461 protein-coding genes, 1 tRNA gene, 7 pseudogenes and 4 riboswitches (1 of these 473 only partly in view) are annotated in these 461,373 nt (G+C 52.6%); of the genes and pseudogenes, 85 read left to right on the forward strand and 384 right to left on the reverse strand.

The genetic code is table 11. The features are described 5' to 3' along the window. Window positions 1-324 (forward strand): transposase (locus G5B47_RS00005; RefSeq protein ID WP_206107156.1); only part of this gene is annotated, 324 nt, incomplete at its 5' end. A 167-nt stretch (window positions 325-491) separates the two neighbouring features. Here the strand turns inward: G5B47_RS00005 and G5B47_RS00010 are convergent. Further along, a complete protein-coding gene (locus G5B47_RS00010; protein WP_328804397.1) occupies window positions 492-1,103 on the reverse strand; it encodes a GNAT family N-acetyltransferase in 612 nt (203 codons plus the stop codon). A gap of 14 nt (window positions 1,104-1,117) precedes the next feature. Further along, on the reverse strand, window positions 1,118-1,687 hold the full coding sequence (locus tag G5B47_RS00015; protein WP_165093127.1) for a hypothetical protein: 570 nt from the start codon (window positions 1,685-1,687) through the stop codon (window positions 1,118-1,120). A gap of 156 nt (window positions 1,688-1,843) precedes the next feature. Between G5B47_RS00015 and G5B47_RS00020 the strand changes: the two genes are divergently transcribed. Both G5B47_RS00020 and G5B47_RS25430 read left to right on the forward strand, forming a co-directional pair. Next, window positions 1,844-2,479 (forward strand): TetR/AcrR family transcriptional regulator, encoded by a 636-nt coding sequence (locus tag G5B47_RS00020; protein WP_165093128.1) that lies wholly within the window; start codon window positions 1,844-1,846, stop codon window positions 2,477-2,479. Between the two features lie 61 nt (window positions 2,480-2,540). Continuing rightward, window positions 2,541-2,740, forward strand: a pseudogene (locus G5B47_RS25430) (transposase); the annotation flags it as partial. An 85-nt stretch (window positions 2,741-2,825) separates the two neighbouring features. Here G5B47_RS25430 and G5B47_RS00030 read toward each other — a convergent pair. Genes G5B47_RS00030 through G5B47_RS00060 form a run of 7 tightly spaced genes read right to left on the reverse strand, consistent with a single transcriptional unit; the run spans window position 2,826 to window position 7,856 of the window. Continuing rightward, entirely contained in the window at window positions 2,826-4,463 is a 1,638-nt protein-coding gene (locus G5B47_RS00030; RefSeq protein ID WP_165093129.1) for a multicopper oxidase family protein, read from the reverse strand. Window positions 4,464-4,475: 12 nt separating this feature from the next. Beyond that, a complete protein-coding gene (locus G5B47_RS00035; protein ID WP_165093121.1) occupies window positions 4,476-5,147 on the reverse strand; it encodes a DUF4175 domain-containing protein in 672 nt (223 codons plus the stop codon). Beyond that, window positions 5,129-5,509, reverse strand: a complete 381-nt coding sequence (locus tag G5B47_RS00040) for a hypothetical protein (protein ID WP_165093131.1) — start codon at window positions 5,507-5,509, stop codon at window positions 5,129-5,131. The genes G5B47_RS00035 and G5B47_RS00040 overlap by 19 nt, the downstream gene beginning before the upstream one ends. A 3-nt stretch (window positions 5,510-5,512) precedes the next feature. Next, window positions 5,513-5,812, reverse strand: coding sequence for a hypothetical protein (locus tag G5B47_RS00045; RefSeq protein WP_165093132.1), 300 nt, complete (start codon window positions 5,810-5,812; stop codon window positions 5,513-5,515). After that, a complete protein-coding gene (locus G5B47_RS00050; protein ID WP_165093134.1) occupies window positions 5,787-6,299 on the reverse strand; it encodes a cytochrome b/b6 domain-containing protein in 513 nt (170 codons plus the stop codon). The genes G5B47_RS00045 and G5B47_RS00050 overlap by 26 nt, the downstream gene beginning before the upstream one ends. Before the next feature lie 24 nt (window positions 6,300-6,323). Continuing rightward, window positions 6,324-6,896, reverse strand: coding sequence for a hypothetical protein (locus tag G5B47_RS00055; RefSeq protein ID WP_165093136.1), 573 nt, complete (start codon window positions 6,894-6,896; stop codon window positions 6,324-6,326). Between the two features lie 24 nt (window positions 6,897-6,920). Beyond that, window positions 6,921-7,856 carry a hypothetical protein gene (locus G5B47_RS00060; protein WP_165093137.1) on the reverse strand — a complete coding sequence of 312 codons (936 nt, stop codon included), beginning with the start codon at window positions 7,854-7,856 and terminating at the stop codon, window positions 6,921-6,923. A gap of 337 nt (window positions 7,857-8,193) precedes the next feature. Between G5B47_RS00060 and G5B47_RS25435 the strand changes: the two genes are divergently transcribed. Then, entirely contained in the window at window positions 8,194-8,370 is a 177-nt protein-coding gene (locus tag G5B47_RS25435; protein ID WP_235950012.1) for a hypothetical protein, read from the forward strand. Between the two features lie 322 nt (window positions 8,371-8,692). Here G5B47_RS25435 and G5B47_RS00070 read toward each other — a convergent pair whose 3' ends face one another. The 5 genes from G5B47_RS00070 to G5B47_RS25440 all read right to left on the reverse strand — a co-directional run bounded on the left by G5B47_RS00070 (window position 8,693) and on the right by G5B47_RS25440 (window position 12,752). Beyond that, a complete protein-coding gene (locus G5B47_RS00070) occupies window positions 8,693-9,508 on the reverse strand; it encodes an HAD family hydrolase (RefSeq protein WP_165093139.1) in 816 nt (271 codons plus the stop codon). Further along, entirely contained in the window at window positions 9,501-10,280 is a 780-nt protein-coding gene (locus G5B47_RS00075; protein ID WP_165093140.1) for a DeoR/GlpR family DNA-binding transcription regulator, read from the reverse strand. Before G5B47_RS00075 ends, G5B47_RS00070 begins: the two co-directional genes overlap by 8 nt. 175 nt (window positions 10,281-10,455) lie before the next feature. Further along, window positions 10,456-11,931, reverse strand: coding sequence for a protein adenylyltransferase SelO (locus G5B47_RS00080; protein WP_165093141.1), 1,476 nt, complete (start codon window positions 11,929-11,931; stop codon window positions 10,456-10,458). 139 nt (window positions 11,932-12,070) lie between these two features. After that, window positions 12,071-12,445, reverse strand: a complete 375-nt coding sequence (locus G5B47_RS00085; protein WP_165093142.1) for a hypothetical protein — start codon at window positions 12,443-12,445, stop codon at window positions 12,071-12,073. Window positions 12,446-12,581: 136 nt separating this feature from the next. Continuing rightward, the gene (locus tag G5B47_RS25440) at window positions 12,582-12,752 is read right to left on the reverse strand and encodes a Dabb family protein (RefSeq protein ID WP_328804398.1); all 171 of its coding nucleotides are present in this window, start codon (window positions 12,750-12,752) and stop codon (window positions 12,582-12,584) included. A 458-nt stretch (window positions 12,753-13,210) separates the two neighbouring features. Continuing rightward, window positions 13,211-13,307: riboswitch (cyclic di-GMP riboswitch) on the forward strand. A gap of 157 nt (window positions 13,308-13,464) precedes the next feature. Between G5B47_RS25440 and G5B47_RS00095 the strand changes: the two genes are divergently transcribed. The 10 genes from G5B47_RS00095 to G5B47_RS26105 all read left to right on the forward strand — a co-directional run bounded on the left by G5B47_RS00095 (window position 13,465) and on the right by G5B47_RS26105 (window position 25,547). After that, window positions 13,465-15,108, forward strand: a complete 1,644-nt coding sequence (locus tag G5B47_RS00095; protein ID WP_165093143.1) for a thiamine pyrophosphate-binding protein — start codon at window positions 13,465-13,467, stop codon at window positions 15,106-15,108. Between the two features lie 25 nt (window positions 15,109-15,133). Beyond that, window positions 15,134-15,502 (forward strand): carboxymuconolactone decarboxylase family protein, encoded by a 369-nt coding sequence (locus G5B47_RS00100; RefSeq protein WP_165093144.1) that lies wholly within the window; start codon window positions 15,134-15,136, stop codon window positions 15,500-15,502. A gap of 213 nt (window positions 15,503-15,715) precedes the next feature. After that, window positions 15,716-16,057: a hypothetical protein gene (locus G5B47_RS00105; RefSeq protein WP_165093145.1), complete on the forward strand. Its 342-nt coding sequence runs from the start codon at window positions 15,716-15,718 to the stop codon at window positions 16,055-16,057. Window positions 16,058-16,126: 69 nt separating this feature from the next. Next, window positions 16,127-17,119 (forward strand): 3-oxoacyl-[acyl-carrier-protein] synthase III C-terminal domain-containing protein, encoded by a 993-nt coding sequence (locus G5B47_RS00110; RefSeq protein WP_165093147.1) that lies wholly within the window; start codon window positions 16,127-16,129, stop codon window positions 17,117-17,119. Between the two features lie 538 nt (window positions 17,120-17,657). After that, entirely contained in the window at window positions 17,658-18,890 is a 1,233-nt protein-coding gene (locus G5B47_RS00115) for a nitrate/nitrite transporter (RefSeq protein ID WP_165093148.1), read from the forward strand. A gap of 34 nt (window positions 18,891-18,924) precedes the next feature. After that, the gene (locus G5B47_RS00120) at window positions 18,925-23,136 is read left to right on the forward strand and encodes a sulfite reductase subunit alpha (protein WP_165093150.1); all 4,212 of its coding nucleotides are present in this window, start codon (window positions 18,925-18,927) and stop codon (window positions 23,134-23,136) included. Between the two features lie 112 nt (window positions 23,137-23,248). Continuing rightward, window positions 23,249-23,650: a YkvA family protein gene (locus G5B47_RS00125; RefSeq protein WP_206107157.1), complete on the forward strand. Its 402-nt coding sequence runs from the start codon at window positions 23,249-23,251 to the stop codon at window positions 23,648-23,650. Between the two features lie 69 nt (window positions 23,651-23,719). Next, entirely contained in the window at window positions 23,720-24,307 is a 588-nt protein-coding gene (locus tag G5B47_RS00130; protein ID WP_165093152.1) for a TetR/AcrR family transcriptional regulator, read from the forward strand. A gap of 312 nt (window positions 24,308-24,619) precedes the next feature. Continuing rightward, on the forward strand, window positions 24,620-25,255 hold the full coding sequence (locus G5B47_RS00135) for an FMN-dependent NADH-azoreductase (RefSeq protein ID WP_165093153.1): 636 nt from the start codon (window positions 24,620-24,622) through the stop codon (window positions 25,253-25,255). Between the two features lie 163 nt (window positions 25,256-25,418). Further along, window positions 25,419-25,547: a YjcZ family sporulation protein gene (locus G5B47_RS26105; RefSeq protein WP_407945198.1), complete on the forward strand. Its 129-nt coding sequence runs from the start codon at window positions 25,419-25,421 to the stop codon at window positions 25,545-25,547. Window positions 25,548-25,855: 308 nt separating this feature from the next. On the opposite strand, the pseudogene G5B47_RS26110 reads toward G5B47_RS26105, so the two are convergent. The 4 genes and pseudogenes from G5B47_RS26110 to G5B47_RS00155 form a co-directional block, all read right to left on the reverse strand. Beyond that, a pseudogene (locus G5B47_RS26110) lies at window positions 25,856-25,948 on the reverse strand (undecaprenyl-diphosphate phosphatase); the annotation flags it as partial. A 29-nt stretch (window positions 25,949-25,977) separates the two neighbouring features. Beyond that, window positions 25,978-27,195: an MFS transporter gene (locus G5B47_RS00145; RefSeq protein WP_165093154.1), complete on the reverse strand. Its 1,218-nt coding sequence runs from the start codon at window positions 27,193-27,195 to the stop codon at window positions 25,978-25,980. After that, entirely contained in the window at window positions 27,182-28,366 is a 1,185-nt protein-coding gene (locus G5B47_RS00150) for an MGDG synthase family glycosyltransferase (protein WP_165093155.1), read from the reverse strand. Before G5B47_RS00150 ends, G5B47_RS00145 begins: the two co-directional genes overlap by 14 nt. Before the next feature lie 143 nt (window positions 28,367-28,509). After that, window positions 28,510-28,623 (reverse strand): annotated as a pseudogene (locus tag G5B47_RS00155) (winged helix-turn-helix domain-containing protein); the annotation flags it as partial. A 182-nt stretch (window positions 28,624-28,805) separates the two neighbouring features. Between G5B47_RS00155 and G5B47_RS00160 the strand changes: the two are divergent. From G5B47_RS00160 to G5B47_RS00175, 4 genes are all read left to right on the forward strand, one after another. Further along, on the forward strand, window positions 28,806-29,291 hold the full coding sequence (locus G5B47_RS00160) for a DUF6803 family protein (protein ID WP_165093156.1): 486 nt from the start codon (window positions 28,806-28,808) through the stop codon (window positions 29,289-29,291). A 245-nt stretch (window positions 29,292-29,536) separates the two neighbouring features. Then, window positions 29,537-30,526, forward strand: coding sequence for an ABC transporter ATP-binding protein (locus G5B47_RS00165; protein ID WP_206107158.1), 990 nt, complete (start codon window positions 29,537-29,539; stop codon window positions 30,524-30,526). Continuing rightward, a complete protein-coding gene (locus G5B47_RS00170; RefSeq protein ID WP_165093157.1) occupies window positions 30,523-31,326 on the forward strand; it encodes an ABC transporter permease in 804 nt (267 codons plus the stop codon). Before G5B47_RS00165 ends, G5B47_RS00170 begins: the two co-directional genes overlap by 4 nt. A gap of 4 nt (window positions 31,327-31,330) precedes the next feature. Continuing rightward, window positions 31,331-32,113 (forward strand): ABC transporter permease, encoded by a 783-nt coding sequence (locus G5B47_RS00175; protein WP_328804399.1) that lies wholly within the window; start codon window positions 31,331-31,333, stop codon window positions 32,111-32,113. Between the two features lie 52 nt (window positions 32,114-32,165). On the opposite strand, the gene G5B47_RS00180 is transcribed toward G5B47_RS00175, so the two are convergent. After that, window positions 32,166-33,782, reverse strand: a complete 1,617-nt coding sequence (locus G5B47_RS00180; RefSeq protein ID WP_165093158.1) for an alkaline phosphatase family protein — start codon at window positions 33,780-33,782, stop codon at window positions 32,166-32,168. Window positions 33,783-33,932: 150 nt separating this feature from the next. Between G5B47_RS00180 and G5B47_RS00185 the strand changes: the two genes are divergently transcribed. Next, window positions 33,933-34,526, forward strand: a complete 594-nt coding sequence (locus G5B47_RS00185) for a class I SAM-dependent methyltransferase (protein WP_235950010.1) — start codon at window positions 33,933-33,935, stop codon at window positions 34,524-34,526. Between the two features lie 18 nt (window positions 34,527-34,544). Next, on the forward strand, window positions 34,545-35,960 hold the full coding sequence (cls, locus tag G5B47_RS00190; RefSeq protein WP_165093160.1) for a cardiolipin synthase: 1,416 nt from the start codon (window positions 34,545-34,547) through the stop codon (window positions 35,958-35,960). Here cls and G5B47_RS00195 read toward each other — a convergent pair. From G5B47_RS00195 to G5B47_RS00275, 17 genes are all read right to left on the reverse strand, one after another. Beyond that, the gene (locus tag G5B47_RS00195) at window positions 35,957-36,358 is read right to left on the reverse strand and encodes an NUDIX hydrolase (RefSeq protein WP_165093161.1); all 402 of its coding nucleotides are present in this window, start codon (window positions 36,356-36,358) and stop codon (window positions 35,957-35,959) included. The two genes, cls and G5B47_RS00195, sit on opposite strands and share 4 nt — an antisense overlap. Continuing rightward, the gene (locus G5B47_RS00200) at window positions 36,355-36,810 is read right to left on the reverse strand and encodes a DMT family transporter (protein ID WP_165093163.1); all 456 of its coding nucleotides are present in this window, start codon (window positions 36,808-36,810) and stop codon (window positions 36,355-36,357) included. Before G5B47_RS00200 ends, G5B47_RS00195 begins: the two co-directional genes overlap by 4 nt. Window positions 36,811-36,823: 13 nt before the next feature. After that, window positions 36,824-37,522 carry a Crp/Fnr family transcriptional regulator gene (locus G5B47_RS00205; RefSeq protein WP_165093164.1) on the reverse strand — a complete coding sequence of 233 codons (699 nt, stop codon included), beginning with the start codon at window positions 37,520-37,522 and terminating at the stop codon, window positions 36,824-36,826. 61 nt (window positions 37,523-37,583) lie between these two features. Continuing rightward, window positions 37,584-38,009: a DMT family transporter gene (locus tag G5B47_RS00210; protein WP_165093166.1), complete on the reverse strand. Its 426-nt coding sequence runs from the start codon at window positions 38,007-38,009 to the stop codon at window positions 37,584-37,586. 155 nt (window positions 38,010-38,164) lie between these two features. Continuing rightward, complete coding sequence (locus G5B47_RS00215; RefSeq protein WP_206107159.1) at window positions 38,165-38,566, reverse strand: NusG domain II-containing protein; 402 nt, start codon at window positions 38,564-38,566, stop codon at window positions 38,165-38,167. A gap of 22 nt (window positions 38,567-38,588) precedes the next feature. After that, complete coding sequence (gene ahbB, locus G5B47_RS00220) at window positions 38,589-39,578, reverse strand: siroheme decarboxylase subunit beta (protein ID WP_165093167.1); 990 nt, start codon at window positions 39,576-39,578, stop codon at window positions 38,589-38,591. Between the two features lie 16 nt (window positions 39,579-39,594). Continuing rightward, complete coding sequence (locus G5B47_RS00225; RefSeq protein ID WP_165093169.1) at window positions 39,595-40,596, reverse strand: radical SAM/SPASM domain-containing protein; 1,002 nt, start codon at window positions 40,594-40,596, stop codon at window positions 39,595-39,597. 60 nt (window positions 40,597-40,656) lie between these two features. Next, complete coding sequence (locus tag G5B47_RS00230; protein WP_165093171.1) at window positions 40,657-41,829, reverse strand: radical SAM/SPASM domain-containing protein; 1,173 nt, start codon at window positions 41,827-41,829, stop codon at window positions 40,657-40,659. A 168-nt stretch (window positions 41,830-41,997) separates the two neighbouring features. Further along, window positions 41,998-42,141 (reverse strand): hypothetical protein, encoded by a 144-nt coding sequence (locus G5B47_RS00235; RefSeq protein WP_165093172.1) that lies wholly within the window; start codon window positions 42,139-42,141, stop codon window positions 41,998-42,000. 83 nt (window positions 42,142-42,224) lie between these two features. Continuing rightward, window positions 42,225-44,033: an LTA synthase family protein gene (locus G5B47_RS00240; protein ID WP_165093174.1), complete on the reverse strand. Its 1,809-nt coding sequence runs from the start codon at window positions 44,031-44,033 to the stop codon at window positions 42,225-42,227. Between the two features lie 148 nt (window positions 44,034-44,181). Further along, on the reverse strand, window positions 44,182-45,495 hold the full coding sequence (locus G5B47_RS00245) for an amidohydrolase family protein (RefSeq protein WP_235950009.1): 1,314 nt from the start codon (window positions 45,493-45,495) through the stop codon (window positions 44,182-44,184). Window positions 45,496-45,500: 5 nt separating this feature from the next. Then, window positions 45,501-46,769 (reverse strand): Zn-dependent hydrolase, encoded by a 1,269-nt coding sequence (locus tag G5B47_RS00250; protein ID WP_165093178.1) that lies wholly within the window; start codon window positions 46,767-46,769, stop codon window positions 45,501-45,503. Next, window positions 46,744-48,039, reverse strand: coding sequence for an imidazolonepropionase (gene hutI / locus G5B47_RS00255; protein WP_165093180.1), 1,296 nt, complete (start codon window positions 48,037-48,039; stop codon window positions 46,744-46,746). Before hutI ends, G5B47_RS00250 begins: the two co-directional genes overlap by 26 nt. Window positions 48,040-48,052: 13 nt before the next feature. Beyond that, window positions 48,053-49,711: a urocanate hydratase gene (hutU, locus tag G5B47_RS00260; RefSeq protein ID WP_165093182.1), complete on the reverse strand. Its 1,659-nt coding sequence runs from the start codon at window positions 49,709-49,711 to the stop codon at window positions 48,053-48,055. Beyond that, window positions 49,712-51,214: a histidine ammonia-lyase gene (hutH, locus tag G5B47_RS00265; RefSeq protein WP_165093184.1), complete on the reverse strand. Its 1,503-nt coding sequence runs from the start codon at window positions 51,212-51,214 to the stop codon at window positions 49,712-49,714. Window positions 51,215-51,457: 243 nt separating this feature from the next. Beyond that, window positions 51,458-52,516, reverse strand: a complete 1,059-nt coding sequence (gene hisC / locus G5B47_RS00270; protein WP_165093186.1) for a histidinol-phosphate transaminase — start codon at window positions 52,514-52,516, stop codon at window positions 51,458-51,460. Between the two features lie 31 nt (window positions 52,517-52,547). Then, window positions 52,548-53,177, reverse strand: a complete 630-nt coding sequence (locus G5B47_RS00275) for an HAD family hydrolase (protein WP_165093188.1) — start codon at window positions 53,175-53,177, stop codon at window positions 52,548-52,550. Between the two features lie 113 nt (window positions 53,178-53,290). Here G5B47_RS00275 and G5B47_RS00280 point away from each other — a divergent pair, with 113 nt between their 5' ends. Continuing rightward, a complete protein-coding gene (locus G5B47_RS00280) occupies window positions 53,291-53,851 on the forward strand; it encodes a GNAT family N-acetyltransferase (protein ID WP_165093190.1) in 561 nt (186 codons plus the stop codon). 380 nt (window positions 53,852-54,231) lie between these two features. Here G5B47_RS00280 and ypfJ read toward each other — a convergent pair whose 3' ends face one another. The 3 genes from ypfJ to G5B47_RS00295 form a co-directional block, all read right to left on the reverse strand. Continuing rightward, window positions 54,232-55,071 carry a KPN_02809 family neutral zinc metallopeptidase gene (gene ypfJ / locus G5B47_RS00285; RefSeq protein ID WP_165093191.1) on the reverse strand — a complete coding sequence of 280 codons (840 nt, stop codon included), beginning with the start codon at window positions 55,069-55,071 and terminating at the stop codon, window positions 54,232-54,234. Window positions 55,072-55,292: 221 nt separating this feature from the next. Then, window positions 55,293-57,014 carry an assimilatory sulfite reductase (NADPH) hemoprotein subunit gene (cysI, locus tag G5B47_RS00290; RefSeq protein ID WP_165093193.1) on the reverse strand — a complete coding sequence of 574 codons (1,722 nt, stop codon included), beginning with the start codon at window positions 57,012-57,014 and terminating at the stop codon, window positions 55,293-55,295. A gap of 37 nt (window positions 57,015-57,051) precedes the next feature. Then, window positions 57,052-58,881, reverse strand: a complete 1,830-nt coding sequence (locus G5B47_RS00295; protein WP_165095303.1) for an assimilatory sulfite reductase (NADPH) flavoprotein subunit — start codon at window positions 58,879-58,881, stop codon at window positions 57,052-57,054. A 180-nt stretch (window positions 58,882-59,061) separates the two neighbouring features. On the opposite strand from G5B47_RS00295, the gene G5B47_RS00300 reads away from it, so the two are divergent. Next, entirely contained in the window at window positions 59,062-60,519 is a 1,458-nt protein-coding gene (locus tag G5B47_RS00300; RefSeq protein WP_165093195.1) for a hypothetical protein, read from the forward strand. A 99-nt stretch (window positions 60,520-60,618) separates the two neighbouring features. Here the strand turns inward: G5B47_RS00300 and G5B47_RS00305 are convergent, their stop codons facing one another. The 3 genes from G5B47_RS00305 to G5B47_RS00315 form a co-directional block, all read right to left on the reverse strand. Further along, the gene (locus G5B47_RS00305) at window positions 60,619-62,022 is read right to left on the reverse strand and encodes a HAMP domain-containing histidine kinase (RefSeq protein WP_165093196.1); all 1,404 of its coding nucleotides are present in this window, start codon (window positions 62,020-62,022) and stop codon (window positions 60,619-60,621) included. Further along, on the reverse strand, window positions 62,019-62,690 hold the full coding sequence (locus tag G5B47_RS00310) for a response regulator transcription factor (protein WP_165093197.1): 672 nt from the start codon (window positions 62,688-62,690) through the stop codon (window positions 62,019-62,021). The genes G5B47_RS00305 and G5B47_RS00310 overlap by 4 nt, the downstream gene beginning before the upstream one ends. A 142-nt stretch (window positions 62,691-62,832) precedes the next feature. Then, on the reverse strand, window positions 62,833-63,069 hold the full coding sequence (locus G5B47_RS00315) for an LSm family protein (protein WP_165093199.1): 237 nt from the start codon (window positions 63,067-63,069) through the stop codon (window positions 62,833-62,835). A 176-nt stretch (window positions 63,070-63,245) separates the two neighbouring features. On the opposite strand from G5B47_RS00315, the gene G5B47_RS00320 reads away from it, so the two are divergent. Further along, complete coding sequence (locus G5B47_RS00320) at window positions 63,246-64,091, forward strand: MerR family transcriptional regulator (protein ID WP_165093200.1); 846 nt, start codon at window positions 63,246-63,248, stop codon at window positions 64,089-64,091. Between the two features lie 141 nt (window positions 64,092-64,232). Here G5B47_RS00320 and G5B47_RS00325 read toward each other — a convergent pair whose 3' ends face one another. The 4 genes from G5B47_RS00325 to G5B47_RS00340 form a co-directional block, all read right to left on the reverse strand. Continuing rightward, entirely contained in the window at window positions 64,233-64,520 is a 288-nt protein-coding gene (locus G5B47_RS00325; RefSeq protein WP_165093202.1) for a hypothetical protein, read from the reverse strand. A gap of 1,210 nt (window positions 64,521-65,730) precedes the next feature. Beyond that, a complete protein-coding gene (locus G5B47_RS00330; protein ID WP_165093203.1) occupies window positions 65,731-67,026 on the reverse strand; it encodes an Nramp family divalent metal transporter in 1,296 nt (431 codons plus the stop codon). 288 nt (window positions 67,027-67,314) lie between these two features. Then, window positions 67,315-68,514, reverse strand: a complete 1,200-nt coding sequence (locus G5B47_RS00335) for an MFS transporter (RefSeq protein ID WP_235957056.1) — start codon at window positions 68,512-68,514, stop codon at window positions 67,315-67,317. Window positions 68,515-68,517: 3 nt separating this feature from the next. Further along, complete coding sequence (locus G5B47_RS00340) at window positions 68,518-69,324, reverse strand: ABC transporter ATP-binding protein (RefSeq protein WP_165093205.1); 807 nt, start codon at window positions 69,322-69,324, stop codon at window positions 68,518-68,520. Window positions 69,325-69,471: 147 nt separating this feature from the next. On the opposite strand from G5B47_RS00340, the gene G5B47_RS00345 reads away from it, so the two are divergent. Continuing rightward, on the forward strand, window positions 69,472-70,287 hold the full coding sequence (locus G5B47_RS00345; RefSeq protein WP_165093207.1) for a helix-turn-helix domain-containing protein: 816 nt from the start codon (window positions 69,472-69,474) through the stop codon (window positions 70,285-70,287). Between the two features lie 134 nt (window positions 70,288-70,421). Here G5B47_RS00345 and thiD read toward each other — a convergent pair whose 3' ends face one another. From thiD to G5B47_RS00430, 17 genes are all read right to left on the reverse strand, one after another. Then, window positions 70,422-71,234 carry a bifunctional hydroxymethylpyrimidine kinase/phosphomethylpyrimidine kinase gene (gene thiD, locus G5B47_RS00350; protein WP_165093209.1) on the reverse strand — a complete coding sequence of 271 codons (813 nt, stop codon included), beginning with the start codon at window positions 71,232-71,234 and terminating at the stop codon, window positions 70,422-70,424. A gap of 37 nt (window positions 71,235-71,271) precedes the next feature. Continuing rightward, window positions 71,272-72,771, reverse strand: coding sequence for an IMP dehydrogenase (locus G5B47_RS00355; RefSeq protein ID WP_165093210.1), 1,500 nt, complete (start codon window positions 72,769-72,771; stop codon window positions 71,272-71,274). A gap of 216 nt (window positions 72,772-72,987) precedes the next feature. Then, window positions 72,988-73,743, reverse strand: a complete 756-nt coding sequence (larB, locus tag G5B47_RS00360; protein WP_165093212.1) for a nickel pincer cofactor biosynthesis protein LarB — start codon at window positions 73,741-73,743, stop codon at window positions 72,988-72,990. Window positions 73,744-73,749: 6 nt separating this feature from the next. Next, on the reverse strand, window positions 73,750-74,559 hold the full coding sequence (gene larE / locus G5B47_RS00365; RefSeq protein ID WP_165093214.1) for an ATP-dependent sacrificial sulfur transferase LarE: 810 nt from the start codon (window positions 74,557-74,559) through the stop codon (window positions 73,750-73,752). Further along, window positions 74,537-75,979 (reverse strand): nickel pincer cofactor biosynthesis protein LarC, encoded by a 1,443-nt coding sequence (gene larC / locus G5B47_RS00370; RefSeq protein WP_165093216.1) that lies wholly within the window; start codon window positions 75,977-75,979, stop codon window positions 74,537-74,539. Before larC ends, larE begins: the two co-directional genes overlap by 23 nt. Before the next feature lie 80 nt (window positions 75,980-76,059). Then, the gene (locus G5B47_RS00375) at window positions 76,060-77,217 is read right to left on the reverse strand and encodes an aldo/keto reductase (RefSeq protein WP_165093217.1); all 1,158 of its coding nucleotides are present in this window, start codon (window positions 77,215-77,217) and stop codon (window positions 76,060-76,062) included. A 130-nt stretch (window positions 77,218-77,347) separates the two neighbouring features. Beyond that, window positions 77,348-77,734 carry a MerR family transcriptional regulator gene (locus tag G5B47_RS00380; RefSeq protein ID WP_165093219.1) on the reverse strand — a complete coding sequence of 129 codons (387 nt, stop codon included), beginning with the start codon at window positions 77,732-77,734 and terminating at the stop codon, window positions 77,348-77,350. A gap of 175 nt (window positions 77,735-77,909) precedes the next feature. Then, window positions 77,910-78,953, reverse strand: coding sequence for a tagatose 1,6-diphosphate aldolase (locus G5B47_RS00385; protein WP_165093220.1), 1,044 nt, complete (start codon window positions 78,951-78,953; stop codon window positions 77,910-77,912). Window positions 78,954-79,042: 89 nt separating this feature from the next. Beyond that, window positions 79,043-79,693 (reverse strand): ABC-2 transporter permease, encoded by a 651-nt coding sequence (locus G5B47_RS00390; protein ID WP_165093223.1) that lies wholly within the window; start codon window positions 79,691-79,693, stop codon window positions 79,043-79,045. Further along, window positions 79,686-80,552: an ABC transporter ATP-binding protein gene (locus G5B47_RS00395; RefSeq protein ID WP_165093224.1), complete on the reverse strand. Its 867-nt coding sequence runs from the start codon at window positions 80,550-80,552 to the stop codon at window positions 79,686-79,688. Before G5B47_RS00395 ends, G5B47_RS00390 begins: the two co-directional genes overlap by 8 nt. Then, entirely contained in the window at window positions 80,549-80,926 is a 378-nt protein-coding gene (locus G5B47_RS00400; RefSeq protein WP_165095309.1) for a GntR family transcriptional regulator, read from the reverse strand. Before G5B47_RS00400 ends, G5B47_RS00395 begins: the two co-directional genes overlap by 4 nt. A gap of 209 nt (window positions 80,927-81,135) precedes the next feature. After that, a complete protein-coding gene (locus G5B47_RS00405) occupies window positions 81,136-81,921 on the reverse strand; it encodes an SDR family NAD(P)-dependent oxidoreductase (protein ID WP_165093226.1) in 786 nt (261 codons plus the stop codon). A gap of 187 nt (window positions 81,922-82,108) precedes the next feature. Continuing rightward, on the reverse strand, window positions 82,109-82,273 hold the full coding sequence (locus tag G5B47_RS00410) for a hypothetical protein (protein ID WP_165093228.1): 165 nt from the start codon (window positions 82,271-82,273) through the stop codon (window positions 82,109-82,111). Between the two features lie 92 nt (window positions 82,274-82,365). Next, window positions 82,366-83,508, reverse strand: a complete 1,143-nt coding sequence (locus G5B47_RS00415) for a metallophosphoesterase (RefSeq protein ID WP_165093229.1) — start codon at window positions 83,506-83,508, stop codon at window positions 82,366-82,368. Window positions 83,509-83,682: 174 nt separating this feature from the next. Beyond that, the gene (locus tag G5B47_RS00420) at window positions 83,683-84,096 is read right to left on the reverse strand and encodes a bacteriohemerythrin (RefSeq protein ID WP_025335074.1); all 414 of its coding nucleotides are present in this window, start codon (window positions 84,094-84,096) and stop codon (window positions 83,683-83,685) included. Window positions 84,097-84,246: 150 nt separating this feature from the next. Further along, the gene (locus tag G5B47_RS00425) at window positions 84,247-85,521 is read right to left on the reverse strand and encodes an MFS transporter (protein ID WP_165093231.1); all 1,275 of its coding nucleotides are present in this window, start codon (window positions 85,519-85,521) and stop codon (window positions 84,247-84,249) included. A gap of 66 nt (window positions 85,522-85,587) precedes the next feature. Continuing rightward, window positions 85,588-86,172: a TetR/AcrR family transcriptional regulator gene (locus G5B47_RS00430; RefSeq protein ID WP_165093233.1), complete on the reverse strand. Its 585-nt coding sequence runs from the start codon at window positions 86,170-86,172 to the stop codon at window positions 85,588-85,590. A gap of 193 nt (window positions 86,173-86,365) precedes the next feature. On the opposite strand from G5B47_RS00430, the gene G5B47_RS00435 reads away from it, so the two are divergent. Both G5B47_RS00435 and G5B47_RS00440 read left to right on the forward strand, forming a co-directional pair. Continuing rightward, window positions 86,366-87,094, forward strand: a complete 729-nt coding sequence (locus G5B47_RS00435; RefSeq protein ID WP_165095312.1) for an AzlC family ABC transporter permease — start codon at window positions 86,366-86,368, stop codon at window positions 87,092-87,094. Beyond that, window positions 87,085-87,417 (forward strand): AzlD domain-containing protein, encoded by a 333-nt coding sequence (locus G5B47_RS00440; RefSeq protein WP_165093235.1) that lies wholly within the window; start codon window positions 87,085-87,087, stop codon window positions 87,415-87,417. The genes G5B47_RS00435 and G5B47_RS00440 overlap by 10 nt, the downstream gene beginning before the upstream one ends. Before the next feature lie 30 nt (window positions 87,418-87,447). On the opposite strand, the gene G5B47_RS00445 is transcribed toward G5B47_RS00440, so the two are convergent. Then, window positions 87,448-88,308, reverse strand: coding sequence for a DUF421 domain-containing protein (locus G5B47_RS00445; protein WP_165093237.1), 861 nt, complete (start codon window positions 88,306-88,308; stop codon window positions 87,448-87,450). Window positions 88,309-88,502: 194 nt separating this feature from the next. Here G5B47_RS00445 and G5B47_RS00450 point away from each other — a divergent pair, with 194 nt between their 5' ends. Then, the gene (locus G5B47_RS00450) at window positions 88,503-88,709 is read left to right on the forward strand and encodes a DUF1657 domain-containing protein (RefSeq protein WP_165093238.1); all 207 of its coding nucleotides are present in this window, start codon (window positions 88,503-88,505) and stop codon (window positions 88,707-88,709) included. Between the two features lie 88 nt (window positions 88,710-88,797). Here G5B47_RS00450 and G5B47_RS00455 read toward each other — a convergent pair whose 3' ends face one another. Further along, complete coding sequence (locus G5B47_RS00455; protein ID WP_165093240.1) at window positions 88,798-89,778, reverse strand: hypothetical protein; 981 nt, start codon at window positions 89,776-89,778, stop codon at window positions 88,798-88,800. 141 nt (window positions 89,779-89,919) lie between these two features. Then, window positions 89,920-91,332 (reverse strand): DHA2 family efflux MFS transporter permease subunit, encoded by a 1,413-nt coding sequence (locus G5B47_RS00460; protein ID WP_165095314.1) that lies wholly within the window; start codon window positions 91,330-91,332, stop codon window positions 89,920-89,922. 207 nt (window positions 91,333-91,539) lie between these two features. On the opposite strand from G5B47_RS00460, the gene G5B47_RS00465 reads away from it, so the two are divergent. After that, window positions 91,540-91,974, forward strand: coding sequence for a DUF4395 domain-containing protein (locus tag G5B47_RS00465; protein ID WP_165093242.1), 435 nt, complete (start codon window positions 91,540-91,542; stop codon window positions 91,972-91,974). A 64-nt stretch (window positions 91,975-92,038) separates the two neighbouring features. Here the strand turns inward: G5B47_RS00465 and G5B47_RS00470 are convergent, their stop codons facing one another. After that, window positions 92,039-92,569 (reverse strand): hypothetical protein, encoded by a 531-nt coding sequence (locus G5B47_RS00470; RefSeq protein ID WP_165093244.1) that lies wholly within the window; start codon window positions 92,567-92,569, stop codon window positions 92,039-92,041. Between the two features lie 379 nt (window positions 92,570-92,948). Here G5B47_RS00470 and G5B47_RS00475 point away from each other — a divergent pair, with 379 nt between their 5' ends. The 5 genes from G5B47_RS00475 to G5B47_RS00495 are packed head-to-tail and all read left to right on the forward strand — an operon-like array spanning window position 92,949 to window position 96,570. Further along, window positions 92,949-93,527, forward strand: a complete 579-nt coding sequence (locus tag G5B47_RS00475) for a CD3073 family putative ECF transporter S component (RefSeq protein ID WP_165093246.1) — start codon at window positions 92,949-92,951, stop codon at window positions 93,525-93,527. Continuing rightward, window positions 93,517-94,062 (forward strand): CD3072 family TudS-related putative desulfidase, encoded by a 546-nt coding sequence (locus G5B47_RS00480; protein WP_165093248.1) that lies wholly within the window; start codon window positions 93,517-93,519, stop codon window positions 94,060-94,062. Before G5B47_RS00475 ends, G5B47_RS00480 begins: the two co-directional genes overlap by 11 nt. Beyond that, window positions 94,059-94,901: an ATP-binding cassette domain-containing protein gene (locus G5B47_RS00485; protein ID WP_165093250.1), complete on the forward strand. Its 843-nt coding sequence runs from the start codon at window positions 94,059-94,061 to the stop codon at window positions 94,899-94,901. Before G5B47_RS00480 ends, G5B47_RS00485 begins: the two co-directional genes overlap by 4 nt. After that, the gene (locus G5B47_RS00490; RefSeq protein WP_165093252.1) at window positions 94,886-95,767 is read left to right on the forward strand and encodes an ATP-binding cassette domain-containing protein; all 882 of its coding nucleotides are present in this window, start codon (window positions 94,886-94,888) and stop codon (window positions 95,765-95,767) included. The genes G5B47_RS00485 and G5B47_RS00490 overlap by 16 nt, the downstream gene beginning before the upstream one ends. A gap of 11 nt (window positions 95,768-95,778) precedes the next feature. Next, on the forward strand, window positions 95,779-96,570 hold the full coding sequence (locus G5B47_RS00495) for an energy-coupling factor transporter transmembrane component T family protein (RefSeq protein WP_165093253.1): 792 nt from the start codon (window positions 95,779-95,781) through the stop codon (window positions 96,568-96,570). A 59-nt stretch (window positions 96,571-96,629) separates the two neighbouring features. Here G5B47_RS00495 and G5B47_RS00500 read toward each other — a convergent pair whose 3' ends face one another. From G5B47_RS00500 to G5B47_RS00515, 4 genes are all read right to left on the reverse strand, one after another. Next, a complete protein-coding gene (locus G5B47_RS00500; protein ID WP_165093255.1) occupies window positions 96,630-97,415 on the reverse strand; it encodes an ABC transporter permease in 786 nt (261 codons plus the stop codon). A gap of 7 nt (window positions 97,416-97,422) precedes the next feature. Then, window positions 97,423-98,217: an ABC transporter permease gene (locus G5B47_RS00505; RefSeq protein ID WP_165095317.1), complete on the reverse strand. Its 795-nt coding sequence runs from the start codon at window positions 98,215-98,217 to the stop codon at window positions 97,423-97,425. 85 nt (window positions 98,218-98,302) lie between these two features. Further along, window positions 98,303-99,355 carry an ABC transporter ATP-binding protein gene (locus tag G5B47_RS00510; RefSeq protein WP_165093257.1) on the reverse strand — a complete coding sequence of 351 codons (1,053 nt, stop codon included), beginning with the start codon at window positions 99,353-99,355 and terminating at the stop codon, window positions 98,303-98,305. An 86-nt stretch (window positions 99,356-99,441) separates the two neighbouring features. Then, entirely contained in the window at window positions 99,442-100,221 is a 780-nt protein-coding gene (locus G5B47_RS00515) for a GTP cyclohydrolase II (RefSeq protein ID WP_165093259.1), read from the reverse strand. Between the two features lie 193 nt (window positions 100,222-100,414). Between G5B47_RS00515 and G5B47_RS00520 the strand changes: the two genes are divergently transcribed. Together G5B47_RS00520 and G5B47_RS00525 are read left to right on the forward strand one after the other, a co-directional pair. After that, window positions 100,415-100,747, forward strand: a complete 333-nt coding sequence (locus tag G5B47_RS00520) for a winged helix-turn-helix transcriptional regulator (protein ID WP_165093261.1) — start codon at window positions 100,415-100,417, stop codon at window positions 100,745-100,747. A gap of 233 nt (window positions 100,748-100,980) precedes the next feature. Further along, a complete protein-coding gene (locus tag G5B47_RS00525) occupies window positions 100,981-101,196 on the forward strand; it encodes a hypothetical protein (protein WP_165093263.1) in 216 nt (71 codons plus the stop codon). An 80-nt stretch (window positions 101,197-101,276) separates the two neighbouring features. Here G5B47_RS00525 and G5B47_RS00530 read toward each other — a convergent pair whose 3' ends face one another. The 13 genes from G5B47_RS00530 to G5B47_RS00590 all read right to left on the reverse strand — a co-directional run bounded on the left by G5B47_RS00530 (window position 101,277) and on the right by G5B47_RS00590 (window position 113,215). Next, window positions 101,277-101,594, reverse strand: coding sequence for a hypothetical protein (locus G5B47_RS00530; protein ID WP_165093265.1), 318 nt, complete (start codon window positions 101,592-101,594; stop codon window positions 101,277-101,279). Window positions 101,595-101,720: 126 nt separating this feature from the next. Further along, window positions 101,721-102,773: a sensor histidine kinase gene (locus tag G5B47_RS00535; protein ID WP_165093267.1), complete on the reverse strand. Its 1,053-nt coding sequence runs from the start codon at window positions 102,771-102,773 to the stop codon at window positions 101,721-101,723. Beyond that, window positions 102,770-103,456 carry a response regulator transcription factor gene (locus tag G5B47_RS00540; RefSeq protein ID WP_165093268.1) on the reverse strand — a complete coding sequence of 229 codons (687 nt, stop codon included), beginning with the start codon at window positions 103,454-103,456 and terminating at the stop codon, window positions 102,770-102,772. The genes G5B47_RS00535 and G5B47_RS00540 overlap by 4 nt, the downstream gene beginning before the upstream one ends. A 75-nt stretch (window positions 103,457-103,531) precedes the next feature. After that, window positions 103,532-106,027, reverse strand: a complete 2,496-nt coding sequence (locus tag G5B47_RS00545; RefSeq protein WP_165093270.1) for an ABC transporter permease — start codon at window positions 106,025-106,027, stop codon at window positions 103,532-103,534. Then, window positions 106,014-106,703 carry an ABC transporter ATP-binding protein gene (locus G5B47_RS00550; protein ID WP_165093272.1) on the reverse strand — a complete coding sequence of 230 codons (690 nt, stop codon included), beginning with the start codon at window positions 106,701-106,703 and terminating at the stop codon, window positions 106,014-106,016. Before G5B47_RS00550 ends, G5B47_RS00545 begins: the two co-directional genes overlap by 14 nt. A 221-nt stretch (window positions 106,704-106,924) precedes the next feature. Further along, complete coding sequence (locus G5B47_RS00555) at window positions 106,925-108,001, reverse strand: ABC transporter substrate-binding protein (RefSeq protein WP_165093274.1); 1,077 nt, start codon at window positions 107,999-108,001, stop codon at window positions 106,925-106,927. A gap of 40 nt (window positions 108,002-108,041) precedes the next feature. Further along, the gene (locus G5B47_RS00560; protein ID WP_165093275.1) at window positions 108,042-108,818 is read right to left on the reverse strand and encodes an ABC transporter permease; all 777 of its coding nucleotides are present in this window, start codon (window positions 108,816-108,818) and stop codon (window positions 108,042-108,044) included. Between the two features lie 41 nt (window positions 108,819-108,859). Next, window positions 108,860-109,597: an ABC transporter permease gene (locus G5B47_RS00565; RefSeq protein WP_206107161.1), complete on the reverse strand. Its 738-nt coding sequence runs from the start codon at window positions 109,595-109,597 to the stop codon at window positions 108,860-108,862. A gap of 475 nt (window positions 109,598-110,072) precedes the next feature. Continuing rightward, entirely contained in the window at window positions 110,073-110,798 is a 726-nt protein-coding gene (queE, locus tag G5B47_RS00570; protein ID WP_165093278.1) for a 7-carboxy-7-deazaguanine synthase QueE, read from the reverse strand. Further along, window positions 110,795-111,274, reverse strand: coding sequence for a 6-carboxytetrahydropterin synthase QueD (queD, locus tag G5B47_RS00575; protein ID WP_165093280.1), 480 nt, complete (start codon window positions 111,272-111,274; stop codon window positions 110,795-110,797). Before queD ends, queE begins: the two co-directional genes overlap by 4 nt. Continuing rightward, window positions 111,274-111,936 carry a 7-cyano-7-deazaguanine synthase QueC gene (gene queC, locus G5B47_RS00580; RefSeq protein WP_165093281.1) on the reverse strand — a complete coding sequence of 221 codons (663 nt, stop codon included), beginning with the start codon at window positions 111,934-111,936 and terminating at the stop codon, window positions 111,274-111,276. The genes queD and queC overlap by 1 nt, the downstream gene beginning before the upstream one ends. A 14-nt stretch (window positions 111,937-111,950) precedes the next feature. After that, window positions 111,951-112,451: a preQ(1) synthase gene (gene queF, locus G5B47_RS00585; RefSeq protein WP_025335111.1), complete on the reverse strand. Its 501-nt coding sequence runs from the start codon at window positions 112,449-112,451 to the stop codon at window positions 111,951-111,953. 130 nt (window positions 112,452-112,581) lie between these two features. After that, a riboswitch (PreQ1 riboswitch) is annotated at window positions 112,582-112,620 on the reverse strand. 145 nt (window positions 112,621-112,765) lie between these two features. Next, the gene (locus tag G5B47_RS00590; RefSeq protein ID WP_165093283.1) at window positions 112,766-113,215 is read right to left on the reverse strand and encodes a LysR substrate-binding domain-containing protein; all 450 of its coding nucleotides are present in this window, start codon (window positions 113,213-113,215) and stop codon (window positions 112,766-112,768) included. A 229-nt stretch (window positions 113,216-113,444) separates the two neighbouring features. Here G5B47_RS00590 and G5B47_RS00595 point away from each other — a divergent pair. The 4 genes and pseudogenes from G5B47_RS00595 to G5B47_RS00610 all read left to right on the forward strand — a co-directional run. Continuing rightward, window positions 113,445-114,293 (forward strand): annotated as a pseudogene (locus tag G5B47_RS00595) (carbon-nitrogen hydrolase family protein); the annotation flags it as partial. A 151-nt stretch (window positions 114,294-114,444) separates the two neighbouring features. Further along, window positions 114,445-114,738 (forward strand): ArsR/SmtB family transcription factor, encoded by a 294-nt coding sequence (locus tag G5B47_RS00600; protein ID WP_165093287.1) that lies wholly within the window; start codon window positions 114,445-114,447, stop codon window positions 114,736-114,738. Window positions 114,739-114,799: 61 nt separating this feature from the next. Beyond that, on the forward strand, window positions 114,800-115,954 hold the full coding sequence (locus G5B47_RS00605; RefSeq protein ID WP_165093288.1) for an MFS transporter: 1,155 nt from the start codon (window positions 114,800-114,802) through the stop codon (window positions 115,952-115,954). A gap of 73 nt (window positions 115,955-116,027) precedes the next feature. Then, the gene (locus tag G5B47_RS00610; protein WP_165093290.1) at window positions 116,028-116,363 is read left to right on the forward strand and encodes a hypothetical protein; all 336 of its coding nucleotides are present in this window, start codon (window positions 116,028-116,030) and stop codon (window positions 116,361-116,363) included. Window positions 116,364-116,452: 89 nt separating this feature from the next. On the opposite strand, the gene murB is transcribed toward G5B47_RS00610, so the two are convergent. From murB to G5B47_RS00665, 11 genes are all read right to left on the reverse strand, one after another. Further along, entirely contained in the window at window positions 116,453-117,367 is a 915-nt protein-coding gene (gene murB, locus G5B47_RS00615; RefSeq protein ID WP_165093292.1) for a UDP-N-acetylmuramate dehydrogenase, read from the reverse strand. Window positions 117,368-117,492: 125 nt separating this feature from the next. Next, window positions 117,493-118,290: an ABC transporter ATP-binding protein gene (locus G5B47_RS00620; RefSeq protein ID WP_165093293.1), complete on the reverse strand. Its 798-nt coding sequence runs from the start codon at window positions 118,288-118,290 to the stop codon at window positions 117,493-117,495. Window positions 118,291-118,460: 170 nt separating this feature from the next. Beyond that, a complete protein-coding gene (locus G5B47_RS00625; protein WP_165093295.1) occupies window positions 118,461-120,278 on the reverse strand; it encodes an APC family permease in 1,818 nt (605 codons plus the stop codon). 124 nt (window positions 120,279-120,402) lie between these two features. Further along, a riboswitch (cyclic di-AMP (ydaO/yuaA leader) is annotated at window positions 120,403-120,558 on the reverse strand. 181 nt (window positions 120,559-120,739) lie between these two features. Then, window positions 120,740-121,207 carry a disulfide oxidoreductase gene (locus tag G5B47_RS00630; RefSeq protein WP_165093297.1) on the reverse strand — a complete coding sequence of 156 codons (468 nt, stop codon included), beginning with the start codon at window positions 121,205-121,207 and terminating at the stop codon, window positions 120,740-120,742. Then, the gene (locus G5B47_RS00635) at window positions 121,204-121,956 is read right to left on the reverse strand and encodes a DsbA family protein (protein ID WP_165093298.1); all 753 of its coding nucleotides are present in this window, start codon (window positions 121,954-121,956) and stop codon (window positions 121,204-121,206) included. Before G5B47_RS00635 ends, G5B47_RS00630 begins: the two co-directional genes overlap by 4 nt. Window positions 121,957-122,188: 232 nt before the next feature. Then, entirely contained in the window at window positions 122,189-123,505 is a 1,317-nt protein-coding gene (locus tag G5B47_RS00640) for a hemolysin family protein (protein WP_165093300.1), read from the reverse strand. Between the two features lie 264 nt (window positions 123,506-123,769). Continuing rightward, on the reverse strand, window positions 123,770-124,219 hold the full coding sequence (gerQ, locus tag G5B47_RS00645; RefSeq protein ID WP_165093301.1) for a spore coat protein GerQ: 450 nt from the start codon (window positions 124,217-124,219) through the stop codon (window positions 123,770-123,772). 33 nt (window positions 124,220-124,252) lie between these two features. After that, a complete protein-coding gene (locus G5B47_RS00650) occupies window positions 124,253-124,675 on the reverse strand; it encodes a cell wall hydrolase (protein WP_165093303.1) in 423 nt (140 codons plus the stop codon). A 118-nt stretch (window positions 124,676-124,793) separates the two neighbouring features. Further along, window positions 124,794-125,549: an SDR family NAD(P)-dependent oxidoreductase gene (locus tag G5B47_RS00655; RefSeq protein ID WP_165093305.1), complete on the reverse strand. Its 756-nt coding sequence runs from the start codon at window positions 125,547-125,549 to the stop codon at window positions 124,794-124,796. A 114-nt stretch (window positions 125,550-125,663) separates the two neighbouring features. Continuing rightward, the gene (locus G5B47_RS00660; protein WP_407945199.1) at window positions 125,664-126,065 is read right to left on the reverse strand and encodes a DUF2500 domain-containing protein; all 402 of its coding nucleotides are present in this window, start codon (window positions 126,063-126,065) and stop codon (window positions 125,664-125,666) included. Window positions 126,066-126,285: 220 nt separating this feature from the next. Further along, complete coding sequence (locus tag G5B47_RS00665; protein WP_165093307.1) at window positions 126,286-126,462, reverse strand: hypothetical protein; 177 nt, start codon at window positions 126,460-126,462, stop codon at window positions 126,286-126,288. Window positions 126,463-126,750: 288 nt separating this feature from the next. On the opposite strand from G5B47_RS00665, the gene G5B47_RS00670 reads away from it, so the two are divergent. After that, a complete protein-coding gene (locus tag G5B47_RS00670; protein WP_165093308.1) occupies window positions 126,751-127,665 on the forward strand; it encodes an AraC family transcriptional regulator in 915 nt (304 codons plus the stop codon). Here G5B47_RS00670 and G5B47_RS00675 read toward each other — a convergent pair. Genes G5B47_RS00675 through G5B47_RS00685 form a run of 3 tightly spaced genes read right to left on the reverse strand, consistent with a single transcriptional unit; the run spans window position 127,658 to window position 130,583 of the window. Next, window positions 127,658-128,941, reverse strand: a complete 1,284-nt coding sequence (locus G5B47_RS00675; RefSeq protein ID WP_165093310.1) for a WD40/YVTN/BNR-like repeat-containing protein — start codon at window positions 128,939-128,941, stop codon at window positions 127,658-127,660. The genes G5B47_RS00670 and G5B47_RS00675 overlap by 8 nt on opposite strands. Before the next feature lie 40 nt (window positions 128,942-128,981). Then, window positions 128,982-130,373 carry an amino acid permease gene (locus G5B47_RS00680; protein ID WP_165093311.1) on the reverse strand — a complete coding sequence of 464 codons (1,392 nt, stop codon included), beginning with the start codon at window positions 130,371-130,373 and terminating at the stop codon, window positions 128,982-128,984. 33 nt (window positions 130,374-130,406) lie between these two features. Next, complete coding sequence (locus tag G5B47_RS00685; protein WP_165093313.1) at window positions 130,407-130,583, reverse strand: hypothetical protein; 177 nt, start codon at window positions 130,581-130,583, stop codon at window positions 130,407-130,409. Window positions 130,584-130,840: 257 nt separating this feature from the next. On the opposite strand from G5B47_RS00685, the gene G5B47_RS00690 reads away from it, so the two are divergent. Continuing rightward, complete coding sequence (locus G5B47_RS00690; RefSeq protein WP_165093315.1) at window positions 130,841-131,770, forward strand: L-lactate dehydrogenase; 930 nt, start codon at window positions 130,841-130,843, stop codon at window positions 131,768-131,770. 107 nt (window positions 131,771-131,877) lie between these two features. On the opposite strand, the gene G5B47_RS00695 is transcribed toward G5B47_RS00690, so the two are convergent. Genes G5B47_RS00695 through G5B47_RS00705 form a run of 3 tightly spaced genes read right to left on the reverse strand, consistent with a single transcriptional unit; the run spans window position 131,878 to window position 134,880 of the window. After that, a complete protein-coding gene (locus G5B47_RS00695; RefSeq protein ID WP_165093316.1) occupies window positions 131,878-132,975 on the reverse strand; it encodes a DUF3900 domain-containing protein in 1,098 nt (365 codons plus the stop codon). A 31-nt stretch (window positions 132,976-133,006) separates the two neighbouring features. After that, entirely contained in the window at window positions 133,007-133,915 is a 909-nt protein-coding gene (locus G5B47_RS00700; RefSeq protein WP_165093318.1) for a tyrosine-type recombinase/integrase, read from the reverse strand. A gap of 53 nt (window positions 133,916-133,968) precedes the next feature. Then, on the reverse strand, window positions 133,969-134,880 hold the full coding sequence (locus tag G5B47_RS00705; protein WP_165093319.1) for a LysR family transcriptional regulator: 912 nt from the start codon (window positions 134,878-134,880) through the stop codon (window positions 133,969-133,971). A gap of 127 nt (window positions 134,881-135,007) precedes the next feature. Here G5B47_RS00705 and G5B47_RS00710 point away from each other — a divergent pair, with 127 nt between their 5' ends. Together G5B47_RS00710 and G5B47_RS00715 are read left to right on the forward strand one after the other, a co-directional pair. Then, window positions 135,008-136,324: an APC family permease gene (locus G5B47_RS00710; RefSeq protein WP_165093320.1), complete on the forward strand. Its 1,317-nt coding sequence runs from the start codon at window positions 135,008-135,010 to the stop codon at window positions 136,322-136,324. Window positions 136,325-136,821: 497 nt separating this feature from the next. Beyond that, the gene (locus tag G5B47_RS00715) at window positions 136,822-138,141 is read left to right on the forward strand and encodes an outer membrane protein assembly factor BamB family protein (protein ID WP_165093322.1); all 1,320 of its coding nucleotides are present in this window, start codon (window positions 136,822-136,824) and stop codon (window positions 138,139-138,141) included. A 218-nt stretch (window positions 138,142-138,359) separates the two neighbouring features. On the opposite strand, the gene G5B47_RS00720 is transcribed toward G5B47_RS00715, so the two are convergent. Then, window positions 138,360-138,743, reverse strand: coding sequence for a lipoprotein (locus G5B47_RS00720; RefSeq protein WP_165093323.1), 384 nt, complete (start codon window positions 138,741-138,743; stop codon window positions 138,360-138,362). Window positions 138,744-138,861: 118 nt separating this feature from the next. Then, window positions 138,862-139,878, reverse strand: coding sequence for a ketoacyl-ACP synthase III (locus G5B47_RS00725; RefSeq protein ID WP_165093325.1), 1,017 nt, complete (start codon window positions 139,876-139,878; stop codon window positions 138,862-138,864). Window positions 139,879-140,047: 169 nt separating this feature from the next. Between G5B47_RS00725 and G5B47_RS00730 the strand changes: the two genes are divergently transcribed. Then, window positions 140,048-140,215, forward strand: a complete 168-nt coding sequence (locus G5B47_RS00730) for a hypothetical protein (RefSeq protein ID WP_165093326.1) — start codon at window positions 140,048-140,050, stop codon at window positions 140,213-140,215. 126 nt (window positions 140,216-140,341) lie between these two features. Here the strand turns inward: G5B47_RS00730 and G5B47_RS00735 are convergent, their stop codons facing one another. Continuing rightward, window positions 140,342-140,680, reverse strand: a complete 339-nt coding sequence (locus G5B47_RS00735; RefSeq protein ID WP_165093327.1) for a winged helix-turn-helix transcriptional regulator — start codon at window positions 140,678-140,680, stop codon at window positions 140,342-140,344. 162 nt (window positions 140,681-140,842) lie between these two features. Here G5B47_RS00735 and G5B47_RS00740 point away from each other — a divergent pair, with 162 nt between their 5' ends. Both G5B47_RS00740 and G5B47_RS00745 read left to right on the forward strand, forming a co-directional pair. Then, window positions 140,843-141,394: an NAD(P)H-dependent oxidoreductase gene (locus G5B47_RS00740; RefSeq protein ID WP_165093328.1), complete on the forward strand. Its 552-nt coding sequence runs from the start codon at window positions 140,843-140,845 to the stop codon at window positions 141,392-141,394. A gap of 58 nt (window positions 141,395-141,452) precedes the next feature. After that, window positions 141,453-142,166, forward strand: coding sequence for an SDR family oxidoreductase (locus tag G5B47_RS00745; RefSeq protein ID WP_165093330.1), 714 nt, complete (start codon window positions 141,453-141,455; stop codon window positions 142,164-142,166). 70 nt (window positions 142,167-142,236) lie between these two features. On the opposite strand, the gene G5B47_RS00750 is transcribed toward G5B47_RS00745, so the two are convergent. Continuing rightward, a complete protein-coding gene (locus G5B47_RS00750; RefSeq protein WP_165093332.1) occupies window positions 142,237-143,196 on the reverse strand; it encodes a helix-turn-helix transcriptional regulator in 960 nt (319 codons plus the stop codon). A 121-nt stretch (window positions 143,197-143,317) separates the two neighbouring features. Between G5B47_RS00750 and G5B47_RS00755 the strand changes: the two genes are divergently transcribed. Together G5B47_RS00755 and thiC are read left to right on the forward strand one after the other, a co-directional pair. After that, window positions 143,318-144,256, forward strand: a complete 939-nt coding sequence (locus tag G5B47_RS00755) for a Gfo/Idh/MocA family protein (protein ID WP_165093333.1) — start codon at window positions 143,318-143,320, stop codon at window positions 144,254-144,256. Between the two features lie 42 nt (window positions 144,257-144,298). After that, window positions 144,299-144,410: riboswitch (TPP riboswitch) on the forward strand. An 85-nt stretch (window positions 144,411-144,495) separates the two neighbouring features. After that, on the forward strand, window positions 144,496-146,235 hold the full coding sequence (gene thiC, locus G5B47_RS00760) for a phosphomethylpyrimidine synthase ThiC (protein ID WP_165093335.1): 1,740 nt from the start codon (window positions 144,496-144,498) through the stop codon (window positions 146,233-146,235). A gap of 152 nt (window positions 146,236-146,387) precedes the next feature. Here thiC and G5B47_RS00765 read toward each other — a convergent pair whose 3' ends face one another. Further along, window positions 146,388-147,215, reverse strand: coding sequence for a copper amine oxidase N-terminal domain-containing protein (locus G5B47_RS00765; RefSeq protein ID WP_165093337.1), 828 nt, complete (start codon window positions 147,213-147,215; stop codon window positions 146,388-146,390). Window positions 147,216-147,364: 149 nt separating this feature from the next. Between G5B47_RS00765 and G5B47_RS00770 the strand changes: the two genes are divergently transcribed. Beyond that, window positions 147,365-147,922, forward strand: coding sequence for an isochorismatase family protein (locus G5B47_RS00770; protein WP_165093339.1), 558 nt, complete (start codon window positions 147,365-147,367; stop codon window positions 147,920-147,922). A 60-nt stretch (window positions 147,923-147,982) separates the two neighbouring features. On the opposite strand, the gene G5B47_RS00775 is transcribed toward G5B47_RS00770, so the two are convergent. Next, window positions 147,983-148,489, reverse strand: coding sequence for a VOC family protein (locus tag G5B47_RS00775; protein WP_235957057.1), 507 nt, complete (start codon window positions 148,487-148,489; stop codon window positions 147,983-147,985). 241 nt (window positions 148,490-148,730) lie between these two features. On the opposite strand from G5B47_RS00775, the gene G5B47_RS00780 reads away from it, so the two are divergent. After that, window positions 148,731-149,477 carry a GNAT family N-acetyltransferase gene (locus G5B47_RS00780; RefSeq protein WP_165093341.1) on the forward strand — a complete coding sequence of 249 codons (747 nt, stop codon included), beginning with the start codon at window positions 148,731-148,733 and terminating at the stop codon, window positions 149,475-149,477. 120 nt (window positions 149,478-149,597) lie between these two features. On the opposite strand, the gene G5B47_RS00785 is transcribed toward G5B47_RS00780, so the two are convergent. The 4 genes from G5B47_RS00785 to G5B47_RS00800 all read right to left on the reverse strand — a co-directional run bounded on the left by G5B47_RS00785 (window position 149,598) and on the right by G5B47_RS00800 (window position 153,167). Further along, window positions 149,598-149,957 (reverse strand): hypothetical protein, encoded by a 360-nt coding sequence (locus G5B47_RS00785; protein WP_165093343.1) that lies wholly within the window; start codon window positions 149,955-149,957, stop codon window positions 149,598-149,600. Window positions 149,958-150,101: 144 nt separating this feature from the next. Continuing rightward, complete coding sequence (locus G5B47_RS00790; RefSeq protein WP_165093345.1) at window positions 150,102-150,578, reverse strand: DUF4830 domain-containing protein; 477 nt, start codon at window positions 150,576-150,578, stop codon at window positions 150,102-150,104. 194 nt (window positions 150,579-150,772) lie between these two features. Further along, complete coding sequence (locus tag G5B47_RS00795) at window positions 150,773-151,288, reverse strand: hypothetical protein (protein WP_165093347.1); 516 nt, start codon at window positions 151,286-151,288, stop codon at window positions 150,773-150,775. A gap of 94 nt (window positions 151,289-151,382) precedes the next feature. Continuing rightward, window positions 151,383-153,167 carry an ABC transporter substrate-binding protein gene (locus G5B47_RS00800; protein WP_165093349.1) on the reverse strand — a complete coding sequence of 595 codons (1,785 nt, stop codon included), beginning with the start codon at window positions 153,165-153,167 and terminating at the stop codon, window positions 151,383-151,385. A gap of 127 nt (window positions 153,168-153,294) precedes the next feature. On the opposite strand from G5B47_RS00800, the gene G5B47_RS00805 reads away from it, so the two are divergent. After that, window positions 153,295-154,545, forward strand: coding sequence for an MDR family MFS transporter (locus tag G5B47_RS00805; protein WP_165093350.1), 1,251 nt, complete (start codon window positions 153,295-153,297; stop codon window positions 154,543-154,545). A gap of 541 nt (window positions 154,546-155,086) precedes the next feature. Here G5B47_RS00805 and G5B47_RS00810 read toward each other — a convergent pair. From G5B47_RS00810 to G5B47_RS00860, 12 genes and pseudogenes are all read right to left on the reverse strand, one after another. Beyond that, on the reverse strand, window positions 155,087-155,482 hold the full coding sequence (locus G5B47_RS00810; RefSeq protein ID WP_165093352.1) for a winged helix-turn-helix transcriptional regulator: 396 nt from the start codon (window positions 155,480-155,482) through the stop codon (window positions 155,087-155,089). A 680-nt stretch (window positions 155,483-156,162) separates the two neighbouring features. Then, window positions 156,163-157,032: a MerR family transcriptional regulator gene (locus G5B47_RS00815; RefSeq protein ID WP_165093354.1), complete on the reverse strand. Its 870-nt coding sequence runs from the start codon at window positions 157,030-157,032 to the stop codon at window positions 156,163-156,165. A gap of 197 nt (window positions 157,033-157,229) precedes the next feature. After that, complete coding sequence (locus G5B47_RS00820) at window positions 157,230-157,889, reverse strand: GNAT family N-acetyltransferase (RefSeq protein ID WP_235957058.1); 660 nt, start codon at window positions 157,887-157,889, stop codon at window positions 157,230-157,232. A gap of 40 nt (window positions 157,890-157,929) precedes the next feature. Then, window positions 157,930-158,139 carry a hypothetical protein gene (locus G5B47_RS25455; protein ID WP_328804409.1) on the reverse strand — a complete coding sequence of 70 codons (210 nt, stop codon included), beginning with the start codon at window positions 158,137-158,139 and terminating at the stop codon, window positions 157,930-157,932. Window positions 158,140-158,214: 75 nt separating this feature from the next. Then, a pseudogene (locus tag G5B47_RS25460) lies at window positions 158,215-158,496 on the reverse strand (integrase); the annotation flags it as partial. Between the two features lie 262 nt (window positions 158,497-158,758). Further along, window positions 158,759-158,938 carry a hypothetical protein gene (locus G5B47_RS00830; protein ID WP_328804411.1) on the reverse strand — a complete coding sequence of 60 codons (180 nt, stop codon included), beginning with the start codon at window positions 158,936-158,938 and terminating at the stop codon, window positions 158,759-158,761. A gap of 248 nt (window positions 158,939-159,186) precedes the next feature. Beyond that, window positions 159,187-160,674 carry a ribosomal protection-like ABC-F family protein gene (abc-f, locus tag G5B47_RS00835; RefSeq protein ID WP_165093357.1) on the reverse strand — a complete coding sequence of 496 codons (1,488 nt, stop codon included), beginning with the start codon at window positions 160,672-160,674 and terminating at the stop codon, window positions 159,187-159,189. A gap of 423 nt (window positions 160,675-161,097) precedes the next feature. Further along, entirely contained in the window at window positions 161,098-161,574 is a 477-nt protein-coding gene (locus G5B47_RS00840; protein ID WP_165093359.1) for a flavodoxin domain-containing protein, read from the reverse strand. 33 nt (window positions 161,575-161,607) lie between these two features. Next, window positions 161,608-162,492 (reverse strand): hypothetical protein, encoded by an 885-nt coding sequence (locus tag G5B47_RS00845; protein WP_165093361.1) that lies wholly within the window; start codon window positions 162,490-162,492, stop codon window positions 161,608-161,610. Between the two features lie 4 nt (window positions 162,493-162,496). After that, window positions 162,497-163,126 (reverse strand): TetR/AcrR family transcriptional regulator, encoded by a 630-nt coding sequence (locus tag G5B47_RS00850; RefSeq protein ID WP_165093363.1) that lies wholly within the window; start codon window positions 163,124-163,126, stop codon window positions 162,497-162,499. 180 nt (window positions 163,127-163,306) lie between these two features. After that, window positions 163,307-164,080, reverse strand: coding sequence for an SDR family NAD(P)-dependent oxidoreductase (locus G5B47_RS00855; RefSeq protein WP_165093365.1), 774 nt, complete (start codon window positions 164,078-164,080; stop codon window positions 163,307-163,309). Between the two features lie 21 nt (window positions 164,081-164,101). Then, window positions 164,102-164,611, reverse strand: a complete 510-nt coding sequence (locus G5B47_RS00860; RefSeq protein ID WP_165095325.1) for a GNAT family N-acetyltransferase — start codon at window positions 164,609-164,611, stop codon at window positions 164,102-164,104. Window positions 164,612-164,762: 151 nt separating this feature from the next. Between G5B47_RS00860 and xerS the strand changes: the two genes are divergently transcribed. Next, on the forward strand, window positions 164,763-165,845 hold the full coding sequence (xerS, locus tag G5B47_RS00865; protein ID WP_165093367.1) for a tyrosine recombinase XerS: 1,083 nt from the start codon (window positions 164,763-164,765) through the stop codon (window positions 165,843-165,845). 464 nt (window positions 165,846-166,309) lie between these two features. Here xerS and mobB read toward each other — a convergent pair whose 3' ends face one another. The 7 genes from mobB to G5B47_RS00900 all read right to left on the reverse strand — a co-directional run bounded on the left by mobB (window position 166,310) and on the right by G5B47_RS00900 (window position 171,995). Then, on the reverse strand, window positions 166,310-166,987 hold the full coding sequence (gene mobB, locus G5B47_RS00870) for a molybdopterin-guanine dinucleotide biosynthesis protein B (protein WP_165093369.1): 678 nt from the start codon (window positions 166,985-166,987) through the stop codon (window positions 166,310-166,312). Next, window positions 166,984-168,246 (reverse strand): molybdopterin molybdotransferase MoeA, encoded by a 1,263-nt coding sequence (locus tag G5B47_RS00875; protein WP_165093370.1) that lies wholly within the window; start codon window positions 168,244-168,246, stop codon window positions 166,984-166,986. Before G5B47_RS00875 ends, mobB begins: the two co-directional genes overlap by 4 nt. Before the next feature lie 357 nt (window positions 168,247-168,603). Further along, a complete protein-coding gene (locus G5B47_RS00880; protein ID WP_165093372.1) occupies window positions 168,604-169,110 on the reverse strand; it encodes a DUF4178 domain-containing protein in 507 nt (168 codons plus the stop codon). A gap of 111 nt (window positions 169,111-169,221) precedes the next feature. Then, the gene (locus G5B47_RS00885; protein ID WP_165093374.1) at window positions 169,222-169,890 is read right to left on the reverse strand and encodes a PspA/IM30 family protein; all 669 of its coding nucleotides are present in this window, start codon (window positions 169,888-169,890) and stop codon (window positions 169,222-169,224) included. 68 nt (window positions 169,891-169,958) lie between these two features. Next, window positions 169,959-170,297: a prenylated flavin chaperone LpdD gene (gene lpdD, locus G5B47_RS00890; protein WP_165093375.1), complete on the reverse strand. Its 339-nt coding sequence runs from the start codon at window positions 170,295-170,297 to the stop codon at window positions 169,959-169,961. A 32-nt stretch (window positions 170,298-170,329) separates the two neighbouring features. Then, window positions 170,330-171,298 carry a dihydroorotate dehydrogenase gene (locus tag G5B47_RS00895; protein WP_165093377.1) on the reverse strand — a complete coding sequence of 323 codons (969 nt, stop codon included), beginning with the start codon at window positions 171,296-171,298 and terminating at the stop codon, window positions 170,330-170,332. After that, a complete protein-coding gene (locus G5B47_RS00900; RefSeq protein WP_165093378.1) occupies window positions 171,291-171,995 on the reverse strand; it encodes a dihydroorotate dehydrogenase electron transfer subunit in 705 nt (234 codons plus the stop codon). Before G5B47_RS00900 ends, G5B47_RS00895 begins: the two co-directional genes overlap by 8 nt. Window positions 171,996-172,231: 236 nt before the next feature. Between G5B47_RS00900 and G5B47_RS00905 the strand changes: the two genes are divergently transcribed. Next, on the forward strand, window positions 172,232-173,161 hold the full coding sequence (locus G5B47_RS00905) for a polysaccharide deacetylase family protein (RefSeq protein ID WP_235949638.1): 930 nt from the start codon (window positions 172,232-172,234) through the stop codon (window positions 173,159-173,161). A gap of 78 nt (window positions 173,162-173,239) precedes the next feature. On the opposite strand, the gene G5B47_RS00910 is transcribed toward G5B47_RS00905, so the two are convergent. After that, window positions 173,240-173,902 carry a 3D domain-containing protein gene (locus tag G5B47_RS00910; RefSeq protein ID WP_165093380.1) on the reverse strand — a complete coding sequence of 221 codons (663 nt, stop codon included), beginning with the start codon at window positions 173,900-173,902 and terminating at the stop codon, window positions 173,240-173,242. A 376-nt stretch (window positions 173,903-174,278) separates the two neighbouring features. Here G5B47_RS00910 and ppk1 point away from each other — a divergent pair, with 376 nt between their 5' ends. Next, the gene (gene ppk1 / locus G5B47_RS00915) at window positions 174,279-176,390 is read left to right on the forward strand and encodes a polyphosphate kinase 1 (protein WP_165093381.1); all 2,112 of its coding nucleotides are present in this window, start codon (window positions 174,279-174,281) and stop codon (window positions 176,388-176,390) included. Here the strand turns inward: ppk1 and G5B47_RS00920 are convergent. From G5B47_RS00920 to G5B47_RS00935, 4 genes are all read right to left on the reverse strand, one after another. Next, window positions 176,329-177,867, reverse strand: a complete 1,539-nt coding sequence (locus G5B47_RS00920; RefSeq protein ID WP_165093383.1) for a Ppx/GppA phosphatase family protein — start codon at window positions 177,865-177,867, stop codon at window positions 176,329-176,331. The two genes, ppk1 and G5B47_RS00920, sit on opposite strands and share 62 nt — an antisense overlap. Before the next feature lie 186 nt (window positions 177,868-178,053). After that, complete coding sequence (locus G5B47_RS00925) at window positions 178,054-178,776, reverse strand: amino acid ABC transporter ATP-binding protein (RefSeq protein ID WP_165093385.1); 723 nt, start codon at window positions 178,774-178,776, stop codon at window positions 178,054-178,056. After that, a complete protein-coding gene (locus G5B47_RS00930) occupies window positions 178,763-179,422 on the reverse strand; it encodes an amino acid ABC transporter permease (protein ID WP_165093386.1) in 660 nt (219 codons plus the stop codon). Before G5B47_RS00930 ends, G5B47_RS00925 begins: the two co-directional genes overlap by 14 nt. Window positions 179,423-179,522: 100 nt before the next feature. Continuing rightward, window positions 179,523-180,338 (reverse strand): transporter substrate-binding domain-containing protein, encoded by an 816-nt coding sequence (locus G5B47_RS00935; RefSeq protein ID WP_165093388.1) that lies wholly within the window; start codon window positions 180,336-180,338, stop codon window positions 179,523-179,525. A gap of 320 nt (window positions 180,339-180,658) precedes the next feature. Here G5B47_RS00935 and G5B47_RS00940 point away from each other — a divergent pair, with 320 nt between their 5' ends. After that, window positions 180,659-182,476, forward strand: a complete 1,818-nt coding sequence (locus tag G5B47_RS00940; RefSeq protein ID WP_165093390.1) for an alpha-glycosidase — start codon at window positions 180,659-180,661, stop codon at window positions 182,474-182,476. 136 nt (window positions 182,477-182,612) lie between these two features. Here the strand turns inward: G5B47_RS00940 and glgA are convergent, their stop codons facing one another. Continuing rightward, the gene (glgA, locus tag G5B47_RS00945) at window positions 182,613-184,055 is read right to left on the reverse strand and encodes a glycogen synthase GlgA (protein ID WP_165093391.1); all 1,443 of its coding nucleotides are present in this window, start codon (window positions 184,053-184,055) and stop codon (window positions 182,613-182,615) included. A 47-nt stretch (window positions 184,056-184,102) separates the two neighbouring features. Continuing rightward, on the reverse strand, window positions 184,103-186,190 hold the full coding sequence (gene glgB / locus G5B47_RS00950; protein ID WP_165095331.1) for a 1,4-alpha-glucan branching protein GlgB: 2,088 nt from the start codon (window positions 186,188-186,190) through the stop codon (window positions 184,103-184,105). A gap of 292 nt (window positions 186,191-186,482) precedes the next feature. Between glgB and G5B47_RS00955 the strand changes: the two genes are divergently transcribed. After that, window positions 186,483-187,712, forward strand: a complete 1,230-nt coding sequence (locus G5B47_RS00955; protein WP_165093393.1) for a glucose-1-phosphate adenylyltransferase — start codon at window positions 186,483-186,485, stop codon at window positions 187,710-187,712. A 137-nt stretch (window positions 187,713-187,849) separates the two neighbouring features. Here G5B47_RS00955 and G5B47_RS00960 read toward each other — a convergent pair whose 3' ends face one another. From G5B47_RS00960 to G5B47_RS00980, 5 genes are read right to left on the reverse strand one after another with little or no spacing between them, the layout of a single operon-like run. Beyond that, window positions 187,850-188,935: a GNAT family N-acetyltransferase gene (locus tag G5B47_RS00960; RefSeq protein ID WP_165093395.1), complete on the reverse strand. Its 1,086-nt coding sequence runs from the start codon at window positions 188,933-188,935 to the stop codon at window positions 187,850-187,852. Further along, the gene (locus G5B47_RS00965) at window positions 188,932-190,395 is read right to left on the reverse strand and encodes a HAMP domain-containing sensor histidine kinase (RefSeq protein WP_165093396.1); all 1,464 of its coding nucleotides are present in this window, start codon (window positions 190,393-190,395) and stop codon (window positions 188,932-188,934) included. The genes G5B47_RS00960 and G5B47_RS00965 overlap by 4 nt, the downstream gene beginning before the upstream one ends. Next, on the reverse strand, window positions 190,392-191,090 hold the full coding sequence (locus G5B47_RS00970; RefSeq protein WP_165093398.1) for a response regulator transcription factor: 699 nt from the start codon (window positions 191,088-191,090) through the stop codon (window positions 190,392-190,394). The genes G5B47_RS00965 and G5B47_RS00970 overlap by 4 nt, the downstream gene beginning before the upstream one ends. Continuing rightward, window positions 191,087-192,415: a hypothetical protein gene (locus tag G5B47_RS00975; RefSeq protein WP_206107163.1), complete on the reverse strand. Its 1,329-nt coding sequence runs from the start codon at window positions 192,413-192,415 to the stop codon at window positions 191,087-191,089. Before G5B47_RS00975 ends, G5B47_RS00970 begins: the two co-directional genes overlap by 4 nt. Before the next feature lie 30 nt (window positions 192,416-192,445). Next, window positions 192,446-193,174 (reverse strand): phosphonate ABC transporter ATP-binding protein, encoded by a 729-nt coding sequence (locus tag G5B47_RS00980; RefSeq protein WP_165093400.1) that lies wholly within the window; start codon window positions 193,172-193,174, stop codon window positions 192,446-192,448. Window positions 193,175-193,555: 381 nt separating this feature from the next. On the opposite strand from G5B47_RS00980, the gene G5B47_RS00985 reads away from it, so the two are divergent. The 3 genes from G5B47_RS00985 (at window position 193,556) to G5B47_RS25805 (ending at window position 195,573) form a co-directional block, all read left to right on the forward strand. Continuing rightward, window positions 193,556-194,473 carry an ArsR/SmtB family transcription factor gene (locus tag G5B47_RS00985; protein ID WP_165093402.1) on the forward strand — a complete coding sequence of 306 codons (918 nt, stop codon included), beginning with the start codon at window positions 193,556-193,558 and terminating at the stop codon, window positions 194,471-194,473. Window positions 194,474-194,563: 90 nt separating this feature from the next. Further along, a complete protein-coding gene (locus G5B47_RS00990) occupies window positions 194,564-195,322 on the forward strand; it encodes an HAD family hydrolase (protein WP_165093403.1) in 759 nt (252 codons plus the stop codon). A gap of 56 nt (window positions 195,323-195,378) precedes the next feature. After that, window positions 195,379-195,573, forward strand: coding sequence for a DsbA family protein (locus tag G5B47_RS25805; RefSeq protein ID WP_328804457.1), 195 nt, complete (start codon window positions 195,379-195,381; stop codon window positions 195,571-195,573). Between the two features lie 555 nt (window positions 195,574-196,128). Here G5B47_RS25805 and G5B47_RS01000 read toward each other — a convergent pair. The 9 genes from G5B47_RS01000 to pdhA all read right to left on the reverse strand — a co-directional run bounded on the left by G5B47_RS01000 (window position 196,129) and on the right by pdhA (window position 209,297). Next, on the reverse strand, window positions 196,129-198,636 hold the full coding sequence (locus G5B47_RS01000) for a type IA DNA topoisomerase (RefSeq protein WP_165093405.1): 2,508 nt from the start codon (window positions 198,634-198,636) through the stop codon (window positions 196,129-196,131). A gap of 272 nt (window positions 198,637-198,908) precedes the next feature. After that, window positions 198,909-200,684, reverse strand: coding sequence for a proline--tRNA ligase (locus tag G5B47_RS01005; protein ID WP_165093407.1), 1,776 nt, complete (start codon window positions 200,682-200,684; stop codon window positions 198,909-198,911). A gap of 468 nt (window positions 200,685-201,152) precedes the next feature. Then, window positions 201,153-202,640 (reverse strand): glutamate synthase subunit beta, encoded by a 1,488-nt coding sequence (locus G5B47_RS01010; RefSeq protein WP_165093408.1) that lies wholly within the window; start codon window positions 202,638-202,640, stop codon window positions 201,153-201,155. A 253-nt stretch (window positions 202,641-202,893) separates the two neighbouring features. Next, window positions 202,894-203,391 carry a dihydrofolate reductase gene (locus G5B47_RS01015; RefSeq protein WP_165093410.1) on the reverse strand — a complete coding sequence of 166 codons (498 nt, stop codon included), beginning with the start codon at window positions 203,389-203,391 and terminating at the stop codon, window positions 202,894-202,896. Window positions 203,392-203,443: 52 nt separating this feature from the next. Continuing rightward, window positions 203,444-204,238, reverse strand: a complete 795-nt coding sequence (gene thyA, locus G5B47_RS01020; RefSeq protein WP_165093412.1) for a thymidylate synthase — start codon at window positions 204,236-204,238, stop codon at window positions 203,444-203,446. 201 nt (window positions 204,239-204,439) lie between these two features. Then, window positions 204,440-205,855: a dihydrolipoyl dehydrogenase gene (lpdA, locus tag G5B47_RS01025; protein ID WP_165093414.1), complete on the reverse strand. Its 1,416-nt coding sequence runs from the start codon at window positions 205,853-205,855 to the stop codon at window positions 204,440-204,442. 3 nt (window positions 205,856-205,858) lie between these two features. Next, entirely contained in the window at window positions 205,859-207,181 is a 1,323-nt protein-coding gene (locus G5B47_RS01030) for a dihydrolipoamide acetyltransferase family protein (RefSeq protein ID WP_165093416.1), read from the reverse strand. A gap of 55 nt (window positions 207,182-207,236) precedes the next feature. Next, complete coding sequence (locus G5B47_RS01035) at window positions 207,237-208,214, reverse strand: alpha-ketoacid dehydrogenase subunit beta (protein ID WP_165093418.1); 978 nt, start codon at window positions 208,212-208,214, stop codon at window positions 207,237-207,239. 15 nt (window positions 208,215-208,229) lie between these two features. Next, window positions 208,230-209,297 carry a pyruvate dehydrogenase (acetyl-transferring) E1 component subunit alpha gene (pdhA, locus tag G5B47_RS01040; protein ID WP_165093420.1) on the reverse strand — a complete coding sequence of 356 codons (1,068 nt, stop codon included), beginning with the start codon at window positions 209,295-209,297 and terminating at the stop codon, window positions 208,230-208,232. 267 nt (window positions 209,298-209,564) lie between these two features. Between pdhA and G5B47_RS01045 the strand changes: the two genes are divergently transcribed. Next, complete coding sequence (locus G5B47_RS01045) at window positions 209,565-210,296, forward strand: alpha/beta hydrolase (protein WP_165093422.1); 732 nt, start codon at window positions 209,565-209,567, stop codon at window positions 210,294-210,296. Between the two features lie 110 nt (window positions 210,297-210,406). Here the strand turns inward: G5B47_RS01045 and G5B47_RS01050 are convergent, their stop codons facing one another. Continuing rightward, window positions 210,407-210,877 (reverse strand): low molecular weight protein-tyrosine-phosphatase, encoded by a 471-nt coding sequence (locus G5B47_RS01050; RefSeq protein WP_165093424.1) that lies wholly within the window; start codon window positions 210,875-210,877, stop codon window positions 210,407-210,409. A 172-nt stretch (window positions 210,878-211,049) separates the two neighbouring features. Here G5B47_RS01050 and G5B47_RS01055 point away from each other — a divergent pair, with 172 nt between their 5' ends. Continuing rightward, complete coding sequence (locus tag G5B47_RS01055; RefSeq protein WP_165093425.1) at window positions 211,050-211,691, forward strand: thiamine diphosphokinase; 642 nt, start codon at window positions 211,050-211,052, stop codon at window positions 211,689-211,691. Window positions 211,692-211,978: 287 nt separating this feature from the next. Then, window positions 211,979-212,482, forward strand: a complete 504-nt coding sequence (locus G5B47_RS01060) for a C40 family peptidase (protein WP_165093427.1) — start codon at window positions 211,979-211,981, stop codon at window positions 212,480-212,482. A gap of 30 nt (window positions 212,483-212,512) precedes the next feature. Here G5B47_RS01060 and G5B47_RS25980 read toward each other — a convergent pair whose 3' ends face one another. The 18 genes from G5B47_RS25980 to G5B47_RS01150 all read right to left on the reverse strand — a co-directional run bounded on the left by G5B47_RS25980 (window position 212,513) and on the right by G5B47_RS01150 (window position 230,745). After that, window positions 212,513-213,256, reverse strand: a complete 744-nt coding sequence (locus tag G5B47_RS25980) for a response regulator transcription factor (RefSeq protein ID WP_165093429.1) — start codon at window positions 213,254-213,256, stop codon at window positions 212,513-212,515. A 142-nt stretch (window positions 213,257-213,398) separates the two neighbouring features. After that, entirely contained in the window at window positions 213,399-214,469 is a 1,071-nt protein-coding gene (locus G5B47_RS01070) for a ThiF family adenylyltransferase (RefSeq protein WP_165093430.1), read from the reverse strand. 166 nt (window positions 214,470-214,635) lie between these two features. Further along, the gene (locus G5B47_RS01075; protein WP_165093432.1) at window positions 214,636-216,189 is read right to left on the reverse strand and encodes an ABC-F family ATP-binding cassette domain-containing protein; all 1,554 of its coding nucleotides are present in this window, start codon (window positions 216,187-216,189) and stop codon (window positions 214,636-214,638) included. 111 nt (window positions 216,190-216,300) lie between these two features. Next, the gene (locus tag G5B47_RS01080) at window positions 216,301-217,800 is read right to left on the reverse strand and encodes a serine/threonine-protein kinase (RefSeq protein ID WP_165093434.1); all 1,500 of its coding nucleotides are present in this window, start codon (window positions 217,798-217,800) and stop codon (window positions 216,301-216,303) included. 135 nt (window positions 217,801-217,935) lie between these two features. After that, entirely contained in the window at window positions 217,936-219,003 is a 1,068-nt protein-coding gene (locus G5B47_RS01085) for an SAM-dependent methyltransferase (protein ID WP_206107165.1), read from the reverse strand. After that, entirely contained in the window at window positions 219,000-219,782 is a 783-nt protein-coding gene (locus G5B47_RS01090; RefSeq protein ID WP_165093436.1) for an ABC transporter ATP-binding protein, read from the reverse strand. The genes G5B47_RS01085 and G5B47_RS01090 overlap by 4 nt, the downstream gene beginning before the upstream one ends. 2 nt (window positions 219,783-219,784) lie before the next feature. After that, on the reverse strand, window positions 219,785-220,105 hold the full coding sequence (locus G5B47_RS01095) for a YbbN family protein (protein ID WP_165093438.1): 321 nt from the start codon (window positions 220,103-220,105) through the stop codon (window positions 219,785-219,787). Then, window positions 220,102-220,446: a cyclic-phosphate processing receiver domain-containing protein gene (locus tag G5B47_RS01100; RefSeq protein ID WP_165095340.1), complete on the reverse strand. Its 345-nt coding sequence runs from the start codon at window positions 220,444-220,446 to the stop codon at window positions 220,102-220,104. The genes G5B47_RS01095 and G5B47_RS01100 overlap by 4 nt, the downstream gene beginning before the upstream one ends. A gap of 15 nt (window positions 220,447-220,461) precedes the next feature. Continuing rightward, window positions 220,462-221,313 carry a deoxyribonuclease IV gene (locus G5B47_RS01105; RefSeq protein ID WP_165093439.1) on the reverse strand — a complete coding sequence of 284 codons (852 nt, stop codon included), beginning with the start codon at window positions 221,311-221,313 and terminating at the stop codon, window positions 220,462-220,464. Continuing rightward, window positions 221,303-222,118, reverse strand: coding sequence for an Fpg/Nei family DNA glycosylase (locus tag G5B47_RS01110; RefSeq protein ID WP_165093441.1), 816 nt, complete (start codon window positions 222,116-222,118; stop codon window positions 221,303-221,305). The genes G5B47_RS01105 and G5B47_RS01110 overlap by 11 nt, the downstream gene beginning before the upstream one ends. Window positions 222,119-222,173: 55 nt before the next feature. Then, complete coding sequence (locus G5B47_RS01115; protein ID WP_206107166.1) at window positions 222,174-222,980, reverse strand: HAD-IIA family hydrolase; 807 nt, start codon at window positions 222,978-222,980, stop codon at window positions 222,174-222,176. 270 nt (window positions 222,981-223,250) lie between these two features. Continuing rightward, on the reverse strand, window positions 223,251-224,186 hold the full coding sequence (gene rnz, locus G5B47_RS01120) for a ribonuclease Z (RefSeq protein ID WP_165093443.1): 936 nt from the start codon (window positions 224,184-224,186) through the stop codon (window positions 223,251-223,253). A 127-nt stretch (window positions 224,187-224,313) separates the two neighbouring features. Beyond that, complete coding sequence (gene metH / locus G5B47_RS01125; protein ID WP_165093445.1) at window positions 224,314-227,751, reverse strand: methionine synthase; 3,438 nt, start codon at window positions 227,749-227,751, stop codon at window positions 224,314-224,316. A gap of 116 nt (window positions 227,752-227,867) precedes the next feature. After that, entirely contained in the window at window positions 227,868-228,299 is a 432-nt protein-coding gene (locus G5B47_RS01130) for a FixH family protein (protein ID WP_165093447.1), read from the reverse strand. A gap of 245 nt (window positions 228,300-228,544) precedes the next feature. Further along, window positions 228,545-229,330 (reverse strand): HAD family hydrolase, encoded by a 786-nt coding sequence (locus tag G5B47_RS01135; protein WP_165093449.1) that lies wholly within the window; start codon window positions 229,328-229,330, stop codon window positions 228,545-228,547. A gap of 40 nt (window positions 229,331-229,370) precedes the next feature. Beyond that, on the reverse strand, window positions 229,371-229,898 hold the full coding sequence (locus G5B47_RS01140) for a hypothetical protein (protein WP_165093451.1): 528 nt from the start codon (window positions 229,896-229,898) through the stop codon (window positions 229,371-229,373). A gap of 47 nt (window positions 229,899-229,945) precedes the next feature. After that, complete coding sequence (locus tag G5B47_RS01145) at window positions 229,946-230,155, reverse strand: DUF896 domain-containing protein (protein ID WP_165093452.1); 210 nt, start codon at window positions 230,153-230,155, stop codon at window positions 229,946-229,948. Window positions 230,156-230,328: 173 nt separating this feature from the next. Next, window positions 230,329-230,745, reverse strand: a complete 417-nt coding sequence (locus G5B47_RS01150; RefSeq protein WP_165093454.1) for a LysM peptidoglycan-binding domain-containing protein — start codon at window positions 230,743-230,745, stop codon at window positions 230,329-230,331. A 179-nt stretch (window positions 230,746-230,924) separates the two neighbouring features. Between G5B47_RS01150 and lexA the strand changes: the two genes are divergently transcribed. Next, complete coding sequence (gene lexA / locus G5B47_RS01155) at window positions 230,925-231,551, forward strand: transcriptional repressor LexA (RefSeq protein WP_165093456.1); 627 nt, start codon at window positions 230,925-230,927, stop codon at window positions 231,549-231,551. 159 nt (window positions 231,552-231,710) lie between these two features. Further along, complete coding sequence (locus G5B47_RS01160; RefSeq protein ID WP_165093458.1) at window positions 231,711-232,049, forward strand: L,D-transpeptidase; 339 nt, start codon at window positions 231,711-231,713, stop codon at window positions 232,047-232,049. Between the two features lie 153 nt (window positions 232,050-232,202). Here G5B47_RS01160 and G5B47_RS01165 read toward each other — a convergent pair whose 3' ends face one another. The 15 genes from G5B47_RS01165 to G5B47_RS01235 all read right to left on the reverse strand — a co-directional run bounded on the left by G5B47_RS01165 (window position 232,203) and on the right by G5B47_RS01235 (window position 250,745). Next, a complete protein-coding gene (locus G5B47_RS01165; RefSeq protein WP_165093459.1) occupies window positions 232,203-232,481 on the reverse strand; it encodes a holin in 279 nt (92 codons plus the stop codon). Between the two features lie 299 nt (window positions 232,482-232,780). Further along, a complete protein-coding gene (gene glnA, locus G5B47_RS01170) occupies window positions 232,781-234,109 on the reverse strand; it encodes a type I glutamate--ammonia ligase (RefSeq protein ID WP_165093461.1) in 1,329 nt (442 codons plus the stop codon). 32 nt (window positions 234,110-234,141) lie between these two features. Next, entirely contained in the window at window positions 234,142-234,552 is a 411-nt protein-coding gene (locus G5B47_RS01175) for a MerR family transcriptional regulator (protein ID WP_019910684.1), read from the reverse strand. Between the two features lie 104 nt (window positions 234,553-234,656). Beyond that, entirely contained in the window at window positions 234,657-235,910 is a 1,254-nt protein-coding gene (locus G5B47_RS01180) for a methionine gamma-lyase family protein (RefSeq protein ID WP_165093463.1), read from the reverse strand. 151 nt (window positions 235,911-236,061) lie between these two features. Beyond that, window positions 236,062-237,360 carry a GTPase HflX gene (hflX, locus tag G5B47_RS01185; protein ID WP_165093464.1) on the reverse strand — a complete coding sequence of 433 codons (1,299 nt, stop codon included), beginning with the start codon at window positions 237,358-237,360 and terminating at the stop codon, window positions 236,062-236,064. A gap of 46 nt (window positions 237,361-237,406) precedes the next feature. Beyond that, on the reverse strand, window positions 237,407-238,372 hold the full coding sequence (locus G5B47_RS01190; RefSeq protein WP_025335239.1) for an AAA family ATPase: 966 nt from the start codon (window positions 238,370-238,372) through the stop codon (window positions 237,407-237,409). Window positions 238,373-238,468: 96 nt separating this feature from the next. After that, the gene (locus G5B47_RS01195) at window positions 238,469-239,116 is read right to left on the reverse strand and encodes a YdcF family protein (protein WP_206107167.1); all 648 of its coding nucleotides are present in this window, start codon (window positions 239,114-239,116) and stop codon (window positions 238,469-238,471) included. Next, on the reverse strand, window positions 239,117-239,674 hold the full coding sequence (locus G5B47_RS01200) for a DUF402 domain-containing protein (protein WP_025335241.1): 558 nt from the start codon (window positions 239,672-239,674) through the stop codon (window positions 239,117-239,119). Between the two features lie 151 nt (window positions 239,675-239,825). Continuing rightward, window positions 239,826-242,438 carry a transglycosylase domain-containing protein gene (locus G5B47_RS01205; RefSeq protein WP_165093466.1) on the reverse strand — a complete coding sequence of 871 codons (2,613 nt, stop codon included), beginning with the start codon at window positions 242,436-242,438 and terminating at the stop codon, window positions 239,826-239,828. 208 nt (window positions 242,439-242,646) lie between these two features. Further along, window positions 242,647-242,886, reverse strand: coding sequence for an RNA chaperone Hfq (gene hfq, locus G5B47_RS01210; RefSeq protein WP_025335243.1), 240 nt, complete (start codon window positions 242,884-242,886; stop codon window positions 242,647-242,649). A gap of 19 nt (window positions 242,887-242,905) precedes the next feature. Then, on the reverse strand, window positions 242,906-243,886 hold the full coding sequence (gene miaA / locus G5B47_RS01215) for a tRNA (adenosine(37)-N6)-dimethylallyltransferase MiaA (protein ID WP_165093468.1): 981 nt from the start codon (window positions 243,884-243,886) through the stop codon (window positions 242,906-242,908). Then, window positions 243,876-244,655 (reverse strand): class I SAM-dependent methyltransferase, encoded by a 780-nt coding sequence (locus G5B47_RS01220; RefSeq protein ID WP_165093469.1) that lies wholly within the window; start codon window positions 244,653-244,655, stop codon window positions 243,876-243,878. The genes miaA and G5B47_RS01220 overlap by 11 nt, the downstream gene beginning before the upstream one ends. 62 nt (window positions 244,656-244,717) lie before the next feature. Then, a complete protein-coding gene (gene mutL, locus G5B47_RS01225) occupies window positions 244,718-246,820 on the reverse strand; it encodes a DNA mismatch repair endonuclease MutL (RefSeq protein WP_165093471.1) in 2,103 nt (700 codons plus the stop codon). Between the two features lie 29 nt (window positions 246,821-246,849). Beyond that, on the reverse strand, window positions 246,850-249,645 hold the full coding sequence (mutS, locus tag G5B47_RS01230) for a DNA mismatch repair protein MutS (protein ID WP_165093473.1): 2,796 nt from the start codon (window positions 249,643-249,645) through the stop codon (window positions 246,850-246,852). Window positions 249,646-249,974: 329 nt separating this feature from the next. Continuing rightward, the gene (locus tag G5B47_RS01235; RefSeq protein ID WP_165093474.1) at window positions 249,975-250,745 is read right to left on the reverse strand and encodes a putative amidoligase domain-containing protein; all 771 of its coding nucleotides are present in this window, start codon (window positions 250,743-250,745) and stop codon (window positions 249,975-249,977) included. Between G5B47_RS01235 and G5B47_RS01240 the strand changes: the two genes are divergently transcribed. Next, on the forward strand, window positions 250,738-251,136 hold the full coding sequence (locus G5B47_RS01240; protein WP_165093476.1) for a hypothetical protein: 399 nt from the start codon (window positions 250,738-250,740) through the stop codon (window positions 251,134-251,136). The two genes, G5B47_RS01235 and G5B47_RS01240, sit on opposite strands and share 8 nt — an antisense overlap. Before the next feature lie 417 nt (window positions 251,137-251,553). Here the strand turns inward: G5B47_RS01240 and G5B47_RS01245 are convergent, their stop codons facing one another. From G5B47_RS01245 to G5B47_RS01270, 6 genes are all read right to left on the reverse strand, one after another. Then, window positions 251,554-252,111 (reverse strand): outer spore coat protein CotE, encoded by a 558-nt coding sequence (locus G5B47_RS01245; RefSeq protein WP_165093477.1) that lies wholly within the window; start codon window positions 252,109-252,111, stop codon window positions 251,554-251,556. 230 nt (window positions 252,112-252,341) lie between these two features. Continuing rightward, complete coding sequence (locus G5B47_RS01250; protein WP_165093479.1) at window positions 252,342-253,334, reverse strand: aromatic acid exporter family protein; 993 nt, start codon at window positions 253,332-253,334, stop codon at window positions 252,342-252,344. A 168-nt stretch (window positions 253,335-253,502) separates the two neighbouring features. Continuing rightward, complete coding sequence (locus G5B47_RS01255) at window positions 253,503-254,351, reverse strand: ABC transporter permease (protein WP_165093480.1); 849 nt, start codon at window positions 254,349-254,351, stop codon at window positions 253,503-253,505. 15 nt (window positions 254,352-254,366) lie between these two features. Beyond that, entirely contained in the window at window positions 254,367-255,167 is an 801-nt protein-coding gene (locus G5B47_RS01260; RefSeq protein WP_165093482.1) for an ABC transporter ATP-binding protein, read from the reverse strand. Between the two features lie 47 nt (window positions 255,168-255,214). Next, window positions 255,215-256,219 (reverse strand): ABC transporter substrate-binding protein, encoded by a 1,005-nt coding sequence (locus tag G5B47_RS01265; protein WP_165093483.1) that lies wholly within the window; start codon window positions 256,217-256,219, stop codon window positions 255,215-255,217. Between the two features lie 226 nt (window positions 256,220-256,445). Beyond that, on the reverse strand, window positions 256,446-257,117 hold the full coding sequence (locus G5B47_RS01270; protein WP_165093485.1) for a hypothetical protein: 672 nt from the start codon (window positions 257,115-257,117) through the stop codon (window positions 256,446-256,448). A gap of 132 nt (window positions 257,118-257,249) precedes the next feature. Here G5B47_RS01270 and G5B47_RS01275 point away from each other — a divergent pair, with 132 nt between their 5' ends. Next, window positions 257,250-257,489, forward strand: coding sequence for a hypothetical protein (locus tag G5B47_RS01275; RefSeq protein WP_165093487.1), 240 nt, complete (start codon window positions 257,250-257,252; stop codon window positions 257,487-257,489). Between the two features lie 112 nt (window positions 257,490-257,601). Here G5B47_RS01275 and G5B47_RS25810 read toward each other — a convergent pair whose 3' ends face one another. The 5 genes from G5B47_RS25810 to G5B47_RS01295 form a co-directional block, all read right to left on the reverse strand. Next, the gene (locus G5B47_RS25810; protein ID WP_264370881.1) at window positions 257,602-257,736 is read right to left on the reverse strand and encodes a hypothetical protein; all 135 of its coding nucleotides are present in this window, start codon (window positions 257,734-257,736) and stop codon (window positions 257,602-257,604) included. A 321-nt stretch (window positions 257,737-258,057) separates the two neighbouring features. Further along, a complete protein-coding gene (gene rsgA, locus G5B47_RS01280; protein ID WP_165093488.1) occupies window positions 258,058-259,149 on the reverse strand; it encodes a ribosome small subunit-dependent GTPase A in 1,092 nt (363 codons plus the stop codon). Between the two features lie 474 nt (window positions 259,150-259,623). Then, the gene (locus G5B47_RS01285; protein WP_165093490.1) at window positions 259,624-260,295 is read right to left on the reverse strand and encodes an HAD family hydrolase; all 672 of its coding nucleotides are present in this window, start codon (window positions 260,293-260,295) and stop codon (window positions 259,624-259,626) included. A 197-nt stretch (window positions 260,296-260,492) separates the two neighbouring features. Continuing rightward, the gene (locus tag G5B47_RS01290) at window positions 260,493-260,948 is read right to left on the reverse strand and encodes a DUF3939 domain-containing protein (RefSeq protein ID WP_165093492.1); all 456 of its coding nucleotides are present in this window, start codon (window positions 260,946-260,948) and stop codon (window positions 260,493-260,495) included. Window positions 260,949-261,064: 116 nt separating this feature from the next. Then, window positions 261,065-261,661 carry a DUF2087 domain-containing protein gene (locus G5B47_RS01295; RefSeq protein ID WP_165093493.1) on the reverse strand — a complete coding sequence of 199 codons (597 nt, stop codon included), beginning with the start codon at window positions 261,659-261,661 and terminating at the stop codon, window positions 261,065-261,067. A gap of 190 nt (window positions 261,662-261,851) precedes the next feature. Here G5B47_RS01295 and G5B47_RS01300 point away from each other — a divergent pair, with 190 nt between their 5' ends. The 3 genes from G5B47_RS01300 (at window position 261,852) to G5B47_RS01310 (ending at window position 263,918) form a co-directional block, all read left to right on the forward strand. Next, window positions 261,852-262,856: a YpdA family putative bacillithiol disulfide reductase gene (locus G5B47_RS01300; protein WP_165093495.1), complete on the forward strand. Its 1,005-nt coding sequence runs from the start codon at window positions 261,852-261,854 to the stop codon at window positions 262,854-262,856. A 3-nt stretch (window positions 262,857-262,859) separates the two neighbouring features. Then, on the forward strand, window positions 262,860-263,303 hold the full coding sequence (locus G5B47_RS01305; RefSeq protein ID WP_165093497.1) for a DUF441 domain-containing protein: 444 nt from the start codon (window positions 262,860-262,862) through the stop codon (window positions 263,301-263,303). Between the two features lie 99 nt (window positions 263,304-263,402). Next, window positions 263,403-263,918, forward strand: a complete 516-nt coding sequence (locus G5B47_RS01310) for an ADP-heptose synthase (protein WP_165093499.1) — start codon at window positions 263,403-263,405, stop codon at window positions 263,916-263,918. 119 nt (window positions 263,919-264,037) lie between these two features. Here the strand turns inward: G5B47_RS01310 and G5B47_RS01315 are convergent, their stop codons facing one another. Further along, the gene (locus G5B47_RS01315) at window positions 264,038-264,376 is read right to left on the reverse strand and encodes a HesB/YadR/YfhF family protein (RefSeq protein ID WP_165093501.1); all 339 of its coding nucleotides are present in this window, start codon (window positions 264,374-264,376) and stop codon (window positions 264,038-264,040) included. Window positions 264,377-264,875: 499 nt separating this feature from the next. Between G5B47_RS01315 and G5B47_RS01320 the strand changes: the two genes are divergently transcribed. The 3 genes from G5B47_RS01320 (at window position 264,876) to G5B47_RS01330 (ending at window position 270,192) form a co-directional block, all read left to right on the forward strand. Next, the gene (locus G5B47_RS01320; RefSeq protein WP_165093503.1) at window positions 264,876-266,618 is read left to right on the forward strand and encodes an ABC transporter ATP-binding protein; all 1,743 of its coding nucleotides are present in this window, start codon (window positions 264,876-264,878) and stop codon (window positions 266,616-266,618) included. Window positions 266,619-266,680: 62 nt separating this feature from the next. Further along, complete coding sequence (locus tag G5B47_RS01325) at window positions 266,681-268,777, forward strand: ABC transporter ATP-binding protein (RefSeq protein WP_165093505.1); 2,097 nt, start codon at window positions 266,681-266,683, stop codon at window positions 268,775-268,777. A 164-nt stretch (window positions 268,778-268,941) separates the two neighbouring features. Further along, the gene (locus G5B47_RS01330) at window positions 268,942-270,192 is read left to right on the forward strand and encodes a DNA glycosylase AlkZ-like family protein (protein WP_165093507.1); all 1,251 of its coding nucleotides are present in this window, start codon (window positions 268,942-268,944) and stop codon (window positions 270,190-270,192) included. A 67-nt stretch (window positions 270,193-270,259) separates the two neighbouring features. Here G5B47_RS01330 and G5B47_RS01335 read toward each other — a convergent pair whose 3' ends face one another. The 3 genes from G5B47_RS01335 to G5B47_RS01345 form a co-directional block, all read right to left on the reverse strand. Beyond that, the gene (locus G5B47_RS01335) at window positions 270,260-270,778 is read right to left on the reverse strand and encodes a hypothetical protein (protein ID WP_165093509.1); all 519 of its coding nucleotides are present in this window, start codon (window positions 270,776-270,778) and stop codon (window positions 270,260-270,262) included. A gap of 188 nt (window positions 270,779-270,966) precedes the next feature. Continuing rightward, entirely contained in the window at window positions 270,967-271,314 is a 348-nt protein-coding gene (locus G5B47_RS01340) for a four-helix bundle copper-binding protein (RefSeq protein ID WP_165093511.1), read from the reverse strand. Between the two features lie 135 nt (window positions 271,315-271,449). Then, window positions 271,450-272,502 (reverse strand): CobW family GTP-binding protein, encoded by a 1,053-nt coding sequence (locus G5B47_RS01345; RefSeq protein ID WP_165093513.1) that lies wholly within the window; start codon window positions 272,500-272,502, stop codon window positions 271,450-271,452. A gap of 222 nt (window positions 272,503-272,724) precedes the next feature. Between G5B47_RS01345 and G5B47_RS01350 the strand changes: the two genes are divergently transcribed. From G5B47_RS01350 to G5B47_RS01370, 5 genes are all read left to right on the forward strand, one after another. Beyond that, entirely contained in the window at window positions 272,725-273,240 is a 516-nt protein-coding gene (locus G5B47_RS01350; protein WP_165093515.1) for a MogA/MoaB family molybdenum cofactor biosynthesis protein, read from the forward strand. Window positions 273,241-273,415: 175 nt separating this feature from the next. Then, the gene (locus G5B47_RS01355; RefSeq protein ID WP_165093517.1) at window positions 273,416-274,450 is read left to right on the forward strand and encodes an ArsR/SmtB family transcription factor; all 1,035 of its coding nucleotides are present in this window, start codon (window positions 273,416-273,418) and stop codon (window positions 274,448-274,450) included. 34 nt (window positions 274,451-274,484) lie between these two features. Continuing rightward, window positions 274,485-275,282 carry an ABC transporter permease gene (locus tag G5B47_RS01360; protein WP_165093518.1) on the forward strand — a complete coding sequence of 266 codons (798 nt, stop codon included), beginning with the start codon at window positions 274,485-274,487 and terminating at the stop codon, window positions 275,280-275,282. 48 nt (window positions 275,283-275,330) lie between these two features. Continuing rightward, window positions 275,331-276,350 carry an ABC transporter ATP-binding protein gene (locus G5B47_RS01365; RefSeq protein ID WP_165093520.1) on the forward strand — a complete coding sequence of 340 codons (1,020 nt, stop codon included), beginning with the start codon at window positions 275,331-275,333 and terminating at the stop codon, window positions 276,348-276,350. Next, window positions 276,347-277,165: an ABC transporter permease gene (locus G5B47_RS01370; protein WP_165093522.1), complete on the forward strand. Its 819-nt coding sequence runs from the start codon at window positions 276,347-276,349 to the stop codon at window positions 277,163-277,165. Before G5B47_RS01365 ends, G5B47_RS01370 begins: the two co-directional genes overlap by 4 nt. An 84-nt stretch (window positions 277,166-277,249) precedes the next feature. Here the strand turns inward: G5B47_RS01370 and G5B47_RS01375 are convergent, their stop codons facing one another. The 11 genes from G5B47_RS01375 to miaB form a co-directional block, all read right to left on the reverse strand. After that, the gene (locus G5B47_RS01375) at window positions 277,250-278,575 is read right to left on the reverse strand and encodes a nitrogenase component 1 (RefSeq protein ID WP_165093524.1); all 1,326 of its coding nucleotides are present in this window, start codon (window positions 278,573-278,575) and stop codon (window positions 277,250-277,252) included. Then, a complete protein-coding gene (locus G5B47_RS01380) occupies window positions 278,559-280,040 on the reverse strand; it encodes a nitrogenase component 1 (protein WP_165093526.1) in 1,482 nt (493 codons plus the stop codon). Before G5B47_RS01380 ends, G5B47_RS01375 begins: the two co-directional genes overlap by 17 nt. Window positions 280,041-280,099: 59 nt before the next feature. Continuing rightward, entirely contained in the window at window positions 280,100-281,419 is a 1,320-nt protein-coding gene (locus G5B47_RS01385; RefSeq protein ID WP_165093528.1) for an O-acetylhomoserine aminocarboxypropyltransferase/cysteine synthase family protein, read from the reverse strand. Window positions 281,420-281,459: 40 nt separating this feature from the next. Beyond that, window positions 281,460-281,810 (reverse strand): NifB/NifX family molybdenum-iron cluster-binding protein, encoded by a 351-nt coding sequence (locus tag G5B47_RS01390; RefSeq protein ID WP_165093531.1) that lies wholly within the window; start codon window positions 281,808-281,810, stop codon window positions 281,460-281,462. Window positions 281,811-282,213: 403 nt separating this feature from the next. Further along, window positions 282,214-284,517 carry a thiamine pyrophosphate-dependent enzyme gene (locus tag G5B47_RS01395; protein ID WP_165093533.1) on the reverse strand — a complete coding sequence of 768 codons (2,304 nt, stop codon included), beginning with the start codon at window positions 284,515-284,517 and terminating at the stop codon, window positions 282,214-282,216. 25 nt (window positions 284,518-284,542) lie between these two features. Next, on the reverse strand, window positions 284,543-285,553 hold the full coding sequence (locus G5B47_RS01400) for a 2-oxoacid:acceptor oxidoreductase family protein (RefSeq protein WP_165093535.1): 1,011 nt from the start codon (window positions 285,551-285,553) through the stop codon (window positions 284,543-284,545). 512 nt (window positions 285,554-286,065) lie between these two features. After that, window positions 286,066-287,517 carry a nicotinate phosphoribosyltransferase gene (locus G5B47_RS01405; RefSeq protein ID WP_165093537.1) on the reverse strand — a complete coding sequence of 484 codons (1,452 nt, stop codon included), beginning with the start codon at window positions 287,515-287,517 and terminating at the stop codon, window positions 286,066-286,068. Window positions 287,518-287,609: 92 nt separating this feature from the next. Next, a complete protein-coding gene (locus G5B47_RS01410) occupies window positions 287,610-288,161 on the reverse strand; it encodes a cysteine hydrolase family protein (protein ID WP_165093539.1) in 552 nt (183 codons plus the stop codon). 61 nt (window positions 288,162-288,222) lie between these two features. Continuing rightward, entirely contained in the window at window positions 288,223-288,996 is a 774-nt protein-coding gene (locus tag G5B47_RS01415; RefSeq protein ID WP_165093541.1) for an NUDIX domain-containing protein, read from the reverse strand. Between the two features lie 248 nt (window positions 288,997-289,244). Further along, the gene (locus G5B47_RS01420; RefSeq protein WP_165093543.1) at window positions 289,245-289,697 is read right to left on the reverse strand and encodes a RicAFT regulatory complex protein RicA family protein; all 453 of its coding nucleotides are present in this window, start codon (window positions 289,695-289,697) and stop codon (window positions 289,245-289,247) included. A 28-nt stretch (window positions 289,698-289,725) separates the two neighbouring features. After that, a complete protein-coding gene (gene miaB, locus G5B47_RS01425) occupies window positions 289,726-291,309 on the reverse strand; it encodes a tRNA (N6-isopentenyl adenosine(37)-C2)-methylthiotransferase MiaB (protein WP_165093545.1) in 1,584 nt (527 codons plus the stop codon). A gap of 308 nt (window positions 291,310-291,617) precedes the next feature. Between miaB and G5B47_RS01430 the strand changes: the two genes are divergently transcribed. Further along, the gene (locus G5B47_RS01430; protein ID WP_165093547.1) at window positions 291,618-293,534 is read left to right on the forward strand and encodes an oxidoreductase; all 1,917 of its coding nucleotides are present in this window, start codon (window positions 291,618-291,620) and stop codon (window positions 293,532-293,534) included. 111 nt (window positions 293,535-293,645) lie between these two features. On the opposite strand, the gene ybaK is transcribed toward G5B47_RS01430, so the two are convergent. Continuing rightward, window positions 293,646-294,119, reverse strand: coding sequence for a Cys-tRNA(Pro) deacylase (ybaK, locus tag G5B47_RS01435; RefSeq protein WP_165093549.1), 474 nt, complete (start codon window positions 294,117-294,119; stop codon window positions 293,646-293,648). 125 nt (window positions 294,120-294,244) lie between these two features. Between ybaK and G5B47_RS01440 the strand changes: the two genes are divergently transcribed. Further along, a complete protein-coding gene (locus G5B47_RS01440) occupies window positions 294,245-295,228 on the forward strand; it encodes a zinc dependent phospholipase C family protein (RefSeq protein ID WP_165093551.1) in 984 nt (327 codons plus the stop codon). A gap of 144 nt (window positions 295,229-295,372) precedes the next feature. Here G5B47_RS01440 and G5B47_RS01445 read toward each other — a convergent pair whose 3' ends face one another. From G5B47_RS01445 to G5B47_RS01950, 102 genes are all read right to left on the reverse strand, one after another. After that, complete coding sequence (locus G5B47_RS01445) at window positions 295,373-296,695, reverse strand: MFS transporter (RefSeq protein WP_165093553.1); 1,323 nt, start codon at window positions 296,693-296,695, stop codon at window positions 295,373-295,375. 300 nt (window positions 296,696-296,995) lie between these two features. Next, a complete protein-coding gene (gene pduL / locus G5B47_RS01450; RefSeq protein WP_165093555.1) occupies window positions 296,996-297,568 on the reverse strand; it encodes a phosphate propanoyltransferase in 573 nt (190 codons plus the stop codon). Window positions 297,569-297,733: 165 nt separating this feature from the next. Further along, window positions 297,734-298,732, reverse strand: a complete 999-nt coding sequence (locus G5B47_RS01455; protein ID WP_165093557.1) for a dipeptidase — start codon at window positions 298,730-298,732, stop codon at window positions 297,734-297,736. Between the two features lie 81 nt (window positions 298,733-298,813). Further along, window positions 298,814-299,074 carry a stage V sporulation protein S gene (locus G5B47_RS01460; RefSeq protein ID WP_025335291.1) on the reverse strand — a complete coding sequence of 87 codons (261 nt, stop codon included), beginning with the start codon at window positions 299,072-299,074 and terminating at the stop codon, window positions 298,814-298,816. Window positions 299,075-299,275: 201 nt separating this feature from the next. Next, window positions 299,276-300,070 (reverse strand): TIGR00282 family metallophosphoesterase, encoded by a 795-nt coding sequence (locus G5B47_RS01465; RefSeq protein WP_165095348.1) that lies wholly within the window; start codon window positions 300,068-300,070, stop codon window positions 299,276-299,278. A 155-nt stretch (window positions 300,071-300,225) separates the two neighbouring features. Further along, window positions 300,226-301,767 carry a ribonuclease Y gene (rny, locus tag G5B47_RS01470; protein ID WP_025335293.1) on the reverse strand — a complete coding sequence of 514 codons (1,542 nt, stop codon included), beginning with the start codon at window positions 301,765-301,767 and terminating at the stop codon, window positions 300,226-300,228. Window positions 301,768-302,075: 308 nt separating this feature from the next. Continuing rightward, window positions 302,076-302,807 (reverse strand): regulatory protein RecX, encoded by a 732-nt coding sequence (locus G5B47_RS01475; RefSeq protein ID WP_165093559.1) that lies wholly within the window; start codon window positions 302,805-302,807, stop codon window positions 302,076-302,078. A 121-nt stretch (window positions 302,808-302,928) separates the two neighbouring features. Continuing rightward, window positions 302,929-303,990: a recombinase RecA gene (recA, locus tag G5B47_RS01480; protein ID WP_165093561.1), complete on the reverse strand. Its 1,062-nt coding sequence runs from the start codon at window positions 303,988-303,990 to the stop codon at window positions 302,929-302,931. A gap of 338 nt (window positions 303,991-304,328) precedes the next feature. Then, window positions 304,329-305,615: a competence/damage-inducible protein A gene (locus tag G5B47_RS01485; RefSeq protein WP_165093572.1), complete on the reverse strand. Its 1,287-nt coding sequence runs from the start codon at window positions 305,613-305,615 to the stop codon at window positions 304,329-304,331. Window positions 305,616-305,734: 119 nt separating this feature from the next. After that, window positions 305,735-306,322 carry a CDP-diacylglycerol--glycerol-3-phosphate 3-phosphatidyltransferase gene (pgsA, locus tag G5B47_RS01490; protein WP_165093574.1) on the reverse strand — a complete coding sequence of 196 codons (588 nt, stop codon included), beginning with the start codon at window positions 306,320-306,322 and terminating at the stop codon, window positions 305,735-305,737. After that, window positions 306,319-307,647, reverse strand: a complete 1,329-nt coding sequence (gene rimO, locus G5B47_RS01495; RefSeq protein WP_165093576.1) for a 30S ribosomal protein S12 methylthiotransferase RimO — start codon at window positions 307,645-307,647, stop codon at window positions 306,319-306,321. Before rimO ends, pgsA begins: the two co-directional genes overlap by 4 nt. Window positions 307,648-307,781: 134 nt before the next feature. Further along, window positions 307,782-308,273, reverse strand: a complete 492-nt coding sequence (locus G5B47_RS01500) for a YajQ family cyclic di-GMP-binding protein (RefSeq protein WP_025335299.1) — start codon at window positions 308,271-308,273, stop codon at window positions 307,782-307,784. A 155-nt stretch (window positions 308,274-308,428) separates the two neighbouring features. Further along, window positions 308,429-308,590, reverse strand: a complete 162-nt coding sequence (locus G5B47_RS01505) for a hypothetical protein (RefSeq protein ID WP_165093578.1) — start codon at window positions 308,588-308,590, stop codon at window positions 308,429-308,431. 84 nt (window positions 308,591-308,674) lie between these two features. Next, a complete protein-coding gene (locus tag G5B47_RS01510) occupies window positions 308,675-309,688 on the reverse strand; it encodes a RodZ domain-containing protein (protein ID WP_165093580.1) in 1,014 nt (337 codons plus the stop codon). A gap of 25 nt (window positions 309,689-309,713) precedes the next feature. Continuing rightward, window positions 309,714-310,481, reverse strand: a complete 768-nt coding sequence (locus G5B47_RS01515; RefSeq protein WP_025335301.1) for a DUF3388 domain-containing protein — start codon at window positions 310,479-310,481, stop codon at window positions 309,714-309,716. Window positions 310,482-310,661: 180 nt separating this feature from the next. After that, entirely contained in the window at window positions 310,662-310,925 is a 264-nt protein-coding gene (locus tag G5B47_RS01520; RefSeq protein WP_165093582.1) for a DUF3243 domain-containing protein, read from the reverse strand. A 91-nt stretch (window positions 310,926-311,016) separates the two neighbouring features. Continuing rightward, a complete protein-coding gene (gene ymfI / locus G5B47_RS01525) occupies window positions 311,017-311,778 on the reverse strand; it encodes an elongation factor P 5-aminopentanone reductase (protein ID WP_165095351.1) in 762 nt (253 codons plus the stop codon). 5 nt (window positions 311,779-311,783) lie between these two features. After that, on the reverse strand, window positions 311,784-313,064 hold the full coding sequence (gene yfmH / locus G5B47_RS01530; RefSeq protein ID WP_165093583.1) for an EF-P 5-aminopentanol modification-associated protein YfmH: 1,281 nt from the start codon (window positions 313,062-313,064) through the stop codon (window positions 311,784-311,786). Further along, window positions 313,064-314,347, reverse strand: a complete 1,284-nt coding sequence (yfmF, locus tag G5B47_RS01535; protein ID WP_165093585.1) for an EF-P 5-aminopentanol modification-associated protein YfmF — start codon at window positions 314,345-314,347, stop codon at window positions 313,064-313,066. The genes yfmH and yfmF overlap by 1 nt, the downstream gene beginning before the upstream one ends. 171 nt (window positions 314,348-314,518) lie before the next feature. Further along, window positions 314,519-315,358: a spore cortex-lytic enzyme gene (sleB, locus tag G5B47_RS01540; RefSeq protein ID WP_165093587.1), complete on the reverse strand. Its 840-nt coding sequence runs from the start codon at window positions 315,356-315,358 to the stop codon at window positions 314,519-314,521. Window positions 315,359-315,531: 173 nt separating this feature from the next. Further along, window positions 315,532-318,177, reverse strand: a complete 2,646-nt coding sequence (locus G5B47_RS01545) for an FtsK/SpoIIIE family DNA translocase (protein WP_165093589.1) — start codon at window positions 318,175-318,177, stop codon at window positions 315,532-315,534. A gap of 98 nt (window positions 318,178-318,275) precedes the next feature. Beyond that, on the reverse strand, window positions 318,276-318,497 hold the full coding sequence (locus G5B47_RS01550; protein WP_165093591.1) for a YlzJ-like family protein: 222 nt from the start codon (window positions 318,495-318,497) through the stop codon (window positions 318,276-318,278). Further along, entirely contained in the window at window positions 318,494-319,267 is a 774-nt protein-coding gene (locus G5B47_RS01555; RefSeq protein WP_165093593.1) for a ClpP family protease, read from the reverse strand. The genes G5B47_RS01550 and G5B47_RS01555 overlap by 4 nt, the downstream gene beginning before the upstream one ends. A 222-nt stretch (window positions 319,268-319,489) precedes the next feature. Further along, window positions 319,490-321,169, reverse strand: a complete 1,680-nt coding sequence (locus tag G5B47_RS01560; RefSeq protein WP_025335310.1) for a ribonuclease J — start codon at window positions 321,167-321,169, stop codon at window positions 319,490-319,492. 518 nt (window positions 321,170-321,687) lie between these two features. Further along, complete coding sequence (gene dapA / locus G5B47_RS01565) at window positions 321,688-322,563, reverse strand: 4-hydroxy-tetrahydrodipicolinate synthase (RefSeq protein ID WP_165093595.1); 876 nt, start codon at window positions 322,561-322,563, stop codon at window positions 321,688-321,690. Between the two features lie 14 nt (window positions 322,564-322,577). After that, window positions 322,578-323,798, reverse strand: coding sequence for an aspartate kinase (dapG, locus tag G5B47_RS01570; RefSeq protein ID WP_165093597.1), 1,221 nt, complete (start codon window positions 323,796-323,798; stop codon window positions 322,578-322,580). 195 nt (window positions 323,799-323,993) lie between these two features. Then, complete coding sequence (locus tag G5B47_RS01575; protein WP_025335313.1) at window positions 323,994-324,590, reverse strand: dipicolinate synthase subunit B; 597 nt, start codon at window positions 324,588-324,590, stop codon at window positions 323,994-323,996. Beyond that, window positions 324,590-325,486: a dipicolinate synthase subunit DpsA gene (dpsA, locus tag G5B47_RS01580; RefSeq protein WP_165093599.1), complete on the reverse strand. Its 897-nt coding sequence runs from the start codon at window positions 325,484-325,486 to the stop codon at window positions 324,590-324,592. The genes G5B47_RS01575 and dpsA overlap by 1 nt, the downstream gene beginning before the upstream one ends. 184 nt (window positions 325,487-325,670) lie before the next feature. Continuing rightward, complete coding sequence (dut, locus tag G5B47_RS01585) at window positions 325,671-326,123, reverse strand: dUTP diphosphatase (protein ID WP_165093601.1); 453 nt, start codon at window positions 326,121-326,123, stop codon at window positions 325,671-325,673. Then, window positions 326,077-327,360, reverse strand: a complete 1,284-nt coding sequence (locus G5B47_RS01590) for a M16 family metallopeptidase (protein ID WP_165093603.1) — start codon at window positions 327,358-327,360, stop codon at window positions 326,077-326,079. Before G5B47_RS01590 ends, dut begins: the two co-directional genes overlap by 47 nt. A gap of 81 nt (window positions 327,361-327,441) precedes the next feature. Beyond that, on the reverse strand, window positions 327,442-328,425 hold the full coding sequence (locus G5B47_RS01595) for a polysaccharide deacetylase family protein (protein WP_165093605.1): 984 nt from the start codon (window positions 328,423-328,425) through the stop codon (window positions 327,442-327,444). Window positions 328,426-328,694: 269 nt separating this feature from the next. Beyond that, window positions 328,695-330,791 carry a polyribonucleotide nucleotidyltransferase gene (pnp, locus tag G5B47_RS01600; RefSeq protein WP_165093607.1) on the reverse strand — a complete coding sequence of 699 codons (2,097 nt, stop codon included), beginning with the start codon at window positions 330,789-330,791 and terminating at the stop codon, window positions 328,695-328,697. Between the two features lie 383 nt (window positions 330,792-331,174). After that, window positions 331,175-331,444, reverse strand: a complete 270-nt coding sequence (rpsO, locus tag G5B47_RS01605; RefSeq protein WP_025335318.1) for a 30S ribosomal protein S15 — start codon at window positions 331,442-331,444, stop codon at window positions 331,175-331,177. 209 nt (window positions 331,445-331,653) lie between these two features. Beyond that, window positions 331,654-332,598 (reverse strand): bifunctional riboflavin kinase/FAD synthetase, encoded by a 945-nt coding sequence (locus G5B47_RS01610; RefSeq protein WP_165093609.1) that lies wholly within the window; start codon window positions 332,596-332,598, stop codon window positions 331,654-331,656. Between the two features lie 91 nt (window positions 332,599-332,689). Beyond that, the gene (truB, locus tag G5B47_RS01615) at window positions 332,690-333,604 is read right to left on the reverse strand and encodes a tRNA pseudouridine(55) synthase TruB (RefSeq protein WP_165093611.1); all 915 of its coding nucleotides are present in this window, start codon (window positions 333,602-333,604) and stop codon (window positions 332,690-332,692) included. Then, the gene (locus tag G5B47_RS01620) at window positions 333,601-334,578 is read right to left on the reverse strand and encodes a DHH family phosphoesterase (protein WP_165093613.1); all 978 of its coding nucleotides are present in this window, start codon (window positions 334,576-334,578) and stop codon (window positions 333,601-333,603) included. The genes truB and G5B47_RS01620 overlap by 4 nt, the downstream gene beginning before the upstream one ends. A 17-nt stretch (window positions 334,579-334,595) precedes the next feature. Then, entirely contained in the window at window positions 334,596-334,955 is a 360-nt protein-coding gene (gene rbfA, locus G5B47_RS01625) for a 30S ribosome-binding factor RbfA (protein ID WP_025335322.1), read from the reverse strand. Between the two features lie 19 nt (window positions 334,956-334,974). After that, on the reverse strand, window positions 334,975-337,599 hold the full coding sequence (gene infB / locus G5B47_RS01630; RefSeq protein ID WP_165093615.1) for a translation initiation factor IF-2: 2,625 nt from the start codon (window positions 337,597-337,599) through the stop codon (window positions 334,975-334,977). Next, window positions 337,592-337,915 (reverse strand): YlxQ family RNA-binding protein, encoded by a 324-nt coding sequence (locus G5B47_RS01635; RefSeq protein ID WP_025335324.1) that lies wholly within the window; start codon window positions 337,913-337,915, stop codon window positions 337,592-337,594. Before G5B47_RS01635 ends, infB begins: the two co-directional genes overlap by 8 nt. Then, window positions 337,908-338,216 (reverse strand): RNase P modulator RnpM, encoded by a 309-nt coding sequence (gene rnpM, locus G5B47_RS01640; protein WP_165093617.1) that lies wholly within the window; start codon window positions 338,214-338,216, stop codon window positions 337,908-337,910. The genes G5B47_RS01635 and rnpM overlap by 8 nt, the downstream gene beginning before the upstream one ends. Window positions 338,217-338,239: 23 nt before the next feature. Beyond that, a complete protein-coding gene (gene nusA / locus G5B47_RS01645; RefSeq protein WP_025335326.1) occupies window positions 338,240-339,337 on the reverse strand; it encodes a transcription termination factor NusA in 1,098 nt (365 codons plus the stop codon). Window positions 339,338-339,364: 27 nt separating this feature from the next. Next, on the reverse strand, window positions 339,365-339,826 hold the full coding sequence (gene rimP / locus G5B47_RS01650) for a ribosome maturation factor RimP (RefSeq protein ID WP_025335327.1): 462 nt from the start codon (window positions 339,824-339,826) through the stop codon (window positions 339,365-339,367). Window positions 339,827-339,990: 164 nt separating this feature from the next. Further along, window positions 339,991-341,607 carry a response regulator transcription factor gene (locus G5B47_RS01655; protein ID WP_165093619.1) on the reverse strand — a complete coding sequence of 539 codons (1,617 nt, stop codon included), beginning with the start codon at window positions 341,605-341,607 and terminating at the stop codon, window positions 339,991-339,993. A 134-nt stretch (window positions 341,608-341,741) separates the two neighbouring features. Continuing rightward, the gene (locus G5B47_RS01660) at window positions 341,742-342,572 is read right to left on the reverse strand and encodes a carbohydrate ABC transporter permease (RefSeq protein ID WP_165093621.1); all 831 of its coding nucleotides are present in this window, start codon (window positions 342,570-342,572) and stop codon (window positions 341,742-341,744) included. A gap of 18 nt (window positions 342,573-342,590) precedes the next feature. After that, the gene (locus tag G5B47_RS01665) at window positions 342,591-343,511 is read right to left on the reverse strand and encodes a carbohydrate ABC transporter permease (RefSeq protein ID WP_206107171.1); all 921 of its coding nucleotides are present in this window, start codon (window positions 343,509-343,511) and stop codon (window positions 342,591-342,593) included. A gap of 86 nt (window positions 343,512-343,597) precedes the next feature. Next, entirely contained in the window at window positions 343,598-344,893 is a 1,296-nt protein-coding gene (locus G5B47_RS01670) for an ABC transporter substrate-binding protein (RefSeq protein ID WP_165093623.1), read from the reverse strand. 152 nt (window positions 344,894-345,045) lie between these two features. Beyond that, entirely contained in the window at window positions 345,046-346,884 is a 1,839-nt protein-coding gene (locus tag G5B47_RS25985) for a sensor histidine kinase (protein ID WP_165093625.1), read from the reverse strand. Between the two features lie 54 nt (window positions 346,885-346,938). Then, window positions 346,939-351,264: a PolC-type DNA polymerase III gene (locus tag G5B47_RS01680; protein ID WP_165093627.1), complete on the reverse strand. Its 4,326-nt coding sequence runs from the start codon at window positions 351,262-351,264 to the stop codon at window positions 346,939-346,941. A 277-nt stretch (window positions 351,265-351,541) separates the two neighbouring features. Then, window positions 351,542-352,990: a proline--tRNA ligase gene (proS, locus tag G5B47_RS01685; protein WP_165093629.1), complete on the reverse strand. Its 1,449-nt coding sequence runs from the start codon at window positions 352,988-352,990 to the stop codon at window positions 351,542-351,544. Window positions 352,991-353,057: 67 nt separating this feature from the next. Then, window positions 353,058-354,332 (reverse strand): RIP metalloprotease RseP, encoded by a 1,275-nt coding sequence (gene rseP / locus G5B47_RS01690; RefSeq protein ID WP_165093631.1) that lies wholly within the window; start codon window positions 354,330-354,332, stop codon window positions 353,058-353,060. A 139-nt stretch (window positions 354,333-354,471) separates the two neighbouring features. Then, on the reverse strand, window positions 354,472-355,611 hold the full coding sequence (locus G5B47_RS01695; RefSeq protein WP_165093633.1) for a 1-deoxy-D-xylulose-5-phosphate reductoisomerase: 1,140 nt from the start codon (window positions 355,609-355,611) through the stop codon (window positions 354,472-354,474). Between the two features lie 23 nt (window positions 355,612-355,634). Continuing rightward, entirely contained in the window at window positions 355,635-356,438 is an 804-nt protein-coding gene (locus tag G5B47_RS01700) for a phosphatidate cytidylyltransferase (protein ID WP_165093635.1), read from the reverse strand. Between the two features lie 20 nt (window positions 356,439-356,458). Then, window positions 356,459-357,226 carry an isoprenyl transferase gene (locus G5B47_RS01705; protein ID WP_025335338.1) on the reverse strand — a complete coding sequence of 256 codons (768 nt, stop codon included), beginning with the start codon at window positions 357,224-357,226 and terminating at the stop codon, window positions 356,459-356,461. Between the two features lie 78 nt (window positions 357,227-357,304). Beyond that, window positions 357,305-357,859 carry a ribosome recycling factor gene (frr, locus tag G5B47_RS01710; RefSeq protein ID WP_165093637.1) on the reverse strand — a complete coding sequence of 185 codons (555 nt, stop codon included), beginning with the start codon at window positions 357,857-357,859 and terminating at the stop codon, window positions 357,305-357,307. Further along, the gene (gene pyrH / locus G5B47_RS01715) at window positions 357,859-358,587 is read right to left on the reverse strand and encodes a UMP kinase (RefSeq protein WP_165093639.1); all 729 of its coding nucleotides are present in this window, start codon (window positions 358,585-358,587) and stop codon (window positions 357,859-357,861) included. Before pyrH ends, frr begins: the two co-directional genes overlap by 1 nt. Before the next feature lie 238 nt (window positions 358,588-358,825). Further along, window positions 358,826-359,476 (reverse strand): translation elongation factor Ts, encoded by a 651-nt coding sequence (gene tsf, locus G5B47_RS01720; protein WP_165093641.1) that lies wholly within the window; start codon window positions 359,474-359,476, stop codon window positions 358,826-358,828. A 211-nt stretch (window positions 359,477-359,687) separates the two neighbouring features. Beyond that, window positions 359,688-360,389 carry a 30S ribosomal protein S2 gene (gene rpsB, locus G5B47_RS01725; RefSeq protein WP_165093643.1) on the reverse strand — a complete coding sequence of 234 codons (702 nt, stop codon included), beginning with the start codon at window positions 360,387-360,389 and terminating at the stop codon, window positions 359,688-359,690. A gap of 261 nt (window positions 360,390-360,650) precedes the next feature. Beyond that, the gene (locus G5B47_RS01730; RefSeq protein ID WP_165093645.1) at window positions 360,651-361,268 is read right to left on the reverse strand and encodes a hypothetical protein; all 618 of its coding nucleotides are present in this window, start codon (window positions 361,266-361,268) and stop codon (window positions 360,651-360,653) included. After that, entirely contained in the window at window positions 361,265-361,837 is a 573-nt protein-coding gene (locus G5B47_RS01735) for a hypothetical protein (protein WP_165093647.1), read from the reverse strand. The genes G5B47_RS01730 and G5B47_RS01735 overlap by 4 nt, the downstream gene beginning before the upstream one ends. A 34-nt stretch (window positions 361,838-361,871) precedes the next feature. Continuing rightward, the gene (locus tag G5B47_RS01740) at window positions 361,872-362,177 is read right to left on the reverse strand and encodes a hypothetical protein (RefSeq protein ID WP_165093649.1); all 306 of its coding nucleotides are present in this window, start codon (window positions 362,175-362,177) and stop codon (window positions 361,872-361,874) included. Between the two features lie 55 nt (window positions 362,178-362,232). Beyond that, window positions 362,233-363,645 carry a DUF342 domain-containing protein gene (locus tag G5B47_RS01745; protein ID WP_165093651.1) on the reverse strand — a complete coding sequence of 471 codons (1,413 nt, stop codon included), beginning with the start codon at window positions 363,643-363,645 and terminating at the stop codon, window positions 362,233-362,235. Window positions 363,646-363,671: 26 nt separating this feature from the next. Beyond that, window positions 363,672-364,460, reverse strand: coding sequence for a FliA/WhiG family RNA polymerase sigma factor (locus G5B47_RS01750; protein WP_025335347.1), 789 nt, complete (start codon window positions 364,458-364,460; stop codon window positions 363,672-363,674). 85 nt (window positions 364,461-364,545) lie between these two features. Further along, window positions 364,546-364,962 (reverse strand): hypothetical protein, encoded by a 417-nt coding sequence (locus G5B47_RS01755; RefSeq protein ID WP_206107173.1) that lies wholly within the window; start codon window positions 364,960-364,962, stop codon window positions 364,546-364,548. A gap of 2 nt (window positions 364,963-364,964) precedes the next feature. After that, window positions 364,965-365,462: a chemotaxis protein CheD gene (locus tag G5B47_RS01760; RefSeq protein ID WP_025335349.1), complete on the reverse strand. Its 498-nt coding sequence runs from the start codon at window positions 365,460-365,462 to the stop codon at window positions 364,965-364,967. Then, complete coding sequence (locus G5B47_RS01765) at window positions 365,455-366,048, reverse strand: chemotaxis protein CheC (protein ID WP_206107215.1); 594 nt, start codon at window positions 366,046-366,048, stop codon at window positions 365,455-365,457. Before G5B47_RS01765 ends, G5B47_RS01760 begins: the two co-directional genes overlap by 8 nt. A gap of 37 nt (window positions 366,049-366,085) precedes the next feature. Next, complete coding sequence (locus G5B47_RS01770; RefSeq protein ID WP_025335351.1) at window positions 366,086-366,547, reverse strand: chemotaxis protein CheW; 462 nt, start codon at window positions 366,545-366,547, stop codon at window positions 366,086-366,088. 27 nt (window positions 366,548-366,574) lie between these two features. After that, a complete protein-coding gene (locus G5B47_RS01775) occupies window positions 366,575-368,647 on the reverse strand; it encodes a chemotaxis protein CheA (protein WP_165093655.1) in 2,073 nt (690 codons plus the stop codon). A gap of 33 nt (window positions 368,648-368,680) precedes the next feature. Next, complete coding sequence (locus G5B47_RS01780; protein ID WP_165093657.1) at window positions 368,681-370,057, reverse strand: protein-glutamate methylesterase/protein-glutamine glutaminase; 1,377 nt, start codon at window positions 370,055-370,057, stop codon at window positions 368,681-368,683. A gap of 37 nt (window positions 370,058-370,094) precedes the next feature. Next, complete coding sequence (locus G5B47_RS01785) at window positions 370,095-370,976, reverse strand: MinD/ParA family protein (protein ID WP_165093658.1); 882 nt, start codon at window positions 370,974-370,976, stop codon at window positions 370,095-370,097. After that, the gene (gene flhF, locus G5B47_RS01790; protein ID WP_165093660.1) at window positions 370,973-372,334 is read right to left on the reverse strand and encodes a flagellar biosynthesis protein FlhF; all 1,362 of its coding nucleotides are present in this window, start codon (window positions 372,332-372,334) and stop codon (window positions 370,973-370,975) included. The genes G5B47_RS01785 and flhF overlap by 4 nt, the downstream gene beginning before the upstream one ends. Then, window positions 372,331-374,364 carry a flagellar biosynthesis protein FlhA gene (gene flhA / locus G5B47_RS01795; RefSeq protein WP_165093662.1) on the reverse strand — a complete coding sequence of 678 codons (2,034 nt, stop codon included), beginning with the start codon at window positions 374,362-374,364 and terminating at the stop codon, window positions 372,331-372,333. Before flhA ends, flhF begins: the two co-directional genes overlap by 4 nt. Before the next feature lie 18 nt (window positions 374,365-374,382). After that, window positions 374,383-375,471, reverse strand: coding sequence for a flagellar biosynthesis protein FlhB (gene flhB, locus G5B47_RS01800; RefSeq protein WP_165093664.1), 1,089 nt, complete (start codon window positions 375,469-375,471; stop codon window positions 374,383-374,385). Window positions 375,472-375,492: 21 nt separating this feature from the next. After that, the gene (fliR, locus tag G5B47_RS01805; protein ID WP_165093666.1) at window positions 375,493-376,281 is read right to left on the reverse strand and encodes a flagellar biosynthetic protein FliR; all 789 of its coding nucleotides are present in this window, start codon (window positions 376,279-376,281) and stop codon (window positions 375,493-375,495) included. Between the two features lie 5 nt (window positions 376,282-376,286). Continuing rightward, window positions 376,287-376,556, reverse strand: coding sequence for a flagellar biosynthesis protein FliQ (gene fliQ, locus G5B47_RS01810; RefSeq protein WP_025335359.1), 270 nt, complete (start codon window positions 376,554-376,556; stop codon window positions 376,287-376,289). Between the two features lie 23 nt (window positions 376,557-376,579). Further along, window positions 376,580-377,344, reverse strand: coding sequence for a flagellar type III secretion system pore protein FliP (gene fliP / locus G5B47_RS01815; RefSeq protein WP_165093668.1), 765 nt, complete (start codon window positions 377,342-377,344; stop codon window positions 376,580-376,582). Next, window positions 377,341-377,850: a flagellar biosynthetic protein FliO gene (locus G5B47_RS01820; RefSeq protein WP_165093670.1), complete on the reverse strand. Its 510-nt coding sequence runs from the start codon at window positions 377,848-377,850 to the stop codon at window positions 377,341-377,343. The genes fliP and G5B47_RS01820 overlap by 4 nt, the downstream gene beginning before the upstream one ends. 9 nt (window positions 377,851-377,859) lie before the next feature. Then, the gene (locus tag G5B47_RS01825; RefSeq protein ID WP_019910416.1) at window positions 377,860-378,225 is read right to left on the reverse strand and encodes a response regulator; all 366 of its coding nucleotides are present in this window, start codon (window positions 378,223-378,225) and stop codon (window positions 377,860-377,862) included. Window positions 378,226-378,254: 29 nt separating this feature from the next. After that, the gene (fliY, locus tag G5B47_RS01830; RefSeq protein ID WP_165093672.1) at window positions 378,255-379,592 is read right to left on the reverse strand and encodes a flagellar motor switch phosphatase FliY; all 1,338 of its coding nucleotides are present in this window, start codon (window positions 379,590-379,592) and stop codon (window positions 378,255-378,257) included. Next, complete coding sequence (gene fliM / locus G5B47_RS01835) at window positions 379,582-380,580, reverse strand: flagellar motor switch protein FliM (protein ID WP_165093674.1); 999 nt, start codon at window positions 380,578-380,580, stop codon at window positions 379,582-379,584. The genes fliY and fliM overlap by 11 nt, the downstream gene beginning before the upstream one ends. A gap of 38 nt (window positions 380,581-380,618) precedes the next feature. Further along, a complete protein-coding gene (locus G5B47_RS01840; RefSeq protein ID WP_165093676.1) occupies window positions 380,619-381,089 on the reverse strand; it encodes a flagellar basal body-associated FliL family protein in 471 nt (156 codons plus the stop codon). Beyond that, window positions 381,086-381,310: a flagellar FlbD family protein gene (locus G5B47_RS01845; RefSeq protein ID WP_165093678.1), complete on the reverse strand. Its 225-nt coding sequence runs from the start codon at window positions 381,308-381,310 to the stop codon at window positions 381,086-381,088. The genes G5B47_RS01840 and G5B47_RS01845 overlap by 4 nt, the downstream gene beginning before the upstream one ends. 179 nt (window positions 381,311-381,489) lie before the next feature. Further along, window positions 381,490-382,308, reverse strand: a complete 819-nt coding sequence (flgG, locus tag G5B47_RS01850) for a flagellar basal body rod protein FlgG (protein ID WP_165093680.1) — start codon at window positions 382,306-382,308, stop codon at window positions 381,490-381,492. Between the two features lie 116 nt (window positions 382,309-382,424). Further along, on the reverse strand, window positions 382,425-382,811 hold the full coding sequence (locus tag G5B47_RS01855) for a TIGR02530 family flagellar biosynthesis protein (RefSeq protein WP_165093682.1): 387 nt from the start codon (window positions 382,809-382,811) through the stop codon (window positions 382,425-382,427). Further along, a complete protein-coding gene (gene flgD / locus G5B47_RS01860; RefSeq protein WP_165093684.1) occupies window positions 382,808-383,290 on the reverse strand; it encodes a flagellar hook assembly protein FlgD in 483 nt (160 codons plus the stop codon). The genes G5B47_RS01855 and flgD overlap by 4 nt, the downstream gene beginning before the upstream one ends. A 27-nt stretch (window positions 383,291-383,317) precedes the next feature. Further along, complete coding sequence (locus G5B47_RS01865; protein ID WP_165093686.1) at window positions 383,318-384,787, reverse strand: flagellar hook-length control protein FliK; 1,470 nt, start codon at window positions 384,785-384,787, stop codon at window positions 383,318-383,320. 30 nt (window positions 384,788-384,817) lie between these two features. Further along, the gene (locus G5B47_RS01870) at window positions 384,818-385,750 is read right to left on the reverse strand and encodes a MotE family protein (protein ID WP_165093688.1); all 933 of its coding nucleotides are present in this window, start codon (window positions 385,748-385,750) and stop codon (window positions 384,818-384,820) included. Between the two features lie 20 nt (window positions 385,751-385,770). Next, entirely contained in the window at window positions 385,771-386,214 is a 444-nt protein-coding gene (gene fliJ, locus G5B47_RS01875) for a flagellar export protein FliJ (RefSeq protein WP_165093690.1), read from the reverse strand. A 9-nt stretch (window positions 386,215-386,223) separates the two neighbouring features. After that, a complete protein-coding gene (fliI, locus tag G5B47_RS01880; RefSeq protein ID WP_165093692.1) occupies window positions 386,224-387,549 on the reverse strand; it encodes a flagellar protein export ATPase FliI in 1,326 nt (441 codons plus the stop codon). After that, window positions 387,530-388,378: a FliH/SctL family protein gene (locus tag G5B47_RS01885; protein ID WP_165093694.1), complete on the reverse strand. Its 849-nt coding sequence runs from the start codon at window positions 388,376-388,378 to the stop codon at window positions 387,530-387,532. The genes fliI and G5B47_RS01885 overlap by 20 nt, the downstream gene beginning before the upstream one ends. Further along, window positions 388,371-389,387, reverse strand: coding sequence for a flagellar motor switch protein FliG (fliG, locus tag G5B47_RS01890; protein ID WP_025335374.1), 1,017 nt, complete (start codon window positions 389,385-389,387; stop codon window positions 388,371-388,373). The genes G5B47_RS01885 and fliG overlap by 8 nt, the downstream gene beginning before the upstream one ends. 4 nt (window positions 389,388-389,391) lie before the next feature. After that, window positions 389,392-390,978: a flagellar basal-body MS-ring/collar protein FliF gene (gene fliF / locus G5B47_RS01895; protein ID WP_165093696.1), complete on the reverse strand. Its 1,587-nt coding sequence runs from the start codon at window positions 390,976-390,978 to the stop codon at window positions 389,392-389,394. A gap of 33 nt (window positions 390,979-391,011) precedes the next feature. Continuing rightward, complete coding sequence (gene fliE / locus G5B47_RS01900; RefSeq protein ID WP_407945200.1) at window positions 391,012-391,323, reverse strand: flagellar hook-basal body complex protein FliE; 312 nt, start codon at window positions 391,321-391,323, stop codon at window positions 391,012-391,014. A gap of 71 nt (window positions 391,324-391,394) precedes the next feature. Next, entirely contained in the window at window positions 391,395-391,841 is a 447-nt protein-coding gene (flgC, locus tag G5B47_RS01905; protein WP_025335377.1) for a flagellar basal body rod protein FlgC, read from the reverse strand. Window positions 391,842-391,848: 7 nt separating this feature from the next. Next, on the reverse strand, window positions 391,849-392,256 hold the full coding sequence (gene flgB, locus G5B47_RS01910; protein ID WP_165093698.1) for a flagellar basal body rod protein FlgB: 408 nt from the start codon (window positions 392,254-392,256) through the stop codon (window positions 391,849-391,851). 381 nt (window positions 392,257-392,637) lie between these two features. After that, entirely contained in the window at window positions 392,638-394,041 is a 1,404-nt protein-coding gene (gene hslU, locus G5B47_RS01915) for an ATP-dependent protease ATPase subunit HslU (RefSeq protein WP_165093700.1), read from the reverse strand. A 27-nt stretch (window positions 394,042-394,068) separates the two neighbouring features. Continuing rightward, window positions 394,069-394,617, reverse strand: a complete 549-nt coding sequence (gene hslV, locus G5B47_RS01920) for an ATP-dependent protease subunit HslV (protein WP_165093702.1) — start codon at window positions 394,615-394,617, stop codon at window positions 394,069-394,071. 43 nt (window positions 394,618-394,660) lie between these two features. Next, window positions 394,661-396,031, reverse strand: coding sequence for an FADH(2)-oxidizing methylenetetrahydrofolate--tRNA-(uracil(54)-C(5))-methyltransferase TrmFO (gene trmFO / locus G5B47_RS01925; protein WP_165093704.1), 1,371 nt, complete (start codon window positions 396,029-396,031; stop codon window positions 394,661-394,663). A 52-nt stretch (window positions 396,032-396,083) separates the two neighbouring features. Beyond that, window positions 396,084-398,183 (reverse strand): type I DNA topoisomerase, encoded by a 2,100-nt coding sequence (gene topA / locus G5B47_RS01930; RefSeq protein ID WP_165093706.1) that lies wholly within the window; start codon window positions 398,181-398,183, stop codon window positions 396,084-396,086. A 97-nt stretch (window positions 398,184-398,280) separates the two neighbouring features. After that, complete coding sequence (gene dprA, locus G5B47_RS01935; RefSeq protein ID WP_165093708.1) at window positions 398,281-399,399, reverse strand: DNA-processing protein DprA; 1,119 nt, start codon at window positions 399,397-399,399, stop codon at window positions 398,281-398,283. Between the two features lie 269 nt (window positions 399,400-399,668). Further along, window positions 399,669-400,598, reverse strand: a complete 930-nt coding sequence (gene sucD, locus G5B47_RS01940) for a succinate--CoA ligase subunit alpha (protein ID WP_165093710.1) — start codon at window positions 400,596-400,598, stop codon at window positions 399,669-399,671. A gap of 59 nt (window positions 400,599-400,657) precedes the next feature. After that, window positions 400,658-401,818 carry an ADP-forming succinate--CoA ligase subunit beta gene (sucC, locus tag G5B47_RS01945; protein ID WP_165093712.1) on the reverse strand — a complete coding sequence of 387 codons (1,161 nt, stop codon included), beginning with the start codon at window positions 401,816-401,818 and terminating at the stop codon, window positions 400,658-400,660. A 254-nt stretch (window positions 401,819-402,072) separates the two neighbouring features. Continuing rightward, a complete protein-coding gene (locus G5B47_RS01950) occupies window positions 402,073-402,534 on the reverse strand; it encodes a MarR family winged helix-turn-helix transcriptional regulator (protein ID WP_165093714.1) in 462 nt (153 codons plus the stop codon). Between the two features lie 146 nt (window positions 402,535-402,680). Here G5B47_RS01950 and G5B47_RS01955 point away from each other — a divergent pair, with 146 nt between their 5' ends. Continuing rightward, window positions 402,681-403,136, forward strand: coding sequence for an organic hydroperoxide resistance protein (locus G5B47_RS01955; protein ID WP_165093716.1), 456 nt, complete (start codon window positions 402,681-402,683; stop codon window positions 403,134-403,136). Between the two features lie 122 nt (window positions 403,137-403,258). Then, window positions 403,259-405,010: a YifB family Mg chelatase-like AAA ATPase gene (locus G5B47_RS01960; protein ID WP_165093718.1), complete on the forward strand. Its 1,752-nt coding sequence runs from the start codon at window positions 403,259-403,261 to the stop codon at window positions 405,008-405,010. Window positions 405,011-405,263: 253 nt separating this feature from the next. Here the strand turns inward: G5B47_RS01960 and G5B47_RS01965 are convergent, their stop codons facing one another. The 10 genes from G5B47_RS01965 to G5B47_RS02010 all read right to left on the reverse strand — a co-directional run bounded on the left by G5B47_RS01965 (window position 405,264) and on the right by G5B47_RS02010 (window position 413,108). Then, window positions 405,264-405,803: a metallophosphoesterase gene (locus G5B47_RS01965; RefSeq protein ID WP_165093720.1), complete on the reverse strand. Its 540-nt coding sequence runs from the start codon at window positions 405,801-405,803 to the stop codon at window positions 405,264-405,266. Window positions 405,804-405,987: 184 nt separating this feature from the next. Further along, window positions 405,988-406,392: a hypothetical protein gene (locus tag G5B47_RS01970; RefSeq protein WP_328804423.1), complete on the reverse strand. Its 405-nt coding sequence runs from the start codon at window positions 406,390-406,392 to the stop codon at window positions 405,988-405,990. Between the two features lie 185 nt (window positions 406,393-406,577). Beyond that, complete coding sequence (locus G5B47_RS01975) at window positions 406,578-407,000, reverse strand: YraN family protein (protein WP_165093722.1); 423 nt, start codon at window positions 406,998-407,000, stop codon at window positions 406,578-406,580. Next, window positions 406,997-407,299, reverse strand: coding sequence for an EscU/YscU/HrcU family type III secretion system export apparatus switch protein (locus tag G5B47_RS01980; RefSeq protein ID WP_165093724.1), 303 nt, complete (start codon window positions 407,297-407,299; stop codon window positions 406,997-406,999). Before G5B47_RS01980 ends, G5B47_RS01975 begins: the two co-directional genes overlap by 4 nt. Then, on the reverse strand, window positions 407,296-409,572 hold the full coding sequence (locus G5B47_RS01985) for a DNA ligase (protein ID WP_165093726.1): 2,277 nt from the start codon (window positions 409,570-409,572) through the stop codon (window positions 407,296-407,298). Before G5B47_RS01985 ends, G5B47_RS01980 begins: the two co-directional genes overlap by 4 nt. 178 nt (window positions 409,573-409,750) lie before the next feature. Beyond that, window positions 409,751-410,386, reverse strand: a complete 636-nt coding sequence (locus G5B47_RS01990) for a ribonuclease HII (protein ID WP_165093728.1) — start codon at window positions 410,384-410,386, stop codon at window positions 409,751-409,753. A gap of 223 nt (window positions 410,387-410,609) precedes the next feature. Continuing rightward, window positions 410,610-411,482, reverse strand: coding sequence for a ribosome biogenesis GTPase YlqF (gene ylqF / locus G5B47_RS01995; protein ID WP_165093730.1), 873 nt, complete (start codon window positions 411,480-411,482; stop codon window positions 410,610-410,612). Between the two features lie 29 nt (window positions 411,483-411,511). Continuing rightward, window positions 411,512-412,132, reverse strand: a complete 621-nt coding sequence (lepB, locus tag G5B47_RS02000) for a signal peptidase I (protein WP_165093732.1) — start codon at window positions 412,130-412,132, stop codon at window positions 411,512-411,514. Window positions 412,133-412,351: 219 nt separating this feature from the next. Further along, window positions 412,352-412,696: a 50S ribosomal protein L19 gene (rplS, locus tag G5B47_RS02005; RefSeq protein ID WP_025335399.1), complete on the reverse strand. Its 345-nt coding sequence runs from the start codon at window positions 412,694-412,696 to the stop codon at window positions 412,352-412,354. Between the two features lie 145 nt (window positions 412,697-412,841). Further along, complete coding sequence (locus G5B47_RS02010) at window positions 412,842-413,108, reverse strand: hypothetical protein (protein ID WP_165093734.1); 267 nt, start codon at window positions 413,106-413,108, stop codon at window positions 412,842-412,844. A gap of 291 nt (window positions 413,109-413,399) precedes the next feature. On the opposite strand from G5B47_RS02010, the gene G5B47_RS02015 reads away from it, so the two are divergent. After that, entirely contained in the window at window positions 413,400-414,332 is a 933-nt protein-coding gene (locus G5B47_RS02015) for a DUF4097 family beta strand repeat-containing protein (protein WP_165093736.1), read from the forward strand. A gap of 74 nt (window positions 414,333-414,406) precedes the next feature. On the opposite strand, the gene G5B47_RS02020 is transcribed toward G5B47_RS02015, so the two are convergent. Then, window positions 414,407-414,480: transfer RNA gene (locus tag G5B47_RS02020), tRNA-Pro, on the reverse strand. A 203-nt stretch (window positions 414,481-414,683) separates the two neighbouring features. Here G5B47_RS02020 and G5B47_RS02025 point away from each other — a divergent pair. Next, entirely contained in the window at window positions 414,684-415,058 is a 375-nt protein-coding gene (locus G5B47_RS02025) for a hypothetical protein (protein ID WP_165093738.1), read from the forward strand. 364 nt (window positions 415,059-415,422) lie between these two features. On the opposite strand, the gene G5B47_RS02030 is transcribed toward G5B47_RS02025, so the two are convergent. The 23 genes from G5B47_RS02030 to G5B47_RS02140 form a co-directional block, all read right to left on the reverse strand. Continuing rightward, on the reverse strand, window positions 415,423-415,596 hold the full coding sequence (locus G5B47_RS02030) for a hypothetical protein (RefSeq protein ID WP_165093740.1): 174 nt from the start codon (window positions 415,594-415,596) through the stop codon (window positions 415,423-415,425). A gap of 4 nt (window positions 415,597-415,600) precedes the next feature. Then, entirely contained in the window at window positions 415,601-416,287 is a 687-nt protein-coding gene (locus G5B47_RS02035; protein WP_165093742.1) for an N-acetylmuramoyl-L-alanine amidase, read from the reverse strand. Between the two features lie 4 nt (window positions 416,288-416,291). Continuing rightward, a complete protein-coding gene (locus tag G5B47_RS02040; protein WP_165093745.1) occupies window positions 416,292-416,498 on the reverse strand; it encodes a BhlA/UviB family holin-like peptide in 207 nt (68 codons plus the stop codon). After that, window positions 416,498-416,704 carry a hypothetical protein gene (locus tag G5B47_RS02045; protein WP_165093748.1) on the reverse strand — a complete coding sequence of 69 codons (207 nt, stop codon included), beginning with the start codon at window positions 416,702-416,704 and terminating at the stop codon, window positions 416,498-416,500. Before G5B47_RS02045 ends, G5B47_RS02040 begins: the two co-directional genes overlap by 1 nt. Before the next feature lie 64 nt (window positions 416,705-416,768). Continuing rightward, window positions 416,769-418,751, reverse strand: a complete 1,983-nt coding sequence (locus G5B47_RS02050; RefSeq protein ID WP_407945201.1) for a phage tail protein — start codon at window positions 418,749-418,751, stop codon at window positions 416,769-416,771. A 196-nt stretch (window positions 418,752-418,947) separates the two neighbouring features. Then, window positions 418,948-420,009: an acyltransferase family protein gene (locus tag G5B47_RS02055; RefSeq protein WP_165093751.1), complete on the reverse strand. Its 1,062-nt coding sequence runs from the start codon at window positions 420,007-420,009 to the stop codon at window positions 418,948-418,950. An 83-nt stretch (window positions 420,010-420,092) separates the two neighbouring features. Beyond that, window positions 420,093-422,726, reverse strand: coding sequence for a pectinesterase family protein (locus G5B47_RS02060; protein ID WP_165093753.1), 2,634 nt, complete (start codon window positions 422,724-422,726; stop codon window positions 420,093-420,095). A 15-nt stretch (window positions 422,727-422,741) separates the two neighbouring features. Next, entirely contained in the window at window positions 422,742-423,533 is a 792-nt protein-coding gene (locus G5B47_RS02065) for a phage tail domain-containing protein (RefSeq protein WP_165093756.1), read from the reverse strand. Beyond that, the gene (locus G5B47_RS02070; RefSeq protein ID WP_165093758.1) at window positions 423,530-427,831 is read right to left on the reverse strand and encodes a phage tail tape measure protein; all 4,302 of its coding nucleotides are present in this window, start codon (window positions 427,829-427,831) and stop codon (window positions 423,530-423,532) included. The genes G5B47_RS02065 and G5B47_RS02070 overlap by 4 nt, the downstream gene beginning before the upstream one ends. A 36-nt stretch (window positions 427,832-427,867) precedes the next feature. Continuing rightward, window positions 427,868-428,092 (reverse strand): hypothetical protein, encoded by a 225-nt coding sequence (locus G5B47_RS02075; protein WP_165093761.1) that lies wholly within the window; start codon window positions 428,090-428,092, stop codon window positions 427,868-427,870. A 77-nt stretch (window positions 428,093-428,169) separates the two neighbouring features. Then, window positions 428,170-428,613, reverse strand: a complete 444-nt coding sequence (locus G5B47_RS02080; protein WP_165093764.1) for a hypothetical protein — start codon at window positions 428,611-428,613, stop codon at window positions 428,170-428,172. Window positions 428,614-428,669: 56 nt separating this feature from the next. Then, entirely contained in the window at window positions 428,670-429,200 is a 531-nt protein-coding gene (locus tag G5B47_RS02085) for a hypothetical protein (protein ID WP_025336447.1), read from the reverse strand. Window positions 429,201-429,265: 65 nt separating this feature from the next. Next, the gene (locus G5B47_RS02090; protein ID WP_165093767.1) at window positions 429,266-429,646 is read right to left on the reverse strand and encodes a minor capsid protein; all 381 of its coding nucleotides are present in this window, start codon (window positions 429,644-429,646) and stop codon (window positions 429,266-429,268) included. Further along, on the reverse strand, window positions 429,615-430,046 hold the full coding sequence (locus tag G5B47_RS02095) for a hypothetical protein (protein WP_165093770.1): 432 nt from the start codon (window positions 430,044-430,046) through the stop codon (window positions 429,615-429,617). Before G5B47_RS02095 ends, G5B47_RS02090 begins: the two co-directional genes overlap by 32 nt. Further along, entirely contained in the window at window positions 430,046-430,366 is a 321-nt protein-coding gene (locus G5B47_RS02100) for a hypothetical protein (protein WP_165093773.1), read from the reverse strand. The genes G5B47_RS02095 and G5B47_RS02100 overlap by 1 nt, the downstream gene beginning before the upstream one ends. Next, window positions 430,367-430,765: a hypothetical protein gene (locus G5B47_RS02105; protein WP_165093776.1), complete on the reverse strand. Its 399-nt coding sequence runs from the start codon at window positions 430,763-430,765 to the stop codon at window positions 430,367-430,369. A gap of 16 nt (window positions 430,766-430,781) precedes the next feature. Continuing rightward, window positions 430,782-430,988 carry a hypothetical protein gene (locus G5B47_RS02110; protein WP_165093778.1) on the reverse strand — a complete coding sequence of 69 codons (207 nt, stop codon included), beginning with the start codon at window positions 430,986-430,988 and terminating at the stop codon, window positions 430,782-430,784. Between the two features lie 62 nt (window positions 430,989-431,050). After that, a complete protein-coding gene (locus G5B47_RS02115; RefSeq protein WP_165093781.1) occupies window positions 431,051-432,142 on the reverse strand; it encodes an SU10 major capsid protein in 1,092 nt (363 codons plus the stop codon). Window positions 432,143-432,227: 85 nt separating this feature from the next. Continuing rightward, window positions 432,228-432,935 (reverse strand): phage scaffolding protein, encoded by a 708-nt coding sequence (locus tag G5B47_RS02120; protein ID WP_165093784.1) that lies wholly within the window; start codon window positions 432,933-432,935, stop codon window positions 432,228-432,230. Between the two features lie 82 nt (window positions 432,936-433,017). Continuing rightward, window positions 433,018-433,857 (reverse strand): phage minor capsid protein, encoded by an 840-nt coding sequence (locus G5B47_RS02125; RefSeq protein ID WP_165093786.1) that lies wholly within the window; start codon window positions 433,855-433,857, stop codon window positions 433,018-433,020. Further along, window positions 433,857-435,446: a phage portal protein gene (locus tag G5B47_RS02130; protein ID WP_235957060.1), complete on the reverse strand. Its 1,590-nt coding sequence runs from the start codon at window positions 435,444-435,446 to the stop codon at window positions 433,857-433,859. The genes G5B47_RS02125 and G5B47_RS02130 overlap by 1 nt, the downstream gene beginning before the upstream one ends. A gap of 24 nt (window positions 435,447-435,470) precedes the next feature. Beyond that, window positions 435,471-437,225, reverse strand: a complete 1,755-nt coding sequence (gene terL, locus G5B47_RS02135; RefSeq protein WP_165095367.1) for a phage terminase large subunit — start codon at window positions 437,223-437,225, stop codon at window positions 435,471-435,473. Window positions 437,226-437,243: 18 nt separating this feature from the next. After that, window positions 437,244-437,684, reverse strand: a complete 441-nt coding sequence (locus G5B47_RS02140; protein ID WP_165093788.1) for a phBC6A51 family helix-turn-helix protein — start codon at window positions 437,682-437,684, stop codon at window positions 437,244-437,246. A 395-nt stretch (window positions 437,685-438,079) separates the two neighbouring features. Between G5B47_RS02140 and G5B47_RS02145 the strand changes: the two genes are divergently transcribed. Beyond that, window positions 438,080-438,631, forward strand: coding sequence for a recombinase family protein (locus G5B47_RS02145; RefSeq protein ID WP_165093790.1), 552 nt, complete (start codon window positions 438,080-438,082; stop codon window positions 438,629-438,631). Window positions 438,632-438,922: 291 nt separating this feature from the next. Here the strand turns inward: G5B47_RS02145 and G5B47_RS02150 are convergent, their stop codons facing one another. The 6 genes from G5B47_RS02150 to G5B47_RS02175 form a co-directional block, all read right to left on the reverse strand. Further along, complete coding sequence (locus G5B47_RS02150; protein ID WP_165093793.1) at window positions 438,923-439,150, reverse strand: hypothetical protein; 228 nt, start codon at window positions 439,148-439,150, stop codon at window positions 438,923-438,925. 667 nt (window positions 439,151-439,817) lie between these two features. Continuing rightward, a complete protein-coding gene (locus G5B47_RS02155) occupies window positions 439,818-440,645 on the reverse strand; it encodes a hypothetical protein (protein ID WP_165093795.1) in 828 nt (275 codons plus the stop codon). After that, window positions 440,645-441,232 carry a GIY-YIG nuclease family protein gene (locus tag G5B47_RS02160; RefSeq protein ID WP_165093798.1) on the reverse strand — a complete coding sequence of 196 codons (588 nt, stop codon included), beginning with the start codon at window positions 441,230-441,232 and terminating at the stop codon, window positions 440,645-440,647. The genes G5B47_RS02155 and G5B47_RS02160 overlap by 1 nt, the downstream gene beginning before the upstream one ends. A 444-nt stretch (window positions 441,233-441,676) precedes the next feature. Continuing rightward, window positions 441,677-441,838, reverse strand: a complete 162-nt coding sequence (locus tag G5B47_RS02165) for a hypothetical protein (protein WP_165093801.1) — start codon at window positions 441,836-441,838, stop codon at window positions 441,677-441,679. Beyond that, window positions 441,835-442,095 (reverse strand): hypothetical protein, encoded by a 261-nt coding sequence (locus G5B47_RS02170; protein WP_165093803.1) that lies wholly within the window; start codon window positions 442,093-442,095, stop codon window positions 441,835-441,837. The genes G5B47_RS02165 and G5B47_RS02170 overlap by 4 nt, the downstream gene beginning before the upstream one ends. 368 nt (window positions 442,096-442,463) lie before the next feature. Next, window positions 442,464-442,688 (reverse strand): hypothetical protein, encoded by a 225-nt coding sequence (locus tag G5B47_RS02175; RefSeq protein WP_165093806.1) that lies wholly within the window; start codon window positions 442,686-442,688, stop codon window positions 442,464-442,466. A gap of 135 nt (window positions 442,689-442,823) precedes the next feature. On the opposite strand from G5B47_RS02175, the gene G5B47_RS02180 reads away from it, so the two are divergent. Then, window positions 442,824-443,036 (forward strand): helix-turn-helix transcriptional regulator, encoded by a 213-nt coding sequence (locus G5B47_RS02180; RefSeq protein ID WP_165093809.1) that lies wholly within the window; start codon window positions 442,824-442,826, stop codon window positions 443,034-443,036. On the opposite strand, the gene G5B47_RS02185 is transcribed toward G5B47_RS02180, so the two are convergent. The 30 genes and pseudogenes from G5B47_RS02185 to G5B47_RS02330 all read right to left on the reverse strand — a co-directional run. Then, window positions 443,037-444,299, reverse strand: coding sequence for an HsdM family class I SAM-dependent methyltransferase (locus G5B47_RS02185; protein ID WP_165093811.1), 1,263 nt, complete (start codon window positions 444,297-444,299; stop codon window positions 443,037-443,039). It lies immediately after the preceding gene. Then, on the reverse strand, window positions 444,299-445,045 hold the full coding sequence (locus tag G5B47_RS02190; RefSeq protein WP_165093814.1) for a hypothetical protein: 747 nt from the start codon (window positions 445,043-445,045) through the stop codon (window positions 444,299-444,301). The genes G5B47_RS02185 and G5B47_RS02190 overlap by 1 nt, the downstream gene beginning before the upstream one ends. Before the next feature lie 4 nt (window positions 445,046-445,049). After that, complete coding sequence (locus G5B47_RS02195) at window positions 445,050-445,457, reverse strand: RNA polymerase subunit sigma (RefSeq protein ID WP_165093816.1); 408 nt, start codon at window positions 445,455-445,457, stop codon at window positions 445,050-445,052. Further along, window positions 445,457-446,191 (reverse strand): DNA-methyltransferase, encoded by a 735-nt coding sequence (locus tag G5B47_RS02200; RefSeq protein WP_165093819.1) that lies wholly within the window; start codon window positions 446,189-446,191, stop codon window positions 445,457-445,459. Before G5B47_RS02200 ends, G5B47_RS02195 begins: the two co-directional genes overlap by 1 nt. A gap of 173 nt (window positions 446,192-446,364) precedes the next feature. Next, window positions 446,365-446,610, reverse strand: a complete 246-nt coding sequence (locus G5B47_RS02205; RefSeq protein ID WP_165093122.1) for a hypothetical protein — start codon at window positions 446,608-446,610, stop codon at window positions 446,365-446,367. Then, entirely contained in the window at window positions 446,570-446,719 is a 150-nt protein-coding gene (locus G5B47_RS02210; RefSeq protein WP_165093821.1) for a hypothetical protein, read from the reverse strand. The genes G5B47_RS02205 and G5B47_RS02210 overlap by 41 nt, the downstream gene beginning before the upstream one ends. Further along, window positions 446,716-447,348 carry an AAA family ATPase gene (locus G5B47_RS02215; protein WP_165093824.1) on the reverse strand — a complete coding sequence of 211 codons (633 nt, stop codon included), beginning with the start codon at window positions 447,346-447,348 and terminating at the stop codon, window positions 446,716-446,718. Before G5B47_RS02215 ends, G5B47_RS02210 begins: the two co-directional genes overlap by 4 nt. Continuing rightward, window positions 447,332-447,556 carry a hypothetical protein gene (locus G5B47_RS02220; protein WP_165093827.1) on the reverse strand — a complete coding sequence of 75 codons (225 nt, stop codon included), beginning with the start codon at window positions 447,554-447,556 and terminating at the stop codon, window positions 447,332-447,334. Before G5B47_RS02220 ends, G5B47_RS02215 begins: the two co-directional genes overlap by 17 nt. After that, a complete protein-coding gene (locus G5B47_RS02225; protein WP_165093829.1) occupies window positions 447,556-448,980 on the reverse strand; it encodes a hypothetical protein in 1,425 nt (474 codons plus the stop codon). The genes G5B47_RS02220 and G5B47_RS02225 overlap by 1 nt, the downstream gene beginning before the upstream one ends. Then, window positions 448,980-449,159 carry a 3D domain-containing protein gene (locus G5B47_RS26115; protein WP_165093832.1) on the reverse strand — a complete coding sequence of 60 codons (180 nt, stop codon included), beginning with the start codon at window positions 449,157-449,159 and terminating at the stop codon, window positions 448,980-448,982. The genes G5B47_RS02225 and G5B47_RS26115 overlap by 1 nt, the downstream gene beginning before the upstream one ends. Before the next feature lie 281 nt (window positions 449,160-449,440). Further along, complete coding sequence (locus G5B47_RS02235) at window positions 449,441-449,674, reverse strand: hypothetical protein (RefSeq protein ID WP_165093835.1); 234 nt, start codon at window positions 449,672-449,674, stop codon at window positions 449,441-449,443. Beyond that, window positions 449,671-449,874 (reverse strand): hypothetical protein, encoded by a 204-nt coding sequence (locus G5B47_RS02240; protein WP_165093837.1) that lies wholly within the window; start codon window positions 449,872-449,874, stop codon window positions 449,671-449,673. The genes G5B47_RS02235 and G5B47_RS02240 overlap by 4 nt, the downstream gene beginning before the upstream one ends. After that, a complete protein-coding gene (thyX, locus tag G5B47_RS02245; RefSeq protein WP_235957062.1) occupies window positions 449,871-450,662 on the reverse strand; it encodes an FAD-dependent thymidylate synthase in 792 nt (263 codons plus the stop codon). The genes G5B47_RS02240 and thyX overlap by 4 nt, the downstream gene beginning before the upstream one ends. Window positions 450,663-450,747: 85 nt before the next feature. After that, entirely contained in the window at window positions 450,748-450,921 is a 174-nt protein-coding gene (locus G5B47_RS02250) for a hypothetical protein (RefSeq protein WP_165093840.1), read from the reverse strand. Beyond that, the gene (locus tag G5B47_RS02255) at window positions 450,918-451,433 is read right to left on the reverse strand and encodes a dUTP diphosphatase (RefSeq protein WP_328804460.1); all 516 of its coding nucleotides are present in this window, start codon (window positions 451,431-451,433) and stop codon (window positions 450,918-450,920) included. The genes G5B47_RS02250 and G5B47_RS02255 overlap by 4 nt, the downstream gene beginning before the upstream one ends. A gap of 10 nt (window positions 451,434-451,443) precedes the next feature. Further along, entirely contained in the window at window positions 451,444-451,683 is a 240-nt protein-coding gene (locus G5B47_RS02260) for a hypothetical protein (RefSeq protein WP_165093845.1), read from the reverse strand. Then, window positions 451,684-452,421, reverse strand: a complete 738-nt coding sequence (locus G5B47_RS02265; RefSeq protein WP_165093847.1) for a PhoH family protein — start codon at window positions 452,419-452,421, stop codon at window positions 451,684-451,686. 18 nt (window positions 452,422-452,439) lie between these two features. Next, window positions 452,440-452,976 carry a helix-turn-helix domain-containing protein gene (locus G5B47_RS02270; protein WP_165093849.1) on the reverse strand — a complete coding sequence of 179 codons (537 nt, stop codon included), beginning with the start codon at window positions 452,974-452,976 and terminating at the stop codon, window positions 452,440-452,442. 21 nt (window positions 452,977-452,997) lie between these two features. Beyond that, a complete protein-coding gene (locus G5B47_RS02275; protein ID WP_165093851.1) occupies window positions 452,998-453,897 on the reverse strand; it encodes a hypothetical protein in 900 nt (299 codons plus the stop codon). A 164-nt stretch (window positions 453,898-454,061) separates the two neighbouring features. Then, window positions 454,062-455,042: pseudogene (gene nrdD / locus G5B47_RS02280) on the reverse strand (anaerobic ribonucleoside-triphosphate reductase); the annotation flags it as partial. 174 nt (window positions 455,043-455,216) lie between these two features. Beyond that, window positions 455,217-455,711, reverse strand: coding sequence for an NUMOD4 motif-containing HNH endonuclease (locus G5B47_RS26120; RefSeq protein WP_165093853.1), 495 nt, complete (start codon window positions 455,709-455,711; stop codon window positions 455,217-455,219). 117 nt (window positions 455,712-455,828) lie between these two features. Further along, window positions 455,829-456,782: pseudogene (gene nrdD / locus G5B47_RS02290) on the reverse strand (anaerobic ribonucleoside-triphosphate reductase); the annotation flags it as partial. Window positions 456,783-456,960: 178 nt separating this feature from the next. After that, the gene (locus G5B47_RS02295; protein ID WP_165093855.1) at window positions 456,961-457,767 is read right to left on the reverse strand and encodes a DNA-methyltransferase; all 807 of its coding nucleotides are present in this window, start codon (window positions 457,765-457,767) and stop codon (window positions 456,961-456,963) included. Continuing rightward, window positions 457,764-458,405 carry a crossover junction endodeoxyribonuclease RuvC gene (locus G5B47_RS02300; RefSeq protein ID WP_328804424.1) on the reverse strand — a complete coding sequence of 214 codons (642 nt, stop codon included), beginning with the start codon at window positions 458,403-458,405 and terminating at the stop codon, window positions 457,764-457,766. The genes G5B47_RS02295 and G5B47_RS02300 overlap by 4 nt, the downstream gene beginning before the upstream one ends. Continuing rightward, complete coding sequence (locus G5B47_RS02305; protein ID WP_165093859.1) at window positions 458,296-458,553, reverse strand: hypothetical protein; 258 nt, start codon at window positions 458,551-458,553, stop codon at window positions 458,296-458,298. Before G5B47_RS02305 ends, G5B47_RS02300 begins: the two co-directional genes overlap by 110 nt. 1 nt (window position 458,554) lies before the next feature. Further along, window positions 458,555-459,553 (reverse strand): hypothetical protein, encoded by a 999-nt coding sequence (locus G5B47_RS02310; RefSeq protein ID WP_206107176.1) that lies wholly within the window; start codon window positions 459,551-459,553, stop codon window positions 458,555-458,557. A gap of 48 nt (window positions 459,554-459,601) precedes the next feature. Continuing rightward, window positions 459,602-460,057: an HNH endonuclease gene (locus G5B47_RS02315; RefSeq protein WP_165093861.1), complete on the reverse strand. Its 456-nt coding sequence runs from the start codon at window positions 460,055-460,057 to the stop codon at window positions 459,602-459,604. Between the two features lie 20 nt (window positions 460,058-460,077). Next, the gene (locus G5B47_RS02320; RefSeq protein ID WP_165093864.1) at window positions 460,078-460,413 is read right to left on the reverse strand and encodes a hypothetical protein; all 336 of its coding nucleotides are present in this window, start codon (window positions 460,411-460,413) and stop codon (window positions 460,078-460,080) included. After that, a complete protein-coding gene (locus tag G5B47_RS02325) occupies window positions 460,414-461,073 on the reverse strand; it encodes a beta clamp domain-containing protein (protein ID WP_165093867.1) in 660 nt (219 codons plus the stop codon). 13 nt (window positions 461,074-461,086) lie between these two features. After that, a protein-coding gene (locus tag G5B47_RS02330) for a DNA polymerase (protein WP_165093870.1) crosses the window boundary here: on the reverse strand, window positions 461,087-461,373 show its 3' end. 808 nt of this gene lie beyond the right edge of the window; the window shows 287 of its 1,095 coding nt (coding positions 809-1,095); its start codon lies beyond the right edge, outside the window — the gene reads right to left on this strand; it ends in the stop codon at window positions 461,087-461,089.

Below are 461,373 nucleotides of genomic sequence, written 5' to 3' on the forward strand. Positions count from 1 at the left end.
CCAAGCTGCGCAGGCTGCCCGCTCAAGGAACGATGCACGAAAGCAGCGGGAGACCGGGAAATCGCTGTGTGTCTGGAACGGTTACGGTACAAGAAGCAAGCCAGAGAACTCCTGCAAAGCGAGGAAGGTTATGCCTTGGCGGTGCGCCGGATGACGGAGCCGGAAAGTGTGTACGGACAAGTGAAGAATAACCGGGGCTACCGGCGGTTTCTGCTTCGAGGGATGGAGAAAGTCACCCTAGAGGTCGGGTGGCTTTCCCTTGCTCACAACCTGGGAAAACAAGCCAAGGTGGACCAAAAACGCCGAGCAGCGATTCTCCAATGACGGGAGAATTGCCTGCTCGGCTAATTTTTGCAACCCATTTTTGCTCGATGAGCTGCCTTGGGTAGTATGAAAACTACTTTTGGGACAGCTCCCTAAAACTTACCGTTAGAGACAGCGTGGAGAACCGTAACAAGTGAGGCGAAATCTCGGAATTTCCAATGAATAGATTATTTTTTATAGAACATACAATATACAGGTACATTGTCGATTTGTGTTTCATTGCTTAAAGTAAATCCAAATTTTTGATACAATTTTATATTTTCTTTATTTTCGGTATCCAGTGCGACTCCATGTGATTTTGTGTCCATATTTACGGAATTCAACAGGTGTTTCAGCAGCACTTTCCCGATTCCTTTGCCCTGATTCTCCGGTTTTACTGCAATCATAATGAGGTAGTGATGCGTCAATGGGGGAGCAACGGATCTTGTGACTTTCATATAGGAATTAAGGAGACTCAAGGTTTGTCCGGATATTTGAAAGAGCAAAGGAATCAATCTCCCTATTAGCAATAATCCTTTCATATTCTGAAGCTTGCTTGCATACGGCTTCTCTACAATGTAAGTACCCAGTAAGCTTTCATTTTCAAAACAACCCCACACCTCTTCATAGAGCAAAAAGCTTTTATCAAACATAAAGGAGACAAAAGCTGACACGCGCCTCCTTGCTTTTCTGTCGAGCACCGAATCGCCAAATAAATGCATGAAAAAGGGATCTTTGGCAAAAGCCCTGCTCATGAGTGATACGAATAAGGGCTTGTCTGATTTTATTAGCTTGGACACTCTGTACGAAGTACTCATGGTTCATCACCAATGTTGCTCATTGTTTTGCCATAATGATCAACGGAGAAGCTAAATAACACTTTAAGCATAAATAATAAGCAGGTGATCAACATATATGGCTTCATATCTGGCAGCATGGGTATACAGCCCAAGCCAATAGACAAGAGGAAACCCGCAACAAATAGTTGTGAATGTCTTCCGATAAGAGCGTTCACGATAAATGCTCCTAAGATCGTATAAGCCCATATCCCTATCGAATAACCAATATCTGTATTTAATAAAAATGCAACAAGTACGATATGAAAGTGTATCGCAATGAATACGATTCGATTCGTTTTTCGTGCGGCATAAAAGTTGCTGGTTGAGTCGGAAAAATTAGCTATGCAGCCAGAGAATATATCGAAAATTAATAATAATGCCAGGGCACTGCGCCACACTGGTAAATTGTCCGTAAGTTCAGGGAATACCAAATATAACGTAGAAGTCAGCAGTACACCAAAAAGCAGTATGGTTAGAATAGACCCCAAACTTTGTTTTTCACCAAAAACATCATGCAAGAACGAAGGAATCCGCAGTTGTTTCATTAATTACACTCCCATCATAAATATAGTTATGTACTAAATAGACTTATTAACTACAAAACAATTATATATATGAAAAAACGATATTTCAATAGTTTTGTACTCGATTTATTGAAAAACTCTAAAATATGAGCTACACTACATGTGGGGTGAAAGAAGATGAACGGATACGAACGAAGGAAACAAAAAAAAATCGAGCAGATATACAGCGTCTCATTTCAGTTATTTTCTAAACACGGTTTTCAGAAGGTCAGTGTGAATGAGATCGCTCAAAACGCGAAGGTATCCCCTGCAACGATTTATAATTACTTTGGGACAAAAGAACAGCTCTATGTCGGTATGCTTATGAATTGGATGGACAAGCAGTTGGAGCAGTATGAGAACATTCTTGATTCAGAGCTCTCTTTTCCCGAGAAGACCAAGGAAATCATGCTGCTGGAGGCCCGAAATTTAAAAATCTTATCAGATGAGTTTCCGAAATTCCCCTCCTCTGAGTTAAATAGATTAGTGCAGACGGTCGAAAGTTATAACGAGCAGAAGGTCATGCAATTTTTTATGAAGTTTGTCGCGCTTGGAAAACAAGAGGGCTTTATTCATAAAGATCAGACAGATGAGATGACTATACTGTACTTTACGATGTATAAGAATGAGCTTGGGCGGTATTGGGCAGCGTCGAACGAAGAAAGCGTATATCGGAATATGGATCAGTGGATGGAGTTATTCTTCTATGGGTTAGTCAGTCGGAATCAAGAGCAGGAGCAGGGTGAAATCAATAACAGCCCCACTAGAGAATGACACGGGCTGACAATGAACAAAATGGGGCTGTCCCAAAAATCATCCCAAAATGCGGAGTGAAAAAGGCCGGGCTCTTTCGGCGAGGCGAATGGCCGAGGTGGAAAGCGTGTTTGGACAAGTAAAGAACAACCGGGGATTCCGGCGGTTTCTGCTTCGAGGCTTGGAGAAAGTGAGTCTGGAGGTCGGATGGCTTCGCTTGCCCACAATTTGCTGAAGAAGCCTATGATGGACGTAAACGGCCAACAGGCCAGTCAAGGATAACCCCTCTTAACCGGCCTGTTGGTTTGTTTTTTGTAGGAGAAGTGCCCTTTAACTACTTTTGGGGCAGCCTCTTGTCTCCTCTCCCCTATTCCGGTTTGTTGGCCGCATTAGAAGGAGAAGTATATCCAGATTGATAATCGGAGTACGTCAGCTGCTGCGCCATCCCGCCAGCGGCATGGTGTAGCTCATGACAGTGAATCATCCAGTTTCCGAGATTATCCGCCTTAAAGGCGACAACGATCTTGTCGCCGGGTTTAACCCGAACGGTATCCTTCATGATCACACTTTCCACTTTAACCCCATTTATCTCAAGAACCTGGAAAAAGTGGCCGTGTATATGCATCGGGTGATCCACCGTGCTTTTATTCTCAAACGTAAGCTTTACATAATCTCCGGTCTTCACCTGAAGCGCAGGGAGCTCTGAAAAAACTTTATCATTGATCGTATACACTTGCCGGTTCCCGTCCATCTTGGAATTCAGCACAGCTGTATATTCCAGCGCAAACTTCTGGACTTTGCTTAAATCCGACTCGGCAGGCTTGCCGTAATGATACAGATCAAACGAGGTGAATTGATCGTCTTTTACTTCCAATTGTTCGCCCTTGCTTCCCGATACCTTGACCGGAATGACCAGCTGATCGTTATACTTATTGTCGTCATGCGCATCAATGGTAAAATCCTTGGGCGAGTTAATCTTCAGCTCGATGTCATAACGCTCTCCCGGAGCGATCGTGACGATTTGATCCTTGAGTACGGCAGGATCAGCGATTTCCTGTCCGTCCGTACTTACCACCCGGAACTCACCGGGAATGCGGATTCCATGTGAGAGGTATCCGGCATTGATCAGGCGCAAGCGAACAGTGTCTCCCAATTTAGTCTCCAAAGGTGTTATGGAAGAGCCCGACTTCCCGTTTACCGTATAAATATTATACATGGAAGCCATCATTTCATCTTCATTCATGCTCCCCGAGCCATGGGCGCCGTGGGCGTCTCCGCCTTCCTTCATCCATTCATCCAAAATTAAGGTATAGTCCTTATCCGGCAGTTCGGATTGCTTCGGCTCCACAATGAGAGCGCCGTAGAGCCCCTTGTCTACTTGAACGGAGCTCTCCTGGTGGGAATGATACCAATACGTTCCCGCCACATCGGCCGAGAACCCATAGGTATACGTTTCGCCAGGCTGAACCGAGTCTTGCGTAATTCCGGGCACACCGTCCATACCTGCGGGTACCGGATATCCATGCCAATGGATGGTGACGGGTACTTGCAGTTCATTTTTCAGCGTTACTCTGACGAAGTCTCCTTGAGTCACCCGAATTTCCTGCCCGGGAACCGTACCGTTGTAAGTCCAGACCGCTTGCGTCACGCCGGGAAACAGCTCCCAATCACTTTCCATCGCCGTTAAAGTAAAGCCTTTAACCGGTTGTCCCGCTTTAGGCTGCGGCAATACCGCCGCTTTCTCCTGGGCAGAGTCTGCAGATGCTTCAGGAGCGGGAGAAGGACTGGGGGGAATGGCTTCCCCCGCAGCGCCCGCTGAATCCGTATCGGCTGTTCCATGTGAACTATGATTCATCTGGAGATTGACTGCACCGGTATCTTCTTGAACCGTTTCATTGGCAGCCGAGCCATTAGAAGCCGAGTATTCATTGAAATAGATACCTGCTGCCGTCCCGCCGATGATCATGGCCAGGAAGAACAGCCATACAAGACTTTTACTGCTCAAGTCTCATTCCTCCTACATCATTCCCATGTTGCTGCCATTGTTCATATTGCCGCCATTGTTCATGTTACCGCCGTTGTTCATGCTGCCGCTTCCCATGTTCATCATGTCCATGTCATCCATCATGCCACCTGAACCGCCCATGCTGCCCGAGTTCATATTGGATTGCATGCCGCCAGGGTTCATATTGGATTGCATGCCGCCCGGGTTCATATTGGATTGCATGCCGCCCATGTACTGCTGCTGCACCCGCATCATATCCTGCTGCAGCTGGTTCATGCGCTGCATCATTTCATTCATTTGATCCATCGGTACTGTTCCGTTTATTGTCCCCTGCATCGTTCCGCCGACCCCGGCAGTTCCGTTGACATGAGTGTTATGAAGACTGTTCGTTGACGTTGCTGTACCGGTGTTATTCGTCAGATTTAGTAAAATGACAGAGATAATTAAACCGACGAAAGAGAAGATTGCCAATTTCAACCAACCATTTGTTTTCATTAGGGAAATCCCTCCAATTGAGCTCGTTGTTTTACTTGCTTTGGTCTTACTTGGACCGCTGATATAGCCGTACGTTTTTGCTAACAGATAATAAATGGAATAGAGCACACCTGCGACGAGAAGGATCAGCAGGGATGCCATATACAGGTTTCCAAAGGCTCCGAGAGCGTTCATTTTGAGTTCCTCCATTTGACGGGCTTCGGCCATACGATAGCAAGAAACAGGGCCCCTGCTATAATAATTGGCAGCATAAACACAAGCAGCGCCGTTGTTATTAGATGAATCGCATACAGTCTCCCCGCTTGGTCATGATGCCCGGCATGCTCACCATTACTTGACAGAACCTCCGTACTTTCCATTGTTCCGGGATTGAACAGATCCGGTATGGTTGCATAACCCAGAACCTCATTGCTCATCATGTCAGCCATTGAGGTATCCATTTGCGACACCTTTTCCGATGGATTGCTCCAGGAGAGGGCCAGCACGAGGATGACTATAACTGCAAACACGAAGCTAAGCTGCCAGAACGGCCGTTTTTGTTTATTGAACATGGGTTACACCTTTCTTCTGCACCGTACGTAGACGCCGCCAGCTATGCTGATCGCAAGTAGAGGGAATGCGAATTGAACGCTCTCATATACTAACCATTGCACATTTGCGTCTTCTTTCACTTGCATGGACAATCCCATCAGGGAGGTTTCCATGGCCTTCATCATCCCCATCATGAAACTCATCGTTTCTTGCTCGGTCGGTCCGAAGCGAAACATCGAGATCAATATGGCGGCGAAGGCATAGAAGAATGAAGGCGTTACCATCCAGATCATTAGCTTAAACCAATTTTTCTTCATCCACATGACGAAGGCCCTCCCCTCTTAGATTATCTTTCCTTTTGTGCCTTTTCTTGGGCCACTTCAATGCGTGGGTCTTCATATAGATGTGCCAGATCACGCTCGCCACAGCTAAATAAGTCAATTTGTCATGAACCCATAGCGCGAAAGCCGTTGCCGCGTGGTTGCTATCCATGAAGAGCCAGATCATCGCTCCGGTAATGATAAAAATCAGCGTGGTAATGAAGGTAAAGAGTCCATAACCGGATGGACCGAATACAAGCCATGGCTTTTTGGTCTTATCCCGTCTCAGGATACGGATCATTTCATAGATGATGACGATCAGGGTCAACAGAACATATACAACCGCGGCCAGTCGGTGCACGATATCCGCCGTGGCAATATCATACTGCATCACCCAACCATACTTCGCTCCCGCCATTGCAATTCCGCTGAGAGCCAAGATAGAGAACACAAGCGCCCATAACCAGTGAAGGATAAAATCAAACTTCATTGCCGGCATCAACCTCAATCCATGTTAGTCTTTTTTCGTTTCCGGTTCATCCGGACCGGCCTTTGCGATCTGATCTTGCTCCTCAATTCGATTGGCTTTAATTTCGTCACCTGTAGTAATGACTGCGCCACTCGAAGAAGCGACCGTTGTGTTATTGATATTTTGCTTCACGTAACTGTACAAGAACGCGATCAAAGCTACGACAAAAAGAATGGTCAACAGCTTTACAAAAAAAGTCAGTATTCCTGCAACGCTCCAAGCGGATACAAGCCCGATCCGATTCGGTTGAAATCCGCCGTTAACCAAGATGCCAAGCAGATACAATACGATGATTACGCCGACAAACGTGGCGGCCAGGACAACAATGGTTTTTAACAGCGGATCGTTGTTAATTACCTGTTTTCCTTTGTTGTATGACTCTTTGAAGTACGCATTTTTAAGCCAAACGGCAAGTCCGACAACAATGCTGATGATTAAAGCGACCAGCAGTAATTGAGTTACAGTGGACAGGATTCCGCCGATAACGCTCCCTGTGCCCCCATATGTCCCCATATTCACCGAACCTTGAACACTTCCGGACATATCCATATCCATCATTTCTTGCTTCTCCTCCTTCTAAAATTAAATATTGTCTTCCGTGTTGGCCGGTTCCGGCCTCGATACAGTCAGGCTTCGGATCATTCCAATTACCCCGACTGTCAATAAGACAATGAACAATACGGAAATCGTTGTCAGGAGACCCGGCATTGGAATGCCCTTGATGCTAAAACGCTGGGATGCGTCGGACACCGTATTGGATGCTTCCGCTGCGGAAAGATTCCGGGCCTGCACAACGGTTTGTTCAATCTCCTGATTGACCCACCGGTTCAGGCTTTCCATTTCCATTACCGTTTGTGCCATCTGATAAATGGCCTTGTTCGTCTGCCGAAGATCGCTCGTTCCGGTGTAGTCTGCTCCTGGGACCTCCGAAACATTAGATAAGAATACATCTTTGGCCTGATTAAGCTTGATATACACGTTGTTAACCGCAGCCTGGCTCTGAACCAGCAGGTTATAACGGTACACAACCGCCTGATAGGTCGGAGCCGCCGATTCAGTTAATCCGGACTGGGCTTCCACCGTTTGATCAAGCTGGTTGACAAGATATACACTTTCGGACAAAAGGTATATGCCTCTCTTGAAATTCTGAACCTGTACCGGATTTCCCGTGCCGGCCTGACCACCGGTTCCACCCGATTCGCTGTTACTGTAAGTTGCCGCGCTCGCCGGAACCATATAAGAATAATCCGACATCAAATCCGCCATTTGCTTGATCGACTGATTGGCGCTCGATACTTTCTTTTTCAATTCTTCAATAGGGTTCTCTTCCGAACCCGAAGCTGTACCGGATTGCGGCATGACCGCGTGCTGACTGTGCGCATTCGTTTCCGCTGCTGTAGTTCCGGAGTTGTTCCAGGATAGCAGACCGCTCTTCGAAGCGAACCATCCGATATATCCAAGGCTGGATAAAATAATGACGATGAGAACGAAACCGATGATGCTGCGAATGGTTTTCAAAATCTACTACTCACCTCCTTTATCAAGAGCATCGATGTCTTTGTCCGTAGCTTTAGGATAGCAATTCACTTTGGGGAAAGTATGAAGAAACCGTGAGGAATGGATGTTTTTTCAACATAATTAAAAGCACAGCCCGGGCGAATGATCCGGATTATAATTCGAATATCGAACCGCTCATCAAGGAATATAAATCGGACCCGGAATCTGTGTATCATACATGGTTTCTGCATAGCAGCGACCGTCTGAAGGCTTTTCGCACGATAAAAAGCGGGTTAAACGACGTGATTCAAGCGATTGAGTCGAGGAGCTTCGGTAATGATTTTACTGGAAGCCGAAGATGCGCATCCCCGATATTTACGAGAATGATGAGCATCAGCTCGCTTTTGGAAGGTTCTTAAAGTCCGTTTCCCAGACTACCCAGGAAAAAACGGTCCTGACGGAAATCATGAACCTGGACCGCTTGCAGATTAAAGGACTGGAGCCGGCCGTACTTCCATCTACTCGGGAATTCTAAGACTGCATGATTTACAATTGTCGCTCGGCAGCCACGATTCCCGGCTGTGCCTGATTTGTCCCGATAACCGGGGAAGGAAGTCCGTGCTCAGCTGCTTCGCCCTTCCCTTCAGCAGGAGAGCGTCCAGCGCATTTCCTACATTCTGTTTTCCGATCTCCGCTCGGATTGCGACGCCATGTGCAAATACGGCAGCTCCTCCGAGGTACTCGATCGCATATCCAGGAATTGCGGCATCCTGTAGCAGAACGTCCCCACAAAAAAAGGAACGGTACAATAGCGGCTAACGCTTTGTACCGTTCCTATTTTCTTTCAGCCGATCAGATCACCGTCTCGCTTCAAGCGAGCGGTTATAGGTGATGATGTGTTCGATCGCCTCGGCGACGGAGTTAGTCACATGAGCCGCTTTCTTTTTAACGTCAGGATGGCCGCCTTTCATCGCAAAGCTGTGGTCCGTCAGGGCAAACATGGAGAGATCATTGAAAGAATCCCCTATGCATGCGACCTCATTCCGGCTCAGTCCCAGCTCCTGCATGATGAACGATAGTCCCGCTCCTTTGCTGACATTTAACGGCATGACATCAAGACAGTCGTTAGCCGAAATGAAGGATTCGATCCGGCCCTCGAACTGATCCTGCAATTCGTCTTTGAGAAGGATTAACTTGTCAATTTCTCCGAAGAATGAATACTTGCAGCTCTTGATTACCCCGTTCTTCAAAGCATCCGCCAAATCTCCGTGATCGGAGCAAGCGGTCAATATGCGCGATTCATAGGGAAGCGTTGCTTCCGACCGATTCTCTGTATAGAAGGAGTCGTCCGTGCAGTGGATAAAGCTCACAAAATGCGGATTCCTGGAAGAAAATTGATGAAGTTCGAATGAGACCTTAGGCTCGAAAAAATAGTCGCTCAACAGCTCCTTGTCCTTTTTGTAAATGGTTGCGCCATTCTGGCTGACCGCAAAATACCGGCCGTGAAATTCCTGCATGAGCAGCTTGATTTCCGAATGCATTCTCCCGGACGCAATGCAAAATTCATACCCTTCTTGAAACGCAAGTTTCACCGCTTCCCAGTCGGTTTCCGTGATTCTGAGCGAATGGTTCAGTAAAGTGCCGTCCAAATCGGAAACAATCAGCTTAATCATCGTTATCCTCCTCCGAGACCGTTAATAATTCCACCTGGAACTCTTTTAGTTTCTCCATCATTTCCTCGCTTGGCTTGCGGTCGGTGATCAACAGATCAATTACATCCAGACCGGCAATTCTAAAAAACATCGGGTCATCAAACTTGGTATGATCCGCCAAGACAATCACTTGCTTCGCCCGTTTAATCATTTCCCGCTTGACTACGCCATCCTCCTCATACGGGTAAGTCAAACCGTCTGAAGTAATTCCGCATGCGCCGAGAAACAATTTATCAACCTGGTAATCGGCCAGCTTATCGATAGTGGATTGTCCATACAGAAAACGGTGCTGATGGTTTAACTCTCCTCCGAGCAGATAGGTCCGGATCGTTTTTCTTCGGGAGAGCACATCCGCGATGTCAATCGAGTTCGTAACAACCACAATATGTTCGGATGTAATATTTTCCGCGGCGTACTGAACGGTGGTGGAAGCATCCATCAGAATACAATCGCCTTCTTTGACCAGGGAAGCTGCATAAAGTCCAATTTCACGTTTTTCGCTGGATTCTCTACTTAAGCGTTCTTTATACTCGTAGACCTCCTTGTGTTTTTTTGGCGGCAGGACGGCTCCGCCATGCGTACGAAGAACCAGTCCAAGCTCTTCCATCTTAAGCAGATCTCGTCGGGCCGTATCCCGTGACACGTCAAACTGTTGGCAAATTTCCTTGATATCAATTCGTTGGTGTTGGTTTAAGTAATCGGTAATCGCGCTGATCCGTTCTTCTTGAAACATGCTAATGTCTCCTTACTGATTCCCTGTTGTCGTGTAAGTGATTGTACAGCATTATTTAAGTCATTACAATTATTTTTCTTACTTCATGCAACATTTCAGAGTCGGAATTCGTTTCTTGCTTCATCCGGGCAAAAAAAATCCGCGCCCGAGGCGCGGATTTCCAAGTCTATTTGTATCAGGTACCGCAAAAGGTCCTGTAAGGACAGGCGGTTTCTTCGGGGGGCGCAGCGTATTCCTCCTGTTCGGGAGAGTACGCGTAGGGATTTGAGAGAGCGCTCAGGAGCCGCTCCATCACGCTCAAGTCTTCTTGATTAACCGCAGCCTCCAGCGCCTCCTCTACCCGATGATTTCGGGGGATTACTGCAGGATTGCTGCTTCGCATGAGCTGATGCGAGGAGGCTTTTGGTTCCTCCTGCCTGTCGAGCCTCTTTTGCCACCGATCGTGCCACTCCGCAAATTCAGCGGCGCCGGACAGAATCGTATCCTGAGGCTGTTCCAGCGTTAATGCGCGGAAAGTGTTGGTGTAGTCCGCACGAGCTTTATGCATCATGTCAAGAAGATCGTCAATCAAAGCTTCATCTTCCGGCTCTTCGTTAAATAACCCCAGCTTCGCCCTCATGCCCGCAAGCCAGTTCCATTGAAACATCGTCGAAAAATCTGAAATGGCATCCTCGGCTATTTTTACAGCCTCGTCTTCATCCTCATGCATCAGCGGCAATAGCGTCTCCGCAAATCTCGCGAGATTCCACGCAGCAATAGGCGGCTGATTGCCATACGCGTAACGGCCATGCAGGTCAATGGAGCTGAATACCGCAGCCGGGTCATACGTATCCATAAAGGCGCAAGGACCGTAATCAATCGTTTCTCCGCTTAGGGCCATATTGTCGGTGTTCATCACCCCGTGAATAAAGCCGACGAGCTGCCATTTGGCAATCAGCGCGGCCTGGCGCTTGATGACTTCCCGAAGCAAAGCCACATAGCGGTTCCCACCAGTCTCCACTTCCGGATAATGCCTCTGCAGCGTGTAATCGGCCAGAGCCTTGAGGTCCCCGGCGGAGCCCCGGCTTGCGGCGAATTGAAAGGTGCCGACGCGCAAATGGCTGGCCGCCACACGGGTCAGAACGGCGCCGGGAAGCACGGTTTCGCGCATGATGGACTCGCCGGTTGTCACCACGGCCAAGCTCCGGGTGGTTGGAATCCCCAGCGCATGCATCGCTTCGCTGATGATAAATTCGCGCAGCATCGGTCCAAGCGCTGCGCGGCCGTCACCCCTGCGGGAATACTGCGTTCGGCCCGAACCTTTGAGCTGGATATCAAACCGCTCGCCGCCGGGGGTGATCTGTTCCCCGAGCAGCAGGGCCCGTCCGTCTCCCAGCATGGTAAAATGCCCGAATTGATGGCCTGCGTAAGCTTGAGCCAGCGGTTCGGCGCCTTCGGGAATCCGGTTGCCGGCAAACACCGCTGCGCCATCGCTGCTTTGGAGCGCCTCAGCGTTTAGCCCGAGCGAGGCAGCCAGCGGACGATTCAGAACGATCAGCTTCGGCGAATTTACGGGATTCAGATTTTGTTTGGCAAAAAAAGATTTCGGCAAGCGGGCATAACTATTGTCGAAATTCCATCCCGCTTCCGGGATTCCTGCTCTCTCAGTCATGTTATCACCATCATTTTTTGGATATTTTCTATTTTCGTTCACAACCAGCACGTAACAGCTCGTTTATTGTTTGCTGCCGTGCCATATATTATCACACAAAAAAGGGTGCACGAAGCACCCTTTTTCCGTCATTGCCTGATTATTGTCTGATGATGAGGATGTCACGAGGCGGTCTGCCTGTGCTTTGAATCAAAGCAATTTCGGCGTTTGTAAGATTTCGTCCCACTACGACCAGGGAAGATGTGACATTGTTAAAGTTGAAATTTCCCAGGTTCGCCACGCTTTGGCTTCCGCGGAACACACGGAACGACCCTTGAAAGTTAATTTGCGAGAACAGCACGAGAGTGACTTGAGATCTCTCCACCACATTTCTAAGCCGGAAGCTCGAGAGAACATTGTTAAACCGAAACGCTCCAAGATCACGAACTGCAACTCCTCCGCGTCTGAAGAGAATCCGGCGAACAGAAAAATTATTACCTGACCAAAGCGCAAGACGTACATCACTATTAGCCAACTGTATCACTCCTTTTCAAAGGTTGATACAGTATATTAACAAGTTCATAGAAACGTATAAGGCAAATAGCGCAGTCCATTCGTTTGTTATTTCCGGTTCCCTGTGCATTAGCCAATAACCGGCGTTATTGAAAGACTTAAATCTTGGGATAATCGACGACAACCACATTTTCCAATAAACCATCCAGCGACTTCACAAATTCCTGATGAATAGGATGCGGTCCATAGGAACGCAGCGACTCCAGATCTTTGAATGTGACCCACAGACCAAGAGTGTATCCATGAATGTTATCCGTTTCCTCTGTCACATTGACGCCTGCGCTTAAATCGGTTATCCCGGGATGCGGTCCCGCAGCGCGAGCAATTGATCCAGCAGCTCCTGCTGTTTGGCGGGTGTAAGGCCGTCATTGAATTTAAAGACGACTAGATGCTCGTACATTATGCAATCCCCCTATATAATGGTTATCCCCTAATGAATCATAAGCAGTTTAATCATATCAGAAATCCTACAATAGGCCTATTTCTAGCGCCTTGATTCATCTTCATCCATGACCCGTACGTAAAAATGCTTTTAAGAAACTTGTATGGAACTTGTATGAGTCTTTTTGCCCGTACCAGAATATCTCACTCACCAGTTGATTACTCCATTTTGTTCATCGCGAAAACCGTCAAATTTCGAGCAGTTTTCTATAAAATATATTGACAAAAGCTAAGTTGGGAATATATTGTAAAAGGTATATACTCGTTGTATAGTTCAACAAAACTAACTCTATACGGGCAAAATTCTCCGAAAGGGAATGACGCAAAGCCATGGATCTACAGTCTCATTTATTTCATGAGACCATGACAGCCAGGTTGCCGAGGAACCGGGATGCGGAATACAACCAGCGTCCTATGTGGTTATTTGTCAACCGACCTGTGCTCAGTCCTGAGTACAGGTTTTCTATTTTCTAGTAATTCTGATCTACCAGTTTCACTTCTAAGGAAAGATAACATTATAAACAATATTTAAATTGTGGGGTGGATCTTTTGAAGACAGTCGCAGATTATATGGCGGAGGCATTACGCAACCTCGGAGTTAAGCATTCTTTTGGCATCATCGGCAAATCCATTTGCCCGATCGTTCTCAAGATGGTGGATTACGGTATTGAATTTATTCCCGGACGACATGAATCCAGCTCCGGATTCGAAGCTTCCGGCTACGCCCTCAAAACGGGAAATCTCGCCGTGGCATTCGGCACATCCGGACCGGGGGGAACCAACCTCATTACCGCAGCGGCCCACGCCAAAGCCAACAACCTACCTGTGCTCTTCATAACAGGGCATCAATCCATTAAAGAGCTGGGTATTCCCCAGTGCCAGGATTCTTCCTCATATCTCGCTGATTTGGCGGAAATGTTCAGACCTGCAACGCTCTTCAGCAAGCTGGTCGAACGCGGCGATCATTTCAGCACTATTTTTAACCATGCTATTTCTGTTGCACTGAGCGGCAAACGCGGACCTGTTCATCTATGCATCCCTTTCGATGTGCAGACAGAGCTGCTGGAAGAATGCCGAATCGTTTATCCTGAACGGGAAACGCTTGTGGATTATGCTAAGGTCAACCGGGTGATTAATGCCATTAACCATTCCAAAAAGCCGCTTATCATTGCCGGTAAAGGGGTTAACCGCTCTGGCTCGCATGAGGAACTGGTTCAATTGGCGGAAACCTTCAATATTCCTGTCGTTACCACTCCCGGCGGCAAAGGCGCCATCGTATGGGATCATCCGCTGTACCACGGTCCGGTCGGTGTCGGCGGCTGCAAGCATGGTGACGATTTACTCAACCATAGCGATTTGTATATCGTGCTGGGTTCCCGCCTGAGTGATATGACCATCTGCAATCTGAAAGCCGAGAACCATCCGGAGACGCTGATTCAGTTCGATATCGACCCTACCTTTGTCGGCAAAATCCTGAACTCCCATACGATTGCGGTCGGCGGTGATGTGCGCGATAATCTGTCACTGGTTTTACAGAGTGTTGACTCCTCCGCGATAACGGAACGGGATACGGAGACCGCCGCTCATTATAAGGAAGAACTGCCCGTCCTGTCTAAACTCTCCCTTGCATCGGTAATGAGCACCATGAGCGACCTGATTCCGGCTAACAATACGGTCTTTGTGGATGATGGCAGCCACGGCTTCAACGCCGTGAAATGGTACAACGTGAAGAAGCCGGGAAGCTTTGTCTTCGACGCCTACTTTGCCTGCATGGGCAACGCAATCGGCATGGCTATCGGAGCCAAGGTGGCCTCCCCGGAAGAAACGATATTCTGCATTACCGGCGACGGCTGCTTTATGATGCTCGGAACTGAAATAAATACCGCCGTTTGCAAAAATATCCCTGTTATTTTCATCGTAGTGAACAATATGCAGCTGGACATGGCTTTAAAAGGAATGGAAAAAACTACGGGCAGAATCGACGGAACGCTCTTTGAAGTCCCAATGGATGCTGTGAAATTTGCCGAATCGCTTGGAGCGGCCGGATTCCGGTGCGAGACCCAGGAACAATTTGCAGCGGCTATTAGCGAAGCAGTAGCTCTTAACCGCGTGGCTGTCATCGAACTATTGACCGATCGTGATGAGGTGCCCCCTACCGCACACCGTGTATTGAATATGAATTAGATTACTAACGTTTAGGAGGCTTCTCATGATAGACAACATCAACAGCGGTCTTAAGCATTTCTCCAACCTTTCCGGCGACTATGGCGCCAAAGCGCTCGCTCCGATTAAAGAGCATTTTCCCGAACTGGCTGAATATATCATGGGCAACGCATATGGCGACATTTTTCAGCGGACCACCATTGCGGCCGATTGGAAAGAGATCGCCGTGATTTCCGCTTTAATTTCGATGGGCCAGTTCGATCAGCTCGGCGTTCATTATGTGATGGCGCTCAGCGTTGGCATGACCGTCGATCAGATCAAGGGCATTTTATTGCATTTGGTTCCCTGTGTCGGTGCTCCGAGAGTTATTACCGCATTTAATGTGCTGCTCGAAACACTTGAGGAAATCCAATAACTATCTCTCCGTCAAAATGTTACACAATTCGACTTTTTATTGCATAAATGAGAAATTTATGTTTATAATCAAGTTAAAATATCCCAATGCTAAGGTGATAATGTCGAATCTTGACGTTAAGAAATAGTTATGAAGGATATTATTGAGTAAACGGCTGTGCAATGCGCAGCCAAAGCGAGACCTGAACTAATAAACTCTGGGAGAGATGAACACATGGGAAAATTTATTTTGAAGACGGATTCGGCCAAAAAAATCATTAATATCGAACTGGAGGGTACTTTCACCGAAGAAGACGGTCTGAAATCGATCCAAGCCTATCAAGAAACGATTAATCCTATTACTCCTTCTGAATATCTGCTGGATATTGATTGCAGAAAGCTGAATGTAACCGCTCCTGATGTCGTGCCGCTTCTTGAAGGCTGCTTCTTGATGTTCAAGAAAGACGGCTTCGATAAAGTGAAACTTACGCTTGAAAGTAATCCTGTTCTCAAAATGCAGCTGGCTCGACTGGGCCGCAAAGCGGGACTTGAAAACCTGGATATCATCAGCCTGTAAGTTTCGAAGCGAGTTTTGTACGAAGTTGAACCAAGATGCGCCGCTCACAAAACTTTTAGGAGGACTCATATGGCTGGGATTCGTATTAAGGACATCGATATCTATCATCCAAGCAAAAGGATTGGCAACGACTTTTTCATTCAGCATTTTGACGAAAAAGGCATTGATATTCGTGGACTTCTCGCAGCTCTCGGCCGTGAAAACCGTTACAGCATCGACAATGAGGAAGAGAATTCCCTGACGATGGCTTTTGAAGCAGCGAGCAATGTTCTGGAGAAGACCGGTCTTACCGGTGCGGATATCGACCTTATCGCTTACGCGAGTCAGACTCCTGAATATATCTTCCCTACCAACTCATTAATGATTCACCGGCTGATTAACGGCGCCTCCCATACGATCTGCATCGACAGCAATGCGAACTGCGCAGGAATGACAGCTGCCTTCGAACAGGTTAGCCGTCAGATGATAGCCAATCCGAGAATCCGCCGCGCTCTGGTCATCGGCTCTGACCATGTTGCGCCGCATGCCGACAAGAACGATCCGGTCTACTATGCCAACTTTGGTGACGCGGCCGCAGCAGTCATTCTGGAGCGTGATGAGAATTCGGTTGGCTTCATTGATTCCATCTACCAGACCGATACTTGTGTCTACGGCAACTCCATGTTCCCGGCTGAAGGTCTGGCTAATGTGGGGCGTACTGGTGTCGGCGCCGGAGATTTCAATGTTAAATTCATTCCCTTTGACGACTCGATCTGCGTGGACGCCGCTTCGGAGTCCATCAACACCCTGCTAAGCAACAATGAAATCGCACCTGAGTCGATAAAGGTGGCTTGCTTCTCGCAGCTCTCGCTTCCCAACATTAAGGCGGTATCGGGCAAAACCGGTATCGACTCCGATGCAGCCGTCTACATCGGCGATGAATTTGGCTATACCTCGACAAGCAGCCCTTTTATTGCCCTGCACCGGGCAGTAACCACGGGCTTGCTTGAACGCGGAGACAAGCTTCTGTTCTGGACGGTCGGTGCCGGATGGCAAAACGTAGCTTTTGTGATGGAATATTAAGTTACACAATCAATTGAACGGCACGAGAACGGCCCGTATGCAAATATCGCATACGGGCAGTTTTTTATGCATATCGATCCCAATTTTCCCACAAAAAGATAATTACCAATGTCAAATTAAGTAACACTTCAATCTAAATAACATAAAAAACCGCATTAAAATTAATTATTTTAAATTTTTATGTTATTATTATTGACATTACTTCAAAAGCTAATTATATTGGCTTTATAAGATTATTGGCGACTCAAATAAGAGTCGCTCGGAGCAGAACGAGTCCACCCGCACAACGCTGTGACCGGATGACTTGATGAACTGCCACTACTTAAATTGAAAGTCAGTCACAATGATGTGGCTGCATTGGCAACGGGGCCGATTAACGAAATCCGCATGAATGCGGGTTCTGTCAGTCGGCCCTTTTTTGCCTGCACATGAACTTTGAAGGAGGCGATGTCACCGAGAAATGAATTGCAGCGTCCCCTACGCCGCCGCATGTGCCAAATCAAAACAATGGTTAACCAATAAAAGGAGGAAGTTAGAGATGGAAGCTAAAGGATTTCGTAAGGCCGGTCATTCCCCGAGTTTATTGTCCGCTTTCCTGTATTTTGATGTAAGCTTTATGATTTGGGTGCTGTGCGGAGCTCTGTCGCTCTACATTACCAAGGATTTCGGCTTATCCGATACCCAGAAAGCTACAATGGTCGCGATCCCGATTCTGGGCGGTTCGGTGTTCAGGATCCCGATGGGAATCCTGGCAGACCGCATTGGCTGTAAAAAAGCGGGGCTCACCGGAATGGGCCTTACCCTCATCCCTCTTGTTTGGGGTTGGCTCGGCGGAACCAGCCTGCAGCAGATTCATATGATCGGCTTCCTGCTCGGTTTTGCGGGTGCAAGCTTTGCGGTTTCGCTTTCCCTGGCCAGCCGCTGGTACCCTCCGCAGTATCAGGGACTTGCGATGGGCATTGCCGGAGCGGGCAACAGCGGAACGGCGCTGGCTACCTTTTTCGGGCCGCAGATCGCTCAGGTTTACGGTTGGCACAATGTTTTTGGTCTTGCCATGATCCCGCTCATTCTGGTTATGATCGTGTACGCTATTTTGGTTAAAGACGCTCCGAACGCTCCTGCACCTAAACCGCTTAAAGATTACCTCAGTGTCTTCAAGCATGCGGATACTTGGTGGTTCTCGATGTTCTACGCGATTACTTTCGGTGGTTTTGTCGGATTCGCCAACTATGCAAGTATCTTCTTCTATGACGTGTACGGCGACAACGGACATCCCGGCGGTTTAACCAAAGTACAGGTAGGTTACCTGGTTACCATTACCGTCATTGCTGGCAGCTTCTTCCGGCCTCTGGGCGGATGGATCGCAGACAAAATTGGCGGTATGCGTCTCCTCGTGATTTTGTACAGTGTGGTTTCCGTATGCGCCTTTGCAATTGCTACCATGCCTTCTTCATTCCTTGTGATGCTTCTTTATACCAGTGTAATGATGGCCTGCCTCGGTATGGGGAACGGATCGGTATTCCAGATCATCCCTCAGCGTTTCTCCAGTGAAATCGGAGTCATTACCGGGATCGTCGGCGCGGCAGGAGGTTTGGGAGGCTATTTGCTGCCTACATACATCCTCGGGCCGCTGAAGCAATCGACAGGTTCGCAGGTCACCGGATTCCTGGTTGTCGGCTCGATCGTGCTGTTGACCACCCTTATTTTTTATGCAGTAACGCGTTCCTGGAGAAAATCCTGGGCGAAAGCGGAATCCGGCGTCAATTTCTAAGAATAAAAGAGAACTTCGGTGGGGGTGAACTTTCATGACAACGACAAAAGTAAAAAGTGTCTGCCCCTACTGCGGCGTCGGCTGCGGAATCGTACTTGAAGTGTCCGGTAACCGCGTTGTCAAGCTCACCGGCGATAAAACGCATCCCGCCAATTTCGGCAGATTGTGCACCAAAGGCAGCACGGCCGCCTTGGCTATTACTGAATCGGGGCGTATGGAATACGCATATATCCGTCAGGAGCGAAAAGCTCCGCCCGTTAAAGCTGGCATGAATGAAGCCATTACCGGTACGGCCAAGCGGCTGCGCGCCATTCTGGACGAACACGGCCCGGACGCCCTCTCCTTTTATGTCTCGGGTCAAATGTCCCTGGAGGCTCAATACCTGATCAACAAGCTGGCCAAGGGCTTCATAAGAACGAATAACATCGAATCCAATTCACGCCTTTGTATGGCGAGCGCCGGCAGCGGCTACAAGCTGTCGCTAGGAGCGGATGGGCCTCCAGGGTCGTATCAGGATATGGATAACACTGATTTATTCTTTGTAATCGGAGCGAATATGGCCGATTGTCATCCGATTCTGTTCCTTCGGCTGATGGACCGGGTCAAGGCGGGAGCGAAGCTGATTGTCGTCGATCCCCGCCGGACCGCAACCGCGGAGAAAGCGCATCTGTTCATGCAGATTAGGCCCGGAACGGACCTCGCCCTACTTAACGGACTGCTGCATCTGTTAGTGAAGAACGGCAATACCGATCCGGATTTCATCGCCGAATTCACTTCGGGCTTTGAGCATATGCCGGAATTCCTGGAAGATTACTCTCCGGACAAGGTGGCCGAAATTACAGGAATCTCCGAAGCGGATATCCGCCAAGCCGCTGAATGGATCGGGAGAGCACCGAATTGGATGACCTGCTGGACCATGGGCCTCAATCAGAGCACGCATGGCACCTGGCACACGAATGCCATCTGCAACCTGCATCTAGCTACAGGAGCCATATGCCGTCCGGGCAGCGGCCCCTTCTCTCTCACCGGCCAGCCGAATGCCATGGGCGGCCGGGAGATGGGATACATGGGGCCGGGCTTGCCCGGTCAGCGCTCCGTCCTTAGCGAAGCCGACCGAAAGTTTATTGAGGAGATGTGGAAGGTTCCTCAAGGCACCCTCCGCAGCGAGGTCGGCACCGGCACAGTGTCCATGTTCGAAAGCATGAAATCCGGCGATATCAAAGCCTGCTGGATTATCTGTACGAACCCGGTGGCCACAGTCCCCAACCGGCAGAACGTCATTGCCGGACTGGAGGCTGCGGAGCTGGTCATTACACAGGATGCGTTTCTGGATACCGAGACGAACCGGTTCGCGGATATCCTGCTCCCCGGCGCCTTATGGGCCGAGGGTGAAGGTGTGATGATCAATTCCGAACGCAACCTGACCTTAATGCGGAAAGCTGTCGATCCGCCCGGAGAAGCCCTGCCCGATTGGCAGATCATTGCCTGGGTTGCTTGTGAAATGGGCTATTCGGAAGCTTTTTCCTATGCGTCCTCGGATGAGGTCTACCGGGAAATCCAGCAGGCGTGGAATCCGAAGACCGGTTATGACATCCGGGGAGCGTCTTATGATAGGCTGCGTGAGACGCCGGTTCAGTGGCCTTGTCGGCCGGATGGCGCAAGCGACCGCAACCCGATCCGCTATCTGAGCGGTGAAGCTGTTGGTACGACTGCGCTTAAAGAGCCTGCGGACAGCAGCGCTCCGCGTATTCTCTTCCCGACTGAAAGCGGCAAAGGGATCTTCTGGGCGCGTCCCTATATGCCGCCGGCGGAATTGCCGGATGGCGAATATCCCTTTGTGCTGAATACCGGCCGTTTGCAGCATCAATGGCACACGCTGACCAAAACGGGGAAAGTTCCAACGCTGAACAAATTGAACCCGGGACCTTTTATTGAGATACACCCGGAGGATGCGGAGATGCTCGACATCAAGGATCAAGATCCGGTTGAAATTCGTTCGAAGCGCGGGCAGGCCATTCTTCCCGCTTTGGTTTCAGACCGGGTACGTCCGGGGAACTGCTTCTCCCCCTTCCACTGGAATGATGTGTTCGGAACGAATCTTGCGGTAAACAATGTTACCAATGATTCGGTGGATGCCCTCTCCCTCCAGCCCGAAATCAAATATTGCTCCGTCTCGTTAGGCAAAGCAGCGGTTCATCCGTCAGCGGGGCAAGATAAACAGCCTAACGAAATTGAAACCCGGTACCAACCGGACGCTGTAACCGTCAATCCGAAGGAGGCACTGTACATGGCACAACTGGATACGCTTGAAAACGTGTTGGGCCTTCAATCCCCTAAAGCCGTGACACTGGATCTTCATGAGCAAGCCTATCTGTCAGGCTTCATCACCAGTCTGCGCGCCGGGGATTCGCAATCGGCTTCCGGCATTCCGGTTCTGCCCCCCGCTGCCCCGATTGAACCGATGAAACGCCATTGGGTGGATGGGCTGCTGGCCGGGATGTTCTCCCGCAGCCCCCTTCCCGATGAACAGACGATTTCCAGCCTTGAAGCGGCGGCCGCTGCGGGACCAGAGGATGCGGGAGGACTTCCTGTTACCATTCTCTGGGCGTCGCAGACCGGAAACGCGGAAGGTGCTGCTATCTATTGCGCTAAAAAATTACAGGAGTCAGGCTCTAATGTAAGACTCGTAAATATGAACCAATATTCCGTACCGGATCTGGCCGGGGAACGCTTCGTCCTGTTCATTGCGAGCACCTTTGGAGCGGGAGATCCCCCGGACAACGGCGCAAGCTTTTTCCAATCCCTGCAAGCAGATAATGCATCCCGTTTGACCAAGCTGCGCTATGCCGTTCTCGCCTTAGGCGATTCGAGTTACGATCAGTTTTGCGGATTCGGACGGAATCTGGACACCCGTCTGGCCGAGCTTGGCGCGGAGCGGCTTATGGACTGCATGCATTGTGATACGGATTATGAGGAGCAGGTTGACACGTGGTTAGACACTGCTTCTGTAATCTTATCCGAGTATGTTGACGGCCCGGAGGGACCGTTGTCTTCGGCAGGTGCCGCTTCGGTGCCGGTTCAGACTGCCGGACCCGGTGCGTCAACCCAAGTTGCGGAACCCGCGGGCTATCACCGGAATCGCCCGATTCAGTCGCGCATCCTGTTTAATCGCAGGCTAAATAAAGAGGATTCCGAAAAAGAAACCCGTCATTACGCTTTCGATCTCCGAAATACCGGTCTATGGTATGAAGCAGGTGACGCACTGGGTGTATGGCCGACGAATTGTCCCGAGCTTGTTGCCGAGCTGCTGCGTACGCTCAATTTGGAACCGTCCACCCCGGTTACGGTCAAAGGACAGGGAGAATTGCCGATTGGCGAGGCGCTGCTCCGCCACTACGAGATTGCCCGTATTCATCCGGAAATGCTCCGGTTTATCCGGGACCTTTCACACAGTGAACGTCTGAATGAACTGCTTCAAAGTGAAAACCAGGCAACCTTGAAGGATTGGCTGTGGGGGCGCCAACTGATCGATGTGCTCAAGGAATTTACGGTATCGATCAGCGCGGCGGAGTTTACCCTACGGCTCAAGCCTTTGCAGCCCCGCCTCTACTCGATTTCATCGAGCCCAAAAGCAAATCCGGATGAGGTCCATATCACGGTTTCCACCTTGCGTTACGATTACATGGGCAACCCCCGAAAAGGCGTATGCTCCACCTTTCTTGCCGACCTCGCCACAATGGATACGGAAATTCCGATTTTCATTCAGAAAAACGGGCATTTCTGCCCTCCGGCGAATCCGGACACGCCGATGATCATGGTCGGACCAGGTACCGGAATCGCTCCATTCCGCGGCTTCCTGCAGGAGCGCCGGGCGACCGGGGCCAAGGGCAAGAATTGGCTGATTTTCGGCGAACAGCGTGAGGATTGCGATTTTTACTTCAGAGATGAACTCGAAGCTTTCATGAAGGAAGGCTTCCTCGATCGCTTGGACACTGCTTTTTCCCGCGACCAGGCTGATAAAATCTATGTCCAGCACCGCATGCTGGAGCATGGCTCGGAGCTCTGGGCATGGCTTCAGGAGGGCGCCCACTTCTATGTGTGCGGAGATGCCACTCAAATGGCCAAGGAAGTCGATGAAGCGCTGAGAGCCGTTATTCAACTGCATGGCGGAATGAGCGCAGATGAAGCTAAACATTATGTGCATGAGATGTCGCTGGGCAAGCGGTATCAGCGGGATGTTTATTGATAAAGGTTCCATTTCTGCAGCTAAGAAAAGACCGTTACCCTAACGGTCTTTTCTTGCTGCTTGGAATATGCGAAAATCAATCTAGCACAAATCACAGGAACCGGAGGGCTTAATGGGAAAAACCAACCTGCTGGAAAAAGCCAAAAATATAGCCAGAGCGATTAAACGCAATATATTTATTTTATTTCTGGCTTATAAGGATCCAAGAGTGCCTTGGTACGCGAAGTTATTTTCGGCGCTGGTGGTCGCTTATGCTTTTAGTCCAATCGATTTGATCCCCGATTTTATTCCTATACTGGGTTATTTGGATGATCTCATCCTTGTTCCGCTGGGAATTACACTCGCTTTAAAGATGATTCCACCCTTCGTTATCGAAGAGTACAGGATGAAAGCGGAGGAAATCAGCAAGAACGGGAAACCGAAAAATTGGATAACCGGCACATTGTTCATTATGATTTGGACTTTAGCCGCTCTGTGGTTGGCGAACTTGGGTTATAAGTTTATTAAACGATGATATTATTTCGATTTTATTGACTAAACAGTCCGGAAAGTGTATGATAACACCAGAAAGGAAGTGTAACGCATGGCAAGAAGTAAGGAGTTCGATACAACTCTCGTGCTGCATAAGGCTATGGAAGTATTCGGACACTATGGTTATGAGGGGACCTCCCTTCAAAATTTGCTCGACGGTTTAGGGATTGCCCGCCAAAGTCTGTACGATACGTATGGAACCAAAAGGGACCTGTTCGTCTCGGCCGTCAAATATTATGTTAATGATAAATCGGCGGCCGTCATCTCCTATCTGGAGCGTTCGGATTCGGTGAAACAAGCCATTGCCGACATTTTTCACGAAATTGTTGCCGTTCTGCAGGATGAACATCGCCGCAATGAATGTTTCATTTTGTACAGCGCCATTGATCAAATTCCTCACGATCCGGAGATTGCGGCTTTTTTCAAGCTTGATATGGAACGTCTGGAACGAGCCTTCTACGACGCTTTGGTTCGGGCCCGGGAACAAGGTGAACTAAGCGAGCGTCATGATGACCTGCTCGGTCTTGCCCGCTATTTGTATCATTCGCGGTATGCGTTAACCCAAGCGGCTAAAATGACCGGTAACCCGCAGGTGTTGGACCAAATAGCGGCTGCCACCCTCTCGGCGCTTGATAAATAATGAAGCTTCCTAAGAGGCTTCTTTTTATTTTTAATATTTTTGACCGAATGATCTACAAAAGAAAATCAAGGAGTGAATAACGATCTCATCCTTCACAAACCCGTGGAAGTTGAGATCATTTTTGCGTAAAACCCATCCATTACGGGCAATTTTGGCGATGCCTTAAATGCGCTGACGATTTATTTTAAGCTTCCGATCATAGGACTAGTGACTTATTTCTTAATAACTTTATTTATTTTAGTAATTATAGTTTGAAAATTATCTATATTTAAGTTATATTATAAACAACCAATAAATAAAGGAGTGTTACATATGTCAACTGTTCTCTATATAACCGCCCATCCGCATGATCATCATACTTCCTACTCGCTGGCTGTCGGTGAAGAATTTATCGAAGCCTACCGGGAAGCACATCCGGACGATGAAGTGATCCGTCTCGACTTGTACAAGCTGTCCGTCCCTCATATCGATGCCGATGTATTCAGCGGTTGGGGCAAGCTTGCTTCCGGCACTTCATTCGACCAGCTTTCCGACGACGAGAAAGCCAAGGTTGGACGCCTTGGTGAAATCGTCGATCAATATGTCGCAGCCGATAAATATGTATTTGTTTCACCAATGTGGAATTTTTCGTTCCCGCCGGTTTTAAAGGCCTATATTGACGCTGTTTGCGTCGCCGGCAAATCCTTCAAATATACCGAGCAAGGCATTATTGGCTTGCTGACGGACAAAAAAGCAATCCACATTCAAGCAAGCGGCGGCGTCTATTCGGAAGGCCCTGCAGCTGGTTTCGAAAGCGGCCACAGCTATTTGGCAAAAATCATGCAATTCCATGGCGTGCCGTCCTTTGACGGGATTTTTGTTGAAGGCATGGCCGCAAAGCCGGACCAAGCTCAATCGATTAAAGAAGCAGCGATCGAAAAAGCCAAAGAGGCGGCTAAATCGTTCTAAAATGATTCCAGAGTTGTAACTTCATAAAAGGGGGGCTGAGATGTTCAGCTCCTCTTTTTCTGTTGGCTTAAAATTGGGTCATCTTCTCCTGTCCATTCGCCTAGTCAATTAATGCCCCGGGTCATATACTGTGATGTATTCTAAAACAGAGGAGGAAATCCAAATGGGCTACGGCTGCGTTGGTGGGGAAGACAAAGGACCAGGACCAGTATATCCTTGGTTTACTTCTACGGCTACAATTTTGGTTCTCTACATTCTCCTGGTTATCGTTTTGAAAACTTGCTGGATCTAAGTCATCTCTGACGGTAGTCAGTCCCGCCGGTGCGTGAGATTTCCTTGCCCGGCGGGATCTGAATTTTTATGACAACGCGTCGGCTGCGGCAAGGGATACATAGGTTGAATACTGCTTCATTCGGAGTCAAACCGAGAAACTTTTATATGTTTGAAGTACCCGCAGAACCTCCAGCAAGATGACATTCAGGCTGATCCACACTCCGCCAAATACATAACCGACCGCAACGTCGCTCGGGAATTGGACTTTAAAATAATCCGGCTGACCCCTACCAGGAGAGCGACAAGTATGACGGCGAACACGGCCGAGATTTGGACGAGATTGCCAGTGGATGATACCGGCAGGAACTCGGTGAGCCCTTCTACAATTCCCTGAATGATTGCAATAAAGTAATCGTGCATATCAGCGGCGCCCTCCTTCGTAATAAATCTTAACTGCTTGATATCATGGATTTGCTTGCAGACCTTTCTTTGGGCGCGAACAACCGGGACGGTGACAGCAGATAGACCACACTGATCAATCCGAACATACATGCGCTGACCTGAAACGGCAGCAGTTCGTTCCCTGCGCTTGCCAGCCACCCTCCAATCAAGGGGCCGATGACGACTCCCAGTCCTTCAATGGAGAACAGCAAGCCCCAGCTTGTTCCAACGGAATCTTCAGGAATATAGCAGGCCATCAAAGCGTTCCAGGACGGCAACAACGCCGCATACGCACAACCGAGAAGAAGCGAGAATCCCATTGCCCCAGTGAAGGAGCTGATTGAGGTCAGTCCGAATAAGGCCGCTGAAAAAATACCGAAGCCAAGCACCAGAAACCATCTGCCTCCGATATGATCGAACCATTTGCCCATTGGGACAAGAAGCGCAATTACCCCGGCTCCGCCCATCAGCAATACGATGGATAGCTGGGAATGCGAAAGGCCCACATGCTTGACCGCAAAGCTTGTTAAAAATGGCGCCAAGATGCCCCCCGCTGTCGTTTGCAGCACCATGCCGGGCACAAGGAAGCCACCCTTCTTCACTTTGTCCCATAAAGCGGCGAACTGCTGGTTAACGGTAAACTCCGGGCGTTTAACCAGCGCTGTGTCATCAAGCGTCAGGGCAGCGGCCATTATCCAGCCGGCGGCAAAAAACAGGCCGATGATAAACAGCGAAATGGACAAGCCCCAGCCCATAACGAGATTAAGGGTGACCGGACCCAGTCCGAGGCCCGCCATCCAATAGGCATATAAGATTCCAGCCTGCTGTGCCCGGTTCTCTTCCCGGATTTGGCTCATGCAGATAATCCAGACTGGGGAGAACCCGGCTCCGAGACAGGCCGATGCGGCAAGAAGAATCCACGCGTCATGAGTGGTTGCCATAAGCAGCAGGCCGATCAGACTGAGGGCGAAGCCGCCATGAAGCACCTTTCGGCCCGAGAACCGGTCCAGCAAATAACCGGTGAAGCCTTTGATCAGGCTGTCGGTCAAATAATGGACGGACACCGCAATTCCGACGATGGAGGAGGACAGCCCCCCTCCCTCCAGGGCATATGCAGGCAAATAAGCGACGAGAAAGGCTCCTCTGACCCATTCCATGAAAAAGAGGACAACCGCAAGGCGGGTGAAGGATTGCCGGGGCACCTCCACTGTATTAGAGATATCCATGGACGGTCTTCACCTTCCCTTCCGCGATATTGAACTTCTGCTGCCCGGCGGCGGGTTGCTTCTTCTCCAGAGCATCCAGTATTTCGGAGACGATGAACCCGGCGGAAGATTTCCGTGAAAAAGACTTCATTCGGCGAATCCGTTCCCACCGGTAGGACGGTTTCTCCAATTGACGAAGACAAGCGATGAGCTGTTCCTCGTCGCGCGCGGTATCAATGATGCTATGCCGGGACAGCCATTCGGCATTGCCTGCCTCCTGTCCGGGCAGAGGACGGTAGACAATGACCGGAAGGGATTGGGCGATCGCTTCGGTAAGCGTGATTCCCCCGGCTTTCGTCAGCAGGCAAGTTGATACGCTCATCAGCTCCTGCATTTCTTCCGTATAACCAAGCAGATGGACACGCTTGTTCTCGCGATACAATCCTTCCATGTCGGATCGCAGCTTATGATTATTTCCGCAGAGCACGATTAAATCGAATTCGGATTCCGTAATGATGCTCTTGATTAATTTGCTGATATCGGCCAAGACGCCGTAAGCGCCGGCCGCAAGGAGAACATAACGCCTGCTGCCGTTTAATCCATGCTTGTGCATCAGCCGTTCACGATCCTGCCACGTTTCAAAAGCAGGGCGGATCGGAATCCCGCTGACGACGGCTGCCTCTTCGGCAACCCCTTCCGCAAGCAGTGACTGCTTCATGCTTTCCGTTGCGACAAAGTATTTCATCGTGTTCGGATGGAGCCATCTTCCGTGCAGAACATAATCCGTCATAACAGTAAATACCGGCACTCCGCTCACGGCCTCCCCGCCAATTTCGGCAGCAGCCAGATAAGGAAACGTATGAATAATGACATCCGGCCGCATCGCGTCCAGAATCTTCCGCACCTTTCGTTTGCCGAGGGAATGCAGCAGTCTGCCCAAGCCGCGGCCCGGCTTTATCCCGCTTGTCTTCGTGTACATTAAGCCATACAGAGCTTGAGCGAGTGCCGCGCGGTTTAAATAGAATCTTCGGGAAAGCTCATTCAGTCTTGGATGGACTTCCGCAAAAAGGTCAACGGTGTGGACCCGATGGATCCCTCTGGATTTGAAAGACTGTTCCATCGCTTCAGCTACCTTGACATGACCGTCTCCAAACGCGGAGGTCACAATCAGCACTACAGGGTTTGGGTTCATAAGAAAGCTCCTTTGTTATCTTCACTCTCCCTTACTCTAACCCCCAATCGTAAAAGGACGGTGAAAGGATTCTTAATTAAATATTAAAATAGCCAAAACATAAATCGGCGGATTTATGCTTTGGCTTGGGTTAAGCGTATTTTTCAGGACCGAAAGCGGTACCCGGCCCCCCACAGGGTTTCGATATATACCGGATTTGCCGAGTCCACTTCAATTTTTTCACGGAGCTTGCGGATATACACGGTTACCGTCCAGATGATGCGCATTGAACAGGATGTATTTTCCGTACCTCTCCAGCAATCTCCTTCCTCCGGTCACTCCATTAATTCATCGGAGATTTGGCCGCCATGAATCCGGGGCGTCTTCATACATTCCACATATTTTTTGTATACAATGGGCCTCGAAGTTAATCCATCTACTACTGGGGGAAAATCAAACAATGAGCATGACGCACTACATGTCCCTGCTTGCGGACAACCAGCCATGGAATTTGATTATATTCATGGCCATTCCCGTGATCTTTGCCGAGACGATTACGGTAACCGAATTCTTTATCCTCTTCGGCAAAAACACGCAGGGCGGGCTCAGAAGCTTTAACCGGATCTGCAGCATCCTGGCCGGGCTATATTTCACAGGAATCTTTGTATACTTATTCCCTACCGCTTTTATCCCGCTAACCGTAAATGGCGAATGGCATACCTGGGTGGACGTTGTCGCTGTCGGCTTTTACTTGAGCGGAGTGTTCTTCCTGCTCCCTCTGGCCCTTCTTGATCTTGGCATTATTGCCCGGAACCGTTCCGCGGAAGGAAAAATGAAGCTTCACTTTATTCTCGTAAGCGGATTCCTCATTGTGGCCCACATCGCGATGATCTTCGGAATGATCAACCCGGAAATCATCGGGGGAATGGTCGGAATGAACCACTAATAGGGATGAAATAAAAAGAAGACTTCGGAGATCAGATCCGAAGTCTTCTTTGTTATTGGGGTTTTAAAATATAAAAAACAACATTCACATGTTGTTTACCTGTTTTAGATAGTATTTAACTAAAGGGTCGTGTCCTCGACCTTTATAATATTAGTATAACCGAAAGAAAAACATAAGTCTATTCTTTTTGGGGAAATTCCGCTATATTTTTTGTGCTGCAAATAAACGTTGACGGAGGTGCTGAATTGGGCAACCCTATTATTACGCTGGAAGGAATAGGCAAAACCTTTAAAGTGGCCAAACGGGCCGCCGGGGTACGAGAAGCTGCCAAAGCTCTATTTTACCGTAAGCATACGTTCGTGGAAGCGCTCAAAGATATCTCCTTTACGATCCGCGAGGGTGAAATCGCCGGGTACATCGGTCCGAACGGAGCGGGAAAATCGACGACGATCAAGGTGATGTGCGGGGTTCTTGTTCCGGACGAAGGTGAGTGCCAGGTAATGGGCTACACTCCCTGGAAGAGCCGGACGGCCTACGTCGGCCAGATCGGTGTCGTCTTCGGACAGCGCTCCCAGCTCTGGTGGGATGTGCCGGTCATCGATTCCTTCGAGCTGCTGCGGGACATTTATAAGGTGCCCGAAACCCGGTACCGTAAAAATCTCGCTATGCTCACGGAGACGCTGGCGCTGTCCGAGCTGATTCATGTCCCGGTCCGGCAGCTCAGCCTTGGACAGCGGATGCGCTGCGAAATCGCGGCTTCGCTCCTCCACGATCCCCGCATTCTTTTTCTCGATGAGCCGACTATCGGTCTGGACGCCGCCAGCAAAATCGCGGTCCGCCAGTTCATCAAGACCATTCACAAGGAAAAGGGCATTACCGTCATTCTTACCACCCACGACATGAACGATATTGAGGCGCTTGCGGAGCGGATTTTGATGATTGGTAAAGGCTCTCTTCTTTACGACGGGTCTCTAGACGAGCTTCGCGGCAGGTTCGGAAGCAGCCGGACCCTAACCGTAGATTACCGGGACTGTCCGCTTCCCGTCGATATTCCCGGCGCCGTACGCCATTCCTGGTCACCGCAGCAAGCTGTATACAGCTTTGATAACGGGAAAATCAGCCTCGCGGATATCCTTGCACGGATATCGGAGCAGGCCGAAATTCTCGATGTGGCAGTGGACTCCAAATCGGTCGACGAGCTGATTTTACAGCTCTACAAGGAGCATCAGATATGAAGATGTATCTGTCTGTCGCCAAGCTCCGCTTCGTAACGAATCTTCAGTACCGCACCGCTGCTTTCGCCGGAATCGTGACCCAGCTTTTTTTCGGCTTCATCTTCATCATGGTATATGTCGCCTTCTACAGCCGCAGCAGCGCCGCGCCGCCCATGAGCTTGCAGGAAGTGGTCACCTACATATGGCTCCAGCAGATGTTTCTTGGTCTCATTGCCCTTTATTTCCGCGACCCGGATATCTTCGAGCTGATCACCGGCGGCAATATCGCTTACGAGCTATGCCGTCCTTGCGGACTTTACGGCTTCTGGTTCGCCAAGGTTCTTGCGACACGCGTCTCGGGCGTCGTGCTTCGCTGCTTCCCGGTCCTGCTGATCGTGCTGCTTCTCCCTGAACCCTACAGGATGAGCCTGCCCCCGGGCATTGGAGCTTTTCTGCTGTTTCTGCTGTCCCTGCTCCTCGGTCTGCTCATGGTCTGCGCCATCTCGCTGCTGATCTATATCTCCATCTTCTGGACGATGTCGCCCGCCGGCTCCATCCTGATGGTCGCAGCGGCGGGGGAGTTTCTGGCGGGGATGATTCTGCCGATTCCCTTGATGCCGGGCTGGATGCAGCAGCTTGCTAATCTTCTGCCCTTCCGGTGGACGGTGGATTTCCCCTTCCGGGTATATACGGGAAATATTCCAATAGACGAAGCCCTTGGAGGTCTATTGATTCAGCTATTCTGGCTGGCGCTGCTGTCCGGTCTAGGACTGATGCTTATCAGCCGGGCGCTGCGGCGAGTCGTTGTACAAGGAGGGTAACCAAGTGCTGCTTTATTTCAAGTATCTGTCGATTCTGTTCCGCTCCCAGATGCAATACCGGACGTCCTTCTGGCTGTTGACCCTCGGGCAATTTATCTTGCCATTTGCGGTCTTTGCCGGACTGTACTTCCTCTTCTCCCGGTTCGGGGAGCTTCAGGGCTGGAGCTTCTTTGAAGCGGCACTCTGCTTCGGCGTCATTCATATGGCTTTCTCTCTGAGCGAATGCTTTGTCCGGGGATTCGACATGTTCTCCTCCCTTGTGGTGAGCGGAGAGTTTGACCGCCTGCTGGTGCGCCCGCGAAGCACAGTCGTCCAGGTGCTGGGAAGCAAATTCGAGTTCACCCGTTTCGGACGGCTGGTGCAAAGCGCCGCTGTGCTGGGGTGGGCCCTCTGGAATCTGCCGATTGACTGGACGCCTCTCAAGGTGCTAACCCTGCTGATGATGGTCGCGGGTGGCATCCTCATTTTTTCAGGTATCTTCATCCTGAACGCAACTCTATGTTTCTGGACGGTGCAGGGGCTTGAGGTAGGCAATGTACTGACTGACGGGGGGCGGGAGATGGCGCAGTATCCGCTGAACATCTATCATAAGCGGGTCACGCTCTTCTTCACCTTCATCATTCCGTTTGGCTGCGTCAGCTATCTGCCTCTGCTCTTTCTCCTGGGCCGGGCTGAAGGACACGGACTTCTGTACGCACTGCTGCCTTTGGCCAGTGTTCTGTTTCTTCTTCCCTGCCTGGCTGTATGGCAAATCGGCGTTCGCCATTACCGCTCCACCGGGTCCTAAAGCAAGCAAAGCCCGCATCCTCCGGCTCTTTCCGGGAATGCGGGCTGCTGTTCTATTTATCGCCGGCCAACCGCAGAACCCAGTCTTTCAGATCAACGATTCGGAGTGATTTCGGCTGCAAATCCGTTCCGGTCATAATTAACGGAACAATGGAATCCACCTCATGCAGCGAACCGTGCGCTCCACCTCCCCTGTGTGTGGGAGAGCTCTCACCGACCAACTCGTATCCCGGTTTGACAGTGACGACAATAAATCGCCCTTCATGCGAATGAAGCGCCCCATACAGCCGGGCGAGAATATCCGGGTACTTTCCGTAAGTGATTCGATGTCCGCGAAGCGAAATGTCCGCGAGGCCGGGATCGCCCGAGAGCGACCACTTTTGCCCATATTTATCCGAATAGGGTCCCCCCGGTCGATAGGTTAATACAGGGCTGCCATGTCCTCCGCGTGTAAGCGCAACTGAATGATCCTGCTTAACCGCTATGATGTCGAGCCTTTCTTCGGATTGTAGACTCTTAACGATCTCGGGAAGCTTCAGCTCTGGCGAAATGACGTAAATGTAGGCCATTCTTTCGTTGGCGGCGATGACGATCTGGTCGTCTTGTAAGACAGGACGCTCAAGCTCGGCTATGCGGTAACCGTGAAGAAGCGGGCGCAGATCTACTTTAAATTGTTCCCGGTCATCCAGCACATCGCTTTGAGCGCTGTCCCCCAGAATAATCCACTTGGTGGTTCTAACCGCCTCTTCCCATGAGCCATACGCATTCAGAACGTCCTGCAGCGCCCGGTCAGCCTTTTCAATTCCTTTAGTCGCCATGGAGCCTTTTCGGTGATGGACACTGTCGTTTCCCGGAAAATATCCAATCGTTACGTCCGGAAGCTTCCCGTTCTTTACTAGATAAGCGATGTCCCGGCCTGTGAATCTGTCATTCATCCCGTATTTTTCCCATGCGGCTGTGTGGTTGGCATTTTGCGGGTCCAGATGCGCGAACGCGGCAAGCGAAAACAACGCCGGAGCGGTTATCCGGTAATGATCCGGCAGCCGGGTGGTATTCGCGATCGATGGGGGCACCCGCAGCTCGCGTTCCTTTGTTCCTCTGAAAATGACCGCGTTGACCGAAGCCGAATGTCTGCCCTTCTCGGCCAGTTCCTCATGAATGGTCTTCACTTTCTTGCTTAATTGAACCTGATTCAGCTGATAGACGCTGTCGTTCAATACTTGCAGCTGATCAATCTTAAAAGCTTCCTTGGCGCCATTACCGTAAAAGATCATCCGCTTTTCCCGGTCACTGTACCATACCAGCCCAGGAACTTTATGCTTATCCGCGTACTCCCCCGTTAAAAAAGTGCTGTCAATCGTTACGGACATGGTCGGGAACGAACTTACCATTTCAGGAAAGTACCGCCCGTGATCCATCAGGTATTTCAGTGCGGGTGCCTTGCCTTGTTTCACAGCTTCCTGCAGCGGCTTGTCCATTAAGGAATCAATGATAATGACGACGACCGGTTTACCGCTTACTGCCTTAGCCTTAAACTCCGGTTCGGACTGCATTTCAGCATTCGTTCCCGGGTTAACCCGGCATCCGGCAAGAGACATCGTCAAAGCTAGAACGATTAACAACAAAACGGTTATTTTTTCCCCTCGCGTTATTCCATCCGATCTTCCCATTCTCCCTTTAACACCTCATCCCTTATGTCTCAATAGAGATAAAGATGTCCACTTCCGGTTGTAATTATGTAAAATTTTATTGAATTTTTTCAGGATCAAAGGGTTAGATTATTTTTTGTTGACTAAAAATCAGGAAAGATGGTGGCCCCATTGAATAATACGTACTCACCCCTGCTTTATCATCGGCTGGTTCGTCCAAAATGGTTTACCAAAAAATATATACATGATCAAATTACACCCCGATTCGCATTCAACGATAAAGTCGTCCTTGACTTTGGCTCAGGCACAGGGGCCAATTGTTCGATGTTTCAGCCCATTCATTATATTGGTATCGATCCCGATGCGAAGCGCATTCATTATGCCAAAAAGCAATATCCGAATCACAAATTTCACGTTTTTGAACATGGCAAGCTTCCTGTAGATGACGGGTCTGTCGATTACATACTCATCATCGCGGTTCTGCACCATATTTCATCCGAAGAAATTGCAGAATATATGAAGGAATTTAAACGGGTTTTAAAACCGGATGGAAGCTTCATCGTAATGGAACCTTGCATGTTCAAGAGAAAGCCGGTCTCAAATTGGTTTATGAATTTCTATGACGACGGAGAATATATCCGCAATGAAGAAGAGTACATTCAATTGTTTCGGGAGAATGAATTTGCTTCGCAGGTCATCAACCGCTTTCGAAAAGGGTTCTTTTATCATGAGTTGTTCTTCACGGCAAATCCAAGACCAACCTGATAAGGAGAGATTGAACCGTTGATTTGGATCGCCCTGGTTCTCCTGTTGTTTATTCTCCAAATGGCATTTGTTATCTTCTCTGAATATCAACGTCCGAACAAAACGGTAGTTTGGCTTATCGTCTTGTATATCTTTCCGATCATCGGTTTCCTGCTGTATTTATTTCTTGCGAAAGAATACATGTGCTCCCCCGCTCCTTCGCAGGAACAGAACAGAGAGTGGAACCGGATAAAGGCAGACCTCATGGAGAGGTGCCGGCAGCGAATTCGGAAAAATCACCATGGAGAGACCATTGGCCAAGACGACGATTTGCACGCATTATTAAGCGGCATTCCTGTCGCCCCTATTACCGCTTGCAACGAAACGATGGTATTCAGCGAAGGAGAAGGCGCCTTCGAAGCGATGCTAAGTTCGATTGCCGCATCCGAGCATCATATCCATATTGAGTTTTACATTATCCGCGACGACCGGCTGGGTACCCGATTTGAGCAATTACTGATCCGGAAAGCGCAGGAAGGGGTGCATGTGCGGCTGTTATTTGACGGGATCGGCAGCCGGCAGTTAGGAAAGACCTTTTTGAAAAGGCTGAGGGACGCCGGAGTGGAAACGGGATGCTTTTTTCCTCTGCTGGCCTCTTTCATGAATAAACGGATTAATTACCGGAATCACCGTAAAATCGTGGTGGTGGACGGAAAAACCGGTTTTTTCGGCGGCTTGAATATTGGGGATGAATACTTGGGAGAAGATCCGAAACTCGGCTATTGGCGGGACACCCATTTCAGCATAAAAGGGGATGCGGTGCTCTGGCTCCAATTTACATTTCTAACCGATTGGCACCGGGTCACGGGACAAATCATAGCCGATTCCGCCTACTACCCGATCCAGGAAAGCCAGGGGAAAGAGCTTGTGCAAGTAGTAAAAAGCGGCCCGGACGAGACGATGCTGGAGATCATCTTCTCTCTCATTGTCACAGCGAAGAAGCGGATTTTGATTGAGACTCCCTATTTTATTCTCGAACCCGGCGTCTTTTTGGCTCTTAAAACGGCAATCCTTAGGGGAGTCGACGTTCACGTCATTATACCAGGCGTGCCTGACAAGCACCTGGTTTATACCGCCACGCTGTCCTATGTTCAGGAATTGCTGCGGGCGGGAGTCCGGTTTTACAGCTACCAAAAAGGGTTCATTCATGCCAAAGTGATCATTTCCGACGATCTGGCGTTCTCCGGCAGCGCAAATATGGATATACGCAGCTTTTGCAACCAATTCGAAATTAATGCGCTTTTTTATGACGGGAAGGTCGTTAACCGTCTGGTGGATGATTTTTACCGGGATCTTGGCGAGAGCGAGGAAATTTTGCAGTCGAAATTCGAAAAGCGAAACGCGCTACAAAAAATGCAGGTGGTCTTCGCCCGGCTGCTTTCGCCGTTATTCTAGATAAGCAGTCCTCGTTCATGCAGTCTATCGAATACCATTTGGGCTGCGGCCGATACCCTATCCCGGTCCTCATAGGTTAGCCAGGCCAATTCCTCGATTTCCGAAGCCGGTGTAAGCCAGCCTTCGTAATCCGCGCTGTAGCAAGTCATTTTGACCATTGTTCCTTCCGTTTTGCCATGGGCTTTCGCTTCAAATGTACCCATAAGCAAGACAGTTTCGGGCTTGATTCGGACGGATAGCTCTTCTTCGATCTCCCTTTGCAGCGTATCGGCATCACTCTCTCCGGGCTCCCTTTTTCCGCCGGGCAAATAATAGATTTCTTTGCCATTGGAACGGGCGCATAACAGCCGGCCTTCACGGAGGCAGACCCATGCGATTTTATCGATTGAAGCTGTCATGCGGTTTCCTCCCTGCGCTTCCCGCCTAATTTGAAGAGTAAAATGCCGCCGACAATCACCAGCACTCCGATGAACTGTTGAAGGGTGAACGGGACCTTTTTCAAGCCTAACCAGCCCTGTGAATCCCATAACAAGGCGCTGCCCAGCTGGGAGATCAGAACGATGGAGACCGCGTACGTCGGACCTAGCTGCCGGATTCCAAGAGTAAGACAAATGACCACACCCACCCCGATGGAGCCGCTGATCCAGTACCACGGCTTCATGTTGATCAGATTAAACAGCTGGCCCCCTTCAAATATTAAGCCGAAGATCAAGGAAGCCGCAAAGCCCATTCCCAGCACCAGCGTCGTTGTTGCCCAAGATCCGGTACGTTCGTTAACCTTCGTGTTGAAAATATTTTGCAAACTGACCAGTGAACCTGCGGCAAGCGCCAATAAAAGGCCCTGAAACATTTTGTTTTCGCTCCTATTCGTATATATTTTTGCCGGCCAGCGTACTGAGCCTTTCCTTGTCTTTAATGACAATGAATCCTTTGCTGCGTTCAACCAGACCTTCCGCGGAAAGCTTTTGAATGACCCGATTAAGATGCCGGTAGCTGGTGCCGATCCAATTCGCCACATCGTTCAATCTGGACGTGCTCAGCTGTCCCTGAAATTCGGCGTCGGATTCATCATAGGAAACGGACAGCAGGTAGCTGGCCAAGCGCACCTCGACCGGATGCAGAATGTTTAAGCTTAAAAAGTTGGATTTCGTATAGAACTTCCGGGTAATGACCTTCAGCAAGAAGTTCAGCAGCGGAGCATAATCAGCCGTGTGTTTTTGTAAATAGCGGTAAGGGACGCCGATCATTTGGACGGGAGACACCGCCTCCACCGTATTGATGATGGGAATATCCTGGATATATTCGATATCGCCGATGACCTCAAGCGGGGTTTTGAAGGAGATAATAAGCGTCTTGCCCTCGGCCGAAGTGGTGTAGACCTTGATCTTTCCCTTGACCAGCACATACAGGTATTCGGAAGGTTCCCCTTGGGAACAGATCCACTCCCCTTGTTTAAAATGGTACAGCGACAAATGCGGCAGCAGCGGTTTATTGAACACGCTCTCCAGTTGATAATCCTGCAAAAAAGCATTCAGCCGCGCACGATCCGGCACTTCTTTCATAATATTTTGTCACCTCTGCTTCCTTCCCGTACATCCATTGCCATGCGGCGTTATCATCTTATCAAAATTTAAGGATGATTACACCGGCTACCATCAATCCCAGGCCAATGAACTGCGGCAGCTTCATCTTCCGCTTCATCACACTGAACCACCCGTTCGAATCAATCAGAAAGGTCAGGCACAGCTGGGCAATCAGCAAAGCGGATATCGTAAACGTAACCCCCACTTGGCGAATCGCCGTGACCTCGCTGAAAATAATGACCGCCGCGAACGCGCCGCCGATCAGATACAGCGGTTTGACCTGTCTTAGTCCCCGCCGGTTTCCGTCCCGGACAACGAACAGGATCAATAAGGCCATTAGAAATCCGGTTAACTGGGTAACGGTCGCCGCCTGCCATGTCCCAATATCCTGGCTTATCCTTGAATTGGCCACTCCCTGCAGCGTAATAAAGGCTCCGGCCAAAAATGCAAATAACAGCCCTCTCATGGTTATTACCTCTCCTCTGATGTTAGCTCTGATCCTAATTAAAGAATATCTCCGATTTTTTGGGAAGGACATATGTCCTAAATGCTTGAAGTCTGGGAGAGAGTAAGAAAAGCCATGAACCCCATTGAAGGGGTCCATGGCCTGCATGCTGCGCTTTAACCGGGGTGAACGACCGCATCGAGATCGTCCTTGGACGGTTGCTGATGAGGATTGAACACTTCCACGTACACACGGGTTGGAATGCAGATAATCTGCTGATACGGCTTCGAAATAAAGCCCATGTCGAGCGCGATCCGCTTCGGCGCGTCCGAGTAGATCATCTGAATTCCATAGTCGAATACTTTAAGCGTATTGTGCCCGAAGCTTGTTTTGATGTCGATGATCTGCACCTTATCCGTCAAAGGCACGTTCTTGTACAGCTTGCCGTTCACCGTAATTCGGGCCATCAATTCCCCCGGTTGGTATGGACTATGATCCATCTGGAGCCATTTGAACCCGTATATTGCACCGGCAATCAGCAGTCCCAGCAATATGATGTATAGATCTCCGCGTTTCATTATTGGGATTACCTCGCCTTTCTCAGATAGAGAAACTCGTCTTCTTCAATTCCTCCGTGCTAAAGAGGATGTCAAACTCCGAAATGCCTTCCTGCTGTGCAAAATGCTCCGCGATTCTCCGAACGAACGCTTCATTCGGACCATGGATCATGGCGTACAGGTTATACGGCCAATCGGGATGCGCCCGGCGCTTGTAGCAGTGACTGACCTCCGCATAGCCGGCCAGCCGTTGTCCGGCCTGCGGAATCCGCTCCTCGGGGAGCACGCTGACAAACAGCCCATTGGCGGTAAATCCGGCTTCCCTGTGCCTGAGGACGGCACCGATTCTTTTTAAAGCGCCGCTTGCTTGAAGCGCCTGCAATCGCCGGAACAGCTCTTCCAGACCGAAGGCGGACCTACGGGCAATTTGGCTGTACGGCTCTGGCACCAGCGGCAGATCGCCCTGCAGCTCACGGATCAGCTGCCAATTCGCATTCTCTATTTCTTGATGCTCCGTAGGGATGTTTACCAATTCCGGCCTAGCCTGACCGGACGCTGAAGCCGATGACACCGACGTTTCTTCCATATTGAGAAACACCTTCAGCTTAAACACCTGCTCGGCGGGAAACTCGTACAGCTTCGGCTGGCCCGCCGCTTCGCGAATCGGTTCAAGTATCGCTTCCCGTTCCGCTGCGGTTCGGGCAGTCAGTGTGAACCACATATTGAGCCGGCCAACCCGGCGGTAGTTATGGGTAACGCCTTTGAAGCTGTTGACGACAGCCGCCGCCTGATAATAACGGGATTCCTCCACTCTCATCGCGTACAAGCAGCCCTTGTAACCAAGCCTGGCCGGATTAAACACCCCGCCAATCCGCCGGATGTATCCTTCGTTCTTCAGCCTCTCCAGCTTATGGAGCACCTCTTCCTGCCGCAACTCCAGCTCTTCAGCAATAAGCCTCCAGGGGTGCTTGACCAGTGGAAGCTCGATTTGCAGCCGATTTAGCAGCTTTCGGTCCTTCACATCCAGTTCCAAAGCTTCTCCCTCCCGTCTACAGCGCCGCCGTTCTTTTGTAACACCAAGGCTCTTCGGCCATGAAATTGCCCCCGCTGTAATAATACGACCGGGCGCGGCACCCGCCGCAAATCTTGACGTCGGGACAGGAGCCGCATGCTCCTTCGTATTCCTTGAAGTTCCTCAAGTTTTGGAATACCTGACTGTCCCTCCATATTTCATCAAAGGGCTGCTCACGGACATTCCCGACCTTGACCGGCAGATAAGGGCAAATATGGACTTCGCCATTGGGCAAAACTGAGCAGTAGGCGACCCCCGCAAGGCAGCCGCGCGTATAGCGCATTTCGAGGCCCATGCTTTTGGCCAGCGGCATGAACTGAGGAGCACATGTCGGCTTGATTTCAAGCGCCGAAGATTGCTGCTTGGCCAGAACGCTGCGCAGAACGGAATAATAGCGCTCCTGCTTCAATCCTTCCTCCTCGATGTTAACGGCCCGTCCGGTCGGAACGAGAAAGAACGGGTGCAGGGAGGCGACATTCAGCTCCTCAGCCAGCTGCGCGACCTGATCGAAATCGTCCATATTGCCTGTGGTCAGCGTCATGTTGATCTGCACCCGCAGTCCGGCTTCGCGGGCATAACGGATGCCTTGTACCGCCTGCTGCCAGCCCTCGGGCGCGTTTCGGAACCGGTTATGATACTCCGGCGTGGCGCTGTCGATGCTGATGGCGATTCCTCCAAGGCCGGCTTTCTTGAGCTCCGCCGCTTTGGCGGCGGTCAGCAGTGTACCGTTGCTGCCGAGCGCCGGGCGAAGGCCGACATGCGAAGCGTAAGCGACCAATTCACACAGATCTTCGCGGACTAGCGGTTCACCGCCGCTTAGAATAAGGAGCCGGAACCCGGCCGCCTTGATCTGATCGATAAGGTGCCGTCCTTCTTCTGTCGTCAGATCATCATCGACAGGCGAAGCCGGCCCGGAATCTCGATAGCAGTGTTCGCAGAACAAATTGCATCGTTTGGTCACATTCCAGGATACGAGCATCGTCGCTCAAGCCTCCTTGCATTGATAGGATTCAATTCTTCCAATGCGATAACTATTTCCTTAAACGATTCCAATTTCACGGTCGGTTAAATAGCAGGACGGGTCCTCCGCCCAGAAATCCCCGCTGACCGAGGCGCGGGCACGGAAATTGCCGTTGCAAATATCCAGCCATTGGCATTCCCGGCAGCGCCCTTTCAAGAGCGGCTTCCGGTCGCGCAGCCCCGCCATGACCGGGTGCGCCGCCTCACGCCAGATTTCGCTGAACGTTTGCGTGCGGATGCTGCCAATCTTAATGTCCCTGGTGAATTGGTCGGGATAGACATTGCCGTGCCAATCAACGCAGCCGAACGCTATGCCGGACCGGTTGCCTCCGTTCCGCCGGAGCAGCTCAAGCAGCTCTGCCGCGCGCTCGGGCTCGCGCTCCAGCATCCATTGATACAAATAGACCCCGTCCGCATGGTTGTCGACGGTGAGCAGTTCCACCTGTTTGCCCTTCCGGTGCAAATCCAGCGTTTTGGCCATAATCCGCTTTAAAGCGTCGCGAGACTGCTCATGGGTCACATCCTCCTTCTGGAGAGCGCTTCCGCGGCCGGAGTAAACAAGATGATAGAAGCAGGCCCTTGGGATATTTTCACGTTCGATTAATTCAAGGACTCCGTCCAGGTCGCCGTATGTATGCTTGCTGATCGTAAACCGGACCCCTACCTTTTGGCCGATGGCCAGACAGTTGCGGATACCGTTCAGCGCCTGTTCGAACGAGCCTTTGCGTCCCCGGAAAGCATCGTGCCGTTCCTCAAGTCCGTCGAGACTGACTCCGACATAGCCGACTCCCGCTTCTTTCAGTTTTTGTGCCGTGTCTTTAGTAATAAGCGTGCCGTTCGTGGAAATCACCGGCCGAAGCCCTTTGCCCGCCGCATAAGATATCAACTCAAAAATATCCTTCCGGATCAGAGGCTCGCCGCCCGAAAACAGCAGGACAGGCACATGGAACGCAGCCAGGTCTTCAATAAACCGCTTCGCTTCCTCCGTTGTCATTTCATCCGGGTCATGAGCCGGACAGGCATTGGCGTAGCAATGCTTGCAGCTCAGGTTGCAGGCCCTTGTCATATTCCAGACGACGACCGGCCCTCTCCCTGCGGAAACGCCATGCGGTCTGGTTCCCTGCTTGATTGCATAGCGCAGGTCATCCCCTTCTCCCTTCATACCCGTCAGCAGTTTCGATAAATTAATCATTGAAGGCCCCTCGTTTCTCTGGATTTATTCAATCTTATCAATGATACCTGACCTAGAAGAATGGTGATATGCGCTTTTTTCTTGATCGTTCGAGGTATTAATGCTATTTCGAGTTATCTGGAAAAGAAAAAGCCCGCTAAGCGCGGGCCGCAATAATGGGCTGCATCGTTATGATTTTTTCTTGCCAAGAGCCAGTTCTATAATCATAACGACAAGAACGAGCAATGAAATGAGCTGTTCCAGACTCATTACGTCCGCCTCCATTCCCTTTAAAGGATGGCTGTTCGGACGGTTTTCCTCTCCCAAGGACAATCGCTGCGTTCCCCCATAACACAAATTATGAGGCGACCCCTGCAGTTATTCGGATTATATAGTGAACTGGATTGGCTGCACCCTTATTTAAACAACAAATCCTTCGAATAATTCTCCCCTTCGAGCATGTCGTATTGCACCATCCGGTAATCGTCCAGCAGATTTTGCTGCGTGGCGGACAGCCCGGTGACAACACCGGTGCGCCCGATCAGGACATTTTTGCTTAATCCGGGAAGCTCCGCTTTAACCAATTCCAGCAGCTTATAGTACGCCGGAAGCTTCTGTCCCGTCAGCTCAAAGACCGTCGGCCCGATGAAAGAAGGACTGATCGTCCCCAAAGGCTGCTTGCCGATATCAAAATTGGCCATAACCATCAGCTTCGTTTCATGCTTCATTCTGGGGTTGGCGTCCCACCCTGCCTGCGAATAAATGTCCGCCGACAGCGCGGGAAGATGATCGCCCCAGAATACGACAATCGTCGGCCGCTTGATCGACTTCAACTCCTGGGCCATATAGGCCATCGCCTCGTCGGTCAGCTTTGTATCCTGAACATAAGTTTCCAGCTCATCCTTCCGCTCCGGCTTCACCCCGTTCACCGTAATCGTATTCGGCCCATTCGAGCCTTTGTCGAACGGAAAATGATTCTGCATCGTTACGAGGTGCAGGAACGTCGGCTGACCGGAGCTCTGCAGCTCGCGCACAGCCTCCTTCACGGCCGCCATATCTGAAATGTAACCGTCCGGCGTGATTCGATCGGCTCCGGTCATCTCCTGCTGGGTCGTGAATTGATCGAAACCGAGAACGGGATAAACCTTGTTCCGGTTGTAGAACGTTCCGTCGAATGGATGAACTGCCAGCGACCGGTACCCCCGCTCCTTCAATATGCTGACGATGGAAGGCAGCGAGGACATTTTGACAATGCGCTGCTGGTAAGGGATGGAGCCGTCTTTCAGAAAATACATCGACTGTCCCGTCAGCGCCTCAAATTCGATATTGGCCGTATTTCCCCCGAACTCGGGAGACAGCAGGTAGCCGGACGGCGTATTTTTCTCCTCCCCATGGATGAATTTCAAAGGATCTTCGCTGAAGGTATAAGAAGGAAGCCTCGTCGGGTCAAAAAAAGCTTCGTCCATCATGTACATGATGTTTGGAGTCTCAGAAGGCGCAGCGTTCGTGCCGCTATCCGGGAGCGCGCCGTATTGTTGGGCGATTTGAGCGATGGCTTCTCTGCTGTACCCGTCCGGTTTGTCCATCAGATTCTGCTTCAGATTGCCTGTAAAAGCAAACAAAAAACCGTTCTGGCTATAATTCACCTTCTGGTTCCAGTAAATATTCTGATATTTGATGGACGTCGCAAGCGTCGTCTGGCCGTCGACCATCAGGATAAATCCGGTAATCACCGCAGCCGAAAGAACGGTGAACACCGCCCGTAGTGGCAAGCTGATTCTGACCTTGGGAAGCTTGCGCAGCAGAACAATCAAACCTGCAACAAGAACAACAGCAAGCACGAGCACAAGCGGCGATATCATGCCTTTAGTGATCTTGCCCATCTCCTGCGCGTTCTTAACCAGCATCAAATCCCATGGAAACAGCGGTTCTCCAGTCGTGGACAGCTTCTTGTAATCGGCAAAGCCCAGAATGGCGCAGGCTATAAAGGCGATCAGGGAACCCGCATAACCGTTCGGAATAACCGCAGCAAAGGCGAGCAGCACGAAGAAGAAGAACAGACTGCCGAATACATACAGCCAGTAGAACTGCGATATCCAATTCAGAACGCTTCCTGCATTCATCCCGAACGAAGCGGCCTGTATGGTAAAATTCAGGATAAATCCACCGAGCAAAAATGACAGCAGCATAATTCCCAGACGTTTGCCGGGTTTAAAATGGCGCAACCTAACCCTCTCCTTATTGATTCTAAGCAGTCAGTATACGCCACTTTTCTTAAAAAGAACTTAAAATTAACAAAAAAACCACACTCGGATAACACTACCCGAATATGGCTGTGAAAAAAACGATTAACCGTCTAAACGCGCCGGACAACTATCCCCATTTTCCTAACAGGGCATTGACCTTTCGTACAATCGACGATTCCTCCACTGTAAGCAGACGACCGTCCCCAACCACGATTTTTCCGTCAACCACTACATCTTTAATCGCCGTCGGCTGAAGGGAATAGACGATATGGTTGAACAGCTCGGGGGCCGGCGAGAGAGAAAGGTCGTTCAGGTCCACAGATACAAAATCCGCACGATAGCCTGAAGTAATTTCCCCGACCGGAAGCCGCAGCAGCTCGCCGCCGGCTTTGGTCCCCATATGAAAAACCTGCCCGGCGTTTATACAGGTGCCGTCCAGCCGGGTTACTTTTTGGAGCAGAGAGCACATTCTCATCTCCTCAAACACGCTGATCCGGTTATTGCTGCACGCCCCGTCCGTGCCGAGGGCCACCCTCACCCCCGCCGCCAGAAGGCCTGGTATATTCGTGACGCCGTCGGACAAGAACATATTGCTGGACGGACAGTAGGCTAATCCCGCGCGCTTTTGTCCAAGCAGCCGGATCTCCGAGTCCTCCAGCCACACCAGATGGACCCCAATCATCCGCTCATCCACAACGCCCAATTTATCGAGATAATGAACCGTCCGCAGCCCGTATTTCGCAAGGGTCTCCTCCACTTCAAACGGCTCCTCGGCCACATGGATATGAAAAGGCGTATCCAGCTCCAGCGCGAGCCTGTGACCGGCCTGGATCATCTCGGGCGAAGCGGCATGAGGGCTATGAGGCGCGGGATGAACAGTGACAAGCGGGTTCCCCTGATATTTGACAGCCAGCTCCCGTGTACGCTTCACCGCATCCGGCACCGTCTCCCTGTAGCTTGCGGGCGCCCCGCTCCAATCGTACATCGTCCGTGCCAACACGAGCCGGATGCCCAAATCCTTGGCCGCCCGGATCACGGCTTCATCCCTGGCGTTCCCGCCGTTATGCACGTAGAAGAAATCGCTGACCGTCGTCACCCCGTATTTGAGCATTTCGCCAAAGGCAAACAGCGCGCCGATGTAAATCGCTTCCTCGTTCAGGAAAGGAGTGTATTTGTACAAGGCCTGATCTCTCCATTCCAGAAAAGGCCGATCCGCCGCGATTCCCCGCAGCAGGCTCTGAAAGGAATGGTTATGGGCGTTGACCGTGCCCGGCAGGATGGCCTTTCCCGTCCAGTCGACGGCCTCTGTATGGCTGTATTTCCGCTCCAGAAGGGATTGTTCTCCCGTCTCTACGATTCGGCCGTCTTCCACCAGAATGGCCCGGTGCGGCAGGAACCGGCCGCCTTCGTAGACCTGGTCCGCTTTGAAGAGCTGCCTCAACGTCCTCATCCTTTCGCGTCCAAGATGATATCCAGATCCAGCAGCGTATACAGCAGCACATTGGCCGTCAGTTCGATATCCTCCATGCGGCTTTCCTCTTCCGGGCAATGGCTCTTTCCGCCGATGCTCGGAACGAAGAGCATTCCGCTGCGGGTAACCGATGCCAGATGAGCGGCGTCATGACCGGCCATGCTTCCGAGATGCAGGGAGGGGATCTCAAGCATATCGGCCATCCGGTCCATTACTTCAATAACGCTCCGGTCCATGGGCGCCGGGGGCTGATTCAGAATCACTTTTCGGGTCACCGCAACCCGCCGCCGCTGCCCCGATAATTCAAGCCGGCTGCTCCACTCGCTGACGATTGCCTGAAGCTGCGCCGCAGTCTCCCCGCGGAACTCCGCAAGAAAGCGGACTTCCTCCGGAATAATGTTCGGAGCGTTCGGCAGGAGCCGAAGCTGCCCGACCGTTCCGACGACTTCGGCGGCGGGAAACGTCCGGCAGATGTCCTCGGCGGCCAGAATCATTTCCGCAGCCGCGGTCAGCGCGTCGCAGCGGTCGTCCATAAGCGTCGTTCCCGCATGGTTGGCTTCCCCGCGCACCGTGACCTCCTCGCGGTAAATGCCGGTAATCGCCGTTACGACGCCAACCGGAACGCCTTGGCCGATCAGCCGTTTTCCCTGCTCGATATGCACTTCAACGAAGACGCCTGCCTCCTCCTTTGAAAGCAGCGCATGGCTCAAGCATTCCAAGCTTCCTCCCGCCTCTTCCAAAGCTTCCGTCAGCCGCTTCCCTTCCCCGTTCACCGCCCCCTCGATTTGTTCCCGCGTCAGTTTGCCCGTAACGGCCCGGCTGCCGAAGGTGGACAACCCGAACGGATTCGGCTCCTCCGCGCTGAACGATACCAGTTCAAATGGATGCCGGGTAACGATGCCCTTGTCGTTCAGCGTCCTTAACACCTCAAGTGCCATCAAGACCCCGAGCGCTCCGTCATATCGCCCTCCATTCGGGACGGTGTCGATATGCGAGCCGCAGACGATAGACGGAAGCTCCGGGTGCTCGCCGTCCCTTCTTCCCCAGATGTTGGCCGCTCCGTCTACCCGTACTCCAAAGCCTTCATCGGCTAGAGTAGCCCTGAGCCATCCCCGGGCTTCCAGATCGGCGGGAGTAAAGGCGGTCCGGTCCAGACCTCCCTGCCCGTTTCTTCCGTAGACAGCCAGCTCATGGATGCTGCGCTCCAGTCTGTCCCGGTTAATCCGCAGGCTCGTTTCGATCAACGAGGCCCCCCCCTTTTACAACCGTTCTTCCATTCTTGATCACCGTATGCACCAGGTTCATTCCGTAATAATATTGAAGCTGGCGGTAATTGGGGACATCGAACAAGACCAGATCGCCACGCTTTCCGGTCTCGATACTGCCGATTTCATCCCCCCGGCCGATCGCATAAGCCGCATTAATCGTACTTGCGACCAGAACCTCGGCGGGGGTCATCCTCATCGTCAGACACGCCGCATTCATGACGAAGGGCATGGAAACGGTAGGGGAGGAGCCCGGATTACAGTCGGTGGACAGAGCGACGGCCACTCCCCCATCGATCATGCTTCGCGCGTCGGCCGCCCGCTCCAGCAGGAACAGCGCCGTTCCGGGAAGCAGCACGGCAATGGTGCCGGACTTCGCCAAGGCGCGAATCCCTTCCTCCGAAGTCTTCAGCAGATGCTCGGCTGAGACGGCTCCGAGCTTCGCGGCAAGCTCCGCTCCGCCGAAATTCTCCGCGATTTCATCGGCATGGATTTTCAGCTTGAAGCCGAGTCTTCCGGCCGCCTCCAGAATCCTCCCGGACTCTGCGATATCGAAGACCCCCTGTTCGCAGAACACATCGCAGTATTCGGCCAGCCCGCGCTCGGCGACAGCCGGAAGCATTTCCTCGATCACCAGATCGACATAGCTCTCCGGGTAACTTCGGTATTCTTCGGGAACCGCATGGGCTCCCATGAATGTAGGGACCACATCGATAGGATGGCGGCGGTCAAGCTCCCGCGCCGCTCGCAGCTGCTTTAGCTCATCCTTTACCGTCAGACCGTAGCCGCTCTTGGCCTCAATCGTTGTGACGCCGTGAAGCAGGAAACGATCAAGCCGGACCAAGGCTTGCCGGATCAGCTCCTCTTCGGAAGCCTCCCTTGTGCTCCTCGCCGTATTCAAAATGCCTCCGCCCCGCTTCAGAATGTCGGTATATTTTTCCCCTTGAAGTCGAAGCTCCAGCTCATTCTCACGGCTTCCGGCATACACGACATGAGTATGGGGATCGACTAGCCCGGGCGCAACGACCTTGCCGGAGGCGTCAATCACTTCAACATCGCCAAGTCTGGAGCCCAGAAATTGCGCTGCCAGCGCATCCGAACCGGCGAAGACGATCATTCCGTCCTCAATCACGACGCTTCCGTCCGCGATGATTCCAAGCATCGACATGCCCTTGCCCGTTCTAGGGCCATGTCCGGTGTCCATGCAAAGAAGCTGTGAAGCGGATTTTACATATGTCAATTTCCCCATATTCCGACCTCCTTTACTGCAATCCCGGGATTTGGATTCCCTTGTTCCTCGCGGTTTCCATGGCAAGCTCATACCCGGCATCCGCGTGACGGACGACGCCCATGCCGGGATCTGTCGTCAGTACGCGCTCCAGCCGTCTGCCGGCATCCTCCGTCCCGTCCGCAACGACAACCATTCCCGCGTGCAGCGAATACCCCATGCCGACCCCGCCGCCATGATGCACCGACACCCAGCTCGCCCCGGCGGCGGTGTTGACGAGAGCATTCAGGATCGGCCAGTCTGCCACAGCGTCGCTGCCGTCCTTCATGCGCTCGGTCTCCCGGTTGGGGGAGGCCACCGATCCGGCGTCGAGGTGATCCCGGCCGATCACAGTCGGTGCGCTCAGCTCACCGGATGCCACCATCTCGTTGATGATCTTCCCGAAGCGGGCGCGCTCGCCGTAGCCAAGCCAGCAGATGCGGGCCGGCAGCCCCTGAAACGCCACCTTCTCGCGCGCCAGCCGAATCCATTTGCACAGCCCTTCGTTGTCTGCAAATTCGCGCAAGATCACTTCATCGGTCTTGTAAATATCCTCCGGGTCGCCCGACAGTGCCACCCAGCGAAACGGCCCTTTTCCCTCGCAAAATTGCGGACGGATATAGGCCGGGACGAATCCCGGAAAAGCAAAGGCGTCCTTAACGCCTTCATCGAAGGCAATTTGCCGGATGTTATTGCCATAATCGAAGGTGATGGCCCCCTGACGTTTCATTTCGAGCATGGCCCGCACATGAACGGCGATGGAGGCTTTCGCCTGCCGGATGTACTGCTCCGGGCTGCTGTTCCTCAGCAAGCTCCCCTCTTCCAGCGTCAACCCTGCCGGCAAATAGCCGTTCATCGGGTCATGCGCCGAGGTCTGATCGGTAACGATGTCGGGAATAAAGCCCCGGCGGATCATCTCCGGCAGCACCTCCGCGGCATTGCCCACGAGACCGATGGAAAGGGGCCGCTTGTGCCCCTTCGCTTCTGCGGCTAAGGCAAGCGCATCGTCAAGATCCTCCGCCAGCAGGTCGCAGTAGCGGGTTCCGATTCTTTTTAAAATCCGGGACTTGTCAACGTCTATGCCGATTACGACGCCATCATTCATCGTAACGGCGAGCGGCTGGGCTCCTCCCATGCCTCCCATACCGGCGGTCACCGTGATCGTCCCCTTCAAAGCGCCCCCGAAATGCTGCCTGGCTAATTCTGCAAACGTTTCGTAGGTCCCCTGAAGAATCCCCTGCGTACCGATATAGATCCAGCTCCCGGCGGTCATCTGGCCGTACATTATCAGCCCTTTTTTATCGAGTTCATGAAAGGTGTCCCAGTTCGCCCAGGCAGGAACCAGATTGGAGTTCGCCAGCAGCACGCGGGGCGAGTCCTTGGTCGTTCTGAATATCGCCACAGGCTTCCCCGACTGAATCAGCAGCGTTTCGTCCTCTTCAAGCTCCTTCAGAGAGGCGACGATCCGGTCGAATGCCTCCCAGCTGCGGGCCGCCCGGCCGATGCCGCCGTAGACGACGAGCTGATCCGGATGCTCCGCCACCTCAGGGTCCAGATTGTTCATCAGCATACGTAAGGCGGCCTCCTGCACCCAGCCCTTGGTGTTCAGTTTCGTGCCGCGCGGAGCGCGGATAATACGCCCATGATCCGGCATTCAAAATCCCCCTTCCATGCCCCAGTCCTGCGTCTTCATACGGTGCGCGAGCCGCTCGATATCTCCGCTCATGGATCGGTCTTCCGTCAAGGGAGGCACGACCGAACGAATCAGGCCAAGCAGCTTCCGGGTTGCCGGAGCAAGACGCTCGGCCCCCCTGATTTCCGCAGCCTGAGCCGCACAGATCGCCTCAATCGCCAGCACCTTGTAGCCATTCCCGACGATGAGAGCTGCGTGCCGTGCCGCCGTTGTGCCCATGCTGACATGGTCCTCCTGGTTCGCTGACGAAGGAATAGAATCCACGCTGGAGGGATGCGCCAGCGTCTTGTTCTCCGAGACCAGCGAGGCCGCGACATATTGGGCGATCATCATGCCGGACTGCAGGCCCGGATCGGGGCTCAGGAAAGCCGGCAGGTCGCTTAGCTGCGGATTCACGAGCCGTTCGATTCGGCGCTCGGAGATGCTGGCGATTTCGGCCATACCAATGCCAAGGAAATCCATCGCGAAGGCAATGGGCTGGCCGTGAAAATTGCCGCCTGAAACCACCTCGCCGGTATCCGGGAACACGAGCGGATTATCCGTTGCCGAATTGATCTCGATGAGCAGTTTCTCCCTCACGTAGGCAAGCACCTGCCGAACTGCACCGTGCACCTGGGGAATGCACCTAAGGGAATAAGCGTCCTGGGTGCGGATTTCTCCCTGCGCGGTCGTAAGCGCGCTGCCGTTCAGCATGTCAAGAATGCGCCCGGCGACAAGCCTCTGCTCCGGGTAAGGCCTTACCAGATGGGAACCGGGCGCGAAGACGTCGGTTATTCCTCTCAGCGCTTCAAGCGTCAGGGCCGCAACGCCGTCTGCAAGGGCGGCAAGACGGCCAGCCTCCAGATAGGCCATCACTCCGATCGCCGTCATCGCCTGCGTGCCGTTGATTAACGCCAGCCCTTCCTTGGCCCGCAGTCTGATCGGCGTAAGGCCTCCCCGGCGCAGCGCCTCGGAGCCGGATATCCGCTCCCCTTGCACCAGCGCTTCTCCTTCCCCCACAAGCACGAGCGCCAAATGCGAGAGCGGCGCCAGATCGCCGCTTGCTCCAAGCGAGCCCTGGGAGGGGATGACCGGGGTGATTCCGCCGTTCAGCATATCGATAAGCAGCTGCAGCGCGTCCGCCGTAATGCCGGAGTAGCCTTTGGCCAGTGCGTTGGCTCTCAGCAGCAGCATCGTTCGGACCGTATCCGGGGGCAGCGGCTCCCCGACGGCGCAGGCGTGGCTGCGGATCAGGTTGAGCTGCAGCTTCTCCGCATCTTTGGCCGAAATAACGGTATCGCTGAATTTCCCGAAACCTGTCGTTACCCCGTACACACTTCGTCCCTGCTTTACAATAGAATCAATTACCGCTCTGGATTGGTTGACCTTGACCCGGGCCTCATCGCTGATCTTCACCTTGTCTCCGGAGAATATCGCGCCGGCGACCTGTTTCAGCGTCAGACTGTCTCCGTCGAGTTGTATCACCGGAACCCCTCCTTCTCATAGCTGCACAGGAAAAAAGACAAAAAGGGCCATGCCCGGGAAGCGAAATTTCCAGGCATAGCCCTGAATGGACGGTTAATTTTGAGCCGTACAGCCTCTTCTTTGATTTGACCGTTTCATCCGGCTCCACCCTTCCTGTGGCAACCCTGTGCAAGCGGCTTAAATCGTTGTAATGAGACTATATGTATAAGCGGCGGCGGATATTCAACCGGTCACAGGTTATTTTTAACGTACAATGTCTTCCAGCGCCCGGCAAAGGGCCTCCATTTCTTCATCCGTCCCGATACTGATTCGCAAATAATTGTCGATTCTGGGCTTGGCAAAATAACGGACGATGATATCCCGCTGCCGGAGGGCATCGAATAGCTCGGCGGCCGGAATCCCGGGATGCGTCGCAAAAATAAAATTAGCCCGCGAGTCAATCACCTCGAACTGCAATTCCCGCAGCGACTTGACCGTATGCTCCCGGGTCTCAACGATCCGGCGCACATTGCGCTCAAACGCTGCCGTATCCCGAAGCGACTGCTCCCCGCCGACCTGGGCAACGGCATCCAAAGTGTAGGAGTTGATGCTGTTCTTCACCCGGTTCAGGCCTTCGATCAGTTCGCTCTGCCCCAGAGCCAGCCCAATGCGCAGCCCTGCAAGCGAACGCGACTTGGAAAACGTGTGAACGACAAGCAGGTTCGGATAATCCGGAATCAGCGGCACGCAGGATTCGCCGCCGAAATCGATGTACGCTTCGTCGATGATGACGACTTTATCCGGATTATGCTCAAGAATTTGCCGGATACGGTCGACGGGGGTGAATTTTCCGGTTGGCGCATTCGGATTGGCGAGCAGAACGCCGCCGTTCGGCCCAAAAAAAGATTCAAGAGGGATGTCGAAATGCTCGTCCAGCGGGATTTTTTCATAGGAGATCTCGAACAGTCTGGCATACACTTCATAGAAGCTGTACGTAATGTCGGGGAATAGGATCGTCTCTCCCGGGTTGAAAAAAGCCTTGAAGCAAAAAGCCAAAATTTCGTCCGAGCCGTTGCCGGCAAAAATATAATCCAAAGGGAGTTCATAGTAGTCGGCGGCTGCTTGCCGGAGTCCCTTGCATTCCGGGTCGGGATACAGCTTGAGCCGTTCAGATACGGCGGCTTTCATCGCTTCCAGCACCTGATCCGACGGCGGGTATGGATTCTCGTTCGTGTTCAGCTTGATAACCTTCCTGGCTCCCGGCTGTTCACCGGGTACATAGGGGGTAATGCCTTTTACCGTTTCGCTCCAATATTTACTCATGCCCGCACTCCTTTTCCAGTATCTAATTCGCTCACTTTACGGTTTCGACAAATTCAAGAAGGTCCGTTGGTTTTTCAAATTTGAACTTGGCGTCGATGTTCTCCTGATTAATGCAGCCCCACACCGCAAGGCCAAAGTCGATGCCCGCGTCTCTCGCACACTGATAATCATAGATGGTGTCACCGATATAAATGGATTTCCGGGGATCGGCGCCCGAAATTTCGAGATATTTCAGCAATGGCTCGGGATTCGGCTTATGCTTTGTCGTATCGCTTGAGCAGACGGTGTAAGCCATGTAATCCGTAAGTCCGAACGGGTTGAAATCGTCGATCACTTCCTGAGACGTCTTTGAGGTCACGACGCCGACCGTTGCTTTTTTCTTCTTCAGCCCTTCAAGCAACTCGTTAATCCCATCGAACACCTTAGCCGTATCAAAGAACTCATGGATGAAATGATTCCACCGGTCATGAGCCCGCTTCACATCCTCAATGCCCAGCTGCGGCAGCGAATCCTTGCCGGGAAGACCCAGCACGAAGGTAAGCTTCTCCCTCTCCACCACTCTGCCGTAGTCGTTTTTGAGCATGGTTTGCAGCCCACGGATCACCGCCTCTTCGGTATCGATCAATGTTCCGTCGACATCAAAAATAATGGAATTGTACATGCTTTTCTCCTCCATCTCCTAGTGTGATCGTTTGCCAAAAATGCCTTATGATATAGTTAGATCATATTTTATGCAAGGAATGCGGTCAACAAAGACCGAAACCGGAGGCGAGTATGAGACAGGAATTTGTAACGCTGACGCATTGGGACGACGGGTACTGGAGAGCAGCCGGTACGATCTACCGGGAAGCTTTCCCCAGCGGGGCCAAACCGGAGGGATTGCTGCGAAGCATGCTGGAAATGGGAATCGCGGTCATGCATGTTCTCATGTATGGGGACGAGGCGGAAGCGATGGCGGTGACGGGACTGGCCGGGTCCGCGCCGGACACCAAGCTGATTATTGATTACATGGCCGTCCGGGCGGATTTGCGAGGCAAAGGCATCGGAAGAGCGTTTCTCGGCAAAATCCGGGACTGGGCCGTCAAGGCGCACGGCGTCTCGGCGATTATCATTGAGGTGGAAGCCGGGGATACGCCCGCGCATGCCGAGCGGTTTCACTTCTGGGAGCGCTGCGGCTTCATCAAGACCGCGTATGTCCATCAATACATTTGGGTTCCGGAGCCGTACACGGCAATGCTGCTGCCGCTGAATCTCGAAGTGGCAGTCACGGACGACGGCCGTTCCCTTTTCCGGTATATCGAATCTTTTCACAAACGGGCCTATCGCCGGGGATAGACTATACCGCTACATAACGAAAAGAAAAGCACCGATTGGTGCCCCTCTCGATCTACAAAAAACAAGCTCTGCGGCTAACGTCGCAGAGCATTAATGGTGAGAAGTGAACGTTCTATGCGAATACCCTCTTGCTAGGGTAATTTCCCTGAAATCCATTTACGAAGAATCGACCTTCGCAAAGATCTTCTTCTGCCTTTCAGATAGTACATGGGTGAATCAACTACCTTTCGGAATTACACACTTCATGTCTTTCCAGCCGACAATTGATACCTTCCACTTCCCACCTGATTATTATTACCCGAAATGGAGCCTGCCGAAACCGTCCCGGCATGTTTATTGAAAAGGTTGTGCCGACCCAAGATTCCTTGTTTTCACAGGACCTACAGCGAGCCTGCGGCAAAGGTGTCTCCGCCCTCAATGGTCCCCGACTCAAACCCTTTATTGAACCACGTCTTCCTCTGCTCCGAAGTGCCGTGCGTGAAGGTTTCCGGGACGGCGTAGCCTCTGGCCTTCTCCTGCAAAGTATCATCGCCCACAGCGCTTGCCGCGTTCAGGGCCTCGTCAATGTCCCCCGCTTCGAGCAAATTCTTGTCCTGTGCGTAATGCGCCCAGACGCCGGCCAAGTAATCCGCCTGCAGCTCGAACCGGACCTGATACGCGTTGTCCTGCTGCATACGGGAAGCGTATTTATCCGTAGTGCCGAGCAGTGTCTGCACATGGTGTCCAACCTCATGGGCAATGACATAAGCCATCGCAAAGTCACCGGGAGCCTGGAACCTCTGCTGAAGCTCGTCATAGAAGCTTAAATCGATATACAGCTTATGGTCGCCCGGACAATAGAACGGGCCTACCGCCGAGCTTGAGGTGCCGCAGGCCGATTGAACGCTGTTCGTATATAAGACAAGCTTCGGTTTTTCATACGAAAGCCCTTTCTGTCTGAATACTTCAGACCAGACATCCTCCGTATCGGCGAGAACAACGGATACAAACTTTTCCAGCTCCTGCTCCTGTTTGGACGGCTGGTATTCGCCGGAGGTTTGAGTGCTGGTTGTGGTCGTCGTGATGTTGTCCAGGATATCGCCAGGATTCCCGCCGAGCAGCATGATGATCAGATAAATGATAATCCCGCCCACTCCAAGCCCTCCGCCGATAACCGCTTTGCCTCCCATGCCTCTGCGGTCTTCCACGTTCGAGCTTCCTCTTCTCCCCTGCCACTTCATTTGCGTCATCTCCTTCCGCAGATGTTGTAGAACAGCCGGACTGCATTGTATGACACTAGTGATTACCCAGGATCGGCGGTTTTCGTCACATTTGGATTGTGTAAATTTTAAGGGTCTGAAGGCAAAACAAAGACGAGAGCCTCCAGTATGGAAGCCCTCGCCGCTTACTTTTTAATTCAAAAGGATGCGTATTTTCTTCGGTTATAGTCTTCTAACCGATATCAGGCATGGAAATCCCGGCCGTCCAGCACTGCCGGGACGTAGCCTGCGCGGATGACGAAATCGCCGAAATGCTCGCCGCCCTCCCGTTCCTTCGCGTACCGGTTGAAGATCGGCCCCAGCGTCCCCAGAATCTCGGTTTCTCCGATATTCTCTTTGTACAGCTTGCTCAGCCGATCGCCGGTAAAGCTGCCTCCCAAATACATATTGTATTTGCCCGGAGCCTTGCCGATGAATGCCAGCTCCGCCAGCGCCGGGCGGGCGCAGCCGTTCGGGCAGCCGGTCATGCGGATAACAATGTCCTCGTCGCGGAGCCCGGCTTCTTCCAGCATCAGATCAAGCTTGTCCAGCAGCTCCGGCAGATAGCGCTCGGACTCGGCCATAGCCAGGCCGCAGGTCGGAAGCGCCACGCAGGCCATCGAATTCCGGCGCAGCGCCGAGTATTGAATGCCGTCGGTCAATCCGTATTCCTTGATCAGACCTTCGATTTTCTTCTTATTGCGGCTCGTAATGCCGCCGATGATCAGGTTCTGGTTAGCCGTCAGACGGAAGTCGCCCGTATGGACCTTGGCGATTTCGCGCAGGCCCGTCATCAGCGGATATCCTTCCTCATCCTTGATCCGGCCGTTCTGGATGAAGAGCGTGAAATGCCATTTGCCGTCGCTTCCCTTGACCCAGCCGTAACGGTCGCCGTTATGGTCAAACTTGAAAGGACGCGCATCCTGCAGCGCCCAGCCGAGGCGCTCGGTCAGCTCGCCGGTGAACCAATCGAGGCCCCGGTCGTCAAGTGTATATTTGAAACGGGCATGCTTGCGGACGGCGCGGTCGCCGTAATCCCGTTGAATGGTAACCGTCTTCTCGGCCACGTCGATCAGCTGCTCCGGCGTAATGAAGCCAATGACCTTGGCAAGCTGCGGGTAGGTCTTCGGATCGCCATGGGTCATGCCCATGCCACCGCCTACGCTTACGTTGAAGCCTGCAAGGCGGCCGTCTTCGATAATCGCGATAAGGCCCAGATCCTGGGAGAACACGTCCACATCATTGGACGGGGGTACGGCAATCCCGATCTTGAACTTGCGCGGCAGATAGACTGGGCCGTAAATCGGCTCCTGCTCGGCGCCGTCCTGGCTGTCGACGACCTTTTCGCCGTCCAGCCAGATTTCGTAATACGCTCTCGAACGCGGATCGAGATGATCGCTGACCTTGCTCGCCAACTCGTAGACCTCAGAGTGAATCTCCGATTGGTACGGATTCGGGTTGCACATGACGTTGCGGTTCACGTCGCCGCAGGCGGCAAGCGTGCTCAGCAGCGAATCGTTGACTTCCTTAATCGTCTTTTTCAGATTCCATTTGATGACGCCGTGAAGCTGGAAAGACTGGCGGGTCGTCAAACGGATGGTGCCGTTGCCGTATTTATGGGAAACCCGGTCCATCATCAGCCATTGATCGGGTGTAACGACCCCGCCGGCTGCGCGAACGCGGAGCATGAATTGGTAAGCCGGCTCCAGTTTCGATTTGGCCCGCTCAGCCCGGAGGTCACGGTCATCCTGCATGTAGCTGCCGTGATGCTTCATCAGGCGGTTATCGTCCTCGGGAATGGAGCCTGTGAGGGGATCGGCCAACGTCTCCGTGAGGCTTCCCCGCAAATAATTACTTCTGCGCTTGATATCCTCCACATCGCTGTGGGGAGCGTCATGCGGCGGATATTTTTCGTAAACTGCCATGTTGCTCTACTCCTCTCGGCGATTGATTGTTGCGGGCTTAATATACATCGCGCTGGTAACGTTTTTGCTGCTGCATCTGGGTCAAATATTCGGCGGCTGCCTCCGGGCTGAGTCCGCCCTCCTGCTCGAGAATCGCGGCAAGCGCCTTGTGGACGTCATGCGCCATTTTCTTCTCGTCGCCGCATACATATACCACGGCGCCTTCCTGCAGCCACAGGTACAGTTCGCTTGCTTTCTCCAGCATGCGGTGCTGGACGTAGACTTTCTTGTCGGTATCCCGGGAGAATGCGACATCCATCCGGGTCAGCACGCCTTCCTTGAGCCAGCGCTGCCATTCAACCTGGTACAGGAAGTCGGTGGAGAAATGCTGGTCGCCATAGAACAGCCATGTCTTGCCTTGCGCCCCGGTCTCCTCGCGCTCTCCAAGAAAAGCGCGGAAAGGAGCGACACCCGTTCCCGGTCCGATCATGATTACCGGCGCGTCCGGGTTCTCCGGAAGCTTGAAATTCGAATTACTCTGAATGAACAACGGCAGTTTGTCCCCCGGCTGAATCCGTTCCGCCAGCTGGACGGAGCAGACGCCGTAGCGGTCTCTTCCCCGGGTCTCGTAGCGTACCGCGCGGACCGTGATATGGACCTCGTCCGGGTACGCTTCCGGACTACTGGAAATGGAGTACAGCCGTGCAGGAAGCTTCCGCAGAATCTTCACGAAATTAGCGGCCGGAATGCCGGTCAGGGCATAATCCTGCACGAGATCAAGCAAATCCCGGTCCTCGGCATACGCCCGAAGCTCCTGCTCGCGGCCCGGCGCCAGCAGCTCCTTCAGCCCGCTTCCAGGCGCCAGAGCGGCCGCCTGCTCAAGCAGCGGCTTGGTCAGTACCGTGATTTCATAATGGCGTAGGAGCGCTTCGCGAAGCGGAAGCTCGCCGCTTTTGCCCGCCGGAACCGGCTCTTCCGGCTTCCAGCCAGCAGCCTGGATCAGTTCATCAACAAGCCGCGGATGATTCTCGGGATACACCCCGAGGCTGTCGCCCGGCTCGTATTTCAGATTGGAGCCTTCCAGAGAAAGCTCGAGATGACGGGTTTCACGGTCCGAGCCGCGCCCGTTGAGGTTCAGATTCTCCAGCACCTCGGCGTAGAACGGATTGCTTCTCGAATATTCCGATTCGGTTCCGGTCTCCGCGAGGACGGCCTCGGCGTTGCCCGCCGCATGAATCGGGGTTCCTTCCTCGAGAGCGGCAATAACGGCGTTCATCCACTCGGCGGCCGGCTCTTCGAAATCGACGTCGCAATCGGTCCGGGGAACGATGCGCTTGCCTCCCAGCTCCTCCAGACGCACATCGAAATCCTTGCCTGTCTTGCAGAAGAATTCATAGGACATATCCCCAAGCGCCAGTACGGAGTAACGCAGCGAAGAAAGCACCGGCGCCCGTTTGCTGTGCAGGAATTCATAGAAGGAAATCGCGTTGTCCGGCGGCTCCCCTTCACCGTGGGTGCTTACCAGAACAAGAAGGTTCTCGACCTTCTTGAGCGTATTCGGTTTGAAATCGCTCATTGCGGACAGAACGACCTTGAATCCGAGCTCCTCGAGTCTCTTGGCGAATTTCTTCGCCAGTCTGCGGGCGTTATCCGTCTGTGATCCGAAAAGCACGGTTACTTCCTTCGTTATCGCGCTCACAGGCGCAGACACAGCCTGTACATTCACAGCCGAAACCGCTCCAACTGAAGGCGCGAGGGCCGCAGCCCCGAGAGCTGTCAGATAACCGCTGAGCCAGACCCGCTGGCCTTCCGAAAGGGTTGGCAGAAGACGGTTCAGCAGCTCCGCCTGCTCCTGATTAAACGGACTATTCGTTACTTGAAGTTCCAACAATATCCACCCGCCTCATGTTCATCTTAATAAATTCCAAGTATTTTTATCTCATTTAGTATATCCCTCTTTAGAACCTATCATAGTAGGTGAGACAGGTCAATTATTATCATTTTATAGCTTTTATCAGTTATAGTTATAAACGAACAGTTGTTTATACAGAGAACTGGGGGTAATATTTTGCTGACAACATCCAAATGGCTCAAAGCCGCCTACGGACTGCTCGTAACAGCCGTGATTCTGGCTATGTTTCCGAAGTATTCTTATAATGATCCGGATACCTTCTGGCACATCGAGCTCGGGCAGTATATGATTCGGAACCATACCGTGCTGCATCACGCCATACATACTTTTTACGGGGACAGGCTGCCCTATATTCCGCATGAATTCGGGTTTCAACTGGTCGCTGCGGGCCTGTATATGGCGTTCGGCTGGCCCGGTGTTTATCTGCTGACGGCATTCTGTCTGTTTCTGTTAATTCTGGGGCTGCTGCAGATGGCCAAAATTTCGCGCAGGGAGCTGGGCTTCAAGGAAGATCATCCGCTTCTTCTGCCTTTTGTGCTGCTGATTTCAGTGTGGATTTACTACAACTACTTCAAGGGCCGGCCGCAGATGGTTTCGTCGTGGATGATTGTGTGGTTCTTTGTATATTTGCGAAGGTTCCAGATCCGGCCACTGCTTAAACCGGCGGCTGCCATGCTCGCCCTCTCGCTGGGAATCGCCAATTTTCATGCGGGGGTCTGGCTTGTTATCGTTGTGTTCACGGGAATGGCCGTCCTCGAAGCCTGGATTGCGCGGAAGCTGGATAAACGGCGCATGTTTGTTTTTGCCGGGGTGGTCCTGGCCGGTCTCCCCAATCCGGGGGGCATCAAGAGCCTGCTGTACATATTGACGGTGAGCAAAAATAACTTCAACATGCTGATCAACGAATGGCAGCCAATCGCGTTTGGCAAATGGGATACGTCGGCCATGACGCTGCTGCTTCTGTTTTTTGCCCTGACCCTCCCCTTCTCGCTGTACCGGAAGCCGTTCCGGTTCTTTCTGATGCTGGGAATTCTGTATCTCGGTGTATCCAACTTTAAGCAGAACCTGTTCATGTGGCTGTTCATTCCGTATTTCGCCGGGGCGTTCTTTGAAGCTTTTCCATGGATGCGGAAGGCCGATCTTCGGTTAAAGCCATGGATAATCAAGACCGCGCTTGCAGGAGGCCTGCTCATCAACTGCATTCTCAATTTCACTTCCCCTCCTGCTGTGAGCGCCCGCAGCTACCCCGTCGATGAGATGGCATATATTTTAAAATATCATACGGGAACCGCACGTCCGAAAGTGCTGGCGCCCTACGGCTCCTCCGGCTATGTGATGTACCGGGGAGGCGACGTTCTGTGCGACGGCAGGCAGGACCCTTTCATCACCCGCGAATCGCTCGGCGCATACGGCTGGACCGCATTCGAGCGGTCGATGTACGGCTTCTCCGACGCATTGCCGGACATTGCGGCCTACGACAAGCCCGAATACATCATTGTCCGCAGCAACGCTTCCACACGCCTGTTCGAGGGCTGGCGAAAAGCCTTCGGCGAGCCCGTCTACCGGGGGCGCTTTGGCAGCGTGTTCTTCTATGACGGCGGCAAAAAAACGTAAACGGACAACCTCTCACCCGCATCATCCCCTATACCAAACGGTTGGGTAAAAAAACGGCTTGGCCCTCTCTCATTCGGAGAAGAGCCAAGCCGTTTCTATTTAGTGTGCCAACAGGGGGAGGTGAAGCGTTACCGTCGTCCCTTCTGCGGGCTCGCTTGCGATGGATATTGAGCCGCCGTGTGCCCGCATAAGCCGTTCCGCGATGGCCAGCCCAAGGCCCGTTCCCCCCTGCGCCCGGCTTCGCGATTTGTCTGCTCTGTAAAAACGCTGGAACACATGCGGCAGATCCTCATCCGTAATCCCGATTCCTCGGTCAATGACCGAAATGCCGACGCTTCCGCCGGTCACCGCAGCTGAAACAGATATTTCCTTGCGCTCCGCGGAATATTTGACGGCATTGTCCAGCACGATGAGCAGCACCTGCTCCAGAAGATGATGCTTCATGTTAACCTTGGCTCCAGCAGCCGGATCAAGCCTGCGCTGAAACACGAACTCGGGATACAGCAGCTCGAAATTTTGGACGGCATAGTTAACCGTATCAATCACCGGCGTTGCGGAAAAATCGCCGTCGCTCCGCAAGGCTTCCGCGCGGGTAAGCTCCAGCAAATCGTTGACGATGTTCTTCAGCCGCCCAAGCTCCTGTACCGAGACCTGGAGCGACTCCTCCAAAATATCCGGATTATTCTTGCCCCAACGGTTCAGCAGCGAGATATGCCCCTCGATAATGGAGATCGGTGTCCTTAGCTCATGAGAGGCGTCCGCTACAAACTGCTGCTGGTTGTGAAACGCCTGCTCCAATTGGTTCATCAGTTCATTGAAGACATTGGCGAGGTTGCCGAGCTCGTCTTTGCCGTTGGGAACGGCTACCCGCTCCTGCAGACCTTTGCGCTTGATATTGTTCATCGTAACCGTCAATTCGCGGATCGGGCCCAGCAGCTTGCGGGACAGGAAGATTCCGCCCAGTCCGCTAAGTAGGAACGCTCCGAGGAACCCGGCCAGCATGACAGCAAGCAGCATCCGGCTCAGCTTGTCCGAGTTCTCCAGATTATTCACAATCTCGATCGTTCCGGTAAAGGACGCCGTGCCAACGGGTCTACGAATGACCAACAGATGGTCATCGCCGTGCCACGCGGTAACAGATGCGGTGCTGTATGCCTGTCTCGGAGCGATCCAATCTTCCGGCAGATTGTCGGAGACCGTAAGGACGGGAGTGCCCTGCCTGTCCAAAATCCGGATCATCTGATTCCTCGAGTTCAGACTTTCAATGAACGGCCGGATGCTTCGGACGGACGACTCCTTCACCTGCTCAATTTCGAAATAGCTGCTGATTTCCTCCGCGCTCTTCAGCGCAGCGCTCTCGGTCTCGGCGAACATCCAGTTGTTGATGACTATATACTGAATCGCGTTGTAAGCAATAAATAAAATACACATTAATGCTGCCGCCCATAATGTCATTTTCCAGCGGATGGACAGCCGGGCCAGCCCGTTTCTCAGCCTGCTCATCTCCGCATCACGTAGCCGAGGCCGCGCAGCGTCTGGATCAGGCTCGGTTTACCCTGCTCGTCGATTTTGTTCCGGATATAGCTGATGTATACATCGACCGCTTTGCTGTCAACCTCGGAGTCGTAACCCCAGATGGCTTCCATCAGCATCTCGCGCGTCATGACCCGTCCCAGATTCTCCATCAGTTCCTGCAAAATCTCGAACTCCCGCTTCGTCAATTCGATGGCCGTTCCATTCTTCGTTACCGTCCGTCCTTCCACGTCCAGCTCCAGATCCGAGCAGCGCAGGACCCGGGACTTGTTAGCTTGGCCTGACCGGCGAAGCAGGGACCGCATCCGGGCCAGCAGCTCTTCAATGTCAAAAGGCTTCGAAATATAATCGTCCGCCCCGCTGTCCAGCCCCGCTACTTTGTCGGCCAATCCGTCTCTTGCCGTAATCATGATAATCGGTGTTTCCTTGGCCGCCCGAATATGGGTGCAGACCGCCAGCCCGTTCAATCCCGGCAGCATCAGGTCAAGCAGCACCATATCCCATTCCTCTTCGAGGGCCAGCTCCTGGCCTTTTTTTCCGTCATAGGCAACCGTAACCGAGTAACCCGCATGCTGAAGCTCCAATTCGATGAAGCGCGCCAAATTTTTCTCGTCCTCGATCAGAAGTATTTTATGCATAGGCTGTCCTTTCGTTTCCGCATCCATTTACGTGATTACTCTGTCTATTCTACTACGAATTCCTTAACCTATGATTAAGACCGGCTCGGGCAGGCAAAAGAAAAGCCCTCCTCCAAGAGTGGAAGAGAGCTCTGTCCGTCCGTCAAATCAGTGCGATGGCAAGCAAAGTGAACAAGCTCAGCGTGATAATGGGGTTCACATACCCATACGGATAAGGATAGGGATAGTAGCCCGAGGTTCTAACGCCGCCTCTATCGGGCTCCAGGTATACATTGTTCATATCCACATCTTTAATCGTACCTCTGTACTCTTTGCCGTCTCTCGTCATAATGCGGACTTTTCTCCCTTTGCATCTCAAACAATTGTAATAGGCTTCCACAAAATCACTCCTCTCTTATACCTGCATAGTATGGGGATCGGTGTATGCGGGAAACGGCTAACGTACAGCCCGCCGGCTTAATCAGGAATTTTCGGAAATCTATTGACTCTCACAAGGTGGCAGGGTTTAGAGTTAGGGTACAATCCGGATTGTGAATAACGGAACTAGGAGGAACAATGCTAAAGATCGGCGATTTTTCCAGACTGACAAGGGTTTCTATTCGCATGCTAAGGTACTATGACGAAATCGGGCTGCTGCCCCCTGCGGCTATTGATCAGAGTTCGGGATACCGCTATTATTCCGCCGGCCAGATTGAAACGGTGCATCTCATTAAGTCGCTTAGAGAAATGGGCTTCGGCTTTCCGGAAATCGCGGAATGGCTGAAGGAGAGCGGCAACACGCGGCGTTTGCTTGATTTGTTGGATATGCGGAAGCAAGAGATCGCGGAAACGATTGAACAGGAAAATGAAAAACTGCTGCGCGTCGGCAGAATGCTTGAACATTTAACCAAGGAGGATTCAACTATGGACTATACCATCGCATTAAAAAGCGTCCCGGCCTACCGGGTGCTGTCTCTCAGAGACATTATTCCGGCATACAACGCGGAAGGCGTTCTATGGGAGGAGATCTCGCGTTTCGCACAAGTGAACGGTATCAAAATGCTCCAGCCCTGCTACGCGATCTATCACGATCAGGGGTACAAAGAGCAGGATGTGGATGTCGAGGTGACGCTGCATTTCGAGGGAGAGGCTCCCGAATCGGAACGCATTCATGTGAAGGAGCTGGAAGCGGAGCCGCAAATGGCGGTTCTGTTTCACAGCGGTCCTTTTGAGGAGATGAGCAAGGCATATCAAGCTCTGGGCGTGTGGATGTCGGGAAACGGTTATGGCATGGCGGGGGCAATCCGGGCGATCTATCACAAAGGTCCGTGGTCGGAGAAGAATCCGGCGGATTATTTAACGGAGATTCAGGTCCCTGTGGTAAAGGGGGAATCGACGTCCATTGGCCCTGCAGCCGGGTAAGCTGGGGTCTCGAGTTGACATTTCCGCCCCGTCAATAATCAGAAACATTCTTATTTTTTCGTAGTTCAGTAATTTACTCCAACAAAAACAAGCGGGTTTAAATCAGCATAATCCGATGTGCCCGCTTGTTATTTATACCATTTATTTCAAATAACTAATAATAATTAAGGTAATCAATAAAATCGGTACCCCAAAAACAAAGAAATACCCAAAATACCGTACAGGTTTAGGCATATTTTGCAAATAGACCTTCTTAGGTCCGCCGCCTCCTTCTATACGCTGCATAGGTCTTAGCTGCTCATCTACATAATATTGATCTTCCCGATCATTTTGTTCTATCCAGTTCTCCTGTTTGAAAGTAGTGCCAATCCCGAAGCGTTCGTCCCCTCCTTTAGATTTATTGAATTTACTTCTATTCTCATGACTCATTTAAATCAACTTCCTTGGAAGTATTTATCAATACCATAATATTGTTTTTTTTTGAAAATAATATAATTAATAAAAACATTGAATCAAATCATCTGAGGGCATTCCTGCGTGAATACATTTTTTTCCGTCCAAATCGTCCGACCCAGACCAATTCCTACAAAAGTGCAGGCATTTTTCCACCGATCTCCCTTCTAAGCGGCGCACAAGCTCTAAAAGCTGCACAATCGTATCCTTTTTCTTCCTCCTAGGTAATTTTCACCTGATAAACCTGCAGATTCTCCTAGGCCCCTACACTGGACACACCCTGAACAGAAGTAGTGGATAGGTTCGTAGGTCGGTTCGTAGTTGGGGTTCGTAGATAGGTTCATTGGTGGGTTCGTAGTTGGGTTCGTGGAGGGATTGAGGATAGGCGGTTCGGGATTGGTAGGCTGGTGGGTTGGTAGCAGACATTCCTGCGTGTATACATCTTTTTCCGTCCAAATCGTCCCAACCAGACCAATTCCTACAAAAGTGCAGGCATTTCTCCACCGATCTTCCTTCTTAATGGCAAGTAAGCTCTAAAAGCTGCACAATCGTACCCTTTCCTTCTTTCTGAGCACATTTCACCTGAGAAACCTGCACAATAGCAGGAATCACCGGCCGCCATGCATTGTACACACCCTGAACAGAAATAGTGGGCGGGCCAGGTTACGGTATTCGAACATTCCTGCGTGTATACATCTTTTTTCGTCCAACTCCTCCTACCCGGACTCAATTCCTGCTAAGGTGCAGGAATTTCCCCTCCTATCCCCATTCAGTCGGCCCGCCGGCTTCAGTAGCTGCACAATTGCATCCTTTCCTTCTTCCTGCGCGAAATCCACTTGATAAACCTGCAGAATCGCAGGAAAATCCCGGCGACCTTAAAACGGGCACAGAATCATCAGAAAATTCACCTGACAATCCTGCCCATTCGCAGGAAATCGCCAGCTGCCGCACACCCGCCACCCTCAACCGGACACTAGACACTGGACAACCTGAAGCAGAACCAGTTAGTGGGCCCGTTGCCCGAGGCGGAAATTCCTGCGTCTGTCATGCGTCCTTGCATGGCCGCTACCGGCTCCCTCACACCCTCCCCTTCACGACAACAAACGGCGTCCCCCATTACAAAAAAGGGTACCGTCCTATAAGGACAGCACCCTTAACTCTTTACCAAAGCAGCTCGTTATCGCCGTTATGCAATCAGCGTCTGGACGATCAGGAACAAATTCAGCGATACAACGATTCCGGCAATAACCCAGCCGAGCGCAGTGGTGATCCGCCGGTTGACGAGTCCGCCCATCAGCTTGCGGTCACTGGTGAAGATAATCAGCGGAATGAGCGCAAACGCGATGCCGAAAGACAGGATAACCTGGCTCATGACAAGCGCCTTCGTCGGGTCGATGCCTGACAAAATAATGGCAAGCGGCGGAATCGATGTAATCGCGCGCCGGAGATACAGATTGATTCTTCGTCTGATAAAGCCCTGCATCACGACATCCCCCGCCATCGTGCCGACAGAAGCGCTGGAGAGTCCAGCAATCAGCAGGCCTAGACCGAAGGAGACCGCCGTAAGGGGGCCGACCAGCTGACCGAACTGATGATAAGCGGCTTCCAGATCCTCAACGGCAAGACCGTTCTTGAAAAAAGTTGCCGCCGAAACGATCACCATCGCCATATTCACCGCGCCCGCAATGAACATCGCAATCAGAATGTCGATGAACTCCAGCTTGAAAATTTGCTTCTTCTCCACGTCGTCCTTGCCCACAATCCGGTTCTGGGTAAGCGAGGAGTGCAAATAGATCGCGTGCGGCATAACGGTTGCGCCAAGAATGCCCGCCGCCAGCAGCACACTGTCAACGCCCTGAAAGCTTGGCGTCACGATTCCATGGACCACGCCGCCTATATCGGGCTTAGCCATCACGACTTGAAAAGCGAACGCCAGGACCACGACCAGAATCATGGTGGCGATTCCCGCTTCAAGCGAACGATACCCCCGCCGCTGCAGCTCCAGTATGGCAAAAGATCCTGCCGCCGTAATCAGCGCCGCGGGCAGCATCGGAATATCAAACAGTAGATACAGACCTAGCGCCGCACCTAGAAATTCAGCCAGGTCAGTCGCCATAATGACCAGTTCGCTTTGAATCCAGAGGGCGAAGGAGACTCCCTTCGGAAAGCGCGAGCGGGCAACCTCTGGCAAATTGAGGCCGGTCGCGATGCCAAGCTTTGCGGACAAGGATTGAATGAGTACCGCCATCAGATTGGAAGCCGCAATCACCCAGAGCAGGAGATATCCGTACTTGGAGCCAGCCGTAATATTAGTAGCGAAGTTACCCGGGTCGAGATAAGCTACAGCCGCGATAAAAGCGGGACCCAGGAAAGGAAGAATTCGTTTTAGCCCCTTCCCTCTGCCTTGCAATGCGGTATGAGCGGCGAGAAGATGTCTTTCTTTTTGCTGGGCGTTGCCCAAAGGATACGTACGTTCCATCATACCAGTTACCTCCTCGCCGAAAAATTAGCCAAGCACATAAAAGTTTACCTGATGCAACATTTCTTAGGCTTATTATATTCTCCTTTACCCTTTTTGTAAACGTGTAGTTCGCCTATTGCCGCCCATTTCTATGCGGTAAATCACAAAAGCCCAAACAATAGCCGGCGGCTGTGCCGGCCCTGTTTGGGTTTCGTTGTTTTTTTACAAACTGGTTTTGGATCTGTCCAACCTTATACAATTTCGGTTCTTCCGCCTTTATCGTTCATAATCGCCTATTATTAGGCCCGGTCAGCGTGCCACGTCCTTCTTGTCCCAGATATACACAGCCGCTGCCGAAACCAGCCCCAGAAAAGAAAGCAGCGCTCCGAACCAGGGAAGAGACGAAAGGCCGACATGCGTGATAATAAATCCCCCGAAAAAGGCTCCAAACGCGTTCCCCAAATTGAGCGCAGAGTGGTTGGATGTGGAGGCAAGCGCCGGAGCGTCCTTCGCCAAAGTCATAATTCGTACCTGAAGACCAGGAAACACGCCGAAGGCGCCGGCCCCCCAGATAAATATGGTTATGACCGCGAGCAGCGGGATATGGATCGAATAGGCGAAAAAGGCCAGGACGGCGGCAAGGAACGCAAAGATCACAAGCATCGAGGGCATGAGCTTCCAATCGGCAAGCCTGCCCCCCACAATATTCCCTGTCGTTACACCTATGCCGAACAGAACGAGAGTCAAGGCGACGGCGTTCTCCGAGAAGCCGGTAATGTCCTCAAGCAGCGGCGTTATATAAGTGAAGACGGAAAAAAGGCTGGCGCACCCAAACGCGCCCGTCAGCAGCACAAGCAGCAGCTTCGGCTGCAAGAGCGCCCGAAGCTGGCGCGTTAAGCTTGACGTCTCCTCCGCCTTGATTACGGGCACGAGCAGCAGGATGCCGGCCAGCGAGAGCACGCCCATCACGACCACGGCGCCGAACGACGCCCGCCAGCCCAGATGCTGGCCGATAAACGTCCCGATCGGGACGCCAATAATATTGGCCACGGTAAGGCCGGCCATCATAATCGACACCGCAGCAGCGCGCCGCCCCGGCTGGACGAGGCTCGCCGCGATGACGGAACCGACGCCGAAGAAGGTGCCGTGGGCCAGAGCGGTAAACAGCCTTGCTCCCATCAGGACGTTATAGTTCGGCGCAATCGCGGCGACGCCGTTGCCGATGATAAAGAGGATCATCAGCAGGCAGAGCAGCTGCTTTTGCGGAAGCCGGTATGTCAGTATCGCCAGAATCGGAGCCCCGATGGCGACGCCCAGCGCATAGCTCGTAATCAGCTGTCCCGCCGAAGCGATCGACACGTGCAGATCCTCGGCTACATTGGGCAATATGCCCATAATCACAAATTCCGTCATTCCAATAGCAAATGCGCCGAGCGTCAAAGACAGAAGCGCAAGCGGAAAGCGCTCCTTGACCTCCGCCCGGGGATTCGTGGTGTATGAAGTTTCCAATGCTTATGATTCTCCTTTGCCCGGTCTGTTGCTGCCGGGAATAATATAAGTTCGGCCGCCGCTTTGCTCCACCGTGACAGGCGCTTCAAAAAACCGGCTGAGCGTCTCTTCGTTCAGCAAGTGAGACGTTAAGCCGGAATCGAATACGCGGCCTCTCCTGAAGAGCAGCGTGTGGCTGAAGACAGGCAGAATTTCTTCCGTATGATGGGTAACATAAATGAGCGACGGCGCTTGTTCACTCATGGTCAGCTCTTCAATGCTTTCCAGCAGCCGTTCCCGGGCGAACAAATCAAGGCCGTTGCACGGTTCGTCCAGGATCAGAATTCTCGGCTCGGCCATCAGGGCGCGGGCGATCAGCACCTTCTGCTTCTCCCCTTGTGAACAGGTACGGTACTCGCGGTCCCACAAATGCCCGCAGCCGAGCTGTTCCATGAGTGCCCGGGCCCGCTCGTAATCCTCTTCCTGCACATTCGCGTACAGTCCGATCGAGGCATGCTTACCGCTGATCACGACCAGCTGCGTCCGGTCTGAACCATGCAGCTTCTCTTGAAGGGAAGAGCTGACCCAGCCGATGGATTTGCGGAGCTCCCGAAGATCAATCTCGCCAAATCGCTCGCCGAGCACATAAATTTCCCCTGCGGTCGGCCAGATGTAACCGTTGATCATGTTCAGCAGCGTCGTTTTGCCGGAACCGTTCAGTCCCATCAGCGCCCAATTTTGCCCCTTTTCAATGCTCCAGTTTACCTGGTCCAACAGCGTTTGAGTCCCTCTTTGCCACGAGACATTGCTTACTTTCAAAATGCTGTCCAATCCCCTGCAACCTCCTTTCTATTCCCTGGATGATCACCTCTGCAATAACGTATTGTAAACAATTCAATGTAAAAATGTCATTGTGAAAATTGCTCAATTCATCTGCAATTATTGCGATCATGCTATAATGGGACGGGGTGAACGCTAATGAAATTGAAAGTTGTGACGGAGAACATCGAGCTATGCAGACTGGAAGAGCATTACGAAGAAGCTCCCCATGTTCATCAGAACTGGGTACAGATGACCTTCGCTGTTCGAGGCGGCTCCTCCGACATTAGCCGCGGGGCATCCGGGTTCATTCCGGAGGGAGAAGGAATCATCCATCAACCGATGCAGGAGCATCAAATCCGGGTGGATAAAGGAAACCGCGCAATCGTGATCAAAATACGCCCTTCGCTGTGGGAGTCTTTGCGGGTTAGAGAAGCCGATTGTATCGCTGAGGAGCAGGTCATCAATCCCCAGGAACTGAACGCGGAGTTCAATCGCTGGATTTCCCCGCTGGTTTTGCCTGATGAGGATGACCGAAATGAACGGAGCCTTACGGAGGCCGATGTGCTGCAATATCTTACACGCAATCTGAAAAGAGGGGCTTGTCCGGAGACGAACCCTCCTTGTCTTCCGGAACTCGCCAGTACGGGAGATCCCTACATGGATCAAGTATTCGAATACATACACCGCTCCTATACATCTCCGATTCGCATTGATTTATTGTCTTCTATGGCTCTTCAGAGCCGATACCATTTTATCCGCTCCTTCAAAGCGGCGACTGGATTCACGCCTTATCAGTACATTCTTCGCCTGCGGATCGAGCGCGCGAAGTATGAGCTCGAACATACCGAAGATACGATATCCGCGATCAGCGCGGGCCTCGGCTTTGCTTCAGCCAGTCAATTTTATCGCGCCTTCGTCAAAATCACCGGCATGGCCCCGGAACAATACCGCCTTGGGCGAAAGATGGGCTGAACCGGCGAAAGAAGGGATTCGTCTTCCAGACGTTTCCCCTTTCACCCCCATAACAAACCCAAAGAGACGCGGCCCCGTTATCTTGAACGGCGGCCGCGCCTCTTTATAATTTCATAATTCCCATAATTACATTATTACCGGTTCAACCGGTAACCCCCGTGAAACACGGGGCCGACATATTCATTGAAAGCATACCCTGCGCGGATCGCCGCTGTAACGAAATCCTTGGCCTTGGCGACGGCTTCACGGGTGCTCAGGCCGGTTGCGAGTCCCGCCGTGATCGCGGCGGCGAAGGAGCAGCCCGCACCGTGATTGTACGCCGGCTCGATTTTATCCGTCTCGAACACCGTATACTCTGCTCCGTCATAGAACAGATCCACTGCCTTGTCTCCGCCAAGCGCTTTGCCGCCCTTAATCACTACCGACTTCGCCCCCTGGCGCTGAATGACCGCGGCGGCCTCCTTCATTTCGTCCAGCGTTGTAATCTTTCCGATGCCGGACAGCACGCCCGCCTCGAACAGGTTCGGCGTAATGACCGTAGCGAGCGGCAGCAGCAGCTCACGGATCGCCTCGGCACTCTCGGGATTCAGCACCTCGTCTTCGCCTTTGCAGACCATAACGGGATCAATAACCACATTTCCCTGACGGTTGCTCTTTATGGCCTGCTCCGCCACCTGAACAATCTCCGGACTGCCCAGCATGCCCGTCTTTAGAGCATCTACCGGTCCGCCGGCGAAGATTGTCTTGAGTTGCTCCGCGACCAGCTCGGGGCTGACGGGATATACATGATGATGCCAGCCGTTATCCGGGTCCATCGTTACGATTGTCGTAAGCGCGCTGAACCCATAGGTTCCATATTCCTGAAAGGTCTTCAGATCCGCCTGGATTCCCGCGCCGCCGCTTGAATCGCTCCCGGCAATGGTCAATGTCTTCACAATTTTGCTCAATGCCAACTAACCCTTCTGTTCTTTGGTGTTCTTTTAGTTACTCTCCCGAAAAGGTGGTTTCTTTCATAATAACATCATGCGCGCCGCCCTCGACCAGACTGGTTGCCGAAACAAGAGTAATTCTGGCGTTCTGCTGCAGTTCATCTATGGATTTCGCGCCGCAGTTGGACATCGTCGACTTGATCTTGCTGATCGTCTTGTCCAGATTCTCTTTGAGACTTCCCGCGTAAGGCACGTACGAATCGACGCCTTCTTCAAAGACAAGCCCCGACTTTCCGCCCGTGTCATATCTTTGCCAGTTCCGCGCCCGGTTGGAGCCTTCGCCCCAGAACTCTTTGACAAAGTTGTTTCCGACTTTCAGCTTTTTGGTCGGGCTCTCGTCGAAACGCGCGAAGTAACGGCCCATCATAACAAAATCGGCGCCCATGGCAAGCGAAAGCGTGATGTGGTAATCGTGAACGATCCCTCCATCCGAACAGATCGGCACATAGATGCCCGTTTCTTTATAATACTGCTCCCTTGCCTCCGCAACCTCGATAAGCGACGACGCCTGTCCTCTGCCGATCCCCTTTTGCTCGCGCGTAATACATATCGATCCGCCGCCGATTCCCACCTTCACGAAGTCGGCCCCGGCTTCAACAAGATACAGGAAGCCTTCCTTGTCTACGACGTTCCCCGCTCCGATCTTGACATTGAAATTCTCTTTAACGTAAGCGATGGTGTCGCGCTGCCACTCCGTATACCCGTCTGATGCGTCAATTACGAGGATGTCTGCGCCCGCTTCTACTAAGAGCGGCACCCGTTCTTCATAGTCCTTTGTGTTGATGCCGGCCCCGACGATATAACTCTTATTGCCGTCCATCAGCGCCAGCGGGTTCTCTTTGTGTGCGTCGTAATCTTTTCGGAATACAAGGCTTTCCAGCCGCTGCTCCCCGTCCACGATCGGCAGACAGTTCAGCTTATGCTCCCAGATCATATCATTGGCTTCGGGAAGGTTGATTCCGGACTTTCCGACAATCAGGGAAGAGAACGGCGTCATGAATTCACTTACCCGTTTGTCCAGGGGATCGCGGCTAATTCTGTAATCCCGGCCCGTGACGATTCCCAGAAGCTTTCCCGTCGGTGAACCGTCATCAGTAATGGCGATCGTGGAATGTCCCGTCTCCTCTTTCAGCTCAAGCACATCATTCAAGGTATGCTCAGGAGTCAAATTGGAGCGGCTTACCACAAACCCGGACTTATACTCCTTTACCTTACGGACCATAGCCGACTGGTCTTCCGGGGATTGGGAACCGAAAATGAATGAAATGCCGCCGCAGCGGGCCAATGCAATCGCCATTTGATGATCGGAGACCGACTGCATCACCGCCGACGAGAACGGGATATTGAGGGAAATATCCGGCTGCTCGCCCTTTTTAAATTTGGTGATCGGCGTTTTGAGATCCACGTTTGCAGGGGTACAGTCCTTTGTCGTCAAATTTGGAATCAACAGAAATTCACTGAACGTCCGGGAAGGTTCCGGGTAATAGTAGGCCACCTTTTTCCACTCCTTGTCTAAAAATTCCTCACATCATAACGTCAACTAATCGATTTGTCAATGCAAAATGTGTGGGCGTGTTATTCTTCTGTGATCCATCACATCACGCTAAAAAGCACGGCCTCCCGGATAAGTCTCCGGGGAGCCGTGCTTGGCAGGATTTATAGATGGCATCTTCCACCCGGAATAGCCGGCCTTCCTAAACATTTGCTCGGCTTACGAGCTGGCAAGCTTATTGATCATGCTGGCGCAGTACGCGCCGCCGTAGCCGTTGTCGATGTTGACCACGCTGACTCCGCTGGCGCAGCTGTTCAGCATGGACAGCAGCGCCGACAGCCCGCCGAAATTGGCCCCGTAGCCGATGCTTGTCGGAACGGCGATGACGGGCTTGTCGGTGAGGCCGCCCAAGACGCTGGCCAGCGCGCCTTCCATTCCGGCGACAACCACGACGACCTTGGCTTCCCGGATTACGCCCAGCTTGTCGAACAGCCGGTGAATCCCGGCAACCCCCACATCGGTGATCTTCTCTACACGGTTCCCGAGGATGAGGGCCGTTTCCACAGCTTCCTCGACAACCGGGAGGTCGGACGTTCCCGCTGAGACAATCGCGATGTAACTGTCGGTCAGCTCCACCGGTCTGCGGCGGACGGTGATCGTCCGCCCGATCGGATTGTACTCCGCTTCGGGACAGATGGCCTTCACCGCTTCATACATCTCGGCGCTGGCCCGGGTACCCAGAATGTTGTTGTCTCTCGTTAACATGTATTCGATGATTTGGCGAACCTGTTCCACCGTCTTCCCGGCGCAGTAGATAACCTCCGGCACGCCGGTTCTGACTTCCCGGTGATTGTCGATCAGCGCGAAGCCGAGGTCTTTGAAAGGCAGCTCCTTAAGATCTTCCAGGGCTTCTTCCACTTTCAGCTCGCCATTTTGCACGGAGGTGAGCAGCTTCCGAAGCGCTTCATTATCCATGCCGCATCACCCCGTGACGCCGATGGCGGCGTTCAGGCTGCCCGTCTTGTAACCCGCCAGATCAAGGGAGACATAGCGGAAGCCGAATTCCTTCAGCTTTACCGAAATCCGGTCCATAAGCTCCTCGTCGAACAGCCGGCTGCGATCACTCCGGCCCACCTCGATTCGGGCAAGATCGTCGTGGCAGCGGACCCGGATGGCGCGGAAGCCAAGGTCCATCAAATATTTTTCCGCCCGTTCGATCTTCTCAAAATCCTCCGTGCGCAGTTCGCTGCCATATGGGATACGCGTTAACAGGCAGGCATACGGCGGCTTGTCCCAAGTGGGCAGCCCCAGCTCTCGAGACAAGCTGCGAATCTCCGCCTTGGTCAGCTCACAGTCGCGCAGCGGGCTCTTGACTCCGAGCTCGGCGAGCGCCTTCAGCCCCGGCCGGTAGTCATGAATGTCGTCAAAGTTGGTGCCGTCGATGACATAACGGTACCCGCCCTTCCCGGCCAGTTCCTTGATCATGCTGAACACTGCAGTTTTGCACAGGTAGCAGCGGTTGTCGGGGTTATACTTGATTTCGTCGATTAAGGGAGCCTCGATAATCTCGTAATCGACGCCAAGCTCCCGTACAAGCTCCTTGGCCTCTTCGATTTCCCATTTGGGAATGTAAGGGGAAAGGATCGTGACGGCCTTCAGCCGGTCGCCTAGCGCTTCCTTGGCCGCTCGCAGCAGGAAGGTGCTGTCCACCCCGCCGGAAAATGCAAGCACCACCCGGTCGAGCTGCTTCAAATAATCGAGAAGGGCCTCATATTTCGGGTTGCGATTCATCTAATTTCACCTCATAACTGGTATATATTTCGCGGTAAATCTTCGAGATCGGAACGCTGTTTGCCAGCGCCAGCCTTTTACAGTCTTCGTATTCGGGCTTATATTTGACAAGCTTTCCCTCAAAATAGGAGTTTTTGATCGTCACCTCGCCATACCGGGTGCTATGCTTGACGAAGCTGCGCTCCAGCATGGCTTTGCCGACCGGGAATTTGCGTACGCCCAGGGAAGTCGTCTCCTTGAAAATAACCTCCAGCACGTCCTTCTCCCGCTTCGGGCCGACAAGTACGCTCAGCTTGACGGCGGGGCGGCCCTTTTTCATAATGATCGGAGTCTTGAACACATCGGAGGCGCCCCGGGCAAACAGCTGCTCCTCCACATAGCCGTACAACTCGGGATTCATATCGTCGATGTTCGTTTCCAGCAAAATCGGTCCGGGTGAGGCGCTTTCTTTCTTATCCTCCATCCGGCCTAGGTAAACCCTTAGTACGTTAGGGATCTCCAGATCCCGGTTGCCAAGTCCATAGCCGACCGCCTCCATCACAAAATCGGTCTTGTCGGTAAACTCATCCACCACCGCGGCCAGAATCGCAGCTCCCGTAGGGGTCGTCGTCTCGAACGGAACGAGACCGGCCTTCACCGGAATGCCTTTCAGAATCTCGACGGTCGCCGGCGCAGGCACCGGAATCAGCCCATGCGCACAGCGGACAAAGCCGCCGCCCACCTGAACCGGAGAAGCCAGGATTTTGTCCACTTTAAGGTAGTCGAGGCAGATGGCGGCTCCAACGATATCGACAATGGAATCCACTGCACCCACCTCATGAAAATGGACCTCCTCCAGCGGCTTGCCGTGAACCTTCGCTTCCGCGAGGGCAACCTGCATGAAGATTTTCATGCTGAGCTCCTTTACTCGGTCCGATAAAGAACTGGCTCCGATGATCCGCTCAATATCCTCGACATTACGGTGATGATGGCCGTGAGGGTGATCGTCGTGATGGTCATGCCTATGGGTATGGCCTTGCTCATGTTGATGCTCATGGGTATGGCCTTGTTCATGGGCGTGATTGTGCTCATGTGCATGCTCGTGTCCATGTACATGCTCATGGTTATGTTCGTGTCTATGTACATGCTCGTGTTCGTGAACATGATCATGCCCATGTTCGTGTCCGTGTTCATGTCCGTGTTTCGCATGTCCAGATCCTGGGTGCGGACCGCGTTGTTCTCCTGTTAGCCGAACGTCAACTTTGATACCGCTAATTCCCTTTTTGAGCGCCTTGGCGATGGTAACTTCAAATTCCCCGTTCAGGTTCAGCTTGGAGATCTCTCGAAGGAAATAATCGGGATCGGCCCCGGCATCAAGGAGCGCGCCCAGGTTCATATCTCCGCTAATCCCCGCAAAACAATCGTAATAGAGAATGTTCAACAGTTTGCACTCCTTCTGTAAGATGAGTTTGCAAGAAATTTAATCTGAAAAATGCATGTCGATGCATCGTTGTTCGCAGTTTAAGCGAAGACCTCAGCAACATGTTTCAGTTCTTCGATGATAGGCAGGTTCTGCGGGCAATGCTCCTCGCAGGTGCCGCATTCAACGCATTGGGATGCCCTTCCTTTCTCGGATATCCGGGCGGCATAGGTTTCCTTCAGCGCATTCTTTTGCTTCTCGTTATCGAGGAAATAATACTCGTTTATATAGGTGAAATTGCCCGGAATATTCACTCCGGCCGGACAAGGCATGCAGTAGGCGCATCCGGTACAGCTGACTCTCGTCTGACGGAAAGCGGTCCGGGCTTCCTCCACAATGTCCAGCTCCTGCTTACTTAAAGAGCCGGAATGCGCTTCGTTCGCGATTTTCAGGTTTTCCTCCACCTGCTCCAAGGTGCTCATGCCGCTTAAGGTAACCGCCACGTCCGGGTTGTTCCACACCCACCGCAGCGCCCATTCAGCGGGCGTCCGCTTGATATCGGCCTTATCGAAGGCGGCCTGCACGCTGTCCGGAATGTCGCGAACCAGCTTGCCGCCCCGAAGCGGTTCCATGACGGCGATGCCGATGCCTTTGGCTGCGGCGTATTCCAGACCTTCGATTCCGGCTTGGAAGTATTCGTCCAGGTAGTTATACTGCACCTGACAGAAGGTCCAGTCGTAGGCATCTACGATTTCTTTGAACACCGGCAGTTCGTCGTGGAACGAGAATCCGGGGTAACGGATCCTTCCGTCTTTTACCGCCGAATCGAGGAACTCAAAGATGCCGAGTTCTTTTACCGTCTTCCAGGTTCCTGCGTTGAGCGCATGCACCAGATAGAAGTCGATGTGGTCGGTTTCCAGACGCTCCAGTTGTTCATTCAGATAGCGATCCATATCCTCCCGGGTCCGAATCAACCAACTGGGCAGCTTGGTGGCGATATTCACTTTGTCGCGGTATCCATCCTTAAGCGCTCGGGCAACAAAAGGCTCGCTCTCCCCGGGTCCCCCCATGCCGTCTCCATGATACGGATAAGCGGTGTCCACATAATTGATCCCGTTGTCGATGCCGTAACGCAGCATCGCGATCGCTTTGTCATCATCGATATTGCGGGCGTTGCCGTCAATTACGGGAAGCCGCATGCAGCCGAAGCCCAGAACGGAGACCATCTCGTTTGTCTTGCCATATTTGCGGTACAACATGGATAAATTCCTCCTAATCAAATAAATAGGGTTAGCAGCAGTCCGCTGCCGGCAATTCAGCTAGCCGATAGAGTCAGACGGCGAGCCGAAATGATGCGATGTGATATTTTTCACATAAAGTGCCGCATGATCATACCTTTTCAGCCGCTAGTTCCATTTCGCGGACCAAATTTTCGTACCATACCGTCTTGAGCGTGATTTTCTTCAAAAACGAATTCATTTCCTCCACCTTCCGCTCCGTCGAACGCTTGTGGTCTTGCAGAATTTGCAGACGCTCCCTCATGGTGTGGTCGCCCTCGAAAGCCAGCTCGGCAAAATGCTTCACCTTTGCCACAGGCATTTCGGTGTCCCGCAAGCAGCGGATAAAATACAGCCAATCCAGATCCTCCGGCTCAAACAGCCGATTTCCCCGTTCATCCCGTTTAAGCGCCTTCAAGAGTCCTTCCTGCTCATAATACCTCAGGGTGTGAACGGTAAGACCCGTCTGTTCGGCAGCTTCCTTGATGGTTAAGGCCACCCGCGTATCCTCCTTTCCGATTCCGGACTCTATTTCGTTCTCATCATACACCTTCGAGTGCACTTGAAGTCAACACCGGATTTCAAGTTCTGTAAAATGTGTGAGCATGTTCCAATATGCAAAAAAACGGCCCCAACAGACGAAAAACGTCTGTGAAGCCGCCTTGCTTTCAAAGTTAAACTCCGGTTTTTTCCCGTTCCACGACCTCGATCTTGTCCTTACCGCCATAGAAATCCCACCAGGGGGTCGCAGCCTTCGACAAAATTTCACCCATACGGATCATCCGCCGCACGCCCTCGTCCTTCAGCCACGCCCGCAGCGCTTCGGCTCCATGCTTCCCGTAGATCTCGACGCCGTCCTGCCAGGTTGCCCGCCCGCACAGCACGCCCGAGAAAGGCACCCCCGCTTCTCCGGCCAGCTCCAGCGTCTCCATGAACATTTCATTGGTGACGCCCGCGCTCAAATAAATGAACGGTACACTCGTCAGACCCGCCGTAGCCTTGAAATGCGCAATCGCCTCTTCGCGCGTATATACGGCTTCGCCGCCCGCGCCCGCCCGGGTGCCTTCCACGTACTTCAGGTTAATCGGAACCTCCACTTTCAGCACGTCGATCTTGTACTTCGGCTGGGTGAATTCCCGCATGTATTTTTTCACCTTTTCCGGCTTCGCTTTGGCAAATTCCGCGCTGGCGGAGTCCTTGAGGGTATCGCTGTAGGTGACGGCCTCGAAGAAAAACGGGATATCGACGGACTCGCATTCCGCTCCGACCCGTTCAATAAAAGCATGTTTAATTGTGTTGATCTTCTCATCGTCGTCCGGGTCGTAATACATCAGAATTTTGATGGCATCGACGCCCTTCTCCGCATACCGCCGCACCGACCATTCCGGCAGAAGATCCGGCAGACGTCCTTTTTCCGTGGCATCATAGCCGGTTTCTTCATAAGCGATCAGCAGACCGGTATCCTTATGCCGGGCCTCCGCCGCATCCCAGCCGTACTCCGGATCAAGCAGAATGGCGCTGGAATAGGGCGTCAGCTCTTCAGATACCAGGCGCTTGAATTCAGCGACATGCCTTGCATCGGCTTCGCCTCCAAGCGCGTGCCCAAGCGATTTTCTAAGCGATCCCCGCTGATCAATCGCCGTCGCCACAAACAGCCCCCGGTCATCGGACAGCTTAAGCAGCCGGTCGTATTTTCCTTTGGATATTCTCACACTCATCTGTCGTTCCTCCTTCATCTCCTAATATGGCCCAACAGTTGCCCCGCTATTTCGTATTTAACCGTCAGGATGGAGATCAACCAGAAAAACTATAAATCCCGGGTGGTGAACAGACGCAATGAGATGAGGTAAGAAACCGCGATAAATACGATGTAGATGGCGCCTCCGACCAGCCATTTTTCGAGACCCAAACCCTCGGTGCCCAGTATAAAGGTCTTCAGCCCCGGAATCGCTTTAAAGATGCCTCCCAAATTCATAATGCCGAAGAACATGCCCAAAAAGAATGCGGTATTCACATATTGGGCTCCCTTGGGACCGAGCCAGTAAAATAAAGGCAGGTAAACCGAGGCCATCAGCGGTACCGACAGAATAGAGACCCCCAGCTCTCTCCAGTTCATACTCACGCTGCCATATCCCAGCTGTGTAAGCGCCAGATTGAACACCAGCGCAAAAGCTACGCCAATCAAGATAAACGGCAGTACCGATACATATTTTGAGGCAACGATTAATCTGCGGTGTACCGGAAGACTGAGCGAGAACCTGATATTCACATTTCGGATATCCTGTAGGCAGGAAGTAAGGAGCATCATCATGGCTGGGAAAGTTATAAACAGACTCACGCCGAACTGTGCGGATTTCGCATTCATAATGGACAGAATCATGAGATAGGGAACCCCAAACAGCAGAAAATTTCTGGACAGCATAAAATCCTTGCGGATCAGGGAAACGAGATTAGACATGAGCCTTGCCTCCTTTTACAGTGAAATACATAATGTCTTCGAGCGTCGGCGCTTCGAGCAGCGCATTACCCTGAAACACCCTTTCCGCTTCCCGCCGGTCTGCCGCCAAGGCTTCGAACCCGTGAGCCCCTTCCTTTACTCCGACAAAATACTTCTTAACATCCTTATCGAGCAGCTCGCGCCCGCCCTTGACCAGCACATACCGTTCCAGCACTTCATCCTTGCTGTCGCTGAATACGACTTTCCCCCGGTTCATGAAGACAATATAATCCGCGATCCGGTCCAGATCCGTTGTATTATGGGTAGAGAAGATGATCGACTTGTTCTCGTCCAGAATCTGCTCCCCGAGCAGATCCAAGAGCTCCCTGCGGAAGACGGGATCGAGGCCAGCGGTCGGTTCATCCATGAGCAGCAGGTCCGCATCGTGGGACAGCGCCACCGCCAGCGAGAACTTCATCTTCATCCCTCTCGACAGGTTCTTGATCTTGGACTTTTCGGACAGCTCGAACATTTCCAGATACCGGGTAAAGGCCGCATGATCCCAATGCTGATAAAAGGGGGCAATCATTTTTCTCATATTCCGGATCGTCATATTCTCATAGAAATAATTCTCGTCCGAGACGTACCCGATGCGTTCTTTCAGGCCAGGGTTATCCGCAAGCGTACTGCCGAATATTCGAACCTCCCCGCTGCTTGGACGTACCATATCCATCATGATCTTGATCAGCGTACTCTTCCCGGCGCCGTTGGGACCGATCAATCCGGTGATAAACCCTTTTTTTACCTCAAACTGTACCTGATTCAGCGTAAAACGTTCAAAAGACTTCGAAACTCCCCGAATTTCAACCACATTACTCATTCCTGCTCCTCCTTAAGCGTCTTGAATATGTCAACCATTTCCGCAAACCCGATCCCGAGCAGTCTGCTCTCCTCCAACACTTCTTTCATTTTCTCCTCCAGGAGCCGGCATCGCTGTTCACGGATATACTGCTGATTCATGCCGGACACGAAGGAGCCTTTTCCCACCAGAGAATTGACAAGACCTTCCCGCTCTAGTTCCTCGTATGCACGCTTAGTCGTAATGACGCTGATCTGCAAATCCTTGGCCAGTTGACGGATCGAAGGCAGAGGGTCCCCTGCGGCAAGCTCGCCCTGTAAAATCAACTGCCGGATCTGGCTTACAATCTGCGCATAAATCGGTTCTCCCGATGAGTTGGATAAAATTATGTTCATCATTCACCCCATTCTGCTGCGCTGTCTATATTGTATATATATTATATATACATTATGTTCTTTGTTGTCAACGTCATTTCCCTCTTTTTTCAAATTATTGGATGATTTATACGGCAAAAAAGCACACCCTGCGCTTGCGGCAGAATGTGCTTTTTGAGTTAATGGCAAGAAGGACGCCGTTCCTGTGATAAACCGGCCGGAGGCTATGCTTAGCCTTTGATCAGCGTCTCCGCGCCGTCGACGAACACCTTGGTGCCCGTAATGTGGGAAGCTTCTTCGCTTGCGAGGAAGAGCACCAGATTCGCGACCTCTTCGGGCTTCCCAGGAGCATTCGTCAGCGGGACGCCGTCCTGCGGGATCTCAAACGGATATTTGATTTCATCCAGATGCTCGGATTTCTTCTGGGAATCGAAAATATTGGTTTCAATAATCCCCGGGCAGACGGCGTTTACACGGATTTTATACTGGGCCAGCTCCAGCGCCGCCATCTCGGCGAATACGGCAACCGCCGCCTTGGAGGTGCTGTAAGCCGAAAATCCCGGTTGGGCGAACTGCCGGCTGCCGCTGACCGAGCTGGTTACGGTAATGGAGCCGCCTTTTTCTTTCATATAGGGAATGGCCTGCTTCACCGTCTCGAAGGTCCCGATGACGTTGTTTGTTATCGTTCCGGCCCACTCTTCCGAAGGAAAATACTCAATCGGGGACGCCATCCCCAGAGCACCCGCATTGGCAAATAAGGTATCGATGGTGCCCCACCGCTCCACCGTCTCTTTGACTGCCGGGCCAATTTCCTCGGCCTTGGAAGTATCGGCGATAAAGCTGATCGCTTCACCACCCGCGTTCTTGATCTCCGCCTCAGTCTGGCTGATGGTCTGTTCGTTCTTGTCGATTAGACTGACTTTTGCGCCTTCGGCCGCCAAACGAATGGCAGCGGCTTTGCCAATCCCGGAAGCTGCTCCTGTCACAATTGCGACCTTGTCCTGCATTCTGTTCATAGGGTTCTCCGCTCCTTTTTACGTTTGAATTTGCCCCGTAAGGCTTGAATGAATGCCTTTTGTTCATTACCCCGCCCATTCGAAAATAAACAAAAAAAAGGACACCGTATCCGGTGCCCTTGAAAGCGAAGCGGACTTCGCCTTAGGTATTGCCCGCAGGAAGCTTACCGCTCCCGATAGGCCGATGCTACTCGTAAGAGCTTTGTTCGTTCGCCTTATAGCCCTTATCTCTGCGCAGCATTTCCTTCCGCTTATCCATCTGCTCTTGCTCCATCTGATTAGCCTCATGGGAGGTCGGCGCCATCTGCGCCAAATCATTTACTGTGTTGATCAAGTTTTTGTCGGGATTCATAGATATTCTCTCCTTAACCTTACGATGTTTTCCTGGTTAGTGTCCCGGTTAGGAAGAAAATTTATGCATGGCTGTCCTGGGCTTCAGTCCCATTAGCTTGTACTCAGCGACAGTCCGATAATCTCCGACCGGCTGGCCAGCCGGATAGGCGGCCCCCAGGTGCCAAACCCCGAAGAGACAATCACGTGCAGATTCTCTTTATTCAGGTAGCCCCAGTCCAGCTCGAACAGCCGTCTCGTGATCCAGTGGATGGGCGCGATCTGTCCCCGGTGCGTGTGGCCGGAGAGAAGCACATCCACTCCCGCCGCCGCTGCGGCGTCAAAGCCTGTCGGCTGATGGTCCATCATAATGACGGGACGGGACAGATCGAGACCTTCCAGCAGGGAAGCGACGCTCTTCCGCCCTTCGCTGTCCATGCTCTCCGCCGCCTTGTCCTTTCTGCCCACAATGTAGACGCCGGCGGCCTCGGCCACTTCGTCCTGCAGCACGCGGATGCCGATGGTTCCCATCAGCTCCGTATACTTCTCGATATCCCCGCCATAATATTCATGATTGCCCAGTACGGCGTAAATGCCATAACGGGCCTTAAGCTTGCTTAGCTGCTCGCTCATCCGGTTGCGGACGAACGGCTCCAGACTGTCGTCGAGCACATCACCCGCCAGTAAAATGATATCCGGTTTCATCGCGTTCATCCGCTCCACCATCTTTTTCAAATGCCGGTTACCGACAATGTCGCCGAGATGAAGATCGGACGCCACGGCGATCTTGAGCGGTACCTTACCCTCGAATGGCTTAGGTAATCCCAGCGAATGGACGCGCAGCACCGTGCTCCACGCATTCCGTGAGCCCCACAGGATAAAGATCACCGCCAAAATCACAAGCACCACACCGGCCTCGGCGGCATAACCGGAAACATCGGCTCCGGCGAGGGAAAGAATGACATATACCAAATCGGCTACGGGCAATAAAATAATGGCGAATTGCAAAAGGGCCAGGTAGTAGGAACCAATAACCTTCAGCAGTCTCCCAGCCGGGCGCAAGGCTTCGGGCCAAGGAAGGCGGCAGAACAGATAGGCAAAAGCGACAAGCAGAAATACGGACCAGTACACTCCCGCGTTGATCCCCGGAAACCACTCCGTGAGCAACCGCAGCACATGCCAGCCGATATAGACATTAATGATTCCGAGCAGCATGATGCCGGCGGCAATGGAAACTATCATCTTCAGCTTTTTCATAGCGCACGTCTCCCTTGATTCAAGTGTTATCTGCTGTACATTTTACCACAGCCGGTTGCTCCGGTTCATTACCTTTAAATGTAAGTTCCCATCTGAAAACGCACACAAAAACGGCAGACCGGGATCTCTTCTGTCCCGACTGCCGTCTACAAATCCATTGCTATGTACCGGTTATTACGCTTTCGCTTTGCGCTGCTGGGCCAGGTAATCCCCGATCAGCCGATCGCATTTGTTAATATGGTTCAGAAGCCAGTCCGTCAAAGTGCGGTTGAGCTTGATCGTGGTCAGAACGGAAACGCCCTTGGTCTTCACCATTTCTTCCAGTTCAAGGACAGTCTTGACAAAATCCGCGTGCTCCTTCTGGTGCTCGGATAACTCCGGGAAGTGAATGTCGCTCATCAAATCTTCCTCACTGCCAAAATGCTCAATGGTGTAATCCTTCAAAAATTTGAGTGTTTCCTCGATCTTCTCGCGCCCTTGCTGATTTGAGCAGGCATCAAAAAATTCGTTCAGCTTGACCAGCAATTGACGGTGCTGACAATCGATCTTCTCGACACCGATTTCGTACGATTCCCTCCAGGTTATCATTGCCGCATCTCATCCTTATACCAAAATTTTCATATACGCTCCCATTTTCTCTCATTCGAGCGGAAAGAACAGTTAATAACATCACACGACATTTTTCGCCGTACAGGAGCCGCATGGGGTAGGTATGTAGATGCAAAAAAGCCTGATTGCTCAGGCTTCAATCGCGGCGGCCGATTTCCCGCGCTGTTTGGCGACTCTCATAGCCAAAAGGGATGCGAACAGGCATAACAGGCCTGCGGTAACGAAAGGTACGGTGTAGCTGCCAAGCCACTGACGCAGCACGCCGGCGCCGTATGCGGCCGCCGAGGCCCCAAGCTGGTGGGAGACGAGAATCCAGCCGAAGACCATCCCCGATTTTTCCCTGCCGAAATGATCAGCAGTCAGTTTGACCGTCGGCGGTACGGTTGCTATCCAGTCCAGCCCGTAGAAGACGGCAAATACCAGCAGCAGCGTATAACCTCCGTTAAGAGCATAAGGCAGGAAGATCAGCGACAGCCCGCGCAGACCGTAATACCAGAACAGCAGCCATCTGCTGTCAAAACGGTCCGACAGCCAGCCCGACAGCGTGGTGCCCGCCATATCGAACATTCCCATCAATGCGAGCAATCCGGCGGCCATGACAACCGGGATGTTAAAGTCTCCGCAGGCGGGAATCAGATGGGTACCAATCAGACCGTTGGTGGAGAAGCCGCAGAAGAAGAAAGTGCCGGCCAGCAGCCAGAACGTCCCGCTCTTCGTTACCTCCTTCAGCACGAGCAGCGGAGCCAGGAACAGATTACCCTTAAACACCGGAGGCGGGGAAATGTCGGTCTCTCCAAGAGCGGGAACACCGATGTCCGAGGGATGATTTCGCATCCAGATTGCCACGACCGGAATCAGCACGAGCAGTACCGCAACGGTCGTATAAATGGAGAACCGCCAGCCCAATCCGACCGAGATCTTAGCCAGAAGAGGCAGAAAAAGCAGCTGGCCCGTCGCCGCGCTGGCTGTAAGAATGCCGACAACGAGCCCCCTGTGCTTCACGAACCAGCGTCCCGCCACAGTGACTCCAAGCACGTTGGCGAGCGCACCGGTAGCCAGACCCATGACAATTCCCCACAGCGCAATGAACTGCCAAATCTGGGTCATCCAGGTCGAAAGGGTCAGGCTGGCAGCCAGCAAGCCAAGCGTCAGCAGCATAATTCGGCGTATCCCGAAGCGAGCCATCAGCGCAGCCGCGAAAGGACCCATGAATCCGTATAAAAAAATGCGGATCGACATGGCGCCCGACACAGCCGACCGGCTCCAGCCGAATTCCTGTTCAAATTGCAGCATGAGTACGCTTGGAATCGAACTGATAGCCGCCGAAACCAGCAATACGAGAAAAACAATGGAAACTACATTCCATCCATAATACCACCTGGGAGCTAAATGAGTATGGCGCATCCCTTCACTCCTGTTCCTATCACTTTTCTATTTAAGAACTAACATTCTTTTATTCGGTAAAAAAATTTAAAAAATGGCCGAAAGCGCAACTTGATATACATCCTGAAGTGTTTTGCGGTCAACCGCCGTCTTCGCCATAATATGCAATCCCTGCTTCACCCCGACCAGGAACCGCGACAGCTCGCGGAGGTTGCGCTTTCCTTTCAGCGCCCCTTCCTTCTGTGCGCGCAGCAGGAAGCTGTAGAACCTGTTCTCCATATCCAGCAGGCTGGCCTCCACTCGGTTTGCCACCTTGGGGTCGAAGGGCGCCAGCTCAACGGCCGTATTGGCGATTAAGCATCCGCGACGTTCTTTGGCATTGTCCATGGATCTGTCGATCAGCCGCTCGAAAAAAGCGGTAAGCTGCTCCTTCGGTTTGCCGGACTCCTCGAGAACCGCAAAGGGTCTTCCCGCCGACTGATGCCGAAACCGGTCAAGCGCGGCCAGAAACAACTCATTCTTATCCCCGAACGTTTCGTACAAGCTGCCGCGATGTACTCCCGTGTGCTCGCAAAGATCTTGAACCGATGTTTTTTCATAGCCCTTGCTCCAGAACAGTTCCATCGCTTTGTCGAGCGCTGTTTCTTCGTCGAATTCCCGGGGTCTTGCCATCGTTTCCCCTCCTCTCAGATTCCATCATACTTATTTAAGAACGTTCATTCAAGTATTTTGTGGAAAAATGGTTTTGGCATTCGCTGTATGCCCTTTTAACCAATGGCATGATAAAATAACGGCAGAACATTTTCCGTTATAATCAACAGCAAATTTCACGTATCGATTGGAGGTCACGGCGTACATAATGAAAATGGAAACAACCCGGGCACAGACTGCCGGGAGCCGCACGAATGAAGATAGCTTTATTACGGGTGTCAAAGACTGCCTGCCCACTCTGCTCGGTTATTTAAGCATCGGGTTTGCGGCGGGTGTGGTGGAGAAAACAGCGGGGTTAAGCCTAACGGAGATTATCCTAATGTCTCTTGTGCTCTATGCCGGCTCCGCCCAGTTTATCGCCGCGGGGATGATTGCCATGGGCAGTCCGTCAGCCGGCATCATCATAACCATTCTGTTCGTTAATCTGCGGCATCTTCTGTTGAGCGCAGCCATATCACCCTACTTCCGGCATTTAACGCCTATGCGCAACCTGCTGGTCGGCGTCCTTCTAACGGATGAGACCTTCGGCGTCGCCATTAACGAAGCGGCCAAGCGCAAGAGCATCAGCGAGAAATGGATGCACGGGCTGAACGTGACTGCTTATTTGAACTGGTGCGCCGCCAACATTGCCGGTGCCCTTCTCGGACAGTGGATTACAAGCCCCGAGAGATTCGGCCTTGATTATGCGCTGCCGGCCATGTTTATCGGTCTGCTGGTGCTCTCGATACTCAGCCGGCGCGCTTTTCGGACGGATATCGTTGTCGGTCTGGCTGCGGCTGCCGTGGCGATCGGCGTGTCATTATGGATCTCCCCAACTGCAGGGGTTATAACGGCAACCATCCTGGCGGCAACGATCGGAATGGCGGTGGAACGATGGAAGTAAGAAGCGAAATCCTGTGGATTATCCTTGGTTCGGCCGCCGTTACCGTGATTCCGCGCGTGCTGCCGTTAATGGTACTCAGCCGTTTCAAGCTTCCGGATTGGAGCATGCGGTGGCTGAATCATGTGCCAGTGTCCATTATGGCCGCTCTGGTGGCGCAGGAGCTGTTTATACAGGACGGCAAGCTAGCCCCGCTGGCAACCAATACGGAGCTGTTCGCGGCGATTCCCGCTTTTCTCGTCGCCATCTTTACGCGCAGCCTGCTCGGAACAGTGACCGTGGGCATCGTATCGCTTATGCTGCTGCGTCTGGTTCTGCCGGGTTAACCGCTCATAGTAAGTGCCGCTCATCCCGCATTACGTGCGGAGGAGCGGCTTCAGGTCCGCAATCACTTGCTGAAGCTGGGACGAGCACTGCTCGTACAGCTTTTTGCCGTCTTCACTTTCCGTGGACAGCCCGAACAATTCCAAATCGGCTTCGCATTTTTTCAGCAGGGCGTACAGCTGCGGCTTCTCCTGAGGCTGCGGGACCTGAGCATTGTCGGCGTACAAATCGACGGTTAACTCCCCGTAGGAATCAATTTGTCCCAGGAATATATCCTGCATGTTAAGCTGCTGCTTCTCGAGTTCATCCATCAGCCATTTTGGCGTCTTTCCCATCATATCCAGCGCTTCAGGCATCAGTTTCCCGTCCATTATAACAGCTTGCGTTTCTTTCTCAGGAGCGACCTTGATTCCCAAATGCTTCGGAGTAAGGGGCTGATTCTCGCGGTTAAGCAGTACGTTGATCTGTCCGTTCGCTTCCATAATCGCAAATTCGACGTCGGCTACCTTGAACACGTCTCTCCCCCGAAGTTGCTCCAGCAGATCATCAGTAGTCAGGCGCTCTTTTTTAAGGTTTTCCTCCAAAATCTTGCCGTCCTTGATCAGTACGGTCGCTTTGAAATCGACGAAGTCTCTGGCCTTCTTGCTTTTGAGCTGCAGAAATTCGATCCCGAAGGAAATGGCGACCCATACCAGAATTGCAATCATGCCCAAATGCCAGTTATTGTCCGTATCCAGCGAGATGTAGGCCGCTAAGCTGCCAAGAGTGATCCCCGTAATATATTCGAAGAAAGAAAGCTGGGACACCTGTCTTTTGCCAAGTATCTTTGTTAACAAAAACAGCACGACCACCGCAACAATGGTACGTAATATAACCTCCAGCCAAGTCGGCATTTCAGCGCCCTCCCTTTGTTTTGCATGCAAATCCTAACCAAATTCATTATGGCTCAAAGCGCCGGAACCTATCCGAAATCCGCCTGTTCTTTTTTGGCAAAACTGGATTCCGTCTTATGCATAATCTGAGCTTGCGGCGCAAATATTAGCGTGGTGCATCACAATTAATCATTAGAATACAGGAGGAATTGACGATGACAGTAGCTTCAGACGTAAAAACCTGCCTTTCATCATTGAAAAGCGCTCAAGCAAGCCTTGAGCAGTTCGCATTGAGCACTCAGAATCAGGACGCCAAAACGCTGTTTACCTCTGCTGCACAGCAAACCCAGCAAATCGTGCAACAGGTCGAAAACCGCGTACAGCAGCTCGAGAAAGAAGAACCTCAATACCGCGGATTCTAAGGCAACGGAGCAGAAAAAGGCCTCATTCTCCACGAAGCTGTGGGAGTGAGGCCTTCATTCATTTTATTACTCAACATCAAAATCAAGCTTAACCATTCTGAATGAAATCCCTCAAAAATTTCTCAATGTTTCCGTTCCATTTATCCCCGCTCGCATCCAGCATACCGAGCACGCTCTGGATCGTCTTCAGAACACTGCTGTCCCCCGCCCCGTTCAGCACCGCTTTCTCATAGGCTTGTTTCAATTCGGGATCGATTATTGTCGGTTCGCCTTGGGCTCCGTATTGATAGGCGGGAGTATTATTGGAGCCGAAGAACACGAAGGTTTCCATCAGTCTCAGCTTTTCCTTCACCGCTGCCGTACGATTGGATGTTGGATATGCTTTTACAAAAGCCTCAAGTGCAAGCGTCCGGTTAATCAGCTCATTCCAAGGAATAATGATGGCCGCGTCGCTCAGTGCAGGCTTGTTGGAATCGGCAGCCATAAGGTCAATATAGGCGGCGATGTCTTTCCCTATATAAGGCTTGAAATATTTGAAGCCCTCGTAATGCATGACGGGGTAGTACATACCTTCGCTGGTCTCCAGCTTGTATCCGTAACCATAGGACTCAGTCAGTAGGCTGCGGACGCTGTTATCCGTAATATACTTGAGCAAACTGCTGTAAGTGAGCCCTGTCTCCCTCCCGCCTTTGCGATAAGCGGCGTCTATGGCTTTCTGAACCTTCTCAGGAAAGAATTTTTCCGAAAAAGCGTTCAGTCTCGCCTTCTGCGCATTTTCCAGTTGAAGCACCATGACGGTGGCTCGCCAGGAATCGGCCCGTTTAAGATTGTTGAGCAGATAGTTACGGGCCTGGATCAGGCTGTACGGTGTTTTGGCCGAATTTTTCAAGTATTTCTGGAATTGATTATACACGCCTAACGATTGCTCGGAGGTAACAGCTGCCGCGGGCGGCGTAGCCGATACTGACTCTGCGATTGCAGCTGAGCTGCCTCCCGTTCCCAAAATGATGGCCAGCCCGAGCAGGGCATTTCTTTTTATTTTTGCGGATGATTGACCTAGCGTTTTCATATACACCCTTCTTTCCAAGCTGTTTGTTTAAAGTCCATATACCCTCTGGACGCGCACCCGCCCCAATTTGTTGCATACAATCTGGAGAATGGTAAAAGCCCCCCGGCATTGGCCGAAGGGCTTGAAGCGATTAAAGCTTTGCTAGTGTATGGCGCCTTCCTGCGGATGGCGGACGGCTACACGCTTCAGGAAGAAGGCGAGGATCAAGCCGGCGAGGGTCAGCGACATGGCGAAAATAAAGGAGTGCTGGACCCCCTGCGTAAAGGCAGCCAGCTGCTGTGCCGGGTCCTGCGGATTCTTCACACTTTTCAGATAGCTGTTCGTGCCGGCCGTCATGATGCTGATCGCAAGCGCGGTGCCTATAGCTCCTGCTACCTGCTGGAGCGTGTTCATGATGGCTGTGCCGTGCGGGTACAGCTCAAGCGGAAGCTGGTTGATCCCGTTCGTTTGGGCCGGCATGAACACCATCGATATCCCGATCATCAGCGCGCTGTGCAGCACGATCACGAACGCCACGGCGGAAGCCGTGTTAATGCCCGAGAACAGCCACAGCGTGGCGGCGACAATGGCCAATCCCGGAATGACCAGCCATTTCGGGCCGAATTTGTCGAACAGCTTGCCCATCAACGGCGAAAACAAGCCGTTAATCAGTCCGCCCGGCAGGAGGATCAGACCCGCCTTGAATGCGCTGTAACCCTGTCCGTTAATCAAATACAGCGGCAGAATCAGCATTGCGGCCAAAATGACAATCATACAGACGAAGATCAACAGCAGTCCCACTACGAACATCGGATACTTGAATACTTTAAGATCCATCAGCGGCTGTTTCATTGTAAGCTGGCGCCAGACGAACAGAATCAGCGCAAAAGCCCCTGCCGCGATGGCAATCCATACTTTAAGGCTGTTCCAGCCGTCTTCTTCTCCGGCGCTGCTGAACCCGAACACGACGCCGCCAAAGCCGACGGAAGACAAAAAAATCGACAGCCAGTCGATGACGGGCTTGGTCACTTTCGTAATATTTTGCATAAAGACCATCCCAAAAATCAGGGCAATCACAAGAAACGGCAGCGACATCCAGAAAATCCAGTGCCAGCTCAATCTCTCGATAAGGAGTCCTGCGATCGTCGGACCGGTAGCGGGGGCCACCATAATGACCAGGCCGATCATCCCCATCGCCGCGCCTCTTTCTTCAGCCGGAATCAGTACCAGAATCGTATTGAACATGAGCGGCAGCAGAAGAGCCGTTCCCATAGCCTGCACGACCCGGGCAACCAGCAAAAATTCAAAGTTTGGCGAGGCGGCGGCAAGCGCCGTTCCAATTATGGAAAATAACAAGGATGCGATAAACAATTGCCTGGTCGTGAACCGTTGAATCAGCAATCCCGAGAGGGGAACCAGAATTCCCAGCGTCAGCAAGTATGCGGTGGTCAGCCACTGCGCCGTAGTCGGCGTAATATTCAAGGCTTTCATCAAGTCGCTCAGCGCGACATTAAGCGCCGTTTCACTGAACATGCCGATAAAGCCGCTTAGCAGCAGCGAAACCAGGATCGGCATTTTCCTGACCCTTTCCTTGTTAATATCTGTTGATGATATCGTATTTTCCACACCTAATCCTCCTATTTCTCTGTATTATCACCTATATTATAACAGTTGGTCTCCATAACAAAACTATAAATTTAAACTAAAAGCAAATGGATTTATCTTTCAAAAAATGGACGTTGCAATTATACTGATATTATTCCAATACGCGAGGTGGGTATTATGACCGATACTTCAAGGGGGATTCCCAGACCGCTAGTTCGGGTCAACCAATCGGTTATCGTTTTGTCCGTGCTTCTGACCTGGTTTACCGGCTTTTACTGGTTTCTGGCTGTGCCGCTGGCCGCAGGGCTGCTCGGTCTGATCTTTCGTTACAATCCGATTATCAAGCTCTCCGCGCGGTTTCTGCGCAAGGACCGCTCCGCCTATGTTCTCGAAGATGAGGAGCAGCAGCAGTTCAATCAAACGATCGCCGTCATCTGTCTGGCTGCCGGACTGGCCAGCTATCTTGCAGGCTGGTTAACCGCGGCGTATATCTTCACCGCTATTGTAGGAACCGCCGCTCTGGTCGCCATCCTCGGCTTCTGCATCGGCTGCTTCATCCATTATCAATGGAAAATGTACTTATACAGACGCCGGCAAGGAAGCTCCCACTAACCAGCCGTGCAAAAGAAAACAGCCCGCATAATCGCCGGAAGCCGGCGGTTGTTCGGGCTGTTTTTTACTCTTCTTCGCCTGCGACCGACCAGCGGTGGCTGAACTTTTCCAGGCGGGGATGCAGGGCTTGCGGTTTCTCCGAAAGCAGCAGACGCAGATTCTTGATCCATTCTTCGAATGACGAGAACGATGCAAAGAGATCGGCCGTCTCCGGCGTGAGATACAGAAAATGCGGCCCCGAATACCGCTCGGTCAAATGGCGCAGCGCGGCGTCGATGGGCGTATACTTTTTCCGCTTGCCCTCCCAGTTCTCCACGGTGATGAATGAAGCACCCTGCTCTCTTTTCCAATCGTGCAGCCTGTCTTCGCGCTTATAATAAGAGCTTACGGGTTCCTTGGACATTCTGCGCACCGTCTCCTCATGGAGCGGATAAAGCACTAGCTTACCGAAGTTCTTATCTCGTGCGGTCTGCGCCGCCGCCCTCAGTTCATCATCAGTTGTATGTTCGAAGGAATCGTAATAGATTAACGTCCCTCTTGGCTTCTCCGCCGGCGGCTCGTAGCCGTAGGGCACATGCTGTACTTCTCTTCCCATTGGTAGACCTCCCGGTTAGTTTGTTTATTTATTGTAGCATTTCCTATAAAGTTGCGGGGTATCTAATAATTCTTGCTGAATGAGGCAGGTTAATTAATCACATTAAATAAACCCCTCACTTCACCCGCAGCATCCCACAAATATCGAGTCCAATCGCGATTCTTCCTGGTTAGTCCCCCATTAATTAATGTGATTAAGTTATTTTATTAATGCCATTAATTTATTTAAGTACAGCCTTCTCAGCATTCAACCGTTGGTATTTAATCTATTAAAATTGAATATAATTCCATTGACATATTGAAGAATCGCCATACAATAAAAGCTATTCCTATTTATCCGATTGGTTTATTGGAATAAACAACATACTAGGAGGTACATAATGAATCAAAGAACACTAATCATTACACTTGGAGCTCTGGCTGTCGCTATTAATGTGGTTGCCGGCACGGTCGTAAGCAATCTGAAAATTCCTTTCCTGTTTCTGGACACGGTGGGCACTATCTTTATTGCCGCTGTATTCGGACCGCTCTGGGGCGCTCTGGTCGGCCTTCTGACTAATCTGGTGCTAGGTGTCACATCCGGTTACACTGCCATTCCTTTCGCCCTTGTTAATGTGATTGTCGGTCTGGTCGTCGGTTACTCGGCCCGTAAGAACGGATACCGCTTCTCTTCTGCCTTAATCTCCGGCATTGTGCTTGGCCTCCTGTGCCCGATCGTCGGCACTATTATTGCTGTCGGTTTGTTCGGCGGCTTTACCGGAGGCGTTCAGGACGTGGCTGTACTCTGGCTGAAGCAGGCTGGAACGAGTCTGTTCGCCGCCGCATTCCTGCCCCGCCTTGGGGAAAATCTCATTGATAAAATTCTGTCAGCCCTTCTGGTCTACTATATTGTGAAAAACTTGCCGCAATCCTTAATAAACCCTCGCGGTTACAAGAAACGGAATAGCCATGTTGCGTAGCAAACGATTAATCGTCGCCTCACATTGCGTCATTAACCAAAATGCCGTCGTAAAAGAAGAAGCTCGTAGTCCCGGCATAATGAAAGCGGCTGTGGATTGGAGCTACGAGAAGGGATATGGCATCTTTCAATTGCCCTGCCCTGAGTTCACCTTTCTCGGCCCCGAGCGGCCTCCGATGACCGTGGAGGAATACGATACCCCGGAGTTTCACGCCCACAACCGCCGGATTTTACTCCCGGCCATTGAACAGCTGAAGGTGTATCAGGATCACGGGTACACCATCGTTGGAGGTCTCGGTATTGCCGGCAGCCCCTCCTGCGATCCCGGAAAAGGCGTGTTTATGCGCGACTTCCTGGAGCTCGCGGCGGAAAACGGCGTAAATATCGATTTTTTCTGGCAAATTCCCAACACGGCCGATGGAATCTTCGATCCGGACAATGATAACAGCGTATTCGGTCCGGTCACAGCAGGACAACAGGATGATCTACATAAGAAGTCTGCTGGCACAAAGAGCAAAGAAGGCAATCAGCTATGATCGACATTCAAGGCGTAACCTTTTATTATTATGAACCCGCAGAATCGGAAACGGACGCCGGCCATAGGCCGGCTGTTTCCAACGTCTCTCTTGCTATTGAGCCCGGGGAATTTGTAGCTTTCCTAGGACGCAACGGGTCCGGTAAATCATCGTTGTCCCGTCTGCTTAACGGTATTGAGCTTCCGAGCATGGGTACGGTTCAAGTCGAAGACCGCATGACTGCAAACCGGTACGAGCTTCATGACATTCGGCGGGCCGTGCAAATTGTATTCCAGAATCCTGAGAATCAGCAGGTCGGAATTACCGTGGGCGAAGATATCGCGTTCGGTCTGTCCAATATCGGTTGGCCGCAGGAGGATATCGCCCGGCGGATCGCTTGGGCCATCGAATTGGTGGGACTGGATGCCGATGAAGACCGCCCTGTAACCCATCTGTCGGGCGGGGAAAAGCAAAAGCTTGCCCTCGCAGCGGTTCTGGCGCTGGCCCCCCGCTGTCTCATTCTCGATGAGACCACTTCTATGCTTGATCCCGTGGCAAGGCGCCAGTTCGTCGAGACGTTGAACAAGGTCCGCAAGGAATATCCTGTAACTTTGATTTACATTACACACCATCTGGAAGAAGTGATGGACGCGGATCGCTGGTTCCTTTTTCAAGACGGTAAAGTTGCCGCTGCCGGAACTCCGGCCGAGCTGGAGCTGAATTCCGCCCTACTCAAGGAATGCGGGTTGGAGCTGCCGTATTACCGGCAGTTGGCGATACAGCTTCGGGGTCACGGTATTCCCGTATCCGCAAAGCTGAGCGCGGAAGAATTGCGAGGGTTGTTATGCAAATCCGACTAAACCATGTTAGTTTCAGTTATATAAAGGGGCGCAGAAAGAAGCCGCATAACGGTCCATGGGTACTTCAGGATCTTAGCGTGACTGTGGAAAGCGGTGAAATGCTGGCTATTGCCGGAAAGTCCGGAGAAGGCAAATCGACGTTTCTGCAGCTGCTGAAGGGCTTTATCGCCCCTTCGTCCGGAACGATTCTGCTGGACGGCACCAACCCTCATCTCAGTCGTCGGCCGGAGCTGTTCGACCTGATCGGCTTTATTTTTCAATATCCGGAGCATCAGCTGTTCGCGGCTACAGTCTTTGATGATATTGCGTTTGGACTGCGTCACCGGAAGCTGTCTTCGGACGTTCAGAAGGAGAAAGTTCGCAAAGCTATGGCAGCGGTGGAGCTGGATTACGAAGCATTCAAGGACCGCAGTCCTTTCGAGCTAAGCGGCGGTGAGAAACGGCGCGTGGCAATAGCGGGAGTCGTTGTGCTGGAGCCCGAAGTGCTGATACTGGATGAGCCGACAGCCGGGCTAGATTTGCAGTCGCGGTCCTCCCTCTTCAACCTCCTGCACTCGCTGAACAAAGACGCGGGGATTACCGTCATTTGGGTCAGCCATCAACTGGAGGAAATTCTGGAACACTCCTCACGCCTACTGGCGCTTAAAGAGGGAGCCTTCCTTGCCGACGGCCCACCTTCCCGGCTGCTGTCCGACCCGGATGTCTTAAAAGCCTTTGGATGGGAAGAACCTCCCGTTCTTACTGTTTCGCGTCTACTTCGTGAGATCGGCGCAATTCCCGAGGGGACACTCCTCTCACCGTCTCAAGCGGCCAAAGCCGTGAGCGGCTTCCTGAACCGCCATGAAAATCTGCTGTATAGAAATTGAGGGAGTGCTTTATGTCCGTTAATGGTTTCTTGTTGTATCAGAAGAAAAATTCCTGGCTGGAGCGCTGGGACCCGCGCATGAAAATCATAGCTATTTTCTTGTTCGGAGCCTCCCTGCTCCTGACGCATCATATCGTGCTGAAAACAGCCCAACTGGCGATGCTGATCATAATGTGGGGCATTGCACGGCTGTCGTGGAAGGTGCTGGCTGTTACGGTGCTCTCTTTGTCGATATTTTTTCTCTCGACGATGATTTACCAGGCTGTGCTTACTCCCGCTCCGGGGGACATTATGTCTGAGTGGGGCTGGCTGCGCTTTTCCCCCGAAGGAGCGCTTAGAGGCGTGATGATGTGCGAGCAGATTGCCGGCATTGTTATTCTGCTTTCATTGCTCGTCCGGACGACGTCACCAATTATTTTGGCGGAAGGCCTGGAAATTCTGCTAAAGCCGCTAAAAAAATGGCGTTTGCCGGTTCATGAAGCCGTCATGATGTTCTCCATCGCGCTGCGGTTTCTTCCGATTCTCATCGAGGAGTTTGACAAAATCCGCAAAGCGCAGCTTGCCCGGGGAGGCGGCTTTCATCGCGGAGGAATAGCTTCCCGCTTCGGCGGGGTCCTCCCGATGCTGATGCCGCTCTTCGTGATGTCCATTCTGCGCGCCAAGGATCTGGCTGTAGCGATGGAATCCCGCTGCTATCAAGGCGATGAGGGAAGAACACCGATCCGTATTTACCGATTCGGGTTCAGTGACTATGCGGTATTCATCTTTGCCGTATGCAATCTGCTGCTTGTATTTATGATATAACAAGAATAAGCTTCCGGCTTTCACCGGAAGCTTATTCTTCAAGTAACAGGCAGCAGTATTTATGACCCCGCCCCTTTATAACGGCGCACTCCCCGGCTCCACACAAACAAGCCGATGCTGACAAAGATTGCGCCCATGACCGGGGTCAGCAGCGCCATCCGCGTCATCTCTTCCCGCTGAAGGAACAGCCCTGCCGGATAGACGCCCACAAAGGCGAATGGCAAAATCCAGGTCAGCAGCACCTGAATCGCCCGGTTGTACATCGTCACCGGATAGCGGCCGTATGACTGGATGTTGTACATCAGCGGGATGATGCCTGTGGGCGCGTCCGAGAAGAATGACAACGCCGTCAGAGTTGTATAGATTCCCATATAAATAGCCGAAGCGCTGATCGTCAGCAGAATTAACGCCGGAATTGTCCACCACTCGAACGGCAGCCCCATATTCAGGCCGCTGACCGCCATAATGAGCAGTCCGATCAGCGAGCCGATCAGCGAGGGCGGGTCCACATTTTCCAGAAATATCTGAAACAGATTGTGGGCGGGACGCGTTAAAATACGGTCCATTTCCCCTTTGACGATATAGCGCTCGCTGAAATTCCACATATTCACGAAACAGGCGAACACACCCCAAGGTACCATGAAGAAGCCGTAAACAAAGACTACCTCGTTCTGACTCCAGCCGGCAAGGCTGTTCGTATGCATAAAGATAACGAAAATAAATATCAGATTCGTCACCTGAAATAAAAGATCCGAGATAACCTCTACCCAAAAATCCGCGCGGTAGGTGAGCCGGGTCTTCATGTAATTTTTCAAATATTCGGACAGCAGTCCCAAATGGTACATCTCTTCATCAACCTCCCTGCACGAACAGACGCTGCCGCGCCGCGCGGTATAACCAGAACAGCGGAATCAGCAGAAGCGCAAACCAGATGAGCTGAACGCCAAACACATTCCAAATCCCCACACCCTGCACCCGACCGGTAAAGACAGAGCCCGGAAGATAGGTAATCGCCTGAAACGGCAGCAGTTTGAGAATGGCAGACAGCCAGTCTGGGAACAGACTGATCGGAATGATCAGACCGGAGAACAAATCGACGACGACGCGCTTCATGCGCATCAGCCCTTCATTATTCTCCACGAAGAATGCCAGCAGGCCGGTAATGATGTTAAGCTGCGAATTGATCAGGAAGCTGAAGAAGAGCATAACCAAAAAGCCTGCCCACGCCGCAGGATCATGAGGAAGACGCACCGGAAACAGCAGCATGGCAAGCGCCATGCCCGGAATCATAAACAGCATAAATCGGAACATTCCCTCTCCGAGACCCTGCATCATTTTGGCAAGCACATAATTGTAGGGCCTGATAAACTGGATGGCAATGCTCCCGTCGCGTATATCGCTCGAAATCTCTCTGTCAAGATTATTGAAATAGAACGCCCTGGCCATCCAGGAGACGGCCACATAAGTCGTCATCTGCGATGCGGTGAAGCCGCCGAGCGACTCCCCCTGCCCGTAAATGGCTTTCCAGGTGAAATAATTGACGCCGATGTTAAGAGAATAGATCAGGATTCCTGTGTAATAATTCAGCCGGTAAGCCAGCATGGTCAAAAAGCGGATACGGATAAAATCGAAATATGCCTGAAGCAGCAGCCTTCGCTCGGCCCTCTTACCCCGCTGTCCTTCCACTCCCCCGTCCCGGTTCCCCCGAGGAGAGCCCGCTTCGGAAAGTGCATTAAACATGCCCGGCTCCTTCCCGAGGCAGCGACGTGACCGCCTCCTCCGCCTTATTCGCAGAACCGGACTGGTAAATACTGCGGACAATATCGTCCGTATTCGTTTCGATAATCTTGATATCCGTAATATCGGCTTGTCCGACGACCCGGCCGAGCACATCCGATACGTTCAGCTCCAGCGGGATCCATACCGTAGCGGCCAGAGGGTTCTCTGCGGTCCATTTTACAGGCATCCCTTCCGTCAGCAGTTCCAGACGATCAAGCTTCGTGGCTGTTCCGAACTGGAAGGCCACTTCGCGGCCGGTTCCCCAGCGCTGCTTCAACTCCTCAAGCCCGCCGTCATAAATAATGCTTCCGTCATCAAGCATAATCACCCGCGAACACAGCGCCTCAATGTCCTGCAGGTCATGGGTGGTAAGCAGAATCGTCGTACCGTACTCACGGTTCATATCTTTGAGGAACGAGCGGATTTCCGACTTGACCACAATATCCAGGCCAATCGTTGGTTCATCAAGAAACACGATGGATGGATTGTGCAGCAGGGCCGCCACCAGCTCGCAGCGCATCCGCTGACCGAGACTGAGCTTGCGGACAGGGCGGTTCAAGAGATCCTGCAGCTCAAGTCTCTCCACCAGCTCGTCCAGCCGCTTTTTATAATCGGCCTCATCCACGCGGTACACCTTGCGCAGAAGCTCGAACGATTCGACCACGCCGATATCCCACCAGAGCTGGCTGCGCTGGCCGAACACGACGCCGATGTTGCGGACGAATTTCTCGCGCTCTTCGTAAGGGACGTATCCCCCGACAGTCAGGTGGCCGGAGGTTGGCACCAGGATGCCGGTCAGCATCTTGATCGTCGTTGACTTGCCGGCGCCGTTCTCGCCGATATATCCGCAGATTTCCCCCTCCGGAATTTGGAACGAGATATCCTTGACCGCGGCCACTTCGCTGTATTCCCGCTTAAACAAATCAACGAAGGCCCCTTTGAGGCCTCCGCGGTTTTTTTGCACTTTGAAGGTTTTTCGTAAATCACGTACATCAATTGCCGCCATAATCTACCTCGCATACAATTTAATTCACTCAAAGGCCATTATATAGGAACGGGCCCAAAAGCACCACCCTTTAAAGTTACGGCCCTTTACCGTGCTATTGTTCCCGGCAGCGAATTCCCGTCCTGCGCTTCAAGATGGCCGGAGCGGAGCACTTTCGTGCGCAAATATTTCTCATTAAAAACGGACACATCGCCCCACAGCGGCACCCGTTTCACCGCGTTCATCCCGGCAGCCTTCAAGGCTTTCAGCTTCTTGGGATTGTTCGTGATCAGCGTTACCGGCTTGCTGCGCAGGCGCTGAAGCACGCTGATGGCGTCCGTATAGCTTCGGGAATCGTCTTCAAAGCCCAGCTCCAGGTTCGCTTCCACTGTATCGAAGCCCTCTTCCTGCAGAAGGTAAGCCATCGCCTTGCTGAACAGCCCGATGCCTCTTCCCTCATGATTGGCCAGATAAAATAGAGCGCCGGAGCCGTTCTCTACGATCATCTTCATCGACTGGTGAAGCTGGTAGCCGCAGTCGCAGCGCTTGCTGCCAAAAATATCGCCCGTATGGCAGATGCTGTGCATCCGGATCAGCGCGTTGTCGGCATGCTCGAAATCCCCATACACCAGTACGCTGGATTGCTGGCTGTCCGCAAGCTTCATTCCGGCCAGACGGCCAATCAGCTTCTCCGTCATATCTTCACCGGCAAGCTCCTGACGCTCTTCGTCCGTTACATGGAGCCAGCTGTACCACTTGAAAGTCACCGTCTCTCCGTTCAGGTTCACCGGCAGTGTGATTGGCCCGACCAGAATGTTGGCGGAATCGTTCAGATCAATGGTTTGGATTTTATTTTTCAGTATGGATACAATCTCAGGTTTGATCATGAGCGCACCTTCCTCATTTGTGTAGTTCATTATAATCGGCCGCTCGCAGCAGAGTCGATTTATTTTAAATTCGAGTAACTATTTGTAAGTAAGTTTATCATTGTAATATATATTCGTCAAGTTATAATACATATATAAATATTTATAATTACTTATAGTAAGTTTATGTTATAATGAAGGCTGAGGTGATGGTATGAAAAATTTTGAAATGTGCCCCCGCTTTGAAAAAGCAGTCGATCTGCTCAGCAAGCGTTGGGTCGCCCTGATCGTATTCGTATTGATTCCCGGCCCATGCCGGTTTGGCGAAATTGAAAGCTGCTTGTCCAATCTCAGCGGCAAAGTGCTGTCCGACCGTTTGAAGGAGTTGGAAAATGAAGGAATTATTCAAAGAACCGTCTATCCCGAAATTCCGGTAAGAATCGAGTACTCGCTGACTCCGAAGGGAACCGCGCTGGCACCTATTTTGAAGGAGATCGGCAATTGGTCCTCGGATTGGGTTGAGCTTGAAGCCAAACGCACTTCATAACCGGTGGACATAAATAACGCCCTTTTTATTCCTTATGTGGAAATTAAAGGGCGTTTTTTCAATATAAAGTATTCGGATTAATAGCATTACAATGGTAGGAATATACATAATTATGTCATATTATAGAATTATTTTATGTCGATAATCATATTCAAGCGTTGAAAACGACAGGGAAATATAGTAATTTAAAGGAGTGAAGCAAACTACTAAATGAATAGAGAGGCGGAGTTATTATGGAAAGCATGTGTATGGAAATGATGATGACGATGTGTATGGAAGACATGATGGCCAAGATGAAATGCATGAAAATGTGCATGGAAAAAATGTCGAAGATGGACGGCATGGAATCCATGGACATGGAAATGATGATGCAAAAAATGCAAGACTGCGATGAAATGATGACAATGTGTATGACTATGATGCGTGAAAGCATGCCTATGTCTAAATAATTGTATCAAAAGATTCCAGTCTTGGCAGAGCAGACAACTGCATGCCAATTTTTTATGCCCTTTTTCAGGCTTTCTCTATTCTAGTAACGCGCATGAATATACTTATCCTGAAGCTTTTTAGCCAAAGAAATTCTCTCCAGTTTAAGTTCCCAGACCCGCTCTCTCCACGCTCTCGCTTGATTATCGCTCCCGCCGTTTCTCAGCTTCTCGAACAACTCCAGCAAAACCGCATTGATATCATCAAAACGGACCCACATTTCTTTAATCTTCTGTTCACGAATTTCAGCCTCTGTCATGCTCTTCAGCTGCTGCAAGGTTTGGATGAGTTCGGCCTGCCACTGGGCATCGCCAATTTGCTTCGCATAATTATATAAGTCCAGGTAATCATCGACAGACATTTCTACATCTCCTCGTTTTTCTTTATACCAAGTATTATACTCGGTATTATAGATATTGCAATACCTTTCTAAAAAAAGTAAAACCGCCCTCACAGGGAGAGCGGATAAATATGGATTATTCATTGATTAGTTTTGCCTTAAATTCTTACGGAGTCCGTCCAACGGGAGGAACAGCGAAAATGTGCTGCCTCTGCCCGGAGCCGATGCCGTTTTGATGTATCCCCCTTGCTCGGTGATGATTTTGCGGGTCAGATACAGTCCCAGACCGACGCCTTCGGCCTCCCGGACATTCGTTCCGCGATAGAACCGCTTGAAAATCTCATTTAGTTCATCGGGCGGTATTCCCTGTCCGTTATCGGCAATATCGATTCTGGCGAACAGATCGTACGCGGTTAGCGTAACTGTGATACATCCGTCCGCCTCCGTGTATTTCACCGCGTTGTCGATCACGTTATACACCGCCTCGGCCGTCCATTTGACGTCATGGGGAAGCACGATCCCCTGTCGGCCCTTCCATTCAATCGTTACATTCTTGCTCTCAGCCGAGGGAAAGGCCTGCCTTATGGCGACAAGTACCGTATTGCCGAGGTCTTTGGCTTCCTTATCAATCGAGATAATCCCGGACTCGAGTCGCGATAATTGAATCAGACTGTCGAGCAGCCACGCCAGCTTGTCGGTCTGACTCTTTAATCGGCGGGTAAACTCCGGGCGTTGTTCAGGCGATAATCCGGAGTCGTCAAGCAGGCTGCTGTACATGGCTAAATTGGCTAGAGGCGTCTTGAGCTGGTGGGAGATATCCGAGATCAATGATTTGATCTCCCTGTTTTCCTGAAGATATCGTTCTCTCTGCGCGGACAAAATCCCCGTTAGTTGGATCACCTGGCTCTGCAGCTTGGACAGCAATGTGTCTTCGGTTGTGGAAAATACCTCCTGATCCCTCCGGTGAATGAGGCCCTGTATCATTTCGGACAGTTGTTCAAGAGCGTTCTCTGTTCTTCTGCGGACAGAAAGCACGAAGCCCGTACATATGGCAGCCGAGCTTGCCAAATAGACGAAGCTGCCGATTAGGACCGGAGTCTCCGGACGGAAACGGAGCAGCAGCAAGGCGAACAGGGCGGATACCAAGGCAAAAACGGCTGTCCAGCAAAAGATGAGCGTCCGGAATGGATTTTTCTTCATCCGTCCCCCCACGTGTAGCCGATGCCAAATACCGTTTTAATATACCGGCAGTTTTTCGGGTCATCTTCAAGCTTGTCCCGCAGTCTCTTGATATTAACGCTAAGCGTGTTCTCATCGACAAAATTCCCGGATTGGTCCCACAGCCGGTTCAGCAGCATTTCGCGGGTCATGACCTGTCCGCTGTTCTGCGCAAGCGCTTCAAGCAGCCGGTACTCGGTCGTCGTCAGCTTAAGCTCTTCTTCATTTTTGAATACCGTCATTTTGTTGAAGTTAACTTTCAAATCTTTATAGATAAAAGAATGCTCCAGCCTGGCCTCATCGTCCCCGGCTCTTTTCAGAACGGCCCTCACGCGCCGCAGCAGCACCTCCATGCTGAATGGCTTGGCGATATAGTCATCTGCTCCTAGGTCAAATCCAGCGACGATTTCCGGCTCCGTATCGTTGGCGGTGAGGAAAATAACGGGAAGGTCCGAGCTTCGGCGGATTTCCCTGCACAACTCGGTGCCGCTGCCACCCGGCAGACGGATGTCCAGAAGGGCGAGGTGAATGTTCCGGGATTGTAAATAATCGGCGCCCTCTTGGTAGGAGCGGGCTGCAAGCACCTCGTACTGTTCTTTTTCCAGTAAGTAGACCAGTCCCTCCAGAAGCAGCCGGTCATCTTCGACGATCAGAATGGTGGTCATCTGCTCCCCTCCTCTGCCCTTAGTATATCAAGGCCGAAGATGACCTGCTGCGACATGCCGCTCATGCCCGCTGAATCACGCGGCTTCCCGCAGCCGCTCGGCAAGCGAAGAAAGGCAGACTTTCCGGTATGCGAGAACCGGGGCGGTCAGGCACACTGCAGCCATAAGCACAATTACAGCAGCCAAAGGAATGGCCGGAAAAGTATAGACTGCATACGTTGCTTCCTGACTGAACAGGTCATACGCGCCGTAGGCCAGCGCATTCCCGATCATGCCCACAAGCAGCACCGATATAAGAGCATACCAGGCTCCCTCAAACAGCAGCAATTTTTGAATCTGTCCCCGCGTCATTCCTATACTCTCCAGTACCGCCAGCTCGGCTTTTCTCGCCAGTACACCCGTAACCGTGATATTGACGAAATTGAGAAGGCCGATCAGAGCGAGAATCAGTGAAAGCCCCCCGCCGAGGATATAAAAGGCCAGCTTGGCTGAACGGATCAGCTTCATCATGTCCATACGGGATTCCAGTTTCAGATCGTTGTTTCCGGCAACTGCCGCTTTTACCTGTTTTGCGACTTCCGGCCAGTCCTTTCGATCCGCATTAATCGACAGTTTATAAATGACCGGATCGTTCACCAATCGCTTCAGGGCGGTTTGGCTAATGTACACGGCAGGAGCCATCCCGTAAAATGGAACCTGATCCCGTAAAGATACCATTCCGCCGATTTCCAGCTCTGTCTCAGGAGCCCCGGCTCCATTGTTCAGCTTTAGCCGAAAGTGGTCACCGGCCTTAATGCTGGGGATCTCCCCGTCCAAGAGGGCGATTTCCCCACGTTCGAAACGCACCTCGTCCACCGGCTTCGGCAGTTTTTTGTTGACTTCGCGAATGTACGCAGGGTCAAGTCCGATAACGGCCCCCCCAAATAGATCAGGCCGATTATGGATCTGGCTATCTGTAATCCTTTCAATATTAAAGGTCTGTGCAAATTTGTCGAGATAGGCTCCGAAGACCTTGGGATCATAAACCAATGTGGACCGCTCGGCATAAGTGATTCTTACGTCCTTCGCAGCTTTAAGGGCCTTTACTTCCGACACGAGATCCGCTGTAATCGCCTGTTTCTTGCCTCCTTGATAACCCAACTCCATGGTCCGGTTGCTCAATTCAAAATCATTTTTCATATAATCGGCGACAAAATGTTCCGGACTCATGCTGAGCACCAGCGTGTTGATAACCAGAAAGGTGGTCAAACCGAGAAACAGGGACAAAAACACGACGATCGCACGCTTTTTGCTCCTGAAAATATTCCGCAGTGCCATCCGGTGAAGCTTTGAGGCGCCGCTACTGCTGCTTTTTTTGGAATACGGGGTAATCCCGGTGTATTTGGCCGCTTCGACGGGTGAGATTTTTCCGGCTACTCTGGCTGGCTTGATGCAGCTGACCATGGTTGTGATCAAGGCAAACAGACCGGCTCCCGCATAAATAACCGGGTGAAATGAAAGGCTACGGCCCGTGGACAGATCGAATGTCTTCAAAGCCATTGGCACGATACCGAGGGAGGTAGCCGCACCGGCCAGTAAGCCCAGCGGGATACCGATCAGCGCCAGCCTCAGCGCCTGCTTGCGGATCAGGACCCGGATTTGGCGGCGCGTGACGCCGATCGTTTTCAGCAGACCATAAAACCGGGTATCGCCCGCAACCGATATGTACAGCACGTTATAAATCAGCAGATAGCCGCTCAGCATGATAAACAGAACCAGTCCCCCATAACCGATAAGCGTTGCCTGGCCGCCGGTATCCAGGCTTTTTTTACTGGAAACTTCATTAAGCTTCTGATTTTTCGTAAGTTGGAGATCCGTCTGCAGCCTGTCGATGAAGTTTTCCGTGTCTTTACCTGTAAATAAAAAGGAAGCTGCCCCGGAAGTTTGCATTGCTGCTCCGCTTTCTTTCATAAACGGCTCCGATACAAGCACGGTGCCCCTGTCTCCGAGCCGAAGACTGGAATAATCATTGAACCATCCGGTCAGCTTGAACTTCTCTTCATGCGTGAGCTGCTTGCTATCAGAGGCGAGCTTGTAATCAAGCCGAATATCCATCCCGATTTCGGGCTTGCTGATTCCCATCTGCTGAAGCATATCAAGCGGAACGGCGATCTCATTCCGGGCAGCCGGATAGGTTCCCTTCCACTGGGAAATGGCAGGCATACGCATGGTGTTCCATTCGGCCGCATCGTACCATACGATTTGAACCGCTGCCTCAGGGTCTCCGCCAATCCCGTCCGAAGCTCCGATTCCTGTCTGAAGTCCGACCGCCTTAACATAATTGAGGTTCTTAATCTTTCGAAGCTGTTCTTCTGTGGGCGCGGTCAGTACGGCCTGGGCCTTCGTACCGGCCAATTTAATCTCCTGCTCATCGAATGATTTGACTACGCTCATCCCGATGCTGAAGAAAGAGGTGATCAGCCAGGTCGTCAAAAAAATAGCCAGTACAACAACCTGGTTTCTCGCCCGGCTTATTCTCATGCTCCCCGCTGCCAGCCGGTTTACGGCCGTCTTCGTGTTATTGCGAAACATGAGGCACCCGTCCTTCCGCAATCTGCCCGTCTTCGATCCGAATCACCCGGTCGGCCATCAAGGCGATTTCTTCATTATGGGTAATCATCACCATCGTCTGGTTAAATTGCCGGCTGGTCACCTTCAGCAGCCCGATGACTTCCAGCCCCGTGGCACTGTCCAGATTGCCGGTTGGTTCATCCGCGAGAATAAAAGAAGGCTTGGCTGCAAGCGCCCTGGCAATCGCAACCCGCTGCTGCTGGCCGCCCGACAGCTGGCCCGGAAGGCGATCGAGCAGTCCCGACAATCCCAGCGTTTCGGCGATGTAAGCAATAAACTCTCCGTCGGGACGGTTGCCGTCCAGCTCAATCGGCAGAATGATATTGTCGTATACATTCAGAACCGGAACCAGATTATACTGCTGAAAAATGAACCCGATATTCCGTCTGCGGAAGACGGTCAGCTCGTCGTCGTTCATCGCATACATATCCTTGCCGCCGATTAAAACCTTCCCTTCGGTCGGCCGGTCCAGTCCTCCAAGCAGATGCAGCAGCGTGGACTTCCCGCTTCCGGACGTTCCGACAACCGCGGCAAATTCACCATTCGCTATTTCCAGATCCACACCCCGAAGCGCCCGGACGATATTGGGCGCCTTCCCGTAGTTTTTGATCAGACCGTTAGCCTGCAAAATGGACATTTCTCCCCATCTCCGTTTCCTTATGTAATAATCTTACATGTTCAATTATATTCGAAGGTTCTTACATTCCTGTGACAAGCGCCGTTCGCATGCGGCAGTATCCGGATAACAAAGAAACGGCTTCACCCTCCTGCTGCAGGAGAGCGAAGCCGTTCTACTATAAGCCTGATTTATTTCGGGTTCCGCTGGCACGGTTAGACCGCGCGCGGCTTAACGAAGGTTTAGCTGCTGAATTGCGTAGTCACAATATCATCAGTCTTGACTTGATCTTTCTTAATTGTGCCAGACTGTACCAAATCATCAATCCATGGCTGGAAGAGCTCTGTAGGCAGACCTTTGTCCGTAAAGTAATAGTGAGTGGCGTTAACCGGCTGGCCGATATACTCGGCAGTCAGCTTGATGGACTCGTCTGTATTGTGATTGACCCAGTCCTGAGCTTTCTTGATGGCATTGACGAAGCGCTGAACGGCTTCCGGATTCTCTTGAATAAATTTGTCGGTAAAGTAGTAAACGGAAGCGCCAGATGCTGCACCCAGCCCGGTATCATGAGAGTCGGCCAGTACGGTAAGCTTGGAATCATTAGCCAGTTTGTAGAAAGGCGGATGAATCCCCGCGACATCCAGACTTCCCTGTTGAACAGCCTGAATGGCAGCCGTATCCGATTCAAAAGCGACATATTGAATTTGGCTAGGGTCCAATCCTGCGTTTCTGAACACCTCATTGAAAATAAAAGTGCTGCAGTTTGGCGCGGTGCCGCTGACCGTTATCTTGCCTCCCTTTTTCGATTCAACGTACTCTTTCAATGTTTTGCCGGCAAATTTCTCGCTCGTTACATACCGCATATGACGGAATTTAGGGTCTACACTATCCGGCGGGTCAACTTCGCCCAGCGTAACCGCTTTGACATTGGCTCCGCCTGCCACATAGGTAGCCAATGTATTAGGCAATGTCGCGCCGATATCATTGGTTCCGTTCAGAATGGCCGGAAGCTTCTGTTCGGTTTTTAGCTCACCCGTATATTTGATTTCGAGACCTTCTGCCGCGAAGAAGCCTTTTTTCTCGGCGATAACCCAAGGGGTCGTGGAGCAATTCAATTTCGTATCAGTTTTAAGCGTAATGACTTTTTTGCCGGAATCTGCTGCATTATAATTGGCATCCTTGAGGTTGTTAAGGCCTGCCGCACCCTGGATCGAGTCCGAAGTTCTTCCATAATAAGCTCCGATCCCTATCCCGGCAGCAATCACCACTGCCAAAGAGCCGATAATAATAAAATTTTGCTTTTTCTTGTTTCTTGCCATTTTTCTCATAACCTCCCAGAGTTTTTAATTTTAATACCGGCTAATGAATGTGCACCGCTTCTTTCCATACCAGGAAGCGCTTCTTCAGCCTGCCGAACAGCAGATTGATCAGGATAGAGAGCACTGTAATATAAAGAACGATGCCGTACATTAGCGGTAATTGATACTTGGTAGTGGCGCTGATATAATACCAGCCCAGTCCAGTGCTGGCCCCGATTACTTCCGAAGCGATAATCATGAAGAAGGATAATTGGGCCGCTATTTCAACGCCGATGAAGATGTTAGGCAGCGAAAACGGAAGAATGACCTTGAGAAAAAGCTCCCGTCTTGTCGCCCCCATTGATCTTGCCGCGCGAATCAGTGGATATTCGACGGCTCTGGCGCCCGCCACCGTATTGAACAGCAGCGGCCAAAGGGTCGCCCAGAAGACTATCGCCACCTTCTCGGCTGTGCCAATCCCAAAAAAGATCATAAAGATCGGAATAATGGCAAAGGGATTCAATTTCTCGCACATCCGAAAGAAAGGCAGCAGCACCTTCTCGGCGGATTGGAAAAAGGTTCCCAAGATAAAACCGAGCGGAAGGGCAACGACAATCGAAAGCGCAAAGCCCATGCCTACCCTTCCCAGGCTTATCGCGGTCTGCTTGAACAGCATTTCCGAAGCCGCCGCCGCCCACAGACTTTGAAGCACCTCTGACGGAGGCGAGATTACGCCTTTCGGCACCTGTCCGGCTCCGATCTCCCATAAGATAAAGAACAAAATAATCGGAATGCTTCCATAACCTATTTTTCTAGCATTTGACCAGAACGAGCTCATTGGCTAAGCTACCTCGCTGTCTATTTGTAGTCTTGTTGAAGCTATACGGTTTGTTCCTCTGCGGTCTCTTTCCAGTCCACGATGTTCTCTTCCAGAAAATCCAGAATGAAATTCAGCAGCGCTCCGACCAAGGCCACAATCAAAGCTCCGAGATAAATCCGTTCAATAAATCCCATGCTCTGAGCGTTATGAATGAGCCAGCCTAAGCCTTTGTCCGCCCCCATGCTCTCCGCGCCGATCAGCATAAAGAAGCTCATCGTCAGTCCTGTTCGAAGGCCCGTCATGACCGCCGGAAAAGCCGCCGGAAGGACCACCTTGAAAAAAATCTGTATGCGGCCGGTATTCATGGCTTTGGCCGCGCGGACAAGAAGCGGATCAACCTGGCTAATCCCGGAAATGGAAGTGAACAGGATAGGCCAAAAAGATGACCAGAAAATCACCGTATAGATGCCCCCTTCACCGATGCCGATAATAATGACAAATATGGGAAAGAGAATATAAGGCGGAATCTGGGAAAGAAACAGCGTGAACGGTTTAATGAAGCGGGCCAGCCAAGGCAGCGCGCCAGCGAGTATGAATCCGAGAGGCAGGGCAAGGATGGAAGCGATAAAGAACCCTACAAACACCCTTTTCAGACTTACGGCGATATACAGCAAAATATTGACGATGCCGAGATCCGCTCCGACTTTCACAATCCTTGAAAAAGGAGGGACAAAAACCGCGCTCACCCATCCCAGTCTGGGAGCCAGCTCCCAAATCACGAGAAGCAAAAATAACAAGTAATATCCTCTTAACGCTAGGTGAATCGATTTCAATGCTTTAATCATGTGAGAATCCGTCCATTCTGATGATTAGAATACGTTGTTATATGAATTTTCTGCTCGAAACGGCATCCATCTGATATCCCGGTCTGATGAGTTCCCCTTTCGCTCTATAATCTATCTTTGCATTGCCTTCATTCCGCTTTGCCGGCTTCCAAAGTAAGCAAGAAGGCCGGGCTCGCAACCTTAATAGGTCTTGAGTCCCGGCCTCTGGTATACCAGTCAGCTAAAACTTACTTTGTTTATCGGAATTATATTCTTTATCCTAACGGTCGTCCGCTTAACTGTCAACGGTCCGCTATGCACTGTCAACAAGCTGTAATATTTAATGTATATTTTTGGAGAATGAAACAAATTTCACAGACAAAGTTAGAAGACGCCTAATATTTCGATAACACGGATAACAGGTAGTCCTAGCTTGTATACGGCAAAATTATTTGCCGCGTTTGTTGTGCCAGATCAGCGCGTGAAGCTGGGGTAGAACGCGTGCGGCGTTCATATCGGGATCGGCAATCACCTTGTCGAACAGCCATTCCAGCTTGCTTAGGAGACGAGCGGAAATGTCCCCCTCCTCTGTAACATTGTCGTTACCGGGCTGAAGGAAGAACGGAATGTCAGGATAACGGTGATGCACCTGAGCCGCATATTTGTAGTCCTCATCGTCAAAGACGACGACCTTCAAGCTGTGAGCGCCCTTCCCGCTTGTGCGAACACGCTCCATAATGCTGTCCAGCACTTCCCAATCGGTAGACATCCCCGAGCTTGGCGGCTTCGGGCTGATCGTAAGCGCGTCCACCTTCAGGAACCAGTCCTGCCAGCGGCTGCCCTGTGTTTCAATAGCGGCCTTGATGCCGCGTTCATGTAGCAGGTCGATCAGCTCGGACAGCCCCTCGCCGATTAGTGCCGGATTGCCGCCGGAAATCGTGACGCAGTCGAAGCGGTCGCCTCCAAGCTCAGTCAGACCGGACATGATTTCTTCCGCGTCCATCATAACCCGCTTATCTTTACTGCTGCCGTCCCAGGTAAAGGCGGAATCGCACCAGGAGCAGCGGAAGTCGCAGCCATAGGTGCGGACGAACATCGTCTTGACGCCGATGACCGCTCCTTCCCCCTGTATTGTCGGCCCGAACATTTCAATCACCGGAATTTTGGCGCTCATAGATCACAGCCTCCATAAAGCCGGTAAGACGGCCCCTCTTCAGGGATATCGGAGGCAAGAACCTCAGCCCATGCAGTAGGCGTTTCCCACAGCTTGACGGAATACACCGGCAGACCGCTCGTCTTCAGCGTATAGGCGATGTAACTGGCCAGATTCTCAGCCGTCGTACGGAAAGACAGCACCGCCGTCTTCGAGCCGCTCGCCTTAAGGCTCTCCAGCACAGGCTCATCGCCCTTCGCGAGAAAAGCATGATCAAGCCGGTCGACTACTTGCTCCTTTACCAGCGCTTTTATGTCGCCGAAATCGACGACAAAGCCTTCATCCGAACGTCCCTCCTCCGCGACCGGTTTGCCTTTCAGCACCACCTCAAGCCTATACGTGTGACCGTGGACGTTCGCGCATTTTCCTTTATGGCCGACCAGCTGATGCGCCGCGTCGAACGAGAAGATTTTGCATACCGTTACTTCGCCCAGCATCAGCGGCCCACCGTCTTTCTAACCTCTTCATACTGCTGAAGACCGCGGTTCCGCAGCTGGCAGGCCGGACACTCGCCGCAGCCGCTCCCTTTGATTCCGTTGTAGCACGTCAGCGTATGCTCGCGGATATATTCGAACTGGCCAAGCTCGGCGGCGAGCTGCCAGGTTTCTTTTTTATCCAGCCACATCAGCGGGGTGTGAATCACAAATTCATAATCCATCGAGAGGTTGAGTGTAACGTTCAAAGACTTCACAAAGACATCCCGGCAGTCGGGGTAGCCGCTGAAATCCGTCTGGCATACGCCGGTAACAATATGATTGTAGGATAACTGCTTCGCCAGAATCGCGGCAAAAGACAGGAACAGCAAATTCCGCCCGTCGACAAACGTGCTTGGAAGCTCCCCGTCCTCTCCCGCCTTAATCTCAATATCCCCGCGGGTCAGAGCGTTCGGCGCTAGCTGGTTCAGCAGGCCCAGATCGAGAATATGCTGCTTCACATTAAAATGGGCGGCAATTTCCTTGGCGACTTCAATTTCGGCCGCGTGCCGCTGGTTATAGTTAAAGGTAACGACCTGTACTTCTTCAAACTGCTTCAGAGCCCATGCCAGGCATGTTGTACTGTCCTGCCCTCCACTGAAGACGACCAGCGCTTTTTTGTTCATGTTCGAATCTCTCCTTAACGGTTGTCGATTGTCTCCGGGTACAAATCATGATTCAGCAGCCGATGCTCGGCCATAGCCTCATATTTGGTTCCCGGACGGCCGTAGTTGCAGTAAGGATCAATGGAAATGCCGCCGCGCGGGGTGAATTTGCCCCATACCTCAATGTAGCGCGGGTCCATCAGCTTGATCAAATCGTTCATGATGATGTTGACGCAGTCTTCGTGAAAATCGCCGTGATTGCGGAAGCTGAACAGATACAGCTTGAGCGATTTGGACTCCACCATCTTGATCTCGGGAATATACGAAATATACAGGGTGGCAAAATCAGGCTGGCCGGTCACGGGGCACAAGCTCGTAAATTCCGGACAGTTGAACTTTACAAAATAATCTCTGCCCGGATGCTTGTTATCGAACGTCTCCAGCACCTCGGGTGCATAACCGAATTTATACTGGGTCCCCTGGTTGCCCAGCAGCGTAACATCCGGCATTTCTTCCTTCAATCTTCCTTCGGACATAAAAAAAATCCCTCTCATTTCCTTCGGCATCCAAAGCCGGTATTGGAAAGAAGAACGAGATTTCATCAAACCTGATCCATGTAGACTAAGAACGTGAAAAATGGACATACCCATCCCGGGCATATCGGATCTTAGTTTTTTATAGAGGGAGTTTGCGAACCTCTCCTGCGGCAGCACCGCAGATTTTCTTCTTCAATTATTATTCATGCGTCTAGAACTATATCACAGGAATAGCAGATAGACAAGACACACTAACGGCTCGTCAACGGCCTTTGGTCTGGGGTGTCTTTTTTTCACCATACTATTTGTATACATCACACGATTTTCAAAAAAGCCCGCAACGCATGTGTTTTATAAGAATTTATCTTGACAACAATGCCAATTTTCCAAGGAATATACTGACTGCTGATTTTTTTTACACAAAGATTCTGTCCGTTCATTTCAGTCAATGGATTTGGAACAATAGCAACCCCTAGTCCATCACGAATTAATGCCATTAACAAATCCCACTGCGTCGTATTATAAGCAATTTTCGGTTCGAACTGCTCCTTACGGCAACTTTCAAGAACCACCTGACGCAACGCAAATGTAGTATCAAACATTATCCAATTATCCTGTTGCAGTTGTCCAAGTGTAATCTGCTTTTCATCCTTTAAAATATGGTCCTTTGGCAAACAGGCAACAAACGGTGCTTCAAAAATAAGCTGTTCTTCTAATTCCTTACTTCGTGTAGGCAGCCACTTTTGGAAAGAAAAATGTGCCAATAATTTGTGGCAGCCCGATTTTCAAATGCCCTTTTACATGCACATTCATATCTTCAAGCTGTACATTTAACTCCTTCATTTCCTAAGCAGGATCATCGCTTTTTCATAAACAAGCCGACCTTCATCGGTTAAACGAATAATTCGATTAGTGCGCTCAAAGAGTATTACGCCTAAATACCTCGAAGTCTTGTAAATTCATTAGTTTTCCCCACTATTCCTTTTAAGCATAATTAATATGATTCTAGAAGCTGGGGAACAAGGAGCCAATATCATTGTTTTTCCGGAAGCATATATTCCATCCTATCCACGAGGGATGAGCTTTGGGGCATTAGTAGGAAGCCGTTCTGACAACGGGCGCAATGATTTTTTACGATACGCAAAAAATGCTATAACAGTGCCTGGACCTGAAACAGACCAACTTGGTGAAGTAGTGAAAAAAGCAGGTGCCTATACGGTTATTGGTGTCATTGAACGCGATCAAGAAACAAGCGGAGGCACACTTTATTGCACCGCCATTTTCTTTGGTCCAGATGGAAAACTGCTGGGTAAACACCGAAAACTAAAACCAACAGGTAGTGAACGTCTCATTTGGGGTGAAGGGGATGGCAGTACACTCCCTGTTTTTGATACACCATACGGCAAAATCGGTTCGCTAATTTGCTGGGAAAACTATATGCCTCTGGCACGTGCTGCTATGTATGAAAAAGGGATTCAGATTTATATCGCACCAACTGCTGATTCGCGTGACACATGGTTTGCTACTATGCAGCATATTGCGATTGAGGGGCGCTGCTTTGTTTTATCCTGCAATCAATATTGCACGAAGGATATGTATGAGGAAGATTTACGTGAAACTGAGGAAATGCAAAAAATGCCTCATGAAATCACTCGTGGCGGAAGCTGCATCGTAAATCCACTTGGACAATTTGTAGTCGAACCTGTATTTGGAAAAGAAGAGATATTGTATGCGGCTTTAGATTTAGACGACATCACACGTGGTCAATTTGATTTTGATGTCGTCGGACATTATAGCCGAAAAGATGTGTTTCAATTAGTCGTGAATGAAGAAAAGCAATAGATTTACCTTATAGCAGCCAAAGGAATCGCTAGCAGATTATAGATGAACGCCCAGAACAGATTTTTCTTGATGATGGTAATAGCCTGAAATCTTATTTTGAAGAATTATTAATCCTTATTGACAGGATGTTTCATGAAGATATAATAGTTCTATGATTATTGAACAACTGTATGCTTCTGACGAATATCGTGTGCGCATCTTCAAGGCTCTGGCCGACCACACCCGTCTGCAAATCATCCGTACCCTGAAAGACAGCCCGACGGAACTGAACTGTGGCGAGGTAGGTGAACGCTGTGAGGCCTCCAAATCGAACGCCTCTTATCATTTTCGCACCCTGAGGGAGGCAGGGCTCATTCTTGTAAGAAAAGAAGCTCAGACCAAGTACATACAGCTTCACCGAGAGACGTTCGATTCGTATTTGCCCGGATTCCTGGATTCCTTGTAATCCGGTTTTTTATCACACTATAGTTCAATAGTTATTCAACAAGCGAAATAGGAGGTATAATATGCAAAAGTCAAGCTTGACGCTCTTTTTCCTCATTATGTTCGCCATCGGTACGGATACGTTCCTGATCAGTCCACTGCTTCCTGTACTTCGGAATGAGTTCCATGTATCCACGGCAAGCTCCGGTTGGATGGTCAGCGCCTATGCGCTCGGCTACGCGTTGTTCGCGCTGGTGGCGGGTCCGGTGTCCGACCGGCTGAACCGAAAGCATGTTATGATCTGCGGAATGGCCGCATTCTCGGTCTCAACGGCTCTGTGCGCCGCAGCAGTCGGGTTCTGGAGCATGATTCTGTTCCGTTTTCTCGCCGGGGTCAGCGCGGCTGTCGTATCTCCGCAAATCTGGGCCTCCATTCCGGTCCTGCTGCCGAGAGACAAGATTTTGCAGGGCATGGGCATCGCCACCGCCGGTCTATCCATCGCTCAGATGCTGGGCCTCCCCATCGGCAGTTTTTTCGCCGCCCACTCCTGGAATCTTCCGTTTATCGTGATCGGTTTATTTTCCCTCCTCTTGACCTTATTGATTCCCTTCCTCCTGCCTTCCATACCGCCGCGAAATTCATCGGTTGACCGGCTTTCCCTCCTGAAGCCATATGCCCTTCTTCTCTCTTCCCGCATTGCGGTTAGCGCCTTCGCCGCTTATTTTATCTTCCAGATCGGCAATTTTGCAGCCTTTTCTTTCCTCGGCTCCTGGCTCTCCGGTGCCTTCGGGTTAAATGTCGCCCAAATCGGGCAAGTCATGCTGTTTCTGGGTCTCGGCAACTTGCTTGGCAGCCTGTTCGGCAGCCGTTTAACCCAGCGGTTCGGCCGCTCCGGGACATTAATTTTGGGCATTATCATTAACAGCGTGCTGTTTCCGCTGCTCTCGCTGACGGGAAGTATTACGGGAATCAAGGTGGAGCTGATCATCATCTTCGGAATCACCGGAATGCTGTTCCCCATCATGATGAGCTCCCTCCAGTCTTTGTCGGATACCGCCCGGGGAACGATCTCGGCTTTGGCGAACACCCTGATGTATTTCGGAACCACGATCGGAGCCGCCGCTGCAGGAGGGATTTATCAGGCCTCGGGTATTTTTCTCGGCGTTACGCTTCTAACATTGCTCTGTTTCGTTCTCTCCGCCTTCCTCTTTCGAAAAAGCGGTATCGCGGCAGCTTAGATGGATTCAAACGGCCAAAGCAGGGTAAATTACTGATTAAGAGTGACAATCCGGCAAAGGATGGGATCGTACAATGGAAGAACATGTGCAAATGCTGGCCGATTGGCTGAACGGTCATACCGGCGGAACGATAGTTATCGAAAAGCAGGAGCTTGAGGACCAGGATAAAATCTTTTTCAAGCTGGATCGAGTTGATTACAGGGATGCCTCAAGCGTTATCGACGATTATCTGGACAGTGCCCTTATCCTGCATGGCACGGGCAGCACAATGAACGCGGACGGCGAATTGGTCAACCTTCCGCTTCACAGCTACGAGATCGCGGTCAGCGGCCTGGCCTTCGCCTCTGCAGATGAGAGAAAGGTGCAAGCGAAGACGGACCGGGCTAAATATACGCTTGCGTTGGAGTAAGAGCAAGCAAAAAAGCTGCGGGGAACGCTCCCCGCAGCTTTTATTTTGTGGCTTAACACTATAGAACTATACCTGTCAGCTGCATCGCTTTACAGCTCTTCCCCGATAATTTCGACTTCCGTCTCCAACTCGACGCCGAAATGTCCCTTCACGGTCTCCCTCACATGCTGAATCAGACCGATATAATCGCTGGCCGTGGCGTTATCCGCATTGATGATGAATCCCGCATGCTTCTTCGACACTTCGGCTCCGCCGATTCTTGTTCCTTGAAGCCCGCTCTCTTGAATCAGCTGGCCCGCGAACCGCCCCGGCGGCCGCTTGAAGACACTGCCGCAGGAGGGATATTCAAGCGGCTGCTTGGATTCCCGCATTTCGGTCAGCTTATCCATCCCCGCCTTGATTTCCTCGTAATTCCCCTCTTTCAGGGCAAAACGGGCTTCCAGGATCAGATAGTCGCCGCTTGAGAAGACGCTTTTCCGGTAGCCCCATTTCAGGTCGTCCCCCTCCAGCTTCACCATGGCGCCGGTCTTGTCGATCGCAAGCGCGCTTTGCAGCACATCGGCCACCTCGCCGCCATAAGCTCCGGCATTCATGTACAGCGCGCCGCCGACTGTGCCGGGAATCCCGCAGGCAAATTCAAGACCCGTCAATTTCCGTTCTAGCGCGAAACGGGAAGTATCAATAATTTGGGCGCCGCATTGGGCGATGACTAAATTGCCTTCAGAGTGGATGCCGCTTAATCCGGGTGTCTGCAGAACGATGCCGCGAATGCCTCCGTCCCGGATGATGACATTTGAACCGTTCCCTAATATGGTAAGCGTTATACCGTTCTCGGCAGCATATGTAACGATCGCTTGAATTTCCTCATACGTTGAAGGTGCAGCCAGTATGTCCGCCCGGCCGCCTATTTTGGTGAAGACATGATCTTTGAGCGACTCATGGCTCTTGATCGTTCCGGATGGAACCAGCCGCTTGAGATCCTCTTGAATTTTGCCGATATCCATGGGTTTGCTCCTTTAGTTGTTATACATATCTTTGGCAATCCCCACTTTAACAACGAACAGGCTCCCTTGTCAATGACAGGAGCCAGTTATCCGGGTATAAGTTTCGGCAAAAGAAGTGCGTTCCATTAAACAACTTTTTGGTCTGCCAGACTGTAAGGAAGACAGAGCGGCAATCCCGATCGCGGATCTTCGACAATGTCCGCCTCGATCCCAAACACTTCGCGCAGGACATCCGGAGTCATCACGTCCGCCGGAGCGCCTTCGCTGATTACCGTGCCCGATTTGATCGCCACCATATGATGCCCAAAACGGGAAGCGTGGTTCAAATCATGTACGACCATGATAATTGTCCGGCCCTCCCGCTCATTCAGCACCTGTAGAAGCTGAAGCACCTCAAGTTGATGCGCCATATCCAGAAAGGTTGTCGGTTCGTCCAGAAATAAAATATCCGTCTGCTGGGCCAACGCCATGGCAATCCACGCGCGCTGCCGCTGTCCGCCGGACAGACGCTCAATCGGCCGGTCACTGAAAGCGTCCATCCCGGTAACTTCAAGGGCTGAGGAAATGATTCTCCGGTCTTCCGCGTTAAGTGAGCCGAAGCCCTTCTGATGCGGATAACGTCCGTAGCTCACCAGCTCGGAAACGGTCAAGCCGTCTGGAGCGGTCGGATTTTGCGGCAAAATCGCGAGCTGCCGGGCAACTTCCTTCGTCGATTGGGTATGAATTGACTTACCGTCCAGCAGCACAGTGCCGCTTGTCGGCTTCATCAGCCGGGCCATCGTCTTCAGGATCGTCGATTTTCCCGAACCGTTGGCTCCTACCAGAGCCGTAATTTTCCCGGTCGGCACCGACAGATTGAGATCCTTGACAATTATCGATTCCGCGTAGCCGATATTTAATTGATTCGCATGCAAACGTTCCATCGTTAACCATTCACCCCTTAATCTTGTCAACTCAAATGATAATGATTATCATTATGCGTGTCAAGCATAGTAATGGCAGCGCACTGCTTGTACTTATTACATACAAAAAAAAAGCTGTCGCCAGAGACATTCTCCGGCAGCAGCTTTCCGCTAGCGGGCAGATCGCCCGGTTATTTATTCAAGTGGTAAGGAACCGTTGCAACGACAATATCCTTGTGGTTCATGAGATAGGTCCGGATAAATACGCTCGTCTGGTTATGCAGTATCGCCTGCCACCAGTGCTTCGTAATAAACTGCGGAATCAGAATCGTAATATGATCGGTCGCGGCATTCTTCCATTCCACCGTATCAATAAATTTAACCAGCGGACGCATGACGCTGCGGTACCGGGAACGAAGCACGATCAGCCGAACGCCGGGATCCCATTCCTCCCACTTTGCCTCCATCTTGCGGATTTCTTCTTCGTCGAAGCCAACATAGACAGCCACCACATTGTCGGTCAGGGATTTGGCATAGCTGATCGAATTCAGCACCGCACGCGTTACGGCCGATACCGGAATTACAATCGTGCTGCCTTTAATACACGGCTTATCCTTATCCAACTGAATCCGGAGCTCGTCTGCGGTGTTCTGATAGTGACGATGAATACGGAAGAAAATCAACATAACGATTGGCAAGAAGATGAAGGCCACCCATACGTTCGAGAATTTGGTGATCACAAAAATCAGCGTAATGGTCAAGGTGGTCAGCATGCCGACCGTATTGACGGCAAATTTCGCCTTCCAGCCCGCCGGCTTCAGCTTCTTCCAGCGGATCATCATCCCAAGCTGGGACAACGTGAACGGAATAAATACACCGACGGCATACAGCGGGATCAGATTATCGGTTTCACCATGGAACGCGGCCACGAGAAGCGCGGAAGCCACCCCGAGGAAAATAATGCCGTTAGAGAAACCAAGGCGGTCGCCGCGAACCATAAAGGCATGCGGCAGGTATTTGTCTTTGGCCAGCATGAACGACAGCAGCGGGAAGGCCGAGTAGGCCGTGTTGGCCGCCAGGAACAGGATCACCGCAGTGATCGCTTGAATGAAATAATACAGGACGCCCCGTCCGAAGGTCGATTCGGCAATTTGCGAAACCACCGTTTCCTTGATGTTCGGAGTAATGCCATACCAGTAAGCCAGCAGCGTAATGCCGGTGAACATGAATCCAAGGATCCCCCCCATCATGGCGAGGGTTTTGGCGGCATTTTTTTCCGCGGGCGCCTTAAAGTTCGGAATGGCGTTGGACACCGCTTCAACACCGGTCAGGGCCGAACAGCCGGAGCTGAATGCCTTCAGTAGCAGGAACAGGCTGACATTGGATACCGCAGTGCCGATTTCGGGCACCGCAGCATGGCCGCCGCTATAGGCATATTTGATCAGCCCGGAGACGATCAGAACTACGATGGACAAGACGAACAGATATACCGGTATGGCAATGAAAGATGCCGACTCGGTTACGCCGCGAAGATTAATAATGGTTAAAATAATGATTACCGTGACAGCGATGGCCACCGTATGGTCGTGCAAATTCGGAAATGCCGAAGTGATCGCATCCGTACCAGCCGAGGCGCTAACAGCAACCGTCAGGATGTAATCCACAAGCAGGGAACCGCCTGCAAGCAGTCCCGTGGAAACGCCGAGATTATCCTTGGCTACGATGTAGGCTCCCCCGCCTTGGGGATAAGAGAAAATCGTCTGCCGGTAGGATAAAATCAGAATTGCCAGTAGTCCCAATACCGCAAGTGCAATCGGCAATGAATACCAGATAGCTGTAAAACCGGCTGCTATCAGCACAATCAAAATCTGTTCCGTTCCGTAGGCGACCGACGAAAGAGCGTCCGACGACAGAACGGCTAGTGCCTTCACTTTGGTTAACTTTTCCTGGTCGAGTTCGGTTGATTTTCTGGGACGACCGATCAATAGTCGTTTTACTCTGCTTACCATTTGGATACAGGTCCTCTCTTTTGTGAGTTGAAACGGTAGTACCGCGCGCCGTTTTCAGTGGTGGATTTTCATAAATAAGGGCACAAAAATAAGCATACGGAAATGACCGCATGCTTATGCATGATCATTATCCCACTGTTGCTTACGAGGTTAGCTGGCGGATTCGGGCTGTGGAAGCCCTACGGACCGAAGGTTCGGTACCGATTCACCCCGTTGGCCGCATAGGCGGTCAAGTTGGTTCCCCCGTTTTTCCATCTGGAAAATTCAGCGCATATTCAACTTCTCACAAGGTCTAATATTAGTCTATAATCCTATAGCCGTAAACAGTGAAAATGATGAAAAAGAAATGAAAAACGGACCAATTCACGCAAATTTCCTTCAGGAGATATTCATGTCGCTCATTATCTTGTATTATCCCTGCAGCACGGGTTTTTATGTCCATTAAAGAAAAAAATTGCGCGCTATGCATGGGTTCCGTCCTCCACCTCTTCCGTTTCCGCTTCCTCCTCACGCTCTCTGACGTTCCACAGCAGCAGGACTATAAGAATAAAAGCCGTCAGCGCAAGCAGCGGAATTGTCACAAATCCGAAAAAATTCAGGTAATCTTTCGTACATGGAACACCGACTGTACAAGGAAGAACTTTGCCTAGCGCCGGAATTTTCTGTTCCGCGTAATGATACAGCGATATGCTGCCACCAATGGTACACAGCGGAAGGATATAAGAAATAATCTTCTTATCATTCCGGTAAGTCGCTATGCCGAGAAGAAGCACCTGAGGGTACATGAAAATCCGCTGGAACCAGCAGAGCTTGCATGGCTCATATTTCAACACCTCGCTTAAATAGAGGCTGCCGGCTGTGGCAACCAGGGATACAAACCAAGCTAGGTAGAGACCATGCCGACTCAAGAAGCCGGAGAATGCTTTCATTCTGTCTCAACCGCCTTGGACGCCGTCTCAATCTCTTTGACGATCGCTTCAAGATTGAAAGGCTCACTGGTCTTTATACCATTAATAAACAGCGAGGGTGTGCTTGTAACATGGCTGCTCTCCGCAATCGCGTTATCGCTTGCCAGCTCATTGGCATAGGTCCGCTCCTCAATATCCTTGCGCAGCAGATTGTAATCGATGTCAATCTTTTCTTTTTGCGCAAGCTCCACCAGGAACTCCTCCGTCGCCCACTCGGTATTCTCGTCCCCCTGATTGGCGTACAGGGCATCGTAATATTTCCAGAACTCTTCGCTGTTCTGATGGTATACCGACAGCGCCGCCAATGAAGCGGTCTCGGAATCGGGCCCGATGAAGGACATATTGACAAAATATAGGGCGGCTTCGCCTTTGTCGATGTAATCCTCTACAAGCTGCGGCTTGACTTCACCGGAGAACCGGGCGCAGGCCGGACATTTAAAATCTCCAAATTCCACCAGTTTGACTGGCGCATCCGCCGCCCCAAGCCTTGGGAGCTTATCGTACGGAAAGGATACCGGACTCGATGGACTCCCGGGGCTGCCCGTATTTTTCGAAGCCAGTACAAACATCGCGGCAAAAAGAACCACTACGAGCAGTATCCCAACCGTTAATAGGATGAACGTCTTTTTCTTTTGCCTTTGCAGCTGGGCCTTGCGTCTTTCCTGAATCGAGGCCGAGGAGGCCCGGGTGCTTTGTTTCGATTTGCTCAAGATTAAAGTTCCTTTCTGTCCTGCCGGACCGGAGTAAGGGAATAATGGTTATTAGCAGAAAAATTATATAATCATTGAACCGGCTTTGGCAAACGGGGCGCCTTCCCTCTTAAACGCTTTCATTCCACTTGCAAAAAAAGAACGCCTCTAAAGCTGCTTGCTTTAGGGGCGCCCTGGGACAACTATTAGTGCTGACTTTCCATTCTTGAGCGAATAAACGTCATTCTTTCTTTCAGGCTCCCGCTTCTTCGGCCAGTGGCTGAACCTTCAGGAGCTTAATGCGCGAGATTCGCTTGTTCTCGGTTTCCTCGATGATGAACAGATGATTCTCGTACTCCACAAATTGCCCTTTATGAGGAGGATTGACTTCAAGTCTGGAATACACCCAGCCGCCGATCGTGTCGTAATCCTCCGTCTCCAGATGCATATCAAACCGATTGTTCACTTCTTCAATTAGCAGCAGGCCGTCGAGCGAATACTCCTCCTCGCCCACTTTCTCGATGCCCGCGCGCTCCTGGTCGAATTCGTCCTGGATTTCGCCGACGATCTCTTCCATGATGTCCTCAAGGGTGACCATACCCGACGTGCCTCCATACTCATCGATCAAAATGGCGATTTGCGTCTTCGCTTTTTGCATCGTTTTGAGCAGGGCGCTGATCTGAATCGATTCCGGTACCGTAAGTATCGGCCGGATCAGCTCATGCAGGTTCACTGCATTCTCCCGGATCAAGTCCTTCATATGAATGAATCCGATGATATGATCCTTATCGCTCTCGCATACCGGATACCGCGTCCGCATGCCTTCAAAAGCGATTTGCAAATTTTCCTGGACTGGAGAATGTATGCTCAGGCATATCATTTCCGTCCGTGGAATCATGATTTCCCTGGCCGTAGTGTCCGCAAATTCGAAAATATTGTCCACCAGGGCCATTTCGGTATTATCGATCAGTCCGCTCTTGTTACTCTCCTGCATTATAATCCGGATCTCTTCTTCCGTATGCGCCGTTCCCATCTCGGAAACGGGCGCCAGCTTGAACATTCGCAAAAGTCCCTGCGCCAATCCGTTCACCACCCAAATAAATGGGTACATCAGCCTGTAAAAAGCGCCCATCAGTCCTGCGGTCATCAGCAGCACCGTCTCGGCCTTGTTAACCGCAATCGACTTCGGAGCCAATTCGCCAAGCACAATATGAAGAACGGTTATCAATAAAAAGGCAAGGATAACGGAACATACATGCACCGCCGCACGGCCCAGCCCGAATTCTGACATAACCGGCGACAACATCGCCGCGATGACAGGCTCTCCAAGCCAGCCCAGAGCCAGCGAAGCCAGTGTAATGCCAAGCTGGCAGGCCGAAAGGTACGCATCCATACTGCGGATGATTCCCTGAGCCGACAGCGCTCTCTTGCTGCCTTCCTCAGCCAGCGAATCAATCCGGCCTCCGCGCGCCTTGACCATCGCGTACTCTACAGAGACAAAAAATCCGTTTAACAGCACCAAAAGAATAATCAGACCAACTCTCAATAAACCGGGTAAAGGGTCGCTCAAATTATACTCCTACCCGTCGTCCAGGTTAGGCCGGCGGGTAGGCCCACCTCCTTCGTTTTATGCAAATATGAACGTCCGACTTGGCAGCCATACCTTTCGCTAGATATTTCCCAATAGACTCAGCTCCTTGTTTATTCCGGGTATATAGATATTCATTATTATATAAATATATCCGCCATTCCCGCAAGCATACGCGTTTGTTTCAGAAAAAAGTGAATAAAAAAAGGTCCCGGGCCATTGGCCGGGACCGGATGGATGCTGCGATCAATTACGGGTAACCGGCGGAGCGCCGATGACACCCGGGTATTGATAAACAAGGGGCTGGTCAAAGGTCGCATAGTCCAGATTGACCATCAGCAGGATCGTGCGCTGGCCGGTCGTCGGATCGCTGATGATGATATGATCCCGGCCCGCGGCTTCCAGGACGCCCTTGAACACTTTGGCGTTCCATTCGCTGTTGTTTTCGTAGGTCATGTAAAACGTGCCAACCTTGCCCAGGTTGAGCCGCAAAATATTTTCAATATAGGACTGCTCAAAGGCGGGCTGCGCCCCCGAAACAACAGCCCCCGTAGGCGTCATCGCACTTCCGCTTGTTACCTGCGGGGGGACGCTTCCTCCAACCGGCATTTGAGACGTCATGCCTCCGCCAACCGGCATTTGGTTAGTCATGCTTCCATATGAATAAGTAACGGGACGGTAAGGCTGCATAATCATGAATCAAGACCTCCTAAGATTAATGAAATTTGTTTAGTAAACGGCGGGACAATCCTGCGGAGTGGGTCTAAAAAAGCAGTGCGCTTTGAAACGTCCGGTGTTTGTCTGGTTATACCAGGTACCCGGGCAATTGCCGACGGGACGAAAAAACCAGAGCGCGTTTGAGGCGGGATGCGTTCTTTCGCCGGCGATGGCGCGTCTGGCAAGGCGGATGTCTTTATCTCTGGCGCGTTGATAGAAATAGCCTTTTGTAACTGCTTCATATCCGCCCGGACTTTGAAAAACCATGTCGTTGATCGATCGGATGTTTCTAAAATCCAGACAATTACTCAGTATCCGGTTCACTCCGACATTGCCCACCATAAGCATGCCTAGATCCCCGTCCTCCTCCGCTTCCGCCCGCATTAGCCGGGCCAGAACCTTCTCGTCTTCCGAATTCACCTTGATGACGGCCACGCGCTTTCCTCCTTCAATTTGCCAAGTGAGGCAGTCGTTCTGTATTGCACGTTGTATTGTATGTGCGAACGCCCAAGGGGTGACTTTACCCGCGATTTTTTATTGTTCGAAGTTGGAGTCAGGGCTCATAGATCATTTTGCGGGTCATGCCTCCGTCAACGACGAGCTGGGCGCCGGTAACGAATCGGTTGTCCGGAGAGGTCAAATATAGACAGGCTTTGGCGATGTCGCCCGGGACGCCTACCCTTCCCGCAGGATGCTGGGTATGGTCGATTTCCCGCAGAGCGCCGTAATTCCCCGTTTCGATCCATCCCGGCAGGATGCAGTTCACCGTAATGCCGTCCGGGCCAAGTGTGATTGCCATCGCATGGGTCAGGGAAGATATCGCTCCTTTGGAGGCGGCATACGCTTCGGTATCCGGCTCGGACATGAGGGCGCGGGTGGAGGAAATATTCACGATCACTCCTCCGTCCGGATTGTTCCGCATGACTTTCGCGGCCTCCCGCCCCATCAGAAAGCAGCCCCGGGCGTTCGTGTTCATCACCTTATCCCAATCCGCCGCCGACAGCTCGTAAAATGCCGCAGCATGAGGGCTCGCGATCCCTGCGTTATTAATCAGGATATCTACGGTGCCGAAGGCCTGTACCGTTTGCCGGACCGCGGCTTCGGTATCCGCCTCTCTGCTGACATCGCAGGAGATAAAGACCGCTTGTCCTCCCTCCCGCTGGATGTCCTCCGCGGTCTGTTCGCCCAGCTCCCGGTCCAGCTCCGCAACAACCACATTCGCGCCCTCGCCTGCATACGCCTTGGCAACCGCCCGGCCGATTCCCCGGCCCGCACCGGTTACGATGACGGCTTTATTTTTATAAATCATGCGCTATTCCTCCATTCTCAAATTAGGTCCGTAAATGTAATATATCCCCTGAGTCCGCATAACGGAAACAGAGGATATCCATAAATTTTTACAATTTGAACAAAAATACCTGAACTAGCGTTGCCCCGCCACGGAAAAATGGGGCTCCCGCTTGAACCCCCGGTACCTGGTGCCCTGATAGGTCAGCCATCCCTGATCACGCTCGGCGCTGATACCGTATTCGCTCCCGCTCACTTTGAATTCCGCCCGTTCTCCATTCTCGAATTCAAAGGTCAAATAATAGATCATCGTCGTACGGGCGGCGCTTCCTTCTTCCGTAGAGTTCTGTCTAATCTCGCTGCGCCTTGATACAATGCGGGCAGGAACGGTCAGAACGGGCATCCGGTTGTTCCTGCTCCACGCAAGCAGACCCCTGCCGGCCGAAAGGGCGACAATGCCTATCATCACGACAAAAAAGATCGGCAATACCGTTCCGGCAAAATCAAACATCCATGATGGGTCCGGCCCCAAACTCATAACTGATTCCCCCTCGCCTCCCGTATTCCGCCCGCTTAGACACCCGGCCAACTCGGGCTTCCTTACAGTATATGCCCGTACTTTTAGAGCATACTTGCCGCTTGAAGCTAAAGACCTCCCGAAATGCGCGATTCGCTTAAGATGAACGAAACAAAAAGACCGCCGTTCCCCCGTTAAACCGGAAAAACCAGCGGCCTAAAGCCTTGTAGAAATCTGTATCTTACGCATGCACCAGGTCCAAAAAGCGTTTTGTTTCATCTTCCTGCTCCGGGATCATTCCGTTCTGGGCCCAACAAGCTTTGCACTGCTCTTCCGTCTCGCACAGGTAAGCATCCTCGCAGTTATAGCACATTTGCAGAAGGTTTCTCGTTACAAAATCCGTTTCAAATGTTTTCATGTTAATCTCTCCTGTTCGCTGTTTGACTTTGTGAAATTTTTAACGTTCTTTCTATGTGTAAAATATATCACAGGAACCATCGCAGATAATGTGATTTTTTTCACATTGAAGAGAAAATTTTAAATAATTTTTTCATTGTTTATTTTTGTTCTGATACCTGATACGAAATTTGCAGGGGAATCCGGACAAGCTGGTGAAAAGTATAGACGGCAGTATTTTTCTGAATTGAGATAAATGCAAGGATTCATTTTACATCTTCTACACATCACCCTTTAAGGGAGGGTCTTCATGGATTGGCTTGAACGTATGAACGGTGCCATGGACTATATTGAAACTCATCTGTCAGGGAGCATCGATTTTGATCAAGCAGCCCGGATCGCCTGCTGTTCGACTTCGTATTTTCAGCGGATGTTTTCGTTTATTACCGATGTTCCGTTGTCGGAGTACATTAGGCGCAGACGTTTGACTCTTGCAGCGTTTGAATTACAAAGCAGGGATTTAAGGGTCATTGATATTGCGATGAAGTATGGATACGAATCGCCCGAAGCTTTTTCCAGAGCGTTCAAAAAAATGCACGGTGTCATTCCAATGTCAGCACGCAATACGGGCGTGTCTCTAAAAGCCTATCCACGGATGTCCTTCCATATTTCAATTAAAGGAGATGCGGAAATCAGTTACAGAATCGAAGAAAAAGAAGCTATTGAAATGTTCGGCGTTTCAGCAGAAATAAATGCAGCCGATGAACAACCGTTTGTTGAAATCCCGGCATTTTGGACAAAATGCATTTCTGATGGAGCCGTTGCTCGGATTCGTAAAGCAGCCGGTTTAGAAGAAAATGGGCAGATTCATGCCGTTCTATACAACAATCAGGGTAAGGAATTTTCTTATATGATCGGGTATTACGTACCTCGAACCGGTCGGCCGGATGGATTTGAGAAACTTTCGATTCTGCCGCAATCCTATGCCATTTTCTCAACAGGTCTTTACCCCGGCGGGCAAGGCGATATTCATAAATTATGGAAACAGATATTTAGCGAGTGGTTTCCGACTTGTAATTACGAGCATGCAGACGGCCCTGAATTTGAAATGACCTATGATAGAGGAAACAGCATGTACGAAATGGAAGTTTGGATACCCGTTGTAAAAAAAAGCGCGCGCTCCTCCTCCCTAACGGATTCGAAAACGCACGCTTCGCTTACATAACACGCCAATTAATGCCGCCATTGGTCGTCTGGAGCAAGATCGAACGCTTGTCCTTGCTTCTTTCGATCAGCAGCCAACCGACGTCTTTGGAGATAAACTGCAGCTTGACGATCTCCGGATATTCGGACAGTTTGGATATCAGGACGGTACTGTCCGGGAGCGCCTTCCAGTCCTTCCCTTGATTGGTCGTCCGGTATAATACATTCCCGTTAATGATCCAGCCGTCATTGCTATTCAGAAAGGTCGGCGGCACATCCTCGTTATCGCCGGTCCTGAGCCCCAGATTAAACTCCGCCCATTTCCAATCGATGCCGCCATTAGATGTAAAATAGCCGTTGTAGACTTTTCCAGCCGGATTCTTCCTGGTGCCTACAACCGGAATCCAGCCGGTGGCCGGGCTGAAGAACTCCGGCTTTCCCAAAGTTACGTTATCGTAATTGTTAAAAGCGCTGGAAGCGGGCAGAGCCTTCACCTCTCTCCAGCTCGATCCGCCGTCAACGGTGCGGTACAGCTTCGGATTCTTTGACCGGTTCAGCGGAATCAGGCCGGTAACGCCGTCCCGGAACACCACTCCGCCGGCTATGCCTACAACCGGGAGCGCCGGATGGGGAGAGTTCGGCGAATACTGATCATTTTGCATAATGGTCTTCCAGGTTGCGCCACCGTCATCCGTCATGTACAGCGCCTTGCTCTCGCGGCTCTCCTCGGTGCCCCAGGTTGCCATCAGCCAACCCTTAAACGGCGAGGAAAAATAAGCCGAAGATATGCTGCTGCCCTGGCTGAGCGGAGAGATTTTCCAGCTCTTCCCCCCGTCCCTGGTGCGCAGCACAATGGTCTCCATCATTGCGAACGTCTGCCGGATAATCCAGCCGTTATCGGAGTCCGTGAAGAAGATATCCCGGCCGTAGACGGGATTCGACGAGAACTGGACGGCGGAAGCGGGAGAAATATTAGTCCACGTCTTCCCGTTATCCCGGGTCAAGTAGAGACGCAGTGCATTTTTGGTCACGCCCCAAGCCAGTCCTTCCGATTCGCTAAACAGGTGAAAGTCGGTCAACCGCGTCTGAATCTGATATTTCGACGCCTTGGTCGAGTCAATGTTGCCCGCATCGGGCGTGATCAGAGTAATCGTCTGCCCTTCTTCCGGCTTCTCCGTCGGCTGAGGCTGCGGCGAGGGCTCCGGCGGTGGAGATGAACAGGATGCCAGAATCAGCGCTGCCGGAAGAATGACGATTAATTTTCTCAGATGCTTCAGGCACACAGCCAGTAAAGGCAAAGCTCTCTCTCCTTTCGCTAGTTCACAAGTGTTCTATGGTTTAACGGTTGCTGTCTCCGTTCAGCTGACTGCTGCGGTATCCGTACAGCGCGTAAATCGCAAGGCCGGCGACAAGCCAGACAAAGAAGCCGATCCAGGTCTCCTTGCCAAGATTGTACATTAAATAGGCGCAGGCTGCGGCGCTCAGCAGCGGGATGACAGGCACCCAAGGAACCGTAAAACCGCGTTTAAGTCCGGGATGGGTACGACGCAGCACGATTACGCCGAGCGAGACGACAAAAAAGGCAAACAGCGTTCCGATGCTGGTCAGGTTAGCCAGCCGGTCAAGCGGAATAAATCCCGTCAAAGCCGCAATCACGCCGCCTACCATCCACGTGCTGCGGATGGGCGTATGCGTCTTGGCGTTGACACTCGACAAGGCCTTTGGCAGCAAGCCGTCACGGGAGATCGCAAAGAGCAGCCGCGCCAGGCCGAACAGCATGACAAGCAGCACAGTGGTGATGCCTGTAATCGCGCCGACAGAAATGAGTCCTGCAATCATGTCTTGTCCGGCAAACCGCAGGGCAAAAGACACCGGATCGCTGACATTCAGGCTCTGGTAAGGAACGATGCCGGTCAGAACGAGCGAAACGGCAATGTACAGAACGGTGCAAATGGCCAGCGAGGAGATGATGCCAATAGGCAAATCCCGCTGGGGCCGCTTGACTTCTTCGGCGGCAGTGGACAGCGCGTCAAATCCGATATAGGCAAAGAATACGGTCGCCGCGCCGTTCATAATCCCGTGAAAGCCAAACGGCATAAACGGCGTCCAGTTCTCGGGCTTTACATAGAATATGCCGGTGAAAATAAACAGCAGCACAACGGCGATCTTGATGACCACCATCACTTCATTGAAGCGGGCTGTCTCCTTCACTCCCCGGGTCAGCAGATAGGAGATGAGCAAAATGATGACCACTGCCGGCAAATTGATAAAAGTTCCCTCGTCTGCATTATACGCTCCCGATAAAGCGGTCGGCAAATGTACGCCGAAGCCTTCAAGCAGTCCCTGAAAGTAGCCCGACCACCCGCTGCCTACCGCGGCCGCGGCCACTCCGTATTCCAGCACCAGGTCCCAGCCCAGAATCCAGGCGAGCAGTTCTCCGAAGGCCACATAGCTGTAGGCGTAGGCGCTGCCGGATACCGGTAATGTCGAGGCGAACTCGGCATAGCAGAGCGCCGACAGGACACAGGCCAGGGCCGCTATGACAAAAGAAAGTACAAGCGCCGGACCCGCGTGCTCGGCCGCAGCCACGCCGGTCATCACGAAGATGCCGGTGCCGATGATGGCGCCGACGCCAAGCGCCGTCAAATCCAGGGCGCCTAAAGTCTTGTTAAGCTTGCCCCCGTCGCTTACCCGGGAAGCTTCAAGCGGTTTTTTGCGAAGTAGATTCATACTGCAATTCTCTCCAGTCTAGGTTGTAAGATTTTAAGGGGTTGTGGTCAAAAGCTTGATGCCCAGCAGGCCGAAAATAATGGCGGTCAGCACAATAAAAAGAAGTCCCAATACTATCATTTGTAATGGCGCGTATCCATAATCGTAATTTACAAACTGCGGTAAAAAAGTGAGAAAAAAGATGGCGACCTTGTGATTGAGCACGTTCATGGTTAAGCTGCGGACAAACAGGCCGCGTTCATTCCTGTTCTCACCAGGCGCCGGACGGATGGCGGACTCGGTATTTCAGCGATTTTGCAAAGAAACCGTAAATAAAAAGTACCGCACCTCCCCTGATTTCCGTTGTACTGCCTGTAATTAATGGGTAATGGATTAAATAACGGGTTCTTGAAAAGACTATCGAATGAAGATATGATGGTTAAGATTGGACATAAAAAATTCACACTATCAAAAGAGGAGATGGAACTATGGCCCCCCCTTTCAAACCCAACCGCGTCGTCGTTATCGGCACTGGTGCCGTTGGTACGACCACTGCTTACACTCTGCTGCTGCGCCGCCGCATGCCCGAACTCGTATTAATTGATGTCAACCACCAAAAGGCGCTTGGTGAAGCGCTCGACATGAACCACGGGATGCCTTTTGTCGGCGGTGTAAAGCTGTGGGCCGGAACCTATGAAGACTGCCGCGACGCGGACATTATCATCGTAACCGCGGGGGCTTCGCAGAAGCCGGGCGAGACGCGCATCGACCTTCTGCGCAAAAACATTTCGATTTTCCGGGATATTATCCAAAAGATTACGAAATATAATTCCCACGCCATTTTGCTGATCGCAACCAACCCGGTTGATATTCTTGCTTACGCTACTCTGGAAATCAGCGGCTTCGACCGCCGGCGCGTCATCGGGTCGGGCACCGTGCTCGATAGCGCCCGTTTCCGCTACCTGATCGGGAAGCACAAAGAGATCGACCCCCGCAGCATTCACGGTTCGATCATCGGCGAGCACGGAGATTCCGAGGTTCCCGTATGGAGCCTCGCCAACATCAGCGGCGGTATCGAACTCGGCTTTGGCGACGAGACCCGTCAGGAGATTTATGAGAATACGAAAAACGCCGCCTATGAAATCATTAACGCCAAAGGGGCGACCTCCTATGCGATCGCGCTGGCGCTTGACCGGATTGTGGAGGCCATCCTCAGCAATGAAGGCGCCGTCCTGAACGTATCGACGCTGCTGAACAACTATAACGGCGTATCGGATGTCTTCCTCGGCGCACCGTGCGTTGTGGACCGTTCCGGTGTCCGCGAAGTGCTGCAGCTGCCGCTGAGCGACGAAGAACGCAATTTATTCCAGCAGTCTGCCGAGAAGCTTAAGGCCGAAATCGCGAAACTGGAGCTGTAAGACAAGCCTTATTCGTCTGAATTTGGATATGCAACAGAGAAGAAGCCGCTGAGCGCATTAACAGCCAGCGGTTTCATTAAATTGCGTTCGACTTCCCTATTGATTCTCTATTCTACTCCGGGTTCCCCGTCTTCCTCCGACCACTTCTTCTCCAGCAGGCGGTCCGCCAGCCGTTCAAATGACTCCGGCTGCAGCAGCTCCACAGGCGAAAATCCTTTATCAAAAGTAAACGAAGAGCCTTCGATCACAAGCGCATAACGGTCGCCGAGCGAGGCGATATGGATTTTGTCGCCGAAATCCGCAAGAAATCCTTTGACATAGGTGTCTCCGATTTTGAATTTCAGCTCGATTTCCGGCTTGATGTCGATGATCCTCGCCGCCGCTTCAATGACTTCCTCAGGCTCCCATTTGTTCTGGATGTCCCGCTTCTCGCTTGCGGCCCAAAGCTCCAGATCGCGCTCAGTCTGCTGGCGTTCCTCATGGGACTCGTCGGGCCATTTTGTCTCCACGTAGCTCTGCACATACTCCATCACGTGGTCATTCACAATCTCGGGAATCGACTGCTCGTACGTCACGAACTTCAGAAAATCCTCAAAATATCGGGCGTGTGAAGACTGATGGATCTTGAGCTCCCACTCCTCCACCATGCCTTCCTCCAGCATATAAGGATATTGAATCGACTTCATATTGCGGGCGCTGATCGCCATTTCCACTTCGCTGATCAGACTGCGCTCATCGGAAATCCGGGCAATCTTGGGCTCAAAATCGCATTTCATAATGAACACGAACGGATCATCCCCGTGGTTACGGAGAACGGCCTGGGAAACAATAAGCGCTCCCCCGCGTACCGCGCTCGTATCAAGGTAGCTTCGGACCAGATCATCCCCGAAATTGTGAAAGGATTCCACGTCATCGGCCGCGCGCAGCCGCGTCAGCTGATTAAAGTTCGGATTGCTGTCAAGGTCGTACCCCGGCTCCACCAGAAACCGTCCGATCTTGGTCGGGGCCTGTTCCGAGTTCGGGTTCTTTTCCACCTTGCGCTTCGCGGTCCGCGTAAACTCCCCGTCGAGGAATTTCTTAATCTCACTGTGCTCATACTCTTCTTCATCCAGGGTCTGGTAATGCTTGTACGATTTCGCGCCTTGCCCTTCTTTTCCTTCGACCTGAATCACATAGAAGGACAGAAACTGGACGTTGAATTTCATGTCTGCTTACCTCATTTATCAATGTTAGATTTCAAAGCTGGAGCTGCAGGCGGGACATGGCTTCTTCTTTTTCCCTATCCGTAATATGGGTGTACACCGTCGTTGTCTGAATCGAGGAATGGCCAAGCAGCTCTTGTACGGTCCGCAAATCCGCGCCCTTCCTGAGCAGCATCGTAGCAAAAGAATGCCGCAGCTTGTGGCTGGAATAAGCGCGCCTGCGCACAGCCGGAATCCCGCTCTGGAACCGCTGAAAGGTCTCGGCAGCTATCCCCTGTATAGCGCGGATCGAGAGGCGGCGGCCTTTTTGCGAAATGAACATCGCGTCTTCCCTGCTTCCCCGCCAAGGCGTCAGCCGTTCCTCAAGTGCTTGCTCCAGATAAGGGGCGATGTCCGCCGGCACCGGCACGTTTCGCCATTTGCGGCCTTTGCCGAAGACGCGCAGCGTGCGCCGCTCTGGATGATAATCCCCCAAACCCAGCGTATGTACCTCTCCGACCCGCAGACCCATATACGCCATCAGCAAAAAAATCGCCAGATTGCGCTCTCTGTACTTGCCGTCGACATGGGCCAAAAAAAGCCGCATATCGCCCTCGTCCAAAAAGACCGGCTCCCGGTTCTTCTCGGTCTTGGACTTCTTAATGCCTGATGCGGGATTTGCGGCAAGAAGTTCAAGCTCGATCAGCGATTTGAAGAAACAGCTGACCGAAGCGTGCTTGCGGTTCCTCGTCGCGTCGCTGACTCCTCGTTCGCGCATGGAGGTCAGGAAGGAGATGACGTGCAGCTTTTTGACAGTATCCAGTTTCTTGCCGTTTAGACTGTTCAGGAACTGCCGGATATCGGCCAGATACGATTTTTGGGTATACGGGGTATAGCCCGCATCCTTCATCCAGACGTTAAAAGCTTCGAGTTCTTCCTCATACTCCAGCAGAGCTTCGTCCATTTTCGGATTTCCTCCTCCCCTTTTACCGACCTCTTATTATAGCAAATCACAACTTAGCCGGGAACACCTTGGCGCTGCCACCCCGCAGCATGTTTTTGCACCATTTCCATAAAAGCTTCGAGCGCAGGAGACTTCCATTTTTTCCGGTGATACGCAACCTGGGTCGCCACCCGCTGGGATTCATCATCCCAGTTCAGCCGCGCAAGCGTTCCTTCCGAGAGTTCTTTTTGCACCGTAACCAGCGGTAAAAAAGATATGCCCAGACCGGACATCACGCACTGCTTGATCGCTTCGATGCTCCAGAATTCCAGCTTCGGGTCCGGGTACACGCCATGCGCGTTCAAATGCTGCTCAAACAGTATCCGGTACGAACAACCCGTCTCCGTATGCAGAATCGTCTCCTCTTTCAAATCGGACGGCTCGACTGCGGATAGGCGAACCAGCCGGTGATTCACCGGCGCCACGAGCGCCATCTCCTCCTGCACCAGCGTTTCGATATGCAGATCCCGGTCCTCCTGCTCGGGCTGCAGCAGAAAGGCCAAATCGACCTCGCCCGAGCGGATCATTTCCCGCAAATCCCAGCAGAAACCGGGCTTCAGGATCATCTCCACCTGGGGATACTTTTCCCGGTATTCACGGATGATTCCGGGCAGCCGGAAAGCCGCAAGGGATTCGGGCCCGCCGATCTTGAGCGATCCACCGATGCCGCTTTGCGAGCGCAGCGCGTTCTCCGCCATGGCGTGCATTTTGGAAATCTCCTGGGCATACGGCAGCAGGCGGCGTCCGGCGTCGGTCAGAGTAATTCTTTTGCCGATCCGGTTGAACAGAGGTTGACCCAGCTCGTTCTCTAGTGCCTGAATTTGCGCCGTAATGCTGGACTGGGCGTAATCCAGCTTCTGCGCCGCCCGGGTGAAGCTCCCGGCTTCCACCACGACCAAAAAAGTAAAAAGATGACGGGATTCCATCGACACGCACCCTTCCATCGGAATTTTGAATGGATGTCATCTAAACATTCCGTTTTTCCAATAGGACAATTATCTGATACTCTTTAAGAAAAGACAAGATAGAAACAAGAAAGGCTGGATGATTGTAATGAAGGAATCCAATTCGCTGCAAAACCATATCGGGATGCCGCAGGCGATCGCTCTGTATATCGGTGCGGTGCTCGGATCGGGGATCCTGATCGTCCCCGGACTGGCAGCGGAAATGGCGGGGCCCGCTTCGCTGCTCGCTTGGGGATTCATGACGCTGCTGATTCTGCCGATGGCGCTCTCGATGGGGCTGCTCTCTGCGAAATTCCCGAGCGCCGGCGGCGTATCCCATTTCGTAACGCTCGCTTTCGGAGAACGTGCCGGCACGCTGGTCGGCTGGTTCTTCCTGATGTCCGTCCCGATCGGCGCTCCCGTAGCCGCCCTGACCGGAGCGGGCTATATGTCCGCCGCCATGGGTTGGGGCGAACCGGCGCGAATCGCGCTGGCCGCCGCAATTCTTGCTACTGGTCTTGGCATGAACTGGGTCGGCATGCAGCTTGCCGGAAAAGTGCAAATTGCCGTCGTAGTGGCCATCGTTGCCGTACTCGTCTTTGCTTTTGCCGCCGCGCTGCCCCGGATGGACAGCGCCTCTTTCACGCCGTTTGTTCCCCACGGCTGGATGAACGTTGGCAAGGCAACGGCTATTCTGTTCTGGTGCTTTATCGGCTGGGAAGCAGTGTCCCATCTGTCCGAAGAATTCAAGGACCCGCAGCGCGCGGCAGTTAAAGGGGTTACCATCTCTGCTATCATTGTCGGCGCGCTCTATTTCCTGACGGCGCTGGCCGTGGTCGGCACCGAAAGCTACCTTAAAGGAAGTTCCTCCTCGCTGGTCTGGATGATCACCCGGCCGCTTGGACATTGGGGCGGACTGATCGCCGGACTTACGGGTCTGTTCATCTGCACCGCCACGATCATCGCCTATGTCGGCGCCGCTTCAAGGGTGGCCTATGCAATGGCCCGCCAGGGGCACGCCCCTCAGTGGATGAGCCATATGTCCGGCCGGTTCCATACGCCGATCGGCGCGCTGGGTTTCCTACTGCTGTGCTTTACAACAGTGATGACACTGTACGGCAGCGGCCTTGTGTCGCTGACTACCCTCATCACCTTCCCGAACGCCACCTTTATCCTGACTTATATCGGAGGCTGCGCGGCGGGAATCCAGCTGCTCAAGGGCAGCCGGTTCGGAGTGACCATTAGCTGGATTTCCTTTGCCGCAACGGCAGCTGTGTTCCCGTTCACCGGAATGGCGATTGCCTACCCCGGCATCATCGCCGCTTTTTATTTGATCTTCTCCTATTATAATAATAAGCGGAAGACGGCCATTAAGACCCAGCCTGCGCCGGTGAAACTTTCGGATCAGCGGAGTGAAGTGTCCTAATAGCGAATAACGAAAACGCCGGCAGAGCATCGGATGAAGCTCTGTCGGCGTTTTTTTAATGTAATGATGTACCCAGGTTTAACGGGATTTGTACCCTATATAAGCTGAACTTAAGATTTTTCCATCAGATATCAGTCGTAACTACGAGGAATGTTTGGACTTCCGGCCGCTGTTGTCCCCAGATTTCTTGATTTATACCGCTCTCTGCAGATGAAATCCGGAGACAAAGGCGATCGCTATCGCTCCTACAGTTCCAAACTTCCCCTTCGTTACTCCTTGGCCTGATGCCATTTTTCAAGTTCATCTTATATAAGCGGTTGGGCGTCCTTTTGTAAAGCCGTTCTTTATTTTCCCGCCTGACTGGCGGAATTGATATTAGTTTACATAAAATATATTATGTTAACTAATTTTGTTATTTGGATTCATTTTCCATATTTAGCAACTTTCTCGCCACTTCAGGAGTCAAATACATAGAAGTATAACAAGGAGATGATCTGTTGAAAAAAACAGCCTATATTTTGAACGCGCTGCTCGCCACATCCCTGCTTACCGCCGGTGACGGTCTTTACGGACACATCGCCGCGGCCGATTCCGTACATGGCAATACCTCTTCCGTTTCTGCTGCGGCTGACACCAAAGCTCCAGCACTTAAGCTGCTCTGGCAGGCACAAACGAACGGAAGCAGACTTTATGATAAGCAAGCCCCCGTAACAAACGGCCTTGTATACTATGCAGCAAGCGGCAAGCTCATGGCAGCAGATCTCGAGACAGGTAAGGTGAAATGGTCCATCCCGGGAGGACAGTATCCCGAAGTTATAGCAGGCAGCTCCGTCTTTTACATTACAAGCGGCGGCAATCTGGTGCGTGCGGATGCCCGAAGCGGGAAGATAACTTGGAAAGCGAAAGGGATCGGTACCTTTTCAGAGGCTGGAGCGCATGCCGGACTTGTAAACGGAACCTTGATTTATTTTAACGAAAACGGCGGAATCGCCGCCTACAATCCTTCTAACGGCAAGAAAAAATGGGAGAACACAGCATTGCCCATGTACGCAGGCTCCCTGATCGGCCAATACGACGGCGTACTCATCGTGTCCAGTACGGTCGATAATTACCGAACGCAATTTTTCGGCCTTGACCCCGCTACCGGCAAACAACGGTGGAGAACCGAGGGCGTTTACTCCTTCCTCGCCTACCGTAACGGACAGCTTATGATGCGCCGGCTGCCAAGCCTTTCAACGGTTACCGGCGGAGTGGCGGCTTCGGGTTATTTGGTCACTTGGGTTCAACTGAGTCCCCGAACGGGAAAGGTGACCAGAACAGAGAACTACACTCCTCTTCATGATATAAGCCGACTCGGCAACAGCTATACCTCAATTAAAGGCCCCTATCTCTATACCGCCGACGGCAATCTCGAGAAGAATGAAGCCTTCCTTCGCCGCTATACTTTAGGCCAAGACAGCAATGCCAAACCTGTCAGCTATGAACAGTTTGGAAAATGGTTGGCTGGCCCGGAAAACGGGATGGCATTCTTTTCACAGGAAACCGAATTGATCGGTGTCAAACTTGGTAATCTTAGTAAAGTGTCCTACGGCCGCTTTCCTTGTCCCATTGCCCGTGTCCAAGCCATAGGCAGGCGGGTATTCGTCAGTTTGGACAACGGAGACTTTTACTTGATCGAGGCGGAAACGGGCAAAAGGCTCGGGCGTATCGCAACGAAAGCTACAGAGATCGGTAACGCCTATACGGTCAATGGCACGCTTCTCGTTCAGACGAATAAGGGATTATTGGCCGCCGCCCTCCCAAGATCGTTGAAATAGTAACAAAATGGGGCAAATCCACCCGTCCACTTCTCCATCCACCCGAATAAAAATCGCTTAAAACAAAAACAGCGTATAATATATGTTATACGCTGTTTTTTTGCGGCATAAATGGCCGTATTTTCGATCAATTTACGGCCAGCCCATTTCTTCCGAACTTCTGTAACATCAAACTTGCTTCAATAGATCGTAATGATACAAAAAGCTATAGCAGTGCTTTAACTGTTCCTTTTCTTAAAAAAATGATATAAATCATCCGTTTTATTTGTTATAAATACCAACTCTTTGTTTTGAAATACAAGAATTTGGGGGTAGGTATTTAAGTTAAATATCTTTTCGTAATCAAATTTATTTTTATCCCGTATATCAATAAAGCTGATATTTGTTATTGCCTGTGTAACCAATTGCTGATTGTTTATGTCGTTTATTTTTTCCTGCAAGGAATCAATAAATGAATCGTCAAGGGACTTATTTGTAAAAACATGTACAGAAAAAACATTTTTATTGTTTTTTAATAATTCGTCTATCGCCTTAGCCGAGTCATCCTGAGTACAACCAGAAACCATTAAGATTAGGGATATAAAAATCAATAATTTTTTCATGCCTATCCTTCCTTTAAAGGAATAAAACGGTCACGGTCGTCACATCAATAAGCAGCAATTCTTTAGGAGCCGAGAGTTTGGCGTGGTATTATTGATATCATTTTCTATGGCCAGGTTATTAAGCTTGCTGTAAAGCCTCCGGCTCCGTCACTTGTTCGTCCAATCTTAGCTCCATAAGCTGCCCGGCATGGGTCAAACCGGCGCCAAAGCCGTACAAGAGAACCCGATCCCCATTTTTAACTTTTCCTTCGCGAATGCCGAGGTCAAGAGATAAAGGGATGGTCGCAGCCGAAGTATTCCCGAAGTGGACCAAGCTGTACAGCGTCTTGTCCATCGGGTGTCCTATTTTTTCACAGATCGGCTCGATGATCCGCAGGTTGGCGCTATGAGGAATGAACCAGTCTACTTCGTCTATGGTCATGTCCGTTTTCTTTAAAAGTTCTTTGATCCCGCCTGGAATCTTACGAACCACCCACCGGTACACCTCACGGCCATTTTGCACAAGGCTTCTTGTATCGACTAATTCGATGTCCTTTACTTTATTCGCTAAATTAGCCCGGTACACATGGTGCGCCCCGCTCCCGTCACTTTCGAGGTGATACCCCATGAAGCTTTGAAAGTGGTCATCCCGTTCGACCAGCACGGCGCCGGCACCGTCTCCAAAGAGCACGCAGGTGGTCCGATCGGTGTAATCCGTGATTTTGGACATGGTGTCCGCGCCGATGACGAGTATTTTCTTGTGAAGTCCGGATAAAATCAAACTGTGCGCAGTATGCAGCCCATAGACAAATCCCGAGCATGCCGCACTTAGATCCATCGCTCCCGTCTGGGCGATATGTAACCGGTCCTGAACAAGGCTGGCAACCGAGGGGAACGTAAAATCCGGCGTACTGGTCGCTACGATAACCATATCTACATCTTCTACGCTTTTATTAAATCGCTGAATCAGATTGTTTACTGCAGCAACGCACAAATCACTGGTAAACTCATCCGGACGGCTAATTCTGCGCTCCTGAATTCCGGTCCTTTGAATAATCCATTCATTATTCGTGTCAACCATCTTCTCCAGATCAGAATTGGTTAATCTTCTGCCTGGGACGTAACTTCCTATTGCGGTTATTCTTGCTCCTGCCATCCGGATCACCTCATATTGGATAATAAGCTGATATTAGTACCTGGTACTAATTATAATGTAAGTTGCTGGAAAACGCAATCATTCTTCAAAACCGCCCTGCCGAACCGCTTGCCGCCCGCCCGCATAGAATAACAGCGAGATCAAGTATTGGGCAGAGGTGGAATCGAACATGGCTAAAAACAAGCGCGGCAAAGCGCTGTGGCGGATGCCTTCCCGGGCCAGAGGCACTTGCCCTCTGTGCGGCAGCACGAGGATCAAACTGTTATACACCGCAGTAGGAGCTCAAGGCGAAAAGCTGACGGTATGCAAAAAGTGTCAGGGCAAAAAAGCCGGATAAGCAGGTGATTTTATCGTCCACTCCTTCCTTTACCCTGCCTTTGACGCTATAAACAGGTAAAGACCGCTTCTTTGCGAAGCGGTCTTTTGGGTGCTGGAATAAGGAGTGTCAGCTGCCGCAGCAGGATTACAAACGCAGGCCAAATCTTTTTAACTCGATAAAAATCCCTTCCAGCTGTCTGCCCTTCTCCGTGATTGTATATTCTACGCGCGGAGGCACTTCCGGATATACCTTGCGTTCTACGACACCGTTCTCTTCCAGCTCTTTAAGACGGAGCGACAGGGTCTTCGGACTGATGCCGACCATCGATTTCAGCAGATCACTGAAGCGCAGCGTCCCTTCGATCAGGAGGTCCCGGATAATTAAAAACGTCCATTTTGTCCCGATCACGTCCAGCGTCTTGGCAATGGGACATGACTCGCCGGGCGCTCCTTTCGTTAGAACGACGGGTTCATTCTCGCTCATCGAAACATCCTCCATACAAATATTTTAACTTGGTAAACCCAATCATATCACAACAATATATTTTCGGAAACTATATGAATAAAATATCACTACTTCCCTAAATGAACTTACTACTTATATAATAGCCTTGTGTTACAGCTTACAAATAAAGGAGACGGAGAAATGAAAAATATTCTGATCATCAACGGCCATGAAAAATACGGCGCCGCGGAAGGTAAATTGAACCAGACCCTGGTGGACCGGATGGTAAGTATTTTAAGTGAAAAGAACAACGTGCAAACCACTATTATTCAGAACGGGTACAACAACGAAGAAGAGCATCGGAAGTTTTTGTGGGCCGACGTGGTCATTTATCAAACGCCCATCTACTGGTTCAGTATTCCCGGGCTGTTCAAAACGTATATGGACGAAGTGTATGAGTATGGCATCTTTTTCAAGGGCGGTGACCGGTACGGAGAAGGCGGCTTATTAACCGGCAAAAAATATATGTTCTCCACCACCTGGAACGCTCCCGAGCAGGCATTTGGCGATCCGGAGCAGTTCTTCAAAGGGGAAACGCTGGACGAGGCTCTCGAACATCTGCATCGTGTTCAGGAATTTCTCGGCATGGAGGCTTTAAAAAGCTTTGCCTGCTACGATGTCATCAAGAATCCGAAGCTGGATCAATATCTGTCCGAACTGGAAGCCCATCTGCACGAAGTGCTGGGTGCTTAACCTTAAGCGAACAACGCTATTGAACGACACTGGGAACGACATTAAAGGAGGATATATTATGCTGCACAATCAAAAAGTGGTCATTATCGGAGGTAGCTCCGGGATTGGTCTGGAGGCGGCCAAACAAGTCATTGCGCTTGGAGGGGAAGTCATTATTGCCAGCCGCTCGGAAGAGAAACTGCAGAACGCGAAAGAACAACTGGGCGCGAAAGCGTCGGCCCATACGCTGGATACGGCGGACGAACAGCAGGTGAAGTCCTTTTTTGAAACGATCGGCACGTTCGATCATCTGGTCGTCAGCGCCGCAGTAACTTCCGGAGGGTCCTTCCTCCACACGGAAACCGCCCAGGCCCGCGAGTTGTTCGAGAGCAAATTCTGGGGCCAATATTATGCGGCAAAATATGGAGCGCCAAACATTTCCCCGAACGGTTCCATTACCCTGTTCTCCGGCGTTGTCGCTTACAAATCGATGATCGGCTCGTCCGTACTGGGCGCGGTTAACGCTGCGGTGTCCAATCTGGGCCAGACGCTGGCCTTGGAGCTCGCTCCCATCCGGGTGAATATCGTGTCGCCGGGTATCATCGATACGCCTTCGAGAGGTAAAATGCCGGAAGACGCGCGAAATGACTTCTATGCATCGGTGGCGGGCAAACTGCCGGTACAACGGGTGGGCACAGCGGAAGATACCGCGCAAGGCGTGCTGTACCTGATCCAAAACGGCTTCGTGACCGGAACCGTTCTTCACGTCGACGGCGGACACCGTATTATTTAAGGCAATCAGCGCAAAATTCAAAAACTTGGAAAGCCGTACTTCCTCCTTCGGGAAAGAAGACGGCTTTTGTTCATTCCGCATACCATTCCTGAAGCTCCCAAAGTTTTCGCCGCACAAAAGTCCGAAGCTCCTTCGGGGCCATCACCTCGGCATAAGCGACAAGCTCCAGCACATCCCGGCAGGCCGCTTCATACCCATACATATTTACCGTCAGCAGAACCGTATCCTTATCCAAGGCTTCGTGCAAAATATCCAGCTTGTCCCGCAAATTCGCGCCCGGCTCTTTCACTTTGAGAACGACCGGGTACTGCTCATTCTCTCGTCTCGACAGCTTAAAAGACTCATTCCGCTCTTTCCAATACGCCTCCAGTGAGAAATCGGCGGGAATCTCGAACATTTCCTCTTCCTGCCGGGCTTCTGCGATCCGCTCACATTTGAAGATCCGCACTTCCTCCGCCTTCTCGCAGTAAGCGGCCAGGTACCATTCCCCCTGCTTCACCACCAGCCCATAGGGGCGTACACTTCGGAGCGATGTTTCGCCTCCCGGCTTCAGGTAGTGAATCGTCAGCTTATGCGACTTCCAAAGCGCGGACCTGATCTTTTCCAGGCAGGGAACCGCCGGGCGCTCGCTCCACCAGGGCGTATCATCGAAATAAAACCGGGATTTTGCCTTATGCAGATCCGGTTTGTAGGCGTCCGGCAGTGTTTTTTCCAGCTTCAGCAGCGCATTCTTGAGCTTCTGTCCCGACTCGGTTCCCGCGCCGGAGTAAATGCCGAGTCCCGTGAGATACAGGTGAACGACATCGTCGCTATGCAGGCTGTTCAGATCAACTGTATAGCCTTCCATAAGGGAGAGGCCGCCGGAAGGTCCCGGAGTGCTGACTATCGGAACGCCGGCTTCGGCCAGCGTATCCACGTCGCGATAAATCGAACGGACGGAGGTTTCGAGCGCTTCCGCAAGCTCCTTTGCTTTTATCTTCCCTCTGGACTCCAGCAGCAGTAAAATCGCAACCAGCCGGTGCAGCCTCATCACTCGCCCTCCTTTAGCGAACCATAGAATTTTTCACATGGCGATTTCCATATCGTTGCCACTTAGCTGTCAATAATTCAAGTATATCATAGAGCAAGAACGTTAGAAGGAGATGGAATTCATGAATATTGGCGTACTCGGGACGGGATTTGGGGCTTATCATACCCGCCTGCTGAAACAAATGGATCTATGCGGACGCGTGGTCGTGTTCGGAAGAGATGAGGGCAAGCTGGCTGTTTTGGAACGTGAGTTAAAGGTAGAGATTACCCGGGATTTAGAGGGACTCTTGCGCGATCCGGATATCGATGTCATCGATTTGTGTCTGCCCTCCCCGCTTCATGCCGAAGTTGCGGTCAAGGCGCTTGAGCATGGAAAGCATGTCTTTTGCGAAACGCCCGTATGCTGCTCTATTGAGGAGTCTGCGGCGATGCTGGATGCGGAAAGACGCTACGGTAAAAGAGTGCTGGTAAACCGGTTTATCCATTTTGACCCGGCCTATGCGTTTCTGCGGGAGTCCTGCCTGAAAGGAACGTACGGCAAGCTGATGTCACTCACTTTAAAAAGGGAGACGCCCCCGCTCTGGGGTGATCTGGGCCTAGGCTCCCTCCCTGTTCAGTTCATGATTCACGATTTGGACTTTATCGAAGGGCTGATGGATTCGCCGGAGCTTCGATCCGCCTGGGGAACTGAATATAGGGATGCGCAGCAGTCGCTGGTTCGGGCGGTCTTCGGACAGAATGGCATGATTGCGGAAGTTGTCTCTTCCTCGGGAATGCCTGACGGATATCCCTTTACTGTAGGCTATGAAGCTTATTTTGAATCGGGCAAGCTGGTTTTTCTTGAACAGGATTCTGGAGACCAGTCCGATGCCGCTTTGATGGAATACACCGCCTCCAGCGCACAGCGTCTCATTTTGGAGGAGATGAATCCGTATGCAGCCACCTTGGAACACGCGCTTCTAAGCTTCGAAAACGGTAGGAATTCGCTTCTTTCATTGGACCGGGCGGCCCGTTCTCTGGGAACCGCACTTGAAATCCGGCGGCAAATCTCCCAAAAGTAGCTTGTGCTTTCCCAGAGTTTAGGATATCCTGTTAAAGACAACTTCATAGACACGGGAGCTCGGAAATAGCCGGGCTGAGAGGATGGCCCTATGCCATCGACCGTAAAACCTGATCTGGGTAATGCCAGCGGAGGAAACGTCACAGGCTTTGTATGTTCAAAGACCGCTTCTTCGGATGCGGTCTTTTTTGCGTACCTAGTCTCCTCCGGCGCTTCACACTATTAAGAGGAGGAATTGAAATGACAAGTCAAAGTCAAAAAGTGTATGTGAAAGGCTCGCGGGAGGACATTCGAGTTCCCATGCGCGAGATTACGCTGAGCGATACGACCGGGGTTGACGGCGGCGCAACTCCTAATCCCCCAGTGCGGGTATATGACGCCAGCGGCCCTTATTCCGATACGCAGATGTGTACGGATATCCGGAAAGGACTCCCTCCGCTCCGTCATAGCTGGATTTTGGAACGCGGGGATGTCGAGGAATACGAAGGCCGGGACGTAAAGCCGGAAGATAATGGATTGCGGAATTTGGAGCAGGACCCTAACGCGGAAGTCTTTCCGGGACTCAAACGGCGGCCGCTGCGCGCCAAAAGCGGAGCCAATGTTACGCAGATGCACTATGCCCGTAATGGCATCATCACACCGGAGATGGAGTTTATTGCCATCCGCGAAAATGTCGATCCTGCGTTTGTACGGGACGAAGTCGCCAGCGGCAGAGCGATCATCCCTTGCAATATCAATCACCCGGAAAGCGAGCCGATGATCATCGGACGGAACTTTCTTGTCAAAATAAACGCCAATATCGGAAACTCAGCAGTCTCCTCCTCAATCGACGAAGAAGTGGAGAAAATGCGCTGGGCGACCCATTGGGGTTCCGATACGATTATGGATCTTTCGACTGGCCGTCATATTCATACGACCCGGGAATGGATTGTCCGCAACTCCCCAGTGCCTGTAGGCACGGTGCCGCTGTATCAGGCGCTGGAAAAAGTCGGCGGCAAAGCGCATGAGCTGAGCTGGGAAATCTATCGCGATACTCTGATTGAACAAGCCGAGCAGGGCGTCGACTATTTCACGATCCATGCGGGCGTGCTGCTGCGCTATGTCCCTTTGACAGCCAAACGCGTAACGGGCATCGTATCCCGCGGCGGCTCGATCATGGCGGCCTGGTGTCTCGCCCATCATCAGGAGAACTTCCTGTATACTCATTTTGAGGAAATCTGTGAAATCATGAAGACGTACGACATCGCGTTCTCCCTGGGAGACGGCCTGCGGCCGGGTTCCATCGCCGATGCCAATGACGAAGCGCAGTTCGCTGAGCTTGAGACCCTTGGCGAGCTGACCAAGATTGCCTGGAAGCATGATGTGCAGGTGATGATTGAAGGCCCGGGGCATGTTCCGATGCAGAAAATCAAGGAGAATGTCGACCGCCAAATGGAAGTGTGCCAGGAAGCGCCCTTTTACACGCTTGGACCGCTCACGACGGATATCGCGCCGGGCTACGATCATATTACTTCCGCAATCGGCGCGGCGATGATCGGCTGGTTCGGTACGGCTATGCTCTGCTACGTAACGCCTAAGGAGCATCTGGGCCTCCCGAACAAGGACGACGTCCGCGAAGGCGTCATCGCCTACAAGATCGCGGCGCACGCGGCCGATCTGGCCAAAGGGCATCCCGGTGCCCAGGAGCGGGACGACGCGCTGTCCAAAGCCCGGTTCGAATTCCGCTGGAAGGACCAGTTCCAGCTGTCGCTCGATCCCGAGCGGGCGATTGAATATCATGACGAGACCTTGCCCGCGGAAGGCGCGAAAACGGCGCATTTCTGCTCAATGTGCGGCCCGAAATTTTGCAGCATGAGAATCACGCAGGACATCCGGGAATATGCCAAGCAGAATAATCTGGAGGATGCCGAAGCGATTGAACGCGGAATGAAGGAGAAATCACAGCAGTTTGCGGAGGCGGAACACGGGTTGTATCGTTAATGGGTTAGTGAATCGGTTGTAATGAATAAACGGCAGTCTGAAGCAAAAAGCTTCAGGCTGCCGCTGTTTTTTTGGAGCTATCTTGTACTTAAGTGAAGTTTCTTTTGAAATTCGAATTTGCTATGACTGATTTTATAACCATGATCTTGTATTTAGGAACTTGACCGGTCTAACAGTCTTCCTTTGACAAGCAGATAATTTATTTTCTTCAGTCTTCCGTTCTGCACTCTCTCTTCGATTATTCCATCTTTTTTGACAGAGGGTCTTTCCCGGTCTCGTTTCGGAAACTGAACCGAATCATCGGTGAGTAAATATGCTGCTACATCCACCGCCCCTTTCGGTAAATCTTTTCCCGTAATATTTTTCGCCCTGATCACAAAGCTGCCATTCGCGGAATCATACGTATACGAAATCGGCATGAATGCATTGTTGTCTATGATTTTACCCGGAGGCGCTGTCCAGGCACCATTTTCAATATCCTCCAGCGTATATTTAATCATTTCCGTTTGCATCAGGTTCTCGCCCGTCAGCGTGTATAGTTGATTCGCTTCATCCCAACTGCTCTGGATGCCCAAATGGTTGGCAAGCACGCTAATAGGGATGAACATTGAATTCTCGCTCAACACTGGATTCGTATCCAATTGGTCAGTGATTCCGTTAACCGTAACCGTTTTGGAACCAATAGTGAAAATAACCGTTTTATCGTCCATGCTAATTGTAGCTGTCTTACTCTTGGCGTCGTAGCCCACTTTTGCCCCGATCAGCTCGCTGATTGAGCGCAGCGGAATCATCATCCTATTGTTCGAATCTATGTAAGGTGATTTTGGTACGGTGTAGAGCACATAAAAATCGTTGATTTTCAGCAATACAGGGTAATCTTTAGGCGCAGCTAGGGCAGTTTCTGAATTAGCACTTACATCAATAACTAAAAGCATAAAAGCTGTCAATATTACCGATATCATCTTTCTCTTTACTTTCATATCATTTTTACCTCCATATAATAGCATCTCTATTAATGGACGTATTTACCACAAAAAGGTTGCAAAATGGAAAATCTCTTGCCACGCAGGATTTTATCATTCAAATTCGAATATCTTATAGTAGAATTAACAGAAAAGGAGTTTTGTTATTGAGCCAAGCCTTATTGATTATCGATGCGCAGCAGGAACTCATTGAAGGAAAAGATAGTGAGCCAGGGGTATTTAACAAGGAAGGACTTCTTCAGAATATTAATGCAATTATTGAACAAGCTTCGGAAATGAGTCATTTCGTCGTATTCATGCGGGATCTGGATGTTGCGGAGGGCAAGGGTGAGGGCTTTGAGATTCATCAAGAAATCAAAGTACCCGCCGACGCCATGATTTTTGATAAAAAAGCGACCAATTCCTTTTATGCCACCCCATTACTGGAGGCGCTCAAAGCTAAACAAGTCGGACATCTGATCATTATGGGATGCAAAACAGAACATTGCATTGACACGGCCGTAAGAGCCGCTACCGTTGAAGGTTTTGATGTGACCCTTGTGGAAGACGGACATTCAACAACGGGTACCGCCATCTTATCGGCTGAACAAATTATTGGGCATCATAACCAAATCCTGCACGGCCACTATAATGTGGACCATTTTTCCGTCGTGAGAAAGGCCGAAGAGGATTTATTTCAGCCGCCCCACGACAAGTATAGGTAAAAAGTAAGGTTTGACTTTGATCGGGATGCCTAGGGGATGATTTCAAAAACTTACCCGTTTCTAAAAATCTTCTTTGATTTCATCTTCAGGGTCCCAAATCGACCATGCCGCTTCTAACAAATTCCCTTGATTATCCCTAAAATAAAAATACTTGGCCTCCCCGGCTCCAAGTGCCTGAATGTCTTGAACTTCAACCTGATTCTTTTTTAAAAAATTATGGGTGAATTCAATATCAGGGCAGTTTAAAGCCATAATCGGAAACGGTTGTCCATTCCTCGTAATTTCCAATGACTGATCGTTCCGGGTTTCAATTAATAATAATGCAATGGAATTTTTGTGGGGTTGATGCATGACAGCAAGAAAAGAACCTCGATCCTGAAACTTGTCTATTACTTTAAAATCCAGATTTCGGGTATACCATTCAATGGATTCATCAATGTTCGTCGTTGGAACATACACATATCCGATACGGGTGAAAGCAAATTCTTTCTTCATCAAGATCGCTCCATTCGTGGGTATGGATAAATATTCTTCTTCCAGCTCTTTCTCAATGTCCTCGTTCTTCATATCAAATTCATTCTGGTCTTTAATCCCTAATTTTTCTTTAATTAATTGGATGTCTTCATGATGGTCCAAGCAAAATCGAAAGCGCTATCGTTCCAACAACAGCTATTATAGTACCAAATAATGCAGTCATTGAGTGTCCTCTCTTTTATTTCTTGAATGATAAATTAAGAGTGTATTGCATATTCAGCTTGACGGAATTATTCTGAATTTGCATGGATAATCAACATTTCGGAGGATACATATGATTGCACTAGAAATGAATCAATATGACCTGATTAAGCCGATGCTTGCTGAGATTCCGGGTTGTCTATGGAATGTCGATGTACTGGAAAAAAGAAAATTGGGAAATGTGTATGTTGACAGGTTACCCTATCCGCAAGCTACTTACATAGAAACACCTTATTTTCTTTATTATGCGGGCGGAGTTTTTAATAAGGTTTTTCTGGACGATGTTATCAATCACATCCTAGCAGACTTGATCCCTGACAACGAAGCAAGACCCGTTTTTCTTTTTTCAACCAGCCAAGAATGGAAAGATGAAATTGAAAAACGGTTAACGACGTATAATCGTTCTGACTTCGGTCCGTATTTAACAAGGCGGTTGCATCATCTGAATAAGGATTCATATGAAAAGTTTAAAAAATCCTTATTGCCTCTTCCTGATGAGTACACAGTAATCATTAGTCATGAAAATGGAGAAAGCATAGTTCGCGCATATTGTAATGACATAGAGGTATGCGCTTGTCATGATGGCGGCCAAGGGTTGGGGCTTATGGATTTCAATGTGTTTACTCATCCCTATCACAGGCATAAAGGATTAGCTTCGATTTGCTGCTCCAAACTGATAGATCATTGTATTGAACAAGATATTGTACCTCAGTGGGGATGCTGGACGGTAAATGTTCCGTCGTGTAATCTTGCTGAAAAACTCGGTTTTCAAATTACAGCGGAAACTCAGGTGAATTTTGCCGAAATTAAAAAGGAGTAAGGTGTCGTCTGAATTCCCTGAACTGCCTTGCAGCCACCAAGGGCTGTAAGGCATATTGCTTGAATGCGGCGTTAGGTGAAAAAACATGATCTTGTTTAATTAGCTCACAAAGTTATTTGTTCAGTTCCTGCATTTCATTAATTCATTAATTTCTTCCTCAGTTAGAATGTCTTCAATCTTGGGATGTCCAATTTTTTCTATTAGCTTTAATTTAAGTGTTCTTTTCGTTATCCATTCCATCCCTTCACCCATCGTTGATCTTGGATGTGGCTCAATATCTTTATTAATATCTATTGGTTCATCAACTATATAAAGTAAGCCATTTTCTCTTCCGTTATGTTTTATAATTCCATCGTCATTAATAGATACTATTGGAGGTTTATGAGAAAACATACAAGCTAAATAATGGTGTTTTGTAATAGTACTTCCTGTCCTCAAATTTGTTATATCCGCTGGGCTACCATGATACCAATTCTCCAATCTAAAGTACCTCCAAGTGAAGAAGTTTATCTTATCAATTCATTAAAATTGCTAACGGTATAATCCGCCATAGATAAGTCTTGTTTGCCTAGCGAATTTTGAAGCGTGAATGCTGTGTTAAGCGAAGTAGCTGACTTCTTCGAACTACTTATTGTTATGGTTTTTTATATGCCCCAAGATTGGATTCTCATTTATTTCCATGCTGTTAAACATCGATGTTGTTTCACCCGAATCTATTCGAATTGTTCCATCTGATTGTTCGACCTCTTTATTAAATTCTAAATAACCTCCTATTATTCCATCTCTTGATTCCAAGATATAACCTACAATTTGATTATAATGATCAGTTTTCTCATTCAGCACATATCCAGTTTCTATAACTTCCTCGTCTAGAAACGCAGCTAGGTCAACATGTCCCTGAGTTTGTATTGTATTTATATGCTCTTTATAAAATCGTAAAGTTCCGGCTGCATACTTTGTTTCCGATTTGAAGCGTTCAGCACTCCTCCCATAACCATTCAGATATAAAACATGCTCTTTATTATAAATTTCAGTTGATTCTATCTCTTTACAACCAGCCAAAACTAGCAGAATAAGAATAATAACTATCTTGAACTGCATTTATTATCACTCCTATCCTTTTTAATGTTATGGACCTTATGTTTTTATCCGTTTGAAGGTGTTTCATTATTTGTTCTTCGTGATGCTTGTCATGACAGAAATAAAAACTATTAATCTTTCTAAGTCTTTGGAGACATCACTAATCGTTGCCACAATAAATTCCTCCTTTGTTCGGGATTATCTAACAAATAATTCTATTCCTTTAACCATTGTTTCACTTTTTTGTCCATCTTTTTTTGTAAATCCTTTAAATTTCCAGCATTTTGTTGTGTTAATTTCAAGTATTTTTCGGGAAACATCTTTCTTAAAGAAGATTGATACAAACTGCCGTCTTGGGGTTCTATATATTTGATAACAGAGAAGTGTTCTGCGTCTTTCTTCAACTGAATCACAGCGGGCAAAGAATGTCCTGCTTGGGTCTCTGTACCAGTTGATTTATTAAATCCACCGTAATAAGACCAAATATAGACACTGAGGACCCCGTTTGACTCACTCGTACCATATACTTTATGGACCTCAAATTGCTTTTCTGTGGCACCATATGAAGATGAGTAATTTTGAATGATGTAATTAGAAATCACCTCATTAATCTCTTCAGTAAGGTGTCTATCTCCGTCTTTAAGATTTATTTCATTTTCGTTGCAACCTGATATAAACGCTACACCAAATAACAAAATAGTTATTATTATTATATTTCTCAAAATGTTCATCTGTACCCCTCCTCACTATAAAGACGATATTACTGTCCGTTAGTTGAAGATTCTGCCCGCCAGCTAACACCGCATACCGCACATTCATAAGCCCCTAATTCCCCCCATCCCCACTCTTCACCCACAGCCTGGAAATATCCAGAAACCCGAACGAGCCGGTGTGCAGGCCGAGCAGGCTCTGGCTGAGCTTCGCTCGCTTATTTAGATGACAGCCGTGGAGGATCCAGAAATTGTCCCGGGCAAGCTGTTCCGCTTGGAGCAGACGCGAGACCCTTTCCGGTTTGGTAAGCTGAAAAATGCTCTCCGTTTCCCGGTCCAGAAGCTCGGTCTGCGCCGGATTGAACAGAAAATGGAGATAATTTCGGCGATTTTTATAAAAGTTCATCATCCCCCACTCCCAGTCATCTTCCAGCACCTCTTCCCCGATGAGCAGATCGGCATTGTGCAAAATTTCCTCATCAGACCTGCCGAGACGAAGCGGATGCAGCATAAGATGAAGTCCGATAGCGCGGCAACGTTTCTCCAGCCATTCAGCCTCCTCACTTTCCTCCTTCTTGGGCGGATAGGCCAGCTGTATCGGCTCCCCAGCATATCCCGCTTGGCGCAGAAGCTCCTCTGCTTCCTTTAGCGGTCTCTCCTCCACCTGCCGCTCGCTGCTGATCCAGGGCAACAAGCTGTCCGCAGGCGTATACCGGCTTCCCCCCAGTTCACGAATCAGGGCAATCCGGTCATACGCAATGCGAAGAGCCTCGCGGATCTCTTTTCGGTGATGAACCCCTTCCCGCCGCAAATTGAACACGATATACCGGCAGCCGAGCGCAGGGTAATCGATGCTGCTGTTATACTGATTCCAGGCCATCAATTCATCGTTTTCGGGGCCGGAAAGCTCATAATGGCGGTCGCTGCCCGCTTGGTCTGGCAGGAACCAAATCTCCACTCTGTCGAGCAGCGGCCGAATGCCGTAATAGCTGTCGAAGGCGGTAAGCGTCAATACATCTTTGTTCAGATTTGCGATACGGAAAGAACCGGTACCGATAGGGATTCCCGAAAAAACAACGTCGTTGGGCAGAACAGACATGTACAAGCTTCCGATCAGATGCAGAAAGAACAAATTCGGACGGCTCAGGCAAAAAGAAATCGTATAATCTCCATCCGTCTTCACCTCGGCAATGTCCCGGTACTGCCACAAGGCATGACTGTCCACTTGAAACAGCCTTTCTAACGTGTATTTCACATCTTCTGCCGTCATGGTCTTCCCATGATGAAAGCGGACCCCTTTCCGCAAATAAAAGGTCCAGCGGGTATATTGATCGCTATGCTCCCACGTATGGGCCAGCCCCGGAAGGAACCCTTTGCTGGAGGCATCATAGCTCACCAGGGTATCGCAGACTTGCCCTATTATGTATGCTTCAAATGCCGTAAACACAAAAGCCGGGTCCAGCCTCTCCAAATGGCGGTTCCGCATCATACGCAGCACATCCTGCCCCGAAGAAGCTTCCGGTTCACTGTGAAAGCCCATTTGCCGGTTTAGCTCCGTCCATAGCCTTTCTCTCAGGAGACTACTCACCTCGGGTGCGCCGATCAGCTCGATCGCTTCCTTGATTTTCCCTTGGACAAGCAGTTCATGAAACGTTTCTTCCAGTAAATCTTCCATACTACGCAAAAAAGCCAGCGAAGAGGCATGCCCTCTTCCCCTTCCCGGCTTCCACGAGATCAGCGCTTTTTCCTCCAGCCGCCGCAGAATGAACTTCACGTTGCGTGGTGTGCAGCAGAGCAGGCCGGACAATTGCTCAATGGTTACGCGAATCGGCTCTTCGGCTCGTTCGGCAGGCTGCAAAGCGGAAGCCAACCGAATAAAATGGGCGTCGCTCAATTCCACCTGACTCACTCCTTTAAAGGTGAAATCATCTCATGTAAGATTTCACTTTTCCTTCCCCTTTATAATATTACAATTATATCTATATCTGATCTCGGATGACAATACAATAGCTTTGAAGGAGAACACAATGAAACAAACCTTACGACACATTCATCCTCTGGCATGGACCATCATTGTCGGCACCATGTTCGGCCGGCTGGTAACCTCCATGAGCATCCCATTTTTGTCCATCTATCTGACCAAAGTGCTGGGTGCATCCCCAACACAGACCGGTATTACGATTGCGGTAAGCTCGCTCGCCGGCGTCTCGATTTCGTTCTATGGAGGCTACATTTCGGATATTATCGGGCGAAAAAAGGTCATGCTCGTGTCCATTTTCAGTTGGGCCGCTGTATTCGTCGGCTTCGCCGTGGCCGGCCATCTGTGGGTGTTTTTGGTTGTCAACATGCTTAACGGGCTATGCCGCGCCGTCTTCGAACCAACCTCGCGGGCGCTGCTGTCGGATATTACGCCAAACGAACATAAGCTGCTTGTCTTCAATTTGCGATACGCCGCTGTCAATCTCGGTGTCGTCTTCGGTCCGATCATTGGTCTTAAGCTCGGTGCGGCAGAGTCAACCTCCCCGTTCCTGATCGCCGCAGCCGTATATATCGCCTATGGACTTATACTGGTTCTGCAGTTCGCCGTTCACGGCAAGAATTTGCAGACTTCATCCAGGGCGCAGGCTCCCCGGCTGCGTGAAGCACTCAGCGTGACAGGACGGGACCGCGTGTTTCTGCCGATCCTAATCGGCACCATCTTTTGCGTGCTGGGTTACGGGCATTTCGGCTCGACGCTGGCGCAGTATTTGGCGCTTAATCCCCATTTTGCGAACGGCGGAAAAGCCTTTTCGTACATGCTGTCGCTGAACGCAATCACTGTGCTTATTGTCCAATTACCCGTTGTGCGGACCTTCCGCCACATGCCGCCGGTCATACCGCTGATTCTCGGCAACGTGTGCGTCGCGGCATCCATGATTCTATTCGGGATCGCGGGAGGCCTGCCGCTGATGATGTTCGGCGTTGTGCTGTTTACAATCGGCGAAGTGCTGCTGTTCACGATGATGGATATGCTGATCGACCGGGTCGCCAAGCCGGAATGGAAAGGAACCTACTTCGGCACGATCGGCTTCAACGGCATTGGCAGCGTCTTGGCGCCGATTCAAGGCGGCCTGCTGCTTGACCAGATGGGTGCGGAGCATGGACTTGCCTTGTTCATCCCGCTGGCGCTGTCGACCGCGCTCGGTCTGCCTTTTCTGCTGACCGCACACCGCCGCCTGTCAGCGCGGGAGCGCTCCATCCACATCCAGTGTATGGAAGGCAAGGAAAAAGCGGTTTGACTGCCAGGCAATAATAAGTTACAGCATATAGCAACAGGATCGGTTATAAGAGGTGCTTCGGCACCCTTTTTCCATTTGGATTGTATGGTTGGAGTGCTAGAATGATTTGATTAGGGTGGTGATGCAAGGGAGAGAATGATTGTTGATTTTTTATTGTGAATTTTTCACATGTTGAAATATAGGAATCAAGAAGTTGCGTCGAACGAAATTGCTTCTAAATTGTTATATTTTTATAGTTAAGTTTTAAAGGAGCCTTTTGCTTGTATCTAGTTTACATAATATTCGTTATGTAAACTAATGCTGTGACTCCTGCTTAGCACTGGAGTTCCTATTATGAATTTTTCATATCATTAAACATTGCAACAAGAAAAAGCCGTCCTTCTGGACGGCAAGCGTTGGTACAAACTATTCGGCTGTTAATGCGTTTTGACGCGGCGTCTCTCTCTTCTGCTGACAACCTGCTTTTCATCAAGCTAACGAAATGGCAGGATGCGGCTGCCGCCTTTTGTTAAAGTATGAATGGCCGCGTAGCAGATACAGATCAGCCGACGGGCTGATTGTCCTTCACCATACTTTTTTTATTCAAAATATTATCTTCCAAGACAGCGAATTTGTCGCCATATTCCTGAATGATATGTCTTTCTCCCCAAGCGCAAAGGGAATCGAGGATCGACTTCAGGCTCCTGCCATACTCGCTCAGCTCATATTCCACTTTCGGAGGGATCTGATTGTAGCAGATCCGGTTTACGATCCCGTCCTCTTCCAGCTCCCGGAGCTGTTGGGTCAGCATCTTTTGCGTAATGGCAGGCATCAAGCGCTTCAGGTCACTTGTCCGTTTCTTGCCGTGAGTCAAATGGCACAGAATGACGCATTTCCACTTGCCTCCGATAATTTCAAGGGTAGCTTCCACCGGAATATTGTATTTCTTTTGAGTCATGCTCATCCGCCTCCAGTAAGATTCGGTTATTTTATGGGCACCAAAAAGTATGTATGGTACTCAGAAGGTACTACGGTACTTGAAAGTATGTGCTATTCAATAATGATGGTTAGTTACATAATAACATATACCAGACCGTAATTGCCATATGGGAGTGACGGACACGTCCTATCCTTCTTGGAGGATTATGCTCGTTATTACCGCCGGTAATACGCTGGCCGCACACTCGGACTGTTGTCACCGCCGCAATCGTGCTGACAGCCAGGAGCCTATTATTAGGAAAAATAAACAATCATGCTACTATTATGAATTTTTCACATGTTTAAAGTTTTTTATTTGTCTTGCTGACGTTTGGTTCGACCCATCCATTGGGCAAACTCCCGTAGGATTCCATAAAGTTTGCAAACAGTTAGAAACAATTGCTTGCGGCATTAGTTTACATAATATTTATTACGTAAACCGAATATGGTTTTACTGTCAGCTGAAAATAAAGTATTGGACTGGATGTCTTAATTCCACGCCTTTCGAATCGCAAAACCGTCAGACTCCATAAAATAAGCGTTTAGACTACACCCTAACAAATGAAAAAGCGACAGACAAGGACGAAAAAATAAAGCCCTAGACTGTCGCTGTTTCATTGAACTCCCATTAGTTCAGACTAAGAAAATAAGCAGCACAAATTAAAAGAATTTTTCCGTTTGTGGATATTTCTTAATAAACAATTCATTTGCTTCTTGGAGCATACTTAAATAATCACGATAAGTACTGCTCAAGATTTTTAAATTTGTTATAAAGATCTCATAGTATCCATTACTTTGTTGGAATTCTAACAGCAATTGTTGCATTTTATATGCTGCAGTTGATTTATACTCTTCGGAGTTACGAAATTCAATGTACTTCTCTATGCTATGTTTGTTAGTTAAGATATAGTTATCAATATCACCAATTGCATTTAGAACAGTAGTGTTCATTTTCTCTATTTCTTCATGCTCCATCAAAGGAATGGAGCTCTCTAAATATTGTTCCAATTGGTTGGTAATGTGTATATTATCCAAGAAGTGAACAATCTTAGTAAAAGCTTCTTCCTTCTCGTCGCTATCGATTTTCTCACTTAGAAATTGTCCGAAGTGGATAGACAAATAAATACCATACACTCCTGGAAAAGACTGTACTAATTTTTCTTTAATTGTAAAGGAGCAACTGAAATTAGATTCAATATATTCCATCACTTTATCAATATTATAGTTTTCAATTAAAAGTTCAAGGCATTTTTGTTGTTCAAGTACCCTTTGCCTCTTTAAATCCATCAAATATTTGTATTTTGATAATGCTAGTGACTTGTTGCTACTACCAAAGACAATTTTTATTTCGGAAATACTTAATCCTAAACTTCTGAGAACGGAAATCTCCATCAAAGTGGACAGATCTTTATCACTATAATTTCTATATCCGTTTTCCCCAATTTGCGGGTGCACAAGTTCTTGCTTCTCATAATATTCTATTGCCTTTTTTGTCAGCGAACTTTTTTTACAAACTTCATTTATGAACATTTTCTCACCTCAAGAGAAATGATAAGCTAACCCCCAAGGTGAGAGTCAATAGCATTTTTAGTGATTTAAAAGAAAACTCCTCCACTTTGGATACTTTTTGTATTCAATTAAACTGCCCTTTAGCTTAACGACGCTAAGGAGCAACTGCCGCAGCGATGAACTGCCGCTGAATCTCTGAATTAACGTTTCCCGATAGCTTAAGCCTTCTGTGTAATAATCAGCTTGAATTTTTGACGACTACCATCTTCTGGACCATTTGGAATTGAGTCCTCTTGAGGCACAAATCCAAACTTCTGATATAACTTTCTTGCAGGTCGTCCATCTGGAATATCATCACCAAATGTAATAACTGATACTTCTGCCGGGACTTCAACAAGTTTCAATATATGTTGCAGTAGTTCCGTTGCTATACCTTTGTTTCTCGCTCGGGATGAAACCACTAACCATCCAATCTTGTAGCTTTGGGCACCTGCTGACGAAAATAAAACTCCACCCAGTAAGCGTGATCCTGGTAATCCATCGTTTTCCCTCACACAGAATGCACTACATTGATTAATATTTTTCTCTATTGCCTGAAAAAATTTTGGATCATTTACCATTGGACCAAAGAGGTATTCAACTTCAGAAGCTAATTCCAACCATTCGTTCAGATCATCCTTTGTAGCGTTCACAACTTTCATTACAAGAACTCCTTTAGATTGTAGAGAGATGATTCGCATTTTTAATACCATTGCAGCACCCTTTATAATACCACATATTGGAACTATACTGCCCTTTAGTTGAACAGCGATGATTCTAATGGGGGATCCGCCGCCAATACAAACTAAAATTATGTCGAAAGCGATGCCGAAATACATTCGCTTCAATTTCTCCCCGATCTGCAAGCCGTTTTAATGCTCATCTAATCGTAGGTATAGCCATTCGTTTTGTTGGATGCGTATCGGTAACAAATAAGGCTTTGCAGGAGTCCTCACGACTGGCCAGGTACTTCTTTAACCATACTTTGCACCCTGTCGTGAAGTAAACTTCTCTTTGCTTCGCTCCCTTGCCATTAACGATTGCTGAGCAGTTCTCCCAGTTAAGATCCTGGATATTGATCTTCTCCACCTCCCCAACCCGGCAGCCGGTGCTGTAGAGAAACTCAAGCAGCGTTCTTTCCCCTGAGTGACTGACAAGAGATCTTCAAGTTATGACGTCTTCCTCAATCAAAAACTTAGGAATGCGCTTATCTAATTTCGGTTCTCTCAATTGTAGAGAAGGATTTGAAGTCAGATACGTCTCTTCATAAGCGTAGCGGAAAAAAGAACGAACAAACCGAATTCGATGACCAAGGCTGCTTGGCTTCAAACGATCTGCTTGTTTTGCCAAGTACTCCTTCAGCATGGTTAACGTTACCTCTGTGATATCGAGATTGCCTAGCTCCAACATCAACATTTTGTGCTGAAGGGCGTATGCTTTTAATGTTTTCGGACTAAATCCTTAAATGCGTTTGTCAGCTTCATACAAACTCCACAACTCACTTAAGTTCATAACAAAACCTCCCTTTAGAAGCTTTTAAATCTAGTTTGCTTCTAAGGAGAGGTTTTAATCTGCCTGCTGTTTTGAACTAGCGTTTCCCGTAAGCTTAATAGATCACATTTGTAGCATTTATGCCACCTACCACATACTCCGTTAATCTCCCTTTACTTCATATTCGTTCGGAATTAATTCATACAAGGCACGAACATCACAACCGATGGAATCGGCGATCGATATGGCCAATTTTGAGTGGCATCACTCTTTTGTTTTCAATAAAGTCGTAAACTCGTTCGGGTTTAAAAAGCAAGTCTTTTGCCAGCCATTCCGCTGACTTTCCGGATTCCATCAATCGTTCATTCAGCAAGCAACGTCCAAGTTCAAATTTCAAGAAGCGATGACCTCCCGCGTAAGAAAATATTTATTTAACCTTAAGCGTTGTCCATTGCCAGCATGAGTATACTTTATAAAGGGAGCCATAACGATGAAGTTCCCCATGCGTCTGCCCAATTTGTTGGGTAAGTTCCGTCGAAGCGCTATCGTTTCCCGTTAATTCAATCTTCCCCCTTTTCATAAAAGTTGTTTGTAAAGCTTTCTGCCGTTGAAATCATGTTTAACTCCTAGTCACTTTGCATAAATCTAACCCCCACCGAGTTCAATCGTTTTCGTGGCGACACGGTCGTGAAATTCCCGATCATGCTCCACGAACACAATGGTCGGCGCGTACTCAAGCAGCAGCTCTTCAATCTGCATCCGGGAAATCACGTCGACAAAGTTGAGCGGTTCGTCCCAAATATGCAGATGAGCCTCTTCGCATAGGCTTCTCGCGATCAGAACCTTCTTCTTCTGCCCGCCGCTAAACGCCGACATATCCTTCTCAAACTGGATGCGGGCGAAATCAAGCTTACGCAACATGGCCTTAAATAAGCTTTCGTCGATTCCGTGCTCTGCTGCATAATCGGAAAGTGATCCTCGCAGATGAGAGGTACTCTGGGATACATAGGAAACGCGAAGCTGCGGCTCCAGCCGAAACGTGCCTGTATAGTGAAGCGCCTCGCCGTTGAGCAGGCGGAGCAAGCTAGACTTGCCCGAACCGTTTGGACCTGAAATTGCGATCCGATCCCCTTGTTCGATCGTCAAACGAACGTTCTCGCAAACCGGTCTTACCCCGTAGTAAATCGTGACGTGATCCAGCACGACCAGTTCGGATTTGGGATATGCGAGCTGAGAGATCACAAGGCTTTCTGACTGTTCGATATTTCGGAGCAGTTTCGACTTCTCCTCTACAGCGGCGGTTTGCCGCTGCTCGATGGATTTCGCGCGTTTCATCATTTTTGCTGCTTTGTGACCGACGTATCCCTTGTCCAGCTTGGAGCCGGAGTTTCGTGTGCCGTTTTTCGATTTTTCGATCTCGTGAGACCAGCCGCTCGTGCGTTTGACAGAAGTCGATAAACGCTGTATGTCTTTGTACAACTTTTCGTTTTGTGCCAATTCAAACGTGTCCTGGCGAGTTTTGTTCGTCCACCAGCTGGAGAAGCTGCCTTTTTGGATTTCGATATTCGTTTTGTTGATCGCTAGAATATGATCGACGCAGCGGTCGAGAAATGCCCGATCGTGTGAAACAAGAATAAAACCGCGTTTCGTATTCAGATAATCGCCAACAAGCTTTCGTGCGTGAAAATCGAGATGATTGGTCGGCTCATCGATGAGAAGAAATCGATTGTCCTGGATGAACAGCACGGCCAGCAGTACCTTCGTCTGCTCGCCTTGGGACAGCGATTCGAATGGCCGGTACAACACGTCTTCCGAAACCTTAAGCAGGTTCAGTTCGCGCATCAACTTCCAGCGCTCATAGCCTGGCACGATCTCTTCGATGACGTCGACGGTCAAATATTCCGGATGTTCGACGGGAAACGGAAAATAATCAAAAGCGACCGGTGCGGAGATCGTGCCGCTGTATTCGTATTTCCCCTGTAGCAGGTTAAAGAACGTCGTTTTCCCTCGACCGTTTCGCCCTGTAAACCCCAGCTTCCAGTCTGTATCGATTTGAAAATGAACATTTTCGAATATAAGGTCATAGCTACCTGGATAGGCAAAAGTAAGATTGGATACCTGTATCGCGGGCATGGCGATCATCCTTTCGTATGGAAATAAAAAGAGCCGCAAGAAAGGTGCTTTCTTGCGGCTCTGATCCATACGAGGAAATTCGGCCCCATTCCAAGGGGCCGGATGACTGTCCGGATAGGGAGCGCAAACGAAATGCAGACCTTTCTTGCAGAGACGAAATAAACCAACCACAGCCGATAGCTGAGTCCGTTCTTTTCGTGATCTCGCAGCAAGAAAGTTCTACATGTATTCGTTCAACTCCCGTCATCAAAATTACGTACAGTTTATCACAATCGTAATTTAACTACAACCTGCGCCGTCCCGTTTAAGCTGAAGCCTCGCGCAGCTCCGCCATGCTCCTTCGCTTGATTCCTGTTATTTCACTATCCTGCCCGTTGGCTTAATGAAGCGTCATCAGTCTAGAACTTTATTTTCTTCTGACATTTACCTCATCATTCTTGCCGCAAACCGGTCGATTTTTTCCAGGGACAAGCCCTTTCCCTTCTTGCTCTTGCCTTTTACCGTCCGAAAAATAAGCTTCTCCGGCAGCGACAGCTTGCTGTAATCCAGTTCATCTCCGAAGACGTCCGCAGCGGCCGCCCGGGTCCGCAAAATGTCCGGAAACGCAACCTCCAGTTCCTTCCGCGCTTTCTCTTCCGATTCGGCTGCGCAGATAAACAGACCGATTTTTTTGGAGGCGAGCCGGGACTGCTCTTTGTTGATAAATTCGGTCATCTGCTTCTGGATTCCGCCATAATAGATCGATCCGCCCAAAATAACCGTTTCATACTCCGATAGCTCAGGAACGGAATCCGTCATCAGATTTACCGCATCCGTCCCCTGCCCCATACGGGCTTGCAGCAAGCCTGCCGCCTTAGCCGTGCAGCCGTGTCTCGTCGTGAACAAAATCAGCGTCTTCATTCTTCTCCCCCGCTTTGCCAGAATAAACAGCCATTATGCCGGTTGCCGCGTATGTTTCAACAGCAGCACAAAGTTGTACAAAGCCCACATTGTAAAGCACGGAAACAGAACAAGCTCCGCCAGGGATACGTTCACGCCTTCATACAGCATCATGCCCAGCATGGCTGAGATCGCCGTAAGGAGCGATATCCCCTTAACAATCATTACGGACGCCAGCAAAAATCCGATTGTCCGCCTACGTAGAACCAGTATGCCAGCCGCTATGCTGAGCGGAACAACGACACCGAGGTCCATCGCCTGAATGACCAGAGTGCTGTAATGTTCAAGGCCCAATGGCGCGCCGCTGACGGGATCGGGACGCAGGATTTTGCCAAGCCACAGCATGCCGATGGAACAGCCGATAAACAGCAAGAAAATACCGATTCTCCTGGCGGGAAGTGTGTTTTTGAACAGGCGATCCCGCTCCTTTTGCAGAACATTCAAGGTGAAGATAAAGGCAAATAAACTGGCTGAGAAAAGAATCGTATAGACGAGAAATAGCGGATTGTACATCGATAAGAAAGCGTAAGAAGCGTAGGTATACAAAAAATAACCAAGTGTTCCTGTAAGCAGTAAATGTCCGTTCCTACTGCCTCTGCGGGTCATAATGAGCGAAATGCACAGCAGCGGAATGCCAAGCGCCAACGTAACCATATCCTGCCCTTTCGCCTGGGCGGCCATCGATACCGATTCGTTCTTGTACAATCCTTGGCCATACAGGGTAACGGACTCGCCGCGAACCGACATAAAAGCATGTTCACCCGGACCTCCCCCTATCAGCAGCCCGGCTCCTGCAGCAATCGCTGCAAACGCAATAATCAGGACCGATAACAGGGTAACCTCTCTCATGTTCTTCATCGCGCTTCTTCCTTCGTTCATTGGCTCAATATCCTCCCGCAGGGTCAGTAATGGCAGCCAGCATCAATGCAATGTAGGTGTCAATCAGCTTCTCCTTTTGTTCAGCCGGTATCTCCTTCTCAACCGTCAACCGGAGTATGAGGCCAAAGGCGGCGCTCCAGACAATCTGGGCGGTCCGTTCGATCTCGCTGTCCTCTTTATCCCGCATGTTCTCAAAATTCCGTAAATTTCCGCACAGCATTCCGATCGCGGCCCTCTGCTCCGATGCTCCGCGAAACAGCACCGCGGTCTGGGACAGTACGGAAGGTGATTCATTCAGCATAATGTTCCGGTAACGGGAACCGTCTGCAAGCGAGGTCTCAATGAAATGGCGCATCGTCTGCTCAAATACACGTTCGGGGCGTGTCTCTTTGGCGCCTTCTGCTCTCAGATCCGAGACAAACTTCTGATAATCGTGCTGAAGGAGCTGCTCGACAATCGCTTCTTTGCCCGAAAAATAGTGATAAATAATGCCCGGCGAATATTCGATCCGCTCGGCAATCTTCCGGATGGACAGGCGCTCCAATCCTTCTTCAGACGCAATTTGGCCCGCCGCATCCAAAATGGCCTTCCGCCTTTCATCCCGCTCCCGTTCCTGCCGCTCATGCCTTTTCATTATGGCCGTAACTCCCTTCAACCCCAACTTTGAACACTGTTCAATGTATTAAACACTGTTTATTATAGAGTCCGTTCCAACTATTGTCAATGAGCTTTTTGCCCGTAATAACAGGCGGAATATCATGCAGCTGCAATAAAAAAAGCAACCCGGTTCTGCCGGATTGCCGATGCCAAACTATTAAAATCCGAAAATACTCATGCCGCCATCCACGATCAGCGTCTGGCCCGTCATATAATGAGCCGCGTCGGAGGCCAGAAAAACAACCGGACCGACCAGTTCCTCCAGACTTCCGATCCGTCCGAGAGGCGTACGGTCCAGAATCCGCTTCAGGTACTGCTCGTCCGCCAGCAGCTTTTCGGTGAGTGGAGTGCGGAAATACCAAGGCCCCACCGCATTGACGCGTATGCCGTACTGGGCCCATTCCAGCGCGAGATTTTTGGTCATCTGGATCATGGCCGCTTTGGTTGCCCCGTAGACTACGCCTGTCCGCAGCGCCGTATGGCCGCCAACCGACGAAATATTGATGATGCTTCCGCCGCCCTGCTCTTTCATCAGTCCCGCCGCCAGCTGCGAGCCGATGAGCGCCGACTTCAGATTGGTGGCCATAATTGCCTCCCATTCCACATCGGTCACTTCAAGAGCGGGCGTGCGGATGTTCATGCCCGCATTGTTGACGAGCAGATCCAGCCCACCCAGATCGGCCTCGGCCCGTCCGAAGGCCTCCTCCATCTGTTCGCGCTGGGTAACGTCCGCCGGGTAACAGTAGCTTTTGGCGGAAGTATGCTCCGAAATCAGCGCCGCGGTTTCCTCCAGATCGGTAATCGTCCGGGAGAGCAGCGCCACATCGCAGCCGGCCTCGGCCAGCCCAATGGCCAGCGCGCGGCCGATGCCCTTTCCGGCTCCGGTAACAAGCGCTTTTTTGCCATCCAGTCTGAAAGAAGGTAAGTACATGATGATCCGCTCCTGTCTATGCTATTTATTGACCTTGCCGGCGCTCAGCGTGCTGAAATACTGGCTTGGATTGCCCTGCTGCGGATTGAACTTTTCCTTAAACGAGCCCTTCGTGTATTCACCGATTACCCGGTGCCAGAAGCTGCGGGCAGGCTCGTTGGCCCGGATCTGTGAAACTTTCCAGTCGCCGGGGAACATGTCGAACAGCCGGTGAGCCGCCCACTTTCCGACGCCGGAGCGGCGGTATTTTTGCAGAATAAAAAATTCGGTCATGTAATACTGTCCTTCGCTGCTGCGAAGCAGACGGTCAACGAGCGCAAATCCGGCCGGACGGTTGTCGCAGGTGATCAGGTAGGGGTATTTATTGTGGCCGCTGTTCCAGTAAGCTTCAAGACCCGGATAGGCGGGAAACGCGCCGTCACGATCCACATCGAGATCCAGGTAACGGGTGAAGTCGTATAGATAGAACTGCATGAGTCTGCTGATAATCTGCTTCCGCTCGGCGGGCACCAGCTCAAGTCCAAGTTCCAAAGGGTTCACCTCTGCTTGTCTCTTTTTTCTATTCCTTCACATGATATAACTTTGAACCTCCCGTTAGCAAGGCGGAGCGAGGAAAGTAAATCCAGTCCGAACATGTTAAAATAGAGTTTACGAAGAACAATCTCTGGAAAAAGGTGAACACATGAGCTTACAGAAAATTAGCGACCGAAAAAAGCTGGAGCTGAAGCTGCCGCAGATGCCCTGGTTCGTTCAGCAGTTCATCGATTACAAGCTGCCGGACCTGTCTCCCTCCACCCTGCTGGAGTACGTGCGGGATTATGAATCCTTTTTCGGCTGGATGCGCGCGGAAGGGCTGTCGCAGGCCGACACCAACTCCGGGGTTACGCTGCTGGAGCTAGAGACCTTGCACATGGACAGTGTCGTCGGCTACCGGCTGTACTTGACTACACGGACGGAGGACACGAATTCCAAAATCACCGTTTCCCGCAAGCTGTCCGCCCTCCGCTCCCTGTTCCATTACCTCAGCCAAATTGCCGAGGACGAGAATTTCTATCCCTTGCTGAAGCGCAACGTTATGGCCAAGGTGGAGATCAAAAGAATCCACAAGCCAAAAGATACCGCGGCCAAACTGAAAGGCAAAATACTCGAAGAGGATGAGCTCATCGAATTCGTCGGCTATATACTGGAGGGCTACGGGCGGGACGTGGAAGGCAATAAGCAGGCCCATTATGCGTTTATGCTGAACCGGGAACGGGATGCCTGCATCGCCAGCCTGATCCTGAACTCGGGGCTCCGCGTATCGGAAATCGTCAATCTGAACGTGGACGACCTCGATCTCGGCAATAAGCTGCTGTATGTTTACCGCAAAGGCCAGAACGACGAGACGTTCAAGACGCCGGTATATTTTCGGGAACAGGCCAAGGATGAATTGCAGCAGTATATGAGCTTGCGTCATACCCGGTATAACACGCCCAAGAAGGAAAAAGCCCTGTTCGTGGCCAAGCCCAACGGCAGCCCGGAAAGCAAACGGATGACGAAACGCGCCATTCAGGCGATGATTATCAAGTACGCCAAACGGTTCGGCAAGCCTTATTTAACCGTCCATAAGCTGCGGCACTCTTTTGCCACCGACTATTATTTGCAGAACGATATTTACAAGACCAAAGAGCAGCTCGGCCACGCCTCGACCGAGACGACCGAGGTGTACGCGCACCTGACCGACAAGACGATGTCCGAAGCGATCGAGCGGCGGCTCGAGTCTTGAGTCTTCACCTTGATTCCGGCTCAACTAAAGACTGATACAAGGTGATCTGTCCTTTCCAAAGATACAAAACTCTTAATAATGTCTTTTAAATAGTGGACACTCCGGCAAAAACTGTTTATATGCGATGTTGCGTCTTTCAAGCCGAATTTCTTCAACATATAGAGTTAATCAGCTTACCATTGTCCATATATTGAAAAACTCTTCCAAGGGGGTTACTTTGTGCCAATGTCCACCTTTTAAAAGACAATCCTATTAAAATGTCCTCAAAGAGAGGACATTTTTTTGTTGCCTGGTTCAGTACTATCTTGTAGCGGCAAAGTAGTGTGCTGGGAGATAGACTTGGACAATAAATGAGCGCATTTATCCCGGACAATAACAAAGGCTATGGGCGGGCTCCATTACTAGCAATGACTAAAGTAGTGTGCTGCCGTGCTGCTTATTGTTATGTTATTGTTGTGAATTTTTCATATGTTGAAATGTTGAAAAAAGGAGCGTTCCCGCCACAAATAATCGGCGATTTCATCCGTATCATTAATTCCAAAACGACGCTGCCTCAAAGGCAGGCGTTCCGGCAAGGCCTCGGCCCCATCGCCCCAAACCGCAACCGCCGCCACTTCCGCTAATCTTTCGGCCAGCTCCAGACCCGCTTCATCCCGCACAAGCACGAGCTTGGGATACTTCTCCTCCTTGAAGCCTTCCACAAGTACATAGTCATACCGGCTAAAAGTCTCGATCAAATCCTCCAGCTTCCTGCCGCGGGATTCAAGAATAAAAGACTGCTCCGCACCGGTGATTGCGACCGCTTCGGCGCCCGCTTTCCGCTGCTTCCACGTATCCGTTCCCGGACGGTCTGCCTCAAATTCATGGGCATCGTGCTTAATGACGGCAACGCTGTAGCCTTTGGCCCGAAGCCGCGGAATCAACTCGCAAATCAGCGTTGTTTTGCCGCTGTTCTTGTAGCCGACGAACTGGCAAACCGCCGGCAGGTGGGATGCCGCCCCTCTACCATACTGGCCGCTGGGAGCGTCCGCGTTCGTGCCGGAGCCTGTCCAAGCCCCCGTGGCGGACGCTCCCCTGACCCGCCCATAGCGGCGGAATGCCCGGGTGGATTCCGGTCTCCTGCCTGTAAAACGCCGGCTCATGGCAGAATCATCGCCCGAACCTTCGAACCGGAGGGTAGGCCGCGTTCTTCGGGCGGCACAACGATCAGGCAATCGCTGTCCTTAATTGTAACCATCACGGACGACTCATCGATTCCGGCGGGAAAGGCATACACGCTGCCGCCGCGCACCTCAAGGCGAGCCCGCACAAAGCGGGTATAGTTGTTCACCTTGGGATAGTCCTTGCCCAGTACAACCGTCCATTCCGGCAGGAAAGGCTCGGACGCGCCCTGCATGAAAACGATAGCCGGGCGCGCGAACAGCTGGAAGCCGACAAAGCAGGCGCCCGGATTGCCGGAGAGCGCAAGCAGCAGCTTGCCGCCGCGAACCGCAGCCGTCGTTACACTGCCGGGGCGCATCGCGACTTTGTTGAACAGCATGTCGCCCGCTTCTTCGCGCACAAGGTCTCCCATGATATCGTAATCGCCGACCGATACTCCACCGGTCGTAATTACGAGGTCGTAATTCTCCAGAGCAGCCTGCACTTTGCTTCTGGCAAGTTCAATCTCATCGGCGATTGCGCCCAGCATTACTGGCTCACCGCCCGCCTCCTTCACCAGCGCTTCAAGCATCGGGGAGTTGCTGTTGCGGATCTTGCCGGGCTGAAGCGGCTCTTTCACATCCAGCAGCTCGCTCCCCGTGGCGAAGATGCCCACCTTGGGCCTGCGGACGACCGGCACGCCGTGCACGCCGAACGCCGCCAGTACGGCGATATCCCCCGCCGCGATTTGGTGCCCGGCCGCAAGAACATGCTCGCCCTGCTTGAGCTCATGGCCAACCGGCGTTATATTGCGTCCGCCTGGTATCGGCTTACGGACACCGACATAGGGAATGCCTTCCAGCTCACGCGTTTCCGTCACCTCAAGCATCACGACGGCGTCGGCGCCTTCAGGCACCTGGGCGCCGGTCATAATCCGCGCCGCCGTCCCGGGTACGATCCTCTCTGAAGGCACCGCGCCGCAGGGAATGTTGTCGACGACTTTCAGCCACACCGCCTCTCCTTCCCGGCAGTTCTCCGTATCCGCGGCTACCACGGCATACCCGTCCATTCCCGAGCGTCTGAACGCCGGAAACGGATGCGGCGCCGTTACGGACTCAGCCAAATAACGGCCCAGCGACTGCTCCAGCGGCACAGTCTCGCTGTCCATCGCCGAAGCGTATTTCAAGATTCTTGCCTGCGCTTCCCCAACCTGAATCGCCTTTCGCCCAAATTTACTGTCCGATGGTTCCTGTATTGTCATCGATTATTCCTCCTTTACCTGCTTGTCTATATATGTAACCGATCACCCTTACAAAATTCCAGCTAACTCTGGCCTTCCCGCCTGCGGAATAACCGCGGATATTTCTCCTGCTATTTTCTGGCACGTTTTATTGTAGCATACCGCACACAGACATACCCAATTTCCCTAGCGTCAGCGCGGCTGCCGATTATACAAGAAGAAACGCCTGACGTCGTCTTTCAAGACGCAAGTGCGTTTCTCGTAGAAATACAAGGTCTTTTATAAGCGTGAAACTTATAAATTCTTGTATTTTGAAAAAAGCAGGCAAGCCACTGCGGCCCCCTGCTTAACCGTTTCTATGGAATTCATCCCTTCACCTTATGAGGCCCGGATCACTCTCACGTCGCCGGGAATGATCTTCTCGCCCTCATACAGCATAAAACGTCCGTTCTGCCATTCGATCCGCAGCGGCAGGCCGTCATCTGACTGATACTGCCAGACATGCTGGTCGCCCGCGTTCATAAACGGCGTCTGCCCGGCAACGGATACATGGCCTTCATACTCTTCTTCCAAGTAGAATACGTTGTCGTCCAGTTCCATCGTGGCGGGAATCTCCGCCAGGCTGTCCAGACGGCCGTCAATCGCCTTGTACAATACATATCTTAGCTCTTCCCTCTGCTCGATATGCAAATAGGCGAGCGCCGCGCCGTCGCGAAGAGTAAGGAGCGCCGCGTTCCGTCCGAAATTGCTTACGCGTCCCGTCACCTCATAGGTGACCAGCGACACCTCGCAGATGTCCCCGGGCGCAAGCTGCAGCATGCTCTTCTCCTTCCGGGGCGGTTCGTCTTTGGCGAACAAATTGCCGATACGCTTCCAAATGCCCATCCATGATCCTCCCTGTCTTTAACTCGTCCGTGCAAAACGAAGGAGAAACGGCGCCGCCGTCTCTCCTTCCGCCTGCATACCCCGGGCTGCTAACCTTGTGCGGGAGTAGCGTTATTGCTTCTCGTACTGCTTCATCAAAGCGGCCAGCTCGTCTTCGACCGCCTGATCCTTGCCCAGCTTCTCAAACTCGTCGTCCAGTGATTTGTTGTTGCCGGCCAGTTCATTGCTAGCTTCCGCTTGCGCTTCGGCCTGAAGCATCTTCTCTTCCATCCGTTTCAGTCCGGCTGCCGCCGTATCGGAGCTAAAGCCGCTCATCGCCTTGTTGATTTCAGTCTGCGCCTTCGCCGCGTTGTAACGGGCGACCAGCGTCTCACGCTTGCTCTTCATCTGATTCAGCTGCTTGCGCATCTCTTCCAGCTTGGCACGGAGATTGTCCGCGGAAGCCTTGTTCTGATCGTAGCTGGCCTTGTATTCCGTCAGCTTGCCTTCGGCCGTCTTCTTCTCTTCCAGCGCGCGGCGGGCCAGGTCGACGTTGCCGGCCTGCGCAGCGGTGTGGGCTTGCTGGGTGCGTTTGTTCACCAGCGCTTCCTGTTCCTCGTACAGCTGCTTGAATTTCTTCTCGATGGCGATCTGGGCGGCCACCGCTTTCTCTGCGTCCTCCAGATCCTCGGTCATGTCGCGGATATATTGGTCGGTCATCTTGATCGGGTCCTCGGCTTTATCAATGATTGCATTGATATTGGACATTGTTAGGTCACGCAATCTTTTAAAAATCGACATGGTTCATTCCTCCAAAAGATGGTTTTTATCCTGATGATATGTTGTACGCAGCAATGCGGCGGCGCGTTTCATTTTTTGCCGGCCAAATATTCCTCCACCTTGCGCTCTACAATTTCCACCACCTGCGCGATTTGCGCCTTGGACAGATCATCGTAATGAATTCCCATGACAACCGTAACCGTTCTTTGCAGCGCTTCGGCAACTTTGACGGCAACCAATTCGCTGATCGTATGCTCCTTATGCCCGGGAACGGCCGAAGTCGCCGCAGCGGGACCGTTCTCTCTGATGTAGGCGGTGCTCGCAGCGCCGATATGCCGGACTCCGCCCGTAATCAACAGCAAAATATCTTGTCCCACCGCCGTTTCGGACAACGTGATATCGTCCGGATCAAAGGCTTCCGATGGCACACGGATTCCCTCCCTAATATATAAACCTCTTGTTAAATAATTCCCCGGATTTCATCCAAAGACTTGATATTTTCTTCGATCATAAACTGCCGCAGGTCTAGAAGCAAGTCCCGGCCCGCCCGCAAATTCATAAAATTGTAGGTCCCGACCTGAATTACTGTCGCTCCCGCCATAATAAATTCGATAATATCCGTCGCGGACGAAATGCCGCCCATGCCGATGATCGGGATATTCACTCTCTTGGCAACCTGGTGCACCATTCTGAGTGCAATCGGCTTAATGGCCGGGCCCGACAGCCCTGCGTACAGATTATTGAACACACTGCGCCGGCGGCGGACGTCGATCTTCATGCCCGAGATCGTATTAATCAGCGACACGGCGTCCGCTCCTTCTTCCTGGCACATCAGCGCCATACCTGCAATATCTTCTGCGTTCGGGGACAGCTTGACCGACAAAGGCAGGCTTGTCGCCCGCCGGACGGCCCGTACCAGCTCGCTCGCGTCGCATGTCCGGATGCCGAAGGCGATCCCGCCCTCTTTAACGTTCGGACAGGAAATGTTCAGCTCAATCATGTCGACCGCTTTGCGGCCGCTGGCGCTGCGCCGGTCGGCGTCCTGTTGGATCAGTTCGGCTCCCGTGACGTAATCCTCGAACGTGTTCCCTCCGAGATTAACGATCCGAGCGGTGTCCAGCGTCTCCCAGTACGCACATTCTTTTTCCAGAAACGAGGGAATCCCCGGATTCTCCAGACCCACACTGTTGAGCATTCCCGATGGCGTCTCATAGACCCGCGTTCCCTGATTGCCCGCTTTGGGATTCAGCGTCAGCCCTTTACCGGAAATGCCCCCAAGCTCGTTCACATCGTAATACTTGGCATATTCCTTGCCGAACCCGAAGGTTCCGGATGCCATGACGATCGGATTCTTAAATGCGACACCGGCAATATTGGCGCTCAAATCAAGCTGTGTGTTCAAAGCTGTCGGCTCATCGTTTCTAATCATGGAACACTACCTCCTCGGCCAAAAATACCGGACCGTCCGCACAGGCCTTCCGCTGACCATCCTTACAGGATACGCTGCACACGAGACAGGCTCCGATGCCGCAGGCCATGCGGTTCTCAAGCGACAAATACACATTGACCGGGCTTCCCGCGGTTGCCGCTGCGATGCCTTTGAGCTGGGCCGCTTTCAGCATCGGATGCGGTCCGCACACGAATATATGGTCATACTCCGAAAAATCAACATTGTCCAGAATAAGGCCGCCAACATCAACCGTCAGCTTAGCGGCGTAGGGGCGGAACTCTTCCGTCCGGTAAGGCTCGCGGCTGAAGCCGAGATATACGTCGCTGCCCGGAAGCTCCCGCGCACAGTACAGCAGCGGCGCGATGCCGATGCCGCCTCCAATCAGCGCGACCCGTCCGGTGACGGATGGAAAACCGCTGCCGAACGGACCCTCGAGCCCAATCGAATCTCCCGGAGTCAGCTGCGCGAACAGCTCGGTACCCTCACCCACAACGTGATATAGAAAATCGATGCTGTCGATGTCAACCTGATGTATGCTCAGCGGTCTGGACAGCACCGGATACGCTCCCCATGCCCGCAGCATGTAGAATTGTCCCATTTCTCCGCCGTATCCTCCGCCCACCCGGAGATGGTAGACATTATCCGCCAGCCGCTCATTACTTATAACCGTCCCCACGATATCAAGCTCCTTCAAATTTTATCTTAATAAACATGCCTGAGTCGAAGCTCAAAATCTGTGATATTCTTCACACTTTGCATGTTTATTTATTCAAATTCTAATCTTCCGTACTTCAAGTATACACGTAATGGAAGCTGCTCGAAATATCGGGAGAAATAACCTTCTCCGCATGTTTTTCCCCCCATTGAGGAATAACAACATAATGACGCCGTTAGATGAAAGGAGCGCAAAAAATGTTTCATATCCGCTTTGCCAAAAGGATTGCTTTGGGCCTCATTTGTATATTCATCGGCTGTGTTCTCGGTTGTTCACCTGTTTCAGATACGCATCAGACGAAGACAACTGCTGCGGAGCTTCCGAAAAACGAAGCCGTGAAGAACAAGGCTTGCCCGGTCGTATCGACAGAAGGCTTCTCCCCTGATTGCGATGCTAGAAAAACAGAGAGCGCTCCGGCAGGGAGCATTCTCAGCGAAGACCGTAAACCCGCCGCCGTACCCGCTGCCGCGCCGATGTCCCTCGGCCAGCTGATCCGCAAGTATCCCGATGTTATCAAGACGAACGGGCCAAGGATCAAAACGATCGCCCTCACGTTTGACGATGTCCCCGACCCTAGATTCACACCACAAATTTTGGATGTGCTCCGGAAATACCGGGTGAAAGCCACTTTTTTTATAGTAGGAAATCGCGCGGCGAAGCATCCCTTACTCGTCAAACGCATCGTTAGAGAAGGCCACAGCATCGGCAACCATTCCTATAACCATCCCCAATTCGGCAAGCTGGGCGTACGAAAGTTCAGGTCCCAAATCCTTCGAACGGAAAATATTATTAACAGGATTGCGGGATTTCGGCCGAAGCTGATCCGTCCTCCCTATGGCGACATCAACGAACAGCAGCTGAAATGGGCGGAGCTCCACGGATACAAGCTGGTTAACTGGAACGTGGACTCTCTGGATTGGAAAGGACTGTCCAAGGAACAGGTGAAGCGCAATATTTTGTCTCATGCCGGGAGAGGCTCCATCATTCTTCAGCATGGCGGGGGCGGCGTAGGCAGCAATCTGAGAGGCACCATCGAGGCGCTTCCTGAAATCATCCAGGCGCTGCGTCTAAAAGGATACACCTTTGTTACCGTTCCGGAGATGCTCAAGGTGCCTGAGAAGAAGTAGAAGTCCCACATCCAACCCTGCATGCGACAAAAAAAGAAACGAAACAGACCCGCGGCCTGGCTTCGTTTCATAAGACAACTATTTAATGACGTACAGCCGAACATCCTGAAACCCGAATTCGGAAACGAAGCTCTGGCTCCCGGGAATAAAAATGTCAATCCGCTTACCCTGAATCGCACTCCCTTTATCGGAGGCGGTTGCGACAAACGCCTCTTTGGGAAGTCCGGGATGGGAATATCCCGTTACCAGCACCTTCGTTCCAAGCGGAATGACATCCGGATCGACGGCAATGGTGCCCAGCTTCAGCGGGTTGCCAAAATAATCGACAGCCCCCCATTTCCCGTTCTCGCTTGCGGCCGAGGAATAGGCCGTTGCTTTCACCTGCAGCGTTTTCTCATAGCTGAACGTTTTACCCCAGGCTTCCACCGTCTTGGGGCTGGATGACGCAGTCAGCAGCGCCGGCTGTTCCTGGCTTAAAGCTTTCAGTTTCGCAGAAGCGGCAGGGTTGTCCTTCACAGGAACGACCAGCCTTAAGCCGGGATACACATTAAGCGGGTTCACTTTAGGGTTCGCTTTCACTAATTCGCTGATCCCTACGCCATATTTTTTAGCTACTGTATAGAACGTAGTTTTATCTCCGGCGATGTGAATGGTTTGGGCATGCGCCGGCGCGGCCATTAACAGGGCTCCAAGGCCCAAAATGACGGCGGCGGACTTAAACGGTGACAGTCTGAATTTCATTGCGGCCTCCTTCTCTTACGACAACACGTATTCTCGGGTTATGTATTTTTCTAATGAAGTATGTAAAAATTTCTCTAAGCTGCTTACCCGACAGTTTTGAATATATCACAATTTTGTAACCTTTTCATTTGTAATTGTTACCATTCTGAAATTATTTGGAGACCGAGACAAGAGAAGTCTCACTATAGGTTACATATTATTTATTATGTAAACCATTTGTCGATGACAAACTTGTTATTTTACACTGGCAGACATGGAATATTTTACACTGCGTTAACAATTGTAGCTGTCGAAAAAGGTAAAATAAATAAGATATGATAGAATAATTAAGAGATACCGCTAGAATCGACCCATAGGTTATAAATTTGGAGGAGTCATGAACGAAGAGCATAAGAAAAACAACTACACCAATCCATCCGCCTATCTGAACCGGGATCTCAGCTGGATCGAGTTTAACCGCCGCGTCCTTCAGGAGGCCCAGGATCCGGACAATCCTCTGCTCGAACGGGCCAAATTTCTTGGCATCGTCACAAGCAACCTGGATGAATTCATCAGTGTGCGGGTTGCGGGCATACAGGATCAGATTCGTGCGGGCTATACGAAAAAAGATTTTACCGGCTACACGCCCTCCGGCCTTCATAAACGTCTTTACAAGCGTGTCGGAAAGATCGTCTACGATCAGTACCGCACCTTCAGGGATATCTCCCGGAGTCTGAACAAGGAAGGCATCATTCTGGTCGACTACGAGGATTTGACACATGCCCAGGAAGCCGCGGTGGAGGAGTATTACCGGGACATCATCTTCCCGATTCTGACGCCGATGGCGGTGGATCAGAGCCGTCCCTTCCCGCTTGTGCACAGCCTGTTCATTTACCTTGCGGTCGTTCTGAAGAAAGAGCATGCCGATGAGGACGAGTTCTATTTTGCCATTCTGCAAATCCCGTCCAATCTGCCCCGCTGCATTCCGCTGCCGCACCGCGCCAACAGCAAACGCCGGCAGTTCGTTTATATCGAGGATGTCATTCGGGCCCACATCGGAACGCTGTTCAGCGGCTATCATCCGGTTGCGGTCAATGAGTTCCGCCTTACGCGCAACTCCGACCTTTCGATTGACGAAGAAGGCGCCGAGGATCTGCTCGAGGAGATTGAGAAAGAGCTGCGCAAACGCCGCCGGGGCGTGCCTGCAAGGCTGGAGGTCCAAAAAGGCATTCATCCGTATGCTCTGGAACAGCTGCTGGCCGAGTTTGAAATCGGGCATTTTGTGTACGAGATCGACGGTCCGCTGGACCTTGGATTTTTGCGTCAGTTCTCCGGCAGCCTCAAGGGCTATGGCTACTTGAACTACCCGCCGATCGAACCGGTCTATCCGGCCGAATTCGATGAAACCGAGGATTTCTTCGAGGTGCTTCGGGAGCGCGACGTGCTTGCCTACCATCCTTATGAATCATTCGAATCCATGATCGATTTCATTACTCAGGCATCCGAGGACGATCAGGTTATGGCGATCAAGATGACGCTGTACCGAGTCAGCGGCAACTCGCCGCTCATCACTGCTCTCGCCCACGCCGCCGAATCGGGCAAGCAGGTGACTGTCGTGGTGGAGCTGAAGGCGAGGTTCGACGAAGAGCGCAATATTGCGTGGGCAAGGAAGCTGGAGCAGGCGGGATGCCATGTTGTGTATGGTCTGGTCGGTCTGAAAACGCATGCCAAAATCACGCTGATTGTCCGCCAGGAGGGCAACGAGCTGCGCCGTTATGTACATATCGGGACAGGGAACTATAACGAGAACACCGCCAAAATCTATACCGATATCAGCCTGTTCACCTCGAGGGATGACGCGGGGCTGGACGCCTCCGAGCTGTTCAATCAGATCACGGGGTATTCCACCAATCACGACTGGAAATCCTTCGTCGTCGCTCCGGTCAGCATGAGCCTTACCCTGAATAAACTGATCAAGCGGGAAAGCGAGCATGCCGCGGCCGGCCGCCCGGCACGAATCATAGCCAAGATGAACTCCTTGTCCAACCAGCAAGTTATCGACGAGCTGTATGAAGCGGATCAAGCCGGCGTCTCCATTGATCTGATCGTCCGCGGGGTCTGCTGTCTTCGTCCCGGAGTGCCGGGCCTGAGCGAACGGATTACAGTCCGGAGCATCGTCGACCGCTTTCTGGAGCATTCCCGGATCTACTATTTTGAAAATGGCGGCGATCCCGAAGTTTATCTGTCCAGCGCGGACTGGATGACCCGCAATCTGACCCGCCGGGTGGAATTAATGTGTCCGGTAAAGGACAAAACGGCCCGTGAGCAAATCGTGCACATTTTGGAAGTGACGCTTCGGGACAACGTGAAATCGAGCTTCCTTCAGTCCAGCGGCAATTATGAACGGCCGAACGACGAAAAGGCTCCTTACCGGAGCCAGTTCGCCGCTATGAATGTTGAGAATTGGAAGTATACTCAAGCTTCACCTTCAGACCCCATGCATTCCTGAACGCCTTGAGGGCATTGTCGATTTCCTCCAGTTTCAACAGGGGCCGTTCGTTAACCCGAAGCTCAATTTCCAGGCTTCCTCCCTTAAGCCGCGGTTTGATCTGCTGCTGGATTCCGGTCTCCCCGGTGTCCAGCGCCGCGCTTAGCTGGACAAGCGAACCGAGCTTGTGAATCCGCTCTTCGTCGGAAGGCAGAAGAATGTCCTTATGATCTGCGGACAGCTTCTGCTTCCGGCTTTTTGTGCTATATGAAGCAATCATAGAGCACAGGACAAGCTGACGGTGAGTCAGACCGCGAATCGGCGAATTCATGAGCCAATAGCGGGTGTGCCGCTTGGACTGGTAATAGTTGATATTGGCGCCGAGGCGGTAAAGCATGACCGATACATAGATCAGCATTTCCATCTCTTTCTCATCGTTTTCGCCGTTGAGCGTCGTAAACAGCTTTTGCGCATGTTCGAGGACTTGGGATAAAAACTCTGCGGAAGCTTCCTGGTTCAGCTGCTGCAAGGTGCCGAGACTGTATTCCAGCGCGCTGGCGCGGACCGGATTCCCGGGTTCAAGCAAATCATGCAGCATCCCTTCGCGAAGCCCTTCTCCGCTAATAAGCGCATGCCCGGCTCCTACATACTGATACACGGTATGAAAAATAATCAGACCCGATACAATGATGTCCGCCCTGCTTTTGGACAGCCCCTCCAGATTTTTACGCTTGTCGTACGGCATCGCAGGCAGCGTCTCCATGAATCTTTTGACCGTTTCCGTGGACAGCGTGTATCCGTGGGAATTGGGAAGCGAGTAACTCTTTCGCTTCTGGTCGATTTTGCCCAGTGTCCGCAGCGTTCCCCCGAGGCCGAATAAAGGCAGCCCTTTTCCAGACTTAAGCCATTCACAGCTCTCAAGACGCTCTCGAACGAAGTTTTCCAGCCTGTGCACCTGCTCCATGCTCCAGTTGCCGCCATGGCTGAATGCCACATTCGTATTGACCGCCCCGAACGGAAAGGAAATGCTGTTTCGGAAGCGCCTGTTCTGAAACTGGGTAATCTCCGTACTGCCGCCGCCGATATCGATGACAAACCCGTCCTGAACATCGAAGGCGTTGATGACACCGAGAAAGCCGAAATAAGCTTCCTGCTGTCCGCTAATAATCTCAATCGGCAGCGAAGCCGCTTCGGAAAGAAAGCTGGCGATCTCTTCGGAGTTGGACGCATTCCGGATGGCCGCCGTCGCCCCGGCGCGAATCCGCTCGGCGCCGAACACCCGGCATACCTGTTTAAATTGAAGGAGCACCGGTACGATGGTCTCCAGCGCATCCCGTTCCAGCCTGTTCTCGATGGTAATCTTTTCACTAAGCCGGGCGGAGTATTTGCATTCCTTGATAATCCGGTAGCCCCCTTCAGGGGTCGTTTCGTAAATTACAAGTCTGATGGAGTTGGAACCGATATCGATAATACCTGTTCGGCTGAGGTCGTTATTCATTGTTTGTTCCCCTTTATCTCATTACTGAGCATAATTATACATGTTTAGACAGCATATTTACATTTTAAACGTTGAACGGTTTTCTAAACGTCTCCAAGAAATCGATTGCAATCCGGAAATAGTGGATGAAAAAAAAAAGCGGCCCGGAAGCGCTTCATGCTTCCGGGCCGCTTGATATATGTGATTTTATAACACCTTGCTTAGAAAATCACGGGTTCTGGCATGCTTTGGACTGCCGAACACTTCCGCAGGCGTTCCCTGCTCCACGATTACCCCGCCGTCCATGAACAGAATCCGGTCCCCCACCTCGCGGGCAAAGCCCATCTCATGAGTGACGATGACCATGGTCATGCCCTGCTCGGCCAGCTTCTTCATCACCTCAAGCACTTCACCGACCATCTCGGGGTCAAGCGCCGAGGTCGGCTCGTCGAACAGCATGACGTGCGGCTGCATGGCCAGCGCGCGGGCGATGGCGATCCGCTGCTTTTGTCCGCCAGATAACTGCGACGGATAGGCATCCTTCTTGTCTTCAAGTCCAACGGTGCGCAGCAGATCAGTTGCGACTTTCTCCGCTTCGGCCGAAGACTGCTTCTTGACTTTAACCGGAGCCAGCGTAATGTTCTGCAGCACGGTCTTGTGCGGGAACAGGTTGAACTGCTGGAAGACCATGCCCATTTTTTCACGCGTTACATTGATATTATGCTTCCGGTCCGTGATGGATTGTCCCTCGAAGGAGATTTCGCCGCCTGTCGGCTGCTCCAGCAGATTCAGGCAGCGCAAAAAGGTGCTTTTTCCCGAGCCGCTGGGGCCGATCACAACGACCACTTCGCCTTTTTCAATTGTAAGGTCGATGCCTTTCAGAATTTCCAGCTTTCCGAACGCTTTTTGCAAGTTCTTAACGGCGATCACTGGTATTCCATCTCCTTTCCAGTCTGCCAAGCAGTTTGGACAATGTAAATGTCAGAATAAAATACATCAGAGCGATAACCAGCAGCGGAGTCAGCCCGTCATAAGTAATCGTGGTAATGGTTCTGGCTTGGAATAACAGATCCATCGCGCCAATCATGCCGACAATGGAAGATTCTTTGATAATGGTAATGAACTCGTTGCCTATCGCCGGAAGCACGTTCTTCAGCGCCTGCGGGAGAACAATATAGCGTATCGTCATCGCCTGCGTCATCCCCAGTGAACGCGATGCTTCCGTCTGGCCCCGGTCCACGCCCTGGATGCCGGCTCGGAATATTTCGGCCAGGTAAGCTGAGCTGTTAATCGTAAGAGTAATTGCCCCCGACTGTATCGCGGTAAACTCAAGACCGATTGTAGGCAGACCGTAGTGAATGATAAACAATTGCACAAGCATCGGCGTTCCGCGCAGAAATTCCACCCAAGCGGCGGCGATCCAGCGAAGCACTCTAAAGCTTGACATCCGCAGCAGGGCAACGACGATCCCGAGCACGAAGCCGCAAATGACTCCGATTATCGCGAGAAGAAGCGTGTATTGCAGTCCAGTCAGAAAAAAGCTGCGGTATTCATACGCCATATTAAGCAAATTCATCCTGCTCTCAAACCTCCTTGTCGCAAAAAAATAGAAAACGGCGGATCACCGCCATTTTCTCGATTTTAAGGAAAACGCAACATTCCGTATATCTTTAGCCTTACTTGCTCTCCGCCAGCTCGGATGCTTTGGTTACATACTCTTCGATCTTTCCGGCGGAATTCAGTTCGCCAAGCGTCTTGTTGATCTGAGTCAGCAGTTCCGTGTTGCCCTTCTTGACCCCGATAACGTAACCGTCGTCTTCCACTTCAGGTTTGGCATCGGTGATGACCAGCCCTTTCACGTTCTTGACAAAGGACTTGGCTACCGGACCTTCCATAATGGAAGCGTCGACCCGGTTGGACTGAAGCTGAAGCACGATATCGGAAATTTTGGCAAGCGACGTCAGTTTCGCCCCCTCGATTCCTTTCGCGATGTCTTCCTGAATGGAACCGGTCTGGATACCGATCTTCGCGCCTTTCAAGGTATCCATCGTATTAAATTTATCCTTGTCGGCTTCGCGGACAACAACGGCCTGTTCGGCTTTATAGTAGACATCGGACAGATCCACCGCCTTCGCTCTTTCCGGTGTCGGACTGAGTCCCGAAATGACCATATCCACTCTTCCGCTGGACAGCTCGTTGAGCAGCGAATCGAACGGCAGATCCTTGATCACCAGCTCGGCGCCCATATCTGCAGCGATGTCTTTGGCAATGTCGATGTCAAAACCGACGATGGTGTCCTTGCCGTCGATCACCTTGTGGAATTCATACGGCGGAAAGTCCGCGCTTGTCCCCAGCGTCAACGTTTTCTTCGCCGCCGTACCCGTATTGCCTCCGTTAGCACCAGTGCCCGTATTGGCCTTGTCCTGGCCGCAGCCCGAAAGAAGGCTTGCCGCGAGCAGCATCCCCATAGACATTTTGATCCATTTGTTCATTTGTGTATATCTCCCCTGTTCTCTCATCGGGCGTTGCAGCCCATCTTTGTGTCAGATGTGTGTTAGTTGTTTCTTGTCCCGGACCGATTTATTATAATTCAACTCGTATGAATATGCAAAGATTTTTTTGAAGATAAATTGGCAAAATAACAGTACGGCGTTTGTAACCCGTATCCAAGCTGAGCCGGTTGCGAAAACGGATTTGATTTTCTGAAAAATTCCGAAAACAATTGGTTCAATCCATTAAAATTAAGGGTATTAACCTTAGTGCACCGATTCCGAACCTTATCAGAACCCGATCAAAGATTAGGAGGGCGACTATGCTGTTAGAAGCTTTGTATCATGTTCCCCGTGACAAATGGGCATATGCCTATGATAAGGAAACCGTGCATCTGCGCCTGCGGACGAAACGGGATGATGCGGAAGCGATCTGTGTCATGACTGGCGATAAATACGCCTGGGACCGTACGTTTGAAGAAGTCCCAATGAAAAAAGCTGCTTCTGACGAATTATTCGATTATTGGGAAGCCTGCGTGCAGCCGAAATTCAAGCGGTTGTCCTATCTGTTTCGGATCGAATCCGGCGGTGAGACGGTTTATCTGTCGGAAAAAGGCACAATGAATGAAATGCCCCAGCCTCCGGGGGGCAATTTCGAGTTTCAGTATATTCATGAAATCGACCTGTTCAAGGTTCCCGAATGGGCCAAGGATGCGGTGTTCTATCAAATTATGCCGGAGCGATTCGCCAATGGGGACCCCTCTTTAAGTCCCGAAACAGCAGAGCCTTGGGGCGGCACGCCGCAGCGGGAGAACTTCTTCGGAGGCGATATTCAGGGCGTTATGGACCATATCGACTACCTGGCCGATCTTGGCGTCAACGCCATCTATTTCACGCCTTTGTTCGTTTCGCCGTCCAACCATAAATACGACATTATTGATTATAAAAAGGTCGACCCTCATTTCGGGGACAACGCGAAGCTGAAGGCTCTGGTCGATCTCTGCCATGAGAAAGGCATCCGCGTGATGCTCGATGCGGTATTTAACCACTGCAGCAAGGAATTTCCTCCTTTTCAGGATGTCCTGAAGAACGGAAAACAATCCAAATATGCCGATTGGTTCCATATTAATTCTTATCCGTTGCAGGTTGTGGACGGCATTCCAAGCTATGACACCTTCGGTTTTTATGAAAACATGCCCAAATTCAATACCGCCAATCCAGAGGTCAAATCGTATCTGCTGGATGTGGCGGAATACTGGATCAAGGAAATCAAGCTGGACGGCTGGCGGCTGGACGTGGCGGACGAGATCGATCACCATTTCTGGCATGATTTCCGGATCGTTGTTAAAAGAGCAAATCCGGAAGCTTTTATTGTCGGCGAGGTATGGAGCGACTCGCTTCCCTGGCTGCTTGGCGATCAGTTCGATTCGGTTATGAATTATCCGTTCTCCGGTACCGTTCTCGATTTTTTCAACGGGGAAATGGACAGCTATACCTTCAGCAATAAAATCGGCTCTCTGCTTATGCGCTACCCCCAGCAGACCAATGAGGTCATCTTCAACCTTCTGTGCAGCCATGATACGCCGCGCCTGCTTAACCGTATGGGAGAAGACAAGCGAAAGCTGAAGCTCACCGTTGCCTTTTTATTCACGTTCATGGGAACGCCATGCATCTTCTACGGGGACGAAATCGGACTGACCGGCGAGGGCGACCCCGATTGCCGAAAATGTATGGAATGGGACCCCGCCAAGCAGGATCAAGAGCTTCTTGATTTCTACAAAAGGATGATTTCGCTGCGGAAGGAGAATCCCGCACTGCGTAGAGGCCAATTTCGCATTCTCGGCGCCTGCAATGATGATCCGTGCATCATTTATGAGCGGGTCGATGGGGAAACCCATTTTACAATCTGGATGAACAACTCGCCCGAACCCCGCAGCTTAAGCCATGCAATGGAAACCGAAGATTGGAAGGATACGTTCACCGGCGAACCGGTGAAGCCCGATAACGGAACGATGCATGTCTCACTTGAACCTTTTGGATTCCGCATTTTGTCCCGCCGCTTGAAACAGGAGACGTCTGCTTCTTCCGGGAAGGATTCCGGCGATTCGGTGAAAGAGGAGTCGGCGACTGCTCATCAATAAACTGTACAGATTATTCGCAGGATCATTTACAGGATTAACACAAATAAAAAGGCAGCTTTCCTTAGAGGCGTAAATACGCCGGGAAAGCGGCCTTTTCTGTTTTGCCAAAAGATAGTGAACCGTTCAGACCATTACATTATTGTGCCGGCTCGGCTTGCGCCGTGATTTTATCGTAAATATCGATGTACTGCTGCGCCGAAATATCCCAGCTGTAATCGCCCTTGAACGCGTTGCGGGTCACGCGCTTCCAATGCTCAGGCTTGTTGTACAAGGAAATTCCGCGGCGAAGGGTGTTCATCATATCATGGGCGTTATAATTCGTGAAGGTGAAGCCGTTGCCTTCCCCGGTTACCTCGTTGTACGACTGCACGGTATCGTTCAGGCCGCCCGTTTCCCTGACAACGGGAACGCTGCCATATCGAAGGGCCAGCAATTGGCTGATTCCGCATGGTTCGAACTTGGAGGGCATCAGGAACAAATCGCTTGCGGCGTATATTTTTCGCGAGAGCTCATCGCTGAACTTAATCTGCGAAGACAGCTTGGTCGGGTAGCGCCACGCCGCTTCGCGGAACCAGCGCTCGTACACCTCGTCCCCCGTCCCAAGCACGACGAACTGTACATTGTCATAATACAAAATTTCGTCCAGCACCCGGGTCACCAGATCGAGTCCCTTTGAATCGACTAGGCGGGTGACCATCCCTACGAGGGGAATATGAGGCGCCACGGGGAGACCCAGTTCCTGCTGCAGGCTGATTTTGTTCTCCGTCTTCTTAAGAAGGTTGTTGCGGTATTTTGTGAAAATTTTCGGATCTGTCGCCGGATTGTAGGCCTTGGTGTCTATACCGTTGACTATACCGCTCAAATGATCGGCTCGGGCATTCAGCAGGCCGTCCAGGCCGTAGCCAAAATGCGGCGTCCGGATCTCTTCGGCATAGGTCGGACTGACGGTCGTCACATGGTCGCTATATACGATGCCGCCCTTCATAAAGTTCACGTTGCCGTAGTATTCCACCCCGAGGAAATAACTGCCGTCCAGGCCAAGCAGATCGCTGAGCACCTCATACGGAAAGACGCCCTGGTACAGCAGATTATGTATTGTGAATACAGTACGGATGTTGCTGTAAAAAGGATTGCTGCGGTAATGCCCATCAAGCAGCATAGGAATGACGGCGGCATGCCAATCATGGCAGTGCAGCACGTCCGGCTGGAAGTCAATGGCCGGCAGCACCTCAAGAACGGCACGGTTGTAAAAAGAGAACCGTTCCGCGTCATCGAGATATCCGTAGACCCCGTCGCGGCCGAAATAATACTCATTGTCGATAAAATAAACCGGCACGCCGTCATAGTTCAGCAGCTCGATCCCGCAATATTGATTCCGCCAGCCAACGGGAACTTCGATCACCTTGACGGGCTCCATCTTCTCGCGGTATTTCTCGGAAATCCCCCGGTATTTGGGAAGAATGACTCTTACATCGACTCCGGCATCCCGCAGCGCCTTCGGCAGCGCTCCGATTACGTCGGCCAAGCCTCCCGTCTTGATGAACGGGTGACTTTCCGCAGCGGCAAACATCACTTTCATACCTGTTTCCTCCTCTTGTGTGAATGAGTGCTGGATAGAAAAGCTGTCTATTGCTGGATCTCTTCGGTTTTAGGTTTCCGTTTTCGCGGAGCAGCTTTAGCCGGGGCTTCCGCTTTGGCGGGCTTGTCCGCCGTTTTATCGGCCTTTTTGGCTTTGGCGCGCGCTGTCTTCGTCTTTCCTTTCGGCAGTTCCGTTACGGGTTCAACGGTTATGCTCTCGTCCTCATCCCCTTTTCTCTTCCGTCCACTCTTTTTTAGCACCACCATGCTTAGCGGAGCAAGGGTCAGCTCCAGACTGTTCGGCTGGCCGTGCATCTCCAGTTTTTGCGTCTTCACTGTACCGGTGCTGGCGCCGGAGCCTCCGAATTCCGTTCTTTCCGAATGGAACGCTTCTTCATACGTTCCCGCCTTCGGAACGCCGATGCGGTAATGAGGCCGTTCCACCGGCTGAAAATTGATGACGACAATAAGCAGGTCCCCCGCTTTTTTTCCTTTGCGGATGTATGAAATTACGCTTTGCTCATTGTCGTCCGCGGAGATCCACTGGTAGCCTTCAAAGCTGTGGTCCTGCTCCCAGAGCGCTTTTTCCTCCAAATAGAATTTGTTGAGCGCAGCGGTATAGGCGAGCATCTTCCGGTGGCTCTCATAGTCAAGCAGCAGCCAGTCGAGCTGCTCCTGGTCCTTCCACTCAATGAACTGGCCGAATTCCCCGCCCATGAAGAGCAGCTTCTTGCCGGGGCTTGTTATCTGGTAGCCCAGCAGCAGCCGCAGACCCGCAAACTTCTGCTCATAAGAGCCGGGCATCTTGTTAAGCAGCGATCGCTTTCCGTGCACGACCTCGTCATGCGAAAGGGGGAGCGTAAAATTTTCCGAGTAAGCGTAAGCAATGGGAAACGTCAGCAGGTTGTGATGATAGGGACGGGCGCTGAAATCCTTCTCTATGTAGGCAAGCGTATCGTTCATCCAGCCCATGTTCCATTTGTAATTGAAACCAAGCCCTCCATCATGTACAGGAGCGGTAACACCCGGCCAGGCGCTGGATTCCTCCGCCATCATCAGGGCATGCGGGTAGTATTGAAAGATAACGGAGTTCAGCTTCTGCAAAAAGGCAATGGCTTCAAGGTTCTCAAAACCGCCGTTCACATTGCGCCGGTACTGGTGCTCCTGCTTCTCGAAGTCGAGCCGCAGCATACTGGTGACCGCATCAACCCTCATTCCGTCGATGTGGTACACATCGTACCAGAAAAGGGCGTTGGAAATAAGGAACGAAACGACCTCGGGCTTGCCGAAATCGAAGGACAGCGTTCCCCAGCCCGGTTTCTCCGCGAGCAGCGGATCGCCGTACTCGAAGCAGGGCGTGCCGTCGAACAGCCGCAGACCGGGATCGTCCTTGGCAAAATGGGCCGGAACCCAGTCCAAAATGACGCCGATGTTCGCCTGATGCAGGCGGTCAATGAGATACATCAGCTCTTGAGGCTGTCCAAACCGGCTCGTTGCAGCGTAATATCCTGTCCCTTGGTATCCCCAGGAAAGATCGTACGGATGCTCCGCCAGCGGCATGAACTCCACATGAGTGTAACCCATCTCCACCAGATAAGGGATTAACAGGTCGGCGATTTCCGTGTAGCTGTACAGCTCTCCGCCTTCCTTGTTGTGAATATTCTCCTTCTGCCGCCATGTAGCCAAATGCATTTCATAAATATTCAGCGGCTTGTTATAAGGAGCTTTGTTTTTGCGCCGCCACGCGGCATCGCCCCACTGGTAGCCGTCAATTTCGGTCACGACCGAAGCGGTAGCAGGGCGAACTTCAGCCTGATAACCGTAAGGGTCCGCTTTCAAAAAGCTGGAGCCATCCGGTCCGACAATTCTATATTTGTAAAATGTTCCCGGGGAAATACCCGGGAAAAAACGACTCCAAAATGCTGAATCGGGTATCTTATATAACGAGTCTTCCTCACCGCTTCCGTCCCAGCTGTTGTGATCGCAGGCTAATCCTACATATCTTGCTTGGGGGGCCCACACGGTAAAACGAACTCCGGGCACTCCTTCTTCCACGGCGGTATGCGCTCCGAGCATGCGATAGCTGCGGTAATGGGTACCTTCATGAAACAAATAAATATCCTCCGGTGACGGCATGTTTACTGCTGTTGGTTGCTCAGCCAAATGATTACCACCTTTTTTAAGATTAGAGAAGATTCAAGTTTCCGGTTCCAAAGCAGGATGCACCTTATACATTACCCCAATTTCATCTGTTTGAAAACGGTATACAGAACAATGAATAATTACGGCAATGAGGTCGCTCCATTTTTGTGTAATTTTCCTATAAACATTGTAATATATTTCACTCATGACTGATTTTTTCGTTTCAAACGTCGTAGGTCAGGTTATTTAACAAGCATTGACAAAACTTATTTGGAGGGGTAATCAAATGAGTAAAAAAGATTGCATCGCCATGCTATTAGCAGGCGGGGAAGGGCGCAGACTAGCTCCTCTTACATCAAGTATGGCCAAACCGGCCGTCCCTTTCGGTGGACATTACAGAATTATTGACTTTCCCCTCAGCAACTGTGTCAACTCCGGTATTGATTCCGTGGGCGTGCTGACCCAATACGCGGCAGATTCCCTGCATAACCACATCGGAAGAGGAGAGCCTTGGGGCCTCCATACACAGGAAAAGAAAGGTATTACCCTCCTGCCTTCAGGCACTGAAGGAAGAGACAGCTACACAGGCACCGCAGATGCTATTTATAAAAACATTTCTTACATCGACGCCCTGAATCCTGAACATGTGCTCATCCTGTCGGGAGACCATATTTACCATATGGATTACCGCCAAATGCTGGAGTACCATCAGGATGTAAATGCGGAGGCGACGATTTCCGTTATGGAAGTCCCATGGGAGGAAGCAAGCCGATTCGGCGTCATGAATGTTGACAATGATCTGAAAATTACGGATTTTGTCGAGAAACCAAAAAACCCGCAAAGCAACCTGGCGTCAATGGGCATCTATATGTTCCGTTGGGAGTACCTTAAGACGCACCTGCTTAGAGATGCAGCGAACGAAGCGTCGAGCCATGACTTCGGCAAAGATGTCATTCCGGCCATGCTTCAAAACGACGACGTACTCTTCGCCTACCGTTTCAAGGGCTACTGGCGTGATGTCGGTACCGTCGAAAGCCTGTGGGAAGCCCATATGGATCTGCTTCAAGCAGACAACGGCTGGGATTTCAACCACTCCGGGTGGCCGATGTACAGCAGATCCCATGCGACCAAGCCTTTGTCGGTCAGAGGCAAGGCTCAAGTGCCAGCCGCCGACTGCCTGATCAGCGAGTACGCCTCCGTAGAGGGCACGCTCCAGCGATCGGTCGTCTTCGGAAATGTCGAGATCGGCAGAAACACGCTCATCAAGAACAGCGTTATTATGCCTGGCGCACGAATCGGCAAAAATGCGATCATCGAAAACGCCATAGTCGGCGAAGAGGCGCAGATCAAGGATGGAGCCTTTGTAAAAGGCAGCACCGACATGATTTTCGTCGTCGGACCGCATGAAGTCGTTGCATCCAAACCAGGGATTCGTTCCCAGCCTTCCCGTCTGCTTCAGGAAGTATACGAGAAGACCGGAACCGGCCGTCTGCGGGCCGGAGGTCTTTTGTCGTAATCTCTCCTTATGACAAGAAAGGGTTGTTCTCCAGGCATCTGCCTGTGGAACAACCCTTAATTAATTTCGGCACTGAAGCAGTACGCGCCAGGCGGCGGACTCAACCGCCAACCCGATCCTGATAAAGAGACCATAAATTATAATAATTGCGGTTTCTTAGCCTTCCATTCCCTGTCCAGCATCGCCATTTCAATCTGATTAACATACCGGTCGCCGAACCGGGCAGCTTCCAGCTGCTCGCCCTCCCTGCGGAATCCCAAGGCTTCATAAGCCCGTACAGCGGGTGCATTGAAATCAAAGACGCCAAGCGTCAGCCGGTGCAGCTCGAGCCCTTCAAAACCGATACGCATCGTTTCGCCCATCATCCGGCGGGCAAAACCCCTTCCCCGAAATTCAGGATCGAGCACAACCCTGCCGATCCGGGCGTGACCGTTATCGCGGTCAATCGCCGCGAGGCTTATATGTCCAATAACGGCGCCCGTCGACATATGCACAGCGCTGTAAACCATCTTGTCGGATTCGGCAGGACGGTTGCTGCCGGCGATATATTTTCTAAGCTCCTCGTCCTCGATCGGAAAATGCAGCGACGGCCCGGCCCACTGCTTGAGAAATTCCGGCGAGACGCTCCACCGTCTCAGACAATCGAAATCCGATTCGTCAAAATACTGCAAACGAATGGCATCGCGGTCTTCCGTACTCTCCATTTTCTCATACAGATTGACAAGCCGTCCTCCGCCCACGTCATTGGTTCCCATATAACGGAATCCCTGCGTCTGGTAATAGCGGTTCAGCTTCACATTATGCTCAATGGTATCGAGGCGCAGCCCTCTGCCGGACATTTTCGCCGTCTGGGCGGCAAATTCGAGCAGCTTGCTGCCAAGCCCCGCTCCCCGAAAAGGCAATCCCACCGCCAGCCTGTGCAGATAGGCGAAGTTCTTGTCATTTCGCTTTCCCCAATATTGGGGATCGCTGAACTGCAGCGTGAACATGCCAGCGGCCTCGCCGTCATTCATGGCCACATAAACCTCACGATCCGAAAAGTAATCGAGAATATCCTCTTCCTTGAACTGCTCCGGTCTCCACTGGGTCAGGCCGTTGTCCTGCATCCACTGCGCCGCTTCGCGCAGCAGCCTCAGAATTTCTCCAGCCATACTTGCGTTGGCCCGAACCACCGTCAGGCTCCCCTGCGGAGTATTGATTTCGCGCATAACCGGCAAACTCATAGCCTGCCCTCCCCCTGCTTATGATGTCCAGCCGCTTCCGGCAGGCTCGCCTGATCCGGCGTTTCTATAACAGGAAGCGGCTCCGCCAGCTGCAGATACACCGTCACCCGTGTGCCCTTGCCGAGCTCGCTGTCCAATTCCATGGTGCCCCCGTGAAGCTCGACTAACTGCTGCGAAATGGCAAGTCCGAGCCCGGTGCCTCCGTTAAGGGAATCCACCTGAAAGAACCGGTCCTTGACCCGGTTCAGGTGCTCCTGGCTGATGCCGATTCCGGAGTCCTGAACGACAATTTCGGCCTCTTTCTCGTCAGCCCGCCGAGCCGACAGCAGGACGCTTGAGCCCTCATGCGAGAACTTCACCGCATTGTCGGTCAAATTGAGGAATACCTGCTTTAATCGGTTGGCATCTCCCCGGACAAAAATGCCGTCCTCCGCTTCCAGCTCAAGCCGGATGCTCCGTTTCTCGGCCTTGGCCCAGAGATTCAGAACGATTTCCTTTAGCAGCTCCTTGACGTCCACGGTACCGATGGAAAGCTTCATTTCATTCTGATGGAGCTTGGAGAAGTCAAGAATTTCCTCAACCAGACCGATGAGCCGGTCGCTCTCCTTGGAAATGATGCTCATGCCAAGCTTCGTTTCCTCCGGATCGTATCCGCCGGAAATCAATGTTTCGCTCCAGCCCTTAATGCTGGTCAGCGGCGTTCTGAGCTCATGTGAAATCGAGGAGATGAAATCGTCCTTGATCTGGTTGCTCCTGACAATCTCCTGGGCCATATAGTTCAGCGTGGAGGCAAGCTCGCCGATCTCGTAGCGGTAATCCCCCTTGATGCGTATGTTGAATTTCCCCTTGGCCAGCTGGGCCGAAACGGCTGTGATATTGTTGAGCGGCTTGATAATCGAGTTGGCCAGCCCGAAGCTGAACGCGGTGACGACTGCGAGAACGGCAACGACAATGCCTGCCGACAGCAGCGTAACGTTGAACAAATCGCTATTCACTCTTTCCACCGAAGTCACATACCGCAGCACGTAGGAATCATGTCCGTGGATTTGCAGCACTTTCGAAACGGCCATTACGCTTTCGTTGGTTCCAGGCTGCCTTCCTACCCAACGGCCGATCCCGCCGCCTACGGCTTCTGGTACGTCGCTCGTTGTAATCGTCCGGTCCGGCTGAAATCCTGTCGAGCTTGTGATCATGTCACCGTCCAGCGTCAGCACCTGGAGCTCCGTATAGTCCAGCGCAAAGCTGCGCAGCAGCTCCTGGAGCGAAAACGAGGAGTCTTCACTGGTGAGATGATAAAAATATTCCGCCTGGCTGATATGCGTAGAAATTCGGGTATAGATGCTGTCGTAGTAATACGTTCTGATTACAATCAGAAAAATGACTTCCACGAGGAGAAGCGCCAAAAAGACTACAAGTATGTAGTGTAATACAATCTGTCTGCGCATCCCCTTTTTAATCATTGTCCCTGCCCTTTCCACTTATAGCCGTGCCCCCATACCGTTTGCAGATACTCGGGCTCTGACGGATTATTTTCGATTTTTTGCCGCAGCCGCCGGATATTTACGTCGACGATCTTCGGATCGCCCATATACTCTTTCCCCCACACGTGGTCGAGGAGTACGTCACGGCTCAGCGGAGTGTTTTCTTTTTCCAGAAAAAACTGCACCAGTGAAAATTCAGTAGGCGTCAGCTCGACGGACTCACCGTTCCGCTTAAACTGCTTGGAGATGAGATCCAGCGTAAACGGACCGGAATGAAAAGACACCTTGGCCGATTGCTCCCGGTGCACATTCACTCTCCGCAGAAGCGACTGGATGCGGGCAATCAGCTCTGTCGGACTGAAAGGCTTGCTGACATGATCGTCGGCGCCAACGGACAACGCGTATACTTTATCCTGCTCCTGCACCTTGGCTGTCAGAAAAATAATCCCGATCCGTTCATTCGTCTCGCGAACCCGTCTGCACACCTCGAAGCCGTCGATGCCCGGCACCATCACATCAAGCAGCGCAATATCGATATCCGGCACGGAAGTCAGCTTGCTAAGCGCTTCGTTGCCATCGGCCGCTTCCAGCACTTCAAACCCGTTGCGCTTTAAATTGATGACAATAAAACTGCGAATGGACTCTTCATCCTCCAGAATGAGAACTTTACTCAATTGATACCCTTCCTTTCTGCGGGAGCCGTATTCGTCCCTTTCTTGATTCCGTCTGCGTTCTGTTCAAGCTTGCCCCGATAGCCGATGATTTTGTCGGCATCCCGGCCCCAAAGGTCCCAACCGTCGTCCTTCACATGGTCCCATTCTTCGGCTGAGAAAAAGGAGATTTCGGCAACGGTTTCGCCGGTATCGGACATTATGAACTTCAGATACTGGTTTTGCACGGATTTCTTGTCGACCGTTACTCTTCCATGCCATGCCGGCGGAAAATTCAGGGTGAACCGGTCCGACGGATCGCGGTACTGCTGAAACGCGAAGTCCAGCCCTTCCTTGCCGTCCCATTTGTAATAGGAATAGAACCAGGGGACCGAGTCCGCCTCAAAGTTCTCCCAGCCCAACGGCCGTTCCATCAAGCCGATTTCGATTATACCGTCGCCATCAATATCTCCGCTCGGAATCCGGCTGTCCTTGAACGTTCTGTCGTCACCTGACAGGACCACGCGGAAACGGTTGTTTTCCATTACGATCATATAGCTGTATGCGGAATGCGAATTGACGGCGGCATCAAGAACGATGCCTTCTTTGCCTTTCGCCACTTTGCCGACGAAGATGTTGTAATAGTTATTAATGTATGGATCGAGATTTTCCAGCCGGTCGAGCTCCTTGAAGCCTCCGTTATACTGGTAAGTCGTCAGCGTGGAGGACTCATTTCGCTTGAGCGAGACGACGGTGATATCGTCCATGCCGTCTCCGTTCAAATCGTCGATCACATATTTGGTATAGGACAGCGTCAGCTTCTCTTCAAGCGAAGATCCTGAATAGCTGTAAACGACCAAGCCTTTCTGCAGCCCTTCGTCCCCGCGGGAATACCCGGCGATAATCTCCGGCTTGCCGTCTCCCGTAACGTCCCTGATTTCCACCGATTCCAGCACGGTGCCCGCCCCGTCAAAGGTCAGCTTCTTGATCCAAGCGTCGCCCTGCTTCTCCAGAATGAGACCGTGGATCTGTACCGCTTCTCCTGGCGTTTCGTAGAAGACCAGCGTCTCCGGGGTTCCGTCCCCGTTCAGGTCTTCCGTACGGATGGAGCTGTCGTCGTCGTTGGTCGGACGCACAAGCTTCAGCGAGTTGATGGCGGTCATCAGCGTGGCCTTATCCTCGGAAAGACGCGGTGTCTTCATCCGGGAGACGGGGTCGCTAATAAAGGTGCAGCCCGACAACAGCGAAAGGGCCAATATACCGGCGCCGAGGCGCCATAAAGCAGGTACATTGGAAGCGGAACGCCGCAAACCAATGCGCCGCAGTCTTTGTATAATCAACAAGATCACTCATTTCATCTCCTGGATGTACATCCGGCGTTATAATAATCCGGCCCGCTCCTGCGAGGTGAGCCTGCGCCCCGTAACGTCATGCTTGATTATTCCGTTATCCAGTACCCACAGGCGCGTGGCGAAGCGCTCGGCAAGCTCAAGCGGCACCACGGCGATCACCGAAAGACCGGTCTCCTTGCACAGCTCCCGGAGCGTCTCGATGACGCTCTGCGCCGACTTCGGGTCAAGACCCGTCACCGGCTCGTCGGCAAGAATGACCTTGGCACCGTGAACAAGCGCGCGTGCAATGGCTACGCGCTGGCGTTCCCCTCCGCTTAGCTGGCCCAGCTTCATCCTGGACTTGTCCAGCAGGCCAAGGCGTTCCAATTCGTCCATGGCCCCCATGTAATCGTCGGAGCGGACCATTCCCGTCAGTCTGCGCCACAGAGGGGTCTGGGCGGCCTGGCCGATCAGCACGTTCTTTAACGCGGTTCGGTTCCGGTTCAACTCTTCGTTCTGTTCTAGAAACGCCCATTCGCGGCGGATTTTCGTTCTCCCGCCGAGGCCGCCCTGCAGAATGTCGGTCCCGTCCACCCGGAAATTCCCTTTGTCCCACTTCTCGCGCAGCGCCAGACAGCGCAGCAAAGTCGTCTTGCCGCTGCCGCTCGCACCGAGCAGCCCGATCAGTTCTCCGGAATCCATCCGAAAGCCAATATCCCGCAGCACCGGGGTCTGTTCCGGTCCAACGCGCTTGGCCAAATGCTCCACGATAATCATGAATCCGCCTCTCCTGTTCCCAGATCTATTTCATCATATTATATTGTACTTGGAAAGCAAGAACAAATGCCATGCGATCACCCGTTCCTATGATAACCCAAATTCACCGATTTGGCGAGAATAATAACCCAAGGAATCCGAACAGGATATATATATAAAAGTGAAGCCGGCCGCAGCGGCGGCGGAGCAACAGCCCCATACCTGCACAGGTGATTTCTTCCTGGGGTTTCCTGTATAATCAAAAAAACGTCTTTCGCTATCTAAATGAGGCGTCCGATAGTACCGCTAATCGTCAAGCCTTCAACAATGTAGTGGACAATCCCATTCCAAACAAGGGATAATGATGGGAAGTCATTGATTTTTGGGAGGACTGCATGTTTCATGAATTATGAACTGAAAATTGATGTGTCACCCGTATATGAACTGCTGGACAGTTTCATGCTATATGTAACGCGAAAGTGGATTTCCAATCTGGATATCGGACCCGACTGGGTGCGCGACATTGACGGACGAATCCCGCCTCACAAGAGAGCCGCGCTGCTCCAGGCGGCCGAGTGGCCTTTTGAAGATTACGATATCCTGTACGCCTGGGCGTATACCCACGGCCCTGCTGCCAAGGTACAGCTGTTCCTCGACGATATGGAGTCCGCAACTGTAGAGGAATGGTTCGAGCTGGCGGCCCCATACCTTCCCGATTTCACGCTGGAGGAGTGCCGGAGGATCAAGGACGGCTACGGACCGCTGCTTCGGCTCTGGCATGAGCAGTACTTCCGCCATGTCGAATCGAAGATGCTGTCGCTACTTATTGAAGATGCCTCCGAGAAAAAGCTGCTGCAAAGCAAGATGGACCCCGGAGCGCTCATTGAGTACGCCTCTGGCGGCGTTGTGGTCGAGGACATTCCCGAGCTGGAAACGATTGTTCTTCTTCCGACGGTGCATCACAGGCCGATTAACACGTACTGCTTTTACAAAAAACTGATGCTCGTACAATACCCCGTTGACGTCCCGGTGGAAAATGAAGACGAGCCCCCTACGCTGCTGCTCCGCATGACCAAAGCGCTCTCCGATCCGGTGCGCCTCCGTCTGCTGCGCTATGTCGCCGATGAGCCGAAGTCACTCTGGGAAATGCAATCCGATCTCGGTCAGTCAGGGGACATTTTGATGCATCATCTGATGATGCTGCGTGTAGCGGGACTGCTGCGCATTCACCTGCGGGATGAGGATAACGAGCGCTTCAGCATCCGGCCGGACGGTGCTTCGGAACTTCAGATGTTCCTGGAATCGTATATTCGATTATAATACTTCTACAAGTATACAGATGCTGGCTTGAAGGGTATCATTTTGAGGCCCGGGTACCCGCCTTACAAGCCGAACAAAGGAGTGAGCGACATGAAATATAGGACTCAACAGGTGATTTTCGATCTCGATGATACTTTAGTCCACTGCAACAAATATTTTGAACTCATTCTGGGGCAGTATTTCGAAATGATGAGTGACTGGTTTAGTGATGAGGGGCCTACAATGGAGGAACTTCGCCGCAAGCAGGTGGAGATCGATGTGGAGACGGTCAGCACAAGCGGACTCGCTAGCGATAATTTTCCGAAGTCGCTGATCGCCACCTACCGTTATTTTTGCGCAAAGTATAACCGGCCAACCGACCCTTTCCAGGAAGGGCAGCTGATGAAGCTCGGACTCAGCGTATACGATCAGGAGATCGAAGCCTATCCCGGCATGGTCGAGACGCTGGACAACCTGAAGCACGACGGTCATGAGCTGTATCTGTATACGGGGGGAGACCACTCCATTCAGCGCCGCAAAATCGAGCAAATGAAGCTGGATATGTACTTTAACGACCGCATCTATATCCGCCGGCACAAGAACGTTGAAGCGCTGGAAAAAATTCTGAGCACCCGCTCCTTCGACCGCAAGCACACCTGGATGATCGGCAATTCTCTGCGCACCGATGTAATCCCGGCGGTTACCGCCGGCGTCAAAAGCATCTATCTGAAGCAGCAAAACGAATGGGTATACAATCTGGTTGAGCTTCAGCGCGATATGCATCAGTCGGTGATTACGATCTCTTCGATTAACGAAGTGGTCCCCGTTATCCGCAGAACCGCCCTGCACCAGAGCACAAGCCACGGCTGAACCCGCCTGCTAAAGATGGACACAAGCCTACATGCAGCAATTCCTCGATCGGCGGTATCAACTATGAACGGTTTGAGCAGGACCTCAAGAGCCAGACCTATATGCTGGATGTAAAAGAGGATTTCAAAACCGCCGGCTCTTACGGCGTTAACGGCACGCCCAAGTTTATGGTGAACGACGTGCTGCTCAAAGACTCCTTGGAAGAAGCTTTGACGGGCGCCATCGACAAACAGCTTGCAGGAGGCAATTGATCCGCAATATCGGCAAGCGGCGCTTAACTAAATCAGCCAGTCTCCGTTAACGTGAGACTGGCTGATTTTTGTTTGGTGAGCTTTAACGGAATTTGTCTAAAATGTTCGAGTAAGGTTTTGCCGAAAGCCCCGGTTAGCCTGCGGTTGCGTGAGTATGAACATTGCATCATGCAAAACGGGAAATATCCTCTCCGTCGGAAGGGTTGCGCGTGAACTTAGTCCGCAGATCAGATGAGGTGGAACTTCTCCCCCTTATCTCTGCAAAAATGGCCAAAAAGCATGCCTGAGAGGGAATTTCTCCAGCTTAATCAGGCGTATTTGACGAAAAACAAGAAAATCCGGCCAATAAGCCGGAGATTTTCCCGTTTAGCTTCCGGTAACCGTCCTTTATTGAAAATAAAGGGGACTTATTCCCGTCCAGACATGCCACTTTTAAAGATCCCAGATAGAGCAGGAATGCACCTATTCTAAACAGTTAAGGGCTAAGTGAATTACGTCGCCGTTGCCGTTGCCCTTGCCAGCTTTGAATATCTTCACGACGTCTCTTTGGCCGCTCTATTCCACTCCCAGCTCGCCCGTATCCGGGCTTCGGAGGGTCAGTTTGCCTTCGGCGGCTGAACCGTCCGGCATTACCAGCTTCAGCTTGGCGGTGCGGCCTTTTTCGATCAGCGCCTTGATCTGGGTATCGGTAAGCTGTCGGCCATAGCTTTCCTTCCAGATCACGAACCGACAGCCCTCCTTGTAATGGGAGCAGCCGTAACCCTTGCGGCCCATGAAGATTTGGCCGCCGCAGCCAGGGCGCGGACACGCCCCGATGAACTTCGGTGCGGCAGGCCGGGAAGCGGCATCTGCCGGAGCGTCGGAACTAGCCTTCACGCTCCTCCGTCCTGGAGAAGCGTTGCCACCCAGGGCATCGCTGCCCGTCTTCACGCCGCCCCGCCCTGGAGAAGCCGATCCCGCTGCGGCGTAACCTCCTGCAGCCGCGTCCAATGCCGTTGCGGTGGACCGGCCTGCAGCCCCTCCCCTAGCGGCTTCGCCGGACCCGCCTGCTATTTTCCCGGATGCCCCGCCCCTGGCTCCATCAGACTCGCCGTCAGCATTCCCCGACACGCTGCCCCGCCGGCTGCCGCCGCCTGAGCCGTCCCTTCCGCCGCTTGAGCGTCTGGAGCCGCCCCTTCCTTTTCCTCGTGTGCCGGAAGATGGTTCGGAGCTTTCAAAAGAGGTTTTGTCCGCCCGGGATTGCGCGCGAACCTTATCGACGATCATCGCCGCGAACTTTTTGACATTTTCCATAAATTGCAGATCGGACGCCGCTCCACGCGAAATTTCATTTAGGCGGCGCTCCCAGTGGCCCGTCATTTCCGGAGAAGTCAGCAGCTCGACGCCTGCTCCCCGGATCAGCTCGATCGCGGTCCTTCCCTTTTGGGTGATCAGAATTTTTTTGCCCTGCATTTCGATGTAACCGACTTTTTTCAGCCGTTCGATTGTGGCCGCTCTCGTTGCCGGAGTTCCCAGCCCCGAATCCTTCATCGCGTCCCGCAGTTCCTCGTCCTCGATCTGCTTGCCAGCGCTTTCCATCGCTTTCAGCAAAGTGCCTTCCGTAAAAGCCTTCGGCGGCTGCGTCTCCTTCTCCTTCACCACGGCGTCACTGCAATGCACTCCTTCACTGGAAACGATGGAGAAAGGCTCGTTGACCTCCGTCTCTTCGTCCTCTTCTTCCTCTTTGCCCTTGGCTTTGCCACCTCTTGGCTTGTCCTTCTTCTGATCGCCGTAAATGACCTTCCAGCCGAGGCTGAGCAGCTCTTTGACCGTCGTCTTGAACATTTCTTCCTCAACTTCAGTTATGACGGTATGCATTTTGTATTCGGCTGCGGGATAAAACTGCGACAGGAAGCGCCGGACAACGAGATCGTACAGCTTCTGCTCGTCCGGGCTGAGACTCGTCGCTTTGCGCCCCGTCGGCAGAATGGCATGGTGATCCTCAACCTTCGCCGGGTTGCAGATAAATTTATTGCCTTTGTGCACCAGGCTTCGGTTCGCGCCCTGGACCCACTCATCGTAGGCCGTTCCCGTAAGCGAGGACAGCGTCTTGTGCATCTCCGGAATGTTCTGCTCGGTCACATAGTTGGAGTTCGTCCGCGGGTACGAAATCACTTTATGCTTCTCGTACAGCGCTTGGGCGGTGTCGAGCGTTTTTTTGGCAGAAAAACCAAACTTTCCGTTCGCTTCACGCTGCAGCAGGGTCAGATCGTACAGCCGGTTCGGATATTCTTTCGTATCCTTGACCTCATATGAGACAATGCGCCCGGGCTTTCCTTTGACCTTTGCCGCCAGCGTTTCCGCTTTGACCTTGTCAGTCAGGCGGTCACCCTGCCACAACCCTTTATACGAAGTGTTTCCCTGAGCAAAGTGGCCCTCCACCTGATAATATTTCAGCGAGGAAAAAGCCTCGATCGTCTTCTGACGCTCATAAATCAGGGCAAGGACAGGAGTCTGCACCCGTCCGACCGACAACAGTACATTATGTCTCGTCGTAAAGGCTCGCGAGCCGTTCATGCCGATCAGCCAATCGGCCTCGCTGCGGACTTTGGCCGCTTTCGTCAAATTCTCATACTCCGAGCCATCCTTCAGCTCCTGAAAGCCTTTGCGGATCGTCTCGGGCGTGAGGTCGGAGATCCACAGCCGCTTAACCGGCTGCTTCAGCTTCAAATGCCGCTGGATCAGCGAAAAAATATGCTGCCCCTCCCGCCCGGCATCGCAGGAATTTATCAATAAATCGCTCCGTTTTGCCAGCTCGGAAATCACTTTTAACTGGTCCATCGTCTTCCGGTTCGGCACGAGCTTGAACTGGTCGGGAATGATCGGCAGGTCGCCGATATTCCACCGCTTGTATTTCGGATCGTAAGCATCGGGCTCCGCCAGTTCGATCAGATGCCCGATGGCCCATGTAATAATATACTGCTCCCCTTCAAGGTAGGAACGGTGATTTTTGGCTTTCGGCTCAATTGCGGCGGCGATGTTCCGTCCCATATCCGGTTTTTCCGCAATGATCAGTGTCTTCAAAAACAATCGCTCCTGTCTATCAATCTCTGCTAAATAAAATGAACTTAAGATTTTCCCATTTGGGTATAGTTCGTAACTACGGAAGGTTTGGACTTTCGGCCGCTGTTGTCTCCAGATTTCTTGATGCATATCGCTCTTAGCGGTTGAAATCCGGAGACAAAGGCGAACGCTAACGCTCCTACAGTTCCAAACTTCCCTTCGTTACTTCTTACCCTGAGAGTATTTTTCAAGTTCATTTTATATAGTAAAAAGGTCCAGTAGTCTATTATACATCAAATCCGATTGTTGTTAACATGCTCCGTAATGCGCAAAACAGCCTCTTCAAGCCCTAGCGTCTCTTTGGCACCGCTGATCCGGTTCTCGTATTCCACCCGTTTACTCGCCGCTTCCCTGCCGATTACCACGACCTGCGGCGCCCCGATCAGGCCGGAATCTTTAAATTTAACTCCGGGACGCTCCTCCCGGTCATCCAGCAGCACGGCAAAGCCTTGTTCTCTCAGCCTGACGTACAGCTTCTCCGCAAGCGCGGTCTGGGCTCCGTCCTTCATGGAGACGGCAATCAGGTGGACATCAAAAGGCGCCAGCTCATCCGGCCAGGCGATTCCCCCTTCTCCGGCATTCTGTTCGGCCACCGCCGCCAGCAGCCGGGATACGCCGATGCCGTAGCAGCCCATGATCATCTCCCGGTGAGCGCCGGTAGAATCCAGATACGTTGCCGAGAGCTTGCGGCTGTACCGGGTTCCCAGCTTGAACACATACCCGATTTCGATACCCCGGTGCAGCGTCAACCGCCCTTCGCGGCAGCGCGGACACAGGTCCCCATCGGCCGCATTGCGGAAATCGCCGACTTGGGTTAGCGGAAAATCGCGTCCGGGCTTGACGCCCCTGAAATGAAAGTCCCGTTCTCCGGCGCCCGCTATCCCTTCAAGCATGGCCGCGACGGCATGATCGACAAGCAGGGGCAGTTCAAGCCCAACTGGCCCGACGTAACCGCTGATCACTCCTGACTCTGCCTCGACCGCTCCACCATCAGCCAGTGCTATGTCCGGAGTGCCTAAATATTTACCCACCTTCAGCTCGTTGACCTCATGATCTCCCCGCACAAGAACTGCGACACTCTCACCGCCCGCCCGGTAAATCAGCGTCTTGATGATATCCTCCGGCTTAAGGCCGTACACCGAGACAAGCTGATCAATCGTGCCGGTGCCCGGTGTATGGAATTTTTCGAGCGGCGGCAGGTTTTGGGGGGCTGGCTGATCGCGGTTCTCGGGCGGCGTTACCGAAACGGATGCCACATTCTCGAAAGCTGCAGCCTTCGAGCTGCCTACAGCGGTCTCGGCCTGCTCCAGATTGGCCGCATAGCCACAATACCCGCAGAGGGCGATCGTATCCTCGCCGATGGCGGACAGCGCAATGAACTCATGATTGCCGCCTTCCCCGCCGATCGTTCCTGCATCTGCCTCAACAGCCCTGAAGCGAAGACCGCAGCGCGTAAAAATCCGGTTATACGCTTCGAGCATCGTCCGGTATGAACGATCCAGCCCCTCCTCGGACAGGTCGAAGGAATAGGCGTCCTTCATGATGAATTCGCGTCCCCGAAGGAGCCCGAAGCGAGGCCGCTTCTCGTCACGGAACTTGGTTCCGATCTGATAAACCCGGACAGGCAGCTTCCGGTAAGAGCTTACCTCGCTGCTGATCAGCGAAGTGACCGCCTCTTCATGCGTCGGGCCCAGCACAAACTCCCTTCCGTGCCGGTCGCTTAACGTCATCAGATTGTTACCGTAGGTCTCAAATCGTCCCGACTCCATCCACAGCTCGGCAGGCTGCAGTGAGGGCAGCATCACTTCCTGAACGCCGGCGCGTTCCATCTCTTCCCGGACGATGCTTTCGATACGGCGCAGAACGCTACGGCCGAGAGGAAGATAGCTGTAAATGCCGGCGGCCAGCTGCCGGATATAACCGCCCCTAAGCAGCAGTCCGTGACCTTCCGAATCCGCTTCAGATGGCCGCTCCCGTAAAGTGTTCAGCAAATACTCGCTTTGTCGCATTCCGAATCCCCCTTGACAAAAATAAAGACACATCCGTCAGGGACGAATGTGTCGTGATACCACCCTAGTTCAACCGTCTGTCATCAAAGTCAAACGGTCCTCAAAACGGATAACGGCCGCTAACCGGCAGCGTTTCACGCCCGAAGCACCCGGTCAGAAAGCGGCGCTGCCGCCTGTCTGCCGGAGATCCCTTCGGTCAATGGCCAAGCCCTTCTTACGGACATAAAGCCATATGATTCATGCGTTTCTTCGCTGCAGCTACCGAGGCGGGAAGCAGAACAGGCGTCTTTGGAGAACCTCTCAGCCGGTGGATTCTCTTTCTGTTCTAACGCGGGAGATGCTCTGCTTTCCTCGGTCACCGCTGTTGATCTATCGTAACAATTTCAATTAATTTACATTATTTTGGCGGCCTCGTCAAGATTGGAGAAATCGGAAGGGCCGGGTTCAGTAACGCCTATGTCCGAATCCTTAAGGCAGAACCGTCGTACCCATCAAGTATTTGTCAACCTCGCGAGCGGCAGCGCGTCCTTCGTTGATCGCCCAGACGACCAGGCTTTGTCCGCGGCGCATATCGCCGGCGGCGAACACTTTTTCCACATTGGTATTAAACTGGCCGTAACGCGCCTTCACGTTCGTGCGGCGGTCGGTCTCCAGCTTCAATTCCTGAATCAGATCCTGTTCCGGTCCGTCGAAACCGATGGCAATCAGCGCGAGCTGCGCCGGATAGACCTCTTCGGTGCCGGGAATCGGCTGGTAAATTTTGCGGCCCGTCTCATCGACCGTCCGGTGAATCTTCACCGTGTGCAGCTCCTTGAGGTTGCCGTTCTCGTCGCCGACGAATTTCGTCGTCATGATGGAGAACTCGCGCGGGTCCTTGCCGAATACGGCTTTCGCTTCCTGCTGGGCGTAGTCGAGCGTATACACATTCGGGAACTGCGGCCAAGGGTTCGCAATCGGGTCGCGTTCAAGCGGCGCCTGCTCATGCGTACCGAACTGGGTAATGCTCTTACAGCCGTGGCGCAGCGCCGTTGCCACACAGTCGGAGCCGGTATCGCCGCCGCCAAGCACGATGATGTCCTTGCCTTCAGCCGATACGAAATTGCCGTCTTCAAGACCCGAAGCCAGATAGCTCTTGATCGTGCCGTTCAGATAATCCATCGCGTACATGACGCCGTTCAGGTCGCTGCCTTCCGCAGTGAATCTGCGCGCTTTGGTTGCGCCGCCGCACAACACTACGGCATCGTACTCGTCAACCAGCTGCTGCGCCGGAATATCCTTGCCGATCTCCGTGTTAACGACAAAGTTCACGCCTTCAGCTGCCAGCAGATCGACCCGGCGCTGCACGACGCGCTTGTCGAGCTTCATCGTCGGAATGCCGTAGGTCAGCAGTCCGCCTACCCGGTCGTTGCGCTCATATACGGTAACCGTATGGCCCGCTTTATTAAGCTGCGCAGCCGCCGCGAGTCCGGCTGGTCCGGAGCCGACAATCGCAACTCTTTTGCCGCTGCGCTTCTCGGGAGGCTCTGGAACAACCCAGCCCTCTTCGAAGCCTTTGTCGATGATCGAAAGCTCGATTGTCTTGATTGTTACCGGTTGTCCGATGAGACCAACCGTACATGATCCTTCACATGGAGCCGGACAGATGCTGCCGGTAAATTCCGGGAAGTTGTTTGTCTTGTGCAGGCGCTCCAGCGCCTCTCTCCACAATCCCCGGTATACGAGGTTATTCCACTCGGGAATAAGGTTATGCACCGGACAGCCCGAAGTGCCGCCGGCCATGTCGACGCCGGTATGGCAGTAAGGCGTGCCGCAGTCCATGCAGCGTGCGCCCTGCGTCCGCAGCTCATCCTCGGACAGATGCTCGTGGAACTCCTCCCAGTCCTTTATCCGCTGCAGCGGATCGCGGTCCCCCGGGAGCTGTCTTTTATATTCCATAAATCCAGTAGGTGTAGACATATCTTCGTATCCCCCATCCGTTCTCTTCTTGTTGATATCCGTACACGGGAGCCCTGTGCGGCAGTCCGGCAAAATGCAGGCAGCGCAAACCAGGCTCTTGACATCATCCGTCGACCTAGCATATCTAATTTTTATTATATTAGCATTCCTAACTTTTGCACGTTAATGGACTAATCTGCTGATTGTTTGTACTTTTTTCACATGTTATGTCAGATAGTTGGGTCGACAGGCACCGGGCCGGAGAGATTAGGGCTTACGCTTTATCCGTACGTTCGTAGACGACGAACCGGTAATCATACGGATTCTTCTCATCGCGGACTCCCTGTTCGCTTGAAATCTCACGCCACTTGCTCCAGTCCGTTTCGGGAAAAAAAGTATCGCCGTCAAAGGACTCCTCTATCCGGGTAACGATCAGTTTGTCGGCAAAGGGAAGCGTAATCCGGTAGACTTCCGCTCCGCCGATCACCATCAGCTCGTCCTCCCTGCGCCCCAGCTCAAGCGCTTCCTCCAGATTATGGACGGTCTCCGCCCCTTCAGGAGCGAAGCTTGTGTCCCGGGTCAGGATCACGCTCTTTCGGCCGGGAAGCGCCTTGCCTCCCAAGGAATCCCAGGTTTTCCGCCCCATCAGCATCGTCTTGCCCATCGTCTGCGACTTGAAGAACGCGAAGTCCCTCGGCAGATGCCAGGGCATGCCGCCGTCCTTGCCGATGACTCCTTTGTCACCCATGGCCCAAATTAAGCTAATGCTCATTTCTGTGCTCTCATTCCTTTCGACGTTGTGCTTAACCCTTGCGGGATGTCTCCTAGACAGCGACAGGCGCCTTGATTCCCGGATGATGGCGGTAGCCTTCAAACTCGAAATCCTCGTAATTGTAATCGAATATACTGTCCGGTTTTCGGCGGATAATCAGCTTGGGAAGCTCGTAAGGCTCCCGGGAAAGCTGAGTCGCCACCTGCTCCAGATGATTTGTATAAATATGCACATCCCCGCCGGACCAGATGAATTCACCCGGCTCAAGCCCCGTCTGCTGGGCAACCATATGCGTCAGCAGGGCATAGCTTGCGATATTGAACGGCAGCCCCAGAAACGAATCGACCGACCGCATCGTCAGCATGCAGGACAGCTTGCCGTCCGCTACGTAGAACTGAAACACGAAATGGCAGGGGGGCAGCTTCATCTGATCGACCTCGCCCACATTCCAGGCGCTTACGATATGTCTGCGGGAGTCCGGGTTCTTCTTGATCGACTCAATTACATTCGTGATCTGGTCGATATGACGTCCGTCCGCGCTTTCCCAGGCGCGCCACTGCGAGCCGTAGACCGGTCCCAGCTCGCCGTTCTCGTCGGCCCATTCGTCCCAGATCGTGACGCCGTTCTCCTTGAGATAAGCGATATTCGTGTCGCCCTTCAAAAACCACAGCAGCTCATGCACCACCGATTTCAGATGAATCCGCTTGGTCGTCATCAGCGGAAATCCTTCCGAAAGGTCAAAACGCAGCTGGCGGCCGAATACGGATATCGTCCCCGTTCCCGTCCGGTCGCTCTTGCGCGTTCCATGATCCAATATATCCTGCAGCAAATCCAAATATTTTTGCAAGCCTACAACGCTCCTCCACTCATATTCTCTTCTAAGTTTACCATGTCTGACGTTGCTATGTAACATGCCAAACTATAGAAAAGGACATGATTCATTTCGCGAAGCTTTTACCTTGATATATTTTTGAAAAAAGGGCGAAAACGCTGATGCGTCTTCGCCCTATTCTGTCAGCCGGCCGTGGCAGGCTTCTCGTTTGTAAGATTAGCGGGACAGCACGTGAATCGGATGTCCTTCAACCAGTTCGGCTGCTTCCATAACCACTTCGCCAAGTGTCGGATGGCCATGAATGGTCAGAGAGATATCTTCAAGCGTAGCGCCCATTTCAATCGCGAGACCGAGCTCGGCAATCAGGTTGGAGGCCTCGATGCCGACGATTTGCGCGCCAAGCACGAGATTGTTCTCTTCATTCGCGACGATCTTGATGAAGCCGTCCGGATTGTTCAGGGACAGAGCGCGTCCGTTGCCGGCAAACGGGAATTTGCCGGATTTGACTTTGTAGCCTTTGTCCTTCGCTTCTTTCTCCGTCAGACCGACGCTGGAGCATTCCGGATCGGTAAATACGACAGCCGGAATGACTTTGTAATCGACAGCGGATTTATGTCCCGCAATCGCTTCGGCAGCCACTTTGCCTTCGTAAGAAGCTTTGTGGGCCAGTGCAAGGCCCGGAACCACGTCGCCGATGGCGAAAATGTTCGGAACGTTGGTACGCCCTTGATGGTCGACCTTGATCAGTCCGCGCTCGTCAAGCTCGATGCCGATGAGGTCGAGTCCAAGCTCCCCATCGGTGTTCGGACGGCGTCCGACTGTTACGAGCAGGTATTCCGCCGTCACTTCCTTGGACTCGCCGCCCACGGAATACTTCACGGTAACGTCTTTGTCCGTCTGCACGGCGCTTTCCGCTTTGGCGTTCGTTACAATCTCGATGCTCGTTTTGGCCATGCTCTTCGCCACAAGACGGGTCATGTCTTTGTCGAAACCAGGAAGGACAGTGTCCAAGCCTTCGATAATCGTAACTTTCGTGCCGAATTTGGAGTACATTTGGCCGAGCTCGGCACCGATATACCCGCCGCCGATGACGATCAGGCTCTTCGGAATTTCCGGCAGCTCAAGCGCTTCGGTGGAGGACAGGATACGTCCCCCGAACGGGAAAGGCTTAAGCTCGATCGGACGGGAGCCCGTCGCGATGATGCAGTTCTTGAAGCGGTAGCGCGGCGATTCGTGATCGTTGAATACGCGCGCTTCCGTTGTGCTGATGAACATGCACTCGCCGTTGAAAATTTCTACCTTGTTGCCTTTCAGCAGGCCGGCGACACCGCCGGTCAGCTTCTTGACTACGCCGCTCTTGAACTCCTGCGTCTTGGCGAAGTCCACTTTTACGTTCTCGGCGCTGATGCCAAACGCTTCGCCGTGCTTGGCGGACTCATACTGGTGAGCCGCCGAGATCAGCGCTTTGGAAGGAATACAGCCGCGGTTCAGACATACGCCGCCGACTTCGGATTTATCTACGATGAGGACTTTTTGTCCGAGCTGTGCGGCCCGGATAGCGGCCACATATCCGCCTGGACCTGCACCAATGACCAATGTATCAATATCGAGTGAAGCGTCTCCCACTACCATATCTTACACCTCCATAACCAGCAGCTCCGGATTAGCGAGCAGCGATTTAATGTAGTTCATAAAGTTCTGCGCGGTTGCGCCGTCGATCAGACGATGGTCGAAGCTGAGGGACAGAGCCATTACCGGCGCGGCCACAACCTCGCCGTTCTTCACGACAGGCTTCTCACTGATGCGGCCCGTTCCGAGAATGGCCACTTCAGGATAGTTGATGATCGGAGTGAAGAACATGCCGCCTGCGGAGCCGATGTTCGTAATCGAAATCGTGCTGCCCTTCATTTCATTAGGGCTCAGCTTGCCTTCGCGGCCGCGGCTTGCCAGATCGCTGATCGCCGATGCGATCATCCAGATGCTCTTGCGGTCAGCGTCCTTGATTACCGGAACGATCAGGCCGTTGTCCGTATCGGTAGCGATGCCGATATTGTAGTATTTCTTGTACACAATTTCGTTCGCTTCTTCATCGATCGTCGCGTTAAGCGCCGGGAATTGACGGGAAGCGGCCACAAGCGCTTTGACGATGAACGGAAGGTAGGTTACCTTCACGCCCTTCTTCTCGGCGACAGGCTTCATGCGCGTGCGGAACGCGACAAGCTCGGTTACATCCACTTCATCCATAATTGTTACGTGCGGAGCGGTATAAGCCGATTTGACCATCGCGTTCGCAATCGCTTTGCGGATGCCCTTGAACGGTACGCGCTCTTCTTCCAGGCTCACGTTGCCGGAAGCCGCTGCCGCCGGAGCCGCAGATTTCTCTGCCGGTGCCGCTTCGGCTGCCGCTGGAGCTGCCGGAGCCGCTGCCTGCCCGCCGTTCAGGAAGGCTTCAACGTCTTCGCGGGTAATTTTGCCGTTCTTGCCGCTGCCGTTGACATTAGAAATATCAACATTGTTATCGCGGGCGAATTTGCGCACGCCAGGCGTAGCCAGGACGTCGCGGTCCGGTACCGGAACGGCTGCAGCTTCACCGGCTTTGGCGTCCGCTGGACTTGCTGCCGCCGGAGACGAAGTCGTGTCCGCGCTGCCTTTGGCCGAATCGGCTTCCTGCGCTCCCTGCTCTTCGGCGTGGCCGCCTTCCTGCTCGGGAATATCTCCTTCCGCGTCGATGACCGCAACGGTCTGGCCTACGCGGAATACATCGCCGTCTTTGGCCAATACTTCCAGAACGGTTCCGTTGACGGGACAAGGAACTTCGACAACCGCCTTGTCGTTCTGAACTTCCATAATGATGTCTTCATCGGTTACTTTATCCCCGACCTTAATATGCATTTTGATGATTTCGCCTTCGTGCAGGCCTTCGCCCAATTCGGGGAACGGGTAGTTATATTTTGCCACGATCGAAAACCTCCTCTTTCAAGTGTCTGGATTCAAATGTCCGGTGTAGGTAGAATTAAAATTCCATAACTTTCTTCACGCCGGCAATAATGCGGGCGGGATTCGGCAGCCAGGTATCTTCGATTTGGGCAAACGGATATACGGTGTCCGGTCCTGCAATCCGCAGAACGGGAGCTTCGAGATGAAGAATAGCTTTTTCATTGATTTGTGCGATGACTTCGGCGGCAACGCCGGCGCTCTTCTGCGCTTCCTGCACCACAATGGCGCGGTTGGTCTTCTTGACGGATTCGACGATCGTGTCGATGTCGATCGGGCTGACGGTGCGCAGGTCGATGATTTCGGCCTTGATGCCCTGCTTCTCAAGCTCGTCTGCAGCCTTGGTAGCCGTATGTACCATCAAGCCGTAAGCGATGATCGTCACGTCGGTGCCTTCGCGTACCACGTTGGCTTTGCCAATTTCTACTGTGTAGTCGTCTTCCGGAACTTCGGCACGGAACGCATGATACAGGTTCAGGTGCTCCATAAAGAATACCGGGTCATTGTCGCGGATAGCCGCGATCAGAAGGCCTTTGGCATCATAAGGGTTGGAAGGAATTACGACCTTGATGCCGGGGCTTTGGGCGATAAGGCCTTCCAGAGAGTCGGTATGCAGCTCGGCCGCTTTGACGCCGCCGCCAAACGGCGTGCGGAACACAACAGGCGAGTTATATTTGCCGCCGGTGCGGTAGCGCAGACGGGCAGCCTGAATGACCATTTGGTCCAAAGCTTCGAAAATAAAGCCGACGAACTGGATTTCGGCAATCGGCCGGAACCCTTGAACGCCAAGGCCCACAGCAAGACCGCCGATAGCGGATTCCGCCAGCGGCGTATCAAATACGCGATCTTCGCCGAATTCTTTTTGAAGTCCCTCCGTCGCCCGGAACACGCCGCCGACATGGCCGACGTCTTCGCCAAAGATCAGGACGCTTGGATCGCGTTTTAATTCGACGCGCATCGCGTCGCGAATCGCTTCTTTCATATTCATTTGTGCCATAGCCAGAACTCCTCCTTATTCAAAATCCGCTTTTTGCTCTTCCAGATCCTTCGGCGTCTTTTCGAACATGCTGTCGATCAGGCCGGAGATCGTCATTTTTTCGGTTTTTTCCGCAAGTTTGATTTCTTCGTTCACTTTCGCTTTCGCTTCGTCCTTCGCGCGCTGCGTATCTTCATCGCTCCACAGGCCTTTGGATTCCAGATACTTCACCACACGGGCAATCGGGTCTTTCTCGTTCCACTCGCCCTCTTCCTCTTTCGTGCGGTATTTACTGGCGTCATCGGACAGGGAGTGCGGACGGAAACGGTATGTAACGGCTTCGATCAAGGTAGCTCCTTCTCCGTTACGTGCACGCTCAGCTGCTTCTTTCACGGCCTGAATGACCGCAAAAATGTCCATACCGTCGACCTTCACACCGGTAATGCCCGCTGCAACCGCTTTATGGGCGATCGACTTGGCCGCGGTTTGCTTCGCGAACGGGGTGGTGATGGCGTAGCCGTTATTTTGCACGAAGAAGATAACCGGCAGCTTGAAACGGCCAGCAAAGTTAAGACCTTCATAGAAATCGCCTTCGGAGGAGCCTCCGTCACCAGTGTAGGTAATAGCGACATTCTTCTGATTCTTCAATTTAAAGCCCATCGCAATGCCGACGGCATGCAGAATTTGGGCGCCGATAATGATTTGCGGAGGCAGCACGCTTACATCCTCAGGGATTTCACCGCCGTGCTGATGGCCACGGGAGTACAGAAATGCCTGATGAAGAGGCAGGCCGTGCCAAACCAGCTGCGGAATATCGCGGTAGCCCGGGCAGACGAAGTCTTCCTTCTCCAGGGCGAATTCGCTGCCGACCATTGTCGCTTCCTGTCCGGAAGTCGGCGCATAGAATCCAAGGCGGCCTTGGCGGCCCAGGTTGACCGCACGGTCATCCCATGTCCGGGTGAAAATCATGCGGTAAGCAATTTCTTTTAATTGATCGTCGGTAAGCTCAGGCATTTTATCCTTGTTGATCACTTCTCCGGCTGGAGAAAGAACCGAGAGAGCTTCAACGTCCTCTGTATAAACCTCGTAAGGAACTTTACTCATTATCTTCACCTCAGTAAAAAAGTTTGAATAACAATTTGAATATTGGCTGCCACTGTTATAGAATTATTATACACCTGTTTCGCTGATTTCGTCAAAGAAATACGCATTTAATTTATAGTAGCGTAAGTTTTGTATGTATAACAGGCAATCAATTTTAATATAACAGTTTTGACAGTTTTCAAAATGTAAATGATTTTTGCCACAAAAACCATTCTAACTCATTGCCGGAAGCATTGCAAAATCCGACAGGAAAGGCGGCTATCAGCCATGAATGATTCTGTTTTTCTGAAACGTACAATTGTAAAACATACCCTGTGGAGCGATAGTCTGGGGGAGGAGCGCAAGCTGCGCGTCTACCTTCCTCCTGGCTATAACGAACTGCTCAGTTATCCTGTCGTCTATTGCCAGGACGGTGAGGAGTTCTTCAACTTTGGCCGGATCGCGACCATAGCGGGCAGGCTGATTCTCGAGGAAGGCGCCGATCCGTTCATCATCGTCGGAGTGGAGGTGAACGTGGCCGTCCGAACCCAGGAATATGCGCCGTTCGGCACCCGGTTCGATCAATATCTGTCATGCTTTGCCGAAGAAATTATCCCCTATATTGAGCAAAATTATCCGGTTCGCCGCACACCGTCCGAACGGATCGTAGCCGGAGACTCGCTTGGAGGAAGCGTTTCGCTGCATCTTGCCCTCCGGTATCCGGACCTGTTCACCCGCGTGCTCAGCCTGTCCGGCGCGTTCTATCCCCTTACGCTGGAGTGGATCGAGGATGAGACCGACCTTTCGTGGCTAGACATCAACATGGTCGTCGGGCTGCAGGAAAGGGATTATCAGACCGACACGGGCGTCTACGACTTCGTTCAATTGAACCGGGATGCCAGGAAGCTGCTGGAGGAGCGGGGCGCCAAGGTGGATTACCGCGAAAAAGAAGGCCGCCATATCTGGGGCTTCTGGCAAAAAGAACTTCCCGAATCGCTCCTCTATTTCTTAAACGCTTGAAAAGGGCTTGAACGCCCAAAATGGTGAACAACTTCTTACAATTGCAATATTCAAGGGTAATGATTACGCTTTCATAAGAGGGCGAAGAAAGAGAACCGCAGCCCTCTTTTCTATTTTGACGCCAGATCCTGCTTCAGCTTCTCCAGCAGAACTTCGCAGCCTGCGTTTACCAGCTCGTAGACCTCCTCAAAATTCCCGGTAAAATAGGGGTCCGGAACTTCCCTTTGCTCATTGTCCGGCAGCAGATCCATAAAGTACATGAGCTTCGCATCCTCGCCCCCTGGCAGCTTGCGCACATTGGCTCCGTTCGATTTGTCCATGCAGACGATGTATTCGAATTTGCCGAAGTCTTCCCCGCTTACTCTCCGAGCAGCCATCCCTTTATAACTGATTCCGTATTGGTCCAGCATCCGTCTTGTTCCCTCATGCGGCGGTTTTCCGATATGCCAGTCTCCGGTTCCGGCCGAATCCACGGATATTTGTTCCTGAAGTCCTTCCTTGGCGATCTTGTCTCTAAGTACGGCTTCCGCCATTGGAGAACGGCAAATATTTCCCAGGCAGACAAACAGCACATTAAGCACAACACTTCCCCCTTATTCTCAAGATTTCCCTGCGCCATAAATCCTTGTTGTTGCCGCGCCTGAAGGCGCCTTCCCCATTTTAGCCCGGACGATGGCAATTGTACAACCTGCCGATGTGCTTTATACTAGGTCAGGATTACAAATGCTGCTATTTACGGAAGGAGGACCTGCGATGCCAGCGCGCAGATGCGTTATTTTTGCAGGCGGAGAGCTGTCCGAACTGTTCTTGAAGGAAATTGACCACGAAGATTACATTATCGGCGCAGACCGAGGTGCGCTGTTTCTCATTAATCATGGCGTCATTCCCGACATTGCCGTAGGCGATTTCGATTCCATTAAGCCGGACGAGTTCAAATTAATTGAAGAAAAGTGTCCGAAGGTGATTGCTTGCGATCCCGTTGACAAGGACTTGACCGACAGCGAGCTTGCCCTCGATCTGGCGATAGAGACACAACCTGAAGAAATTCTGCTCTTTGGCGTTACGGGAACCCGTCTCGATCATACACTGGCCGGCATTCAGATGATGGCCCGGGCGCTTCAGCGGCAGATCCGCTGCTCGGTGATGGATCTCACCAATTATGTGACGATCACCGGCTCTCAAGCCCTCGTTCAGGAACGCGGCTATACCTATGTCTCTCTGCTGCCCGTTACTCCGGAAGTCACAGGGATTACACTGCAGGGATTCCAGTACCCGTTAACTGATGCCACGCTAAAGCTGGGACAATCACTGGGGATCAGCAACCGGCTGACCTCTCAGGCAGGAACCGTAACGATAGAGAGCGGTCTTCTCCTGATTATTCAGAGTAAGGATTGAAGGAAAGTAGATCAAATTTAAGACATCTTTGTAACTTTGTGATCTTTTTTAAAAAGGCGGATTCCCTTGATCCATAAGGGTTTATCCGTCTTTTTTATTTGTGTAGCTGTGCAAAAATTAATTTTTTGTAACTTTTAATCTACTTTTAATAAAACGCATACATCCCTTGACCGCCAAAGGTTTGCGGCTTCACCGCCAAATTTTAGGGTGTTTCAGACCTGTTATACTACTTTCAGGCCAAGGCAATTGCTTGGACAAATATCATACATCTTTGGAGGTTCTACAGCATGAGAAAAACCACTTTCATTCATAAAGTAGTCGTTGCGGGAATCTGCACGGCGATCGGCTTTGGCGGTATCATGGCAAGCGGTGAAGCAACACCTACCGCGCAAGCGGCCTCGGCTGCATCGACAGGCTCGAATATTGTAGGCTTCGGCAAAAACTTTTTGGGAGTACCTTATAAATTCGGCGCCTCGACTTCGACAACCCGTAACTTCGACTGCTCTTCCTTTACCAAATATATTTTCAAAAGATACGGCGTGAATCTGCCCCGCACCTCGGTTAAGCAATCCAAGGTAGGCAGAGCGGTATCCAAATCCAACCTGCGTGTCGGGGATCTTGTATTCTTCTCCAGCGGCGCCCGCGCCAACGGCCGTAATGTCACACATGTAGCGGTTTATGCCGGTAACGGAAAAATCCTGCATACGTACGGCTCTCCGGGGGTTACGATTTCCAACCTGAACTCTGGCAACTGGAAAAGAACGTATCTGAAGGCACGCCGCGTACTGTAACTCTAAGCACCGGCTGTATTACAACCGGACTTATACTAATGGCGCCATTTCTGGCGCCTTGACTACATAACCCGCGCCGCGAACCGTATGGATCAGCTTCTGCCGGTACCCTTTATCAACCTTTAGCCTCAGATGGCGGATGTAGACATCCACCACATTGGTGCTGGCTTGAAAATGGTATCCCCATACATGGCGTAAAATATCATCGCGTGTGCAAATCTCGCCCGTGTTGGCGGACAGATAGTACAGCAGTGCGAATTCTTTCGGGGTGAGCATCAAATCCCGGCCTTCACGGTTAGCCCGCCTACGGGATGGCTCAAGCACAAGGTCGCCGATCTTTAGCCTGCGGCCGGTTCGCCGCGGCAGCGTCAGCGCCAGCAGGTTCTCGATCCGGCATCTCAGCTCGCCGGCGTGAAGCGGGTAAGACATATAATCGTTGGCCCCCGCCTTGAACGCGGATACCGCCGCGTCTCCGCCCCGAGATGCGGAAATGGCCAGAACCGGAAAGCTTTTGCCGTCCTCCCGGGCTTCCGCCACCGCCTCCCAGCCTTCCCATGGACCGCCGTCCGGTATTTCCGCTACGAGCATAGCGGTATCCCACTTCGACAATTGGTCCCGCAGGCCCTCTAGGCCAGGGCTTTCTTCTACCGTCAGACCGGTCTCCCGGAGAATGCGGCCGATTGCGGCCCGCCCGCTCTCTTGCTCATCCCGGCCGCCGGGCAGTATCCGGTCCTCCTTCCCTTCAGGGAAGAACCAAACAATTGTTTCATCCACGGAAATCCTCCATATCCGCCGGCTGCGCGAGCAGCGGACCCGGCGCACGCTGTATTACCGTCTAGATTTCCCAAAAAAACAACGGCCATTCCAAATGCGGATGGCCGTTGTCTTTATAGATCAGTCTTGATGTATTAAACTCTTATCCAAAATAGCGGTGATAAACGCTCCTCGCCGCCGAAATATCGTTCGTTCCGTGTACGAGAGCCCGGCCGTCCGCAAACACGACGACCCGGTAATCTCCGTCGTTGAACGAGACAAGGTACGGATTGCTCTCTACCTTGCCGAGTCCGAGTCTCGACAGCCTGCTCGCGGTGTCCGGAAGCGACAGCGAGCTGCGAACCGCCGGACGGATTTGCACCGTGTTCCGCCCGCAGAGCACATCGCTGCGCTCCGTGTTCGCTGCGGACAGGTACGGATACACCGGCTCGCTTCCGCATGACGGGCAGTGCGCCTTGCGGGCGGCCCCCACGCCGATTTCCTGATATTCGTTGTTCCAGATGTCAAATGTCATCAGCTTCCCGCGCAGCTGGCTTTTCCGCCCTCCGAGCAGCTTGATCGCCTCGGCCGTTGCGTTTGAAGTCACCATCTGTACAGCCTGGGGCAGGATGCCCGCCGTGTCGCAGGTATCCCCGCCCAGCGGAACGGTGCCGAGCAGACAGTTCAAACAGGGCGTCTCGCCCGGAATAAACGTATAGGTGACCCCGTAGCTTGCCACGCATGCGCCGTATATCCATGGAATACCGTGCTTCTGCGCTATATCATTCAGAATGAGTCGGGTATCGAAGTTATCCGTCCCGTCCATGATGAGGTCGATTCCCGGTACGAGCGCCTCCAATTCTTCCGCGCGCACGTCCAGGATGTGGCTTTCCACCGTGACTTCCGAATTGATCGCCGTAAGCCTCGCTTTGGCGGCCGCCGCTTTCGGTATGCGGTTCTCGGCGTCCTCCTCCGTGTACAGCTGCTGGCGCTGCAAGTTGCTCCACTCCACATAGTCGCGGTCGGCAATGACAACTCGTCCGACCCCGCAGCGCACCAGTGTCTCGGCGATGCCGGTACCCAGCGCTCCTGCTCCGACCACAAGCACGCTAGATTGACCGAGCCTTCGTTGGCCTTCCTCGCCAAACGGGCCAAACCGCACCTGACGCGAATAGCGCCCGTCTCTTCCGGCGGCTACGGAAGCCGTCATCTCTATCTCCTGATTTCTTTCCATGCGGAAGATCCCCCTTCATGTTCAAAAGTCCGGGAATACGGCTTCTCAACCGCCGTCTCCCGGACTTATCTTTATTAATCTTGAGTCTGAGCATCTGCGCCGCCGGTTAAACCCAAAGACGCTTCCGGCACATATTAGCCATTATAACCGGCTAATTCCGGTGGCGCTATACGGATTGTGTCGACCACTGCTCGACGTTCCATGTTTTGGTCACCCAATCTTCATAGAAGTCGGGTTCGTGAGATACGAGCAGTACGGTGCCCTTGAATTCTTTGAGCGCCCGCTTCAGCTCTTCCTTGGCCACGACGTCCAGATGGTTCGTCGGTTCGTCGAACAGGATCCAGTTGCTCTCGCGCATCATCAGCTTGCACAGCCGCACTTTCGCCTGCTCTCCACCGCTCAGCATGTTCAGCGGACGGGTAATATGCTCGTTCTTCAGGCCGCAGCGCGCCAGGTGGGCCCGCACTTCATGCTGATTCAGGCTGGAAAACTCATTCCAGACATCGTCGATCGGTGTGAGGTTGCCGGCTTTGACCTCCTGCTGAAAGTAAGCGGGGGACAGGAAGTCCCCCAGGTAGGTCTTCCCGCTAATCGGCGGAATAACGCCGAGAATTGTCTTCAGCAGCGTCGATTTGCCGACACCGTTGCAGCCGACGATGGCGATCTTCTCGCCGCGCTCGATCGTCATGTTCAGCTTCGGCAGCAGCGGACGGTCATAGCCGATTTCGAAGTCGATGCCCTCGAATACCGTCTTCCCGCTTGCCCGGCTCTCCTTGAAGTTAAACGTTGGCTTGGCGGCTTCCTCCGGCTTGTCGATCCGTTCAAGGCGCTCAAGCTGCTTCTCCCGGCTCTTCGCCCGTCCGGACGTCGAGTAGCGGGCCTTGTTACGCTGGATGAAGTCTTCCTGCTTCTTGATAAATTCCTGCTGCTTCTCGTACGCATCGATATGCTGCGTCTTGTTGATGTAAGCCATGTCCAGGAACTTCTCGTAGTTAGCCGTATAGCGCGTCAGCTTCGCAAATTCCAGATGGTAGACGACATCCACGACCTTGTTCATGAACTCCGTATCATGGGAAATCAGCATGAACGCATACGGATACTGCTTCAAATAGTTGGTCAGCCAATCGATATGCTCCACATCGAGATAGTTGGTTGGCTCGTCGAGCAGCAGCACGTTCGGTTTCTCCAGCAGCAGCTTGGCCAGCAGCACCTTGGTCCGCTGTCCGCCGCTCAGTGCGGCCACATCCCGGTCCAGTCCGATTGCGGACAGTCCGAGCCCGTTGGCCATCTCCTCCACCTTAACGTCGATCAGGTAAAAGTCCCCGATATCCAGCTGCTCCTGGATTTCGCCCATTTGCTCCAGCAGAAGCTCCAATTCTTCCGGCGAGGCTTCGGCCATTTTCTCGGTGATGCCCATCATTTCCTGCTCAAGCTCAAGCAGCGGCAAAAAAGCGTCCTTCAGCACATCGCGCACCGTCTTACCTGGCGTAAGCACCGTATGCTGGTCCAGGTAGCCGTAGCGGACTCTTGGCGTCCACTCCACCTTGCCGCCGTCCTTCAGCAGTTTTCCCGTCAAAATATTCATCAGCGTCGACTTGCCGACGCCGTTCGCTCCAACAAGCCCGACATGCTCTCCGGCGAGGAGACGGAACGATACGTTCTTAAACAGCTGACGGTCCCCAAAATTGTGGGAAACGTCTTCTACAGTAAGTAAACTCATAAATTCTCTGCAAGCTCCTATCTATATTTAAAATCATGGATATTCAGCAGGTTATACAATGATTTATTTTAGCATAAAGAGCCTGCTTTCAGAAATAAAAAAGTTTACATTTCATCTTTTTTTCCGCTGTAAAAAGCTTCCCTTATTCCGCCCGCCACCCTTTTCCAGGATACTGACGAACAAATTCTTCAGGACCGGTTCCATCTCCCCTCCGGTTGCAAAAGGCTCAGGCTGACAGGGAAGGGTGTACACTTCCTTGCTGCCCAGCGCCCGTCTCAGCAGTTCGGAGGCCTGGCTGCCGGCCATTGGAAGGGCAATCTTCCAGCCGCTATCCTGCAGGTAACCACAGCGGCGCAGCCGCATCAGCGTCTCCTCCATGCGCCAATCGGCACCCGAGGCGATCAGCACGGGAATGTCGCCTTGGGCAAACTGCTCGGCTGCCCCCTCATACGCTCCAGTGCCCATATCGAGAACAATGTAACGGTAGCGGCCCGCCATATCCGCAAGGCTGCCGCTCCCGGGACGCTTCCAGCAATCAAAGCCGTTAACCTCAAGGGGACCGTCCGCTCCTTCGGATGGAGCCCTCCGCCCGGCGGCTTCGGCCAACGCGCCGATCCGCCCGTAGACGGGCGATTCCGGCGCGTAATCGACCCAGGCCGTCCTCCCGTAGCGGCTGAGGAACCTTGCAGCAGCCAGCGAAGCATGCGTCGTCCCGAGGCCTGATGCCGTGCCCATCATCGTTACGATGCTGGTCTTGCCCTGTGGATGAAGGCGTTCGGCGAGCGGCTCATTCTTCCGCTCTCCGGCGGAACGGTCCGGCTTTACTCCTTCCAGAACCCGAAGCACCTCTGCCGCACTTTCGTACCGGTCCTCCGGCCTCGGCCGGAGCAGCCTTCGCAGCACGGGAATGAGCGGCTCCGGGACACGGCCTTCCAGCCGCCGCTCCATACCGGCGGACCATCCACTGGTTTGTCCGCCCGTGGCGAGGTACAGCAGCAGGGCGCCCAAACCGTACAGATCGGATCTGTGGTCACTCTGGCCGCTTCCGTACTGCTCCGGCGCGGCGAATCCTACCGTTCCCAGCTTAACCGTATCCTCGCCCGCGTCCATCCTGTGCCTGCGGGCGATCCCGAAATCAATCAGCATGAGCTCGTTGTCCGGAGTCAGCATAATATTCGAGGGCTTCAAGTCGCGGTAGACGATCGGCGGGCGGTGCTGGTGAAGATACTGCAGCACTTCCAGCAGCTGCTCAGCGAACAAGAGCAGCGTATCGCCCGGGATCACACCGCCTCGTGCCTCCATATACCGGTCCAGTGTCAACCCTTCGATAAAGTCCATAACAAGATAGGAATAGCCGTCTTCGTCCGGCGGAATGAAATCGGCGACCCTTGGAAGCCGCCGGTGATTTAGAGCGATGAGCAGCTCCGCCTCGGCCTGCACGCTCCCGTAAAGATCCTCCGTCACGCATTCCTTAATGGCCCAGCGCTTGCCGGGCAGCCGCAAATCCTCGCCCAGGTGCACATGGCTGCTTCCCCCCGAGCCAACGAGACCGGTTACCAAGTACCGGTCTCCCAGAATTTGTCCCTGTATCAGTTTCGATGGATACCGCATTTCCTTTCCCTCCCGATAGCTTTTTTCCATGCAAAAAAGCACCCCGCTGCAGACGGCCGCACTAATGGCGGCTTACGCTTCAGCGGGATGCTTTCCCGATGGATAGATGTTCGACTTATCCGAAAATTTATCGCTTTAATATTTAATCATATAAAGGGTTATCTCGTCCCGGTTATGAAACAGCTGCTTTGCCCGCTGAATCTGCATCCGTTCGGCTTCGAACATAGCCATAATCTCTTTAATCAGCGCCAGCGGCTTCTTGTAGAGCAGCTTTACGGTGACAACGGCGGTTCCTCCGGGCGTCAGGCTGTACAGCAGTTCCGTCACTAGCTTAGCCATCAGCTTCGGGCTCCAGCTCATGTCGCAGACGAGGAGATCGAACTCGTTCTCCTTGAATTTGACCTCTCCGGCATTCTTGCGAAGCACTTTAAGGCCGGGATGATCCTTCAGCGATTCATGCATGCGGGCGGGATCGACGGCAGTTACAGCCAGTCCCCGCTCCAGAAGAAAGGACGTCCAGCCGCCGGGCGCCGCCCCGATATCGAGGGCGCGGCGGAAGCTGCTAAACGATATGCCGAATTCCTTCTCCGCTTCCATCAGCTTGAATTTCGCCCGGGAAATCTGTCCGTCCTCGCGCCGGAACCGAATCGCGCCGCCGTTCCAGTCGGACAAATTGTCATCGGGCCGGGATACCCCGGCGTATAGCGCGTTCGCGGCAACATAGACCGAAACGATCCATGCCGGATTCTGGACGGTAAATTCGGCGGCGACGCCCTCAAGCCCCGCCTGCAGCCGTTCTCGCAGCTCGCCGGGACTTTCCCGCCAGAATGAATCATCGGTCTTGCGCACCTGTATGGCGATTCGCTCCCCCTGGAGCTCGCTTCTGCGGCTCAAATAAATCGTTAGCCGCTCCAGCGCTTCCTCGCTACCTTCATCCTGCAGCTGAACAGGCTGAATATGGCGCAGAAAGATCGGCGGGTTCTCCGTCAGGCGCCGTGTAACCTCTTCTGGCTCCGCCTGAAGCGTAGCTAGAAATATTTCGCCGGGCAGCAGCAGGGTGCTCTTGACCGAGCCGAATTCGCGGCGGAGCTCCTCCTGGGCGTAAGGGGCAAAGCCGTGATTGGCAGTGCAAATATATCGGGAAACCGTCCCGTTCCCCTCCGCAGACGGATTTTGTTCAATGCTTTGGTTAAGCTCGCTCAAATGGATAATCCTCCACGTTTAATTTTGATCCAGGGGCGCTCTTCCTCCCATTCGATGTCCACTGGAAGCTCATACGCAGCCAGCATCATCTCGCGGGTCAGCACCTCTTTCTTCGGTCCCGCTCCGGCCAGCCGGCCTCCGCGGATCAGCGCCACATGGGTAAACAGCGGCACAATTTCCTCGACATGATGAGTGACATAGACGACGGTTACCTCCCGGCGGTTAAGCTTGTCCACCTCGGCCAGCATTTTTTCCCGCTCATAGAGATCAAGTCCCGCGCACGGCTCGTCCATAATGAGCAGCTTCGGGTCCGCCATCAGGCAGCGCGCGAGCATCGCCTTTTTGCGTTCTCCCTGAGAAAGCGTGCCGAACGGGTGATCCGCCAGCCGTCCCAAATTCATGTCCTCCAGCAGAGCGATCGCCTTGGCCTTGATGTCCGCAGGAATCTCCTGATAAAAGCGCAGGTAGGCGTAAGCCCCCGTCGCCACAACCTCCCAGACCGGATCGCGGAGAGTCAATTTCTCCATCAGCGAAGGTCCAATATAACCAATCTCCTTGCGCACCTCGCGCAAGTCAACCTGGCCGTAGGTATGCCCGAGCACCTTGACCGTACCGCTGCTTGGGAACAAATAGCCGGTCATCATCTCAAGCAGCGTTGTTTTTCCCGAACCGTTCCGACCGAGGATGACCCAATTCTCACCTTGATGGATATCGAGCGACACATCGTCCAGTATAAGGTTCTGCTCTCTGCGAAGGGTAAGATGCTGTAAAGAAATCATGATCAATTCACACTCCTTATGTACTCCAGCACACGCTCCACTGAATGAAAAGCATAATGAATATGCGGCGGCCGATTGCGGTCTGCATCAAATACGAGCAGTGCCGGAACGCTGGAAATACGGTACTGACTGATAATGGCAGGAAGAAGATTAATATTCCCGGATACGGGCTGAGCGCTTGGCGGGAGCAGATGTCCGGCGACATCCAGCATCCGGCGTGCCGCTTTGCACGTTCCGCAGAGCGGCGTCTCCAGAAAGACGGCTAGCGGGGCTCCGCCCTGGCTTATGGCATCAAGCAGTTCGGTTTCGTTCATTTCGATCATAGCCCGGCGGCTCCCGAAACGATTTCCCGCAGCTTCGCTATCGGAACCGGCCCGTTATGGACCAAGGTTGCTTCCGGTCTGGCAGGGTATAACAGCTCGAACATTTCTTTTCTTCCGGATACGCTCGAGGTATGCAGGTAGATTTCCCGGGGGAACAGCGCTTCAAGCACGATGCGTTTGGCTACGAATCCCCCGGCTTCGTCATCCGGCCCCATGTCATAGTCTAGAGAAAGCACGCCGACCTCGCACTCGCGAAGCATCAGCAGACACTCCTCCGTCGTGCGGGCCAGCGTAAATCCTTCGGGAGCACGCCTGTAATCGTCCATATACACATGTATCATCAAACCTGCGCCCCCCTATGATTCAAACCATGACCGAACTTCCGCCATCTCATTTTTATGCGTGCCGTCCGGGCCCTTCTCCGTCTCCAGAATGGCGGGTTTGCCGAGCAGCGGCTCCGATGTGAGCAGTTTTTTCATGCCTTGGGTGCCGATATGGCCCGACCCGACCCGGGCATGCCTGTCCCGCTTGGAGGAATACGGATAACGGGAATCGTTAAGGTGGACAGCCGCCAAATGCGGCCAATAGCCCAGCTTGTCACCCGACTCCAGCAGTTCCCCCGTGCGCTCCGGATTCCAGATTCCAGCGGCAAAAGCGTGGCAGGTATCGAAGCAAAATCCGATTTTTTCCGGGTATCGGCTCAGCTCCCGAATCTTGACCAGCTCCTCCAGCGTCGTTCCTTCAAAGCCGCCATTGCCCGCCTGATTCTCGATCAGCAGCTTGGCCTTTCCGTTCCACGACTGAAGCGTATCATTTATACATTGTATAATATTTTGATAGCCTTGCAACGGTTCAAGCTTGTGAAAATGCCCGAAATGCGCCACAATCCCCAGCGATCCGCACGCTTCGGCGATCTCCAGATCGTTAAGCAGCGACTTGACCATCGTTTCCCGGTTCGGTGCGTCACCTTCCCCGGCAGCGAGATTGGTGGGATAAGGCGTATGGGCGATGGACAGCAATCCTTTTTCCCGGCAGAAAGACACGCACGCTCCCGCATCCTTCGCTTCCAACACTTTAAGCTGGAGACTGCGCGGGTTTTTCGGAAAATATTGAAAACAATTTGCACCGCTTCCCCACGCCGCCCGGGCGGCTTGCGCGTAACCCCCGCGAATGCTGACATGCGCACCGATATACGGCTCAGCGTTCATGCTGGCATTCCGGACAATAGAACACTTTCCGGCTGGACAGCTCCGATTTCACAATCGTTCCGCCGCATCGTTTGCAGGATTCTCCTTCCCGGTCATACACCTTGCAGCTGTCATTGTAGCCGCCTGTCATCGTGTCCCCCGTCATGAACGGGATCTCCATATAGCCGCCGATGTCCGACGCCTCGCTCAGCACTTTACAGGCCGCGCCGTACAACCGGCTGATCGACTCCGGGGTTAATCCCTGAACGGGCGCCGCAGGCAGCAGAGCCGCTTCGAACGCGATTTCATCGGCATAGCAGTTCCCGATTCCGGCAAAGACCTGCTGGTTCACCAGCACGCTTTTGAGCGCTCCCCGTCTTCCCTTCAGCAGCTCGGCAAACCGCTTCTCATTCATGCGCTTGTCCAATAGTTCGGGACCCAGCTTGGCAAGCGCCGCCTGCGTCTCCTTAACGGATAACAGATGGAGGTAACCCAGCCGCAAGCCCATAAAATACAAAATCCGGTCGCCAAAAGCTATCTCCACCTGCGTACTGCGGCTTGGACGCTCCTCCTCCGTTCCAAAGAACAGCAGTCCGCCAAGCATGAGATGCAAGAGCAGCCTTCGCCCGTCATGCAGATGAAACACCAGATGCTTCCCTCTGCGTTCAACAAAAACCACGCGCGCGCCTGTGAGGCTTTTTTCGAACAGCTCCGGTTCCACGTTAATCGATTGTTCTCTGTTAACCGTCACTCCGGTGACCGGTACATTGACTATATGTTTTGAAAGCAGCCTGCGATAGTTCTCCATTTCCGGAAATTCCGGCATCGTTCATCGTCCTCTCCACCTGTACTTACCCAATAACAAAAATGCAGCCATGCCATTATACACCAAGCAGCACGCGCAAATCAGCCAAATTCCGACAAATATAATCCGGGGAAACTCCCGTCAGCTCCTTGTGCCGCTCCAGATTGTCCTCCGTCGTCACTCCCGTCAGCAGCAGTACCGTACGGCAGCCCGCATTCGCTCCTGCGGCTATATCCGTCCTCATATTGTCTCCGACAACGACAGCTTCTTTCGAATCGATGCCAAGCCGGGATGTTGCATAGTTCATCAAATAGCGGTGCGGCTTGCCGATAATGACCGGCGTCGTGCCGCTGGCGGCTTCGATTGCCGCTCCCAGCGTTCCCGCTCCCGGCATCATGCCGTTATCTGAAGGCAGCATCAAATCCGGATTGGTCAGCACAAATTTCGCGCCCCCGGCAATCCAGCGGGCCGCCCTGGTCAGCGAATCATATGTAAAAGACCGGTCAATCCCTTGAACGAGGTACTGCGGCGAATCGGACACGATGTTCAGGCCCGTTTCCTCGCACGCCCTGAGCAGACCTTCTTCCCCAAGTATCGCCACGGATGCGCCCGGGGATTCCTCCGCAATATATCTCGCGGCCGCAAGCGAAGATGTGCAAACTTCCCGCGCCTCGGCTTCAATTCCCATAGCCAGCAAATGTGCAGCCACGCTTTCCGGCGTCCTCGACGAGTTGTTCGTTACAAACAGAAACGGAATGCCTTTCGCTCTTAGCCCGGCAATCAGCTCGTCCGCTCCCGGGATCATGATGCCGCCGTGATATAACGTGCCGTCCAGGTCCAAGAGCAGGCCTTTGATGTTATCAATCCGTATGGTTTCGGTCATTGTCACTCATCCTCCCCATCGCATGATTTATGGTATAAATGATTAACGACATAAAATAATGATACTTAAGGCCACATCTATTTAAAGAGAACACCGGTTAGAGTCCCGAATATCCACAATTCCCTTAAAATTTAAGACAATTTTCTCCAGTCTTTTCGCGCCGGAAGCCCTCCAAAAGTCGAACGGCATCGAACCGGCGGCTGCGGAAGCAATTTTTGACGTTCGCCTGTCACTTCCTGCGCTTTCCCGGAAAATAATTTAATTTCCCCTTCAATTTCCCGTCTTCCGTTCCACCGGATACAGCCGGAATTCCTCGGCCAGCAGCGTTTCGGAGAATATGGAGCGCGCTTCATCTAGCAAAGGAATCAGCTCGTCCAGCGAGCCGTATCTGGAACTAAAATGCGTAAGAAGGAGCTGCCGGGCGCCCGCCTCTTTCGCGATTTCCGCCGCCTGAACAGTCGTGCTGTGATGGTAATCCCGGGCCATCCTGGCCAGGTCATGGCTGAAGGTCGCCTCATGGACCAGCAGATCAGCCTCTCTTGCCAGCGGGATGGAATTCCCGCAAGGTCTGGTATCTCCAAGCACGGTGACGATCCGGCCGCGCTTAGGTTCACTCAGCACTTCGGCGGCTGTAATCGTTATCCCTTCATCCGTGGTCACATCCCGGCCGCTCTTCAGCACGCCGTACAAAGGACCGGGCTTCAGGCCATATGCTTTGAGCCGCTCGGTATTGAGGCTGCCGGGCCGATCCTTTTCAATCACACGGTAGCCGTAGCTGTCGATCCGGTGCTCCAGAAGAGCGGACTCCACTTTAAAGCTGTCATCTTCAAAAATAAGCCCGCCGTTATGCTCGACTACTTCGAGCTTGTACGGAATTCTGGACTGGCTGACCGACAGCGAAATATCCAGGTATGCTTTGAGCCCCGGCGGGCCGTACACCGTTAGAGGGGCTGTCCCTCCCTGATATCCCCTGCTGCTCAGCAGTCCGGGAAGTCCGAAGAGATGGTCGCCGTGGAGATGGGTGATGAACAGCTTCTCCAGCCGGCCGAGCCGCAGCGGCGAACGCAGAACCTGATGCTGGGTTCCTTCCCCGCAGTCGAACATCCAGAAGCTCCGGCGCTCCTCAAGCAGCCTCAGAGCAACCGAGGTCACATTGCGCTGCAACGTGGGAACGCCCGCATTCGTGCCCAAAAAGTAAATCTCCATATCTGCCCTCCTTTCTCTCTGGTCTCTGCTTCCACTCCAAATCCTCACGGTCTTCCAGCAAAAAGCCTCCCGTAACCGGGAGGCTGGTACACCGTGAAAGTTCCCTTCATCCTATTCTGTCCAAAGCTTAAGCTTTCTCCACATTGAAATACTGCGCTTCGGGATGGGCGAAGACCATAGCCGACACGGAAGCCTCCGGCTCCATCATAAACCCGTCGGTCAGGTGGATGCCAATATCCTCGGGGCGCATCAGCTTGAACAGCGGCCCCTGATCCTCCAGATCCGGGCAGGCCGGGTAGCCGAAGGAAACGCGGATGCCTTGATACCTTGCTCCGTGTCTCTGCTTCATCGTCATATCCGCCGGGTCCGGGAAGCCCCAGGTGTCCCGCATCATATGATGCACGCGTTCGGCCAGCCCTTCAGCGACTTCAAGAGCCAGCGCCTGCAGCGCATGGGAACGGAGATAGTCGCCTTTGTTCTTCAATTCTTCGGACAGGTCGCGAACGCCGTGCCCTGCCGTCACCACGAGGAAACCGACATAATCCATGATTCCGCTGTCCACCGGCTTCAGGAAGTCGGCCAGGCAGAGATATGGCTCAACCTGCTGCCTTGGGAAAGTAAAGGTGTGCAGAACCTTCCCCGTATCCTCCGGATCATAGATCAGAATATCGTTCCCCCTCGACTGGGCCGGGAAGAACCGGTACATCGCCTGCGGACGGATCGTTCCATTCACCGTCGCTTCGAGCAGCAGATCGTCTACCGTCTCTTTCAGTTCGACTGCGCGGGATTCGCCTGCGGCCAGCTGCGCCTCAACAGAGCCCCTGAGCCCCAAATGATGGCCCAGCAGCATCTGCATATTCACATAAGGTATGACATGGCCAATCGGATAATTGCGGAGCACATGCCGATCCAGGTCCGGCGGAATAAAGACCGGCGCGTCCTGAGATATGCTCGAGCGAACCGCTCTTGTCAGCACAGGAAGCTCCGTCTTCTGCGGAGCAGCTGCAACGGCCTCTTGCTCCTCCCGCATCTCCTCGGCCATCTTGGCCCGTTCCACCGGGTTCATCAGCCTGTTGGCAAGACCAAGCCCGTCCATCGCGTCCTTGGCGTAGAGCACGAGGCCGTCGTACTCCGGACGGATTCGTGTCTTGGTGAATTTGCGGGTCAGAGCCGCCCCGCCGACCATAATCGGCACGTCGATTCCTGCCGTACGCAGATCCTGCGCCGTCAGAACCATCTGCTGCGCAGACTTCACGAGCAGGCCGGACAGGCCGATGGCATCGACTTTTTCCTTCCGGTACGCTTCGATGATCGTCTCCGGTGGTACTTTTATACCCAAATTGACGATTTGGTAACCATTGTTTGAAAGAATGATCTCGACAAGGTTCTTGCCGATATCATGCACATCTCCCTTAACGGTGGCCAGCAGAATCTTGCCCTTGACCGAGCTCTCGTTCTTCTCCATGAACTGTTCGAGATGGGCAACCGACGCTTTCATCACTTCAGCGCTTTGCAGCACTTCAGCAACGATAAGCTCGTTGTTATTGAACAGCCGCCCGACCTCGGACATCCCGCTCATCAGCGGTCCGTTAATAATTTCCAGCGAGCCGTACTTCTTCAGCGCCTCGTCAAGATCGGGGATCAGGCCCTCTTTACTGCCCTCAACCACGTAGGAAGCCAGACGCTCTTCCAGAGTCAGGTTGGAGATCTTTTCCTTCTTCTCGACCTTCTTGCCCCGGAAAGCGGCGACGAAGACGGCCAGCGTCTCGTCATTCGTATTGTAGATGAGCTCCTCGGCCAAACGGCGCTCTTCCTCCGGAATCGAGGCATACCGTTCAACCTTCTCCGTATTTACGATCGCGTAATCCAGTCCTGCCTTGGTGCATTCGTAAAGGAACACGGAATTCAGCACTTCCCGGCCCGCCTCCGGCAGTCCGAACGATACATTGCTGATTCCGAGAACGGTATGCACGCCCGGCAGAGCTTCCTTGATCAGACGGATTCCGTCGATCGTTTCCTTGGCCGAGCCGATGTACTGTTCGTCCCCAGTGCCTACAGGGAAGACCAGCGTGTCGAAGATCAAGTCTTCCGGCGACAAGCCGTACTTCCCTACAAGGAGATCGTAGGAACGCTTGGCTACCGCAAGCTTGTCTTCCGCCTTGATCGCCTGGCCGCTTTCGTCGATGGTTCCGACGACGACCGCCCCGCCGTACTTGTGAATCAGCGGCGTGACGTTTTCAAATTTCTCTTCACCGTCTTCAAGGTTAATGGAGTTAATAATCGCTTTACCCTGGCTGTACTGCAGGGCCCGATCAATCACTTTCGGATCGGTTGTATCGATCATCAGCGGAACTTTAACCTTCTTCACGACCAGCTCCAGGAACCGCTCCATATCGTCCATTTCATCCCGGTCGGGGTCCTGAACGCACACATCGACTACCTGCGCCCCGCTCTTTACCTGGGCACGCGCGATTTCTGACGCTTCTTCATACTTGCCTTCTACAATCAGCCGTTTGAATTTGCGGGAGCCGAGCACGTTGGTGCGCTCTCCGACCATATAAGGCCGGTTATCCTGCTCGATGTATATCGGCTCGATGCCGGACAGCGCCGGCGAATGGCTTCCCTGCAACGGGCGCGGCGGATACTCCGACAGCAGCTCCGCCATCGCGCGGATATGCTCTGGCGTGGTACCACAGCAGCCGCCGGCGATGTTCAGCCAGCCCTTCTCGGCGAACGCCGCTACCTTGCGCGCCAGCGAATCCGGCGACTCATGGTAGTTACCGTTCTCGTCGGGCAGCCCCGCGTTTGGATAACAGCTGACCGCAGCTTTGGCCATCGCGGAGAGCGAACGGATATGGTCCCGCATGAATTCCGGTCCGGTCGCACAGTTAAGGCCGACAGAGATCGGCTTTAGATGCTCCAAAGAAATATAAAAGGCTTCGATGTTCTGGCCCGCCAGCGTCGTGCCCATCGGTTCAATTGTTCCGGAAATCATAACCGGCAGGGTGACTCCCGTCTTCTCGAATGCGTTGCGGATGCCGATGCTGCCCGCTTTTACATTTAAGGTATCCTGAGAGGTTTCGAGCATCAGAGCATCGACGCCGCCCTCAATGAGCGCTACCGCCTGTTCCTCGTAGCTGTCCGTCAGCTCGCTAAATGTCACGCCTCCGGTAACCGACAGCGTTTTGGTTGTCGGTCCCATCGCACCCACAACATAGCGGGGACGATCCGGTGTATCGTATTTGTTGACGGCTTCCCGGGCGATTTGGGCGGCGACAAGATTGATTTCGCGCGCTCTTTGTGGAATATCGTATTCCGCAAGCACAACCGAGGTAGCCCCGAATGTATTCGTCTCGATCAGATCGGCGCCGGCTTCCAGATATGCTTCATGAATATCCCGAATGACTTCGGGTCTGGTCAGCACAAGCATTTCATTGCAGCCGTCCAGCTCGTCTCCCCCAAAGTCTTCTCCGGTCAAAGGAACTTGCTGAATCATGGTGCCCATGGCACCGTCCAGAATCAAAATGCGCTGCGCCAGCGCTTCTGCTAATGTAGGTTTAGCCAACTTCCAATCCCCCCAGTAAAACATTAGAGTAAGTTTAGCAGAATAAAGGGAATTCGGAAAGTATCCCGGCCCACTCTGCAAGTTTATCTTATTTCCAGCCGGTTTCCCGGCATTGATTACGGCTTCACGGTCAGCGGTTTGGTCGGCATAGAGTGCTGAGTCCGGGCGGTTACATGTGACGTCACATGATACACGCCCGCTTCCTCAAGCGTCCCGGCTGCCGTATATTTCCCCTCTTCGTCCAGCTCTCCTTTAAGCTCGAGTTTCTTGGACGAATCGTTGTCATTAACAATCTCAAATAATACTTCATCAGCATCGTCTACCACATCGCCGCCCTGGGTTACTTCGACTTTAAAGATGATCTCCTGGTTAGCCGACGCACCGGCCGGACTCCAGGTAAGCTCGACCTTGATCGGGTCCATTGACATCCTGGACATATCCATGACAGCTTGATTATTCCCTTTGGAAGCACAGCCTGCAAGCACTGAAGCGACCATTGTAGCAATCATCATGGCAGCCCTAATCTTTTTCAGGAAAAATCCCGGCATAAGTCCTCCTTAAAGCGGCGAAGTTTGGCATGTATTGTTATTACATCATGCGTCAATGCTGCGTTAAGTATATGACTTCTATTATACATGGATTAACGCCTTTGGGGGATAGCAAACGGGACTTTGCGCAGAAAAAAAGAGATATTTATCACAAACCCGGTTGAACCGGTTCTCGCTGGCATGTAAAAAACCGATATCCCTTGGAAAAGGAATACCGGTCTGCAAAGAACAAAATTGCGGTAATGTCAGAGACTTTCTACGAGCGGAAGCAGCTCTGATAAATGTTTGATTTCATAGTGAGGAATAATTTCGGGATCGGACGGCTTGCCGGTACGGTTAATCCATACCGTTGTAAGACCTGCCGCCAAACCGCCGCGGATATCCGTGGTGAGCTTGTCGCCAACCATGATGCCCTCCTCCGGCGAAATTTCCAGCCGTTTCAGCGAATGCTCGAAGATCGACGGATCGGGCTTGCCTTTACCAAAGGTTCCTGAGATCACGATATGATCAAAAAATGGAATCAGCTCGGGTACACCATCCAGCTTCTCCTGCTGCAAGGCCGGACAGCCGTTGGTCAGCAGCAGCAGCTTTACACGTCCGCGCAGCGCAGTCAGGATTTCCAGCGTCTCTTCATACATATATGGACGGCTTCTCCGTTCCGCGCCAAATCTCGCAGCCAGCGTTTCCGCCAGGCTCTCATCGTCAATGCCTACAGCCGCAAGTCCCCGGCGCCACGATTCTTTGCGATAGATGGGAGCAAGCTGCTCCATCTTCCGGAACTCCTCCTGTTCTCCGGCCGTGAAATTCCCCCACAGCGCTTCAAACGGGTTAATTCCGATCATCTGAGTAAAAGGGTAAGTTTCGTATGACTCGTACAGATTTCTCGCTTCGCGTCTGACTGCAGCTTCCAGTTCCTTGGGGTCCACAGCCTCTCCAGCAGCTTTACAAGCGTATTCAAAAGCTTCCTCAATACTCCGCTCATCCCACAACAGGGTATCATCCAAATCGAACAGTACGGCGGCAATCGGCATTCCATTACTCCCTCTCTATATAATCTTTATCATTGCTGGCTTATTTGTGTTCCACCGAAATTTTGTGTTGATTGGCAAACTGCTCCATCCGATCACCCATCACTGAAGTATCAAAACGGTTGAGCAATCTGGAGAAAGTCCATTGGCCCCGCTTGGTGGCTTTTGGCTTAATGCTGACGGAATTCCGCGAAATGACAATCTTCTCGATGTCAGACGCCTCCAGGAACCTCTGGCGGTTAAACTTAAAGGTGGATACACGCGCCCGTTCCACTTTCAAATAAGGGCGGCGGAAGAAAATCATGGCTGCCAGCGCGAAATAGAGCACAACGCCGACCCAATTCAGCATCAGACTGTTTTGGCTGGCCGAAGAAGTGTCGAACTGGCCGATCATCCAGTACAAAATCCCAAGTGCCGCAAGGAGAACGGGAAAGATGATATTCCGTCCTTTGTACACGTCGGTCTGGCCTGCCGGGCTTGATCTGTAGATCGACTCTTTACCTTCCTTTTTTCTTCTCTTGTTGATCTGCTGCGAATTGCGTTGAACCATTCTTTCCCAAGAACGGGCCATTTCTTTTCCCCCTAGTCTTCCTGAAATATCTATGAAAAGACGGCTGATTAGTGCAAGGGTCTTTGGCCGCCTTGATCATTTCCGTTGCCATCCACAATTTCAATCGATTCCAGCTGAGCGCGGAAATTGCGGCGGACATTGCCAAGATAGATTTCCCGGAGCTTCGCGCGTTCCGCCAGCTCTTCTTCATTAAGCCCTTCACTCTTATGTTTGCGTGCCAGCTCATTAATGCGGTTAACCAATTCATCTATATTCAAAGTTGTTCCCTCCTAGTTGATGCTTGGACTTCTTTCGGGTAGGGCCTGGAATCCCTTAACCGGTGCGTCAAGCTCTAAATTCATTCTAACTTTGCCATGAGAAAAAGAGCTTGTCAAGGCGACCCCCACGCAAGCTCTTCTTATGTTCGTTGGATGTTGATTATTCTGTTCGGTTATTTGTACACGGGAATCGACAGGACGGATCCTGCCTGGATATCGGGACCGTTCAGATCGTTATTCCGTTTAATCGCTTCAATGTATACGACTGTTCTCATATCGGACGGTTTATTCTTGAGCGCAATACTCCATAGAGTATCGCCGGGCTCCACAACAACCCGCTTCTCCTGCTGCGGTGAAGATACCGAGCTGGCAAAGACCTGACCCACAACGGTAAATCCGGAAATAACGAGGAGAAGCACAGTCGCAATTTTGAACAGATTCTGCATGGATGAAAAGGGATAGGATCTCGTAGCAACTGCTTTGGCAGATTTACCTGATGGATTCATATGATGAGAAACAGATTTTCGTTCCGGCGTTGTCGCTTCAAGAGTTTCATTGTAAATGCTTTGGTATGTACTGTATTTTAACATATTTCATCGACCTCCAAACACTTGTTCTTGCTTCAAAAATAATATAGCACGAACATGTGTTTCGATCAAGAGGTTTTTCGAACAATTGTTCGCTTGCGTTTTAGAACTTACGTTTGTGCGAACGGAGGTTCTGTGTTATAATTCTCCCAAACATTACTAGATAGATGGGGTGTATTCCGATGTCAAAAATTTCGAGTCGCCAGCTGGCGATCCTGGAATTTATACGTAACGAAGTTCGCAGTAAGGGGTATCCGCCCTCCGTCCGGGAAATTGGCGAAGCCGTCGGCCTGGCTTCCAGTTCCACTGTACACGGACACCTCGACAGGCTGGAGAAGAAAGGGCTTATCCGCCGCGACCCCACGAAGCCGCGCGCCATCGAGCTGTTGGGTCAGGAAGATTCAGAGAATGTACATCAATTCGTTCAGACGATTGCACGGGTACCGGTAGTCGGGAAGGTAACCGCTGGAGTGCCGATCACAGCCACAGAGAATATCGAGGATTATTTTCCTCTGCCTACCCATTACGTAGGAGAAAATAAGGTCTTCATGCTCTCCGTTGTGGGTGACAGCATGGTTGAAGCCGGTATCATGAACGGCGATTACGTTATCGTCCGGCAGCAGCAGACCGCCGACAACGGCGATATCGTGGTGGCCATGACCGAAGATGATGAAGCTACGGTCAAAACCTTTTATAAGGAACGGGATCACATCCGGCTCCAGCCCGAGAATCCCGCCTATGAGCCGCTTCGCCTTAACCGGGTAAGCATTTTGGGCAAAGTGATCGGGTTATTCAGAGACATTCATTAATATGTTAGCGAGAAAAGCGGCCTGTCGTTGGACGAAGCCGCTTTTTTTATTTTTTCTGCCAGCTTAATATGCGAACATCAGCAAAGAAAACCGGAAAGCTTAACTAGGCACGGCGTACGCCCTCTCCGCATATTTTATTCCGTAAAGGAGTGCTGCGAGATGCCCAATTACCGGATCATTGTCGATTTATCGGATCGCATGCTGTATCTGTTGGATAACAATAAGGTCGTGAGGGGATTCCCCGTTGGAATCGGCAAGATGCTTACCCAGACACCGGTCGGCGAATATACGATTGTGAACAAACAGGCGAATCCGGGAGGACCGTTCGGCGTGTTCTGGATGGGTCTTTCCAGGCCCCATTACGGCATTCACGGTACGATTGATCCCGGATCGATCGGCCATCTAGTCTCGCGTGGCTGCATCCGGATGTACAATACCGACGTTCTTGCGTTATCCCGGATCGTTCCGCTGCATACGAGGGTCACGATACGGCAGTAAGCTGAGATGCTTTTTTCACCGATTGGCGCGGCAAAGATTGAACCATTCGAGGATTATTCGCCATTGCTTCATCAATGTAAAGCTCGTCTTTTGAATTCGGATGAACACATTCTTGAACACTCCCGCAAGTTAGGAACTATGGGTGACGCTTCTTCATTTCTTATTCTTATCGGATCGATTATTAAACGCCAGCTCGAACAGTCCTGTAGCCGACAAGCCCGCAAGCCCCCCGGCCCATATCCGCAGAGGTACATCCATGTCTGTAAATGGAAACGACGCCCAGCCAATGAACAGGCCAATGACAACTCCAATCAGCGGAATGACCCTTTTTGGCGGGTTGACTGTAGTCTTGATAAGCTGCACTACCGACATCACAAAAACGGATAGTACCGATGCAAAAGCCAGGACGTCGCTTAAGTTTTGATTATCCACCACGATCCCCCATTTCAATATTGGATTGCCCCTGCTTACTCTCTACCCAGTAAATTCAGACAGACAGTGGAATGTTTGGGCTCCTATACCAATCTTTCTCGTCTGGGGATCAATGGAAAAATTAAAACACGCCTGCAATCGGCGTGTTTTAATATGCACTTAAGTCGGGAAACATCATTCCGGGACCATTCCTTTGGAAAGCGTATCGATAAGGCATCCACCACAACCTCCTTCCCCTGAATGTCTTTTATAGCAAAAAACCCTCGACGCCTGAGGCGCCAAGGGTTTCCTTCGTATTCTTAGTACAGCGTGAGGTATTGATTTCTTTCCCAGTCATGCACCTGCGTCCGGTAGATATCCCATTCGATCTCTTTCAGCTCGTAGAAATGGGCAAGCGCATGTTCACCCAGCGCATCGGTAATAACGGGGTTCCGGATCAATTCGCCCAGCGCTTCCTTCAGGTCGGCCGGCAGACTTGGAATACCTTCCTCGATCCGTTCTTCTTCGGACATAATGTAAATGTTCCGGTCGATCGGAGCCGGAAGATCAAGCTGACGCTTGATTCCGTCCAGACCGGCTTTCAGCATCACCGCAAGCGCCAGATAAGGATTGGCTGCAGGGTCCGGGTTCCGGACTTCAATGCGTGTGCTCAGCCCTCTGGATGCCGGTATACGGATCATTGGGCTGCGGTTGCTGGCCGACCAGGCGACATAGCAAGGCGCTTCATATCCGGGAACCAGACGCTTGTAAGAGTTCACCGTAGGGTTCGTGATTGCGGCAAACGCACGCGCATGCTTCAGCAGGCCTGCCATGTAGTTGCGCCCGGTGTCGCTAAGGCCAAGCTCATCGTTCTCATCGTAGAAGGTGTTCTCGGCGCCTTTAAACAGCGACTGGTGGCAGTGCATGCCCGAGCCGTTCATTCCGAACAGCGGCTTCGGCATGAACGTGGCATGCAGTCCGTGCTGGCGGGCAACGGTCTTCACAACCAGCTTGAACGTCTGAATCTGGTCGGCCGCTTTGATGGCATCGGCATATTTAAAGTCGATTTCATGCTGCCCGGAAGCCACCTCATGGTGGGAAGCTTCGATTTCAAAGCCCATTTCCTCCAGGGTCAGAACGATTTCGCGGCGGCAGTTCTCTCCAAGGTCCATTGGAGCCAAATCGAAATAGCCCCCCTGATCATTCAGTTCAGACGTTGGATTACCTTTCTCGTCGGTCTGGAACAGGAAAAATTCAGGTTCTGGTCCCACATTCATGGCCGTATAGCCCATTTCATTCGCTTCTTTAAGGCAACGCTTCAAAATGCCGCGAGGATCACCGGCAAACGGCGTTCCATCCGGCATATAGACATCACAAATAAGACGGGCAACGCGGTCTTCCGTCACCCATGGGAAGATTACCCAGGTGTCGAGATCGGGATATAAATACATATCGGATTCTTCGATGCGTACATAGCCTTCAATGGAAGAGCCGTCGAACATCATTTTGTTGTCCAGCGCCTTCTCCAGTTGGCTGACGGGAATTTCCACGTTCTTGACCGTGCCAAGCAGGTCGGTAAACTGGAGACGAATGAACCGGACATTCTCTTCCTTGGCAATGCGCAAAATATCTTCTTTACTAAAGCTCACTATACCCTCTCCCTTTCGCGCTTCTGTATGTGTTATTTATTGAAAAACCGGGATAACTCCCCTTGAATGAGAGAGACTTGCCCCGGTCTTTTCCCGGAAACCAACTCCTGCTTGAGCAGCCTGTGGAGTTGGGAATCGGACAGCTCGCGCCGCCGGACTTCCGTGTCGGGGGTAATAACGGTTGCTTCTTCAGATTCCTTCGATACCGGGTTCATCACCTGTTTGATGCCGGCAATATTGACTCCTTTTTCAATCAATGCCTTGATTTCAAGCAAGCGCTCCACGTCGTTAAAAGAGAATAATCTCTGGTTGCCCGAGGTGCGCGCCGGAACAATCAGACTATGCTGCTCATAATAGCGGATTTGCCGTGCAGACAAATCAGTAAGTTTCATTACAATTCCAATTGGAAATAACGCCATATTTCTGCGGATTTCATCACCCATGACTCATCCAACCTTCCAATGATCTTTTTCTCATCTCATTGTACATTTCCGGCTATGACGTGTCAATGGTGTGTAAGATATACTCACAACTTATTCTAATATGCTTACAGCAGGTTGCGTTCGCGCATGCTCTGCAAGGCCATCAGCACACCGTATTTTACATGAGAGTAGGTCAATCCTCCCTGCATGTACCCGATGTAAGGCGCACGGATCGGAGCATCCGCAGACAATTCCAGGCTCCCTCCTTGAATGAAGGTCCCCGCCGCCATTATGACAGGATGCTCATACCCCGGCATATCCCAAGGCTCCGGAACGGCATGGCTGTCCACAGCGGCTGCCCGCTGGATACCCTGGACGAAAGCGATCAAATGCTCCGGTCCGTCAAAAGCGATCGCCTGGATAAGATCGGTCCGCGGCTCCCGCCATGCGGGCTTCGTCGTGAAGCCGCAGCGTTCGAAGACTGCAGCAGCAAAAATGCTGCCTTTCAGCGCTTGTCCGACTGTGTGGGGCGCCATAAAGAGGCCCTGGTACAGCCCCCGGGTCGTCCCCAACATCGCTCCGACTTCGCTGCCGATTCCCGGCGCCGTCAGCCTGTAAGCGGCCAGTTCGACCAGATCCCTGCGGCCGCAAATATATCCGCCAGTCTCGGCGATTCCGCCGCCCGGATTTTTGATCAGGGAACCCGCCATGAGATCAACGCCGACCTGGGTAGGCTCCAGCTTCTCCGTGAATTCCCCGTAGCAGTTATCGACGAAGACAATAACATGCGGAGCCATGTCCTTGATTTTGGCGGCCATTTCTCCAATCTGGCTGACAGTAAAAGATGAACGCCAGTCATAGCCCCGGGACCGCTGAATGCCAATGACCTTCGTCTTCGGAGTAAGCGCCCGGGCAACTTCGGCCCAGTCGATTTCGCCGGCTTCCGTCAGCGCCGCCTCCCGGTAGTTTATTCCGAAATCAGCCAAGGAACCCGTCCCGTCTCCAGGCTTGCCAATCACCTTATGCAGCGTATCGTAAGGCCGCCCGGTAATGTACAGCAGCTCGTCCCCCGGCCGGAGTACGCCAAACAGCGCCGTCGAAATCGTATGCGTTCCCGATGCAAAATGGGGCCGTACCAGCGCAGCTTCCGCGCCGAACACCTCCGCATAGACGAGGTCCAGCACCTCGCGTCCCCTATCGTTGTATGCGTATCCAGTGGAACCGGCAAAGTGAAAATCGCTGACCTGGTGACGCTGGAACGCCTCAATGACTTTCCATTGATTGAAATCCACGATCCGGTCAAGAACCCGGACCGCCTCCTGAATTTCCGCTTCGGCCGCTTCTGCAGCTTGTAATATATCTTCTGAAAATAATGACATTTACGCCTTTCTCTCCTTACATTTACTTCCCATAATCATAACAGGAAGCGACATCAAGGTGTCACTTCCCAATTTGTACAATAGGATTATTTGGTAAATAAGTTATGCCAAACCTGGTAATTCGCGCAAATGAACACCCTGGAATGCGGCTCTAGTCCTGGTCGGAATGATTCACAAAATCGGCCAGCATGTAGCCCCATTTTTCGTAATCGTCCTTGTTCACCCGAACGCTGTATAACGTGTCATCCTCTTCAAAGGACTGATCCAGCACATCCCCGACCCGATACAGCAAGGAAGATAGATCCCCCCGGCTGGATGGGATCCGGAAGCTCAGTGTGTCCCCGGACAACTCATTTTGAATCGTATCCTTAATTCGGTCCAGATCCTCCGCATTAAAAGCGCTGACCTTCAAATAACCCGAACCGCCGGGCAGCATCTCGAGCTGCTCCGGACGGCAAAGATCGCTCTTGTTGAACAGAACGATCTGCGGCTTCCCGGATGCGCCGAGATCCTCCAGAATCGTCTGCACAACCTCCATTTGCTCTTCCCGCATCGGGGAGGAAGCATCGACCACATGAAGCACAAGATTCGCCTCGTTGACTTCTTCAAGCGTCGCGCGGAACGAGGCAACGAGATCATGCGGCAGATTCTGGATGAAGCCGACCGTATCGGTCAGCACGACGCTCTTGCCGCCGGGCAGCTCAAGCAAACGCGAGGTCGGGTCCAGCGTGGCGAACAGCTGATTCTCGATATATACATCCGCATCGGTCAGCTGCTTGAGCAGCGTGGATTTGCCGGCATTCGTATAGCCGACAAGAGCCACCTGCACCACGCCGCTCTTACGCCGCCGCTCGCGGTGCAGATTCCGTGTCTTCACTACCTCGTCAAGCTGGCGCTTCAGTTCGCCGATCCGGTCACGAATATGCCGGCGGTCGGTCTCCAGCTTGCTCTCCCCGGGACCTCTAGTACCAATGCCGCCGCCCAGCCGGGACAGGTTCTTGCCATGGCCCGACAGGCGAGGCAGCAGGTAAGACAGCTGGGCCAGCTCCACCTGGATTATCCCCTCGCGGGTCTTGGCCCGGCCGGCGAAAATATCCAGAATGAGCTGGGTACGGTCGATAATCTTCAGATCGAGGGCTTCCTCCAGATTCCGTACCTGGGCCCCCGAAAGCTCCTGATCGAAGATTGCCGTATTGGCGCCCAATCCGTCTGCGGCCATACGCAGCTCTTCGACCTTACCCTTGCCGATGAACCATTTGGAATCGGGGGTTTCCTTATTCTGGCGAAGCACTTCCAGCACCTCAACGCCGGCCGTCTCGGCCAGTTGAACCAGTTCCTGAAGCGAATATTCGGGATCGATTCCCGACCGTTTCACTTCATCGGTTACAAGACTGACCAATATGGCCCGGTCCTGAATTTCCGAATTTGTATCATGAGTCGTAGTTGCCATATCCATTCTCCTCTTGCGGTTGATTCTAACGCTCAAAACGCCCGCCCTACAGTTTGAAGTCTTCGGTTCGCAGGGTCATCAGCTCCTGCTTACCCGGACTGTTATGCTCGTACTGGTTAAGAAGCCTTACCGCCTGGCTGCGGATCGCTTTCTCGATCGCGTTGCGCACATAGCGGGCATTGCTGAAGGCATGCGGGCTTTCGTCTTTTTCCAGCATTACATGCTGCTTTAATTTGAGTATCGCCTGCGGCATCAAAATGTAATCCCGCTCCTTAGCCATCAGCTCGGCGATCTGAACAAGCTGGTCGATGGTGTAATCGGGAAATTCGACCTGGATCGGAAAACGGGAGGGCAGCCCCGGATTGCTCATCAGAAAATATTCGATCTCGCTGGAGTATCCGGCCAAGATCAGCACGAACTGGCTGCGGTGGTCTTCCATCGCTTTGACGAGCGTATCGATCGCTTCTTTGCCGAAGTCTTTATCTCCGCCCCGGGCAAGGCTGTACGCTTCATCAATGAAAAGAATGCCGCCCAACGCTTTTTTGACAAGATCCCGGGTCTTCTGTGCGGTATGCCCGATGTACTCACCCACCAGATCGGCCCGCTCGACTTCGATAAGATGTCCCTTGGAAAGTACGCCCATACGCTGAAACAGTTTGGCCACGATTCGCGCAACCGTCGTCTTGCCGGTGCCCGGATTCCCTTTAAATACCATGTGATACGCCTGAGCGCCGCTTGCCAGACCCGCATCGGTCCGCATTTGGGCAACTTGCAGCAGGGCGTATATTTCGAATACAAGCTCTTTAATATTATCCAGACCTACCAGCGCGTCCAATTCGCTGCCGATCTCCTGAAAAAGGCCGATCTGCGCGCTATTCCTGGAAGCCGACGATTCATTGATCGCCGATGTTCCGCTTACCGCCGGCGTATCGTGATTGCGCAGTACGATATTGATTTGCCGCGATGGTCTGCCTTCGTCCCGCCCGCTAGAAGCTGCGCTGCGTATGTTCATGGGTTCACCTCGTTACATAGGCTTCAGTGTTCTACTCAAGTCTATTCCCGGGTTCCGGGCGTTATTAGCAGATTCGCCATTTTCCCATTTCATACTTCATAACACCTGCTGGAGCTTCCATTTGGTGTAGGCCAATATTTCCCTCGTTTTATACTTGGCCATTGACATCGTCCGTGAATCGGTCAGTCCCAATTCGGGATTGGAATATCCTAGCTCATTGGCTATTTCCAGCGCTCTCCGCCCATGAAACGTATGCGTGATTACCACCGCTGTGGACCAGCCCTTGTGCTGCATAATCTCCGAGCTGTACAGCAGATTCTCATAGGTGGATGTCGCTTCGTTCTCTACGGCAACCGCACTATCCGGAACACCCCTGGCAATCAGATAATTGCGCATTCCCTGGCCCTCGGTATACGAATATCCCGGTTTATCAAGCCCGCCGGTGACGATAAAATGGGAAAACACGCCCTGCTTATACAGCTTCAGCCCATAGTCAAGCCGCTCCTTAAGCCCCGGACTCGGCTCATCGCCCCACATCGCCATGCCGAGAATGATGCCCGCATCCGCTTTATTCATCGGAGAAGTCGTTTCGGCCCGATTGATTAGAGTCAGCACATTAGCGCTCCAGATCAGCCCGGCTGCAAGGAAAAGTACCAATGTAACCAACGGAATTCGTCCGAAACGCCATTTCCGCCGGCCCGTTAACGCCCGGATCGGCGAAGAACCGCCTAAATGCCTTTGCATTTACGATTTCCTCCTGAATTCTCCATGGTGGAACAATTCGGCGCGGTGCTTCAGGGAGAGGGCAAAATAAGGAAAGGCATGAGCGTCAATCCCGCGCATAATATTCCGAGCGGTGTTCCACGCCAAATTGTAATCGCTGTCCGAAATATCGCCCCGTTCGAGCGCTTCCTCCAGCTCGTCTTCATCCAGCAGGAACACTTCGCCGTTCCATAGAACGACCACATCCAGATACAGATCGTCGAACCAGGGAACTCCTTGATCCGTAACCCCCTGAACCTTGCAGGTGTCTATATACCATTGAATGATATTTTGCCGTTCGTCGAACATTGCCGTAACAATATAATGACTGTCCTTGGGAAAATACTGCAGCCATGAATATCCTTTATCCGCAATCCGGTATGTATGCCGGCCATAGCTTTTCCACAGCGGCTCTTTCAAGCCGTAAATCGTGTAAAGGGTGATGTATCCGCTGAATTCCCGGCTTTCAACATAGCGGCAGGCGAACCCACGGCGCGTAATCCGGCGCCAGTTGGCCCGGTCTCCGAATTTACGTTTCATATAATAACCCTCTCCATTATGGTGTCTTCAGCTTACCACATTTAGGAGGCACACTCAAAATTCCATCCCTGAAAAAAGGAAAACTCCGGCAGGCCGGTTCTTCCGTTGGCAACGGAAGGGCCGGCTCACCGGAGCGCAGTTTCTAATAGCATTATGCTGACTTGTCGTTACTCTTCTCTTTCTTATCCGATCCCGCCTCGGGGGCTGACGCCGGGTCTGTTCCATTGTCAGGCATGACCGCTCCGGCGGGGCTTACGGCTGGCACAGGAGAAGATGGCTGCGCGGAATCCTGCTGGGCCGGAGTTGGCGACGGTGCTGCAGGATTAACCTCGCCTTCCGGGCTGCCGCCTCCATTTCCGTTGCCATTCCCATTACCATTTCCGTTATCATTACCATTGCCCTGTCCCGGTTCGCCTGGGATGCCTCCGGCGCCATTATCTCCGTTTCCTCCCTGGCCGGGTGAATCCGTAGGGAGACCCGGTTCAATCGATGGCGTCGGTTCGACCGACGGCTCTGCACCCTCGATGAGCACCGAGACCGAATTGGAAGGATCGCTTTCGACACCGGGGTCCGGATAGAATGCCTTCACATAGTACTCATAGGTCAGGCCCGCCATCGCGCTCAGATCCGCCGCGTTCGGCGTCAGCGTACTGATCAGCAGACTGAAGTCGCCTTCCGAGGTCTCCTTACGGTACACCCGGTATTCCGCTCCCGGGGTCTGGACAGGCGTCCACGACAGGTTAACGGTTCCGGTCGAGGAATCGTACTGAGCTGTCAGACCGCTGACCGCCTGGAGCTGATCCGGCGCCTTGGATGGCTCTGGAAGCTCGAAGTTATCGGGTTTCGGGAACGACTTCTCCGGATAGTTCTTAACGACTTCGCGCATGACTTCACCCCAGAACGCGGCAGCCAGCGGGCTGCTGTTCTTCAGCAGATGCTTCCGGTCCGGATTGTCGTAACCCATCCAGACCGCTGCCGTAAGCTCGGGCGTGTAGCCAACGAACCAGACGTCGCGATTAGAGTCGACGCCCTTGTACCCGCTTTGGGTCGTACCGGTCTTACCGGCAACGGGACGGTCGATTCTCGCTTTTCTGCCTGTTCCGCTCTGCACGACCTCCTGCATCATCTCGGTCATTTGGTATGCAGTGCTGTCCTTCATGACGCGCTCGGCTCGAGTATCGGCCTTATATACCGATTCGCCCGTGCTGTCCGTTATGGACTTGATCGCGTAAGCCTGGCGAAGTTCACCGCCATTGGCGAATGCGGTATACGCCTGGGCCATCTCAAGCGTATTGGTGCCTTTGGCCATGCCGCCAAGGGCGAGCGACAGGTTCTTGTCGTCATCCTGAAGGCCAATGCCCATTTTTTTGGCAAAATTGAAGCCTGTTCGCACACCAATCTGGTCAAGCAGCCACACGGCCGGAATATTCTCCGACTTCGTCAGCGCTTCGGTCATGCTGATCGTTGACGAATACCCGTGCAGATTGGTCGGGCAGTAATCGCCGAAGCACTGCTTCTCGTTGCTGATCTGAGAGCTGATTGAGAATTCGCCCGATTCCAGGGCGGGAGCGTACGATACGATCGGCTTGATCGACGATCCCGGCGAACGCCGGCTGCCGGTAATGCGGCTGTAGCCTTTTTTCTCGTAATTCCGTCCGCCGAGCAGAGCGACAATGCTGCCGTTCTCCTGATTGATGATGACCATCGAACCCTGCACCGGCTCGTCGTCGACGCTTTTTTCAAAATTATCGCTGTCGGCAAAAGCGTTCTCGACCGTCTGCTGCGCATCCTTGTCCATGGTCGTATAGATTTTGTAGCCGCCAATGTTGAGATCGTCTTCGGTCAGTCCGAACTTGTCTTCGGCCTCGTCGATCGCGTAGTCGATAAAGGCCTGATAGCGCTGCTTGCTTGCCGGCGGCTTATAATTGTAATTGATCGCCTTGGCCTCGTTCATTTCGTCCTGCGTAATGTACCCCTGTTCATTCATCAGCTGAAGGACGACCGCTCTGCGATCTTTGGACAGCTCGGGGTTACGGAGCGGGTTGTAGCGGGAAGGCCCTTTGGGCATCGCCGCCAGCGTTGAGATCTGCCACAGCTTCAGCTTGCTTAGGTCGCTCACACCGAAATAGTGCTCGGACGCGGCCTTAATGCCGTATATAGTGCCTCCGAAATTGATCCGGTTGAGATACAGCGTAAGGATCTGATCCTTCGTGTACTGGCGCTCCAGGGCCATGGCGATGGACATCTCCGTCGCTTTGCGGAAGAATGTTTTGTCCCGGGTCAAAAAGATGTTCTTGGCCAGCTGCTGTGTAATTGTGCTGCCGCCTTCGACCATGCTGCGGGCCACAACGTCTTTGACTGCCGCCCGTCCGATCGACCATAGATCGACCCCTTTATGCTCGTAAAACCGTTTATCCTCCGTCGCGACAAAAGCGTCCTTGATGATCTTGGGAATCTGGTCGCTCTTGACCGGTTCGCTTTTTTCCAAAGCGAGTTCCCCGATCAGGTTCGCGTTGCGGTCGTAAATCTTGGTCGTCTCGTTGACCGTCAGCTTGCCCTCGTTCTCATTAAGCAGCCTTTCTCCGTTGACCGTAATGAACAGATAACCGCCGAGCGCGCAAAAGATGGCCAAAGCCGTTGTAAAAAACAGCGTCCACAGCACACGGCTGCGGGTCAGCCTTTTCTTCTTTTTCGGCTTGGACGGCTGGCTGCCGCCTCCTTTTTTTCTATGGCGGTTCGACCGTAGTATTTCGTCATTCGACATGTTGCCTCCTGACCCCCCTTAAGGGCAGCTCCATCATATGGAGCCTTTCCTCCAAAGCATATGCTGAATACTTTGCGGGGACTCCAATATATATTTTGTACTGGCAATGAAAAAACAACCTTATTCAGGTTGCTCTCTCACCCTTCTATTCAAACGAATCACAAGCAAAAAAGTTTCGCTTCGAACTCATTCTGGCGTACTGGCAAAATTATTCTTCGGAAGCGTTGTCCTGCATCAGGGAAACGCTGCGCTGCGGCGTAAAGGTCGAAATCGCATGCTTGTACACCATTTGCTGACGTCCGTCGCTGTCAATCACGATCGTGAAATTGTCAAACGCTTTAATAATTCCCCGGATCTGAAAGCCGTTGGTCAAATATACTGTGGCAGGGATATTTTCTTTGCGAAGTTGGTTCAAGAACGTATCTTGGATGTTAATGGACTTGTTCATATGCCGTACCCCCAATGGTTCAATTAGATTGTTCAGAAGTATATTCAAGACCTGAATGAAACTTTCCTGCAATTATATCACGAACTTCCTTAAAATTCCCGGAAAAGTTTCCGCTGTCGGTGACATCAATCCAATGAATATCCTTCATGTGCCGAAACCACGACAGCTGTCTTTTGGCGAAACGCCGCGTATCGCGTTTAAGAAGCGTCACTGATTGTTCCAGCGTCATTTCTCCCTCAAGATAAGCGGCGATCTCCTTGTACCCGAGCCCTTGCATGGAAACGAGGCTACGGCCGCAGCCGCGTTCCATCAGCCTCTTCACTTCTTCGACGAGCCCTTCCGCCAGCATTTCGTCGATTCGCTCTTCAATACGTTTATATAGTATTTGCCTGTCCATTGTCAAACCGATGAGGCAAAGGTTATAGGGAGACTCCGGTTTTTGGGCTGCCGGAGACTCGGAAAGCGGCGTATTCGTCTGCCGGTAAATCTCCAGGGCGCGGATAATCCGGCGCCGGTCGTTCGGATGCAGCCGATCGGCGCTGGCCGGGTCAACTTCGGCAAGCTTCGCGTGCAGCGCAAGCGCGCCATGCTCATCCGCGAACCGGTCCATCTCCGCGCGGAACGCCTCGTCGGCAACGGCCTCGGAGAAACGGAAGCCGTAGCAGAGAGATTCAATATAAAGGCCCGTTCCTCCTACGATGAACGGCAGCTTGCCTCTTCTGGTAATCTCTCCGATCAGCCTTCTGCCTTCGGTCTGGAACTCAGCTGCCGAGTAAGGCTCCCGAGGATCGAGGATATCGATCAGATGATGGGGAATCCCCTCCATCTCGGACGGCTTAATTTTGGCTGTGCCGATATCCATGCCGCGGTAGACCTGCATCGAATCGCCGGATATAATCTCCGCCTGGAATTCATCGGCGATCGATAGGCTCAGCCGGGTCTTGCCGACCGCAGTCGGGCCAAGCAGCACCAGCACGTTCGGTTTGGCTTCATTGGTCAATTGTGATCACCCCGTACGATGTTTTCGTCCCTGGCCGAAGCTGCTCCGCAAATCCGAGCCGGCTGAACTCGCCGCTGCCTCTCTTCTCTTTCAGCACCACCGCTTTGCGGGCAGCCCTGACCGCTTCAGTCACGCTCTCCGGCGACAGCGAATCGCTGTTGGCGTATGGACGGAGCGGAGAGATTCCCGATGAATCCTCAAGCGGCTCACGGAACATCGGATCGAAATAGACAATGTCCACGCTATGGTCCGGAAGCTTCCGCAGGTAGTCCATGTGGTCGCTGTGAACGATATTGATCCGTCGCAGTGCCGCGTCCACCTCACTGATTCCGGAATCGTAGTGAGCCATTCCTTCCGCCAGCAGGGCATACAGCGGCAGGGAACTCTCCAGTGCGGTAACACGGGAATGTTCGCCCCCGTGTAACGCAAAGAGCAGCGCATCGGCGCCAAGCCCCGCCGTGCAGTCGAGCACGCTGTCGCCAGGAACCATTCCGGCTGCTTCCAGCAAGGGATCGCATTCCCCCTTTAATATCCGCTTGGCACGGACAAACCCCATGCTCGGGTGGAACTGAAGCTGAGGCCTGCCCGGCCTAAGCAATCGTACGCTATGAAGCAGCACGACCAGCGCCTCTTCGCCGCCGCAGAACGTGAGAAGCTTGGACATCGATTGGTTGCCGCGCGGCACATAGGGAACCCCCAGCTGCTTGGCCAGACGCTCCGCGCGCTCGGCAACCTCGGTTAGCGGGCGATCGCCCGTAGTTATAATCATGCTGCCTCCGTAATTGTAAACTGGAAATTAAAATTTGTAATATTCATCTCATTTATTATTAATCACATTACCCGTTTGAACAGTTTCTCCAAATCGTAAGGTGAAAAAGATATGACAATCGGTCTTCCGTGCGGGCACGTATAAGGCTGCCGGCAGGCTGATAGCCGCGATAGCAGGCTCAGGGCCTCCTGCTCCGTCAGCTTCTGATTCGCTTTGATCGAGGCTTTGCAGGAGCATAAAATCGACGATTTCTCGCGGAGTTTGGCCAGGTCGATATTCCGCTCGCCAAGCACCCACTCCGCCATTTCCTCAATGATTTCCTTCTCTTCTCCTTTAGGGAACCAGTAGGGAAGCGAACGTACGAGAAACGTCTGGCCGCCAAAATGCTCCAAATAGACACCGGCCTGCTCGAACCACTGCAGACGCTCGCCGAGCAGCTTGCTTTCCGAAGGGGTGAATTCCAGCGTGATTGGCAGCAGCAGCTCCTGCGAGGCTTCGGCAGGACGGCCGAACTTCTCGAAGTAATACTCGTAATTGATGCGTTCATGCGCCGCATGCTGATCGATCAGATACAGCCCTCCATCGTTCTGAGCGATAATATAGGTTCCGTGATGCTGGCCGATATAATTCAGCTCGGGGAATGGCGGCATACCTGATGCCTCGCTTCCGGCCGGAGCCCACAGTTCTTCAGTTCCGGGAACAGGCTGCTCCTTACGAGGACCTGTTCCCGAACCGGTGCGGTATCCCCCGAATGCCGCGCCGTCGCGCAGCTGAGGCTGGAACGATCCGCCCGCATAGGATGCGCTGCGCTCTCCTCCGCGAGTCTTGCCGGAGGACCTTTCATCATAGGGAGCGGAAGGCGAATAGGCTCTTGAGGCGGCAGCCTCGGAGGCGGCGCCTGAAGTTACCGTAGGCGGATTCGGCCCGCGCCAGGCGCCAGGCTGCTCCGTACGGCCTTTCGAAGACGTTACTCCATCAGCGTTCCCTGTAGATTTATCCGCCCCAGCATTCGTGGCTGCAGAACCTCGGTACCCTTCTCCTTGTTCATTCGCTTCAACAATCGAATCCGGCGAATCGGGGAATTTCGGCGAAGCCTTCGGAAAAGCAAACTGCTCCTGAATAAAAGAGGTGCTGCCTTTCGGGCCAATCGTCTCCCTGCCGGGCCGGGGGATCAGATTTTCGCCGAGCAGCGCTTTGCGGATCACCTGCTCCACAAGCTGATACAGCTCGGGTTCCTTGCTGAACCTTACCTCCAGCTTCGCGGGATGCACATTGACATCCACTAGCGACGGATGCATATCCAGCTTCAGTACGAGCAGCGGATAGCGGTTGATCGGCAACAGCGTATGGTACGCACGCATGATGGCCGCATTCAGCCCGTTGCTGCGGATATACCGGCCGCCGACAATGGTTGTAATCGCGTTCCGGTTGGACCTCGTCCAGTCCGGGCGGCTCACATAGCCCGAAATCCGGTAATCGGGATCTTCGGCATGCACAGGCAGCATCGCTTTGGCGGCCGATGTTCCGTATACGGCGGCAATGACCTGCAGCAGATCGCCGTTGCCGAGCGTATGCAGCAGTTGGTTGCCGTTATGCTGCAGTGTAAAGGATATTCCGGGATGGGCCAGCGCCATCCGGTACATGGCGTCGGAGATATGGCCGAGCTCCGTCTGGATGCTCTTCATATATTTCAGTCTCGCCGGAGTATTGTAGAACAATTCCCTGACGGTCATCTCCGTTCCCCTGCCGTGGGCGGTGTCCTCACTCGCTGTCAGCTTCCCGCCCTCAATCTCAAGCCGTCTTCCCCTGCCGTCGTCGGAGCTCGCCGTCGTCAGAGACACTTTGGCGACGGCGGCGATGCTGGGCAGCGCCTCGCCCCGGAAGCCGAGGCTGGTGATTTGAAACAGGTCGCGTCCATTCCCGATTTTGCTCGTGGCGTGACGGTAGAAGGCCGTCTCACAATCCTCCGGTTCGATGCCCGAACCGTTATCCTTGACCCGGATGCTCTGCAGCCCCCCTTCCTCCACAGCTACTTCAATCCGGGTGCTGCCCGCGTCGATGGCGTTCTCCACAAGCTCCTTCACGACAGAAGCCGGCCGTTCCACCACTTCTCCGGCGGCAATCTGGTTGGCAATATGCTCGTCCAGCACATGGATTTTGACCATTTCCATTCACCTCCGATTCCATTAACGCTTTATTTGGACCTGATCTTCATCTTTAAATCATTGAGCAGCTGCATCGCCTGAAGTGGCGTCATATTCATCAAATCCGCTGCTCCGACCGCAGCCATAATGTCATCCGCCACCGAATGCTCGCGCTGCCCAGCGTTCGGCTTGCGTTCGCGCCGCGGCCCCTCGTCGCCGAAGATGGAGAGCTGCACGACTTCGCCGCTTTCTTCCGCTGGCTCAGCCAGATGCGCCGCCGTCTCCCGGCGGGCGAGTTCGGAAGCGCCCAAGCTCCCTTCATTCCGGGAAAGGGTGCTGCCTGCTGAACCGGCGGCTGTTTCTCTTATGCCATCCGCTTTCGTCGATCTTACGGCTGCTGTCCCGCCGCTGCGAACTTCCACGGGGTGAACCACCTCCCCAGTCGAGGGAGCCGCGGCGGAATGCTCGATTTGCTGTAGCAGGCCGTACGCGCGGTCGATAATGCTGCCGGGCAGTCCGGCCAGGCGCGCGCAGTAAATCCCGTAGCTGCTGTCCGCCGCGCCGGGGATCAGCTTGCGGAGGAAATGAACCTTGTCTCCGCTCTCTTGAACCGCCATCGAATAATTGCGAAGGCCATCCAGCGTGTCCTCCAAATGGGCCAGCTCATGAAAATGCGTGGATACAAGTGCCTTGCAGCCGATGTGATGGTGCACGTACTCGATAACCGCCTGGGCAATCGCCATACCTTCGCTCGTAGAGGTTCCCCGGCCCAGTTCATCGATGATGATCAGGCTGCGCGGCGTCGCTTTTTCGGTCATGAGCTGAATGTCGGCCATTTCGACCATAAAGGTGCTCTGGCCGCCGATCAGGTCATCCGCTGCTCCGATCCGGGTGAAAATCCGGTCGATGACCGGGATTTCGGCCTTGTCGGCCGGAACGAAGCATCCTACCTGCGCCATAATGCAGATCAAGGCGACCTGGCGCATATAGGTGCTTTTTCCAGCCATATTCGGACCTGTAATCAGCAATATCCTTCCGTCATCCTGAACGAGACCGGCGCCGTTCGCGATAAAGGATGCGTCCTTCAGCACCGCCTCTACGACGGGATGCCGACCGCCTTCGATCCTTAAGTCATAACCATCGGTAAGCGCCGGCTTCACAAAACGCTGCTCCGCGCTGACCGCGGCAAGACTTTGGTATACGTCGATTTCGGCTACTTTTTCCGCCAGACGCTGCAGTCTGGGAATCTGGGCGCTCAGCCGCTCGCGCAGCTCGGAGAACAAAGTGTATTCAAGGTCGGTCATCTTGTCCTGGGCTTCCAGAATCAGCGCTTCTTTCTCTTTCAATTCCGGGGTCACAAAACGCTCCGCATTGGCGAGCGTCTGCTTGCGCTCATACCTTCCTTCAGGCAGGGACGCCAGGTTGGAGCGGGTAATTTCGATATAATAGCCGAACACCTTGTTGTATCCGATCTTCAGTGACTTGATTCCGGTAGCCAGACGCTCTCTGGCCTCCAGCTCCGCAATCCACTGTTTGCCGCTGGTGCTCGCCTCCCGAAGCTCGTCCAGCCGGGCATGGCGCCCTGGGCGGATGATCCCGCCGTCTCGGACAGATACCGGAGGATCGTCGACAATCGTTGCTTCAATGTCCTCCCGCAGGTCGGCACACTCGTCTATCGCTTCGCCAATCTCCCGAAGGGTGGACGAGCCGGAAGCCAGGCACAGCTCTTTAAGCGCCGGGATCTGCGCAAGCGACAGCTTCAGCGCGTTCAGATCGCGGCCGTTCGCGCTCCCGTAAGCCACTCGCCCGGTAAGCCGCTCCAAATCGTAGATTTCTTTGAGAGCCAGCCTTAGATCCTCTCGCACAATGAACTGATTGTACAAATAGTCAACTGCCTCAAGCCGCCGCTCAATCCGGGCGCGCTGCAGGAGCGGCTTGTCGATCCGCCGCCGGAGAAGCCGGGCGCCCATCGAGGTCTCCGTACGGTCGAGCAGCCAAAGCAGCGAGCCCTTCTTGGAGCGTTCGCGGACCGTCTCGGTCAGCTCCAGATTGCGCCGGGTGAACGGGTCCAGAATCATATAATTCCCCGGCTCATACGGGGAGATTTGGCTGAGCTGCCCGAGCGACCTGCGCTGCGTTTCGCCAAGGTACGAGATCAGCAGCGCGACGCACTGGGCGCGCTCGCTCTCAAGGCGGGCCCAAGCCGCTTCACCGAACTGGCGCCGTGCCCCGTCTGCGTCCTTCTTCTCCCAAGGCGTATAGACGACCGGCTTCGCTCCAGGCACCGTCTCGGTCCGCACGCCCTCCAGCAGCCGGCCGTCTCCGATGATTTCCGCCGGCTCGTACAGGCCGATTTCGCCGCGGAGCGTGTCCGCGCCCGAGGGCGAAGAGGTCACATAGAGCTCCCCGGTCGTCAGATCGCAGGCGGCAAGCGCCGTCATCACGTTCACTTCCGTAACACAGACCAGATAATTATTGCTTTTGTCGGCGAGCGACTTGCCTTCCATCACCGTTCCGGGGGTCACGACGCGAACGATATCCCGCCGCACCATGCCCTTGGTTGTCGCCGGATCATCAAGCTGCTCGCAGATCGCGACTTTGTAGCCTTTTTCGATTAGACGCTGTATGTAGCCCTCCGCGGAATGGTAGGGGACTCCGCACATCGGAATGCGCTCGTCACCCCCGCCCTCCCGGCCGGTCAGGGTAATTTCCAGTTCCTTGGAAGCCAGCAGAGCGTCTTCAAAAAACATTTCATAGAAATCGCCCAGCCGGAAAAAAAGGAAGGCATCCTTCGCCCCTTCCTTCACTTTTAAGTATTGCTCGATCATCGGTGTATATTTCGCCATCATAAACCTCCAGGCCGTATCATGCTTATCCACTATTATAACAGAAACCGTCCCGGCAAGCTTAAGCCGGAAGACGGCCGCAAACTGCGGGATTCATAGACGCAGCCAAAGATCTCCCGCCAGATGCGTGCAAAGTATATTATCATAAAACCAAAGTCTTCGCCTAGAGCAAAGAAAAACGCCCCAATACGTCCTTGTGTGGACGATGGAGCGTTTCTCGCGGCAGAGTAAGGCTGTATCATCAGCGAAACAATCAAAACAATACGTCCAACAGCGCAAAAGCAGACTCGAAATTCCGGCGGTTAGACCGTACAAAAGCAAGCGCCGGTTCAAGGCGCCTGCCCTCCGCACCACAGCCCGCGGACATCGCGGGTTTCGTCCCAGGTCCGGCCCGATTCGATCAGGCGCAGCAGCGGCTCGATAGCATCCGCCGCCGCCGCGTAGCCTTCCAGCGCCCGGAGCTGCGCCTTCAGCGGCTCGAACGCGGCGCGAAGCGGCGGCTTGTCGCCGCGGTAATACGCGGCGTGCAGGTCTTCCCGGTCGAGCGGGCGCAGCGGCAGGTCTTCATAATGGCTCACGATCAGGTGAGCCAGCGTGACCGCGCCCCGGGCGACGACCGGGGACACAAGGAAGCTCGGCAGGGTCCGGTACTCGAAGCCGCCATGCGGCTGGAGCCGGAAATCGCCGAGCACGCCGTAGCGCGGACGCCGCCCGCCGGCCCGGGCGTCCTCCAGCAGCGCGATGGGCAGCGCGAGGTAGCTGTCCAGTGCGCGCAGCAGCGGCGCCGTCAGCGCAGCGCCGCTGAAGTGCAAGTGCCCGCCGAGGGCCCAGCCCCTCAGCGGCATGCCTCCCGCCAGCCAGCTAAGGCTGCGGTCGGCAATGAGCCGGTCCGCCTGCCTGGCGGCGGACCTCAGCTGCGCCAGCAGCGCGCGCGGCTCCCCGCGCGGCCGGGGGCGCAGCTCTGCCACCGGGAACGCGCCGCGCGTTCCCGGCGGTCCGGCGTCGCAGCCGGCGACGCCGTCCGCGGGCAGGTACCGCGACGCGGGCACGACGCGGCCGGTGGAGACCCGGAGCAGGAGGAACTCCGGGTCCATGCCCATGACGAGGTCCGGCCGTCCGGGCCGTTCCCTCTCCAGCGCGGCGCGGAGCTCCGCCTCGGCGGAGCGGTATGGCTCTGGCATGGAGCCGCCGGCCCCGGCTTTCGGCGGGCGGATTCCCTCCACCGCAAACCGCCGCTCTCCCCTGGCCGCGATCAGCACCTCGCCGCAGTCTAGGCCGAGGCAGTACAGCGCTTTGGCGGCCAGACTGCCCAGCCGCTTCGGTAGGCTTCCCCGCGCCAGAAAAGGAACCGCCGCGTTTGCAGCTGGTCTTCCCGCAGCCACCCCGCCCTCTGAAGGGAGCGGCCGGGGCCGGGCCGTGAGCAGCGCCGCCGCCGGTCCCATCCCTAGGCCCGCTCCCAGCGGAGTGATCTCCAGCGGAGCCAAATTGTGAACCTTAACCCGGTAACGCTGGCGATAATGCGCTTCCCCGCCCTCTACCGACTCCGCCAAGCTTCTATTCAAGCCGCCGGGACTCCCGGACCGGTGACCTTGGCCAGAGCCAGCGCCTTCTTCTGCGGCGAGACAGGCCTCAATTCCGCTGCGCCGAAGCCGACTTTCTCTGCCTTCGGGCGTCAATGCTTGATAAACCTGGATTCCCTCATTCATGTCCCGTCCCCCCCGAAGCTCAAAGTCAGTTATGTATTTCAAGGCGGCCCCTTTTTCGCCCGAAAAAAACAAAAAAAGGAGGGCATCCGCCCTCTACGCCGCCGCCCCCGGTTCATATAATAGAACATATCCGCTCCCGCACAGTAGAAAGAGCCGGCGGGTCCGGTTCAGCCCCCTTAAACCGGGCGGCGGCGTATCTTGCTTACAGCTCATCGTCCAGCGCGTCGGAGTCCAGATCCTCGAATTCGAAGCCTTCGGCTTCAAAATCGAAATCCTTGTCTTCCGGATCACTCTCGTCATTGCTGACGAATACGCGAACCTTGGTTTCAGCCACCAGCTCGGCCTCGAATTCGCGTTCCACCCGGATTGTTACGCTGCCGCCGCCCGGCGATACCCCCGCTTCCACACAGTTCGGCTCCTGCGTCGCCTCCGCAGAAACCTCCACGGTGGAAGCCCGGTGTTTCGGGTCGAGATACGAAAGCGAGATCGGCTCCACATAAGACACGGTCTCTTTCGCCACCTCGGTTTGCTTGTTTTTGTCGTACGAATACCAGATGTTGATATCGTAAGTACCGATTACCTCAATTCCGTTCCCGGCGGCAACCGCTTCGTACTGGTGGTTGATGATCCAAGCCCCCAAAATACTCGTCGGATGATGTGGCGGAGTTACGGTATGGGTTACGGTGGAGAACTTACGACCCTTGCCACAGATCGCTTTCGTAATGATCTCCCTTGTTTGGCGTTTATGGCCTAATGACATCTTTGAACCTCCTCCATACAATCATTCACTATCAAGTGTATGCAGGGCGATGGCCCAGAGTGACAACTATTTTGGGATAAGTTAATTAATTCGAAATATGAGCCTAAACGCCTGTATACGGCTTTATTTCGCCGGTTTTGCGCAAAAAAGAGACGGCCGTTTCCCCCTGATGGGCACAGCTGTCTCTTTCGATTTTTTGAAAAATAGAAAACAAAGGATGAAACGCAAAGCTATTCTCTTCCGGCCAGAAAAGACCGCGAAGCCAGCTGCCGGCGGGCGACAATGGGCGCCTTGTATTGTTTGGCGATTTTGAGATACAGCGCAAGCTCGCGGCACAACTGGAGAATGGCCGAGCGAACCTCGAACTCTTCCCTTGTAGTAGGCAGCTGCATTTCCCGGAACTCCTGCTCCAGCTTGTCCAGCAGCTTCTCCGTTCTTCCCGTGTACTCTTCATTCAACACGTCGCTGCTGAGCTGCTCGAACAGCTCGGCAACCATTTCGCCATGGGGCAAATGCTGGTATACCTGGGAGAGAAGCTGAATCATGTTCTGGATTGATTCCAGCTGCTCTTTGCGCATGTAAAAATAAACGTTCCACGCCTCGTCCGGATGAATGACGCTGTTCTCCATCTCCCTTGCCGCGGCCGTCAGGCCGCGCTGAACCGCACTGCCCGCCTGGATCAGCTCTTTGCCGTCCCAAATATACTGCGGATCGTGCAGCGTACTTGAAATTTGCCTGAAAATAATAGAGAACAGCCCATCCACCTCTTTGCGAATGGTGTACATCATTTCACCGGTCTTCGGCATGTAGATCAGGTTGACCAGACCGGCTGAACCGAGTCCGATCGCAAGCAATTCCACCTGCTGGATCAGTACATGAAGGTTTAATTCGGCTTGTCCAAACACCCGGAAGACGATGACCGAGCTGGTGACAATCCCTTCTCTAAAGCCTGCCCGTACAATCAGAGGGAAGCCGAACAGAACGAAGAGGCCGAGCACCCAGTAATGAAAGCCGAGCAGCCAGAACAGTCCGCAGCCAAAAAAGAGCCCGACCACCGAGGCGAAAAAGCGCGCCGTGATCGTCTTTACGCTCCTTTTCCGGGTCACCTCCACGCCCAGAATGGCCAGCAGACCGGCGCCCTGAGCATTCGGTATCCCCGCCGCGGCGGCCAGCATAACAGACAGCAGCGTTGCCGCAGCTGTCTTAACAACGCGAAACCCCATGAAATTACCCCGCTTTTATCATTTTGCGAAGCAAAGCAGACTTCGAAGCCTTTGGCGTAAGTACAGCTTATGAGTATCCGCTCCGAACGCTTACGTTTGCCGATAATTTTCATGGTACTTGATTTTCTGAAAACGCACAATACTTCCATTCCTGGCTTTCCGCCGTGCCTACCGCCGGAACAGCAGCACTTTCTCGATATAAACGACCAGTTGGTACATGGCGGTGGCGACAAAAGCGATAATGATCAGGCTGGACATCACGAGCGTAAAATTGAACACCTGAAAGCCGTATATAATGAGATATCCGAGCCCCGATTTCGCAACCAGAAACTCGCCTACAATAACGCCAACCCATGACATGCCGACATTCACCTTCAGGGTGGAGACGATGGCGGGAAACGAAGCGGGCAGAATCACCTTGAAAAATACCTGCCTCTTGTCCGCGCCGAACGACCGGACCACTTTGACCAGATTGGGGTCCACCCCGCAAAAGCTGTTGTAAACGACAAGCGTCGTGACGATAATCGTTATCGAAAGCGTCGTGACGACGATGGAAATGAAACCGGCTCCGAACATGACTATAAAAATAGGCCCGAGAGCCACCTTCGGCATGCTGTTGAATACGACCATATAAGGATCAAGCACCGCCGATAAAAAGGGCGACCACCAGATGGCGACGGCCAGCAGCGTGCCAAGCAGCGTTCCCAGCACGAAGCCGGTAGCCGTCTCGCCCAGAGTAATCCCCAAATGATGCCACAGGCTGCCGTCAGCCATATTCGCGTAGATCTGCCTAAATACTTTGGTCGGATAGCTGAACAGCAGCCGGTCGATCCAGCCCTGTCTTGCGGCGGCCTCCCACAGTGCAAAGAACAGCACAAGCAGGCTTCCCTGTACGGCTAACACGGCTCGATTCCGAAGGCGTTTCGCCCGCTTGAATTCCTCATGGCGGCGGCTCAGCCATTCCAAACGGGAAGCCTCAGCGGCGGTTCTCTCCGTTACCGCTTTATTCACAAGCATTCCCCTCACTTTGCTCTATCTTAAGGTGTTACCGGCTTCCCCCTGAGCCTTGCCGGTAAGCTCCATCTCCTTCCACAGCTCATGGAACAGCTCCGCAAATCCGGGCTGATCCCGGGCATAGAGAGGCGGCGTATTCGCGATTCCGTCTGGAATGTCGAACACCCGGCGAATCCGGCCCGGATTCCGCTCCAGCAGGATGACCCTGGTGCTGACTGCAATGGCCTCCGACAGATCGTGGGTCACAAGGACGGCAGTCTTTCCCCGTTTCCTCAGTGTCTCCGCCACCAGATCCTCCAATTGGAGCTTGATCTGATAGTCCAGCGCCGAGAACGGTTCATCCAGCAGCAGCAGTCCCGGATCGGTCGCTAGCGTCCGCACGAGCGCGACCCGCTGGCGCATGCCGCCCGAAAGCTGCCCCGGAAAATAATGCTCCTTTCCCTTCAGCCCCATATCCGCGAGCAGATCAAGCGTCTTCTTCCGGCCCGCATCGTCCAGCCGGCCGGTCAGTTCAAGCCCGAGAACCGCATTGTCCAGTATGCTGCGCCAGGGAAACAGATAATCCTGCTGAAGCATATACCCCACTTCGGGCGAGGGGCCGCTCACAGGACGGCCGTTCACAAGCACTTCTCCCCGTGAGGGCGGCATCAGGCCGGCGATAATCGACAGCAGCGTCGTTTTGCCGCAGCCGCTTGGTCCCACCAGGCTGACGAATTCGCCTTCCTCAATCTCAAGATTCAGATCCTCCACCGCAAGGGAAGCTTCCCTGTCACCCAGATAAGCGTGCGTGACCGATTTTAATTCCACGACCGGCGGCATACATGACCCTCCTTAACAAAAGGCGCTTTCGGAGCGAAATTAACAGGTTATTCGCCGCTTCCCGCCTTCTCCGCAAATGTGTTATCGACAATCTTGGACGCCGGCACCCGTTCTTTCAGCTCTCCCGCATTTTCAATCACATCAAGCAGATTATTCCATTCCTTGTCGTCAATGACCGGATTTTGGGCGTACGTGTCCTGGTCCTTGTAACGTTTGATTGCCGAGACTACGATTTCGCGGTCCGTATTCTCGAAGTAAGGCACGATCGCGCCGGCGATTTCCTCCGGACTGTGCCGCTTCACCCACAGCTGGGCTTTTTGCAGCGCATTGGTGAATTTTTGCACCGTGTCGCTATTTTTTCCGATATAGCTGCTCTTCGCCATAAACACTGTATACGGCAAATAACCGCTCTCGACACCGAATGAAGCGATTACCTTGCCCCGGCCTTCCCGTTCAAAGATCGACGCCTGCGGCTCGAACAGCTGCACGTAGTCCCCGGTTCCCGAAGCAAACGCGCTTGCGATATTCGCAAAATCAATATTCTGGATCAGCTTAAGGTCGGCAGCCGCATCGATCCCCTTCTTTTTCAGGGTGAACGCGCCGGCCATTTGCGGCATGCCGCCTTTTCTTTGGCCGAGGAAACTCGACCCTTTAAGCTCGCTCCAGTCGAAATTCGGATGGTCTTTGCGGGCAAACAGGAATGTGCCGTCTCTTTGCGTCAGCTGGGCGAAATTGATGACAGGATCGTCCGTCCCCTGCTGATAGACATAAATTGACGTCTCCGAGCCGACCAGCGCCACATCGATTGCTCCCGAAAGAAGCGCCGTCATCGTCTTGTCACCGCCGGGAATCGTCTGCAGCTCGACATCCAGCCCCTCCTGCTTGAAAAAGCCCTGCGACAGCGCCACATATTCAGGTGCATAAAAGACGGAACGCGTGACCTCTCCGACCTTCACCTTAACTGTTTCCGATTTGCCTCCGCAACCCGAAAACAGCGAGACGGCAAGCCCGATCGCCAGCAGCAGCGCCGCCCTTTTAGTTGTTCTGCCCATTGTGCAAATCTCTCCTTTCTCCCAAGGGTTCCCCCTTCTTGATCCGAGCCGCTTCGAAGCGGACGCCCCGCTTGCCCGCGGGATGATTTCAATATATGCGGATGCCTAGGATTTGGTTAAAGTAGAGAAGGAGAAGGAACAGAACCAGGGGAAAGTTCTAATGAAACGGGAATATGAAGAGATAAAGATATAACGAATCCATCAGGAAGGGGTGGGACATTCCGAATCAGTTTCGTGCTACAAGCGGTTTCAAATGTAGAAGCCACCGGAGGAAAGCGGAGCAGAACTGCTCTTTGCCCACAGGGGCCGCGGACATCCAATCCTCCTTCCCGCAGCTCATGCGAAGCAGCCAGCCGCAGGACAAATCGGCAAGAATGGACGCATAGTGAAAAGACCAGCCACCGCTGCCGCCGCTTTTGGTGCAAATGCGCAGCTCGCCGGTCAAGTGCCGGCTTTTAAAGCTTTTGGCAAACAGGGCGGACAAGCCGGGGTCGCCTGTTGCTTTCTCTATACGTTGGCTTAGCTCGCTCAATGAGCAGGAGGACGCCTTTTTTCGGATTTCATAAAATTCTTGTCTGGACAATAGAAGGGCGGGACTGTCCCCGCAGCTTGTTTTCGGGAGGGAAATACCATCCAGGAGGAGGGTGAGCACGCCGTCCAGATTACCGGCTTCCTTCAGTTCATAGGAGGAGCGGACCGATGTTTTATGACACACCACGGTGAGTCTATCCTTGCTCACAGACACGATCAGATCGTTCTCCGTACCTTGGCTGTTGTAGTGCAGGCGGCAGATCCGTTCTGTCTCATCCGTCAACCGGAGCAGCTCTCTTTTTTGGGACTCCTTCCCGCCTTCAGGGATCAAAAACCGCGTTAATTGCTTTGACTTATCTTCGTACACTGCGATCCGTTCCTTCCGGTTATCGGGTGAAATCTAGCAATCTTTATGTTATCATAAGCTAATTTTAAGGTAAAATTAAGAAAAAGCGGGTAATATCATTATCATGAAATAACTGTAACGAGGTGATTTCAAATGAGAATGCTGATTACGTTCCAGAATAAGCTTGTACCGGTCTATTTTACTACGGAAAACAAGCAGCCGACACAAAAAGTGCTAAGACTGCTGACCAGCGCCCTTGACCTTAAAATCAATAAAGGCAAGAATGCTCTTAAGAAATGTTTGAATTCTTTGATCAGTATTGAAATTAAAGGCTCAGAGGCCATTTTGCACAGTTTTAGCGAGAACGATTCCCTGGCGCTTTCCCTCTATTAAATAGCGGCGGGTCCGCATGTCTTACCGCAGCAAGAAAAAGCAACTTCCTTAAATTGGGAAGCTGCTTTTTTATTTTGGCCCTTCACATCTCTATAGACGAGCGCGGGCAGGTTTATCCGGTTTTGTGGTTGTTGTTCTCCGCCTTCTCCGCCCGTTGAATCCGAAGCTGAAACAGCTTGACCAAGTTGATCCTCGTCTGCTCGTGACAGTTGTCCAATTTCTTAATAATAAAACGGTCAATGGACATGTCAATCGCTCCTTTTAATCGTTCTGCAGGGTGTGCAGGAGAACATTCCCCGCCTGCCCGGTATCCCCTATATACCCGGACTGTTGCTTTTTAAACGGGGTGTTTGGGGTTCAATACCCGGCTTCCGGCCTCCTGGTCCAAGGCCGTAGAACCGGTAGGATTTGCCTATTTTCTATATCTAGATATGACGCTGATGAATAAACGCTACCATTCAAAGATGTAGAGGAGTGTCGAAACGGTAGCAGCCGAAATACAGGTCATCAACAAATTGTGAATTTTTTGCGGCCATAATGGATCGCCCCCGGGGCGCACTATATTCGCTTAATCCTCCGCTTCCCTCCGCCAGCCGTATTTCCGGGAGCGTGAGGAAGCCGATTTCTGCACCGGACCGGCCCCGCTTTTCCGCTTGGATTTGGCTTCCTTGGTGGCTTGAAACTGAAGCTCGCGCTGCGTCTTGCGGTAGCTTTGGAGCCGTTTCGCCTCCAGCTCCCCGCTGCGCACCGCCTCTTTAACAGCGCAGCCCTCTTCGCGTTCATGACGGCAATCCGCATACCTGCAGCGCTGCGAGAGCCGCCCGATATCGGCGAATGTGAGATCCAGCCCGCCTTCATCTTCCCACAGCTGAAGCTCCCGCATCCCGGGGGTGTCGACGATAACGCCTCCGTCCGGCAGAAGGAACAGCTCTCTGTGCGTCGTCGTATGGCGGCCTCTGCTGTCCCCCTCTCTCACATCCTGGGTCAGCTGAAGATCGGAGCCGCAGAGCCAGTTGACGAGCGTCGATTTGCCGCAGCCGGACGACCCGGTCAGGGCGACCGTCCGTCCCTCCCCGAGGTAGCGCTGCAGGGACTCGCGCCCGCTGCCCGTATGCGCGCTGACCGCATGCACCGGAACGCCAGGAGCGGCCAATTCCATGTCCGCGATCTTGGCCTCAGGATCGGGGCATAAATCGGCCTTGGTCAGCAGGATCACGGGCGATGCCCCGCTGTTCCAGGCCATGATGAGATATCTCTCCATGCGCCGGAGATTGTAGTCGTCATTCAGCGCGCTAACGAGAAACAGCGTATCGACGTTGGCCGCAACAATCTGTTCCCGCGGCTGGCTTCCGGCCGCCCTCCGGGAGATGACGCTTCGGCGGGGAAGCAGGCTGTGAATAATAAGAGGCCCGCCGTCCGCGCTTTTGGCCAAGATCCAGTCGCCGACAGCCGGGTATTCACCGGAGGCTTCAAGGGAGTGCCGCAGCCTGCCGGGCAGTTCTCCCCACTGCTCTCCGTCATCGGTCGTTATGCGGTATTTGCTCCCGAAATCTCCCGTAATCCGTCCGGGGATGAGAGCTTCCCAAGCGGTGTCCTGTATTCCCAAACCATTCCATTGATTGATCCAATATTCGTTCCATCCGTATTGCCGTATCGTCATGCGATACCTCCATTTGCAGTTTTTTGTTGGTGCATCCGGGGCAAGCGCGCAGCGCAAAAAGCCCGCCGGAAACGAGTAACCGTTCCGGCGGGCTGGAAGAGCCAGGGAGCCCTTAGCTCAAGGGACGCCCTGGCCTATCGCTTTATGTCCGTAAGCAGCAAGGTCTCACAGGCCTCAAAACGCTGCTTGGACGTGCGTATATGGACCAACTCCACGAGTCTTATCCGCATACGCAAAAAAGCCGCCGGAACCGATACGGTCCCCGGCGGCGCTGATGATAGCACTAATGTGCGCGCTTAAGCTGCTTGCGTCCTAACGCCCACAGCCTGTTCCCGGAAGACACGTATTCTGAGCAGAAACAACCGACAAATTCCAAGCCGTATAAACTGTCATATTACATCTCTCCTTCCGGTAATTTATGGTGTCATCATAAACGCCCTAGCGTATCGCTGTCAACCCCGACGTTTCGCCAGATTATAAAATGCTCCGCAGCTCGTTGAGCTCGTCTATCGTCTTCCAGGGCTTTACATCCAGCTTGTCGTCCCAGGAATGGTTGCGGCGAAGCCAGATGCCCTTCATTCCGGCGCGTCCCGCGCCCCAAATATCATTCACCGGATGGTCGCCGATGAATAGGGTCTCATCCGGGCCGTATCCCAGCCTGTCCAGCGCCAGGCGGTAAATGGCGGGGTCAGGCTTGCTGATTCCGGCCTCGCCGGAAATCACGATCGATTTGAAATGGCCGCGCAGGCCAAGCAAATCGATTTTTCCGTGCTGGATGTCGCTTTTTCCGTTCGTCAGAAGCCCGAGCACGTAGCCGCCTTCCCTCAGATAGTCCAGCGATTCGGCCGCATGCTTCATAAGCGCGCCATGTGCGGAATAATTCAAATCATAGAACGCGCGGATCTCCGCGGCCGAAACGGCTTCTCTCCAAGGCAGAACCTCGCTGAGCTCCCGGAAAAACCCGTCTTTGTCCCGGTACCCGTCGGCGTCCCTGACGATGATATCTTCCATAATTTCCAGCTGCTGGTCCGGCTCAAGATGGCCCAGAAAATGGGAGACGAACTGCGCGGCGAAGCTTCGAAAGGTCCGATCCCTGTCCATTAGCGTATTGTCAAGATCAAACAGTATAGCTTTTATGGTTTCCATGCCTGATTCCCCTTGTCTTTCTATATGAGTCTTGCCCGTACAGCGGGCTCTCAGGAATCATTGTACTATGGCGCTCATGAAGAAGAAAAGACCGCTGTCAGCAAGGAGGTGAACTTTATCCCTTCCTTTTTGAACAACGGCCCTCGACTTATGGTTCCCGTCTGGTGGCGGATCATGAAACGATTCATGGCGATTCTTTACTTGAAATGCTCGGCGCGGTGGGTCAGCATCAATTCATCTGCAGTGATGTACAGCGGAAACGGCGGCGTTTCCTTCAAATATCTTTGACTGGACAGCAAATGATAGTGAACCTCGGGAAGCGAAGCTTCTTCACGAAGGGGCAGCTTGCCGGTATCGCTAATGTAGTTGTCGACGGCCAGTTGCACCATATCAAGAAAATAGGGAATATCCTTATCCGCTTCCTCAAAAATTTCAAACGTTTCGCGGGACATATAGAACTTCTGCTCGGTTTTTCCGCCTAAGTAGCGGGCCAGCCTGGACAAATCGATGCTTTTATCATCCTTCATCAGAACGGTGCGGTTGATTGCGGCGGGCATATCTTTTTCAAATTGGCGCACGGCCTGCTTAACTTCCGGCAAGGTTACGGTGATCAGGCGGGGGTCGGGTTCTTTCTTAAACCTTTTAAAAAGCATGTTGAAAGACTCCTTTCTTGCAAAAGATAACGCTTACAATTCTATAATATTCTATACTCCAAATTTTAATCAATTAAAACTCAAGCCTTCACAGAACTGTAAAATATTTTAGGCAATTATTTGACAGATTCCCAGTGTGTCCATATTTCCCGCGGATTCAGTTCATACTTGTCGTTTTCCCTGTACATGAACTGATGCATGATGAACTCGCGGCGGATGGTGGCATAGTCGTCATGGTACTGCTTGATAAATTCGTTGATTTCCTTCTCGCTGTAAACAACGCCAGGCTTCAACTGTTCGACAATATACTGCAGTGCGATCAGTTTTTTCTTGTATTGCGCCGGAATCTGCCGCAGGCGGCCGTCCTTGGCAAAGAAATTACGGATCACCGATTCCTTCAGATTATGCTCCTTGCTCTCCACTTCCATCTCACGTGCCCCCTTGTCAAAAATAAACCGCAGCGACGCCTCCCCGCCTTCCCGGATAAACTCCGGATTCAGCGTGAAGTAAACGGTGTTCTTGTCGCGGCGTTCCTTGATAAGCGCCGCAGTGCGCAGCTTGGACGCATGGTGTGTCACCGTTGGCTGCGACAGATTCAGCTTCTCCGCCAGCGCCTGTCCGTGCATTTCTCCTTTCGACAGCAGCAGGAGCATGCGCAGACGGGTCGGGTCGGCGAGGGCTTTGTGGTAACCAACAATTTTTTCAAGCTGCAAGGCGGACACTCTCCTTTGGATGAATATCATTAGATATATATCTAATTATACACAAGTCAAAGCTTTTTTGCAATTGGAAAAGGGCCTCCCCTCTCCTCTGGAAAAAAGGCATAAATTGAGGTAGGATTTACTTTACACGTTTCTGACGAAGACAGAAAATGCGAGGAAACTACGGGAGGTTATCCGCTTTATGCATGATGTGATTATAATCGGAGCCGGGCCCTGCGGCTTGTCCGCCGCTATCGAATGCCGCCGCCAGGGCCTTTCCGCGATCATTGTGGAGAAACATTTTATCGTCCATTCCATCTACCTGTATCCGACTCATATGCAGTTCTTCAGCACTCCGGAGCTGCTGGAAATTGGCGATGTACCATTTACGACACCGAGCGAGAAGCCGTTTCGCCACGAGGCGCTCGTCTATTACCGCAAGGCGGCCGAGAAGCACGGCCTGGAGATCGCCGCTTATGAAGAAGCGACCGCAATCGAGCGGCTCGAAGACGGGACGTTCGGCGTAAATACGGTGAACCGGCGCGGAGAGAGCCAAACCCGGCGCGCGGCCGCCGTCGTGATATCCACCGGCTATTTCGATCAGCCGAACTGGATCGGCATTCCCGGCGAGGATTTGCCCAAAGTGACCCATTATTTCGAAGAAGCTCATCCGTACACCGGCATGAAAGTTGCGATTATCGGTGGCAGCAATTCTGCGGTCGATGCGGCCCTGGAACTGATGCGGGTCGGAGCGGAAGTCGACATGATTTACCGCGGGGACAGTATCTCCGCGAATATCAAGCCTTGGGTGCGTCCGGTCTTTGAAAGCATGGTGCAGAAGGAAAAAATCCGGCTCCACCTTTCGTCCAGCGTCACCGCAATCACGGAGGACTCGGTAACGGTATCCTCCGCTTCGCCGCAAGCAACCTACACATTGGACAATGATTTTGTTCTGGCAATGACCGGCTTCAGGCCCGACCGCAGGCTGCTCTCCTCCGCAGGCGTCATTATGGACGACGAGCTGGATAAGCCGTTGTTCGACCCGGCGACGATGGAGACCAACATTCCGGGCGTATACGTGGCGGGAGTCATCGCTTCCGGCCGCAACGCCAACGAGATCTTTATCGAGACGGGACGCAGGCACGGAGCGCTGATCGCCGGGCATCTTGCCGGGAAACGGCCGACCCAAGACAAGGAGCTGAGCTGACGAATGGATTATACTTCCCTGCTTCTTCTGGGGCTGGCCGGCCTTGGCATCATCAGCAGCAACTCGACCGTGACCATCGCCATGGTGGCGCTGCTGCTTGTGCGGCTGCTCGGTCTGAACCAGGCCTTTCCCTGGCTTGAAAAATACGGGCTGACCGCCGGCATCATCATCCTGCTGATCGGCGTCATGTCGCCGGTGGCAAGCGGGCGCATTTCACTGCACACCGTAGGGCAAGCGTTCCTGCACTGGAAATCGCTGACCGCCATCGGCATCGGCATCCTCGTCGCCTATCTTGGAGGCCGGGGAGCAGCGCTGATCGGCAGCCAGCCCACAATTGTCGCCGGTCTATTGATAGGAACGGTCATCGGAGTGGCCGTCTTCAAAGGCGTTCCGGTCGGACCGCTCATCGCCGCGGGCATCCTGTCGCTCATCATCGGGCGCATGTAACGGAATACCCGCTTATTGACTTTTGTTCCGTACAGTGTTTTGATATTTTTAAAACCAAATTCAGGATTACTGCTGCACCCGAACTTCAGGAGGATAAAGATGTCAAGACAATTTGTGACGGAATCCGTGATGATGGCCATATACGGCCAGCTGCTGGTTCCGAAAACTCCGGTGGAATATATCGTTCCTTACACAACCATACTGGAACTGTACGAGCTTCGGGAGAGCAGCGAGCCGCTGATGAATATTCCCGACGACGACCAGCATGTCAAGGCCAAGATTGGTGAGCTGATCGCCTATTTCGAGCAGCCGCTCAACCAGAAAAAAATCCGCCGCTGCCTGAACGTGCCGTGGGCCAAGAGCCCGGCGATTCTGCTCGGCGAGCAGGCCCAAATCACCGTCATTAACAGCGTGGACAATGCCAGCTACGGCGAGACGTTCGACCCGATTGAGACCGAGCTTCTCCTAACTTCGCAGCGGTTGAAGATTCCGATTCTGACCGACCAGTTCGAGATGATCCACCGGATCATCGACGGCGGCGTTCCGGTAACGGTATACGATATCGACGATTTTGAATTCGCCATGGAAGAAGAATCGTTCAGACGCTCCCACTAAGGGAGCTTTGCTTTCTTCCGTCAAGCTTAAAAAGCGGGACCGGGCAAGGAGAATCCTCCTTTGTCCGGTCCCGCTTGTTTGTGTTTGGCATTGCAGGGTTGTTAAATAGGGTTTCCCCTTTATTTATTGGCGCTTCCGGCGGCTGTGGGAGCTTCTTCCCCAGTGGTCGATGGGACATACCGATAGTCAATGTCATCTTCTTCCGCCGAATAGATAATCGACAGATCATACCCGTCCATATACCACAGGTCCTGCTCCTCCATGTAGAATACAACCCCTTCGGAGGCGGTTTCAAGACCCGGGCGTCCCGGTGGTTCCACGGCAATGCCCAGCGAAAATCCGGGATGAAGCCCGCCTCCGGAGCTGTACCGGGGAAACAGGCGGATATGGGCGCCGTCCGTCAAGCCGAGTTCCCGCTTGAACCAGGAGGCGGCTTCAGGACTGACCGAAATGCTCATAAAGCTTTCAACTCCTTTGTCTATTACTTTTATCATACCTTAATCCAAGCTCTATTCCAATCGCCTGCAGAATATAGCGAATCGTTAAAATTCTTTTTTTGTTCGAAAATATGTTTGACAAATTTGCAGAGCCGGTGATAAACTCGGAGGTAGCGAAACGTTGCAAATTATTTCCAATCTTAACGAAAGGGTGATCTCGGTGTTTACATTTATGGATATTCATCGCACTATTGTCGGCAGCCTTATCCAACCGAATACCGAAGCAGCCCTGCAGGTGAATCTTTCCCGGAAGCGCGCGTTCTAGCCGCTTTTTGTTTCGGGAAGCCGAACATTTTCCTCGCCGGCGCTGTTACGCGCCGTGCGCATGATACGTTTGAGATCCAGGCATATCGTCCGTTAACGGATGGTATGCCTTTTTTGCTGCTTTCCGAAGCTGATCCGCCTTGTCCTTGAAACTCTTGCCGACGCCACTCTTACCCCCGAAAGGAAGGGATTGTTCATGTTTTCTGTATTACAAGATCTCGGCTGGTTCTTCCGCCGGGAGAAGAGGCGCTATACGATTGGCCTGGTCGTGCTGATTATTGCCGGCATCGTTGAACTGCTGCCCCCGCGCCTTCTGGGTTCCGCCATTGATGAAATTGTACGCGGCACCATCACCACAGGTTCACTGATCAAGTATATTGCCATGATTATCGCCCTGCTTCTGCTCATCTATTGGATTACCTACATATGGATGCGCAGCTTATTTGGAGGATCGAATCTGGTCGAACGCCTGCTGCGTACCCGCTTTATGAATCACCTCCTTACATTGACGCCCTCGTTCTTCGAGCGAAACCGCACCGGCGATTTGATGGCCCGCGCCACCAACGATATCCGGGCAGTATCCGTCACCGTAGGCTTTGGTATGCTGACGCTCGTCGACTCGACCATTTTTTTCGCCGTCGTACTGCTTGCCATGGGCTTTCTGGTGAGCTGGAAGCTGACCCTGGCCGCCGTGCTGCCGCTGCCGCTGATCGCAGTAGCCATGGTGATCTACGGCCGGGCGATTCATGACCGTTACACCCTGGCCCAGGATGCCTTCGGCGATATGAACGACCAGGTGCTGGAATCCGTATCAGGCGTGCGTGTCATTCGCGCCTATGTGCAGGAACGTCTGGATGAGAAGCGCTTCGGGGCAATCACCGATGACGTCTACCGCAAAAATATGGCCGTAGCCCGGGTCGACTCGTTTTTCGAACCGACGATCCGGTTCTGCGTAGGGCTGAGCTACATCATCGGACTGACGTACGGCATTTATCTCGTTCTCCGCAATCAGATCACTCTTGGCGACCTCGTATCGTTCAACATGTACCTTGGGATGATCGTCTGGCCGATGTTCGCCATCGGCGAGCTCATCAACGTAATGCAGCGCGGCGGCGCCTCGCTCGAACGGATCGATGAAACGCTGAACGCCGTGCCGGATGTCCGGGACCCGGACCATACGGTCGCCGTATCCGAACCGGGCATGATTGAATTTAACAATGTGACGTTTCGCTATCCGTCTTCAAGCATTGATAATTTGACCGGCATCAGCCTGTCGCTGTCCAAGGGCGAAACGCTGGGCGTCGTCGGCAGAACCGGCAGCGGCAAATCGACGCTGCTCAAGCAGCTGCTTCACGAATACCCGACCGGAACCGGGGATATTCACATCTCGGGCGTTTCGATCGAGAAGATTTCGCTTGACCGTCTCCACAGCTGGATGGGCTATGTGCCCCAGGAACAAATCCTGTTCTCCAAAACCGTGCGCGAGAATATCCAGTTCGGACTTGTGGGCGCAAGCGACGATAAGATTCTGGGGGCTATTACCACCGCCGCCTTCCGCAGCGATCTGGACACATTGGAAAGCGGGCTGGATACGCTTGTTGGCGAGCGCGGCGTCTCTCTGTCCGGAGGCCAGAAGCAGCGGGTTTCACTGTCCAGAGCCTTTATCGCCGAGCCCGAAATCCTGATTCTGGACGATGCGCTGTCGGCGGTGGACGCCCGGACCGAAGCGCAGATCGTCGATAACATCCGGTCTCAAAGAGCCGGCAAAACCACCCTTATTTCCACCCATCGCCTCTCCGCCGTCGAGCATGCCGACCAGATTATCGTGCTGGATAACGGGCAGATCATCGAACGCGGAACCCATGCGGAGCTGCTTGAGCTGAACGGCTGGTACCGCGAGCAGTATGAACGCCAGCAGGTGGAGAATAATCTGGGGTAAAGAACAACAAAGGGTTCACTGAATTAAATTGTTCACTATTCACCTGGGAGGTGCCATCCATCTTGAAACAACAAACAGGCAGACGCCTGCTGCAATACGCGCTGCATGCGAAGACCACGTTCATCGCAGCGCTCCTCCTGCTCTCCATCGGGGTCGCGGCGGAGCTGGCGGGCCCTTTCATAGCGAGAAGCATGATCGACAATCACATGCTTGCGATTGAACGGCCTTACTTCGAGACATCACCGTCTGACAATGCCGCTTTGTACAACAATGCCTATTACAAACGCGGAGACCGGTTTAAGCCGGGAGAACCACAAGGCCGCGAGGTCCGTCTGCTGCAGGTCGGCCGAAGCTTCTATTTCATCGGCGAGCCCGTCGCAGACGCTGGCGGAGAGCGCCATTTTGAAAACGGCCAGATCATCATCGACAGCGCCAGTGGCAAAGCAAGCTATCCGGCTGTTAAACTGACGACGGATGAATTGTTCGCTTTTTACAAACCGGAGCTCCCGTCCATTTACAAGCTTGTCGGACTGTTCGGAATGTTCCTGGTCATCTCGATTTTCGCTGAATTCGGCAAGACCTACTGGCTGCAATCCTCGGCCAACCAGGTCGTCCGCCGTCTGCGTACGGATGTGTACGCGCATATTCAGCGGCTTCCGGTCTATTTTTTCGATAATTTGCCTGCAGGCAAAGTGGTGTCCCGGGTAACCAACGATACGGAAGCGGTCAAGGAGCTGTTCATCGCCGTATTGTCGAACTTCGCCAGCGGAATTATCAACATTATCGGGGTCTATACCGCCCTGTTCCTGCTGGATGTCCGACTTGGAATGATCAGTCTGTTCATCGCCCCGGTCATCGTGGTCTGGGTCATTCTGTACCGGAAAATTGCAACCAAATACAACACAATCATCCGCTCCCGCCTCAGCGAGATAAACGCCATTATCAATGAGTCGATTCAAGGGATGTCCGTGATCCGCATCTTCCGCCGCCAGAAGCAGAGGCTGGACGAATTCGAGACGCTCAACGAAGACTACTTGAAGTACCAGAACAAAATGCTGAATCTCAACTCGCTGACCTCGCATAATCTGGTTGGTGCGCTGCGCAGCCTTTCTTTCGCGACGGTACTGTGGTATTTCGGCTTCGGAAGTCTTGGCGGCGGAACGATTGTCTCACTGGGCGTACTCTACGCGTTCGTCGATGTGCTGGGCCGGATGTTCCAGCCGATTATCGGCATGGTCAACCAGCTTGCGAATCTCGATACCTCAATGGTTTCGGCAGGGCGTGTATTCAAGCTCATGGACGAACCCGGGGAGAAGGTAACCGACGGCCAAATGCCACGCTACCAAGGTAATGTGGTGTTCAAGGATGTCTCCTTTGCCTACAAAAAAGACTTTGTCCTCCGCGACATTTCCTTTGAGGCCCGTTCCGGCGAAACGGTCGCTCTGGTCGGCCATACCGGGTCCGGCAAAAGCTCGATCATCAATCTGCTGTTCCGTTTCTACGATCCGCAGCGCGGCTTCATCTCCATCGACGGGCAAAAGACGACGGACATTCCGAAGCAGTGGCTGCGGAAGCATATGGGCATCGTCCTTCAGGACCCCTTTCTGTTCACCGGAACGATCGCTTCGAATGTCAGTCTCGATGACGAGAGCATTTCGAGGGAAAAAGTGGAATGGGCGCTCAGGGAAGTCGGCGCGGACCGGCTGCTAGCCCATCTGCCGCAGGGCTTTGACGAGCCGGTCGTGGAAAAAGGCAGCACGCTGTCCGCAGGGCAGCGCCAGCTGATCTCCTTCGCCCGTGCGCTCGCCTTTGATCCGGCGATCCTCATTCTTGATGAGGCGACTTCCAATATCGACACCGAGACGGAGAGCCTCATCCAGCAGGCGCTTGAAGTTCTGAAAAAGGGGCGGACGACGTTCATTATCGCCCACCGCCTGTCGACAATCCGCAGCGCAGATCAAATTCTCGTCCTGCACCGCGGGGAAATCGTCGAACGGGGCAGCCACGATGAGTTAATGGCACTTGGCGGCCGGTATTACCGGATGTATCAGCTTCAGACCGGCTCCGCCGTACAGAATGCGGACACCGCTCCGGCCGCCAAGGCTGCTCCGGCCATCCCTGTTCCGGCTCATATGCAATCGGCGGGACGCCAAAGCTAACTTTGTTCGGCTATTCGATTCGGTGAAATTACTGCAACAGCCATTCCTATGTGCCGACCCCTGTCCGACCGGACGGGGGTCTTCTTCATTTAACTTTCATTGCAAACAGAACGCATGTTCGTTATAATAAGATCATCATTTATTGAAAACGGAGTGAAGAACTCTTGATCAGTTACAATATATCCAAACGCCAGGCGGCGCATTTTCTGCTGAAGCACCAGCGGCTCGGGCCTTATCGGCTGCCGGAAGGGAGAGAAAGCGTGTACCGCTATATCCGGCATGTCAACTGCATCCAGTACGACCCGCTGAATATAACGGGTCACAATCATGAGCTGGTGCTTCAGGCCCGCATCCCCGGCTTTACATCCGAAATGGCCCAGGAGCTGCTGTATCAAGACCGGCGGCTGCTCGACGGCTGGGACAAGAATATGTCGATCTACTGCACGGAAGATTGGCCCAGCTTCCGCAGACTCCGGGACAGTTCGGCGGCCCGTTACGGCTCCAATGAATCCGTAATGGCGCTGGTTCAGGAAATCCGGGCAGAGATTGCGGAGCGGGGACCGCTCTCCTCTCTTGACATGGGCGGGAAGGACAAGGTCAATTGGGCCTGGGCACCTGCCCGGCTGTCCCGCGCGGCTCTGGAGAGCATGTATTTTTGGGGCGAGCTGTCCATTCATCACAGGGTACATACGCGCCGCTATTATGATTTCTCGGCCAATCTGCTGCCGAAAGAACTTCTTGAAGCGCCGGAGCCCAATCCGTCCGAGGAGTCGTATCAGGACTGGTACGTGCTTAGGAGGATCGGGGCGATCGGTCTCTTATGGAACCGCGCCGGGGACGGCTGGCTAGGCATAAGCAATCTCAAGACCGCGGATCGGGCCGGCGCCATCCAGCGGCTGCTGCTGGCGGATTCCATCCGGGAAGTGAGAGTGGAGGGAATCAAGCCCCCGCTATTTGTCCGGACTTCCGACGCTGCCGAGCTGGAAGCGATTCTGAAGTGCGAACCCGGCAAGAGCCCGTTCGACAGCGGACATTTTGCCGCTGCTATAGCCCCCCTCGACAACCTGATTTGGGACAGAGAGCTGATCCGTCAACTGTTCGGATTTCAGTACCGCTGGGAGGTGTATAAGCCGGCCGGAGAACGCCAGTACGGATACTATGTGCTGCCGCTCCTGTATGGCGACCGCTTTGCCGCCAGATTCGAGCCCGTGTTGGACCGGGCATCCGGGAACCTGATCCTGCGCAACTGGTGGTGGGAACCCGATGAGGGCCCCCTCAGTTCCGGCTTAATGGCGGCAGCGAAGTCGGCGGTCACCACGCTTGCCCGCTCATTGGGAGCGGCAAGAATTGCAGTCCCGCCGTCCGTGGCCGCCCAGAGCGGTATCGGCGAGTGGGATGGAGATCTTGAAAGTTGATTTCCGCTTAAATCAACAAAGCCTCTACCGGCATTCCCGCCAAGGCAGAGGCTTTATTCACTTCCATTCATGTATGGCGATGTTTCAATGGGGCGGGAGGAAAATCTCCAAGCAAATCCTCTTCTTCCAATTTGCCTTCCAGTCCCAGCTTCCGGTAGAGCTCCGTACAGTATCCTTGCAGCTTCAGCTCCAGTGCGCCAGCTTTATTCTTGAACCTCTTCAATTCCCTGATGATACGGGCTCGGCCCGAAGAAGTAAACGTATCCTGAATGCGTTCCTTGAAATAATCGTGAACGATATAATTTCTCTGCTTCCAGACATGGTGCAGCTGCGCGGTCTCAGCCTCCGAGAATGGGAAATGATGCTGGATTTCCTTGATGAGCTGGCCGAGAGAATTGCCGAGCTTGCGTTGATACAAATCCGCCAAGTCCGCTTCGGACGGCAAGGTGCCCTGGGATATCTTTGTCAGCAGAAGGAGATTGGTGAGCTGCTGCTCCAGCGCCTGACAGTAATAAACGGCCAGACCGAAATAGGCGAACAGTTCTTTGGATTGTTCACTCTCCGGTAATTGTGTGTCCTCCTTCATCTGTCCTCCGTAGTCATGTTTCGTTATGGATTTAATCATTCGGTGCTTATGTATGTACAATAATTCGCCAAGCTCCCTTTGATTACCTCTCTCTATTGTAATATCAGCGTTCCACAAAAATCAAAGGCCAGCATTCCTAAAGAAGCTGGCCCATTACCTATTTAAAAGATTCGTTGTCCCTTTTATCCTCAGATCATAACAGCGACGGCGTCGCTTATTTCGCGGCAGGCTCTCGCACATTCCAGACAAGCATTGATACAGTTCCGGCAGTGCGTTTGCTCGTACCGGCCGCACTCTCTTGCTGTAGCTTCGCAGATATCCGCGCACAGACGGCAAATTTCGGCGACGAACGGACTTTGGCGGGTCATTGCCTGAATCGCGTACGCGCAAATATCGGCGCATTCCCGGTCCATCCGGATGCAATCCCGCAGCAGTGCAAGGTCGTATTCTTTCAGGCTTGAGACATAGCTGAAGTTACAGGCGTTCATACATTTAAGACAAGCCTCAATGCAGTCCTGGTACTGAATTCGGGTCATAGCCTTCAACCTCCTGCAATCTGATGTTGTATGCCATTGTATTAACCTTTGACCAAAGAGACGAATCACAGGGGGGACATCCCCGGGGCCCCTCTAATGACTTTCCTCAAGCCGTTTGACCTTGACAACGAATAGCTACAAGCTTCTTTTTACAGCCGCCGGACGTTCATAGCCTCGCCCTTCCAAGCGCAGCAGTTTCTTCCGTAATTCCCCTGACGAGAAATGTTCTCCGATAAAAACCGCCACATCACGAACCTCTCCCTGGGGAGTGATTTTAATAAAATCCGACTCGCGGTAAGCGTATTGAAACAGGAAACGGCCGGAAGTATCGTTGAAGGTCAGCACGCCTTTCGCTCTGTATACGTCGGACGGTAATTCCTTCAGAAATGCTTCGAATTCCACGCTGTTAATCGGATTAGTGAAAAAATGCGTATACGCCATCACATGGTCGTGAGAAGCACGGCCCGTGCCTTCGGCGGCTATTTCTTCATTCTCCGGCAAGTCCTCTCCACCTGCTCCGGAGCCGGCAGAAAGCTTCTGCGGCGCCCCGCCAGAGGTTTCCGCCAGCGATATGCTGTCCGCATTATCGAGCAGATTGTGCAAATTCACTTCGCACCGCACCGCCGGGATAATCTCGGCGTACGCATTCCATTTGCGAAGCACACCGTTAACTTCCTCCGCCTCTTCCGCAATTACACGATCCGTTTTATTCAGAATAAGCACGGAAGCGCTGCGGATTTGCTCCTGCATCAGCCGGTAAGTGGCTCCCTTCTGCTCTCTGTGCAGCTCCAGCAGATGAGCCGCGTCGACTACGGTAATCAAGCCCTTCAGCTCGACTTTGCTATACAGCGACGTTTCGGTAACGTTATCGATGATATCGAGAGGGTTAGCCGCGCCCGTTGCTTCGATAACGATCACATCGGGCGATTCTCTCTTCATCAGCGTTGTCAGCTCCGTGCTGAGATCAACGCTTGCTGAGCAGCAGATGCATCCGGACAGAAGCTCGGCCATTGGCACGGATTCGCCGACCAGCATGCCGTCAAAGTTAACGTCGCCGAGTTCGTTCATGACGACGGCCGGACGCATACCTTCGTTTTTCCAATAATCAAGCAGCCTGTACAGCAGAGTCGTCTTCCCGCTGCCCAGAAATCCTGACAATATATATACAGGAACAGCATTTTCCGTCATTTCAAATCTCTCCCCGTGTTCTGTTCTGTAAGCGAGTGTACTACATTCCTGGACAGGGAAGCAACCCGACGAAATCCATTGTAAGCATTATTCAGGTAATTAATAGAATTTTGATCGTTCTCGTTTCTGAGCTTACGTTTTCTTGCAGCCGCTGTTCCATTCCTCTATGATAAGGGCATGCGAATTTACATGAAAAACATGCGTCAAGGAGTGATATTACCGATGAGTTCAGTCGAACAGCACCGGAAGGAAGCCCCGGATTCGGTCAACTGCTATATCATTACGGTCTCGGACACCCGGACAATGGATACGGATAAGAGCGGCCAGCTCATCGAGACTTTGCTTGAAGAGTCAGGCTATCATGTGGCCGGGCGGACCATCGTAAAGGATGACTACGACGATATCCGTGAACTGATTCACATCTGCGCAGCAGACAATGCCATTGAAGCAGTGCTGCTCACAGGCGGCACCGGCATAGCTCCAAGAGATTCCACCTATGAGGCAGTCGAATCACTGCTGGACAAGACGATGCCGGGTTTTGGCGAGATTTTCCGCTACCTGAGCTTTGCCGAGGACATCGGAACCGCGGCCATTCTAAGCCGGGCGGTTGCCGGAACGATTGGAAGCACCGCTGTATTCTCCATGCCCGGATCGACCGGAGCGGTCAAGCTGGCACTGACCCGGCTGATCATTCCCGAGCTTCGGCATGTGATGCGGGAGATTTACAAGTCTTCCTGAAACCAGCTTCCCTTTCTTTCGCCGTACCCTTCTCATGCCAGCCCCCTTTCTTGCCGGACCTGACCGAAGGTCCGGTTTTTCGCATTGACAATTCCAAATTTACCCTATAAAATATTGAACACTTTTCGCGAAAGTGGTTTTTGATTAACCATTTGGTTAATCGGAAAGGAATAAAATGAGCTCATCATCTTCCTTGGATCATAAAATCAAAACCGTTGTCAGTCCCTTCCATGAAATGCTGTGCAGCCTGCATGTCCTGTGCCAGCCGGAGCATCATCCAAGGCGGGTTCAATGGTCGCAGGAGCTGTTGAAAGCCATGCCTTCCGATCTGAGGGACAGCATCCGGCAACTTGGTGAACGCACCGATGTCTGGACCGCATTAATGGATCTGGCAGATCATTCCGGAGAGCCAATGACCTGCCGCAAAGGCATAGAGGCCCTGAATAGTCTGCCGGATGCCGAACTGGTTCATCTGGCTTTAAACAATACGGTGCCGATCGGAACGATCATCCAGTGGATGCACGGAATTCGCGGGCTGGAAGAGGAGGAATTGGAGGACGCCGGGCTATCGCTGCTGGACTCGCTGGAGCCTTTTCGGAGACTCCTCACCGATACATTGACGCAGTATGAAGAGTCCTTTTTTCGCCGGGAATGGCAGATGGTTCAGCCTTGGGTGCAGACGGCCGCCGCGGCCTTTCAGCAAGAAGCCGAGCAATCCGCGGAAAAAGCGATCTCTTCCCTCCATCCGCGTCTGTTTGCGGAAAAAGGAACGATTACCGCCCAAAAAGCGAAAAGCTACCATTTTGCCTATGACTGCCTCGAGCATATTTATGTATTTCCCAGCACCTTCATCTTTCCTCATCTCTTAATCGGCTGGTACGGAAAAGCTCTCTTTCTCCCGCTTGCCGTCGACATTCCGGAGCTGCCGTACAACGATTCTCCGCCGGCGGATCTGCTTCTGCGTTTCAAGGCGCTTGGCGACGAAACCCGGCTCAAAATCGTGAAGCTGCTGTGGAAAGGACCGCACTGCACGAAGCAGCTTGCTCCCGTTCTCGGCATTTCCGAAGCGGCCGTTTCCAAGCATCTGAAGCTTCTGTCCGAAGCCGGCCTGATCCGGGCCAAGCGCCGGGGAAGCTATCAATTTTACTCTGCCGACAAAGAGGAAATGGAGATGATGCTCGTGCTGCAAAGACAGTTTCTGGAGCAGTAACTTTATTTTGAGCCGTAAAAAGGAGCGCTTGAACATGTGGCATACCGCCCTCGCGACAATGGTCCGGAACCAAAGATCCAATCTCAGGGCCTACCCCTGGACCTTTACCCTCGGCCATATTATTGATGGAACGTATCTCGTTCTTGTCACTTATTTTTCATATGTATATTTAATTCAAGGCGATATTCAATCCCGATTTGCCGCATATACAGGCACCTCCGATTATTTGACATATGTGATTATCGGCGGGGCGCTGAATCTGTTTTCGGTCAGTATGATGATGAATGTGTCGAGAGCGCTCATTACGGAGTGGCGGGAAGGGACGCTTGAAGCGCTGCTGCTCTCCCCTTCCAGCCGCTTCGGGTATTTTGCGGGAACCGCCGTTCAGCAGCTCTTCCGCAGTCTGTTTGAGCTTGGGGTCGTGCTGATTTTTGGCATTGCAGCAGGCCTCAGGCTGCCCGATTTCGATCCTTGGTCCGTGCTGATCGGGGTCTTCGCCTATCTGCTTTCCTGCCTTACAATGGGGCTGCTGCTTGGCTGCGTGATGCTGTATTCCCGGGATACCTATTTTGTGCAAAATACACTGTTCGTGCTTACCGCTCTCTTGTGCGGATTCCAGTTCCCCCGCGAGTATCTTCCCGAAGCTCTACGGATCGCAGGTGAGGTATTTCCTTTGACCGATGCGCTGGAGCTGCTGCGCGGTAGTCTGATGACGGGTGGGGTAATCCGGCTAAGCGATTTAGTCCCAATCTTACTATTGTGCGTTGTCTATATCGCGCTTGCGCTATGGAGCGGCAGAAGAATAGAGCGGAGCATGTTTGAGCGGTACTAATGAGGAACCATGTTGCCCATAAAGAAAGGTAGTGATGATGTGATTGCAATGAACGAAGTAACCAAAATATACGAAACCAGGAACAGACTGGGCTGGTTCCGTTCCGAACGTGTATCCACCCAGGCCGTAAAATCGTTGTCGCTTACCCTCGAGCCGGGACAAATCACCGGTCTTCTAGGGCTTAACGGAGCCGGCAAAACGACCACCATCCGCATGCTGTCCACTCTGCTCGATCCAACGGAAGGCAGCATTGAGGTGGACGGTCTGGAGATGAGCCGCAGCCGCACAGCGATTCAGCATAAGGTAAATATGATCGCCGGCGGGGAACGGATGCTGTATTGGCGGCTTACGGGCAGGGAAAACCTCCACTATTTCGGGTCTTTATACGGTCTGGAGTCCCGACGTCTCCGGCTGGAAAGCGAACGTCTGCTGAAGGAGGTAGGTCTTGCCGATGCGGCCGACCGGCCGGTTGAGCAGTATTCCAAAGGGATGAAGCAGCGCCTGCAAATCGCAAGAGGACTGATCAACGACCCCAAATATCTGTTCCTGGATGAGCCAACGCTTGGACTGGACGCGCCGATTGCGAGACAGCTAAGGGAAATGGTCCGCAGCCTGGCCAAAGAACGGGGAAAAGGCATTCTGCTGACCAGTCATTACTTGCAGGAAGTGGAGGAGCTGTGTGACAACGTCTATGTGCTGAACCGCGGGGAGCTGCTGATGTGCGATACTCCGGACCGCATTGTGGGCAGAGTGGCGGGGCTGCAGACGGCCCATTTTGAATTGACCGGCTGGAGGGATGAGCTGAATCCCCTGCTGATGGAGTACCTGCATACCGAGATCGGATTGAACCGGAAAGAGTTGACGGAGCTGCATACGCCCTCTGCCGAGTCCGGCTCTTCGCCCGGGGAACCTGTACGTTTGACTTTAAAAAGCCGATCTGCCGACAAGCTCATCACCAAGCTGCTGCCATGGACGGCCGAGAACGGACTCAAGGTCGTTTCCTTTTCCGCCGAAAAGCCCAATCTGGAGGATGCCATCATCCTGCTCTCGGAAGGAAAAGTGTCGTGAAGCTGCGCGGCTATTTAATCCCGCTCCAAGCGGAAATGCTGAAACAGCACAGAAGCCGAACCAGGGGAAAAGCTGTATTTTTCTCCATGCTGCTCTGGCCCGCCATTGCTTTTCTAACTTCCTATTACGCGATGCAGCCCTATCGAACCGGCGAAGGCTCGGCATTGTCCAGGGTCATTCCCCCCGGCGGCATTCCGCTATTCCTGTTAAGCGGCTATCTTGTGTTCCAGCTGTTCTGGACCACCGTCCAGTCCGCCTGGCTGTTCGAACAGGAGCGCAAACAGGGCACACTCGAAATCATTTTTATGACGTCCTCGTCCAAAATGTCCTTTTTATTCGGGCGCTCGCTGTATTCCCTGTTTAATGGAATCTGGATGTTCGCGGCGTTCTCCTTCCTTACCTTTTGGTTTGTCGCCGATCCCGGCCAAGTAGAGTGGTCCGTACTGCTGCCGGTTATCGCGCTTATCGTGTGCTCTGCGGTCATCTGGGGAGCGATGCTCAGCGCCATCTCCTTGTTCTCCCGAGACTCCGGCATGCTGTATTACATTTTTCAGGCTCCAATGGAGCTGTTTGGAGGTGTGCGCATTCCTCCCTCTGTCTTTCCTCTCTGGGCAAAAGGCCTATCGCTGCTCTTTCCGGTCACCTACAGCCTGATTCTCGTTCGCGGGGCGCTGTATGGCAATACCGGCGGAGCATGGATCTGGTCGCTGGTCGTGCTGATCGCCGCCGATGCCGCGTTTGTTTGGCTGACCGGGTACCTGCTAGCATTGGCCGAGAGGCATGCGAGAGCCAAAGGAAACTGGGGTTTATTCTAATTGAGCGAACGAAAAAAGGGGCTCCCGGCCGTTGATCATCTTCTACGGTCTTCCGGAAAGCCCCTTTGGTTTCTGTTCAATCGTTTAGCGATACGTACCCAGCACGCGATCGTAAATATCCTCGATCAGCCTGAGGCCACCGTTATATCCCGCGTAGCCGCAGTTTAAAATCAGCCGGTAGGTAATCGGCACGCTAATCGGGAGCAGATCCGCTCCAATGTCGACGGCCAGATCGCGTTCCCAGCCGCTTCCGAGAATCAACGCTCGCTGCTTCGGATTGGTCTGCCTGATCTTCTCCTGAATTTCCCCGCCGTCTACCGAGAATTCCACATTCGCCGACCTCCTGTCGGAGATGCGGCGGAACTGCTCACGGATTCCTTCGCGGTACTGTTCGGGAGTATCGTCGACGATATATTGAACCTCTGCCGGGATAATCCCCAGCTCATTCAATAAATATTTGGAAAAGCCAACGGCATAAGTCGCGTCGAGGATCGTATAAAATACGCGCGGAATTCCGTAACGGAACTCCAGCATGAAATCAGCCGTCCGCTCGATATGCGAATAGAATTTACGTTCTTCGTCCGCAATGAATTTCTCGGCCTGTTCACGGTCCACGCTGGCGCCAAATGCCGCGACTTCCCGCAAAAAGCGTCCGGTCTCAAGGCCCCCCACCGGCAAATAAGGAAAATGGTAAAACGGCGTTCCATATTTCCGCTTGAGCAGCTTGGCGCTTCTCAGGCCCGGCCAGGCCGACACGACAATATTAAACTCGGCCTGAGGGACGGTCAGCCACTCCGATACACCGCCCGATTCGGGTCCAAAAAGGATATTCGGCTTTAATCCGATGCCGGTCAGCAGCCGCTTGATTTCCTGCAGGTTGCCGATCCAGTATGGGTCCTGGTATGGAATGGAAGCAAAGACATTAACAAGTCCCGGAATGACTTCCCCTTTGGCTGGCGCGTACTTATCGACATACTGCTCGATAATCGCCTTGATGATCAGGTCATGGCTGACATAGTTATTGCTCTTGAAGCCGCCGGTCTCCGCGAACACAATCGGCTTGCCGAGATTTTGAAATTCGCGGGTGACCTGGCCGACATCGTCTCCGACAATATCGGAGGTACAGCCGGTGAGTACGACGAACAGATCGGCGTCGATCACCTTAAAAGCCCCGTCAATGACACCCTTAAGTTTCTTCTCGCCGCCGAATACGACCTCGGATTCGCTTGAATTGGTGCAGGGAATGGTGCTCCCGCCCGCGTAGCCCTCTCCTTGGCCCAGCAGGCTGTGGATTTTGGTGCTGCAGCCCGGTCCCGCATGGACGATGGGTACGGCCCGCTGGATGGCGATAACCGTCTGCTGAACGCCCAGCGCGCAGGAATACCTCGGCTGTTCAATAAGCTTTGACATGAGTGTTGCCTCCCAAAAAAGTGTATGGATCTTGCTCCAGCCACCATTTGGTGTAAGGCATGGAACTGTGTTTCGCCAGGTTCGTCACAAACTCCCGGTTGTCGAGCGTTTCTAATATCCGTTCCGCGTAATTAATCAGACCCTGGTAACCCCAGCTGAAATGCTCGTCTCCGATCAGCAGCGTAGGAATACCGAGCTTCGCGCCCCAGAGCGTCATTCCGCCGTGACGGGCGATCATCAGATCGGGACGGACACGGTTCAGAATATTCACCAGCTCATAGGCTTGCTTGTTGCAGACGTTGTAGCCCTTAATATCCCCGTACGTCTTGACGGTGTGGTCCAGCATATCCGCCGCGGTGCTTTCATTGTCATAAATGGGATCATGATGGAAAATAGCCGCGCCCTGCACTTCGATTCCCAGCTCACTCAGCAGAGCGATTAGGGCATGGCCGTGGGCCGACCCCGCTGTCAAATAGCAGGTCGTGCCTTTCAGCTTGGCCCGGTATTCCTCCAGCTTCGGCAGAACGGCCGCTTTCTCCTCGCGGATAATCTCCTCGATCTCAGCTTCGCGGTCCAGAACACGGCCCAGCTCACGCATCCACGCGTCCGTTCCAGCCAGTCCATAAGCCATGGGAGCCTTGATTTCCGGCACTCCGTATACTTGCTCCAGCGCGGCCCCCATATAGGTGCCGAGCGTCGGGCAAATCTGAATCGTTGCGGCCGCCTCGGAAATCGTCTGCAGCTGGCTTACCGTAGAGAAGGGAACGACATAGTTCGCTTCGTAGCCCAGGCGATTCAGCAGCTTGGAGAATACATCGCTGCCCCAGAAGTTAATGATATTCACCTTATTCGTCCGCTTTTGCGGAGGCTTCACAATCTTGCGCACGATAGAGTGATAAGCGGCGTCGAAGCCCGAGGTCCAGATCTTGGATCTGAAACCCTCGCAGACACAATTCACAACCGGAATGCCAAGCTCTTTCGTCATCCGGTCCGTCACACTTTCCACATCTTCCCCAATAATTCCTGAAGCGCAGGAAGTTGTCACGAAAATCGCATTCGGCTTCACTCTGTCATACGCAAGGCGAATGGTTTTCTCCAGCTTGGACAAGGCGCCGAAGACTGTGTCCATTTCCTCGATATTGGTATTAAAATATCTACCTATGGCCGGCGGAAGATCACGCTCCATCTGACCGACGCGGTAAACAAAATTGAAGCCGAAGAAATCCCCGGCACAGCCGACTGGCGCATGGTTGACCATCGCCGCATCCCGAATCATTGATAACTGGCAAAATGCGTTCCCTGAGCTGCAGCCCATGCATTGGCTGAAAGAACGGGTGCCGTCCTTAAGACAGCCGCTGCTGGAGCAGTCGACCAGTTCTCCCGCGGTGCCGGCAAAGCCCGTGATCGAACCCAGACGCTTCTCGCGCACCGGAACCTCGGTTAAATTCAAGTTGACTTTCGGCATGTCCTCTCCTCCTTTGCGTTATAAATAATATTCTCTGCTAAATTGACTACGGTAAAAAATTACACCAGCGTTTCGACAAAAGCCTTTTCGAATGCTTGCTCCAAATCAGCGATCAAATCGTCGGCATTCTCCAAGCCGATGGAAAGACGGACCGTTTCCGGCTTAATACCGGCAAAGCTCTGTTCTTCGGCGTTCAACTCGCCATGCGTAGTCTTCGGCGAATTGATGATCAGCGACCGGGCATCGCCTACATTGGCGTGGTAGCTGAACAGCTCCACCGAATTAAGGAAGATCTTAAGCTGCTCCTCGTTTCCTTTGAAGCCAAAGGAGAAGATCGAGCCGGCGCCTTTCGGGAAATACTTGTCGGCAAGCGTTTTGTATGGACTGCCTTCGGCGGCGGGATGGTTCACCCAGCTAACTTTGTCGCTGCTTTGCAGGTATTGTACGATTTTCACCGCATTGGACACCTGCTTGTCAATCCGCTCCGACAGCGTAACAATGCCTTGAATCAGCAGGAAAGCATCGAACGGGCTGAGCGAAGCGCCAAAGTAAGCCAGGTAACTGAGCCGGATTCTGGTCGTAAACGGAGCACCCGGGAACACCTCCAGATAGCTGCGTTCACGTCCTGTCGCCTGATCCCGCAGCAGGTACTGCGGCTCTTCAAAATGCGGGAATTTACCATTGCTCCAGTCAAACTTGCCATTTTCCACAATAACTCCGCCAAGCGTTGTTCCATGCCCGCCGATCGCCTTGGTCGCCGAGTAAATGATGATGTCCGCTCCATGAGAGAAAGAGTCGAACAAATATGGAGTACCGAAGGTATTGTCGATAACTAACGGAATCCCGTTGTCATGCGCAATTTCAGCAATGGCTTCCACATCCAGGATGGTTGCATTCGGGTTGCTGATGCTCTCGATCAGTACCGCTTTGGTGTCCGGCCCGATGCCTTGGCGGAACGCTTCAGGATCATCCGAGTTCTCCACAAAATCGACATGAACATTGAATTTGGGGAACAGATGCTTGATCGCGTCGAACGTTCCTCCGTACAGCCTGGGTGTTGTTAATATTCTTCCTCCGCCTTCGGCCAGATTGAGCAGCGTATAAGCGACAGCCGCCATTCCCGATGCGACAGCGACAGCGCCGCTGCCATTGTCCAGGGCGGTCAGCCGCTGCTCAAGCACGTCAACGGTCGGATTTCCAATCCGTGTGTACAGAAACCCAGCTTCCTCCAGACCGAACAATCTTTCGGCCCGTTCCACGCTGCCCAAATCATAGGAAGCCGTCTGATAAATCGGTACGGCAACCGCATAATTATGATCACTAGATTGGTAGCCCGCTCTTACCTTCAATGTGTCAAAGCCCAATGGTTTCTCGCTCATTCAGATTCCCCTTTTCGAATAGTGTTATAAGATTAATGCCTTACTTTAAAATGGCTCCCTGCCTTGTCTGAAGAAAGGCCAGCAGTCTGCCCAAAGCTTGTTCAATCGGGGCCTCGACGGCAAGAGCCGTGATTCCCTGCTTATGAAGAACCCCCGCAGCCCCTGGACCGATTCGGCCTACCAGTACATATGAACAATCCGCCAAAGACTCAGCCACAGCGTTCAGCCGGTTTTGCTCATGCCCGTTCAAGCTTGCCGGACTGCCGATTTTCCGGTTCTCGGATTGTACATACAGGCCTTCCTCATCGATTTCGTAGATGATAAACCGGTCGCACTGGCCAAAATGCTGGTTCACGGAATATCCGTTTGAACTGCCTACTGCCACTTTCATTTCCTCTCAACTCCTTCAACTATTAATTCGCAGATTCCCCTCCTTGAGAAAATAAAGAGACCCGCTGTTAACCAAGCAGGCCTCCAATGGTTTTGGTCGGCGTGTGACATATTTCACAAATCAAACTAGCCAAAATATCAAAAGAAACGGCTTATCATTCTTTTAATATCAAAAAAGGCCGGAGCGATCCTGTCTGTCAGGAAGCATCCGGCCTGCGGTTAACCGCTCGGCTAAGAAGATAAACATTTAATACCAATAGATTTACTTTGTTTTAATATAACGATTACGCTAGAAAAATTCAATCCCTGAATCGTGAAATAAATGTGATCTTTTCCAGAAAATCATGAAAAACGGCAAGCCTCATAACGAGACTTGCCGTTAAACTTAAGCGATATAAGAGTTCTTACAGTTCCGGATGCTCGTGCTTCGCTTTGAGACGGCTCCAGCGGCGCTCAACTTCATCTTTGAAGTTGTTCAGAGCAGCTTCATTCTCTTCCTTAAGCAGATGCTTGGTTTTACCCATGCCTTTGAGCCATTCGGTAACGTCGATGCGTTTCTCCTTCTCTTCCGGATTGTACGTAATCGTGGTAACGCCTTGCTCCACTTCATACAGCGGGAAGAAGCAGGAATCGACCGCGAGGGATACCAGTTTGGTGCCCACATTGTCCTCGGTCATCCAGTTCAGCGGGCAGGCCGACAAGATTTTGCCGTATACAAGCCCTTCGTTCTGTGCGTACCACTGGGCTTTGGCCGCTTTCTTGACCAAATCCTGCGGGAATGCTTCGCAGCCCGTGAATACGTAAGGAATATTCGTGGCAGCCATAATTTGCGGTGTATCTTTGTGCTGCGTCACTTTACCTTTTTGCGTCTTGCCGATGCTGGAAGTCGATGTGCGGTGACCGATCGGCGTCGAATACGATTGCTGTGCACCTGTGTTCATGTAACCTTCGTTATCGTATTCCAAAACGATCATTTTGTGTCCGCGAAGCGCTGCGCCGATAGCCGGCCCCATACCGATGTCCATACCGCCGTCGCCGGTAACCATGACAAAGGTAAAGTCGTCTTTCAGATTCAGATGATCAAGCTCGCCGCGGCGTTTGCGTTCCCAGAACATCTCAACCACGCCGGACATGGTTGCGGCACCGCTTTGGAACAGGTTGTGGATAAACGTCGATTTATGCGACGAATAAGGATAGCCGGTCGTCGTAACAAAGGCGCAGCCTGTGTGGTACAGAGCGACGATATCTCCTTCGATGCCTTTGAAGAACAGCTCCAGGCCGGAGAAAATACCGCAGCCCGGACAAGTGCCGTGACCCGGGGACAAGCGTTTCGGTTTAACGGTCAAGCTGCGCATTGGCGGAATCTTAACCTTGAGCTTGCCTGTCTCTTCATCCTTGTCCACAGTAATCAGGCCCGTCTTGAGAGACTCGAATTTAAGCGGCTTGATCACACGCTTCGGCGCGCTCTCGGCTGCGCCCGGATTGTGGCCGTAATAATCGAAAGGAACCTTAACTTCACCAGTTTCCGCTGCTTCGATTGCCAGCTCGAACAGGCTGTGGCCGTCTTCGGCGAAGAAGTCCTTGCCGCCTACGCCGTAAATCCGGCTGATTACTTTCGTTGTTGTGTTGCCGTAGGTGAACAGAGCCGCCTTGATTTCGTTAACCATGTTGCCGCCATGCGCTCCATAGGAATCCCCACGGTCGCCGACAGTAATGGCCTTAACGTTCTTCAGCGCTTCGGCAATTTGCTTCTGCGGGAACGGACGGATTATGTTCGGCGAAATGGCGCCGGCTTTAATACCTTTCTCACGAAGCTGGTCGACAACGTCCTTGATGATCTCGGAAGCGGAGTTCAACAGGAATACTGCAACCTCGGCATCCTCCATCCGGTACTGGGACAGGATCGGGTAATAACGGCCTGTCAAATCGCCATATTCTTGAGCGATTTCTTCGAATACTTCCGCAGCATTGTACATCGCGACGGATTGTTGGTATTTGTTGTTGATATAGTCGGGTTCGTTCATGTATGGGCCGACGGAAATCGGATTCTCGCGGTCCAGCGTATCGTCATAGCCTTTCGGTTGAGGTCCGATAAAGCTTTGAACATCTTCACGGTTCGCAATCGCCTGGACGCGGCGCTTCTGGTGAGAAGTGAAGTAGCCGTCCATGGCTACCAGCACAGGCAGGCGGACCTTGGCATGCTCGGCCAGTTTGATTGCCATGATGTTCATATCATATACGGACTGTGGATCCGGGCACATCAGGATCGGCCAGCCGGTGTTCAGCGCATAATAGAGGTCGGAGTGATCGCCGTGAATGTTCAGCGGTCCGGAAACGGAACGGCAGATCAGGTTCATGACCATCGGCATCCGCGTACCGGATTGAACCGGAAGCTGCTCCAGCATGTACAGATAGCCTTGGGCGCTTGTCGCGTTGAATACGCGGCCGCCAGCGGTGGATGCGCCGTAGCAGATACCAGCGGAGCTGTGTTCGCCGTCGGAAGGCACCAGCATGATATCATGCTGTCCGCTTGCTTTCATAGAATCAAGGAACTGCGCAACCTCTGTCGAAGGAGAGATAGGGAAATAGCCCATCACATGATAGTTGATTTGATGCGCGGCGTAGGCCGCCATTTCGTTGCCGGATTCGTATAAAAACTTCTGCTCCACTTTTGCGGAGCCGACTTCCTTTTCGTAATCGATAGCCATTAGTGTTCCACCTTTCTCTCGGGATTTAGATCTGGTTTACAAGATCAAAAGTATGACGGACCGTATTGGCTTCCGCAAAGCCTTCCTTCTCACGCGCACGGGAGAGTGCGGATGTCGGGCAGGCTTCCACACATTTGAGGCAGCCTTTACAGTATTGATAATCGATCCCTTTCAGGAACATCATCGATTTGCCTTTTTTATTGACTTTTTCTTCCCAAACGAAGCACAGGTCCGGACAAACCGTATCGCACTCCGCGCAGTTGATGCAGGACTCATTGTCATATACCGGCACAAGCCCGGAACGGGAAATGCTGAGATCTTTCAGGAAGCTTGTTCCCGGATTGGTAATGGTACCGCCGATCGGCTGGGTTTCGTATCCGAGCGGAGAAATGTCGGAACGTACAAATTCCGGCATGCTCTCGCCTTCCGGCAGTTCAAACGTTTGGAACTTCACTTCATTATAACCGCGGTCAAAAGTCGTAATGGCCGATTGAACCGCTTGGGGATATTTCTTGCCGAGCGATTTCTCGATAACGTTCTTCATTGTATTGGGATCAAGGAACGGACAAAGACGGAACAGACCGCCCAGCATCGCCATGTTCACGCGGTTCTTCTCTTCCAGTGCGATAATGGTTGCATCGACAACGGCGATTGTGCCCGCGGTTACACCAAGCAGTTCCTTCAGCTCTTCGGGAGATTTCGCCGAGTTAATCAGAACCGTGCTCTCTGCAGAAATACCGCTTGTCACATTAACAATCTTGCCCATCGCTTCGTGGAACACGGCAACAACATGCGGCCGTTCAACCGGCGAAGTATCGCGGATCGGAGTATTCAAATCGCAGAAACGGATGTGCGCCTTAACCGGCGATCCTTTCTTCTCCGAACCGTAAGACGAGAAGCTGACGCCGTTCAAATTCGCGCCCACTACTCCAGCTTCAGCAAGCATTTTACCGGCCAGGTTCGCGCCGAGACCTCCTATGGATTCGAGACGGATCTCGAAAAACCCGAGTTCGTTCACTTTCGGTAATTGTACCACCGACATAACCCCTTTCTTCTGTGTCAGCTAGAATAACATCCTGAATGACTTTTTCAAAATTGTACCTTGATTCTGGAACAAGTGAAGTGATAAATCTTGCATACAGCGGCTCAAGAGAATCACAATAATTTATGAAATGCCTATAATTCTCTTATATGCAACAGAACGGCGTAACAGCGAGAGGAAGAAACCTTCCATGAAAATCAGTAAATGTGTACAAAATATGTCTCCAACTCAACTGTGACATTTGTTACCTTTAATCTAACAAAAAAATTAAAAATTAAGATGTTAAATTTGTCACATTGATAATGAACAAAATCACCTTATATGAAAGAAAAAATTGATGACCTGCATAGCCGCTGCTTTTTATAGCAAAAAAACTTCCCCCGGAGCCGCTTAATCGCCCGAAGGAAGTCTCTTAAATCCCGCATTTCGGTTGTCTTCGAAAAATGAATGTAATGCAAAATGATTTTCACAAAATAATCAAAAAATAAATCGGTAAATTTCCAGCCCTATTCCCGGTCTGCCAGCATATGCGCCTTGATCAGCTCCTGCTTCCGGTTCCAGACCGTCTCGCTGAGGCTGACCCGGTATACCTCCGGATTGAGCTTGCGCAGGTATTCCGGCCAGAACAGGCTAAGCTGCTCCCGGTGATAGCGGCGAATCTCCTCCAGTCCCGGAAGAGTATATACCTGAAAGCCGTTCACAAAGATAGGCTCCAGCATCGGCATCGCCTCGTAGCGTTCCACGTTCTTCTGCAAATAAGGATGCAGCGGGTTGAACAGCTTCAGCGGACGGCCGCTGCGCGGACGATCCTCGTCCGGGTAGCTGATATAATCGGACATCGCTTTTCCGTTCGTGCCGATGATGCGGTAGACTTCCTTTTTGCCGGGCGTAGACACTTTCTCCGGGTTGGAGGAAATCTTGATGGTGGGCACCATTTCTCTGTCCTTCGACTCAATCTCCACCAGCTTGTATACGCCGCCAAGCGAAGGCTGGTCGGATGCGGTGATCAGCTGTGTGCCGACGCCCCAGGAGTCGATCGCAGCCCCCTGCAGCTTGAGGTTGGAAATCGTGTTCTCGTCCAGATCGTTGCTCGCGACGATTTTGACATACTCTAGGCCTGCTTCGTCCAGCATCTTCCGCGCCTGAATGGAGAGATACGCCAGGTCGCCGCTGTCCAGCCGGATCGCATTCATCCGCTTCCCGCCGGCTTCCAGCTTCTTCGCTGTGGCGATGGCGTTTGGCACGCCGCTGCGCAGCGTATCGAACGTATCGACCAGCAGCGTAACTCCATCCGGGAGCACCTTGGCATAGGTGTCGAACGCCTCCTGCTCGCTGCCGAAGCTCTGCACCCAGGAGTGGGCGTGGGTTCCCTTGGCGGGGATGCCGAATATCCGGCCGGCCAGCAGATTGGACGTAGCGTCGAAGCCGGCGATATAAGCCGCACGGGTGCCCCAAATGGCCGCATCGGCCTCCTGGGCCCGCCGGGTGCCGAATTCCATCAGAATATCGTCACCCGCCACCTGCTTGATCCGCGCTGCCTTCGAGGCGATCAGTGTCTGGAAATTCATAAAATTCAGAATCGCCGTCTCGACCAGTTGGGCTTCCATTATCGTGCCCTCGACCCGAATCAGCGGCTCTTCCGGAAACACCAGCGCGCCTTCTTTCATGGAATGAATCGTCCCATGAAAATGGAACTGCCGCAGCTCCTCCAGGAAAGCCGGCGCGTAATTCTCCTCTTGTTCCGACAGGTAGCGGATATCCTCCTCCGTAAACCGAAGCGAAGCGATATACCCTACAATCCGCTCCAGACCGGCAAACACGGCAAAGCCGTTGCCAAAGGGCAGCTTGCGGAAGTACCCTTCAAACACGGCGCGCCGCTTATAGGTGCCGTTCACCCAATGGGCATACATCATATTGATCTGGTATTTATCCGTATGCAGTGCAAGCTCTCTGTTCAACTCATCATCTCCTGTCAATGCTGCCCGCTTTTCCTTAACAAGGCGGAAAAAAGCGGCTATCCGCCGCTTCCTAACCGTATGCCTCTTCTGTTCTATACGACTTGCGCGTCTTTGACCACCTTAGCGCCAAGGCTTCCGGCAAAATGCCCAAGCGCCCATGCATGTCCTTCAGGATTGAAGCTGGCTACGGCATCTTCATGAACAATGATGGAAAAGCCTTTATTGTAAGCATCCACTGCCGTATGAAGCACGCATATATCCGTGCAGACACCGATCAGGTGCAGCTCGCCTACTCCTCGCTCCCGAAGCTTCAGTTCCAAATCCGTGCCGCAAAAAGCGCTGTAGCGCGTCTTATCCATCCAATAGATGTCACTTCGGCGGGCTTCATATACATCCTTCAGCTTTCCGTATAGCTCCCGGCCCTCGCTCCCCCGGAGGTTATGCGGCGGAAACAGCCGGCTCTCCGGATGAAAGACATCCTCCTTGTCGTGCAAATCGACGGCCATGACCACAAAGTCGCCGTTATCCGCGAACTCCCGGGTCAACCGGCAGATCCGGTCCTCGATCTCCTCAGCAGGCTGTCCCACCGGCAGGCTGCCGTCTACGAAATCCTTCGTGTAATCGATTACGATCAGAGCTTTCATCCAAAATGCCTCCTCCCGCATAATTCCAGCTTCTCCCCCTCGGCTGTACTTCAACCGTGAATCAGGTATAAATGGACAAGAGCGGCTGATGATCGGTGAACATGTACAGCTGGGCCGGCCGCTGCGAATATTGATTGGAGCTGAGCGGATTACCCTCCGAGTCCCGCACCTCCTGCAAAATGCCCTGACGGCTGCGTGTGGAGGTGATTTTGCGGATAAAGTTCGGCTCCTTGAATTCCGGAACTACCGTCTGAATGACCTGATAGAGCTCGCTGAGCGTAAAATGAGGCGGCAGAAACTGCTTGGCAATCGTTGTCTGCAGCATCTGCTGCTGAATTCGCAGGTAAGCGTCCTGAATAATATCGTGGTGGTCGAAAGCCAGCTCCAGTTCCTCCAGCGCCTCCTTCAAGGTAAACAGGCCGACTTCTCCCGCATCGTCGGAGGCCTGTCTGTGCTCAAGCATCCATTCCTCGACGAGCGCAAAAAATGCGTGGCTGATGATCCAACCGCGCGGATCCCGCCCCGGTGTGCTGTATACCCCCAAATATTCCAGGTGGCCGCCGTCGACCCCCGTCTCTTCCTTTAATTCCCGTGTAGCCGCGTCATATATTGATTCATTTTCCTGACAAAAGCCCCCGGGAAGAGCCCACATTCCTTCACAAGGCCATTTCTTCCGCCGGATCAGCATCACCTTCAGTTCACGCAGCGGAAGCGTCTTCGTTACGGTCTTACGCTCGCGTTTGGTCAACGTAAACATGACGATATCGGCCGGAACCCCGTCCGGAGTGCGGTATTTTTTGGCGTTGTAGTGTTGTTCCCCGTTCTCGCTCACCATAGATCCATCCTTTGCCGCAGCTAAAATGCGTTATTATATCCTTAAATGTTACCAAACCTAATCTTCGAAAATCAACAACCTTGTTACAAAAGTTACATAATCCACTTATTAATAGAGGCATATGTCCGATCATTTCGATCACCTTCCGTCCACAGGCACAATAATGACCCTGCCGCTATACCGTAAGCGCAGGGTCATTGTCACTGTTTTACCGGATTGCCGCTCTGATCTGGCGCTGACCGGTTATATTATTCGCCGCATTTGGAAGGCGGGGCTTCCGTGCCGGCCTCGACATTGATTTTCTCCGAGACGGTGTCACGGATGACGGATACGACCAATTGCAGCAGGTAATTGATGTCGGTCTGGCTCTGCTGAAATTCGGTGACAAGCGGAATACCGTCGATCTCGTCTTGAAGCTCGCTGATCTCGCGCTCGATTTTGGCCACCATGTCTTTATTGCCGAAGCTCTCGAAGGCAACGATCTCCTTCTGCTTCTTTTTCATCTTGGAAATAAGCACCTGAATGCGTTCATGATTCCGGATTTTCTCTTCGGCCAGCTTAAAGTGCTGGACTTCTTCACTGGTCGAAATCAGCGACGCGAGTTCCTTGGCCTTGGCCAGAATGTCGTCGCGCACGATCAGATCGCGGGTATCATAGGTCATCATCCCGTATGAGTTCACACGGCCTTGTTCCTCTGTCATACCGGCACGCTCACTTTCATTATGGAGTTTAATGGACGGCCGCGGCTTCGGTTACGCAGACGCCCTGGATATACCAGGTCTTCGTATCGGTGATGCGAACGTTGACAAAGCTGCCGATGAGCTCCTTCGGCCCTTCAAAATGAACCAGCTTGTTGCTGCGGGTCCGTCCGGAGAGCACGGCGGCGTTATTTTTGCTCTCGCCTTCAACCAGCACTTCGACCGTCTGTCCGAGAAGTCTGTCGTTGCCGATTCGGCTCTGCTCGCTGATCAGCTCGTTCAACCGGCGCAGCCGGTCGCTCTTGACCTCAGCCGGCACATTGTCCTCCATTGCGGCCGCCGGCGTTCCTTCACGGGGAGAATAAATGAATGTGTAGGCCATATCGAAGCCAACCTCGCGCACGAGCGACATCGTTTCCTCGAACTGCTCCTCCGTCTCGCCGGGGAAGCCGACGATAATGTCGGTGGTCAGCACAAGGTCCTTGACCGATGCCTTCAGCTTGCCTACAAGCGTCAGGAAGGTCTCCCGGCTGTATTTTCGGCTCATTTTTTTGAGAATGGCGTTACTTCCGGACTGAACGGGCAGATGGATGCTCTCCATCAGGTTGCCGCCTTTGCCCAGCACTTCCACAAGCTTATCGTCAAAATCGCGCGGGTGCGAGGTCATGAACCGTATACGCGGAATGTCGATCTTGTGCAGATCCTCCATTAAATCGCCAAACATATAATCGGTATCGGTAAAATCTTTGCCGTAAGCATTTACGTTCTGGCCAAGCAGCGTCACTTCCTTGAAGCCCTGACGGGCCAGCTCGCGAAGCTCCGCGATTACATCCTCAGGACGCCGGCTTCTTTCCTTGCCCCGGGTGTAGGGAACGATGCAGTACGTACAGAATTTGTCGCAGCCGTACATGATGTTGACCCAGGCGCGCATGCCCTCCCTTTTTTTCGGCAGGTTCTCGATAATGTCGCCTTCCTTGGACCAGACCTCCACGACCAATTCCTTGCTGAACATCGCTTCCTTGATCAAGGTAGGCAGTCTGTGGATATTGTGCGTGCCAAAAATCATATCGACAAACCCGTGTTTCGCCATAATCCGGTTGACGACGCCCTCTTCCTGGGACATGCATCCGCAGACGCCGAGCAGCAGGCCCGGTTTCTCCTTCTTCAGATGCTTCAGGTGGCCAAGCTCTCCGAATACCTTGTCTTCGGCGTTCTCCCGGATGGCGCAAGTATTGAGCAGTATGATGTCCGCCTCGTTCCGGTCCTCGGTGCTCCGGTAGCCCATCTGCTCCAGCATGCCCTTCATCGTCTCGGTATCATGCTCGTTCATTAGACAGCCGTAGGTCGTGATGTGGTATAGCTTGCCTTCGCCGAAAGCTCTCATGTCCTCGGGAATGGCAAAATCGTAGTGGACCTCTATATCTTCCTTGCCGCGCCGCTTGCCTTCCTTATAGTCAGGCTGGCTGTTGACCTGAATGGTTCGTCCCTTGATGCGGTAGGTGGTCTTCCCCTCTTCTTCGCTGATCACCTTGGCCCCGCTAAAATCGAAATATTTGGAGTAATCCTTGGCACCCTTGCCGGATTTTAAGTCCGGTGAGTGATTCTCCTTGGTCATGATGTCACATCCTCTATCTGTAAAAAATGATTTTTTTGGTTTCGCTTGCAATTAAAAATTATAACATAGTGCCGCGGAATATATCCATATACTTAAATTTAAGGTGTTTCGAAAGGCTGTTACCGGGCTAAATGGGCGTAATAAGTGCTATAGGCACTAAAAAGTACGTACTATTCGAAATGTATGTTTAACCCTACAATGATTTTGCCGGCGGTGCTGTGAGAGCATGGGGCCAATTTCAATAATGGTGTAAAGAAGTAAGTGCATAATTTCACAATTAAAAACGGTATTAAGGAGTGAGGTTTATCATGTTTACAAAGATTTTTGAACCGGGCAAAATAGGCAATCTGGAAATCAAGAACCGGCTGGTCGTCCCTCCGATGCTGACCGAATATGCAGCCGAAGACGGCAGACTGACAGAAAGATATATCAGATACTATGAGGAAAAAGCCAAAGGCGGCTGGGGTCTCATCATCGCCGAAGATAACGCGGTCGAACCCCGCGGGGCCGGTTTCAAGAATATCGCCGGATTATGGTCGGATGATCTGATGAAAGAGCACAAGGAGTTGGTTGAACGGGTTCATAAGGCGGGAGCTAAAATAGCGGTCCAAGTCTATCATGCCGGCAGAGAAGCCAGCAGTACAATCATGGGGATGCGGCCGATAGCCCCTTCGGCGATTCAAGATCCGACGCAGTCTGAAACTCCTGTTGAAATGACAACGGACGAAGTAAAGGAAATGATCGAGAAGTTCGCGCAGGCCATCAGACGATGTAAAAAAGCGGGCTATGATGCCATTGAGCTTCACGGCGCGCACGGATACTTGATCAACCAGTTCGTCTCTCCTTTCTCCAACAAAAGAACCGACGCCTATGGCGGAAACCTGATGAACCGGCTGCGGTTCCCGCTTGAAATCATCGCAAGAGCCAAGGAATTGGTCGGCGATGAGTTCCCGATGATTTACCGGATTTCGGCCGATGAAATGGTGGAAGGCGGACTGACCATCGAAGATACGAAAGTAATCAGTCAGGTACTGGAGCAAAGCGGCGTTGCGGCCATTCATGCTTCTGCCGGTGTTTACAAGAGCGGATCAATCGTCTCTGCGCCGACAGCGATCCGGACAGCCGTATTCTCCGACTACGCCAAAGAGATTAGAAAAGTGGTCAATATTCCGGTATTTGCCGTCAACAAGATCATTTATCCGCATGTAGCAGAATCGATTCTGAAAGAAGGCAAGGCGGATTTTGTGGCCATGGGCCGGGCTTCCACCGCGGATCCTCAATTCCCGAACAAGGTAAAAGAAGGACGGCTGGATGAAATTATTTTCTGCATCGGCTGCAGACAGGGCTGTCAATGGAGAATCGCTCAGCAAAACCCTGTGTCCTGCCTGGTTAATCCGCTCACTGGTAAAGAAGGCGAATACGAGCTTAAGGAAGCGGAAGTGAAGAAAAAAGTAATGGTCATCGGCGGCGGACCTGTCGGTATGGAAGCGGCCATTGTTGCCGCAAAACGCGGTCATGATGTGACTTTGTACGATAAGAGCGACAAGCTTGGCGGACAATGGCTCCTGGCGGCAATCCCTCCGGGCAAAGAGCTCCTGAACACCTTTACAGTATGGCAAAAGGGCGAGCTTGACCGGTCCGGGGTAAAAGTCGTGTTAAATACAGAAGTGACGAAAGAATTCGTAGAACAAGTCAACCCGGATGAAATCATCCTTGCTTCGGGAGCCGCTCCAATTATTCCTGGAATTCTTGGCGCAGACAAGTCTCATGTCTACACGGCCAATGATGTGCTGCTCGGAAAAGTGGATCTGCCGGATCAAGCGGTCGTTATCGGCGGCGGGCTGGTAGGAGCGGAAACGGCGGAACATATTGCGGTTCACAACCGGAAGACCTCCATCGTTGAGATGCGTCCGGAAATTGCGGCCGACATGGAGCCTGCCTCCAAAGAGTTCTTGATGAAATCCTTGAAGCATAATGAAGTGGCCGTCCACGTCAATTCAAAGGTTCTGGAAATCACGGATACCCACGTCATCATCGATACGGAACAAGGGCAACAAGCGCTGCCTGCTTCTTTGGTCGTGTTGGCAATCGGATCAAGATCCATTAACGCATTGGCTTCAGAACTTGGAGAAAAGTACAACGTTAACGTCATCGGCGATGCCGCTGTTGTCGGTAAGGCTTTGGAAGGCATTAACCTTGCTTACAAAACCGCTTTGGCTATCTAACAACCGGAGCTTTTACGGGTGGCCTGCTGCCCTATTTCCATAATCCCGTTTATCCAAAAAAAGACGTTCCCCGGTCCTTTGGGCCGGGGAACGCCGTCTATTTGCGCCACATTATTTGACCAGTTCCACAAACGTTGCGGAAACCGCCTCGGCCAGCTTGCCGGGATTAAGTTCCACCTGCATGCCTATTTTCCCGGCGCTTACGGCCATTTTTTCAAGTGTCTCCGCGCTTTGGTCGATGTATGTGGGGTATTGCTTTTTCATGCCGACCGGCGAACAGCCGCCCCGGATATATCCGGTCCATTTTTGCAGATCCTTCATCGGGAGCATTTCGATTTTTTTCTCTCCGGCGGCCTTGGCCGCTTTTTTCAAATCCAGCTCTTCCGCAACCGGAATGACGAAGACATACAAATTGGAGCCGCTGTGAGAAACAAGTGTCTTAAATACGCTTTTCTGCGGTCTTCCGACCTTCTCTGCTACGGCTGTCCCGTGAATTTGACCGTCCTCATTGTCGTAGGCAAGGACTTCATAGGGGATTTTTTGCGCGTCCAAAATTCTCATCGCATTCGTTTTGCTTACCGGCATAGCTGATTCAAAAGCCTCCGTTCGCCATAATCTTATACTTACATTATACTAGAAACATTTAACACGCGTCTAACGTTCAGGATGTATACTGAAGCCAGCCTGAGCAATTGAAAGGAGTGTAATCCATGCCTAATCTATGGATGCATATCGAATATGGACGGCGCCTCAAGGATGAACTGCACGCTTATTCGCCTTTTAAGGACGGCTTATCCGAGCATACTCTCCTCTATCAGCTCGGCTGTCAGGGGCCGGACCTCCTGTACTATCACGGATTTCTTCCCTGGACCCCGGATGCGGGCGCGTCCCGGCTTGGCGATTTGATGCACAGCCGCAGCTGCGGCGGGGTGCTGATGGAATTCTGGGACAGGCTCCTTCTGCTTCCGCCTCAAGAACGCGGACTGGCGGCGGCCTATTTTGCGGGCTTTTTGACCCATCATCTGCTGGACCGCAATCTCCACCCTTATATCAATTGGAAATCGGGCTACAAACACAGAGACCACCAGCGGTTCGAGATCGCCCTCGACACGGTGTTTATGGAGTGGCTAAACGGACGGAATACATGGGAAATTCCCGGTTGGAAGCAAATCGACGCCGGAAAGGCCCTTCCTAGCAGTGTTGCGGATATTTTGCATGCCACCGCATGCGCTTATTATCCTGAAATGGTTAAATTCCCGAAGCGGTGCTGGCAGGAAGCTTACCGCGATATGGTGCTCGCTCAAAAATTGCTGTTCGACCCGAATGGCTGGAAGAAAAAACTCGTTCGCGGGCCGAATGCCGGGCTATTCTACCACAAGCTCTCCCCTGCCGAGGAAAAGCTGGATTACCTGAACGAACGGAACACTCCCTGGAGGCATTCGGCCCTGTACTCCGAGGTCAGAACGGAAAGTGTGCCGGAGCTGTGGGATCAGGCGCTGGCGGAGGGACGAACATTAATGACGGCGCTGGCGGAATGGCTTCAGGCGGATTCCCGCGCAGAGGCTTATAAGAAGCGTGAGCATTTCCGGTTGAAGCTGGGCGACCGGTCCTACGATACGGGCAAAGACTGCGGATCGAACCTGATCAACCAGTACGCCGAACCCATCTGGGAGACGGCATCCGGAAGCTGGTAAAGATAATCGGGGTGCGTAGCAGATCTCGGGGCGATGATGATATAGATGGAGTAGAATAAAAAACCGCGAAGCTGCGTTCCGATGTGAACGGGCTTCGCGGTTTTTTTGATGTGCGCGGTGCTTGGATCGATTGGAGACAGCGAACTAGGACACGACCTCTTCCGTGCCGGCAGGAACAGGCTGGCCATTCTCCGGCGGTCCGTCCCAACGTCTGCTGTCGTTCTTTCCTTTTTCCACATTCACCTTTGCCGCAATCGCGATGCCCAGACCGAAGAACAGCAGCAGCGACAGGATGCCCATTCGGGAGCTGCCGGTAAGCTGGCCGGTCAATCCGAAGGCAAAAGGACCGAAGATCGAGGAAAATTTGCTGGTAATGTTGACAAAGCCAAATAGCTCACCCGTACGCCCTTGGGGCATCAAATCGCTCAGCATCGAACGAGAGATGGACTGGCTTCCTCCCTGTACAAGCCCCACCATAATTGCCAGCGCGTAAAAATGCAGGGCGCTGGTCATTCCATAACCGAGTGCCACGATCAGCACATACATGAACAGCGATGCCAGCAGCATCCGCTTCGCTCCGAACTTCACTGCCGCTTTTCCAAGCAAAAGCGTGCTCGGGAAGCCGACGAACTGTGTGATCAGCAGCGCGAGAATCAGGTCGCTCGTGCCGATCCCAAGCGTCGTGCCATAGATGGTCGCCATCAAAATGATGGTGTTGATCCCGTCGTTGTAGAACCAGAAAGCGGCGATCAGCTTGAACAGCTGGGGATAACGCCGGATGTCCCGGTAAGCCCCGGAGATGCGTTTGAGACCGGCCCGCACATACCCCGATGCGCTGAGCCCTTCGGTCTGACGCTTCAGGTTCGGCACCCGGCGCATAATAGGCAGCGCGAACAGCAGCCACCATATGCCCACCGTGACAAAAGACCAGCGGGTGCCCGTCAGCGAGTCGCTCAGTCCGAACAGCGAAGGCTTCTGTATCATAAGGAGGTTCACCGCAAGCAAAAGACCTCCACCCACATACCCGGCCGCGTACCCTTTGGCCGAGATTTCGTCCCTTCGTCCGGGAGGCGCCAGGTCGGGGAGCATAGAGTCATAGAACGCGTTGCTTCCGGCAAATCCGAGTGTCGACAGTACCAGAATAGCCGAAGCGGTCAGCCAATCTCCCCTTTCCACCAGAGCGAAACAGGCTGTGGAAGCGGCTCCGAGCAGCGCAAAGCCTGTTAAGAAGGTTGTTTTCCGTCCAGAAAGATCTGAAATCGCGCCAAGCAGTGGCGATATTATGGCAACCAGAGCCATACCAACTGCATGCGTATACGCCAAGTAGGAAGCCGCAGTCGTTTTGTCCAAGCCTTCACCCGCAACCGAGCTGTAAAATACGGGAAGCACAGCCGCGAGCACCGTTGTTGCATAAGCAGAATTGGCCCAATCATACATAATCCACGCCCGAACAGCAGATTTATTCACGCTTTCACCCTTCCTCTCTTAAGGCCAGTGCCCGGTCAAGCGGCTAAAGAGCCCGGTATCTTTGTGTCTATTATACCGGATATTCGCCAGAAGATTGTTCAATAAATGTTCAGGCAATATAAAAAATGGACAGTCCAGCGCAGCTTCAAGCGGCTTTCAGCCGCGAGGCTGGAACGGATCGCTGCTGTAAACAGCCAAGAGATTCGGAGAGCCTTGAAGCGCATGAAAAAAGCGGAGGATCACTCCCCCGCTTTCTTCCATCAAGATATAAATAAAGTTCAGTTCAGACAAACAACGGAATTAGTCGACGATTTCAGCCGTATCCCCGTTGCTTGCTCCTGCGGCATTGGCTTCGTCTGTGTCAATATGCATATCCAGCGCGAAATTGTCGGATACGCGGGCAATGACGTTCTCAAGAACAAGACCGCGTTCGCCGCCAAGGCGCACTTTCAACAGCTGTTTGTCGGCAATGCCCCATTTCTCGGCATCGGATGTATGGAAATGAATGTGACGGGCCGCCACAATAACGCCTTTGTGCAGAACAACTTCACCAGCTGGTCCTTTTAATGTAACGCCAGGAGTCTCTTCGATGCTGCCGGATTCGCGAACTGGCGCCTTTACGCCGATAGCGAATGCGTCTGTGCGGGAAATTTCAACCTGGGATGCGGGACGAACCGGTCCCAAAATTCTCACTTTGTCGAATTGACCTTTGCTGCCGATTACCGCAACAGTTTCGTTGGCAGCGAATTGTCCGGGTTGGGAGAGCGGCTTGAATTCGGTCAGCTGATAGCCAGAGCCGAAAAGCGCCTCCACATGTTCTTGCGTAAGGTGAATATGTCTAGCCGACACACCTACGGGTACTGTCTTACTCATACGTCAAGTCACTCCTTGTTTTTCTCTATAATCTGTAATTTGTACAAGCCAAGGAACATTATACAACGAATTAACCAAAAATAAAAAGGAACCTGCTCATGTTCAGGCCCCTTTTTGGGAATAGTTCGCATTTTCGTCAATTCATTCATTACGATTCAACTGGTCTTATTTCACTCCCGGCTCACAGGGAAGGTTACTTGTCAAATATGAGACAGCATTTCCGTACAGCCACCCTTTCACCGATTCCTCCGAATAATGACGCAGCAGAAGCTCCGCAAAGGCCGGATAATGACCGGGATGCCCCAGCCCTTTAATCCAGGAATCGATGCCGTCAAAATCGGAGCCGAACATCAGATGCTTCTCTCCCCCCAGCTCGCATACATGCTCGATGTGCCTCAGCAAGTCCTCCGGGACCACTTCTTTCCTATCAGTTACAAAATACGGAACAAAGGTAAGCCCCATGCGCCCATCCATACCGATAATCGCTCTGATTTGATCATCAGTCAAATTGCGAGGATGTGCGAAGATCGATCTCGCATTCGAATGGGAAGCGATAAACGGACGCTTCGACAATTCGGCCAGCTCCCAGAAACCGGACTCCGACAAATGGGAGACATCCAGCAGCATGCCGGTTTCATTGCACCATTTGACAAGCTCCCGCCCTTTTTCAGTAAATCCGGCATTTCGCTTCTCGAGGACCCCGTCTACCGCCCAGTTGGCATAATTCCAGGTCAGTCCCAGAAAGCGCACGCCAAGTTCAAAGATCAGCTCCGCATAGAACAGATTCCCCTCCAGCCCGTCGGCTCCTTCCAGCGACAGCATCCCCCAGCCGGGACCGTTGCTTGGCCTATTGGCCAATTCGGCTGCCTCTTCCCTCCAGCGCAGCGGCCGCAGCCCTCCCTTGCCTGCCACCTTTCCGCGAAATTTTTCGATTTGGCTTAACACCTGCTCAAACCGGGGCTTTCCCCATTTTTCCGACAAATAAATAGCAAAGCACTGCAGACGTACACCTCCCGCCAGCAGTCTCTCTGCGGTCACGTCGAGCCTTGGATCGTCCTCAAAACGAATGGCAGGCTCCTCCGCCATTTTGCTCAGCGCATCGCAGTGAAAATCCGCTACAGGGAAATTACTTTGCCCCTGATGCTGCCGCTCCTCAGAAATCATTGTTCTTGTCCTCCTATTCCGCCCAAAGCAAAAAGCCTGTCTACTTCCGTAAACAGGCTTAGGCGATATCCTTCTATTTTATTATCTGGGCTCAACAATTAATTTAATGGCCGTACGATCTTCTCCATCAATAACAATGTCGGTAAAGGCAGGGATGCAAATGAGGTCGACGCCGCTTGGAGCAACAAATCCCCGGGCAATAGCTACAGCCTTGATCGCTTGATTCAGAGCCCCTGCTCCAATAGCTTGAAGCTCGGCAGCCCCACGTTCGCGAAGAACACCCGCTAATGCGCCGGCAACGGAATTCGGATTGGATTTAGCTGATACTTTTAATACATCCATAGTAAGTACCTCCCCTGGGATAAAGAATGGTGTTCTTCCACTACTTTGATGTTATTCGCGCGCCAAAGAAAAATTCCTTCTTTTTGCGAACCCCTAAGCAGAAATTGGTACAAAAGATGCTAGTTATTGATATAAAAAAGATCACACTTTTTTCCAATCGTTACTTTTATCCCGATTTGCCTTTATCCCACCCCTTCTGGCCTATTCCATTACCCACTCGTCTTCGCGAAGCCTGATTTTTTCCAGACGCTTGGCCTTACCTGTATCCTCATCCAGATCTGCAAATAAACCGTGGAGCATCCATTTCCCTTCATCTACCACAAAGCGGGCCGGAAGTTGGGTGGTAAACTTATAGAGTACCGCATCTTTTTCCATACCCAAAATTCCTTCTCTTGAACCAACCATTCCCGCATCAGTCAAATATGCCGTTCCACCGGGCAAAATCGTATCGTCATTGCTCTGAACATGGGTATGAGTACCTACGACGATCGATGCACGTCCATCCATGAACCAGCCCATTGCTATTTTCTCCGATGTAGCCTCCGCATGGAAATCGACCAAAATGCATTTATGCTGTCTGCGCAGCTCTTCCACTATTTCTTCGCCAACCCGGAAAGGACAATCAATCGCCGGCAAAAAGGTTCGGCCCTGCAAGTTGACGATGGCCAGCTGCTTGCCATTACCTTTGACCACCGTGTACCCATGACCCGGCGTACCCTGAGGGAAATTGGCCGGACGCACCATGCGCGGCTCGTCGTCGATAAACTCGAAAATGTTCTTGTTATCCCAAGTATGGTTGCCCATCGTGATGCCGTGGACTCCCCAGTTGAAAAATTCATTCGCGATCGCAGACGTAATGCCTCTTCCGGCTGCCGCGTTCTCACCATTAACGATGATGATGTGCGGCTGGTATTTATTCTTCAGATAAGGCAGGTTGTCCCGCAATGCTTTGCGGCCGGTATTGCCTACAATGTCGCCGATAAACAAAACTTTAATAGAAATCTCCTCCTAGCCGTATGCGCTCAACATGAAAAGCGGTTAACATTCCTCTACTTTCGGGTATACCACCGCCATCTGCCCTTAATTTCAAGCTTCAGGCGTATGAGTAAAGAAAAGTGGCACCGTTAAAGGCGCCACTTTTCTGATTATGCCTATTTAGCGTACTCAACCGCCCGAGTCTCACGAATAACGGTGACTTTGATATGTCCCGGGTAGTCCAGTTCATTCTCAATCGTCTTCGTAATATCGCGAGCCAGACGGAAAGCTTCGGCATCGTCGATTTTGTCAGGCTGCACCATTACGCGAACCTCGCGGCCGGCTTGGATCGCATACGACTTCTCGACGCCTTCGAAGGATTCGGAAATCTCCTCCAGCTTCTCCAGACGCTTGATATACGTTTCCAGCGTTTCCCGGCGCGCTCCCGGTCTTGCCGCCGACAATGCGTCAGCCGCACCGACCAGCATAGCGATCACCGAGGTCGCTTCGGCATCCCCGTGATGGGAAGCGATGCTGTTGATGACAACCGGATGCTCTTTATATTTCTTCGCAAGCTCTACGCCGATCTCGACGTGCGAGCCTTCCACTTCATGATCCAGCGCTTTACCGATATCATGCAGCAATCCCGCCCGTTTGGCTAAGACGATGTCTTCCCCAAGCTCACCGGCCATTAACCCGGTCAAATAAGCAACCTCCATCGAGTGCTTCAATACGTTCTGACCGTAACTTGTGCGGAATTTCAGACGACCCAGAATCTTAATCAAATCCGGATGCAGGCCGTGAACGCCAACCTCGAAGGTAGCCTGTTCCCCGTATTCCCGAATCCGTTCATCGACTTCCTTACGCGATTTCTCAACCATTTCTTCGATTCGCGCCGGATGAATGCGTCCGTCCGCCACCAGCTTCTCCAGTGCGGTACGGGCCACTTCCCGGCGAATGGGATCGAATCCCGACAGAATCACCGCTTCCGGCGTGTCGTCGATAATAAGATCGATGCCGGTCAGGGTTTCCAGAGCGCGGATATTCCGGCCTTCACGCCCGATAATCCGTCCCTTCATTTCTTCATTCGGAAGTGTAACGACGGATACCGTCGTTTCCGCCACATGATCGGCGGCGCAGCGCTGAATGGCAAGGGTTATAATCTCGCGGGACTTCTTGTCCGCTTCTTCCTTGGCCTGCTGCTCGATGTCCTTGATCATCTGCGCGGTTTCATGCCGCACTTCCTGTTCCACATTGGAAAGAATAATACTTCTTGCATCTTCCATACTCAAATTGGAAATACGTTCCAATTCGCTAACCTGATTCTTGTAAATTACTTCGATTTGCTGCTGGGTTTCATCAATTCGTTTCTCTTTGTTAGCCACTTGTTCTTCTTTTCGTTCAAGCGATTCCATTTTTTTATCCAGCGATTCTTCCTTTTGCAGCAACCGTCTTTCCTGACGTTGGATTTCATTCCGACGTTCACGAGTTTCTTTCTCAGCCTCGGTACGGATTCTGTGGACTTCATCCTTGGCTTCCAATACCGTTTCCTTCTTCAGCGCCTCCGCTTCCTTCTTCGCGTTCTCCACGATTCCGGCTGCGGCCTGTTCGGCGCTGGAAATTTTAGCTTCTGCAAGGGACTTCCGAATAAAATAACCGAACCCAAAGAATAATGTCGCTACAACGAGAACGATGATGATCCAGATCCAGGTTTCCATCTGTTTCACCTCCTCGTTGGTTCCTCCAAGGCATTCCTTGGGACTGTGCAGTTGTCAAACTATCCGTTCATCACCATACAAAAAAAACGGTAAATTCACCGATTGCCGAACTGCACATGATTCACATGCACACTGCCCGCCGCATCCGGCGATTACATTTCATATGAGTTGATACGCGAATCGTTTAGAAAAAGATGGCCTTTTTGGGAAGGAAAAAGGATTCTTATTTTATGCCGATTCATGTTATATTTTATTATTTATAAAAAGACATTGTCAAGAGAGCCATTCCCGGGCGCAAAGTCAAGGAATCAGTCGAACTCGTAGAAATCGTCCTCCATACCGTCCATATCCCCGTCCTCCCGGAGCGTGTTAAGCACACTTCGGACAATTCCCCCCGAGAATCCGCGTCTCATCAAAAAAGCGCCGGTCTTCCTTCTTTTGTCGGAAGGCTCGCCCTTGACCGCATTCCACTTCTTCCGCCCCAGCTCCAGCGCGCTTTGCCGCTCCTGGTCGATGCTGATTCCATCCAGCGCCTCGGCAATGACCGATTTATCAATGCCTTTGCTGCGCAATTCATGGCGAACCCACAGTTTGCCTTTACGGTGTCCGGTCACCCGCTGCTCCGCCCACTGCTTCGCATACTGCGAATCGTCAATCAGCCGCTCCCGCCGCAGCCGTTCCAGAACCTCGTCAATGAGTTCTTCTCCGATTTCCTTCTCGCGCAAACGTCTTGCCATCTCCATCCGCGTCCGCGGCTTGCGTTCCAGATAACGCAGTCCCTCCACATAAGCCCGCTGCCGTTCGTCGGCCAATACGATCTCCTGAAGGTCTTCCTTCGTAAAGACATTTCCGGAAATCATCCGGTATTTGATCATAATATCCTCATGTACGCTTAAGCGGTATGGCCCGAAATGCAGCATATAACGGTGACCGGATTTTTGGCGTTCCACCTTGGTTATCGTAAGCGGCTCATTGTCAGGAAACTGCGAGAGCACGCCTTCTTCCGGCTGTTCGGCTTCAAAATCAAGCTGTATCGTCATGAGTGCGCACCCCTCCATTCCTTCTCGCAAACCCTGCTTCATGCAGCAGGGCAGCATCAATACCTTTCATAATAAAAGACGCCCTATATGTTATAGAGGGCGCCTTACTTATCAAAAGAGATTATTCGATTTCGAGCAGTGCCTGTTCTTCCTGCTTCTCGGCCTCAAGCTCCGCCGCGGTAGGAGAGGCGACAATTGTGGAGAGATTGCTCGCTTCACGAATCTTGTTCTCGATCACAAGCGCTATATCCGAATGCTCTTTCAGGAACTGCTTAGCATTCTCGCGGCCTTGACCGAGACGTTCACCTTCGTAGGAGTACCATGCGCCGCTCTTATTGATGATATCCATTTCCGTACCGATATCAACAAGGCTGCCTTCCCTGGAAATCCCCTCGCCGTACATAATATCGATATCCGCTTGTTTGAACGGTGGCGCCACCTTGTTCTTCACAACCTTGATCCGTGTACGGTTGCCTACCATATCGTTGCCCATCTTGATGCTCTCTACACGCCGGACATCGAGTCGAACCGTAGAGTAGAATTTCAAAGCGCGTCCGCCGGGAGTTGTTTCCGGGTTGCCGAACATGACGCCGATTTTCTCGCGAAGCTGGTTGATGAAAATGGCAATCGTCTTCGATTTGTTAATGGAGCCGGACAGCTTGCGCAGAGCTTGGGACATCAGTCGCGCCTGCAGACCCACATGGGAATCGCCCATCTCGCCTTCAATTTCAGCTTTAGGAACCAAAGCCGCAACGGAGTCCACTACAATAATGTCCACCGCGCCGCTGCGGACAAGCGCTTCGGCAATTTCAAGAGCTTGCTCCCCGGTATCCGGCTGGGACAGCAGCAATTCGTCGATGTTAACGCCCAGCTTGCTTGCATAGCTTGGATCAAGCGCATGTTCTGCGTCAATAAAAGCGGCTTGTCCGCCCGCCTTCTGTACTTCCGCAATTGCATGCAGAGCGACCGTTGTCTTACCGGAAGATTCCGGCCCGTAAACTTCTATAATACGGCCTTTAGGGAGACCGCCAATTCCCAAAGCAATATCTAAAGCCAATGATCCGCTGGGTACGATCTCAACCTGCATATGGGTGGATTCGCCCAGTTTCATGATGGAACCTTTACCGAATTGTTTCTCTATTTGACGGAGCGCCATTTCAAGCGCCGCACGACGATCTGACAATCAGATCACATCCTTTTCACGGTTTATAATAGCAACAAAATATAACTAAAGTGAACATTCATCTGGTCCAGTAAGAAAAGCAACAGCTGTTCTCATATTTACATTGTACCTTGTTTTGGAGCGTTTGCCAAGCATTTTTTCGAACATACATTCGTTTTTTTAACCCGCCCAAGCCTGGCGCCCATTTATTTCCATACACTCCTCCTCTCAAAGTTACTACCGGTTACAGGTCAGGACATAAAACTTTTACCCTTAACAAAAAACAAAAAACCGCGGCAAAGAGAATTCAATGCCACGGTTCTTCCGTATGCCAACATTATATAAAAATTAAGTCCGTCTTACAAGCCCGCGCCTTCAGGCGGGGCCTCGATATTCCGCTCCACAAGTCTGCGCCACAGCCGATATAAGATCGCTTTAACCGAACGAATCCGGATATTCTCACGGTTGCCCTTCAGCTTCAGTTCGAACACTTCCGTCTTCCCGTTTCTCTCTGCAAGCCCGATATAGACCAGACCCGCCGGTTTGCGTTCCGAATCACCCGGACCCGCCACACCGGTAATCGACAGGCCGAAGTCCGTGTCGGCGGTCAGCCTGACCTGCTCCGCCAGAACTTCAGCCACCTCGCGGCTGACTGCGCCCGGAGCGTCCGGCCCTTCCAAATACTCCCTCGGAACATTGAGCAGCTTCTGCTTCATCTCGTTAGAGTAGCATACAATGCCTCCCATAAACATTGAGGAGCTGCCGGGGATGCCCGTAATGCTCCCCATCAGAAGCCCTCCGGTACAGCTCTCGGCGCAGCTAACTGTCAGTCCCGCATCCGCCATCCAGTCAACGATGATTTTTTCCAGCGGAACATCGACACTGGCATACAAATGCTCGGGAAGAATGCTCCGGATCTGCTCCTCCAGCGCATCCAGCTTCAGCATCGCTTCGCTATAGGAAGGCGCTTTTGTGGAAATACGTACCGTAACCTCTCCCTCTTTTGCGTAAGGAGCGATTGTCGGATCATTTTGGCCGTGAATAAGATCGATTAGATTGTCTTCAAGCAGCGATTCTCCGATGCCGGCGAATTTGAGCATTTTGGAATACAGGGTCATTTCATCCGTGAGCGCATTCTGCTGCAGCCAAGGCTTGGCTTTGTCTGTGAACATCGGTTTCATTTCTCTTGGAGGTCCCGGGAGAACGACATAATATTTGCCCTCATGACTGATGGCGAGGCCTACGGCCAGTCCCGTCTCATTCGGCAGCGGCGCCGAATCGTCAATCACCAGCGCCTGCTTGCGGTTATTCTCGGTCATCGGGACGCCACGGTCGCTGAAGAACCGGTCCACATGATCCATCGCCATCTGGTCGATATACAGCCCCCGTCCAAGCGTTGCGGCAAGCGCTTCCTTCGTCAAGTCATCCTCCGTCGGTCCGATGCCTCCCGTGAACAGGATCAGATCGGCGCGGCCCTTGGCGATCTCGATCGCCTCCTGCAGCCTGATGCTATTATCGCCGACTACCGTCTGAAAATAAACGTCGATTCCAAGAGCGGCAAGCTCGATGGACAAAAACTGGGCGTTGCTGTTTACAATTTGCCCGAGCAGCAGCTCGGTGCCGACCGCAATAATCTCTGCTTTCATTATTGGATTCCCTCCTGATATATGGCTCTGCCGGCTTCAGACTAAAAAAGGGCAATAGGTTATGAGTGCCTACTGCCCCGCTGAAGTTGACTGATATGTGATGGATCTTGATAGGATGGTTAGGCGTTATGCGCGTGCAGCAGTTCCTTATTCTTCACAAAATAATCGATTCCCGAGTAAATGGTAATCAGCGCGGCCGCCCAAATGGCAATATCGTCAAAAGGAATGCCGACAAACTGGAACGGAAAATTGTTAAGCAGCAGCAGGGAAATCGCTACGATCTGCACAACCGTCTTGATCTTCCCCCATTTACTTGCCGCCACAACCTTGCCATCCAGCAGAGCTACCTGCCGAAGACCGGTCACCGCAAATTCACGGCTGATAATGATAACGGCGATCAGAGAATCGCATCTTCCCAGCTCAACGAGCGAGATCAGAACAGCCGAGATCAGCAGCTTGTCCGCCAATGGATCCAGCAGCTTGCCGAGGTTGGTCACCATATTATATTTGCGGGCAATGTAGCCGTCGATTCCGTCCGTACTTGCCGCGAGAAGAAAGATAATCGCCGCGATCAGATGATTGACGGAAAGCTGGAAGGAGCCCCAATGCAGCGGTTCCGGGTAAAAGCTGAAATTGACAAGCAGGAACACCATCATAATCGGGATAAGGCATATTCGGGCAATCGTAATGCGGTTAGGCAAATTCACTGATGTTCCTCCCCTGACAAATCGTATTCAAAAGCGTGGGTGATCCGGACCTTCGTGATTTCGCCTATGCTTACATTGCTGCCTCTCACGAACACTTCGCCGTCGATTTCAGGCGCGTCGTACTGCGAACGTCCGATATACACGTCGCTGCGTCCGTCATACCGCTCTACCAGCACATCGAGGACCTGACCGACATACCGGCTTCCTCTGTCGCTTGTAAGCTGGCGCTGAAGCTCCATCAGCGTGTTGGCCCGCCATTCCTTGACTTCTTCCGGAACCTGATCCGGCAGGCGTGAAGCCGGTGTTCCTTCTTCATTGGAATAGGTAAATACCCCGAGCCGATCGAAGCCGATTTCCCTTACAAAATCGCATAACCGCTCAAAATCCTCCTCGGTCTCCCCTGGAAAACCGACAATGATGGAGGTGCGCAGCGATACGCCGGGAATCATTTCCCGGATTCGCTTAACCAGACTGCGAATGTCCTGCTGCCGTCCGGGTCTGCGCATCCGTTTCAGAATGGCGTCCTCGCTATGCTGCAGAGGCATGTCCACATACTTGCAAATCTTCGGATTGTCAGCCATAGTCCGGATCAGTTCATCGGTAAAAAAGCCGGGATACGCATAATGCAACCGTACCCACTCAATCCCTTCCACTTCGCTCACCCGGTTCAGCAGCTCGGGCAGCTTGAAGCCGTCATACAGATCGGTTCCGTAATTGGTGGAATCCTGGGCAATGAGGCTGATTTCTTTGACGCCCTGAGCCGCCAGCGTTTCGACTTCAGCCACGATCGATTCCATGGAGCGGCTGCGGAACGCCCCGCGCATAATCGGAATACTGCAAAACGTACAGTTATTGTCGCAGCCTTCAGCGATCTTGACATACGTAGTATAGCGGGGAGTCGATACCTTGCGCGGCAGCGCCTCCTCATAGTTAAAGACCGGATTGCCGACCCACACCGGTCTGCTTCCTCTCACGGCTTCATCGACAATCTGAACGATATTGTGAAAATCGCCCGTACCGACAATCCCGTCGATCTCCGGCATCTCATCCATTAATTGCTCTTTGTAGCGCTGGGTCAGGCAGCCCGACACGATGAGCGCCTTCAATTTGGCCGTCTCCTTCAGCTCCGCAAGCTCAAGAATCGTATTCACGGACTGCTCCTTGGCTTCATCTATAAATCCGCAGGTATTTACAATAATAACGGTTGCTTCTTCTTTTTCGTCCACAAGTGTATATCCTCGTTCATGAACAAGTCCGGACATAATCTCCGAATCGACCAGATTTTTCTCGCAGCCGAGCGTTACGATGTTAATTTTTTCTGTCATGGTCATCCCCCAATAATAAAAAAAGCACAAATCCACATTATCTCAACAAGTATAATATAGCCATAATTCAGCTGTCAAAAACAGAAAGCACCCCGCAGGGCTGCGCATGACAGGCCGCTGCGGGGTATACTAAGTTATTTCAGGTTCGTATATTGAAGATCCAGCGGCAGATCCGCATTATTGAGAAGCTGGATGATCTGCTGCAGATCGTCCCTGCTCTTGCCGGTGACGCGAATCTGGTCGCCCTGGATTTGGCTCTTGACCTTGAGTTTGGAGTCACGGATCAGCACATTGATCTTCTTGGCGTTCTCCTGGTCAATTCCCTGCTTAAGGCCCAGCCGCTGACGGACTGTTCCGAGCGAAGCCGGCTCGATTTTGCCGAAATCAAGGTTCTTTGCTGAAATGCCTCTTTTGATCATCTTTGACTGCAAAATATCAATAACGGCATTCAGCTTGTACTCGTCATCGGCTGCGATGATCAGGGCGTCTTTTTCCAGCTTGAGACTGCTCTTGCTTCCCTTGAAATCGTAACGGTTCTGAATCTCCTTCTCGGTCTGGTGAACTGCATTGGTTAATTCCTGAACGTCCATTTTGGACACAATATCAAATGAGCTTTCCGAAGCCATGGTTCCACGTCCTTTATGATCTATATTCAGCTATTATTATATGAAAAAGAAAAGGTCAAGTCTAACAGCCGGCTGCTTTGACGCCGGAACGCAAAAAAAATAACGCCTCCCTCAAAGAAAATCCCTCCTTGCGGGAGACGCTTCTTAAGCGCCCGTTATCTGCTTCGGGCGGGATTACGGAACATGTCCAAAATCCCCAATACGATATGAGCGAGACCGAAGCCCAGAATACCGTAGCCCCAAGCGTTCGGCATCAAATAGTAACCAAGCAGACTGACAATAATACCCAGGCCGGTTACAATCCAGCTGACCGTCATCGATTGCACCTCGCTTTGATGGATGAACTGTTAACCATTCCTTAGCGTCTCCAAAATAGCAAAGTCTATACGAATAAACGATACTTATTCGCCTGTGGCAGCCGTGTCCCCGCTGTCAGCCGTTTGTCCGTCGGCGGAGGTGCCCGCCGATGCGCCTTCGGCCGGTGTTCCCAAGCCGTCATCCAGCTTAAGCAAAATACGCGACGTGGTCTTGCCGTCCGTTACCGCCTGCCCATTCACGGTAATCTGCGTAGCAGGAGAATAGCCGGATTTAATATAAATACCTTCACTATCCAGCGTAAAGGTCATAGTATCTCCTGCAGCCGTACTTCCAAAAGAGAGCTTCTCTCCTCTGGAATTTTCGCCTTTATAGACCTCCAGCCAACTTTGGCCTGTCGCTGTAATGACCACCTGCGGATTAGTGCCGCTCACCTTGAATACGGTAGTCTTGCCCGACTTCCCGTCCATTACAACCGTTCCGTCTCCCGGGGATGGCGAAGCAGATGGAGATGGAGAGGCGGACGGTGACGCCGACGGTGAAGGGGATGGAGACGCGACAGCTTCCGCGCTTGCTCCGGCTTCGGGGCTAGCCGTAGCAGCCGGAGTCGCACCTCCTCCATTCGCAGGGGCCGGTCCTGTGGACTGAGTTGCCGACGGAGACTGAGTGCTCTCGGTAATCGGATTTCCGTCAGTCTGCTCATTAACCGATTTCCCCCAGTTTGAAGCATACATGTAAATAACCGCAATAATCAGTACCGGAAAAATCCACATCAATAGCGTCGGAAGCCATTTGGCATTCCGCTCGGTCTCGGGTCTTCGGCTGCGCTTCTGAAGCACCGACTCCATTGTGGAAGGCTCTTCCCTGGTCACCGGAACGCTTCCGGGCTCCTGCACGAGATCATCGGGATTGACGCCAACCGCCTCAGCATAGGTCTTGATAAAAGCGCGGACATAAAAACTGCCGGGAAGAACCTTGTAGTCCCCCGCTTCGATGGCTTCCAAATATTTTTTGCGGATCTTCGTTACTTCCTGTACATCATCCAGACTCATTCCCTTTTGCAGACGGGCCTCTTTCAACTGCCGGCCTAGTTCCGACATGCCATCACCTCCTAATCCTCTCTATTTACAAATCGTCACTGTAGCTGGCCGTGAACGTATCGTACAGAATTTCTTCGTTCGGATTATTCCGTAGTTCAATCAGAATATCGAAATCGTCATACGTATACTCCGACTCGCGGACAAAAATATCCGGGTGCTCAATCACTTTCGTACTCGGCATCGTCATAATGTCTTTGAGCAGATTGTAATGCTTCTCATTGGACCGAATCGTACTGACAATGCCGTCGATGATAAAAATATTGTTCGGATTCATTTCATCCTCGGCAAGTTGACTGCGAACGGTCTGCCGGAGCATCGTCGAGGAGACAAACGTCCAGCGCTTCATCGCGCACACGCTGCCGGCAATAATCGATTCCGTCTTGCCGACGCGCGGCATGCCGCGAAGTCCGATCACCTGATTGCCATCACGTTTAAAGAGCTCTCCCAGAAAATCGACCAAAAGGCCAAGCTCATCCCGCGTAAAGCGAAACGTCTTGCGGTCGTCCGAATCCCGGTCGATGTACCTTCCGTGACGAACGGCCAGCTTATCAACCAGACGCGGAGAACGCAGCGCGGTTACCGTTATATTTTCCACCTTCTTGAGCATTTCGCCCATAAGCAGGATTTTCTCATCGTCGTTCGTTTCAAGCAGCATGCCTCGCGTCTTGTCCTCTACTCCGTTGATGGTCAGAATGTTGACCTCAAGCATACCGAGCATCGAGGCGATGTCGCCGAGTAAACCGGGTCTATTCTTATGTATCTTGTATTCCATATACCATTGTTTATATTCCAACTTCCACACCTCTTAATGTAAATTCCTCTCCCCGGGCCTTATCTGTCAAAAAGTAACAAGATACGACAATCCAACAGTCTAACGGGTCATGTTTATGATATATAAAATGAAATTGAAAGGCAAGACGATTAGCCGGACAATTGCAGAAAAGCTCCCTCGAGGGGAGCTTGTTCCGCCGGGTTATGCGTTTTGCTTCGCCAGCTTGACCATGAGGGAGGCAATGGTATGGCGCTGACTTTCGTCACCGACATCCCACAGCTCTTTGATCGCCCGGTTCGAGGCGTTTTGCGGATCGACCTTTTTATCAAGGAATTCCCCGATTTCAAAGGCCAGCTTGGCGATCGTATCTTCGCTCATGCCCACCTTTTCGGCCTGGATGACCCGTTCGCCCAGAAATTTCTTCCAGGTATCATAGTTTTTGATCACTGAAGATTCTGTTGACATCTTAAATCCTCCTTCAGGGTTAAAGATTTAAAAGCAACAGTTCTAATATGTCCTTGAAGAAAATCCGTTATTCGGCGAAACCTTGCTACTTTCAGGTAATCCAGCCGCCGTTCGGACTAATGATTTGCCCATTGATATAACCGGATTCCGGCAGCGCCAAAAAATAGACAAGCGACGCTATTTCTTCCGGCGCGGCCAACCGGCCCGCGGGAATTTCATCCTCCAGCATCCGAATCTCGTCCTCCGCCAGGTTATCCAGCATCGCGGTCCGCACGGCTCCCGGAGCCACCGCGTTCACCGTAACGCCTGAAGGGGCTAATTCTTTGGCTAAAGCCTTGGTAAACGCATTGACCCCGCCCTTGCTCGCGGAATAGGCGACTTCGCAGGAAGCGCCTGAAACGCCCCATACCGAAGACACGTTGATGATCCGGCCAAACCGCTGAGAAACCATATAAGGCATAAAAATCTGGCTGCACAGAAAGGTTCCCTTTAAGTTGATGTCCATGACGTCGTCCCAATCCTCTTCGGTAAGATCGGCCAGCATGCCGTAGTGCGATTTTCCAGCGTTGTTCACCAGTATATCGGGCTGCATGCCGCTGGCAGCAAGACGTTCCGCCATACGCTGCAGCTGGCTCCGGTTCCTGAGGTCTGCGGCAACGGTCATTACCTGCGAACCCAAGTTCATGCAGCGCCGCGCCACTTCATTGGCCGACTCATGGGAATTCATATAATGAATGACAACCTTCATTCTGGCGGAGGCAAAGCGCTCCGCAATGGCGCCGCCGATACCGCCGCTTCCCCCGGTTATCAGCACCGTCGTTTCTCCTAGCGGCTTTCCGCTCTCTCCCGTGATTTGCACTATGGATTCACCACGACAGATACCGCGAGCTGATTCCAGTCGATATGCTCCCGCAGCCGCTGATTTACTTCGTCCAAAGTAATGGACTCATATTCCGGAAGGACGGCAAAGAGGTCCCCGCCCCGGAACTGGTGACGCGTAAATTCATGGGCGATGTTCTCCGGAGAATTCAGCATGCGCAAATAGCCGCCGATTTTTTTGTTGCGGGCCCGGTTGAAATCGCGTTCGTCGAAGCCTGACTTGAGCAGGGGTTCTATCTCTTCCCTGATCCGCTTCAGCAAGAGCTCAGGGTCCTTCGTATCTCCGCCGATCGCGGAAAAGGCGTACTGCGGCGAGCTGTTGTACTCGTGGCCGAAGCTGTCGGAAATCAGCTCTTCGTCGTACAGCTTCTGATACAGGGCCGTGCTGCTGCCCAGCAACAGGTCGAGCATCAGCTTGGTTGTCAAATCCCGGCGTACGGCGGCTTTGCCGGTCAGGCCGATTTCTTTTTCCTTGAAGCCGAACAGGCATTTGGGCATGGAGACAGCCAGCTTGTTCTCAAGCCGCTTGATACCGACTTCTTCCGGCTCTTGCTCAAAAATCCGCTCAATCTCGCCCTGGCGTTCATAAGACTTCCCTTCCTGATTGCGGCGGACCAGCTCAATGACCGACTCCGGGTTTACGCCGCCGACAATAAACAGCAGCATATTACTTGGGTGATAGAAGGCGTTATAGCACGTATAAAGCGTTTCTTTGGTGATCGTCGAGATGGATTCCACCGTGCCGGCGATATCGATCCGAACCGGATTCTTCTGATACATCGCTTCGATCAAGCCAAAGTAGACGCGCCAGTCGGGGTTATCGGCATACATGTTGATTTCCTGTCCGATGATGCCTTTTTCCTTCTCCACATTCTGATCCGTGAAATAAGGCCGCTGCACAAAGTCGATCAGAGTCTCGATGTTCGTTTCGATATTTTCCGTGGCGGAGAATAAATAGACGGTCTGCTCGAAGCTGGTAAAAGCGTTCGCCGAAGCTCCGTTCGAAGCAAAGGTGGCGAAGATATCGCCTTCCGGCTCTTCAAACATTTTATGCTCCAAAAAGTGGGCGATGCCGTCCGGGACCGATGTTTCCTCTCCGCCGGCTACCCGGAAGTGATTGTCGACCGAACCGTATTTCGTCGCAAAAGTGGCGTACGTCTTCTTGAACCCCGGTTTCGGCAGCACATAGACCTTCAACCCGTTATCCAATACTTCGTGGTACAGCGTTTCCTGAAGCCTGTCGTAATGGATTTGTTCCATTAGCTCTCCTCCTTCTGCCCTGTCAGGAAATAAATCGTATCGAGCTCTACGGTGCCGGCTGCCCGCTTCACGTCCTCCGCGCCGGATGCTTCCACCTGGCTCATCAATTCTTCCGTGGAACGTTCCTTGCCGGACAATACCCGGTTAAAGTCGAATGCAATCATTTCAAAGGCGGAATCCTGGATTTCCGAAAGCAGGTTGCGGATCATCGCTTTGGTCTGATTCAGCTCCAGATCGCTGATATTGCCCTGCTTCATTTCATCCAGCTGCTTGCGGATAATGTCCAAGGCTTTATTGTAGTTCTGTATTTCAATGCCCGACTGTATGGTGGCGATGCCTTTATGCCCGTCATAGCGGGAGGAGGCGTAATAAGCGAGACTTTCTTTTTCCCGGACGTTCACGAACAGCTTGGAATGCGGATAGCCGCCCAGAATGCCGTTATACATCAGAGCGTGCGCATAAGCGTCGTCCCCGTAGGTTATGGATGTTCGCAGTCCCATGTTCAGCTTGCCTTGGCCAACATCCATCCGCTCTTCCACCGTTCGGACTTCCGTAACCTTTTTCGGTGAAAAATGCGACTGATAAGGGGAAGCCGACCGGCTGTCAAGCCCGAAGTGCCGTTCCACAAGCTTCTGCACTTCCTCGGGACTGGTGTCGCCGACAACATACAAATCAAGAATCGCTCCGTCCAGCCATGCCCGGTAGGAGTGATGCAGCGAATCCGGCGTAATGGACTCAAGGTCCGCTCTTTGTCCAAGGGGATGCAGACGGTATGGCTCTTCGCGGCACATTTCCTCGATACAACGCTCTGCTGCGTAACGGATTTTGTCGTTGACGATGGACTCCAGCTTCTTGCGTACGGTCTCCCGCTCCGTATTCACATAGGAAGGACGGAAGCTACCGCCCTCGAGCAACGGACGGGTCAGCACCTCGCCCAAAAAAGCAAAAGACTCGGCCAGCAGACTTTCCTTGCTCTGAACGAATGAGTCATTGATGGTGTCCATGCGGAACTGGATGATCTGATAGTCTCCGCGCTTATACACGTCAAAGCCGAAGCCGGCTCCATACAGCTCCTCCAGACGTTCGCGGAACTGGGTGGTTTCCGGATAGGATGCCGTGCCCCGACGAAGCACGAACGGAATCAGAGCGGTCGGGGTAACGGTATCCTCGGCGAGAGGAACGCCGGCATACAGCGATATCGCAAAGGTCTTGAACGTCTTCGTCGGCAGTACATGAATGCGTATGCCTCCTACGTTGCCATGCTGAAATACGTGATTTGTCAAGGCCAAAACTCCTTTACGGCTCGGATAAAAAGCTGTTTTACCAAGTTTATGAAGTAATATTTATTCTAAACCATTCCAAACGAAGGAAGCAACCGGAAGACAAGTCTTCCGATTGCTCCCATGGAACTGCCGCCAAAGAACCTGTTTCAGTGGCGGTCAGCAGTTCAGATTTTACATGCAAAATATATGCTCGCCGATCGTCTTCACCTGCGGACGCGTCCAAATCCATTTGGAGGTAGCCGTCTTCGGATTGAAGTAATACAGACAGCCGCCCGACGGGTCCCAGCCGTTCAGCGCCTGCTGAACCGCTTTGCGCGCCTGCTCATTCGGCGTCAGATAAATTTGCCCGTCGGCGACGGCCGTAAATGCACCCGGCTGGAAAATGACGCCCGAAGGCGTGTTCGGAAAGCTCGGGGATTTTGTCCGGTTCAAAATCACGGCCGCGACGGCCACCTGACCTTCAAACGGCTCGCCCCGGGCTTCCCCGTAAACAGCGTTCGCCATTATCTTGAGATCATTTTCCGACAAACCCATCGTGTTTCCGGACGCCAGCTCCGCTTTAGGCTTGCCTTTGTTTGTAGTAGTTTTAGCGGTTTTTACTCCGGCGGAAGGTTCTGTAGGACGCCAGTTCTTGGTCGCGTTGTAAAGCTTGAGCTTCGTCTTGGCCCCGACAACACCGTCCGCCTTCATTCCGAACTTCCATTGAAACCATTTGACGGCATTCAAGGTATCGTAGCCGAATTGACTATCTATTTTGTCTGAAAAATAGCCCAGGTGCTTTAATCGCCCCTGCAGTTCGTACACATCGGGCCCCGAAGCACCGTATTTCAAGGGCGTGGTGCCGAAAGCGGGCAGCGCCTCGTCATAGGCCCCGGTATCGGACGAAGAATTTGCTGCGGAATTCTGCGGCTGTGGTGCTGACGATTTCCCCCCGGAGAAATGTTCGATCAGCGGGACGGACGCAAGCGTAAGGGATAGTACGGCAATGATCCATAGCTTCTGATTCTTCATTTGGCTTCGCTCTACCTTTCTCTTGTAAGTTCTGCATGGATGGCTAACGTTATTATGACGACCGTGAGGGAATCCTATGCACCTTCAGGAACGAAAAGAAAGGATGGACCAAAGCTACAAGTCAAATAAAAAACGCTCCTTCTGGAATCAAAAGGAACGCTTCTCCATAACGATTATGAACTAATCCGGTTCTGCTGGTACTGCTCCAGCGAAATCAGCACCTCGCGCGGCTTGCTGCCCTCATAAGGTCCGATCACGCCTCTGGCTTCCATTGAGTCGATCAGCCTTGCGGCGCGGGTGTACCCGACGCGCATCCGGCGCTGGAGCAGCGATACCGACGCCTGCTTGGCCTCCAGCACGATTTGCACCGCCTGCTCGTACAGTTCGTCCTGCGGCTCCTCAGCTTCCGCCGCCGTATCGTCGACTTCAGGGACGATGGACTCGTCATACTCCGCTTCTCCTTGGCTGCTGACGTAATGGACGATCGCTTCAACCTCGGCATCGCTCATGAAAGCCCCCTGAACCCGGATAGGCTTCGATGAGCCCATCGGCATAAAGAGCATATCGCCGCGTCCCAGCAGCTTCTCTGCTCCCGCCATGTCCAGAATCGTCCGCGAATCCACCTGCGACGATACGCCAAAGGCAATCCGCGAAGGGATATTCGCCTTGATGACGCCGGTAATGACGTCTACCGAAGGGCGCTGAGTGGCGATAATCAAATGGATACCGGCCGCCCGCGCCATCTGCGCCAGACGGCAAATAGCGTCCTCTACATCGCCTGCGGCAACCATCATCAGGTCGGCAAGCTCGTCCACAATAACGACGATGTACGGCAGAACAGCCGCCGGGTTATCCTTCATGAGCTGGTTATAGCCTTCGACATTCCGCGTCCCGGATTTGGAGAACAGCTCGTACCGTTTCTCCATCTCAACCACGATCTTCTTGAGCGCGAGGCTGGCGCGTTTCGGGTCTGTTACTACGGGAGCCATCAAATGGGGAATGCCGTTGTACACATTAAGCTCAACCATCTTGGGATCGACCATCAAAAATTTGACTTCGTCCGGCTTAGCCTTGTACAGAATGCTCGTAATAATGCCGTTAATGCAGACCGATTTGCCCGATCCGGTCGCTCCGGCAACAAGCAAATGGGGCATCTTGGCAAGGTTGCCGATGATGGTCTGCCCGGAAATATCCCTGCCGAAAGCAATGGTCAGCCTGGCTTCGGCTTCCTGGAAAATTTGCGTTTCCATGACTTCTCTCATCGTAACCAGCGATACTTCCGGATTCGGCACCTCGATGCCGATCGCCGATTTGCCGGGGATCGGCGCTTCCATCCGAATATCCTTGGCGGCCAGAGCCAAAGCGATATCGTCGGTCAAATTGACGATCCGGCTGACCTTCACGCCGATATCGGGCTGAATCTCGTACCGGGTAACGGCCGGGCCCCGGACAACCTCCAGCACCTTCGCCCGAACGCCGAAGCTCTCCAGAGTAGCCTCCAGCTTGCGGGCGGTCTGCATGTAATCATTCTGGTCCCCGGCTTTGCCCCCGTTGTTTGGCTTGGACAGCAGACGGAACGGCGGAAGCTTGTACGGCTTAGGCGGCGGTACAGGCTTTGGCGCCTCGGCTGCTGGCAATTCTTCGCCCGTCTCGTTCAAGCCGCCTGCAGCTTCTGTCGGCGCTAGGCCGGTATTCTCAGCAGGGACGGCATCCTCCGTCTCACTCGTAATACCAGAGGCGGGTGCCGGCTTCATGCTGCTGCGCGCAGCCGGTGAGAACTCGCCCCACTCCTCCCGGTCCTCGTCGCTTAAGCCTTCCGAGCGGATGTGCTCGAAGAAATCGCGAATGATTGGAGTCACAGGCTCCACATCTTCACTGTCAAATTCAAAATCGTTATCCTCACCCGAATCGGACCAATCCGAACGGGAAGTCACGCCCGAAATAATCGGAACATTGTCCCATTCCGGTTCCTGTCCGTGTTCTTCGTCAGATGCCATTGAAGCTTTCGATCCGGAGCCCGGAGATTTGCGCTTGATCAGCTTATCGAAGAATTGCGGCTTCTTCCGATTAGGCAGAGTGGTCTCTTCCTCATCATCTTCGTCATCGTCATCTTGTGAGGATTGTGAACGGAGCTTCGCCCTGTCTCCGCTCCGGTTCGATACCGGCATCGCCTGCGGGCGGCTTGCGGCGCGGAGACGGATGCCTTCCGCAAGCTTGACCGCCCGGCTTCTAAGCAAGCCGAACAGCTCGATGTAGGAGAGGTTCGTCACCAGCATAAAGCTGATCGCCAGCATGACGATCATGAGCAGCTTGGCGCCAAGGGTCCCGAACAGCCACAGCAAAAATGCGAATTCCAGTCCGCCGACATAACCGCCGCTGATATCCTTGCCCAGCAAGTACACGCTGCTGCCGTTCACGCCGGGAGACAAAGCGCCAGCCAGATCCTTCCGGGTCTGGGACAGCACGTTACCGGGATCGAGCATGGACAACGGTCCAAGCTTCTGCTCCATGGCGGAGATGCTGCTCATCAGGCACATCGAAAGCACCAGCAGCAGAACACCGCTGTGCCGGCTGTTCCAGTTCGAAGGCCACTTCCGGTAAATCATAACCATTAATCCGTAATAGATGCCGACAAGCGGCAAAACGAAATAGAACCGGCCAAGCAGGTAACCGGCAAGGCTCGATAACGAGCGTCCTACTGCCGCCTCGCCAGATAATGCAATAACCGAGAAGGTAATCAGGAGAATGCCGTAGATTTCATATTTTAAAACGCTGCCCAGCAGCGCCTTCTTCTTTTTCCGTTTTTTCCGTTTCGCCACGCCAGTCACCCCCGAAACAGTATTATACCATATAATGGCGTGGCGTACCTATGTTCTCTTTTGTCGGAAAATGCGGCTCTTTCTACGAACAATTACCCTCAGGCCCCGGACGGAAATGAAATGATTTGACCCGGCGCAAGACCGGGTTCCAGATAGCGGCCCAGCGGACAGTTCAGCAGTCTTACGATTCGGGCTCTTCCTTCGCTCAGCGGTTCCACCTGCATTAGAATGCCCTGTACAGTGACTTCAAGCATGGATGGAGGCGCCTGTATCGCCCCTTCCCATACCTGATCCGCGGATATAACGGAGTACAGGATCATTGGGTCAACCCTCCCGTTTCAGCAGGCGCTCCTCTAAGCGCAATCAGCTCGTTTAATTTCGCCATGGCGGTTCCGATACCGCCCACTTCGTCCATAAGACCGAATTTGACTGCATCGTTACCGCCAACCGCAGTTCCGATATCCCGGTTGAGCTCTCCCGTCTTGAACATCAAATCCTTGAAGCAATCGACGGAAATCCGGGAATGCGACGTTACGAACCGGACAACGCGCTCCTGCATTTTCTCCATGTACTCGAACGTCTGCGGCACACCGATCACAAGTCCGCTCATCCGTATCGGATGGATCGTCATCGTCGCACTTTCCGCGATAATCGAATAACTGGACGATACGGCGATAGGCACACCGATGCTGTGGCCTCCACCAACGACAACCGTTACCGTCGGCTTCGACAGCGACGCGATCATTTCGGCAATGGCGAGTCCGGCTTCCACATCTCCGCCCACCGTATTCAAAATAATAAGCACACCCTTAACCGTCTTGCTCTGCTCGGCTGCAACCAATTGCGGAATGATGTGTTCATATTTGGTTGTTTTGTTATGGGGGGGCATGACGATATGCCCTTCAATCTGTCCGATAATCGTTATGCAAAAAATTTCCGGCTCGACCACCGGAGCAGCCGTTTGTCCGAACTCTTTCACCATGCCGACCGTACCCGCAGCCTGCTGGGTCTGTTCGTGGCCCGGCTCCTCTCCCGCAGGAGCCTGCTCTTCGTTAAAGTTTGTTATCTTGACAGGTTCAAAGCTCTCCATGCTCAGCGCTCCCTTTTTCGCCTGCTCTCAAAGCACTTTGGCAGGCTTATGGTAATGAATCTCCCGGTTAGTATGACTAAACGGCCCCCGCCATTATGCAGCCTCATCAAATGGATGCGGGCTCTACCGAAAAATGCAAAAAAGCCCTTCTCCGCCGGAAACCGTCCAATATTTCCGGTGAAAGAGGGGCTTTATCGAGTTCAGCTTAAATGGAAAATAACCTTAGACTTCCATGATGATCGGCAGGATCATCGGTCTGCGGCGGGTTTGCTCATACAGGAACCGTCCGAGCGCATCCTTGACGCTTGTCTTGAGCGACGCCCATTCGTTGACCTTCTCGCTCATCAGGCGCTGTAGCGTGCTGGAGACAATCCGGTTGGCTTCGTCAAGCAGACCTTCCGATTCGCGCACATATACGAAGCCGCGCGAAATGATATCAGGTCCCGAGACGATGGCGCCGTTTTGCTTGCTCAGCGTAACGACGACAACGAGAATGCCGTCCTGCGACAGCAGCTTGCGGTCGCGAAGAACGATATTGCCTACATCGCCGACACCCAGGCCGTCGATCAGCACATTGCCGGAAGTGACCTTGCCGGCTTTGCGGGCCTGGCCGCCTTGAATCTCAACCACTTCGCCAAGCTCCGTGATAAAGATGTTGTCCGGGTCAACGCCAACGGATTGCGCCAGCAGAGCGTGTCTGCGCTGCATGCGGTATTCGCCGTGAATCGGAATGAAGAATTTCGGCTTCATCAGGTTGAGCATCAGCTTCAGCTCTTCCTGGCTGCCGTGTCCCGATACGTGCACACCGGAATTCGAACCGCTGTAAATAACGTCCGCTCCCAGGCGGAACAGTTCGTCTATCGTACGGCCGATATACTTCTCATTGCCGGGGACCGGAGTTGCCGCGATGATAACGGTGTCGCCGGGCAGAATGTCCACTTTGCGGTGGCTGGAGCGCGCCATGCGGGTGAGCGCCGACATCGGTTCGCCCTGGCTGCCCGTGCAGAGCACGACAACCCGGTTGGCCGCCATCCGGTTCATTTCTTCCGGTTCGATCAGCATGCCGTCAGGCATGTTCAGGTAGCCAAGCTCGGAAGCGATCGATACAACGTTAACCATGCTTCGGCCGATTACGGTAATTTTACGGCCGGTCTGCTCTGCGGCATTGACGACCTGTTGAATGCGGTGCACGTTGGAGGCAAATGTTGCCACCACCACGCGCTGCTCGGCTTTGCGGAAAATATCTTCGAGCACAATCCCGACATTTTTCTCCGATGGAGTAAAGCCCGGTTTCTCCGCGTTGGTGCTATCGGACAAGAGCGCAAGCACACCCCGCTGTCCGATTTCGGCCATCCGGTGCAAATTCGCGAATTGACCATTGACTGGGGTATGGTCAAACTTGAAGTCGCCCGTATGAACCACGTTGCCTTCCGGAGTTTCTACACACACGCCGACAGAATCGGGAATGCTGTGGTTTGTTCTGAAGAAAGTTACGACCAGCGAGCTGCCGAGCTTGATCTCCGAATCTTCGTTGATCAGAATGCGCTTCGTTTCGCCGAGCAGGTTCGCTTCCTTCAGCTTGTTCTCCACCAGACCGAGCGTCAGCTTCGTTCCGTACACCGGAACGTTCAAATGCTTGAGGACATAAGGCAATCCGCCGATATGGTCCTCGTGGCCGTGCGTAAGCACAATGCCTCTTACCTTGTCGCGATTCTCCGTCAAATAGGAAATATCCGGAATAACGATATCAATACCGAGCATATCCTCTTCAGGGAACTTCAGTCCCGAGTCCACGACGACAATGTCGCTGCCGTATTGTACCACGTACATGTTCTTCCCGATTTCCCCGACTCCGCCCAATGCGAAAATCATCAGTTTATCATTGTTGTTTTTTTTGGACAAATGAATCTAACCCTCCTATTAATGTTGGACGTCATATGTTATTTGAATCAAGAACTTCAATTCATTAGCGGCATTGAACGTAAACCAAAAGCAAAAAATCCCCCGTAAAGAAGAAAAAGGGCGTAAAGGCGCAAAAAATAAAAGCCTAATAAGAGCTTCCGCCCGCGGTCGGCACGTTTCTGTAAGCGAACCTATGCCGTCAAGCATTCAGCCGCGACCCTCGCAGCGCCTTTATCGACAAAGCACGTCCAGGTCTGGAAAAATAATCCTGTAGTTTCAGACAGACCTTTAGTGTTAGACATGACGGAAGAAATTGCCGCATATTCAATTTTAACCGCACCCAGTCACTTAACCACATTATACATGATATTTTTGTCAAAAGACAAGTCGCGGGAATTAGATACCCGTATTGTTTCCGCTAAAGCGGGGCATTATTTCAGATTGTCCAAAAAACATACAAAAAACCGGCCCTCATTTCGAGGACCGGTTCACTCCAGCCGAACGGGTTGATTCAATTTCTACAATACCAACTTTCTGATAAATTCCGCTTCCGCCTCGTTCGGGGGGGTCAAAGGCAGGCGGACCGAGCCGACTTTGATCCCACGAAGCTCCAGCGCGTATTTGACGGCGGACGGATTCGGCAGCGGCTGCGGACATTCAAACAATCCTTTAAAAATCGGGAACAGCTCACGGTGAACCTTCCCGGCGTGCTGCACGTCCCCCGAAAGGTAAGCGGAAATCATCTCGTCCATTCTTGCCCCTTCGAGATGGCTTGCCACGCTGATAATTCCGTGTCCGCCAACAGCCAAAGCCGGAAGCGCCGAAGAATCGTCTCCGGAGTAGACATGGAAATCATCCGGACATCCGGCCGCTATCAAGGCGACATGATCCAGCGACGCACACTCCTTCGTCGCTACAATATTCGGGATTTGCGCGAGCCGGATGGTCGTATCTGCGCTCATACAGATTCCCGTTCGGCTCGGAACATTGTACAAGATAAGCGGAAGGCTGGTCTCTGCCGCAATCGCCGAGAAATGGCGGTACAGCCCCTCCTGATTCGGCTTGTTATAATAGGGAACGACTAAAAGCGCGCCGTCGACGCCGATTTTCTCCGCTTTTTGCGTGAGCTCGATCGTGTGCTTTGTGTTATAGGAGCCTGTTCCGGCAATAACCTTGCAGCGCCCTGCAGCTTTTTCCAAGACAAAGGAAAACATTTGCAGCTTCTCTTCATCGCTCAGTGTAGGCGATTCTCCCGTTGTTCCGCAGACGACGAGCCCCTCCGACTTCTGCTCTTCAATCAGGTAGTCGACCAGGCGCGATGCGGCCTCCCAGTCGATCTCCCCCTCCTTGTCGTAAGGAGTTACCATAGCTGTTATTAGTCTTCCAAAATCCACCTGAATTCCTCCTGTTAACGGTGTAATTCAAACTTGGAATGCAGCGCGCGAAGCGATTGCACCATGTCTTCCTTCTTGACCAGTACCCAGATCGTCGTGTTGGAGTCAGCGGATTGCAGGATTTGGATGTTGTGCACGCTGAGGGCCTCCACGATACGGGCCATGATCCCCGGAACGCCATTGATACCGCCACCGATTACGGATACCTTGACGCAGCCGGAAAGGCTCTTCGGACGAAGTCCGATTTCTTGAAGCTCCGCGATCGCTTTCTCTGAATGAGTGTCGAACACGGTATAAACGGCGCTGGTTGGCGTAACATTAATAAAGTCTACGCTGATGCCGGCATCAGCCATACTCTTGAATATTTGGAGCTGGACTCCGGTTCCGTTGCCATCCGGGCAGTCCACCGAAATCTGCGTTATGTTGCTCACATAGGCGATACCGGTTACGTAACGGTCAACGATTCCGGCCTGCACGTCCTGAAAGCCTTCCGGATGCGTGACGAGCGTCCCTTCATTGTCCGAGAAAGTCGAGCGGACGCGAACCGGAATCTGCGCCTGCATGGCGATTTCAACGGCCCGGGGGTGAATAACCTTGGCTCCCTGATAAGCCATGTTGCAAATTTCGGTATAGCTGACATAGGTCAGCGGCTTCGCATCCTCGACGATGCGGGGATCGGCCGTCAGAATGCCGTTGACATCGGTATAGATGTCGACCATATCCGCCCGCAGAGCCGCGCCGAGCGCCGTAGCTGATGTATCGCTTCCACCCCGCCCCAGCGTGGTGAAATCTCCGTCTTCGGTCTGGCCCTGGAAGCCGGTGACAATGACTACCTTCTGGGCGCGCAGCTCGCGCAAAATCCGTTCGGGCCGGACATCCAGAATCCGGGCGTTGCCGTAGCCGTTGTCTGTCAGGAAACCGGCCTGGGCTCCGGTAAGGACGGTCGAAGGAATGCCCTCTCCTTCCAGCAAGCTGCAAAGGGTGGTTGCCGAAATGATTTCACCGCAGCACAGCAGTAAATCCTTTTCGCGTCCTTGGAGAGCGTCGCCGTTCTGGGAGACCCAGTCCAGCAGCGTATCCGTCGCATATGGCTCTCCTTTGCGGCCCATAGCCGAGACTACGATCACCAGGCTATATCCGTGTTCAAGCTCCCGTTTGACATGGCGAATGACATGTTCTCTGGCCTGCGGAGTGGAGAGCGAGGTGCCGCCGAACTTTTGTATCAAAATGCCCATTCCTAATTCCTCCATTAGTTAACGACAGGCTGCACTATTATTCAAGAAGAATCCCGGGCGCTGCCGGTACTTCGTTCAAAAATAAAGGAATAAACACGATTGTACCGCCCTCAAGCGGAGGACGGCAGCGGTTTAACCTATTCATGTTCCGAAGCTTCATACACTTGTTGTCGTCTTTCTGCTGCGTCTATAAGCTTATGCTGAATGAAACCGTTCGATAATCATCGGCTGCAGCTGGGAGCCTTGAAGCGCCGCATAGCAGGCTTCGGGGATGAGTTCCATCCGGGCAACCAACGAATTCGGCTTCTGCACAGGGTTATCCTGTCCGAAGGGAACGAAATAAATATTCTTGGTTACCAGGAGCTTCGCAATATTCGCCGCGTTCAGACCGAGGCCGTCATTGGTCGATATAGCGAGAACGAGAGGCCGGCCGTTGCGCATTTGAGATTTAGCCGCCATCAGGACCGGTCCGTCGGTCATCGCGTTGGCCAGCTTGCTTGTGGTATTGCCTGTGCAGGGTGCGATCGTCAGCACATCCAGCCGCTTCGATGGACCCAGCGGTTCCGCTTCAACAATTGTAGAAATGATATCATTCCCCGTTATTTCTTTCAACTGTTTTAGCCAATTTTCCGAAGTGCCGAACCGGGTGTCCGTGCCTAGAACCGACGCCGATACGATCGGCACGACATTTGCCCCGCCTTCGACAAAACGCTTAATCTGAGGCATCACCTCCGCAAAGGTGCAGTGGGAACCGGTAATCGCATAGCCTACCGTTATTCCTTTCCAGTTCATTATTTATCCCCCTTCACCAAAATCCGTTCCGAGATCGACTGCAGCAGTGCGCCCGCCATAATCATACCCGCGCTTTTGGGGGCGACGACTCCAGGAAGCCCAGGCGCCAGCATCGCTTTGATGCCCCGTTTTTCCGCGTACCGGAAGTCCACTCCTCCGGGCGCAGACGCCAAATCGACAATACAGGTGTGCCGGGGCATGTGTGAGATCACCTTGGCGGTGAGGATCAGGCTCGGTATCGTATTGAAGATATAATCGACGTCCTTGACATGCTCCAGCAGCTGATCCGTCATAAACGGACTCCAGCCCATAACCTCCGCCCGGGCGTAATGATCCTGCTTCCGGACGCCCATCGTAACATTTGCTCCAAGACCTTGAAGGCTCTTGGCCATCGTAAACCCGGTTCTGCCCATTCCGAGCACCATCGCTTTGGAGCCGTGAATGGTAAAATCGGTATTCTGAATGGCCATGACGAGCGCGCCTTCGGCCGTAGGAATCGAGTTGTAAATGGCAACGTCATCGCGGTCCAGCAGCTCTACCAGCTCAAGTCCGCGCTGCGCGCACAGCCTCTTCAAATATTCCTTGGCCATGCCCGTATAAACGGTGCAGTGCGAGGGCAGCGCTTCGATATGCTCCGTGAGAAGCTGCAGCGGCTCCTCCGTGTACTTCGCGCTGATATGGCCTTCGTCGTCACAGCCGACGGTTGGCAGCACCAGAACGTCCGCACCGTCCAGAAGGTCCGCGGACATCCCCCCCAGACTGACCCCTTCGCAGGGGGAATCCCATTTATCAAAGCCGGCAGCGCTCACCGTCGCATCCATTTCTACACATTTTCGAATCACTTCAATTTGTCTTGCGTCCCCGCCCAGGAACACGATCCTGACGCCAGTCAGCATAGGGATGACGCTCCTTTCAACATTACACTGTCGACTATAGAGCATCTTATGCGGGCAGAAGCGGATGGGTGAAAGCAACCTCCACAGGCTGATGATTGGGGTGGGATTTATGAAAAAAAGAGCCTGCGTCGTCCGTACAATCGGACATGAACGCAAGCTCTCCAGCTTGAAGAAAGTGATGTATTTATTTGCCCGTATGGCCGAAGCCACCGGCTCCCCGCTCGGTGTCTGTCAGCTCTTCCACTTCCACCATCGTTACGGACGGAACAGCCTGAAAGACCATCTGGGCAATCCGCTCATTACGGGCGATGGTAACGGGCTCCTGCCCCAGATTGATGAGCAGCACCTTGATCTCTCCCCGGTAATCGGCGTCGATCGTGCCCGGCGTGTTCAGGCAGGTGATGCCGTGCTTCAGCGCCAGTCCGCTGCGCGGACGAATCTGCGCTTCCAGTCCGCCCGGCATGGCGAGCGCGATTCCCGTGGGAACCAGCGCCCGTGCTCCGGGCGCAAGCGTCAAATCGCCTTCGATAGCGGCGAACAGATCGTAGCCCGAGGCCTGCTCGGACATTTTGCGGGGCAGATTAACATTCTCATTGCCCGGAAGCTTGAGAATTTGTACGAAGTAAGACAAGATCATCTCTCCTAACATTGGCAATCACTTTATCGGAAGACCCGACCATCGCGGCCGCAAGCGGCGCGGCGAACATCCGGTCAAGCACCTGATTTACATCATCCAGCGTGACTTTTTGAATTCTGGCAATCACTTCGTCGAGCGTATCATGCCGGCCTAGCATCAGCTCGTTCTTTCCAAGACGGTTCATCCGGCTGCTTGTGCTCTCAAGGCTAAGGATTAGACCGCCCTTGAGCTGCTCCTTGCCTTTCCGGAGCTCCTCTTCGTCCATTCCCTTAACGGCTAGCTCATAGAGCATTTCCTTGGTCAGCTCCATGACGTCTTTGGTCTGCTTGGGAGCCGTTCCGGCATAGACGGTGAACAAGCCGCTGTCCGCCTGCGCGCTGTGATAAGAATATACGGAGTAGGCCAGTCCGCGTTTTTCGCGGATTTCCTGGAACAGCCGGGAGCTCATGCCGCCACCGACGGCGTTATTGATCAAGGCCATCGCATACTGCAGCGGATCATCATTCGCACAGCCGGGCAGAGACAGGCAGATGTGGTTCTGCTCGGTTTTTTTGCGTCGGAACAATAAATCCCCATGAAAATCGGGTGGGCTCAGCGGACCTGTGTCCCCGTGATCGGCGAACGATCCGAAATATCGCTCCAGCAGATCCCCCACGCTGTCGTCGAAATTCCCGGCTATACTGATCACCGTGTTTTCAACCGTATATTGTTTCTTCATATAGGCCCTGAGATCATCCGGGGTCATGGCTTCCAGCCGTTCCTTGAGCCCCAGAATGGAATAGGCGAGCGGGTGGCTGCCGTAGGCCGCCATCGACATAAGGTCATGCACGAGATCGTCCGGCGTATCTTCGTACATCGATATTTCCTCGAGAATGACGTTCTTTTCTTTGGCCAATTCCTCCGCATCCATCTTCGAACGGAAAAACATATCGGCCAGCACATCGACCGCAATCGGCAGATGCTCATCCAGCACTTTGGCGTAATAACAGGTGTATTCCTTCGAGGTGAACGCATTGACATTCCCTCCGATGGAATCGAACCGCTCCGCGATCGCTTTTGCATCGTACCGGTCAGTACCCTTGAACAGCATATGTTCAATAAAATGGGAAATGCCGTTGTTTTCCGGCGTCTCGTTCCTGGAGCCAGTCTTGACCCAGATTCCGAAGGAAACGGACCGGCCTGTCGGGATTTTCTCCATGACTACCCGCAACCCGTTTGATAATACCATTTTCTTCACGTAAAAAGTCCTCCTGCCCATAGCCTTTCGTTTGCCTTCCGATTTAACTGGGCGACTTATATCCTATCAGAAACGGGAGCTTCACTCAACATTGCCAGGAAGTACGCGTTCCGGAGACAGCGTCTGGCTGACGGTTCCGAGCACCAGACCTTTGGCTTTGATGCCGCGGATCATTCCGCGCAGCGCTCTGGAAGACGAGGAAGTGGGGTGCATAAGCACGAGCGTGCCCGGTTCTGCCTTTGATGTAATTTTGGCAACGACCGACTCTGGTGAAGGATTGCGCCAATCGACAGTATCCACCGTCCACAGTACCGTCTTCAACCCGAGTTCACGGGCGATCTTCACGGTCTCTTGGTCAAAATCTCCTGATGGCGGCGCAAACCAGCGGTTATCGACCCCAAGACTTGATTTCAGCAGCTTCTTGGTCTTGTCGATCTCCATCACCGCGCGCACCCGGCTAAGCGTGCTCATATTCGGATGCGAATAGGCGTGGTTCTCGATTTCATGCCCTCGCTTTTGAATCTCCACCGCAAGCTCGCGGTTCTTGCTCAGCCAACTGCCGTCCAGGAAAAACGTCGCCTTCACATGCTCCTCGTCCAAAATGTTCAGCATCGGCACAATAAATTCGTTCCCCCAAGCGACGTTGATCATCAGCGAGACCATCGGCTTACCGGGATTGCCCCGGTAGATGGGCTGCGCTCCGAGATCTTCCAGCGAGACGGCAGGCGGGGTCTGTCTGTAAATATACTTGATCTCACTGCCGGCCGGGAGGAGCAGCGCTCCCTTGTAAGTCGCTTCCACGTCGACCTTAAGCCCGTTATAACCGGGAATCGCCTTCCATACCCGGTCTACTCTTGCGTCTACCGGCGGGCTGCTGATTTCGGCCGCTTTGGCTTCAATGATGCTTCGCAGCTCGCTACGCTGATCTCCGATCGGCTTCAGAACGGCCATGCCTCCGGAGGTGCGCAGCTGCTGAAACATATTTTTTACCGGTCCGGCGCTGCTGCCGATTCCGATCACTACAGCCATGCAAGCCAGCACGACCGCCGCTTTTTCCAGTCTCATCACGGCTTCCTCCTATGCGCTTTTCCTCATTCCTTGTTACAGCGCTTTGTCCCAGCCTATGAGACAAGTCGCCGCAATATGCCTTCGGGCACCTCAGGGAATGCGATGACCTCGGCACTTGGAGCAAGCGTATGAGAAAGAAAACCGCTCTAAGCAAAATAACTCCACAACTGTGGAGTTACAGCTCAAAAAAAGAGCCAGAATTCAAGCTTCTGCCTCTTTTCAAATTTGTATCCATAAGAATCGGTACGTGTCAAGATCTCGGCCTTTTACGCTTTGGCTTCCGCGGTCAAAACGGCCTTGCGCGACAGGTTAACGCGGCCCTGCTGGTCGATTTCGGTCACTTTGACAGTGATGGTATCGCCGATGGCAACCACGTCTTCCACTTTGCCTACACGGTCAGTCGACAGCTGCGAAATATGCACCAAACCATCCTTGCCCGGCAAAATTTCCACGAAAGCTCCGAATTTCTCGATCCGCTTGACGGTGCCGACATAAATTTCGCCGACTTCAACCTCGCGCACGATGCCTTCGATGATGGAACGCGCTTTCTGGATCATCTCTTCATTCGAAGAAGCGATGAATACGCGGCCGTCCTGCTCGATGTCGATCTTCACGCCGGTCTCTTCGATGATCTTGTTGATGATTTTGCCGCCTGCGCCGATAACGTCGCGGATTTTGTCCGGGTTGATCTGCATGATGATAATCTTCGGCGCATATGGCGAAAGGCTCTCTCTCGGTTTGGAAATGGCCTCCATCATTTTGCTCAAAATAAACAGCCGGCCTTCTTTAGCCTGTTCAAGCGCTTCCTCCAGGATTTTGCGGTCGATGCCGTCAATCTTGATGTCCATTTGAATGGCAGTTACGCCTTCAGCAGTACCGGCCACTTTGAAGTCCATATCGCCGAGATGGTCTTCCATGCCCTGAATGTCAGTCAGGATGGACACATGCTCGCCGTCTTTAATCAGACCCATAGCCACACCGGCAACCGGGGCTTTAATCGGAACGCCCGCATCCATCATCGCCAGAGTGCTTGCGCAAATGCTCGCCTGTGAAGTCGAGCCGTTCGATTCCAATACCTCGGATACGAGACGGATCGTGTACGGGAATTCGGTTTCGCTAGGAATTACCTTGGACAATGCGCGTTCACCAAGTGCTCCATGACCGATTTCGCGTCGTCCCGGCGCTCTAAGCGGACGGGCTTCCCCTACGCTGAACGGCGGGAAGTTATAGTGGTGCATGAACCGTTTCGTTTCGGTCAAATCGATGCCGTCGAGAATCTGCACATCGCCGAGCGCGCCGAGCGTACATACGCTGAGAGCCTGCGTCTGGCCGCGTGTGAACAGTCCAGAGCCATGCGTGCGCGGCAGCAGCGAAGTATCGCAATCAATCGGACGAATCTCGTTCAGCTTCCGGCCATCCGGACGAACCTTGTCGTGCGTAATCAGACGACGGACTTCTTCCTTGACGATATCGTGCAGCACTTCCTTCACGTCGCCAATCAGCTCCGGCGTTTCGATATATTTTTCCGTGAAGTGTTCCACCGTATCGTTATTGACTGCGTCGATCGCATCCTGGCGGGCATGCTTCTCGGCAATCTTAACCGCTTCAACCAGCCGCTCCTGCGCATAAGCGCGTACTTCGTTATTTACATCCACGTTGACGGCGTGCAGCTTCACGGTCATTTTTTCCTTGCCGGCAATCTGTACCAATTCTTCAATCTTCGCTACAATGGCGCGGATCTCTTCATGCCCGAACATGATCGCTTCCAGCATAACTTCTTCCGGCACTTCATTCGCTTCCGCTTCCACCATCATGATGGCGTCTTTCGTACCGGCTACGACAAGATATATGTCGCTCTCGTCCTGCTGGGCAATCGTCGGGTTGACGATGAACTGTCCGTTAATACGGCCGACAACGACACCGCCGATTGGACCGTTGAACGGCACATCGGAAACGCTCAGTGCCGCCGACGTTCCGATCATTGCCGCGATTTCTGGCGAGCAATCCTGATCGACGCTCATTACCAGGTTCAGCACCTGCACGTCGTTACGGAAGCCTTCTGGGAACAGTGGGCGAATCGGACGGTCGGTCAGACGACTGGACAAAATCGCTTTTTCGCTCGGTCTTCCTTCGCGCTTGATGAAGCCTCCTGGAATTTTACCGACCGCGTACAAGCGTTCCTCATAGTTTACGGTGAGCGGAAAAAAGTCCAAATCCTTCGGCTCGCTTGAAGCCGTCACCGTACAGAGCACCGACGTATCACCGTAGCGGACCATAACGGCTGCGTTCGCCTGCTTGGCGAGGCGGCCCGTTTCCAGCACCAGGGTTCTGCCCCCGAGCTGCATTTCTACATGTTTTGACATAAAGTCCCTCCTTGGATGGCAGCAGACCCGCTCAACCTTGTTGCAGGTTCAATCTGATCTACTCAAAATAAAACGGCGTATCCTATGATGGGGCTATACGCGCGTTCTCTATGCAATACAAGATAACCCCACAAAGTGAAGACCTGGGATTTTGAGTTGGCTCAGGTTCTTTGCGGGGACCTCTATATCTTCAATTTAATGTGAATCAAGTACCGGCTTGGCCGTTCTCTTGGAAAAAAGAGCCATTGGTTGTATGTACAGGGTCCGGTTGGCTGCTAAATTTTTCCCTAATTTTCAAAAAGCAACCCAGCTGTCCCGTTGACGCTTCTTGGAAGCACATACGGTAAACAACCAGGCTGCTTTAAGGGTAAACTTATGGATTATTAACGACGCAATCCCAGTTTCTCGATCAAAGCACTGTAACGCTGCACGTCTTTGTTCTTCAAATACGCGAGCAGTTTACGGCGTTGACCTACCATCTTCAGCAATCCGCGGCGGGAATGATGATCCTTCTTGTGCGTACGCAAGTGGTCGGTCAGATTAACGATATTCTCCGTGAGGATAGCAATTTGCACCTCTGGAGATCCGGTATCGGATTCATGAGTTTTGTGCTCGTCGATCAGTTGTTGCTTACGTTCTTGAGTCAATGCCATCCTGTTCACCTCCTTCATAATAATCGCCAGTGGCCTCGTCACCGTCGGTGACAATCGAATGACCAAGCCAAGGTTATGGCTGCCGGAAATCCAGCAACGTTAATCAGTATAGCACTATAAAAGGCAAAAGTAAACGTCGGCACCGGAAAGATCCGGTAAAGCTTTATTATAATCAATAAATGCGGATCAAGAGGGATCAAATCAAAGAGTCAAGATTCCTGCAAAATCTTGTCGGCTGTCTTTGCATCCTCCTGAATTTGGGAAATCAGCGATTCCACGGAATCGAACCTGCGCTCCGGCCGGATAAAAGAGACCAGTTCCACTTTTAATTCTTCCCCGTATAAATTGCCGGAAAAATCCAGCAGATGAATCTCAAACGTCGGAGTGGTAACTCCTTCGTGAAAGGTCGGCTTCACGCCCACATTCATGACTCCGGGCAGCGCCTTTCCGTTATGGAAAGCGCGAACGGCATACACGCCTCTCGCCGGTATGACATACCGGTCCTCCAGCTCCAGATTCGCGGTCGGAAACCCGATAGTGCGGCCTCGCTTCTCGCCGTGAACCACCGTTCCCCGCAAGTGATAGCGCCGGCCGAACCAAAAGTTCACCAGCTCAACTTCACCGTTCTGCAGGCTCTTTCGAATGCCGGAGCTGCTCACCTTGACGCCATTCAGCAGGAACGGCGGTACGGTCTCCACCCGCATGGTTCCATTGCCGAGCAGGCGCAGCATATCGGCGTCCCCTTCGCCCATATAGCCAAAGCGGAAGTCAAACCCGACGACGGCCGCCGAAATGTTCAAGGGCAGAAGCATGCCCTCCACAAAGTCCCGCGGGCTTACCCTGGAGAGCTCCTCATTGAATTCGATGACGAATAATACATCGACGCCCAGCCCGGCAAGCAGCTCGCGCTTGTCTCGGGGGGGAGTCAAATAGCCTTCATAATCCCCTTTCCCCATAACATCCTTGGGGTGGGGATAGAAAGTGATGACCGCTGCCGGCACGCCTTCTTCGCGGGCCTTAGCCACAGCGGAGGAGATGACGCTGACATGCCCTCTGTGCAGGCCGTCGAATTGACCCAAGGCCGCAATCTGGGGCTGCGCCCACTCGGCTGCAGTCTCCGGCTTCATCGGATAGGTTAACGTTACGGTTCTCACGCTGTATCTCACCTGCACTTCACTTAATTAAGAAAAACACCGATTGGTGCCCTTTGCAAGGTACCGTCGAAGAATTCTCTCATAATTTCCATTACACCTGGGCAAATACTTTAACAGGAGTGATCAGGCCGCCTTCCTCACGCTCATAAATGCCGAGAAAACTTCCTTGCAGGTCATATAGACGAATTGGACCTTTAACCAGGACATCAGGCGAAACGAACCGGGTGGCCAGGCGTTGTCCCTGCAGGGCGGCCGCCTTTTTCTCATCCGCCACGGTATGGGCGGGAAAATGGCTGATGGCCTCGTCAGCCGGGATGAGGAATTCCTGAAGTGTCCCGTTCGCCTTACGCTCGCCGATTTCTTCAAGCGACAGGCAGCGGTCCGTCCGGATTCCCGCCGACATCGTGCGTTCAAGCTTGACCATTACTCCCGGCAGCGACAGCGCATGTCCGATATCGACGCAGAGCGTGCGGATATAAGTGCCTTTGGAGCAGAGGACGCGGAAAGTGATATCCGGAAACCGGCCGTTCCAGACCATACCCAACATCTCAATCTCGTAGATCTCAACCTCCCGGCTTTTACGCTCTACCGTTTTGCCCTCGCGGGCCAACTCGTATAGACGCTTGCCGCCAACCTTGACAGCGGAATACATTGGAGGCGTTTGTGAAATGATCCCTTTGAAAGATTCCAGCGTCCGCCTTACCTCTTCTTCGGTCACCCGTATTTCATCCGCCGTCTCCGTTATCGTCCCGGTCAGGTCTTCCGTGTCGCTGGACATGCCCAGACGGAGCGTGGCGATATATTCCTTGGGCAGTTCCTGAATATATTCGACAATGCGCGTGGCCCGGCCAAGGCAAAGCGGCAGAACGCCGGTAACCTGGGGGTCCAGCGTGCCAGCATGTCCGATTCTTTTCATGCCGAGCAGACGCCGCGCTTTGGCAACGACATCATGCGAGGTAAAGCCGGCTGGCTTGTACACCGCAAGAACACCTTCGAGCTCGCTCATAGTACTCGCTTGACCTCCTTAAGCACAAGCGAAATCGCTTGGTCCAAAGGCAAATCGAGCTTGGCTCCGGCTGCGCGGGTATGCCCTCCGCCTCCGAAAATTTGGGCCAGGGCGGCTACATCCACTTTACCGGCGGAACGGAAACTGGCCTTGACCGCCTGGTCGTGAATGACCTTGAACAGAATACCGACCTCAACGCCCTGAATGTTCCGGGGATAATTAACGATCCCTTCCAAATCCTCGTTGGCAGCGCCGCAGTCAACCATATCCTGAGGCGTGATAGAGACCCAGGCGATGTCGCCCTCCGCCGTCAATTGCAGTCCCTCAAGCGCTCTGCTAAGGATTTTCAGCTGAGGCAGTGTCATTTCCTCCAGCAGCGTCTCTGCCAGCTCCGGTCCATTTACTCCAAGCGATAACAGTTCCGATGCAATCTCCATGACTTTGGGAGAAGTATTGGCATACCGAAAACCGCCGGTATCGGTCAACAGGCCAGTATAAACTGCCGTTGCGATATCGGCGTCCCAATGGATGTCGAACTGCTTCAGCAGATCAAATAAAATCTCAGCCGTGGCCGCTGCGTCCGGCTTGATCAGTTGTACCGTGCCGTAGCCGTTGTTCGTCGGATGATGATCGATATTTACAATGAGCGCATCCGGATCAAAAAACCGCTGCGTCTGGCCGACGCGCTGAAAATCGGCGCAGTCGACGCATATTACATGGCTGAACGTACGTTCCGGAGGGTTGACCGACATATCGGCAATCTCCCCGGCCTTCCACAAATATTTCATTCGGGTCGGGATCGGACCTTCGTTCAGCATCGTGTATTTCTTGCCCAGACATGAGAGAAGCCAGCCAACCGCTAGGGTCGAGCTGACTGCATCTCCGTCCGGCTGAATATGCGACACTACAAGATAATCATCGTGGTCCAGCAGAAACTGTTGTGTCTGCCGGAGACTTTGTTCATAGCTCTGCATTCGCCGTCTCCTTGTGCTTATTCCTGACTTTCGTCCTGCTTGCCGATTTCGCCAAGCAGCTTCTCAATCCGGCTGCCATAGGCGACGGATTCGTCAAACTTGAAGATCAGCTCCGGCGTATGCCGAAGACGGATCGCCTTGCCAAGCTCCGAACGGAGAAAGCCGTTGGCTTTCTCGATCGCCTTGAGCGAGGCGTTCTTCTGCTCGTCATCACCGAAGACGCTGAGGTATACCTTGGCCTGCGAAAGGTCATTGGTAACATCGACCCCGGTGACCGTAACGAACCCGACCCGAGGGTCTTTCAGCTCGCCCTGAATCAGACGGCTGAGTTCTTTCTTGATCTGTTCGCCTACGCGTCCGGCTCTTATTTTAGACATGTTCATTCACCTCTTTAGGTCAGCGCTCCACGGATTCCATGATAAACGCTTCGATGATGTCGCCTTCCTTGAGATCATTATAGTTCTCCAAAGTAATACCGCACTCATACCCTTGCGCTACTTCCTTGGCGTCGTCTTTAAAGCGTTTCAGGGAGTCGATCTTGCCTTCGAACACGACGATGCCGTCGCGGATCAGGCGGGTCTGCGCATTGCGCGCAATCTTGCCGTCGGTGACCATACAGCCGGCGACCGCACCCACTTTGCTGATCTTGAACACGCTGCGAACCTCGGCGTGGCCAATAACGTTCTCCTTGAATACCGGATCAAGCATTCCCTTCATGGCCTGTTCGATCTCTTCGATCACGTTGTAGATGATGTTGTGCAGACGCACATCGACCTTCTCCTGCTCGGCGGCAGCCTTCGTCTGGGCATCCGGACGAACGTTAAAGCCGATGACAATCGCATTGGAAGCCGCTGCCAGCGTGATGTCGGATTCCGTGATTGCGCCAGCACCGCTGTGGATGATCTTAACGCGCACGCCCTCCACTTCAATCTTGGAAAGGGAGCCTTTCAGCGCTTCGACCGAGCCTTGAACGTCGGCCTTGATAATGACGTTGAGATCCTTGATCTCGCCTTCTTTGATGTGCTTGAACAGATCGTCCAGCGTGACGCGGGTGTTCGTGTTCAGCTCGGATTGGCGCTGGGTAACCGCCCGCTTCTCGGCGATTTGCCGCGCTTTCCGTTCGTCCTCGAACACTATGAACGGATCGCCCGCCTGCGGAACTTCCGTCAAACCAGTGATCTCGATCGGCGTGGACGGTCCGGCTTCCTTCAGACGGCGTCCCTTGTCGTTCACCATAACCCGTACGCGTCCGAAGCAGTTGCCCGCCACGAAGGCGTCTCCCACCTTCAGCGTTCCGTTCTGAACGAGAATGCGGGCTACTGGTCCGCGGCTCTTGTCCAGCTCGGCTTCGATTACGGTACCGCGCGCCCGTTTATCCGGGTTCGCCTTATATTCATTCACTTCGGCAACGAGCAGAATCATCTCAAGCAGATCCTCGAGACCGATGCGCTGTTTGGCCGACACATTGACGAAAATGGTATCGCCGCCCCACTCTTCGGGAACGAGCTCGTAGTTGGTCAGCTCCTGCTTCACCCGGTCAGGGTCCGCGCCTGGCTTGTCGATCTTGTTGACAGCCACGATGATCGGCAGACCCGCAGCCTTGGCATGATTGATCGCCTCAACCGTCTGAGGCATAACGCCGTCGTCTGCTGCTACGACGATAATCGTAATATCGGTAACCTGCGCTCCGCGGGCACGCATGGCCGTAAACGCTTCGTGGCCCGGGGTATCGAGGAACGTAATCTTCTTTTGGTTGATTTCAACCTGGTAAGCGCCGATATGCTGCGTGATGCCGCCTGCTTCCCCGCCGGTTACGTTCGTGGAACGAATGGCGTCAAGCAGCGTCGTCTTACCGTGGTCGACGTGACCCATGATGGTCACGACAGGAGGACGCGCCCGCAGATCTTCCGGAGCGTCATTCTCTTCGACGGTTTCGAAACGGTCTTCCTCGACCGGAATCTTCACTTCAACTTCAACGCCGAATTCACCGGCAAGCAGTTGAATGGTTTCGATATCCAGCTCCTGATTGATCGTAGCCATAACGCCCATCAAAATGAGCTTCTTAATAACTTCCGAAGCGTCTTTATGAAGCAGCTTTGCCGTTTCTCCGACGGTCATGTTGCCGCGGACGATAATTTTCTTCGGCGTATTGTCGATCTTCTCGCGACGCTCAACCGGCTGCTGGTTTCTGCCGCCGCGCTGGTTCTTGCCGCCGCGTCCGTTGTTACGGAAATTGCCGCCTTTTCCATCCTCGAACCGTTTGTTGTTTCCGCCCTGACGATTCTTGGAATTCCGGTCTCCGCGGAAGGAATCCCCGCTGCCTTGTCCTTGTGGACGCGGCGCACCGCCTTGACCTTGTGGACGCGGCGCTCCGCTTTGGCTTTGTGGACGAGGCGCTCCTCCCTGGCCTTGCGGACGGTTTCCGCCGCCGAATCCGCCTTGACGCTGGCCGCCTTGGCCCTGCGGACGGGCATCGCCCTGACGGGAAGCACCGCCTTGTCCTTGCGGCCTGGAATCACCCTGACGAGGTGCTCCGCCCTGACCTTGCGGACGGGATTCGCCGTGACGAGGCGCTCCGCCCTGACCTTGCGGACGTCCTCCTTGACGCTGCGCTCCGCCTTGGCCCTGAGGACGCTGCTGCACGGAGCCGGATTGATTTCTGCGGGAATCCTGCCCGCTTTGTGGTCTTGACGACATTGTCGATGAGTTGTTGTTTGGTTTGTTCATACCTACCTGCTTTTCCGTTTGATTTTTGTTAGGGCTGTGTGCCTCGATCGTTGCCGTTGCGGTCTGGTTCGGGCGGCCACCGCCCCCGCCTTCCCGTTTGGCCGCGGCATTTGACTTGATATCCTTAAAGAACTGTTCCACCTTCGATACGGCGTCATTTTCCATAACGCTCATATGATTATTCACCGGAACGTTCAGACGTTTCAGAATCGTGATAATCTCTTTGCTGCTCATGTTAAGCGATTTGGCGTATTCATAAACCCGCAGTTTATCTTTGCTGTCTTGTTTAGTCAATAATACCACCTCCGACATTATCCCCCAGTTGCTTGGAGATCATTTCTGCGAATCCCTTGTCCGTAACGGCAAGAACGACGCGACTATCTTTACCAATGGAAGCGCCCAGGATGTCACGGTTGAATTCGACTACGAGCGGGATATTGTAAGTTCCGCATTTGTCGCGGAATTTCTTCTGCGTATTGTCCGAAGCGTCCCCCGCCAAAAGAACCAGCTTCGCCTCCGCTGAACGGACCGCTTTCAGCACGATTTCTTCGCCGGTCACCACTTTGCCCGCACGCATGGCCAGGCCCAGATTGGAAAGGGCCTTATTCATCGTCCGAAGCTTCCTTTGCTGCCAAGAACTGCTCTTCGACGGATACGAAATCCCTAGCGAGCTGCTCGTAAATTTCCTGGCTCACCGGCACCTTCAGCGCCCGGTCCAGGGCCTTGGTCTTCTGAGCCAGCTTGAAGCATTCCAGCTTGCCGCAAATGTACGCTCCGCGTCCCGACTTCTTCCCGGTAAGATCGATCACGACCTCGCCCGCGGGTGTTCTTACAATGCGGATAAGCTCTTTCTTGGGCATCATTTCCTGACTGGCGACGCATTTGCGCAGCGGCACTTTTTTCTGTTTCATCGTTAGCCGACCGCCCCTCGTTATTAATCTATGGAGACGGAATCCTGGTGCATTTCGTCGCTGGACGTTTTAGGTCTGCCGAATTCCTGCTCCGCCTGGCTTTCGCTCTTGATATCGATCTTCCAACCGGTCAGCTTCGCCGCCAGGCGGGCGTTCTGCCCTTTGATGCCGATGGCCAGCGACAACTGATAGTCGGGAACGATGACACGCGCCATTTTTTCTGCTTCGAACACTTGAACCTCAATTACCTTGGAAGGGCTGAGCGCATTGGCCACATACTCTTCCACTGATTCGGAATAACGCACGATGTCGATTTTCTCGCCGCGCAGCTCGGTGACGATTGTCTGCACGCGCATTCCTCTCGGGCCTACGCAGGAACCGACGGGATCAACTTCCGGATTGCGGGAATATACCGCGATTTTGGAACGGAAGCCCGCTTCCCGGGCAACGGAACGGATCTCGACGACGCCGTCGAAAATTTCCGGAACCTCAAGCTCGAACAGCCGTTTGAGCAGGCCCGGATGGCTGCGGGAGAGCAAAATTTGCGGTCCCTTGGTCGTATTTTCCACCTTGGTAATGTACGCTTTGATGCGCTCGCCATGCTTGAATTTTTCACCCGGCATCAGTTCGTTGAGCGGAAGTACGGCCTCGATTTTTCCCAGGTCGATGTACACGTTGCGAAGGTCCTGCCGCTGCACGATCCCGGTAACGATATCTTCTTCCTTATCGATAAACGCGTTGTATATGAGCCCCCGCTCAGCTTCCCGAATACGCTGGGTAACAACCTGCTTGGCCGTCTGGGCGGCAATGCGTCCGAAATCTCTGGGTGTAACTTCAAGCTCGGCGACATCGTCCAGTTGAAAATGCGGGTTGATCTCCCGTGCCGCAGGCAGCGAAATTTCTGTGCGCGAATCGAGTACTTCTTCCACGATCAGCTTGCGGGCGAACACCTTGATTACTCCCGTGCTGCGGTTCATGTCGACCCGAACATTTTGCGCCGCGTTGAAATTTCGTTTATAGCTGGAGATCAGCGCCGCCTCGATGGCCTCGAACAGCACATCCTTGCTGATGCCTTTCTCTCTCTCCAGTTCATTCATAGCTTCAATAAAATCCATACTCATGAAAAATCCGGTCCCCCTTTCAAAAACTTAAAAAATAATGGCCAACCTCGCGCTGGCTACTTTGGCATATGGAACGACATGCTGTTTTTTGCCGACGGCGATGAGCATTTCCCCGTTCTCAAACGAGACCAACCGGCCTTCGAATTCCTTTAGCCCGTCAATCGGCTCGTAAGTCGTGACGAATACGTCCTTGCCGACCGCTTTGGCTACCTCTTCGGCTTTTTTGAGCGGCCGTTCCGCTCCCGGAGAAGACACCTCCAAAAAATAGGCGCCGGGAATCGGATCGTTCTCGTCCAGCTTGGCGCTTAAGAACTCACTGACATTGCCGCAATCATCGATGTCGATTCCGCCTTCTTTGTCAACGAATACCCGCAAAAAGAAATTGGAGCCTTCCTTCACGTATTCCACGTCAACCAGTTCGAATCCATTGTTGTCCAGGTAGGGTTTCAGCATCTCTTCTACCGTACCTTTAATTTTGGATGTGCTCAAATAAAACTAACCTCCACGAACTTGTCTTTTTGCTGTATACCAAAGATAAAGAGTGGGTTTCCCCACTCTTTACACAACGGACTTATCTCATTATTACCAAAAAAAATTATACCATAGCATGGGAATACTGACAAGTGCGGGCACTTGACTGCCTTGAGGCCGCTTTAGGACGGCGATAACGGCAAAGCGTTCTTTTTACGGTACTCATCGGGAGTAAGGCCATATTTCGCTTTAAACACACGGTGAAAATATTTTTCATCCTTAAATCCGACTTTCCCGGCAATTTCATATACCTTCATGTCACTGTCCCCTAACAGCTGCACCGCCTTCTCCAGCCGGATCTCCGACAAATATTTCGTAAAGGAAACTCCAAGATGGCTTTTGAAAATCATACTTAAGTAGTTGGGGCTGAAATACAATAGGCTCGCCGCATGCTCAAGCGAGATATCCCCGGTATAATGTTCTTCTATATAATTGACGCACTTTTCAATGACCTCTGCATGTTTCCTTCCGCGGCTGTTATGCATCATCTTCATGAACCCTCTCAGGATTTCCAGAAACTGCTCCTGGCACTCCTTGAAGCTGGCACAGGCAGTCAGGCTGTTCTCAGCTTCCCGCAAAACCGACGTGTAGGCCTCATCACTGACAAATCCCTTGATCACCGGAGCGATATGCAGCACTAGCTGAATGATGGATTTAAGCCATTGCTCCCGATAAGGAAGCCCGTTCTCCAGAAACCGGCGGAACAAGTCATCCGTATGCTTGAGCAATAAATCAGCTTTGTCCGTTCTAATGTATTCTTTGAACAGCTCCTCATCCTTATGGAAGTCGTAATGCAAGGGAGCAATCCTGCCGGAAACAGACCCATGCGTAACGACCCGGTCCCCGCCCAAAAAATAGCGGGAGTCGGCTGCGTCCAGCGCTTCATTGTAGCAGACGGAGGCTTCGCGGAAGAGATCGGCGCGCACATTGCTTACGCCTATGGCAAACGACAGCTGATAATTGTCTGACAGCCGCTGCCCATATTCCTCCAGAGCCGCGAGCACGGCCCCGGTGATGACCTCGTCAGGACGCTTCGCCGTCATAACCGAAATCATGGTCAGTTTGGGATTCGAAGCAAAAAAGGACACGACCCGGTTCTCGGAACTCAGCATGCTCACGAGCATTCCCGGCATGGCCCCCCGGATATCATCCAGCCCTTCAGGGTACAGGTCGCCGGGAGTATTATCCTCAATACGCGTTATGATGACCGCCCCGCTGGGCTCCAGCGAATACTGCTGCTCGAGCTCCTGAAATTTAGCTACGGAAACGCCGTTCTGTACCCATTCCCCCAGCAAATGCCCATAGTACGCATTCATGCTGATGTGAAACTGCTCTCTGCTGATCTCTTCGGGCGAGACCCTTTTTTCTTTTTCGATACTTTCCCTTACCTTGTCTAGCAGTAATCCGATGCTCTCCTCCTTCACCGGCTTTAGCACATAATCGAAAGCGCCTAACCGAAGGGCCCGCTGGGCATATTCAAAATAACGGTAGCTGCTCAAAATGATGATTCGGGTAGCAGTAGAAAGCTTCTTCATATGCTCAATGAAATCGAAGCCGTCCATGATTGGCATTTTGATATCCGTAAAAATGACATCAAAGGCAGCAGTTTGGACAATATCCAGCGCGGTCTTTCCGTTGCTGGCCTCGACAACTTCGCATCCAGGCAGGTATTCCCGGATCATTTTGCCGAGCACCCTTCTCTGAATCGCTTCATCATCGACAACCATAATTCTGTTCATGGCCGCGTTCACCTACTGTATGGAATTTAGTTTGGCCCAGGGAAGATCAGATCGGTAATTATGCACTCCCCGCCGTTTCGGGAATATACATTACTATTGTAGCACGGCTTGCCCTTATTTGCGGCTCTTACCGGTCAACCTTTGATTCCAGCACTGGTAATTCCTTGTACATAATATTTTTGCAGCAGCAGGAACAGTGCAATAATTGGAACGGTCGTGAAGGTCAGCGTCGCCATAATTTGCCCGTAATAGATCGGAGGCAGCGTGAAGAAGGTCTGAATGCCAAGCTGGATATTGCGCAGCGATTCTCCCGTCGTCACCAGGATCGGCCACATGAAATCTCCCCAATGCGTGATAAAGTCAAGGATGAATACGGTTGCAAATACCGGCCCCGAGAGCGGAACCACGATCGATGCAAAGGTCTTCAGCGGACCCGATCCGTCGATGGAGGCGGATTCCAATATTTCATTCGGAATGTCCATAAAAAACTGGCGGAACATAAAAATGCTGAAGCAGTTCGCAATAAACGGAACGATGAGGGCAAACCAGGTATTGACCCAATGCAAAGCGTTGACTACCAGGTACAGCGGCATAAGAATACTCTCGAACGGAACGATCATCAAGGCGATAATGCATGCAAGAATGATTTCACTGCCCCTGAACCGCAGCTTGGCCAGCGCGTAACCGCAGATCGAATTGACTCCAAGGCCGCTGATGCAAATGACGGACACGTAAAAAATACTGTTGAACAGATATTTCATCATTGGGATGCGTTCAAACGCCGACCTGTAATTGTCCAAGGTGATATGAAGCGGCAGCAAGGATTTGAGCGAGCTCAGATCGGCAAAAATCCGGTTCTCCGGCTTGAGCGAGGAAACCACCATCCACAGCAGCGGGATAATGAACAGCAGCGACATGATGATGTTAAGAGCATACAACAACACATTAGTCCGGGTATTTCTCATGTCCTGATCCCCCTCTCGTTATTTATCTCTGAGAAATTTTTTCATCGAAAATGAGATCAAGACGACAATCAGGAAGAAGATGACGGAAATGGCGGAAGCGTATCCCGCATTTCGGAACTGGAAGCCTTGCTGGTAGATCAGCAGAGCCAGCGTTCGGGTCGAGTTCTCCGGACCGCCGTTTGTCATAATATATGGCTGTACGAACAGCTTCACAGCCTGAATCGTTGTAATCGTCAGCACAAAAACAGTCACATTGTACAGGCTCGGAATGGTAATGTAGCGGAGCTGCTGAAGCTTGTTCGCCCCGTCGATTGAGGAAGCTTCGTATAAATCCTTGGAGATTCCCTGAAGACCGGCCAGAAAAATCATCATCTGGTATCCGGCGGCCTGCCAAACGGACATGAAGATAATCGAATTCATCGCCTGGGAGGAGCTTCGCAGAAAAGGCTGGTTCGAAATGCCGAAGAAATGAAGCGCCGAGTTGATCAAGCCCTCATTCGGGTTATAAAGCGAAATCCAGAGAATCGCGATAACGGTCATGGAGGTGACGACCGGACTGAAGTAGGCAATCCGGAACAAGTTCCGCAACTTGAGGCTGTTGTTAACGAGCAGGGCCAGCATCAAAGCTACCCCCGATTGAACCGGCACGACGATCACCGTGAAATACAAAGTGTTCCAGAGGGATTTATAGAACAGGGCGTCGGTAAAGAGCAGCTTGTAATTACTAAGGCCGGTAAAATGAATTTTATCCGGACGCAGCAGATTGAATTTCGTAAATCCGAAGGCCACCGCAAGCAGAAAAGGCAGCACCAGAAAAAAGATCAGCAGCAGAACCGCCGGCGTGACAAATGAATAGCCGACCAGCGCTTCCCGTCTTTTCTGCCGGCTAAACGTCGATATATGCTCGCGCTTATGCGCATTGAGTGCCGTTTGCATCATCCATTCTCCCTTTCACTCAGCTGTTAAAAAGCTTGCGGCAAAGACGCTGCTGACGCCCCCTTGCCGCGGTCAAATGTCATAGACTGCTACTCGGCAAAATTGCGCTTGTATTCTTCATCATAAGTGGACGCCACGTTATCCAGGGACTTCTTGACATCCGCGCCGACCATAATATCCGTTAACGCCTCGGCGAATTTCTGCGTCAGCACCGGATACGCCGGAGTGACCGGTCTGGCATGCGAGACGCCGGTAACCTGCTCCTTGATAATGCGAAGCGGAAGCTCATTGTATTCCGTCAAGCTCTCGAACGCCGATTTGCGGCTGGCCGGCATGCTGATCGCCTGCGCCAATTGGGTCGAGCTGTCTTTGTTCGTAATCCATTTAATGACCTCCGCGGCTTCCTTCGGATGTTTGGAGTCGGCCGATACTCCTACTGCCCAGCTGCCGGAAGGAGCCGTTTGAACACCTCCCGGTTTTTTAGGGAAATAGGTGATGCCCCATTCCAGATCCGGATAGTTTTTGAAACCAGGAATGTTCCATGGACCTCCAAGCTTTGTAGCCGCTTTCCCTTCCTCAAACTCCGTCGGCTTCGGATCGATATTGAACAGCTTCTCGTTCGCCAGCTTTTGCAGGAACTTGGCCGCCTCTACACCCTGCGAGCTGTTAACAAATCCTTCGGCGGTTGTCCCTTCCTTATTGACAATGTCCGTGCCGCCGGAAATCCAGAGCTGCTCGAAAGCGTAGGTCATCCATTCCCCTTTGTCGTTGATCATGTTCGTGCCGAACACGCCGTCCTTGGACGTTTTCTTCATCACGTCGTACCAGTCGTCCCAGGTCCAGGCATTCTCGATTTTGTCCGGAGGCGTTATTCCGTGCTCGGCCATAATCTTTTTGTTATAGAAAAGCACGACAGAGGACTCGTTCAAGCCCGGAGCGTAAAATTTGCCTTGATACGAGCCTTGCTGAAGGATGGAAGGAACGAAATCATCCAAGTCTTCCTTGGTGAAATACTCATCCAGCGGGATAATAATCTCCGAGGCCGCATAGTTGGCAATGTTGGGGCCGTCCATGGCCAGAACATCCGGCAGGGTGTGGGAAGCGACGGCGGCATTGATTTTGTCTTCATAGGCAAAAGAGTTGCCCCGGGTTATGACCTCCATCTTGACATGGATCTTCCCTTTATTGGCTTGATTAAATTCTTCTATCCGCTTCACGTACACATTGTCCTCGACCTCGCTGGCCTGGGGACGCCAGAAGGTAAGCTCAACCGCTGAGCCTTCTCCCTGTCCGCCGCTGCTTGAATTGGCGTTTTGGGTCCCGCCGCTGGAGCATCCTGCAAGTAATGATACGGCCAAGAGTGATAGTAGAATCCCCTTTTTCATATGACACCGTCCTATCAAATGAAGTTTTTGATTACGCTTTCATAATAAAAGGAAATACATGCTCCTCCTACTCTAAAAATAGGCGAATGGTGGACTTTTCTACTGAAAGCATTTGTGATGTGATGAAAACAAACAAAATCCGGCTTGGGACACTACTCTAAGTGCCTCAAGCCGGACTCTGCCATATCCAGAGGAAGCCGTAAAATGACCGTCGTCCCCATATTTAACTCCGAGCGAATGTCCACGCCAAAAGCCGGACCATACAGCAGCTTAATTCGATGGTTGACATTCTGGATTCCGATGGAAGCCGCAGCGCCCGAATCCTCACGGATTTCCAGCACACGGGCTATCGTCTCGGACGACATCCCTTTCCCGTTGTCGGTCACGGTGAATGTTCTGCCGGTATCGTCAATCTGCCCCGTCACATGAATCTGTCCCCCCTGCTCCATATCCTCAAGCGCGTGAATCAGGGCGTTCTCAATAAACGGCTGAAGAAAAAACTTGGGCACCCAATGGCCTTCCAGCTTCGGATCCATTTCATAAGTCACCGCGAATTTACCCTCAAAACGGCGGCTCATGATAAACACGTAATTCTTCAGATAGTTCAGATCCTCGGAGAAAATAACCTTCCCCGGGCTTTTGGCCGTATATTCCAGCATTTCCGACAGTTCAACCAGCATTTTGCTGATCAGGGACTGCTTATTTTCAATCGCCAGGTAGTTGATGATATTCAGGGTATTATATAAAAAATGCGGATTGAACTGGAAATTGAGAGCTTTAAGCTCTGCCTCCAATTCTTTCATCTTTGCCTTGTAGTTTTCTTCAATCAGCGTGTAGATGCTTTCATTCATCTGGTTGAACTTGTGAATGATAATGTTAAGCTCCTTGGTTCCCGCCGATTCGATATAGGTATTAAAGTGGCCGTCTCCGCTCCGGTTGATGCCGCGCAGCAGCTTGATGAGCGGCATGGTAATCCGGCCGGACAGCAGCGCCGCGACCGCCACCGAGATCAGGGTGATGATCATCATAGAGTATAGGGTGTATACGAACATGTCGGGCAGTGTCCGCTTCAAATTTTTATACGGAATAAATAACGCCGTCAGCCAGCCTGTCGTCTTCATTGTGTCGAAGCAGACAACCAGCTTCTGCCCGCCAAGTGTGATGTACTCCGTGCCGTTCTTCTTGCTGATAGCGCGGGCAATCCACTCCCGACTGATCTCCGCCGGATCGCCGGCCAGCTCCGAGCTGGACAGGACAGCCCCTTCCGGGGTGAACATATGGTAATAGGAGCCTTCTACGTTCAAGCTTTCCTCAAGTGCATGCCTAAACATAGATTCCTGAAAGTTCACAACCAAGATCGGCCTCTCCACGCTCTTCTTCATCTGGATCAAAATGTTGTTGCGGACCATCGCAAAATTCATTAACCGTGTCCCCGTAAAGACATATTGGTCACTCTCCGATGGGACGGTTGAGAAAAACTGCTCCAGCAAATTATAGGTGGGTATCCAGGTTATGCTGCTGTAAGATCCGGTCCCTATCTTATAAATGCTGGAGAGAGAGTAATCCTTCTTCGGAATCCAAAAGGAAGGCGTTTCTCCAAAGGTGTACTCCCGGGTCACCAGATTAACCGAAAACATATCCTCCGTGCTTGGAAAATATTTTTGTAATATCCGCGTTATTTTGCGGTCCGAGTAATCAGTGATGTCCCTTTGCCGTAAGTTTTCCGTATTGAAAAATTGAAACAGATCCTCGTCCAGATGCATGTTAATGGCGCTCTGCTCTACCCTGGCCAGGCTGCTGTCGAGCGATTGATTGCCCATCCGCACAAGCCCCAGCGAAGTTTCACTGGCATTCTTCAGAATTACATCGGAGCTTTTGAAGGTATATCCTACAGCCATGACGGTCAGCGACAAGACAGTTACCGCGATAAAAGAAAGCGTCAGCTTGGTACGCAGGCTCATGTGAAACAGAAATGCTCGGACTCTCCGCACAGGCACCGACCTCCGAAATGATCTCGCCTTCCGGCAGCGGAACATCTCAAATCTTTAGAATAACGAGAGCTGATTGCTCTCCGGAAGGCCCCGGAAGCAGCCGAGTCCGGTAAGCAGCTCGACGATCGTCTTGCTCGCCTTGGATTTCTGCTGGAAATCCTCGATGGACAGAAACTCTCCGCCGTCTTTGGCCGCCGCGATGTTCTTCGCCGCATTCTCGCCAATGCCCGCCATTGCGGAGAAAGGCGGAATCAGACTGTCTCCGTCGACGGTAAACCTGGTGGCGTCGGAGCGGTACAGATCGATGCTCTTGAACGTGAAGCCTCTGGCCGTCATTTCGAGCGCCATTTCGAGAATCGGCAGCATTGCTTTTTCCTTCGGCAGCGCCTGAAAACCCTTGGCCTCGATCTCGATGATCTGCTTCAGGATGGCGTCGTAGCCCTGGCAGCACAGCTCAATGTCAAAGTCCTCCGCACGGACCGAGAAATACGTCGCATAGTAATGAATGGGATGATACAGTTTAAAGTAGGCGGTCCGCACTGCGGAGATAACGTAGGCCGCGGCGTGCGCCTTCGGGAACATGTACTGGATCTTGAGGCAGGAATCGATATACCAGGCCGGGACCTTGCATTTCTTCATTTCCTCAATCCATTCCGGGCTCAGTCCCTTGCCCTTCCGCACGCTTTCGGTGATCTTGAACGCAAGTCCGGCGTCCATACCGGCTTTGTAAATCAGGTACAGCATAATATCGTCGCGGCAGCCGATTACCGTCTTGATATTACAGGTGTTATTCTTGATGAGTTCCTGGGCGTTGCCGAGCCATACCCCCGTTCCATGGGACAGCCCTGAAATCTGCAGCAGGTCGGCAAAGCTTGACGGCTTCGATTCAATCAGCATTTGGCGCACGAACTTCGTTCCCATTTCCGGAACCCCGTAAGTGGCCACCGGCGTCCGGATCTGCTCCGGCGTTACCCCAAGAGATTCCGTGGAGTTGAACATGCTCATAACCTTCGGATCGTTCATTGGAATCGTCGTCGGATCGACTCCGGTCAAATCCTGCAGCATCCGCATCATCGTCGGATCGTCGTGACCCAGAATATCGAGCTTGAGCAGGTTGGCGTCAAAGGCGTGGTAGTCAAAATGGGTTGTCTTCCATTCGGAATTGACGTCATCGGCTGGAAACTGCACCGGCGTAATGTCTTCCACCTCGATGTAATCCGGCACGACGACGATGCCGCCGGGATGCTGTCCCGTGCTCCGCTTGACGCCGGTACAGCCGGCGGCCAGACGGCCGAGCTCGGCGCCGCGCCAGCGCTTATGGTGATCTTCCTCGTACTTCTTGGCAAAGCCGAAGGCCGTCTTCTCCGCGACGGTACCGATGGTGCCCGCCCGGAAGACGCTTTTTTCACCGAACAGCACCTTCGTATAATTGTGCGCATGCGGCTGGTATTCCCCGGAGAAGTTAAGATCGATATCGGGAACCTTGTCGCCTTTAAAGCCGAGGAAGGTTTCGAACGGAATATCCTGCCCTTCCCCTTTCAGCATCTGGCCGCAATTCGGACAAGTCTTGTCTGGCAGGTCAAAACCGCTGGGCACACTGCCGTCGAGGAACCACTCGCTGTGGCGGCACTCCGAATTGAGGCAAATGTAATGCGCCGGAAGCGGGTTAACCTCGGAAATGCCGAGGAACGTCGCCACCACAGAGGAGCCGACCGAACCCCGGGAGCCGACGAGGTACCCGTCCTGGTTCGATTTTTTAACCAGCCGCTCGGAAATCAGGTAGTTGGCGGAGAAGCCGTACTTAATGATCGGCTCCAGTTCTTTTTCAAGGCGGGCCACAACCACCTCAGGCAAATCCTCTCCATAAATGGACCTTGCCGTCCGGTAGCAGGTTTCGCGGATTTCCTCGTCCGCCCCGTCGATAATCGGCGTGAACAGCTTGTCCGGGAATAGCTCAAGCGGCTCAAAACGTTCCGCCAGCTCCACCGTATTGGTCACAACGACCTCCATCGCTTTTTCCTCGCCCAGAAAATCAAATTCCTGCAGCATCTCCTCCGTCGTCCGGAAATGGGCGTCCGGCTTACGCTGATCCTTCAGCGGACTGAAGCCCGTAATGCCGTGGATCGTAATATCGCGAAACAGCTTGTCCCGGGGTTCAAGATAATGCACGTTGCCTGTCGCGATTACCGGTTTATTCAGCTTCTCCCCGATTTCGCAAATCCGGCGAACAACGCCGCGCAGCTCTTCGGGGCTGGCCACGAAGCCTTTGTCCACCAAATGCATGTACATCGTCAGCGGCTGGATTTCCAGCACATCGTAGAACTGGGCGACTTCTATCGCTTCCTCATCCGTTTTGTTCAGCACCGTTTCGAAGAATTCGCCCCGTTCGCAGCCCGAGATGACAAGCAATCCGTCCCGCAGCTCCTCCAGCTTTGACTTCGGAATGCAGGGCACGCGCATGAAATGGTCGGTGTGAGACATGGAAATGAGCTTGTACAGATTCTTTTTCCCAGTCATGTTCAGCGCGTAAATGCAGCAGTGAAACGGACGGGTGTTGGACAGATTCTTGCCGACCTCGTCGTTCAGCCGGTCCAGCATTGTCAGCCCCTTTAACTTCTCGGCATCCGCCAGCAGTCCGTTCAGAATTCCGCCCAGCGCCACGGTATCGTCAACCGCACGGTGATGGCTTTCCAGCAAGACTTTATATTTGTCGGCCAGCGTGTTGAGCCGGTGATTCTTCATCCCCGGATGCAGCAGCCGCGCCAGTTCCAGAGTATCGAGCGAAGGATTGGGCAGTGGCGGCAGCCCCAGCTTGACAAGCGACGCCTGGATAAACCCCATATCGAACCGGGCGTTATGCGCCACAAGCACGGAATCTTGGACAAACTTCACGAAATCATGCAGCACTGGCTCCAGATCAGGCGCATCCTTCACCATATCGTCCGTGATGTTGGTCAGCTGCTGGATATGGTAAGGGATTTTTTCATGCGGGTTGACAAAAGTAGAGTATCGGTCGATTTCCTGCCCGTCCTGCATTTTGACGGCTGCAAGCTCGGTAATATTGTTCCGCGTAATGGACAGGCCGGTGGTCTCGATGTCAAATACGACATACGTCGCGGTCTTAAGCTCCAGCGGCTGCGGATTCTCCACAACATTTACCGCATCGTTCACCACATTCGCTTCCACGCCGTATAGCATTTTGATGCCGTTCTTCTTCGCCGCCTTGGCCGCATCAGGATAGCATTGCACCCCGCCGTGGTCGGTAACGGCAATCGCCGGATGTCCCCACTTGGCCGCGGTCTTGATATAATCACCGACCGGCGTAACCGCGTCCATTGTGCTCATAGTGCTGTGAAGATGAAACTCCACCCGCTTCTGCGGCGCATTATCCTTGCGGGCCGGCGGAGCCGACACCTCGGACAGGTCCGATGGAATCATCATCAGCTCCGGCGTCTGCATGAAACGGTCGTACTCCACGCGTCCGCGCGCTTTTACCCATTTGCCGTTCGCGAGCTGGCCCATCACTTTCAGATCGTCCTTCGTCTTGCCAAACATCTTCATTTGGAGCGAATCCGTAAAGTCGGTCAGGCTGAACGTGAACAGCGTGCTTCCGTTGCGCAGCTCCTTGCTGTCAAGGCCGAAGATCGTCCCTTGAATCGTAATCTTCTTCTCTTCATCCTGGATCTCCACAATCGGCACGGGCTGATCCTTGATGTCATAGCCGACCTGAAGCGGAACCGTTTCTTCTCCACCGTTATCATTAGAGACTGATTCGGACTCGATAACCGTCATCATCTGCTCGATAATTTCCCGCTGCTCCTGCTGGAGCTTCTGCTGGAATTCCTCGAAAGCCTCCGCATGGTTTACTTTTTCCGCAATCTGCACTTTAACGCGCAGGGGAATACCGAAATACGTATCGTAAAAACGGGTGATCGCCCCGTCGATGCCTTTTTTTCGGGCCAGCTCCAGTGACATCTGATCGCTCATGTTCAGCAGCAGCGTATCGCCCTGAAGCTCTTGCCCCGAACGCGTCAGCCAGCCGTTGACGGAAGGAATCTCCCGGTGGACCCATTCCAGAAACAGTCCCCAATACTCATGAAAAATATCGCTTCGGCTAACCGAATCCTCATACAGGAACAAAAAGCTGACCTTGGCGATATGCTGCAGCCGCTCCCGCATTCTCAGGCAGAACGTCCGGTACGCCTGTGCCGGAACCAAACTCTGCTTCGCAACGACAATCCGCCAGTCGCGGTTGCCGCGGCTGATCTCCACCCGGTCAATATATCCGTCCAAAAAATAGGGATCGATCAAAGCCGGCGGAATCTCCCCCTGCTTCATCAGCAGCTCGAACCGTTTTCTTTTCTCCTCGCTGAATGCCATGCTTCTCCCCACCTTTGTATTCCCCGATAAAGCGAGGTCTTTGCTGTCATTTGATCGTTCTGCCTCTTCCAAACAAACAAGCTTCCGGGAAGCGGAAACGGCGGGGCCGTCCTCTAAAGACGGATATCCGTCTCTCGCAGGCATATAGACATGGCTAAAGCGCGAGGCTTAACCTGACTATATGTTCAAAAGCGCCCGGGCTTGTTCGCCCGCCGTCTCCTAATCGCCGAAAGCTTGCATTCGTTTTATCCTATATTTTGAAAAATCCTGCGTCCTTCTAGTACGCTTTGGCAAACACGACCGTATGCTGTGCCGGCTCGCCGCAGCAAATACATTTCGTCTTCGTTTCGCCTGGTTCAAAAGGAATGTTCCGGCTCGTTGCCCCAGTCTCTTCCTTCACCTGTGCTTCGCACGCATCGTCGCCGCACCAGCCGGCCAGCGCAAACCCGCGTTTCTCTTCCATGGCCGCCTTCATCTCGTCCAGCGTTTCTACGGAATAGAAATGCTCCTCACGGAATTTGAGCGCCCGCTCGAACATTTCATTATGAACCTGCTCCAGCATAGCTTGTACTTCTTCCACTAGGCGATCCTGCTGAACGATTTTCTTCTCGCCGCTGATCCGAGAGACCAGCACGCAGACGCCGTTCTCCATATCGCGAGGTCCAAGTTCGAGTCTGACCGGAACGCCGCGCATTTCGTACTCGTTAAATTTCCAGCCCGGTGTAACATCGGAGCGGTCGTCAACCCGCACGCGGATACCTGCCGTTTTCAATTCCTTGAACAGCTCGTCCGTCCGTGCAATAACGGCTTCCCGCGTCTTCGGAGGACCGATAGGAATCATGATGACCTGAGTCGGCGCGACTTTAGGAGGCAGTGCGAGACCACGATCGTCGCCGTGAACCATTATCATCGAACCGATCATGCGTGTGCTTGTTCCCCAGGATGTTGTATGCACATATTCCAGATTGTTGTCACGGCTGAGGTACTGAATGTCGAAGGCAACGGCGAACTTGGTGCCGAGATAGTGGGAGGTTCCCGCCTGAACGGCGCGTCCGTCCTTCATCATCGCCTCGATCGAATACGTATCCACAGCTCCGGCAAAACGCTCGGAAGGCGTCTTCTGACCGGTAATGACCGGAATCGCCAGATAGCCTTCGACGAAATCCCGATAAACTTCAAGCATCTGCATGGTTTCCTCGCGCGCTTCGGTTTCATTCTCATGCGCTGTATGCCCTTCCTGCCACAAAAATTCGCTTGTGCGCAGGAAAGGAAGCGTCCGCTTTTCCCAACGAACGACATTCGCCCACTGGTTGATCAGAACCGGCAGATCCCGGTACGACTGAATCCATTTGGAATACATATGTCCAATCATCGTTTCGGAGGTCGGCCGAATCGCCAGACGCTCTTCCAGCTTCTCGCCGCCGGCTTCCGTTACCCATGGCAGCTCCGGATTGAAGCCTTCGACATGCTCTTTCTCCTTCTGAAAGAAGCTTTCCGGGATGAACAGCGGGAAATAGGCATTGCGATGTCCCGTTTCTTTGAAACGCCGGTTCATCTCTTCCTGGATATGCTCCCAGATTTCATAGCCGTCCGGCTTGAACACGATACAGCCGCGCACCGGGGAGTAATCCATCAGATCGGCTTTCTTGATAACATCAATATACCAACGCGAGAAATCTTCGCCCTGCGGCGTAATTTCCGTAACAAACTGCTTATCTTTTGACATAAAATGGAGTTCCTCCCGTTAATGGGCCTCGAAGCAGCGGGCTTTGCCGCACAGGTCCCAAACAAAATTAGCCGCTGATCAAGCGTAAAATATCGTTATAGGTAACAGCGATCATCAGCAGAAACAGCATCGCAAAGCCCACGAAATGGACCATTCCCTCCCGGCTGGGATCTACCGGTTTGCCCCGCAGCGCCTCCACGCCGAGAAACACAAGCCGGCTTCCGTCAAGCGCCGGGATAGGCAGCAGATTGAAAATGCCAAGATACAGGCTGAGTATGGCCGTCCAATGGGTCAGGTACACGATACCCTGCTGGGCAATCTGGCCGGTGAGCTTGAAGGTACCGACAGGCCCGCTGAGATCGTCCATATTGAACTGGTTAATAATTTGCTTGAAGCCGATGAAAATCTGTTCGGTTGTGTTGACCATCATTTTGCCCGAAAGACTGAGGGTTTCCCCTATCGTTGCATGACGGGTCGGTAGCTCCGGCGAAATCCCGACTTTACCGCCCTCCTGCCCTTCCATGCCCCGGGGCGTCATCGTGACATTGATCAGCTGATCGCCGCGTTTAATGGTCCATTCCATCGGCTTGCCTTCGGATGCGGAGGTCAGACTGATCATCTTCTTGTAATCCGCTCCTATTTTCTCGCCATTAATGGAATAGACGATATCGCCTTTCTGAAGCCCCGCCTCTTTCGCTGGCATGCCCTCCGAGACATCGCCGATCAGTACATAGGTCGGGTTCTCTACCGGAATACCGGCCATCTGAATGAACACGCCGAACAGAATAAAGGCCAGTAAAAAGTTCATGACAGGGCCAGCTACAATCGCAAGCGCACGCTGTCCGACGGTTTTGCTGCCGAACTGCCGATTCTTGGGGGCGATCTGGATTTGCTGGCTGCCTTTGATTATCATCGCTTGAGGATGAACCGAATAGGTTGTAACTTCCCCATCCACATCCAGCTTAATTTGAAGATCGTTCTCAAGATCCGCATGCTGCGACTCTCCGCGAATGACGTTTCTGCGGGTATCCAGCTGGTCGAGGTAAATATTCTTGATGACATTGCCGCTGTCAAGCCGTACCGCTATGGTCTGCCCGGCCGATATTTCGATGATTTCGGGGTCTTCCCCGGCCATCCGCGCATATCCTCCGAACGGAAGCAGGCGAAGCGTAAACTGGGTTTCATTGCGTTTATAGGAAAACAGTTTCGGACCGAAACCGATGGCGAACTCTCTTACCAGAATGCCGGCGCGTTTGGCAAAATAATAATGCCCCCATTCATGAACCGTAACCAGCACGAAGAACATGAGCACCGTCAAAAAAACGACTTGAACCATTTCCAAGTTTGGCAGCCCCCTTTAGGTGTAAGACCGAAGTATGTCCTCTTAATTTATCATTATTCTCCGATCTGGCACAAGAGAATCAGCCCTCCAAACCAATTTTTCGGAGTATTGGCGGCTTATGCCATTGTTATTACGCAGCTTAGAGGGTCTGCGCGAGCTCGCGCGCCGCCCGGTCGCATTCCTCAATCTGCTCCAGGTCTGGATGGCTCTCTGGAGTATGACGCTCGAGAACTTTCTCCAAAATCTCTTCAATGCGCACAAATGGGATATCCCGCCGTAAAAAACGGGCAACGGCGACTTCGTTCGCCGCATTGAAGGCGGTCGTTGCCGTTCCCCCGGCCTTCCCGCATTCAATGGCAAGCTTCAGCGCCGGATAGCGCGCAAAGTCCATTTCGCGGAACGTCAGCCGGCCCGCCTGCGCCAGCGACAATCTTTGCGCCGGCGATTCCAGGCGCCGGGGATAGGTTAACGCATATTGAATCGGCACGCGCATGTCAGGGTTTCCGAGCTGGGCGATAATGCTGCTGTCGCGAAACTCTACAAATGAGTGAATAATGCTCTCGGGGTGGAGCAGCACGTTAATTTGCTCGTAGGGCAAACCGAACAGCCAGTGAGCTTCGATCACTTCCAGCCCTTTATTGACCATTGTTGCGGAATCGATCGTTATCTTCGCTCCCATCGCCCAATTGGGATGACGCAGTGCATCTTCGACTGTTACGCCTTGAAGCTGCTCCCTAGTCAAATCCCGAAAAGAGCCGCCCGAAGCGGTCAAGGTAATGGAAGCGATGTCTTCAACGTTCTCTCCGTTCAGGCATTGAAAGATGGCCGAATGCTCGCTGTCGATCGGCAGCAGATTGACCCCTTTACGGCGGGCCAGCTCAGTTACAAGATGCCCCGCTGTCACCAGCGTTTCCTTGTTGGCCAGTCCGATGTCCCTGCCCGCCTCGATAGCGGCAAGCGTTGAGCGAAGACCGACGCTGCCCATCACTGCGGTCACTAAATAATCGGCATCTCCGCCAGCCGCGATCTGGACAAGGCCTTCATCCCCGCTGTACAGCTCAACTCCTGCGGGAAGCTGCGGACGGATGTCATCGGCAAGCTCTAGGCTTGCCACCGATACCCGCCGCGGTTTGAAACGGCGGACCTGCTCCAGCAGAAGCGCCGTGTTGCCGCCCGCGGCGAGGCCGTCAATTTCAAAGCTGTCCGGATGCATCGCAACAACGTCGAGCGTCTGCGTTCCGATTGAGCCCGTCGAGCCGAGAATGCTGATCTTTTTCAAGCGACATATACCTGCCTTCCTGATTAGTGATAGGGGATCAGCATCAATATATGTACGAATGGGAACACGATAATCCAGCTGTCACATCGGTCAAGAATGCCTCCGTGACCGGGGAGCAGCGATCCCGAATCCTTGATGCCGTATACCCTTTTATAAGCCGATTGGACAAGATCCCCAAGCTGCCCGACTACGGCGCTGGCGAGACCGATTATTCCCGCCCGTCCAAAAGTCAGCAAATCCGGCGCTATCAAAGCAAAAACCATAGCGATTACAATTGCAATAATCACACCGCCCAGCGCGCCTTCGACGGTCTTATTGGGACTGATGGCCGGCCAGAGCTTCGTCTTTCCCCATGCCCGGCCGACAAAGTAGGCCCCTGCATCGCTCCCCCAAATGGAGCAAAGGAGCAAGAAGGTCCAGAACAGCCCGTGGCCGTCCGGCGAGAAGCGGGAAACCGCCATATAGGAAAATCCGGTTCCTATGTATAAAGCGCCGATGAACAGCAGCGCGGTTATGCGAATATCCACTTTATTCTTAGTAAAGACTGTAATGAAAAAGAACAGCAGCATCAGGAGCCAAACTCCCTGCTTCCATGACAAAGGCGCGGATACATCCAGCAGATCCCAAGGCATCATAAAGCAAAGCACAGCGCCATAACCTGCAATCGTACTTCCTCCCAAGGGTGAACAGCCGATCATTTTGGCGAATTCATAGTAGCCGATCAACGCCATAACAATCAGCAGAAGATGAAACCACCAGCCGCCAAGCAGGCATAGGCCCAAAAATATAGCTCCGGCTGCCACCCCGGTTATCAGTCGCTGCTTCAAGCGTTCTCAACTCCTATCGGCTACTTAAGCCCGCCGTAGCGGCGGGTTCGCCGCTGGTACTCAGCCACGGCCTGAAGCAGATGCTCCTTGCCGAAATCCGGCCAGTAAATATCGGTAAACCAAAATTCGCTGTAGGCCAGCTGCCAGAGCATAAAGTTGCTGAGACGCATTTCTCCGCTCGTCCGGATAAGCAGATCCGGGTCGGGAAGGCCTCCGGAGAGCAGCCGGCTGTCAATCAATTCCGACGTAATTTCTTCCGGCGTCAAACGCCCCTCCGCGATATCCCTTCCCAAACTGCGCATGCAGTCCTCAATTTCCTTGCGTGCTCCGTAGTTCAGCGCAAAATTCAGAATAAGACCGGTATTATCCTTGGTGCGGAACACCGCTTCTTCCATCGCTTTGCGGGTATGCGAAGGCAGCGCCTCGCTGTCTCCCATCACTCGCACACGGACGTTCTTCTCAATCAGTTCGTCCAGCTCGATGGCCAAAAACTCTTGCGGCAAACGCATCAGAAAGTCGACTTCCTCTTTGGGCCTCGACCAGTTTTCCGTCGAGAAGGCGTACATCGTCAAGAATTCAATACCCAGCTCGTCGGCGGCAATCGCAGCCCGTTTGACCGCCTTCATGCCATTCTGATGGCCGACAATGCGCGGCAGTCCAAGCCGTTTGGCCCACCGGCCGTTGCCGTCCATAATGATTGCCACATGCCGGGGAATATTGTCCGGTGAAATGTCGACCGGCTGCTGCCGCTCTTCCCGGCCCAGCCAAGATTGAACCCGTTTGATCATTAACGTTTCCTCCATGTTTCCTGCGAGAAAGAGACAAACCCCACCATAGGAGGAGGGGCCTTGATCTCTGCGCTATCTTTATACTTCCATGATCTCTTTTTCTTTGGCCAAAAGAACTTTGTCGACTTCGGCAACGAATTTGTCCGTGGTCTTCTGGATGTTCTCTTGATGTCCGCGGGATTCGTCTTCCGAAATGCCGTTTTTCTCCAGCTTCTTGATCTCGTCGTTGGCGTCGCGGCGGATGTTGCGGATCGCCACCTTGGCTTCTTCGCCGAACTTTTTCGTGAGCTTCACCAGCTCGCTGCGGCGTTCTTCCGTAAGCGCAGGAATGGAGAGGCGAATCGTGCTGCCGTCATTAGCCGGCGTAAGCCCGAGATCGGATTTCATAATCGCCCGCTCGATATCGCCAAGCGAGGATTTATCCCACGGCTGGATAAGCAGTGTACGGGAATCCGGGGTGTTGATGTTGGCAAGCTGATTGACCGGAGTCGGCGCCCCGTAATATTCCACTTGAACCCGGTCGAGCAGCGCAGGGGTTGCACGTCCCGCACGCAGCGTCGCCAAATCGCGTTTGAGCGCCAAAATGGCTTTCTCCATGCGCTCCTCGGCATTCTTCTTAACCGATTGCGGCATTATTCTACACTCCCTTTAACAATCGTTCCGATGCGTTCGCCCAGAACGACACGTTTGATATTGCCCTGTTCCGTAATGGCAAACACAATAAGCGGTATATTGTTATCCATGCAGAGAGAGGAGGCGGTGGAATCCATAACGCCGAGATTTTTGTTCAGCACATCCAGATAGGTGAGCTGTTCATATTTCTCAGCCGTGCTGTCTTTGAACGGATCGGCGGAGTAGACGCCATCGACTTTGTTCTTCGCCATTAGGATAACTTCCGCTTCGATTTCAGCTGCACGCAGCGCTGCGGTCGTATCCGTGGAGAAGAACGGATTACCCGTGCCTGCCGCGAAGATTACGACCCGCCCTTTTTCCAAATGGCGGATGGCCCGGCGGCGGATGTACGGCTCTGCGATCTGCTGCATCGAAATCGACGTCTGCACCCGCGTCGGCACGCCGATTTGCTCCAGCGAGTCCTGCAAGGCCAGCGAGTTCATGACCGTTGCCAGCATGCCCATATAATCCGCTGTCGCACGGTCGATGCCGCTTGCGCTGCCCGCGATGCCGCGCCAGATGTTGCCTCCGCCGCATACGATGGCGACTTGGACGCCAAGCTCGACAACTTCCTTAATCTGCTCGGCAATAGAGCTGATCGTATCCGCATCGATCCCGTAACCGTTTTGTCCCGCCAGCGATTCGCCGCTGACCTTAAGGACTACCCTTTTAAATACCGGCTGTTCCAAATTGTATACCTCACTTTGCAATGGTGCCTTTACGGGCCCCAGGTTGATCTTGCTATCGCGCCGATGCACGGCAAGGATAAATCGGTGTAGCTATGCGGCCGGATGCCGGGCTATGCTCCCTTATGGAGCTCTTCCCGGCTTCCTTCCGCTTGCAAAAGACGGAACACCGTGTAACGTGTTCCGTTCTTGAAAATCCCAGACTTATATTAGAGTTCGCGGCCCAAGCCGCGAACGCCGATTATTGCTTCACTTGTGCCATTACTTCTTCAACGAAGTTGTCGACTTTCTTCTCAAGTCCTTCGCCCAGCTCGTAACGGACAAAGCGGCGGATGGAGATGTTCTCGCCGATGGTGCTGATTTTTTCGTTGAGCAGATTCGAAATCGTTTTGTCGGGGTCTTTGATGAAGGCTTGCTCGAGCAGTACATGTTCTTCGTAGTACTTGTTGATGCGGCCTTCGACCATTTTATCAACGATCTTCTCAGGCTTGCCTTCGTTCAGCGCCTGCGCTCTCAGAATTTCCTTCTCCTTCTCGATTTCTTCCGCAGGAACTTCTTCGCGGCGCACGAAACGAGGAGCAGCAGCAGCGATTTGCATGGCGATATCGCGTGCGAACTCCTTGAATTGATCAGTTTTGCCGACGAAGTCGGTTTCGCAGTTGATTTCTACGAGAACGCCGATGCGGCCGCCAGCATGAATGTAAGATTCAACAACACCTTCGGTTGCTGCGCGTCCAGCTTTGTTGGCTGCTGCGGAAAGACCTTTTTCACGGAGAATTTCAATCGCTTTGTTCAGGTCGCCGCCTGCTTCTTCCAGCGCTTTTTTGCAATCCAGCATGCCGGCACCGGTTCTTTCACGAAGCTCTTTTACGGATTTTGCATCTACTGCCATTGTTTAATCCCTCCAAATAATATGAATAACCCTTTAATTTAAAACGCCCCCACAAAGAGCAGCCATGGCTTTGGAACAATAGTCAGGTTCTTTGCGGGGACCCCGTAAACTTACAATCTCTTCATTTGCTAAAAAAAGGGCAGTGAGAGGTTATCCACCTGCCAACCACCCTTTTCATTTAATTTCATATTCGATATGCAATCGGAGAAACTTAAGCGGACGTAGTGTCTTCGCCTTGGTGAGCTTCAACTACGGCGTCAGCCATTTTACCAGTGAGCAGCTTAACGGCGCGAATAGCGTCGTCATTGCCCGGAATTACGTAGTCGATTTCGTCCGGATCGCAGTTCGTATCGACGATAGCAACGATTGGGATGCCCAATTTGCGTGCTTCGGCAACAGCGATGCGCTCTTTGCGAGGATCGATGATGAACAGCGCGCTTGGCAGACCCTTCATGTTCTTGATGCCGCCCAGGAACTTTTCAAGACGATCTTTCTCTTTGCGGAGAAGGATAACTTCTTTCTTAGGCAGAACGGTGAATGTGCCGTCCTCTTCCCAAGCTTCCAGTTTTTTCAGACGGTCGATACGCTTTTGAATCGTTTGGAAGTTCGTCAGCGTGCCGCCGAGCCAACGTTGGTTGATGTAGAACATGCCCGAACGTTCAGCTTCCTCTTTCACAGAGTCTTGAGCTTGTTTTTTTGTACCAACGAACAGGACCGTACCGTTGTCGCCTGCTACGCTTTTTACAAAGTTGTAAGCTTCTTCAACTTTCTTGACCGTCTTTTGCAGGTCGATGATGTAGATTCCGTTTCTTTCAGTGAAGATATAACGATCCATTTTCGGGTTCCAACGACGAGTCTGGTGACCGAAGTGTACCCCAGCTTCGAGAAGCTGCTTCATGGAGATTACTGCCATCTTCACACACCTCCTAGGTTTGGTTTTATTGTGTGTCCCTCCGCCGGAGTCATCTTGCAGCAAGACTTTCTTCAGAAGAAAGCACCGCTTGCTGTAATCAACCAGCGTGTGTTTTAACACCGTCATTTAATATATCATAAGACTACATGTGATGCAACGTCTGACGTACGATTTTTGTCATAAAACGCGTTATTTTGCGTGCAGTACGAACCGGCGGTTATATAAAGAAACTTCCCCCGTTAAAAATGAGGCGGGATGCGGTTATTCTCTCACCATAATCAGTTGGCCAATAATCGCATCGTTGCTTTGACCGGGGATAAAGCGGTATAGCCCGGATTGAATCTTGGTCTGAACTCTACGGCTCTTCGCTTCAATAATAAAGAGGTCCTTATCCTTGATTACACCCGCTCCGGCCAATAGATCCGCGACTTCGGTAAGGGTGACCCCGTTCGGAATCCGCAGTACAATACCGGAGCTAACCGGTTTGTCTGCGGCAGGCGAGGACGGCGGTACAGCTTCAGCGGAATCGGACGGTTTCTGTACCCCCGTGGCGCCAGGCTGCAATGGCGTAGAAGGAGCCGAAGGGGATGCCGCCTTGGCTGGCGGCGAAGCGGAGTTGGTTGGCGTCTGAGAGCCTGAAGCCGGGGCGCCTCCTTCTGCGGTTCCCGCTTCATTTTGCTCCGACAGCTTCTTCCACTCCTCTGCGGTTAGCAGCTTGTCATCCGCCCCGGTAACTTTCAGGTTCAGCTTGGAGGCTTCCCTGACAATCTGAGCCTTTGTAGGCGTAGCCATTCCCGCCGAAATCATAAGCTGGAGGAGAAGCGCGCCGCCCGCTAGCCCGAATCCAAGCCCGAGCATAAAGGAACGATTCTTGATCACACCGATTCCTCCTGTTTGGCGAGCTGCAGAATCAATTGAATTTCCCCCCGCTGCATTCCGGTTTTTTTGGCAATGATATCGATGGATTTCCCCTGGCTGTCCAGTTCGAACAACTGCGGATAGCGAAGCTTGATCGTGCTGACCGGTTTGGCTTTGATCTCATCTGCCGGCGAGTCGTTCCCTTCTCCCAGGCTGTCCGCCCCTTTCACGCTACCCGCAGCGCCGCCTGAAATAGCCATCTGGAGCAGCCCGTTTTCATTTGCCGCAACACGGCTCTCAAGCTGAGAGGTTCTGTGCTGAAGCGCGTCATGCTGGCCCTTCAATTCGGCAAGCTGTTCCTGAAGGGCAGCCTGATTGCTCTGCGACTGGGCCTTGATCGACCCAAGCAGCTCCAGCAGTTCGCGGTTCTCCCGTTCGACATCCGCCATATATAATTCGAGCGCCGCCTCCACCTCTTTCAGGCTTTGCCTGTCTCCTGCGCCGTCGATTCTGCGGGCGCGCGCCGGGAGAAACAACGCATAGCCGAGAGCTATTCCGCCAAGCAGTACAATGTACGCCCATGGTTGCACGTATCCGGTCTCCTTTATTTCATTCTAAAATATTCTAAAGCGTTACATCCAAACGGTGTCCCTTAAACGGGTGCTCCGCTTGACGCTCTTTGCTGTTCTTCCGTTCCTGCGGCAGGCCGCTGCTGGAGGAACCCCCACGACGCCCGTCTTCCCTTACGGCAGATTCTGACGTCTCGTCCACCTCCGCGCTGCGCTGAGCCTGCTCACGCGTATCCTTGATATTCTGACCGGCCAATTCTTGCTGCTGTTGTGCAGGGCGGTGCTGTAGTTCTTGCTGCAGCTTGCCGGCTTCGGTTGTTCGGGGCAGTGCAATTTGCAGTTCTACTGGCTTCAGGCTCACGGCAATCTCCTTCTGGCAAGGGGGCATCGTCCGGCGGGAAAGCCAATCGGCTTGTTCAAACGTTTGGCACAGCGGCTATCTCGCCTTCGGAATAGCAGTATGTGATCCGTTCCGCTGTATCTTTTATGAATTTTGTATATCTGCCGATCACAACTTTGGAACCACCGTAAATGGTCTTGATAACCGTGACCCTCGCCTTGTCTGTATCCTCGAGCATCTTTTCAATCTCAAGCATACGATCCTTGATTTGGGCTTCCTCTCTTTGCTGGGACTGCTTCGTTGCATTAAGCTTGATGCGTAGGGCAACCTTGTCCGGAGACAGGGCGCCGCTGCCTGCGAGCTGATCCAGCAAATGAAGCGCCTTCGCCGTCTTATCCGCGGTCTCTGCGGAATGACGTAGACCCAACCTCAGGTCGTTGAGCTCGTTCCTAAGCTCGGGCAGCACCCCAACCTCAATTGCCGTCGCCGTAGACATTGTATTCCCGATCGTTCGGGCGACGACCTTCTCCCCGGCTTGCACTGTTCCGCCAACAATCAATCCCTTCGGTCCGTTGCATTCCACGTTCCTGCCGGCGCGGACATTGGAATGCATAATACTCTGCGAAACAATGATATTCTCGGCGGCCGTGACGTTTCCGTCCTGTATAAAGGATACCTTCACATTGGCTCCGGCGCTGACAAGCCCCTTGTTATAGCCGATAATGCCTCCGGTAATTTCAATGGAGCCTCCGGCGATCAGCTCCGCGCCTTCCACACCGCCAATCACCCGAATATCACCGGCGGATTTTACGGAAAATCCGGTCAGCACATTACCGCGGATAACGACCGTGCCGACAAAATCAATGTTGCCGGTGTTGTAATCCACATCGCCGTTCACTTCATACACGGGAAAAACATTGATTTTTCCTTTGTCCGTCAGGGATACTAATCCGTCAATCGCGGCATACATCGAGGTTTGCTCTTGATCCAACACGACGTTCTTCCCGACTTTGAAGAAGGCGGCTTTTCCCATCTTGCAGGGGATCGGATCACCGGTGACGGCTATGCCGGGCTGTCCCGCCTCGGGGGGAATCAGCGTGGCGATCAGTTCGCCCTTGCGCACATTGCTTAACCGGACCAATTCCTTGAAATCGACTTTGCCGTCGTCTTTTTCGAGTGGGCGGCGCTCGTCGTCGTCCATCTTAACACTTAATTCAACGCGCCCGTCCAGACCGTCTACAGGTGCTATTCCCAAAGCGACGGCAACCTTCCCCGAAAGGTGGTTGTACTGCTCCGGATTATTGGCGATACGGGTAACAACATCCCATTGTACGCCATATCGGACATTATTTTTTTGTAAAAACCCGGCTAACTCGTCGACTGAACAAGAAAATCCTTCCTCCCGCCGAAAAAACTCAAGGTAAGCGACTTCCTTATTCTCCGAGAAGCTGATACTCATGTAATCGCTCAGTGCAGATTGGACGACCATTATCCCCCTCCTAACGCCACTTCCGGCTAATCATTTTGCATCAGAAGATCCCGATTCTTCTCAAGCGTCCCCCGCAGCCTCAGGATCGCCTTGGAATGAAGCTGCGATATGCGGGAAGGGGACAACGACATTACCTCTGCAATTTCGCTCAAAGACAGGTCTTCATAATATAACAGGGACACGACGGTCCGTTCTTTCACAGTCAGTTTTTCGATGCCCTTGGTCAGCGTTTCACGCAGATAGAACTCATTCACTTTTCGGTCCGGGTTCTTGGCTTTGTCGTCTACCAGCATTGACATTCGGGTCTCTGAATCTTCTTCCCGGATCGGATCCTCCAATGAACACAGCGTCATTACGGCCACATCCTGCAGCATGCCCTGGAACTCCCGCTCGGTTATGTCTAAATATTTGCTCATTTCCTCGTCGCTGACAGATCTTAAATACTTTTGTTCCAGATGCTGATAGGCATCCTCTATCTTTTTCGCCTTTTCACGGACCGAACGAGGCACCCAGTCACCTTGGCGGAGAGAATCAAGAATTGCGCCGCGGACCCGCCAGGAGGCGTAGGTTTGAAATTGCAATCCCCGTTTATAGTCAAACTTCTCAACGGCATCGATTAGTCCCATAACCCCACTGCTCGCCAAATCTTCCTTCGAAACATTTTTGGGCAAACCCACGGCCAGACGGCCGGAGACATAATCGACGATCGGCAGATATTTTTCGATCAGCCTTTTTTTGGCCTCCGGATCTCCCTGTTCCTTCCACTGTTCCCAAAGATCTTGATGTTCCAAATGAGAAGCTTTATGCTCGTTCAACGGCTTTCACCCCTCCCAAAGTGTAATCGGCGAGTACTCGGGCCGGGTTCATCGAATTCCACAAATCATTTCCCACTTCACTCGCTTATTCTTTTTTTAGGTGACGAACGGCTTTGGCCAATTCTTCAGGATCTTTCATGGAGACCAATTGGGGAGGCTGAAGAGGCTTGAATTCTCCATTTCCTTGGTTCCCTTGCCCTGGACTAGGCTTGAGTAAATCCTTCAATTCCTCATCCTCGTCCGGAGTCGAAATATCCACCCTGGCGCCCAACGTTTCGTTGGCATCCCCCGGAGCGCCGAAAGACTTGTCCGGATTTGCGGTTTGTTTAACAATAAAACCCAATACCCATCTCAGGGCAAAGGCAAGCACAAACCAGAGAATAAATCCGGTCAATCCGCGAAACAGGCTCGTTGACGGCAGGTTGTTCCGCAGCGAAAACAAATAGGTGAAGACAAAGCCGACCAACCCGGAAATTAAGTTTATCCAAATCGTTCCGATCATAATTATAATTCCTTAACGCCTTTTTGCACACTGCGGATGTTCAGCAATCCGGTGCTGCAAGCGATCTCGATTGTCCGCCCGTAACTGCCGCCCGTATCTTCGGCAACCAGCGGGATGCTCAGCTTCTCCAGAGCCAGCTTGCAGGATTCCACATTCCGCGGACCGATTCTCATCGTGTCATTTCCTCCGGCAAAAGCGAACATCTGAGAGCCGCCGGCCATCTTCGCGATTAATCGGCTGCGAGCAGCTCCAAGTTCCAGCAGGCGGGACAAAAGCTCGGGAATGGCCGTATCCGCGAATTTGGCGATATTGAGTTTCCCCTCACGGGCGATTTCCGAGGAGGGCAGCATGACATGAGCCATACCCGCCAGCTTTTTGCCGGGATCGTACAGCGTAAGGCCGACGCATGACCCCAGACCCGTCGTTCGGATCACATTGTTCTGACTTCCCACATTCAGGTCTGCCATTCCTACTTTGATTAAGCTCTGTTCCTCACACATCATCAAACGGCACTCCAAGGGATTTAAATATTTTAGGAAATGACTCCGGATCGGGAATTAAAAAGAACTGGCCTTCGATCTCATCCTTTCCTTCCAGGAAGGTGGTATCGATAAGCAGCGCGTCATCACCCATTTGTCCGAACTGCAGCAGACCATAGCTTAATATCGCACCGGCCATATCCATGGCCAATGCAGGAACTGTCGGATACATGGATAATGAGGTGAAATCGGCCAAAGACGAAAGATAGGAGCCCGCCAAAATATTTCCGATCTCATTCAGTGCGGACATTTCAAGCTCGCTTAGTTCGTCACCCGAAACCTCGGATATGCCCGCAACGCGCTCGAGCAAGCTTCTGGCCGCATCCGGCGTCAGAATGAAAAAAAGATTCCCTGGCGCTTCACCTTCTACCCGCAGAAATACAGCGTAGACAAGCTCTTCGGTGCCGCCCACTTTTTCCGCAATCTCCTCGAATCCGAGAAGCTGAACTTTGGGAACGGCCATATCAATCGGTTTGTTCAGCAGCTGGGATAACGCGGTGGCGGCGTTCCCGGCTCCGATATTTCCGACTTCCTTGAGCACATCCATTTTGAAATCTTTCTGGTGCTTGAACAGTTCCACGATGTTAGCCCTCTAAGCTTTCCAGCTGCACGATTTCACTTTTATTGAGGACCTCTGACAAATTAAGCATAATCAGCAGACGGTCCTCTCCGATTTTGGCCACCCCATCCAGATACTTGGCTTTGATCCCGCCTACCACTTCGGGAGGAGTATCGATGATGTCTCTGTTCAAATCGATAACATCATTGGCCGAATCCACGATAAAGCCGACTTCCATCTCATTAACGACCACGATAATAACGCGGGTCTGATCGGTATGCTCAGCTTCTTCCAGACCGAATCTTCCGCGAAGATCGATAACGGGAATGACCACTCCGCGCAGATTGATAACGCCTTTGATAAAAGCGTATGTCTTCGGCACCCGCGTAATGGGCATCAGGCGCTCGATCGTTTGGACTTTATCCACTTCAATGCCGTATTCCTCGGTACCCAATTTAAAGACAATTACCTTAATATCTTCAGCCATGGAATAAACCTCCCTGTATGGTCTCTCTTATTTGATAAATGCGTTAGGATCGATAATTAAAGCGACTTGACCGTCGCCAAGGATTGTGCCGCCCGAAATCCCCTGGATTTCCGGCAGGTATTTGCCCAGGTTCTTGATGACAATTTCGTTCTGGCCGATAAAATCCTGCACAGTGAGCGCTGCTAGCTTGTCCCCCTTGCGGATAACAACGATCTCCGTCTCTTCTTCCTCGCTCTCGTCGTATCCTTGCACATCGAAAATGGCTCCAAGAGAAACGACCGGAATAAGGGAGCCCCGGAATTCCACCATCTTGGCCCCGTGGACGGAGCGGATCTGGGAACGTTTCACTATCCCCGTCTCCACAATGGAAGACAGCGGAATCGCGTACTTCTCCGAACCGAGCCGGATCAGCATCGCCGCAATAATAGACAGCGTAAGCGGTAGCTGCACCGAGAAATTCGTCCCTTTGCCGGGAGTGGAATAAATGGTGACATTGCCACCAAGCGAAGTGATCTTAGCTTTGACGACATCAAGTCCGACCCCGCGGCCTGAAATATCGGAAATGACCTCGGCGGTACTGAAGCCTGCCGCGAACAGCAGTTGATGGGCTTCGTTGTCGCTCATTGCCGCCGCCTGCTCCGGAGTAACAATTCCCTTCTTGATCGCAGAATTCAGCACTTTCTCGCGGGAAATGCCGGCGCCGTCGTCCTGGATTTCAATGAAGACATGATTGCCGCTGTGGAATGCCCGCAGATGGATGGTGCCAGTCTCCGATTTGCCGGTCGCAATCCGGTCGGACACCGGTTCGATTCCATGGTCCAATGCATTGCGAAGCAGGTGAACAAGGGGATCGCCGATTTCATCGACGACGGTTCGGTCCAGCTCTGTCTCAGCGCCTGTAATAATGAGATCCACTTTTTTGTCGAGCGACTTAGCCAAATCCCGGATCATGCGCGGGAAGCGGTTGAACACCGTATCCACCGGCACCATGCGCAGCTTCATGACGATATTCTGCAGGTCCCCGCTGACGCGGCTCATATGCTCGACCGTCTCGGTCAGCTCGGTGCTTTGGATGTCGGAAGCGAGCTGCTCAAGCCTTACGCGGTCGATCAGGAGCTCACTGAGCAGATTCATCAGGACATCCAGCCGGTCAATGTCAACACGGATCGTGCGGGAAGGAGCTCCGCCGCTTTTGGCGGGAGTCTTCTTGGCTTCTTCCTTCGGCGCGGCTGCCGGTTTCGCTTGGGTGGCAGGAGCCGGAGTCGAAGCGTCCTCCCGCTTGATCTCTGGAGGTGCTGCCTCGGCCGTAGCGGCGACTGCTGCTTGTCCAAGCTGGCTCAGCGATTCCGTATCCAGCGCGAGCGACGTTACGCTCTCGATCTCGGACACGCCCATAATCAGGGATTGCATTTCTTCAGCCGTTTTCTGGGTTATGTAATAAAGTGAAAAGCTGTATTCAAATTTTTCCTGCTCGATATCCTGAACCGACGGGAAGGTCTTCACGACTTCGCCGTTACGCTCAAGCAATTCAAAAACCATATAAGCCCGGACGGCGCGAAGCTGACTGTCCTTGCGGAGCGAAACTTCAATAAACAGCACCTGATTCCCTTCCTGGATCGATTGCTCCAGAACGGAGAATTGGAATTCATCGAGCAGTGCGGGCGTTTCCGCTTGTTGGGGAGCAGCTGCAGACGGTGCAGCACCTCCGGCGGAGAGCACTTCGCCGCGAACGATTGCCTGAAGGGAGGCTACGATGGAAGAAACGTCAGCCTTGCCTTCGCCGCCGGCGGTAATGTCCTGAACCATGGCCTCAAGCGCGTCGAGACTCTTGAACAGCGTATCAAAAATAAATTCCTGCATGACGAGCTTCTCGTTGCGTACCAGATCAAGAACATTCTCCATTTGATGCGTAAGGGAAGCCAGATCTTCAAATCCCATAGTCGCGGCCATGCCCTTTAGAGTATGCGCGGAACGGAAGATCACCTGCACAATGCTGAGATCGTCCGGACTGGCCTCAAGCGCCATCATATTTTCGTTCAAAGACTGCAGATGATCGTTCGACTCATCAATAAACATGGATAAATACTGATTCATGTCCATGCCTAGACACCTACCCTTCACGTTCGCTTTTCGCTATTTAACGACCTGAACCAGTCTTGGAGCTATGTCTTGCAGCGGCAAAATATAACTGACGCACTGCAGTTCGACCGCAGAACGCGGCATTCCGTAAACAACGCAGGTTTCCTCGCTCTCGGCAAAGGTTGACGTGACGCCGGCGTCGTATAAGGACTTCATCATCTTCGCGCCATCGCCTCCCATTCCGGTCATGATCACCGCATGACGCTCCAGGGAATCGAGCGGGAGCAAGGATTCGAACAGCGTATCTACCGATGGCCGGTGTCCGTTCCGCGCCTCCTCTTTCGTCAGGCTGATGGTAAACTGTCCGCCGGCTGCTTCCGTCACTTTCATATGGTAGCCTCCCGGCGCGATATAGGCCGCTCCCTTCTTCAAAATCATTCCTTGCTCCGCCTCCATGACATCCAGCGGGCTGAATGTATTTAGCCGCTGGGCTAGCGACTTGGTGAAGTTGGGAGGCATATGCTGCACAATGACGATCGGTGCGGGAAAATCGGCCGGAATCTTCTCCAGCAGTGCCTTCAGCGCACGGGGACCGCCTGTTGAACACCCGACGGCCACAAGCTTATCCAGTCCCTTTGCACCCGGTCTGCGTTCCTTGGCAGCTGCAGAAGGAATGTCTGGAGCTGTACCTGAAGGGGGAGACATGGGCCTTGGAACATTCCCTGCAGGGGTCTCCGTCTTTGGCTTCAAGGGTGCCTTGCTGAGTCCGGCCGCCGGCGGCTTCGCTGCAGGCGGAACGGCCCTGAACCGGTCGCCGCGCCGGACAGGCTTGTTCTCGCTCTGGAGATTCTCCGTTGCTCCGGTAGCCGGCGAGTGTGTCTCGTGGGGCTTCTTCACTACTTCCCGCGGCAGTCTCTCTGCTTTGGGCTCACTGCCTCCTACAGGCTTCTCCGCGGGTTTTATAGGCGGCAGCAGAGGAGGGGATTCGGCGGCCAGCAGCGCGGAGGCGGACCGGGCTTCCCGGCGTTCGCGTTCCAGCATGGCTTCCTTCATTTGCTCCCTTAACGCTTCCCCGACGCTGATGATATCGTGGGAGCTGGAAATCGAAGGCTTGCGGATAAAATCGAAAGCCCCGCCTTCCAGCGCCAATATCGTCTCTTTCATCCCTTCTTCATTTATGCCGGACAGCATAATAACCGGAAGGGGATGGTCAAGCATAATTCTTCTTAACGCCTCCAGGCCGTTCATCTCCGGCATTTCCACGTCCATGGTGACAAGATCGGGCTTTAGCTCTTTTACCTTGCCGACCGCTTCCCGGCCGTTTATCGCCGTTCCAGCGACCTGGAATTGGTCATCTTTCTCAATTAAATCGGAAATGATTTTGCGCATAAATGCCGAATCATCTACAACCAAAACTCGATATGGCTTCATGTCATTTCCACCTCTGTCCTCGAATTCAGAACATTTCTTATTTACGTCGAAGCCACTTGCTGATAAAGCCCTTTATTCCTTGAGGTCCCGCCGGGGCAGGAGACCGCTGGGAGGACAAGTACTGCAGCGTTAATCTGTGAACATCCTTTGCAGCAACGCTATTCGGATACGCCATCGTGAACGGGATCTGGCGTTTGACCGCTTGAACCACATGCGTGTCGCTGGTGATATAACCGAGGAACGGGATATCCAGCTGCAGGAACCGCTGGGCGGCCATCCGGATTTTGTCGCTAGTCGCATCCGCTTCCCTGGTGTCAAACGCTTGATTGACGATCAGCTTGAACGGGACATGGGGATGACTTTTGTGCACCACTTTCATCAGGGCGTAGGCGTCGGTGATCGCCGTCGGCTCGGGCGTTGTGACAACAAGGCAATCGTCGGCGGAGGCGATGAATTTCATCGTTTCCTTGGACAGACCCGCGCCGGTATCGAAGAGAATAAAGTCCATATCGTCGGCGACCGCGGAAATCTGGGAAGTGAAGTAATTCAGGTCGCTCTCCGACAGCGAGAACAGTTCCTCCATTCCCGATCCCCCCGCGATAAAGGGCAGATGTTCGGGACCGATTTGAATAATTTGCTCAATTCCGGCTTCTCTCCCCAGCAAATGGTATAGATTATATGTTGGGGTAACGCCCATCAGCACATCTAAATTGGCCATGCCGATATCGGCGTCGAAGAGAAGAACTTTTTTGCCCAAACTCTTGAGTGACAGCGCAAAGTTGAGAGTGAAATTCGACTTCCCAACCCCGCCTTTTCCGCTGCAAACGGTAATAATCCGCGCCGAATGTTCTCCACTTTCGTTAATCACCCGGTTCTGTCCGGCGACAAGCTGTCGTAACGATTGCGCCTGGTCCATCATTGTTCACCCGCTCCAAGCAGCAAACCGCACAGCAGCTCTTCGGATGACAGAAGCAAATCGTCGGGTACATTCTGGCCGTTGGTCATATAGGAAAGCGAAAGCGGGTAATCGTTCAGTAAATTAAAGACGGGTCCAAAGCTTCCCGTTTCGTCCAGCTTCGTAATGATGATCTTATCCAGCCGATATTTGCTGAAATGCTCCGTAATAAGCTTCATGTCCCTGCTCTTCGATGTGAGGCTGAGGACCAAGTACGTCTCGCTCTTCAAAGTCTGCGCGAGCAGACTCTGAAGTTCGGCAACAAGCAGCTCGTTGCGGAAGTTCCTTCCCGCGGTGTCCATCAGCACCAGATCGCAGCTCTCCAGCCGGGACAATGCTCGCTGCAAATCCCCCGGGGACTGAACAACCTCCAAAGGCACATTCAGGATGGACGCATACGTACGAAGCTGTTCCACCGCAGAGATGCGGTACGTGTCGGAGGTGATCAATCCGACCTTCCGGCCATGCCGGAACAGCTGGTCCGCCGCAAGCTTCGCCAACGTGGTCGTCTTCCCCACACCGGTCGGGCCGGCGACGTACAGCAGCTTTGTATCCGGGGCGATTCCCCCTCCAATTCGGGTCGACAGGAAATGGAGCACCTGCTCTTTGACCGCCTCATCGAATTTCTCCTGCGGCCACTGCCTTCCGGCTTGATTCCAGGCCTCCAGCACCTCCCCGATCCATTCCTCGATCAGCGCCGTGTCCATTTCCTGTTCAATCAGCCGCTCCCTCAGGCGTTCCAGCCGATCCGGCAGCTCTCTTGATTCGGCCGATTGCCGGGCGATCCGTTCGATCCACTGCTTCATTTCTTTAATTTCACTAAGAATACCGTCGTCTGCAGTCCGTTCGGGAATGGCGAATGTGCTGGAAGGAGCCTCCTTAGGCTGCTCCGGGCCGGCTTCTTCCTCAGCCGAATGAACCGGCGTTTCTGGCAACAGTTCCGCCTTCTCCGGCAGCACAGCTACTGCGCCTTGTTTCCCGACCACGTCTTGAAGTGCAGCGGCAATTTCGGCAAAGCTTCGCGGCGGCTCCGAACCGCCCGGAGCGGCATTGGCCGAAGCCGAAGCGTAGGCCTGTCGGTAGGCGTTCGGGACACCTGCTCTTGGAGCGGCAGGTGAAGCTTCCCGGGCTCCGCCCGCCGTCTTCTTCTGCTCATTTTCAACCGCGGCAACGACTTCAATTTTCTTTTTTCGGAACATTCCCATGAACCCGCCGGTTCTGATCTCCTTCGTGCTCAGGATTACGGCGTCGCTTCCAAGCTCGCTGCGAATGGAATGCATGGCGTCCGGCATCGTATCGACAACGTAACGCTTCACTCTCATAGATTCACCACTCCAACGCTTTGAATTTCAATATTGGGCTCCAGTTCGCTGTACGACAGCACCGGAATATCCTGCATCGTCCGCTCGATCACCTGCCGCAAATACATGCGGATCGTTGGCGAAGTCAACACAATAGGCTGCTGTCCCGACTGCAAGAGACGATTGATTTGCTCCATTAGACGCTGGTACACCGTTTGGGTAGAGACAGGATCAAGTGCCAGATAACTGCCGTGCTCCGACTGCTGAACGCTTTCGGCAATCTTTTTCTCAAGCGACGGTCCTACTGTAATCACCTTCAGCGTTTCTCCCGATTGAGAGAACTGCTGGGTGATCTGCCTTGACAAAGCCTGCCTTACATACTCCGTAAGAACATCAGGATCTTTCGTATAAGTGCCATAATCGGCAAGGGTTTCAAAAATGGTAACCAGGTCCCGGATCGAAATCTTTTCGCGCAGCAGCTTGGCCAGCACTTTCTGCAAATCCCCGATAGTGAGAACGGAAGGAATCAGTTCATCGACCAGAACAGGATAATTTTCGCGAATATTGTCGACGAGCGTTTTTGTTTCCTGCCGCCCGATCAGTTCATGGCCATGACGCTTGATCAGCTCGGTCAAGTGAGTAGCCACGACGGACGGCGGGTCCACCACGGTATAGCCCGCAAGCTCAGCTCGTTCCTTAACCGATTCATCGATCCACAAAGCAGGCAATCCGAACGACGGTTCGACCGTTTCAATGCCGGTAATCGACTCGTCATCATACCCGGGACTCATTGCCAGGTAGTGATTAAGTAGTAATTCACCGCCGCCAACCTGATTTCCTTTTATTTTTATGACATATTCATTCGGTTTTAGTTGAATATTGTCGCGAATGCGAATAACCGGGACGACAAGTCCCATTTCCAGCGCGCACTGCCGCCTGATCATGATGATCCGGTCGAGCAAATCGCCCCCCTGCTGAGTGTCCGCCAGCGGAATCAGCCCGTAGCCGAATTCGAATTCGATCGGGTCGACGCTCAGGAGGCTGATCACGCTCTCCGGACTGCGCACCTCTTCAATTTGCTTCTCTTCAACCAGCTGCTCTTCCGCGATGGCCTTGCGGCTTAAGTTCTGGGTCATCCTATAAGCGGCGAAGGCCATAAGTCCTGCAAGCGGAAGCGTGGTGATCGCATGAATCGGTGTAAAAAGTCCCAAAAAAGCGACGGTAATCGCAACGATATACAAAAGCTTCGGATAAGACAATAATTGCCCTGTCAAATCTTCCGCCAAATTGCCATCCGAAGAAGCCCGTGTTACGATCAGGCCGGCCGCGGTCGAAATGAGCAGAGCAGGTATTTGGCTGACCAGACCGTCCCCGATCGTCAGAACGGAATAGGTAGACAGCGCTTCTTGAAAGGGCTTCCCGTGAACAGCGACCCCGATAATAAAGCCGCCGATCAAATTGATCAGCAGAATGATAATGCTGGCAATGGCATCTCCCTTGACGAATTTGCTCGCCCCGTCCATCGCCCCGTAGAAGTCCGCTTCACGCTCCACATTTTGCCGGCGCTCACGGGCCTGCTCCTCGTTGATCATACCCGCGTTCAAATCGGCGTCTATGCTCATCTGCTTGCCTGGCATTGCATCCAGCGTAAATCTCGCGCCTACCTCGGCAACGCGTTCCGAGCCCTTGGTGATAACGATGAACTGTACCACGACGAGAATCAGAAAAACGATAAACCCGATAGCGATTTGTCCCCGGGCAATCCAGCCTCCGAACGTAGCCACAACCGAACCGGCATTGCCCTCGGCCAATATCAGCTTGGTTGTAGAGATGTTCAGCGCCAGGCGGAACAGGGTCGTAATCAGCAGCAGCGACGGAAAGATGGAGAACTGAAGAGGCTCCTTCGTATTCATCGCCACAAGAATAATCGTAAGCGCAATCGAAATATTGACAATCAGCAGAAAATCGAGAAGTCCCGAAGGAATAGGCAGAATCATCATCAGCACAATGCCGATAATGCCGATCAACACAGTTAAATCTTTAGCTTTCAATGCATTCTACCTCCCCTGCTATCTCTTTCTGCCTTTAAGCTTGTATACATAAGCCAGCACCTCGGCGACCGCCTGGAACAGATCCGCGGGAACCGAATCCCCAATCTCCGCCCTTTGAAACAGCGCCCGTGCAAGCGGCTTGTTCTCCATCGTCATTACGCCGTGTTCCTTGGCAAGCTCACGGATGCGGAGCGCAACATAATCCTGGCCTTTGGCCACAATCTGCGGCGCCTCCATCTTCGAACCGTCATATTTCAATGCGACAGCGAAATGAGTCGGGTTCGTAATGATGACATCGGCTTTGGGCACTTCCTGCATCATCCGCTGCATCGCCATCCGGCGCTGGCGCTCCCTGATTTTACCTTTGATCAGCGGATCGCCTTCCATTTTTTTGTATTCGTCCTTGATTTCCTGTTTGGACATTCTCAGACTCTTCTCATGTTCGTAGCGCTGGTACATATAATCGAGCACTGCCATAATGAACAAGGCCGCACCGATTTTGATGCCAAGAACAAGAGTTAATTTAGCGGTAAAGTGAAAAATACTCTCCGTGCCGGTATGAGCGAGTGATGCGAAATCTTTTCTCTGCCCCCACAATGTGCTGTATACGAGATAGGCTATGATTACCAGCTTTAAGATCGATTTCAGCATTTCGACAAAGGAACGCATGGAAAAAATGTTTTGGAAGCCCTTGATCGGATTGATCTTGCTGAACTTGGGGGTAATTCCCTCACCCGTTACCATAAAGCCAACCTGTCCAACGCTTGAGACGAGTGCCATTACAAAGGTAATCCCCATTAAAGGTCCGAGCATAATCAGAATCTGCATCCCGTACTCGTTCAGCATTTGACGTACATTGGACGGGGTGACCTCCATCGTAAGCCGGTTAAGAAAGACGTCGGTAAACAGCGCCATAACCCGTTCTTTCAAAAATCCTCCGAACATCATCAGACTCAGCACCCCGGCCAGCAGGACGATCGAGCCCGAAAGCTCGGCGCTTTTGGCAATTTGGCCCTTTCTGCGGGCATCCTGCCGCTTCTTCGGTGTCGCCCTTTCCGTCTTCTCTCCGCCGAACAACTGGAGATCGAGTTGATATCGATAGGCCAATTCCGGCCCTCCTTACTTCATTTAAGGACTGTTCCCCATCAGGGTCAGCAAATTGCGCATCGATTCGAACATAATATTGAACAGGCTTTGAAAAAGCGCAGCCAGCGTTGGCATTAACACGAGCAGCAGCACCAGACCAACAATGATCTTCAGCGGAACGCCGATGACGAACACATTGTACTGCGGCGCGGTTCTAGCCAGATAAGCAAGTCCGATATCCGTCAAAAATAGCGCGGCCACTAATGGAGCGGACATTTGAAACGCGAGCACAAAAGACTGCGCGAACGACCGCATCAGGAAATCCGGCAGATTTCCGTCCATCAATTTCACCAGCAGCTGATTATCCAAAGGCACCCAATGATAACTGTTAATAATGGCATCCAGCAAATAATGATGGCCGTTCATTCCCAGGAACATCAGCAGCGCGATCATGTATTTAAAATTGCCGAGCAAAGGCGAGGACGCACCCGTCATCGGATCAATGACATTCGCAATCCCGAAGCCGATCTGGATGTCGATAAATGAGCCGGCTGTTTGGATCGCCATGAACATCAGATAACCCATATAACCGAGCAGCAGCCCGATCAGGGATTCCCTGATGATCAGCAAAATAATGCCAAGATCTTCGGGCACCGTGACGCCTGTTCCCCTAGCGCTGAATACGATGAGCGAGATGAAAAAGGAAATGCCGATTTTGAACGATGCTGGTACGCCTCGGGAAGAAAAGACAGGCACGACAACAAAAAAAGCAGTAATTCGACAAAAAATAAGCAAAAAGACTGGTAAACCTTTCAAGATGGAATCGATCATGGTGTTCATCCGATATACAAATAAAGATTACCCAGAATCTGGGATGTGAAGTCGGTAAGCTTGGTCACGATCCAGGGACCGAACAGAAGCAGGGCCAGCAGCACGGCGACGATTTTGGGGACAAAAGCCAGCGTCTGCTCCTGAATCTGGGTTGTTGCCTGAAAAATACTGATAATCAGTCCGACAACCAGACCGAAAATAAGCATGGGTGCGCTGATTTCAAGCATCAGATACACCGCCTGACCCGCAAGACCGATAATAAATTCCGTACTGATATCCTTCGCCCTCCTATCCCCTATCAGGTGCCGTAGCTGAGCAGCAGCGATTTAACCACCAGATACCAACCGTCCACCAGCACAAACAGCATGATTTTAAAAGGCAGCGAGATCATCACCGGCGGAAGCATCATCATCCCCATGGCCATCAATGTGCTGGCAACCACGATATCAATAATCAAAAAAGGAATGAAAATCATAAAGCCCATTTGAAAAGCCGTTTTCAATTCACTCATTGCAAAAGAAGGCACGAGCACCGTCAGCGGAATATCGGAATAGCTGGCCGGTTTGTTGTTCCCCGTATAGCCGTTGTATTTCATGAACAGCAGCAGGTCCTTCTCATGCGTATATTTGAACATAAATTTTTTCATCGGATCGGCGGCTTTGTTAAAAGCTTCCGTCTGCGTAATCTGGCCTTTGATATAAGGCTGAAGCGCCGTCTGATTCACCGTCGAAAAGGTTGGTGCCATAACGAACAGTGTCAGAAAAAGAGCAAGTCCTACAAGCACCTGGTTTGGCGGCATCTGCTGCGTTCCGAGCGAAGTGCGAATGAAGCCCAGCACGATGACGATCCGGGTAAAGCTGGTCATCAGGACCAAAAAAGCCGGAGCCACGCTCAGAACCGTAACCAGCAGCAAAATGGAAATGGAACTGGTGCCGCCCTGACTGCCATTTCCTCCAACTTGTATATCTATATTCGGAATCGGCTCGGCGGCATAGATCGGTTGCAGAGCCAGAAAACTGATAACGCCAATCAGGAGGAAGGCAATTAAAAGCTTTTTGTTCATAATTTCCCCTGCCCGTCCTTTTGGTCTTCGCCGCCAAGCAGCTCCTCGATCTGCTTGTTCCGGTCCGGAGCGGATCGCAGCTTGGACTGCAGCAGCTCATAGAAAGAAGAAGTTTCGTTCAGCTCCATTTCCTGAGACGGAACTTCCCCGCGCAGCCTTTCCTTTACCTTGGAAATCAGCGGAACGAGGAAGTTTCCGCCGGAAACGGACTGTTCCTCGAATGCCGAAATGATCATCGCCACTTCGCCGGGATCGGTGATTTTATCCAGAATGGACACATTATCGCCAACGCCGATCAAATAGAGGCTCCCTCCAACTTCAATGATCTGCATCGACTTGCCCGGACCGAGCCCCACCGCACCCAGGGTACGCATGGACCGGCCGCTCATCCAAGTCTGATTGCGCCGTCCCAGAAACCGGATCAGCAGAATGATGATCACGATAATGACCGCCAGCACAAAAATAACATTGAGCAAGTTCAGCAAGTAATTGCCTGTGCCGGACATGGGCTCTTCCTACACGCCCAGCGTTTTATTGATGGCTTCAATAACGCGGTCCGCTTGGAAAGGCTTGACAATAAAGTCCTTCGCTCCCGCCTGAATTGCGTCAATAACCATAGCCTGCTGACCCATGGCAGAGCACATAATAACCTTGGCGTTGGCGTCCACTTTTTTGATTTCTTTCAGGGCGGCGATACCATCCATTTCAGGCATGGTAATGTCCATGGTGATCAGGTCGGGACGCAGTTCTTTGAACTTCTCAATTGCCTGGGAACCGTCCTGAGCCTCTCCTACTACTTCAAATCCATTTTTGGACAAAATGTCGCGAATCATCATTCTCATAAATGCAGCATCGTCCACGATCAGAATTCGGTTAGCCATTTTTACAAAATCCTCCCTAAATTATGCTTTTATTGTAGTTTTTGAATTCGGTCCCATTGGCTTACAATATCCGTTACGCGAACGCCGAAGTTTTCGTCGATTACCACAACTTCCCCCTTGGCAATCAGCTTGTTGTTCACCAGAATATCGACGGGCTCGCCGGCGAGCTTGTCCAGCTCGATAATCGATCCCTGCGACATTTCAAGAATATCCTTAATTTGCTTCTGGGTCCTTCCTAATTCTACGGTTACTTTCAGGGGTATGTCCATCAGTAAGTTCAAATTATTTTCGTCAATATTTCCAAAAACGTTGCCGCTGAGATTGCCGAACTGTACCGGTTGAACATTGACGTTTCGGTTCGGCGGAGAAGACGGCGGCGGGGTCTGCGAATAAGGCGTTCCCTGCGGCGGCATTCCCGGTTGTCCAGGCATTCCCTGCGGCGGCATACCATATGGCGGCATCCCTGGCATACCATAAGGCGGCATGCCGTAAGGCGGATAATAATACCCTCCTTCCGGCATTCCCGGATACGGCGGCTGCACAGGAGGAGTCTGCTGCTCAGGGGCCGACTGCGTCGGCTGCTGAGCTGCCGGTGCGGGCTGCTGCGGCGAAGGCGCAGACTGTGGCGCTTCCGGCATCGCCGGCGCTTCCACAGCCGCTGCCGGCTCGCTCGAAGCCGCAACGTCGCCAAGGAGCATAGTAACCATATCCTTGGCAAACTGCACCGGGAGCAGCTGCATGAGCGTCGAATCGATCAAATCGCCAATGATAAGACGGAACGAAATTCGAATCAGCGTCTCGTCCTCCGGCAGGCTTCCAACTCCCTCGCCGCTTGACATATTAAGAATATCGATATCAGGCGGCGATATGTTGACAAACCGGTTGAAGATGGTCGACATCGACGTAGCAGAGGAGCCCATCATTTGATTCATCGCCTCTTGTACGGCGCTGACGTGAATCTCATTCAGCTCTTCGTCTTTCGGCTCTCCGTTTCCGCCAAGCATGAGATCGGCAATTACCTGAGCGTCGCGAATTTTGATTACGAGTGAGTTAATGCCCTGAAACCCGTCCACATACTGGACATGAACGGCAACATGAGGCTTAGGAAAGGCTTCTTCAAACTCACTGCGCTTAATAATGGAAACTTTCGGAGTGGTAATGTCCACTTTTTTGCCCAGCAGAGTCGAAAGCGCCGTTGCGGCGCTGCCAAACGTAATATTTCCAATTTCTCCCAACGCATCCTGTTCAAACGGCGTCAGATAATCATCTACCGTCTTTTCGGAAGGTACGCTTTCCTCGCTTCCCCCCGCCGATTGTCTTAAAAGAGCGTCGATTTCTTCCTGGGATAAATAATCTTTACTCGTCACGTTCTACAACTCCTTCGCTGACAATCTCGTCAATTTGCACGGCTACCCGGTCCTTGACCATACCCGGACTACCGATGAATTTCAGCTTGTCTCCCACTCTGATCGACAGTCCGGTATTAACGGTCCTGTTCAGCGAGATGACGTCCCCAATATTCAGGCCGAGGAATTCGGATATGGAAATCGTGGATTCCCCCAGTTCGGCTACAACCGGCAGCTGCGCCCGGCTCACACTGGCCTTGATCGCCTCTACTTCCTGCTCGTCCCGCAGCTTTTTCTCCGATACAAACCATTGATGGACAGACAGCCTGGACATAATCGGTTCAAGAACAACGTGCGGAATACATAGGTTAATCATCCCTGTGGTGTCGCCAATCTTCGTGCTTAGCGAGATCAGCGCGATGGTTTCGTTAGGGGATACAATCTGCATGAACTGCGGATTGGTCTCCAGCGCCTCCATCCGGGGTTCAATGTCGAGCACCGTCTTCCAGGCCTCCTGAAGGCTTTCGAAGCATCTGCTGAATATGCGCTCCATTATGGTCGTTTCGATTTCGGTCAGGGCTGTTATTTTGGAAGGCGCTGTTCCGACGCCTCCAAGCAGCCGGTCCAGCATGGCAAAGGCGATATTCGGATGCACCTCCAGCACCATTCTGCCTTCCAAGGGTTCGGCCTCAAAAATGTTCAATATCGTCATCTTGGGGATGGAACGGATGAATTCATCATATGGCAGCTGCTCTACCTGCACGACGCTGATCTGTACAAAGGTTCGCAGCTGCGCCGAAAAGTACGTCGTAAGGTAGCGCGCAAAGTTTTCATGAATACGTGTCAGGCTTCGGATATGATCTTTTGAAAAACGAACGGCCCGTTTGAAATCATAGGAACGAATTTTGCGCTGGGTTTCTTCTTTTTTGAGCTCGTCGGCGTCCATCTCGCCGGATGAGAGAGCTGCAAGCAGGGCATCAATCTCATTTTGCGACAGTACATCAACCATTCAATCACCCCCCGTAAAAATACTCGGAATCCGTCAGTCTAGATCGTTGCCAAAATATAATTAGTAATCTCAACCTGGGTCAGCTTTCCTTCTGGCAGTACGTTATTGATTAAGTTAACCAGCTTGCTGCAGAGCCGGTCTTTTCCGGCCGCTCCGTTCAATTCCTGCGGCTTCTCATCGGCCAGCGTCTTGATTATCAGCGGTTTGATTTTGATTTCCTTGATTTTCTCGAATTCTTCCTTAGCCGTTTCGGTATCCAGTTGGAACGCAAAATTTATAGAAACGATATAATTTGGATCAGCGAGATTCGTTTTAATATCGGTTATTTCCGAAGTCATGGCTACTATTTCGTCCGCGGTCAGTTTTTTGGTTTCCACCTGCTGCGCCGCGTCGTTCACCGCGTTACCGGTGTCGCTCGCAAACCATTTATTCATCAGTAAAAAGGCGGCAACCACGATCAACGTAATCGCAAGCAAAATCGTAATGAGCCAAGGCAGCATCTTTTTCATGAAGGCTCCTCCTGAGTATGGACTTTAATGGTGGCTGAATGGGCGCCGATTTCCTTATTGTAGTCCCTTATTTTCGCAATAACTTCTTCGGCTTTTTCAAGAACGATCAGCCTTTTGCCCGTCACAAGCGTGATATAGGTATCCGGGCTTTCCTCCACCATTTCCACCAGCAGGGCATTCAGCCACATTGGCGATCCGTTTAATCGTGTTACCGAGATCATGCGAGGCCTCCTAATAAGGAGAAACGGCTGTACCGTCCTGACAAGGCGGCACTCGTTTCCCGTAAAAATATAAACCGGTTAAATATAGAAAAACTTAAAAAAGCGAAACGAAACTATTATACTGCAAGACCGGCAGCCAAGTATATTGAAAAAATGACTGCCGGTATAATCTCAATTAATTAGCGTTTCAGATTGACGACTTCCTGAAGCACCTCATCCGATGTCGTAATAATCCGGGAGTTGGCCTGGAAGCCGCGTTGAGCGACGATCATTTCCGTAAATTCGCCCGTCAAATCTACATTGGACATTTCCAGCTGCCCAGCAACAATCGCGCCGGTACCCGCTTCCGTATTGTTGGCGGTTGTAGGTTCCAAAGCGCCGCCCGCGTTGGCATTCAAGGTCATGCGATAGAGATTGCCTCCGATTTTCTCCAGGCCCTGCGGGTTGCTTACTTTGGCTACGCCGATCTGAACTCCAGGCTCAGTCGTTCCGTCGGCCATCGTCTGGATGATCGTCCCGTCGTTGGAAATGGAGAACGCGGTAACATCCTCTCCAATCACGATCGGCTCGCCGCCAGAGTCCAGCACATGAAGACCGTCGGAGGTAACCAGATTGCGGCTCGCGTCAACATGGAAATCCCCTGCCCGAGTCAGGAACGGAGTCGCTTGATCATCAGTCAGCCTTACCAAAAAGAAGCCGTCCCCATCGATCCGCAGGTCGGTCGGATTATTCGTTGTTTGGGCGCTTCCAGCCAAGTGCAGCGTGTCAACGGACCCGATGCTTACACCCAATCCGATTTGCTTGGAATTGACGCCGCCCTGTGCGCCGTCAACCGGAGCTGAAACACCGGAGATCGTCTGGCTCATAATATCTTTGAACATTACGCGGCCCGCTTTGAAGCCAACCGTATTGACATTCGCGATGTTATTGCCAATAACGTCCAGCTTCGTTTGAAAACCGCGCATCCCGGAAACACCGGAGTACATGGATCTTAACATGATATTACCTCCCAGAAATGGAGCTTGGTCGCTCAGGTAAATTTGATATGACTCTCAGAGATGGACCGCTTCAGTCGGTCGGCGGTCGCTCCGGCTCTCCGTTAGGTCCAGCCGGATCAAGAAATAATAACTGCGCTATCGATTTGGGTAAATACATTGTCTTTCATCGAATCGCCGTCCATTGCCGTCACAACGGTACGGTTCGCTACACTTACAATCAGTGCCAAATTGTTCATCAGTATCAGCGATTCCCTGCTGCCTTTGGCCGCCGCTTTGTCTACGGCTGAGGAAATCTGGTCAAGCTGCTTGTTTCCGAGCTGAATACCTCGCTGTTCCAAGCGTCTGGCTGCATGATTGCTGAATTTCAGCAGCTTCCGCTGAAGGACTTTCTCGAAGGATTCGTCCGATGATGGAAGTACGGCATTATTGCCACCCGGACGCTGTAAATAACCGGGGTGCCGGACGCCCGTATACATCTGTCCAACGGTCATTTTATCATTCATGACGCCGCCCCGCTTCCTCCGCCGCCTGCTGTTTCCGCCGTGGAGCCGCCGCTGCCGTCCTGAATTCTAGTAATATCGGTAAGGGCGATTTTCTCCTTGCCGACCATCGCGTATTGAACGCCGCCGCTGACCACAATGGAATCTACCGTTCCCGAGTTCTCCTGTGAGGAGGAACTGTCGAGCCAGCTGACATTTTTCCCGATCAGGCCGGAAACCGAACCTAGTGATTGATTAAGCGCCGTCAATTGACCCGAAATGTTCATGAGCTGTTCAACCGATGAGAATTGAGCCATTTGAGCGATAAATTCCTTGTCTTCCATCGGCTGCATCGGGTCCTGATTCTGAAGCTGCGTAATCAGTATTTTTAAAAATTGGTCTTTGCCAAGTGACGTGCTGCCCGCACTGCTGCTGGCACTGTTGGCTGCCGAATAATTCGGCCATACATTGCTTGTCGATATGATGCTGTTTGAGGTTGCCACTACCTTTCACCTCCTTTTTCATTCGCATTAAGCCTCGGCCGAGAATTGGCTTGCCGGATTACGGGTGATCTGCCGTTCATTAGCCAGCCATTCTTTCCAGTCACTATCCAGCTCAGCGGCCAAGACGGCATCTTCCGAAGAATCTTTGCGCTCCTTGGACCGTCTGTCCGACGCCTGACCTCCAGTTCCCGATTGGCGCCCGTCATGGAAGAGCTGCGATTGGAGCGGTGTATTGTTCTGCGAAACTTCCAGCTTCTCTACCTGAAGACCCTGAGACTGAAGTGCTGCCCGCAGCTGAGACATTTGATTCTCCAGTAAATCCCTGGCTCCGGAATGCTCGGTCATAAACTGCGCAACCACATGTCCGTTCTGCATGGTGATTTTGACATCCACCTGACCCAGATGTTCCGGAAATAACGACAAGGTCGCTTCAGCGACTCCACCCTTCTTGACGATTTCAAGTTTACCGGTAATGAAGCCGGACATTTCCTCAGCGAACTTGTGAACCGGCACTTGCGGTATTTCCGCCTTTGGAGCGGTTGTAATGCCGTCCTTCATCGAGAGCTGCCCTGCGGTAATGACACTGCTGTCCCCTTGTGCAGACTGTTCAGCGGCCGAATCAATCAGCGTACCTTCGTTTGCTTGAACATGCTCTTTAGAAATTTCAGCAGATGCTGAAGACCATTTCAGCGGCAGCGGATTTCCGGAAGCCGTTTGCGAATCCGAGGAGGCTGTGCCGGTCTGTCCCGATGCGTCCGGTTGGTTCAATACGTCGGCAGACTTGGAAAGCGTGACTCCTGCGTTAGCATCGCCGGCCTTCGGAGCCGTATGCCCAGGAAGCTTAACCGCTTCATTGGACCCGGATGCCAATGCCGCTGCTGCAGTTGCGTGAGTCGCATGATCGGTCGGGTCAACCGTTCCGGTATAGGGCGCTATCATAGCCGCAAAGCTGTTGAACAGTGCCATTGCTTTGCCTGCCGAGGCATCATCGCCAGTCTCAGAGGCCTTCTGCATCCATGCTGCTAGGTTGTTGAGTTCATCCTGAACGGCAAACCTTGCCGTTGCGGGATTCTGCGCGATCGGCGTGAGCGCGGCCTGATTTTGCGGCTCCGCTGCATCATTGCCGGACAATAAAGCGGACACCTGAACCAGCCACCCTTGAAGAGCCGCCAGCAGAGCGGGATCACTTTCGATTTGTTCGTCCAGTTTGGAAAGGTCAGGAACCAGCTCTTCCAGGAGCTTCTTGCCGGATAGATCTGCCGAATCTCCATCTTGCCCGGCGGAACCGGATAACACCGAAAAAAGAAGGTTCTGCAGCGCCACTACCGCCGAGTTGTTGGGAGAAGCCGCTGCCGGGTCCGAGGTTAAGCCTGCCATCGACTGGATCAAAGTATTTGAGAACATTCCCGTTTCTGCAGTACCTGGCGTTCCAGGAGAAGCCGTCGTTTTCGCGCTCGGGCCTTTGCCTAATGAGATCATTTGAAATACGAGACTCATTTAGTTTCACCTCCTTTCAAGTCTTGACAGTTACTTGCCGCCCATCAGACGATTCATAACTTTGGCGGCGACTCCGTTCGTATCGTTCTTGGTCATTTCGGATAAAATGCCAGACCGTACGCTGTCATCAACAGTGCTTAAAATGGTAATCACCTTATCCGGGCTGATGGGGTACATTTCACTCAGCAGCTTTGCCGCCTCGGTGGCAGGCATGGAGGAAAAGGTCTGGCTTAGTTTTTGCTTGTCCAGATTTGCACTGCTGCCGGTCGGAGCCGCTGTCGCCGCCGAGTCCTGCTTCAGTCTGGATTGAAGGGCTGCAATAGCCATATCGGAAGAATTGGCCGATTCTTTTAGCTTAACGGATACATCCGCAGCGATTTTCGGGTCCATTTTTTCCAGGATCGCCGTCTTGCTGTCGTTATTCATCCCGCTGAGCAGTTGAACAACCTCCTCGGTCGTCATGTTCTGCATGATTGCCGCCGCTTTGGACGCCTTCATACCTGCATACAGCTTGGTCATTGCCACGATTTGCTTCTGGTGCTCATCCTCGGTTTCGACCGGCTGCTGACTGCTTGCGGCCTGCTGCATATCGCCGATCTGCGACTTTAGGGCCTCAACCTGCTTGTCCTGGGCGGTTTTCTGCTCATTCAGCTGCTTAACCGTCTCCGCCTGCTGGGAGAGCTGAGTCTTCAGCTCCTTAATGGTCGCCTCCGAGCTTGCCGCCTGCTCCTCCGCCGATTGACTGTCCTCGGAGGGCTCGCCTTTCGGATCAGGTATCCATTTATTCACAACCGGAATTTTATTCGCGATTTGCAGCATGTCGTTCCGGTAGTCCATATTAAAGAGCGCCAGCAGAACCCCGATCAGAACCAAGGTGAAAATAATCGGTATCATCAGAAAAAGAAACCGTTCGAACTTGCCGGCCGACCCTTCGTTTTCAAGTTCCATATCGTTCTGTGCCACTGCCGAATAACCTCCAGACGTCAGAGGGACTTCATCGCGAAGCGGACGGTAGCCATCTCATCCAATTCGTTTTGCTCCCGCAAATTCATATTCTGTTTAAAAATACCCAGCGCCTTATCTCTTGCCTTCAGCCAAACCTTCTCGTCGAGCGCCTTGGAATTCAAATTTTCCTGCTTCATTGTAACTTCCTCATGCGCCCGGCTGATTTCGGTTTGCTTGCGCGCAATGCAGTTATCCAGGTAGTCAACGTAATCCTGCATTTCCAGGATCGCAGCCATGGGTGTTCTCCTTTCGGCCGCATCCTGAAGGGCAACCAACGTGCCGTTCCGCTGTTCCATCAGTTCAACCATGTCTTTCTCCTGTGTCTGCAGTTCTCCAATCGCACTTGAGAGCATCCATTCCGCCTGTGTTTTTTCATTGCCCTTCAAGTCGACAACCTTTTGGAATGTATAATGAAATTTCATTGATTAAACTCAACTCCTCGAGAACTGGGAAATTAAAGCCTGTTGAACTTCGGATAGCGTTGTTTTCTCGTCTACCTTCTGCCTGGTGAAATTCCAGATGCTGTCTATGTAGTGCATCGACTCGTCAATTTGGGCGTTGGACCCTCTTTGGTAGGCCCCGATATTGATCAAATCTTCGGATTCCTTATAAACCGCCATTAGCCGTTTGACATTCTCGGCAGCTTCGATCTGATCCCTTGGCGCGATATCCTTCATCACCCGGCTGATGCTCGCCAGCACGTCAATTGCCGGAAAATGTCCTTTGTTCGCGATGCTCCGGTTCAGCACAATATGTCCATCCAGAATCCCGCGTACAGCATCGGCAATCGGCTCATTCATATCGTCTCCATCGACCAGTACCGTGTAAAAAGCCGTGATAGAGCCGGTCGGCCCCGTACCCGCACGTTCCAGCAGCTTCGGCAAGCTCGCAAACACTGAAGGCGTGTATCCCCTCATCGCCGGAGGCTCTCCTATGGCAAGGCCGACTTCGCGCTGCGCCATTGCATAACGTGTAACGGAATCCATCATCAGCATTACGTTAAGTCCCCGGTCACGAAAATATTCGGCGATGGTGGTTGCAATCAGGGCTCCTTTGATCCGGATCAGTGCCGGCTGATCCGACGTCGCCACGATTACGACCGAACGCTGCAATCCTTCCGGGCCAAGGTCGCGCTCAATAAAATCAAGCACTTCCCTTCCCCGCTCGCCAATGAGCGCGATCACGTTAACATCGGCTGATGTATTTCGGGCAATCATACCCATCAGCGTGCTTTTTCCTACTCCTGATCCGGCAAAAATGCCGACCCGCTGCCCCTTGCCAATTGTCAGAAGGCCGTCTATCGCCCGCACTCCAATACTGATCGGCTCCTGTACCCTCGGCCGGTTTAGCGGATTGGATGGAATATTGAAGGTTGAACTGTACGGCATTCGCGCCGGTATAAGCGAACCGTCAAGCGGCTGCCCAAGACCGTCGAGCACCTTGCCGAGCAGTTCCGAGCCCACCTGCACGTTAAGCGGCTTGCCTGTGCCGACCACATCGCAGCCAGGACCAACTGCCTGCAATTCACCGAGCGGCATTAGCAGCACCTTGTTGTCCCGGAAGCCAACGACCTCGGCCTTGAGCGGCTTGCTGCCTTTGGCCGGATAGATGTAGCAAACATCGCCTATACTTGCGTCCGGCCCCTCCGATTCAACCATTAGGCCAATAACCTGCGTTACCTTGCCGTTAATGCGAATGGGATCGATTCCCCTCAGCTGATCCTTGTATTTCTGGGTGTCAAGCATCTTGTTCCCCATTTCTATGCTCCTCGTTATCCAGCGCCACCCTGATCAATTCCTTCTTGATTTCCTGAAGCTGGGTGTCAATTCTGGCATCGACGCTTCCGAACGAGGAACGGATCACACAGCCGTGGTCCTTTACCGTTGCATCAGGCAAAATCTGCAGCTCTGCCTGTGAATCAATCGCCAGAGCAAGCTCCTCGCGCGCCGCATTCACGAAAGCGAACTGCTTGGGAGAGACGCATAAGGAAATGACTCCCTGCTCCCGTTTGCGTGCCAGGTTTCGCTTTATAAGGTCAATTGTGAACGCCGGCTCCACCGTCAGCTGCTTCTCCACGATTTTCTCGGCAATATCGCAGCTTAGCTCTACCAAAAATGGCTCGGCTTCCTGAATAATCAGATCTCTGGCCTTGTAAGCTTCCGACAGTACGGCTTGGGCTTCTGCCATCATTTCGTCCAGCCTGACCTTCATTACCTTCTCCGCCTGCAGCAGCCCCTCATCATAGCCCTGCTTGAAAGCTTCGGCTTTCACTGCTTCTGTCAGGTGTTCATCCTGCTCCCTCCGGCTCCGCCACCAATCCTCGGCCTCGCTTCGCGCTCGTTCGATAATGCGCTCCGCTTCAAGCGAAGCGTTGCGCACCTGCCCTTCGGCGAATTCCTTCGCATCCCGGAGCATCTCCCGGCGCGCCTGCTCTGCCGCCTCGCGCGCAGGATCTTCATAGTGCTGCTCGGCACTTTCCTCCGGCTGGGCTTCCTCTTCGGCAAGACCGGCATGCTGCCGGGCCAGTTCCAATCTTTTGAGCACATCAACGGGAACATATTGGGAGTGTTTGATCAACCTAGACAATGATGTCATCTCCTCCGCCGCGGGCAATGATAATTTCACCCGATTCTTCCAGTCTGCGAATAGTTGCTACAATACGGGTCTGAGCTTCCTCTACATCACGCAGCCGTACCGGCCCCATAAACTCCATTTCTTCCCGGAAGGTTTCCGCCATGCGTTTGGACATGTTTCGGAAAATGACGTCGCGGACTTCTTCGCTCGCGACTTTAAGTGCAAGCTGCAAATCCGCATTCTCGATATCCCGGATAATACGCTGGATGGAACGGTTGTCCACATTGACGATATCTTCGAAGACGAACATGCGCTTCTTGATCTCTTCCGCCAGTTCCGGGTCCTGTATTTCGAGAGAATCCAGAATGGTGCGTTCCGTCCCCCGGTCGACGCCGTTCAAAATTTGTACAATCGACTCGATGCCGCCGGCATTCGTATAGTCCTGTGTAACCGTCGCGGACAGCTTTTGCTCCAGAACCCTTTCGATTTGGGAAATCACCTCCGGAGAAGTGCTGTCCATGACGGCAATCCTTCTTGCCACCTCCGCCTGTTTCTCCTGAGGCAGAGAGGATAGAATCGCTGCAGCCTGTTCGAACTTTAAATAGGAAAGAACAAGTGCGATTGTCTGCACATTTTCGTTCTGAATAAAGTTCAGAATCTGGTTCGGATCGGCCTTGCGAGCAAAGTCGAACGGTCTGACCTGAAGCGTCGCCGTCAGGCGATTAATGACTTCCAGCGCCTTCTGTTGCCCCAGAGCTTTTTCAAGGATTTCCTTGGCATAATTGATACCGCCCTGTGAAATATATTCCTGAGCAAGACAGATTTGGTGAAACTCCGACATAATCAAGTCTCTTTCACTGTTGTCAATCTTGCGAACGTTGGCAATCTCCAGCGTTAGCTGTTCAATCTCATCATCTCTAAGATGCTTGAAAATCTGGGCCGAAACTTCCGGTCCAAGTGTAATGAGCAGGATGGCGGCTTTCTGCCTGCCGCTAAGCCCCTGCTGTGCGGCCTTTGCCATGCGTTCACCTCTGTTCGTCTGCTAGCCAGGTGCGCAGCAGATTGACGAACTCGTCCGGCTTTTTCTTGGCCAGGCTTTCCAGCTGCTTGCGCACTTGACTCTCGTTCGTTACGCTTTCCAGATCAATGGACGGATACTCGGTAGGCACCTGGAGCGGCACATCTTCCTCTTCTTCCTCCGCATTCTTGCGGCGCCGCCGGTAAATCAAGTAGCCAGCCCCGCCGCCAAGGAGCGCAGCCCCCGCCGCGATCGCCCATATCATCCAATTCGCCAGTCCTCCCGAAGCTGCGGCAGGCGTTTGTGTGCCGAAAGGTTGCGAGTAGACCGAAACTTTCTTAGTCAAATCAGCGTCAGTATAGGTAATCCCCGAATCGGCAAGGGAAGCTCTGACAATATTGACCAAAATATTGCGAATGGCGTCTGATGTCGCCTGATCCAAAGTATTTTGTCCGTCAGGTGGTTCAACCGCAACATTAATGGTTAAATCTTTTACAGTGTATGGACTTGCAATAATATCTTTAGTGATTCTGTTCACTTCATAATTCCTTGTCTCGGATGACTCCTCGGATGAAGTGTTCCCGGAGTTCGTGCTGCTTGGATACCCCTGCACGTCGCCTTCTCCGGTTCCCGCGACCCCACCGTTTGTGTTGCCTTGTCCCGAGTAAGTATTGCTAATGATTTGGGAACTGATTTCGATCCCTTTCATATTTTCGGTGTCAACAGGTGTAACCAGAACTTCTTTCGAGTTCTCTTTATCAAAGTTCAGCTTGGAAAAGACAAGCACATCGACTTTGTCGGGTCCTGTGAGCGTGCTGAGAAACGCCTTGACATTCTTTTTGACTTCATCTTCAAATTTCTTTTGAAGGGCGAAGTTCTCTTCAATTTGGCTGGATACTCCGCCTTGTCCGCCCTTGGCGGTCGGATAGAGCTCGGTCTCGTTATTCGTGATCGTAATATTGTCAACGGGCAAATTCGGCACGGCCGTCTTCACCAAGTTGAAATATCCGTCAATGTTATCCTGATTCGGTCTGAACCCCGGCTTGAAGCTTAGCACTACCGATGCCGAAGCCTTCTCCTGATCGTCCTGAGTGGCGAACACCGTTTCCTTGGGCAGATTGACAAGAACTTTGGCGTCCTTAACTCCCTGCATTCTCCGCAGAAGCTGTTCAACTTCCCCGTTTAGGGCATTATTGTACTTTACATTAAATTCGTTCTCCGTTGATCCGATCATGGATGAGCTCTCGTCAAATGCTTTAAAGCCGATCGAGCCATCCTGTACGATTCCTTGCGAACCGATATCCACCTTTACTCGGGCTGCGTCGGTGCTGGGAACGGAAATACTCTTACCGTCAGGACTTAACCGATAGCTGATTCCAGAAGATTCCAGATAGTTCATGACTCCTGCGGCATCCGTACTGTCCAAATCCTGAAATGCAACCTCATATTCGGTCTTGGTAAGCTGCATCGTCACAGCAATGATTATTATGATAATGATTAGCAGCGTCGAAAAGAACATTATCTTCTGCCGGACGCTGAATCTGTTCCAATACTGGACAAGCTTGTCCCTGTACTGGATGAATCTTTCATTCACAGTGTCACCCCATCCGAAACTTGGCTAGATTGTTTAGATTTGAGTTCTCATGATTTCCTGATAGGCTTCAATCACTTTGTTCCGGACTTGGGTAGTGAGCTGCAAGCTCAGCAAAGCCTGCTGTGAAGAAATCATCGCTTCGTCCACATTGACTTCCCCCAGGACAAACTTGTTATTCATATCTTTCGCATGCTGTTCCTGAGCAGCCACTTGATTCAGCGCATCCTCAAGATAGGAGCCAAAGCTCTTTGCGCTATCCGAAAGACCTGCGGATGATTGGGCCTCCGAAGTCTTCATTTGAAGCGGCTGAATGCTTTGTGCGCCAATGGTGATATTTTGTATCAATGTTTCTCCTCCTTGAAAATAACACTAGAGTTATCCGGATCGATCAAGCTCATTCAATAGGTTGAAAATTTCTATTTGCCGATCTCAAGCGCCTTGGTTACCATCGCTTTGCTTGCGTTCAGCATCGTTACGTTGGCTTCATAGGAACGGGATGCCGAGAGCATATCTACCATTTCCTTCGTAATATCAACGTTGGGCATATACACATAACCGTTGGCATCCGCATCGGGGTGGGTTGGATTATAAACTGGCTTGAGCGGCGAGGAATCATCGATGATCGATTGAACACGAACACCTTCGGATCCTCCGTTCATTTTGGAATTCAGAATGTTGGAAAAGCTGTTGTCTTGAGCCGATTCCAGCACCACCAGCTTCCGCCGGTATGGCACCGCCTTGCCGTTGACAACGGAGGCTCTTGTCGTTTCCGCATTGGCAATGTTGGATGAAATCACGTCCATTCTAAGCCGCTGCGCGGTCAGTGCCGAAGCGCTGATTCCAAAACTGCTGCCAAAATTCATACCTTAATTATCTCCCTTCGGTTGCCGTCCGCATCATCGAAATCTGGCTGCTCAACAGTTGAACGTACGAGCTGTAACGAAGCTGATTCTCGGCGCTGAGCGCCATCTCGCGGTCAATATCGACATTGTTGTCGTTATTGTTCATAGTAGTGGTTTCGTCAGTATGAATGCCCGGGGACGGAATTGAGCCTGTTGTCCCAAATCGGATATGACGGAGGTCCGTCACTTTGGCGCCGAGCGAGGGCTTAAGCCCGCTCTCCTGCTCGCGCAGAAAGCTCTCGAATGAGACATCGGAGCGCTTGAAACCCGGCGTATCGACATTTGCCACATTATTTGCCAGTGCGTTTTGTCGCATGGTGGCGGCATCGATCCCCCTCTGCAATCTCAGGAAACTGATACTGTTAAGCAATCCCAATGTTAATCCCCCTTCCAAAGCTATCATAATGAAAAGAATTCCACAACTCTTTCTGAAATCCTTCTCAAATCGACAAAATTTGATAAAAAAAGCGATCTTTCCCGCAAAAATATCTGGGACTTTGTGATCGACAGATTGAGACATAAATGAGGTAATTATTACATATATTGATTCTCGTAGAATTTGTATAATATTACAATAAGAAAATAGCCCTATCTTTTTAAAAAAGATAGGACTTTTCGGATTTTTTATGAAATTATTTACAATTAATCATCCATTTATTTCTTTTGATCTCAGTTAGTTCCGTAATTTCCCTTAATTTAGGTCAATTCGGGCTGCCTCCTGTTACTTCTTACCTAGGAACCTGCCATTCGGAGGAAGTTACAGAATATATTGGCTCAGATCGCGATCTTGCGCGATGCTTGCCAGCTTCTCACGAACATATTCGGGTGTGATTACCATTTTGTCAAGCGTCAGCTCGGGGGCTTCAAACGATAAATCTTCCAACAGTTTTTCCAAAATGGTATGCAGGCGTCTTGCCCCGATATTCTCCATGTTCTGATTGACTGTCGCTGCGATTTTCGCAATTTCGTAAATGGCTTCTTTGGTGAACTCCACCTCGATATCCTCGGTTGCCAGCAGATGGGCGTATTGTTTGGTCAGCGCATTTTTCGGTTCGGTCAAGATCGATACGAAATCTTCAAGGGACAGGCTGCTAAGTTCAACCCGAATGGGGAATCGTCCCTGGAGTTCAGGGATCAGATCGGACGGTTTGGCAACATGAAATGCCCCCGCCGCCACGAACAGCACATAATCGGTCTTTACGGGACCGTACTTGGTCATAACGGTAGAGCCTTCAACGATCGGCAAAATATCCCTCTGCACACCCTCACGGGAAACATCCGGGCCTCCTCCTTTACCCTGGCTTGCCACCTTGTCGATCTCATCGATAAAAATAATGCCGTTCTGCTCCGCGCGCGCGACGGATTCCTGAATAACGTCATCCATATCGATCAGCTTGTTCGCCTCATCCTGAATCAGCACTTTGCGCGCTTCCCGGATCGGAAGCTTCCGTTTCTTGGTCCGTTTCGGCAGCAGGCTTCCAAACATCTCCTGCATGTTCATCCCCATCTGGTCGTTCCCCTGGCCTGCGAACATATCCAGCATGGTTGGCGTAGTATCTTCGACATCGATCTCGATAACATCGTCTTCCATCTGCCCGGCCAGCAGCTTGAACCGGATTCCCCGCCGGCGTTCGTTTAACGAAGCGTCTCCGTCCGTATCTTCCGGTTTCGCATCCTCCGGATTCCCGCCTGCGCCAAACAGCATCTCGAACGGATTGCGCTGGGCTTTATTCTTCGAGCCGGATGGCGCGAGAATGCGGACGATCCGCTCATTCGCCAGCTCTTCCGCCCGGTCCTTCACCTTCTCGGTGCGCTCAAGCTTGACCATCCGGATCGCCGTCTCCACGAGGTCTCGCACCATGGATTCCACATCGCGTCCCACATATCCGACTTCGGTAAATTTCGTCGCTTCCACTTTGACGAACGGAGCATTTACCAGCTTCGCCAGGCGTCTGGCAATCTCGGTCTTACCCACACCGGTAGGTCCGATCATCAAGATATTCTTCGGCACGATTTCATCCCGCAGTTCTTCAGACAGCTTGCCGCGCCGGTATCGGTTGCGCAGTGCGACCGCCATTGATTTCTTGGCCTGCTTCTGGCCGACGATATACTTATCCAGCTCGGCTACGATTTGCCGGGGCGTAAGCGATTGATTAGCCATCTTGATCCTCCACCTCTCTGGCTGGCTTTAAGCCTGCAATTGTTCAACAATGATATTGGAATTGGTATAGACGCAAATCTCAGATGCTATAGTAAGCGCTTCCCTTGCGATATCTGCCGCTCCGAGATCTTTCGCATGACGTTTCAGTGCGCGGGCGGATGCCAGTGCAAAATTGCCGCCAGAGCCGATCGCCAGCACATCGTCGTCCGGCTCGATAATCTCTCCGCCGCCCGAGATGAGCAGCATGCCGTTCTTATCCATAACGATCATCAGCGCCTCCAGCTTGCGCAGAACTCGGTCCTGGCGCCAATCCTTGGCCAGCTCTACCGCGGCGCGCTGCAAATTGCCGTGATGCTCCTCCAGCTTGCCCTCGAACTTCTCGAACAGGGTGATCGCGTCGGCAACCGAGCCGGCGAATCCGGCGATGACCTGCCCTCTGTATAATCTCCGCACTTTTTTGGCGGTTGTCTTCATAATCACATTTTCTCCAAAGGTAACCTGTCCGTCGCCGGCGATTGCCGATTCCCCGTTATGCCGTACAGCGCAGATGGTTGTTGCGTGAAAGCTTGGAATCATCTTCTAGCCTCCTTATATCATGCTCTAAAAATAATTCGGGTCTCTACAGAGACCCGGAACCGATGCTATGGGGCAGACTCGTGCCATCCGCGAATTCAGCCAGACTGTCCAATGCGCGGAACGCGAGAAGCTCATTTTTTTCCTTCTTATTGCGGATTCTCCGCTCCGGCTTCGGCAGAAGACCGAAGTTCGCGTTCATCGGCTGAAAATGCTTGGGATCGGCGGAAGTAATGTAAGCAGGCATGCTGCCAAGAACCGTATCCTCCGGGAATACAAGCGGCTCTTCGCCAAGAGCGATTCTGGCGGCATTAATGCCGGCTATGAGTCCCGAGGCCGCCGACTCGACGTAGCCTTCTACGCCCGTCATCTGGCCCGCGAACAACAGCCTCTCATGCCCTTTCAGCTGATAGGTCGGATGCAGCATCTTCGGCGAATTGATGAACGTATTGCGGTGCATGACGCCGTAACGGACATACTCTGCATTCTCCAGACCGGGAATCAGGGAGAAGACCCGCTTCTGCTCGCCCCATTTCAAGTGGGTCTGAAACCCGACCAGGTTATACAGCGTTCCGGCTGCATTGTCCTGACGAAGCTGAACGACCGCATAGGGCAGCTTGCCCGTATGGGGATTGACCAGGCCTACCGGCTTCATCGGACCGAACAGTGCCGTCTGCTTGCCGCGTTTCATCATGATCTCGATCGGCATGCAGCCCTCGAAGTAAATCTCTTTCTCAAAATCTTTGAGCGCCGCCGTCTCCGCGGAAACGAGCGCATCATAGAAGACGTCGAACTCCTCTTCCGTCATCGGGCAGTTAAGATAAGCCGCTTCGCCTTTGTCATACCGGGAAGCCAGATAAACCTTGCTCATATCGATCGAATCCTTCTCGACAATTGGAGCCGCCGCATCATAGAAGTAAAAATACTCCTCGCCGAGAAGCGCTTTGATTTCGGAAGAGAGTGCCGGCGACGTCAGCGGTCCGCTGGCGATTACGACAATCCCTTCCTCCGGTATATGCGTCAATTCTTCATTTATTACCTCGACAAGCGGATGCTCGTGCAACGCCGACGTAATTTCGCCGGAGAATCCGTCACGGTCAACGGCAAGCGCGCCTCCAGCCGGCACGGCGTGCTTATCGGCGGAACCGAGAACCAGGGAGCCGAGCCGCCGCATTTCCTCTTTCAGAACGCCGACGGCGTTCCCGAGCCCGTTGGCCCGCAGCGAGTTGCTGCATACGAGTTCGGCGAACTTATCCGTATGATGGGCCGGCGTCTTTACGACCGGCCGCATTTCATATAATTTTACCGGCACTCCCCGTGATGCGATCTGCCAGGCTGCTTCGCTCCCGGCAAGCCCCGCTCCGATTACCGTTACCGCCGCCGGAGCACCGGCTGTCTGCTTTCCTGTATCCGTCAACTTCACACTACCTCCATAAGTCATTCTTGCTGAATTTATTTACAGGGCAGGATTACTCTGCCGCTTCTTCTTCATTCTCTTCCAGATTCTCGGTATGATCGCAGGATGTGCACTGCAGCCGGACGCCTTGCTTGTTCCGTTTCTCGATCATCCAGGAGCCGCACTCCGGACAAGGCTTGGAAGACGGTTTATCCCAGGAGACAAAGTCGCACTCGGGATAACGGTCGCAGCCGTAAAAGACGCGTCCCTTCTTGCTGCGCCGTTCCACGACTTTTCCTTCATGGCATTTCGGGCAGCCGACGCCGATGTCTTTGATTATCGGCTTCGTATTGCGGCAGTCGGGGAACCCGGAGCAGGCCAGAAATTTGCCGAAGCGGCCCAGCTTGTAGACCATCGGTTTACCGCATTTCTCGCATAATTCGTCCGAAACCTCGTCCACGATCTCAATCTCTTTCATTTCCTCTTCCGCTACTTCCAGACGCTTCTCGAAGGATTGGTAGAACTCGCCAAGTACTTTTACCCAGTCTTCCGAGCCTTCCTCCACATGGTCAAGGTCGCCTTCCATATGGGCCGTAAATTCCACATCGAGAATTTCCGGGAAGAACTGCTCCATTTGCTCGATAACGAGCTCTCCGAGCTCTGTGGGCATAAATTTCTTCTCTTCAATGGCGACATAGCCGCGCTTCTGGATCGTCTCGAGCGTCGGCGCATACGTACTTGGACGCCCGATCCCCAGTTCTTCCAGCGTTTTGACAAGACGGGCCTCCGTATAACGCGGCGGGGGCTGTGTAAAGTGCTGCTTCGGATCGATTTCGTGCTGGATCAGTTTATCGCCCGCCTGAAGCTGGGGCAGATATTTCTCTTCCTCCGTCGTCCCGTCATCGTTGCCTTCCACGTAGACCTTCATAAAGCCGGGGAAAGACACCTTGGAACCGACGGCGCGAAACACGGCCGTACCAACCGCAATGTCGACAGAGAGCGTATCCAGCAGAGCTGAGGCCATTTGGCTTGATACAAAACGTTCCCAGATCAGCTTATACAGCCGATACTGGTCGCGGCTGGTAAATTCCTTGACAGCGTCCGGCTCGCGCAGCGCCGATGTAGGCCGGATCGCTTCGTGAGCATCTTGGGCCCCGGCCGCCTTCTTGGAATACTGACGCGGCGTTTCCGGCAAAAACTTCTCTCCATACTTGCTGGAAATCAGTTCCTTCGCTTCTTCCTGCGCAGTTGCGGAAATCCGGGTGGAGTCGGTACGCATATACGTAATCAGACCGACGGTGCCTTCTTTCCCGAGCTCCACACCCTCATACAGCTGTTGGGCAACAGACATCGTCTTGGCCGCCCGGAATCCGAGCTTTCTCGCCGCCTCCTGCTGAAGGGAGCTGGTTGTGAACGGCGCCGACGGATGGCGCTGTCTTTCTTTTTCCTTCACTTCGCTGACAATAAAATCGGCGCCAGCGATTGCCTTCAATACCTCTTGTACGTCGCTTTCGCGTCCAAGTTCCTTTTTCTCGCCGTTCAATCTGTGGAACTTGGCTTCAAACAACGAATCCCGGATGCCGAGCTTGGCCGTAATGGTCCAGTATTCCTCCGGCACGAACGCGGAGATTTCATTCTCCCGGTCCATAATGATTTTGACGGCAACCGACTGAACGCGTCCGGCTGACAGCCCTTTTTTGACTTTCTTCCATAATAAAGGGCTGATTTTGTAACCGACGAGCCGGTCCAGAATCCGCCGCGCCTGCTGGGCGTTGACCAGATCCATATTGATTTTGCGCGGGGACTTGAACGCATCCTTCACGGCCTGCTTCGTAATCTCGTTGAACACGACGCGGCAGTCCTGCGTATCATCCAGTTCCAGCGCATGCGCCAGATGCCAAGCGATCGCTTCGCCTTCGCGGTCCGGGTCAGCTGCCAGATAGACTTTTTTTACTTTCTTGCTCGCGTCCTTCAGCTCTTTGAGCACTGAGCCTTTGCCGCGGATGGTAATATATTTGGGATTAAAGTCATTCTCGACCTCCACACCAATCTGGCTTTTGGGCAGGTCGCGAACATGTCCCATGGATGCTTTCACAATAAATTTGCTGCCCAAATATTTGCCGATGGTCTTCGCCTTTGCAGGCGACTCGACAATGACCAAAGAATCAGCCACAGAATCGTCCTCCTAAACGTTTTGTAGCGCATGCTTCTAAATGAAGTTCTTAGGAAAACTTGCTCCCGAAGATACGCTAAAACTTCAAACTACTATTTTATATAACCTTATATACGGCTCCCGGTAAGGATGTTACCGCTTTTTTTATGATTAAAGATAACAGAACGGAATGCAAATGTCCAAAATCCATTCCGCTTTTCTCCAACAGCTCATCCAGGGAACAGGGGCCCTGATGCAGTATATGGTATAGGCGGGACTCGTCACTTGTCAAATTCTTTTCGGCGCATAAGGTGCCGTCAGGGGTGTTCTCAACCTCCGGATTTGACAATGAATTCCCTTTTTCAGGAAGAAAAGAGGCGTATTCCGCCAGAATATCAGCCGCGCCCGTTACCAGAGCCGCTCCCTGTTTGATAAGCTCCAGCGCTCCCCTGCTTTTGGGGGAAGTAATCGGCCCGGGAATGGCAAAAACATCTCTGCCCGCTTCAAGCGCAGCATCCGCCGTAATGAGCGATCCGCTGCGGCTGTCGGCTTCAACGACCACGGTGCCGAGGGTAAGCCCCGCGATAATCCGGTTTCGCTGCGGAAACAGGCCGGGATGGCTTTTGGTGCCAATCGGATATTCGGTAATCACCAGTCCTTCGCGGGAAATCCGTTCCAGCAGTCCGCGATTCTCGGAAGGATAGATTTTATCCATGCCGGTAGCCATAACGGCGATCGTTCCGCCGGATTGACCCACAGCGGCTTCATGGCAAACGCTGTCGATCCCCCGGGCCAATCCGCTGACAACGGTCAAGCCGCTTGCCGCCAGCTCTTCGGCGAGAACGGCTCCTACTTTACGGCCGTAAACCGTTGGGACGCGCGTCCCGACCATCGCAATGCCGGGTGCTTGCAGCAGCTCGATCCGCCCCCGGTAATATATGATCCACGGCGGCTGTGGAGTTTCCTTGAGCAGCTCGGGATAAGTGTCGTCAAACACGGTAATCATCGATACCCGGGCTGACTCCATACCGGACTGCCGGCGGTTTATCCAATCCCGGGTCAGCACCTTCGCCAGTCTGTTCGACATTCCCTGCTTCAAGCCGATTCTCTCCCAATCCTCCGCCGTACAGTCAAATGCCCGTTCCGACAAAAATCCCGCTTTGCAAATTTTGTCGATGCTCCTCCAGCCGATGCCTTCCACTTCATGCAAACCGAATAATATGTCCCGTTTATTCATATACAGGCCTCCCTTATATATAGAAGGCACACGCCTTCCTATTCTGTGTCATGCGCAGCGTTATTGCAAGCCATTCCTGGTTAGATCCATAATGGGGTCAGATAAACCTGACGGATGCAAAGGGCGCAAACGCAAAAAAGCAACCTTTTACGCCCGTCAAAGGGAATAAAAGGTTGCTTACCTTTGTTATTTATTATACACCACCTGGCCGCTTCCGGAAGCCCTGTTTTGCCAGTATTTACAATACCGCATCTTTCTTCCTGAAAAAGTTAATGCGTCGTGCAGGCGTTCAAGATGCCCTGTTCTTCCAGCACGCTCACGAGCGTGGAGCCCATCTCGGCAGGCGTAGGGGCAACCTTGATGCCGCAAGCTTCAAGTACCGCGATTTTCTCGCTCGCCGTTCCTTTGCCGCCCGAAATGATTGCGCCGGCATGACCCATGCGCTTGCCCGGAGGAGCGGTCGTTCCGCCGATGAATCCGACGACCGGCTTGGTCATATGATCGCGAATCCATCTGGCCGCTTCCTCTTCGGCCGTTCCGCCGATTTCGCCGATCATCATAACGGCCTTGGTCTTAGGATCTTCGTTGAACCGTTTCAGAATATCGATAAATTCCGAGCCCTTGACCGGATCGCCGCCGATGCCGACCGCGGTTGACTGGCCTATGCCCCGGGTGGTCAGTTGATGTACGGCTTCATACGTAAGCGTTCCGCTGCGTGAAACGACCCCGACATACCCCGGCATATGAATGTAGCCCGGCATGATGCCGATTTTGCATTCTCCCGGCGTGATCACACCCGGACAGTTCGGGCCAATCAGAATGGTGGAGCGCCCTTCCATGTAACGCTTCACCTTCACCATGTCGAGGACCGGGATTCCTTCCGTGATACAGATGACGAGGTCCAGCCCGGCATCCACCGCTTCCATGATCGAATCGGCGGCAAAAGCGGGCGGCACATAAATAACGCTGGCGGTGGCGCCTGTCGCTTTTTTAGCCTCGGAAACGGTGTTAAAGATCGGGAGACTTACGGTTTTACCGTCTTCCAGAGTGATGTTAACCGACGTGCCACCCTTGCCCGGCGTAACGCCGCCTACCATTTGCGTTCCGTATTCCAGCGCTCCTTTGGTATGGAACAAGCCCGTCGAGCCCGTGATTCCCTGTGTGATGACCTTCGTATTTTTATCGACAAGAATGCTCATCTTTGAGTTCACATCCTATTCCTAATTATAAAATACGGGTAAGCGCGGCAAATCCGCCGTTATTGCACAAGAGAAACGATTTTACGGGCCCCATCCGCCATCGAATCCGCCGAAACGATATTAAGCCCGGAACCGGACAAAATTTGTTTGCCAAGCTCCACATTGGTGCCTTCAAGACGGACCACGAGCGGTTTGGTCAACCCCAGCTGACTCGCCGCCTCGACAATTCCGCTGGCGATAACATCGCAGCGCATAATCCCGCCGAAGATATTGACGAGAATTCCCTTTACTTTGGCGTCGGACAAAATGATTTTGAACGCTTCGGTCACTTTTTCCGCAGTCGCGCCGCCTCCTACATCAAGGAAGTTCGCCGGCTCGCCTCCGTAATATTTGATAATATCCATTGTAGCCATCGCCAGCCCCGCGCCGTTAACCATACAGCCGATATTGCCATCAAGCGCAATGTAGCTGAGGTCATATTTGGAGGCTTCGATTTCCTTCTCATTCTCTTCGTCCAGATCGCGCAGCGCCTGAATATCCTTGTGGCGGAACAACGCATTGGAGTCAAAATTCAGCTTGGCGTCCAGCGCCAGCACGTTTCCATCCGCCGTAACGACGAGCGGATTGATTTCCGCAATCGAACAATCTTTATCCATAAAAGCCGAATATAGCGCTTGCATAAACTTGACCGATTTTCCGATCAGCTCATTCGGTATGGAGATATGATAAGCCAGCCTGCGTGCCTGAAACATCTGAAGCCCCACAGCAGGATCAATGATCTCCTTAAAAATCTTCTCGGGATGCAGGACCGCCACCTCTTCGATTTCCGTCCCGCCCTCTTCGGAGCCCATCAGCACGACCCGCCCGGTCCCCCGGTCGACCACGAGCCCGATATAATACTCTTTGACGATCTCGCAGCCTTCTTCAATAAGCAGCCGTTTGACCAGCTTGCCTTCCGGACCCGTCTGGTGCGTCACCAGGGTCTTGCCAAAAATTTCACCGGCAAAAAGACGGACTTCGTCCAAATTCTTCGCAACCTTGACGCCTCCGGCTTTCCCTCTGCCGCCCGCGTGAATCTGCGCTTTGACAACAGCAACGGAGCTTTTTAGCTCCTCGGCCGCCGCTACCGCGTCCTCCACGGTAAAAGCCACTTTTCCGTTCGGTACGGCCACACCGTAACTTTTGAGCACTTCTTTTCCCTGATATTCGTGGATATTCATTCCGGAAGCCTCCTAAAGTGAGCGGAAACAACGCAGACAGCCTGCCAAATTTCCGCTTCCGTTTTGATTGAAGCTCTGGGCCCGGGTTCAGATCGGTATGATATTCTGCATTCCCGAATGAGGAAACCCAGAATATTGTACCATGTTTTTATAGCGCTTTCCTTAAAATCTTTCACGTATTATACATACATTTTCGCATGATTCCATGCCAAAATGCGAACGATTGCGTTGACAAGCATGTCCTATTGAGTTATTCAATTGCGCTTGTTAGCTTGATGCACCCTCGCCAACAGGTTACGGAACTGCTGCAGAAGATCTCCGAATTCCGCCTCCGACATCGTCATTCCTTTTAACATCACGCCGGGTATCGCCTTCGCTTTCTCCTGAAGCGCCCAGCCTTCGTCCGTCGGGGAGATCAGCACCTTGCGCTCATCCTCCTGGGACCGTTCCCGATTAATCAGTCCGGCGGTCTGCAGACGCTTCAGCAGCGGAGTCAGCGTGCCCGAATCGAGATACAAATCGGCGCCCAGCTCCTTGACGGTACACTGCCCTTTCTCCCAGAGCACGAGCATGACAATGTATTGGGAATAGGTAACACCCAGCTCGTCTAGAAAAGGCTGATACAGTTTCGTGATTTCGCGCGAACAGGCGTAGATCGTAAAACAAAGCTGGTTCTCCAGCAGCAATTCGGGGGTAGGGATAGGTTTTTGCGTCATCGCGTAAGTTCACCTGCTTTCTCCCCTCGATTTTATCATAATTTATCTTTCCATTCCTGTTAATCGCGAAAAATATTTTGACAATTTTTATATTTGTGTTAAATTAAATTGTGTACAATTTATTATTGGTTAGGAGAGAAGACGCAATGATGACAATACAGCAAAAATCGTATGAAACAACAGTAAAAGCAGTTGGCGGCAGAGACGGATTCGTCGAATCCTCATCTCCCGAGTTCCATCACAAAATTTCCACCCCCCGGGAAATGGGCGGCGCCGGCGGAGAAGGAACCAACCCTGAGCAGCTGTTCGCGGCGGGTTATTCCGCCTGTTTCGACAGCGCGCTGAATCTGGTGGCCCGTCAGAAGCGGATCAAAATCGAAGGCAGCGAAGTTTCCGCGACCGTAAGCTTTGGCAAAACCGAAGACGACGGCTTCGGCATTGCGGTCGTGCTGAATGTTCTGGTAAAAGGCGTGGATAATGAAACAGCGGTTTCTCTTGCCGAAAGCGCCCATGCAGTATGCCCGTATTCCCGTGCGACACGCGGCAATATCCACGTCGAGATAAACGTTATCAAAGAGCATTCGTTTGGCGGAGGGTATTGATTTGCGACCTGCCGGATCTATATAATAAACGTAAGAGCAAATTTTCGGAAAATGAGGAAGCACCTCTTTACTGAAGCCCTGCGCACGAAGCTGCGCCGACTTTGGAAGAGAGGTGTTTTGTTATGTATGGAAAAATGCACAGCGCCTGCCTTTACGGCATTGAGGGCGTCATGATCGGTGTGGAGGTGGACCTTGCAAACGGTCTGCCGCAGACAAATATCATCGGGCTGCCCGACTCCGCCATCCGCGAAGCTGCCCTTAGGGTACGCTCCGCCGTAAGAAATTGCGGCTACCGCTACCCGCAGCAGCGGGTTACGATCAATCTGGCGCCGGCCGATCTGCGCAAGGAAGGCTCCGCCTTCGATCTCGCGATCGCCGTCGGCATTCTGACGACAAGCGGCCAGCTTGTCATGCCATCCGCCGGCAAGACGCTGATGATTGGCGAGCTGGCGCTTGACGGCAGCCTCCGCCCGGTGACCGGCGTGCTACCCATGGTGGAAGCCGCGCGCAAGGCAGGGTTCGGAGCCGTGCTGCTGCCGCGCGGCAACGCGGCGGAGGCGGCGCTGATCGGCGGCATGCGCGTCTACGCAATCGATCATTTGCGCGAGCTGCGGGGGCAGGAGCAGCCGGACTCATCCGTTTTATCCGCCGATGCAGCCAAATGTTCGGGGGCTCCGGGAACTTCGGGTGAAACGGACGTAACGGCGCATGCAGGTGAACAGCATGCGGCAGGAGAGCCGGGCGGCGTGGACAGTCTGCCGTTTCCGGTTACAACGGACAGTGGAGCCGGGACATTATCACAGCCCGTAATGGCGCTGTCGCTGGAACATCTCCGGTATGCTCCCCCTGTAATCTTCTCCGCTTCAGTTGAAGCCGCAGACATACTGAAGGAGGATTACAGCGACGTTCTGGGCCAGCATCATGTTAAACGGGCGCTGACCATCGCCGCTGCCGGAATGCATAACCTCCTTCTCATCGGACCTCCCGGCACGGGCAAGACGATGATGATCAAACGCCTGCCCGGCATACTGCCTGCTTTAACCGACAGCGAAGCGCTTGAGGTTACGCAAATCTTCAGCGCCGCAGGCAAGCTGAAAGACGCCCAGCGCGGGCTGATTCGCGAAAGGCCCTTCCGGTCGCCGCACCATACCATTTCCGGAGCGGGACTGATCGGCGGGGGCGGCGTTCCGAAGCCCGGCGAGGTCAGTCTGGCTCACCGAGGCATCTTGTTCCTTGACGAGATGCCCGAATTCACGCGCAGCGTGCTGGAGGTGCTCCGACAGCCGATGGAGGATCATGTTGTAACGATCAGCCGTGCAAGGGCGGCTTTTACTTTCCCGGCGAGGTTCATGCTCGCCGCTTCGATGAATCCGTGTCACTGCGGATTTTTAGGGAGCGGCCACCCGCAGCAGCGCTGCACCTGCAGCCCGGCGCGCATCGCCCAGTACCGCGGTCGGATATCCGGGCCCCTGCTGGACCGGATCGATCTTCAGGTTGACGTACCGCGCCCAAGAGAATGGGATTTGAACGGCAGCAGCGCCGGCATGTCGACAGCCGATATGCGCGCCCGGGTAGCCGAAGCGCAAGCGATTCAGTCCGAGCGCTACCGGCGGTTGCCTATTTACTGGAACAGCGAGCTATACGGCGCATCCCTCCGCCGTTACGCGAATCCCGGTCCCGAAGGTGCCCGCATGCTGCACTCGCTGCTGGAGAACCTGGGACTAAGCATGCGCTCCTACGACCGTATTTTGAAGCTGTCCCGCACTATCGCCGACCTGGAGGGAGCGGAACAGATTTCATCCGCGCATATCGCGGAGGCGCTGCAGTACCGCAATCTGGATAAAGCGCCAGCTGGAGAGGAATACGAGAGTTGACCAATTCACTGATCGACCCGGAAGGACAAGAGAGACAGATGAAGGAGCGGGCTGGTTCGCTGCGGCGTGTCTTTTTCCCCTTATATTATATAGAAGAAAAAAAGTCGGAATTTCGCGAACCGGCCCGAAAACCCGGATTGTGGATGAGTCTGTCAAGAATCAGGCAGGGGCTGGGTTAGGAGAACATCGTCACTAATGAATGTAAAAAGAAGTTACAAGATGGAATGGCCGAGTGCAAAGCAGGACTGACCCACTAGTTTTCAGAGAGCGAATTCCGGTCGCCCATCTGCGCTTCTCGAGAGGTCAAGACATCCATAATCGTTTCGAATGACACCGGCTTATAGTTCCAGTGCTCGACGCAGACGTTGAAATGGTTGTTTCCTTCGTATTTTTGGCCGTGGATATGACCGTGCACATTGACGTAAGGCATATGCCGATTCATGTACAGCGGCTCATGGGTGAGCAGAAAAAATTCCTTGAATATGATACCGTTCTCGCTCACTTCCTGAAATCCGGCCTCCAGCCACCAGCTGCGGGAACGGCCCCGGTCATGATTGCCCAAAATCAGCGTTTTATAGCCGTTTAGCCTGCTCAAAATCCGGCTTGTCTCCTCCTTGTTCAGGAAAGAAAAGTCGCCAAGGTGGAACACCCGGTCCTCCGGCGCAACCGCTTCGTTCCAGGCGGCAATCATCGACTCGTTCATCTGCTCCGTATCGGCAAACGGCCGGGATTCATATTCCATAATCGCCCGGTGGCCAAAATGATGATCCGATGTAAAGAACACTGTTGTCATATCAACTCTCCTCTACCGCTGTAATAAGTATGTATAACAATAAAGCCGTAAATCGGTCCGAAACAGCCGCATCAAGCAAAAAGGCTCCCACAGCCGGCTTTTGCCGATTCTGCCTGAAGCCCGGTTGCCGATTCCATTAATACTGAACTAGCGAACACTGAACGCTCTAATGCTCGCTAGTTCATCAAGTCCGTTTATGCGATCGGCGGCTATCACATGCCTGGATCAGCTCAGCAAGCGTCGGCGGTCCTTCATTTTCAATCAGCCACTGCCGCATCGCCTTTATCGCTTCAACCTGTCCGTCGCCATTATCCCGCCACGTCAGTAGTTCAATCACATTGATAATCAAGGTCATCAAGCTTGCGTTGCTGTTCTGCGTCTTGTCCGCGCGTATTTTTTGGAACAGCGCCTCGTTTTCCCAGTCGAATAAGATCTCTTCGGCGATGGCTGGCCGCATGACAGTGAATGTCTGATGGCACGAGTTGCAGCTTACAGATGTTACCGGCTCCGTAGTGAATGCCACTTCAATTTCCATTCCGCAATGTTGACAGGCAAATTTCACATGTATATCTAATGGTTGTTGTTTCACTCGGACAGCCTCCTCTTAAAATAATTAAACGGTTACACTAATGTATACCCATTTCCGGTCGGGACTGACCCAAAACCGTTCTCGATTAAGGTCAAATCCCATGGATACCATGCCAAAGAGTTCAATATTCAGACTTTATCCTTTTGGAAATCATTTGTACTATTTGTAGTATATCCCGTTCTATTTTAAAATGCTTCACGGATGTGATTGAGCGACACAACGCTTAAATCCGGGTTCAATCGTACCGTAATCACGTCAAAAGATACCGGTCTGTCGCTTTGCCGGCAGTTGTGGAGATAGATCCTGGCCGTTCGCCTTACGCGCTCCATTTTGCGGGCATCCACCGATTCCTCTGGCGTTCCTTGCAGCGGACTGCCGCTGCGGCTCCTCACTTCAACAAAGATCAGACGCCCGCCTTGCTCGGCGATAATGTCGATCTCCCCGGCACGGCAGCTCCAGTTGCGTTCCACAATGGTGTAGCCTTTGGCGTGTAGGTACAGAACGGCCGCTTCTTCGGCCGCTCTTCCCTTTTGTTTACGGTTATACCGAATCTCTTCGCCTTGGAAGGGACTCGCTGAATTCCCGCTCCTGTTGTTCGGATCGCTCATTCCCTGCTCCTCTTGGCTGCGGAAGCGTCGCTGCGGTATACATAGCTCAAAATTTCGGCCACCAATTGATACAGCTCCGGCGGGATCTGCTGGTCGAGATCAAGCTTCGAGAGCACCTCAACCAGTGCGGCATCTTCCTGAATGACAACTCCGCTCTCCTTAGCTTTTTGCAAAATCGTCTCCGCAACCTTGCCCCTTCCTTTAGCGACAACGACCGGCGCTTCAGTCTTCCCTGGCACGTATTTTAGGGCAACGGCTTTTTTCATGTTAGTTAGAAATTCCCCGGAGGAATCATTCATATGCGGTAATCCACCCCTCTGTAAGCATCGGGAAAGTAATCGGCGGGGCTGACCGGTCCTTTCCCTGCCTTCTCTTGACTCTGGGCGGGAAAAACCTCCGCTTTGAAGGATGACAGCTGGTAGCCGATCGTTTCCATTGCGGACTTGATATCGTCTTTCGACGATTCCAGCAGCTCATGAACCCACGCCTCATTATTGTGCAGCTTTAAGCTGACAATCCGGTCCACCACCTGCACATCAACAAGCGTCTGACCCAAGGACTTCATATCGAGATCAAACCACAAACGACAGTTGGAAGCATCGAGTTCGCCTTTGTGTCCCCGTCTCGACTGGATATGAACGGAGGCCGTCTCCGTCCCGTCCGGGCCCTTAAGCGGCAGGAACAGCGTCACCTGCGCAAACGGAGCCGTGCGGTCGGTATTGAGTAGCAGCTGCTGGCCGGTCAGATGCTGCACCAGCTGCCCCGCGGCTTCTTTCACCGCCGCGGGAACGTCGCTGCTGGCCATTGCCTGCAGCAGCACGCCCTTAACCGTGTCGCCGGCATGCCCGCCGGCGACGGCTCCCTGCTCCGCGGCGGCTTGCGCCGCGCCGCCGCGGAGCGCCAGCTGCTCGTGCTCCGCACCGAGCAGCTTGAGCACCCGCGCCACCCAGGCACCGCCCTGGGTGGCTTCCGGCTGCGGCGGGGCCGCAGCCGCGGGGTTCCCGCGCGAAGTATCCGCGCGGGCGGGCTCTCCCGCCGGGTCCGACGGCGGGAGAGCGGCGAGCTGCGGCAGCGCGTCCCGCAGCTCGCCGAGCACGCCCTGCAGCTTCGCGAGCAGGGCTCCAGCCTGCGGCTGCGCACCTGCAGCCGCTCCGCCCGCTTGCGCGCGCTCGCCAGCCGCCAGCACGTCTGCCTGCATCCCTCCGGCTTGCACCTTGTCGGCATCCAAGCCTTCTGCCTGTACTGCTCCTCCGGCCTGCGCTACGCCTGCCGCTGGACCACCAGCCTGTGGCGCTCCTCCAGCTTGCATCTCTCCTGTCGCCTGACCAATTGCTTGCGCCCCTCCGGCTTGCACCTTGCCGATATCCAATCCCTTTGCCTGTGCTGCTCCTCCAGCCTCCGTCACACCGGCCTGCGCTCCTCCAGCTCGCACCTCACCGGCAGCCAATCCGCCCCGCTGCGCAGCTCCCCCGGGCTCTGTCTCCCCTGCTCGCGCTGCCTCTGCGCCTGCGGACGATCCATTACCGGCCGCTTGCGCACCACTCATCGACGCTCCAGCGCGTCCAGGCCCTGCCTGGTCAACGCCGTCCGCCGTCGTTGCTTGGGCTCCGCCGCCAGCGGATTGCACACCGCTTCTGCCCCCTGCGTCCGCATCCGGTTTCCCCGCTCCGCTACCGGTTCCGCCTCCTTCCGAAACAATCGAAGTGACCCCGCCGTTTCCCTGACGGCTTGAACTTCCGCTTGCGCCTTCTCCTTCCGGCTGAGGGGAGGCTGCGCCGTAACCGGCCGCAGCCGTCTCACCCTTAGCACCAGCCGCTTTTCCGGCTTGTGCACCGCCAGTTGAGCCTTCCGCCGCATCTCCGGCCGAGAGGACTGTCCCCGCCTGATTGCCGGCCTGCCCTTGATAACTTCTATTATCTAAAGGCGTTGCTCCGTTATTTGAACCTGACTGCTGTGCGGGTTCTCCGCTGGCAGCTTCCAGCTGTCCAATCCAGAGACTAAGCTGCTCTTCCAGCGCGGATAACAGCTGGTGGAGCTGCGGGCCGAATACCGCCTGCCGGATGCCTCTGATGCTTTCCGGGGTGATCGGTAAGCCGCGTTTTTCTGAGATCACCGCGGCTTCCAGCCACTCCATGACAGGTACATTCGCTGGCTTGGCCTCCATTACCGCATTCAGCTTGGCGGCGGTCTCCTTGTTCAGCGGGAGCCCTCCCGACTGCATGGCCTGGATGATCTCACGCCCCGTTTTGGCATCGCTCAGACCGAGCGCTTCCAGTGCCTCACCCATCGTTTGGGGCGAGACCGCTGTCCCCGTAGGAGCCGGTTTCAGCACCGGAAGGCCCTGATCACCGGAAGGACCCACTTGAAGATTCAGTGTTTGTCCCTGCTGCAGTGGCGTTTCCAGCTCCGCTCGTACCGGTGTGCCCTGGATTTGCACCACCGCTTCTTTTCCCGATTCCGATACACTGAGGACGACGCCGCGAACGACCTGCCCTTCTTTGAGTTCCAATGTTTTTGCTTCACCGGGCTTGCTGTCTCCCAGCAGGCCGCGAATCAATGACCCGATGTTCACGCCGCTTGCTCCTCTCTGCTCGTCTTTCTTCTTGTTGTTATATATCGGCATCCGCCGCCGTTTTTGCAACCCAAGCGGTTAATCCTATTTCTGCGATTATGCCCGTTACAAAAACAGCCCGGCTCAACAACGATCGCCGGACTGCCCCAAATCTATTGTTTTTCCTTCCAAGCAATCTCTAAAACAACGTGGTCTGCTCCACCAAGATTCTTCCCAGGAAGCTGCGCCGGTGCATCGGCGTCGGCCCGAAAGTGACAATCCGCTCCCGGTGAAGCTTTGTCGCATATCCCTTATGTATGGCAATTCCGTAATCCGGGTACAGGTCTTCCCACAATCCCTCGCACAGCCTGTCGCGCGTTACTTTGGCTACGATGGACGCTGCCGCAATCGACTGACTGTTGGCATCCCCTTTAATAATCGCCCGCTGCGGTAGAGGAAGATCGATCTTTTCCGCGTCAATCAGCATATAATCGGGCCGAACCCCCAGCCCTTCAACCGCTTTTTTCATGGCCAGCCTTGAGGCTTGCTTAATGTTGATTTCATCGATCTGGCAAGCATCCACATGCCCCACCCCGACAGCCAGCGCCTGCTCCAAAATCAGCTCGAACAGAGTTTCCCGCTTCTTGGCCGTCAGCTTCTTGGAGTCGTCCACTCCCTCGATAATCAGACCCTCCGGCAAAATAACCGCTGCCGCCACCACATCCCCGAACAGGCAGCCTCTGCCCACCTCGTCCACTCCGGCAATACGGAGGTAAGATTGCTCCCAGGCCTCTTTTTCATAAAGCAGCATATCCTTATCCATTTCCATGTCCATTTCCTTACCCACCTGCCAAACTGATATTTCCGTTCCTGCCCGCATCTCTTCTAAGCTTAACACAGGGCTTCCGGCAAGGTCATCCTCAAAATGTCCCTATTCCCTGCCAAATAGTAGGTACAGCATCCATATAAAGTCCCTAAATTCCCGCCAAACAAAGAAAAGAGCCGCCGAGAAATCGGCCGACTCTTCCTGCTTCCATGAAGCAACCTTCTTTGTTACTTTACTCTAATGCTTTGGGGGACTCCAGCGTGAACCGTCCCAACTTCCCGGCGCGCAGCTCATGCAGCAGGGTTCGAGAAGCTTTTTCAAGATCCACTCTTCCGCCGCTGACCAGACATCCGCGCTTGCGTCCTACCGCTTCCATGACGGCCACGATTTCATCCGGGTTCTCCGTATCTTCCGGAAGCTTGTCAATCCCGTACCTCTCCCGGAATCTGTCGCCGTAACCCTGCAGCAGATACTTTATTGCATAGAATGCGATATCCTCCACATTGAGAATCTCTTCCTTGATCGCTCCGGTAATCGCCAGCCGGTATCCGACCTGCTGATCCTCGAACTTCGGCCACAAAATCCCCGGGGTATCGAGCAGCTCCAGATCACCCCCGGTTTTGATCCACTGCTGGCCCTTCGTGACGCCCGGACGGTCGCCCGTTGCCGCAATATTGCGGCCGGCCATCCGGTTGATCAGCGTCGATTTGCCGACATTGGGAATGCCGACGATCAGCGCCCGCATCGCGCGGGGGTTCATCCCCTTGGCGATTTGTTTATCGATCTTTTCTTTCAGCAGAAGCTTGACCTGCTCCGGAATTTCCTTGATCCCGCTGCCGGTGGAAGCGTCCACGGGATGCGCGACATGGCCTTCCTGCCTGAAGTAAGCCAGCCACTGTCGGGTCGTTTCGGGATCGGCCAGATCGCTTTTGTTCAAAATAATAAGCCGCGGTTTCCCCCGCAAAATATCGTCAATCATCGGATTGCGGCTGGACAGCGGAAGACGGGCGTCGAGCAATTCTATGGCAACGTCTATTAGCTTCAGCTTATCCTCGATTTGCCGCCTGGCCTTCGTCATATGACCCGGAAACCATTGTATGGTCACTGCCCATCGCCTCCTTTGTGCTGGTTATTCTAATGCTTGATCCATTCCATATCGGACACCGGCCAGAAAATGACATCCGCCCGGCCCACAATATCGCCCAGCGGCACATAGCCGATCATCCGGCTGTCCGTACTGTCCGAACGGTTATCGCCCATGACAAATACGTGGCCTTCAGGAACTTTCCCGTCCTTAAAGTCCTCGTTGGGAAAATTCTTGTCATTGTACAGCTGATTGTTGGCATGCTTCTGATCAATCGCTTTTTGAATGTAGGTTTCGTTCACCTTTTGGCCGTTCACCGTTACCACGTCGCCTTCAACCTTCACGGTATCTCCCGCAACGGCGATTACCCGTTTGATAAAATCCCTGCCTTCGGAAGGCACATGAAATACTATCACTTCACCGCGCTGCGGAGACCGGATATCATACAAAATTTCATTAACGATGACTCGCTCTCCGGTATGGAAGTTCGGCTTCATGGAAGGTCCGTCCACTATAAACGGCTTAAACAACAGCCAGCGAATCAGAATAACGAGGATCAAGGCGATTGCAATCGCCTTTACCCATTCCAATACTTCATTCTTTTGCTTGGGCGGAGCCTGCCCTGCCTGATTCTCAGTTTCATCTTGCCCCTGATGCACATCCTGCTGCATAGTTCACCGTCCTCTTCTTAACCTTGACTGAACAAGGATCTTTTATGAACACTCTCTCCTCACAAATCAAAAAAACTTCAACCAAAAAAACCTCTGCTGAAATGATCAGAAGGCTTTTTCGAAAGAAGCCACCCCAGCTCTATATATCGGAAAATGATGCGCAATGGTTGATAAAACGAAAGGGGCTTGAAATCAAGCCCCTTTCCTTTGCCGCTTGGATTAGCGACGGATCTCTTTAATTCTTGCAGCTTTACCGCGCAGTTCACGCAGGTAGTACAGCTTGGCGCGACGAACTTTACCATAGCGAATTACTTCGATTTTGTCAATCTTAGGCGAGTTGATCGGGAATGTTCTTTCCACACCAACGCCGTAAGAAATTTTACGAACCGTAAAAGTCGCACTGATTCCGCCACCGCGGCGTTTGATTACAACGCCTTCGAACAGCTGGATACGTTCGCGGGTTCCCTCGATAACCTTAACGTGCACTTTCAAAGTGTCGCCAGGGCGAAAGCTCGGGATATCCTTGCGGAGCTGTTCTTGTGTAATTTCTTGTAAAATATTCATTAAGGACTTCCTCCTTCCGTACAGGTGTTCATGCCTCTTCAGGAGAAGCCTCTGTTCCCCATCATCATCCGCAGCGGACCACCGTATTCCACACAACAGAATTAATAATAGCATATTAGGCGAATGAATACAACTATTTATTGGGTTACAGCGGGAGCATATCCCGTTTTTTTGCTTTTACTTGACAATCCTTGCATAATCCAACGACCGAGCCGTCATCCTGGGCATAGAACATCAGCTTCCCGTTTTTCTTCTTGCAGCTGGAGCAGGGTTGTTCGGTTGTATGTTTTCGGGCTCTGCGGTGCGCGTCCAGCTGGATTACGTTGTTTTTGGAAGAATTTCCGCTGCTCTGTTTCTTTGCGTTCCTAAGCCGGGTAACCGCATAAATGACACCAACCGCCAACAAAATCATGAGGAACACCACATATCGCATCGCAAGGATCCTTTCTTTTGGGGGCTTTAGTTATTATTATACGGGAAGTTAATTTTCTGAAACAAGTTTTTGAGCCCGCCGCCGAATTGTTGCATTTTGTTCAGTTTTAGTTAGCTTCATCATTACTTGTCTTCCCCAACTTTGGTCCAGTTAAATGCCAGTCTCCAGCCTCTGTTTCAATTAATTTCCATCCGATATAATGTCGGAAGTACATACCTAACCGGACTACAGCAGAATTGATGTCTTTTACTTTAAAAAGGGGATGATTACATGACAAGAAAATTCGGAAAAATGGCGGCAGCTGCGGCTCTAACGGCCATACTGCTGGCGGGATGTACCGATCTGCCCGGCAAAACGTCTGGCGGAACGGACAACAGTTTGGAGACTTCCATAGATACGATCGGTGAAACCGTTCAGCAGGAGGCGGGCAAGGCGGCGGATACCGCCCGGCAAGCCGTGGAGACAGCAGCCAGCGATGCGGCGGATCGGATCAAATCCGGAAGCATCGTTAAGGAATTAACGCTTATCCGGGCAGCCGGAAACGCCGATACGCTCCGTCTTGATAATTCGGTGGGCGAAATTGAAGTGAAATCCGGATCAGGGAATGACGTGAAAGTAACCGCAACGATACGCTCTTACGGCAAACTGTTCCGCAAGGCGGACCGGCAGCAGATCCTGGACAATGCTGAAGTCTCCATTCAAGAAAAAGGCGGCGAGCTGAGGCTATCCACCGTTTCCAAAGAAGCACCCTCCACCGATTTATGGACCTGGGCCGAGAAAACATTCGGCTTCGCCGACTTCAGCATCTCCTACGTCATTGAAGCGCCTAAGAGCTTAAGCCGGTATGAGATCACGGACGATGTCGGAAAAATCAAACTGCGTGGTTTAACCGGAACTTACCAGGTGTCCGGAGATGTAGGGGGAATCGAAATCGAGGATGCGCATATTACGGGGAAATCCACAGTAAGCACTGATACCGGCAGTATCTCACTGGATCTTATCGCCTTGGATGGCGACCTTACTGCGAAAACCGATGTTGGCAGCATTAGCGCGGCCCTGGATCAGTCGGTGAAATGCACTCTTGAGGCGAACAGTGAACTCGGCCGAATCTCCGGCGCGCCTTCCGGAAAAAGCGACGTCAACGGCGGCGGACCTCTCCTCTCACTGTCCTCCTCCGTCGGAACAATCAATGTAACGAAGTAAACGCGGGGTAATTAAAGTTCAAAAGCAAACGGGCCAATCCAGGATAAATATCCGGATTGGCCCGTTTAATGGAATCGGAGTAGCGGGATTCGAACCCACGGCCTCACCCACCCCAAGGGTGCGCGCTACCAGACTGCGCCATACCCCGATGGTATGTACGTGTAAATCCCCGCAAAATCACGCTTTAATCTCGATTGTCCATACGCACATCCAAGCGAAATGTCAGCGGCGTAACCTATTATACGATATAGGTGCGCACCCTTGCAAGTATAAACCGCGCACCCTTGCGCTATTCTGACGGCCGCGTTATAATACGAACATACATTCGCAAACGAACGGAGGCCCTACGCCATGACTTCGCCAACAAAGCCGCTGCCAACTACCGACGCTGACCGCGCGCTCCTCAAAGCATACGTCATCCTGCCGCTAGTCCTGAGCGCATTCGAACGGGACACTCGCGTATTCCTGAATCTACGGTCGCCGCGCAAGTATATCGAATGGATTTACGAAGCACGCGAACGCCTATCGGTCGAGACGCGGTTGACGCGTTTTGAGGCGGCTAAGTGCGGTGTTAAAATTTACGAAGAATTACGGACGGATGGCGGAATTACCGTGCGGTATGCGTGTCGCTATCAGTACGGGGAGATAACGCTGACGAACGCGGAGATTGCGAATGAGGCAGCGGGGTTTATGCGGAATTACTTAACGTTCGATCTACGCGAATAATATCGTTGACACCTTGCGGCCCTGTGTGCGTATAATTCGGTATAATACGTTAAAGGAGCGCGTTGATATGACGCTTTTAGTTATCGTAGGGCTCGCCGCTTTAATTAGCTCGCCTATTTTTATCGTAGTGGTCGCGGTCATAGCGTCTAACCGGTCGCATAAAAAGAAATTAGCAGCCGCCGAGACCGTAGACTGTCCGACGTGCGGCCACGCGTTCAAACTCATAAACGGATCGTGCAAATGTCCGAAATGCCGCAGCCGTGTTACGCGGTCAGCAAGCGGTGACCTCGTCGTTACATAAACGCAAAAAAAAAGGCGCAGCCCTAACGGAAACCTATCCGCTAAGACTGCGCCTTGTCTATAACTATTCGGTTGGGAACGTCTTATAAATACCTACGCCAATAACCGCATACGTCACGATATCGACGGCCGCTTGATATACGCCCGCCTCCGGAGCCACTCCGTACTTAACGAGAAGCTGATACGTCAGGCCTGCCACCGCTGCGATAAATACCGGATTAAGTAAACGTTTCTTCATTATATTATTTCGCTCCTTTCGTATTAACCGTTGCCGTCTTTGTTACGTTATCCCACGCAATAGCAGCGCCGAGCTTATCGGCCAACTCGCGCAGCGGTACGTACACCGTTCCGTCAATCAATACGCCATCCTTCGCCTTCACTCCGTCAATCTTAACGTTGGCCTTATCGAGTTTCACGTCTTCGCCCTCTTTCTTCGGATTCAACTTCGCTTCTACCGCGTCCTTAAACTCCGCCCATCCCGTCCACTTCCCGCCGTCGTACATTAGGCGCGGACAGATTTTTCCGGACCAATCGTAGTGTCGGCGCAGGCGATCAGCGCCCCATCCGCGCTCCTTTAACATTGACGCTACGAGGTCCGCCGCGTTGTCCAGCGTTTTAGCGTAGTCCCCGCTTTCGCAAATCTCAACGCCGATCGACGTGCGGTTGCCGGATTTAAAGCCGCTACCGTCGCCCGCGTGCCAAGCGCACTCATTCAGCGGAATTGCTTCGATTGCCTCGCGTTCGTCAACTACGATATGGAACGAAGCTTGACGCGTATTGGCCGCGTTCGCTAACCAGGCGCGTTCACCTGCCGCCGAGGATGACGGATTCCCCGTATTGTGTATCGTAATAGTCTGCGCGACCATAGCGAGGCCCGGCCGCCGGTTACATGCGGTCGTCTTCGGTATATTGTCCATGCGGTAATTCATATCGTTACTCCTTTCCGCGCGGAAAACGTTCTTTCATTTCCCGCAGCTCTCCGATGATTACGTCGTATTTATCGCTAAACTTATCGAGTAGCGCCTGCAAACGTCCCTCGCGTTCCTTATTCGAGCGCATCACGTAGATGAGCAGCCAAACGAAAAGGGCCGCGAAGGGCCCTTGCGTTAGGAAGTATTTGACTACGTCAGTTTCCGTCATTAAGCGGCACCCTCCGTTTCTCGCGGTTTATTCAGCGCTTCAAATTCCGCCAGCGCCCGTCCGATTTCGTCATCGAGCGCCAGGAGTACGGAAATGCGCTGGTCAGCGGATGGTAGGACCGCCAGGACTGCGCTAATCGTAGCGGATAGTTCAGCGGCCGGGCTTGCGGTATCAATCGTACATTCGAGTAGTGCGCGTGCTTTCATTCGTGATTACCTCCGTTTCTTAACGTAAAAAGACCGCCCCGAAGGACGGCCGCGTTAGTGCGTATTAAGCGACTCCGAACGTGCCGCCTCCGCTAGTAGCGTTATCAGGATTTCCGTGGTTATGGTCCGGAATCGTAACGGAATGCGTATGGCTTACGCTGGCTTTTCCGTCAAGCGCCGACCATAGAGCCGCAACCTGCGCGGTAAGATCGTCGATAACGGGACAGTTCGCAATATTGACGTAATTGAAGTCGAAAACGGCGACGTCCTCTTGTACGACAATAGCGTTCGTATAGTGGTCAACGTCTCCGCCGAGTTGGACGATCGGTCCGCCCAATGTTAGCGAGGTGTTCCCCGCTACATTAAACGTGCTATTGAATCCCTCCAGCGTCCCGTTAAGTGAGCCGTCGGGTCCGTAAAAATTCATAACCTGTGCGTTGAAATGGTCGTCTGTTTCGATGGAGATGCGGCATACTCCGTTACCATCGAACGAACGGAACCCATTAGGGTCTAACACAATACGCCGGGTCGCGGTTGCCGTCCGTATGGTTGATCCGATAATCTCCGTACCCGTAATCGTGCCGGCCGTCATTTCGCTGTTCTCGATCGTACCGGTCAGCGTAATCGACCGCGCTACGACGTCGCCATTCATATAAACGCGAAAGGGCGCGCTGTTGAAATCCGCATGACCTGCGCTAATTCCGTTCGGATTGATCTTCGTAACGTTATTCCCGCTACCGATCTCCATCGTTACGAAATTACCGAGTTGACCGATAACTTGTTCCGCAGCTACACCGGACGCTGTAATTGCGGTCCGTGCGGTCGCCCCTCCGTCCGTCGATACGATAATCCCATTAGACGTTAGGAGCACGAGATCATTCGCGTCGGCTGTCGACTGCAGGACGATACCGCGCTGGTCGTACTTAACTTCCGTTTTCGACGCGTTAATCTCGATAACCGCCAGCCGCGCAAATTCTTCGAACGCTTCCGCACGAATCCGCCCTCCGCTGAACACGTTCTCTAACGCCCGTCTGCCCGCTTCCAAATCCGCAATAATCTGCGCGTAATCCCGCCGCATTACGTTAGCGACCGTTACCTGTGCGTGTTGGTCCAGCGCGTAAGGGTATTCGGTCAACTCCGTAATCCTTGCGGTTAGGTGCGCCATCTCTAAATCCGGATCGACGAGCGTTACGGTATCGCCGAGGTCTGGCTGCGGTTCCGTTTCGTCGAGTTTGTGCAAATCCGCCGCTGACACGCTAACCTCAAGCGCAGGGACCTCGCGTTCACGTAGACGCTTCCGGCCGGCCTCAAGCAGTTTCAACGGATCGGTAACGTCCTGTTCCGTGAGCGTATCGTCATAGAACGGAACGCTATCGGACGCCCAGGCGGGCGCGTACGGTGAGATGAGGTAATTAACGCGCAGGATTCCGTCAGTGATCGCGCCAGGCACCGCTTCAAGTAGCGCCCGTTCTTCCGCAGTCAATATCGACGCCGGCTGACCGATCCACGTCCGCGAGTCCTTCATTTCGCAGAATAGGCGCGTACACAGCGAGGCCCCGTCGTCCGTAAACGTTGAGCTTACGATGTTCTTTCCGATGCGGTATTGTAGGTCGGACGCGACGTTACCGATTCGCTTACGCAGGTGCAGCGTAAAGTTATCCGGCTCAACCTCCGCTCCGTACATCGTAACTATTGCGTTGAGCGCTTCGAGACAGTTGCCGCGTCCGAAGTCGCGCACGTCTACGAGGTCAAACGTATCGTCGACCGCAATAGAAAATCGCCCACCCGTTGCGGACTGGATGAGCGCAGTTAACTGCGATATTTGGATACCGTAAGCCTCGTCGATGTAGGAAGCATACGGGAATTTATAGTCCGCGAGTTTGAACATGACGTGTGTACACGAAATCTGTGCGGTCAGCTTACGGCCGTCACGCGATCGTTGTCGTGAGTTGATAACGTAATACTGGCCGCGCTCGTCTTTAACGTGGCCTTTTAGCGGAAGCTTCTCGCGGTAATCGGCGGACGACATCGGGACCGCGAAGGACAACGTGTAGTCGGCGTTGATTCGGCGCGTTCGTGTGACGTCGGTTGCCGAGACGATAGCGCCAACGGGAGCGAAGTTCTTATCGTAGGATTGAAGCGTAAGGATGCGCCTCCTTTCTATAACGCAAATAACCCCCCGGAGAGTGTCCGAGGGCTTGCGTTGGGTATGCGGTTGTTGCGCAGTATGGTCCTACTATGCTTTACTGGTTTAAGCTTCCTCCTCTATTGATTATCAACTTACTTCTACTAAAATTTAATAGTGGTCTTTCAAAAAGCGAGTGGAATATAAAACCTGCCAACACGGATATTAGAACACATAGAGTGGTTGCCACAGGAAGACTCAAAGTCTCATACACACTTAAACGCATAAAAACCTTGCTAGTTAAAGATAAAACTAATGTATGGACCAAATAAATAGAATACGAAGCATCCCCTAAATAAGTTAGTATTTTAAGGTTTTTAATTTTACCCTGGGTATCCATTGACACCATACCGAGTAAAATAAAAAGTGAAGGAACTCCGTATAGAAGTACTCGACTTAAACCCTCACGATCTAATACTTGCGAATTTGAGTATAGAAACCAAACAGATGTCAATAACAAAACAACACCCAACGAAAATATGAGTAGAGGGTGCTTAAACCTAACTTTTGTCAATATAAAAGCTGCTAAACATCCCATCAAAAATTCAAAAATAATTGGATTGAATAAAAAGTTAAATAAATACCCTTTTGCAGGGAACGTCATCAATACGACAGAGATTGCCACCCACAGAAAAAGTATCACATTGGAGACTCTCTTCCCTAGGATAATCATCAATGCAAACAGCAAGTAAAAGTATACTTCATAAACCAAGGACCAGCCCACGCCTAAAATAGGATCGTGCCCTTGTGGTATTAACAATAGAGATTTGATGATAACACTTATATTTCTTTCATATCCTTCGCCAAATGAAGGAAATAAAAAGAATAACGGAATAATTATTAATGTAACAAACCAGTATATCGGATAAACCCTCACAAATCTCTTTTTAATAAAAGGTAAAAACTTCTTCTTTTGTCCTATATCAGAAGAATGGATGGAGAACATTAAAAACCCACTTAAAATAAAAAATAAATCAACTCCCAAATTTCCAAACCTAAATACCCCTCCAAGGTATTTATAGCCTAGATTTTGGGAAGCGTTTAGTGTGGTGTGGTGAAGTAGGACTAATAAGGCCGCAATTCCCCTCAATGACTGTAACGAATAAAGTCTTTCTTTCACTTAAATATCCACCTTTTTCCTACAATCATAATTTTAAATACTGGGAATGTATAGGCTATTTTTCACACACAAAATGTAAATATCTATTTTATTTTAACAACTCCGACCTCAACCCCCTTTATGACGGTAGGCATCGCGTTAAGTAGCAACTTACCGTCCGTAGGGCTAATACCGTATTTGGCCCCGAATGTGGCGGCGCTGAACGTCTCCATAAGCACGTCCGTATCCAACATGTATCCACGGATTTGAACGGCTCCGAGCGCACCGGCAGGGATATCGGACATGGCTACTCCAACAAGGTCAGCGGCGTCATCCGTACTGTGCATCGGGCGAACACTCGTATATCCCCCGTCATAAACAACGACGCTACCCTTCGGAATTGTACTCGCGGTGATATTACGGAAATGCTGCACCTCATCGTTGAGCTGCGGCCGGTACGTAGAGTTTGCGACGACGTTCTTGAACAGGACAGGTGTGTTCCCGCTACCAACGATTCGGATTTCGGAGTGATCATCTTTAGCAACGGAGTTAAACCATGCGGTTGACTGGTAGTTGATGAACCCTCTCAACTCACAGCCGTTAAGCTCCAAGATATCATCCCGACCTGAACCCATAGAGTCCACGATAACGCATGTCCAGTTTCCGTTGATCGACAAGAGTTTGCAGTTGTTGAGTTGCACGAAAGTAGCCCGCTCGAAATTACCGTTTGTGTGGTAGTAAAACGCCTCACGCACGCTCTGGAAGGTCGTGTTATCAGCGATCACCCGCATGCCGTCTGAAACGCCCATTCCGAGCGTGTGACACGATAACCACGGATTCCCCGCAGGCAAGCTGTTTGCCGCCCGGTAGTCGATAACCTCCTGATTTCCGTAATGTTCGATATGGCAGTTCTGGATATTAAGCCGTCCGTTCTTGTTACCGTAAGCTCCGGCGTCCGCATGGATAGGATAACGCATATTCTTCGCTGTTACCTTTATGTTTTTGATATAGCAGCCATCGCAATTCCACCAGAACGTGGAGGATGCCGCCATGTCGGTGTCGCTGACGCTCGCTTGTTCCTCGCCCTTAATCCATGCCGTGTCCTTGCTCTCTCCTTCCAGGCTCACGAACGGCTTCATGTACCAGCCCTTTTCGGTGTACTCGCCAGGTCCGATTAACAGCACGTAAGGCTTCCCCGCGCTGTTATCCGTGATCGCTGCAAGTGCTGCGGGGATGGTCGTATAAGCTCCGGTTCCGTCCTTCCGCACGGTAACGACCGTGATCTGCACGGACTCTACGCTCTTTTTGATGTAAGTCACGTTATCGCTGGATATGGCGCTGTTGGTTAGTTTATTCCCGTAGGGCTCGAATGCCGTTTGCACAGACCCGAGCTCAACCTGCTCCGTATCGAGGTTAACCAAACCCAAGCTAATCCGGATGTAGGCGCAGTTGCTTGGCGTGGCGAATGTCGTACCATTTGCCTGCCCGCTGATATAAACCTTATTCGCGTCGTAGTAGGCAAACTGAGAGCCGCTACGCTTGGTGTACGTTGTGTTTGGCAATACAGGAATATAGTCACTTGCCGCAAATGCGGCGTTCGTAGCCAAGACGCCATTCGTATAGTCCACGTACTTCCCTGTAGTTGCCATCAACTTATTGAACAGGTTCTTTCCTAGCAGACCTTCAATCGGAATAAACGCCATCTTCTCTTTGCCGATTGTACCGGTTAGAATGTTTGCGTTCTTCACCGCGTCGGTTTTCAGCAGGCCGTTATCGACTTTCGGCGCAAAGCTTTCGTATGTGGTCTTGGCTGTTCCGGCTTCAAATTGGACGATTGCTGCCTGCGAGTTCATCACGGTCAAGCGCACGAATGCCGCATTTGCGGGAGAGACCATGTTTACACCGGTCGTAGCGATCCCGCTAATATACGTTTTGCTGGAATCGTACCACGCCAATTGCTCGGATGTCCCGCTAATCGAATATGCCGTGTTCGACAGTACAGGAATATAGTTACTTGCCGAATAGTTGGCGGATGGGGAGAGGAGACCAGTCGCCCAGGCCACATAATTACCCGCTGTAACATCGGTTAGGTCAAACAGGTTTTTACTTGCAACGCCGACCACCATAGGCTTTTTAAGCTGACGCGGCACAACTGAATAGTCAGCCGGAATAGCGTTAATCGGCGCCGTGCCTGCGATTTGTTGAGCAAGTTCAGGCGTGATATCAGACTGGGAAATCTTTTTATTCTCCTGAACAGTCAGGCGCGAGGCATTCTCCGCTATAACCGCATTCGTAGCATCCAAGTCCGTTTGCTCCGCTTTGGCCTCGTCGATAGCGGTTATCTGCTCCGCTGTTTCCGCCAACTGCGCATTAACTCCCGAATACTCCGCGTTCAAACGGTCGCCCAACGTAGGGTACGTTTCGCCCGATACGCTCGCCCGCGCTGCCGCCGCTTCCGGTCCGCTATCCCCTGCGATTATCGCCTGCGAAAGTTCCGTCTTTACGGAGTCAACCGCTTCCTTAACGGTATTCGCTTCGGCAACCGCGCCGCTGTACGCAATATGCTCGGCAGCGTGCGCAGTCTCCGACGCTTTGTGCGCGGTAATATCGCCCTGCGCTGTCGTAATCCGCCCGTCGTGTGCGTCCAAGTCCGCCTCAATGTCCGCAAAGTTATCGTTATGCTTCGCAAGGTTCGCCAAGTCCAGCGCACCCGTTATTACGCGTCTTACAAATCCCATCCGCAATTACCCCCGTTAGTACAAATATTTATAGTAGAAAACGAACTCAATCCGCACATTCACGCTCGTGGCGCTAACCGTAAACTCCGTAATCCCCGGCTGCAGTAGCGGAAACACTCCGTTGCTCATCGCGTACGCGTTCGCACCGTTTTTCCTAACCGTTTGCTTGTCCGCAGCGCAGTCGATCTCAATCACATCATCTACGCCGGTAGTTCCCGTCAGCGTCACCGTTGACTCTCCGTCCGATAGCGATAAGTCCGTAAACGCGCCGGTTATCCGGATGAGCGGACCGACATCGTTCGAACCCGCGTTGTTAATCGTGAACGTCTGGCCGGACGCAGTAACAGCAACGCTATGATCCGTATAAAAGTAGCCCTCGCCGAACGAAAGCCCGTCGCCATACTCGTGAAGTTCCGTTGTCTGAGCGGATTGCGGCCACGGATCGTTCATCCGCAAGCTAACGTCAATCAAGCGCGATCCCGTCTCGCCAAGCGCCAGCGTCCCCGCGTATACACAGCGCCATTTTTTGTCCGGCATATCGCTAAACTCAAGCGCAATCTCACCGCGCCGTCCGAATGTGCGCGCTAGTGACGCAACTGCTGCGTTAAACTCCGCGCCGCTAACCGTTATCTCAAACGTGAGCCCGACCGTTCGCGGCCCGTAACTTCCGCCGAAGTCAACCACGCCGTCCCTGCCCGCTAGTTTCAGCGTATTGTCGTCAGTCTCCGGTAAAACAGGAAGACGACGCTCAAATAGCGCCGCCCCCAACGTTGACATCCATATTCCGTTAACACTTACGTCAATCAACCGATTTTCACCCCCGCAGATTGGATTCGTGACAATGCGCGCGTCCGTTCGTCATAAAACGTAGCAATATCAGCCTTGTCCGCGAGCGTCACTTCGTCTACGCCAAGGTCGATATTCTGCGTAATGTACGTCGGTGCAGCCGGTTCCCTCGACGCTAATCGCGTGGCATGTCCGGACAGTACGTCGAATAAGGCCGCCTGCTGCTGCGGATTCAGTACGATTTCGCCGGCGTGAGCGATAACGGGAACCGCCGATCCGTACGCACCCTGAACGACGCCACCGTCTGCAAAATGCTGCAGCTTCTCTCCGGTATCCTGCGTCACGCCGTACTTAATACGCAGCTCCTTATTACGGGCGGCCAAGCGCTCCATCTCCGCCTTGTCACCGCGAGCTTTCGCCGCATTGTACGCGTCCTTGTTCGCGTTATATTCCGCAAGGTCTAGCGCTTCCTGCGCCTCGGCCCGCGCTGCGGTAACTGACGCCATCTTTGCGTTGTACTCCGTGACGAACGTGTCAAGCTCGCTAAGAATTTCGGCATTAGCGCCAGCTGCGGACGATACCCGGAACGCTGCGATACCGGCCTCGACCGTTTTGATATCGCCTGAGTACGATTCGAACGATTGAAGTAGCGCGTCGTACTGCGCCTCTTTCTCCGTTTTCTCCTTATCGAACGCAGCCTCTTGCGCATCCCGCTCTTTTTCGAGCGCGGACTTTTGCGATTCAAGCTCCCGTTTACGGAGATCGCGTTCGTGGTCGAGTACGAGTTTATCGCGGTCTTTGATTGCCTGTTCGCGCTCGGCTATTCCTTCGGGGCCGACAGCGCTGGCGAGTTCCGCGATTCGAGCGTTCTTCTCCGCAAGTTGCGTTTCGTAGTCGGCGTCCGAGTTGAGTTCGGCCTCTTTCGCGAGCAGGTCGTCGATAGCGTCAATCTTCGCTTTCTGCTCCGCAACGTATGCGTCCTTACGCGCTTCGATAGCGTCGAGGTCCGCCTTCTTCGCCTTCTCGATCGCTTCCTTTTCCGCGTCTAAAAGGGACTCTGCGAGTTCGACCGTTTTTTCCGTTAGGTCCTTACGTGCTGCATACAACTCTTCGTCAGCCTGCGCGTAATGCTCCGAATCCTTAGAGTAACGGTCGCGAACGCGGGTCCAAGTCGTAATCTTCATTTGCGCGATTTCAGCCTCGGATTTGCCAGCGGCAGACATGCGGCGTTCTTCTGCGTCGATCCATTTCGCGGAGGCTTCGTACTGAGTCTGCGCTTCCTTTTCCTGCGCGTCCGCTACGGCTTTGCGTGACTCCCGCACCTTCTCGTCCGCTGCCTTGTATTGGTCGGAGTCCTTTTTATACCGGTCACGTAGGCGGGTCCAAGACGCGAGCTTCGTCTGTGCGATCTGGAGTTCGGTCTTACCGCTGTCCTCCATGCGATTCTCCTCCGCTTCGATCCACTTTGCCGAGAAGTCATAGCGCGATTGGACGCTGTCTTCCTGCAGCTTCTTGATTTGAAGCGTCAGTGTTCGCGCATCGTCAACGGACTCTTTGAGGAATTGTGCGTGTTTCTTCCGCAGTTCTTCATATTTCTTTATCTGCGCATCAGCGGATAAATCGTAAAACTCCGATTGGAACTGTACCGTTTTAAGATCGGCTTCGTACGCGGCCTTACGCGCTTCGGCTGCGAGCTCTTCCGGCGTCTTACCCGTTTTGGGCTTCGTTGTTCTCTGCTTTTTCGGCTTCGATAGGTCAACGCCGGAACCGGTCGTTCTGCCGGAAAATGCGTCCAAGTTTCCGCTTGTTAACGCGGACTTCTGCGCTTCCAGTTCGTTAAGCGCCGACTGTACCTGGTTTTGTTCCGGATAGAGAGCGTTAAGACGCTGCTGGCCCCGCGCGTATACTTTCTCCGACGCGAGCGAGTCCGGATCGGTTAGCGCTGAGCTTCCAGACGCGCTAATAACGGCGTTCATCGTTTTGAGCAGCGCTTGATAGTTCGCAATTTGCGCCTCGATAGCGGCCTTCTGCGCTTTCGTCGTACGTTCCATCTGCTCTATGCGTGCCTTTTCGACTTTAAGCGTACCATCGAGTAAGCTGCGTTCGGCATTCGCCTGTGTCTCCGCTAGGCTGATGTTCGTAATGCGCTTGTTACCTTCTTCGTCCATTACCGTGTGCAATCCGGGATACTGCTTGATTAACGCTGCAGTAGCGGCTTGTAGTTGTTCTTTTTGACCGACGTCGAGTTTCTGCGCATTAGAGAGCTTCTTATACGTAGCGATGTTCGATTCAATCGAGGTTAACCGTTCGTTACTCGCGGCTGCTGCCTGCAAATTAGCGCGTTCTTCCTGCAGTAGCGCCGGAACCGAATCGTTAATCGCTTTGTTCATCTTCGCAATCCCGCCCGCTGCGTCCTCGCCGCTCGCGTAACCTAAATCGCGCAGTCTCTTGTCTGCAGCGTCGAGCTCATCGTTCAGCTTCGAGAGTTCCGCAGCTCCGGCCCGCCAGTCCTTTCCGGTATTTCCGCCTTTCAGGTTCGCAATCCTCCGCTCGATCGCTTCACGGTCGCGTAGCGCCTGCGTAGTTTCTTCGATTCTGCCGCGCAAGTCTTCGAGGTCGCCAGTTGTTCGCGTTAACGGCGACTTACTAAGCGCGTCGTTCAGAGACGTTTGTGCTGCCGCAAAGTCTTCAGCAGCCTTCTTCGTTTCGGCGTATTTGCCTGCGAGCGCTGCCGCTGCGGTAGCTAACGCCCCTATAGCGATTGAGATCGCGCCAATAATCGGGATGCTTGCGGTAAATGCGGTCATGCCAGCGGCCGCAGCTACAGATGACGCCTTAATCGCATCAAGCGCAACCTTTAGCGCCACTATACCGGCGGCTGCCCCCGCTACTAGCGGAGTTACCGTTGTAAACGCAATAATTGCGCCCTGCATCGGCGTATTCAGATTCGTAAATCCGTTGATTAGGCCCGTAAGCTGCTCCGCAACCAACCGGACAGCCGGCGCAAACTTATCGCCTACCGTAATTCCGGCGGATTCAAGTGCGGACTGCATTTCGTTAATCGCGCCTTTGAGCGTATCCATTTGCGTTCCTGCGACTTGTTCTGCGGTTCCGCCTGCGTTTCGAAGCGAAGCGGTGTACGATTCGAGCGTTGACTGTCCGTTCGAAATTAGCGTTAAGAATCCGCTTGCCGCCTCTTGGCCGACGAGCGTTGCGGCGACGTCCGCTTGCTGCGCTTGAGTCAGACGGGCGAAGGCCCCTTGCATTTGACCGATTATCTGCGCGAATGGGAGAACGTTTCCGGCGCTGTCTTGGATTGATACGCCGAGCTTATCCATATAGAACGCGGCTTCTTCGGACGGAGACGCGAGTTGTAGCAAGATGGCGCGGAGCGATGTGCCCGCTTGCTCACCGCGAATACCTGCGTTCGAGAGCGCTTCGACAGATGCGGTAGCTTCTTCTACGGAGAGGCCCATGTTTGCCGCAACCGGCGCAACGTACTTCATCGCCATCCCCAGGTCCGTTATATCTGCGTTAGAATCAATGGACGCTTTCGCCAATACGTCGACTACTCTCCCGGTTTCTTCCGTCTCCAAGCGAAATCCGTTTAGTACACTCGCTGCGATACTGGCCGTCGTCGCAAGGTCCATTTGACCAGCGGCAGCTAACGACAGTACGCCAGGCAGCGCCGTCATAACGTCATTCGTTTTAAATCCCGCTTGTGCTAAGAGAGCCTGTGCATCTGCCGCCTGCGAAGCGCTAAATACCGTTGACGCTCCGAGTTGTATCGCCTGCTCACGTAGCCGCTCGAACTCTGCTCCGGTCGCCTGCGTAATCGCCTTGACCTTCGCCATCGCCTGCTCGAACGATGCCGCTGTCTGAACGGACTTCGTAATAATCGCCGCCATCGCAACGGCCAGTCCGATATAGGCCGCACCTAGCGCCTTGACCTCGTTCGCTGTCCGGTGTGTGGATAGCGCGTTCTTCTCGATCTCCTTCGCTACCTTATCGATTTCCGCTGAGCTTGCGCCAAGCTTACGCATCTCGTCCGTAACGGCTGCGATCTGTTTCCGGAGTAACTCTGGATTCGACCGGCGGAGAGCATCGTTAATTCGCGTAATCTGAGCGGAAGATGCGCCGACGTCTTTCAGCGCCATATTAAGGCCCATGAACGACGCTTCCGCCTGGTGCGCAGAGTGGCCGAGTTCTGACGCCTTCTTCTTCGCCTGCTCTACGCCGGCTGTGTATTGCGAGATATCGGCGGTTATGACCGCCCTAATGCCGGCGACTTCTGTTGCTGCGGTATCTATCGTAATCACCTCTCCGGGCAAAAATAAAAGCGCCCGTTAAAGGCGCTATATTCCGAGCTTCATTTTCATTTTCATGCGTTCAAATCCCGTCTTATCGAACGCAGGCTTATCCGGCACCTCACCGTATCCGGCCCGCTGTTGCAGAGTTCCCGTATACTTTCGGAAGTCCTCAACGTTGGTCGTTTGCGCCATCACCGCGTTATTCAAGTCCGCGAGTTGTCGCTGCGCGTTAAAGCGGTCGGCTGCGTCAATCACATCGAGGATGTCCATGACGTAATAGCCACGCTCAAATTCGATCTGCGTTTTGCCGAGCTTAATTGCGGCGTCTATAAAAAACTGCTCCGCTGTTACGCCGCGCCCTGTTCCGCCGCTTCCGCTGCTTTCGGTATTCCCAGGCCCAGGACGCTTTGCGCGTTTTTTAACATTTCCCCGAAGTTGTTTACTTTAGTTACCGCAGTCAGGTACGCCAAAATCTCGTCAACGGACGCGTTCTCGTCGACCCATTCCGCGTCAATCCCCGTTAGCACCGAGATAATGCGCGTAAAATCGTCGAGCGACTGTTCCAACGCGACGAGCGCAAATCCGACACGCTGCTCCGCAGGTGCTGTCATTACGCTAATCAACAGTTGCGGCAATGTTTGGATTGCGCCAAAAAGCTCCCGCCACTGTGCGATCACAATCTTGCGCACCTGCACCGTTTTAGGCTGCGCGCTGCCTTCGCCGAAGATAACCGTACCGGGTAACGCAGGTGTCGGAATTACCGCTTTTTCCGTGCGCTTAAATAGCTGCATTCTTATCGCTCCTTATCGTGTAAATAAAGAAGGCGGACCGAAGCCCGCCCGTTAAATTACGGTGTTGCTGTAACCGTCTCGTCACCGAGGATAGCTACGATATCGTCAGCGTCCGGAGTCGACCGGAGCGTAACGTTGGTGATGCGTTCGTTCTCGTTGTTGTACGAATACGACAGGTCCGTTTCCGGATACGCGAGCGGCAAAGTTACCCAATAGTTAGCGTCCGTCTTGTGCGCAATCGGCTTGATGATCGCTTTCTTAGCGGAGTCCAGCAGGTTCAGACCGACGCCAGTCTTAACGATAATCTTCGTATCGGTTCCGTCCGTTACGGCTTCCGCGCCGACCATGATCTTCGGAATCGTGGGGAGATCGTATTCACCGAACGGAATCGTTACGCTGACGTTCCGGCCTGTGACGCGCTTGCCTACGACAGTCTCTCCGGTTTGGTCCGTACGCTGCTCGCGGTACGCCGTTTCGGTCGTCAGGACTACGCCGCCGATCGTAGTTTCGAACGTTACCATGTCTACGCCTGTTCCGAACTCGACGATTGCCGGTCCAAGCTCGATCTTCTCGATATTTTGAGCCAATTTTATTTCCCCCTTTGGAATGTAAAAAGGCCGCCCGTAATCGGACAGCCCCGAATGAATCGTTATTAAATTGTCGTTAAAGTAAAATTGAGCGAATACATTGACCGCGCGCTTTCGTCCTTGCCGAGATACCACGGCGCGCTCTGTTCGGCAACGCATTTGACAACGCGCTGCGTCCCGATTATAAACTCGGCCTTACCGTGCAGCGCCGCATAAATCGCGTTAGCCTTCGTTTCCGCCGTCAAAGCCGACTTAGCACGCAATACGACCTGAATCGACGGGTAGGATTTCGGCGTCCATTCGCTCGGCGCGTCGCCTCCGTTGATTCGCGTATATGCGCAGTCGTCCGGATTAGCTGCGCTGAACTCAAGCCCAACGAAGGTGAATCCGGGAATCAGCACGCGAAGCAGCGCATTAGTGTCCGCTATGGTGATCGTGACCGCCACCTCCCCGCTTCATGCCGGCTATAAGCATCCGCCGGTAAAGTTTCGCGTTAACCTTGAGTGGGCGCGATAAGAATTTCGGACGAGTACCGGGCGTAGTTGGACTCTTGTATTCGCCCATTTCGTGGACACGGAGCGCGTAGTTGTACCGCTCTCCCTTCGCATCCGTCTCCGTCGCGCTGTAATAAACTTCGCCTGTTACCGTATCGCCGTCGACCATTACCTCTGCCCCGGCCGTTGTGCGCAAGGTGCTCGACTTGAGCGGAGCCTCATCACGCGAGACCGCTAGTAAATGGTCGGTAGCGTCGTGCATTCCGGAAATAGCGCCCGCCAGCATTTCCGCTTTGGACACGTCCAGCCCTTTCGTAAACGCGCTAATGTCAAATTCGAAACTGTTCGCCATTACACGCTCACCTCCGTTAAGATCGGCCGACCGCTGAAATCCCGTATCACGCTAATCGTCAATGGATCGTAGGTCGTCACCGTGCCTAACTCGTTGGTAAACGTAAGGCGGTCGTTAATCGAAATGTCCGCGAGTTTATCGAAAAGGAATGCGCCAACGCTGACGACTTCCTCCCCGTTGCGGTTGCGTACGAGTTTAACGCCCTCATCAAAGCGGCAGGCCAGCGAGTAGTCGGCGCCGTATTGCGGCTCGTTATAGTCCGGGTCGTTTCCGGTAAACGGCGAGATAACGGCGGTCTGATGCATCGGTATGAACGCCATTTACATCACCGTCCATTTAACGCCGCGCTTCGAAAGTGTGACGCCGTTCTCCGCGCCGATAAGGTCGATCGCAGCCTGCGGAACAAAGCGCCGCGTGCTTCCGCCCGGTCCCGTAACTGCGCTGTCCTTGAAGTTAACGGATACCTTTCCGCCGACCGACGTTGAGATAACGCCTTTTTGCGCTATGCCCGTCGTATCGCTATAAACCGCTGCCAGCACGTTCGCAAATTCGTATACAGCCGCGTCTGGTATCATATATTGCGAGTAGTACCGAGCGAGATCGCGAGATGCGACGTTTACTATTCGTAGTTTTTTCGCCTCGTCAGCGCTCGTCCAATCGTCAATATCGATACAGTTTGCGGTGATATACGTGTTTGCGTCCTCTACCGTTACAGCCATCCGTTAACACCTCCGTTTATTTTTCGGAGGTCTTCGCGGCAGCCGGCTTGCGTTGTTTAGGCGCGGGCTGTACCGTTTCCTCCGTTTTAATTGCGTCTGTCAAGCGGTCAAGTACCGCAATCTCTTCCGGCGTTGTCGCTTCGTAAACTCCCGCGCTGAACTTGCGTTCCTCGCCAGCGACATAGAACGAAAGCTCCGCGTACCGGGACGTATATTTTGCCATCGTAAACCCTCCGTCATATAACGGGAGCCTGCGCTAACAGGCTCCGCTTAGTTGCGGTCGGCTTACGCCAAACCTTTGATGCGTGCGTGCGCTTGTTCTTGGTGCAGTTCGAGCGTGAATTCTCCAACGAGCATTCCTTGATAATAATCGCCCTTCTTGCCGAGATACTCATGCTGAAACTCGCGGCCAGTCAGCGGGCGGATTCTCGCGCGATTCTTGTCCAAGATGAGCACTTCTTTCGAATCCAGGTTGTCATTAATGGAAACCGGGAACTGGCCGAAGTCCGTAGTCAGACGGGAGACGATCGTACCGCGTCTTTCGTCAGCCTGGTCGATTGTAACCTTTTCGTCGCTGAACGAGGATACTACACGTTTTTGCTTGGCCGGTACAACAATCTCGTAGTTGCCGCCGGTAGCAAATCCGCCCTTTTCGTAGATCGACTGCAGGCTGTCGTTAATCATATTGAGAGTCAGCGCAGCACCGGCAGCGTCCTTAACGTTAGTCGAAATCAAGCTGCGTACGCCGGCCATCTGACGAACAGCGCCATTTTCGTACTTGATGCCGTTAATCAACGCCTTTTCCAGTTGCAGCGCGAGTTCAAGCTGTTTCTTCGCTTGCTCATACGCGTAAATATCGGAGATGCCGTAATTGGCAACGGCTGCCGCAGTACCGGTAACTTCGACGGTATCCGTAAAGATTTGCGTGATATTGGACTTACGTACGCGTTGTTTGTAACGGGCAGCAATCGCGTCCGCGCCCTCTACGCCTTCCGTGAACTGGAACTCGACGACGGCTCCGTTCGCTACGGCTGCAGCGGTAGTACCCGCGTATCCGCGCGTTACAGTCAGCGTTTTAGTTCCGGAATCGATAGCGGTAATCTTAACGAGTTCGTCGACGATCTTCGCAACGTCGTTTACGCGGAACGGTTCAACGGAAGCTACTACGATGGAAGTAGCGTCGATAAGCGCGGATGCGGTAGTTGTGGTTTCGGTCGCGAACATGGCGTCTTCGAACCAGTTGTGTTCGACCTGGTTAACTGCGCCAGCAAAGCCGAGCATCGCCAGCATAGGCGTTTGATACGGGTTCAGCATCAAAATCTGTTCTGTTACGGACTCCGGCTTGCCGATCAAGTCAGCGTTAAAAATCTTAGTCATTATTGATTTCCTCCGTTTAATTGGTTTTTGGCAAAACAAAAAGACGGCCCGATTGGGTCGCCTCAGTTAATTGGGTTATTGGATATTAAGCGTTGAGCTCGCGTTTCAGCTTCGTGTAACGTGCGATTGCATCCGGCGTCGGATTCTTCTCGGCCAGCGCTTTCGCTTCCGCGAGTATTTGGTCCTTCGTTTTGTCTTGCGGATCAGCACCGCCGCTCGGCTTACCGATCTCCTTCGGCTTCGTCTCAGCCACCAGGTACGGATTCGCATCGATCAGCGCCTTTACTGCGTCCTCTACTCCTTGCGGATTCCCTTCGTCATCGACCGTCACACCGCTCAAGTCCGCCAGTTTCAGCGCGGCAGCCAAACGGTCAGCCGGTACGTTGGCGTCACGGGCCAGTGCTTTAAACTCTGCGTTAACCAAACGTTGATTCGCTGCGGTAAGTGCGGCATTACCGCGTTCCTCCGCTTCCTGCGCCTTTCTCAGCGCTTCGGCTTTCTCGGCTTCTAAGCGTTCGGTAGCGGACATTTCCGCTTTCTGGCGCTCGGCTTCGGACTTTTCAAATTCGGACAACTTCGCTTTGATATCGTCGTAATCTGCGAATTTTTCCGTTTTCTTACGTTCGCGTGCGATTCGGTCCGCTACAATGCGGTCGAGTTCGTCCTGCGTAAACGTCTTTGGCGGGTCTTGCGGATCGGCTGGCGGCGTCGGCTCCGGATCAGACGGCGGATCGCCCTCCGCAAACAACTGCAGATTCAACGGATATCTATAACGTTCGTTATCGGTTTTCATAGCGTTTCTCCTTCCGCGTTTAAGCGCCGCGTAGCGCATAGTATCCGTAAAGTTTAGTGTCGTTCACGTCTGGACAGGCGTTCTATTGCGCCAATAACTGCGGATCACGTATCGGTGATAAAACATGAGAACACTTCGGATGAAACAGTTCGCGCCTTGAAATGTCGCCTACATACGGGTAATCTCCGGGGGCGTCCGGAGTCAGTTTAACAATCCGCCCCTCCCAATTTCGGCAGGCATCCGTAGCGCCGTGGCGTGATACACGCGCATAGTAGGCACCGCGTCCGACCGCCTCGTTAATCGTGGCCTCACGGTGCGCTGCGTTCATCTTCGTTCGCGATACCATTTCAACGTACACATCCGGCTTCCAGCGGCGTCCAGCGCTATCGATAATCCCGGTATCAATTGCGCTACCTAACGTCTGCCTCATCCGCTGCAGCATGTCCGCGTTTAACGTACGCTGACCGTTGACGCCCTTCGTTAGGTTAGCACGTAAGGATTCAGCGGTTGCCTGGCGTACGGCCTGTTTTACGCGGCGATCAACGTTCTGAGTGACCGCAAGTAAATCCGCCTGTGTATCCGCAACGGCTGCCGCTACAAACTCGCGATTGATCCGATTAAACTTCGCAATCTTCTCCGCTTCCGCTACCGTTTCCGCCGCGCCGATGTCTACGATTGCGCGGATAACTCCGTCGGTCGCCGCTTTGGGTACGTGCTTTTCCACCCATGCCGCCGACTCTGCGTTAAGCCCACGCAAAATAACCGCAACCTCGGCGAGTGCGGCCTTCGCATTAGCGCGGGAGATTCCGGTTAAGTCCAGGCGTGAAAGTTCGCCGGCTATCGCCAAAAGAGCGTCCTTGAACGCTTTAACGAGCAGGTTAACGTCGTAATCGTAGTCCGGGTCCGGAATAGGCGCGGCCATTACGCAGCGCCTCCGGTTGTTCCTCCGCCCGTATCGTTAAATACCGAAGCGTCGACCGTACCTATTGTCCGCTCCTCGTCTGCGTCAATACGCGTAATCATTTCGGACGCCATCGCTTCGTCAACGCCATCGAGCGTCTTAATGGCGTCCAGCACGGATTGCGTCGGCTTGCCGCCCGTCCGGATATTCGCAACTTCGGCCGCTTCTTTTTCGTCGATCGGGATGCCATCGCGCCAGTTGATACGCGGATAAACGGGCTCGTACGGCTCGAATCCGTCAACGCCTTTATTCGCGAAGTTTTCGAGCTGCATCGCGGTCCAAATAGCGTCACGGAGAGCGCGGTCGACGTGCGCCCTGATGCGGTTAACCTTCGCCAAGATCGGCATAAATCGCGCTTTGATTGCGCCGCTGTCCGTGTGCGATGTGCCGGTTCCACCTTTATCGTTGGCGAGCGTGGTCCCGAACAGCCATTGCGGAGTTTCCGACATTTGGTACACGAGGCCGAGCAGAATGTCGAGCTCCTGAAACGCGCTGTTGAGCTGGCCTTCCCACGTCATGTATCCAGGTGTGGGGCCGTCCTTATCAACGGGTATATACCGCCCGCCTCCGCGAACCGTATCCCCCTCGTCGATATCGTCAGGTCCGTACATCCAAGGATCGCTGTGCTTAAAAAGTATTAGATCAATTTGCACCAGCCTCTCGTTAATCGCGCTCAATACGCTTTCCAGCTTCTCTACGCCGTTAATCCCTTCCCAACGGTCATCGACGCTCTTGTACGGAATGTGCCGGATAAGCAGCTCGGGCGTTCCCGTTTCCACTACGTCAACCTCGCGGCCGGTTGCGACCTGCTCCCCGATCGTGTACGTTGAAATCGGCACGCCCCATTCGGTATCAACGTGGCCCTCCGAAAGCTTATAGCGCTCGTACACGATATAGCCCGGTATGTACCGCTCGACTACGAGATAAGGCACGTACGACTCCGCTTTACCGTAAATCCACCGTACAACTTTTCCGCCGGGCTCTTCGACCCAATCGACCCACGCTACGTTAATAGCGCGGAATTTCTTACGCGAGCCGCTCGACAACTCCGGAAATACGATATTCGCCGGGACCGCTTCAATAATCGGCTCAGGGCGCGTTTCAGGTGCGGTCAGGCCGAGTTCCTCCGCAAGTGCTTCCGTTTCGCTGACGTCGGCCCGCGTCGCGTAATACGCCTTGATGAACGAGTCGCCGCGATAGCCGCCGCCGATAACGAGTTCGTGCGTCATTTGCGTTAAGTCGTTTTCCTCAACAATCGAGTCGAGGCGTTCCTGTTCGCGTGACCCCGGCCCTTTTCCGCTCTCGTACGTCGGGGGCTCTCCGGTCAGCAAGTCCGCCGGCTTCGTCAGCAAAATATCCATCAAGTTAACCGCGATGAATAACGTTTTGAGCTGCGCAGCGTGCGGCGTATCTTTCAGCAGCGACGAGGCCCGTTCGTATATTTCCGGATGCCGTCCGTCGAATATCGTGCGGCCGCGCTTATAGCGGGCCAGGCGCGGAATATGTGAAGGCGGAGGGTAGATACCGCCCGTTTCGAATAACTTCGCCAAATCTGCGTTCCTCCTTTGCGTTTATTAGGCCCATGCGGGCTTATTGCGGACTCTCCGTCTCGCCTTGGCTACGTTCTCGACAGAAAGCTGCAGAGCATCACAGGAATCCACATAATCACCGTGCGGATATTGCGCGAGTTGATCGATAAGCATCGTATGTCCGGCGTTGAGGATTAGCGTTTTGTTATGAAAAAGAGGCTCTAACGATTCAATCCGCTCCTCCTTCGAGGATTTATAGGATTTGATATCGTTGAGCCTCGTTCTGTAAATGCCTTCGGTCCTCATGCGCTCCTGTAGTTGCCGGTAAAATTCGTGCTGCGCGTTTATCGTTTCTACCGAGAATACCGCGTGCTTAAACTCGCGCATCTTCTCGATGATTAAGTCGATATATTTATGCGGCTGCTCTTTCGACGCGTATTCGTCCAAGACAAAAATATGTCCGGTCTTTTCGTGACGGCCGACCGTAATCACCGCGTTGTAACAGGACCGCGCGTTCTTCCCTTGCGCAATATCCCACGCACCTGATACCGTTAAGTCTTCGACCGGTATGCGTAGGTCTTCGTACCGGATATATCGGTGTCCACCTTCGTATTCAAACCGATAGTAGCCGTACGTGTCCGGGAAGAAGAATTGCTCGTCTTCGCTGAACGCCAGGTTTCGAAATTCGCTATTATAAGCGCGCGTACCCATGTTAACCTTTTCGTGCATGAGCGCACGATAGGTCCAGCGCCAAGGCCACGCCAGTTCGACGCCAGCTTCGAGCGCTTCCCTGTTCTCCGCGTAGAATGTGTCGGCCTCCGCCATGTCTTCGCAGCGTGCGTATATTTCGCAATACTGCTCCCAAAGTTGCGGATTTTCCGGCTCCGATACGACCGCACCGTGAAATGACGATTCAAAGTCGCGGCGCTTGAGAACGTGATTAAGCAGGCCGGTCGCGCTAACCATCGTTCCGACGAGTATAATTGCGGTCGCTTTCGTTCCGATCGGAACCACTACGGAGTTGAACCAGTGAATCAACTTCTCGCGCGCTTCCTTCGTGCCTTCGTTATTTTGCGAGGATGGATCGTCGACGATAACGAGGTCTGGACGGTAGGAGCCGTGACGCTTACCGCGTAATTGTTTACCAGACGATGACGCTTCGACTAACGTTCCGGACAGCGTGATGAACGCCTCTTCATTGTCCTTCTCGTTTTGATTATTACGCTCGTGGAGGAGCGGCCCGAAGTCAGCGCGCAGCTTTTCGTTAAACTTGAGTTGCTTGTTAATCCAGCCGATTAGCTTTTTTGATAGCGTGTCGGTTTCCGATATCTCAAGGATATAGCGCCGTTTACGGTACACGACCTGGTGCAACGGGAAGCTATTCGAGAACATGCCGGATTTACTGTGTCCCCGCGCTGCCGCTATCGCAAGCCGGGCGTTACGCTCAACGTGGTCAACGTGATTACACAGCGCAAAGAACTCCGCATGTATCGGCGCTATATTGTCGAGTGTATCGTGTAGCGTGCCGTCCTCTCCGTGCCGTACGATATTGTCCTCGTTCTCCGGGTTGCCAGCGTCCGACAGGTATTCGTACGTAAAGTAAGCGACGTCATCCTCTGCGCGGTCAATGCGCCGCAAGCGCCGTAGTTCCGCGATATCCGCCCGCAATGACTCTTCGTGATACGTTGTCGCGCGGTCAGTACGTACGAGCTCACGTAGTTTCTTAGCGCGTTCCGATACGAGTTTGATGCGCTCGGCACGCGCCGGCTTATCGAGCCATTCTTCGGCTACCCATGCGATGCGAACGCACCTCCTTCGTTAATTTTCCGGTGTCTCTCCGAGTAGTTCGTCGAGCTCGTCAAGTTCAGCCGCCAGTTCTTCGTTTGACCGGGCGCTGCCCGCATCCTTCGTTTCGACCGCGACTTGCTGCGTAATAAGGCCGAATCTGCGGAAGAAAAGGTCAATCGCCTTAATCGACGGTTGCTGTCCGTCAATAGCGCGCATGAGTTGGCGGTATACCTTCGCACGGTCAGCCGCTAAAAAGTCATCCGCGAGATAGTTGACGTAATCGATAAAGGCGCGCTTTTGCGTCCGCCATTGGTGCAGCGTTTTACGAGATACGCCGATATCAGCCGCGATCTCATCGAATGTCATGCGGTCATCCTCCGCAGCAAACTCGCGTTCAACGCACAATAGCGCGGCCTTGATTTGGCGACCGTCTAAACGCGATTCGAGAGCGGCCTTTCGTTTGTCCGACATTTGCGTTCCTCCTTCGTTGATTTTTAACGTGAAATTAGCGCCTTGCGTACGTGGGAGTACGAATAGTCCCAGAACGTACGAAACGCGCTAATTTGACGGTGATTTACGGCAGAAATACGGAGCGTGAGCGGTGGGGCTCCGTTACTGCCCGAGTTAAAAAATTTGTACGCAAATTCTGAACGGCAGTCGGGGCGTTATCACTGTACCGCTTGGGGGCGGCACCGTACTAAAGCAGGCGTTTATAACGTTCCAAAAACGAGCGTATAAGCAACGAAAATAAACACGCCTAATTAGCGTGTCATCGCGCACTATAACCGTTTCAATACCCGTATCAATATATACGTTGCATTCCCATACGTGTTTATGATACGATGCATTTACGGAGGCGATACATAATGAAGATCGGATACGCGCGGGTATCAACCGCTGACCAATCGTTAGGTATGCAAATAGATGCGTTGACTGCTGCCGGATGTGAACGCATCTATACGGAGAAAGCGTCAGGCTCAAAAGACGATCGCGTAGAACTAGCGCGTGTAATGGACTTACTGCGAGCCGGCGACATGCTTGTCGTATATAAACTCGACCGACTAGCGCGCTCAACCGTTAAGCTAATATCAACGCTAGATGAGATACAAAGGCGCGGTGCCGAGTTCGTCAGCCTCAACGATAATATCGATACATCTACCGCTGTAGGACGCGCGTTCTTCGGTATGCTCGCTGTATTCGCCGAGTTCGAGCGCAATGTAATCGTAGAACGTACTCGCGCCGGCCTAGCCGCCAGTAGAGCACGCGGCCGTAACGGTGGACGCCCGAAGACGGACCGCAAGAAGGTAGCGCAAGCCGTTAAGCTGTACGATACTCAAGCGCACACAGTAACGGAGATAACGGAAATGACCGGCGTGACAAAGGCTACGTTATATAGAGCGTTGAAGGAGCGTCAATAAGGCGCTCTTTTCTATGACCCCGTGAGTTTCCGAAGGGCGTCCGGCCGGAGCCGCCAGCAGCCGTTAGCTACTTACTCGTTACCGAACGGAACCCCAACGCTGCTATCCGCTTAATCGCGTTCCTTCTAATAATGCGCAAGTATAAACGCTATACTTATTGACTACGTTACATTGACGCTTTCTATCGCTGTGTATTAGCGTTCATGTACGTGACTCTAACGTTTATACTTCCGCGCTATTAAAGCGCCGCTCTCACGCTCAGGCACAGCGTAAGAACGACGCATGTTATCGTTATCCTCTAACGTCGTATTGTGCGCTGCTAGGTAGCGTCGACACATACGGATTAATACGCCCATCTGCGCATGTAATCTCCGGTTTAAACGGAGGCCACTGCGGAACAGGAGCGTACTTAACGCGTTCCTCTCCGTTTACCTTCCGTATCAACTCCGCTATCTCTTGCGGAGTACCTTCCGCTTCTATTTCCATTAACGCTCCAATAACGTTAATCTTCGCTTTCATTAGCGCTATCCCTCCGCTCTACTGCGTAGCTACTTAACGTTCGCTACCGCTATACCCAACCGCCGAAACCGTTTCTAAACGCGTAAACTAACGTCCAATATAACGGAGGACATGCGAGAATAAGCGCTATAGCTAACGGGTCTGTCTCACGCCTAAATACGTAAATGTTATGCGTAGCTCCTCCGATACCTAACGCAACCCATACGCATAAGAATACGAATAACATTACGCGTTCCTCCGTTTCTTTATCTGCGCTATTCTTTGTGTTTGCCTACATGAGATACTTCGAGGAATATGCTTCATGTATCTTGCAGACAAAGGTTTAGGTCAAGTGCTGATTCAGCCTGGCGGCTTCATCCCTTGTCGCTGCCGCGCCTTCGGAACATGCTGCTTAACCGCGACAATCTTTTGCTAAATGAATAGCGCGATAAGGTATGGTACACAAGGCCGGGTTTTGGCCGAAGTGTTCGAGGCGACTTTCCTCGATTTATCTCTTACCGCGCTTAAACTCCGTTATCAAAGACTAAGAATAAATTCCTAAACCAAAACCTAGAAAACAGCCGAAAACCTGCGATATACGCCGTTTTTCTCACGTATACACCGTTTTTCGCGTGTTCACGTTTTTACCGATAGACGGCCGATTTTGTTCGCGTTTTTACCGATAGTTTTACGCTGACCTCTTCGCGAAGTTATTCCGGATGGAAAACATCTCGCGCAGGGTGGCGTCAGGCTGCCCGCTCTTACGGTAGAACACGAACGGATTAATCTTGTAGTAGCGCGCGTTTCCGTAAATCACTTCCGCGAATACGTACTGGTCGCCAAAGCGGAGGTTCCGCAGCTTCGTATAAACGGACTTAGCGGTAACGCCCGTCAGCGCTGCGATGTCCTCTTTCGTCAGCGGCACCGTATTTTCTACGTCTCGCTCGAATGGATTCGCGCATATCGTATTCGTTTCGAGGTGGATGTGTCGCAGGAGTTTGTACACGAATCCGAGGTCCTTAGCGTTAACCTCCGAATACAGCTCCTTAACCTTCGCTACGAACGTTTTAACGACCGCCGTATTATCCGTTTTACCCTGGAAATGATAACGTGGATTCAACCGGTACTTGTCGCCGGCCTCGTGAATAACGCCGGCCTCCGTCATTTCCTTGAGGAAGTGGTGCAGCGTAGTCCGGCCGATCTTGAGCGTGCGCATCATGTCGTCGCGGCTCATCGCGGTCTTGTTCGGATTCTCAAGAATCGCGTCATAATTGACGAAGCATTGCAAATAAAGAAGGTACCCGCAATGTTTATCGGATACCCTTTCGATAACTTCGTCGATATTGTGCATTTGCGTGACGGTAAATTCCGGTCCGCGTCCGTTCTGTCTCGCTTGAATGCGTCGGTACTCTTCGCGCTGTGCTGCGCTCGTAATCCGGTCCCCGTCCGCAAGGATAGCGGTTCTATCAAATAGTTCGCCCGTTTCCGGGTCCATTAGCGGTTTGTATTCGGCCACTAGCAGGCACCTCCGGACAGTGTCAGTCTACGTCTATATAACGCCCGGCGCTCTGCGGTTCGTTGGATGTTACGGTCAAGCTCTCTCAGTTGGCGCAATAGCTCTACCCACTCAAATCGAACAACTCGCTCGTCGTGGTACTCGTCCTCTTTAAACCTGTCAAATTCATCTATTTCAATCATCAACCATTGTCTTTCTTCTTCGAGTTGGTGTAGTTTATCCTCAATCCGCTCAAGTTGCTCGGACACCTCTACTGTGTGCTCAGTGAAGAACATTTTATCGCGGTTATACTTTGGGCGGAGGTCATTAATTAAGTGCGTCTCGTACACGTCCACGTAGAACATGTTAGCAGCACAGTATAGCGTCACATCTACAATTTCCCTATAAAAACGGATCGAGTCGCCTTTGCCGTGTGTATGTTCAAAAACACGACGCCCAAGGGAAGAGCTTTTTCCCACATATAGGCATTCTCTTTGAGCACCCCAAAGTACGTAGACACCGGATACGTTAATAAATGTCCTACGATTCTCCAAAAACTCTGAAATCGAATGCTCTTCACTTTCCGGCAACGTCACAATTACCCCCATGTTATCGCTCTCCTTTGCGTATTATCCGACGGATTGGCGGCTATTGGAGAAAGGAGTGTCGGAGTATCTCCCGTTCGGCCCGTCAGCCTATCCCCAATTTTTATCACCAATTCACCTATATAGCTTTGAGATTGCGCAAAATGCAACCTCATCCGTTCCCTACAACGCAAAAAAGACGCCATCTCCCGGAAGGAGCCTAGCGTCATCACCGCGAATATTTAACGTAATACAACCGCAGAAAGGACGGTTTATCGAACTATTTGCGGCAGCCCTAGCGCAAGCCCGCGTCACGGTCCGCGATCAAGACGGACGAATTACGGACTACGGAGGCCTGGCCGAAAAGTATACGCCGGATTACGTTAAGGTCGCCGGAACGTATTACTCACGCCGGCTACGATAAAAGAACGCGCAGCCTATACGTTAGGACTCCGCGCTCTTATCCGGTCATACCACCACATCGCCACGTCTACGCCAGCCCTTCGGCAGCGTCCGATCGCGCCGTTTTCTTCGCATAATGTCCGGGCTTGCCGGCATTGGCTCCCGCAGAACAACCGTATACTCAACGAAGAAGTATCCGTAGTCGAAATACGTGGTTATCGTCTTCATCCGCTCACCTCCTCCTCCGGTCTTAAATGCCACGCCTCAACATACGCAAGCCGGCCGCTCCCATCCACTATCACCGTTACCTTACGTCCACCCTTAACGCTGATCCGATAACCTACGCCATCCTCACGCCTGCCTGCGCTAATCTCCCGTAGTAAGTCCGCAGCCGTCGGCAGCCATTCGCGGTTAGTTAAGCGGTCAACCAGGCGCATGTTGGCGGGTAGAAGCGCAAGGCATTCGCTCAATTTGCGGCCGTTCAACGGTAAACGCGCTCCATGCGGCGCTCTATGTAGCCGACGACTATTACTCCCGTGATAAGTACGATAGCTCCGATAATCATTGCGCAGCCCTCCCTTCGAGCAACAACGCTAGCTCCACGTAATTGCCGGACGCTGTCTTAACGTAAAGGCGTCCGTTCTTGTAGCGTCCGGCTGCGAGCTTAGTGCGTTTGCATTTCATAGCGCATCCTCCTCCGCTAGTTCCAACGTGTAGTCAGCGAAGAAACAATCGCTACTCTCACCGGAATCGGTCGTTTCCCAACCGTCGGCCTCCATTATTCTACAGTGACGATCTAACTCTTCCGCGCTATCATACTCATACGTTACTGTTACAACTCGTCTTACACGTTTCATTTACGTTTGCCCCTTCCGTATTTAGTACGTAACTCGCGCATTGATTCGCGATTCAGCAGCTTGTACACGCGATTTCGGTACGAGTTAAGGCGGTAACGACGCCAGCCCCATGCGTCATAATTGCGGTCGGCGCGGAGACGGGCGCCGTATTCCGTGAGCTTGCGTTCGTAGTAGGCGAAGCGGTCAGCGACTGTTTTGCGGCGATTGATACGTAATCCCATCGTTTACGCCTCCGTTTGACTTGATACGCCAATTATACACAAGTGACTAATCACTAGTCAATATAGTTTGCGAAAAAATATTCACTTTTGTATAATAGTTACGTCAACGTCTACGTATTCGGAGGTGGTCCCGTTATGAAAATCCGCGTTACGCCCGCACTAGAACGCGCTCGCAAAGACGCCGGCCTCACGCAAGCGGAACTCGCGGAGAAAGCCGGCGTACCTCAAGCGGCCGTATCGCGCTTTGATCGCGCGTCACAGGGAAATTACGCTAACCTTATCGCGATCGCACGGGCGCTTAACGTGCCGGTCGAGGCGCTGTTTATTATCGAAGAGGTTGTGGATTAATCACGCGGCTTCCGGCAACTCGGCGGCCGTTTGCGTATAGTAGGCGTCAACAATCCGATCCTGCCACGTAAAGTCGAACGTACTAACCTCCGCGCCATCCCACGCTATTTCCGTGCCGGCTCCGAGCGTTAACTCGTTCCAGCGGTACGGCCCGTCAGCATACGTACGGCTCGCGTCGCGGTATCCGTCACATGTATCGTTAGCGTGCGAAAACATAAACGCGCTAACGTCCTTAACGCTATGCCATGACGGTATATGTGGATACAAGTTCGAGCGCATGAGATAGTCGTCCGTAAAGTCGCGGAGTAGGTCGTCAAGCTGCGTAAGGCCGTCGCCCCACCTATCCGTTGAACGCCCGGCCTTGTCGTAGCCAATATCCGTAACCTCCGCGAAGTAGGCCGGCGGTTGTCCCGCGAGAAACTTAGCGCCGAAATCCGTTATATCTTCGTAGCCGCCACGCTTAAAATTCGATCCCCAGCGTATTTCTGCGGAAGGAATCAGCGGAGTGCCGGGCGGTGCTTTACGTACGATGAGTATCTGCGTAGGAATAGTCGTACCTGTTAGCGCAAATGTTTCTCCGGGTAGGCCGATTGTAGCAACGTGCCAGCACGTATTATAGAGTAGCTGGCGGATTTTCTCCGCATAGTTGGCGTAGTTCAGCCCTTTCGGCAGCACGAACGCAATGTATCCGCCCGGCTTGGCCGCTTTAATAGCGAGCTCGATAAACGCGCACTCCGACTTCCCTTTAGCGCGGCCCTTCGTTATTCGCAGCGTCTCGAACACGTCCGGAAGCTCCGCTGCAGATACGTCGATACTCACACCATACGGAGGATTACCGATCACGTAATCGTAGTAACCGCGCCGGCTGTGAAGGAACGCGTCGCCCTGGGTAACGTTAGCGTGCGGATAAATTAGCGAGGTTACTTTCGCACTAGTCTCGTCGAGTTCAAGCGCAGTAATCTCCGCATCCTCCGGTATGTGTTCGATGAATACGCCAGAACCGCAACTCGGTTCAAGAAAACGGGAGCCCGGCGGAAATGAACCTCCGCTCAAGCCCCGTAATGCTTCCGTTATAAATCGCGCAACGTGTGTCGGAGTATAGAACGCGCCGCCAGCGTATGCGTTCGGAAGGAGCCCGCCCGTTGACGTATAATTCTCGCGGAGAAACTGAACGTCCTCCTCCGTGATTTCTTCGCGCGGCTTCGCTACGATCGCCATACTACGTACGTTTCCGTCCCATCGCTTACGGTCCGCTTTTCCCATTAAGCCGCCTCCCTTACGTCATCTTCCGCCGGCTCAACGGTTACCTCATTCACCGCACTCATATCGTCACGCCAACGCTGTCCGATTCCGCGACAATTAACGAACTCGGGCGCAAGCTCTCCGCCAGTATCACGCAGATTATACGTGACTTCCTTCCCCGGAGCGGTGTCTCGCTTATACTGCGCTGCCCGCTCCGCGTTGCGTATTTTTGCGCCCGTATCAACGCGATAATTTTCGTATGGAGTACGCCTGCGTTTTTCCGGAGCCCGGTAATCATTACCGTCAACTGCGTGTGATTCTGCGGCTGAGTCCGATGTCTCGCGGTCACGGCGGAGGTCAAGCTGGCGATCGGACATGAACGGGTACTCCGTGTGCGCAATCTTGTACGGGTTCTCGTCCGTAATCTCTTCGTATAAGAGAACGTCAGCCAACCGGTCGAGCAGCGCGGTATCGGCCGAGATTAGCGCCGGCCCTTCGCCGTTGCCACCGCGATCGAAGTATCGGCGTTGATTCTCCGCATTGAAATCGTTGTGTGCGAGCGTGTACACGTCGGATACCGCTTTGACAGCGAGCCTCCGACTGTGACGATCACGCAAGTCATACCCCCAATCTCCGTAATCAAACATAATCGGCGGCTCCCCTTCCGCCTTAAACAACGTCCGCATCAGCGTTTCCATTTCCGCCACGGCTGCCGCGAGTGCTTCGCGATAAGTTACATCAGGTTTCGTATCGATGACGTTAGTCATATAGTTAAGCCGCCTCCTCTTCCGTTGTCTCGTCATCGAGCGCATATTCAACCGTAATCTCTCCATATTCCCACCGCTTGTAGACCGCCGCTATCTTTTCGCAGGCTAGATCGTACGTTTTCGCAACGGCCTGGCGCGTAACGCACATGATGTCGGCCGCTTGCTGCTGCGTTAAGTCTGCGCCAGATACCCACGCGACTGTTTCCGCTTGTGCTTCGGTTAGGCCTGCGCTGTTGATTGCGCTGTACAGGTCGATAAGCGTGTCGACTGCGTTATAATCGCCGGTGAAGCGCGCGCTGCTTACGTGGTGCCGGTCGCGGAGAAGCTTTTTAACGCCGGCTGCGTCGTTGAGTGCGTATTTCACTTCGTATGTGCGTGCGCCTTTGTCTACGTCAATTTTTACGGAACCCATTACGCCACCTCCTTCGTGGTTAAATCAGCTAACCGCTTATTAGCGATTTCTACGTAGCCTGCGTCTGTTTCGAATCCGATAAAATTACGACTGCCTAACGTGGCGGCTACGGCGGTTGTTCCGGATCCCATAAACGGATCAACAACAGTATCACCGCTATCTGTATTAACGAGAATGACGCGGCTGACTAACTCCACGGGAAATTGGCAAGGGTGCTTAGTCTTTTCAGGGTGGTTATTTTTCACGTTACCAATTTCCCAAACGTCACCAGGATTCTTACCTAACGGATTGCCAGAAAGCTCGCCCTTACGGGGACCTTTATAGTGCCGTTTACCTGGGTACTTCTGAGGAACTCTTATCGCATCTAAGTTGAACTTGTACTCTTCCGTTTTTGTAAACCACAGAAGAGTCTCATGCCGCCCGGATAGGCGCTTACTACAATGTAGACCGTGGTTAAATGCCCATACAATTCGGTTACGAGGTATGAGCCCTTGATTTATAAACGAGGCAAACAATAAGCAGTCTAAAGGATACACTCTACCGTTAGCCACATAGTTTCCTAATTGAAAGACTACGGATCCAGAGGGTTTAACTATTCTTGCGGATTCTTTAATCACTTCCGAAATCCAGGAAATATAATAGTCAACCTCCCGCCGCTGCTCGTATTCTTTTCCGATGTTGTACGGAGGGCTCGTCACTACTAAATCGACGCAACCGTCCGGAATCCTCTGCATCCCTACGAGACAGTCCTCGTTATAAATCCGATTCAACTCGATAATAATCCGCCCCTCTTTCCGTATTTATGCGCCGGCCCCCCGCTATATGGACGGTGTCGTGCGAAGTGACCGCGCTTATTATGAATTTTTCTAACGTTGAAACTTGCGAATGTTACAGCGCAGTCCAGCGCTTACTCCGCGATCGTCCGCTCTAAACCTGTCTCCGCACGCACGTACTCGTCCTCACAACGCCCGTCATGCGTCTTGTCACCGTTAGCGTACGTCGTTACCGGCTCGCCTGCGTAAATCTCCCCGCCGCACCAGGCGCAATAAGCGGATACTCGCGGCTCGTCACGCGGGCCGGGCGGTTGGAAGCGGAACTCAGGCGTTCCGTCGTCAAGCTGCGTCATCCGGCTCCGCCTCCTCCCCGTCTTCATTCCGTTTCGTCAGCGGAGTCCGATCGTCATAGGCGGCCGCTTTCAAAGCGTCTACCCATCCGTACATATAGCCGGCTTCGTATCCTGCGCGGTAAGCGTCCGTACTCACGCTGCAGCACCGTCCTTAAGCGCCAGATAGCGGGTTTCGGGCGTCAACCGCAGGTAGCCCATTATCTCGTCAATCTGCGCATACAACTCCGCCAGCCCTGCGTCATTCACGACGGTAAAATCCGCTGTGCATCCGTCGAGCGCCGTTTCCGTGTCGTGCGCCAGGTCAGCGTCAGTGAACGTGTCGCCTGCGGCCTTTGCGCGCTGAATGCGGAGGCTGTCCGGCGCTTCGACGCGGATGAGGACGAAAGAGCGGGAGGCGAGCGCTTCGGCTTCGTTTAACTGCCGACAATCCGTAATGACAGCGCGGAAAGGTTCCGCCAATTCTCCGTAGTAGCGTACGAGTTTACCGAGCGCATAATTATCGTGAATGTCCGCGATCTTCCCCAAGCAAGCGTCAATCCATACGTTTTCTCCGCGTTCTCGGCGCATCCGCTGCCCGTATTCCTGATAGCCGGCGCGGGGCTTCGGTTCGCGTGGAATGTCCGGATACTCGCGGTGGAAATCGTCCTTGAGTTCGTCGCCGAACGCGAATTGCGTGTATCCGTACTTGGACGCGAGGTAATCGCCGGCAGCCGACTTCCCCGAACGTAATTTTCCGATGAGGCCGATGTTAGGAAGCGGAGACATCCGCGCTCACCTCCGGTATCAGTATCGCGGTCATTTTGCTGAATCCGCGCTCGGGCGATGTTCGACCGTTATAACGTTCATAGTATTTTTCCTGTCCCTTGAACTGGCGCACAATCTTTCCGTTCGTCCATACGGCATTCACGTCAATCTCAGCGTCGATAGGCAGTACGTTGAGCATTGCGATAACTTCGCTAACTTTTCGTCTCATTACGCAGCCTCCTTCCGTTGGGTATTTTCCCGCGAGTCGTCGGTGATTTTAGCGAAAACAAGGTGCTCCCATACCTCGCGCCCTTCTGCGGTGATGTACGTGTATCCTTTCTCGGAGGATATAAACGCTTCCGGCCGCTCAACACCTACGGTTCGGTGTGTCGGTCTGACCGCGTAAACAATCCCGCCAGAAACAACGTCACCGACACGCGGTTCCTCTGGTCGCGGTGCGTCCAGATATTCCGCTGGCACTTCTAGCCCAAGCGCACGCCGTAACGAAATAGCCCGCCCGATATGCGAGTTGAACGTTTCGCCTGGCGCACATTTAGCGATGCCTCGCGTAATTAGCCCGTCGTCATCGCAGCGGATAATCGCTGCGACCGTCCGTTTAGCGCGATTAACTTCGAACCACACCGTATGCATCGGAATGTAGGCGTGCGGCAGTTTCGTTTCCGGCCAGAACGCGATGCAGTCGTTCGGAATCTTCGTTCCGCTGAACTTACGCATGTCCAGTACGTCAGCCTTCGCACGCTCAACGATTTCGTCGCGGCTTGGGCGTAGCTGTTGCTGCGGGGTCTTCGGAAACACGTCCGCAGTGATCGGAGCGCGCAGCTTCTTCGGGGCAGGCTGCGCAGCTTCCAACGCCGCCTCCAACGTAGTTACGCGCTTTTCCAATTCGGCAACTTTGAGCGTAAGTGTCGCGATATTCTCTGCGTATTGATCTTCCGCAGGCTTGGCGGAAAGAGGCTGCGTAGGTTCAGCGGGAGTTACCGGTTCGAGTACGCGATACTCTTCGTCATAGAGCGTTACGCCGTCTTCTGTGTCCGTCCATCCCTCGCCGTCTTCGTTCGTACCTCCCGCAACAGCCTTGAATAACGAGCCGTTACCGTACCCATCACCGTTAATATCGTTCTCGGCTACAATAATCACACGCTCGCCCACCGCAGCCTTACGGTCGACCATGCGGAAGCGATCTCCGTCGATGACGATTACGCCCGTAGGCAACAACACGGAGTACTCGCGGTGATAAAATAGCTTACCGCTGGTACTTGCGGCTAGGACTCCGCTGATGTGGTCAATAACGAATATATCTCCGTTATGATAGTCCGGAACCTCACGCCCACTCTCCGTTCTTGTTCCAGTAGCTTCCGTCATAATTACCGTTTCTCCTGCGTTAGCAACGCGCTTAACCTCGCGGTATTCACGCATAACAGCTCCGAGTGATTCGTCAGGGAGTACGGTGATTTCGTCCGTTTCGAGTGTGAACGTTTTACCCGTGTCCGCTTTAGTCCACGTATGTTCGTCGCCCGCGTCATCTCGTATCGTGTACAGCTTTGCGCTTTCCCCTACGATTTCGTAACGCTTGCCACCAGTAACGTCGGCACCGTCCTTGTGTACCCGCAAATATTTCGTTGTTTTCACCATTAATCATCCGCTCCCTTATCGCTCAAAATGGTAACGCGTAACTTCCGCCGACCGAACGCCAGCGCATCCGTCTTGCTCGCCATATAAACGTCAATCTTGCGCCCCTTAATCCGTCCACCTCTATCGGTACATGTTCGAATACCGACGCCCTCTATGTCAACGCGAGTCCCGAACGGCATTTCCGTTGAACATGCGGCAGTCTCCCCGTCCTTAACACGCCGCCCTGACGCTGTGATGCCGCCACTTGGCGTAAAGTCGTCACCGATGGAGTATGCGGTAACTTCGTAAATCTGCGCATTCGGTTCCGCGCCCTCTACGCCAATAGAGCGCGCGGTTGATTGCGGTATTGCTGACGATGGAGCCGACGGAGTTTTGCCTGGTAACTCCGTGAGCCCTGCGCCGATTATTGCAGCGAACACTAGCGTTAGTATGATGCGGATATTTACACGATCACCTCCGTTTAGTCTTGCGCGCCCATCATCGCGACTAAGGCCGCATCCTCAAGCGAAGTAATCAGCGCTCGCCGCTCCGTATAGTTGACGCCGGAGTGAACGGAGAGAACATCTTCGGTGAGTCGACCGGGCCCGAGCGCAGCCAAGACAACGCCGGTGATTTCGCCTTGGCGCGCTAGGCGGGCGTAGTGTTCGAGTACGTCAGCGACTTCGTTCGGGAACTGGCGGATTTCTGCGGTCATTCTGCGTCCTCCTTTACGTAGACCTCTGCGGTAACGACCGCTCCGTCGTCCGAATTATCAGCGAGTAGTGCTGCGGCCGAACGCTCCAACTCGTGCAGTTTTTGCGTTTGGGAATCGGGGCTAAGCGCTTCGAACTCCGCCAGCATCACGTCATCAAACGGAACCTCTCCGTGAATGTTTACTATTAGCGTGCGCTTCATTCCGCATCCTCCTTCGCGTCAAAATACGGAGCCAACCACGGATCAACCTTCGTAATCTCTTCGCGGATGCGCTCGCTTAGTTCCGATATCTCCGCCTGACTGCCGCTGCCCGGCCGCCGTTTCGCGTAGAAATCGAGGAGCGAGCGCAGGTTACCGGTAAGGACGAGATTACACGTAGCTGCTTGCGGCAGGACCATGCGCGCGTCTTCGGCCGGGATGCCAGCGCTGCGTAAGCGGTCATACGTGCGCTGTGCCTCGTCCATAAACTCGTCGTAAATTTCGTAAGCTTTGAGCGGGTCGGAGCGCATTGATAACGGAACGTCGTCGTAGCGGTTTGTTCCCGGAACATCCTGCGCACCGACGCTATCTGGCGTCACATGGTCGAATCCGCCGCTCTTATCCGCGCTGCCGAACCGTACATACCGCATCGACTGCACGCTGAACGATAGGTGACGATGACGCGTTAACTGCGCGAGTAGCGCCCGGCTGACGCCTTCGATTGCGAACGTATAGACGCAATGTTCCAGCGTGGAGGAATGACCGGACCGCGTTATGTGCCGGAACAGCCGGTCAGCCTCCGTGCCCCCTTCGTTGTCAGACGCAGTTTGTCCGAAGTATTTAGCGCCTTCTGCCGGAATGATTTCCGTTGGCTTGAGCGGAGAATAGCACGACCGAATTGCGGTTAGCGCGAGAGCCGCGCGTTCATTCATTTCCTGCGGTAGATCCTCCGCAAGCATAAACGCAAATTTTGCGGACAACGCTGTATGCGCCAGTAATGTAACGTTCAACCTAACGCCTCCTTTACGATATAAATTGCGCCGATCCAAAACGCCAGGCAGCCGCCGATTATCGCAAGCCACGTTTGTCCACGCGTCATTCTTCGTGCCCCTTTCGTTCTACAAGTTCGTTATACTCCGCTATCCAATCGGCCGGAACCTTTCGCCCAGCGTCGAAGTAGCGAGTTACTGCCGCCTTAATCTCGTCGATGCGGCGCTCTTCAACGATAAAGCGCGGAGTTAATCCTAGCGGCGGCTTAATGTAAATCATTCTGCGCTCACCCCCGTATGTCCGAATGCGCCGTCCCCACGCTCAGTCTCCGTCAATTCCGTTACAACTTCGAAGGCTGCGCGGTAGACTGGCGCGATTACGGCCTGTGCGATGCGGTCACCTTTGCGGATGATGTACGTATTATCTGCTCCGGGGACGACACGTTTATCCGACGTCAGGTACCCGTCAACTCCGTAGAAGCGAATGCTGTCATATCGGAAAGCTTGCGCAATATTATCGATCAGCACGCAAATTTCTCCGCGATACGATGAATCTCCGGTCCCTGGCGAATTAGCTACGCGCAGCTTCGTATTAGCGCTAACGCCGGAGCGCGGACGGATTTGTACTTCGAGCCCTTCCGGAAGCTCGATGCGGATACCTGTACGCACTTTAATCGTCTCGCCCGGTTCGACTACGTAGTCCTCCTGCGCGACTAAATCGAATCCGCTATCGCCGGGCTTGGCGTACTTCGGTAACTCTGCGCCAGGTAAGAGCGAGATTTTAACGGGAATTTCGTTCAATTTACGCCACCTCCTGCGCGGACAACTCCGCATTGATTTCCGCGAGCATTTCCGTTAACTGGCCGAGCAGCACCCCGTCAGACTCTTCGTCCGTCATTGACGAAGCAAACTCGTCCGCACACTCGATCAGTTCGGAAATCTCCGTGTCAACTTCCTCCGGGATTTCTAACCCAGCGTCAGACAAAGTTACGGCAAACGCGCCAAGCGCGACAATCTTCACTACCAGTTTGTCCGTTAACATTTACGCCACCTCCGTTATGTTTTCGATATTCCCGCGCGCTTCCAATTCCGCAAACTCCGCCGGCATGTCGTGATTACGCAGAATGTCCTCTACGATGCCTACCGCACGGTGACGCTCGACTTGCGTTAAATTAACGTGATCGAAGATGTCGTGCGCACCGACTTCGTATAGTCCGCTGAGCAACTGGTAGAGTCCGTTATTCTTCGGCGTACGGAGGCGGGCGTCGTCAACCTGCGCAAAGTTGCCGCAGAAAATCATTTTCGTGCGCTCGCCGAGCCTGGTAGCTACGCCATGCATAGTAGAGACGTCGATGTTTTGGCTCTCGTCTATAATCACGTACGAATCATGGAACGTGCCGCCGCGCAGCGTCTGTATCGGATCGAAGAAGATGCGCCGCTTGTTCTCGTCGCCGGTTGTTAGGTACGTGAATGTCTGCTTGGCGGCCGGAGTCATCGCTTCAAGATTATCAAGGAACGGGCGTAGGAACGGATATGTTTTCTCGTCGATTGATCCGGGAAGGAATCCGGTATCTTTGCCGAGTTGAACCTGTAGCCGCGTGTAAATTAGCTTGCGGAAGTCGCGCTCCTCTACGGCGCGGTGCATACCGACAGCCTGCGCAATTAGCGACTTACCTGTTCCGGCTGGTCCCGTCAAGAAGACGAACGGCTTTTCGTTCATAAGTGCGCGGGCTGCGTACCACTGGCCTCTGTTGCGGGTAGAAACTCCGTAAAATGCCATCGTCATTCCTCCATTTATTTACGCGGTGATTTCACGGTAATTAATTCCGCGTGCGATGTAGTAAATAGTGTCTTTGACAACTCCGTAGTCGCGAGCGATATCGACTCCTCGGTCGCCGGTGTCGAGTCTGCGCTTAATGTTGCGGACCTGCTCGTCAGTGAGGCGTCGCATGGTCTTTCTTCGAGTGTCCTTTCTAGCGCTGTTCGCTAACCTCCCCACATCAGACCTAACTTCTGCGGGCTTATCCTGTTCGTTATCACTGTAGGTCCCTAGCTTGAGGTTTTCGCGGCTGATGTCAAGAACGCCCCCGCCCATGTGTCGTACTACAATTCCATCACGAAAGGAGTCTTCACCATAAAAGCAGTACGCCGCGAGTTTGTGTAAGTGGAAGGAATTCCTCCTTCCTCGCATGGAAACACAGCCTTGCGGGTAAACGTGAGTGCTTCTTACTTTAATAAGAAGCTCCTTACCGTTCGGGTTTAAGTACCTCCCGTCTTCAGTTACTCGGTATCCTTTTGCATAAGCGAACTTGACTACCTCCTCGTGTTTACTCACATCAGGCCTCCTCTGCGTTATTTAAGCGGCTTGCTGTGCGGTATCTCCGCTGTAGTCAACGTCGGTGTCGTCGATCAGCACGCCTTTACGGATAGCTCCCGCACCAACCTGCGCGGTTCCCTTACGGTAATTGACGTTGAAGTCCGAGCTGGGCCGCGCAGTCACGCGAATGCCTTCGAACAACACAACCGCGCCGACTTCCGCCTTCTCCGGTTGCGGAGCGTCCGTATACTCGCTCGGCACCGTCAGGCCCAACGCCTTCCGCAGCGCTATGGCTCGGCCAAGGTCCGCGTGGAATACGTCGGCTGGCGAGCACTTTGCGGTAAACTTGGCGTCAGGCTCGCCTCTGCGTACGCTTCTGCCTTCGTACACTAGCGCAGTTACCGTTCGTTTATCGCGGTTAACGTGAAATTTAACGGCAAAGTACTTCGTTGAAAACGGAGAGTCACCGTCAAGCCGTGTAAATACCGTCATCCCTACGCGCTGCATTTCCGCAACATCAGCGCGGGCCTTTGCGATAACCTGTGCGCGTGTCAGCTTCGGAATTACCGGCGCTGCTACTACGGTCGGCTCCGGATCAACTTCGTCCAGCAACTTACGCAGGGCCGGCGCATTGTCTGCGACGAACTGGCGGAAGGATGCGTAAAGGGGATCGGATGTTAGCGGGGATACGGGCGCAGGTTCCGCGATAAGCTGCGCTATTGGTTCGAGGACTACGTAGCGGCGATGGAATAGCGGCTTCCCTCCGTCAATTGCTACGCCTGTTCCGTCCCGGTCATCACCGCCCCAAGGAAAATCTGCGTCCTCAACTACGAAAACGGAACCGCTAGAAAACCGCACACCTCCGTCTACGATCTTAATCCGCTCACCCACCGCTGCCTTACGTCTCACTTCGCGATATTGCTGCGCTTTTTCCGTCATATTATCGTTGCCTCCTCGTTTATAATTCGGCAGCCTGGCGGCAACTCGCTCCGCTCAACTGCGCCTTACACTTACATACGGACACGGACTTGGCGTTTTGGGACATCGCGGAATAAAAAAAAAACGGAATGCCGGCGAAATTAATCGCAGACACTCCGTTATCGTTAAGCGTGTTTGACGCGGTCCCTGACCTCCGCTTGTTTGGCCAGATTGAATCGCGTTTTATAATCTCCGGTCAGATATCCGGTGACGCGCCGAATACGTGACATAGGAACTTCGCTTTCCTCCGCTCCGCATGACGGACACTCATCTCCGATAATCCCCTCGTAGCCGCACGCTGGACAGCGGTCAATCGGATGGTTAACGCTGAAATAGCCGATGTCTTTAGCGAGCGCAAATTGAACGATTCGCATAAAGGCCGCTGAGTTATTGCGCGCGTTCCCGTCGAGTTCGACGTAGGATATCGCCCCCGCGTTACATAGCGCATGGAATGGCGCTTCCAGTTCGATCTTCTTAGCGGCCGGCAGCCGATAATATACCGGAATGTGGAACGAGTTCGTATAGTATTCGCGGTCAGTGATGCCGGGGATAGCTCCGAACTGTAAACGGCCAACCTTCGTAAACTTACCGGCAAGTCCTTCCGCCGGCGTAGCGAATAGCGATATGTTCAAGTCGTACTCGTCCGCTGCCTCGTCGCAAAACTCGCGCATCCTTGCGATAATTTCGTAAGCCGCCGCATATACTTCCGCGTTCTCTCCGTGATGCCTACCGTATAGCGCCCGCATACATTCGGCTAGTCCGATGAATCCGATCGATAGCGTTCCGTGCTTGAGCAAATCGCGCACCTCATCGTCAGGGCTAAGTTCCTCCCCGCCTTCCCATACGCCCTCACGCATCATGAAGTCGGATGCTTTCGCAGGCTGGCGCGCCTGGATTTCGTAGCGATGGAGTAGGCCGCGCAAGGCAACGCCCATGTAGCGGTCGAGTGCGGCAATGAACCCGTCGATGTCCGGTTCCGCGCGTTGGCCGAGCGCTGTTCCGTATTCGATGCCTAGGCGTACGAGATTCAGCGTATTGAACGAGAGATTACCCTTACCGGATTGGTGATTGCGGCCAAAGCGGTCGGCTATCGTTCTTGTTCTACACCTTCCGTTTAAACAGCGTACCGTTTCCGTACGCTCTCCGGTTTCCCGGAGTGGCGGACTATCTCTTGGCCGAAGCCCCTACCATATCGATCCCACTTGGGACCTACTCTACTCTCTTCCGCGATTACCGCGTGATTTCGATAGTCTCTAGGCGTTTAGCGGCAGCCGGTTTGATTACGCATATTTCCACATTACTCCGTCATCATCAACAAAGTTATCTCGGCAGTATTGTTGTACGCGCCATTGAGGTAATCCGCGTTTTCTAGTCACGGACGCTATACTCTCATACGCTTCAACAATTTGCCCTGTGGAGGGGTCTACGTTAACTACGGAAATTCTATTGGCAGGACTCTTAAGGCCAAGACGCACAGCATGCCGATCGTTCGCACTTCTCGTTACCCACTCTAGGTTATCCGAACGATTGTTCTGCTTGTCCCCATCTATATGATTTACCACTAGCCCCGGCGCGTAGCCATCACAGAAATGGAGTGCGACGAGTCTATGTATGAACACCCTGTGGCGCTCTCCGTAGTAGAGAATCACGCGCCTGTACCCCATTGTGTTCCGATCCCCTGCCAATATGTCCCCCGTGTCCACATTCTTAACGTTCCCCAAATTACTTACTGCGTAATGTTCATCAAATCCGTTTATGTGCTTCCATATTTCCATACAACCACACCCTTCCTGTTTTGTGTGGCTGCCGCTTTTAGCACGGGATTGCCGTATCCTTCCGGACTTAGGTTTCCCCGTTTAGGCAGGTTTTACATGAGCAGTAGATTACAGTTTACCCATGGTCGCGATAATCGTATTCGGATCGTCCTCACGGTAATACTGCAGATTATACGGAGCATCTACGTTAACAAAATTCGGATACATTCTCCGCGCCGAGCACTCAACGGCCTTTACGAATAAATCGTAGTTGGGATCGCCGGGCTCCTGGTTAACTCCGCGCTTACACTGGAATATCTGCTGCGGAAAGATCGGCGTCTCGCCCGCGCCGAGTCCGTCAATGGCCGCGTTAAGCAGCGCGAACGAAACCATGCGCCCTTCCGTCGTCGTACACATTCCGTAGTTGAGCGATGTAAACGGAATCTGGCCGCCGGCCCGCGAGCTCATCGTATTTAAATTGTGGATTAGCGATTCGGCGGCTTGCTTCGTTTCATTCTCCGTCTCGGTCCGCGCATATCCGTATGTTTTCGGAAATACGGCCGCTAAGTCAGCGTTATCGATAAAGAGTTCCGCGTCAGCAACGTGCGTGCTCTCGTTAAAATAGCGCTGGCCCTTACGAAAGTGCTTGACGAAGGACTTGCGTACATACGGCGCGAGGTCCCAATCGATTTTGTTACCGCTGACGCCGCCATACTGCGCGTTCTGCTGTGATTGGAAGATAATCGCTACGAGCGCCATAGCCGTCATAATCGAATTGGGCCGACGTACTGAGCCGTTGCCCGTATTGAATCCGTTAGCGAGCAAGCGGTCGAACGGGATGAATATACAATTCGTCGTGCCGAGCGCGTATTGGTCGAGGTCGTGTACGTAGACGTGTCCGCTATCTATCGCGTCGACCAGTTCGGCCGGCAGTACACTTTTCCGCGCGTAAGCCTTCGAGTACTCGCTGCCAAATTTGCTCATCTTGCCGGAGAAAGAGTCCCCGTTAAGATTAGCGTTTTCCTTCAAGATGTCCGCGTCCTGGGCGTGAATAATGCGGTCTGCAATTTCGTAAAGTGCTTCCGTCAATATGCGTCCTCCTCAGAAAGACGCGCGGTCGTCTCGCTATATCTACGCCGCGCATCGTTTAGTTTCCGTTCGATATTCGTGATTAAAGCGCCGTAAACCGCGAGGCAACGTTCGAGCTCCGCGATTTCGGCGAGTTGGGCGCGTTCGAGGCGTAAGGTGATGCGGTCGGGACTGCGCGCGTTCATGCTGCGGTATCCACAGGAGTTAACGCGGCTAGGCGTTGGCGCGCGATACCCACGTATTCCTCAGACACCTCGAAACCGAGATACTGCCTCCCACTAATAATAGACATCTTTGCGGTCGTTCCAGATCCCATAAAAGGATCAAATACAACGTCTCCCCGGTTGCTCCATGAAATAATGTGGTCGTACGCTAATCGTTCCGGAAATATCGCAGGATGTTGGAAAGCGACACTATCTCTTGTACTTCCCCCACGGCCTACCGCGTACCTCCAGATGTTAAAACGCCTACGCTCGCTCTTTGTAATGATCGTATCCGTACGGGTTCGGCTAGCCTCTGTCGTTTGCTCCCGAGGCTTACTATAGCCTCTACGGGACTCCCCTGGTCTTGAGGTAGCCTCCATTATAGGATTGAATACCGTTGGACGACCTTTCGAGAAAACGAACATATACTCAAACTTTTGCTCGTACCGATTATGTGTAAGGGGAACGGGATTCTCCTTTTCATAAATCATCGTATCGTGAACGTTAAACCCTATTTCCTTGAAGAATAGGGCTTGTTTAAAAGATGTCAGCGTCTCGCTTCCGTTAACAGTCGCATCCCCCACAACCCAAACAATTACGCCGCCGGGTTTCGTAATTCGATAGAGTTCGCGTGCTACACTCTCGAAATCGAATGCGTATCCGTTATACTTTCGCAGATTATCGTACGGAGGTGATGTCACCGTAAGGTCCACGCTCCTATCCGCAATCTTACGCATCCCTACGAGGCAGTCCTCGTTATATATCCGGTTCAATTCGATTGTCATGCCGCAACCCCTCCGATTTCATCGATCATATTTTCGCGTAGTAGATACGCCAGGGCGACCGCACACGCATCCGCGTCATCGTAGCCGGTCCGCCATTTGTACCCGTCCGCCAGGCGTAGATACTTCCGCACGCTCTCCGCTACTTCTGGCTTCTCCGCCTTACCGCTGCCGGTTACGTATTTCTTAACGGACGGCGGGGACAGCGCAGGCTTCAAGTCCTCCGCCCGGTATCCGTAGGCCGACAACGCTCTGTCCGCCGCTGCCCATGCGCTGAATATCGTCTGAGTCGCGCGTTTGTTCCGGCCAGACGTAAAGTCTTCGCGGACTACGACATCGAACGGACGGTGTTCGCGGATGAATTGCGCGATAAACGTCTCGACTGTATAATTGCGCACAGCATCCATATCGGCTGACGAGGTGGCTACGGACGAACATCCGAGAAGGTACGGCGTGCGATTCCGTACCTCCAACGCTGCGATTCCGGGGCTTAACGATAGGTCGAGTCCGAGTATACGTATAGGCGGCGTTTTAGACTGCGTCTGTTTCTTCGTGATCGCTTCCGCCTCCTTCCGCCAGTTCCCGCAACCGGTCGAAATGCTCGCGGAAAAGTTTCTTCGCCGCTTCCATATCAGCATCATCCTCCGTATTCTCGTCAACGCGGTCGATTGTATCGTTCAGCAGAGCGATCTCCTCGTCCGTAAGTAAGTCCTTCGCGTCAATAACTCCGTCCAGCACCGCCGCGAGTCCGCCGAGTACGATAATTTCCTGCAGTAATTTTTCGTCCATATCACGCAGCCTCCTTCGCATCATTCTCCGCCCTTACCAACTCGATAAACGCCAGCGCCTCCGCAGGCCCGCGCTTCTTGTGGTCCGGTAGTGATGAGCGTTGGATTGCGGATACTTTACGTTGCAGCGCCGTCAATTCATCGTCTGTCAAAGACAGCGCGATTGTACGTTTGTAATCGTTGAACGTCCATTTGTCGAGATCGACCGTAGGCGCTTCGCCTTTATCCGCAGCGTCAACGATGCCGGCGAAGTGATCGAGGATTTCCGTACGCACCCCATCCGTAATATGCAGACCGAATGCTGCGATATCCGGCGTCTTAGCGAAATCCTCCGGCGTCATTTCCCACGACTTTTTTGACGCGTTAACGTAGAGGATTACGTAATAGTCGAGTGGCTCGGCCGGCGTACCGTACATAAGCGAGTAGCAGACGCATTGCTTAACGTGGTCCTCCTTCGGTCCGTTACGTGTGGAATAGCCCGACGTCATGGCTGCCGTAGTCTGCTTACTTTTTATCTCAAGGCCAACGCGCAGCACCTCTCCGTCAGTGGACACGTAGCGCAGGATTCCGTCGCAGGTTCCGTACAGCGCGAACCGTTTACTGTTATGCTCGATAATCGCGCCAACTTTCGCGAAGTCCTCGAATTGCGGTTCTCCGCGTAGATTACGTTCGAACGTAAATGCCGGGCGCTGACCGTATGCCTTCGCGTAATGGCGCTCCGCGAATAGAATATCGCGTTGAATCGTGTCGCCGATCGCTGTCCCAATGCGGACCCAACGGCCCTGATGCGGAGGGCGCTCCGTCGACTCCCGTTTGGCTCCGCGCATCTTTTCGTACAGAGCGCGAGGGTCGGCGTTAGCTGATGACGGAGAAAAGTACGGAATGCCTCGCGGCGGCCATACCTTGCGCGATTTGTCCGTCAGGATATCGCTGTACCACCGGTGAATCTGCGCATCGAGTGCGTCGTCGTACACTTCTGGCGCGGAATGCCATTCATTCAAGAACGTTGTAAAATCTTGCGCGATCTTATTTGCGATTGTCTGCGTAATTTAAACCGCCTCCTCGTACGTGTTTTCCAAAATCTCATTTAGCGTAGCGAACTCACCAAATAACTCAGCAGCTTTAGCGTTGTACGCTCTGGCAGCACTCTCTTTAGTAGCATGGAGCCCCAGATGGTAATGAACCCCTTTTGAAGTTAACTGGGCTGCCCATTTCCGCGCCTGTTTATGCCAGGTGACTCCTTTATACCCGGACGTGTTATGCGATCTTCCGTTATTATTCCTTGCGTTGTCTTCCCTTCTGCAAACGCGAAGATTATCTCTCCTGTTGTCTAGGCCGTCCCTATTTATGTGGTCGACAACTAACCCTTCAGGACATTCTGTAATTTGTCTGTGCATGTAAAGAGATGTCCATTTCCCGTCAACAGGAGCTGATCTGACCGCATATCCTTTGCGGTCATAGCACCATTTGTGTGAAGATAGCTTTCCGTAGTCCTCATCGTCCACGATTGCTGTCCTACCTTGCGTTAGAGGTATTTCCGTCCATATTTCCGTACCTCCTCGTTAATAATCCGTTCAACTAGCGCACCGTGCTCGGCGTAATCCACCCGGTATTCAGCGCAGAAATCCATCGCGGCCTCGTCCGGTTCAGGCGGTAAGTCTCCGTTGTCGATTCCGCGGGAGACGAACGTGCGGATGTTAGCGAGTAAATCGGCGTAGTCATCTTCGTCCTTGTGCGGCAGCCAACCGCATGCGCATCCGTGGTCGCCGTATTCGTCTTCAAGCGTACGGATTTGGCGGCCACATAGCGGACAGCGGTAAGTAGCGTACCCGCGCGCCGGTGTCGTGTGTAGGCGCTCCATTTACGCGGCCTCCTTCTGTAGGCGATACGGCAGCACGACGATATCAATCTCGTTCTCCTCATCACGGAGTACGATCGGGGACATTGCGCCGGTAATTCCGATAGTGACGCGCTGGCTGCCGGCGTCCTTGAATACGTTGAGCGCGTTGAGCAGATACTCGGCGTTAAACGAAACCTCGGCGTCCTGCCCGAAAGTGTCGGCGTTAACCCCTGCCGAAAATCTATACGGAAGGTCATCGTTGTTTGCGGACAGTCTTACGCTATCCCCTACGATAGTTAGCCGCGCTTTGTACAGCTTATCCCCGGATAGCTTCGTCGCTTCGAGCGCCACCTTCGTACGGGCAATCGCGTCCTTTAAGTCCGCGCGCTTAACCGTTTCGCTCAGCGTAATCTGCGTCGGAAGCTCCATCGGAATGATACGCGAAGTGTCCGGATACTGACCGTCAACGGGAGCGCCGGTTTTAGCGTGTGACGTAAATGCCTCCGCAAAGTTATGCGCGCCGCCGATCCGTAGCAACGTGTGCCTATCCGTTGCGACTACGGAGCCATCGGCGTTATAGTGGACGCCTTCGAGTACGGGAGTGCCTCCGCCTGGCTTAACCGTAAACTTCTTTGCGTGCTTCGTGATGAGTTCGAGTTTCTTCGCTTGACTAATCGACATAATATCCGCTCCTCTATTCGTAGGTTTCTCCGTACTTTCCGATAAACTCCAATAATGGCCGGTTATTCACGTAATCCCATTGGTCCGGAGAATACTCCATCATCCAGCGTTTTTGTATCGCAATATCCGTCACTAGCGGCAGGCTCAACGTTGTCGTCTGCGTCATTACGTCGTTAATCAGCGCAATCGTCTCCGGCGTTACTTGTTCGTCCGGAATACTTACGATGACCTCATCGTGTATCGACGCGTTAAACTCCCAGCCGCGTTCTCGGCAAATCTGCGCTATCCGGATACCGATAC

It is taken from the genome of Paenibacillus apii (assembly GCF_011043685.1).
GTDB classification, from domain to species: Bacteria; Bacillota; Bacilli; order Paenibacillales; family Paenibacillaceae; genus Paenibacillus_AQ; species Paenibacillus_AQ sabinae.

Bases quoted from the DNA above. Each gene is read 5' to 3' on its own strand.
- G5B47_RS00015 (WP_165093127.1), bottom strand. From the start codon at position 1,687: ATGAAACAACTGCGGATTCCTTCGTTCTTGCATGATGTTTTTGGTGAA.
- G5B47_RS00020 (WP_165093128.1), top strand. From the start codon at position 1,844: ATGAACGGATACGAACGAAGGAAACAAAAAAAAATCGAGCAGATATAC.
- G5B47_RS00035 (WP_165093121.1), bottom strand. From the start codon at position 5,147: ATGGAGGAACTCAAAATGAACGCTCTCGGAGCCTTTGGAAACCTGTAT.
- G5B47_RS00040 (WP_165093131.1), bottom strand. From the start codon at position 5,509: ATGTTCAATAAACAAAAACGGCCGTTCTGGCAGCTTAGCTTCGTGTTT.
- G5B47_RS00045 (WP_165093132.1), bottom strand. From the start codon at position 5,812: ATGTGGATGAAGAAAAATTGGTTTAAGCTAATGATCTGGATGGTAACG.
- G5B47_RS00050 (WP_165093134.1), bottom strand. From the start codon at position 6,299: ATGAAGTTTGATTTTATCCTTCACTGGTTATGGGCGCTTGTGTTCTCT.
- G5B47_RS00055 (WP_165093136.1), bottom strand. From the start codon at position 6,896: ATGATGGATATGGATATGTCCGGAAGTGTTCAAGGTTCGGTGAATATG.
- G5B47_RS25435 (WP_235950012.1), top strand. From the start codon at position 8,194: ATGCGCATCCCCGATATTTACGAGAATGATGAGCATCAGCTCGCTTTT.
- G5B47_RS00070 (WP_165093139.1), bottom strand. From the start codon at position 9,508: ATGATTAAGCTGATTGTTTCCGATTTGGACGGCACTTTACTGAACCAT.
- G5B47_RS00075 (WP_165093140.1), bottom strand. From the start codon at position 10,280: ATGTTTCAAGAAGAACGGATCAGCGCGATTACCGATTACTTAAACCAA.
- G5B47_RS00080 (WP_165093141.1), bottom strand. From the start codon at position 11,931: ATGACTGAGAGAGCAGGAATCCCGGAAGCGGGATGGAATTTCGACAAT.
- G5B47_RS00100 (WP_165093144.1), top strand. From the start codon at position 15,134: ATGATAGACAACATCAACAGCGGTCTTAAGCATTTCTCCAACCTTTCC.
- G5B47_RS00105 (WP_165093145.1), top strand. From the start codon at position 15,716: ATGGGAAAATTTATTTTGAAGACGGATTCGGCCAAAAAAATCATTAAT.
- G5B47_RS00110 (WP_165093147.1), top strand. From the start codon at position 16,127: ATGGCTGGGATTCGTATTAAGGACATCGATATCTATCATCCAAGCAAA.
- G5B47_RS00115 (WP_165093148.1), top strand. From the start codon at position 17,658: ATGGAAGCTAAAGGATTTCGTAAGGCCGGTCATTCCCCGAGTTTATTG.
- G5B47_RS00120 (WP_165093150.1), top strand. From the start codon at position 18,925: ATGACAACGACAAAAGTAAAAAGTGTCTGCCCCTACTGCGGCGTCGGC.
- G5B47_RS00125 (WP_206107157.1), top strand. From the start codon at position 23,249: ATGGGAAAAACCAACCTGCTGGAAAAAGCCAAAAATATAGCCAGAGCG.
- G5B47_RS00130 (WP_165093152.1), top strand. From the start codon at position 23,720: ATGGCAAGAAGTAAGGAGTTCGATACAACTCTCGTGCTGCATAAGGCT.
- G5B47_RS00135 (WP_165093153.1), top strand. From the start codon at position 24,620: ATGTCAACTGTTCTCTATATAACCGCCCATCCGCATGATCATCATACT.
- G5B47_RS26105 (WP_407945198.1), top strand. From the start codon at position 25,419: ATGGGCTACGGCTGCGTTGGTGGGGAAGACAAAGGACCAGGACCAGTA.
- G5B47_RS00145 (WP_165093154.1), bottom strand. From the start codon at position 27,195: ATGGATATCTCTAATACAGTGGAGGTGCCCCGGCAATCCTTCACCCGC.
- G5B47_RS00150 (WP_165093155.1), bottom strand. From the start codon at position 28,366: ATGAACCCAAACCCTGTAGTGCTGATTGTGACCTCCGCGTTTGGAGAC.
- G5B47_RS00160 (WP_165093156.1), top strand. From the start codon at position 28,806: ATGAGCATGACGCACTACATGTCCCTGCTTGCGGACAACCAGCCATGG.
- G5B47_RS00170 (WP_165093157.1), top strand. From the start codon at position 30,523: ATGAAGATGTATCTGTCTGTCGCCAAGCTCCGCTTCGTAACGAATCTT.
- G5B47_RS00180 (WP_165093158.1), bottom strand. From the start codon at position 33,782: ATGGGAAGATCGGATGGAATAACGCGAGGGGAAAAAATAACCGTTTTG.
- G5B47_RS00195 (WP_165093161.1), bottom strand. From the start codon at position 36,358: ATGACAGCTTCAATCGATAAAATCGCATGGGTCTGCCTCCGTGAAGGC.
- G5B47_RS00200 (WP_165093163.1), bottom strand. From the start codon at position 36,810: ATGTTTCAGGGCCTTTTATTGGCGCTTGCCGCAGGTTCACTGGTCAGT.
- G5B47_RS00205 (WP_165093164.1), bottom strand. From the start codon at position 37,522: ATGAAAGAAGTGCCGGATCGTGCGCGGCTGAATGCTTTTTTGCAGGAT.
- G5B47_RS00210 (WP_165093166.1), bottom strand. From the start codon at position 38,009: ATGAGAGGGCTGTTATTTGCATTTTTGGCCGGAGCCTTTATTACGCTG.
- G5B47_RS00215 (WP_206107159.1), bottom strand. From the start codon at position 38,566: ATGAAACGCGGAGATCTATACATCATATTGCTGGGACTGCTGATTGCC.
- G5B47_RS00225 (WP_165093169.1), bottom strand. From the start codon at position 40,596: ATGCTCGTATCCTGGAATGTGACCAAACGATGCAATTTGTTCTGCGAA.
- G5B47_RS00230 (WP_165093171.1), bottom strand. From the start codon at position 41,829: ATGATTAATTTATCGAAACTGCTGACGGGTATGAAGGGAGAAGGGGAT.
- hutI (WP_165093180.1), bottom strand. From the start codon at position 48,039: ATGGGGAAATTGACATATGTAAAATCCGCTTCACAGCTTCTTTGCATG.
- hutU (WP_165093182.1), bottom strand. From the start codon at position 49,711: ATGCCGGATCATGGGCGTATTATCCGCGCTCCGCGCGGCACGAAACTG.
- hisC (WP_165093186.1), bottom strand. From the start codon at position 52,516: ATGAGTAAATATTGGAGCGAAACGGTAAAAGGCATTACCCCCTATGTA.
- G5B47_RS00275 (WP_165093188.1), bottom strand. From the start codon at position 53,177: ATGTACAATTCCATTATTTTTGATGTCGACGGAACATTGATCGATACC.
- G5B47_RS00280 (WP_165093190.1), top strand. From the start codon at position 53,291: ATGAGACAGGAATTTGTAACGCTGACGCATTGGGACGACGGGTACTGG.
- ypfJ (WP_165093191.1), bottom strand. From the start codon at position 55,071: ATGAAGTGGCAGGGGAGAAGAGGAAGCTCGAACGTGGAAGACCGCAGA.
- cysI (WP_165093193.1), bottom strand. From the start codon at position 57,014: ATGGCAGTTTACGAAAAATATCCGCCGCATGACGCTCCCCACAGCGAT.
- G5B47_RS00305 (WP_165093196.1), bottom strand. From the start codon at position 62,022: ATGAGCAGGCTGAGAAACGGGCTGGCCCGGCTGTCCATCCGCTGGAAA.
- G5B47_RS00310 (WP_165093197.1), bottom strand. From the start codon at position 62,690: ATGCATAAAATACTTCTGATCGAGGACGAGAAAAATTTGGCGCGCTTC.
- G5B47_RS00320 (WP_165093200.1), top strand. From the start codon at position 63,246: ATGCTAAAGATCGGCGATTTTTCCAGACTGACAAGGGTTTCTATTCGC.
- G5B47_RS00325 (WP_165093202.1), bottom strand. From the start codon at position 64,520: ATGAGTCATGAGAATAGAAGTAAATTCAATAAATCTAAAGGAGGGGAC.
- G5B47_RS00330 (WP_165093203.1), bottom strand. From the start codon at position 67,026: ATGATGGAACGTACGTATCCTTTGGGCAACGCCCAGCAAAAAGAAAGA.
- G5B47_RS00345 (WP_165093207.1), top strand. From the start codon at position 69,472: ATGAAATTGAAAGTTGTGACGGAGAACATCGAGCTATGCAGACTGGAA.
- larB (WP_165093212.1), bottom strand. From the start codon at position 73,743: ATGGATAATGAAGCGCTTCGGAAGCTGCTCACCTCCGTGCAAAATGGC.
- larE (WP_165093214.1), bottom strand. From the start codon at position 74,559: ATGAATCGCAACCCGAAATATGAGGCCCTTCTCGATTATTTGAAGCAG.
- G5B47_RS00375 (WP_165093217.1), bottom strand. From the start codon at position 77,217: ATGTTGTACCGCAAATATGGCAAGACAAACGAGATGGTCTCCGTTCTG.
- G5B47_RS00385 (WP_165093220.1), bottom strand. From the start codon at position 78,953: ATGAGTGTGAGAATATCCAAAGGAAAATACGACCGGCTGCTTAAGCTG.
- G5B47_RS00390 (WP_165093223.1), bottom strand. From the start codon at position 79,693: ATGTCTAATCTCGTTTCCCTGATCCGCAAGGATTTTATGCTGTCCAGA.
- G5B47_RS00395 (WP_165093224.1), bottom strand. From the start codon at position 80,552: ATGAGTAATGTGGTTGAAATTCGGGGAGTTTCGAAGTCTTTTGAACGT.
- G5B47_RS00400 (WP_165095309.1), bottom strand. From the start codon at position 80,926: ATGAACATAATTTTATCCAACTCATCGGGAGAACCGATTTATGCGCAG.
- G5B47_RS00405 (WP_165093226.1), bottom strand. From the start codon at position 81,921: ATGAACAGAATGCAGGACAAGGTCGCAATTGTGACAGGAGCAGCTTCC.
- G5B47_RS00410 (WP_165093228.1), bottom strand. From the start codon at position 82,273: ATGAATCCCGACAAAAACTTGATCAACACAGTAAATGATTTGGCGCAG.
- G5B47_RS00415 (WP_165093229.1), bottom strand. From the start codon at position 83,508: ATGAAAAAGCTGAAGATGATAGTTTCCATTGCCGCCGGCATCATGCTG.
- G5B47_RS00420 (WP_025335074.1), bottom strand. From the start codon at position 84,096: ATGATAACCTGGAGGGAATCGTACGAAATCGGTGTCGAGAAGATCGAT.
- G5B47_RS00425 (WP_165093231.1), bottom strand. From the start codon at position 85,521: ATGCGCCATACTCATTTAGCTCCCAGGTGGTATTATGGATGGAATGTA.
- G5B47_RS00430 (WP_165093233.1), bottom strand. From the start codon at position 86,172: ATGGCAAGACCCCGGGAATTCGACGAAGAAACAGCGCTCGACAAAGCG.
- G5B47_RS00435 (WP_165095312.1), top strand. From the start codon at position 86,366: ATGGAAACAACCCGGGCACAGACTGCCGGGAGCCGCACGAATGAAGAT.
- G5B47_RS00440 (WP_165093235.1), top strand. From the start codon at position 87,085: ATGGAAGTAAGAAGCGAAATCCTGTGGATTATCCTTGGTTCGGCCGCC.
- G5B47_RS00445 (WP_165093237.1), bottom strand. From the start codon at position 88,308: ATGCCGACTTGGCTGGAGGTTATATTACGTACCATTGTTGCGGTGGTC.
- G5B47_RS00450 (WP_165093238.1), top strand. From the start codon at position 88,503: ATGACAGTAGCTTCAGACGTAAAAACCTGCCTTTCATCATTGAAAAGC.
- G5B47_RS00455 (WP_165093240.1), bottom strand. From the start codon at position 89,778: ATGAAAACGCTAGGTCAATCATCCGCAAAAATAAAAAGAAATGCCCTG.
- G5B47_RS00460 (WP_165095314.1), bottom strand. From the start codon at position 91,332: ATGCCGATCCTGGTTTCGCTGCTGCTAAGCGGCTTTATCGGCATGTTC.
- G5B47_RS00465 (WP_165093242.1), top strand. From the start codon at position 91,540: ATGACCGATACTTCAAGGGGGATTCCCAGACCGCTAGTTCGGGTCAAC.
- G5B47_RS00470 (WP_165093244.1), bottom strand. From the start codon at position 92,569: ATGGGAAGAGAAGTACAGCATGTGCCCTACGGCTACGAGCCGCCGGCG.
- G5B47_RS00475 (WP_165093246.1), top strand. From the start codon at position 92,949: ATGAATCAAAGAACACTAATCATTACACTTGGAGCTCTGGCTGTCGCT.
- G5B47_RS00480 (WP_165093248.1), top strand. From the start codon at position 93,517: ATGTTGCGTAGCAAACGATTAATCGTCGCCTCACATTGCGTCATTAAC.
- G5B47_RS00485 (WP_165093250.1), top strand. From the start codon at position 94,059: ATGATCGACATTCAAGGCGTAACCTTTTATTATTATGAACCCGCAGAA.
- G5B47_RS00490 (WP_165093252.1), top strand. From the start codon at position 94,886: ATGCAAATCCGACTAAACCATGTTAGTTTCAGTTATATAAAGGGGCGC.
- G5B47_RS00495 (WP_165093253.1), top strand. From the start codon at position 95,779: ATGTCCGTTAATGGTTTCTTGTTGTATCAGAAGAAAAATTCCTGGCTG.
- G5B47_RS00500 (WP_165093255.1), bottom strand. From the start codon at position 97,415: ATGTACCATTTGGGACTGCTGTCCGAATATTTGAAAAATTACATGAAG.
- G5B47_RS00510 (WP_165093257.1), bottom strand. From the start codon at position 99,355: ATGGCGGCAATTGATGTACGTGATTTACGAAAAACCTTCAAAGTGCAA.
- G5B47_RS00515 (WP_165093259.1), bottom strand. From the start codon at position 100,221: ATGATCAAACCTGAGATTGTATCCATACTGAAAAATAAAATCCAAACC.
- G5B47_RS00520 (WP_165093261.1), top strand. From the start codon at position 100,415: ATGAAAAATTTTGAAATGTGCCCCCGCTTTGAAAAAGCAGTCGATCTG.
- G5B47_RS00525 (WP_165093263.1), top strand. From the start codon at position 100,981: ATGGAAAGCATGTGTATGGAAATGATGATGACGATGTGTATGGAAGAC.
- G5B47_RS00530 (WP_165093265.1), bottom strand. From the start codon at position 101,594: ATGTCTGTCGATGATTACCTGGACTTATATAATTATGCGAAGCAAATT.
- G5B47_RS00535 (WP_165093267.1), bottom strand. From the start codon at position 102,773: ATGAAGAAAAATCCATTCCGGACGCTCATCTTTTGCTGGACAGCCGTT.
- G5B47_RS00540 (WP_165093268.1), bottom strand. From the start codon at position 103,456: ATGACCACCATTCTGATCGTCGAAGATGACCGGCTGCTTCTGGAGGGA.
- G5B47_RS00545 (WP_165093270.1), bottom strand. From the start codon at position 106,027: ATGTTTCGCAATAACACGAAGACGGCCGTAAACCGGCTGGCAGCGGGG.
- G5B47_RS00550 (WP_165093272.1), bottom strand. From the start codon at position 106,703: ATGTCCATTTTGCAGGCTAACGGTCTGATCAAAAACTACGGGAAGGCG.
- G5B47_RS00555 (WP_165093274.1), bottom strand. From the start codon at position 108,001: ATGGCAAGAAACAAGAAAAAGCAAAATTTTATTATTATCGGCTCTTTG.
- G5B47_RS00560 (WP_165093275.1), bottom strand. From the start codon at position 108,818: ATGAGCTCGTTCTGGTCAAATGCTAGAAAAATAGGTTATGGAAGCATT.
- queE (WP_165093278.1), bottom strand. From the start codon at position 110,798: ATGAGCGCCAAAATTCCGGTGATTGAAATGTTCGGGCCGACAATACAG.
- queD (WP_165093280.1), bottom strand. From the start codon at position 111,274: ATGCTGGGCGAAGTAACGGTATGCAAAATCTTCTCGTTCGACGCGGCG.
- queC (WP_165093281.1), bottom strand. From the start codon at position 111,936: ATGAACAAAAAAGCGCTGGTCGTCTTCAGTGGAGGGCAGGACAGTACA.
- queF (WP_025335111.1), bottom strand. From the start codon at position 112,451: ATGTCCGAAGGAAGATTGAAGGAAGAAATGCCGGATGTTACGCTGCTG.
- G5B47_RS00600 (WP_165093287.1), top strand. From the start codon at position 114,445: ATGATTATTGAACAACTGTATGCTTCTGACGAATATCGTGTGCGCATC.
- G5B47_RS00605 (WP_165093288.1), top strand. From the start codon at position 114,800: ATGCAAAAGTCAAGCTTGACGCTCTTTTTCCTCATTATGTTCGCCATC.
- G5B47_RS00610 (WP_165093290.1), top strand. From the start codon at position 116,028: ATGGAAGAACATGTGCAAATGCTGGCCGATTGGCTGAACGGTCATACC.
- murB (WP_165093292.1), bottom strand. From the start codon at position 117,367: ATGGATATCGGCAAAATTCAAGAGGATCTCAAGCGGCTGGTTCCATCC.
- G5B47_RS00620 (WP_165093293.1), bottom strand. From the start codon at position 118,290: ATGGAACGTTTGCATGCGAATCAATTAAATATCGGCTACGCGGAATCG.
- G5B47_RS00625 (WP_165093295.1), bottom strand. From the start codon at position 120,278: ATGGTAAGCAGAGTAAAACGACTATTGATCGGTCGTCCCAGAAAATCA.
- G5B47_RS00630 (WP_165093297.1), bottom strand. From the start codon at position 121,207: ATGAAAGCATTCTCCGGCTTCTTGAGTCGGCATGGTCTCTACCTAGCT.
- gerQ (WP_165093301.1), bottom strand. From the start codon at position 124,219: ATGATTATGCAGCCTTACCGTCCCGTTACTTATTCATATGGAAGCATG.
- G5B47_RS00655 (WP_165093305.1), bottom strand. From the start codon at position 125,549: ATGATTTATAAAAATAAAGCCGTCATCGTAACCGGTGCGGGCCGGGGA.
- G5B47_RS00660 (WP_407945199.1), bottom strand. From the start codon at position 126,065: ATGAGTTTGGGGCCGGACCCATCATGGATGTTTGATTTTGCCGGAACG.
- G5B47_RS00665 (WP_165093307.1), bottom strand. From the start codon at position 126,462: ATGAAAACATTTGAAACGGATTTTGTAACGAGAAACCTTCTGCAAATG.
- G5B47_RS00670 (WP_165093308.1), top strand. From the start codon at position 126,751: ATGGATTGGCTTGAACGTATGAACGGTGCCATGGACTATATTGAAACT.
- G5B47_RS00680 (WP_165093311.1), bottom strand. From the start codon at position 130,373: ATGAATCTACTTCGCAAAAAACCGCTTGAAGCTTCCCGGGTAAGCGAC.
- G5B47_RS00685 (WP_165093313.1), bottom strand. From the start codon at position 130,583: ATGAACGTGCTCAATCACAAGGTCGCCATCTTTTTTCTCACTTTTTTA.
- G5B47_RS00690 (WP_165093315.1), top strand. From the start codon at position 130,841: ATGGCCCCCCCTTTCAAACCCAACCGCGTCGTCGTTATCGGCACTGGT.
- G5B47_RS00695 (WP_165093316.1), bottom strand. From the start codon at position 132,975: ATGAAATTCAACGTCCAGTTTCTGTCCTTCTATGTGATTCAGGTCGAA.
- G5B47_RS00700 (WP_165093318.1), bottom strand. From the start codon at position 133,915: ATGGACGAAGCTCTGCTGGAGTATGAGGAAGAACTCGAAGCTTTTAAC.
- G5B47_RS00705 (WP_165093319.1), bottom strand. From the start codon at position 134,880: ATGGAATCCCGTCATCTTTTTACTTTTTTGGTCGTGGTGGAAGCCGGG.
- G5B47_RS00710 (WP_165093320.1), top strand. From the start codon at position 135,008: ATGAAGGAATCCAATTCGCTGCAAAACCATATCGGGATGCCGCAGGCG.
- G5B47_RS00720 (WP_165093323.1), bottom strand. From the start codon at position 138,743: ATGAAAAAATTATTGATTTTTATATCCCTAATCTTAATGGTTTCTGGT.
- G5B47_RS00725 (WP_165093325.1), bottom strand. From the start codon at position 139,878: ATGGCAGGAGCAAGAATAACCGCAATAGGAAGTTACGTCCCAGGCAGA.
- G5B47_RS00730 (WP_165093326.1), top strand. From the start codon at position 140,048: ATGGCTAAAAACAAGCGCGGCAAAGCGCTGTGGCGGATGCCTTCCCGG.
- G5B47_RS00735 (WP_165093327.1), bottom strand. From the start codon at position 140,680: ATGAGCGAGAATGAACCCGTCGTTCTAACGAAAGGAGCGCCCGGCGAG.
- G5B47_RS00740 (WP_165093328.1), top strand. From the start codon at position 140,843: ATGAAAAATATTCTGATCATCAACGGCCATGAAAAATACGGCGCCGCG.
- G5B47_RS00745 (WP_165093330.1), top strand. From the start codon at position 141,453: ATGCTGCACAATCAAAAAGTGGTCATTATCGGAGGTAGCTCCGGGATT.
- G5B47_RS00750 (WP_165093332.1), bottom strand. From the start codon at position 143,196: ATGAGGCTGCACCGGCTGGTTGCGATTTTACTGCTGCTGGAGTCCAGA.
- G5B47_RS00755 (WP_165093333.1), top strand. From the start codon at position 143,318: ATGAATATTGGCGTACTCGGGACGGGATTTGGGGCTTATCATACCCGC.
- thiC (WP_165093335.1), top strand. From the start codon at position 144,496: ATGACAAGTCAAAGTCAAAAAGTGTATGTGAAAGGCTCGCGGGAGGAC.
- G5B47_RS00765 (WP_165093337.1), bottom strand. From the start codon at position 147,215: ATGAAAGTAAAGAGAAAGATGATATCGGTAATATTGACAGCTTTTATG.
- G5B47_RS00775 (WP_235957057.1), bottom strand. From the start codon at position 148,489: ATGAAGAACGAGGACATTGAGAAAGAGCTGGAAGAAGAATATTTATCC.
- G5B47_RS00780 (WP_165093341.1), top strand. From the start codon at position 148,731: ATGATTGCACTAGAAATGAATCAATATGACCTGATTAAGCCGATGCTT.
- G5B47_RS00790 (WP_165093345.1), bottom strand. From the start codon at position 150,578: ATGCAGTTCAAGATAGTTATTATTCTTATTCTGCTAGTTTTGGCTGGT.
- G5B47_RS00795 (WP_165093347.1), bottom strand. From the start codon at position 151,288: ATGAACATTTTGAGAAATATAATAATAATAACTATTTTGTTATTTGGT.
- G5B47_RS00805 (WP_165093350.1), top strand. From the start codon at position 153,295: ATGAAACAAACCTTACGACACATTCATCCTCTGGCATGGACCATCATT.
- G5B47_RS00810 (WP_165093352.1), bottom strand. From the start codon at position 155,482: ATGACTCAAAAGAAATACAATATTCCGGTGGAAGCTACCCTTGAAATT.
- G5B47_RS00815 (WP_165093354.1), bottom strand. From the start codon at position 157,032: ATGTTCATAAATGAAGTTTGTAAAAAAAGTTCGCTGACAAAAAAGGCA.
- G5B47_RS00820 (WP_235957058.1), bottom strand. From the start codon at position 157,889: ATGTATTTCGGCATCGCTTTCGACATAATTTTAGTTTGTATTGGCGGC.
- abc-f (WP_165093357.1), bottom strand. From the start codon at position 160,674: ATGCCCGCGATACAGGTATCCAATCTTACTTTTGCCTATCCAGGTAGC.
- G5B47_RS00840 (WP_165093359.1), bottom strand. From the start codon at position 161,574: ATGAAGACGCTGATTTTGTTCACGACGAGACACGGCTGCACGGCTAAG.
- G5B47_RS00845 (WP_165093361.1), bottom strand. From the start codon at position 162,492: ATGAACGAAGGAAGAAGCGCGATGAAGAACATGAGAGAGGTTACCCTG.
- G5B47_RS00850 (WP_165093363.1), bottom strand. From the start codon at position 163,126: ATGAAAAGGCATGAGCGGCAGGAACGGGAGCGGGATGAAAGGCGGAAG.
- G5B47_RS00855 (WP_165093365.1), bottom strand. From the start codon at position 164,080: ATGTACTTACCTTCTTTCAGACTGGATGGCAAAAAAGCGCTTGTTACC.
- xerS (WP_165093367.1), top strand. From the start codon at position 164,763: ATGAGCTTACAGAAAATTAGCGACCGAAAAAAGCTGGAGCTGAAGCTG.
- mobB (WP_165093369.1), bottom strand. From the start codon at position 166,987: ATGAGCCGGCGTTTTACAGGCAGGAGACCGGAATCCACCCGGGCATTC.
- G5B47_RS00875 (WP_165093370.1), bottom strand. From the start codon at position 168,246: ATGACAATACAGGAACCATCGGACAGTAAATTTGGGCGAAAGGCGATT.
- G5B47_RS00880 (WP_165093372.1), bottom strand. From the start codon at position 169,110: ATGGGCATTTGGAAGCGTATCGGCAATTTGTTCGCCAAAGACGAACCG.
- G5B47_RS00885 (WP_165093374.1), bottom strand. From the start codon at position 169,890: ATGTCGATTTTTAAAAGATTGCGTGACCTAACAATGTCCAATATCAAT.
- G5B47_RS00895 (WP_165093377.1), bottom strand. From the start codon at position 171,298: ATGATTAGAAACGATGAGCCGACAGCTTTGAACACACAGCTTGATTTG.
- G5B47_RS00905 (WP_235949638.1), top strand. From the start codon at position 172,232: ATGTTTCATATCCGCTTTGCCAAAAGGATTGCTTTGGGCCTCATTTGT.
- G5B47_RS00910 (WP_165093380.1), bottom strand. From the start codon at position 173,902: ATGAAATTCAGACTGTCACCGTTTAAGTCCGCCGCCGTCATTTTGGGC.
- ppk1 (WP_165093381.1), top strand. From the start codon at position 174,279: ATGAACGAAGAGCATAAGAAAAACAACTACACCAATCCATCCGCCTAT.
- G5B47_RS00920 (WP_165093383.1), bottom strand. From the start codon at position 177,867: ATGAATAACGACCTCAGCCGAACAGGTATTATCGATATCGGTTCCAAC.
- G5B47_RS00930 (WP_165093386.1), bottom strand. From the start codon at position 179,422: ATGAATTTGCTTAATATGGCGTATGAATACCGCAGCTTTTTTCTGACT.
- G5B47_RS00935 (WP_165093388.1), bottom strand. From the start codon at position 180,338: ATGAACAAATGGATCAAAATGTCTATGGGGATGCTGCTCGCGGCAAGC.
- G5B47_RS00940 (WP_165093390.1), top strand. From the start codon at position 180,659: ATGCTGTTAGAAGCTTTGTATCATGTTCCCCGTGACAAATGGGCATAT.
- glgA (WP_165093391.1), bottom strand. From the start codon at position 184,055: ATGAAAGTGATGTTTGCCGCTGCGGAAAGTCACCCGTTCATCAAGACG.
- glgB (WP_165095331.1), bottom strand. From the start codon at position 186,190: ATGCCGTCACCGGAGGATATTTATTTGTTTCATGAAGGTACCCATTAC.
- G5B47_RS00955 (WP_165093393.1), top strand. From the start codon at position 186,483: ATGAGTAAAAAAGATTGCATCGCCATGCTATTAGCAGGCGGGGAAGGG.
- G5B47_RS00960 (WP_165093395.1), bottom strand. From the start codon at position 188,935: ATGAGTTTGCCGGTTATGCGCGAAATCAATACTCCGCAGGGGAGCCTG.
- G5B47_RS00965 (WP_165093396.1), bottom strand. From the start codon at position 190,395: ATGATTAAAAAGGGGATGCGCAGACAGATTGTATTACACTACATACTT.
- G5B47_RS00980 (WP_165093400.1), bottom strand. From the start codon at position 193,174: ATGATTATCGTGGAGCATTTGGCCAAGCGCGTTGGACCGGAACAGACC.
- G5B47_RS00985 (WP_165093402.1), top strand. From the start codon at position 193,556: ATGAATTATGAACTGAAAATTGATGTGTCACCCGTATATGAACTGCTG.
- G5B47_RS00990 (WP_165093403.1), top strand. From the start codon at position 194,564: ATGAAATATAGGACTCAACAGGTGATTTTCGATCTCGATGATACTTTA.
- G5B47_RS01005 (WP_165093407.1), bottom strand. From the start codon at position 200,684: ATGCGACAAAGCGAGTATTTGCTGAACACTTTACGGGAGCGGCCATCT.
- G5B47_RS01010 (WP_165093408.1), bottom strand. From the start codon at position 202,640: ATGTCTACACCTACTGGATTTATGGAATATAAAAGACAGCTCCCGGGG.
- G5B47_RS01015 (WP_165093410.1), bottom strand. From the start codon at position 203,391: ATGAGCATTAGCTTAATTTGGGCCATGGGTGACAAAGGAGTCATCGGC.
- lpdA (WP_165093414.1), bottom strand. From the start codon at position 205,855: ATGGTAGTGGGAGACGCTTCACTCGATATTGATACATTGGTCATTGGT.
- G5B47_RS01035 (WP_165093418.1), bottom strand. From the start codon at position 208,214: ATGGCACAAATGAATATGAAAGAAGCGATTCGCGACGCGATGCGCGTC.
- pdhA (WP_165093420.1), bottom strand. From the start codon at position 209,297: ATGAGTAAAGTTCCTTACGAGGTTTATACAGAGGACGTTGAAGCTCTC.
- G5B47_RS01045 (WP_165093422.1), top strand. From the start codon at position 209,565: ATGAATGATTCTGTTTTTCTGAAACGTACAATTGTAAAACATACCCTG.
- G5B47_RS01055 (WP_165093425.1), top strand. From the start codon at position 211,050: ATGCCAGCGCGCAGATGCGTTATTTTTGCAGGCGGAGAGCTGTCCGAA.
- G5B47_RS01060 (WP_165093427.1), top strand. From the start codon at position 211,979: ATGAGAAAAACCACTTTCATTCATAAAGTAGTCGTTGCGGGAATCTGC.
- G5B47_RS01070 (WP_165093430.1), bottom strand. From the start codon at position 214,469: ATGGAAAGAAATCAGGAGATAGAGATGACGGCTTCCGTAGCCGCCGGA.
- G5B47_RS01075 (WP_165093432.1), bottom strand. From the start codon at position 216,189: ATGAGTTTACTTACTGTAGAAGACGTTTCCCACAATTTTGGGGACCGT.
- G5B47_RS01080 (WP_165093434.1), bottom strand. From the start codon at position 217,800: ATGCGGTATCCATCGAAACTGATACAGGGACAAATTCTGGGAGACCGG.
- G5B47_RS01090 (WP_165093436.1), bottom strand. From the start codon at position 219,782: ATGATTTCTTTACAGCATCTTACCCTTCGCAGAGAGCAGAACCTTATA.
- G5B47_RS01095 (WP_165093438.1), bottom strand. From the start codon at position 220,105: ATGATCGAAATGAACGAAACCGAACTGCTTGATGCCATAAGCCAGGGC.
- G5B47_RS01100 (WP_165095340.1), bottom strand. From the start codon at position 220,446: ATGATACATGTGTATATGGACGATTACAGGCGTGCTCCCGAAGGATTT.
- G5B47_RS01105 (WP_165093439.1), bottom strand. From the start codon at position 221,313: ATGAACGCTGAGCCGTATATCGGTGCGCATGTCAGCATTCGCGGGGGT.
- G5B47_RS01110 (WP_165093441.1), bottom strand. From the start codon at position 222,118: ATGCCGGAATTTCCGGAAATGGAGAACTATCGCAGGCTGCTTTCAAAA.
- G5B47_RS01115 (WP_206107166.1), bottom strand. From the start codon at position 222,980: ATGACCGAAACCATACGGATTGATAACATCAAAGGCCTGCTCTTGGAC.
- rnz (WP_165093443.1), bottom strand. From the start codon at position 224,186: ATGGAGATTTACTTTTTGGGCACGAATGCGGGCGTTCCCACGTTGCAG.
- G5B47_RS01130 (WP_165093447.1), bottom strand. From the start codon at position 228,299: ATGCCGGGATTTTTCCTGAAAAAGATTAGGGCTGCCATGATGATTGCT.
- G5B47_RS01135 (WP_165093449.1), bottom strand. From the start codon at position 229,330: ATGCCGATTGCCGCCGTACTGTTCGATTTGGATGATACCCTGTTGTGG.
- G5B47_RS01140 (WP_165093451.1), bottom strand. From the start codon at position 229,898: ATGGCCCGTTCTTGGGAAAGAATGGTTCAACGCAATTCGCAGCAGATC.
- G5B47_RS01150 (WP_165093454.1), bottom strand. From the start codon at position 230,745: ATGTTAAAATACAGTACATACCAAAGCATTTACAATGAAACTCTTGAA.
- lexA (WP_165093456.1), top strand. From the start codon at position 230,925: ATGTCAAAAATTTCGAGTCGCCAGCTGGCGATCCTGGAATTTATACGT.
- G5B47_RS01160 (WP_165093458.1), top strand. From the start codon at position 231,711: ATGCCCAATTACCGGATCATTGTCGATTTATCGGATCGCATGCTGTAT.
- G5B47_RS01175 (WP_019910684.1), bottom strand. From the start codon at position 234,552: ATGGGTGATGAAATCCGCAGAAATATGGCGTTATTTCCAATTGGAATT.
- G5B47_RS01180 (WP_165093463.1), bottom strand. From the start codon at position 235,910: ATGTCATTATTTTCAGAAGATATATTACAAGCTGCAGAAGCGGCCGAA.
- hflX (WP_165093464.1), bottom strand. From the start codon at position 237,360: ATGGCAACTACGACTCATGATACAAATTCGGAAATTCAGGACCGGGCC.
- G5B47_RS01190 (WP_025335239.1), bottom strand. From the start codon at position 238,372: ATGAACATACGCAGCGCAGCTTCTAGCGGGCGGGACGAAGGCAGACCA.
- G5B47_RS01195 (WP_206107167.1), bottom strand. From the start codon at position 239,116: ATGCAAAGGCATTTAGGCGGTTCTTCGCCGATCCGGGCGTTAACGGGC.
- G5B47_RS01200 (WP_025335241.1), bottom strand. From the start codon at position 239,674: ATGAAACGTAAATTCGGAGACCGGGCCAACTGGCGCCGGATTACGCGC.
- G5B47_RS01205 (WP_165093466.1), bottom strand. From the start codon at position 242,438: ATGTCGAATGACGAAATACTACGGTCGAACCGCCATAGAAAAAAAGGA.
- hfq (WP_025335243.1), bottom strand. From the start codon at position 242,886: ATGAACAAGTCCATTAACATCCAAGATACGTTCTTGAACCAACTTCGC.
- G5B47_RS01220 (WP_165093469.1), bottom strand. From the start codon at position 244,655: ATGATTATAACTACGGGCGATCGCCCGCTAACCGAGGTTGCCGAGCGC.
- mutL (WP_165093471.1), bottom strand. From the start codon at position 246,820: ATGGTCAAAATCCATGTGCTGGACGAGCATATTGCCAACCAGATTGCC.
- mutS (WP_165093473.1), bottom strand. From the start codon at position 249,645: ATGGCGAAATATACACCGATGATCGAGCAATACTTAAAAGTGAAGGAA.
- G5B47_RS01240 (WP_165093476.1), top strand. From the start codon at position 250,738: ATGCCCATGACGAGGTCCGGCCGTCCGGGCCGTTCCCTCTCCAGCGCG.
- G5B47_RS01235 (WP_165093474.1), bottom strand. From the start codon at position 250,745: ATGGGCATGGACCCGGAGTTCCTCCTGCTCCGGGTCTCCACCGGCCGC.
- G5B47_RS01245 (WP_165093477.1), bottom strand. From the start codon at position 252,111: ATGTCATTAGGCCATAAACGCCAAACAAGGGAGATCATTACGAAAGCG.
- G5B47_RS01250 (WP_165093479.1), bottom strand. From the start codon at position 253,334: ATGGGGTTTCGCGTTGTTAAGACAGCTGCGGCAACGCTGCTGTCTGTT.
- G5B47_RS01255 (WP_165093480.1), bottom strand. From the start codon at position 254,351: ATGCTTGTGAATAAAGCGGTAACGGAGAGAACCGCCGCTGAGGCTTCC.
- G5B47_RS01260 (WP_165093482.1), bottom strand. From the start codon at position 255,167: ATGCCGCCGGTCGTGGAATTAAAATCGGTCACGCACGCTTATCTGGGT.
- G5B47_RS01265 (WP_165093483.1), bottom strand. From the start codon at position 256,219: ATGGGCAGAACAACTAAAAGGGCGGCGCTGCTGCTGGCGATCGGGCTT.
- G5B47_RS01275 (WP_165093487.1), top strand. From the start codon at position 257,250: ATGAGAATGCTGATTACGTTCCAGAATAAGCTTGTACCGGTCTATTTT.
- G5B47_RS25810 (WP_264370881.1), bottom strand. From the start codon at position 257,736: ATGTCCATTGACCGTTTTATTATTAAGAAATTGGACAACTGTCACGAG.
- rsgA (WP_165093488.1), bottom strand. From the start codon at position 259,149: ATGACGATACGGCAATACGGATGGAACGAATATTGGATCAATCAATGG.
- G5B47_RS01285 (WP_165093490.1), bottom strand. From the start codon at position 260,295: ATGGAAACCATAAAAGCTATACTGTTTGATCTTGACAATACGCTAATG.
- G5B47_RS01290 (WP_165093492.1), bottom strand. From the start codon at position 260,948: ATGCTTTTTAAAAGGTTTAAGAAAGAACCCGACCCCCGCCTGATCACC.
- G5B47_RS01300 (WP_165093495.1), top strand. From the start codon at position 261,852: ATGCATGATGTGATTATAATCGGAGCCGGGCCCTGCGGCTTGTCCGCC.
- G5B47_RS01305 (WP_165093497.1), top strand. From the start codon at position 262,860: ATGGATTATACTTCCCTGCTTCTTCTGGGGCTGGCCGGCCTTGGCATC.
- G5B47_RS01310 (WP_165093499.1), top strand. From the start codon at position 263,403: ATGTCAAGACAATTTGTGACGGAATCCGTGATGATGGCCATATACGGC.
- G5B47_RS01315 (WP_165093501.1), bottom strand. From the start codon at position 264,376: ATGAGCATTTCGGTCAGTCCTGAAGCCGCCTCCTGGTTCAAGCGGGAA.
- G5B47_RS01320 (WP_165093503.1), top strand. From the start codon at position 264,876: ATGTTTTCTGTATTACAAGATCTCGGCTGGTTCTTCCGCCGGGAGAAG.
- G5B47_RS01335 (WP_165093509.1), bottom strand. From the start codon at position 270,778: ATGAAGGAGGACACACAATTACCGGAGAGTGAACAATCCAAAGAACTG.
- G5B47_RS01340 (WP_165093511.1), bottom strand. From the start codon at position 271,314: ATGACCCGAATTCAGTACCAGGACTGCATTGAGGCTTGTCTTAAATGT.
- G5B47_RS01345 (WP_165093513.1), bottom strand. From the start codon at position 272,502: ATGACGGAAAATGCTGTTCCTGTATATATATTGTCAGGATTTCTGGGC.
- G5B47_RS01350 (WP_165093515.1), top strand. From the start codon at position 272,725: ATGAGTTCAGTCGAACAGCACCGGAAGGAAGCCCCGGATTCGGTCAAC.
- G5B47_RS01355 (WP_165093517.1), top strand. From the start codon at position 273,416: ATGAGCTCATCATCTTCCTTGGATCATAAAATCAAAACCGTTGTCAGT.
- G5B47_RS01360 (WP_165093518.1), top strand. From the start codon at position 274,485: ATGTGGCATACCGCCCTCGCGACAATGGTCCGGAACCAAAGATCCAAT.
- G5B47_RS01365 (WP_165093520.1), top strand. From the start codon at position 275,331: ATGAACGAAGTAACCAAAATATACGAAACCAGGAACAGACTGGGCTGG.
- G5B47_RS01375 (WP_165093524.1), bottom strand. From the start codon at position 278,575: ATGTCAAAGCTTATTGAACAGCCGAGGTATTCCTGCGCGCTGGGCGTT.
- G5B47_RS01380 (WP_165093526.1), bottom strand. From the start codon at position 280,040: ATGCCGAAAGTCAACTTGAATTTAACCGAGGTTCCGGTGCGCGAGAAG.
- G5B47_RS01385 (WP_165093528.1), bottom strand. From the start codon at position 281,419: ATGAGCGAGAAACCATTGGGCTTTGACACATTGAAGGTAAGAGCGGGC.
- G5B47_RS01390 (WP_165093531.1), bottom strand. From the start codon at position 281,810: ATGAAAGTGGCAGTAGGCAGTTCAAACGGATATTCCGTGAACCAGCAT.
- G5B47_RS01395 (WP_165093533.1), bottom strand. From the start codon at position 284,517: ATGGCTATCGATTACGAAAAGGAAGTCGGCTCCGCAAAAGTGGAGCAG.
- G5B47_RS01410 (WP_165093539.1), bottom strand. From the start codon at position 288,161: ATGAAAGCTCTGATCGTAATCGATTACACGAAGGATTTCGTAGACGGC.
- G5B47_RS01415 (WP_165093541.1), bottom strand. From the start codon at position 288,996: ATGGTGAGCGAGAACGGGGAACAACACTACAACGCCAAAAAATACCGC.
- G5B47_RS01420 (WP_165093543.1), bottom strand. From the start codon at position 289,697: ATGACAGAGGAACAAGGCCGTGTGAACTCATACGGGATGATGACCTAT.
- miaB (WP_165093545.1), bottom strand. From the start codon at position 291,309: ATGACCAAGGAGAATCACTCACCGGACTTAAAATCCGGCAAGGGTGCC.
- G5B47_RS01430 (WP_165093547.1), top strand. From the start codon at position 291,618: ATGTTTACAAAGATTTTTGAACCGGGCAAAATAGGCAATCTGGAAATC.
- ybaK (WP_165093549.1), bottom strand. From the start codon at position 294,119: ATGCCGGTAAGCAAAACGAATGCGATGAGAATTTTGGACGCGCAAAAA.
- G5B47_RS01440 (WP_165093551.1), top strand. From the start codon at position 294,245: ATGCCTAATCTATGGATGCATATCGAATATGGACGGCGCCTCAAGGAT.
- pduL (WP_165093555.1), bottom strand. From the start codon at position 297,568: ATGAGTAAGACAGTACCCGTAGGTGTGTCGGCTAGACATATTCACCTT.
- G5B47_RS01455 (WP_165093557.1), bottom strand. From the start codon at position 298,732: ATGATTTCTGAGGAGCGGCAGCATCAGGGGCAAAGTAATTTCCCTGTA.
- G5B47_RS01460 (WP_025335291.1), bottom strand. From the start codon at position 299,074: ATGGATGTATTAAAAGTATCAGCTAAATCCAATCCGAATTCCGTTGCC.
- rny (WP_025335293.1), bottom strand. From the start codon at position 301,767: ATGGAAACCTGGATCTGGATCATCATCGTTCTCGTTGTAGCGACATTA.
- G5B47_RS01475 (WP_165093559.1), bottom strand. From the start codon at position 302,807: ATGACGATACAGCTTGATTTTGAAGCCGAACAGCCGGAAGAAGGCGTG.
- G5B47_RS01485 (WP_165093572.1), bottom strand. From the start codon at position 305,615: ATGAAAGCAGAGATTATTGCGGTCGGCACCGAGCTGCTGCTCGGGCAA.
- rimO (WP_165093576.1), bottom strand. From the start codon at position 307,647: ATGACAGAAAAAATTAACATCGTAACGCTCGGCTGCGAGAAAAATCTG.
- G5B47_RS01500 (WP_025335299.1), bottom strand. From the start codon at position 308,273: ATGGCTTCGGAAAGCTCATTTGATATTGTGTCCAAAATGGACGTTCAG.
- G5B47_RS01505 (WP_165093578.1), bottom strand. From the start codon at position 308,590: ATGACGGTCAGCTGGATTGTAACCGGCCTGGGTATTATTGTCAGTCTG.
- G5B47_RS01510 (WP_165093580.1), bottom strand. From the start codon at position 309,688: ATGTCGGAACTAGGCCGGCAGTTGAAAGAGGCCCGTCTGCAAAAGGGA.
- G5B47_RS01520 (WP_165093582.1), bottom strand. From the start codon at position 310,925: ATGTCAACAGAATCTTCAGTGATCAAAAACTATGATACCTGGAAGAAA.
- yfmH (WP_165093583.1), bottom strand. From the start codon at position 313,064: ATGGAACAAATCCATTACGACAGGCTTCAGGAAACGCTGTACCACGAA.
- sleB (WP_165093587.1), bottom strand. From the start codon at position 315,358: ATGAAGAATCAGAAGCTATGGATCATTGCCGTACTATCCCTTACGCTT.
- G5B47_RS01550 (WP_165093591.1), bottom strand. From the start codon at position 318,497: ATGATCCTGTACTCCGTTATATCCGCGGATCAGGTATGGGAAGGGGCG.
- G5B47_RS01555 (WP_165093593.1), bottom strand. From the start codon at position 319,267: ATGGAGAGCTTTGAACCTGTCAAGATAACAAACTTTAACGAAGAGCAG.
- dapG (WP_165093597.1), bottom strand. From the start codon at position 323,798: ATGGGCATTTTGATACAAAAGTTCGGCGGCACCTCGCTCTCCACTCCG.
- G5B47_RS01575 (WP_025335313.1), bottom strand. From the start codon at position 324,590: ATGAACTGGAAAGGAATAACGGTAGGCTATGCGATTACCGGTTCCCAC.
- dpsA (WP_165093599.1), bottom strand. From the start codon at position 325,486: ATGCTGACTGGCGTCAGGATCGTGTTCCTGGGCGGGGACGCAAGACAA.
- dut (WP_165093601.1), bottom strand. From the start codon at position 326,123: ATGATCTTGTCTTACTTCGTACAAATTCTCAAGCTTCCGGGCAATGAG.
- G5B47_RS01595 (WP_165093605.1), bottom strand. From the start codon at position 328,425: ATGAGACTGGAAAAAGCGGCGGTCGTGCTGGCTTGCATGGCTGTAGTG.
- pnp (WP_165093607.1), bottom strand. From the start codon at position 330,791: ATGTCAAAACATGTAGAAATGCAGCTCGGGGGCAGAACCCTGGTGCTG.
- rpsO (WP_025335318.1), bottom strand. From the start codon at position 331,444: ATGGCATTGACTCAAGAACGTAAGCAACAACTGATCGACGAGCACAAA.
- truB (WP_165093611.1), bottom strand. From the start codon at position 333,604: ATGAGCGAGCTCGAAGGTGTTCTTGCGGTGTACAAGCCAGCCGGCTTT.
- G5B47_RS01620 (WP_165093613.1), bottom strand. From the start codon at position 334,578: ATGCAGAGCTATGAACAAAGTCTCCGGCAGACACAACAGTTTCTGCTG.
- rbfA (WP_025335322.1), bottom strand. From the start codon at position 334,955: ATGTCTAAAATAAGAGCCGGACGCGTAGGCGAACAGATCAAGAAAGAA.
- G5B47_RS01635 (WP_025335324.1), bottom strand. From the start codon at position 337,915: ATGAATAAGGCCCTTTCCAATCTGGGCCTGGCCATGCGTGCGGGCAAA.
- rnpM (WP_165093617.1), bottom strand. From the start codon at position 338,216: ATGAAACAGAAAAAAGTGCCGCTGCGCAAATGCGTCGCCAGTCAGGAA.
- nusA (WP_025335326.1), bottom strand. From the start codon at position 339,337: ATGAGTATGGATTTTATTGAAGCTATGAATGAACTGGAGAGAGAGAAA.
- G5B47_RS01655 (WP_165093619.1), bottom strand. From the start codon at position 341,607: ATGAACAGAATTATGGTTGTCGATGATGAAGCGATTCAGAGAAGGGTG.
- G5B47_RS01660 (WP_165093621.1), bottom strand. From the start codon at position 342,572: ATGAGAAATACCCGGACTAATGTGTTGTTGTATGCTCTTAACATCATC.
- G5B47_RS01665 (WP_206107171.1), bottom strand. From the start codon at position 343,511: ATGATGCAAACGGCACTCAATGCGCATAAGCGCGAGCATATATCGACG.
- G5B47_RS01670 (WP_165093623.1), bottom strand. From the start codon at position 344,893: ATGAAAAAGGGGATTCTACTATCACTCTTGGCCGTATCATTACTTGCA.
- G5B47_RS01680 (WP_165093627.1), bottom strand. From the start codon at position 351,264: ATGGCATTCAGCGAGGAGAAAAGAAAACGGTTCGAGCTGCTGATGAAG.
- proS (WP_165093629.1), bottom strand. From the start codon at position 352,990: ATGTCAAAAGATAAGCAGTTTGTTACGGAAATTACGCCGCAGGGCGAA.
- G5B47_RS01705 (WP_025335338.1), bottom strand. From the start codon at position 357,226: ATGATCAAACGGGTTCAATCTTGGCTGGGCCGGGAAGAGCGGCAGCAG.
- frr (WP_165093637.1), bottom strand. From the start codon at position 357,859: ATGCCGCAATCGGTTAAGAAGAATGCCGAGGAGCGCATGGAGAAAGCC.
- tsf (WP_165093641.1), bottom strand. From the start codon at position 359,476: ATGGCAGTAGATGCAAAATCCGTAAAAGAGCTTCGTGAAAGAACCGGT.
- rpsB (WP_165093643.1), bottom strand. From the start codon at position 360,389: ATGGCAGTAATCTCCATGAAGCAGCTTCTCGAAGCTGGGGTACACTTC.
- G5B47_RS01745 (WP_165093651.1), bottom strand. From the start codon at position 363,645: ATGGTCGTCCAATCTGCACTGAGCGATTACATGAGTATCAGCTTCTCG.
- G5B47_RS01755 (WP_206107173.1), bottom strand. From the start codon at position 364,962: ATGATCGGAACGATTTGGATAAACTTAATTTCCGGGTTGGTCGGCTTT.
- G5B47_RS01760 (WP_025335349.1), bottom strand. From the start codon at position 365,462: ATGTGTGAGGAACAGAGCTTAATCAAAGTAGGAATGGCAGACCTGAAT.
- G5B47_RS01765 (WP_206107215.1), bottom strand. From the start codon at position 366,048: ATGGATGTGCTCAAGGAAGTCGGAAATATCGGAGCCGGGAACGCCGCC.
- G5B47_RS01770 (WP_025335351.1), bottom strand. From the start codon at position 366,547: ATGGCTGAAGATATTAAGGTAATTGTCTTTAAATTGGGTACCGAGGAA.
- G5B47_RS01775 (WP_165093655.1), bottom strand. From the start codon at position 368,647: ATGGACATGAATCAGTATTTATCCATGTTTATTGATGAGTCGAACGAT.
- G5B47_RS01780 (WP_165093657.1), bottom strand. From the start codon at position 370,057: ATGAAGCCATATCGAGTTTTGGTTGTAGATGATTCGGCATTTATGCGC.
- G5B47_RS01785 (WP_165093658.1), bottom strand. From the start codon at position 370,976: ATGATGGACCAGGCGCAATCGTTACGACAGCTTGTCGCCGGACAGAAC.
- flhF (WP_165093660.1), bottom strand. From the start codon at position 372,334: ATGAGAGTGAAGCGTTACGTTGTCGATACGATGCCGGACGCCATGCAT.
- fliR (WP_165093666.1), bottom strand. From the start codon at position 376,281: ATGATCGATTCCATCTTGAAAGGTTTACCAGTCTTTTTGCTTATTTTT.
- fliP (WP_165093668.1), bottom strand. From the start codon at position 377,344: ATGAACAAAAAGCTTTTAATTGCCTTCCTCCTGATTGGCGTTATCAGT.
- G5B47_RS01820 (WP_165093670.1), bottom strand. From the start codon at position 377,850: ATGTCCGGCACAGGCAATTACTTGCTGAACTTGCTCAATGTTATTTTT.
- G5B47_RS01825 (WP_019910416.1), bottom strand. From the start codon at position 378,225: ATGGCTAACCGAATTCTGATCGTGGACGATGCTGCATTTATGAGAATG.
- fliM (WP_165093674.1), bottom strand. From the start codon at position 380,580: ATGGTTGATGTACTGTCGCAAAATGAGATTGATGCCCTGCTTGCAGCT.
- G5B47_RS01840 (WP_165093676.1), bottom strand. From the start codon at position 381,089: ATGAAAAAGATGCTGCCTTGGCTCATTACGATTTTGCTTGCGATTACG.
- G5B47_RS01845 (WP_165093678.1), bottom strand. From the start codon at position 381,310: ATGATCTCGGTAACACGATTAAACGGATCGCCAATGTGGCTGAATGCC.
- flgG (WP_165093680.1), bottom strand. From the start codon at position 382,308: ATGTTAAGATCCATGTACTCCGGTGTTTCCGGGATGCGCGGTTTTCAA.
- G5B47_RS01855 (WP_165093682.1), bottom strand. From the start codon at position 382,811: ATGAATGATAAAATGACCGTTGGACAGATGTATACGGGCGTCCGGCAC.
- G5B47_RS01865 (WP_165093686.1), bottom strand. From the start codon at position 384,787: ATGAGTCTCGTATTTCAAATGATCTCATTAGGCAAAGGCCCGAGCGCG.
- fliJ (WP_165093690.1), bottom strand. From the start codon at position 386,214: ATGAAATTTCATTATACATTCCAAAAGGTTGTCGACTTGAAGGGCAAT.
- fliI (WP_165093692.1), bottom strand. From the start codon at position 387,549: ATGGGGAACAAGATGCTTGACACCCAGAAATACAAGGATCAGCTGAGG.
- fliG (WP_025335374.1), bottom strand. From the start codon at position 389,387: ATGGCAAAGGCCGCACAGCAGGGGCTTAGCGGCAGGCAGAAAGCCGCC.
- flgC (WP_025335377.1), bottom strand. From the start codon at position 391,841: ATGAATTTTGGCAGCAGTTTTGGAATCAGCGCTTCGGCACTGACCGCG.
- hslU (WP_165093700.1), bottom strand. From the start codon at position 394,041: ATGGCTAATCAATCGCTTACGCCCCGGCAAATCGTAGCCGAGCTGGAT.
- hslV (WP_165093702.1), bottom strand. From the start codon at position 394,617: ATGATTCCAAGCTTTCACGCAACAACCATCTGCGCTGTACGGCATAAC.
- dprA (WP_165093708.1), bottom strand. From the start codon at position 399,399: ATGAATAAACGGGACATATTATTCGGTTTGCATGAAGTGGAAGGCATC.
- sucD (WP_165093710.1), bottom strand. From the start codon at position 400,598: ATGAGCATTCTTGTCGATAAAAATACGAAGGTCATCACACAGGGAATC.
- sucC (WP_165093712.1), bottom strand. From the start codon at position 401,818: ATGAATATCCACGAATATCAGGGAAAAGAAGTGCTCAAAAGTTACGGT.
- G5B47_RS01950 (WP_165093714.1), bottom strand. From the start codon at position 402,534: ATGACGCAAAAACCTATCCCTACCCCCGAATTGCTGCTGGAGAACCAG.
- G5B47_RS01955 (WP_165093716.1), top strand. From the start codon at position 402,681: ATGATGACAATACAGCAAAAATCGTATGAAACAACAGTAAAAGCAGTT.
- G5B47_RS01960 (WP_165093718.1), top strand. From the start codon at position 403,259: ATGTATGGAAAAATGCACAGCGCCTGCCTTTACGGCATTGAGGGCGTC.
- G5B47_RS01965 (WP_165093720.1), bottom strand. From the start codon at position 405,803: ATGACAACAGTGTTCTTTACATCGGATCATCATTTTGGCCACCGGGCG.
- G5B47_RS01975 (WP_165093722.1), bottom strand. From the start codon at position 407,000: ATGAGCGATCCGAACAACAGGAGCGGGAATTCAGCGAGTCCCTTCCAA.
- G5B47_RS01980 (WP_165093724.1), bottom strand. From the start codon at position 407,299: ATGAATGATTCCTCCGGGGAATTTCTAACTAACATGAAAAAAGCCGTT.
- G5B47_RS01990 (WP_165093728.1), bottom strand. From the start codon at position 410,386: ATGGACATGGAAATGGATAAGGATATGCTGCTTTATGAAAAAGAGGCC.
- lepB (WP_165093732.1), bottom strand. From the start codon at position 412,132: ATGCAGCAGGATGTGCATCAGGGGCAAGATGAAACTGAGAATCAGGCA.
- rplS (WP_025335399.1), bottom strand. From the start codon at position 412,696: ATGAATATTTTACAAGAAATTACACAAGAACAGCTCCGCAAGGATATC.
- G5B47_RS02010 (WP_165093734.1), bottom strand. From the start codon at position 413,108: ATGATTTTGTTGGCGGTTGGTGTCATTTATGCGGTTACCCGGCTTAGG.
- G5B47_RS02015 (WP_165093736.1), top strand. From the start codon at position 413,400: ATGACAAGAAAATTCGGAAAAATGGCGGCAGCTGCGGCTCTAACGGCC.
- G5B47_RS02025 (WP_165093738.1), top strand. From the start codon at position 414,684: ATGACTTCGCCAACAAAGCCGCTGCCAACTACCGACGCTGACCGCGCG.
- G5B47_RS02030 (WP_165093740.1), bottom strand. From the start codon at position 415,596: ATGAAGAAACGTTTACTTAATCCGGTATTTATCGCAGCGGTGGCAGGC.
- G5B47_RS02035 (WP_165093742.1), bottom strand. From the start codon at position 416,287: ATGAATTACCGCATGGACAATATACCGAAGACGACCGCATGTAACCGG.
- G5B47_RS02040 (WP_165093745.1), bottom strand. From the start codon at position 416,498: ATGACGGAAACTGACGTAGTCAAATACTTCCTAACGCAAGGGCCCTTC.
- G5B47_RS02045 (WP_165093748.1), bottom strand. From the start codon at position 416,704: ATGAAAGCACGCGCACTACTCGAATGTACGATTGATACCGCAAGCCCG.
- G5B47_RS02060 (WP_165093753.1), bottom strand. From the start codon at position 422,726: ATGGGATTTGTAAGACGCGTAATAACGGGTGCGCTGGACTTGGCGAAC.
- G5B47_RS02075 (WP_165093761.1), bottom strand. From the start codon at position 428,092: ATGGACATCCTCGATGTGATTGACGCAGCCGACCGCTTTAACGCGCAG.
- G5B47_RS02080 (WP_165093764.1), bottom strand. From the start codon at position 428,613: ATGCAGCTATTTAAGCGCACGGAAAAAGCGGTAATTCCGACACCTGCG.
- G5B47_RS02095 (WP_165093770.1), bottom strand. From the start codon at position 430,046: ATGGCGAACAGTTTCGAATTTGACATTAGCGCGTTTACGAAAGGGCTG.
- G5B47_RS02100 (WP_165093773.1), bottom strand. From the start codon at position 430,366: ATGGCGTTCATACCGATGCATCAGACCGCCGTTATCTCGCCGTTTACC.
- G5B47_RS02105 (WP_165093776.1), bottom strand. From the start codon at position 430,765: ATGGCTGTAACGGTAGAGGACGCAAACACGTATATCACCGCAAACTGT.
- G5B47_RS02110 (WP_165093778.1), bottom strand. From the start codon at position 430,988: ATGGCAAAATATACGTCCCGGTACGCGGAGCTTTCGTTCTATGTCGCT.
- G5B47_RS02115 (WP_165093781.1), bottom strand. From the start codon at position 432,142: ATGACTAAGATTTTTAACGCTGACTTGATCGGCAAGCCGGAGTCCGTA.
- G5B47_RS02120 (WP_165093784.1), bottom strand. From the start codon at position 432,935: ATGAAAACCGATAACGAACGTTATAGATATCCGTTGAATCTGCAGTTG.
- G5B47_RS02125 (WP_165093786.1), bottom strand. From the start codon at position 433,857: ATGGCCGCGCCTATTCCGGACCCGGACTACGATTACGACGTTAACCTG.
- G5B47_RS02140 (WP_165093788.1), bottom strand. From the start codon at position 437,684: ATGTCGGACAAACGAAAGGCCGCTCTCGAATCGCGTTTAGACGGTCGC.
- G5B47_RS02145 (WP_165093790.1), top strand. From the start codon at position 438,080: ATGAAGATCGGATACGCGCGGGTATCAACCGCTGACCAATCGTTAGGT.
- G5B47_RS02150 (WP_165093793.1), bottom strand. From the start codon at position 439,150: ATGAAAGCGAAGATTAACGTTATTGGAGCGTTAATGGAAATAGAAGCG.
- G5B47_RS02160 (WP_165093798.1), bottom strand. From the start codon at position 441,232: ATGGGGGTAATTGTGACGTTGCCGGAAAGTGAAGAGCATTCGATTTCA.
- G5B47_RS02165 (WP_165093801.1), bottom strand. From the start codon at position 441,838: ATGAAGACGATAACCACGTATTTCGACTACGGATACTTCTTCGTTGAG.
- G5B47_RS02175 (WP_165093806.1), bottom strand. From the start codon at position 442,688: ATGGGATTACGTATCAATCGCCGCAAAACAGTCGCTGACCGCTTCGCC.
- G5B47_RS02180 (WP_165093809.1), top strand. From the start codon at position 442,824: ATGAAAATCCGCGTTACGCCCGCACTAGAACGCGCTCGCAAAGACGCC.
- G5B47_RS02185 (WP_165093811.1), bottom strand. From the start codon at position 444,299: ATGGGAAAAGCGGACCGTAAGCGATGGGACGGAAACGTACGTAGTATG.
- G5B47_RS02190 (WP_165093814.1), bottom strand. From the start codon at position 445,045: ATGACTAACGTCATCGATACGAAACCTGATGTAACTTATCGCGAAGCA.
- G5B47_RS02195 (WP_165093816.1), bottom strand. From the start codon at position 445,457: ATGGGTTCCGTAAAAATTGACGTAGACAAAGGCGCACGCACATACGAA.
- G5B47_RS02200 (WP_165093819.1), bottom strand. From the start codon at position 446,191: ATGCAGAGGATTCCGGACGGTTGCGTCGATTTAGTAGTGACGAGCCCT.
- G5B47_RS02205 (WP_165093122.1), bottom strand. From the start codon at position 446,610: ATGAAGACGGGGAGGAGGCGGAGCCGGATGACGCAGCTTGACGACGGA.
- G5B47_RS02215 (WP_165093824.1), bottom strand. From the start codon at position 447,348: ATGTCTCCGCTTCCTAACATCGGCCTCATCGGAAAATTACGTTCGGGG.
- G5B47_RS02220 (WP_165093827.1), bottom strand. From the start codon at position 447,556: ATGAGACGAAAAGTTAGCGAAGTTATCGCAATGCTCAACGTACTGCCT.
- G5B47_RS02225 (WP_165093829.1), bottom strand. From the start codon at position 448,980: ATGGTGAAAACAACGAAATATTTGCGGGTACACAAGGACGGTGCCGAC.
- G5B47_RS26115 (WP_165093832.1), bottom strand. From the start codon at position 449,159: ATGCCGTTCGGGACTCGCGTTGACATAGAGGGCGTCGGTATTCGAACA.
- G5B47_RS02235 (WP_165093835.1), bottom strand. From the start codon at position 449,674: ATGACCGCAGAAATCCGCCAGTTCCCGAACGAAGTCGCTGACGTACTC.
- G5B47_RS02240 (WP_165093837.1), bottom strand. From the start codon at position 449,874: ATGAAGCGCACGCTAATAGTAAACATTCACGGAGAGGTTCCGTTTGAT.
- G5B47_RS02250 (WP_165093840.1), bottom strand. From the start codon at position 450,921: ATGATTTACATTAAGCCGCCGCTAGGATTAACTCCGCGCTTTATCGTT.
- G5B47_RS02260 (WP_165093845.1), bottom strand. From the start codon at position 451,683: ATGTTAACGGACAAACTGGTAGTGAAGATTGTCGCGCTTGGCGCGTTT.
- G5B47_RS02265 (WP_165093847.1), bottom strand. From the start codon at position 452,421: ATGGCATTTTACGGAGTTTCTACCCGCAACAGAGGCCAGTGGTACGCA.
- G5B47_RS02275 (WP_165093851.1), bottom strand. From the start codon at position 453,897: ATGACGGAAAAAGCGCAGCAATATCGCGAAGTGAGACGTAAGGCAGCG.
- G5B47_RS26120 (WP_165093853.1), bottom strand. From the start codon at position 455,711: ATGGAAATATGGAAGCACATAAACGGATTTGATGAACATTACGCAGTA.
- G5B47_RS02295 (WP_165093855.1), bottom strand. From the start codon at position 457,767: ATGACAATCGAATTGAACCGGATATATAACGAGGACTGCCTCGTAGGG.
- G5B47_RS02300 (WP_328804424.1), bottom strand. From the start codon at position 458,405: ATGATGCTGATATGGAAGCGGCGAAGAAACTTTTCCGCGAGCATTTCG.
- G5B47_RS02305 (WP_165093859.1), bottom strand. From the start codon at position 458,553: ATGGACGAAAAATTACTGCAGGAAATTATCGTACTCGGCGGACTCGCG.
- G5B47_RS02320 (WP_165093864.1), bottom strand. From the start codon at position 460,413: ATGGAGCGCCTACACACGACACCGGCGCGCGGGTACGCTACTTACCGC.
- G5B47_RS02325 (WP_165093867.1), bottom strand. From the start codon at position 461,073: ATGTCGATTAGTCAAGCGAAGAAACTCGAACTCATCACGAAGCACGCA.